This is a genomic window from Streptomyces sp. Tek67B01 (genome assembly GCF_055231995.1).
In genome coordinates, this window is record NZ_JBUYUY010000001.1 from 1,466,956 (window position 1) to 1,928,328 (window position 461,373).

Here is a 461,373-nt window from a genome sequence, read left to right on the forward strand (position 1 = left end):
CCTCGAGGTCGAAGGTGTGCGTGGCGTCCAGGGGGACGAGGACGTCGTAGCCGAGGTTCCCCGCCATCCGGGCGGTGGTCTCCACGCACATGTTGGTCTGGATTCCGGCGAGGACCAGCTGTCCGATGCCCCGGGCGGTGAGCCATTCGGCCAGGTCGGGGGTGCCGTAGAAGGACGAGTTCACCGTCTTCGTGACGTGCAGCGCGGCCGCTTGGCGGCGCTCCTCGACGAAGTCCTTGAAAGCGTGGCCGGGCTGGTCGGGGGCGAGGACGGAGCCGGCCCGCGAGGCGTGCTGGACCAGCACCACCGGGCGCCCGGACCGCTGCCAGGCGTCCATCAGGGCGGCCGTGTTCGCCTCGGCGGCCGGGTTGTTGCGCGGCCCCCAGAAAGCCGCGTCGTCGAAGCCCTTCTGCACGTCGATGACCAGCAGGGCACTGTTCGGGGCGATCTCGATCTCGTTCGTCGTCATGGCTCCATCGTGTCCGCGCCCGCCCCGCCCCGACAGGGCCGGCGGCGCCCCGAACTGATGAGATCCTGCCAGACTGGCAGCCATCGCTTGGCGAGACTCTGCGACGATCGGGGCATGCAGCGCGTCGCGATCGTCATCCAGCCGGGCATCAGGGCCTTCGACTTCGCCGTTATCACCGAGGTCTGGGGCCCCGACCGCAGCCGCTCCGGGGTCCCGCCCTTCGAACTGCGCCGTTGCGCGTCGACGCCCGATCCGGTGGCCCTGCCCGGCGGGCTCACGCTCACCCCCGACCGGGGCCTCGACTGGCTCGCCGAGGCCGACCTGGTCGTCGTACCGGCACTCGCGGAGCCCGACGACCCGAGCCCCGGCCCGGTACTGGCCGCCCTGCGCGAGGCGCACGCCCGGGGCGTGCCGGTGGCCGCGCTGTGCGCCGGGGCGTTCGTCCTGGCCGAGGCGGGGCTGCTGGAGGGCCGCCGTGCGGTGACGCACTGGTGGCTGGCCCCCCGGCTGGCCGCCCGGTATCCCGGCACTCTGGTGGAGGAGGCACCGCTGTACGTGGAGGACGCGGGGATCTGGACCTCCGCCGGAGTGGCCTCCGGCATCGACCTCTGCCTCCAACTGGTACGCGAGGCCCACGGCGCGGAGGTCGCGGCCGCGGTCGCCCGCTCCATGGTGACGGGCCCCTTCCGCACCGGGGACCACGCCCAGTACCTCGACCGGCCCACCCCGGCCGCCGACCGTACCGCCGAGGCGCTGGCCGCCGTACGGGAACGAGCGCTGCGGCGGCTGCACGAACCGCTGGACGTGGCCACCCTGGCGGGCTGGGCGGGGATGTCGCCGCGCTCCTTCGCCCGGCACTTCGCCGCCGCGACGGGCACCACCCCGCACAAGTGGCTGCTCGGCCACCGCCTCGACGCGGCCCGTCGGCTGCTGGAACGCACGGACCATCCGGTCCCCGAGGTGGCCCGCCGGGCCGGGTTCGCGAGCGAGGTCACCTTCCGCCAGCACTTCACCGCCCACGTCGGCCAGAGCCCGCGCGCCTACCGTGCGGCGGCGGCCGCCATCCGAAATCATCGCGACAGTGTTAGAAATGGCTCATGACCGGACGTTCGGGTCGACCCAGGGGATCGCCGCCGGCGGGCCGCCCCTCGGGCCTGCTCGCGCGCTTCGCGCACTTCCCCGGGAGCGTCGCCGGTCAGGTGTTCCTCCTACAGGCCGTGATCGTGCTGGTGCTGATCACGGCGGCCACGCTGGCCCTGGTGTTCCAGGCCCGGTACGACAGTGAGCGCGACGCCCGCAACCGCTCGCTCGCGGCCGCCGAGGCCTTCGCCCACGCTCCCGGTCTGGCCGACGCGTTGCGCTCGCCCGACCCGTCGGCCGAGCTCCAGCCCTTGGCCGACGCCGCCCGACGCGCCTCCGGGATCGACTTCATCGCCGTGCTGAACAAGGACGGCATCCGCTATACCGACGCCCGGCCCGATCTCATCGGCAAGCGCGTGACCGGTGACCTCTCGCGCGCGCTCCACGGGCAGGCGTTCACCGAGGCGTTCAAGGGCGCCCCCAGCGACGCGGTGCGCGCGGTGGTTCCCGTACGGGACTCCTCGGGGGCCGTGGTGGGCCTCGTCTCCACCGGCATCGAGATCGCGAACGTCGGCGAGGTGGTCGGCAAGCAGTTGCCCCTGCTCCTCGGCTCGGCGGCGGGCGCCCTGCTGTTGGGCACCGGAGGCGCGGCCCTGGTCAGCCGCAGGCTGCGGCGTCAGACCCGGGGCTTGGGCGAAGCCGAGATGACCCGGATGAACGAGCACCACGAGGCGGTCCTGCACGCCGTGCGCGAGGGCGTGCTGATCATCGGCGCGGACCACCGGCTGGTGCTGGCCAACGACGAGGCGCGGAGGCTGCTGAACCTGCCGCCGGACGCCGAGCAGCGGCACGTCACCGACCTCGGCCTGGACTCCCGGACGGCGGACCTGCTCGTCTCCGGACGGACCGTCACGGACGAGGTCCACCTGTCGGGGGACCGCCTCCTCGCCGTCAACGTGCGGCCCACAAAGCCGTACCGGGGCATGCCCTCCGGCAGCGTCATGACGTTGCGCGACTCCACCGAGCTGGCCGCGCTCTCCGGCCGCGCCGAGGTGGCCCGCGGGCGGCTCCAGCTGCTGTACGACGCGGGGGTGCGGATCGGTACCACCCTGGACGTGGTGCGCACGGCCGAGGAACTGTCGGAGGTGGCCGTTCCGCGGTTCGCGGACTTCGTCACCGTCGAGTTGCTGGAACCGGTGCTGCACGGCGAGGAACCCTCGACGCTGTCGGGCGTGTACACCGAGATGCGCCGGGCGGCGATGAGCGGGGTCCGCTCGGACCAGCCGTTGCAGCCGGTCGGCGAGATCATCCGGTTCGTGGTGCCGACCGCCCCGATGGCCGCGGCCCTGGCCGCCGGGCGGGCGGTGCTGGCGGCGGATCTGAACACCGCCTTCGGCTGGCGGGCCCAGGACTCCGAGGGCACCCGGCTGGCGCTCGAGTACGGGCTGCACTCACTGATCTCGGTACCGTTGCAGGCGCGCGGCGTGGTGTTGGGCATGGCCAACTTCTGGCGGGCCGACACCCCGGACGCCTTCGACGAGGAGGACCTGTCCTTCGCCGAGGAGTTGGGGGCGCGCGCCGCCGTCTCGATCGACAACGCCCGCCGTTTCACCCGCGAGCACGCCACCGCTGTGACGCTTCAGCGCAGTCTGCTGCCCCGGGTGTTGCCGGAGCTGAGCGCGGTGGACGTCGCGTTCCGCTACCTGCCCGCGCAGGCGGGGGTGGGCGGCGACTGGTTCGACGTGATCCCGCTGCCGGGCGCCCGGGTGGCGCTGGTGGTCGGCGACGTGGTCGGGCACGGGGTGCACGCCGCGGCGACGATGGGCCGGCTGCGCACCGCCGTCCACAACTTCTCGACGCTGGACCTGCCGCCCGACGAGTTGTTGGGGCACCTGGACGAGCTGATCGACCGGATCGACCGGGACGAGACCGGCTCCGCCGAGGAGACCGTGGACGGGGTGGACGACCCGGCCGGCGTCACCGGCGCGACCTGCTTGTACGCCGTCTACGACCCGGTGTCCGGCCGCTGCTCGATGGCGAGCGCGGGACATCCCGGTCCCGCGCTCGTCCATCCTGACGGCCGGGTGGAGTTCCCCGAGTTGCCGACGGGGCTGCCGCTGGGGGTGGGTGGGATGCCCTTCGAGACGGCCGAGCTGCGGCTGCCGGAGGGCAGCCGGCTCGCACTGTTCACCGACGGGTTGCTGGAGGACCGCGACCGCGACTTCGACACCGGACTGGAGCTGCTCAAGGGCGCCCTGTCGGCCACCGGGCGCACTCCCGAGCAGGCCTGTGCCGACGTGCTGGGGGCGCTTTTGTTCCCCTCTCCCAGCGACGACATCGCCCTGCTGGTCGCCGACACCCGGCTGCTGGACGCGGACCGGATCGCGGAATGGGAGGTGCCGGACGACCCGGTGGCCGTCTCGCGTGTGCGCAACGCCGGTTCGGCGCAGCTCCAGTCCTGGGGTCTGGAGGAGATCGCGTTCACCGCGGAGCTGATCCTCAGCGAGCTCGTCACCAACGCCATCCGGTACGGCTCCGAGCCCATCCGGGTGCGGCTGCTGCGCGACCGAAGCCTGATCTGTGAGGTGTCCGACGGCAGCAGCACCTCCCCGCACCTGCGGTACGCGGCCTCCACGGACGAGGGCGGTCGCGGCCTGTTCCTGGTCGCGCAGTACGCCGAACGGTGGGGCACCCGCTACACCGAGCGGGGGAAGGTCATCTGGGCGGAGCTGCCGTTGACCGGCGGAAGCGCGGAGCCGCTGGCGGCGCTCACCCTGGACCTGGACGAGCTGGAGGGCCTCGCCTGGTGACGGGCGGGGCGGGCGGGACCGGCGACACGCGGCCGCGGGCCGGCGGCGTCGGTCGCCGTACGGACCGACCGCCGGCAGGGGCCCGGCGCCCTGGGCCCTACGAGGCCACCGTGCGGGCCAAAAGGACCGCCACGTCGTCCTGCGGCGCGCTCGGCAGGAGCCGCTCGAGGACCTCGTCGCACAGCTGCTCCAGCGGCATGCCCGGCCGACCCAGGGCCCGCGCCAGCCGCCCGAGTCCCTGGTCCAGGTCACGGTCCCGGGTCTCGATCAGCCCGTCGGTGTAGAGCGCCAGGAGGCCGCCGGGCGGCATCGGCACCTCCTCGGTCCGGAAGTCCGTGCCGCCCGCCCCGAGCGGGGTGCCGGGCGGTCCGTCCAGGAAGGTCACCGCGCCCGTGGCGCTGACCACGGCGGGCGGCGGATGGCCGGCGCGGGCGATCACGAAGCCGCCGGCCGCCGGGTCGTGCACGGCATAGACACAGGTCGCCATCTCGTCCTCGCCCAGGTCCGCCACCGCGGCGTCCAGCGAGCGCAGCATCCGCTCGGGCGGCACGTCGTGGCGTGCGAGGGTCCGTACGGCCGTACGGAGCTGGCCCATGACGGCCGCCGCGTGGATGCCGTGGCCCATCACGTCGCCGATGACCAGTCCGGTCCGGCCCCGGGGCAGCTGGATGACGTCGAACCAGTCGCCGCCGACGTCGTGCGCGCTGGCGGGCCGGTAACGGCCGGTCAGTTCGAGGCCGGTGACCTTCGGCAGGGCGCTGTTGGTGAGGCTGCGCTGGAGGGTGAGGGCCGCCCGCCGCTGGGAGGTGTACATGCGGGCGTTGTCGATGTTGAGAGCCGCTCGGGCCACCAGCTCGTCGACCAGTACGCAGTCCTGTTCGTCGAAGGGCTCGCGCTCGCGCAGCCGGGTCACGGTGACCGCGCCGAGGACGGTGCCGCGCGCGACGAGCGGAACCAGCCGCGCCGACCCGAGGCCGGCCAGGTACCGGCGCAGCGGTTCGGCGCGCGTGTCGGTGATCAGCGCCGGGACGTCGGTGGCGTACAGGTTCATGGGCCGTCCTTCGGCGATGACCCGTTCGTAGACGGTCCCGGCGGGGATCCGGAAGGTCTGGCCGGGTGCGAGGGCGGCCGTCGGCGCGGTCGGGTCGGGGAAGGTGACGGCGAGCCTGCGCAGCACCCCGCGGTTGGAGAACGCGGCGTCGTCGGGGCCGAGGACGGCTTCGAGGAGTTGTACGTCGGCGGAGTCGGCGAGTTGCGGCACCAGCAGGTCGACGGTCTCCCGGGCGGTCTGGCCGAGGTCCAGCGTCGTCCCGATGCGGGTGCCGGCCTCGGCGAGCAGCGCGAAGCGTCTGCGGGCCCGCTCGACCTCCTCCTGCGCCCGCTGGCCCTCGGTGATGTCGATGAGAGAGGCGATCACGCCGAGGGGGCGACCGCTCGGGTCGAGCAGCGGGGCGTAGGAGCAGGACCAGGTCCGGTCTCGGTGGGGGTCGGAGGGGGTGCGGCCGGTGCGGCGGACGTCGACCACGGGGGTGCCCTGCTCCAGCACCTGCCGCATCGTCGCCTCCAGCGCGGCCGCGTTGACGCCGGGGACCACCTCGGTGAGGCGTTTACCCAGGTGGGCGGCGGCGGATACGCCGTTCATCCGGGCCAGGGCGTCGTTGACGCGCAGGAAGCGCAGGTCGGTGCCGAGGGTGGCGAGACCGATCGGGGACTGGGTGAACAGGCTTTGGAGGGCCGCGAGGGAGTCCCGCATGTGGAGGACCTCGGAGGTCTCCACGGCGACGAGCATGGCGCCCGGACGGCCCCGCGGGTCCGCGGCGGGCACGATCCACATCTCCATCGTCACGCGGTGCCCGTCGCGGTGGCGTACCGGCAGGGTTCCGACGACCGTCTCGCCGGCCTGCACGCGGCGGGTCAGGTCGTCGGCGAGTTCGCGGTTGGCGTCGGGGACGAGGAGGTCGCTGCCGGGGCGGCCGAGGATGTCCTCGGGGCGGTGGCCGAGCAGGTCCCGGGCGGCCAGCGACCACTCCACGACGCGTCCGTCGGCGTCCTCGCGCCACAGGGCGATCGGCAGCAGCTCCCGCAGTACGCCCGCGTACCCGACGACGCCCGGCGGCTGATCGGGTACCTCGCTCGTCAACCGGTAAGTGTCCAATGCACCGACCTCACCCCGAGGGGGCCTGTTTCCCTTCCGGTTCACCCTAGCCGAGTGCCCGTCGGGGGGCGCTGCGGTCGCCGTGCGGTGGACGGCCCCGGTCGGGGCCGCCCACCGGGGCGGGTCAGAAGTCGACCTGGACCCGCGCGTCGGCGCGGCCCACGGACTCCAGCTCCCATGTCGTGCAGTAGAGGTCGCGGATGTACTCGATGTCGGCGTCACGGGCCCTGGCCTCGGTCACCGGGTAGAGCACCGTCAGCTCGTACGACTTCTCGCGGTTGATGTCACCCTCCTTGTCCCTCCATTGGCCGCGCCCTTCCTGGAGGGTCAGCCCGGCCGGGAAGCGGGGGGTGACGACGTCGGCGATGAACTTGTCGAACTGCTCCTCGGTGATGGGCGGCTTGCCGTCGTGCCGGCCGGTGCCGAAGTAGAGGGTCGTGGAGACGTACGGTCTGCCCCGTTCCGTGGCCGCGTCCTGGCTCACCGTCGAGGCGGCGGCGGGCGATCGGAAGCCGGCGTTCGACGCCGGGCTTCCCGAGCCGTAGAAGAGCACGGCCGCGGTGAGTACGGCGACGGCCGCGGGCATGGATATCCGAATGGGGCGCATGGGGTCCCTGTCTGTGATGGTCGTCTGTGGTGGTCGCGGGGGGGGTGGCTTTATGGGGTGCGCGCGGGCACCGGGGCCGGCAGGCGCTCCCGCAGGAACACCGCCGCGTCGCGCAGGCTCGCGGGGACACGGGGGGACCCGCGCAGGAGGCGGGCCGTCGCGTGGAGCGACTCGACCGTCCGGGCGGAGCCGATACGGGCGGCGCGGGGCGCGAGGTCGGCGATGAGGTCCTCCGCCTCGCTCCAGGCGCCGGCGCGGGCCTGCGCCGCGAGGAGTTCCGCGGCGAAGAGGTGGCGGTAGGAGGGGCCCGGGGCGGTGGCGGCCCGCTGTAGGAGGGGCAGGGCGCGGTCCCACCGGCGCAGCCGGGCCATGACCCACCCCTGGTGGCCGGTCAGCTCGGTCTGGTCGATCCACCACGCCCAGTGCGGGTCGCGGCGGGACACGCCGTCGAGGAAGCGGCTCTGCGCCCGGGCGATCAGCTCCAGGGGCTCGCGGTGGGCGCCGAGCAGGGCGGTGGCGTGGGCTTGGCGGATCAGGACGAGGCTGCCCACGCGGGCGGGTAACGGCCGCGACCCGGCGACGCGTGAGGCGGTCTCCAGGGCGGCGCGGGGGTGCCCGGTGTGGGTCTGGAGCATGCTGTGGTTCAGCCGCACCAGTCGGGCGGTCCAGCGGTCGCCGCAGAGTTCCGCGAGGGCGAGGGCGTGGGCGTTGGCCCGGTGGGCGTGGCGGTGCAGGCCCGCGTCGAAGAGGATCCAGCCGATGACCTCGGACAGCTCGGCCAGCGCCGCGATCCGGTCGCTGTCGTGGCCGCGCAGGCTCTCGGGCTCGGCGGAGAGTTCCGGGTATCGGCGTACGGCCTCGCGGGCGCGGGGGACGGCGGCCCGCGCGCCGTGCGTGGCGTCGAGGGTCACGAGCCGCTCCACGGTGCGGACCGCGTCCGCGGTGGACGTCGCCTTCCGCGTGGCGGATGCCTCGGCGGTCACCGGGTCACCGCCCACGCCTCCGGCCGGCGGCCGCTGCGGCCGAGGGCGGTGAAGGAGGAGGCGACCTCGGTGAGCCATTCCACCTCGTCGCGGAAGTCCTCGCAGGGCGGCCGCGCGGGGATCTCCGGGGACTCCGCCTCCTCGGCCCGCTCCTCCGGGGCACGGCTGAGGGCGGCGCACACCTGGAGGGCCTCGCCGAGGGGCGAGGTCGGGTCTTCGGGGAGACCGAGCGAGCGGGCGACGCGGGAGAAGTCCGCGAGCGAGAGCGAGGTGCGCAGGATCAGCTGCCCGTCGCGGATCTCGATCACGCGCCGGTAGAGGCTGTAGTGCAGGTCCCTGGGCGGCAGGAGGTCGCGCGCCCGGGAGCGGGGCGGGTCCAGCGCGATGTCCGGGGAAGCCCGGTGCAGGGCCGACCACAGGGGGCGCAGGCGGAGGTAGGCACGGTAGCTGCGGCCCCAGGCCCGGGCGCGGGTGAGGCGGATGCCCCAGGCGGGGATCGTCCATCCGGTGATCTGGAGCAGCGCGCCGATGCTGCCGCAGGCCCACTGGACCGGGTCGAGGCCCGCTCCGTCGAAGTGCAGCCGGGTGCCGGCGATCTGAATGCCCCGGGTGACGCAGTAGACCAGGATGAGCGTGGCGCCGACGGTGACGGTCCGCATGCCAGCGGCGAGCCACTGGCGGTTGGCGACCTTGGTGAAGCCCACCGACAGCCGTACCGTCTCGGCCTGACCCACGGCGCATATGAGCAGGTAGAAGGACATGTAGAGGGCGTATCCGCCGTGGTGGATGCTCAGCAGGATCGTCGATGTCGCCGTGTCGGAGTGTGCCACCGGGCCGACGACGAAGGAGGACGTCACGAGGACGCAGAGCGCGGCGCCGAAGAACAGGACGCGCCGGCGTGCCATCCGCCGGGCCTGCGCGGGGGGCGAGGACCAGTGGACGAGGACCACTTGCTGGGCGGCGGTGAGCACGACCACCGCCACCTGGGTGATCAGCGAGGTGATGTTGGGGACGCCGAAGAACCCGGAGATGTGCAGCCGCAGTTGGTCCAGGTCGACGAGGAAGCTGATGCCGGAGCACAGGAAGTAGACGCACAGCGCCCACAGCGCGATGTCGTGCTTGCGGCGCACCAGGTCCGGGAGCCGGTAGGCGAAGGCGGCGAGACCGACGAACGCGCAGATCCAGGCGAGGGCCGTGTAGACGGCCGTCACTGCGGTTCCGCCTTGCCGAGCCCCTGCTCGATGCGGGCGACGACGTCGGCGGCCTCGTCGGGGACGGCCCACGCCGGTTCGACCCAGCGCTTGGTGGCCCGGGCCAGGATGAGGGAGGCCATGGTCTCGGCCTCCTGCTCCTCGTCGTCGCTGTAGCGGGAGCGCATGAGTAACCCCCGTACGCCCGCGGGGTCGACGTTCGAGAGGAGCGGTCCGGATCCGGTGCGGTCCAGGGGCACGGACCCCCGGTGCTCGAAGGCGATGTGGGCCAGTTCGTGGGTGATGATGTGTTCTTTGTGGGCCGGTGAGGCCGATTTCTCGAACGCGACGACATCGAAGTCGTCCAATTTCAGCCACAGGCCCAGCAAATGGCGTTCCGGGAAGGAGGTCGGAATCAGGTGAATGGTGCGCCGGCGGCTCTCGCTGAGATAGCGGTGGAGTTCGTCGATTCCGCAGCCGTGCTCCATACCCCACTCCACCAACATCGCCTCACACGTACGACGGACATTCCTGAGCCGACGCCTGAGCCGTCTGTCCTCGGATGCCGGCGACCCTGAGCCCGGTATCTTCATCCCTCAGTCCTCCGGCGGAACTCGGCGGCTGCCCTCCCCTGCCCGTGCTTCAAGATCCCCGGGGCAGACGACGCGGTCATGATGTCACACGCCCAACTCGCCTTTGACCGTTGTGGGTTCTATCCGGCCAGGCGTCGTCGGTTTCCGCCGGAAGCGGGCGGGGACGCAGGCCGCGTCCGGGATATGCCACAGGGGAATTCCGCGAGGGTCACCGGCGACGGTGCAGCCTTCCGGCGCGGGCCGGGTCGGCGGGAGCGCCCTCGCGCAGGTGCAGGAAGTGCTCCGACTGCCATGCCTGCGTGCGGTCGGCTTGACGACTGGAGGTGGTCACCCAGGGCGGGTAGACGCGGAAGGCCCTTTCCCGCCGGAACCGTCCACCGATACGACACCGTGGCAAAGGAGTGTGTCGGTGGTGAAGACGAACTGTCCGAAGTGCTCACCGTCACGTGTGCTGATGACGAACAGGTCGACGTCATCCGTGGCGTCGAAGGGTCGGATGGGGCCGCCCGGGGACCTCTGCCACACGGTGACGAACTGCCCCGCCTTGGTGGGGGTCGTCCTGGCGGCCCGGAACCGGACGGACAGTCCGTCGAGGGTGTAGTGGTGGGCGGCGTACTCGGGGCTCTCCGCTTCTCGTACGGGCCGCGAGCAGACGAACCCGCAGGGGTCGTAGACGAGCGCCTTCGCCGCGAGGAGATCCCGGTGGGTCACCGCGGGGTCCCACCGCGCGGTCGGCTCGGCGGGACGCGGATCGCCCGGACGCGCAGGGTCGTTGGTCATCGGTCCCACCCTGTCACGCGCGACGCGCTTTCGCTCCGTCAGCCGAGGGCGGAGGCGAACACGGCGTGGGCGGCGGCGTCGAAGAGGACGAAGCGGACCTCCTCCACGGAGGTCGGCGTCGCGCGCGCCGTCTCCACCGCGATCCGGGCGCCGTCGTCCATCGGCCAGCCGTAGACCCCCGTCGAGATGGCCGGGAAGGCGACCGTACGGGCGCCGAGTTCGTCGGCGACGCGCAGCGATTCCCGGTAGCAGGAGGCGAGCAGCGCCGAGCGGTCCTCGTCGCGCGAGTACACGGGGCCCACGGTGTGGATGACGTGGGCGGCCGGCAGCCGGCCCGCCGTGGTGGCGACGGCCCTGCCGGTCGGCAGGCCCTTGCCGTAGTCGGAGCGGCGCAGCCGCTCGCAGGCGGCGAGGATCTCGGGTCCGCCGCGCCGGTGGATCGCGCCGTCCACTCCCCCGCCACCGAGCAGCGAGGAGTTGGCGGCGTTGACCACGGCGTCCACGTGCTCCTCGGTGATGTCTCCTTGGACGAGGGTGATGCGGGGCGACATCACAGCGCCTTTCGCAGGTGGCGCCAGACGGCCTTGGCCGCGTTGTGACCGGACATGCCGTGCACTCCCGGGCCCGGCGGGGTCGCCGAGGAGCACAGGAACACCGCCGGGTGGGCCGTGGTGTACGGGGACAGGGTGATCTTCGGGCGGAGCAGGAGCTGGAGTCCGGAGGCGGCGCCGCAGGCGATGTCCCCGCCGACGTAGTTGGGGTTGCGGGCGGCGAGTTGCGGGGGGCCGGCGGTGGCGCGGGCCAGGACCAGGTCGCGGAAGCCCGGGGCGAAGCGCTCCACCCTGCGCTCCATGGCCTCGGTGAGGTCGCCCTCCCACCCCGCCGGTACGTGCCCGTACGCCCAGAAGACGTGCTTGCCCTCGGGCGCCCGGCCGGGGTCGACGAGGCTGGGCTGGGCCGTGATGAGGAAGGGGTTACGGGGGGCACGGCCGCCGGAGGCCAGTTGCAGGGCGGCGTCGATGTCGCTGGTGCGCGGACCGATCTGGACGGTGCCGGCCCGGCGGGCCTCCTCGGAGGTCCAGGGCACCGGGCCGTCCAGCGCGTAATCGATCTTGAAGACGGAGGCTCCGTAGCGGTAGCCGTCGTAGGCCCGGCCCAGGCGCGCGATCCGCGCCAGCGCCGTCGGCGAGGTGTCGAAGACGTACGCGCGGGCCGGCGGCAGCTCGTCCAGCCGCTTGACCTCGAAGTCCGTGTGCACGGCGCCCCCGAGGTCGCGCAGGTAGGCGGCGAGGGCGTCGGAGATGGACTGCGAGCCGCCGCGCGGCATCGGCCAGCCGTTGGCGTGCGCGGCCAGGGCGAAGACCAGACCCACCGCGCCGGTGCCGATCCCGTTCAGCGGTGCGATGACATGGGCCACGAGACCGGCGAACAGGGCGCGGGCCCGGTCGTCGCGGAAGCGGCGCAGCAGCCAGGTGGCGGGCGGCAGCCCGGAAAGCCCGAAGCGGGCCAGGGTGACGGGGTCCCTGGGCAGCGCGGTCGAGGGCAGGGACATGAAGTCCCTGGACAGGGTGTCCCATCTGCCGAGGAACGGCTCCACCAGGCGGCGGTAGGCGCCCGCGTCACGCGGCCCGAAGGACGCCGCCGTCTGGGCGACCGAGCGGGCCAGCACCGCGGCCGTGCCGTCGTCGAACGGGTGGGCCATGGGCAGCGGGGCGTGCAGCCACTCCAGCCCGTACCGTCCCAGCGGCATCGTCGCGAACACCGGCGAACCGGCGCCCAGCGGGTGCACCGCGGAACAGGGGTCGTGCCGGAAGCCGGGGAGGGTGAGCTCCTCCGTACGGGCCCCGCCGCCGACGGTCCCGGCTGCTTCGAAGACGGCCACGGACAGGCCGCGCCGGGCCAGTTCGACGGCGGCGGTCAGCCCGTTGGGGCCGGCCCCCACGATGACCGCATCGAGAATGGAGGGCACCTTACGACTCCTTCGTCCGGCGGCGGCACCGCGTGTGGGGCGGCGGTGCGTCCAGGCGGCACTGTATTGAAGACATGGCGTGTCCGGCCGGTCATTCGCCGCGCAGCAGCTCGCGGATCCGGACCGATGTCGCCTCGTCGCGGCCCACGGCGAACGGCAGCGCGTTGTCCCGGTCCACCCGAAAGGGCACCCCCGCGACGGTACTCTGCGCGCCGCCCGCCTCGGCGACGAGCAGCAGCCCGGCCGCGTGGTCCCACGCCGATGGCCAGGTGAAGGCCAGGCCGTCCATCTCGCCGCGGGCCACCTTGAGGTACTCCAGGCCGGCCGACCCGCAGGGGCGGGCCGCGAGCCCGGGTACGTCGAGCCGGGCCAGGGCGCGCTTGTCCTCGTCGGAGGTGTACAGCGGGTGGGCCATCGCGATCCGCAACTCGGCGCCGGGCTCCGGGGAACCGCTCTGGACGCGCTCACCGTTGACGTACGCCCCCTCCCCCCGTACGGCGGTCGCCAGCTCGTCCAGCGCCGGGGCGTAGGTCCAGGAGGCGAGGATCTCACCTCGGTGGGCCAGCGCGACCAGGGTGCAGAAGGCGGGGTCGCCGCCCACGAACTGCCGGGTGCCGTCGACGGGGTCCACGATCCACACGGGCGCGTCGGCGCGCAGCGCCGCGTACACCGTCGGGTCGGCGTGCACGGCCTCCTCGCCGACGACGGCGGAGCCGGGCAGCAGGCGGGTCAACGAGGCCGTCAGGTGCTCCTCGGCTTTGCGGTCGGCGACGGTGACCAGGTCGTGCGGGCCGGTCTTCTCGTCGACCTCGTGCTCCGCGAGCTGCCGGAATCGCGGCATGATCTCGACCGCGGCCGCCTTGCGCACGGCCTCCTCGACGGCGGACAGGTCAAGGGCCCGAAATTCTGTGATCATGCCTCCATCACACCACGCCCGCCTGACAAACCCCACCCGCTGCCCCGGCGGACCGGAGCACTCCCGGTGGACGGCAGGTGTCCGTGCCGGCCGCGCTCAGCCGAGGTGCTGCCAGAGGAAGGTGTGGGCGAGGGCGTGGTTGAAGGCGGCCTGCGCGTTGTCGGTGGCGCCGCCGTGGCCGCCGCCGGTGTTCTCGTAGAAGAGGACCCGGTGGCCGAGTTCGCGCAGGCGGGCGGCCGTCTTGCGGGCATGGGCGGGGTGGACGCGGTCGTCGCGGGTGGAGGTCATCAGGAGCAGCGGCGGATACGGGCGGCCGGCGGCCAGTCGGTGGTAGGGGGAGATCGCCCGCAGGTGCGGGCGGTCGGCCTCGTCGTCGGGGTCGCCGTATTCGCCGGTCCAGGAGGCGCCCGCCGGCAGCTTGTGGAAGCGGAGCATGTCCAGCAGGGGGACCTTGGCGACGATCGCGCCGAACAGCTTCGGGTAGCGGGTGAGCATGGCTCCCATGAGGAGGCCGCCGTTGCTGGCGCCGACGGCCCCGAGCCGCTCGGGGGCGGTGATGCCGCGGTCGACCAGGTCGCGGGCGACTGCGGCGAAGTCCTCGAACGCGCGGGGCCGGCCCGCGCCGAGGGCGGCGCGGTGCCAGGCCGGTCCGTACTCGGCGCCGCCGCGGATGTTGGCCACCGCGTAGGTGCCGCCGCGGGCCAGCCAGGCCCGGCCGGTGACCGGGTCGTAGGAGGGCGTCTGGAGGTCCCGGAAGCCCCCGTAGCCGTACAGCAGCACCGGGCGGGGCCCGGACCCGGTGTCCTGCGCGGTGTCCTGCGCGGTGTCGTGCGCGTTGTCGGGCCCGACGACGAAGTACGGCACCCGGGTGCCGTCCGCCGAGGTCGCGAAGTACTGCCGCGCGGCCATCCCGGTCGCGTCGAAGTGGGCCGGGGCCTGCTTGAGGATCTCGGTGGGGCCCCCGATCTCGCCCCGGTAGAGGGTGGAGGGTTGCAGGAAGGAGTCGACGTCGAGGAAGTACTCGTCGCTGACCTCGGGGTCCGTGTCGGTGATGCCGGCCGAGGACAAGGGCGCCACGTCGGCCAACGGCCGCCGCGCCCACTGCCCGCCGGGGCCGGGGCCGGGGGTGAGGATCTCGATCCGGGTCGCCACGTCGACCAGGGTTTCCAGGACGAGGTGGTGGCGGGTCCAGCTGTGCCCGGCCAACGCGGTGCGCCCGTCCGGGGCGAACAGCACGGAGGCGGTGCGGTCGCCGGCGAGGAACGCCTCGAAGTCGAAGGCGAGGAGGGAGCCGGCCGGGTGCCCCAGCCACGGTGACTCGGGGGTGACGACGAGCCACTGCTTCCAGGCGTACTTGCCCGCGTCGTCCGGTACGTCGACGCGTCGCGGCGTGCCGTCCTCCGCCAGCAGGAACAGTTCGTCGTGCCAGAAGTCCCGGGTCCTGGAGAGGAAGTCCCGCTCGAAGCCCGGCGTCGGGTCCCGCCACCCCGCGGCGGCGACGTCGCCCGACGCGACCTCGAAGACCACCTCGGCGTCGGCCAGGGCGGTGCCGCGCTGCCACCGGCGTACGGTGCGCGGGTAGCCGGCGTCGGTGAGGGAGCCCGGGCCGGTGTCGGTGCCGACGTAGACGTGGTCGGCGTCGATCCAGCCGATTCTGGTCTTCGCCTCCCCCACCGCGAAGCCGCCCGGGACGAACGCCCGCGTCCCCAGGTCGAATTCACGGACCACGACCGCGTCCGACCCCTCCCGCGACAGGCTCACCAGCGCCCGCCCCCAGTCCGGGTGGCGCACCCGCGCCCCGGCCCACACCCACTCGACGCCCTCGCCGGCGCCGAGGGCGTCGACATCCAGGAGCAGCTCCCATTCGGGTGTGTCCTTGCGGTACTGCTCCAGCGTCGTACGCCGCCACACCCCCTTGGGGTGCGCCGCGTCCTGCCAGAAGTCGTAGAGGAAGGCGCCCCGGCGAACGGTGTAGGGGATTCGGTCGGAAGCGTCGAGGACCTCCCGCACCTCCCGCCGCAGCGCGTCGAAGCCGGGGCCGCGGGCCAGCGCGTCGAGCGTCTGCGCGTTGCGCTCCGCCACCCAGCCGAGCGCGTCCGCGCCCTCGACTTCCTCAAGCCACAGGTACGAGTCGTCATCCGTCACGTCGAGCGATTGTCCTCGCTCCCCGCCCCGCCCCCACACCCCCACGCCCGCCCCGAGGCCCCGGTTAGGGTTCGGGTTCGCGGTTCGGCGGGCGGACGCTCAGTGGGCGTCGTCACCCGGGACCGGGACCGGCGGGGGGCCCGACAGGACGTCGCTGTGCGGGGAGCGGTGCTTGGCGGGCCCCGGGGCGGCCGGGCCGGGCGCGGTCACCGGGTCCGGGTAGAGCAGGGCGTGGCACCGGCGGGCCTCGGCGTCCGCGTCGGCCCGGGACACCAGGACGTGCTCGGCCCGGCCGTCCGCGCGCACCGAGGTGATGAGGCGCAGGTCGTCGTGGCGCCGCGCGGCGAGGAGGTGGTGCGCCGCGCCCCGGACCCGCTCCGGGCACCACCGGGTAGGTGCCGCTCGCCGAGTCGAACTCCGTGCCGCGCAGGCCCTCCGCCGGCAGCCCCCGCGCCGCCGCCCGCCGCTCCCGTCCGGACCGGAGGCGCCAGACCTCGCTGCTGTTGTGCGCGACGACCGCGGCCGTCCACGGGAAGGGACGGCAGTGCAACCGCACGGCCCGCCATAGGACCTTTGTCACTGGGAAATTCGCCTTTGTCCGACGGGCCCGGGTTCCCTGACGGGACTTCACGCAGGCCGGCGGCGGGAGGTCGGGCCGGGTTCCCCGGGATCGGGCCCGACCTGCGAGGCTACGGACGACGGATGACCGACCGCCCACCGCCACCACCGAGAGCAGGCACGACATGCGCTGGACGTTCACGGCGAGCGGACGATTCTCGACACCCCCTGGGTGCGGCTGCGCTCCCTCGACGTGGAGCGGCCGGACGGCGCCCGTGTCGCCTACGACGTCGTGCGGCTGCGGGACCTGGCCGTGACGGCGGCCGTGGACGACCGGCGACGGGTCCTGATGATGTGGCGTCACCGCTTCGTCACGGACACCTGGGCCTGGGAGCTGCCCATGGGGCTGGTGGAGGACGGCGAAACCCCCGAGGCCGCCGCCGCCCGGGAGCTGGAGGAGGAGACCGGGTGGCGGCCGGAGTCGCTGCGGGAGCTGCTCTACGCGGAACCCGCGGCCGGGATCACCGACTCCCGGCACTTCGTGTTCCGCGCCGACGGGGTGCGGCGCGTGGGCGAGCCCACCGAACGCAACGAGTCGGACCGACTGGAGTGGGTCCCCCTCTCCGACGTCCCGGGCATGATCTCCCGGCGGGAGATCGTCAGCAACGCGACGCTGGTCGGCGTGATGGCGTTGCTCCTGGCCCCGGACGCCTGAACCCCGACGACGCTCCGGGGGCCGCCGTCAACCACCCAGCACCGGGATGACCTCCCGGCCGTACGTGTCGATCACGTCCTCCCGTGCGTCGTGCATGGCGTAGACGGCGAACTGGTCGACGCCGAGGGCGCGCAGGGCGCGGAGCTTCTCGATGTGGGCTTCGACCGGGCCGAGCAGGCAGAAGCGGTCGACGATCTCGTCGGGGACGAAGTCGGTGGACGGGTTCCCGGCGCGGCCGTGGTGGCTGTAGTCGTAGCCGCCCCGGGCCTTGACGTACTCGGTGAGGGCGTCCGGGACCATCGAGGAGTGCTCGCCGTACCGGGAGACGAGGTCGGCGACGTGGTTGCCGACCATACCGCCGAACCAGCGGCACTGGTCGCGGGCGTGGGCCAGGTCGTCGCCGACGTACGCGGGCGCCGCCACGCAGATGGTGATCGCGTCCGGGTCGCGGCCCGCCCGGGCGGCGGCCTCCCGGACCGCCTTGATCATCCACTCGGTGAGGTAGGGGTCCGCGAGTTGGAGGATGAAGCCGTCGGCCTTCTCCCCGGCCAGGGCGAGGGCCTTGGGGCCGTAGGCCGCCATCCAGACGGGGAGCTTCCCTTCGCGGATCCAGGGGATGCGGATCGGGTTGCCGTCCACGTCGGCCTCGCGGCCCTCCGCGAGGTCGCGGATCACCTCGATTGCCTGCCCCAGCCGGGCCAGCGTGTTGGGCTTGCGTCCCGCGACCCGCATCGCCGAGTCGCCGCGGCCGATCCCGCAGACCGTGCGGTTGCCGTACATGTCGTTGAGGGTGGCGAAGGTGGAGGCGGTCACCTCCCAGGTGCGGGTGCCCGGGTTGGTGACCATCGGCCCGACGTGGAGCTTCTGCGTGTTGGCGAGGATCTGGCTGTAGATGACGAACGGCTCCTGCCACAGCACTGCGGAGTCGAAGGTCCAGCCGTAGCGGAAGCCGCCCCGCTCGGCGCGTTTCATCAGGCTGATGACCTGGGAGGCGGGCGGATCTGTTTGCAGGACGAGACCGAAGTCCATCACGGCTCCTTACAGGTACTGGCAGGTCGAGCGGGGGACGAAGGCCCCGTGACCGGCCCGGCCGGTGTACTCCCGCCGGTCGATGACGAGTTCCCCGCGCGAGAGCACCGTGTCGACGCGCCCGGTGATCCGCTTGCCCTCGTACGCCGAGTAGTCCACGTTCATGTGGTGCGTCTCGGCGGAGATGACCTGCTCGGCCTGCGGATCGTAGAGGACGATGTCGGCGTCGGAGCCCGGCGCGATGGTGCCCTTCTTGGGGTAGAGGCCGAACATCCGGGCCGGGGTCGCGCAGGCGATCTCGATCCAGCGCCGGCGGGTGATGTGCCCGTCGAGGACGGCCTGGTGGAGGAGGTCCATACGGTTCTCCACCCCGGGCAGGCCGTTGGGGATCTTCGAGAAGTCGCCGCGGCCGAGCTCCTTCTGGCCGCGGAAGCAGAAGGGGCAGTGGTCGGTGGAGACCACCTGGAGGTCGTTGGTGCGCAGGCCCCGCCACAGCGCGGCCTGGTGCTCGCGGGGCCTCAGGGGTGTGGAGCAGACGTACTTGGCGCCCTGGAAGTCGGGCTCCGCGAGGTTGTCGGTGGACAGGAACAGGTACTGCGGGCAGGTCTCCCCGAACACGGGGAGCCCCTTGTCGCGGGCGGCGGCCAGCTCGGCGACCGCCTCCTGCGCCGAGACGTGGACGACGTACAGCGGGGAGCCGGCCACCCGGGCGAGTTGGATGGCGCGGTGGGTGGCCTCGGCTTCGAGGAGCACCTTGCGGACCTCGCCGTGGTGGCGGGGGTCCGTCTCGCCGCGCGCCAGGGCCTGTTCGACGAGGACGTCGATCGCGATGCCGTTCTCGGCGTGCATCATGATCAGTCCGCCGTTGCCCGACGCCCGCTGCATCGCGCGCAGGATCTGCCCGTCGTCGCTGTAGAAGACCCCCGGGTAGGCCATGAACAGCTTGAAGGACGTGACGCCTTCGCCGACGAGGTGGTCCATCTCCTTGAGGGTGCCCTCGTTGACGTCGGAGAGGATCATGTGGAAGGCGTAGTCGATCGCGCACCGACCGTCGGCCTTGTCGTACCAGGTGTCGAGCCCGGCGCGCAGGGAGCGGCCCACGCTCTGCACGGCGAAGTCGACGATGGTGGTGGTGCCGCCCCAGGCGGCCGCCCTGGTGCCCGTCTCGAAGGTGTCCGAGGCGGCGGTGCCGCCGAAGGGAAGCTCCATGTGGGTGTGGGCGTCGACGCCGCCGGGGATGACGTACTTCCCGCTCGCGTCGATCGTGCGGTCCGCCGTCCAGCCGTCGGCGACCTGCGAACCGTGGGCCGCGAGGGCGACGACCCGGCCGTTCTCGATCAGGATGTCGGCGTGCAGTTCGTCGGCGGCCGTGACGACGAGTCCGCCGCTGATCAGGGTGCGGGTGCTCATGTACGTTTCCCTCGCTGCTAGTTCAGGCTCCGCAGGGCCTGTTCGAGGATCTCGGCGCCCTCTTCCGCCTCCGCGACGGTGAGGGAGAGCGGCGGCGCGATGCGCAGCACGCTGGTGTTGTGGCCGCCGCCCTTGCCGAGCAGCAGGCCTCCGGCGCGGGCGGCCTCCAGTACGGCGGCGGCCGCTTCGGGGTCGGCCGTGTCGGTGCCCGGCTTCGTCAGCTCCAGGGCGGCCATCAGGCCCCGGCCGCGTACCTCCCGTACCGCGGGCACGGCGGCGGCGACGGCCCGGAGCCGCTCCAGGAGCAGACCGCCGACGCGGCGGGCGTTGCCCTGGAGGTCGTGCTCCAGCAGGTACCCGAGGTTCGCGACGCCGGCCGCCATGGTGACCGGGGAGCCGCCGAAGGTGGAGATCGAGTTCGAGTCGAGGCAGTTCATCACCTCGGAGCGGGCCACGACGCCGCCGATGGACATGCCGTTGCCGATGCCCTTGGCGAAGGTGAGGATGTCCGGCGGGCCGTTCTGGGCGTGGGCCTGCCAGCCCCAGAAGTGTTCGCCGGTGCGGCCCCAGCCGGTCTGCACCTCGTCGCTGATCCAGAGGATGCCGTGCCGGTCCAGGACCTCGCGGAACTCGCCGTAGAGGCCGTCGGGCGGGGAGGTGAACCCGCCGACTCCCTGGATGGGTTCGGCGATCAGGGCGGCCACCCCACCGCGGGCCTGGCCCAGTACGTCTTCCAGGTCGGCGACGGCCGCCTCGGTGAACGCGGCGTCGCCGAGGTGGGCGAAGGGACCGCGGGTGCGGACCGCGCCGTGGACGTAGTACGTCTGGAGTGGCGAAAGGCTGGTCGGGGACCAGCCGCGGTTGCCGGTGATGGAGACGGTGGAGAACGAGCGCCCGTGGTAGCTGTTGCGCATCGCCAGGATCTGGTTGGAGCGGCGGTACGTCGTCGCGAGCAGCAGGGCGGTGTCGTTGGCCTCGGTGCCGGAGGTGGTGAAGAAGACCCGGGCGTCGGGGATGCCGGAGAGGGCGGCGACCCGCTCGGCCAACTCGACCATGGGTCGGTTCAGGTACAGGGTGGAGGAGTGGATGATCCGCCCGGCCTGTTCGGTGACGGCCTTGGTGACCTCGGGCAGGGCGTGGGCGGTCATCGTGGTGAGGATGCCGCCGAAGAAGTCGAGGTAGCGGTTGCCGTCGGCGTCCCAGACGTGGCGGCCCTCGCCGTGGGTGAGTTCGATGGGGCGCTCGTAGTAGAGCGTGAGCCAGTCCGGGAGGACGGCGTGGTGGCGGCTGTGCAGGGGGATCGGGTTGCTCACGGCTGTACGAGTCCTCCGTAGGCGTCGGGGCGGCGGTCGCGGTAGAAGGCCCACTGGTCGCGGACTTCCTTGATCAGGTCGAAGTCGAGGTCGCGGACGAGGAGTTCCTCCTCCTTGTCGCTCGCCGCCTCTCCGACGAACTGGCCGCGGGGATCGACGAAGTAGCTGGAGCCGTAGAAGTCGTTGTCGCCGTACTCCTCCTGGCCGATGCGGTTGATGGCCGCGATGAAGTACTCGTTCGCGACGGCCGCGGCGGGCTGTTCCAACTGCCAGAGGTAGGCGGACAGGCCGCGGTGGGTGGCGGACGGGTTGTACACCAACTGAGCTCCGGCAAGACCGAGTTGGCGCCAGCCTTCAGGGAAGTGCCGGTCGTAGCAGATGTAGACGCCGACGCGGCCGACCGCGGTGTCGAAGACGGGCCAGCCGAGGTTGCCCGGCCGGAAGTAGTACTTCTCCCAGAAGCCCTTGACCTGCGGGATGTGGTGTTTGCGGTACTTCCCGAGGTAACTGCCGTCGGCGTCGATGACGGCGGCGGTGTTGTAGTAGAAGCCCTCGGACTCCAGCTCGAAGACCGGGACCACGATCACCATGCCGGTCTCGCGGGCCAGGTCCCGCATCCTGCGGACGGTGGGGCCGTCGGGGACGGGCTCGGCCCAGCGGTAGTGCTCGGGGTCCTGTACCTGGCAGAAGTACGGGGCGTTGAAGACTTCCTGGAAGCCGATGATCTTCGCGCCCTGGGCGGCGGCCCGCCGGGCGTGCTCCTCGTGCTTGGCGATCATAGATTCGGTGTCTCCGGTCCAGGTGGCCTGGACCAGAGCGGCGCGGACGACTTGGGCCATGAGCTGCCTCCTCGCGACGGGACGCCGACTTCTACGCCCGTAGACGGTGTCCGTAGGGAGTAGAACGTAGGCCTCGCCACAGCGTGGGGCAAGAGCGCCGTGCGCTGTTGGAGTAGTCGATCATGTTAGGTCGATACGTGATCGTTTGTGATCAGAAGGCGGGCGGTTCAGGGCAGGGCGATCCCCGCCACGCGAAGGGCGTGGGACAGGTCGCGGTGTTTGCCCCCGGCGAGCGCGGAGGCCGCGCGGAGCAGACGCGGGGCGAACCAGTGCGGGTCCCGCCGCGCCAGGGCGGCGGCCTCCTCGGCGGTGCGCAGCCGGACGAAGGCGGAGAGCAGCGCGTCGGCCTCCCGCTCGCGCCCGCCGGCGCCGAGGAGTAGGGCCGCCTCGGCGACCTCGGCGGTGGGGCGACCGGCGCCCTGGCGCAGCAGCGCGTCGCTGTCGCCGACCCGTCCGGCCTCCCCGAGCGCGGCCGCGGCGGCGGCGAGCCGATCGGGCGGGAGCGAGGCCGCCTCCCAGAGCAGGGTCGCCCAGTCCGCGCCGAGCCCGGCGCGGCCCAGCTCGGCGGCGAACTCCGGGAGCAGCGGCGCGGGCCACCCGGCGGCCTCGCAGAGCAGCGCGTGCGCCTCTCCCCCGCGGCCCTGCGCCCGGAGCCCGAGGAGCCGGGCCACGGTCCGCGGCACCTGCGGCGGCAGGGCGGTGACTCCGGACCCCGCGGTCGGGTCCGCGGTCGGGTCCGCGGTGGGGCCGGCCGGCCCCACGGCTGGTTCCGGCGCGCCGGGTCCGGGCCGCGGCGGGGCCGTCGGTTCGACGCCGGGGTGCTCGGGCGGGTCGGCATCCGGCGCCGCGCTCACGGGGACGAGGTGGGCGAAGCGGGCGCCACGGGGAGTGCGCTCCGGGGCCCGGGGCGCCGCGTCCGGCAGCGACGGCGGCGCTTCCCCGGCCGGCGCCCCCGCGTACCGGGCGCCCCCGGTACGCCGCCCACCCCGCAACCACCGCCCCCCGGCCCGCCCGAGCGGCACCCCGGCCGGCGGCTGCCCGGCCGGCGGCTGCCCGGCCGGCGGCTGCCCGGCCGGCGGCTCCGGTGGTCGTACCCCGGGACCGGCCGTCGGGCCCTCGTACCGGGGCTCCGGTAACCCCGGGCCCGACTCCGGCGGATGCACCGCGAGGTCGCCGGCCGGGCCCTCGCCGCCGGGCTCCCCCGCCCCCGGGAACGCCTCGGGCGGCTTCGCCATCGGGCGGGTGGTCGCGCCCTCGCGCCGGGGCCCCGGGACCCGCGAGGGCGGCGCCGTCTCCACCGGCAGCGCCGAGAGGCGGGCCGTCAGGTCCCGCCGGCGGGCCGCCGCGCGGGCCGCGTCGTCCCGGAGCCACGCCCGCTCCTGCTCCCGCGCAGCGTCCGTGGCCCCGTCCGGCCGCTCCGTCAGGCTCGCCAGGGCCGCCTCCGCCGCCACCCGCTGCTCGGCGGCCCGGGCCAGCAGCTCCCGCAACTCCCGCGCGCCGCCCGGCGCCCGGTCCCACGCGGCGGCCGCCGCGTCCCGCAGCCCGGCGGCGTACCGCACCTCCCCCGCCGTGGCCGCCGCGTCCCCCAGCAACGACTCCAACACGTCCCGGGGCGGGATCGCGGCGCCGTCCAGGCAGGCCCGCATCCCCTCCGGGTCCCGCCGCAGGAACTCCCCGTACCAGCCCGATCCGGGGTCCAGTCTGCGCGTCAACCCGCGTAAGTATTCAGCGAGTTGACCCATCAGCAGCGAAGTCGCCGTGTCCATGCCCGCATTGGACCCCACGCGTGTTACGGGCGGGCTACGGGAATCTCAAAGCTTGACGGCGATAGCGGTGTGCGGCCGCTTGCCGCGCCGCGCCAGCGCGGCCGGCACGTCCACCACCCAGAACTGCCAGGTGTACTTGTGCGACATCAGCTTGCGCACCCGCCGCAGCCCGGTCTCGTCCAGCAACCGCGCCCGCCCCTCCACGGCGACCGCGTCCCGCGGAACGCGTCCGCGCACATCGCAGGGGGACACGGTGACCCGCCCGTTGTTGCGGATGCGCTTGACCTTCCACGAGTCGCTGCGCGTCCACACGTACAGCTCGCCCCCGTCGGCCACCGCCCACACGGGGGTGGCGACGGGGGTGCCGTCCTTGCGGAAGGTGGTCAGACTGACGTACTTGCCCCGGCCGAGCTCCTCAACGGTCATGCCCCGACCTTAGGCCCTGGCGTCGACGTCCCTACGGGCGCCCGTGCGGGTGCACGACCATCGCCGATCCCCCGCCCCGGCGGGTGGGCTCGGCCGCGGCCAGCCAGCGGCCGTCCGGGAGGCGCTGGACACCGGTGGCGGCGCCGATCTCCGGGTTCTGCCGGAAGACGTGGCCGAGCGCCTCCAACCGCGCGCGGACCGGGCTGTTCCACAGGCCCGGTTCCAGCTCGGTGGAGCTCTGGTTGCGCTGGCTGGCGCGCGGCGCGGCGATGGCGTCGACCAGCGGCAGGCCCCGGTCAAGGTGCCCGAGCAGGGTCTGGAGCACGGTGGTGATGATGGTGGCGCCGCCCGGGGAGCCGACGGCGAGCACCGGGCTCCCGTTCCGCAGGACGATGGTCGGCGAGATGGACGAACGCGGCCGCTTGCCGGGGCCGGGCAGGTTCGGGTCGGGGACGCCGGGGGTGGCGGGCGCGAAGGAGAAGTCGGTCAGTTCGTTGTTGAGCAGGAAGCCGCGGCCCGGGACGGTGATGGCGCTGCCGCCGGTGGATTCGATGGTCAGCGTGTAGGACACCACGTTGCCCCAGCGGTCGGCGACCGTGAGGTGGGTGGTGTTCTCACCCTCGTACGTGGTGGGCGCGGCCGGCCCCGAAGCGGCGCAGGGGGCCGGGTGGCGCGGGTCGCCGGGGGCGAGCGGGCTGGTGAGGGCCCGGTCCGGTGTGATCAGGCAGGCGCGGCTGTCGGCGTACCGCTGGGAGAGCAGCTCGCGGGTGGGGACCTGCTCGGCGGCCGGGTCACCGACCCAGCGGCCCCGGTCGGCGAAGGAGATCCGCGAAGCCTCGATGAAGCGGTGCAGGTACTGCGTTTCGGACAGACCCCGCAGGTCGGTGCCCTCCAGGATGTTCAGCGCCTCGGCGACGGTGGTTCCGCCGGAGGAGGAGGGGGCCATGCTGTAGACGTCGAGGCCCCGGTAGCGCACCTGGGTGGGGGCCTGGCGCTTGGTCGCGTAGGCCCGCAGGTCCTCGGTGCTCAGGTCGCCGGGGCGGACGGTGCGGGTGGCGGCCGGGCTCACGGGGGGCTTGCGGACGGCGCGGACGATGTCCTCGGCGAGCGGGCCCCGGTAGACGGCGCCGGCGCCCTTGCGGCCGAGTTCGGCGTACGTGGCCGCCAGGTCCGGGTTCTTGAAGGTGGAGCCGACGACCGGCAGCGCCCCGCCCGGCAGGAACAGCTTCGCCGTGTCCGGGAAGTCCTTGAAGCGGTCCTGGTTGAGCTCGGTCTGCGCCCGGAAGGTGGCGTCGACGGTGAATCCGTCCCGGGCGAGTTTCTCGGCGGGCTTCAGGAGCTGCCCCAGTGGCCGGGTGCCCCAGGCGTCCAGGGCGCTCTTCCAGGTCGCCGGGGTGCCGGGGACGCCGACACCGCGACCGCTGGTCTGGCCCTCGGCGAAGGGGATGGGGACGCCGTTCTCCTGGAACAGGGTGGCGGTGGCGGTCGCCGGGGCGGTCTCGCGCCCGTCGATGGTCTCCACCCGGTGGGAGGCGGCGTCGTAGAAGACGAGGTAACCGCCGCCGCCGACCCCGGCGGAGTACGGCTCGGTGACCCCGAGCGCGGCGGCGGTGGCGACCGCGGCGTCCACGGCGTTGCCACCCGAGCGGAGCACCGCGATGCCGGCCGCCGAGGCGTCGGCGTCGACGCTGGCGACGGCCCCGCCGTAGCCGACGGCGACCGGGACCTTCGGGGGAGCGCCGGCCGCCGCCGACGGCGGGGCGGCGGCTCCGGTGGACACCAGCGCCCCGGCGAGGGCGACGAGCGCGAACTGACGTGCGGTGGGACGACGCATCCGTACCTCCAGTCGACAGCCCGTCAGATCCCCTGTGACGGGCCCGGTCCGGCACTGTAGCTTCACCGCACCCCCCACGTCAGGACCGCCCGGGGCGGGTTAACATCCGCGCCATGAACGACGACGTGCGCAACATCGTGCTCGGAGTGGTGGCCACCGCCATCAGCGGCGGCTTCGGCTGGTTCTCCCGGACGTACCTGTGGCGCCGCACACTGCGCCGCAAACAGGCCTTCTTCGGTCTGCCCACCGGCTCGGACTGCGTGTTCGTGGTCAACCGGCAGATGGGCGGCACGGAGGGGTCGGTGCACCGCAACGACGCCTTCGCGCTGCTGGAGATATCCGCGCTGATCAAGGACTGCGCGGCCAACCTGCGGATCGTCTCCCACGACACGGCCCGCCAGGGTTTCGGGGAGCGGGCCGAGTTCTGTGTGGGCGGCCCGGTCTCCAACGCGCGCACGGCCGCGCACCTGTCCTCCATGCTGCCGGGCGTGCTGGTCGACCACTCCACCGAGGCGGGCCCCGACCGGGGGGCGATCCGGGTCGGCGAGGAGACGTTCCGCTGGGACAAGGGCCGAGTGGACCACGTGCTGCTGGCCCGACTGACGACGGGGCCGGGGACCCGGCCGGTGTTCCTGATCTCCGGGCAGACCGCGATCAGCAACCAGGCGGGGGCGCGGTACCTGGCCCGCCACCACCAGGCACTGGCCCGCAAGTACGGCAACGACTCCTTCTGCGTGGTACTGAAGGTGATCAACTCCGACGCCTACGGCCCGGACGTGGTCGAACTGCTGGCCGATGTCACGCGCGCGGCGCGGACACCCGCAGCGGCAGTCGCGTGATCCCGTTGATGAAGTTGGACACCAACCGTCTTGGCGGTCCCGCCGGTTCGGGAGCGGGCATCAGTTCGCGCCACTGTTCGTAGAAGGTCCGCAGTTGGAGCCGGGCGAAGTGGGCGCCCAGGCAGACGTGCGGGCCGTCGCCGAAGGAGACGTGCGGATTGGGCGACCGGTCGAGGTCGAGGCGCTCGGGTGCGCGAAAGACCCGCTCGTCGTGGTTGGCGGAGGCGTGGAAGACCACCACCTTGTCACCGGCGCGGATCGGCTGCCCGGCGAGTACGGTGTCGACGGCCGCGGTGCGGCGAAAGCTCAACACCGGCGGGTGGACGCGCAGGAGTTCCTCCACCGCGCGCTCCGTGGGCACTTCGCCTCGGGCCAGTCGACGGTAGGCGTCCGGGGCGCCGGCCAGGGCGAGCAGGCCGCCGGGCGCCGCGCCGCGCACCGTATCGTTGCCGGCCACGGTCAGCAGGAAGAAGAACATCTCCAACTCGCCCGGGGCCAGGCCCGCTTCGGCGAGGGCCGTCATCACGTCCCCGCCGGGACGGGCCCGTTTGTGCGCGGCCAGTTCGCGGGCGTAGTCGAACATCTCGCCGAGCAGTGCCGGGGAGCGGGGGTTGAGCGGTTTCCCGTCGGGGCCGAGCCGCGGCTCGGGCGTGTCCTCGGGGTCCTGGTAGCCGATGACCCGTACGGTCCAGTCGAGCAGCAGGCCCCGGTCCGCCGCCGGGACGCCCAGCAGGTCGGTCAGGTTGAGCAGGGCGTACTCGTCGGTGACCGCGGTGACGACATCGGTCGCGCCGTCCACGGCCCCGTCCCGGGCGGCGCGCAGCAGTGCCCGGGCGCGGGCGCGCACGCGGTCGGCGAAGGCGTCGACCCGGGCGGGGGTGAAGGCCCGGGCGACGAGCCGGCGCAACCGTCCGTGGTCGCCTGCGCTGCGGCGCGGGTCCTGGTTGAGCATGGTGCGCCGCAGGAACGGCAGGTCGGCCGGGTCGGGGTCGCGGATCTGGGTGGCGCCCAGCCAGGAGGAGTACGTGGCGTGGTCGCGCAGGACCCGTACGGTGTCGGCGTGTCGGGTGACGGCCCAGAACCCTGGGCCGGCGGGCCAGCCCAGGACCTCCGGCTCGGGCTGCCACGCCACCGGGTGCCGCTCGCGCAGTACCCGGTAGCGCTCGTGCGGGATGCCCGCGGCGTAGAGGCGGGGGTCGAAGACGTCCGGAACGTCGTCGCCGCCGCGTGCGGGGGCGTCGGTCATGGCGCCTACGGTGTCGTCCGCGCCCCTTCCCCGCAAGGGGGCGCGGGCTACCTCTCCCGCCGTCCGCGGCGCAGGGCCGCCGTCAGGGCGGTGATTTCCGTCAGGCGCAGGGGCTTGGCCAGGAGGAGGACGACGAGGGCGAGCACCGCGGTCCCCGCGCCGGTGGCGGCGAACCGGCCGGCTGCCTCGCAGGCGCGGGCGGCGGCGTATCCGGCGGCTGCCGCGGGCAGGCACGCCGCCAGCAGCCGCAGGTGTGTACCGGCCGCCGTGACGTTTCGCCCGGCACGGCCCGGGATGCGCGGGCCGAGCCGTCGGGCGAGGACGAGGGCGGTGACCGCGGCGCCCGCGGTGAAGGCCACCGACGAGGCGGCGGCCATGCCGGTCACGATCCAGCGCAGGGGCAGCAGTTCGTAGGCGGCGTAGGAGAGGGCGGCGTTGAGGGCGACGATGACCAGGTTCAGCAGGAACGGGGTCCGGGTGTCGCAGAGCGCGTAGAAGCCGCGCGAGAGGACGTACTGGGCACAGAAGGCGATCAGGCCGGGGGCGAACGCGACGAGTATCCCCGCCATCACCTCGGCGTCGGCGGCCTTGACCTCTCCGTACTGGAAGACGCAGGCCGTCAGCCAGGGCGCGAGCGCCGCGAACAGCGCGGCGGCGGGCACGATGAGCGCGGCGCCGGTGCGCAGGGCGTAGGAGACGTCGTTGCGGACGGCGCCGAGGTCGCCCGAGGCCGCGGCGGAACTCATGCGGGGCATCAGGGCGGTGATCAGGGAGACGGTGACGATGCCCTGCGGGACGATCCACAGCTGGTAGGCGTTGGTGTAGGCGACGTAGCCGGCGCCGCCCGCGACACCGGCGCCTTCGGCGAGTTTCCCCGCGGTGGTGGAGAGCCGGGTCACGACCCAGTAGGCGAACTGGTTGGCGAGTACCAGCAGGACCAGCCATCCGGCGTTGCGCAGGGGGCGGGCGAGGCCGCTGCCGCGCCAGTCGAAGCGCGGGCGCCAGCGGAAGCCGGCGGAGCGCAGGGACGGGATCAGGGCGAGGGCCTGGACGACGATGCCCGCGGTGGTGCCGATGCCGAACAGCCGGGTCTCGCCGGAGGTGAGGCCCGCGCCCCCGCTGTGCGAGAAGGCGAGGAAGAGCCCGAACACCGCAATGATCACGAGGTTGTTGAGGACCGGCGTCCACATCATCGCCCCGAACTTCCCCCGCGCGTTCAGCACTTGGCCGAGCAGGGTGAACATCCCGTAGAAGAATATCTGCGGCAGGCAGAACCGGGCCAGGGCCACGGTGGTGTCCACCTCGGTCGGCGTGTACGCGGAGGGCGTGTACGCCGAGATGATCGCCGGGGCCGCCAGGACGGCCACGGCGGTCAACGCGAGGAGCGCGACGGTACAGGCGGTGAGCAGCCGGTCGGTGTACGCGGTCCCGCCGTCCGGGTCCTCACGGGCGGCCCTGACCAGTTCGGGCACGAAGACGGCGTTGAGCGCGCCGCCGATCAGCAGCATGTAGAGGATGTTGGGGACGGTGTTGGCCACGGCGTAGCTGTCGCCGCGGATCTGGGTGCCCAGGGCCGCGAGGACGACGGCGGAGCGGACGAAGCCGGTGGCGCGGGAGACGATCGAGCCGGCTGCCATCAGGGCGCCGCTGCGTCGCACCGACGCCTGTCGCCCCGGGGTCTTGAGGGGTGCGTCGTCGCGGTGTCGGGCGAGGGCCGGCGACCCGGCGGCCGTCACCGGCCGCTCCTGTCGGCGTACTGGTCCATCAGGGGTTCCCCGCTTCGTCGTCGATCGGCGACGAGGGTAACCCGGGGTCACTGTTGACACGAAGTCAATCGTTACCCGTACGTAACTTACCCACGGGTTACCTACGGTAAGCCGCTCCCGTTACCGTCGGCACACTTTGTCACCGGCGCACGCGAGGAGCATCGATGCCCCGCACCACCAGCACCGCAGCAGCGGTGGCGGCCCTGCTGGCCACAGCCGCCCTGGGCCTGGCCCCCCACCAGGCCCAGGCGGCGACCACGAACACGTCCACCGTTGCCGGCTCCGCCACCTCCCCCTCGTCGGAGCTGCGCTTCCACGACATCCCCGGCTCCGGCGGGATCACCCTCAAGGGCAACGTCTTCACCCCGGCCGGCGCCCAGAGCGGCCGGACCTACCCGCTGATCGTGCTCCCCACCAGCTGGGGCCTGCCGCAGATCGAATACATCGCCCAGGCCAAGCAGCTGGCCGACTCCGGTTACGTCGTCGTCAGCTACACCTCCCGCGGCTTCTGGCTCTCCGGAGGACAGATCGAGGTCGCGGGACCGCCCGACGTCGCCGACGTCTCGGCCGTCATCGACTGGGCCCTGGCCCACACCCCGGCCGACGCCGGGCACATCGGCCTGGGCGGGGTCTCGTACGGGGCCGGCATCAGCCTGCTGGCCTCCGCGCACGACCCGCGGATCAAGGCCGTGGTGGCGCTCAGCGGCTGGGCCGACATCGTGGAGTCCATCTACTCCGGCCGCACCCAGCACCTCCAGGCCGCCGCGCTGCTCGGCGGCGCCGGCTATCTCACCGGCCGCCCCGGCCCCGAACTCCAGGGCATCCTGGGCGACTTCCTCGGGTCGCGGCTCGACCGCGAACCGCAGATGATCGAATGGGGCAAGGTCCGCTCGGCCGCCTACCAGGTCGACCGGATCAACGCGAACCACCCGGCCGTGATGATGGGCAACGCCTGGGGCGACACCATCTTCCCGCCCAACCAGTACGCGGACTTCTTCGAGAAGCTGACCGGACCCAAGCGCCTGGAGTTCCGCCCGGGCGACCACGCCACCGCCGAGGCCACCGGCCTGTTCGGACTGCCCAACGACACCTGGACCAACGCCCACCGCTGGTTCGACCGCTACCTCAAGGGTGAGCGCAACGGCGTCGACACCGAGGCCCCCGTACAGATCAAGTCCCGCGGCGACAGCGGCTACGAGGGCTACGCCGACTGGAAGTCGGTCGGCTCCGGCGGCTCCGAGAAGCTCGCCCTCGCCGACAGCGAGCACATCCGGGCCAACGTCGACTCCGGCGCCGACGGCGGGATCGTCTTCCTCTCCAGCGTCCTCGACCAGCTCGCCAAGGCGCCCCCGGTAGCCTCGATCCCGCTGCTCCCGCGCGCCTTCGCCGCCGTCTGGCAGTCGGAGCGCTACGGCGCCGACCGGCGCGTACGGGGAACCGTGAAACTGCACACCACCGTCACCCCCAGCGCCGGGGACGGCACCTTCGTCGCGTACCTGTACGACGTCGGCCCCCTGGGCATCGGCAAGCTGGTCACCAACGCCCCGTACACCTTCCACGGCAAGACCCCCGGCAAGGCCTTCGGGGTGGACCTGGACCTCTTCTCCACCGCCTACGACGTACCCGCCGGCCACCGGCTCGCCGTCGTCGTCGACACCGTGGACCCGCTGTACATCGAACACAACCCGGCCGGCGCGCAGCTGACCTTCTCCTCGCCGCGCACCGATCCCTCGTACGTCTCGGTGCCGCTGCGCGAGCAGTGATCCGCGGCTGCTGCCGGCCGGGCCGGTTCCGGGGGGGTTACCGGAGCGGCGTGCCCGGCAGCAGCGTGCCCGGGTCGGCGGGGGCGATGTCGACCGCCTCGGTCTTGGGGCTGCGGCGCTCGCGTCCGGCCACCCAGGTCGCGAACCAGGACAGCAGCATGCACATCCCGATGTAGACCGGTGAGATGACCAGCACCACCGGGATGAAGGGCAGGTCGTAGTCCAGGTTCGAGGCGATCAGCTTCCCGGCGTGCAGGAACTCCTCGTAGGTGATCAGGAATCCCAGCGAGGTGTCCTTGAGGGCCACGACCAGCTGGCTGATGATCGCGGGGAGCATCGCCCGGACCGCCTGTGGCGCGAGCACGTGGCTCATCACCTGCGTCTTGCGCATGCCCAGGGCGTAGGCGGCTTCCCGCTGGCCCTTCTCCACCGCGTTGACACCCGTCCGGAAGACCTCGGCCAGCACCGAGCCGTTGTACAGGGTCAGCCCGGCGACCAGGGCGGGCAGGGGCTGCACTTGGAGGGCGACGAAGATGAAGAAGATCATCACGAGGACGGGCATCGCCCGGAAGAACTCCACGAACACGGTGGCCACCAGGCGCACCGGGCGGTGGACGGAGAGCCGTCCGGTGGCGAGCACGGCTCCCAGCGCGAGCGAGAGCACCGAGGCGTAGGCGAAGGCCTTGAGGGTGTTGCCGAGGCCCGTGAGCAGCAGCTCCTGGATGCCCTCGTACTCGAAGGGCGTCCATTTGGCGGCGCTGAACTGCCCGGTGTCGAAGAGCAGGTAGACGATCCAGCCCAGCAGGGCCAGGATCAGCACGGTCGAGAGGACCCCGTAGAGGAGGTGCCGGCGCCGCGCCTGCGGGCCCGGGACGTCGTAGAGGGCGGTGGACTGCGTGTCCCCGTACAGCGAGTGGGCGGTCATCGCACGACTCCCCAGCGCTTCTCCAGCACGTTGAACAGCGCGCTGATGGACAAGGTGATGATCAGGTAGCCGATGGCGATCCAGACGAACGTCCAGACGATGTTGTAGCCGAGTTCGCTCAGGGGTTTGTAGGTGCCCAGCAGCTCGGTGACGCTGAACGCGCCCGCGATCGCGGAGTTCTTGGCGAGGGCGATCAGGGTGGAGCCGATCGGCGGGATGACGGAGCGGAAGGCCTGGGGCAACACCACGCCGCCCAGGGTCTGGGTGAAGGACATCCCGAGGCTGCGAGCCGCCTCGCCCTGGCCCTTGGGCACGGTGTTGATGCCCGAGCGCAGTACCTCGCAGATGAAGGCGGAGGTGTAGCAGCCGAGCGCGAGCACGGCGAACAGCTCGAAGGGAAGGGTCACCCCGAAGCGGGGCAGGCCGAGCAGGACGGCGAAGAACAGCAGGGTGAGCGGGGTGTTGCGCAGCACGGTCACCCAGACGGTGCCGAAGACGCGCAGCGATCCGATGGGGGCGACCCGGAAGGAGGCCATCACGAAGCCGAGCGCGAGGGCGAGGAGGGAGGCGTAGACGGTGAGTTCGAGGGTCCCGAGGAAACCCTTGGCGTAGATCGAGAAGTTCTGGGTCAGTACGTCCATGGCGGTGTGCTCTCCCCTCAGCCCGCCGGGTAGCGGTCGATGGCGGGCGGTTGCGGAGCCGGTACGCCGGAGAGGCCGAGCGTGGCGGCGTACGCCTTCTTCCAGTTCCCGTTCTTCTCGTTCTGCGCGAGGGCGTCGTCGAGGGCGAAGCGCAGCGCGTTGTCGTCGCGGGGGACGCCGATGCCGTAGGGCTCCTCGGAGAAGGGCTTTCCGACGACCTTGAGCTCTTCGGGGACCTTGGCGGCGTAGCCGAGGAGGATCGAGTCGTCCGTGGAGACGGCGTCGACCTGGTAGGTGAGCAGGTTGTCCACGCACGCGGAGTACGTGTCGTAGGCGACGAGCACCGCCTGGGGGTACTCGCGCTCCAGGCGCTGGTAGGGGGTGGAGCCGGAGGCGGAGCAGACCTTCTTGCCGGCGAGGTCGTCGGGGCCCTTGATGTCCTTCTCGTTCTTGCGGACGAGGAGCGACTGGCCGGCCATGAAGTAGGGGCCCGCGAAGCCGACCTGTTTCTTGCGGTTGGCGTTGATCGTGTAGGTGCCGACGTAGAAGTCGATCTGGCCGTTCTGGAGGGCGGTCTCACGGTTGGCGGAGGCGATGGTCTTGAACTCGGTGGTCTTGGGGTCGAAACCGAGGGAGGCCGACATCATCTTGGCGATCTCGATGTCGAAACCGGAGTAACGGCCGCTGGAGGGGTCCTTCTCGCCGAGGTAGGGCTGGTCCTCCTTGACCCCGACGACGAGGTGGCCGCGGCGTTCGGCGTCCTTCCAGGTCGGGGAGTCCGGCAGCTTGAAGCCGGTGGCGACGTGGTACACGGGCAGGGCGTCCGGCTGGGGCCCCTTGACCGGGGGGCTGCCGGGCTTGCCGCAGCCGGTGGCGGCGCCGAGCAGGGCGAGCAGGGGAAGCAGGCCGAGCAGGAACAGACGGACGAGCAGGAACAGACGGGCGGCCGGGAGCGGGCGGGTGGGCGTGCGGGAGCCGATGAGGCGTTTCACGAGCCGTCCCCCCTCAGTGCTTGAGGATCTTGGAGAGGAAGTCGCGGGCCCGGTCGCTCTCGGGTGCGGTGAAGAACGCCTCCGGGGCCCGGTCCTCGACGATCTTCCCGTCGGCCATGAACACGACCCGGTTGGCCGCGGAGCGGGCGAAGCCCATCTCGTGCGTCACCACGACCATCGTCATGCCCTCCGAGGCGAGCCGCCGCATGACCTCCAACACCTCGTTGATCATCTCGGGGTCGAGGGCGGAGGTGGGCTCGTCGAAGAGCAGTGCCTTCGGGCTCATCGCGAGGGCGCGTGCGATCGCGACCCGCTGCTGTTGGCCGCCGGAGAGCTGCGCGGGGTACTTGTCCGCCTGGTCGGCGAGGCCCACCCGCTCCAGCAGTTCGCGTGAGCGTTTGTCCGCCTCGTCCTTCTTGCGTTTCCTGACCTTGATCTGCGCGAGGGAGACGTTGGCGAGGATCGTCTTGTGGGCGAAGAGGTTGAAGGACTGGAAGACCATGCCGACCTCGGCGCGCAGGCCGGCGAGCTCCTTGCCCTCGGCGGGCAGGGGACGCCCGTCGAGGACGATCGTGCCCGACTCGATCGTCTCCAGCCGGTTGACGACCCGGCAGAGCGTGGACTTCCCGGAGCCGGAGGGGCCGATGACGACCACCACCTCCCCGCGGCCGACGGTGAGGTTGATGTCCTGGAGGACGTGCAGTTCCCCGTAGTACTTGTTGACGTCCCGCAGCTCGATCAACGGATCGACGGCCATACGCTGCCCTGCCCACTTGTCGGTGTCGAGGTCAGCGCAAACTATCCAGCCGCGGAAGGGCACTTCGCCTCGACACGCCTAAAGCCGACATAAAGGCCTTCGAGATCAGCCCTCCGAGGCCTCGGCGTAGGCCTGGGACAGCTCAGGCGATCCCGTCACGGCCCAGGAAACGCCCGACTCGACCACGTTCAGCTCCCGGCCGGAGGCGAGCCGGATCACCGGCTGGCCATTGGGCCACACCTGCCAGCGGGCCCCGGGAATGGTCCGGACGATCAGGGTCCCGAGGTAGAAACCGGCGTCGTTCCCGAGCCAGGGCACGGCCTCCGGGTCCCGTCGCCACCGGGGCATCAGCTGGTCCAGCGCCTCCAACGACGCCGGGCTCCCGTCGAGTTCGAGCCCGGCGGACCTCGCCTGGGCGCGCAGCATGTGGCACTCCGAGAACAGCTCGGCCATGCCCTCGGGATCGTCCGCGAGGGCGGCGGCGAGCCCCGCACCCTGTTCCGTCTCGTGCCGGCTGCGCCAGTTGGCCAGGAAAGGGATGTTCATACGGACCAGACTCGCACCGCCGCCCCCGCCTGGCCACAGGGCGCGCAGGACCGGAATCCCGGCCCGCCGGGTCAGAGCTCCAGGTCGACGACGACCGGGGCGTGGTCCGAGGCGCCCTTGCCCTTGCGCTCCTCGCGGTCGACGTAGGCGTCCGTGACGGCCTTGGCGAAGGGTTCGTTGCCGTAGACCAGGTCGATGCGCATGCCGCGGTTCTTGGGGAAGGCGAGCTGGCGGTAGTCCCAGTACGTGTACGGGTGGTCGTACTTGAGCGGGCGGGGCACCACGTCGCGGAGCCCGGCGGCCCGCAGCGCCTCCAGGGCGGCGCGCTCGGCGGGGGTGACGTGGGTCATCCCCTCGAACACGGACGGGTCGTACACGTCGTCGTCGGTCGGCGCCACGTTGTAGTCGCCGAGCACCGCGAAGGGGCGCGGGCCGGCCGCGTCTTCCGCGACGGCCGCCGCGAGCGCGCGGAACCAGTCCAGCTTGTAGCCGTAGTGGTCGTGGGCGACCTCGCGGCCGTTCGGCACGTACACCGACCACACGCGCACGCCGCCGCAGGTCGCGGAGATGGCGCGGGGTTCCTCGACGCCCTCGTAGGCGGGGCCGTCGGGCAGCCCCACGACCACCTCGTCCAGACCGACCCGGGAGATCACCGCGACGCCGTTCCACCGGCCGGTGGCGTTGACCACGGCCTTGTAGCCCAGCTCGCGCAACTCGTCGTGCGGGAACTGCTCCGCGGAGCACTTGGTCTCCTGGACGCACAGGACGTCCGTCCCGGAACTCTCCAGCCAGGCCAGCAGGCGCGGCAGCCGGGCGGTGATCGAGTTGACGTTGTATGTGGCGATACGCATGCCGACCAACCTACCGCCCGCCGCCGACAGTCACAGGTCCGTGGCGTCCCCGGCGCCGAGCCGCCCGTGGTCGGTGCCGCCGAGGGAGCCCAGGAGGCCGTCGTAGACGGGCCGGGCGAGGTCGGCGAGGTAGGCGTCGTGGATGTCGACGGCTCGGCCGGGCTTCACCTCGCGCAGGTAGTCGATCACTTCGGCGATCTTGTTCCAGGGCGCGTGCACCGGGAGCATCAGGGTCTCGACGGGCACGCCGGGCACGGTCAGGGCGTCCCCCGGGTGGAAGAGGGAACCGTCCACGAGGTAGCCGACATTGGTGACGCGGGGCACGTCCGGGTGGATCTCGGCGTGCAGCTCGCCGTACACCCGGACGTCGAAACCCTCGGCCTCGAAGGCGTCACCGTGGCCGACGGTGTGCACCCGGCCCGGGTAGGCGTCGGCCAACTTCTCCGCGACGCTGCGCAGGGTCCACAGCCCGGCCCGCGGGTTCGCCTCGAGCGCGGCGCGCAGCCGGCCCTCCTCGAAGTGGTCGGGGTGCTCGTGGGTGACCAGCAGCACGTCCGCCCCCAGCCCCGCGTCGGATTCGCTGAAGGCGCCCGGGTCGATGACGAGCACGCGCCCGTCCTTCTCCAGCTGAACGCACGAGTGCAGGCGCTTGGTGAGTTTCATGATCCCAGGCTAGGCCCTGTCGTCAAAGTAGCACCGGCAAGGCCCGGGGCGTCCGGTGCCGTGCATCGCAAGGCGGAGGGGCGCCCGAGTACTGGACGTACTCGGGCGCTCCGACAACGCGGGGAGGTGCGGTACCGGACGCCCCGGGCCAGGCGGGACTTTGACGACAGGGCCTAGCGCCCGACGGCCCGCCGGCGCGGCTACGGACAGGACCTACGGGACGGCCGTGGAGACCACGTACACCCGGGGGTTCCCGGGCTTGGTGAAGTCGACCGTGACATCCCGGGTGGGGCGGGGGTCCTTGGCGTCGAGGGTGATCCCGTACCAGGTGTGCTTGGGGCTCCAGCTCCAGCCGGCGACCTTCGCGTCCCGCTCGGAGATGGACACGCCCGGTGTCAGCTTGTCCTTGCTGGTGCCGATGTCGGCGAGGAAGGTGTCGAGTTCCCGCGGGGTCAGCGAGAACTGGGTGTAGAGCCGGCTGGTGTGCCAGTTGTTGGTCTCCAGGAACCCGACGAGCGAGGCCATCATCGGGATGGGGACCTCGTAGATGCTGCGCTGCACCGCGGACGGCCAGGCCGTGCGCACCTTGGCCGCGCCGACCGTGGCGGCCTTGTCGCGACCGCTCTCGCGGCTCTGGTGCGCCGAGATGGCGAGGTAGCCCGCCGGGACGCCGACGAGCAGCAGGATGATGATCGCGGTGATCCATCGGCGCCGGACGACGTGCCGACGGTCCTCGACCGCGGACGCGGGCGCGCCGCCCTCGTCGGGGGCGGCGGCCTGGCGGGGCAGCAGGGGGGGTGGGTTCACGGCTGTCGGTCCTGCTTCTCGGGGGCCGTCGGGCCGGTGGTGTCGCGCAGCCCCAACCGCGCGTAGCGCTCGTACCGCTCCACCCGCCGGCGCGTGGCCCGGCGGAAGCGGCGGGCCACGAGGCGGGAGAGGTCGGCGGCGCCGACCATGCCCGCCTCGGGGCCGAGCTGGGCCTTGGCGATCCGGGCCTCGGGGCGGTAGCCGCGGCCGGTGAGGTGGCGCCGGAAGGCGTCGCGGGCGGGACCGATCAGCAGGTCGTCGGCGGCGCTGACGCCACCGCCGATGACGAAGCAGGACGGGTCGAGCGCGGCGGCGAGGTTGGCGATGCCGACGCCCAGCCACTGGCCGATGTCCTGGAGGAGCTCCACGCACATGGCGTCGCCCTCGCGGGCCAGCTCGGTGATGAGCGGCCCGGTGATCTCCTGGATGTTGCCGCCGACCTTCGCGATGATGTTGTACGCGACCGGGGAGTCGGCGGCGGCCAGCTCGCGCGCCTCGCGGACCAGGGCGTTGCCGGAGCTGTACTGCTCCCAGCAACCGCGGTTGCCGCAGGGGCACCGGTGGCCGCCGGGCACGACCTGCATGTGGCCGAACTCGCCGGCCACCCCGTAGCGACCGCGCTTGACCTGGCCGCCTTCGAGGATGGCCCCGCCGATGCCGGTGCCGAGCGTGATCATGACCAGGTGGTCCTCGCCGCGGCCGGCGCCGAAGCGCCATTCGGCCCAGGCGGCGGTGTTGGCGTCGTTGTCCACCATGACCGGTACCGCGAGCCGGGACTGGAGCGCGTCGCGCAGCGGCTCGTCACGCCAGGCGAGGTGCGGGGCGAAGAGGACGCGGGAGCGGTCCGCGTCGACCCATCCGGCCGCGCCGATGCCCACGGCGTGCACGTCGTGCCGGTCGGACAGGTCCAGCACCAGTTCGACGATGGTGTCCTCGACGACCTTGGGGCTCTTGGACTTGTCCGGCGTCTCCGCGCGGATCTTCTCCAGGATGACGCCGTCGGCGTCCACCACTCCGGCCATGACCTTCGTGCCGCCGATGTCGATGCCGACGGTCGGGACGCGCGGGGCGGTCAGCAGCGACCGGCGTTCACGGGTCCCGACGGTCCGCAGGACGGTGCCCCGCGCCGACCCCCGGTGGGTGAGCGTGAAGTCCCGGTACGTGCTCATCGAGTCGTGTCGTCCCTCGGGGTGCGGGTGGTGCCGGACGTGTGGTCTGGGCCTGATTCTGCCACCCGCTCCAGTTCGTGGCTCAGCTCGTCCAGCTCGGAGCCGCCCGCCATCTGCCGCGTGAGCTCGTCCAGCGTGATCGAGTCGCGGGTGTGGCTGCCCGCCATGGCGCCTCGTTTGAGGAGCACGAAGCGGTCCCCGACGAGGTGGGCGTGGTGCGGGTTGTGGGTGATCAGCACCACGCCGAGACCCGCGTCACGGGCCGCGGCGACGTACTTGAGGACGACACCGGACTGCTTGACGCCCAGCGCCGCCGTCGGCTCGTCCAGGACGAGGACCTTGGCCCCGAAGTGGACGGCCCGGGCGATGGCCACGCACTGGCGCTCACCGCCGGACAGGGTGCCGATCGGTTGGTCCACGTCCCGCAGGTCGATGCCCATCCGCAGCAGTTCCGCGCGGGTGGTCTCGCGCATGAGGTCCACGTCGAGGCGGCGGAGGGGCCCGCGCCCGCGGGTGGGCTCGGAGCCGAGGAAGAAGTTCCGCCAGACCGGCATGAGCGGGACGACCGCGAGGTCCTGGTAGACGGTGGCGATGCCGTGGTCCAGGGCCGCGCGCGGGTTGGCGAGCACGGTCTCCTCGCCCTCGATCTCGAAGCTGCCGGCGTCGTGGCGGTGCAACCCCGCGATGATCTTGATCAGCGTGGACTTGCCGGCGCCGTTGTCGCCGAGGACACAGGTGATCTCGCCGGCGGAGACCTCCAGGGACACGTCCTGGAGGGCGCGGATGTTGCCGTAGTACTTGCTGACATCGGTCAGCCGCACCAGGGCGGTCGAGTCTTTCGCCGTCACGGCGGTCGCGTCCTTCACCGTCACTTCGCCTCCGCCCGCTTGCGGACCCATGCGTTGAGCAGCGTCGCGAGCAGCAGCATCGCGCCGAGGAAGAACTTGAACCAGTCCGGGTTCCACTGGGCGTAGACGATGCCGTTGCTGGTCATGCCGAAGATGAAGGCACCGACGGCCGAGCCGATGGCCGAGCCGTATCCGCCGGTCATCAGACAGCCGCCGATGACCGCCGCGATGATGTACAGGAACTCGTTGCCGACGCCTTCGCCCGATTGGACGACGTCGTAGGAGAAGAGGATGTGCTGCCCGGAGATCCAGGCGCACAGGGCGACGCCCATGTAGAGGCCGATGCGCGTCTTGACCACCGGGACGCCGGTGGCACGGGCCGCGTCCGCCCCGCCGCCGACCGCGAAGATCCAGTTGCCGGCGCGGGTGCGCAGCAGGAGCCAGGTGGCGAGCGCGACCAGGGCCAGCCACCACAGGACGGTGACCTTCAAGGTGACCGAGCCGACGTTCCACTGGGAGGCGAACAGGGCCCGGGCCGAGGGGAAGCCCTCCATGTCGGCGATGGACTTGGTGGAGACCGAGCCGCTGATCAGCTTGGTGAAGCCCAGGTTCAGGCCGGTCAGCATCAGGAAGGTGCCCAGCGTGATGATGAAGCTGGGCAGCTTCGTACGGGTCAGCATGAAGCCGTTGAAGAAGCCGATGGCGAGCGTGACCAGCAGGGACACCAGGACGCCGACCCAGACGTTGGCGGTCATCTGGTAGCTGAACATCGAGCTGATCAGTGCCGAGGTGGTGACCATGACGCCGGCGGACAGGTCGAACTCGCCGCCGATCATCAGCAGCGCGACCGGGACCGCCATGATCCCGATGGTGGAGGCCGAGTACAGGATCGTGCTCAGACTGGAGGCCCGTAGGAAGCTGTCTGCGGCGAAGGAGAAGAACACGAAGACGGCGGCGGCGCCGACCACCGCGCCGAGCTCGGGGCGGCCGAGGAGGCGGCGCACCAGGGAGGTGGGCGCCAGCCGTTCGTCGGCGAGGGCCGGTGCGCTCATCGGGTGCCCCGCTTGATGTACTCCTCCAGCTTGGCCGCCTCGGCGCCGGTGACGATCTGGGGGCCGGTGAGCACCGGGCGTCCGCCGCCGAGCACGTCGGCGTTGTAGCGATTGAGCCACAGCAGGTCGACGGCCTGGTACCCCTGGAGGTAGGGCTGCTGGTCGACGGCGAAGCCGAGGGCGCCGGACTTCAGGTCGCGGGCCACGGATTCGTTCAGGTCGAAGGTGTCCACCTCCGCCTTGCTGCCCGCCGTGTCCTTGGCCTTGATCGCGGTGGGGGCGAAGGGTGCGCCGAGGGTGACGATCGAGTCGACGGACGGGTCGGCCTGGATCTTGGCCTGGATGGCGGCCTGCACGGAGGGCATGTTGGTGCCCTCGACGTACAGGTTCTCCATGACCCCGCCGAAGGCCTTCTTCGCTCCGGCGCAGCGCTGCTCGTGGCCGACGTTGCCCTGCTCGTGCAGCACGCAGACGGCCTTCTTCTTGCCGCGCTTGGTCAACTCGGCGCCGACGGCCTCGCCCGCGATCTGCTCGTCCTGGCCGATGTGGGTGAGGGCGCCGTACTCGGCGGACTGGGCCGATCCGGAGTTGACGGTCACCACCGGGATCCCGGCCTTGACGGCCTTGGCGATGACGTCCTTGAGCGCCTCGGGCTTGGCGAGGCTGACGATGATGCCGTCGACCTTCTGGTCGATGGCGTTCTGCACGTACTGCGCCTGCTGCTGGGCCTGGTCGTCGTGGGCGTAGACGAAGTTGATGTTGTCCTTCGCGGCGGCCTCCTTGGCGCCCTTCTGGACGATGTCCCAGAAGGTGTCGCCATCGCCCGCGTGGGTGATCATCGCGAAGGTCCAGCGGGGGGTGTTCACGGCGGGCCGGCCCGCCTGGGCGCTCTTCGCCCGCTCCTCGGCGCGCTTGCCGCCCGTACTGCTGCAACCCACGAGGGAGGCGCCCAGTACCGCCGCGAGCACGGCGCCCACGACGCGCACCCCTGTCCCAACCCTAGCCACGTCGCCGTGCCTTTCCCTTGTCCCGCGTCTCTTCGTCGTGCGCCCGTCGAGCGAATCGTCGTGCATCTCGTCCCCGTCACAGCCGATCGTCGTCAAAGCGGTCCATTCCGGTTCCAGCCGCCCAGTATCCGCCACAGTGGACCATGGGAGACCATCGGGGCACTCCCGGGCAGATTGACAGGTCCCCGCTGCGGGGTCACGTTGAGTGCATGCGCATCGGGATCATCGGGACGGGCCGGATCGGCTCGTTCCACGCGGCGGTCCTGGCCCGCCGGCCGGACGCCGGCTCGCTGCTGCTTGCCGACGCCGTTCCCGAGCGGGCCGCGCGGCTCGCGGACCGGCTCGGGGCCACCGCCGCGCCGAGCGTGGACCAGGTCTTCAGCTGGGGCGTGGACGCCCTCGTCGTGTCCTGCGCGACGGAGGGGCACGCCGAGTTCGTCGTGCGGGCGGTGCGCGGCGGGCTGCCGGTGTTCTGCGAGAAGCCCGTCGCCCCCGATCTGGAGCGGACGCTGGCCGTGCTGCGCGAAGTCGGCGCGGCGCGCGGCGTGCTCCAGGTGGGCTTCATGCGCCGGTTCGACGCGGGGTACGCGGCCGCCCGGGCGCTCGTACGATCCGGCGCGCTGGGTCGGCTGCACACCGTACGGACCAACACGGCCGATCCCGCGCCGCCGCCGGCGGGGTACCTGCCGGCCTCCGGGGGCTTGTACCGGGACTGCCTGGTGCACGACTTCGACATGGTCCGCTGGGTGACCGGGCGCGAGGTGGCCGAGGTGTACGCGACCGGCTCGGACGCGGGCCTCCCGGCGTTCCGGGACGCGGGCGACGTCCATACCGGCGCGGCCCTGCTCACCCTGGACGACGCCACCCTCGTCAGCAGCACCGGTACCCGGTGCAACGGCGCCGGGTACGACGTGCGCATGGAGCTGGCCGGGGAGCTGGACCAGGTCTCCACCGGGCTGGACGACCGCACGCCCATCGCGTCGACCGAGCCGCACGGACCACCCCCGGCGAGCAAGCCGTGGACCGGGTTCCTGGAGCGGTTCGGCCCGGCCTACGAGGCGGAGCTGGCGGCCTTCGTACGGCTGGTGCGCGGCGAGGGCCCCAACCCGTGCGACGGCGGGGAGGCGCTCGCCGCGTTCCGGGTCGCGGAGGCCTGCGAGCACTCGCGCCGGGAGCGGCGCCCGGTACGGCTGGAGGAGCTCCCGGACCTGTGACCGGTGGACGACCTGTGACCGGTGGACGGCCTGTGACGCGTGGACGTCCTGTGTCGGCTGGACGGCCTGTGACCGGCGGCCCGGTCGTCGGGCGGCCCGCCGGGGGTCGGGTGATCCGCCGGGCATCCTCGGCGATCCCGCCCGCTACCAGCGCACCGGGTACCGCCGCACGCCCCGGACCATCGCGCCGGGTGTCCACTCCAGCGGCCCGTCCGGGTCCTCCGCGAGGTCGGGGAGGCGTTCCACGAGCGCGCGGATCGCGATCCGGCCCTCCAGTCGGGCCAGCGGGGCGCCGATGCAGTGGTGGATGCCGTGCCCGAAGGCGATGTGGCCGCCGCCGCGGGCGGGGCGGCGGATGTCGAAGGACTCGGCCTCGGAGAACCGGGCGGGGTCGCGGTCGGCCCCGGCGAGGGAGACGAGCACGGGTGAACCGGCCTCGATGAGGGTGCCGCCGATCTCCAGGTCCGCGCGGGCGAAGCGGAAGCTCGCGGTTTCCACCGGGCCGTCGTAGCGGAGCACCTCCTCCACCGTCCCGTCGATCAGGCCGGCCGGGTCGGCGCGCAGGGCCGCCAGCTGCTCGGGGTGGGCGAGCAGGGCTCGGATGCCGCTGGTGATCAGGTGCACGGTGGTCTCGACGCCGCCGAGCATCATCAGCAGGGCCATCGCCACCAGCTCCTGGGGGGTGAGCCGATCGCCGCCCTCCTCCCGGCTCATGGTCCAGGCGCTGAGCAGGTCACCGCCGGGGTCGGCGCGCTTGGCGTCGGTCAACTCGCTCACGTACGCCGTCATCTGCCGCCAGGCCGCGGCCTCCGACTCCACCCCGGTCGGTGCGACGATCTCCGCGACCCACGCCCGGAACGAGTCCCAGTCGCTCATGGGGACACCGAGGATCTCGCAGATCACGGTCATCGGCAGCGGCTGCGCGAAGACCTCGACCAGGTCCGCGCGACGTTCGGGGCGCGCTGTCATCGCGTCCAGCAGGGCGTCGGTGGTCTGCTGGACCATGGGCCGCAGGGCCTCGATCCGGCCGGGGGCGAAGGATGGGGCGACCAGCTTGCGCAGCCGGGTGTGGTGGGGCGGGTCCGAGCGCAGCATGTTGGCGCTGGCCTCGGTCGTCTCGCGGTCGCTGTAGAGGCCGGCGCCCAGCCAGTTCTTGGACACGTCGGGGTGGGTGAGTGCCTGCCGGGCCTCGTCGTGGCCGACGATCAGCCAGACTTCCTGGCCGTCCGCCGCCTTGACGCGGTGGACGGGCCCGCTCTCCCGCAGCCGCTTGTAGTGCGGATACGGGTTCTCGTTGAAGTTTTCGGCGATCGTACTGAGGTCCAGAATCGGCATGGGGTCACCCTAGACCGGCAGTTGACCTCGGATGGAGCGGCTTTCGGCCATTCGATCAGCCTGCGGCGCGCCGGCCCCAGGCCGTGCCGGCGAGGACCAGCGCGGCCCCCACGAGGCCGGCGGGGCCCGGTCGGTCCCCGCCGAGGGCGATACCGGCGGCGGCCGCCCACAGGGGCTCGGTGCCGAGCAGCAGGCTGACGCGGGAGGGGGAGGTGGCGCGTACGGCCCACATCTGCACGAAGAAGGCGAAGAGCGTGCACAGCAGGGACAGGAAGGCCAGTGCGACCCATGCGGCGGGACCGAAGCCGGCGGCGGCCTCCCACGGGCTCGCGCCGGTGCCCGGCAGTGCGGCCAGCACGGCGAAGACCGCGACGGCGCTCGCCAGTTGCACGGTGGTGAGGGAGAGCGAGTCGGCGTCCTGGACGACCTTGATCCGGGCCATCAGCAGGACGTGCGCGGTCCGCGCGAGGGCGGCGCCGAGGATCAGCAGGTCGCCGGCGCCGGGGGCGGTGAACCCGGCGCCCTGCGTCAGCAGCACCACCCCGGTGACGGACAGGGCGGCGGCGCCGAGGAAGCCGCGGGAGGGGCGCCTGCGGCGTACCGCGGCCTCGGCGAGCGGGGTGAAGATCATGGTCAGGCTGATGATCAGCCCGGCGTTGGTGGCGGAGGTGTGGACGACCCCGTAGGTCTCCAGCAGGAAGATCCCGCCCAGTACGAGCCCCAGGGCGCCCGCGCCGCGCAGTTGGGCCCCGGTGAGCGCCCGGAGCCGCCGCCACCCGGCGAGGGCGAGGACCGGCAGCACGAGCGCGAACCGCAGTACGAGCACGGCGACCACGGTGTGTCCGGCGGTGATCCCCTTTGCCGCGAGGTAACTGCCGCCCCAGACGACGGCCACGAGCAGCACCGGCAGATCGGTGGGCCAGGCCCGGCGGGATGCGGGGGCGGGGACGGGGACGGCGAGCGCGGACACGGGGTCTCCAGCGGCGGGAGGCGGGCGGAGACTTCGGCGGCTCCCTCTGGACGCGGCTCACCGTACCGGAGTGGATCACGGTGGGTCGACGGCTTCGTGTCCGGCCGCGCCGCGGTCCCCCGGTCAGTCGGTGAAGGAACCGAAGGCCGCGCGGCCGGTCGGCCGGTAGGTGTGCAGGGCGATGCCGCCCGGGGTGGTGCGGTGGTCGGTCAGGGCGTAGGACGTCGGGAGGCCGCCCGTGGGGAACAGCCGGCGGCCCGCGCCGAGGAACACCGGGAACACCAGCAGGTTGAGCTCGTCCACCAGGTCACGGGCGAGCAGCCACTGCGCCAGTCGCCCGCTGCCGTGGACCTGGAACTCTCCGTCCAGCCGGTCCTTGACCCGTACGACCTCGGCCTGGAGGTGTTCGCCGTCGACGACCGTGGTGTTCTCCCACGCCGGTTCGCGCAGCGTGGTGGAGGCGACGTACTTCGGCAGGTGGTTGAGCTTGCTCGCTACGGGGTCCGCCGGGTCGTCGTGGTGGGGCCAGTAGCCGGCGAAGATGTCGTAGGTGCGCCGCCCGAGGAGGAACGCCTCGGCCCGGTCGAAGATCTCCGTCACGAACGCGCCCATGCCCTCGTCGGCGAAGGGCACGAGCCAGCCGCCGTAGCGGAAGCCGTCACTGGGGTCCTCCTCGGGCGCTCCGGGGGCTTGCGTCACCCCGTCGAGGGTGAGGAAGGTGGTGAGGGTCAGCTTGCCCATGGCTCCGCGCTCCTTGCTCGGTACGGTCAGGTCGTCCGCACCCTTCAGACTCCCCGGCCGCCCCCCGACTCGTCGCCGCGGCGCGCGCGGGAGACGGGTCACTTTTCCGCCGGCACCCGTCCCGGCGGCTCCCGATACACGGCTCCCCGTACGCGGCTCCCGATACACGGCTCCCCGTACGCGGCTCCCGATACGCGGTTCCCCGTACGCCGAAGGGGCGCACCGACCGGCGGTGCGCCCCTTCGGACCGTACGGACCGGACGCCCCCGGGGGTGTCGGCCCCCGGGGTACGTGATCAGCCGCCGAGTTCCTGGTGGCGGGCGGCGTGCGCGGCCGCGCCGGCCTCCGTCAGGGAGCCGAACAGCCGCAGGCGGGAGAAGCCGCCGTCCGGGAAGATGTCGATGCGCACGTGCGTGCCGACCGCCGGGGTGTCCAGCACGAAGCGGTGGTTGGTGTCGGGCTGCAGGCGGGTGCGCGGCAGGAACTCCGTCCACTCACCCTCCTCGCCGGACTTGACGGACAGTGAGGCCCAGCCGGCCGAGTTGCCCTTGAGGTAGGCGGTGTCGATCTCGACGGCGCGGATCTCGGAGTCGGCGACCAGCTGGTAGCGGATCCAGTCGTTGCCGTTGTCCCGGCGGCGCGCGGTCTCCCAGCCGTCGTCCATCTTGCGGGAGCGGCCCGGGTTGATGGTGTTGGTCGGCGGGGAGTAGAAGCGGTTGGACGCGTCCTCGACCGAGCCGCCGTTCTCCAGGGCGACGACGTCGAACGTACCGAGCGCGGCGAGCCACTTGGGGTCCGGGCGGACCTCTCCGTAGACGCGCAGGCGGGCCACGCCGCCGTCCGGGTGCTGGTTCAGGCGCAGGTGCGTGAAGCGCTGCTCGACGTTGATCTCGAAACCGTTGGCCGCGTGGCCGCCGACGGGGGTGCGCTCGACGAGGGTCGTCCACTTGACGTCGTCGGAGAGCAGTTCCTCGGCGGTCGGGGAACCCTCGACGGCGGCGGCCTGTACGGAGACGGCCTGCGGCATGTTGCCGCGGAAGTGGGCGGTGTCGACGACGATGCCGCGGATGACGCCGGGGGCGCCGAGGCGGATCAGGGCGTAGTCGTGGTCCTCGGCGGTCGGCCAGGGCTGCTCGGCCGAGACGCCCCGACGGCGGCGGGTCTCCCAGCCGTCCATGACCTTGCCCTTGTGTCCGAAGTGCTCGGGGTCGAAGTGCGCGGGCTCCTCGATGAGCAGGTTCTCGCGCTCGGCGAAGAACTCGTCGTTGGCGGCGATGACACCGGCGCCGAGCGCACGCGCCGCGAGGTTCGCGTACTGGGTGAACGGGAAGTCCGCGGTGCGGTAGTCCGCGTACGGGTCGCCGCCCCCGTACGGGTTCGCGTTGCCGGTGAAGGAGGGAATCGCCGTCACAGTCAGTTCTGCCTTTCGAGAAGTCGGCCCGTGGGCTCGGTCGGGGTGCCGTGGTCGGCGATCTGCGTACCGCGCAGCCAGGTGGACTTCACGACGCCGTGCAGGGTCTTGCCCGCGTACGCCGTGACCTGGTTGCGGTGGTGCAGGTGGGCCGGGTCCACGGTGAAGGTCTCTTCGGGGGCCAGCACCGCGAAGTCGGCGTCGCGGCCGGCCTCGATGGCGCCCTTGGCGGCCAGTCCGGCCAGGGCCGCCGGCGCGGTGGACATCCAGCGCGTGACCTCTTCGAGGGTGTGGCCGCGCTTCCTCGCCTCGGTCCAGATCGCGGGCAGGCCCAGCTGGAGGGAGGAGATGCCGCCCCACGCGGTGGCGAAGTCGCCGGTCTTGAGGTCCGCGGTGGAGGGCGAGTGGTCGGAGACGACGCAGTCGATGGTGCCGTCGGCGAGCGCGTCCCACAGGAGGTCCTGGTTGGCGGCCTCGCGGATGGGCGGGCAGCACTTGAACTCGCTGGCGCCGTCGGGTACTTCCTCGGCGGTGAGGGTGAGGTAGTGCGGGCAGGACTCGACGGTGATCCGGACGCCCTCGGCCTTGGCGGCGGCGATCAGCGGCAGCGCGTCGGAGGAGGACAGGTGCAGGACGTGGACGCGCGCGTTCAACCGCTTCGCCTGGGCGATGAGGTTCTCGATCGCGGTGTTCTCGGCGTCGCGCGGCCGTGAGGCGAGGAAGTCCGCGTACTTGGGGCCGGTCTTGTGCGGCGCGGACTCCAGGTGGTGCGGGTCCTCGGCGTGCACGATCATCAGGCCGCCGAAACCGGTGATCTCTGCGAGCGAGGTGGCCAGCTGCTCCTGGTCGAGCTCGGGGAACTCGTCCACGCCGGAGGGCGACAGGAAGCACTTGAAGCCGTAGACGCCGGCGTCGTGCAGGGGGCGCAGGTCCTTGACGTTGTCGGGCAGCGCACCGCCCCAGAAACCGACGTCGACGTGGGCCTTGCTGCGCGCCACGTCCTGCTTGATCTGCAGGTGGTCCACGGTGGTGGTCGGCGGCAGGGAGTTCAGCGGCATGTCGAGGATCGTGGTGATGCCTCCGGCCGCGGCGGCGCGGGTGGCCGTCCAGAAGCCCTCCCACTCGGTGCGGCCCGGGTCGTTCACGTGGACGTGGGTGTCCACCAGGCCGGGGAGCAGGACATCGTCCCCGAAGTCCTCCAGCCGGGCCCCGGCCGGTACTTCGGCCTCGTGCGGCAGTACGGCGACGATCTTCCCGGCGGCGACGGCTACCGAAGCGGCGCGCGTCCCCTCCGGGGTGATGACGCGAGTCGAGCGCAGTACCAGTTCCACGTCGTCGGACACGCCGGAACCTCCCCATCTACTTCCACAGAGCGAAATTCAACGTTCTGTTGACGGAGTCTTCACCGCGATCCGAAGCCAGTCAAGAGTGTCCGGACGGACCGCTGACACCCTCGCGGGCCGCTTGGACGTTTCCACAAGATGGAATTAAGATTTCACTATACAGAATGTAGCTACCACCATCCAGGGACGCCGGGTAACTTCAGGGCACCCTCCGTCTCCCGGACAAACCCCCTCTGACCGGCGGGTAAGGCATCGCCCGGCTCTAGGGCCGACGCCGACCGACCGGTAGGCTGCTTCCTTGCCTGCCAGTACCGAAAGGACCGCGCCCGTGCCGACGTCCAGCGCCAGCACCACCGACGCTTCCGCCAAGCCCACCGCCGGCGGCGGTGGCGTCCAGTCCCTGGAGCGCGCCTTCGACCTGCTCGAACGCATGGCCGACGCGGGGGGCGAAGTCGGCCTCAGTGAGCTCTCCGCCGCCAGCGGTCTCCCGCTGCCGACGATCCACCGCCTCATGCGCACCCTCGTGGCGTGCGGGTACGTCCGCCAGCAGACCAACCGACGCTACTCCCTCGGTCCCCGGCTGATCCGCCTCGGCGAGTCGGCCGCCCGGCTGCTGGGCACGTGGGCCCGGCCCTACCTGGCCCGCCTCGTGGAGGAGACCGGGGAGACGGCGAACATGGCGCTGCTCGACGGGGACGAGATCGTCTACGTCGCCCAGGTGCCCTCCAAGCACTCCATGCGCATGTTCACGGAGGTCGGCCGCCGGGTGCTGCCGCACTCCACCGGCGTGGGCAAGGCGCTGCTCGCGTACACCCCCGCCGACGAGGTCCGTGCCCTGCTCGCGCGCACCGGTATGCCGGCCGCGACCGAGAAGACCATCACCACGCCCGAGGGCTTCCTGGACGCCCTGGAGCAGGTCCGCAAGGTCGGCTACGCGGTCGACGACAACGAGCAGGAGATAGGGGTCCGCTGCCTGGCGGTGTCGGTGCCGAACTCCCCGACCGCCGCGGCGATCTCCATCTCCGGCCCGGCGGGCCGGGTCACGGAGGCCGTGGCCGAGTCCTTCGTGCCGATCCTCCAGGGCGTGGCGACCGAGCTGTCGGTGGCCTTGCAGAGCCAGAGCCCGGCGTAGCCTTCCCGCCACGAGAGCCCCGGCGCCGCCCGCGAGGGAGGGCGCCGGGGCTCTCGCGTGGCCGCGGGGGCCCGGACGTCGCTCAGGCCGTCGGGACCGACCGGGTGAGGCGACCGTCGGTCATCCGCGCCGTGCCGTCCATCCGCTCCAGGTGGGCGTGGTCGTGGGTGACCAGCACGGTGGCCGTGGAGCGCTCGCGGGTCAGGGTGACCAGGAGGTCGAGCACGGCCGCTCCGCGCTCGTGGTCCAGGGCGCTGGTGGGCTCGTCGACCAGCAGCACGGCGGGCTCGTTCATCAACGCGCGGGCGATGTTGACGCGCTGGCGCTGGCCGCCGGAGAGCTGGTGGGGACGGCGATCGGCCTTGTCGGCCAGGCCCACGGCGTCCAGCAGCTCCAGCGCCCGCCCGCGCGCCGCCCGGGCGGGGCGGCCCGAGAGGTGGGCCATCACCTGGAGCTGCTCGGCGGCGGTGAGCGAGGCCGGGAGGTTGGGCTGCTGGAAGACGATCCCGATCTCCTCGCGGCGCAGCTTCGACTTCTCGGCCGCGCCGAGGTCGGCGGTGTCCCGGCCCGCGACGACCACCCGCCCCGAATCCGGGGTCACGAGGGTGGCGGCCACGGCGAGCAGGCTGGACTTCCCGGAACCGGAAGGCCCGACGACCGCCGTGAGGGTGCCGCCGGGCACCTCCAGGCAGACGCCGTCCAGCGCGGTCAGCCGGCTGTCGCCGTCGGGGTAGGTGAGGGTGACGTCGTGGAGGTGCAGGGTCATCGGGCGCTCCCCAGGGCGGTCAGCGGGTCGACGGCGGTGATCCGCCGGATGGACAGGGCCGCGCCCAGGGCGCCGAGCGCGATCATGACCGCGGCGGGGACGAGGACGGTGGCCGCGTCGAGTACGAAGGGCACCGCGCCGCCGCTGATCAGCGCGCCGAAGCCGGCCGCGAGCGCCGTGCCGAGCCCGGTGCCGAGGCCGAGCATGACCACGGCCTGCCCGAGCGCGTCCCGCAGCAGGTACCCGGTGGAGGCCCCCAGTGCCTTCAGGACCGCGATGTCACCGCTGCGCTGGATGGTCCACACCGTGAAGAAGGCCCCTATGACCAGCGCCGAGATGGCGAAGAGGAAGCCGCGCATCAGCTGGAGGGAGCCGTTCTCGGAGGTGTAGGAGCCGATGGCGCCGAGCGCGTCGTCGATCGTCTCGGTCCGGGTGCCGGCGGCCTTGTCGCCGGCCGCGAGGTCGGCGCCGGGCGCGTCCAGGGCGACGACGGTGGCGACGGTGCCGCCGCCCCCGCCCGGGTTCCCGACGCGTTGCCAGTCCCCCAGGTCCGCCCAGACCACCGGGGTGTGGCTGAACGCGGCGGTGCCGGACACCGCGGCCACGGTCAGTTCGAGCGGGCCGACCCTCAGCCGGGTCCCGGGCTCGGCGCCGCCGAGTTCCTCGGCGGCCCTCCCGGTGAGGACCACCCGGCCCGGGGCGAGGCCGGAGCCGGGGGGAGCGAGCCGTCCGGCGGGGTCGACGCCGAAGAGGGAGACCGCGGCGGTGCGCTCGCCGCGGACGGCGTTGGCGGTGCGGATGGCAAGCGGCTGCGCCATCCGCACCCCCGGTCGCGTTCCCCAGGTCCGCCAGGCGGCCTCCGGCACCTGCGAGTTGGTGAAGGACACCTTCTGGTCGCCCGTGGGCGCGGCGAAGGACAGGTGGGTGGCGGGCAGTGCGGTGACGGCCGAGATGTTCTCCCGGGCCAGTCCGGACGTGAGTCCGGACAACAGGCCGACCAACAGCGTGATCAGCAGGACGACCGCCCCCATCAGGGCGAAGCGGCCCTTGGCGAACCGTAGATCTCTCCATGCGACGAACATGGTCCCCACCCTGCTGTCGGCAGTGGGCCCGGGGCATCGCGCGGCGGTTCGGTTCCCGGTATCGAAGGGCGGATCCCGATATCGAACTTTCGGTTGACCGGGCGCCCGCCGGCCGCGCTTACGCTGGTCAGGCCATGCCCGTACGCCCCCGCTCCCCCGCCTCCCGCCCGCTGACGCCCGTTTCGCGCGTCCTGCGGCTGTGCCTGCACGCGCTGTTCTTCGGACTGCTCGCCCTGGCCGCCGGTCGGGCCGTCACCGACTCCACGCCGCGCGCCGGGTGGGTGGTGGCCGTCTGCGCGCTGCTCGCCGCGCTCTACGCGGGCGGGGCGCTGACCCCCGCGGTGCACCGGTCGTCGCGGGCCGGGGCGGTGTGGCTCGGGGCGCTGGGCTGCGCGTGGGCGGCGCTGCTCGTGGTCTCCCCGGACGGGCTCTGGATCGCCTTCCCGCTGTACTTCCTGGAACTGCACCTGCTGCGGCTGCGTTGGGGGATCACGGCCGTCGCGGTGACGGCCTGCGCGGCCATCGGCGGTTTCCTCGGGCACAGTGGCCCGGCGGACGGCGTCGTGGTGACGCCCGGGGCGTTCCTGGGGCCGCTGCTGGGCGGCGCCGTGGCGGTGGCGACCGTACTGGGCTATCAGGCGCTGTACCGCGAGAGCGAGCGCCGGCGGCGGCTGATCGAGGAGCTCATGGCGACGCGGGCGGAACTGGCGGACGCCGAGCGGAGCGCCGGCGTCCTCGCCGAGCGGGAGCGGCTCGCGCGGGAGATCCACGACACGCTGGCGCAGGGGCTGTCGTCCATCCAGTTGCTGCTGCGGGCCGCCGAGCGGTCGCTCCCCGAGGACGCGGCGGCGCTGGAGCACATCGGTCGGGCCCGCGAGGCCGCGCAGGAGAACCTCGCCGAGGCCCGCCGGTTCGTACGCGCCCTGACCCCGCCCGATCTGGAGCACGGGTCGCTCCCCGCCGCGCTGGAGCGGCTGTGCGCGGCCGCGCCCGGGCCGCGGGTGCGGTTCTCCTTGAGCGGCGCGTCCCGGGCGCTGCCCACCCCGTACGAGGTGGCGCTGTTGCGGATCGCCCAGTCGGCGCTGGCCAATGTGGTGCGCCACGCGCGGGCCCGGCGCGCCGAGATCACCCTGACCTTCATGGACGCCTCGGTCACGCTGGACGTCGTCGACGACGGCCGCGGCTTCGACGTCTCCTCGGCGCCTTCCGGGGCGGGTGGGTTCGGCCTGCCCGCGATGCGCTCGCGCGCCGAGACGCTGGGCGGGCTGTTCACCGTGGAGTCCGCCCCGGGCCAGGGCACCGCCGTGGCCGTCACCCTGCCGCTGCCCCTGGAGGCACCCTGATGACCATCCGGCTGCTGCTGGCCGACGATCACCCGGTGGTGCGGGCCGGACTGCGGGCCGTGCTGGAGGCCGAGCCGGACTTCGCGGTGGCGGCGGAGGCGGCGACGGCGGAGCGGGCGGTGGAGCTCGCCGCCTCGGCGGGGGTCGACGTGGTGCTCATGGACCTCCAGTTCGGGTCCGGGATGCACGGTTCGGCGGCGACGGCCCTGATCACGGCGCTCCCGGTGGCCCCCAGGGTGCTGGTGCTGACGACGTACGACACGGACGCGGACATCCTGGCGGCGGTGGAGGCGGGCGCTTCCGGCTACCTGCTGAAGGACGCCCCGCCGGAGGAGCTGGCGGCGGCCGTCCGCACGGCGGCGGCCGGCCAGTCGGCGCTGGCCCCGGCGGTGGCGCTGCGGCTGATGGACCGGATGCGGACGCCCGCGCAGGCGTTGACGAAGCGGGAGCTGGAGGTGCTCCAGCTGGTCGCGGACGGGCTGTCGAACCAGCAGATCTCCAAGCGGCTGTTCCTCAGCCAGGCCACGGTCAAATCCCACTTGGTCCACGTCTACGCGAAGCTCGGCGTCGACTCCCGCACGGCGGCCGTGGCCGCCGCCGCCGGCCGCCGCCTGATCCGCACCCGCTAGGGTCCGGGCGGCTACGCCACCCAGTGGGGGCGGCGGACCGCCGGGGTGAGCGGGACGCCCTCGTGGAACGCGGTCGCGAGGATGCGTACGGCCTCGTCCAGGCGGTCGGGGGGAAGGGTGTACGGAATCCGCAGCCGGTGTTCGAAGGTGCCCGGGTCCACCCCGAAGCGCGCTCCGCGCCCGATGTGGACACCGGCGGCCGCGGCCCGTTCCGACAGCGCGGAGCTGACCGGCTCTCCGAGGTCCACCCAGAGGGAGAGCCCGCCCGGCGGAAGTTGCCACGACCACTCGGGGGTGTGCCGTTGGAGCGCGCGCACCAAGGCCCCGCGCCGCACCCGCAGCTCGGCCAGCCGCTCCGGCAGCACCCGCTCCAGACCCTCCAGCAGCGGCAGCGCGACCAGCTGGTCCAGTACGGAACCGGTCATGTCGGCCGCGGCCCGGACCGAGGCCAGCTCGGTGATCATCTTGGCGGTGGCGCGGACCCAGCCGACCCGCAGTCCGCCCCAGTGCGTCTTGCTCAGCGAGCCCATGGTCACCACGTGGTCGGCCTTCCCGGGCGGCGCCAGCGAGGCCAGCGGGGCGGGGGCCGGTACGTCCAGCGCGATGTCGGCGATGGTCTCGTCCACCACCAACCAGGTGCCGGTCCGCCGGGTGGCGCAGATCAGGCGCAGCCGCTGTTCCGGCGGCATCAGCGCGCCCGTGGGGTTGTGGAAGTCGGGGATGACGTAGGCCAGTCGCGGGACCGTCTGGCGCAGGGTGGATTCGGCGATCTCCATGTCCCAGCCCGTCTCGGAGACCGCGATGGACCCGGTGCGCACCCGGGCGTGGCGCAGCGCGTCGAGCGCGTTGGCGTAGGTGGGGCTCTCGGTGACGACCCGGTCCCCGGGCCGGCACAGCAGGCTCACCGTCAGCGCGAACGCCTGCTGGGCTCCGGCCGTCACGAGGATCTGTTCGGGGCGGGTCGGCAGGCCGCGCCGGGTGAACCGGTCCGCCACGGCCCTGCGCAGGGCGGGCAGGCCGAAGGGGTGGTAGCCGGGGGTGCGGGCCGCCTCGGGGAGTCTGGACGCGGCCCAGGCCAGGGCCTCGGTGAGGGCCCCGTCGGGTGCGCCCATGGCGGCTATGGCGAGGTCCGTGCCGGGGTCCTGGTCGGCGCTGTACCCACCTGCGCCGAGGAGGGCGTGGGCGCCGACGGGGCGGTGCCCGTCGGGCAGGTCGGTCCAGGTGCCCGCGCCGCGGCGGCTGCGTGCGTAGCCGCTCTCGCGCAACAGGTCGTAGGCGCCGGTGACGGTGGCCCGGCCGGCGCCGACCGCCCCGGCCAGTTCGCGTTCGGCGGGCAGCCGTACGTGCAGGGGGATCCGCCCGTCGAGGATCAGGGTGCGCACCGCGTCGGCGAGGGCCCGGTAGCCGGGCCGGGCCAGGAGGGCGGGCGGCAGGAGCGCCACGAGCTGACGGCTGCCGATGGTCCTGTCCGCGGTCTGGACGGTTCGCCCGTTCGCCATGCCAACCTCCCCCGATTGGCTCTGCCTGCCAGGCCAATCAAGGGGACCACACTCCCCGTATTGGCCCCCGATTGGCAAGGAGACACCGATGTTGATCACCCGTGACGCCGGAGTGTTGCCCGACCGTGACGAACGCGCGCTGGTGGCCGCCGCGGAGCGGCGGATCTCCGAGCCCCTGCGGTTCGCGGCGGCGGCGGACGCGCTGCGCGCGCTGGGCCGGTTCGCACGACGCGGGTTCACCCGGGACGGGAGCGCGCGCGGCCGGATCGCACCGGGCGGGTTCACCGCGGGACGCCCGCACGGCCGCGCGCAAGGGCGAGAATCGCTGTCATGTCAGCCAACACCGCGCACCCCACCCGGTCCGGCGCCGACCGCCCGGTGATCGCCGGCCTGCTCCTCGCGGCGGGCGGCGGCAGTCGCCTGGGCGGGCGCCCCAAGGCACTGTTGCCGTACCGCGGCCGCCCGCTCGTCGAGAACGCGGTACGGGTGCTGCGCGAGGCGGGCTGCGGCCCGGTGCACGTGGTGCTCGGCGCGTCGGCGGCGGAGGTCCGTGAGCGCGCCGACCTGAGCCATTGCGTCGTGGTGGACAACCCGGACTGGGAGCGGGGCATGGGGTCCTCGCTGCGGGTGGGCCTGCGCTCGCTGGACGGCACCGGCGCCGCCGCCGTCCTCGTCTCGCTCGTGGACCAGCCGGGGATCGGGGCGGACGCGGTGGCCCGCGTCCTGGCGGCGTACCGCTCCCCCACCAGCCTGGTGGCGGCGGCCTACGAGGGGGAGCGCGGCCACCCGGTGCTGTTCGGGTCCGCCCGCTGGGGCGACATCGAGGAGACCGCGACCGGCGACCGGGGCGCGCGGACGCACCTGCGGGAGCACGCGGACGAGCTGACGCTGGTGGAGTGCGCGGACATCGCCGAGGCGTTCGACATCGACACCCCGCCCGACCTGGCACGCCTGACGTGAGCCGGCTTGTGCGCGGGGTGACGGGTATGGCACTGAGGGCCACCGATCGGCGGAATATGTCGACCAGGAGAATCTCGACATCAACAAACCATTGAACTTCCACCATGAGGAAATTACTATCCACTGGTCAGAAGCGCCCTGAACCCACAGACGGCGCCCGCGACCGTATTCCGGAACTCTCCACACCCGACGACACTGCGTGCCGTCTCGCGCGAGCATTCCCCCGCGGCCGCCAGGCACCGCCGCTGAAGGAGTGACAGATATGTCCGCACCAGCGCCGTCCCCGCTGGCCATCGTCGATGCCGAGCCCCTGCCCCGGCAGGACGAGGTCCTCACCGAAACGGCCCTGGCCTTCGTGGCCGAGCTGCACCGGCGGTTCGCCCCCCGCCGCGCCGAGCTACTCGCCCGGCGCGGCGAACGGCGCGCCGAGATCGCCCGCACCTCCAGCCTCGACTTCCTCCCGGACACCGCACAGGTCCGCGAGGGCGACTGGAAGGTGGCACCCGCGCCGGCCGCGCTGAACGACCGCCGCGTGGAGATCACCGGTCCGACGGACCGCAAGATGACCATCAACGCCCTCAACTCGGGCGCCAAGGTCTGGCTCGCCGACTTCGAGGACGCCTCGGCTCCCACCTGGGAGAACGTCGTCCTCGGCCAGCTCAATCTGATCGACGCCTACGAGCGTCGCATCGACTTCACCGACCCGCGCACGGGCAAGTCGTACGCCCTGAAGCCCGCCGACCAGCTCGCCACCGTCGTGATGCGACCGCGCGGTTGGCACCTGGAGGAGCGTCACCTCACGATCGACGGCGGTCCGGCCTCCGGCTCGCTCGTGGACTTCGGCCTGTACTTCTTCCACAACGCGCAGCGCCTGATCGACCTCGGCAAGGGTCCGTACTTCTACCTGCCGAAGACGGAGTCGCACCTGGAGGCGCGCCTCTGGAACGACATCTTCGTCTTCGCCCAGGACTACGTCGGCATCCCCCAGGGCACCGTCCGCGCGACCGTCCTGATCGAGACCATCACCGCCGCGTACGAGATGGAGGAGATCCTCTACGAGCTGCGCGACCACGCCGCGGGCCTGAACGCCGGGCGCTGGGACTACCTCTTCTCGATCGTGAAGAACTTCCGTGACGGCGGCGAGAAGTTCGTCCTGCCGGACCGCAACGCGGTGACGATGACGGCCCCGTTCATGCGGGCCTACACCGAACTCCTCGTCCGGACCTGCCACAAGCGCGGCGCGCACGCCATCGGCGGCATGGCGGCCTTCATCCCGTCCCGCAAGGACGCGGAGGTCAACCGGGTCGCGTTCGAGAAGGTGCGGGCCGACAAGGACCGCGAGGCGGCCGACGGCTTCGACGGCTCCTGGGTCGCCCACCCCGACCTCGTCCCGATCGCGATGGCCTCCTTCGACGCGGTGCTCGGCGAGAAGCCGAACCAGAAGGACCGGCTCCGCGAGGACGTCTCGGTCGCCCCCGGCGACCTGATCGCGATCGACTCCCTGGACGCGAAGCCGACGTACGAGGGCCTGCGCAACGCGGTCCAGGTGGGCATCCGTTACATCGAGGCCTGGCTGCGGGGCCTCGGCGCCGTCGGCATCTTCGGCCTGATGGAGGACGCGGCCACCGCCGAGATCTCGCGCTCGCAGATCTGGCAGTGGATCAACGCGGGCGTGGCGTTCGAGCACGACGGCGCGCTGGTGCCGGCCACGGCCGAGCTGACCCGCGAGCTCGCCGCCGAGGAACTGACCGCGATCCGCGCCGAGGTCGGCGAGGAGGCCTTCGCGGCCGGCAAGTGGCAGCAGGCCCACGACCTCCTGCTCCAGGTCTCCCTCGACGCCGACTACGCGGACTTCCTCACCCTCCCCGCGTACGAGCAGCTGATCGGCTGACCTCCCCGCACGTCGACTGAAACGCACAGCAGCCGAACGCACCGACTCCGCCCCCGTCGCCCCAACGCGCCGGGGGCGGAGCCGTGTTCGGCTCGCGGCGGACTCGATTCCCGACCGATTGGTCGGTCGTTACGTCATCGTAATCTGCCTGTACCTAGCGGTAACATCCGGGCGCGTGTCACCTTTCCGATGCCACCGGCGCCGGCGGTAACCCCCACTTCCCAGCCACGCGACGCCAGTTGTGCCTGGCCTCCGCGTGGCCGACCGCAGGAGTTCCGCAGTGATCGGATTCCGCAACGTCAACAAGGCCCCGACCCGCCGTCGCGTGCGACGGACGGCGGGTGTCGCGATGGTCCTGCCACTGGCCGTCACGGCGCTGCTGGGCGGCGGCGCCGGCCCGGCCGCGGCGAGTCCCGGCCAGGGGCCCACCGCGATCGTGTCCATGGGCGACAGCTACATATCCGGCGAGGCCGGCCGCTGGAAGGGCAACAGCCTGACCAACAGCGGCAGTCGTACCGGCACCGACCGGGCCTGGGTCGGCGGCAGTACGTACGACCCCTCGAAGGTGTACGGGACCACGGCCGGCGGATGCGACCGCTCGGACGCGGCCGAGGTGCTGAGCGCGGGCGCGGTGGCCGACGTCGCCGTGAACCTGGCCTGTTCCGGGGCCGTCTCGGACAACGTCTTCCGGGCCTCCAACGGCGGCGTCCCCCTCAAGGGCGAGGCGCCGCAGGCGGACCAGCTGGCGGCGGTGGCCGCGACCGACGACGTCAAGGTGATCGCGCTGTCCATCGGCGGCAACGACCTCGGCTTCGCCGACATCATCAAGGAGTGCGCCTACGACTTCGTCCTGTGGAACTCGTACTGCTACGACGACCAGCAGGCGGCCGTTGACCAGAAGATCGCCGGAGTCATGACCAAGGTCGGCAAGTCGGTCGACGAGATCCGGGCCGTGATGCGCGGCGCCGGTTACGCGGACTCCTCCTACCGGATCGTGCTCCAGTCCTACCCGTCCCCCATCCCGCGCGGCGCGGAGAACCGGTACACCCAGAGCGACTGGAGCCGGCTCAACACCGGCGGCTGCCCCTTCTGGAACCGGGACTCGGACTGGGCGCGGGACTCGCTCGTGCCGCAGATCGCGAACGGCATCAAGGCGGTCGCCGCGGCCAAGGGCGTGCAGTTCCTCGACCTGCGGGACATGCTCCAGGGGCGCGAGGTGTGCGCCAAGGCCTCCCAGCAAGTGGGTACGACGGCGCCGGCTTCCGCCAGGACGAGCGAGTGGGCGCGCTGGATCGACAACAACGAGTCGCAGGGCCTGGTCCAAGAGTCCATGCACCCGAACTACTTCGGCCAGCTGGCCGTCGGGCGCTGCCTCGCCCTGGCGGTGGCCCAGCCCGCGAACGCGTCGTCGGGCTGCAAGAACACCCCCGGCGGCGACCAGAGCGGCATGTACCTGAGCCCCGCCTCCTGACGCTCCCCGGTACCGGCGGTCCGCCCCACCCGGGGTGGACCGCCGACACGGCGTCCCCGCCACCGGCCTGGGCCCGATCCCGGCGGTGCGACGGGGGCGACGCTCACCGAGCCGGCCCGGCCCGGTTCGTCACGGCATGGCCGTGCCCGTCCGTCGCCTTCGCCGATCGGCGGAGCGACCGACTCCCGCCAGGGCCCGGGTGAAGGCCGCCCGACAGCGAGTCCAGTCCGGGTCCGGCGCGCCCGTACCGAGGGCCAGGAGTTTGGGGAGCAGGTCCGCGGAGAAGGAGCGGGCCGCCTCCGCGGGGACCAGGGACGGCAGGTTGTCGATGGCGATCACGTCCAGCGGGCGCGGGCCCGCGCGCAGCCTGCGGACCGGGACCGACCAGTCGGTGAGCCGGTCGTATACGGGCAGCAGGTGCAGCGGGGAACCGGTGTCACAGGTGATGTCCGCGATCACCGTCAACCGCCGTTCCCGGTCCGGGTCCAGGTCGGCCGGGGTGAGGAACGGGGGTGCGGGACGGGTGGTGAGCACCGCGTTGACCAGGATGTCGTGTCCGAGCAGGGCGGCCCGGTCCAGCCGGGCGGTGTCGCTCCTGTCCCACCGGGTGACCCGTACCCCGGCCAAGGTCAAAGCGTCACAGGCGCCCCGCGCGCTGCGGCCCCGGCCGCCGATGACGAGGGCCCGCGGCTCCCCTCCCGGAGTGGGGACCGCCCGCGAGTCCCGTAATCGCGCGTCGAGTTCCGCGCGCGAGAGGGGTACGAGGGGGGCGGCGAGCCGGCCCCGGGCGTGCAGGACGGCCAGGGCCGCGCCCGCGTACCCGGCCCAGTAGCCGAAGGCCGCGAGCCTGCGCCCCTGCTCGTCGGCCAGGTACTCCAGATCGAACAGGGTCCCGCCGCCCGCGGCGAAGCGCCGCAGCAGCGCGGGGCCCTCCGTCTGCCCCTTGTAGGCGTGCCCGAAGTACACGTGCCGGTGCCGTAAACGCTCCGGGGCGGGCGGGAGTTCCTTCAGGCCGAGGACGAAGGCGGAGCCGGGCGCGGCGGTGGCCCAGGCCCCGGCGGGCGCCGTCCCGCAGCCCGCGTCCGCGTAGTCGGCGAGCGGGAAGATCCGGTGGGCGGATTCCTCCACGGTGATCCGTACGCCCCGCCGCACGAGCTGTTCCGCGTCGTGCGGGGTGAGGGGGGCTCGGCGTTCGGTGGGCCGTGTCTCGGTGCGCATCCACAACTGCGGTGACTCTGGCATCGGCAGGTACCACCTGTCTGCTGGGGGACGCCCCTGGGGACGTCCGCGTGCGCCATGTGACCGGGCCTCAGGATCAGTTCGCCGCTCGCGTTCGGCAAGGAGTACGACCACGCGGACAGGGGCTCACAGTTCGGGCAGCAGCGCACGCAGCCCGGTTCGTGCGCCCTGCGCGTACGCGGCGCGCAGCGCCTGCGGGGTCATCCGCTCGCGCACGGTCCGCGGGGCGCGCGGGTCGCGGGCGGCAGCTCGGCCGAGGAGGACTGGCCCAGCCGGTCGTCCAGGGCGAGTTGGGTCTCCGGCGCGCGCAGCACTTCGGTACGGGCCCGCAGCGGGTGGCCCGCGCCGGCCTCGGTGACGGCCCGGGCGTACCGCTCCCGGGAACGGGCCCACGGGTCGGCGTCGGCGCCGGGTGCGCCCTCCTCTTCTTCCGGCGGGGCGTCCGCTGCGTCCCGTGCTTCGGGTGCGCCCATGTGCGCGAGGGCCGGCGCCCGGGCCGCGCGCAGCGCTCCCCGACCCGGCCCGGACCCGGGCTCGGCGGGCAGCAGTTCCAGCGCGTCGCGGGATGGCCGGTGGCGGCGACCCTGTGGGCGGAGGTTCCGGAGTACGACGTGGGCGAGTGCGCGGCAGCTGCCATGGGACTGCGCGAGACCCGGACCCGCATGTCCGTCAGCGGGCGCTGGAACTTCATGATCACGGCGCGGCTGCGCACCGTCGAAGGGCTGTCCCGCTAGACCTCGGAGCTGTCCCGGCGGCTGCCGGGGATGCGGATCACGGACTCGGCGGTGGCGCTGCGCGCCCCGGGGCGTACGCGCGTGCGGCGGTGCGGACGCCACACCCGCAGTGGGTGACGTCCGCACCGCCGCACGCGAACATTCGATGCAGGAACACTCAGTGCACGCGACCCCTCAGTCCACGAGGACTCGGCGCACGAGCACTCAGTGCACGAACACCGGTTCCGCGGCCGCCTCGGCGGCCGGTTCCTTCTTGACGCCGATGTGGTTGAAGGCCAGGTTCAGCACGATGGCCACCACACAACCCGTGCTGATGCCCGAGTCGAGGACGACGAGCAGGTCCTTGGGGAAGGCGTGGTAGAAACCGGGCGCCGCGATCGGGATCAGGCCGATGCCGACCGAGGCCGCCACGATCAGGGCGTTCTCGCCCTTCTCCATGGCCGCGCCGGCCAGGGTCTGGATGCCGCTGGCCGCGACCGAGCCGAACAGGACGATGCCGGCGCCGCCGAGGACGGGCAGCGGGACCACGCCGATGATGGAGGCGGCGACCGGGCACAGACCCAACAGGATCAGGATGCCGCCACCGGCCGCGACGACGAACCGGCTGCGCACCTTGGTCATCGCGACGAGCCCGATGTTCTGGGCGAAGGCGCTGCACATGAAGCCGTTGAACAGCGGGCTGAGCGCGCTGCCGAGGGTGTCGGCGCGCAGGCCGCCCTCGATGGTCTTCGCGTCGGCCGGCCGGCCCACGATCTTGCCGAGGGCCAGGATGTCGGCGGTGGACTCCGTCATGCAGACGAGCATCACGATGCACATCGAGATGATGGCGGCGACCTGGAACTGCGGCGCGCCGAAGTGGAACGGCGTGGGGAAGCCGACGATGTCCGCGTCGCGGATGGCGTCGAAGTTGGTCATGTGCAGCGGCATGGCGATGAGCGTTCCGGCGACCAGACCGAGCAGGATGGATATCTGCTGGAGGAACCCGCGCAGGAACTTGCGCATCAGCAGCACGATCACCAGGGTGAGGGCGGCCATGCCGATGTTCTTCATCGAGCCGTAGTCGGTGGCGGTGCGGTTGCCGCCCTGCGACCAGTTGAAGGCGACCGGGAGCAGCGAGACGCCGATCAGGGTGATGACCGTGCCGGTGACGACGGGCGGGAAGAAGCGCACGAGTTTGCCGAAGTACGGCGCGGCGAGGAAGCCGACGAGTCCGGCGACGATGATCGCGCCGAAGATGACGGGGATGGCGTTCGCGCCCTCGCCCTTGCCGATGGCGATCATCGGGGTCACTCCGGCGAAGGAAACGCCGTTGACGAAGGGGAGCTTGGCGCCGATCTTCCAGACGCCGAGGGTCTGGAGGAGGGTGGCGAGGCCCGCCGTGAAGAGCGAGGCGCCCATCAGGAAGGCGGTCTCGGTGGCGGAGAGACCGACGGCGGGGCCGACGATCATGGGCGGGGCGACGACACCGGCGTACATGGCGGCGACGTGCTGCAAACCGCTCGTGAACATTTTCAGCGGAGGCAAGGTCTCGTCGACCGGGTGCTTCTCCTCCGGTACTACGACTGCGTCTTTGCGAAACCTGGGCGTTGCGGCCACGGCTTCCTCCGGTCGGCTAGACACGTCGGCGGGGACGTGGGTGTCAGGGAGGTGGTGCGAAAGCTGTGCGAGTCGAGCCTGTCTTCAGTTGTGGTGGTGCTGCGTGCTGTCCTGCCCGTGGAGATACGGAAACGATTCGCCCGAGTCGTTCCCGCGCGCGGCGGTACGGCGGTGCTGTGGCGGAGGCGCAGTGGCGCAATGGGTTTCAGTGCGGTGCAGTCACCGTTCCCGGGAGCACCCTCGGAATTTTCCTCGGGCGCTTCCCGGGACGGCTGCCGCGGACCCCGCTCGGGTCCGCGGCCGCCGGCCGGGGGCCGTCCCCCCCGGCCGGAGTCCTGGGAGTACCTCCCGGCGGTGACCGGGTGGGGTGCCCCCGGCGCCGGCCGGGGGATCAGGCCTGGGCGGAGATGCGCGCCAGGCGCTGGGCCTCTTCCCGCGTGGACACGGCGATCGCGTCCTCGTCGGCGAAGAGCAGTCGGTTGTTCTCGACGATCTGCTTGCCGTTGACCAGCGAGAGCGTCACCGGGGCGGCCGCGCCGAACACGAGCGCGGTGACCGGGTCGGCGATGGAGGAGTGGGCGAGCGTGCCCAGGTTCCACATCACCAGGTCGGCGAGCTTGCCGGCCTCCAGCGAGCCGATGTTGTCGGCGCGGCCGAGAACCTGCGCGCCACCGTACGTACCCAGGCGCAAGGCCTGGCGCGCGTTCAGGGCGCGCTCGCGGTGGACGGGGTTGAGGCGGTTGATGAGCAGCGCGTTGCGCAGCTCGGTGTGCAGCTCACCCGACTCGTTGGAGGCGGTGCCGTCCACGCCGAGGCCGACCGGTACGCCGGCGGCGAGCATGTCCGGGACCCGGGCGATGCCGGCGGCCAGACGTGCGTTGGAGGACGGGCAGTGCGCGACACCGGTCTTGGTGCGGGCGAACGCGGCGATGTCGGAGTCGTTCATGTGGACGCTGTGCGCCATCCACACGTCCTCGCCGAGCCAGCCGGTCGACTCGAAGTAGTCGGTCGGGCCCATGCCGAACAGTTCCTTGCAGAACTGCTCTTCCTCGACCGTCTCGCTGCCGTGGGTGTGCATGCGCACGCCCAGGCGGCGGGCCAGTTCGGCACCCTGCTTGAGCAGTTCGGTGGAGACCGAGAAGGGGGAACAGGGCGCGACGGCGACCTGGGTCATCGCGTCGAAGGAGTGGTCGTGGTGCTTCTTGACGGTCGCCTCGGTGTCGGCGAGCGCGCCTTCGAGGGTCTCGACGGCGTGGTCCGGGGGCAGGCCGCCGTCCTTCACGCTGCGGTCCATGGAGCCGCGGGCGAGGGTGAAGCGGACGCCCATCTCGGACGCGGCGCGGATGATCGCGCCGGAGAGGTCGCCGGAGCCCTTGGGGAAGACGTAGTGGTGGTCCATGGCGGTGGTGACGCCACCCTTGGCCATCATCGCCAGGGAGCCCTGGGCGGCCGTGTACGCCATCTGCTCGTCGATGCGCGCCCAGGTCGGGTACAGCGCGACGAGCCAGTCGAAGAGGTTGTGGTCGGTGGCCAGACCACGCGTGATCCACTGGTAGAAGTGGTGGTGCGTGTTGACCAGACCGGGGGTCACGAGGTGCCCGGTGCCATCGATCCGGCGGACGACGTTCTCGAGGTTCCCGGGGGCCTTGCCCGCGCCGATGGACTCGATCCTGTTGCCGGCGACGACGATGTGACCCGAGGCGTATTCGGTGTCGTGGGCGTCGACGGTCGCGATCGCACAGTTCTCGATGACGATGCGCGGGGCGGCGCTGTCCGGGGCTGCAGATGCTGCCATGGGACTTCCTCATGCTTTCAGTGGCGGTGCGGGCCGGCAAACCCAGGGGAATTGAGTGCCGGAGCCGGGGGCCTGACAGCTGACAGTACTGCTGCCCCGTGTGATGCGTCCGGGTGCCGATTCGGGAAGTTGTTGATTGTCGCGTCGTCCCGGGGCCACTGCGGAGCCCCGGGACGACGCGTCCCGCATCAGAGGTTGGTCATGTCCACGGGAATACGGGCGTCGACGCCGTCGCGGAGGACCGTCGCCTCGATCAGACCGTACGGCCGGTCGGCGGCGAAGTAGACCTCGTTGTCGTTCTTGAGGCCGAAGGGCTCGAGGTCGACGAGGAAGTGGTGCTTGTTCGGGAGCGAGAAGCGGACCTCGTCGATCTCCGAACGGTGGTTGATGATGCGCGAACCCATCTGGTACAGGGTCTGCTGGAGCGAGAGGGAGTAGGTCTCCGCGAAGGCGTGGAGCATGTGCTTGCGCGCCTCGGCGTAGGACTTCTCCCAGTTCGGCATCCGCTGCTCGTCGTCCGACCAGCTGTAGCGCCAGCGAGCCGACACCTGGGTGGCCAGGATGCGGTCGTAGGCCTCCTTCAGCGTCGTGTACTTGTCCTTCACGTAACCCCAGAACTCGGAGTTCGTGGAGTTCATGACGACGAGGTCCTTGAGGCCGGAGATGACCTCCCAGTTGGTGCCGTCGTACGTGACCTGGGTGACCCGGGTCTCCTGGCCCTGACGGACGAAGGAGTGCTTCACCTCGTCCGACCCGATGAACTTCGAGTTGGCGTCGGAGGTGGGGATGCGCTCCCAGGCGTACTCCTCGATCCGGATGCGCGCACGCTGGATCGGCTCCTGGCTGTTGACGAACCAACGCGCCAGGTGGATGCCGAACTGCTCGGCGGACTCGATGCCGTGCTCCTTGGCGAACGCGTACACCGTGTTCTTGGTGGTGTCCGTCGGCAGGCAGTTGGCGTTCGAGCCGGAGTAGTGGACGTCGTCCATGTCGCCGGAAAGGGCGACCGAGACGTTCAGGTCCTTGATGTGGTGCGTGTCGCCGTCCCGCGTGATCTTGACGACGCGGTTCTCTGCTTTGCCGTACTGGTTCTGGCCCAGAATCGTGGCCATGCTAGCTCCCTCGGTAAACGGAGTAGCCGAACGGGTTGAGCAGCAGCGGTACGTGATAGTGCTCGCCCGGGTTCACCGCGAAAGTGATGGTGACCTCGGGGAAGAACGAACCGCTGTCCCTTACGCGGGGGGCGTCCTGCTGCGCCTCGGCTTGCTTATTCGAACTGTGCTTGCCCAAGAAGTACGTCTCGGTCTCGAAGTCGAGACGTACGTGGGTGGTTCCCTCCGGCAGGGCCGGGAGGTCCTTGCATCGGCCGTCCGCGTCGGTGACGGAGGCGCCCAGGGCCGCCCACTCCCCGTCGAGGCCCGTACGGGCCGACAGGGAGATGGCGACGCCCTCGGCGGGGCGGCCGATGCTGGTGTCCAGGATGTGCGTGGACACCGAGCTACTGGGTGAAGCGGTGGTGTCAGTGCTCATGCGCTCTCTTCCTCCACGAGTCGGGTCAGGCGGATCCGGTTGATCTTCACGAGCTCGCCGCGGGCGATCTCCCGCTCCTGTTCCGGCGAGTTGTCGATCCGTACCTTGACCGCGTCCCGCATGAACTCACCGGTAGCACCGGTGGCGCAGATGAGGAAGACGTGGCCGAACTTCTCCTGGTAGGCCAGGTTCAGTTCGAGGAGTTCGTTGCGGAGCTCCTCCGAGGCGCCGGCCATGCCGCGCTGCTCGCGCGCGGAGGTCGGGTCCCCCGGCTTCGGGCGCCCGATCGGCGCGTGCCCCGCCATCGCCTCGGACAGGTCCTCGGCGGTGAGCTCCGCCATGGCGGACTCGTTGGCCGAGAAGAGTGCCTCGACGGTGGCGAAGGGGCGCTGGGCGAGCAGCTTGCCGCCCCATGCCGAACTGGCGCACACCTCGTGCAGCGCGGCCGTGGCCGCACTGTCGTCCAAGGCGTTGAACCGGGTGAGACCCGGGGTCGGACTCGAAGTCACGGTAGGCCTCCGTGGCCTGTTGTTGCTTTTGACGGGCTGCGCATAGCTAACGCCCTCCACAACACGTCGTCAACACTTTGTTGAAACTTCCCGTACACAAAAGCCGCCGCCCGGGTGAATCGGGCGGCGGCTCGTCACGGTAGGTCAGCGGGCATTCACTGCCGGCTGTTCTTCTCGGCCCCTTTGGAAGGGCCGGAGTCCCTGTTCAAGTAGTTGTAGACGGTGAAGCGGCTGACACCCAGGGCGCCCGCGACCGTCTCCACGCCGTGCCGCACGGAGAAGGCGCCGCGCGCCTCCAGTATCCGCACCACGTCCTGCTTGGACTTCCGGTCGAGCTGAGCCAACGGTACGCCGTGCCGGCGCTCCAGCGCCGCCAGGATGTGGTCGAGCGAGTCGGAGAGCTGGGGCAGGCGGACGGCGAGCAGCTCCCGCCCCTCCCAGCTGAGCACGACGTCGTCGGGCTGCGCCTGGGCGGGGTCCATCAGCTCGCCTCCCATCGCGTCCACCAGCGGCTTGACGGCGGCGACGAAGGGGTGGTCGCGGGGCTCGGTCATGGGGTGGTGCCTTCCGCGATCACATTGACCTGGAGGGACACCCGGGTGGCCCCGGCCTCCAGCGAATTGCGCAGCAGCGCGGCCACGGCGGTCAGCACCTCGCCGGATTCCCCTTCGGCGGTATTGCCGAACGGGCCGACATCCACCGCGTCCAGCCGCGCCTTCTGGATGACCTCGCGCGCGGCCACGGCATGGGCGGGAGCCTCTTCGAGGTCGAAGGGCTCGGTCGTGAACTCCACTCTCAATCGCACGCGGGTCAAGCTACCCCGCAGGTGGGACTTTTCGGGAGTGCGCACTTGACAGCCACGCGAACCTCCATGCAGTCTTCCATCAAGCAGAAACTAACTTCCGCAATACGGAAGGAGCGCACACCCCTCATGGGATACACGGACCAGCGCTTCGATGTAAACCTTTCGATCCTCTTCACGGAACTCCCGCTCCTGGAGCGCCCCGCGGCCGCCGCCGCGGCCGGCTTCACGGCGGTCGAGCTGTGGTGGCCCTGGATCGAGACCCCCACTCCCGCCCAGGCGGAGCTGGACGCCCTCAAGAAGGCTCTTGAGGACGCCGGCACCCAGCTGGTGGGCCTGAACTTCTACGCCGGCCAACTGCCGGGCCCGGACCGCGGCGCGGTCTCGGTACCCGGTGAGGAGTCGGACCGCTTCAACGCCAACATCAACGTGGCCGCCGACTTCGCGGCCTCGGTCGGCTGCAAGGCGCTGAACGCCCTCTACGGCAACCGCGTCGACGGCGTGGACCCCGCGGTCCAGGACGAGCTGGCTCTCAAGAACCTGGTCACGGCCGCCAAGGCCGCGGACCGGGTGGGCGCCATTCTCCTGATCGAGACCCTCAACAAGCCGGAGTCGCCGCTCTACCCGCTGGTGAGCGCCCCGGCCGGCATCGAGATCGTGGACAAGGTGAACGAGGCCACCGGCCTCGGCAACGCCAAGTTCCTGCTCGACCTGTACCACCTGGCGATGAACGATGAGGACCTCTCCGAGGTCATCGAAAAGTACGCCGCCAAGACCGGACACGTCCAGATCGCCGACAAGCCGGGTCGCGGTGCCCCCGGCACCGGCGAGCTTCCCCTGGAAGAGCTCCTCGACCAGCTGAAGAAGGCCGGATACGAGGGCTACGTGGGCCTGGAGTACAAGGCCGCCGACGCGGCCGCGTCCTTCGCGTGGCTGCCCGCCGAGGCCCGCGCCGCCAAGTAGGCGGACAAAGTCCGGGCGATCAGCCAGGCACCTCCCGCACTTTTCGTACAAAGCATTAAGAGAAGGACCCTCATCATGAGCACCTCCACTGCGCTTCCCTCGATCGCCTGGATCGGCCTCGGCATCATGGGCTCCCCCATGTCCGAGAACCTCATCAAGGCGGGCTACTCGGTCACCGGCTTCACGCTGGAGCAGGACAAGCTGGAGCGCCTGGCCGCCGCCGGCGGCACCGCCGCCGGCTCGATCGCCGAGGCCGTCAAGGACGCCGACGTGATCATCACGATGGTGCCCGCCTCCCCGCAGGTCGAGGCCATCAACTACGGCCCCGAGGGCATCCTGGCGAACGCCAAGTCCGGCGCGCTGATCATCGACATGTCGTCGATCACCCCGCAGACCTCGGTCGACCTCGCGAAGAACGCCGCCGAGAAGGGCATCCGCGTCATCGACGCCCCGGTGTCCGGCGGCGAGGCCGGCGCCATCGAGGCCGTCCTGTCGATCATGGTGGGTGGCGAGCAGGCCGACTTCGACGCGGCCCTCCCGATCCTGGAGACGCTCGGCAAGACCATCGTCCTGTGCGGCCCGCACGGCTCCGGCCAGACGGTGAAGGCGGCCAACCAGCTCATCGTCGCGGTGAACATCCAGGCCTGCGCCGAGGCCGTCGTCTTCCTCGAGAAGTCGGGCGTGAACCTCCAGGCCGCCCTGGACGTCCTCAACGGTGGTCTGGCCGGCTCCACGGTCCTGACCCGCAAGAAGGACAACTTCCTCAACCGCGACTTCAAGCCCGGTTTCCGGATCGACCTGCACCACAAGGACATGGGCATCGTCACCGACGCCGCCCGCAACGTCGGTGCGGCCCTCCCGGTCGGCGCGGTCGTCGCCCAGCTGGTCGCCTCGCTGCGCGCCCAGGGTGACGGTGGCCTGGACCACTCGGCCCTGCTCCGCGCGGTCGAGCGCCTCTCCGGCGCCCAGGTCTGATCCTCAGACCCACCCTCGGGTCCGCCACTCGGACCTGAACGCCCCCCAGGGGGACCCCGAGTTTCCGGATGGTGCCGGTGCTGACACCTGTCCTGTCGCGCCCAAGCGCCGGCACCGTCCGGATCACCTCCACACTCTTTCTTTTCAACAAACTGTTGACGTCGTGTTCACGCCGAAATTAGGCTGTTCCGCATGACGGAAGACGCCTTCCGTCTCAGCAGTTTCCCGTACGGAAGGTCACCATGTCGAAGCGCACGCTGACGACCGAGTCCGGCGCCCCGGTCGCCGACAACCAGAACTCCGCCACCGCCGGCGTCGGTGGCCCGCTCCTGATCCAGGACCAGCAGCTCCTTGAGAAGCTCGCCCGCTTCAACCGCGAGCGCATCCCGGAGCGCGTGGTGCACGCCCGCGGCTCTGCCGCCTACGGCTACTTCGAGGTGACGGACGACGTCACCGCGTACACCAGCGCCGCGTTCCTGGACACGGTCGGCAAGAAGACCGAGACCTTCCTGCGGTTCTCCACCGTCGCCGACTCCCTCGGTGGCGCGGACGCCGTCCGCGACCCGCGTGGCTTCGCGCTGAAGTTCTACACCGAAGAGGGCAACTACGACCTCGTCGGCAACAACACCCCGGTGTTCTTCATCAAGGACCCCATCAAGTTCCCCGACTTCATCCACTCCCAGAAGCGCGACCCCTTCACGGGCAAGCAGGAGCCGGACAACGTCTGGGACTTCTGGGCGCACGCCCCCGAGGCGACGCACCAGATCACCTGGCTGATGGGTGACCGCGGCATCCCGGCGTCGTACCGTCACATGAACGGCTACGGCTCCCACACCTACCAGTGGACGAACGAGAACGGCGAGGCCTTCTTCGTCAAGTACCACTTCAAGACGAACCAGGGCATCCGCTGCCTGTCGTCCGAGCAGGCCGCCGAACTGGTCGGCAAGGACGCCAACTCGCACCAGACGGACCTGCTCCAGGCCATCGAGCGCGGTGTGAACCCGAGCTGGACCCTCTACGTCCAGATCATGCCCGCCGCCGAGGCCGCGGACTACCGCTTCAACCCGTTCGACCTCACCAAGGTGTGGCCGCACGCCGACTACCCGCTGCAGCGCGTGGGCCGTCTGGTCCTCGACCGCAACCCGGACAACGTCTTCGCCGAGGTCGAGCAGTCCGCCTTCTCCCCGAACAACTTCGTCCCGGGCATCACCGCCTCGCCGGACAAGATGCTCCAGGGCCGACTGTTCGCGTACGCCGACGCCCAGCGCTACCGCCTCGGTGTGAACCACACCGTGCTGCCGGTCAACGCCCCGAAGGCGACGAAGGCCGACAACTACGGCCGCGACGGTGTCATGGCGCTGCGCAACGGCTCGCGCCACGACAAGAACTACGAGCCCAACTCGTACCAGGGTCCGGCCGAGACCGGTCTCGCCCTGGGCGCCCCCAAGGCCGTCTCCGGCTACACGGGCACCCACGAGGCCCCCGCCCACACGAAGGACGACCACTTCTTCCAGGCCGGTGAGCTCTACCGTCTGATGTCGGAGGCCGAGAAGGAGCGTCTGGTGGCGAACATCGCCGGCGGCCTGTCTCAGGTCACCCTCGAGGACGTCATCGAGAAGAACCTGGCTCACTTCCACGCCGCGGACGCCGACTACGGCAAGCGCGTCGAGGAGGCCGTCCGCGCCCTGCGCGACGCCTGAGCCACCCAGTTGTGCCGGGGGTCTGACGGGAGGTCAGGCCCCGGGTGCTGAGCCCGAACCGCGGACCCGGATGAGGGGTGGTACGCGGTGAGGGCGGACAGCGCCGGTCCTCGTGACCGGCGCCGCGTGAGGACCGTGGCGAGCGTGCGAGCCAGTGCGGTGGTAATGGGTTCCGAGGCCCGTCTCTTGACCTGAGGGAGACGAAGCCGGAGTTCTCGTCGCCCGCCCGCCACGGTCCCAGCCACTCGTGTACAGGGGCCACGCACAGAGTCCCCTGTACACAAGTCACCTGCCCCGCCCGGCGGCGCGAACGTCCTGTCGCGCCAGCCTCGCACCGTCGGGCGGTCACAACCCAAAGCGCCGAGTCACGGACGGTCCCGTGACTCGGCGCTTTGTCGTGCGCGGGCCTGCCTTCGTGCGTGGGTCTGGCCTCGCGTGGGGCCCCGCCTTCGCGTGGGGCCCTGCCGTCATACCCGCGTGTGGCGGGGAAGGCGTACGGACAGGGCCAGGGCGCCCGCGAACAGGACCAGGGTCGTCAGAGCCGTGACGGACAGCGCGGTGGACGCCGCGCCACCGTGCTCGGTGCAGAACGTCCAGACGGCGACCAGCAGCGCCACGCCTCCGTGCCGGCCAACTGCTGTACGGCGTCCAGGACTGCGGAGGCGGAACCCACCTCGGTCTCGGACGCCCCGGCCAGGATGACGTCGAACAGCGGCGGGATCACGAACCCCATGCCGAGGCCGGTCGCCGGCGTGCCCGGAGCCGGCCTCCAGCCGTCGGCGGCCCGGTCGTTGAAGGCGGAGAGCACCAGGAGCCCGAGGGCGGTCAAGGCGATGCCGCCCTGGGTCACCACCCGCCCGTGCCTCCGGGTAAGGGAGCCCGCCGGTCCCGCCGATCCCGCCGACAGGGCGATGCCGAGGGCCATGGGGGCGATGGCGCACCCCGCCGGCCTGAGCCCCTGCGACAACAGCAGCGTTCCCAGGGCGCCCTGCCGGCACGGACGACGGTCAGCGCGCCGGGATCGGCGCCCGGGCGCACCGACCAGAAGCCGCGGTGGGGAGCGCCAACGAGACGCGTGGCGCTGTGACCTGAGGCGTCCTCTACATCGGCGCGGTCACTTACGAGGTCTCCGTCGGGCAACGGCCCCGAGGCGCCCCAGGACGCGATGGAACGCCGGCACGCCCGCGTCTCCATCGAGGAGCGACTGCCGCACTGGACCCGGCCCCCTACCGTCACCTCGCCGCGAACACGCACGAGTTGACGGCCGGCCCGGCCGCCGCCCGGCTCGCGCTCGGCGTCGAGGCGCTGATCGCGGGCCTCGCCCCGGGTTGAGCCGGAACAGGGAACGGCCCCCGGAAACCGATGGTTTCCGGGGGCCGTTCTTCGGTGCGGTGACGCCTGCTGGATCAGGCCGAGATCGGGCGGATCGCGGTCGGGGCGTGGCCCGGCTCGGTCGCCAGCTCCTCGAACTCGGTGACGTCGCTCATGTCGACCGTCTTGCTCATCGAGATGTTGGTGACGCGCTCCAAGATCGCCTCGACGACGACCGGGACGCTGTACTCGGCGGCCAGCTTCTTGGCCTCCTCGAAGGCGGCGCCCAGCTCGTTCGGGTCGGTGACGCGGATCGCCTTGCAGCCGAGACCCTCGACGACCTTGACGTGGTCGACGCCGTAGACGCCAAGCTCGGGCGCGTTGATGTTCTCGAACTCGAGGTTGACCTCGAAGTTGATGCCGAGACCACCCTGCGCCTGACGGATCAGGCCCAGGTAGGCGTTGTTCACCAGGACGTGGACGTACGGGATCTTGTGCTGCGCGCCGACGGCCAGCTCTTCCAGCATGAACTGGAAGTCGTAGTCACCGGAGAGCGCGACGACCGGGTTCTCCGGGTCGGCGGAGGCGACGCCCAGCGCGGCCGGGATGGTCCAGCCGAGCGGGCCGGCCTGGCCGCAGTTGATCCAGTGGCGCGGCTTGAAGACGTGCAGCATCTGCGCACCGGCGATCTGGGACAGACCGATGGTGGTGACGTAGCGGGTCTCCGGGCCGAACGCCTTGTTCATCTCCTCATAGACGCGCTGCGGCTTCATCGGGATGTTGTCGAAGTGCGTACGGCGCTGCAGCGAGCCCTTGCGCTCCAGGTGCGAGGCGACCCAGGCGCTGTAGTCCGGGAGCTTGCCCTCGGCCTTGAGCTCCTTGGCGATCTCGATGAAGAGCTCCAGCGCGGCCTTGGCATCGGAGGCGATGCCGAAGTCCGGGGCGAAGATCTTGCCGATCTGGGTGGGCTCGATGTCGACGTGGACGAACTTGCGGTCGCCGAGGTAGGCGTCCAGGTTGTAGCCGGTGTGACGGTTGGCCCAGCGGTTGCCGATGCCGAGGACGAAGTCCGACTCCAGGAAGGTCGCGTTGCCGTAGCGGTGCGAGGTCTGGACACCGACCATGCCGGCGCTCAGCTCGTGGTCGTCGGGGATGACGCCCCAGCCCATCAGCGTGGAGATGACGGGGACGTTGGTCAGCTCGGCGAACTCGACGAGGAGCTCGGCGGCGTCGGCGTTGATGATGCCACCACCGGCGACGATCAGCGGGCGCTCGGACTCCAGCAGGAAGCGGACGGCCTTCTCCGCCTGGGCGCGGGTGGCGCGCGGCTTGTAGACCGGCAGCGGCTCGTAGGTCTCCGGGTCGAACTCGATCTCGGTCAGCTGGACGTCGATCGGCAGGTCGATGAGGACCGGGCCGGGGCGGCCGGAGCGCATCAGGTGGAAGGCCTCCTGGAACACGCCGGGGACCTGCGCGGCCTCCAGGACGGTCGTGGCCTTCTTGGTGACCGGCTTGGCGATCGAGGCGATGTCGACGGCCTGGAAGTCTTCCTTGTGGAGCTTGGCGACCGGGGCCTGGCCGGTGATGCACAGGATCGGGATCGAGTCGGCGATCGCCGAGTACAGGCCGGTGATCATGTCGGTGCCGGCGGGGCCGGAGGTACCGATGCAGACGCCGATGTTGCCGGGCGCGGTGCGGGTGTAGCCCTCCGCCATGTGCGAGGCACCCTCGACGTGGCGGGCGAGGGTGTGCTTGATGCCACCGACGTTCTTGAGCTCGCGGTAGAACGGGTTGATCGCAGCGCCGGGGACGCCGAACGCGTGCGCGACACCCTCGCGCTTGAGGATCTCCACTGCAGCGGCGGCGGCTGTCATACGAGGCATCGAGGTCTCCTGCGGTGTGGCGGTCAGGCAGTTTCCGTCATACGGAAGTTTTGTTCTGCTATACGGAACAAACTAAGCGGCGAGCTCCGCGCACGTCAAGGCGCTTCGACACCCCGGAAACCACCAAAAGCCGCTTCTCGGTCGGTCGGTCGCACAAATCCCCGCCTCCATGGCGGGAAATCGGGGCGACGCCGCCCCGGCCGGTCGCTCGTGGTGGACCATGGACCAACGCACAGCGACGTAGGGGGTCCAGGTCTCATGGCGGAAGCGGTACCGGTGCGCTGTCCTGTGTGCCGGCGCGAGAACGGGTACACGGCGCCGGTCTACCCCTGCGCCTGCGGGAGTCCGATCACCCCGCCGCTGGACCTGTCCGCGCCCGGGCTCCCGCTGACGCACCGGACGTGGACGGACGGCTGGGTGACCGTGCGGTGCGCGGCCTGTGGGCGGGAGAGCGACTGGCCGCACCCCGAGGTGGGGTGCGGCTCGTGCGGGACCGTGGTGCTCGTCCCGGTCCACGCCCCCGAACCGCCGTGGGCGGCCGCCGGTCCGCGGGGCGGCGTAGCGGGGGCCGGCGAGGACGTACGGCCCGAAGACGGCGGCGCCCCAGGCTCCGGCCCGACGGCACACCGGGGGCCGGGGCGGGGCCCGGGGACCGGACCGACTGGTCAGGGACAGGGGCCGGGACAAGGGATCGGGCAGGGGCCGGACGGAGCCGCGCGGACGGGCCCGACACAGTCACGCCCGCCGTTTCGGCCCGTGACCATCCGTACGGCCCGGGACGCGGTGGCGACGGCCGCGCTGTACCTGCGCTGGCTCGGCTTCCGGGACGTACGGCAGCCCGACGGGCCGCCGATCCCGTCCGCGACCGTCGACCTGCGCGCTCCGGGCGTGGTGGCCCAGGTCGATCCGAGTACGGCGCCGGCCGGACTGCGGGCGGTGGAATGCGTGTGGCTGAACGGGCTGACCGCCTCCGCGACGAGCGTCTACTTCTCCCTTGCCGGGTACACCTCCGACGCCCATGCGCGCGCCGACGACCTGGGGATACCGCTGTTCGTCATGGACCTCACGGGCATGCCGCAGCCCGTCAACGACCCGGCGGACGCACTTGTCGGCACGGGGCCATAGGCTCGGGACATTGCGTAATCGCGTCCGCTGAGGAGAACGAGCCCGATGAGCCTGTACGACATCCCGCTGACCACCCTGTCCGACGAGCCGACCAGTCTGGCCGCCTACAAGGGCAAGGCGATCCTGCTGGTCAACACCGCCTCGCAGTGCGGCCTCACTCCCCAGTACTCCGGGCTGGCCCGACTGCAGTTCAAGTACGAGGAGAAGGGCTTCACGGTCATCGGCGTGCCGTGCAACCAGTTCGGCGGTCAGGAGCCGGGCTCGGCGGACGACATCCAGACGTTCTGCGCGTCGGGTTTCGGCGTGACCTTCCCGATCCTGGAGAAGTCCGAGGTCAACGGCGAGAACCGGCACCCGCTGTACCAGGAGCTGGTGAAGACCCCGGACGCGGACGGGGAGGCGGGGGACATCCAGTGGAACTTCGAGAAGTTCCTGATCTCCCCCGCCGGTGAGGTCGTGGCCCGCTTCCGCCCGCGCACCGAGCCGGAGGCGCCCGAGGTGATCGCGGCGATCGAGGCGCAGCTGCCGGCCTGATCCGTCAGCCGAGGTCGTCCTCGTCGTACTCCCTCGTCGAACCGGCCTCGGTGAGCTCCCTCAGCTCCACCCGGCGGATCTTGCCGGACACGGTCTTCGGCAGCTCGCCGAACTCGATGCGGCGGATCCTCTTGTACGGGGACAGCACGGCCCGGGAGTGCTCGAACAGCACCCGGGCCGTCTCCTCCCCGGGCTCCCAGCCGGCGGCGAGCGTGACGTAGGCCTTTGGGACGGCGAGCCGCAGCGCGTCGGGGGCCGGGACGACGGCCGCCTCGGCGACGGCCTCGTGCTCCAGCAGGGCGCTCTCCAACTCGAAGGGACTGATCTTGTAGTCGGAGGCCTTGAAGACGTCGTCGGACCTACCCACGTACGTGAGGTCGCCGTCGGCGTCGCGCGAGGCGATGTCGCCGGTGCGGTAGAGGCCGTCCGCCATCGCTTCCGCCGTGCGCTCGGGATCGTCGCGGTAGCCCGTCATCACGCCGGCCGGGCGGGTGCGCAGGTCCACGCAGACCTCGCCCTCGTCGGGGGACTCCTTGCCGGTGACGGGGTCCAGCAGGACGATCTCGTAGCCGGGCGCCGGACGGCCCATCGATCCGGGCTTGACCGGGGCGCCCGGGAAGTTGCCGACCTGCAAGGTGGTCTCCGTCTGGCCGAAGCCGTCGCGGATGGTCACCCCCCACGCCTCGCGGACCCTCTCGATGACCTCCGGGTTGAGCGGCTCGCCGGCGGCGACGGCCTCGCGCGGCGGGTTGCGCAGCAGACCGAGGTCGGACTGGATCAGCATCCGCCAGACGGTCGGCGGGGCGCAGAAGGTGGTGACGCCGCCCCGGTCCATCTCCGCCATCAGCCGCTCGGCGTCGAAGCGCGTGTAGTTGTAGACGAACACGGTCGCGCCCGCGTTCCAGGGCGTGAAGAGGTTCGACCAGGCGTGCTTGGCCCAACCCGGCGAGGCGATGTTGAGGTGGACGTCGTCGGGGCGCAGTCCCACCCAGTACATGGTGGACAGGTGACCGATCGGGTAGGACGCGTGCGTGTGCTCGACCAGCTTGGGGCGGGCGGTGGTGCCGGAGGTGAAGTAGAGCATCAGGGGGTCGTCGGCCCGGGTCTCGCCGTCGGGCGTGAAACCACTGGGCGCCTGGTACATGTCCTCCAGGCGGCGCCAGCCGGTGGGTACCCGGAGACCTGCCGCGATGCGGGTGTAGGTGCCGGGCACCTCGTCGAACTTGCCAGTGTCCTCGGCGCGCACGATGACGTGGCGCACCTGTCCGCGTTCAACCCTGTCGCGCAGGTCGGCGGGGCCGAGCAGCGGGGTGGCGGGGATGACGACCGCGCGCAGCTTCATCGCGGCGAGCATCACTTCCCACAGCTCGCGCTGGTTGCCCAGCATGACCAGGACGCGGTCGCCGGCGGCGACGCCCTGGGCGCGCAGCCAGTTCGCGGCCGAGTCCGAACGTACGGACAGCTCCCCGAAGGAGACCCCCCGGCTCGTGCCGTCCTCCTCGACGATGCGCAGGGCGTCGGCCCCGTTCCCGGTGGCGATGTGGTCGAACCAGTCCAGGGCCCAGTTGAAGCGCTCGGGGCGGGGCCAGGTGAAGCCGGCCCGAGCGGCTTCGTAGTCCCCCCGGCGTTCGAGGAGGAAGTCGCGGGCGGCCAGGAACTGTGCGGTGGCGCTGTTCTCCGTCATGTGAGGCATCGTGCCGCGTGACGCTGTGGATCACTAGACGGCGTCAGCCGCGGATTGACCCGAAGCGGACACCGCCCCGGGCCGTCGGGGCGCCGCGCGTCCGCGCGTCGCTCTCCATCCCCACGAGGAGCCGTTCCCCTTCGGCCACGATCTCCGCTTCGACCGCCTTCGTCACCGCTGCGAACAGCTCGACGGTGAGCACCCCGGCGTCCGCGGTCCAGAGCCCGGCGAGGAACCCGTCGACGAGGAGGGTGCGGTGGGCCTGGTTCCCCGTCCAGCTGCGCCCCTTGACCTGCGGGGGGACGACGCGGGTGCGGTCGGCGTGCGAGAGCAGGAGGTTGTCGAACTCGGGGAGGAAGCGGGGCGGGGCGGGGGTGTCCGGGTCGGGGCGGGGCGCGTCGGGGACGTCGAACAGTTCGACGCCGTTCTGGTCCCGGAAGGTGAGCAGGCGCGGCCGCAGCCGCTCGAAGGCGGGGCGGAGCCGGGTCAGGCCGGCCCAGGTCTGCATGTCCTTCACAGAGGCCGGCCCGAAGGCGCCGAGGTAGCGCAGCACCATCTCGTCCGGCGACTGCGGCTCCCCGGCCGGGCGCCCGAGCCAGTGCTCGGCGGTGGTGAGCCGGACTTGGCCGCTGCGGCCCCACACGCCGCGGGGGGTGACCTGCACGAGCGGCAGCCGGCAGCGGGCTGCGACCGACAGGGCCTGCGGGTCGGCGTCCGGCCAGTGGGTGAGGAGTTCCTCCCGGATCTCCGCCATGGTGCGCGGGCCGGCCTCCACGAAGGCCCGGGCGGTCCGCGTGAGCCGGTCCAGGTCGACTCCCGTCAGCCCGGCGCGGAAGTACCCGACCTCCCGGTCGCGGGCGTCTTGGACGAGCGGCCTCAGGGTGAGGGCGTCGTGCGCGGTGTGGGTGTGGAGGGTGGAGCGCATCGTGACCATGCGGACCACTTCCCGGGACTCCATCAGGTCGGCCAGCTCGGCGGGCCGAAAACCGGCGAGGCGGGCGTGCAGCTGGAAGTAGGGCGGCCTGACGTTCTGCGCCTGGAGTCCGACGAGGTGCGTAACCGCGTCGGCCGCGGACATCCGGGCGCGCCGCAGGAGCAGCTGGCGGGCGAGCGTGGCACGGTTCAGCGCACGGGTGTCGAGTACGGGACCGCTGGTCGTGGAGGCCATAACCGCACGCTAACGCGCCTTGCGGACACCTACCGTCCGCGATGTCGGCGTCCACCGTCCCCACAGTCCCCTTTGGCCCGTATATCCTGCCCCTTGCCCCAATACACGCATTCGACGAGACCAAACGACGAGACCGTCCGACCAGACACCCGAGCCACCGGGAGCTGACTGCGATGCCGGAGCGCCCAGACCGCCGCCCGCCGCGCACGGGCCGACCACTGCCCGCCGCGCCGACGCCGTCGGACCACCGCAGCGTGGTTGACTCCGCGGTCTACCGCGACGGCCGACGTGTGGCCTCCCCCGCCACCCTCGCCGACACCTACCGACAACTGCGCGAACAGAGCGACGGTATGGCGTGGATCGGCCTGCACCGCCCGACGGAGTCCGAACTCCACTCTCTGGCCGCCGAGTTCAATCTCCACCCGCTGTCCATCGAAGACGCCCTGGAGGCCCACCAGCGCCCCAAGCTGGAACGCTACGGCGACACCCTCTTCGTCGTCCTGCGCGCCGCGCGCTATCTGGACGCGCCGGAGGAGGTGGACTTCGGCGAACTCCACATCTTCGTCGGCCCGGACTTCCTGATCACGGTCCGCCACGGGGCCGCCCCCGACCTCTCGGCGGTCCGCCGCCGCATGGAGGCGGCCCCGGAACTCCTCTCCCTGGGCCCGGAGGCCGCCTTGTACGCCATCCTCGACGCGGTGGTCGACGGCTACGCCCCGGTCGTGGAGGGCGTCCAGAACGACATGGACGAGATCGAGACCGAGGTCTTCCGCGGCGACCCCGAGGTCTCGCGCCGCATCTACGAACTCTCCCGCGAAATGGTCGAGTTCCAGCGTGCCACCCGCCCCCTGGTCGGCATGCTCCACGGCCTGATGGCCGGCTTCGCCAAGTACGGCACGGACGAGGAACTCCAGCGCTACCTTCGCGACGTCGCCGACCATGTCACCCACACCAGCGAACGCGTGGACGGCTTCCGCCAGGCCCTCACCGAAATCCTGACGGTCAACGCCACCCTGGTCTCCCAACAACAGAACGCGGAAATGCGCGCGTTGGCGGAGGCCGGCTTCGAACAGAACGAGGAGATCAAGAAGATCTCCTCCTGGGCCGCCATCCTCTTTGCACCCACACTCGTGGGAACCATCTACGGCATGAACTTCGAGACGATGCCCGAGCTCAAGTGGGCAGCCGGCTACCCCTTCGCGATCCTGCTGATGGCAGTGGTCTGCGTGAGCCTGTACGTCATCTTCAAGAAGCGCGACTGGCTGTAGACCGCACAGCAGCGCCATTGATCAACTTAGCTCCTGCGAAGGCTGAGAAGTGGCCCGCAGGACCCCCTGGGGAGAATCTGGGGAGAATCCGCAGCCCGCCCATGCCGGGCGCTCCCCCGCACCTTGGGGCCAGCCCTCCCGCACCGCCGACCACCTTCGACGGCACGCGATTGCGGAGGGTAACGACAACGGGTGGCACAGCAGATGCTGTGCCACCCGTTGTCGCGACCAGGCCTGTCCTGTCTCCCCCGACGATTACGAGCCGGCAGTCGTCCAACGACCTTGCCCGTGGGGCGTCGATGTCCGACCCCGTGTCTAGCCTGTCTCCGTGAAGCCCACCGATGACCGACAGTTCCCCGCCGCGCTCGCCACCGCGATGGCCGTTCGGTTCGACTACGCCGACGGGAAGACCGGGGTCGACTTCGAACCCTTCCCGGCCTTCCTGTCCGCTGCCGAGACCACCGACTGGTTCCAGGCATGGACCGGGAACAGCGAACTGGACGGCAACGACTTCCGCGTGTTCGGACAGGACGGCACGGGCGGGTACGCGGCGATCTGGCTCATCCGCCCGAGCCGCCCTCTGGCCGAGCAGCCCATCGTCTTCCTCGGCTCGGAGGGCGAGACCGGTGTCATAGCACGCGACCTGGGCGACTTCCTGTGGCTACTGGCCGACGGCTTCGGCCCCTGGGAAGCCGCCACATCCTACGAGCCGGACTGGAAGGCGCAGCCCAATCCGGAGCTGGCAGCCATCGCCGAAGGATTCGCACCGCACCAGCGCCGGTCGGCGGCAGCCGTGATCGAGCTGGCGACCCGGGAGTTCCCCAACTTCGACGACACCATCATGGACCTCTGCCGCTGAACCCAGCGTCGTCACCTGCACGACCAGCCGGAATCACGGGAATGACGGGACGCTCAAGTCACCGCGCCCCTCTGTCGCGTTCGAGCATCGCTGTAGCCTCTGACCATGAAGCACGGGGAAGGCGGGGACGCGCTCGTTCTGGAGGCCCGCGAGATGCTGGCCGCCGGACAGGGCACGGAGGAGGTCTTCGCCGAACTGGCCGCGCGCACCGGTGACTGGGACGCCTGCGCGTTGGCCCTATGTCTGGCCCTGGGAGTGTCCCGGCCGGACGCCGAAGCTCGAATCCACGAGGCACGGCCCCTCTTCGACGAGTTCGAGGCGGGAGAGGAAGACATCGTCGCCATGCTCCTCGCCTGTGCGCACGTGTTCGTCGTGGACCAAGTGCTGGACGGTCGCGGCGAGCGGATCCGCAACCTGTTGTGGACTGCCGCCGGCGCCCGCGGAGGCTTTCCTGGCGGCATGATCCCCTGGTTTCGAACCGGGGAGCTCACGAAGATCTTCCTGCTCTTCTCGCAGACCCGGTTCCGGGACGGGCGGGGCTCACCTCCCGAGTTCTGGGCGGCCATGGTTACGGCCAGGGAACTTCTGGCGACCGAGGACAGCCCGGACCAGGCGGAGGTAACGGCGGGGCTGGAACATTGCCGGGCGCAGGCGACCGCTGTCGGTACGGGCTCTCAGATGCTGCCGTGAGAGGAGACGAGGCCCTCAGGTACGTACTCGGGCACCGTGCCGAGCAGTGCGTCGATGGCCGCGCGTCCCTTGCCGCCGGCCTCCGGCATGAAGTGGGCGTAGTGGTCGAGGGTGATGGTCGGACTTGAGTGACCGAGCCACCGGGCGAGCGTCACGATGGACTCGCCCGCTTCGAGGAGGACCGAGGCGTAGGTGTGCCGGAGCACGTGGAAGCCGTCCTTGCGCGAAGCCTTCCACCGCGCACCCTTCTCCCGTACGGGAATGACTCCGGCCGCGGCGAGGGCCGGCTTCCAGGCCTCGTCGTTGAAGATGTTGGCGCGGATGGCGTTGCCGTACGTCGTCGTGAGGACGAGCGGGAAGCTCTGTTTCTCCCGGTCGGGCTCCGGTCCGCCCCAGGGGAGCTCGACGTCGACGGCCGGATGGTCGAGGAAGTACGCGGCCAGTTCCGTGGCGACCGACCGGGGCATGTCGACGATGCGCGTCTTGCCACCCTTGGGCAGAGCGAAGTAGAGCCGCCCGGAGAGGAGTTGCACCTGCCTGCGCACCCGGATGACACCGCGTTCGAAGTCGATGTCCCTCGGCGACAGCCCGAACACCTCTCCCTGGCGCAGCCCACACCCCAGCGCGACGACGACCGCGATCCGGTAGCGAGGATTGATCACGTCCCGCACCCGCTGCGCCGTTGCCAGCGGCCACGCGTCATGATCCTCGTCCGGCGCCTTGGGCCAACGCACCGTCTTGGCCCGCATCGGGTTGCGGACGAGGCGCTTGTCGTCGATCGCGGTCTCGAAGATGTTCGACAGCGAGGTGAGGATCTGCCGGGCGTACCGCGGAGAGCATTCGCCTTCGAGCGTGGCTATGTAGCCGCGCAGGACGGTCGCCGACACGTCGCGCAGCGCCACCGCACCGAGGTGCGGAAGGATGTGGAGTCGTACACGCTCGTCAACTCGCTTGACCGTGCCGGGCGCGCCGCGAACGCCGGCGCGCCAGTGGCGCGTGACGAAGTCCGTCAAGGTGATGGAGCCGTCGCGCGGGTCGACGAACTCGCCCCGCTCGCTGTCGGTGCCGGACCGCCGGAGCCACCCCTTGGCGTCCTCCAGCACATCGAACGACATGTCCCGGACGCCCGGGATTCCAGCGACCCGATACCGAGGCCCCTTGCCATAACGGGTCGTACGCTCACGCTTCCCTGTGACGGGATCCTTCTTCTTTTTGATCCAACGATCTTCGATATAGCCGGCCAAAGAATTCCTCGGGGTTAGGGTTGGGCGTAGGGCGGGTGGTAAGGCCGGGTAGGTCGGTCAGGCCGTGGCCAAGTACCCGGCGCGGCGCTGCGGGGCGGCATTCACCGGACTTAGGGAAGTATTGCTGCGGGAGTCCGCCTGCTCCTGCTCTCGGATCCACTCGTCAAGCATTTCGATCCGGTACATCACGCGTCCGCTCCGCCCCATCCGAAAACTCGGCGGGCCTTGGCGACGGTGCCGCCACACGTAAAGGGTGGCGGGCGACAGCCCCAGGTATTCGGCGGCTTCACGCACGTTCAGAAAACCCCTCCCCAGCGGCGACACACGGGGAGACATACGGACATTCGCCAGCAATTCACTGTCACAACCAACACTTCGCACGTATCGAAACCTTCGGGGTCTTCCGTCGACAGCCTGTGGCGACGGACATCGGGCATGACGAGTCCGCCCCCGCTTGCTGTCAGGCAGGTGGAGCGGACTACTTCTATGGTCTGGAGAATCCCCCGGTTTGGCTGACCGGGGATCGTCGGGTATAAGCCGGGGCGGCGTCACAGCGCACCCACCCCGGACCCCTATGTCGCGGGCTGGAGCAAGGCGAGTGGGGAGACACCGAGGGCGGCCGCAATGGCGACGAGGTCATCCACGTCGCAGCGCCGGCGGGTGCGTTCGATGCGGGACAGCATGGTGTTGGTCATGGGGTGGCCGAGCTCGGTGACACGGGCAGCGAGCTCTCGCTGGGCGAATCCGCGCGAGGTGCGCAGCCGCTCGATGGCGTGGGCGGTCCGTTCTCCGGCGGGACCGATTTCCGTAGCTCTTCGGGGCATGCGTCTGTTGTAGCTCGGGTTCCCGGGTTCTCGTAATCACGGAAGCCCAGACATGGGACTTTGGAGCCCGTTTCACGGAGAACGAACTGGCGATTCGCGCATAGGCGGCCATTGCGGAACTAGGACCCATCTCGGATCACAGAGGTACGCACACCATCAGTGGCTCGGCGGCGGAAACATAGATCGCCTCGCCTACCCCGGTCAATGACTTTCGGGGTGCGATCTTCCTCGCTCTCCCTACGCCGTCGACCTTTTGGTCAACCGGGGATTCGCCCTTACTGTGAAGACGTTCGCGATCAGCGATGCGCTCTGACGCTTTTCGAGTGCGGATTCGCTGGACTTCCGCGGGCTGGGTGTGGCTGTCTTGGCCAAGCACCCCTGACAAAGGAATCGGCTCCCGGCGTTGCAGCGCCGAGAGCCGATGGGAGTCCCTTGCCCAAACCGCCCACTCCTGAACGGATCTGAGGAACATCTATGCCCAACAGTACGGCCGAAGCAGCCGTCCGCACACCCGCGCCCACTGCGGCGTCGCCGTCCCAGCAGCAGGCGAAGGCGGGGCGATAGGCATGGCACGCATCCGCACCATCAAGCCTGAAGCCTTCAGCTCCGAATCACTGGCCGCCATCAGCATCACCGCGGAGCGGACGTTCTTCGGTCTGCTCACCCAGGCCGACGACCACGGCCGGTTCCGTGACCAGTCCGCCGTCATCGCGGGCCTCTTGTGGTCCCTGCGACCCGAACACGGCCCGATCGAGGTCGAGGACGACCTCACCCAGCTCGCCGGCAATGAACTCATCTGCCGGTACGAGGGCGAGGACGGCAAGCGGTACCTGCACATCGTGGCCTTCTCCAAGCACCAGAAGGTCAACCGCCCCAGCGGTGTCCGGCACCCGAACTGTCCCTACCACGACGGCGGTCGGGTACCCCTGACTTCACCGCTGGCGCAGGGAGGGCTCCGTGAGGCGTCCGTGCACCATCAGGCACCCGCCCCGGAGCTCGCACCCACATCTCACGCCGCTTCGATGGTCCCCGTATCCGCAGGTCAGGGCGGGTTCAGTGAGCCCTCCGTGCAGCATCAGCAGGAAGTGCGGGAGCCTGCGCCGAGCCCTCACGGTCCGGACCTAGGACCTAGGATCATGGATCTAGGATCTCCGTTGGGAGGCGCGAGCGCCCCCGCCACACCCCAGACCGCAACGGCCCAGCAACTGGTCGCCGAGTACGCCGCCGCGTGCGGCAAGCGCCCTCCGGAGAAAGTCTTGGGCCATGTCGGCCGGGAGATCAGCAAGTTGCTGCACGAAGGCATCGACCCGGACCACATCCGAGCCGGGGTCGACCGCATGCGCCTCAAGAGCCTCTACCCGAGCCTGCTGCCCAGCTTGGTCAACGAGGCCATGAACCCGCCGCAGGCCGCTGCTGGCGCGCGCCGAACCCCTCAGCCGTACACCAACCCCGCTGACGCCGAAGCCGCTTACGGAGGCCAGCTGTGACCACCGCGACCCGCGATCCCCAGCGTGCTGGCACCCTGGCAGCCCGTCTCCAGGCCATTCTCGCTGCCAAGGGCATCGACCCCGACACCGCACTCGCCGGGCCCACGGTGGAGCCGGTGACCGCCCTGGAACTCGCCGACCGCCGCATCCCGCCCCGCTACCGCGAGGCACTCGCCACCCAACCCGAAGTCCTGGGCTGGGTGGAGGCGGTCACCGGCGCCGGGCGGAACGGGCCGGCCGGTACCCGGGGCATCGCCTACGGCCCCTCGCTGCTGATCGCCGGACCCACCGGCATCGGCAAGACCCATCAGGCCTACGGAGCCGTCCGCTCGCTGCTGGCCGCCGGAGTACGCCTGCGCTGGCAGGCGGTCACCTCCGCCGACCTCTACGCCCAGCTCCGGCCCCGGCCCAACCACGACCCCGAGCGGGAGATCCAAGAGCTCGGCCGGTGCCCGCTGCTGATCCTGGACGACCTCGGCGCGGCCAAGCAGTCCGAGTGGACCGAGGAGCTGACGTACCGGCTGATCAACCGCCGCTACACCGAGATGCTCCCGACCCTGATCACCACCAACCTGCCCATCGCGGAACTCCGCAACGCAGTCGGGGACCGCGTCGCCTCCCGCTTGGCAGAGATGACCACCCGCGTCATCCTCACCGGCCCGGACCGCCGACGCGCCCAGCCGTCGGGCTCCTGACCACCACGGTCCCCACCCAGGTCGGTCCCCGTCATCGTGGGGACCGAACCAACTGGTCCGATCCGTTCGGGACCGTCCCCATCCAGGTCCCGTCCCCGTCCCAATCACGGTCCCCAACCCGGTCCCGTCCCGGTCGTACTCCCCGTCCCGGTCCCCAACCTGGCCCCGCTCCCCGGCTGGCAGCGACCTCCCCCAGGAGGGGACCGGCAGCAGTCGATCGGGGACCGTCCCCTGATTGCGCTGCGCGCGCCGGCCACCACGGGGACCGGTCCCCAACTCTGTTTCCGCAGGTCACCCCCGCCTGACGTCCCCCGACTCAGTGGGGACCGGCCCCTCCGTCCCCACCATCCGGGACCACCCTGCGGCGGTTCGGGGACCGCCAGGTCACCACGTCGGGGACCGTCCCCACCCACCACTACGGGGACCGAGACGGGACCGGTCCCCCACGCCCCTGCCGCTGGGGACCGAGTTCCTACCCGAAACGGGGACCGTCCCCGCCCGGTCCCCGGATAGCACCGGCAGCGTCTCGCGTCACGAGCGAGCGGTCCCCAACCGGTCGACCCCGCCCAACAGCCCCTGCACACAACCAGCCTCTACCGCTTCAAGGACACGCATGCACAACCCACCGCACGACCCTCCCAGCCACGACGAGAACATGCCCTCGCTTCCAGCCTCAGGAGGAGCAAGTTGTACCCAGAGCATTGCTCCCGTCGGGAGCAATGCTCTGGGCTCCCCCGCCCCAGGGGTGACGGGAGCGGACCGGCACCAGGGGGCGCCGGTCCTTCGAGATGCCGCCGAAGCCGGATCGCACCACGAAACGGAGGGACAGCACACCTGCCACACCCCCCGCTGCACGCACACCGCCCCAACGACATCGCACGTGCGCCAGCGTGAGCGCCTGCTCGCCGAGAAGAAGCGCGTGCACCAGCCCAGCTGCCGCATGAACGACGACGAATTCACGCTCCTCACCCACGCCGCGTCCGCCTGCCACATGAGCATCGCCGCCTTCCTCGCCCACTCCGCCCTGAAGGCCGCACGCGACCTCGAACACACCGAAGCCGAGATCGCCACCCACCGGGAGATGGTCAGAGAGCTGTTCGCGCTGCGCCGGGCCCTCGGCCAGATCGGCCACAACCTCAACCAGGTCACCACCGTCCTGAACTCCGGCGCCGACGCCCCGCACGCCAAGGCGGTCCTCGACGCCGTCCAACGGACCGCCGAGCGCGTGGACGACTTCACCCAGCGCTACGTCGAGACGGAGACCCCCGCCGGATGATCCCCCGCATCCACAAGATGGGCACCCGCACCATCGGCCTGATCCGCTACCTCTACGGCCCCGGCACCCACGAGGAACACACCGACCCGCACCTCGTGGCGGCCTGGGACAGCCTCGTCCCCGACCCTGGACGCAACCCGAAAGCCACCTACGCAGACCTGCAAAGGCTCCTCGACCAGCCCGTCGAAGCCCTGCCCAAGTCACGGCGCCCCACCGAGCACGTGTGGCACCTGTCCGTACGTGCCGCGCCCGAGGACCCGGTCCTCACCGACGAGCAGTGGGGTGACATCGCCCGCCGCATGGTCGCCGCCACCGGCATGGCCCCCGAGGGCGACACCGCCGCCTGCCGCTGGGCAGCCGTCCGCCACGCCGACGACCACATCCACATCATCGCCACCACCGTCCGCGAGGACGGCCGCCGGCCCCGCCGCCACAACGAAGCCAAGCGTTCCCAGGCCGAAGCCCGTCTCATCGAGGCCGACTACGGCCTGCGCCTCCTCACTACCGGTGACGGAACCGCAGCCCAGCGCCCCACCAGCGCCGAACGCCACAAAGCCGACCGCCACCAGCGGGTACGCACCCCGAGGGAGGAACTGCGCGAGAGCGTCCGGCACGCGGCGGCCGGCGCCCGGAGCGAGGAGGAGTTCTTCGGCCGCCTCACCCGTACCGGTCTCCTCGTAAACCGACGCGTGGCACCGTCCGGGGACCTCCTCGGCTACACCGTGGCCCTGCCCGACGACCGAAACAAGCACGGCGAGCCCGTCTTCTACTCGGGATCCAAGCTCGCCCCCGACCTCTCCCTGCCCCGCATCCGCGAACGCTGGACCCTGCCAGCAGAACCCTCCTCGGACGAGGGCGTCTCACCGGAGCAGCCCGTTCTCCCACCGGTGACCGGCCCGGCGTACGCCCGCCGCCGCGCCACCACGGCGACCTGGCAGGCACTGCTGCTCATCGATCACGGCGACGACGGCACGGCAGCAGCCCAGATCGCCGCTGCCGGCGAGGTCCTCGACGCGCTCGCCGAGACCTCCGCCGCCCACACCCGACGAGAACTCCGGGATGCGGCCTTCGCGTTCGAGCGGGCCTCGCGCTCCCACGTCCGCGCCGTACGCGGGCACGACCACACCCTGCGCCAGGCCGCGCACGACCTCGTCCACAGCGGGCCCGCCCTCGGCCGCGGGGAAGACGGCGCCACCACCGCCATGCTCATCGACACCGCGTTCTTCCTCGTCACCGCGGCGGCGAACTGGCACGCCAAGAAGCACCACGCCCAGCAAGCCGAAGCCGCCCACCAAGCCGCCGAACACCTGCGCGCCGCCTACGAGATCGCGGCCGCCCAGCCGATGTCCGTGCTTCACCAGCGAGGCCGCTCCCTGCCACTGCAGCGACGACAGGCAGCCGTCCTCCGCCAGACGCTGCCCGAGATTGCCGAACAAGTTCTGGCCGAGCCGGGCTGGCCCGCCCTGGCGGCCACCCTCGCCGATGCCCAGGCCGCAGGCCACAACCCGGCCCACCTCCTCGCAGAAGCCACGCGGCACCGGGAGCTGGACAGCGCCACCTCCGTCAGCGACGTCCTCGTCTGGCGCCTGCGCCGCCTCGCCCACCTGCCTGCCGATCCCGCGGCATCGCTCCCCCGGCACGCGCCGACCACACAACCGGCTCTGAAGGGTGCGAACAGCGCCTCCCGCCGGCGCTGACGGCAGAACGCCTCCGTCCCTACATAGCCGACGGTCCCCGGTCAGCCAAACCGGGGATTTTCCGGAGCATTGAAAACATCACCACCAACCCCGTCCCGTAAAGGAACCTCCGCATGCCCGAAACCGAACTGCGCATCGAAGTCATCGCCCTGCTGATGGACTCGGACTTCAAGCTCCGGCCCGACACCAGCACCTGGTCCCACCGTGACGGGCGCCCCTTCACCCGAGCCGAACAGGCGACCGCCCTCCAGGCCACGCACGCCGAACTCGAAGCCACAGCCGCCCTGAGTGCCCGCAACGCTGCGGCTGCCCTCGAACAGGGCACCGCCGTGGAGGCCCTCACCGAGCTCCTGTTCTCGTACTTCGCCCGGCACCCCGAAGCCCGCATGGTCATGGACGTACTCCCGCACATGACCGAGGAAGACCGCGCCGAGTACGAGCGCCTGTGCGCCATAGCCGCTCCGGACGGCGGCATCTACCTCCCCTACGAGGACTGACGGGCCCGGAACAGCAGCCTGCGGCCGGTGACCAGGTACCTCCCGGTCACCGGCCGCAGGCATTCGCGATGTGCAAGGCCGACAGGCCATACCCACTGGCAGTCGCAGGATCAGTGGTGGGTGGCCGCTGCCGCCAGCAACGGAGCCAGGAGGTCAACGGCTTCCTCCCAGCGGAAGCGGTCGGCGCCACCGCCGGACTTCGGACGGTGTGGTTCGTAGCTCCCGACCAGGACGCCCATCTCACGCAGCTCGGCGAGGCTGCGTTGGTACGCGCGGTGGGCTGCGAGGGCGGTGTTCACGTAGGGCAGGACAGCGGTGGGGACGCCCATGCCCGGCGCCTCGCAGAGGATGCCGAGGGCAAGGTTGTCCGCGAAGCCAGCCGCCCACTTGTTGACCGTGTTGAAGGTAGCCGGGGCTACGGCGATCGCATCGGCGGGTGGGAAGGACCGTGCGTCCCCGGGCGCGCGCCAGGCGGAGCGGACGGGATAACCGGTCCGCCCCTCGATCGCGGCGACATCGAGTAAGGGAAGCCCCTGTGGGGTGGCGACGATGCCGACGCCCCAGCTCCGCTCGTGCGCGGCGGCGATCAGCTTGCCGACGTCGCCCGCGATCCCGGCCGCGCAGACGACGACGTACAGGAAGGGCTTGCGCTGCGGCTCGGTCACGCGGGTACTCCCAGTCGGCGGCTGAAGTGGTGGAGCTCTGGCAGCGTACGCCGACGGTCGCGCGCTGCCATGTCGGCGACCAGGTCCCGGACGGCTGGTCGCCGTACGTCCTGAGCCGCGCAGGTCTCCGCGATCCGCAGGGCCTGGTACCCGTCGACGAGACGGCCTTGCTGTGCGTAGGCACGGGCGGCTTCCACCCACAGTGCGGCCCGGCGCTCGGGAACCGGGATGTGGCGGCGCATGAGCGGACGGGCGATGTCGATTGCGACGCCCGCGTCACCGAAGGACACGGCCGCGCTGACCTCGTGGAGGGCCACGTTGGTGGGGCTGAAGTTGGCCCAGGCGTCGGGGTGGTCCAGGGCGACGTACTTCGCCACTTCCTTGGCCTCCGCCAGGAACTCTGCGGTGGCAGCACGGTCCCCGGCCCTGCTGGCAGCCGTGACTCCGCGAAGTAGCAGCAACCCGAGCACGGAGAGGTGGTGGTGGGGCTGCCGGTCGTACGCGCCGGCGAGTTGTGAAGCCGTGTGCTTGATCAGCGTGACGGCCTGGCCGGCGTGCTGTTCGCGGACCAGGACGTGCGCGTGGAGGCGGACGCTGGCGGCGAGGACGAGCGGATCACCCGAGCGTTCGGCCTCGGCCATCGCGCGCCCGACGGCGAGCCACGCCGTGCCGGGGTCTCCCTGCTTCAGCAGGAGGCTGGCCGAAGTCTGGTAGGCCGTGGCCAGGAAGCGGGGAAGCTCCTCGGCCTGCGGGGAGTCGGCGATGCAGTGGCGGAGGTCGGTGATCAGGCCGGGAAGGGTCCGCTCCAGCTCCGCGTAGTCGCACGTGCTCCAGAGGCGCCGGATGGCCGTGGCCCGGTTTCGCAGTTGCCCGGACTCCGGCGCTTCCGTCGTCGGAGTCGTCGGCATCCCGGGCAGGAGTGCCTGGACGAGCGCGGGGTGCGCAGCCGTCGGCGCGACCGAGGCTGTGAGCGCGGTGACGCTGGCGGCAAGGAAAGTACGGCGGCGCAGCATTTCTTCTGTCTCCGGATCGTGGGGATCGGCTTCCGGGGCGGCCTCCGCCAGACCGAGTCGGGCCGGGGGAATGCGCAGGATGCGGGCGACGTCGCGCAGAACCCGGATGTCGTCCGTTCCGCGTCCGCCCTCCAGTCGGCTGATCTTCGACTGGTGGTATCCCAGCTCGCGGGCCACGTCCGCTTGTGAGCGGCCCTGTAAGACCCGAGCCCGGCGGATCAGTTCACCGATCCGGTGCGCCTCGCCCTGCGTGTCGACCATCACCGCCACGGCCCCTTCTGCCGAGACCGATCCTGCCTGCTCAACCGAGCCTAGCTGCGAGGAACTTGTTCGCCATGCACAACCTGCATGAACGATGCAGGGGCTGCGCGGCACATCGCGCAGCCGCCTCCTGACCCGCTTGCCTGGTGGAACCGCACCCCTCCAGGAGGCTGCTCATGGAAGTGCACGAGGTCACTCTGACCGTCACGAGTACGCCCGAGGGCGCCGCTCGTGCCCGGCACCAGGTGATGAACGAGATCAGGGGCTGGCGCTCGGTCATCGGCACCGACGGCATGTGCGTGGCAGAGGTCGTGGCCGGCGAACTACTGGCGAACGCCGTTCAGCACACGGGAAAGGAAGCTGCTTCCGTAACCGCTCGCCTGCGCGGCAGCCGACTGCGCTTCGAGGTCCGCGACCGAAGTTCCGTCCTCCCCCACGCACGCCCACCCCGTACGGACGCCGAGGACGGCCGCGGGCTGCTGATCATCGACGCCCTCGCCGACCGGCACGGCGTCGACCACAGCGCCGGCGGCAAGTCCTGCTGGGCCGAGCTCGATCTGTCCGTACCCACCTCGGTCACGCCGTCCATCACGCAACCTCCCCTGCAAAGGAGTTGAACGCATGGCACCCGATCGAGCTCTTGCGACGAGCGCGGAGGTCATCGCCGTACGTCCGGGGAGTCCCCTCTCCGGTTCGGTCAGCGTCGACGGCTCCAAGAACGCCGCCCTGCCGCTGCTGGCCGCTGCAGCCGCCGTGCGCCGGACCGTCCAGCTGGAGAACGTCCCCGCCAGCGCCGACGTCCACTGGATGCTCACCTTGATCCAAGGAGCGGGCTGGCACGTCGCCCGGGCCGTGGGACGGCCCGACAGCGTGGTGATCATGCCCTCTGACGTCGTACCCGCGGAACTCGACCTGGCCCCGGCCGCACGGATCCGCGCGTCGTACTACCTCGTGCCCGCACTCCTCGCCCTACAGGGGAACGCCCGCCTGCCCTGGCCCGGGGGATGCCGGATCGGGGAGCGAGGCATGGACCTGCACTTCAAGGTGTACGAGGCGTTCGGTGACCGTGTCGCCGTCCATGACGAGAGCTACGACGTCGCGGCCGGTCGACCAGCCACCGCAACGGTCTCCCACACGTTGCCGTTCCGGTCACGCGGTGCGACGGTCGTCGCCGTCCTGCGTGCGGTCGTCGCGGGACGTGCGCTGCGCCTCGGTCGGCCGAACCTGTCGCCGGAAGTCCTCACCGTGCTGGACGCCCTGCGCTCGGCGGGATGGGAGGCCCGAGCCGGCGAACAGGTCCTGGACCTGAGCCCGGCAGCGGCATCACCGGCCGAGATGCCAGCTTGGCGCGTTCCGGGCGACAAGATCGAGGCAGGCACCCTGGCCTGCGCCGTCGCCGCCACCGGTGGGACCGTGCGCATCGAGGGCGTCCAAGGTCGGGATGTCGTGCCCTTGCAGGCAGCCCTACAGCGGCTGGGCATCCCCACCGCGGTACGGGAGGACGTCCTCCTGGTCGACGGGAGCGCAGCCCAGCCGACGGGCCGTCCCCTTCGCGCCATCGCAACCCTCGCCACCGGCGGCCTGGACGCCGACTTCGAACCTCCTCTGATGGCACTGGCGCTCGGCCAGCCCGGCACACACCTCTTCGCCGACTCCATCAACCCCGGCCGCCACGGGAACCTGCTGCCCCAGCTGGCCCGGCTCGGAGCGAACATCGAGGAGATCTCCCCCACCGAATGCCGGCTGACCGGACCGCAGCGCCTCACGGGAGCCGGGGTCGAGGCCACCGACATTCGCACCGGCTCCGCGCTCATGGTCGCCGCGCTGACCGCCCGCGGAATCACCACCCTCGGCGGAGTCGACCAGCTCCGCCGCGGCCACGCCGACCTGCCCGGCAAGCTCCTCCACCTCGGCGCCGACATCTGCGAGGTAGCGCCATGACCACGGCCCGTTCCCTACGACAGATCATGGCCACCACCGACGTCCACTCCGCCCTCGGCGCCGACGGCCCGCTGCTCGGACACCTCCACCAGGCACGAACGGACAGCCTGCTGGTGGACTGCGGTGACTTCTTCGAGGGCACCGGGTACTACCGCCTCGGCCGGGGCGCGCTCGAACGGGACATCCTGCTCGCCCTGTACGACGTCCTCGCTCCCGGGAACCACGGCTGGCCGCACTACTTCGAGCCGGGCCTCCACCAGCGGACCGTATGCGCCAACGCCTTCGAGGACTCCAGCGGCAACGCGCTCTTCCGCCGTCTGCGCATCGTGGACATCGCAGGCCGACGGACGGCCGTCACGGCCGTGATCGGCCAGCAGGCGTTCAAGTCGATCCCGGCCGGGCAGCGGTCCGGCCACCGCGTCGCTGACCCCGTCCAGACTCTGCGCGAACTGATGCTCGCGCACCACCACGAGGTCGACTCCTGGGTCCTCCTCAGCCACTCCGGCTTCGAGCAGGACCTCCAGCTCGCCGAGGCGTGCCCCTTCCTCGACGTGGTCTTCGCCGGCCACTGCCACAGCGAACACACCGGACCCGAACGGGTCGGCAGCACCCTCGTGCTCAAGGGCCAGGAACTCGCCGTCGGCTACGCAGTCGCCGAGCGCTCCCCCGAAGGCTGGGTCGGACGGACCGCCCGCTTCCCTGACACCTGGGAGTCCGTTCTGCCGCCCGGGCTCGAATCCGTCCGTGAACAGATCGCCTCTATCGACGCGCAGCTGGCCGAGCCGCTGGGTCGTCTCGTCGCGGCCCATCGGAACAGGCCGCTCGACCGTCGCGCCCTGCTCCGCGAGCTGGCCGACCGGTTGTGCAGCGGGCTGGGCAGCGAGGCGGTCGTCCTCAACGAGACCGCCGTGCGCACGACGCTACTCGGCGAAGTCCTCACCACCGGGGATCTACTCACCATCGAGCCGTTCGACAACGAGCTGGTCGAGGCCCAGGTCGCGCCGGCCTTCCGGAATGACCCAGCTGCCCTGCTCACTCACCTCACCGAGCGGGCAGGACCCCTGATCACCTCCCCCGATCCGCTGCCCGGCGGGCTGACGAGCGTGCTGACCACCGACTACCTCGCCGACACCTGTCTCGGCAGCCGATCCCACCCCTCCGGCCTTGGCCTCGGCTCGGCGATCAGGAGCATCCTGACCAAGGGAGACGACCAGTGATCCTCACCGGACCCGAGATCACCTCCGCCTCGAAGGACGGACGGCTGCGCATCTCCCCCTTCACGCCGACCCAGGTCAACCCGAACAGCTACAACGTCCGCCTGGGCGAGACGCTGCTCACCTACACCGACCAGGTACTCGACGCCCACCGCCCGAACCCCACCCGCCGCACAGAGATCGGCGATGCCGGCCACGTCCTCCGGCCAGGCGAGCTGTACCTCGGCCACACCCTGGAGGAGGTGGGATCCGACCTCTTCGTCCCCCTGCTCTTCGGTCGCTCCTCCGTCGGCCGACTGGGGCTCTTCGTCGAGATCACCGCGCCCATCGGTGACATCGGCTTCCACGGCCAGTGGACGCTGATGCTCACCCCGACCCGCCCCGTGCGCGTCTACGCCGGGATGAAGATCGGGCAGATCATGTTCTTCGTCTCCGAGGGCGCAATCGACCTGTACGAGGGCAAGTACCAGGCGGCCTCCGGGCCCCAGCCCTCCTCGTACTGGCGCGACCTCGACGCCACGGCGGTGACCTCGTGATCCTCACCGGACCGGCCATCGCCGCCGCCCGCGAGGCGGGCCGCATCATCATCGACCCGTACGACCCGGACCGCCTGTCCCCCAACGCGTACGACTGGCGCCTGGGCAGCACTCTCCGCGTCTGCGAGGGCGACCTCGACGCCGCCAGTCCCACCGCCTTCTCCGAACTCACCCTCCCCGACGACGGGTACGTCCTGGAGACCGACCACCTCTACCTCGGCCACACCCTGGAGCGGACGGGCTCCGAGTCCTACGCCCAGCTCCTCAACGGCGACCGGACCACCGGCTCCCTCGGCATCTGGGTCCACGTCTCCGCCCCGCTCGGACACCAGGGCCACGCGATCCGCTGGACCCTGGAGATCCGAGCCACCCGCCCCGTGCGCGTCCGGCCCGGCATGACCTTCGGCAAGCTCGCCTTCCTCCGCACCCACGGCTCCCCGGCCAGCTACCAGCAGCACGGCCTCAAGTACCGCGCCAGCGAGGGCATCGAGACATCCCGCCTCTACGAGGAGAACCCCGGAGGCCGCCGGTGAACCGCGTCGTCGCCACCGCCCTCGACCTGCCGTTCCCCAGCCCCGGCGGAAGCGTCGAACTCTTCCTCGACCTCTACGCCGGCACCCAACCCGCGATCCCCGCCCGCGCCTTCATGCTCGCCTCCAACGGCGCCCGGCCCCACCCCCCAGCCGGCATCGACCTACTGCACGCATCCGGCAAGTGCCTCGACGGCCACGCCTTCAGCCGGTACGTCACCAACCTGCGCCACGCCATGACGGCCGCCATCGACCCGCACCAGATCAGCGTGCTGCACCTGCACCACCTGGCCTTCGGCGCCACTCCCGCCCTCCTGCGGGCCCTACCCGCCCACCCCCGGATCGCTTTCGTCCACGGCACCGACCTCCTGCACGCCGAGAACCACACCACGCAGCTGCGCGTTCTCCGCGAGACAGCCTCCGCTGCCGACGCGATCGTCGTCCCCACCGGCGCCATGGCCGACCGCCTGCTCAAACTCGCCCCCAAGACCGACAGGCACAAGATCGAGAAGATCCCCTGGGGCATCCCCGACCGCCTCCTCACCGGCCCACCGCCCCGGCCCGCCCGACGTCCCACGAGCCACCTGCGGATCCTCTTCGCAGGCCGCCTCAGCTCCGAGAAGGGCCTCGAACCCCTCCTCCAAGCCGTCGCGGCCACCCGCTCGGTCGAGCTGAGCATCGCGGCCCCGCGCGCCCAGTTCCTCGACCTCGCCCCGGTCCTCCGCCAGCTCGGCGTCCACGTCCGCTACCTCGGCTGGTTCCGCCGCGACCAACTGTGGAAGGCCTTCGCCGACCACGACGTCCTGGCCGTGCCCTCCACCACCTTGGAGGCCATGGGCCTCGTCGCCCTCGAAGCCCAGGCCTGCGGACTCCCCGTCCTCTACCAACCCGTCCCCGGCCTGAGCGAAGCCCTCTCCGGCACCGGCCTGGCCACCGACTTCACCAACCCCACCACCGCAGCCCACGACCTCCACCGTCTGCGCACCACCCCCGGCCTCCTGGAGATGCTCCGGGCATCCGGCCGCACCAATGCCGCCCGTTTCCCCCTCAGCACCACCGCCACGGCCATCGCCGACCTCGGCCGGCGACTCGCCTGACACCACCCGTGGCGCAGCCGGCACCGCCCCGGCCGCGTCACTAACCTGGCCAGCGGACCACCCGCGGCCCACGACGATCGGGAGACCATGACCCACACCACCGACCGGATCGAAGACCTCCTCCAGACCGGCGTACGCGACGAGGTCTACCCCGGCGCGGTGTGGGCCGTCGGGAACGCCGACGGCATCCAGGCCAGCGGAGCCGTCGGCCTCCTCGACCCCGACCACCCGGACGAGCCGATGCGGCTGGACACCGTCTTCGACGTGGCCAGCCTCACCAAGATCCTCGCCGTCTGGTCCACGATCGGCACCCTGGTCGAAGAGGGAAAACTCCAGCTCCACACCCCGCTGGGCGCCTTCTGGGACGAAGTCGCAGGCCACCCCCTAGCCCGGGCCACGGCCCACCACCTGCTCACCCACACCGCCGGCCTGCCGCTGCGCGCCAACCTGAAGAACCTCTACGGCACCGACCCCCAGGACATCCGCGACGGCGTCCTTCACGAGGCCCTCCACCGCCCGCCCGGCGAAGCCGTCGAGTACACAGACCGGGCGGCCCTCGTCCTCGGCTACCTCGCCGAACACCTCTCGGGTCAGCCACTGGACCAGCTCGCCATCGACCGCATCTGGCACCCCCTGGGCATGACGCAGACCCGCTTCGGTCCCCTCCCCGATGCCGAGGCGGCCCGCTGCGCCCCCACCGAGTACGACGAGACCACCGACACCCACCTCAAGGGCACCGCCCACGACTTCTCCGCCCGCCTCCTCGGCGGCGTCTGCGGCATCGCCGGCGCCTTCTCGGTCCTCGACGACGTCGCCCTCTTCCTCCGCCACATGCTCGCCCCCACCCAGACTGCCTTCGGCCCGGCTTGGATCAAGGACTCACTCCACCTCCACACTGGCGACCTCACCCCCGCCCGCGGCCTCTTCTGGCACCCCGCCCCCGGCACCGACCCCACTGAGGACATCTGGGTCCACTACGGCTTCACCGGCACCGGCATGTGGATCAGCCCAGCCCGGAGCTGCTGGGCTGTCCTGCTAACCAACAAGGTCTACTTCACCCGCGACCGCGGACCATTGACCGAGATCCGGAACAGGTTCAGAGCCAGTCTGTTCGCCTAGCCAAGTCCCTTGGCACGCCGCGCTACTGTCCCCCGCAAACGTAACCACGATGATGACGAACGACGTAGACGAGCAATGCCTTACGGGTCCAGGTACAGCAGCACCGAACCTCCCACTTGAGGCAGGTCAGCGACCGAGTGCAACGGCCAGGAAGGCCGCAGTGATCGCCGGTAGCAGCATGACAATGGCGTACCGCACGCAACGGTTCTTGGCTCGGGCGATCCTGCTCGTCTCCCTCAGCGCACGGAGTAGCCGGGGCTGGGGATCTGAGCCGTCCCGCCTGAGCCCAGCCGACAAGTCGGCGCGCGTCTCTGCACGCACCACGTCTTCGTAGTACGCGAGGAGGCCGTGCCTCTCGCTGGCTCGTGCCCCACGGCGCGGGGCAAGAGCCAGGAGCAGGAAGACTAACGCCCCGGTCGTGGTGGCCGCTGCCGTCCACCACAACGGGACGGCCCACAAGACATCGAGGGGACGTCGTACGAGAAGGAGCCCGAAGAGTGTTCCCCCAGTAGCCAGAAGGATGGCTGCCTTGCCGTCAGCCCGGCCGATCTCCAGATAATTCTGTGCGATGAGTTCGCGCGAAAGAATCACCACGTGGTCCGCGTCCGAGACATGGTGTTCGGGCCGGGTTCTCAAACGGGCGAGGCGAGACGGTAGAGCCCACATCACGGCGCCCCTCCGTGGAAGCCGTTCATGCCGCTGTGCGGTACACCCGCGTCGCCGATCCTGCGCAGGACCTCATCGCCCTGGGGTACGCCGACTTCGCTGAGGAGGCGCGCCAGGTTCACCCCGACGAAGCCCCGGTCCTCCTTCGTCAGTCCCTGGAGCGTTGCCGCCAGCGTCCGCTCCCATCCGTCCCGCTCGGTGAGCAGGTCGCCGTGTGCGACCGTCCAGTCGAGCACCTCCCTGGCCTGGTCGGGATGGTGGAGCAGCCAGAGGGCCGCCAGACCGACCGGCCCGCCGGCCACCACCTCGCGGTAGAAGCGGTAGGCATCGCGGTGGGCCTCGCCGAAGCCCGGCGGGAGGAGGAGCTCGGCAGGATGACTTGAAGCCGGTAGGAGGCCGGCTGGAGGGTCCAGGAACCAGTAGGTCAGGCCCGCCCCGTCGATGTTCCGCGGCTGACCGGGGGGCTCGACCTGAGCGGTCCCGTACAGGGTCGGCGGCTGTCGAAGGGGATCAGAAGCACCCGGCAGTCCGGCACTTCCACGGACGGCCTGGTCGATCAGCCGACGCGCGGCGTCCTCCGTCAGGCCGCTGCGTGCCGCGACCACCGGATTGCTGACGTTCCAGGCGACTTCGTAGCGTGCTCGCGAAGGCGTTGGTGTCGCAGGACCCCGGCGTGGCACCTCCACCACGGTCCGGCGTTCTGCCAGCGAGACCCACCCGATCGAGTCGAACTCCCGTCGGAAGGTCGCCCCGATCGAAGGTCGGGGGTATCCCCAGATATCTCCGCCCCGGGGCGGCTCGAGGCGATCCGCTTCCTGATCCGAGAGGAAGACGAGCGCGCGATCCGAAGACGATCCGAACCGTTGTCGCAGCAGCTGCCGAACCGGTGAAGAACTGACCGACGTAAACAGTGGCCTGCTCATGACGCACTCCTCCTGCGCGATGTGTTCGTGTGATCTCGGTGGCGTCCCAGTAGGAAGCGGATGACTCCCCGACGATGGCGAGCGGTACGGGAGAGCTCGCTCACCACGAGGTCGAAGGCCGTCCTCTGGAACATGTCGGGGTCGGCTTCGACCCGCCCAAGCCCTTGGGCCATCGCTTCGTACGTGGCCGGGTCGTCAAGGCCCAGCACAACGAGGGCAAAACCCTGAGCGGGGTGGCACTCAAGAATGCGGGCGAGGCTCATCCGGACCGCACCCGGTGTACCCGGCTGAGGGAACGTCGAGAGGGACATGGAGTGAATCACGTGCACCGCCAGCGTGTGACGTGGTGTTCCCCGGCCGTCTCCGAGCCATCTCGTCACCGCCTCAAGGACCTCGATGTGGTTCGCCTGCTCGGTGAGGAGGGCGCCCAGCGCGAAGGAGACCGCGGAACGCAGCTTCGCATCCAACTCCGGAGAGGAGCCGCCGAGGACGTTGTCCAGGAGTTTGAGGGCCGCGCCCGGCCGGGCGAGCCCGTAGCTGCCCCCGCAGGTCTCGGCGACCGTGCAGCGGAGAACTACGGATGACCGGCTGCTCCACCGACGCATCTGCTCCTTGACCGCACCGGAAACCAAGGGGTACTGAACGAGCTCTCCCAACGCCACCGCGACCAGCCGTCGGCGCCAGCGGTCCTCCGAGGAGGCGAACCGGTCCAGCTGAGTCAGCACGCCGGGGCCGGTGGCATGCGCGAGCACCCGGCCAATCGCCTTTCCAGCTGCCAGATCGAGGCCCGGCTGATAGTTCAGCTGCTCCAGAGCTCCCCACAGCGCCGCCGGCATGCCTTCGAAGTCCAGCCAGAGGTGGCGCAGAATTGTCGCCGCGCGGTGCCTGCCCGAGAAGACGATCGGCTGCACGGGGTATCGAAACCGGTCGGCGGGAGAACTGCGTGGTGTCTCCAGGCGTGCACCGATGGCTTCGAGGCGGTCTTCGAACGAGGGGCCGAGGACATCCGGCAGCTGATCGTCCGGGGCCTGGTTCTGCCCCGTCTTTGCAGCACGTACACCGAGTAGTGGCCGCATCTCGGTGGCGAACTGCTCGATGACCGTGCGGTCCTGTCCAGGGAGCAGAGCGACGGCCGCCATCAAGGAGACCTTGTCGGCACTGTGCCGAGCCTGAGCGAGCGCGGACCAGGCAGCGGCCTCGGTACCGGTCAGTAGGTCCTCGAGCACAGACCCGATCGGTGTAGACGTCTCCGCGGACTGCCGCAATCCCTCCGCCAGGTCGACGGCATCACCGGGCAGTGAATGGGTCGAGAGGTAGTCAGTGGACTCAGGGGAGGCCAGGTGCCGCAGTGCGGCGTCGAGTTGCAGGCTGTCGAGCCCCCCTTTGGCCGCCATGAGCCGTAGTCGTCTCTCTGCGATCTCGTGCGGTCCGGGTGCGGCATGTGCCTCTTCCCACCGGCTGGCGTCTGGCGGCAACCGGGCATCCTGCGCCATGGTGACGACCAGGTGAGCCCCGGCGTCGTGCAAAGCCTTGGCCAGGCCCGTCAGCCGCACTTCGTCGAGGGCCCGGGCCGAAGCCGTCGGCAACCCCTGCAGGAGGTACCCGCGGCCGGCCTTCGGCCGCCATGCCGACAGATCCGCCATCGCATCCAGACCCGTGACACCGTCCTCGCCGTGCCTTTCAGCAAGAAGGGCGAACCCCGCCGTGCCGGCGCCCGTTCCGGCCTTCGCCCTGAGCAGCACGATCCGGCTGTCCAGAGCCTTACGGCAGCGTACGTACGACGGCGGTTCGACGAATCCGTGCAGCCGGTCGCGCACCTCTTCCGCCGGATAAGGCCCCTCGCGCAGGCGCGGTTTGAGGATTCCCTCGATGGCTTCGTCGTTGGATGCGGCGATGTGCAGGAAGTTGAAGTCGCCTCCGACGTTCCCCATGAACGCAACTCCGCTGTCCACCCGTTGGTGGCCCTCGCGGAGGGAGCTCTGCTGCCCGGTCCCCGGTCTAACCGACGGATCGGGCTGATCGGCGTCCGGCTGCTCGTCCGGCTCGGCGGCCGGTTCAGGTCCGGCGTTCACCGGTGGTCCCCGTCACCGGTCCGCTTGTCACCCGCAACGTTGTCTCCGCTGCCCCAGTGCTGGTTGGTGCCGCGGTACGTGGTCGCGGGCGCGGTATAGGTGAAGTCACGACCGACGTTGCCCATCACTGCGGCACCTTCCCCGACGTGCTGGGAGTTTCCGCGGTACTCCGTTCCGGAACCCTTGTCCGGTGCCACGGCGGGCTCCGTCGGCACCGCAGCTACGGGTTCCTCACGCGGCCGGATGCCCGCCCGCACGAGGTTCCCCGAGGGCGAAGGAACGTACAGCCAGGCCCGCTGCGAGAAGTTCTTGCCTTCGACGGTGGCCGACACTTCGACACACCGGTCGGGGTGGAGCCCCGTGTAGGCGCCCAACACGACGTCTTCGTAGACCCGCTCCGAGACGATTGCGGCGAGGTGGGTGACCTCCTCGCTCGCCGCGGCGAGGATGGCCTTGACCGGACGCGAATCCAGGAGCCGGTGCATGTCGTTGCGGGCCGTGCCGTTGCCGTCCCCGGGCTCGCCCCCGTCGGGCAGCGGGCCGACGTGGATGCTGGCCCGGAGCCTGATCCGCGGACCAACGGCCTGCCGGTTGTACGAACCGAGCACGTCATCCAGAACTCCCAGGAACGGCCAGAGCACGAAGGGCAGGTGAACCGGATCGAACCCGAAGACGACACCGTCCCCCGTATTGGCGGGAAAACGCTGGGCATCGCGCAACTGGTGCAGGCCGGCCCGCTCCAGGGCCTGGTCCACCAGCTGGGGAATGAGCTGGCTGACCGGGCCGTGTTGAGCGGCCGGCAGGCCGGTGAAGTCCTTCGCGTCAACGGCGAACAGGGCGCGGTAGGGCGGAAGCGGTCGGCTTTCGGCGTACGGAACAGGCACGGGTACAGACATGCGGGATCTCCTCACGGATGGTCCGGTAAGCAGCCGTGGTCGGGCTGCTTCGAGGTTCCATCCGCGCCACTCCGCCGAGTGCACAGCGCTGGGCGCACAGGATGTGTCCCAGGTCACAGACCGGCGACCTCAGTCGGCCGCCGCCCAGCGCTGTAGGGCCTCCACGTCCCTGATGACGATCACCCGCCGCGCCGTTTCGACCAGCCCGACGGCCCGCAGCTGCCCCAACCCGCTGATGACCGCATTGCGTGTGACGCCGATCGCCTGCGCGACCTCGTCCTGGTTCAACCCCGTCAGCCGGACGGCGTTGCTCTCCGCCATCTGATCGGTGGGCACTGCCAACCTCAGCAGTGTGCGCGCCAGCCGCACGACCAATGGCAAGGTCTGCAGTTCGGCTCGGTGGATGTCGGACTCGCGCATCCTGGCGAGTGCCTGGCGCATCAGATGCATGACCAGTCCACGCTCCTCGACGAACTGGACGAAGCGCTGTGCGTCCAGAACGACTGCAGCGCAGGGCGTCAGGGCAACGACGTCCGCCGTCCGCGAGGTCCCGTTGAAGACCGAGACTTCTCCGAGGAGGTCCCCCGGCCCTCGAAACGCGAGCCACGTCCTGGCGCCATTCGGTTCACGGCAAACCACCTTGGCCAACCCGGAGGTCAGAGCGAGGAGGTGCGTCCCCGGGGATCCCTGCCGCAGCATCACGCTGCGCTCGGAGTACATCCTGGTCACGCCTTGACTGCGCAGGTCGCGCCAGACTTCATCGGACAGCACGCGTCGCCTTCCCATCACGCCCGCATCGGTACACATCGGCCCCCGAGTTGTACGCCGATGTGGCGGGCAGCATCGGCGCATGGGTGATGTTGACCGGAAGTGGTCGTGCCACTTCGACTCAGCGGCAACCCGCACCGAAACGCCCTCCGGCTGGGTACAGTTCGGGGCCAGCGGTCCACGACGTCGTCGGGTGGTGGGGTGGGAAGGCAATTCTTCATCGCCTTGGGGAGCGGCAAGTACCGCCACCTTCCGAAGGAAGAGCAGCTGGCCTCCGTACCCGGGGACGTACGGGCGACGACCGAGCTGTTCCAGGCGTTCGGCTACACGGCCGTGTTACCGGGTCTGGGGGACTACGAAAGCGCCGACCAGATACGTCGGAAACTGACCCATTGGTCGTCTGATGCCGATCTGACGGCCGATGACGTCGTCGTGGTGTACTTCGCGGGCCACGGCTCCGTGGAGGAACGGGACCGGCACTACCTGCTGTGCTGGGACTCGCAGGAGGACGACCTCGTCTCCAGCGCCCTGGCCACCGAAGACCTCGTACGCATCCTCTGCCGCGGCGAGCTGCGTCACCTTCTGCTCATCCTCGACACTTGCTCCGCAGGAGCGGGCAGCGCGGATGCCGCTGCCGTCGCTCTCCAGACGATCGCCTACCGGAGCACCTCCGGTCACGTCTCGACTGGCCTGTGGTTCCTGGGCTCGGCCCGGCACAAGGACATCGCAGAGGACGGCATGTTCGTCACGGCCCTGATCGCGGCCGTCGAAACCACTGCCGACAGGACCGGACAGCGCCAGCAGTATCTGGACCTGACCGAACTCGTCAAGGCGGTCAACGAGCAGTTCGATACCGGAGGCCACGGCCAGCGAGCCGAGCTGGCCAGTGGACTGGTAACCGGTCTCGCACCGTTCCTGGCCAACTCGAACTACCGGGAGGAACTTCCGCCCCAGGGAACTGATCTACAGGTCCAACGCCGTGTGGCCGATCGGGACCTGGACGAGCACTTCGGCCCCCGCTCCCGGGGCGTGGAGTTCGAATCCGAGCAGGGCCTGTACTTCAGCGGGCGGATCCGGGTGCTGTCCGAACTCGTGGCCTGGATCACCTCGCCCCGAGGCGACGGTCGCGGCAGGGTCGTCACCGGCAGCCCCGGATGCGGAAAGTCCGCGGTGCTCGGACGGATCGTCGCCCTTTCAGACTCCGGGTACCGGGCTCGTCTGGACCTCTCCGATGTCGACACTTCGACCGTGCTTCCCGCCGGATGCGTCTCGGCAGCGGTCCACGCCCGCCACAAACGGCTGGAGGAGGTGGTCGAACGGATCGCGACCGCGCTGGACACCCGTACCGAAGGCCCCGCCGCCCTGCTGCAGGAGCTGACACGGCGCGGGCGCCACGGGGCACCCATCGTCGTCGTGGTGGATGCCGTGGACGAAGCGGGGTCGGACACTGCCGCGGACGCCGGCGGCCACGGCGAGCCTCGCCGGATCACTCGCGAACTGCTGCGACCCATGTCGGAGATTCCGGGCGTGAGGCTGCTCGTCGGAGCCCGCCACGAACTCGTGGGCCCGCTGGGGCGCACCTTCACCGTCATGGACCTGGGTCAGCAAGGCTACCGGGCGACTCAGGAGGACGTATCCGGCTACGTCGCACGGATGCTGCTCGCCAGCGACGAACCCGAGATCCCAACGCCGTACCGAGATCAAGCCGATCGTGCCCGTACGGTCGCCGACGCTGTGGCGGCGAAGGCAGCCGGCGTCTACCTCTACGCGAGGACGACGGCACGCACCCTGCGCTCCGACGGATCCACCGTCGACACCAGCCGGCAGGGCTGGGCCGAGGACCTGCCCAGTGAGGTGGGTGAAGCCTTCGATGACTATCTGGCTCGCTTCGGACCGGACGAGGCCCGGGTGCGACGCATGCTGCTCGCGCTGGCCTTCTCGGAGGGGAAGGGGCTGCCCCGGGGCCACGTGTGGACCGCGCTGAGCTCGGTGATCTCGGGGGTTCCCTGCACGGAGGCGGACATCACTTGGGTCCTGGACGTGGCAGAGGCTTACGTCGCCGAAGTCATCGACGATGACCGAAGGTCCGCGTACCGCCTGTACCACAAGGCGCTCGCCGAGCATCTGCGTGCCACTGCCGACCGGTCGGCGGAGCAGGTCCAACGGTCGATCGTACGAGCCCTGCGCTCACTCGTCGCCAAACCGATCGACGGGCCGCCGGGCTGGTTCGGTGCCGTCGGCTACGTCCGTCATCATCTGGCCACCCACGCAGCCGCGGGCGGCGTGCTGACCGGCCTGATCGAGGATCCCGGTTTCCTGCTGGCCAGCGATCCACGAGCGCTCCTCACGGCCTTCTCCTCCATTGAGGGCGATACAGCGCGGCGCATCCGAAGCGCGTACGAGCAAGTGGCGCACCGGCTCACTCCTGATCGTCCGCTCGGCGCCCGTGCCGCGGACCTGCAGCTCTCTGCCCGACGGTGCGAGGCCGATCCATTAGCCGACAGCATCGAGGACCTGTCGCTGGAACGTCCCTGGGCCGCGAACTGGGCCTGGTGGTCCACGAGCGGTGTCCACCGGCTGCTGGCCGGCCATACCCGGAACGTGAGCTGTGTTGCCGTGGGCGCGCTGGATGGTCGTCCCATCACCGTCACCGGCAGCATCGACGGCACGGCACGTATCTGGGATCTGACAGCTCAGCAACAAATCGGCGATCCCCTCTCCGTCGGCATCGCCGTCAGCGCCGTAGCCATGGGGGATCTGGGTGACTACACCGTGGCTCTCACCGGGGGCGAGGACGGCACGGTCAGGATTTGGGACCTTTCGGCAGGCCAAGAACACGGAACTCCTCTGCGCGGGCACACGAACCGGGTGGCGAGCATCGCGATGGGGGCTCTCCGCGGGCGACCGGTAGCACTTACTGCCAGTGCCGACGGCACGGCACGGTTGTGGGACCTGCAGGATCGGTGCCAGCTGGGGAACGAGCTGACCGAGCACCGTCGTTCGGTGCTCGCCGCTAGCTTCGGCGAACTCGATGGGCGGCCGATCGCGGTCACCGGCGGGGACGACAAAGCCGTTTACGTCTGGGACCTGTCCGAAGTGATCGACGGTGGGAACGCTCGTGTGGATGGCAGCCCACTCATCGGCCCAGCGATGGGCGTCTCGGCAGTGTGCGTATCCAAAGTCGATGGCCGGACCATCGCACTGGTCGGCGACCAGGCAGGCATGCTGAGCCGCTGGGACCTACACGATCGGCGTCAGGTCGGGGAGCCGGTCAGTGCCCACGTCTACTACACCCGCAGCGGGGTGACCTCGGCTGCCGCCGGCCACTTCGAAGGGCGCCCGGTGGCAGTGACGAGCGGCCGGATGGAGGCACGGCTCTGGGACGTCCGCACCCTCCAACAGGTCGGTCCGCCGCTGCGCGGCCACGTCGGCGACATCACCGCGGCAGCGCTCTTCGACCAGGACGACAGCGCCTTCGCCGTCACGGTGAGCCAAGACCGGACGGCTCGCATCTGGGACCTGACCGCAGACCAGCCCTCAGAAGGCCACGCACGACCAGTACTGGCCGCGGCCTACCGCTCGCACCAGGGCCGGTACCTGGCTGTCACCGGGAGTGAGGACGGATCAGCTCGCCTGTGGGACCTGCGCACCGGCCAGGAGTGCGCTTCCCCACTGGAGGGTCACACCGGACAGGTCATGGCCGTCGCGGTCGGAGAAGTGGGAGGTTCACTCGTCGTCGCCACGGGCGGGTCCGACACCACCGTCCGGTTGTGGGAGCCGCTCCGCGCCGACAACTCGGCCACTCCCCTTCTCGGCCACACGAATGCCGTTCGATGCGCCGTCTTCGGCGACTTCGACGAGCGGACCGTACTCCTCACGGGAAGCGACGACGGAACGGTACGTCTGTGGGACGCGCGCGACGGCACCGCGCTTTGCCCACCACTGTCTGGTCACATCGGAGGCATTCGGCACCTGTCGGTCCGCAAGGTCGGACGCATGCTAGAGGTCGCTCTCTGCACTTCTTTGGACCACGGATACCTGTGGCACATCGCCCCCGGGCCGAGCCAACCGGCCGCAACGCGCCACGGCCACTTCGATGCGCCTGCGCTCACACCCGCCGCCCGGACCGTAGGGGTCGGGTTCCACCAAGGGCGCCCCGTCGTCGTGGTGATCCTGGACGGAAACGCGGTCCATGTCCGGGACCTGGAGACCTCCGCCGCCATCGCAGGTCCCTTTGTAGGCCACACCGGTTTCATAACAGCGGCCACACTGGGCCAGATAGGCAGCAGGACAGTCGTCACCACTTCCGCATACGACAACACCTTGCGCACGTGGGACATAGCGTCCGGCACGGAGGAGGGCCCGCCACTGGAAAGCTGCAACAACCTGTCGCCGGGCTCGCAGGTTCCTCCTGTGATCGGGCGAATCGGCAGCGTTCCGGTACTGATCGGGATCGGCTCCCAACACGTCCGCTTGTGGAACTTGACGACCATGGAACCAATGGGCGAGCCACTGTGCGGCGTCGAACATCACCTACTCTCGGCCGACATCGCACATGCCACTGACGGCCGTGCGGTCGTGGTGACGGGGAACTTCGACGGGTCGGTGCGGGTCCACGACCTGGATAATGGCTGTCAGGTCGCTGCCCATCTGACCTCCGGGTCCCCATCGACCTACAGCGTCGCCACGGAGCTTCTGGACGACGAGGTCATCGTAGTTCGCAGCAACTGGACGGACGTTGACGTGTGGTCTGTCAGCACCCGCCGGCGGCTGTGGAAACGGGCCGGAGCCACGCAGTTGTCCTGTGTGAGCACGGTCGGCGGACGGCCCGTGGTCCTGGCAGTGTCCGGGGACTACACGCTCAACGCGTGGGACCTGGCAACCCAGGTACCCGTCTGTCCTCCCATGGTGGGACACACCGCCATCGTCAACGCACTACGGGTCGGGTACACGGACGCGGTGCCGATCCTGGCGAGCGCCTCGTACGACGGAACCGTGCGCCTTTGGGACCTCCGGACCGGTCACCCTCACGGAGAGGTCAGGACCGGCTACGCGATGGGAGCGACCGCCATGGACTTGGTCGTCATGGGCGGACGCAGCCACCTGCTGATCGGGGCCGGTGACGGCCGACTCACCATGGAACCCATCGACGGCCCCTCGTCCTGCGCCACCGAGCTGGACCTATTCCCTGCCTCGGTGAGACGCATCCGTGTGGCGAACGTGGACGGAACTCCGACCCTCGTTGCTGCCGACGTGTACGGCCTGGTGCGCGTCTGGGACCTTGAAGCGCGTGCTCTCCGAGCGGAGATCAACGTTGGCAGCGGAATCAACGGAGTTGCCGTCGACGCCACCGGACAGATCTGCGTGGCGACCGACATGGGGTTGGTGGCGCTCCGCATGACTCCTGCAAGTCGTAGAGCTATGGGGGAATCCATATGACCCGTGTCGTCTTAGTCCACGGCATCGCACAGCAGTTGAAGGGACCTGAAACCATCACCGAGGCATGGCTTCCGTCCTTGAACGACGGGCTCGCCATCTCGGGCTCCGACCTGCTGCCGCGCCAAGACGTCTCGGTTGCCTTCTACGGTGACCTATTCCGCCGGCCCGGCCACCGCGGCTTGGGCGAGCCGCCCCTCGACGCATCGGACGTGGAACCCGGACTCGAGCACGAGCTGCTCCTCGCGTGGTGGCAGGCAGCCGCGGACGCCGAGGTCCCTGTACCCGGTCCGGATGCCCCTGCCCGGCTGCGAACCCCACGCGTCGTCCAGCGAGCACTCAACGCGCTCAGCCACTCGGCGTTCTTCGCCGGCCTCGCCGAAGGCGCGATGATCGGCAGTGCACGCCAGGTCCGACGCTACTTCACCGAGCCAGAAGTCCGTCGGGCTGCCGGAGAACGCCTGACTCGCGCGGTCACCGACGAGACGACGGTGATCATCGCCCACTCCCTGGGCAGTGTGGTCGCCTACGAGATGTTGTGTGCCCACCCACAGTGGCAGGACCTCACATTGATCACGCTCGGATCTCCCCTCGCCGTACGCGGCCTCGTGTTCAACCGGCTACGTCCCGCGCCGACCGGAGGTACGGCCCGGTGGCCTGTCCCTGTGAAGCTCTGGATCAACATCGCCGATCGCGGAGATGCCGTGGCCCTGATCAAAGAGCTCGCGCCTTTGTTCGGAACCCGTGTCCAAGACCTGGCGGTCAACAACGGCGCGCATGCCCACGATGTCCGCCCCTACCTGACCGCACGCGAGACCGGACTTGTTCTTGCAGAGGCGCTCAGCTGAGCCGCTCGTTCCGACACGGGGGACAGTGATCGCCCACCCACTCGGAACAATGAGGTACGTCGCCGCGACTACGAACACCGTGACTTTGACGACAGGTCTACCTTCGGACTCCAAGGAACGGAAACCTCCGAACAGTTCGATCGAATGGCCGGGATTCACTTGCGGGCTGTGAGCTCGGCGAGGAGGGCCACAACCGTGGCGGCTCCCACGACCGCAGCACCAACTTCCGGTGCGTACAGAGCCAGGGTGGTGACGAGCACACCGACCAGCAGAAGCAAAGCAACACGCACACTTGTGGGTTCCACGGACACTTGCCTTCCGTACGGGGGAGAACGGGGATCTGCATCCAGCGTGTGTCCCTCGCGGAAGACCTTGACGACCTGTGACGCCACCTGACAGCTTCGGCCAAATTTCCCCGCCGCTCGACATGATCTCGGCCGAGAATCGAAGATGTCGTGCGTATCCAGCGGTCCATCTGATTGACAGAACCTGACACACCGACGAGGGGGATCACATGGCGGGCGTCCAGTCGTGGAGGAAGCCGGACCTACGCGGACGCCCCGTACTCAAGAAGCTCAACCACGACCTGCACGATCTACGGCTGGACGCTGGGCTCCCGTCTGCACGAAGCATCCGCGACCGGATCGGGAAGGACGCGCAGGACTACTGGATCGTGAATCACCAGGCCGTGCTGGACACCTTTCAGAGGCCGGACCTCCCCAAGCTGGGCCGCCTGGAACTCATCGTCGCCGTCCTGTCCGAGAGCGCGGGTCGCGACGACCCCGAAGGCGAAGCCAAACGGTTCAAGGAGCTATGGAAGCAGGCATACGACGAGACTGTCGCGCAGGCATCCGTGCAGGCGCCGACCGAAGCCGCTGGTTTCGGCGTCAGCGACGAAGCGGAAACCCCAACTGATTCTTCGGATTTGTCCGACCAGGACGCCGAGGAAACTCCTCAGCAAGGTACGCAAGGGACATCAGCCGATGAGCAGGAGCCTCTTGACGCCGATGAAGCGGCTACAGGCGTCAACTTCGCCGAGGAATCCCTGAAGGGATTGATCATCAATGCGTCTCAGGCCCTGTGGGACGACAAGGATGCACTGAGGGTCTTCCTCGGTGTCGTGCGCCGCGGTGAAGGGTTCGTCAAGATGGCGGACGCTCTAAATGCGAGCAGGCCGGCGAACGCCACGTTCTACGGGGTCGAAAGCAAAGAGTTCGAGGTGACCTCTTCGCCAGCGCGACATGAGCTGGTCATGCTGAACCGTCTCCTTCGGGAGCACAGGGTCAAGCGACGGTGGTCGTTCACCTACCTGGGAGAAGAGACAGGCATTCCGTCAGACGACTGGATCCGTTGGTACACCCATGACGAGCTGCCGACTCGTGAGGCGGTCGTAGCCTTCTCTCACGTGGCCCACCTGACGCTCGAGGAGCACGTGCTTCTCCTCGGGCTTTGGGAAGCGGCATACGAGGCGTTGAGGGCGCAGCGTTGCTTCGAGGATCTACCGGATCGGATCAGCTTCGACGAGGCATGGTCGATGCGGGATCGGACGACACCAAACTTGTGGGCATTAGCGGGGATCACAGGCGAAGAGCGGCGTGCGTACGGGCCTGACCTCGCAACCGGAACTGCTCCAGCATTCGTCGTGGCAGGGCCGCCGGGGTCAGGGCGGTCCACAGCACTGGTGAACATCTCGCGCTCTCTACTCGCCGCCAACGCCCGCATCGTTCTGGTCGCGCCAAAAGTGTCGCCCTTGCGAGACGTTGCTGGCCAGAGCGGAGTGGTGGACTGCTTCGTACACGACTACCTCGGCACCGACGAACTCGAGGCAGCCCTATCGTCGGCGTCTCCCGAAGAACCGGTCGTTGTGGTGATGGACGACGCGGAGGTCCTCGACAAATGCGATGCCGGACGTCTCCTCAAGAGCGTCGTGCATCAAGGATTCGAAGAGGGTACAGCCCTGGTGGTCGGCTGCCGCGAAGACAAACTCCCTTTCGGCTTCGGCTGGCTCGAGGAGACGAAGAAGGCCCGCCGTGGCCTTCTATTGTCCCCGCAGGAGCGGAGCACGGGCGATGCGATCGGCATCAGAATCAGCGACTCCACCACTGGCTGGACCATCACCCCTGGTCGCGGCTGGCTGCACCTCGGAGACGGCAAGCTACTGCCTGTCGCTGTGCCGGGGTGAGGCACTACTGAGCCTGGTGAGGAAGTCCTGGCCGAAGAGCTGTACCGGCGCATATCCGCCGACGGCCAGCCCATGCCGAAGCAGACCCCGCGCGTCAACGCTCCGTAGCCCTTCACCCAGCCCATGTCGCCCCGCCGACCAGCGGCGTCTCTCCTTCGGAGGCACCCTCCGCTGGGGAGAATCTGGGGAGGATGAAGGCCGTTGGGGAGCGGCTGGGGAGGATCGGCCGTACAAACGGGCAGCATGGTGAAAGGGTCGGAAAGGTCGATCGCCGCAGGACAGACCGCGCGTGCGGGCTATTTCCGCAGGTCAGCGGCGTGAGGGTGACGACTTCAAGAAGATCTCCTCGTGGGCAGCCATCCTCTTCGCCCCCACCCTGGTCGGCACCATCTACGGCATGAACTTCGAGAACATGCCCGAGCTGAAGTGGGCGGCCGGCTACCCCTTCGCGCTCCTGCTGATGGCGGTGGTCTGCGTCAGCCTCTACGTCATCTTCAAGAAGCGCGACTGGCTCTGACGGACGGAGCGCGCATGACGGTCGACGCGCATCCTGCGAGTGTGGCGTTCGGATGTGACGAATCGGTCTCGGCTCGGGGAAAACCGACGTCCGGCCGCAGTTGAGGGACTTGCCTGTGCTCGGCGGCCGGGAAGAGGCCGCTCCGTGCGCTCGACGTGGGCTTTGCCCGCGCAGCGTGTGGGTCCTCCGCAGGAAGGTGCCGCATGAGCGCGCCCACCACAGTGAACCTGACGAAGGCGTCGCCCACGGTCTCGCTGGACAAGCACGGGGTGACCTCTGGTCTCATCAAGGTCAATCTGAACTGGACGTCCCCGCGGGCCGCCGCCGCGGCCGGTGAGGCCCGGGGTCTGTTCGGGCGGATACGGGCGTCGCTGCGATCGGCGGCGGCGGCCAAGGAGGTGGACCTGGACCTGGGTTGCATGATCCGGTGCGCCGACGGCACCAAGACGGTGGTCCAGGCCTTGGGGAACGCCTTCGGTGCGGTGGACCGGTTCCCCTACGTCGCTCTGGACGCGGACGACCGGACCGGGGCTCTCGCGACCGGCGAGAACCTGGTCGTCAACCTGGACCACCAGGCCGAGTTCCAGAAGCTGTTGCTCTTCGTCTACATCTACGATGGCGCCGGTGACTTCCGCGGGCTCGACGCGGTGGCGACCCTCACCTCCGACCGGGGGGACCGCTTCCGGGTCGATCTCGACGAGTGCCCGCCCGGGGCGCACGCCTGCGCCATCGCCCTGATCAAACGACAGAAGGGCGAGCTCGTGATCGGACGTGAGGTGCGGTGGTTCACGCCACAGGTCGGGTCCGGCATTCAGGACGTGATCTCTCGGGCATACCGATTCGGCATGAAGTGGACCCCGGGCTCGAAGTAGACGGCCACGGCGTTCACAGAGCGGGAGGGGCGGGGTGGGTGTGGGTCGTGGGGTGCCGGCCTTTGACGGCGAACTGGCCGCGGCGTTCGCCGCGTTGGGCGTCAGGGGGCCGGTGACGCCGGAGAACCTGGCGGCGTGGCGGGAGCGGGATGCCGCGGGCAGGCCTCGGCCGACCGTGCGGGAGCTGCGGGCCGGTGGGCGGTTCGAGGTGGAAGAGCTTCGGGTGCCGGGGGCGTCGGGCGCTCCGGACGTCACGCTCGTGAGCGCCCGTCCCGCCGGGGCCACCGGGCCGCTGCCGTTGCTGTACTACATGCACGGCGGCGGAATGATCACGGGCAACGCGTGGTCGGTGCTCCCGCGGTTGCTCCGCGAGTGGGCGCTCCCGCTGGGGCTGGCCGTCGTCTCCGTCGAATACCGGCCGGCTCCGCGGACGCGGTACCCCGGGCAGGTGGAGGACTGTTACGCCGGGCTCCGCTGGGTGGCCGGGCACGCGGCCGGGATCGGCGTCGACGCGGACCGCGTCGTCATCGGCGGCAAGAGCGCCGGCGGCGGGCTCGCGGCGGCGCTCGTCCTGCTCACCCGCGACCGGGGCGGACCGGCCCCGATCGGGCAACTGCTCCTGTGTCCGATGCTCGACGACCGCGACGACACCTTCTCCGGCCGCCAGATGGCCGGCGTCGACACCTGGGACCGGACCTCCAACGCGACGGCGTGGCAGGCACTGTTGGGCGACCGGTACGGGTCCGCCGACGTGCCGCCCTACGCGGCCCCCGCCCGCGCCTCGGACCTGTCCGGCCTGCCCCCGGCCTACATCGACGTCGGGTCGGCGGAGACCCTCCGGGACGAGGGCGTGGCCTACGCGAACGCCATATGGCGGGCCGGCGGCCGGGCCGAACCGCACGTATGGCCCGGGGCCTTCCACGGCTTCGACACCATCGCGCCGGCGGCGGCCCTCAGCCGGGACGCCCACGAGGCCCGTACGCGCTGGCTGCGGCGCGTCCTGACGCCGTCCGGTCCGGGCGACGGGCCGGCCCGCGGGGCCGCCGGGGCCGCCGGCTGAGCCACCACCCACCACGCCGGGGGGGGCGGCCGAGGCGCGGCCCGCCGAACCCCGGCCCGGTCACCGGCCGGTCGGCGTCGGCAGGCCGCGGAGGATGAGACGGATGCCGAGGGTGAAGCCTCGGGTGTCCAGGGCGGGGAGCCCGCCGGGGTGGGCGGCCGACGCCTCCAGGGAGGCGGCCAGGGCCGGGTAGTCGGGGTCGTAGCGCGCCGGGGGGAGGACGAAGCCGGCGGCGAAGGTCTCCAGCGCGGAGCCGAGTACGAGGTTGTCGATGGCGGCGGCGGCCTCGGCGGCCTCGGCCGGTGTGCACCCCGAGCGGGTCAGGGCGTCCAGCAGGGTGTCGTAGCCGCGCAGGGCCTTGTCGGAGGCGACCCGGCGGCGGGCGACGAGCGGGATCATGTGCGGGTAGCGGAGGTAGACGCCCCGGTAGCCGTGGGCGTACGCGGCGATGCCCTCCACGCCGCCCGGGTCCGTCAGCGGGCCGAGGTCGATCTCGTCGTTGATCAGCTCCGCGACCGCGTCGAGCAGGTCTTCCTTGGACGCGACGTGGTGGTACAGGGAGGCGCCGCGCACTCCGAGCCGGTCGGCGATCGTGCGCATCTTCAGGGCTTCGACGCCCTGTTCGTCCAACAGGTCCAGAGCCGCGCGGGCGATGAGCGCACGGCTGAGGAGGTTCTGGCTCGGCCGTGCCATCGGGGGCTCCCTCGTCTCAGCTTGCAGATTACCTGCCGGGAACGCTTCACAAGCCGTCGGGAGCACCGCTACATTCACGCCACCCCGTTTTCCTAACGCGGTTAGATTTAGCGCGTCGGCGCCGTTCCCGGCTGCCCGCGCTCGGTGAGGTGATCATGAACGACACGTCGAACCCCGATGCGGATGCCGCCCGGCTCCACGCGCTCGGCTACCGCCAAGAGCTGCGGCGCAGCCTCGGCATCCTCGGAAACATCTCGATGGGGTTCGCGGTGGTGTCCCCCGTCGTGGCCCTGTACGCCGTCTCCATGGTGGGAACCACGGTGGCCGGCCCCATGTGGATATGGGCCTTGCCCCTGGTGCTCGTCGGCCAGTGCCTGGTCGTCAACGTCTACGCCGAGTTGACCTCTCAGTGGCCGCTGGCCGGCGGCCCGTACCAGTGGGGCAGGCGCCTGTTGGGCCCGGCGTTCGGCTGGCTGGGCGGTTGGGTCTGGCAGTTCGCCGTCATGTTCGGCAACACCACGGTGGCGTACCTCGCGGCGCCCTGGGTGTACGCGCTCTTCGGAGCGGCGCCGACGCCCGGCGGGCTGGTCGCGGTGGCCGTCGCCATCCTGCTCGTGTGCATGCTGGTCAACGCGTACGGGATCACCATCCTGCGCTGGTTCGTCTCGCTCGGGATCGCCGCGGAAGCGGTCGCGTCCGTACTGGTCGGCCTGATCCTGCTGCTCTTCTTCCGCGAGCACGGCTTCCCGCTGTTCACCGAGACGCTCGGCGCCGAGGCACTGTCCGGTGGTTCGACCGTGGCCGGTTTCCTCGCGGCCGTGGCCGTCGCCGGATGGGCCTTCATCGGCTTCGACGCCTGTGTGTCGACCGCGGAGGAGACCAAGGACGCCGGGCGTCAGGTTCCGCGAGCCATGTGGTGGGCGCTGCTGAGCGTCGGCGCCGTCGTCATCCTCAACGCGATGGCCGTCGCGTTGGCGCACCCGCACCCGGAGGCGGTGGTGGCCGGCCAGGACATCGACCCCGTCACGACGGCCGTGGTGCACGCCTTCGGCGGTTGGTCGGACAAGCCGTTCGTGGTGGTGGTCCTGATCGGGTTCCTGGCCTGTGCGATGGCCTCGCAGGGCGGCGCGGCGCGCGGTCTGTTCTCGCTCGCGCGCGACGGCGCCTTCCCCTTCTCCCGGCACGTGCGCAAGGTCAACCGGCGCCAGGCACCCATCGGCGGTCTCGTCGCCTCCACCCTCATCAGCGGGAGCGCACTCGCCCTCGGGCTCAACGCCACCGCCATCGGCAGCCTCATCTCCTTCGGCACCGCCGCCACCTACCTGCCGTTCTTCCTCGTCTCGCTCGCCGCGCTCATCGCCCGGCTGCGCGGGAGCTGGGTGCCCTCGGGCCACATCCGGTTGGGCGCCAAGGGCACCTTCCTCAATGTCCTCGCCGTCGCCTGGACGGCCTTCGAGGTGGTGAACGTCTGCTGGCCGCGTACGACCCTCGCTCCGCCGGACGCCCCCTGGTACCAGGTGTGGGCCGCTCTGCTCGGCACCGGTGTCGTGCTGGGTACCGGTCTGGTCTACCTCGCCGTCCGCCGCCCGCACCACCGGCTGCGCGAAGAGGCGGCGGCGTCCGCGTCGGCGCGCGCCGAGGACCTGGAAGTCGCCGCCGAGCACCCCTGAGGCGCCGGGTCGGCGAGGCCCCCGCCACAGCACCTCGGACCCACTCGCGCCCCCTCCCCCGATCCCCCCCCCCCCCCGCACGCCTCCTCGGAAGGACACCTCGCATGGACCTGCCCCGCCCCACCCGCCGCACGTTCTGTACGGGCGCACTGACCGCCGCCGCGACCGTCTTCCTCACCTCCCGCGGCGCCGGAACGGCCGCGGCACTGCCCGCCGACGGCACGCTTACCGTCCCCGCCGAGTGGGAGAGCCACTCCGGCTGCGTCATGGCCTGGCCGTGGGACCGCACGGACGGGTGGGCCGGCCTGCTCCCCCAGGTGCAGGCCGAGGTGGCCGCCATCGCCAAGAGCATCGCGCGCTTCGAGACCGTCCTGATGTTCGCCGAGCCCGGTACGGTCGCCGACGCCCGCCGCCAGTGCGGGGCCTCGGTCACCGTCGTCGAGTACCCGGTCAACGACTGCTGGGCCCGTGACACCGGACCGATCTTCGCCCTGAACGCGGCCCGCACCCAGCGCACGGGGTTGGACTTCCGCTTCAACGGCTGGGGCAACAAGTACCCGTACGACAAGGACGACCTGCTGCCGGTCGGCGTCTGCTCCTACCTGTCCGTACCGCGCAAGCCGGTGGACCTCGTACTGGAGGGCGGCTCCGTCATCACCGACGGCCAGGGCACGCTCATCACCACCGAGGAGTGCCTGCTCAACCCGAACCGCAACCCCGGGATGACCCGCGTCCAGATCGAGGCCGCGCTGCTCGCCGCGTACGGGGCGAGCAAGGTGATCTGGCTGCCGTACGGTCTCGACAACGACCTCATCACCAACGGGCACGTCGACCTCGTCGCCTCCTACCTCGGCCCGGCGAAGGTCCTGCTGCACACCCAGCCGAACACCTCCAGCCCCAACCACGCGCGCATGGAGGCCAACCGGGCCGTGCTCCTGGCCGCCACCGACGCCTGCGGACGGCGTTTCCTGATCGAGGAACTCCACCAGCAGCCCCACTTCCAGGTGAACGGCGCGACCGTGGACACGTTCAGCTACACGAACTACTACCTGACCAGCGGCAGCGTCGTCGTCCCGACGGCCCAGGAGCCGGACGACACCGCCGCGCTGGCCCGGTACGCGGAACTCTTCCCGGGGCGGGAGATCGTCGGCATCCCGGCCCGAACCCTGGCCTGGGGCGGGGGCGGCGTCCACTGCATCACCCAGCACATCCCAGCGGTGTCGTAAAGACGATCGGACCACCCCCGCGGCCCGCGGGGGTGGTTCTTGAATGGTCACTCATGTATCTTTGACCCATGCCCCGACCTCGCGAGTTCGAACCCGAAGACGTCCTGAACCAGGCCATGCTGCGGTTCTGGGAGCGCGGGTACCGGGCGACCTCCATCGAAGACCTGGTGAAGGCGACCGGCGTGAAGCCCGGCAGTCTCTACGGCGCTTTCCCCGGCGGCAAACACACCTTGTTCCTGAAGGCACTGGAGCGCTACTCGAAGCTGGTCGTCCCCGGGAAACTCGGCGAACTGGAGGCGCCGGACGCCTCGGTGGCCGAGATCCGGGGCTACTTCGACGGACTGGTGCAGGACCTGCTCAGTCCGGAAGGACGCCAGGGCTGCCTGCTCGTCAACACCGCGATCGAACGGGCCGCCGAGGACGACGAGGCGGCCGCCGTCGTACGGGGCCACCTGGCACGACTCGAACGGTGCATGACCCACGCCTTGGGCAACGCGGCGCGCCGGGGCCAGGTGCGCACCTCACTTGACCCCGTCGGCAGTGCGAAGCTGCTGGTCGCGACCTGCCAGGGGCTGATGGTCGTCGGGAAGGCGAATCCCGACGAAACCCTGCTGCGGGCGATCGTGGACAACGCCTTCGTCGCCCTCGCCTGACGCCGGCAACCCTCGGGCCGCCCTCGTGGTGGCCCTTTTTCCGGGCGCATATTTGAATGACTACTCAAGAATGGATCGCACAGATGAAGGCCATCGTCATTTCCGCCCACGGCGGCCCCGAGGTCCTCACCCTCACCGAGCTTCCCGATCCGGTGGCCGCCGACGGCGACGTGCTGGTCCGCGTCAAGGCGTTCGGCCTCAACCACGCCGAGGTGTACATGCGCGCCGGGGCGTGGGGCGAGGTGGCCGCGGTGCCGGGGATCGAGTGCGCCGGCGTGGTCGAGCACGACCCCTCCGGCCGGCTCGCCACCGGCACCCGCGTGGTGGCGATCCTCGGCGGGATGGGCCGGACGCGCAACGGCAGCTACGCGGAGTTGGTGACCGTGCCCGCGACCAATGTGGTGGCGGTGCGGTCGTCGCTGGGCTGGACCGAACTGGCGGCGGTTCCCGAGGTGTACGCGACCGCGTGGAGCGGCCTGTTCGGCGCCCTGGACCTGCGGCCCGGCGAGACGGTCCTCGTCCGGGGCGCGACCTCATCGCTCGGTCAGGCCGCCGTCGACCTCGCCGTCGACCACGGCGCGACCGTGGTCGCCACCACACGAAACCCGGCGCACACCGCGCTGTTGAAGGAACTCGGCGCGCACGAGGTGCTCATCGACGACGGCGCGCTCGCCGCACCGGTCCGTGAACGGGGGCTGGGCGTCGACGCGGTGTTCGACGTCGTCGGCAACAGTGTCCTGCGCGACTCCCTCGCCCTGGTCGGGCCCCGCGGCCGGGTGTGCCAACTCGGTTTCCTGGGCGGGTTCGAGCCGGTACGGGACTTCGACCCGATCGCCGACCTGCCCAGCGGCGTGCGGCTGAGCTTCTTCGGCAGCGCCTTCGTCCTGGGCACCCCGCACTTCCCGCTCTCCGACGTTCCGCTGGAGGAGATCTACGCCAAGGTCGAAGCGGGCACGCTGCGCGCCCGTCCCGCACGGGTCTTCGCCTTCGAGGAGATCGTCGAGGCCCACCGGGTCATGGAGGCGGGGACCGCCCTCGGCAAGATGGTGGTGACCCTCGGCTGACCGAGGAGGGGTCCGGCCGCAGCGGCCGACACGGCACCGCGCCCGACTCCGGTGAAGGAGCCGGGCGGGGCGCCGTATCGGCGTCTCAGGCGGCCGGTGGATCGGCCGGCCGGCCGGCGGACTATTCGACCGTCGTCCAGTCGAGGGTGCGTTCCACCGCCTTCTTCCAGCCCGCGTACCCTTCTTGGCGCTGGTCCTCGGACCACTGGGGCTCCCAGCGCTTGGACTCCTGCCAGTGCGTGCGCAGTTCGTCGGTGTCGCCCCAGAAGCCGGTGGCCAGACCGGCCGCGTAGGCGGCGCCGAGGGCGGTCGTCTCGGCGACGACCGGGCGGCTGACGGGAACGCCCAGGACATCGGCCTGGATCTGCATGCACAGGTCGTTGGCCGTGACGCCACCGTCGACCTTCAGTACGTCGAGGTGGACGCCGGAGTCCTGCTCCATGGCCTCGACCACGTCACGGCTCTGGTAGCAGATGGCTTCGAGGGTGGCCCGGGCCAGGTGGCCGCTGTCGTTGTACCGGGCCAGGCCGACGATCGCGCCGCGGGCGTCGGAGCGCCAGTACGGGGCGAACAGGCCCGAGAAGGCGGGTACGAAGTACATGCCGCCGTTGTCCTCGACGGTGCGGGCCAGCCGTTCGCTCTCGGCCGCGTCGGTGATGATCTTCATCTGGTCCCGCAACCACTGCACGGCGGAGCCGGTGACCGCGATCGAGCCCTCCAGGGCGTAGATCGCGGGGCTGTCGCCGAACTGGTAGGCCACCGTGGTGAGCAGTCCGTGCTGCGAGCGGACGAGTTCGGTACCGGTGTTGAGCACCAGGAAGTTGCCGGTGCCGTAGGTGTTCTTGGCCTCGCCGGGCGCGTAGCAGACCTGCCCGACGGTCGCCGCCTGCTGGTCGCCGAGGACGCCGGTGATGGGGATCGCCGCGCGCAGGGGGCGGGAGGTGCGGGTCTCCCCGTAGGCCTCGCGGTGGGAGGAGGGGTTGATCTTCGGCAGCATGGCCCGGGGAACGCCGAAGAACCCGAGCAACTCCTCGTCCCAGTCCAGGGTTTCGAGGTTCATCAGCATCGTGCGGCTGGCGTTGGTGACGTCCGTCGCGTGGATTCCGCCGTCGGGACCCCCGGTGAGGTTCCACAGGACCCAGCAGTCCGTGTTGCCGAAGAGGGCGTGGCCCTGCTCGGCCGCCTCGCGTACGCCGTCGACGTTCTCCAGGATCCACTGGATCTTGCCTCCGGAGAAGTACGTGGCCGGCGGCAGCCCCGCCTTGCGGCGGATGGTGTCGCCCTGACCGGACCGGTCGAGGGCCGCGGCGATGGAGTCGGTACGGGTGTCCTGCCAGACGATGGCGTTGTAGTACGGGCGGCCGTTGCGGGGGTCCCACACCACGGTCGTCTCGCGCTGGTTGGTGATGCCGATCGCCGCGAGGTCGGCCGGGGTGAGGTTGCCGTGCCGCAGGGCGTTCTGGATCACCGAGTTGGTGCGTTCCCAGATCTCGACGGGGTCGTGTTCGACCCACCCCGACCGCGGGAGGATCTGGGCGTGTTCCAGTTGGTGCTTCGCCACTTCGTTCCCGGCGTGGTCGAAGATCATGAAACGGGTGCTGGTGGTTCCCTGGTCCACCGCGCCGACGAAGTCCGCCATGGGGTGCCGCCTCTCCTGTGGGATGGCCTGCTCGCTGCCTCAGGCAGCCGTGGTCACGCCTCCGGTCCCTCGGGGGCCGGCACGCGTCCGGGAGGCTCCGGCTCGGCGGTCGGCAGGAACCGGCCGATGAAGAGCTTGTAGAGGGCCGCTCCGACCAGGCCACCGATGAACGGTCCGATGATCGGGACCCAGAAGTAGATGTTGCCGTACTGATCTCGCCACGCGTGCCCGTAGCCGGTGATGAAGCTCGCCAGACGGGGCCCGAAGTCACGGGCGGGGTTGATCGCGTAGCCGGCGTTCGTACCCCAGGCCATGCCGATCGCCACGACGACCAAGCCGATGATGAACGGGGCCAGGTTGGCGCCGGGAGGCGTGCCCAGCAGGTCCGTGATGGCCAGGATCAGGAACAGCAGGATCGCCGTGCCGATGATCTGGTCACGCAGCGCCCCCCATTCCGTCACCGGCAGATTGGGGTTGCCGTTGGCGGGGAGGGTGGAGAAGACGCCCTGCGTCTTCGTGTGCGTCGGGTCGATCGTCGAGAGCGCCTCGCTGTAGTTCCATCGCACCAGAAGGGCCGCCACGAAGGCGCCGGCCGTCTGCGCGAGGGCGTACGGGGCGACCCTGCTCCAGGGGAACCCCTTGAACGCCGCGAGTGCCACGGTGACCGCGGGGTTGAGGTGCGCGCCGCTGAGGCGGGCCGCGACGTAGACACCGAGGGTGACGCCCAGGCCCCATGCCCAGGCGATGCTGTCGTGGTTGCCGAGCCCGCCCGGGGGGTCCGTCAGACCTCCGCCGGCCACTACCTGGGCCACCACGCCGACCCCGAAGAGGATCAGGATCATGGTGCCCGCGAATTCGGCCGACAGTTCGGCGACCAAACCTGTCATTTTCATTCGCTTGACCATCGAAGCCCGCTTCCCGCCGGCCCAGGACCGGCCGTGGACTGCCCGGGTCCCTCCCGCTTCTCACGATAGGACGATCACTCGTGAACCGCACGGCGTCCCCGCGGGGGCGGGCGGTGAGCCGTGGTCGGCCTGGTCACGACGGGGCTTCGGTGGTCAGCCGACGCCCCAGGACCAGGTGTGGTCGGCGCCGACCAGGCAGGCGAGGACCACGAGGTCGGCGACTCCGAGCGCGAACCCGAGGCGGGCGCGGCCGGGGCGGCTCGTGCCCCGACGCAGGGCGACTACGGCCAGGACCATCGAGGCCGGGCCGAGGAGGAGGTTCATCGCGAGGAGGCCGACCAGGCCCAACAGGAAGGAGGCGACGGCCATACCGTCGGCATCACGGGTGCGGTCGCGGACGCGCCGGGGGCGCCCGGGACCGGCGGCGCGGGCAGCGTGCTCGGCGCGGTCGGGGTGCTCGGCGCACCGGGAGTCGACCACGCGCTCGGTGCGCTCGGTGCGCTCGGTGCGCTCGGTGCGCTCGGTGCGGTCGCGGTCGGTGCGGTCGGTGCGGTCGGTGCGGTCGGTGTCGAGGATGCGGTCGACGGTACTTCGGACGCTCATGACGAACCTTCCTGTCGGTGGACCCGGCGGTGGTGGCGGCCGGACCGTTCGCGGATCGCGAAGATCAACAGCCAGCAGGCGATCGCGGCCGTGACGGCGAGGGAGATGGGGGCCGATACGTGGGCCACGGTCCCCAGGAGGACCCCCATCAGCATCAGGGCCGCTACGAGGAAGAGCATCGTGCTCCCTCCCAAAATAGGTGACAGTTGTTCACTGACTACCCAGTCTAATAGCTCTCATGCCGTCCCGTGTGGCGCGGGGGTTAACTTTCCGTCATGAGTCACACCACCGGAGCCCGTCAGCTCCAACGCCTCAAGACCCGCCGCACCCTGCTCGACGCCGCCCTGGCCCTCCTGGAGGAGCAGAGCTTGGGCAGCCTCGGCCTGCGCGAGGTGACCCGCGCGGCGGGCGTGGCACCGACCGCCTTCTACCGGCACTTCCGTGACATCGAGGACCTCGGCATCGCCCTGGTCGACGAGGCGCTGGAGAATCTGCACGCCACGGTCCGATCCACGCTCGCCACTTCGGGCGACGCCGAGCAACGCATCGCCGGCGCCGTGGAGTTGATGGCCGCCTTGGTACGCGCCTACCCCGCGCACGTCCGCTTCATCGTCCGTGAGCGGCACGGCGGCGTCCGCCGGGTCCGGGAGGCGGTCTCCGGACAGCTCGACGCCTTCGCGGGCGAAGTGGCCGAAAGCCTGGGGTCCGACCCGCTCGGCGCGGGCTGGAGCCGGGACGATCTGTTGATGCTCGCCCGGTTGTACGTCGACCACATGGTGATGACGGCGTCCGCCTTCCTCGCCGCGGCCATGGAGGACAGCGAATGGGACGCGGTCACCCGCACCGCCCTGCGCCAGCTGCGGCTCATCCACGCGGGGCGGGTGCACTGGGTTCCGGCGGGGGCCCTGGCGGCGAGTGACGACGTACCGGGCCCCGACCGCGGAGGCGCCGAGGGCCCGGGCCGGGACGGCGGGGAGGCCGCCACTGCAAGCTGAGGCGCCGCGAGCGAACCGGACGGCGCAGCGAACCGGACGGCGCAGCGAACCGGGCGGCGGAGCGTCTCGGTCCGTTTGGTACCGCGTCCGTTTGGCGGCGAGGACCGGGGTAGGGGCCGGGGGACCGCGGCCGCGGGAGCGCCACCTCGGTGCCGGGTCGCGGGAGAGGAGCCCGTCATGCGCAACCGACTGCTCATCGCGGCGGCCGCCACAGTGGTGACCGCCGGTGTGTGCGGACCCGCGGCGCTCGCCGCCGGTCAGGGGGACACCCAGGACACCGTCTTCCTCACCTCCGTGCACCAAGGCAACCTGGCGGAGATCGCCGCCGGCCAGGACGCGCGGCAGAACGCCACCACGGACTGCGTGAAGACCGTCGCCGCCCGGCTCGTGTCCGACCACCAGAAGCTCGACCAGGACCTGAAGACCGTCGCGGCGCAGCTGAAGACGACCCTGCCCACCGCGCCCACGGCCGATCAGCAGCAGAAGTTGAAGGACGTACAGGCGAAGGCCAAGACCTCCGCGTACGACTCCGCATGGCTCGCCGGACAGGACGCGGCGCACCAGTCGACCCTCGCCTTGATCCGGCTGGAGATCAACAGCGGGCAGGACTCCGCCGCGGTCGCCGCCGCGCGGAAGGCCGAGCCGGTCGTCACCACGCACCTCGACATGGTCCGCGGCGGCACCTGCCACGCCATGTGACCCCGACCCCGCCGGCACGCCCCGCCCGCACGTCCCGCCCCGCCCGCCCCTCACTCAGGGGAGCGGGGCGCGGGCGGGGCGACCACCTCGTGCGGGGGCGGGCCCGGCTGCTCGGGTTGGGGGTGTGCGGAGGCGCCGAGGGGGCGGGCGCCGTGGCGTTCGGGGCGGTGCCCGGCGTGGCTGAGGATCTCCTCGCGCGGAGTGCCCGTCTCCCCCGGCGGTCGCGGGACGATGCGGCGGGCGAGGACCCGGCCCACCCACCGCCGCCCACAGCGCGGGCAGGGGGCGGCGCCGCGCGGGGTGTACGGCGAGGGCACCGGGACGCCGTCGCAGGAGAAGTACTCCCAGTGGCGGCCGTCGGCGTCGCGGTAGTGCTGCACGTCGTAGTCGGTGCTCCATTCGTTCCAGCACCCTCCGCAGGCGAACGCCACGCGTTCCACGGCCAGTTCGGTGATCACCGTGGTCACCTCCTTACGGCGCTCCGGCGTTCCGGCGTTCCGGCGGACGGACCGCGGGCCCGTCCCGGCCCGGCCCGGCCCGGCTCAGCCCAGGGTCGAGATGTCGATCACGAAGCGGTAGCGGACGTCGGAGCCGAGGACCCGCTCGTACGCCTCGTTGATCTTCTCGGCGGGGATCGCTTCGACTTCCGCGCCCACGCCGTGCCCGGCACAGAATTCGAGCATCTCCTGCGTCTCGGGCACGCCGCCGATCATGGAGCCGGCGAAGGAGCGGCGCCGCGACATGACGGAGAAGGCGTTGAAGGACAGCGGTTCCGGCGGGGCTCCGACGTTGACCATGGCACCGTCGAGGGCGAGGAGCGAGAGGTAGGCGTCGATGTCGAGCTTGGCGCTCACCGTGTTCAGGATGAGGTCGAAGGTGCCGGCCAGACGCTCGAAGGTGCCGGGGTCGCCGGTGGCGTAGTACTCCTGGGCGCCCAGGCGCAGCCCGTCGGCCTGCTTCTTCAGTGACTGGGACAGCACGGTGACGTCGGCGCCCATGGCGTGGGCCAGCTTGACGCCCATGTGGCCGAGCCCGCCCAGGCCGACGACCGCCACCTTCTTGCCGCGCCCGGCGCCCCACCGCTTGAGCGGCGAGTAGGTCGTGATGCCGGCGCACAGGAGGGGGGCGGCCTCGTCGAGGGCGAGTCCTTCGGGGATGCGGAGGACGAAGTCCTCGTTGACGACGATGTGGGTGGTGTAGCCGCCGTTGGTGTCGGTGCCGTCCCGGTCGACCGAACCGTAGGTGAAGACGGTCCCGTTCAGGCAGTACTGCTCCTCACCCGAGCGGCACGGTGGGCACTCCCGGCAGGAGTCGACCATGCAGCCGACGCCGACCCGGTCCCCGGCGGCGTGCCGGGTCACCTCCGGGCCGACCTCGGCCACCACCCCGGCGATCTCGTGACCGGGGGCGACGGGGTAGGTCACCGGGCCCCACTCGCCGCGCACGTGGTGGATGTCGGAGTGGCAGATGCCGCAGTACTTGATCTCGATCAGGACGTCGTGCGGGCCGACCTCGCGCCGTTCCACGGTGGCCGGGGCGAGCGGTGCGTTCGCGGCGGTGGCGGCGTAGGCCTTGACGGTGCTCATGTCATTGCCTCCATGGAATGGGGCGACCGGACTCGGCGGAGGGAGCGGCCGAGGAACGCGGCCGAGGGGGCGGCGGGCCGGAGCCGACCGCCGCGGGGCCCGTCCGGGGCCGAGGCTCGGTTCTCACCGTACGTCCATGGTGCCGCGCACGCTGGCCCGGCGGCGGCCCCCGCAGGTCAGGGCCGCGACCCCCGGGCAAGGGCGGCACCCCGGCGGGTCGCGGCGCCGGCCGGCGGCGGGTGCGGGCCGGCGCGGGCGTCACCCGGCCGGGTGACCCCGTTGGCAGCCGGGCCCGGAGCCCGGCTTGCTGGACGGATGAGAGAGCGATCGCCGGGCCCGTCCCGGACACAGAACCTGGAGACCCCGCGGGCGGCGGGAGTGGCGGGCATCGTCTTCGCGGTCCTGCTGGCGGCGGCGATCGTGCTCGCCCGGCTCGGCCTGCCCGCAGGGGCCGGCGGCTCCGCCGTGGAGCTCGACTCGGGACAGCGGGCCTCGGTGAACACCGCCGTGGAGTTGGTCCCCTTCGCCGGTATCGCCTTCCTCTGGTTCATGGGCGCTGTGCGCGCGCACACCGGGGACGCCGAGGACCGGTTCGTCACCACCGTCTTCCTGGGCAGCGGCCTGATCTTCGTCGCCTGCCTCTTCGGGGCCGCCGCTGCCGCCGGGAGCGTGCTCTCCGCCCACCAGCCCCAGGACTTCGGCCGGAACTTCGCGTACGAGCTGCTCACGACGTACGGCATGCGCATGGCCGCCGTCTTCGTCTTCGCGACGTCCACCATCGGGCGCAAGCTCGGGGTTTTCCCGCGCGCCCTGAGCCTGGCCGGGCTGGTGGCGGGCCTGATCCTCCTGGTGGTGGGGTCGTCCGCGCCGTGGTCCGAGCTGGTGTTCCCCGCCTGGGCCCTCCTCGTCAGCGGGTACATCCTGCGGGCCGCCCGCCGCACCCCGGACCGGCCCGCCCGCGCCACCCCGTGAGGGCCCGGCGACCGCGCGCCGTCACCCCGATGGTCCGCGTCGACGGGCCCTGGCGGCGCGCACGCGACAGGCTGGTCCGGGGAGTCCCGGGGGTCACCGAAAGGACCGTACGTTGCTGAGGCTTGTCGTCGATCTCAACCGGTGTCAGGGATACGCGCAGTGCGCCTTCCTCGCGCCCGACGTCTTCGCGATGCACGGGGACGAGGGGCTCCTCTACGATCCCCAGGCCGAGGAGGCCCAGCGCGAACGGCTGGCGCAAGCCGCCGCCGCCTGCCCCGTACAGGCCATCCTGGTGGACGACCTGGACCGCGACCGTGGCCTCACGGCCGCCCGGGACGTCACGGCCGCCGCGGAGGTCCGCGATGCGTGAAGTGACCCTGGACCACCTCAAGCGCGAGGGCCGGATCGTGGTCGTCGGAGCCTCGCTGGCCGGCTTGCGCGCCGCCGAGACCATCCGCGACAAGGGTTTCACCGGCGTGCTGACCATGATCGGCGACGAGCCGTACGAGCCCTACGACCGGCCGCCCCTCTCCAAGAGCGTCCTGCTCGGCAAGTCGACCGCCGAACGCACGGCACTTCCCCGCCGCCGCGCCATCGACGCCGAATGGCGGCTCGGCGTAGCGGCCGCGGGCCTGGACATGGCGGCGCGGCGGGTCAAGCTCGCCGACGGCGACGAGGTCCCGTACGACCGGCTCCTGATCGCCACCGGCGTCCGGGCCCGGCCCTGGCCGAACACGGACGAGGGCGAGCTCGACGGGGTCTTCGTGCTGCGCACCCGCGACGACGGCGCGGCGCTGGCACGGAGGCTGGACGCGGGTCCCCGCCGGGTGCTGGTGATCGGGGCCGGGTTCACCGGTTCGGAGATCGCCTCGGCGTGCCGGGAGCGCGGGCTGGAGGTCACCGTCGCCGAACGCGCGGACGCGCCGCTCGTCGGTGCGCTGGGCGGCGTGATCGGGGCCGTGGCCGCCGAGCTCCAGCGCGAGAACGGCGTCGACCTGCGCACCGGCATCATGGTGACCGGCCTGGAGGGCGACTCCAGTGGGCGGGTCCGCGCCGCGCACCTGTCCGACGGCACCACGGTGGAGTGTGACGTGGTGGTCGTCTCGTTGGGCGCCCAGCGCAACACCGAGTGGTTGGCCGGCTCGGGGCTCGGCGCGGGCCCGCGCGGCATCGCCTGCGACGCGGGCTGCCGGGCCTTCGACATCCGGGGCATCGTCACCGACGACATCTACGTGGCGGGCGACGTGGCCCGCTCCCCGCACCCCCTGTTCGGATACCAGTTCCTGTCCCTGGAGCACTGGGGCAACGCCCTCTCCCAGGCGCAGACCGCGGCGCACAACATGCTCAGCGCGAGCACCGATCGGCGCCCGCACATCTGGGTGCCGGCCTTCTGGTCCTCGCAGTTCGGGGTCAACATCAAGTCCGTCGGCGTGCCGTCGATGGGCTCCGAAATCATGATCACCCAAGGTTCGCTCGCGGAACGCCGTTTCACCGGTGTCTACGGGTACCAGGGCCGCGTCATCGGGGCCGTCACCTTCGACAACTCCCGGTGGTTGCAGTTCTACCAGCAGCAGATCGAGGCGACCGCGCCGTTCCCGGTGCCCTTCTCGACGGTCGACCGGCGCCCCGACGGCCAGCGGCCCGTCCCGGCCGACTTCCCCGACCCGTCCGTGCCCACGCACGGGCCGACCATCACCCTCAGCGGATATTCGCCGGCCGACCGGCGGATGACGTTCACCCCCGCCGGGCACTGACCCGCAGGCCCCCGGAGGACCCGCAATGACCCACGGCATCCTGAGCGACATCCTGGACTACGCCAACCGCGCGAACCCGTACCCGCTGTACGAGGAACTGCGCAAGACTCCCGTCTTCCACGACGGGAGCGGGCCGTACGTCATCAGCACCTACTACGAGATCCAGAGCCTGCTGCACGACCCGCGGCTCAGCTCCGACGCGCGCAACCTGGCCGCGACGGCCGGTGACCCGCTGGCCGGTGAGGGCGAGGAGGAGGCCGCGGCCCTGCCGCCCAGTTTCCTCAAGCTCGATCCGCCCGAACACGACCGGCTCCGCCGGATGACGAACCGCCCCTTCGGGCCGCCGCACTCCCCCCGCCGCGTCGACGGGATGCGCGACGACCTCCGCGCCATCGTCACCGGGCTGATCGACAACCTCGGGGACCCCGGACGGATCGACCTGGTCGACCAGTTCGCCTACCCCTTCCCGGTCACCATGATCTGCCGGCTCCTGGGGGTGCCGCGCGAGGACGAGCCCCGCTTCCACGTCTGGGCGGACACCCTCGCCGCGAGCCTGGACCCCGACCCGGACGCGGACCCCGCCGAACGGCAGCGCCAGACCCACGACTCCCGGATGGAGCTGGGCATGTACCTGGCCGGGCTGATCGAGGAGCGGCGCAAGCAGCCGGGCGACGACATCCTGTCGCAATTGGCCGTGGGGCACGGGCAGGACGAGTCCATGTCGACCATGGAGCTGCTCAGCACCGCCGCCCTGCTGCTGATCGCCGGCCACGAGACGACGGTCAACCTGATCACGAACGGGATGCTCACACTGCTGCGCCACCCCGACGTGCTGGAGCGGCTGCGGCGTGACCCGGCGATCGCGGCGCCGCTGGTGGAGGAACTGCTGCGGTTCGAACCGCCGGTGCAACTGCTGCCGCAGCGCACGCCGCTGGTCGACATCGAGGTGGGCGGCGTCACCATCCCCAAGGGCTCCTCGATGTGGCTGATCCTCGCCTCGGGCAACCGGGACCCCCGGCGCTTCGAGAACCCGGACCGCTTCGACCCGGACCGCCCGGACGTCCAGCACCTGGGCCTCGGCAGCGGCATCCACAGCTGCTTCGGTGCCCCGCTGGCCCGATTGGAGGCCCAGCTCGCCCTCACCGAACTGGCCCGCCGCCTCCACAACCCCCGCCTCCTGGAGGACCCGCCCCCCTACCGCCAGAACGCCGTCCTCCGCGGCCCGCGCCACCTCCGCATCGCCTGCGACGAGGTCCGCGCGTAGGCCCTGTCCGGGCGGAGTTCCCCGGCCCCGGGCAGCCTGGCCGCCCGGGGCTCTTCCGGCTCGGGGCCACGGTTCGGGGGCCACGGTTCGGAGCGGTTCAGCGCTTGCGCGCCACCGTGAGGCCGTCCGCGACGGGGAGCGTGACCGACTCCACGCGCTCGTCGGCCCGCACGTGCGCGTTGAACTCCCGGATGGCCAGGGCGTTGCCCGTGGCGTCGGGGTGTACCGCCTTGCCGCCGTACAGGACGTTGTCCGCCAGCAGCAGGCCGCCCGGGCGGACGCGGGGCACGAGCTCGTCCCAGTAGGCGCGGTAGCCGGTCTTGTCGGCGTCCAGGAACACCAGGTCGATCACCGGCTCGGGCGGAAGGTCGCGGAGGGTCTCCAGGGCGGGGGCGATCCTCAGCTCGATGCGGTCGGCGACGCCGGCCGCCTTCCAGGCCTCTTGGGCGATCCGCGTCCATTCCTCGGAGACGTCGCAGGTGAGGACCTTCCCGCCGGGCAGGAGCCCCTGGGCGAGAGCGAGCGTGGAGTAGCCGGTGAAGGTGCCGACCTCGACGATCCGCAGGGCGCCGCTGAGCTTCGCCAGCAGGGTGAGGAAGACGCCCTGCTCGTGCGGGACCTGCATTTCGGACGGCCCGCCGAGCGCGTGCGTGCGCTCGATCAGCTCCCGCTGGACGGGGGTGATCGGCTCGGCCTGGTCGACCAGGTAGGCGTACACCTCGGGGGTGAGGGGAACGGTCTTCACTTCACCGGAGTTTCGGGTCATAGTCGCGTATTCCTTATCGTAGGGTTGCGCGATCGGGCGATCGACGCGCCGATCATCTTGTCCGGTCGCACGCGCCCACGCATCGGGTTGTTCCGGCAGGGAAACGAGGGCGCGGCCCCTTCGGAAACGGCGCGCTCCACGGCGGGAGCCGTGCTGTCACCCGCCGACCTCGCCTCGGAGTCGTACCGGGCGGTGGTGGCGTCGCGTTCCCGGGCGGGACCACCTCACCGGGGGCGGGAGCGGCGGGGCCGGCCTGGTCTCCCCCGAGTTCGGCCACGACTTCGGGCTGCCGGACCTCCATGGCTCGGACGGGGACGACGGCGTCACCTTCGGCGGCCCGGGCGGGTCAGCCGGCGGCCGGGCGAGCGGCGCGCGGGTTCAGCGCCGCGTACTCCAAAGGCGCGGACGGGTCGACCGTGAGGGCGTACGGGGCCGGTGCCACGCCCGCCCGCACCAGCAGGTCGCCGACGGCCGCGATCATCGCGCCGTTGTCGGTGCACAGCGTCATCGCCGGGACCCGCAGGGTGATCCCGGCGCAGGCGCAGCGCCGCTCGGCCAGGGCGCGAACGCGGGAGTTGGCGGCCACCCCGCCGACCAGCACCAGCGTGGTGACCCCGTACGCCGTGCAGGCCGCGACCGCCTTGCGGGTCAGGACGTCGGCCACCGCCTCTTGGAGCGAGGCGGCCCCGTCTGCGACGGGGGGCTCCTGTCCGCGCAGCCGGTGGCCCTCGGCCCAGCGGGCGGCGGCCGTCTTGAGCCCCGAGAAGGAGAAGGAGTAGGCGTACGGGTCCTGCGTGCGCGGGCCGCCGGTCAGCGGCCGGGGGAAGGCGACGGCGGTGGGGTCGCCGCCGCGGGCGGCCCGGTCGATGGCCGGGCCGCCCGGGTAGGGCAGGCCGAGCACCCGGGCGACCTTGTCGAAGCATTCGCCGGCGGCGTCGTCCAGGGTGTCGCCCAGGTGCAGGATCGGCTCGCGCACGAGGTCCCGTACCAGCAGCAGCGAGGTGTGCCCGCCGGAGACGATCAGCACCACGCAGGGGTCGGGCAGCGGCCCGTGCTCCAGGGTGTCGGCGGCGACGTGCCCGGCGAGGTGGTGGACGCCGTACAGCGGCAGGTCCAGCGCGTAGGCGAGGGTCTTGGCCCCGGCGAGTCCGACCTGGAGCGCGCCGGAGAGACCGGGGCCGGTGGTGACGGCGACCGCATCGAGCTGCGCGGGCCGCAGGCCGGCCTGGTCGAGGGCTCGGCGCACCACCGGGTTGAAGGCGTGCAGGTGGGCGCGGGCCGCGACCTCGGGGACGACCCCGCCGAAGCGGGCGTGCTCGTCCATGCTCGACGCGACGACGTGCGCGAGGAGTTTCCCGTCGCGCACGATCCCCACGCCCGTCTCGTCGCAGGACGACTCGATGCCCAGCACCACCGCAGACCCCACCGGACACATCCTCGACCCTTATTGCGAACTATTCGCAATAAGGGTACCGGAGCGCCTCCCGGGCCCGGCGGGCCGCCGACGGCCTAACCGCGCGGCACCACCGTGGCCAGGACCTTGGGCAGCGGGTACCAGTCCGCGGAGGCGATCGAGGCGTGGTGCCCGGCCATCAGCGCGAGGCGGTCCAGCGCCTGGGTCTCGGTCGGGTGGACACCGTCGATGGCCGGGGCCACGTTCTGGGCGTCGGTGGCGATCAGCAGGTAGTGGTTGCGGTCGTACCAGCCGGTGTCGATGGAGCCGCCCGCGTACGCGCTCGCGTCCCCGTCGAAGACCACGAACCAGGGGCGCAGCGAGGCGTCGGCGTAACGGGCCCGCGGATCACCCGCCTCGGCGCGGTGCACGGCGGGGAAGGCCGCCGCACTGCCGAGCCTGCCCGAGGAGGCGAGGGAGCGCAGGTGGGTGGCGTACTCCCGGTCGGTCCACAGGGTGTCCGCGGCGTTGCCCTCCTCCACCGTGCCGGGTATCAGCTCCACGAGGAACTTGCCGGCCATGGCGGCGCGGCTCGGCCATGCCCCGGCGCGGGCCGCGCTGTCCAGATCGGGGTAGCCGGCGGCCAGCTGCCCGGGCCGGTATACGGCGTCTCCGAGCTTGGAGGTGAGCAGGGCGTCGAGATCGGCGGGACCGCGCCCGAGGTTGGCGGCGAAGCCGTCCTTGAGCTCCAGCTTGAGCACGATCGGGCGGTGGCCGGGGTGCGCGTCGTGCCAGCTGCGGATGTCGGACAGGCAGCCGGCGAGGTTCTGGTCGCGTGACTTGGTGCGCAGTTGGGCGGGGGTGGTGGCGTTCTCGCAGTTGCTGTTGTTGCCGAAGGGGTTGTCGTGCGAGACCCGCCAAGAGCTGCCGAAGAAGTTCGTCCACACGTCGAGTTCGAGCATCGCGGCGCCGGAGTCCAAGGCGTCCGCGAAGTAGGGGTACTTCGCCTTCTCGTAGGCGTTGTGGACGCCGACCCCGGTGGTTCCGGCGTAGGAGGGGCCGCCCTCGGCGCCGGCCGGGGCCGCCGCCCCCAGGGCGAGACCCAGTCCGAGCGCCGCCCCGACCAGACCGGCCAAGGCCCGACCCCTCCACTTGTTCCGCAGTCTCATCTGTTCGGCTCCCCTCGGTCCATGGCCCTCAAGTCGCCTGGAGGGTAGGGGAGTTCGATGACGTGCGGAAGGACGTCGGATGTCGGGAGGGGGCTCGGCCGTCCGATTGTGAGGACCGACACACCGGATGGCGGAACCTCCGCCGGCTCCCGACCGTAGGACGGGGCGTCGGAGGATGGTTCGTCGGGGCGGGGAGCGCCACATGGTGGGCAAGGCGAGGGACGGCGCGGTACGGGTCTGCGTGCTGCTCGGAATCTGCCTCGCCCTGGCCGCCGGCGGCGTCCTGGTGTGGGGGCAACTGCGCGCCGTCGCCTCCCACCGCGCGGACGGCGACCCCGGACAGGGCAGCTATCTCCAGGACCCGGAACGCGCCGACCGCACCGCCGCGGACGTCCTCGACGGGATCGTGTCCGAGGCGGAGGACCCGCCGACCGACGCCGCGGCCTTCGCGCAGACGGAGTCCGGCTCCGGCGCGTCCGGATCACCGGACCCGGTGCGGTGGGCGGACGGCGGCTGGCGACCCTCCTCGCCGCTGCGGGCCCGGACGACCGCCTCCGAGCCCGCGATCGGCGCCCTGTTCTCACCCGGCAACGACTGGGACTCCGATCACCACTGCTCGGCGAGCGTGGTCCACTCGCCCGACGGCGACCTCATCGCCACCGCCGCGCACTGCGTGTACCAGGACGGCTTCCGCACCAACCTGGCCTTCGTCCCCGGCTACCGCGACGGGAAGGCCCCGTACGGCGTGTGGGTGCCCACCCGGATCGATGTGGACCCCCGCTGGACGAGCGGCGAGGACCCGGACCACGACGTGGCCTTCCTGCGACTGCGCCGCCCCGGGCACCCGGGTGAGCGGTTGGAGGACGTCACCGGTGCGCTGACGATCCGCTTCCGCCCCCAACTGCCGCTGCCGGCCCGACTGGTCGGCTACCCGAACGACACCGAGCAACCGCTGGACTGTTACAACACCGCGCGCGCCGAGGGGCCCACGCAGCTGCGGTTGGACTGTGCGGACGTACCCAACGGCACCAGCGGCGGCCCGGTGCTGACCGACGGCCGCACCCTGATCGGGGTCATCGGCGGCCGTGACGGCGGCGGTGACGAGACGACCTCGTACAGCAGTTGGTTCGACGACTCCGTCCGCGCCCTCTACACCCGGGCCACGGGCGGTCACTGACCGCCGCGGTCGACGGCGGTCGGCGGCGGTCGGGGACCGGGGGCCCGGTGGAGCGGCGGCAGGCGGCTGGGTGGTTGTCCGTAGCGTCGTCGTCCATGCCGCAGAGTCTGCGAGGGGATGCGGCGCCGGAGCAGGGCCCGTCCGGGGCGCCCGGAGGCGCGTCGGGGGCGGACGGATACACGTGAGGGCGCCCGTTCGGCGGCCCGGCCGCACGGGGTCGGACGCGGCTGCCCGGCGGGAAGCGGCACGGCGGCGCGGCGACCGGGCACCCGTCGGCAGGCCCGGGCGGCACCCGGTGCCACCCTGGTCCCGGGGCGGGGCACACCGACCAGTAGGCTGCGGGTCCACCCGCTTCCCGTCCCCGAGGTTCCGCGCAGTGAGCTCCGCAGCACCCCCCGCACCCGTGACGGTCGTCGGCCTCGGCGCCGACGGCTGGGCCGGGCTCACCGCCACCGCGCGCTCCGCGCTGGCCACCGCCGAGGTGCTGATCGGCGGCCCCCGGCAACTGGGCCTGCTGCCGGCCGGGGACTGCCCCGGTGAACGCGTCGCCTGGCCGAGCCCGTTGCGGCCGGCCGTGCCGAAGCTGATGGCCGAGCACGCCGGCCGCCGCGTCGCCGTGCTGGCCAGCGGGGACCCCATGTTCTACGGGATCGGCCGCGCCCTCGCCCAGGAACTCGGCCCGCACGCCCTACGGGTCCACCCGCACCCCTCCTCCGTGTCGTACGCCTGCGCCCGCCTGGGCTGGCCGGTGGAGGACACCGAGGTGATCACGGTCGTCGGCCGCCCGGTGGCCCGGATCGCGGCCGCGCTGCACGAGGGGCGGCGGGTGCTGGTGCTCAGCGCCGGGGCGGCGTCCCCGGGCGAGATCGCCGCCCTCCTGCGGGCACGGGGCTTCGGCCCCAGCCGGATGCGGGTGCTGGAACAGCTCGGCTCCGAGGACGAGAACGCGTACGAGGGCCACGCCGACGGTTGGGACCACGCGCCCGGCGACCCCCTGAACGTGGTGGCCGTCGACTGTCGTCGGGACCCGCGTGCGGCCGCGCCGCGACTCGGCGCCACCCCCGGGCTGCCCGACGCCGCCTACGAACACGACGGCCAGCTCACCAAACGTCATGTCCGCGCCGCGACCCTGTGCGCGCTCGCCCCCGCCCCCGGTGAACTGCTGTGGGACATCGGCGGCGGCTCGGGTTCGATCGGCATCGAGTGGATGCGCACGCACCCCTCCTGCCGCGCGGTGACCGTGGAACGGGTCCCGGAGCGGGCCGAGCGGATCGCCCGCAACGCGGCGGCGCTCGGCGTGCCCGGCCTGCGGGTGGTCACCGGCGCCGCCCCGGCGGCGCTGATCGGTCTGCCCACGCCCGACGCGGTGTTCATCGGCGGCGGCCTGACCGCGCCCGGTCTGCTCGACGCGGCCTGGGCGGCGCTGGCGCCCGGCGGCCGGCTGGTGGTCAACACGGTCACCCTGGAGTCGGAGGCCGTACTGGCCGAACGCCACCGTCGGCACGGCGGTGAACTGGTGAAGCTGGCCGTCGCGCACGCCGTGCCGGTCGGCGGCTTCACGGGCTGGCGCCAGGCGATGCCCGTCACCCAGTGGACCGTGATCAAGCCGTGGCCGGAGCCCGGATCACCGGAGCCCGGATCACCGGAGCCGGTATCCCCCGCACCGGCGTCAGAGACGAAGGACCAGACATGACCGTGCACTTCATCGGAGCCGGCCCCGGCGCCGCCGACCTGATCACCGTGCGCGGTGCCCGGACCCTCGCGGCTGCCCCCGTCTGCCTGTACGCGGGCAGCCTGGTCCCGCCCGAACTGCTGGCCGAATGCCCGCCGGGCGCCCGCCTGGTGGACACCTCACGGCTCAACCTGGACGAGATCACCGCGGAGTTCGTCCGCGCCCACGCCGCCGGCCAGGACGTGGCGCGGCTCCACTCCGGTGATCCCTCCGTCTTCTCCGCCGTAGCCGAGCAGATGCGCCGCCTGGACGCGGCCGGCATCCCTTACGAAGTCGTGCCGGGCGTACCGGCCTTCGCGGCGGCCGCCGCCGCGCTCAAGCGGGAACTCACCGTCCCGACCGTCGGCCAGACCGTGATCCTGACCCGGATCGCGCAGCAGGCCACGCCGATGCCGCCCGGCGAGGACCTGGCCACGCTCGGCCGCAGCGGCGCGCTCCTCGTCCTGCACCTGGCCACCCGCTACGCGGAGCGCGTCGTCGCCGAACTGCTGCCGCACTACGGGGCCGACTGCCCGGCGGCGGTGGTCGCGATGGCCAGTCGCCCCGACGAGTTGATCCTGCGCGGCACCCTGGCCGACATCGCGGACCAGGTGAAGGCGGCTGGTTTGGTGCGTACGGCGGTGATCCTGGTCGGCCGCACCCTCGGCGCCGAGCAGTTCCGCGACAGCCACCTGTACTCCGCCGAACGCGACCGGCATGCCTGCTGAACCCGGCCCCGGGCGCCACGTCCTGATCCTGGGCGGCACGACGGAGGCCCGCCGGCTGGCGGAAGCCCTGGAGCCGGCCCCGTACCGGGTGACGACCTCGCTGGCTGGCCGGGTCGGCGCGCCGGTGCTGCCGCCGGGCGAGACCCGGATCGGCGGCTTCGGCGGGGCCGCAGGGCTGGCCGACTGGATCACCGCGCAGGGCGTGACGCACCTGGTCGACGCCACCCACCCGTTCGCGGAGCGGATGAGCTTCAACGCCGCGGAGGCCGCCGCGCTGACGGGCGCCCCACTGCTGGCACTGCGCCGGCCCGGCTGGACGGCGGCCCCCGGCGACACCTGGACCTTCGCGAACTCCCTCCCCGAGGCCGCGTCGCTGCTGCCCGGGTCGGCCCGGCGGATCTTCCTGACGACCGGCCGGATGGGCCTGCACCACTTCGCGCACCTCACGGAGCCCTGGTTCCTGGTGCGTTCGGTGGACGCCCCGGCGGCGCCTGCTCCCCCGCGCCTGGAAGTGCTGCTGGACCGGGGCCCGTTCACCCTCGACGGGGAACGGGAACTGCTGGCCCGGCACCGGATCGACGTACTGGTGACCAAGGACAGCGGGGGCAGCGCCACGGCGCCCAAGCTGACCGCCGCCCGCGAGGCGGGCATCCCGGTGCTCGTCGTACGCCGGCCGCCGGTGCCGCCGGGCGTGCCGGAGGCCGCGTCGGTGGAAGCGGCCCGGCGGTGGCTGTCGGCCCCTCCGGCCTGATCGGCCCTGCCGGGGGGTCACCGTGCCCGAGGGGCGGGGGTTCCTGAATGGGCGACGACCGGGGCAACTCGGCCGACTCCTCGACGCACCTCCGTGACGAGGGCAGTGGCACGCTCCCGCTCTGGGGGGGTGCGCGGTAAGGCCGTCGGGCGGCCGACGGCCCTGATCGTCGCGGGTGGGGCGCAGGTCCTCGACCTGCTCGCCTTCCTCGTCGGCGCGCCGGGCTCGGTATCGCGGCGTGGTCGCCCGGCGCCGGGCGGCGGCGCGCGCGCCGCGGGCAGCCACCCCCCTGGCCGGTTCCCGGAACGTGAAGTGGCCCGGGCGCGGCGACTCGCGGTCGACGCGCCCGGGGCCCGACGGTCTCAGTGCCGGCCCGTCACGGGTAGCGGCGCGGGGTCCAGGTCACGCGACTGCCGTCGGCCCGCTCCGTGACCTGGGTCTGCGAGGAGCCGATCAGCAGGATCGTCCGCATGTCCACTTCTTCCGGCACCAGTTCGCCCAGCGTGACGATCCGGACGGACTGCTCCGGGCCGCCCACGTCCCGCGCGACGACCACCGGGGTCGCCGGTGCGCGCAGTTCGAGCAGCAGCTCGCGGGCCTGCGCCACCTGCCAGGTCCGGCTGCGCGAGCCCGGGTTGTACAGGGCGAGCACGAGATCGGCCTGCGCGGCTGACCTCAGCCGCTCCGCGATGACCTCCCACGGCTTGAGCCGGTCGGAGAGGGAGATCGTGGCGTAGTCGTGGCCCAGCGGGGCCCCCGCCGCCGCGGCGGCCGCGTTGGCCGCGGTCACCCCCGGCAGGACCCGTACGGGCACGTCCTTGTACTCCGCCTGGCCCGCGACCTCCAGGACCGCGGTGGCCATGGCGAAGACCCCGGGGTCACCGCCGGAGACCACGGCCACCCGCTTGCCGCGCCGGGCGAGGTCGAGGGCGAACTCGGCGCGCTCGGACTCCACCTTGTTGTCGGAACCGTGCCGGATCTGGCCCGGCTTCACCGGCACCCGGTCCAGGTACGTCGTGTACCCGACGAGCACCTCGGCGTCCGCGAGCGCCCGCCGGGTCTGCGGCGTCAGCCACAACGGCCCGGCCGGCCCGGTGCCGACGACCACGACCTCGCCCGGCCCCGACGGCACGCTGCCCGGGTTGCCGACGCGGCTCGGCACTACGGCGACGGCGAAGTACGGGACGCTGTCCGGGTCGGTGTCGGCGAGGACACCGGTCCGCTCCCCCGCCATGGTGGCGCGCTCGACGTAACGCGCCTCCGCGAGCCTGCCGCTGCTCTCCATGGCCCGCCGCACGGCGGGGAAGGTACGGCCGAGCTTCATGACGACCGCCGAGTCGGTGGCGGCCAGCCGGGCCGTCAACTCCTCCTCGGGCAGGGTGCCGGGCAGGATGGTCAGTACCTCCTCGCCCTCCACCAGCGGGGTGCCCAGTCGCGCGGCGGCGGCGCTCACCGAGGTCACCCCGGGGATCACCTCGGCCTCGTAGCGGTCGGCGAGCCGCTTGTGCATGTGCATGTAGGAGCCGTAGAACAGCGGGTCGCCCTCCGCGAGGACGGCGACGGTCCTGCCGGCGTCGAGGTGCGCGGCCAGGCGGGCCGCGGCGGCCTCGTAGAACTCCTCCATCGCGCCCTGGTAGCCCCCGGGGTGGTCGGTGGTCTCGGTGGTGACCGGGTAGACCAGCGGTTCCTCGATGTGGTCGGCGCGCAGGTGCTCGGCGGCGATCGAGCGGGCGATGGACCGGCCGTGGCGCGCGGAGTGGTAGGCGACGACATCGGCCTGCGCGATCACCTCGACGGCGCGCAGGGTCATCAGGGAGGGGTCGCCGGGCCCGAGCCCCACCCCGTAGAGCCGGCCCTTGGCTGCGGTGGCGGCGGTGGCGCCAGTCGCTTCGGTGGTGCTCATTCTTCCTCGCTCGCGATCGCGTTGACGGCGGCGGCGGCGATGGCACTGCCACCGCGCCGGCCGCGCACGATCAAGTGGTCCAGCCCGGAGGGGTGTGCGGCGAGCGCGTCCTTCGACTCGGCCGCGCCGATGAAGCCGACCGGTACGCCGATCACGGCGGCGGGGCGCGGCGCGCCCTCCCCGATCATCTCCAGCAGCCGGAACAGCGCGGTCGGCGCGTTGCCGACGGCGATCACCGAGCCCTCCAACAGGCCCCGGTCGCGCCAGACTTCGAGTGCGGCGGCGCTACGGGTGGTGCCCATCTTCGCGGCGAGTGCCGGTACGGCCGGGTCGGAGAGGGTGCAGACGACCTCGTTGTCGGCGGGCAGCCGCTTGCGGGTGACCCCGCTCGCCACCATCTGTACGTCGCACAGGACCGGGGCTCCGGCGTTCAGGGCCGCCCGGGCCCGCAGCACGACGTCGGGCGTGTAGCCGAGGTCCTGGGGCAGGTCGGTCATCCCGCAGGCGTGGATCATGCGCACCGCGACCTGGGCGACCGAGGCGGGCAGCCCGGAGAGGTCCGCCTCGGCGCGGATCGTGGCAAAGGACTGGCGGTAGATGGCCGCGCCGTCCTTCTCGTACTCGAACACTGTGTACTCGCTCATTTCTTCGCTGCGTCGTGGGAGGTGGTGCGGCGTGCGTCCCTGAGGGCCGCGGCAAGGTCGGAGGGGTGTACGCCCTGGTGCGGGGCGCGGCCGGGGACGCGGAGGTCGTACCCGTCGGGGGTCGCGAGCACGTCCACCCAGGCGGTCCCGCGCGGGTGCCCGCAGCGTCGTTCGCATCCCGACCAGTGAACGGGCACCGGCCCTGCCGCCCGCGCGGTGACGTCCCGCGCGTCGGCGCGCACGTCGCGGTGGGAGCGGGCGCACCCCGGTTGGCCCGTACAGGCGGTGACGGATCGTCGGGGGTCGGCCGGGGCGGTGATCAGCCCGGCGTCGGCGAGGGCGGCGAGGGCGTCCCCCGCGGCGGGGGCGGTCAGTCCGGGGACGACGATCCCGCGCCAGGGGGTCAGGCGCAGCCGCCCCGTGAGGCCCGCCAGGAGGCTCCACTGGGCGGTGGTGAGGCGGCCCAGGGGCGCGAGCACGGAGAGCGCGACGCTCTGCCCGGGCCCTTCGACCAGGCCGGGTTCGGGGGCGGGATCGGAGGACGCGCCGGCCGGGGGCGCGGCGCCGGTGACGGGAATCGCGGTGGCGGTGATCGAAGAATCGGCCAACCGAACCCTCAACTCCCGTACATCGAGAGGATGTTCGGGAGGCAATTCGGTAATTCGCCAGGACCGCGCGCCGGCTTCCCGTGCGGCGTCGAGGAAGTACCGGGCGGCGACGAGGGCGGCCCGGGGCGCGTCGGCGGCGGCCAGCAGCAGGCCTTCGCGGGCGCCTGCCGTCGTGAGCAGGGCGTGCTCGGGGCCCCGTGCGAGGAGGGTCACGTCCGCGTCGAGGCGACTCACGTCGCCGCGTCCGTCGTCGAGGGCGAACAGGAACCGCCCGGACAGGGCGGTCGCCTCTTCGCTCGCGCAGAGCAGCCGGTCCAGCTCCGTGACCCAGGGCGCCACGTCGGGCAGCCCGCCCCGGTCGAGGCCGGTCAGCGGGGAGGCGACGACGTTGCGGACCCGCTCGTGGGAGGGCGCGGGCAGGAGCCCCGCGTCGGCCAGGACGCGGGCCAGTTCGCCTCCGCAGCCCTCCCCGAGGCCGCGCAACTGGGCGTTGCCGCGCGAGGTGAGGTCGATGTGCCCGTCGCCGAGCCGGTCCGCCGCGTCGGCGAGCATCCCGGCCGCGTGCGCCCCGAGCATGCCGCCGGGTATCCGCACCCGGGCGAGGTACCCGTCGTCCGCCCGGTGCAACCGCAGCGCGCCCGGGCAGGCGTCGCCTCGGTCCCGTATGACGGGTTCGTCCCGCGATGCGGCGGAAGGGGGCTGGGGCATGGCCGCGAGCATACCCACGATTCTGCGCCCGCCCGCTGTGTCGATCACCACCACTACCGGCCACATCCGGCCCCGCCGCACAATCCAGCCCCGCGACACAACCCACCCCCGCCGCACAATCCAGCCCGCCCCACAATCCACCCCCGCCGCACAATCCAGCCCCGCCGGCGTTTGAGGCGCAGGGGCCCGGGGGCAGAGCCCCCGCAACGGCCCGCACCCACGCCCGCGCCGCAACCACACCGCACCCCGCACCCGCGCCACAGGCATCCCGCACCCCGGCACCCACCCCCTCCCCCGGCCACCTAAGATGACCACCGGCGGGCCACACGGCCCGTCATCGCCGAGGACGGCGACATGGGAGGAAGCCCGGTGCGATTCCGGCGCGGTCCCGCCACTGTGAACCCCGCCGAGCGATCGGTCGGGTGAGTCAGGAACTCCCGCTGTCCTCACTGCCCGGGGCGCGGAAACCCCGAGGAAGGCCTGCCGCCGCATGATCCTGCTGCTGTCGACGTCCGACACCGATCTGCTCAGCGCCCGCGCCGCCGCCAACGGCCCCGTCCCGTACCGGTTCGCGAACCCCTCCCGCCTTCCCCTGGACGACCTGCCCGCCCTCCTCGACGGGGTCGAACTGGTCGTCGTACGCCTCCTCGGCGGCCTGCGCGCCTGGCAGGACGGCCTCGACCTCCTCCTGGCCCCCGACCAGCACCGCCCGGTCGTGGTCCTGACCGGCGAACAGGCCCCCGACGCGCAGCTGATGGAGGCCTCGACCGTCCCCATCGGCATCGCCGCCGAAGCGCACGGCTACCTCGCCCACGGCGGCCCCGCCAACTTGGACCAGCTGGCCCGCTTCCTCTCCGACACCGTGCTGCTGACCGGCCACGGCTTCGAACCCCCGGCCGCCGCCCCCACTTGGGGCCCGCTGGAGCGCACCCCGGCCCGTACCACCGGTCCCCGCATCGCCGTGCTGTACTACCGCGCCCACCAGATGAGCGGCAACACCGCTTTCGTGCACGCCCTGTGCGAGGCCATCGAGGCCCACGGCGCCCAGCCGCTCCCCCTCTACGTCTCCTCCCTCCGCGCCCCGGAGCCGGAACTGCTCACCGCCCTGGAGTCGGCGGACGCCATCGTCACCACCGTCCTCGCGGCGGGCGGCACGAAGCCCGCGACCGCCTCGGCGGGCGGCGACGACGAGTCCTGGGACGCGGGCGCGCTGGCCGCGCTCGGCGTGCCGATCCTCCAGGCCCTGTGCCTGACGGGCTCCCGCAGCGCGTGGGAGGAGAACGACGAGGGCCTGTCCCCGCTGGACGCCGCCACCCAGGTGGCCGTCCCGGAGTTCGACGGCCGCCTGATCACCGTCCCGTTCTCCTTCAAGGAGCTCGACGAGGACGGCCTGCCCGCCTACGTCGCCGACCCCGAGCGGGCCGCCCGCGTCGCGGGCATCGCCGTACGCCACGCCCGGCTGCGCCACATCGAGCGCCGTGACAAGAGGGTCGCGCTGGTCCTCTCCGCGTACCCGACGAAGCACTCCCGCATCGGCAACGCGGTCGGCCTGGACACCCCGGCCAGCGCCGTCGAACTCCTGCGCACCCTCGTCGCCGGCGGCTACGACTTCGGTCCCGTCGACGAGATCCCGGGCCTGGTCTCCGGCGACGGCGACGAGTTGATCCGTGCCCTGATCGAGGCCGGCGGCCACGACCAGGACTGGCTCACCGAGGAGCAGCTGGCCCGCAACCCCGTCCGCATCCCGGCCGCCGACTACAAGCGCTGGTTCGCCGAACTCCCGGCCGAACTGCGCGACAGCGTCAACGAACACTGGGGCGAGGCGCCCGGCAACATGTTCGTGGACCGTTCCGCGAACCCGGAGGGCGACATCATCCTCGCGGCGCTGCGCCGCGGCAACCTCCTCATCCTCATCCAGCCGCCGCGCGGCTTCGGCGAGAATCCGATCGCGATCTACCACGACCCGGACCTGCCGCCCTCGCACCACTACCTGGCCGCGTACCGCTGGATCCAGGCCCGCGCGGAAGACGGCGGTTTCGGCGCGGACGCGATGATCCACCTGGGCAAGCACGGCAACCTCGAATGGCTTCCGGGCAAGAACGCCGGCCTCTCCGCCTCCTGCGCCCCGGACGCCGCCCTCGGCGACCTGCCCCTCATCTACCCGTTCCTCGTCAACGACCCGGGCGAGGGCACGCAGGCCAAGCGCCGCGTGCACGCCACCCTGGTCGACCACCTGGTGCCGCCGATGGCGCGCGCCGAGTCGTACGGCGACATCGCCCGCCTCGAACAGCACCTGGACGAGTACGCGCAGATCAGTGCCATGGACCCGGCGAAGCTGCCCGCCATCCGGGCCCAGATCTGGACGCTGATCCAGGCGGCGAAGCTCCACCACGACCTGGGCCTGGAAGAGCGCCCCGACGACGAGGGCTTCGACGACTTCCTCCTCCACGTCGACGGCTGGCTCTGCGAGGTCAAGGACGCGCAGATCCGGGACGGACTCCACGTCCTGGGCGGCGCCCCGACCGGTGAGGCCCGCGTCAACCTGGTCCTGGCGATCCTGCGCGCCCGCCAGATCTGGGGCGGTACGACGGCTCTGCCCGGCCTGCGCGAGGCGCTCGGCCTGGACGAGTCCGCGGCGACCCGCACCTCGGCGGACGCGGTGGAGGCGACGGCCCGCGCCCTGGTGCAGGCGATGGAGGACGCGAACTGGTCCCCCGAAGCGGTCGCGTCGATCGCCGCGAACCACCCCCCGGAGGTCTCGGCGGTCCTTACTTTCGCGGCAAGGGAGGTCGTCCCCCGCCTGGCCGGCACGACGGACGAGATCGCCCACGTCGTCGCCGCCCTCGACGGTCGTTTCATCCCGGCGGGCCCCTCCGGCTCCCCGCTCCGCGGTCTGGTCAACGTCCTGCCGACCGGCCGCAACTTCTACTCGGTCGACCCGAAGGCCGTCCCCTCCCGCCTGGCGTGGGAGACGGGCCAGGCACTCGCCGACTCCCTCCTGACCCGCTACCGCACGGACAACGGCGAATGGCCCGCCTCCGTGGGCCTGTCCCTGTGGGGCACGAGCGCGATGCGCACCTCGGGCGACGACGTGGCGGAAGCCTTGGCCCTCCTCGGCATCCGCCCGGTCTGGGACGAGGCCTCGCGCCGCGTCACGGGCATCGAGCCCATCCCCCTCCCGGAACTCGGCCGCCCCCGCATCGATGTCACCCTGCGCATCTCGGGCTTCTTCCGCGACGCGTTCCCCCACGTCATCGCCCTCCTCGACGACGCGGTCCGGCTGGCGGCCTCGCTGGACGAACCGTCCTCCGAGAACTACATCCGCGCCCACGCCCAAGCGGACCTCTCCCTCCACGGGGACGAACGCCGCGCCACCACCCGTATCTTCGGCTCGCGCCCGGGCACGTACGGCGCCGGCATCCTCCAGCTGATCGACTCCCGCGACTGGCGCACCGACGCCGACCTCGCGGAGGTCTACACGGTCTGGGGCGGCTACGCGTACGGCCGCGGCTTGGAGGGCCGCCCGGCCCGCGCCGAGATGGAGACCGCCTACAAGCGGATCACCGTAGCCGCGAAGAACACGGACACGCGCGAGCACGACATCGCGGACTCCGACGACTACTTCCAGTACCACGGCGGCATGGTCGCCACCGTCCGCGCCCTGCGCGGCACGGCCCCCGAGGCGTACATCGGCGACTCCACCCGTCCGGAAACGGTCAAGACCCGCACCCTGGTCGAAGAGACCTCGCGCGTCTTCCGGGCCCGCGTCGTGAACCCCAAGTGGATCGAGGCGATGCGCCGCCACGGCTACAAGGGCGCCTTCGAACTCGCGGCCACGGTGGACTACCTCTTCGGCTACGACGCCACCACCGGCGTCATCGCCGACTGGATGTACGACAAGCTCACGGAGACCTACGTCCTGGACCCGGAGAACCGCGCCTTCCTCGAACAGGCCAACCCCTGGGCCCTCCACGGCATCGCGGAACGCCTCCTGGAAGCCGAGTCCCGCGGCATGTGGGAAAAGCCGGACCCCCAGATCCTCGAATCCCTCCGCCAGGTCTACCTGGACACGGAAGGCAACCTGGAATCCGAGTCCGAATAACCCCTCCTTCCGAATAAGAAGGCCGTCTCCCCCGCCCCGGGGAGGCGGCCTTCGGCGTGTCGCGGCGGCGCCATCGCACGTGCGGCTCCGCCGCGCCGGCGAACGGCGGGTTCGTCACCTGATGCGGTGAACTGCCCCTTGGTGTGGGGCGGGGCGGGGTAGGGCACTGCTGATCTCGTGCGGGGGGCCGGTCCCACGGGGTCCCCGCACCCTCGGACGAAAGGCTCTACCCGCCGTGACACAGCCGTTTCGACTGCCGGATTTCTACGTGCCCTATCCGGCGCGACTGAACCCGCATCTGGGGTCCGCGAGAGCCCACGCCAAGAAGTGGGCCCGTGACTTCGGGATGCTGGAGGGGTCCGGCGTCTGGGAGGAGAAGGACCTCGACTCGCACGACTACGCGCTCCTGTGCTCCTACACCCACCCGGACTGCGACAGCGACGCGCTGAGCCTGGTCACCGACTGGTACGTGTGGGTCTTCTTCTTCGACGACCACTTCCTGGAGCTGTACAAGCGCTCGCAGGACCGTGCGGGCGCCAAGGCGTACCTCGACGGTCTGGCCGCCTTCATGCCCATGGATCTGGCCGACGGGTTCCCCGAGCCGTCGAACCCGGTCGAGGCGGGGCTGCGGGACCTGTGGCTGCGCACCGTGCCCGCGATGTCGATGGACTGGCGGGAACGATTTTCCGAGTCGACCAAGAACCTACTCGACGAGTCGATGTGGGAACTGGCCAACATCGACATCGGCCGCGTGGCGAACCCGCTCGAATACATCGAGATGCGCCGCAAGGTGGGCGGCGCGCCCTGGTCCGCCGGACTGATCGAGTACGTGTCCGCGGAGGTTCCCGCCCGGGTCGCGCGCTCGCGGGCGCTCGGCGTACTGCGGGACGCCTTCTCCGACGCCGTGCACATCAGGAACGACATCTTCTCCTACGAGCGCGAGGTGGGCGATGAGGGGGAACTGTCCAACGCCGTACTGGTGTTGGAGACCTTCCTCGGTTGCGGCACGCAGGAGGCCGCGGAATCCGCCAACGACCTGCTCACCTCCCGCCTCCAGCAGTTCGAGCAGACGGCGCTCTGCGAACTCCCCCAACTCTTCGCCGACCACGCCATGGACCCCGCCGAGATCGCGGCCGTCCTCGCCTACACCAAGGGCCTCCAGGACTGGCAGTCCGGCGGCCACGAGTGGCACATGGTCTCCAGCCGCTACATGAACAAGGAGGCCCGGGCCACCGCCCCGGTCACCCTGCCGTTCCTTCCCAGCGGCCTCGGCACCACCGCCCTCGACGTCCGCTCGATCCTGGAGCCCCGTGCGATGGAGTCGCGCCGCCGCAGCTTCACGCACGTCCCGTTCGAGCCCACCGGCCCTTCCGTCATCCCCGACATCTACATGCCCCACCGGCTCAGCCTCAGCCCCCACCTCGCGCACGCCCGGGAGGAATCGGTGGCGTGGGCGCGGCGCACGGGCCTGCTGGACCCCCGGCCCGGCGACCCGGGATCGGCCATCTGGACCGAGGAGAAGCTCCGCGGCTACGACTTCGCCCTCTGCTCGGCCGGCATCGACCCCGACGCGACGCCCGAATCGCTGGCGCTGAACGCCTCCTGGCTGACCTGGGGCACCTACGGCGACGACTACTACCCGCCCGTGTTCGCACAGGGCAAGAACCTCGCCGCCGCCAAGGCCACCACCGCCCGCCTCATCTCCATGGTCCCCGTCGACCACGCCGAGCAGCCCGAGCCGGTCACCGCCATGGAGCGCGGCCTGGCCGATTTGTGGGCGCGTACCAGCGCCGGCATGTCCCCCGAGCAGCGCACCGAGTTCCGCGCCACCCTCGTGGAAATGCTGGAGAGCTGGCTGTGGGAGGTGGACAACCAGATCCAGAACCGCATCCCGGACCCGGTGGACTACGCCGAGATGCGGCGCCTCACCTTCGGCTCGCGCCTCACCATGTACCTGTGCCGCCTCGGGCACCAGGGCCGGGGCATCCCCCGGGAGATCTACTCCTCGGGCACCATCCGGTCGTTGGAGAACGCCGTCGCCGACGCCGCGTGCCTGATCAACGACATCTTCTCGTACCAGAAGGAAGTGGAGTTCGAGGGGGAGATCCACAACTATATTCTGGTCACCAGGAACTTCTTCGACATCGGTTATCCGGAGGCCCTGCGCATCTGCCACGGCCTGATGACCCGGCGCACGGAGGAGTTCGAGCACATCGTCGCCCACCAACTGCCGCTGCTCTACGACGACTGGAAGCTGAGCGGGGAGGCCCGGGCGGCCATGGACGGCTACGTCGGTGAACTCAAGGACTGGCACGCGGGCATCTTGAACTGGCACCGGAAGATCCGTCGTTACCGGCCGCAGGACCTGCGCCGGCTGCCGGACGAACTGTCAACCAGGGTGTGGGACTCCGCCTTCGGCATGTCCGCGGCACGGATCTCCCTGCCCGCCTGACCCCCGCGGCGCGGGGGCGGTCCGCTCGCCCGCCCCCGCCCCGGGCCCTCAGAACTCGTCTGCCGTGTGCGGCAGCAGCGGCGTGCGCAGCGCCGCGTCGAGGGCCGCCGCGGCGCCCGCGGTGTGTTCCCGTACCAGCCCGGCGGCGACCAGCTCGGTGAGCCGCGTGCCGCCCAGGTACGCCGCGGCCAGTTCCCGCACGTCCAAGGCCAGATCGGGGTCGGCTCCGGCCCGTTCGTACGTCGCTCCCTGCGGGGCGGCCTTGAGCCGGAACCGTCCGGCGTTCGACGGCAGGCGTACGTCGGCCACCTCCAGCACCGCTTCCACCGGGGCCGCCCACGCCCGAGCGGTCAGCGCGGCCCGTACGTCGACCAGGCGCAGCCACAGCGCGGGGAACAGCGCGGTCACCCGTACCTGGTCCCGGTCGGCGGCGAAGGACAGCAGCGGGTCGTCCGGCGGGCGGCCCCAGGCCCGCACCGTGCCGGTCAGGTCCAGGGAGGCGACGCACTGCCAGAGGGCGGCGGCGACCTGCGGGGTGTCGGCCTCCAGCTCGTCCACTCGGACCACGCCCGGGGTGCGGAGCGGGCCGGCGGCCCCTTCCGGCTTCGTGCGGTAGAGCACGTAGCCCGCGACCGGTCGGCCGGGGGCGCCCGAGACGATGATCCTGGGCGGACTGAACTCCTCGTCCTCCTCGTCCTCCTCGCAGAGCCACCCGTCCATCCAGCGCTCCGGGTCGCGGGTGGGGCGCCCGGCCCGGGTCCCGCGCGCGGCCTCGTGGTAGGGCCCGATCACGGCGGGTGCCCCCGCCGGGTCGATCAGCCGCAGCGGGCGCCGGTCCGGCTGGACGCGCAGGGCGAGCGGACGCGTCGAGTCGATCTCGACGGTGACGCCGTGGGTGGCGCTGCCGAAACCGAACCGGCCGTAGATGGCGGCCTCCGAGGCCCACAGCGCGGCGATCGGGGCGCCCTCGGCGGCGATACGGGACAGTTGCTCGTGCATGAGCGCGCTGAGCACGCCGCGACGGCGGTGGGTGGGGGCGACGGCGACGAAGGTGAGGCCGGGGCAGGGCAGGTCCGCCCCGGGCACCGAGAGCCGGAAGTCGTGCGCGGCCATGAAGCCGACGAGCGCCCCGCCGTCGTAGGCGCCGATGCGTCCGCACCGGGTCAGCAGCGTGTGGTGGCGCTCGCGCACCTCCTTCCCCGGACGGTCGTGGAAGGCGAGGTACGCGAGCTCCAGCGCGCGGTCGATGTCGGCCTCGGGTACCGCGTGGATGTGCACCATGATCCGGAGACTAATCGGTCATCGGGGACCGCTCACCCCATAAGGGCCGGATTCGCCAACCTGGCCAGTTCCAGCGCCTGCTCGGGGAACCAGGCGCCGGCCGGCGGGTCCTGGAGGCCGCGCTCGGGGTCGCGCGGCCCCGCCGTTCCGCGCAGACAGGCGCCGTCGGACTCCCCCGGGATCTTGATCCAGAGCTTGGCGTCGTGCAGCCGGTCACCGGTGACGGTCGTGGGGCGGCCCCCAAGGCCCCGGCCGGGCGGGTTGCACCAGTCCTGCGGGTCGCGGTACTTCCCGGCGGGCGGGCTCCACACGCCTCGGCCGTTGCGGCTGCTGTCGCTGACGTAGTGCTTCATCCGGGCGCGGTCGGTGTCGGTCAGCCGGGTGGCGAGCCACTGTTCGGCCTCGCGGCGTGGGCGCCACTGGTCGGGGCAGTCGGCGGTGTTCCCACCCTTGTCGGTGTAGGCGAGGCAGGCGGAGACGAGGGTGGCGAACCAGGAGTTGGCCGCGTCGGGGTGGTAGTTGGAGACGTTGACGGCGAAGCCGGTGGCGCGGTCGATCCCGGCGTCGCGCAGCCGGGGCACGATGCTGTTGACGGTGTGCCAGCCCGCGTGCCCGGTGTCCAGGTAGACGTCGGCCCCGGGCCGCGCCTCCAGGGCGTCCACGGCGTACCGGATCTCGGCGTAGCGGGCGTCGGTGCGTGTCCGGGCGAGGTCGCCGGCGGACTGGCTGGGGCTGCCCCCCGCGGCTCCCGCCGCCGCGCACTCGTGGGGCAGCAGCGCGAGCGAGTCGGGTTCGAGGACGACCACGGCGCGGTGGTCGCCGATGCCGCGGGCGACGGCGTCGATCCAGGCGCGGTACGCGGCGCTGCCGTCCGCCCCGCCGGCGGAGTACTGGGAGCAGTCGCGGCCCGGCACGTTGTACAGCGCGAAGACGGGCAGCGTGCCCCGTCGGGCGGCGGTGCGCGCGGTCTCCCGCGCCTCGGCCTCGGCGCGGGCCGGGGGCTGGTCCCCGAGCCAGACGGCGTGCGGGGTGGTGGCCATCGCGGTGAGCGCCTCTGCCTCCGCCTTGTGCCCGGCGGTGGCCAGCTTGCGGGCCTGCGCGGCGGCGGCCGGCTTGGCCGCGGGCACGAACAGCGTCCGCTCGGCGGCGGGGGCCCCGGGCGCCGGCGGGGCGGCGGGCGGATCGGGTTCGGCGCGGGCGGTGGCCGTGGGAGCGGCGAGGGCCGCGCACACGGCGGCGAACAGCGCCGTACGGGCGAGGATTCGGCGGTACATGGCCCCGGACGCTGGCGCAGCGAACCGCGCCGGGTCAAGCACCGTCACCGGCCCGGCCGAAGACCGCAACCCGCCCGGGTGCGGCCTCGGCGTGGCGTGCGGGTGTACGGGGTCTTGTCCGGCGGCGGTACGGGGTACGGACCTATCTGCCCCGGTGAGGGTCAGCGCGCCGCCGGGCCGCTCCAGCCGGCCGGGACGTGGCCGAGCCGGATGCGCTGCGGGTGGTCGCCGACCGGGACGGAGACCCGCTTGGTCCCGGTGGCGAAGTCGATGGCGGTGACCCGGTCGGCGCCGCTCTCGGAGATCACGCAGGCGCTTCCGTCGCCGTCGACGGTGGCCCAGTACGGCTTCACGGCGGGCACCGGCGGCGCCTCGGTGAGCGTGGCCCGGTCCACGATCGTCGCGTAGTCGTCCATGGTTCCCGCGACGCAGAGCTTCGCGCCGTCGGGGCTCATCGACAGGCCGTGGTGACGGGAGTCGTTGACCCAGGTGGTGCGGTCGGTGCTGGTGGCGGGGTTGCCGGGCAGTTCCTTGATCCGGGTGATCCGATCGGCGGCCACGTCGTACTCGACCACGCCGTTGAAGAAGGACACCTGGAAGTAGAGCTTCGACTCGTCGGGACTGAACGACATGGGCCGCACCGCGTCCGAGAGGTCGGAACGGCCGAAGGCGTCGAGGCGTTCGCGCATGTCGATCACCCGGACGGTGCGGAACGTCCGGGCGTCGACGATCGTGATCTTCCGGTCGCCCTTCGTCCAGTCCAGCCAGGGCGCGTCGAGGGCGGAGGTGACGTCGCCGATGGAGCTGTTCCACAGGTAACGGCCGCCCTGCGTGAAGGTGTTCTCGTGCGGCTTGTCCCCGGTGGTGAAGGAGCCGACCTGCCGGCCCGTGGCGATGTCCAGCACGTGCACGGTGTTGGCGGTCGAGGCGGAGACGGCGACCCGGGTGCCGTCCGGTGACAGCGCCATGTGGTCGGCGCGGTACCCGGCCACGGGGAAGCGCCAGTTGACACGGCCGGTGCGGACGTCGATGGAGACGACGTCGGCGAAGCTGGGCCGGGAGGCGACCACGGCGGACCCGTCCGGCGTGGTGTACATGTCGTCGACGAACTGGTCGTGGCCCTCGCCCGCGGTGGCGCGGATGCCGAGGAAGAATCCGAGCTTCACGGGGTTGAGGTAGATCTCCCGCAGCCGCTCGTCCTTGTCGGGGATGATGTCGATCCGGCCGACCTTGGCGAGGTCGCCCGTGGAGGCGAGCACATCGGCGGTGCCTTCCCAGTTGTTCCCGACGAACAGCACCTCGCGCGGCGCCGAGCCGGACGCGTGATCGGGTACGGACGCGGGCGCGGGTAAGGACGCGGGCGCGGCGCCGAGCGTGGCCGCGGCCAGCACGCAGGCGGTGAGCAGGGTACGTGCGGGGAACCGGGACATTCGCTCAACTCCGTTACGGAAAGGCGCTGTTACCGGCCGGTAAAATAGGTGGAACGACGAAAGGGCGCAACCCCCGGGGGCGCGCCACTTGGTGGAATCGGATCGGCTCAGGCAGGGGGGTCACTTCTTCAAGCGACGGAACCTATCCGCCCCACCACGGTGTTCGAACCCTCGCGGTGGATCGGTATCCGCGCGCCGGTCAAGGAGGCGCCGCTGCCGCCACGGCGGTTGGCGACGATTTCGGCGGCGATGGACAGCGCGGTCTCCTCCGGGGAGCGGGCGCCGAGGTCCAGCCCGATGGGGGAACGCAGCCGGGCGAGTTCCAGTTCGCTCACGCCGACCTCGCGCAGGCGCCTGTTGCGGTCCTCGTGGGTCCGGCGGGAGCCCATGGCGCCCACGTAGGCGACGGGCAGCCTGAGGGCCGTCTCCAGCAGGGGCACGTCGAACTTGGCGTCGTGGGTGAGCACGCACAGCACGGTGCGGGAGTCAACCTCGGTGGACTCCAGGTAGCGGTGCGGCCAGTCGACCACGATCTCGTCCGCCTCGGGGAAACGGTTCTTCGTGGCGAACACCGGTCGGGCGTCACACAGCGTGACGTGGTAGCCGAGGAACTTGCCCATCCGCACCAGGGCGGAGGCGAAGTCGATGGCACCGAAGACGATCATTCGCGGGGGCGACACGCTGGACTCGACCAGCACCCTCAGCGGCTCTCCGCAGAGCCGGCCGTCGGCGCCGATCTCCAGCACCCCGGTCTTCCCCGCGTCCAGCATGGCGCGGGTTTCCCCGACGATGGCGCGGTCCAGCTCGGGGTGGGCGCCGAATCCGCCCTCGTACGAGCCGTCGCCGCGGACGACCGCCGCGCGGCCCATCAGCTCCGCCGGGCCTTGGGCGATACGGGCGACCGCCGCCACCTCCCCGCGGGCGGCGGCGGCCAGCACGACCGCGAGCACCTCCCGTACCGCGGAGCCCACAGGGACCGGGGTGACGAGGATGTCGATGACCCCGCCGCAGGTCAGACCCACGGCGAAGGCGTCGTCGTCGCTGTAGCCGAAGCGTTCGGCGACGCTCTCGCCGTCCTGGAGGGACTGCCGGCACAGCTCGTACACCGCGCCCTCCACGCATCCGCCGGACACCGAACCGATCACCGTTCCCTCGCCGTCGACGGCGAGGGCGGCCCCGGGTTGCCGTGGGGCGCTGCCGCCGACCGCCACGACCGTGGCGACGGCGAAGTCACGACCCTGCTCGACCCACCGGTTGAGTTCTTCGGCGATGTCCAGCATGTTCGGCCTCCTCGGAGGGGTTCGGTTCCAGTATCGGACGCGTGGAGGGTCAGGTGGCGGTCATCGCCTGCCCTACTTGACGCCCAGCCATCCCTCGATGGGGTGCAGGGAGAAGAACACGACGAAGATCACGGTCAGCGCCCACATGAAGGCACCGATCTCGCGGGCCTTGCCCTGCGCGGCCTTGATGGCCACGTAGGAGATCACACCGGCGGCGACACCGGCCGTGATCGAGTAGGTGAACGGCATGAGCACCACGGTCAGGAAGACCGGAATGGCGGTCGCGCTGTCGGCCCAGTCCACGTGGCGGGCGTTCTGCATCATCATCGCGCCGATGACGACCAGGGCCGCGGAGGCGACCTCACCCGGGACGATCTGCGTGATCGGGGTGAAGAAGAGGCAGGCGGCGAAGAACAGGCCCGTGACCACCGAGGCGAGGCCTGTGCGGGCTCCCTCGCCGACGCCGGTCGCGGACTCGACGAACACGGTCTGGCCGGAGCCGCCCGCGATGCCACCGATGGCTCCACCGGCGCCGTCGATGAACAGGGCCTTGGACAGACCCGGCATACGGCCCTGGTCGTCGGCGAGCTTGGCCTCCGTGCCGACGCCGATGATGGTGGCCATCGCGTCGAAGAAGCCGGCGAGCACCAGGGTGAAGACGATCATGCCGACCGTCATGACGCCTACGTCGCCCCAGCCGCCGAACTCGACCTTGCCGAAGAGCGAGAAGTCCGGCATGGAGATGGCGGAGCCGGACAGCTCGGGCGCGCCGTTCTTCCAGGCCTTCGGGTCGACGTTCGCCACGACGTTGATGATCGCCGCGATGACCGTTCCGCCGACGATGCCGATCAGGATCGCGCCGGGGATCTTGCGGGCCTGCAACATGAAGATGGCCAGCAGGGTCAGACAGAAGACGAAGACGGGCCAGCCGGAGAGCTGACCGGTGGCGCCCAGGCTGACGGGGGGAGCGAACTCCGGGCCGTTGCCGACGAAGCCGGCCTTGTAGAGACCGATCAGGGCCACGAAGAGGCCGATGCCCATCGTGATGCCGTGCTTGAGCGCGAGCGGGATCGCGTTCATGATCATCTCGCGGAGGCCGGTGACGACCAGGAGACAGATCACGACGCCGTACATCACGCACATGCCCATGGCCTGCGGCCAGGTCATCTGGGGCGCGACCTGCGAGGACAGCACGCCCGAGACCGACAGGCCGGCCGCGAGGGCGAGCGGCACCTTGCCGACGAAGCCCATGAGGAGCGTGGTCAGGGCCGCGGCGAAGGCCGTGGCCGTGATCAGAGCCTTCTGGCTCATGGTGTCTCCGGCGACGTCCTTGCCGGAGAGGATCAGCGGGTTGAGCAGGAGGATGTACGCCATGGCCATGAAGGTCGTGACGCCGCCACGAATCTCATTGCCGACGTTGGACCCTCTGTGGGTTATGTGAAAGTACCGGTCGAGCCAAGAACGCCCGGCGGGGGTGAGAGAGCCGTCGCCGGCCTCATCCGCGGTGGTCTTGGGCTCCACAGACGACTGGGTCATGGTGCCTAACTCCCAAGGTTCAAAGGGGCACCCGCATGGGGATTGGAGATCGCGGGATTTGGGATGGTGCGTTGGCTGCACGACCCGGGGTGACGGCCCGAGGCGACGCGATGGTTACTGCGGGTACTGCGGTGTTGCTGGTACTGCGGGTACTGCGTGGGGGTGCCGCCGGTAAGGCGGGCCGCGAGCGGTGCGGTCCGACGTGTTCCGGACTTCGTACTCCGGGCGGTGCGGCTGGAAGTGTGACGTTCCCGATGTCACACCGCCCGGAGAATCTGTGGGGGTCCGGGGGCCTCGCGGCCCCGGACCGTGCCGTCCTAGAGGGTGCCGGTGAGGGCTTCCGGACGGATCGGCGTCTTGTTGAGCTCCAGACCGGTCGCCTGCCGGATCGCCGCGAGGACGGCCGGCGTGGACGAGAGGGTCGGGGCCTCGCCCATTCCGCGCAGGCCGTACGGCGCGTTCGGGTCGGCGAGCTCCAAGACGTCGACCGGGATGGTCGGGGTGTCGAGGATGGTCGGGATCAGGTAGTCCGTGAAGGAGGGGTTGCGCACCTTCGCGGTCTTCGGGTCCACGATGATCTCTTCCATGATCGCGACGCCCAGGCCCTGGATGGTGCCGCCCTGGATCTGGCCGACCACGGAGAGCATGTTCAGCGCCTTCCCGACGTCCTGCGCGGTGGCGAGCTCGATGACCTTGACGAGGCCGAGCTCGGTGTCCACCTCCACCACCGCGCGGTGCGCGGCGAAGGTGTACTGGACGTGGCCGTTGCCCTGGCCGGTCTTCAGGTCGAACGGGGCGGTCGGCCGGTGCCGGAACTCCAGCTCCAGGTCGATCGCTTCCTCGCCCTCCAGGATGTCGGCGATGTCCGCCAGGACCTCGCCGCCGTCGGTGACGACCTTGCCGCCCTCCAGGAGCAGTTCGGCGGTCGCCCACGCGGGGTGGTAGGAGCCGTTCTTGCGGCGGCCGATCTCAAGGACGGCCTCGCGGACGGCCTGGCAGGTGTTCCTCACCGCGCCACCGGTCATGTACGTCTGCCGCGAGGCGGACGTCGAACCGGCGGAGCCGACCCGGGTGTCGGCCGGGTGGATGGTCACCCGCGTGACGCCCAGCTCCGTACGGGCGATCTGGGCGTGGACGGTGACACCGCCCTGACCGACCTCCGCCATGGCCGTGTGGACCATCGCGACGGGCTCGCCGTTGATGACCTCCAGGCGCACGCGGGCGGTCGAGTAGTCGTCGAAGCCCTCGGAGAAGCCGACGTTCTTGATGCCGACCGCGTATCCGACGCCGCGGACGACGCCCTCGCCGTGGGTGGTGTTGGAGAGGCCGCCCGGCAGCGCGCGGATGTCCGCGCCCTCCCCGGCGGTCTCCCACTGGCGCTCCGGCGGCAGCGGACGGGACTTGACCCGGCGCAGCAGCTCGGCGACGGGCGCCGGGGAGTCCACGACCTGGCCGGTGGGCATGATCGTGCCCATCTCCATGGCGTTCAGCTGACGGAACTCGACCGGGTCCATGCCCAGCTTCGCGGCGAGCTTGTCCATCTGGGCCTCGTACGCGAAGCAGGCCTGGACGGCGCCGAAGCCGCGCATCGCGCCGCAGGGCGGGTTGTTGGTGTAGAGCGCGAGCGCCTCGATGTCCACGTCTTCGAGGACGTACGGGCCCACCGAGAGGGAGGACGCGTTGCCCACGACCGCCGGGGAGGCCGACGCGTAGGCGCCGCCGTCCAGGACGATCCTGCACTTCATGTGCGTGAGCTTGCCGTCCTTGGTCGCCCCGTGCTCGTAGTGGAGCTTCGCCGGATGGCGGTGCACATGGCCGAAGAAGGACTCGAACCGGTTGTAGACGATCTTGACCGGCTTGTTCGTGGCCAGGGCCAGGAGGCAGGCGTGGATCTGCATCGAGATGTCCTCGCGACCGCCGAAGGCACCGCCGACGCCGGAGAGCGTCATGCGCACCTTCTCCTCGGGGAGACCGAGGACGGGGGCGATCTGCCGCAGGTCCGAGTGCAGCCACTGGGTGGCCACGTAGAGGTCGACACCGCCGTCCTCGGCGGGCACGGCGAGACCGGACTCCGGGCCGAGGAAGGCCTGGTCCTGCATGCCGAAGGTGTACTCGCCCTCGACGATGACGTCCGCGCGCTTACGGGCCTCTTCCACGTTGCCGCGGACGATCGGCTGGCGGTGCACGATGTTCGGGTGCGGGACGTGACCGCTGTGGTGGTCGTCGCGGTCCTCGTGGATCAGCGGCGCGTCGGGGGCGAGGGCGGAGGCCTCGTCCGTGACGAGCGGCAGCTCACGGTAGTCGATCTTGATCTTGGCGGCCGCCCGGCGGGCGGTCTCCGGGTGGTCGGCCGCCACGAGGGCGACCGGCTCGCCGTGGTGACGTACGCGACCGTTGGCGAGGACCGGGGTGTCCTGGATCTCCAGGCCGTAGTTCTTCGTCTCGGCCGGCAGGTCGTCGTAGGTCAGCACCGAGTAGACGCCGGGCATGGCGAGCGCCTCGGAGATGTCGATGGAGACGATCTCGGCGTGGGCGACGGTACTGCGCAGGGTCTGGCCCCACAGCATGTCCTCGTGCCACATGTCCGAGGAGTACGCGAACTCACCGGTGACCTTGAGGGTGCCGTCCGGGCGCAGGACGGACTCGCCGATGCCGCCCTTGGCGTGCTTCTGGCTGACGTTGGTCGGCGCGCCGGCCGGAACCGTGCGGGTGTTCTGCCCCATGGTCAGACCACCTCTTCCTGGCGAGCGGCCGCGAGGCGGACCGCGTCGAGGATCTTCTCGTAGCCCGTGCAGCGGCAGAGGTTGCCGGACAGGGCCTCACGGATGTCCTGGTCGGACGGGGAGGGGTTCGCCTCCAGCAGCGCGTCGGCCTGGACCAGGAGGCCCGGGGTGCAGAAACCGCACTGAACGGCGCCGGCGTCGATGAACGCCTGCTGGACGGTGGAGAGCGGGGCGCCCTCGCCGGTCCGGGAGTCGGAACCGCGTGCGGACCACCGCTTGGCCTCGTCCAGGGCGACGCCCTTGTCGCCGCAGCCGCCGGGGGCGCAGGCGCCGCCGTGGCCGTGCTCCTCGCGCTGCTTGGCGAAGTCCGCCAGGCCCTCGACGGTCACGACGTCGCGACCCTCGACCTGTCCGGCGGCGACGAGACAGGAACAGACCGGCACGCCGTCGAGCCGGACGGTGCAGGAGCCGCATTCGCCCTGCTCACAGGCGTTCTTCGAACCCGGCAGACCGAGGCGCTCGCGCAGGACGTACAGGAGGGACTCGCCCTCCCAGACGTCGTCCGCTTCCTGCCGGCGACCGTTGACGGTGAAATTGACACGCATGATTACGCAGCCCCTTCGAGCGAGCGGCCGTTTCCGGTACCGCGGTACTGCTCCCAGGTCCAGACGAGCTGGCGGCGAGCCATGATGCCGACGGCGTGACGGCGGTACTTCGCCGTCCCCCGGACGTCGTCGATCGGGTTGGCCGCCCCGGCGGCGAGTTCACCGAACTGCTTGGCGATCGACGGGGTGATGACCTTGCCGGACTCCCAGAAACCGCCCTCGTCGAGCGCGGCGTTCAAGAACTCCTCGGCGACCTTCGCGCGGATCGGGGTCGGCGCCGCCGATCCGATGCCGGTGCGCACCGTGCGGGTCCGCGGGTGCAGGGCCAGGCCGAAGGCGCAGACGGCGATGACCATCGCGTTGCGGGAGCCGACCTTGGAGTACTGCTGGGGGCCGTCCGCCTTCTTGATGTGAACGGTCTTGATGAGCTCGTCGGGGGCCAGCGCGTTGCGCTTGACGCCGGTGTAGAAGGCGTCGATCGGGATCAGACGGGATCCGCGTACGGACTCCACCTCGACCTCCACGCCGGCCGCCAGCAGCGCGGGGTGGGCGTCACCGGCCGGCGAGGCGGTACCGAGGTTGCCGCCCACACCTCCGCGGTTACGGATCTGCGGGGACGCGACCGTGTGCGAGGCGAGCGCGAGGCCGGGCAGCTCCGTACGGAGGTTCTCCATGATCTGCGTGTACGTGACGGAAGCGCCCAGACGCACCACGTCCTCACCGACCTCCCACTCGCCCAGCGGGGCGACGCGGTTCAGGTCGAGGAGGTACTCCGGTCGACGGTGGTCGAAGTTGATCTCGACCATGACGTCGGTGCCACCCGCGATCGGCACGGCTGTGGGGAACTCGGCCTTGGCGGCGAGTGCCTCCTCCCAGCTTGCGGGGCGAAGGAAGTCCATGAGCGGCTCTCTTCTTCGTTCGTCGTGTCGTTCACTTCAAGCCAGGCGACCCAGGGGACCCTCGACCGGTCGTTCACGTGTTGTTAACGCGGTGTGGAGCCAGTACACCGGCCGCGCGTCCTTCGGGTGCAGTCACCGAAACCATGAAGGAGTTGGCTGACGACCTCCCTCGTCTTGTAGATTCGTATGAAAGGCAGGATGCGACGACCTGCCCGATTTCCAACGGCAACATCGAGACAGATCGGCGGCGACATCATGCGGCTGCGCGCACTGCTGGAAACCGAGGCGCTTGGGCTGCGGCTGCTGGGCGGCGAGGAAGAACTCGACCGGACGGTCCGCGGGGTCATGACGACCGACCTGAGGGATCCCAGCCGATACCTCTCCGGAGGCGAACTTGTCCTGACCGGCCTGGCGTGGCGAAGAAATTCAGCCGACTCCGAGCCTTTCGTACGAATCCTTGCGAGCGCGGGGGTCGCCGGGCTCGCCGCGGGCGAGGCGGAATTGGGGGACATCCCCGACGATCTGGTCTCGGCGTGTCTGCGCAACCGGCTCCCCCTGTTCGCCGTGAACGAGGACGTTGCGTTCGCGACGATCACGGAATACGTGGTGCGGCAGGTTTCCGGGGAGCGCGCCGGAGACCTGGCCGCGGTCGTGGACCGGCACCGTCGCCTCATGACATCGGGTCCGGCCGGTGGCGGCCCCGATGTGGTGCTGGATCTGCTCACCACGGACCTCGATCTCCGGGCCTGGGTGCTCTCCCCCACCGGCCGGCAGATCGCCGGGGCGGGCGAGCCGCTGACGCCGGGCGTCTGCGCGACGCTGGCCAGCGAGCACCTCGCGGCGGTCCGGACGGGCCGCAGGGGACCCCACCGGATCTCGCTCCAGGGTATTACCTACTCGCTGTTTCCGATCAGGGGACACGGCCGCGCGCCGGGCGCCGTCACACGCGACGTTCGCGAAAGCGTGCTCTCCGACTGGCTGCTCGCCGTCGAGGCCGACGCGGGCGACTGGCCGGCCGAGCGGCTCGACCTGCTGCAGGGCGTCACCCAGCTGATCGCCGTCGAGCGGGACCGCAGGGACGCGGCCCGTACGGTGCGCCGCCGCCTGGCCCAGGAGGTGCTGGAGCTGGTCCAGACGGGTGCCCCGCCGGCCGAGATCGCCGCCCGCCTGCGGGTGGCCGCGCCGGTTCTGCTGCCCGGGTTGGGCGCCGCCCCGCACTGGCAGGTGGTCGTGGCCCGGGTCGACTGGGACAACGGGGACATCGCCGGAGGCCCGGTGGCCCAGTCGCTGCTGGAGGAGATCCTGGTCGACCCGTCCCTGTCGGGGCCGGAGCCGTCCGACCGGATCGCGGTGGCCCATGCGGGTGACGAGGCCATCGCCCTCGTACCGCTGCCCGCGCTGCCGGGGGAGGGCGGGGAGGAGAAGGGCCCCGACTCGGCGCTCCACGCCGACGAGCTGCTGGCGACCGTACGGGAGCCCCTGGCGGCCGGTCTGGCCGACGACGGGCGGCTCACGCTGGGCGTCAGCGCGGCCGTGCACTCCGCCGAGGGGCTGCGCGGGGCGCTGGAGGAGGCCCGGCACGCCCGGCGGGTCGCCGCCGCCCGCCCGGGACGGGTGTGCGCGGCGGGCCACCACGAGCTCGCCTCGCACGTCCTGCTGCTGCCCTTCGTCCCGGACGATGTCCGGCGCGCCTTCACGGCGCGGCTGTTGGACCCGCTGCGGGACTACGACCGCCGGCACCGGGCCGAGCTGATCCCGACCCTGGAGGCCTTCCTGGACTGCGACGGCTCCTGGACCCGGTGCGCGACCCGGTTGCACCTGCACGTCAACACGCTGCGCTACCGGGTCGGGCGAATCGAGCAGTTGACGGCGCGTGACCTCTCCCGGCTGGAGGACAAGCTGGACTTCTTCCTGGCCCTGCGCATGAGCTGAGCCCTCACACGGCCGGGTGCGCGGCGTCGCCGGGCCGGCACCGTGGAAAACGCGCCAGGGGCGGGCGGTGACGGCTGACGAGCCGTCCGGACTTTGTGAAAGAGTTCACCCGACCCCTTGGCCGGAGCCGTGAATTCGTGCTCTCATTTCGCCCCAGGGCTCCACGACGTGCTGCTCGATTGCTTTGGGGAGGGCAATGTGGCGGACACCGCCATGTCCGGTGCGGGATCCACGGGGGGAGAAGACCCCCTCCAGCGGGCGATATGGCGGCTGCGCTCGCGCGGCTGTTGGACCGACGCGGCGGCCCTGCTGACGCCGCACGCGGGCAACGCGCGGGCAGCCGTACAGCGGACCGCGCTACTGGTCGAGCGGTGCCTGTTCACGGGCCAGGGCTGGGCGGAGGCGGAGGACGCCCTCCGCATCGCGGAGGCGGTGGCCCAAGGCGACGAAGAACGGGGCGCGGCGGCGTGCGAGCGGGGCCAACTGGCCTACGCCGCGACGGTGCTCGGGGTGCGCGACCGGGCGGACGAGGCGCGTTCGGCGCTGGGTCGGGCGGCGGCGCTGCTGCCGCTCGGCTCCCGCAGCCGCCCGCTGTTGGACTTCCGGCGGGGCCTGGTCGCCGAGCACTTGGCGGACGCCCCGGAGGCGGCCCGCCCGGCCTACCACCGGGCGCACGCGGGGGCCACGGCGCAGGGGGACACCCTGCTGCTGTCCTTCACGTGGCGCCACCTGGCGGCGCTGGCCCTGCGGGACGGCGAGGTGGCGGAGGCCCGGGAGGGCTTCGCGGAGTCCCTGCGCATCCGTGAGGAACTCGGCTTCCTGATCGGCACGGCCCCCGCCCTCGCGGCCCTGGCCGAAGCCGAACCGGAACCGGAGGCCACCCGCTTGCGCGCGGAAGCCCGACGCCTCTTCCACCTCTTGGGCGGCATCCCCACCTGGCTGGCCGACCAGCTCCACCCCAGCCCGGCCTGACCCCTGCCCGGCGCCACCCGCGACCCCCGTTCGAGGCGCCGCCCGCCGCGGCCCGCCCGGCCCGGCGGCGCACGAGGCGGCTCTTCCAACCCGGCCGGACAACACCCGGCCCGGCCGACACACGGGCGGCTCTCCAGCCCGGCCCGGCATATCCGGCCCCTCCGGCGCACCAGGCGACTCCTCCGACCGGGCACATCCAGCCCCGCCGGCGTTTGAGGCGGGGCCCGGGGCGGAGCCCCGGAAAACCCGGCCCAACCGGGGCCGCGCGACGCACCCGCACCGGCCCAACCCGGCCCGGCAAAACTCCCACACGCCAGGCGACTCCTCCGACCCGGCCGGGCAGAATCCAGCCCCGCCGGCGTTTGAGGCGCGGGGCCCGGAGGGGTCGTCAGGCCCCCGTCCCCACGAAGTGTTCCCGTACCAGGGACTCCACCGCCCCCACCTCCCCCGCGATCAACGCCTCCAGCAGCGCCGCGTGCTCCGCCGCGTCCGCCACCAGCTCCGCCTGCCGAACCCGCGGAGCCCCCGGCAGCGGCAGCATCGCCCGCCGGTGCAACTCCTCCGTCAACCGCACCAGCTGGTCGTTCCCCGCCAGCGAAAGCACCGCCCGGTGGAACGCCCGGTCCGCCTCCCCGTAGGCCGCCAGGTCACCGGCCCGCGCCGCCTCCCCCGTCGCCGCGGCCGCCGGCCGCAACCGCGCCCAGGCGGACGCCGGTACCTCCCGCGCCAGCCTCAGCATGACCGGTACCTCCAGCAGCGCCCGCACCTCCGCCAGCTCCGCCAGCGCCTGCGGGCTGCGGCTCAGCACCCGGAACCCCCGGTTCGGCAGGCATTCCACCGCCCCTTCCAGCGCCAGCTGCTGCATCGCCTCGCGCACGGGCGTCGGGGACACCCCGAACCGTTCGCCCAGCGCCGGGCCCGAGTAGATCTCGCCGGGTACCAGCCCGCCGTCGACCAGCGCGGCGCGCAGCGCGTCGAGGACTTGGCCGCGCACCGAATGGCGGCGCACCTTCTGCGCGGGAATCGTCTCCCGGACCGCCTCGGAAGCCCTGTCCGGGCCCCTGTCCGGAACCCTGTCCGGGGCCGTCTCCTGGGCCACCTCGTCCGACACCCGGTCGTGGGCCGTTTCGTGCACTCGGTCCTCCTCCGGGGTCTCGACCTGCTCCGAGAATAGGCGACACGGCCGGCTCGCCCCCGACGCGTCGCCCGCACCGATCGAGTAAGGTAAGGCTTACCTCCAACGATCAGCGATCGGTGTGCCGCCATGCCCCTTCCGACCTCGGCCGTCACTGCCGCCTACCGACGCCTGGCCGAGGTCCACCCCTCCCTGGAGATCGGCGAGCTCGGCCCCCACGAGCCCCTGCCCCGCGGTGCGGGATGGATCGGCGCCGACGAGCTCGCGGCCGGCGGCCCCGCCCTCGACGCCTACCTCGCCTGGGACGCCGCCCAGGTGCTCCGGGACCACGGCCGCCCGGGCCGACCCGATGTCGTCGCCGGATTCGGCTTCCACCGCTACGCCTGGCCCGCCTGCCTGCTCGTCACCGTTCCCTGGTTCCTGCACCGCCGCGTGCCGCGCCCGGTCCGGGTGGCGTTCCACCGCGACCACGGCCGTCTCGGCGTCGGGATCGACGGTTTCGCCTGCCTCCCCGACGATCCGGCGGCCGTCCTGCCGGGAGCCCGGGTCGTACCCGACGAGGACGCCCTGCGCCGAGAGGTGCGGGACGCCGTGGCCGCGCACCTCGGACCCGTGCTGGAAGGTTTCGGCCCCCGGATGCGACGCGGCCGGCGCGCCCTGTGGGGGATGGTGACCGACGAGGTCGTCGAGGGCCTGTGGTACGCCGGGCAACTGCTCGGCGAGGAGGAGCGGGCCCGGGCCGAGCTGGAGGCGCTGCTGCCGGGCTCGACCGCCCCGTACCCCACGGGCGCGGGCTTCCGTACGCTCACCGGCCCCGACGGCGCGCCGCTGCCCACCCGCGACCGCGCCGGATGCTGCCTCTTCTACACGATCCGGCCCGAGGACACCTGTCTGACCTGTCCCCGTACCTGCGACGCGTCCCGCGTCACCCGCCTCACGGCGACGGTCTGACCCCTCCGGCCCGCCCGGCGCCGACGCGGCCGCCTACAACCCACCCCTGCGGGTGACCTTGATTCGAACGGAAACCTGCTCGTACGTACGCCAGTTCGTAGCACAACACCCTATCCGGCGTGCGCCACCCCCCGAAGGCGTCCACTTGGACCGAAACCCGCGTGCGCGGGCGACCGGCTGCGCCACTATGGCGCCCGGAAAGCCGCATACGCGAGGCAAGGACATCCGCATGAGACTGACCGACATATCGCTGGACTGGCTGCTGCCCGGCGGCCTGTTGATCCTGGGCGTACTTGCGGCAGTGGCGGTACTGGCCCGGGGCAAGCGCGAGAGCGAGAAGGCAGCGGCCGAGGACACCTGGGAGCGCAGCGAGGAGCGGCGCCGGCGCAAGGAAGCCGTCTACGGCACCGCCTCGTACGTGCTGTTGTTCTGCTGTGCGGCCGTCGCCGCCGCGCTCTCCTTCCACGGGCTGGTCGGCTTCGGCCGACAGAACCTGAACCTGTCCGGGGGCTGGGAGTACCTCGTCCCCTTCGGCCTCGACGGCGCCGCCATGTTCTGCTCGGTGCTCGCGGTGCGCGAGGCGAGCCACGGCGACGCGGCCCTCGGCTCGCGCATGCTGGTCTGGCTGTTCGCGGGCGCCGCGGCCTGGTTCAACTGGGTGCACGCGCCCCGCGGCAGCGGCCACGACGGCGCCCCCCAGTTCTTCGCCGGGATGTCGCTCTCCGCGGCCGTCCTCTTCGACCGGGCCCTCAAGCAGACGCGCCGGGCGGCGCTGCGCGAACAGGGCCTGATCCCGAGGCCGTTGCCTCAGATCCGGATGGTCCGCTGGATGCGGGCGCCCCGCGAGACCTTCGGCGCGTGGTCGCTCATGCTGCTCGAGGGGGTCCGCACCCTCGACGAGGCCGTGGACGAAGTGCGCGAGGACAAGCGCGAGAAGGAGCAGGACCGGCACCGCAGGCGCGACCAGAACCGGCTCGACCGGGCGCGCATCAAGGCGCTGGGCCGGCAGAACAGGGCGTTCGGGCGGTCGCGCGGTCGCCAGGTCGAACTGCCGGGGCTGGTCCCCGGGTCGGGCTCCGCGCCGGTCGGCGCGGAGCCGGCCATATCGGAAGCGGAGCAGCTGCCCCTGCGACGCCGGCCCTCCCTGCAAGCCGTGACCGGAACCGAATCGGCTGATCCGGCCGGTCCGCGCACGGTCGACCTGACCGCCGAGGACGACACCCAGACGATTCCCCGGCTCGACTCGTTGGAGCGCAAACTCAAAGACCTGGAGCAACAGTTCGGCTGATCACACACACCGGGGTCGGTCCGGACGCTCGCGCGCCCGGACCGACCCTCAGGCGTCGAGTTCGAACCAGACCACCTTGCCCGCTCCCGGGGCCAGCGCGTCCACGCCCCAGTCGTCGGCCAGCGCCTGCACCAGGACCAGTCCCCTGCCGTGCGTACCGTCGTCGGCGGACGGTACGTACGGTCGGGGCCGGCGGGCGGCGTAGTCGCGGACCTCGACCCGGAGCCGGGTGTCGGCGATGGACGCGGACACCTCCGCGCCCTGTTCGGTGTGCACGAGGGCATTGGTGACGAGTTCGGTGATCAACAGTTCCGCCACCTCGGTGGTGTCCGCCCGACACCGGTGGTGCATCAACTCCCGTAAGGATCTGCGCACTTCACCCACGGCTTTCAGATCCGCCCGGCGCACGCTGTGGACGATCTCCGGCACGCCCCTCGCCTCGCCACCCTCGGCGGACGGCTCGCGCGGCACCGGCCGCCCTCTCCTCCACTGCTTTCCGGTCTTCGCCCCCACCCGCACGGCGATGTACCTCCCCCGTCTTCGCCTCTCCGAATGGACCCGCACTCTCGAACAGGTCTACGGGATGCATGCCCGCCGGGGCAATCCGCACTCCTGCGGGCTCAAGGACGCGGCACGTTGCGCAGGTTGGATCGCGCCATCTGAACCATCCTGCCCACTCCTCCGTCCAGCACGATCTTGCCGGCGGAAAGGGCGAAACCGGTCACCATTTCGGCGCTGATCCTCGGTGGAATCGACAAGGCGTTGGGGTCGGTCACGATGTCCACCAGGGCGGGCCCCTTGTGCCGGAAGGCATCCCTCAAAGCACCTGTGAGCTGCTTGGGCTTCTCCACTCGCACCCCGTAGGCGCCCGCCGCCCGGGCGATGGCGGAGAAATCCGGGTTCCGGTTCGTGGTTCCGTACGAAGGCAGGCCGGAAACCATCATTTCCAGCTCGACCATTCCGAGGGACGAGTTGTTGAAGAGGACCACTTTGACGGGCAGCTCGTACTGCACCAGGGTGAGGAAATCTCCCATCAGCATCGAGAATCCGCCGTCACCCGACATCGAGACCACTTGACGACCGCGGTCCGTGAACTGCGCCCCGATGGCCTGGGGAAGGGCATTGGCCATGGAGCCGTGGCTGAAGGAACCGATGATGCGCCGTTTGCCGTTCGGCGAAAGATAGCGCGCCGCCCACACGTTGCACATGCCCGTGTCCACGGTGAAGACGGCGTCCTCGTCCGCCAGTTCGTCGAGGACGGCGGCGACGTACTCGGGGTGGATGGGGGTGTGCTTCTCCACCTTGCGCGTGTACGCCTTGACCACGCCCTCCAGCGCGTCCGCGTGCTTCTTGAGCATCCGGTCCAGGAAACGGCGGTCCGTCTTGGCGCGCACCCGGGCGTTCAGCACGCGCAGGGTCTCCCGTACGTCGCCCCAGACGGCGAGTTCCAACCGCGATCTGCGACCGAGGTGTTCGGGGCGGATGTCGACCTGGACGATCTTCACGTCGTCGGGGAGGAACGCGTTGTACGGGAAGTCGGTCCCGAGCAGGATCAGCAGGTCGCACTCGTGGGTGGCCTCGTAGGCCGCGCCGTAGCCGAGCAGCCCGCTCATTCCCACGTCAAAGGGATTGTCGTACTGAATGTACTCCTTTCCGCGCAGGGCGTGTCCGACCGGGGATTTGACCCGCTCGGCGAACTCCATGACCTCGGCGTGCGCGCCCGCGGTGCCACTGCCGCAGAAGAGGGTGACCCGGTCCGCCTCGTCGATCAGCCGGACGAGCTTCTCGATCTCGCCGTCGCCGGGCCGTACGGTCGGCCGCGCGGTCACCACGGCGTGCTCCACCGTCTTCTCGGGAGCGGGCAGGGAGGCGATGTCGCCGGGCAGGGAGACGACTCCGACACCGCTGCGGCCGACGGCGTGCTGGATGGCGCTCTGCAACACCCGTGGCATCTGCTTGGGATTCGAGATCAGCTCGCTGTAGTGACTGCACTCGGTGAACAGCCTGTCGGGGTGCGTCTCCTGGAAGTATCCGAGACCGATCTCGCCGGACGGGATGTGCGAGGCCAGCGCCAGCACCGGGGCCATCGAGCGGTGGGCGTCGTACAAGCCGTTGATCAGGTGTAGGTTTCCGGGACCGCAGGAGCCCGCGCAGGCGGCGAGCCGACCGGTGATCTGCGCCTCGGCGCCCGCGGCGAAGGCGGCCGTCTCCTCGTGGCGGACCTGGATCCACTCCATGCCGTCCGTCCGGCGGATCGCGTCCACGATCGGGTTCAGGCTGTCGCCCACGACGCCGTACATCCGCCGCACGCCCGCGCGCGCCAGGATGTCGACGAACTGCTCCGCCACGTTCTGCTTGGCCATGGAAGGGCCGCCTCTCCGGTTCGGCTCTGCCTGTGCGCCTTCCATCCACGCACGGACCGCCGCGTTACGCCTCCCAGACCGCGGCGGCCGTACGGTCGTCGGCGTAGCCCTTGAGGCGGAGCTGGGCGTCCGCGAGGAACGCCGCGAGGCCGGGCGGTTCGGCCTGCGACCAGCGGGCGGCGAGTTCGGCCGGGAGCAGTCCTTCCTCGCGCATGGGAGCCGCGAGACCACCCGAGCAGAGGAGCAGGGTGTCGCCGGACCGGGCGATGGAGGCACGGAAGCGGAAGCCCCCGGCCGCGTCGACCGGAGGATGCGTCGTGTCCTCGGGTTCCAGGTCCTGCCAATGGCCGCCCCGCAGCCGGAAGAACCCGCCCGCGCCCTCCCCGAAGCAGACCCGTGTGCGGCATCGCGGGTCCACCGGAAGCAGCAGCCCGCGCAGCCCGGCGGTGTAGCCCTCCTCCGCGAGCCCGAGCTCCGCCGCGCGGGCCCGCAGGCGTCCGTAGCCCCGGTCGGTGAGGCGCTGGAGCCCGGAGCGCAGCGCCTCGCGGCTGCCGGCCCGGACGTCCTCGACCAGCCGCTGCCTGCTCCGCCCGACGGCCGCCGCGACGGAGTGGCACAGCTCGGCCGCGGCCTCCCGGGCGCCGGGCGCGGCCCGGTCGCCGCCCGCCAGGGCGACGAGGACCAGGGCGTCGTCGCCGCTGCCGAAGCGGGCGGTCAGCAGGAAGTCCCGCCGGGCTTCGCCGCGGAACCGGGCGGAGTCCCCGCGCAGCGAGGTGGCGCGCAGGGTGTAGCCGGCGTAGCGGGCCCCTTCGAGGACGGTGTCGGGGGTCAGATCGCCCAGGGCGGCGGGGTCCGCCTCGGGCAGCGCGCCCGGTTCGGGAGCGTAGGTGGGGGCCCGGTCGCCGAGGTGGCGTACGTCGGGGCGGCCGGCGCGGTCGTGGTCCGGCGGTTCGGCGTCGGGAGCGGGATGCGCCTGCGGGGGCGCGTCCGGGGCGCCCCGCGCCGGCGCGGGTCCCGCCGCGGAGGCGCCGCCGGGTACGCCCCGGCGCCGCAGCGGAAGCCGGTGTCCGGCGGGCGGCGCGGGGGGTTCGGGGGGCAGGGGGGCTTCCGGTGTGACGGGAGGCTCGGGCGGCACCGGGGGCACGGTGACCTCGCCCAGGGCGTAGCCGGTCGGCCCGGCCCGGCGCGGGTCGGGCGGCGGCTCCTCGACCGGGGGCCCGACCTCCGCCTCCCGGCGCTGTCCGGGCAGCAGGGGGCCCGGCGGGGGCGGCTGCGCGGTGGGGGCGTCCCCGTCCTTCACCAGCACCACCGCCGAGCGGAAGCGGTGGTCCAGCGTGTCCTCCGGATCGGGCTCGGGTGCCGCGCCCTGGTCCTCGTAGAGCTTCTGCCACCAGTCGTCCCCGTGCCGCTGACTCATGCCGCTATTCTCGGCCGCCCGCCGGGGCGGAAAACGCGGAATGCACGAAAGAGGCCCACCGGGCCGCCGCCCGGTGGACCTCTCGCGTTCCCGTCGTACGGGCCGGCGAATCCCGCCGTTCCGTTCGACCGTCCGGGGCTGCGGGCGCCGCCGTGACCGTGTGTCCGCCTCGGTGACGACGGCCGGTTCCCGCTCGACATGGGCTCGTGGCCTGCGGATGTTCTACTTCGGTGCCCTCACCTTGGCAGAGGGCCGGGTGGTGCGGCGATGATGTCGGCGGCGGGTTCGTGCCGTGGCCGCTTCCCGCCAGGAACGGTACGAAGGGGTGGGTGGACGGGTTGCTGGGTGCGATAGGCCTGGACGAGGGTCAGGAGTCGGCGTACCGCGCGTTGGTGGCGCTGGGCGCGGCGGAGGTGCCCGATCTCGCGCACCGGCTGTCGCTCCCGGTGCGGCAGACCGAGGGGGCGCTGCGGCACCTGGAACGCCACGGCCTGGCGGCGCAGTCCTCGGCCCGGCCGGGGCGCTGGGTGGCGGCCCCGCCCGGAGTGGCCCTGGGGGCGCTGCTGACCCAGCAGCGGCACGAACTGGAGCGGGCCGAGCTGGCGGCGGCGCTGCTGGCGCAGGAGTACCGGGCGGAGGCCTCCGAGCCCGCCGTGCACGACCTGGTGGAGGTGGTGACGGGCGCGAGCGCGGTCGCCCACCGGTTCGTGCAGCTCCAGCTGGGGGCGGTGGAAGAGGTGTGCGCGCTGGTCGACAGCCGCCCGGAGGTGGTGATGGGCTCGGAGAACGAGGCCGAGGAGCGGGCCGTCGTCCGGGGGGTGTCCTACCGGGTCGTGATCGAGCGGGAGGTGCTGACCCAGCCGACGGGCATCCGCGAGGCGACGACGGCGTTGGCGCGCGGCGAGCACGTCCGGGTCACGCCTCGGGTGCCGACGAAGCTGGTGATCGCGGACCGGAGCCTGGCGATGGTGCCGCTGACTGCGCCGGGCGCGGAGCCGACGGCCCTAGTGGTGCACGCGTCGGGGCTGTTGCAGTCCCTGTCGGGCCTGTTCGAGGCGGTGTGGCGGGAGGCGCTGCCGCTGCGGCTGGGCGCGACGGGCTCGGCGGAGCAGGGCCTGGACACCCCGGACGCCACCGACCTGGAGATCCTGAGCCTGCTGCTGGCCGGGATGACGGACGCGAGTGTGGCGAAGCACCTGGAACTGGGGCTGCGCACGGTGCAGCGCCGAATCAAGGGCCTGATGGAACTCGCGGGAGTGACGACACGGTTGCAACTGGGGTGGTACGCGTACGAGCGGGGCTGGGTGGCCCGATAGGTCCCGGTCGGTCACGCTGAGCAGATGGATCTGCCTCAGCTGCGCCTGATGGGGCTGGTGTTGCTGCTCGGGCTGCTGGGGGTCATGGTGCCGGGCGTCCCGGGGACCTGGCTGGTGTGGGCCGGGGTGATGTGGTGGGCCCTGCACGAACGCTCGTCGGCCGCGTGGGTCCTGCTGGTGGCGTCGACGGGATTGTTGCTGGTGGTGCAGGTGGTGATCTGGCTCCTGCCACCCCGCCGGCTGCGGGGAGTGGGCGTCCACCGCCGGATGGTGGTGTACGCGGGCGCGGGCGCACTGCTGGGCTTCGTTCTGATCCCCGTGGTGGGAGCCGTACCGGGCTTCGGGGCGGCGCCTACCTGAGCGAGCGCCGGCGCCTGGGCTCCCACGGCGAGGCCCGCGCGTCGGTCCGGGCGGTGATGCGGGCGGTGGGGACGAGCATGCTGGTGGAGCTGCCGGCCTGCCTCGTAGTGACGGCGGCCTGGGTGGGCGCGGTCCCGCGGACGTAGGAGTGTTGGACTTTCCGCTGACGGACCGCGGCGTCCGTGGTCCGGAAAGCGCATTGCCACCGGGGGCGTTGACGGGTTGGATGCGGTCCGCGGGAGGTACCCGCCGCGCCCACGCGCGGGAAGGGCCCGTGCGTACGGGGACCGCCTCGACAGGTGCGGTCGGGATACGCCGGAACCGGCACGGAGAGAAGCGAATGGCACCGATGCTCGCCGGCTGCACGCCCTGGCCCGAGGAGTTCGTCGACCGCTACCGGGCGGCCGGGCACTGGCGCGGCCACACCCTGGACAACCTGCTGCGCGGCTGGGCCTTGCAGTACGGACCGCGGACCGCGCTCGTACACGGCGACACCCGACTCACCTACGCGGCCCTGAACCGGCGCGTGGACCGCATGGCCGCCGGGTTCCGCCTGCGGGGCCCCCGTCCCGGGCAGCGGGTCCTCGTCCAGTTGCCGTACGTCCCCGAGTCGGTCACCACCGTCTTCGCGCTGATGCGCGCCGGCTTGGTGCCCGTGCTCTGTACGGCCTCGCTCCGCGCGCCCTCGATGTCCCACCTCGTGCGGGTCACCCAGGCCGTCGGCTACGTCGGTCCCTCGACGTACCGGGGCTTCGACCACACCGCGATGGTCGCGGACGTCGCCGCCCGAGAACCCTTCCTGCGGCGGGTGTTCACCTATGAGGCGCCGGGCACCGAGTCCCCGTACGGCGGCCTCACGACCGACCCGTCGGGCTGCCAGTACAGCCCGCTCGGCTCCGTCGACGCCCCTCCCGAACCGGCGCTCGCGCAGCGGGCCGACCAGGTGGCCTTCTTCCTGCTCTCCGGCGACACCACCACGGCGCCCAGCCTCGTTCCGCGTACCCACGACGACTACGCCTACCAGGTGAGGGCCGCCGCCGAGCTGGTGTCGCTCACCGAGGACGACGTCTATCTCGTTGTGCCCTCAAGGGACTTCACCTTCGCTTTGGGAGGACCCGGCATCGTCGGCACCCTCTCCGTCGGCGGCACGGTCGTCTTGGTCGAGGACCCGGGGCCCACCGCGTGCGCGGCGGTCATCGACCGCGAGCGGGTCACCGTCACGTCGCTGACCCCCGGTGTCGCGCGGCTCTGGATGGAGACCCCTCCCGCGGTCCGGTCCGAGCCGAGCCGCCTGCGCCTGGTGCAGGTCGTCGGCGCGCCCCTGGACGGGGCGACCGCCGAACGGGTGGGCCGGACATGGGGCTGTCGCGTCCAGCAGGGCTTCGGCATGGCCGAGGGGCTGCTCACCCTGACCCGGCCGGCCGAGCCGGCCGAGACCGTGCTCACCAAGACAGTGCTCACCACGCAGGGCCGCCCGCTCTCGCCGGACGACGAGATCCGTGTGGTCGACGTCGACGGGAAGGACGTGCCCGACGGGGAGCCCGGCGAACTCCTCGTCCGCGGTCCTTGCACCCCGCGCGGCTACTACCGGGCGCCCGACCTCGACGGGCGTTCCTTCACCGCCGACGGGCACCTCCGCACCGGCCGTCTCGCGCGGCGCGCCCCGGACGGCAACCTGGTGGTGACCGGCCGGCCCGAGGACGGCCCGTGACGGGTGGGCGCGGCGCCGCGGGGACGTGGTCTCCGGTGCGAAGTCGCGGGCGGGGTGCGAGGCTGCCGGTATGACGACGACCAAGGCATTCGAGGGTTTCGGCGAGACGGAGCTGTCGTACCTCCGCTCCCAGCGTCTGGGCCGGCTGGCCACGGTGGACCCGACCGGGCAACCGCAGGCGAACCCGGTGGGGTTCTTTCCGCAGGAGGACGGCACGATCCTGGTCGGAGGAAGGGCGATGGGCACGACGAAGAAGTGGCGCAACCTACGGGCGAACCCGAAGTTGTCGCTGGTCGTCGACGACCTGGTGAGCACGCGCCCGTGGCGCGTCCGCGGCATCGAGATCCGCGGCCACGCCACCCTGGAGGTCGGCACCCACGCCCTGGGCCCCCACTTCAGCCCGGAGGTCATCCGCATCCACCCGACCCACGTCGTCACCTGGGGCCTGGACCCGGCGCGGGGCGAATCCAGCCCCACCGGCGCTTGAGGCGCGGCACAAAACCAGCCCCGCCGGCGCTTGAGGCGCGGCACAAAACCAGCCCCGCCGGCGCTTGAGGCGCGGGGCCCGGGGCGGAGCCCCGGAAAGCCCGGCGCAGCCGGGGCCGCTGCGCGCCACGGCGCCGCACCCGCACCGGCACCCGCCCCGCCCCCGCGCGCCGCCGCGCCGCCCCGGCCCCCTCAGACCCGCCCGCCCCGCTTCGCGGAATGGTTCGCCCGGCCCTCGGCCGACTTCATCCGCCAGTCCCGTCGAATCTCCGACCGCAATCTCGCGTCCGTCTTCGCCACGATCCGCTGGTTCTCCCGCAGCAGCTTCCGGTAGCTCTCCAGCCGCCGCTCCGCCAGCGCCCCCGACTCCACCGCCGCCAGCACCGCGCACCCCGGCTCCGCCACGTGCGCGCAGTCGTGGAAACGGCAGTCGGCGGCGTAGTCCTCGATCTCCGAGAACACCTGCCCGACGCCGGCTTCCGCGTCCCACAGTCCGACGCCCCGCAGCCCCGGGGTGTCGATCAGCACGCCGCCGCCCGGCAACACCAGCAGGTTGCGCGTCGTCGTGGTGTGCCGGCCCTTGCCGTCGACCTCCCTGGCCTGTTGGACCTCCATGACGTCGGCGCCCAGCAACGTGTTGGCCAGCGTCGACTTCCCGGCCCCCGAGACGCCCAGCAGCACGCTCGTGCCGCCCGACACCAGCGCGGCCAGCACGTCCGTACCTTCCCCGGTCAGGGAGGACACGGTCAGCACCCGCACGCCGGGGGCGGCGCTCTCCACGTCACGGACGAGGTGGGCGAGCACCGTCGGGTCCGCTACGAGGTCGGCCTTGGTCAGGACGACCAGCGGCTGCGCCCCCGACTCCCAGGCGAGCGCCAGGAAGCGCTCGATCCGGCCCAGGTCGAGCTCCACGGCCAGGGATACGGCGATGACGGCGTGGTCGACGTTCGCGGCGAGGATCTGCCCCTCGGAGCGCTGCGAGGAGGTGGACCGTACGAAGGCGGTCCGGCGCGGCAGGTACGCCTTGATGTAGCGGGGGTTTCCCGTCGGCTCGACGGCGGCCCAGTCACCCGTGCAGATGACCCGCAGCGGGTCGTGCGGGGTGACGAAGGCGGTGTCGGCGCGGACGATGCCGTCCGCGGTCATGACATCGCACTGGCCCCGGTCGACCCGTACGACCCTGCCGGGCAGCAGGCCCTGCGCCTCGTACGGGGCGAACTCGGCCGCCCACGCGTCGTCCCAGCCGAAGGCGGCGAGATCGGGCGCGGCGCAACCGTGCCCAGGGGAAGGGACAGCAGAGGAGTCGGAAGAGGAGGGGAAAGAGGGGGAAGCGGAGAAAGACAAGGGGAACCCTTCACAGGGTGGCCCCGGCAGCGCGCGCTCGGCGGCGCGCGGAGAAGTGTGTGGTCAGCCGGAGGCCACGGAGGTGGCATTGACGGTCTTGCGAGTGCGGGCAGCGCCCTGCGTCACGACAGTCATCAATGGACTCACCTCCGGGTCATGCACGAACTGGCCGTTCCACCACCGTGCGGCGGGAACGGGATCACCGTAACAACGCCGCTTGCGCCAAGGCCAACTCTTTTCGGCCCGTTCGCCACGGTCCGCCGTCAGTGCTTGCGCAGGCGCGCCGAATAGTCGTCGGGGGGTAGGAAGTTCGACCAGCGTTCGGGGAACTCCGAGGGCATTCCGGCGTCCTCGTCGTCCTCGGACTCCCCCTCGGCCAGCGCCCGCCACGCCGCCGCCCGAGCGACCAACTGGGCGGCCTCCGCCTCCCGCACCCGCTCGTTCGCCTCGCGCGCCGCCGCCGTGGCCAACGAGGGCCAGACGCGGTCGATGGCCGCGTTGACGGCCGCGCCGACGAGGACGGCGAAGGCCGAGACCCCGATCCACAGCAGCACGGCCACGGGCGCGGCCAGGGACCCGTAGATCGTCGGCCCCTCGACGGCGTTGGTCAGGTAGATCCGCAGCAGGAACGAGCCGAGCACCCACATGGCCAGCGCGACGAGCGCGCCGGGCACGTCCTCGATCCACGGGGAGCGCACGGGCACGGAGACGTGGTAGAGCGTCGTCAGGAAGACGATCGAGAGCAGCGTGACCGTCGGCCAGTACAGCACCGCGATCACTTCCGTGCTCCAGGGCACCCACCGCACCACGGCGTCGGGGCCCGCCACCATCAGCGGCAGCACGATCGCGCCGATCACGAGCGCGACCACGTACAGCAGAAAGGCCAGCAGCCGGGTCTTGACGATGCCGCGCTGTCCGTCGAGGCCGTACATCACGGTGATGGTGTCGATGAAGACGTTGACGGCCCGCGATCCCGACCACAGGGCGAAGGCGAAGCCGATCGAGATGAGGTCGGGGCGGCCTCCCCGGGTCACGTCGTCAAGCATCGGTTTCGCGATCTCGCTGACGCCCCGGTCGGACAGGACGGTGCCGACCGCCCCCAGGATGTTCTCCTCGATGCTGGCGACGAACGTGCCGCCCGTCCAGCCGTCCACGTACCCGAGTAGGCCCAGGAGGCCCACGAAGAGCGGCGGGAGCGAGAGGAGGGTGAAGAAGGCCGCTTCGGCGGCGAGGCCGAGGATGCGGTACTCGACGCACGAGTTGACGGTGTCCTTGAGCAGCAGCCAGCCCATCTTGCGCTTGGACACGTTGCGATAGAGCGCGCGGGCCCGGTGGAGCCGTCCCCGCCGCCCTGGGATCCGCTCGGGTGTTTCTTTTGCTGGCTGCACGTCCTTACGGTATCCGCATGGCAGCCACCACCCACACAGTGACCAATCAGGCTCCGCCCCTTGTGGGCTACGACGCCTACTCCGGCGACCGGGCCCTGACCGAGGGCGTCGAGCGGCACCTGGCAGACGCTCCCGCCGCGCTCCTCGGGGAGGTACGGGAGGAGCTCACCTCCCTGGGGCTCGCGACCGGCTCGGAGCAGGCCCGGCTCTGGGGGGTGCAGGCGAACGGCAATCCGCCCGAGTTGCGTACGCACGACCGGTACGGGAACCGGATCGACGAGGTCGAGTTCCATCCGGCGTGGCACCGGCTGCTGGGGCACGCGGTGACGTCCGGGTTGACCGACGCGTGGGGGCGTCCGGCCGGGCACCTGCGCCGCGCGGCGGGTTTCTTCCTGTGGTCGCAGGCCGAGTCGGGGCACGGCTGCCCGGTGTCGATGACGCACGCGGCGGTGCCGGCGCTGCGCACGGACCCGGAGCTGGCCGCCGAGTGGGAACCGCGGCTGACCTCGCACGTGTACGAGGAGGGCTTGCGCCCGCCGGGGCAGAAGGCCGGCGTGCTCTTCGGGATGGGCATGACGGAGAAGCAGGGCGGCAGCGACGTACGGGCGAACACGACGGTGGCGAAGCCGCTGGACGCGTCCGGCGAATACGTGCTGACCGGGCACAAGTGGTTCTGCTCGGCGCCGATGTCGGACGGTTTCCTGGTGCTGGCGCAGGCTCCCGGGGGGCTGACGTGCTTCCTGGTGCCGAGGGTCTTGGAGGACGGGACCCGCAACGTCTTCGCGATCCAGCGGCTCAAGGACAAGTTGGGCAACAAGTCGAACGCGTCGAGCGAGGTGGAGTTCGACGGGACGTGGGGGCGGCGGGTCGGTGAGGAGGGGCGGGGGGTCCGGACCATCATCGAGATGGTCGCGGCGACCCGGCTGGACTGCGTGATCGGTTCGGCGTCCCTGATGCGTCAGGCGTTGACGCAGGCCGTCCACCACGCGGAGCACCGCTCCGCTTTCGGAGCACGGCTCATCGAGCAGCCGCTGATGCGCAACGTCCTGGCCGACCTCGCCCTGGAGTCGGAGGCCGCGACCGTGCTGACACTGCGCCTGGCGGCAGCGTACGACGCCGGTACGGAGCAGGAGCGGGCCTTCCTGCGTCTCGCGGTACCGGCGGCGAAGTACTGGGTGACCAAGCGGTGTACCCCGATGGTGGCGGAGGCACTGGAGTGCCTGGGCGGTAACGGCTATGTGGAGGAGTCGGGCCTGCCGCGCCTGCTGCGCGAGTCCCCGCTGAACTCGATCTGGGAGGGGTCCGGCAATGTGCAGGCCCTGGACGTGCTGCGCGCCCTCCAGCGGGAGCCGCAGGCGCTGAACGCGTTCCTCCGGGAGGTCGGCCTCGCCCGGGGCGCCGATCACCGGCTGGACGCGGCCATCAAGGACCTGCTGACTGACCTCGCGGACCTGGAGGGCATCGAGGGGCGCGCCCGGCGGGTGGTGGAGCGCATGGCCCTGGTGCTCCAGGGGTCGCTGCTGGTGCGGTGGGCCCCGGCGCAGGTGGCGGACGCGTTCTGCGCCTCGCGTCTCGGCGGCGACTGGGGGACGGCCTTCGGGACGCTGCCGTACGGCCTGGACCTGCGCGCGGTGGTGGAACGGGCCCGGATCGCCGGCTAGGAACGGTCCCCAAACCGCTCCGCGCCAAGATCCGTGCCCGCTGACCCCGGACCGGAGGCGGCGCCGCGCCGACTCGGCGCCGCCCCTGGTCCGAGAAGCCCCGAGGAAGGAGCTGTCACGCCGCTCGGCGGCGTGCCGATAGTTTCGGTCGGGCGACCGGAGGTTGGCGAGGGTTGCAGACCGTTGCAACCCTTCACCGGTCGGACCGGTCGAACCGGTCGAAGCAGTCACACAGCCAGCCCCTTGGCTGTTCACGGGGAGGTTCCGGTGACCGACACCGCAGGCGGCACGGTCGATGCGGCGCGCATCTCCGCCATGGACGCGCGGGCGGCGGCGCGTCTGCTCAAGGGAGTACGGGCGGCCGCGCTGGCCGGTGACCGCCTTCCGGCCGCCCCGCGCCCGGAGATCGCCGAGTCCTGGCGGCGGATGCTGGCCGGCGGGGTGCACCCGGACCGCGACGCGCGCTCGCGGCTGCTGTCGGCCGCCGAGACGGAGGAGCGGCGGCAGGTGTCGCCGCTGCGGGAGATCCTCCCGGTGCTGCGCGAGGGCCTGCTGCCGGCTCTGGACGAGTCCCTGCACATCATGGTCATCGCGGACGCCGACGGGCGGCTGCTGTGGCGGGAGGGGCACTCCTCGATCCTGCGCCGGGCCGACCGGCTGGGGTTCGCGGTGGGCGCCGACTGGGCGGAGGCGGTGGTCGGCACCAACGGGGTCGGCACCTCCCTGGTGACGCGCCGGCCGGTCCAGGTGTTCTCGGCGGAGCACTTCGTCTCCAGCCACCACGACTGGACCTGCGCCGGAGCCCCAGTGCGCGACCCCCGGGACGGCCGCCTGCTGGGGGTGGTGGACGTCAGCGGCCCGCTGGCCACCATGCACCCGGCGACGCTCGCCTGGGTGACCTCGGTGGCCCGGCTCGCCGAGCGGGAGCTGCGCATCCGGCACCTGGAGTCCCTGGAACGGCTGCGCACGGTCGCGGCCGCGCTGTTGGCGCGGCTGCCGGGGCGCGCGCTGGCCGTGGACCCGCAGGGCTGGACGGCCGCCGTCACGGGGCTGGCCCCGCCCGACCGGATCCCGCTGCCGAAGGGGTTCGGGCCGGGGCGGGTCTGGGTGCCGCAGCTGGGCCAGTGCGCGGTGGAGCCGCTGCCGGGCGGCTGGCTGCTGCGGATCGAGGAGTCGCGTACCGGCTCCGGCGCCGCGAGCCGGGTGGTCCTGGACCTCAGCCGGGCGGGCTCCTGGTCGGCGACCGTGTACGGGGCGGCGGGCAGCTGGTCGCTGGAGCTGAGCCCGCGCCACGCCGAGCTGCTGTTCCTGCTGGCGGAGAGCCCGCGCGGGCGCTCGGCGGCGGAACTCGCCGCCGAGCTGTTCGGGGACCCGAGCCGGACGGTGACGGTCCGCGCCGAGATGTCACGGGTGCGCCGGAACCTCGCCGGGGTGCTCACGCACCGGCCGTACCGCTTCGCGCAGGACGTGGAGGTGGAGCTGGTCCGTCCGGCGGTCCCCGGGCAACTGCTCCCGCATTCCATGGCGCCGGCGGTCCTCAGGGCCCGCCAGGGCGGGACGGGCGCCCGGGGGGCCGCGGACGGCATGTGATTCCCTGGCCGCATGAGCACGTTCACCCTGACCACCTGGTCCCTGGAAATGACCTCGCCGGACGACCTGGTGCCGGCGTCCGTACCCGGCCCGGAGATCACCATCGCCCGGGCCGAAGTGCCCTCGCCCGAGTTCAGCCGGTTCCTCTACGCCTCGGTGGGCGGGGACATCCACTGGACGGACCGACTGTCGCTGACCCGTGCGCAGTGGGTGGAGCAGCTGGGTCGGCCCGGGGTGGAGACGTGGGTGGCGTACGAGCGCGGTACCCCGGCGGGCTACCTCGAACTCGACCCGCAGCCCGACGGTGTGGTGGAGATCGTGTACTTCGGTCTCCTCCCGGACTTCCGCGGCCGGCGGATCGGTGGGCACCTGCTGTCGTTCGGCACGGCCCGCGCGTGGGACCTGGCGCGGCGGTGGCCGGAGCTGGCGCCCACCCGCCGGGTGTGGATGCACACCTGTAGCCAGGACGGCCCGACCGCCATGGACAACTACCTGCGGCGCGGCTTCAAGGTGTTCCGGACGGAGACGGAGGAGAAGCAGGTCACCCCGACGCCTGGGCCCTGGCCGGGCGCGTAGGCCCTGTCCGGGCGGCGCGCGGGTGCCACCAGGTGGTTCCGCGCCCCGCCCGGGGCGGCGTCCGAGCCCACGCCCTCCCCGGAGGCGGGGCCCGCGGTGAGCCTTCACCGGGCCTGGGAGCACGACGACCCTGCCGCGCCCGCGCCGGGCGTTCTCATCGACTTCGAGGGAACGGTCGAACCGGGCTCGACCCCGGTTCGACCGCCTTCGCGATGGTCCGACGGCCCGATGGGCGTTCGGGTTGGCCGGCCGAACTTGCCGAGGTCGACCGGCGCGGCGGAAAGTGGAAGGCCGTCGTCCGCGTTCCTCGCCCCCAGCACGAGGGGCCCGCGGCAGCCGGTCTCGAGACCTCGACGCCCTCCGGCCCCTCGCGCCCGGAACGCCCCGGCCCGTCCCATGGGCGGCGGGTGACCGGAAACCCGCGGTGGTGGGGTTCCGGAGCCGTTCGGGCGTGACGCCCGTCACGCAGTACCACGATGCGAGACGACTTCGTCCGAATTGTGGACAGTAGTGGACTCCTCCAATCGCGCCATGCCACGCTTCCGCCATGAATGGAGCTGGAATTGCCTTGGTGAGTCGGCGGCACGTCGACCTCGGCCGCATGTCCAGCGCCATCTGTCCGGCGCGCTGAAGGAACCGGCAACCGCCGCACATCGTCGCCGTCCCCGCCGCCGCGGACGCGCCGACCCCGAGGCCGCACGGCCTCCGCAAGCCCCCTGACGGCTGAATTCCGCCCTGCCCACCGGCACAACCGGACCCGGCACGGCCATCAGCCACACCCGCTCAGCGTGCAGGGGTCACGCCGCCGCTCCCCCTGACCTTGCCTCGAGCCGCCGAAGAAGGACGTACCGCCATGGCCGCCACCCCCGAAACGCCCGCAGCCGCCGCGCCCGCAGCCGCCGCCGCGCGCCGTAAGACCGGCCGTCACCGCGGTGAGGGTCAGTGGGCCGTCGGACACCACACCCCCCTCAACGGCAACGAGCAGTTCAAAAAGGACGACGACGGTCTCAATGTGCGGACACGCATCGAGACGATCTACTCCAAGACGGGCTTCGACTCGATCGACCCCAACGACCTGCGCGGCCGGATGCGCTGGTGGGGCCTGTACACCCAGCGCAAGCCCGGGATCGACGGCGGCAAGACCGCGATCCTGGAGCCGGAGGAGCTGGACGACAAGTACTTCATGCTGCGCGTCCGCATCGACGGAGGCCGGCTGACCACCGAGCAGTTGCGCGTCATCGGCGAGGTCTCGCAGGAGTTCGCCCGCGGCACGGCCGACCTCACCGACCGCCAGAACGTGCAGTACCACTGGATTCGCATCGAGGACGTCCCGGAGATCTGGCGCCGCCTGGAGGCCGTCGGCCTGTCGACCACCGAGGCCTGCGGTGACTGCCCCCGCGTCATCCTCGGCTCGCCCGTCGCCGGCATCGCCCAGGACGAGATCATCGACGGCACGCCCGCCATCGAGGAGATCTACCGCCGCATCGTGGGCAACAAGGACTTCTCCAACCTGCCCCGCAAGTTCAAGTCCGCGGTCTCCGGCTCCCCGCTGCTCGACGTGGCGCACGAGATCAACGACGTCGCATTCGTCGGCGTGAACCACCCCGAGCACGGCCCCGGCTTCGACGTCTGGGTCGGCGGCGGCCTCTCGACCAACCCCAAGCTGGGCGTGCGCCTGGGCACCTGGGTCTCGCTCGACGAGGTCCCGGACGTCTACGAGGGCGTCATCTCGATCTTCCGCGACTACGGCTACCGCCGGCTGCGCACCCGCGCCCGCCTGAAGTTCCTCGTCGCGGACTGGGGCCCGGCCAGGTTCCGCCAGGTCCTGGAGGACGAGTACCTGGGGCGCAAGCTGACCGACGGCCCCGCGCCCGAGCAGCCCAGCGGCCAGTGGCGCGACCACGTGGGCGTCCACCGCCAGCAGGACGGCAAGTTCTACGTCGGCTTCGCGCCCCGCGTGGGCCGCGTGGACGGCGCCACCCTGACCAAGATCGCGGACATCGCCGAGCAGCACGGCTCCGGCCGGCTGCGCACCACCGCCGAGCAGAAGATGATCGTCCTCGACATCGAGGCGGACCGGGTCGACTCCGTGGTCGAGGCCCTGGAGGCGCTGGACCTGCGGGTCAACCCGTCGCCGTTCCGCCGCGGCACGATGGCGTGCACCGGCATCGAGTTCTGCAAGCTGGCCATCGTCGAGACGAAGGCGCGCGGCGCCTCGCTGATCGACGAGCTGGAGCGCCGCCTGCCGGACTTCGCCGAGCCGATCACCATCAACATCAACGGCTGCCCGAACGCGTGCGCCCGTATCCAGGTGGCGGACATCGGTCTCAAGGGGCAGTTGGTCCTGGACGAGAACGGCGACCAGGTCGAGGGCTACCAGGTCCACCTCGGCGGCGCGCTCGGCCTGGAGGCCGGCTTCGGCCGCAAGGTCCGCGGCCTCAAGGTCACCGCCGCCGGCCTGCCGGACTACGTGGAGCGGGTCGTCACGCGCTTCGAGGAGCAGCGCGAGGGCGACGAGCGCTTCGCCGCCTGGGTCGGCCGCGCGAGCGACGAGAGCCTGTCGTGAGCGAGCGCGCCGCACCGTTCTACTGCCCGTACTGCGGCGACGAGGACCTGTTTCCCCACGAGACGGGTCACGGCGCCTGGGAATGCAGGGCCTGCAACCGAGCCTTCCAGCTGAAGTACCTCGGGCTGCTGGCCCGGGGCGTTCGGTCCGATCAGCCTGGAGGGGAAGAGATATGACGACGACTCAGGAGACCAGGGACCTGAAGGCGCTGGCCGAGCAGGCGGGCCGCGACCTGGAGGACGCCTCCGCGCTGGAGATCCTCACCTGGGCGGCCGAGACCTTCGGCAAGAAGTTCGCCGTCACCTCCTCGATGGAGGACGCGGTCGTCGCCCACCTGGCGTCCCGCGCCTTCCCCGGTGTGGACGTGGTCTTCCTCGACACCGGCTACCACTTCGAGGAGACCATCGGCACCCGCGACGCGGTCGAGGCCGTGATGGACGTCAACGTCATCACCCTCACGCCGCGCCAGAGCGTCGCCGAGCAGGACGCCGAGTACGGCGCCAAGCTCCACGACCGCGACCCGGACCTGTGCTGCGCCCTGCGCAAGGTCAAGCCGCTGGAAGAGGGCCTGACCGCGTACGAGGCGTGGGCGACGGGCCTGCGCCGCGACGAGTCCCCGACCCGGGCGAACACCCCGGTGGTCGGCTGGGACGAGAAGCGGCGGAAGGTCAAGATCTCGCCGATCGCCCGCTGGACGCAGGACGACGTGGACGCGTACGTCGCGGAGCACGGCGTGCTGACCAACCCGCTGCTGATGGACGGCTACGCCTCCGTCGGCTGCGCCCCCTGCACCCGCCGCGTGGCGGAGGGCGAGGACGCGCGGGCCGGCCGCTGGGCCGGACGGGCCAAGACCGAGTGCGGACTGCACGGCTGATGACCGACATCGAAGAACCGACGGAGACGAGAACGATGAGCGTGAGCGACCAGGGCGCCACCGTGTGGCTGACCGGGCTGCCGAGCGCGGGCAAGACCACCATCGCCTACGCGCTGGCCGAGCGGCTGCGCGCCGAGGGCCACCGCGTGGAGGTCCTCGACGGAGACGAGATCCGCGAGTTCCTCTCCGCCGGCCTGGGCTTCGGCCGGGAGGACCGACACACCAACGTGCAGCGGATCGGGTTCGTCGCCGAACTCCTCGCGAGCAACGGCGTCAAGGCACTGGTGCCGGTGATCGCGCCGTTCGCCGACAGCCGCGAGGCCGTCGCCAAGCGGCACGCCGCCGAGGGCACCGCCTACCTGGAGGTCCACGTGGCCACCCCGGTCGAGGTCTGCTCCGAGCGCGATGTGAAGGGCCTGTACGCCAAGCAGGCGGCGGGCGAGATCTCCGGTCTGACCGGGGTCGACGACCCGTACGAGGCTCCGGACTCCCCGGACCTGCGGATCGAGTCGCACACGCAGTCCGTGCAGGAGTCGGCTTCGGCCCTGTACGCGCTGCTCACCGAGAGGGGTCTGGCATGACGACCGTCGCCCACCTGCACGACGGGACCGACGCTCCCTACGCGCTGTCCCACCTCGACGCCCTCGAATCGGAGGCCGTCCACATCTTCCGCGAGGTGGCGGGCGAGTTCGAGAAGCCGGTGATCCTGTTCTCCGGCGGCAAGGACTCCATCGTCATGCTGCACCTGGCGCTGAAGGCGTTCGCGCCCGCGCCGGTGCCCTTCACGCTGCTGCACGTCGACACGGGCCACAACTTCCCCGAGGTGCTGGAGTACCGCGACCGCACGGTCGCCGAGCACGGTCTGCGGCTGCACGTGGCCTCCGTCCAGGAGTACATCGACGCGGGCAAGCTGCGCGAGCGCCCCGACGGGGTCCGCAACCCGCTGCAGACGGTGCCGTTGACCGAGGCGATCCAGAGCCTGAAGTTCGACGCCGTCTTCGGCGGAGGCCGCCGCGACGAGGAGAAGGCCCGCGCCAAGGAGCGCGTGTTCTCCCTGCGCGACGAGTTCTCCCAGTGGGACCCGCGCCGCCAGCGCCCCGAACTGTGGCAGCTGTACAACGGTCGCCACGCCCCGGGCGAGCACGTGCGCGTGTTCCCGCTGTCGAACTGGACCGAGCTGGACGTGTGGCAGTACATCGCCCGGGAGGGCATCGAGCTGCCGCAGATCTACTTCGCCCACGAGCGCGAGGTGTTCAAGCGCAACGGGATGTGGCTGACGGCCGGCGAATGGGGCGGCCCGAAGGAGGGCGAGACCCCCGAGAAGCGGCTGGTCCGCTACCGCACCGTCGGTGACATGTCCTGCACGGGTGCCGTCGACTCCGACGCCACCACGCTGGACGCCGTGATCACCGAGATCGCCGCCTCCCGCCTCACCGAGCGGGGCGCGACCCGCGCCGACGACAAGATGTCCGAGGCCGCGATGGAAGACCGCAAGCGCGAAGGGTACTTCTAGACATGACCTCCACCACCGAGCAGTTCGCCGATCTCGCGGCGACCACCCTGCTGCGCTTCGCGACCGCCGGTTCCGTCGACGACGGCAAGTCCACGCTGGTCGGACGCCTCCTGCACGACTCCAAGTCGGTCCTGACCGACCAGTTGGAGGCCGTGGAGGCCGCCTCCGCGCGGCGCGGGCAGGACACCCCGGACCTCGCGCTGCTCACCGACGGCCTGCGCGCCGAGCGGGAGCAGGGCATCACCATCGACGTGGCGTACCGCTACTTCGCCACCGCCCGGCGCCGGTTCATCCTGGCCGACACCCCCGGGCACGTGCAGTACACCCGCAACATGGTCACCGGCGCCTCCACCGCCGACCTGGCCGTGGTCCTCGTCGACGCCCGCAACGGCGTCATCGAGCAGACCCGCCGGCACGCGGCCGTCGCGGCCCTGCTGCGCGTCCCGCACGTGGTCCTCGCCGTCAACAAGATGGACCTCGTCGGCTACGAGGAGGCGGTCTTCGCGAAGATCGCCGAGGAGTTCACCGCGTACGCCTCCGACCTGGGCGTCCCCGAGATCACCGCGATCCCGATCTCGGCCCTGGCCGGGGACAACGTCGTGGAGCCCTCGGCGCACATGGACTGGTACGGCGGCCCGACGGTCTTGGAGCACCTGGAGACGGTCCCGGTCAGCCACGACCTGACCGCCTGCCCGGCGCGTTTCCCGGTCCAGTACGTGATCCGGCCGCAGACCGCCGAACACCCCGACTACCGAGGCTACGCGGGCCAGATCGCCTCCGGCGTGCTGCGCGTCGGCGAGGCCGTCACTGTCCTGCCGTCGGGCCGCACCTCCGTCATCGAGGGCATCGACGCGCTCGGTGAGAGCGTCGACATCGCCTGGGCGCCGCAGTCGGTGACGCTGCGCCTGCGTGACGACATCGACATCTCGCGCGGTGACCTGATCGCCCCGTCCGCGAGCGCCCCGGCCACCACCCAGGACGTCGAGGCGACGGTGTGCCACGTCGCGGACCAGCCCTTGGCCGTCGGCGCCCGGGTGCTGCTCAAGCACACCACGCGCACCGTCAAGGCGATCGTCAAGGCGATCCCCTCGCGGCTGACCCTGGACGACCTGTCCCAGCACCCGGACCCCGGGCAGCTGGTCGCCAACGACATCGGCCGCGTCGTCGTCCGTACCGCCGAGCCGCTCGCGCTCGACTCGTACGCCGCCTCGCGCCGCACCGGGTCCTTCCTGCTGATCGACCCGTCGGACGGCACCACGCTGGCGGCCGGCATGGCGGGCGAGGCCTTCGCCGCCCACGCCGACGAGGCCGGGGCGGTCCGGGCGGACGACGAAGGGTGGGACTTCTAACCCATGCCCGCCGACATCTACTCCACCTTCGCCAAGGAAGGCGGCCGCGTAGGCAGCGGCCACCTCGGCAGCGGCCAGGGAGGGGTGGGGCGATGTGCGCGATGACGTACGCGCACCGCATGCGCGCCCACACCCCCCACCAGCCGTACCCGCCCGCGCTCCGCAAACGAAGACCCGCGCCGTGACCCCACGGCGCTCCGAGAGGAAACCCTCCCGTGCCTGCCACCGGTACCACCGCCCGTAAGACCCTGCGCCGCAGTGTCGTCGCCGCTTCCGCCCTCCCGCTCCTGATCGGCGCGCTCGCCTCCTGCGGCTACGGCTCGCAGGCGCAGGACGACGCCAAGCCGGCCGCCGTGCCCGCCGCGGACGCCAAGAAGCTCTCCGCCCCCGAGGTCCGTATCGGGTACTTCCCGAACCTGACGCACGCCACCGCCCTGGTCGGCCTCCAGGAGGGCCTGATCGCCAAGGAGCTCGGCGGCACCACCGTCAAGCCGCAGACCTTCAACGCCGGTCCGTCCGAGATCGAGGCCCTGAACGGCGGCTCTCTCGACATCGGCTTCATCGGCCCCTCGCCGTCGATCAACGGCTTCGTGAAGTCCAAGGGCCAGAACCTGCGGATCATCTCCGGCTCCGCCTCGGGCGGCGTGAAGCTGGTCGTGAACCCGGACAAGATCAAGACCCTGGACGACCTCAAGGGCAAGAAGATCGCCACCCCGCAGAAGGGGAACACGCAGGACGTCGCGTTCCTCAACTGGATCTCCCAGAAGGGCTGGTCGGTCGACCCCGAGTCCGGCAAGGGCGACGTCTCCGTCGTCCGCACCGACAACAAGGTCACCCCCGACGCCTTCAAGCAGGGTTCGATCGACGGCGCCTGGGTGCCGGAGCCGACGGCCTCCAAGCTCGTCTCCGAGGGCGGCTCGGTCCTCCTCGACGAGACCTCCCTGTGGCCCGACAAGAAGTTCGTGATCACCAACGTCATCGTGTCGCAGAAGTTCCTCAAGGAGCACGCGGACGTGGTCGAGGCCGTGCTCAAGGGCACGGTGAAGACCAACGAGTGGATCAACGCCAACCCGGAGAAGGCGAAGGCCTCCGCCAACGCGAAGCTGGCGGCGGACGGCGGCAAGCCGCTCGACGCGAAGGTCATCGACCCGGCGTGGCCGAGCATCCTCGTCACCGACGACCCGCTGGCGAGCACGCTCAAGACGGAGTCCGACTGGGCGGTCAAGGCCAAGCTCATCGAGCAGCCCGACCTGACCGGCATCTACGACCTGACGCTCCTGAACAAGGTGCTCAAGGCGGCCGGCAAGCCCGAGGTCTCCGACGCCGGTCTCGGCGTCAAGTAAGTCCGGAACCCGAATCCCCCAGGAGGTGACGACCATGGCCACCACGCTTGCCAAGGCTGCCGAGGGCGCGGTAGTGGAGCGGACGCACGCCGCGCGCATCGAGCACGTCTCGAAGTCCTTCCCCGGCCCGGCCGGATCGCAGCTCGTCCTGGACGACATCAGCCTCGATGTCGCTCCGGGAGAGTTCGTCACCCTCCTGGGGGCCTCGGGGTGCGGTAAGTCCACCCTGCTCAACCTGGTCGCCGGACTCGACAAGCCCAGCGCGGGCCGCATCGAGACCGCCGGCCGCCCCGCCCTGATGTTCCAGGAACACGCGCTGTTCCCCTGGCTGACGGCGGGCAAGAACATCGAACTGGCCCTGCGGCTACGCGGCGTGGCCAAGGCCGACCGCAAGCCGGAGGCGGAGCGGCTGCTGGAGCTCGTGCGGCTCGGCGGCGCGTACGGCAAGCGCGTCCACGAGCTGTCGGGCGGCATGCGCCAACGCGTGGCCCTGGCCCGCGCCCTGGCCCAGGACAGTCGGCTGCTGCTGATGGACGAGCCGTTCGCGGCGCTGGACGCCATCACCCGGGACGTGCTGCACGGCGAGCTGACCCGGATCTGGGCGGAGACCGGCGTCTCCGTCCTGTTCGTCACGCACAACGTCCGCGAGGCCGTGCGTCTGGCCGAGCGCGTGGTCCTGTTGTCCTCGCGGCCCGGCCGGATCGCCAAGGAATGGACCGTGGACATCCCGCAGCCGCGCCGCATCGAGGACGCGGACGTCGCGGAGCTGTCCCTGGAGATCACTGAACACCTGCGTGGGGAGATCCGCCGCCATGGCCAGCACTGAAACCGCCCCCAAGGCCAAGAGCGACGACCTGGCGGGCCTGGAGGCCGGCCTGGACGCGCTCGACGCGGTCCAGACCCACCGCACCCCGGTCCGCGAGGTCCTCCTCAAGAAGATCCTGCCGCCGGTCGTGGCCGTCGGCCTGGTCCTCGTGGTGTGGCAGGTCCTCGTCTCGGCCCAGGTCACCGACCAGAGCAAGCTGCCCTCCCCGTCCGCGGTGTGGGACGGCCTGACCGACATGTGGCTCAAGGGCACCCTGCTGGACGTCATCTGGACCAGCGTCTCGCGCGGTCTGCTCGGCTTCCTGCTCGCCCTGGCCATCGGCACGCCGCTCGGCCTGCTGGTCTCGCGGGTGAAGTTCGTCCGCGCCGCCATCGGCCCGATCCTGTCCGGACTCCAGTCCCTGCCCTCCGTGGCGTGGGTGCCGCCGGCGGTGATCTGGCTAGGCCTGAACGACTCGATGATGTACGCCGTCATCCTGCTCGGAGCGGTGCCGTCCATCGCCAACGGCCTCGTCTCGGGCGTCGACCAGGTCCCGCCGCTGTTCCTGCGAGCCGGTCGCACCCTGGGCGCCACGGGGCTCAGGGGCACCTGGCACGTGGTCCTGCCGGCCGCGCTGCCGGGCTACCTCGCCGGTCTCAAGCAGGGCTGGGCCTTCTCGTGGCGCTCGTTGATGGCCGCCGAGATCATCGCGTCCTCCCCCGACCTGGGACTGGGTCTCGGACAGCTGCTGGAGAACGGCCGGAACAACATCGACATGCCGGGTGTCTTCCTCGCCATCTTCCTGATCCTCATCGTCGGCATCGCCATCGACCTGCTGATCTTCAGCCCGGTCGAGCGGTGGGTGCTGCGCAACCGCGGCCTGCTGGTCAAGAGCTGAGTCCCGTGTTCCGCGCCCCCGTCCTCCTCGTCATAGCCCACGGCAGCCGCGATCCGCGGCACGCCGCGACCGTGCACGCCCTCACCCGGCGCGCCCGGGCACAGCGGCCGGGGCTGCGCGTGGAGACGGCGTTCCTGGAGTTCGACGCCCCGTCCGTGCCGCAGGTCCTCTCCCACCTCCACCGGGCGGGGGTACGGGAGGTGGTGGCCCTGCCGCTGCTGCTCACCCGGGCGTTCCACGCGAAGACGGACATCCCCGCGGTGCTGGCGGAGGCGGTCGCCGGCCTCCCGGGCCTGACGGTCCGGCTCGCGGACGTGCTCGGCCCGTCGCCGTTGCTGACGGCGGCCCTCGAACGCCGGCTCCGCGAAGCCGGCCTCACCCCGGCGGACCGCGCCGGCACCGGTGTGGTGCTGGCGGCCGCCGGCTCATCGGACCCGGAGGCGATCGCAGTGATCGCTGAAATCGCGCGGGAGTGGCGGCACACCGGTTGGTGCGCCGTGCGGCCTGCGTTCGCCTCCGCCTCGTTGCCCCGTACGGAGGACGCCGTACGGGCGCTGCGCGCCGAGGGCGTCCGACGCGTGGCCGTGGCCCCCTACGTGATCGCCCCCGGCCGGCTCCCGGACCGCATCGCGGCGGGCGCGGAAGCCTCGGGCGCGGACCTCGTGGCCCCCGTCCTCGGCGCGGCCCCGGAACTGGCCCGCCTCCTCCTCCACCGCTACGACGCGGCCGCCTCCCCCCTGACCTCCCTCCCCATGTCGGCCTGACCCCTCGCCCCGACCGCCGAACGCCGCGCCCACGCACCCCCGACCGAAGCCCCTCCCCAGACCGCCCGACGCTTGACCGGCCGCGCGGCGGAACCGCCCCCCGGCGCCCCGACTCCTGAGCGGCAGGCGCACGGCGGACAAAGGGAGGCCGGGCCGGAGCGCCACGCGCACGCCGCACGGGCAGGGCGCCGGGGCGGGAGCCGCACCGCGGCAGCCCGCCGATTGACGGCAGACGCGCCTGGCGGACCGGCGCCGCCGCCCGGGGCGCGACCCTGACCGTCCCGACACTCCCCGGACCGCTTCCGCCCGAAGGGGCCGGGGCCCCGGGCCCGTGTTCCGAGCCGCCTCCGAAGACGCCGGCCGTCCGGTGTATCCGGCGTACAAGGGCACGCACGCGCAGGGCCCGGACCGGCCCGGGGTACGGCGCCCGGACGGGCACCCGCGCACTGGGGCGACCGGCGACGGTTACGCTCGCGCCGCCGCCTCGTCGGCCAGGGCCGTCAGGTCCTCGATCGACATCGATCCCGGCGGCAATCCCTCCCGCGCGAAGATGTTCGCCGCATGGCGCAAGGTCTCGTTCACCGGCGTCGGCACCCCGTGCGACCGCCCCAGCAGGCAGATCTCCCCGTTGAGGTAGTCCGTCTCCACCGACCCCGTCCCCCGGGCAAGGCTCTGCCACGACGACCCGCCCCGCGCGCCCGCCGGCTGCTCGACCTTGCCGTCACGGGCCGCCGACTGCTCGGCCTCGGAGGCGTGGGCGATCCCGGCGGCCTCGAACGCGGCCTTCGCCTCACGGATCGCCCTGAGCAGCAGCGCCCCCTTCGCCGGAGCCGGTTCGGGACCCGTCGTCGCCTGGATCGCGTTGCCGAGGTTGCCCAGCAGCTTGGCGTACTTCCACCGCATGACGTCCTCGACGACCGGCGCCCCGAAGCCCGCCTTCTCCAGATCGGCGGCGATCGCCCGGACCCGCGCGTCCGTTCCCCCGGCCGCGCGGCCCAAGTGCAGGATGCCGGTCAGCGGCGCGCACAACGCCGAGACCACGCCCGGCTCCAGGAAGGTGGCGGGCAGCCAGACGCACACCCCGTACACGCGCGCGAAGCGCCGGAGGGCCAGCCGTTCGCTCTCCACGCCGTTCTGCAGGCACAGCACCGGCAGGCGCTGCGCCGCGGTGCCGCCGCCCGCGACCTCCGCGTCCCCCCACGCGTCGAGCGCCGCGATCGCGTCCTGCGTCTTCACGGTGAGCAACAGCACGTCGTCGGGTCGCAGTTCGCCGAGCTCCGCCGGGGCGGTGACGACGGGCATCCGGTGCACCCGCTCTCCCCCGATCGTGGCGAGCCGCAGCCCGTCCGCCGCGAGCGCCTGCGCGTGCGCGCCCCGGGCGACGAGTACGACGTCGAGGCCCGCTTCGGTGAGCCGTCCGCCGATGGTCGCGCCGACCGCCCCGGCGCCGATGATGATGTATCGCATGGCTTCGAGCCTGGCACATGCCGCGCCCGACGGGTTCGGCCCGGGTGGCCGTCGGGTCAGTCCCGGGTCAGCTCGACCAGCTTGACGACGGTGTTCCAGTTGCGGGTCGTCGCGTCGAGGCCCTTGAGCAGGGCCGGTCTGTGGAGCACCTCTCCCAGCTTGGAGGTGCCGAGGCCGCCCGGCGCGTAGAGGTAGACCACCCGGTCCCCCAGGCGGAACTCCTCGGGGAGGAACGCCTGCGCGTCGATGCCGGCGTAGCGTTCCGGGGAGGGCGGCGCGGACAGGAACATCACGTGGAGCTGCCTGCCTTCGAGTTCCGCGGCCGGGAACGGACAGGCGTCGGCCACGGCGCGCAGGTGGGGGCCGTCCACGACGAGGCAGGGCACGCGGAAGCCGAAGTGCGCCTCGATGGCCGCCTCCAGCTCGCGGGCGAGCTTGTCGGGGTCGCGCTCCGTACTGCTGAACACGGCGTTGCCGCTTTGCAGGTACGTCCGGACGTCGCCGTGGCCGAGCTGCTCCATGACGGCGCGCAGCTCGGCCATCGGGACCTTCTTGTTCCCGCCGACGTTGATTCCGCGCAGGAGGGCGGCGTAGGTCGTACGCTCCGTGGGCTTGGGGCTCATGCCCCAAACGATATGACGCCACACTGACAGCGTCGGCGGTCGCGACGGGTCGCGGCGCCACCGGAGGTCAGGGCGGTTCGGTCTCGATCGGGTCCGCGGCCTGTCGCGCGCCGCCCTCGACGGCCCCGCCCGCGCGTACGGCCTCGGCACGGGCGCCCGCGCCGGGGTCGGCGATCAGGGCGAGTACGGCCGCCGCGGGGTGCGGGCGTCGGGCGTCCTCCATGGGGACGTGCCGGCCGATGCCCGGTCCCGGGGCATGCCGGCGTTGCCGAACCGGCGACGGGGGATCAAGCCGGGCAGCAGGGGGGATGGCAGACTGTCCCGGACGTGGTGGCGGGGAGATCCGGACAGGGACGGGCGACGGCGGGATGGACGAGGCGCGGGCCAGCGACGTACTGACGGCGGCGGGCTTCACCGGCGGGGCCGAACTGTTGGCCTTCGGCGAGAACGCGGTGTTCGCGGTCGGCGACCTGGTGGTGAAAGTGGGCCGGGAGGCGGCGCTGCTGGAGCGCGCCGAACGGGAGGTGGCGGTCGCGGACTGGCTCGCCTCCTGCGAGGTGCCCGCGGTGCGGGCGGCCGAGCCGCGGGCCCGGCTGGTGGAAGGGCACCCCGTCACGGTGTGGCACCGCCTCCCGGACGCGCTCCGCCCGGCCGGCCCGCACGATCTGGCGCTGCTCCTACGACGCGTCCACGCCCTGCCCGCACCGCCGTTCGCGATGCCGGCGCGGGACCTGCTGGGCGGCGTCGAACGCTGGCTCCGGCTCGCCGGGGACGCCATCGACCCGGCCGACGCGGCGTACCTGCGGGCCCGGCGCGACGCCTACGCCGGCCAGGTGGCCGCGCTGACCTCCCACCTGCCGCCCGGCCCGATCCACGGCGACGCCCTGCCCCGCAACGTCCATGTGGGCCCGGACGGGCCGGTGCTCGTGGACCTGGAGACCGTGTCGGCCGATCTGCGGGAGCACGACCTGGTGGTGATGGCCCTCTCCCGCGACCGGTACGGGCTGCCCGACGGGGCGTACGAGGAGTTCGTGACCACCTACGGCTGGGACGTGCGCGAGTGGCCCGGCTGCGCGGTGCTCCGCGGAGCGCGCGAGACGGCGAGCTGTGCGTGGGTCTCCCAGCACACCCCGACGAACCCGGCGGCCGTCGCGGAGTTCCGCCGCCGCGTCGCATCCCTGCGCGAAGGCGACACCGAGGTCCGCTGGCACCCCTTCTGAGCGCCCCGCGGCCGGCCCGCGAGAAGCCCGAACCCCATGAGGCTCCAACGTAGAGCCGCCGTGCCGCCTCCGGACGGGTCGACAGCGTGAGCGCGAACGGCCCCCGGCACCGCCCGGGCAACGGAGCACCGGCACCACCGCGCGGCCCGTCGGCGGTCGTCAGGCCCCGGCCGTGGCCGGTATGTGCGTCCGCAGGGGCCACGCCGTGTCGATGACGGCGTCCGGGCTCCCCTGACCCCGGAGGTACGCCTGGAAGTCACGGGCCCAGCGGGCGTGCCAGGCACCCTGACGGTCATGCAGGTCCGCCGGACTGAGCGCGGCCACCTCCGGGTGCCGGGCCGCTATCGCCCGGGCGACCTGGACCGCCGCCAACGCGTCCGCCCCCGCGTCGTGCGCGGCGTCGAGGACGACGTCGTACACCCCGCACACGGCCTCCAGGGTGCGTTTCCCGCGCCGGTAGCGGTCCACGGCACGGTCGATGGTCAGCGGGTCCACCACCGGCCCCGTCCGCGCCCCGCCCAGCCGGTCCGCGAGCGACGGCAGCCCGTGCCGGGCCAACTCCGCCGTCAGCAGCGACAGATCGAAGGCGGCGTTGTAGGCGACGACCACCGCGCCGCGCAGCCAGTGGTCGGTCAGGACCGCCGCCACCTCGTCGGCGACCTGCCGCACCGGCCGGCCCTCCGCGACGGCCCGGGCCGTACTGATGCCGTGGATCGCGGAGGCCTGTTCCGGGATCGGTATCCCCGGGTCAGCGAGCCAGGCCCGCCGCTCCCGGACCTCGTCACCGCGCACCTCGACCACCGCGGCGGTCACGATCCGGGACTCCCCCGGCTCCGTGCCCGTCGTCTCCAGATCGAATCCGACCAGCGCTCCCCCGTGCCACGCCGCCATGGCGCCCCTCCCCCGTACCTACATCCGGTCAACGGCTTTCAGCCTGCCACGGGCCACTGACAGTCAGGACACCGGCCGGGAATCCTCCCAAACCGATTCGAATTCCTCCCGGTACGTGGTGAAAAGTCCGTGCTCGGCGTCCTTCGGAACCCCCCGGCCGCCTCCGCGCAACACCAGTACCGGCGCCTCCATGCCCCGCGCCCGCCGCAGGTACGACTGGACGACCGCGATGCCCGAGGTCTCCCCCTCCACCAGGTACGCCGTGAAGCGGGGCGTCTCGTCGAAGACGTGGATCTCGAACCGTGACGCGTCCCGCAGGCCCGCCCGCACCCGCCGCACGTGCAAGATGTTCATTTCCACCGAACGGCTCAGCTCGCCCTTGCGCAGCCCCAGCTCCCGCTCGCGCCGCTTGACGGCGCTGCTCGCCGGGTTCAGGAACAGCAGCCGCACCCGGCAGCCCGCCTCCGTGAGCCGGACGAGTCTTCGGCCGGAGAAGTTCTGGACCAGCAGGTTGAGACCTATGCCGATGGCGTCCAGCCGGCGCGCGCCCCCGAACAGGTCCTCCGCCGGGAGCTGGCGCTGGAGCCGCACCCGGTCGGGGTGGACGGAGATGACGTCGGCGTACCGGTCCCCCACCAGGTCCTCGACCGCGTCGATCGGCAGCCGGTCCGCCGCCGGACTGCCCGCGCCGCCGCCCAGTACCTCCAACAAGCGCGCGGAGGCCCGCTCGGCCTGTTCCAGGACCGGCCGCGAGAGCGCCCGGTTGCGGGAGACCACGTTCCGGGTGACCTCCAGCTCGTCCAGGGCCAGCTCGATCTCCCGCCGGTCGTCGAAGTACGGTTCGAAGCAGGGCCAGTGCTGGACCATCAGCTCGCGCAGTTGGGGCAGCGTCAGGAAGCTCAGCACGTTGTCGTCTGCCGGGTCCAGCAGGTAGCCCTTGCGCCGGCTGACCTCGCGTACGGCCACCGCCCGCTGGACCCACTCCTGCCCGGCGGGCCCCGCCGCCGCGACGACCCAGTCGTCCTGGCCGTGCACCGGTTCGTAGATCGGCCTCAGCACGGCGCCGACGACGGCCCGCAGCCGCTGCTCGATGAGGTTCAACCAGATGTACGCGCGCCCGGCCCGTTGCGCGCGGGTGCGGACCTCGCTCCACGCGTCCGTGCCCCAGTCCAGTTCGGCCCCGGCCCGGGCGCTGCCGGGCTCCGGCGGGGCCAGTGACACCGCCCCGGCCGGCACTCCGGCCTGCGCGCTTCCAGGGGCGTCCGCCGGGCCACCCTCGTGCCCGCTGTCACCAGGGGGCAGCTCCAGACCTCCCGAGCTCACCCGTGCACCGCCTTCTGCGTCTGGACGCCCGTCTCCAGTGATCACGGAAGGGTACTCCGCGCGCGCGGCCCCACGCAGCCCGATGGTCCGTACACCGAGCGGCCGTTGACCCATTATCCGATGCCCGGACAGTCCGCTGACCCGGATATCAGCTCTCCGGGTCACCCGGTAGAACCATCCCAAGTCCACGCGTGGAGACCTCCTTTCGGGGAAGATCTGGCAGAGACGTTGTCCATGCCCGATCAGCCGGGACGTCAGCCGACACAGGGAAGAGTCGTTATCTATGCAGGTCTGGCCGGGACAGGCGTATCCGCTGGGTGCCACGTACGACGGCGCCGGAACCAACTTCGCTGTCTACTCCGAGGCCGCTCGGCGGATCGAGCTGTGCCTGCTGCACGACGACGGCTCGGAGACCGCCGTCGAACTCCGCGAGACGGACGCCTTCGTCCGGCACGCCTACCTGCCCGGCATCATGCCCGGCCAGCGCTACGGCTTCCGCGTCCACGGCCCGTACGAGCCCGAGCACGGCATGCGCTGCAACGCGGCGAAGCTGCTGCTGGACCCGTACGCGCGGGCCGTCAGCGGCAGCGTGGCGTGGGGCGAGGAGGTGTACGGCTACCACTTCGGCCGCCCGGACTCGCGCAACGACCTCGACTCGGCCCCGCACACCATGACCTCGGTGGTGGTGAACCCGTACTTCGACTGGGCCAACGACCGCCCCCCGCGCCACGAGTACCACCAGACCGTGTTGTACGAGGCCCATGTCAAGGGCCTGACCATGCGGCACCCCGAGCTGCCGGAGGAGCTGCGCGGCACCTACGGGGCGCTCGCCCACCCGGCGGTCATCGGGCACCTCACCAAGCTGGGCGTGACGGCACTGGAACTGATGCCGGTGCACCAGTACGTCAACGACCACCGCCTGGTCGACGACGGCCTGAGCAACTACTGGGGCTACAACACCATCGGTTTCTTCGCGCCGCACAACGGCTACGCGTCCGGCGACCGGGGCGAGCAGGTGCTGGAGTTCAAGTCGGCGGTCCGCGCCCTGCACGAGGCCGGGATCGAGGTGATCCTGGACGTGGTCTACAACCACACGGCCGAAGGCAACCACCTGGGCCCGACGCTGTCGTTCCGGGGCCTGGACAACGCCTCGTACTACCGGCTGGCGGACGATCCGCGCCACTACATGGACACCACGGGCACCGGGAACTCGCTGCTGATGCGGTCCCCGCACGTCCTCCAGCTGATCATGGACTCGCTGCGCTACTGGGTCACCGAGATGCACGTGGACGGCTTCCGCTTCGACCTCGCGGCGACCTTGGCCCGGCAGTTCCACGAGGTGGACCGGCTGTCCTCGTTCTTCGACCTGGTGCAGCAGGACCCGGTGGTGAGCCAGGTAAAGTTGATCGCGGAGCCCTGGGACCTGGGCGAGGGCGGCTACCAGGTGGGCAACTTCCCGCCCCTGTGGACGGAGTGGAACGGCAAGTACCGCGACACCGTACGGGACTTGTGGCGCGGGCAGCCGCGCACGCTCGCGGAGTTCGCCGGACGACTGACCGGATCTTCGGACCTCTACCAGGACGACGGGCGACGCCCGCTCGCGTCGATCAACTTCACCACCTGCCACGACGGGTTCACCCTCCACGACCTGGTCTCCTACAACGAGAAGCACAACGAGGCCAACCGGGAGGGGAACCGGGACGGCGAGACCCACAACCGGTCCTGGAACTGCGGCGTCGAGGGGCCGACCGAGGACCCTGAGATCCTGGAACTGCGCGAGCGCCAGATGCGCAACTTCACGGCGACCCTCATGCTGTCCCAGGGCGTCCCGATGCTCAGCCACGGGGACGAGTTCGCCCGCTCGCAGGGCGGCAACAACAACGCCTACTGCCAGGACAACGAGCTTTCGTGGGTGCCCTGGCCCGAGCCGGGCAAACCGACGCCCGCGCAACTGGAGTTCACCCGTCAGATGGTGTGGCTGCGCCGGGACCACCCGGTGTTCCGGCGACGCCGGTTCTTCCACGGCCGGCCCGTGGAGGGGACGCACGACGAGCTCTCGGACATCGCCTGGTTCACCCCGCACGGCGAGGAGATGCGGGCGCGCGACTGGCAGGCGCAGCACGCGCGTTCGCTGACGGTGTTCCTCAACGGCGAGGCCATCTCGGAGCCCGGCGCGCGCGGGGAGCGGATCACCGACGACTCGTTCCTCTTGATGTTCAACGCGGGCGCCGAACCGCAGGAGTTCACCATCCCGGCGGGACACGGGGCGCGGTGGCAGCTGGTGGTGGACACCGCGAAGCCGGAGGTGCTGCCGCCCGGCACCGGCCCGCAGTACGCGGCCGGCGACCGGGTACCGCTGACCGGACGCTCCCTGGTGGTCCTCCAGCGCCCGGAGGGTGCCTGAGGCAGGGTGTCGCGAACGGCGCCGGCCGGGTCGGGGCGGGCGCCTCGGCCCGGCGCGCGCGGGCCCGGCGGCACGCGGTCGCACGCTGCGGCGGACAGGCGGGCGTCACCCGGATGCGGGGGGAATGGCAAGGAATCCGGCTGGGCGGGTACGTAGGTTCTCATGAGCCAGTCATACGATCGCGCCCGACCGACACCTGACGCCCCGACCGTCGGCACGCCGGCCTCCACCTACCGTATCCAGCTCTGTCCCGAATTCCCGTTCGCCGCCGCCGAGGCGGCCGTGCCGTACCTCGCCTCGCTCGGCGTGTCCCATCTGCACCTCTCCCCCTCCCTGGAGGCGGTCCCCGGCTCGACGCACGGGTACGACGTCACCGACCACTCCCGGGTACGGGAGGAGCTCGGCGGTGAGGCCGGGCTGCGCGCGCTCGCCCGGACCGCGCGCGAGCACGGGCTCGGCCTCGTGCTCGACATCGTGCCGAACCACATGGCGGTCCCCGCGCCGCTGCGCCTCAACCGCGCCCTGTGGGAGGTCCTGCGGGACGGGCCCCGGTCCCCGTACGCGCGTTGGTTCGACATCGACTGGGAGGCCGGCGGCGGGCAGGTCCTGCTGCCCGTGCTCACGGGCCCCCTGGAGCCCCAGTCGCTCACGGTCGAGGGGGACGTGCTGCGCTACGGCGACCACGAGTTCCCGCTGCGGGAAGGGACGGCCGGGCTGCCGATGCCGGAACTGGCGGCGGCGCAGTTCTACCGGCCGGCGTTCTGGCGCGAGGCCCGAACCTCCCTCAACTACCGCCGTTTCTTCACCATCTCGGACCTCATCGGAGTCCGGGTGGAGGACCCGGAAGTCTTCGCCGCGACCCATTCCAAGATCCTGGAGCTGGTCCGGGACGGGGTGCTCCAGGGGCTGCGGATCGACCACGTGGACGGGCTGGCGGACCCCGAGGGGTACCTGCGGCGACTGCGGGCGGAGGCCGGCGAGGGCTGCTGGGTGGTGGTGGAGAAGATCCTGGCCCGCTCCGAACGCCTGCCCGCCTCCTGGCCGGTGGCCGGCACCACCGGATACGACGCGCTGCACCGGGTGGACGGGGTGTTCACCGATCCCGTCGGAGCCGCCGAACTGATGCGGGACTACGTCAAGTCCACGGACACGGGCTCCTGGGCGGAGACGGCCGAGGCGTGCGCCCGGGAGGTACTGACCGGTGATCTGGCGGCCGAGCTGGCCGCGCTGGAGCGGATGGCCGGCTTTGAACTGCGCCCCGCCGTCGTCGAGTTGTTGGTCGCCAACCCGGTCTACCGACCCTATCCGGGCGGTCCCGGACTGCCGTCCGAGGCGCAGGAGCGGGCGGCCGCGCTGGTCGGCGCCGGCCCGGTGGACGCCGTACTCGACCTCCTGCGCCGCGATCGCGCGTTCGAGGCGCGCTTCGCCCAGACCTCGGCGGCCCTGCGCGCCAAGTCCCTGGAGGACCGGGCCTTCTACCGCTGGGCCCCGTTGTTGTCCGCGACGGAGGTGGGCGGGGAGCCCGGGGACCCGGCGGTGTCGGTCGAGGAGTTCCACGCGTACTGCGCGGACCTGGAGCGCGACTGGCCCGCCTCGGGGACGGCGCTCTCCACGCACGACACGAAGCGCAGCGCCGACGTACGGGCCCGGATCTCGGTGCTCTCGCAGGCGCCGGAGCTGATGGCGGGGGCCGGCGCGGTCCCGGACGCCCAGCTGGCGTGGGTGGCCCGGCAGAGCGCGCTGGGCCTGGGACAGATCCCCGAGCGGGAGTCCCGGCTGGCGGCGGCCCTGCTCAAGGGGGCCCGTGAGGCGGCGCTGCGTACGTCCTGGACCGATCCGGACGAGGAGTACGAGGGGGGCATCGTCGCCCCGCCCGAGGTGGACCTCCCGCCGGACCTGGCGGAGGCGGCCCGTGCGAACGTGTTGGGCATGACCCTGCTGCACCTGGCCATGCCCGGGGTCGCGGAGGTGTACCAGGGGACGGAGAGCGAGTACCGGGCCCTGGTCGACCCGGACAACCGTCGGCCGGTCGTCTTCCCCCACGAGGAGCTGGCCCGGCTCGACGGGGGCGGTGTCCCGCACGGCCTGGCGGGCGAGAAGCTGGCCCTGTCGGCGGCTCTGCTGCGGCTGCGGCGCGCCCGGCCGGAGCTGTTCACGGGCTACCGGCCCCTGGCGGCCCGAGGTCCGGCGGCCGGACACTGCGTGGCCTTCGGCCGCTCGCCGGGCCTGGTCGCGGTCGCCACCCGACTCTCGCACCGGCTCGTCGGCGGGGGCGGCTGGCGCGACACGGCCCTCCCCCTCCCGCCGGGCCGCTGGACGCCGCTGCTGCACGAGGGCTCGTACGAGGGCGAGGCGCTGCTGTCGCACCTGCTGGCCGACAGCCCGGCGGTGGCCCTGGTCCGGGCCGAGTAGGCCCGGCGTGCCCGGGTGCCGGTCGCGGTCGTCGGCGCACGACCGCGACCGGCGCGCGCGTCGGGAACCGCGACGGGCCCGTGGCCCCGTACCGCGAGGGATGCCTCCCGGACCGCTGCCGGAGTTACCCTCCCAGGATGGAACGCGCAGAGGTTCTGAAGCGAGTCATCGGCATCCTCACCGAAGCCCAGGAGATCCGCAGGGCGGCCGAGGCCGGGGAGGAGGACGAGGTCCCCGCGGCGGAAGCGGGGGTCGTCACCCAGTTGCTGAACGAGATGCTGCCCTCGATCAGCGTTCCGGCCGAGTCCTCCCCGCAGCAGGTCGCCCGTCTGGTGGCCGAGGCCCTCGGTCCGGCCCTGCACACGATGGTCGCCGGCTTCAGCCTGGCCTTCACGAGTCTCGCGATGGCGCACGACAGCGGTCGGACGGACCTCTCCTCGATCCAGGTCCTCCAGCAGCTCGCCCTCGAAGTGGAGTCGGGGGCCTTCGACGAGGACTCCTGAGGACCCGGGACTCGGAACCCGCAACCCGGGACTGGGAACCCGGGACTCGCAACCCGGGACCCGGCGCCCCCGGGCCCCTTGTAGATCGTTCCCCGGATCACCCCCGGCAAGGCGTTGGCCAGGGCTTTTCCCGGATTTTCGGAGAAATGAGGGGCGCGCGGAGCAGTACGGGGCGTGCGCGGCGGGCATGGCATGAGGTGTGACCCTCCTTCGAGACATGCGCTACCCCACCCCGCACCAACTCGCCGTGGCCGCACACTCCCTGGCGGACGAACATCCGGCCCGGGCCCGGGTGCGCCGCGTCGGCCTCTCCCGGGGCGGGGAACCCCTCTGGGTGCTGTCCGTCGACGCCGCGCGGCCGGACGAGAACGTACTGGTCGTCGCCGGGGCGCACGCCAACGAGCCCGTCGGCGGGGCGACCGCGCTCGCCCTGGCCCGCCGCATCATCGCCGAGCCGGCCGCCGCCAACGGCTGCGGCTGGCACTTCCTGCTCTGCGCCGACCCGGACGGCGCGGCCCTGCACCGCACGCCGCGCCCGTACTCGCTCCTCGACTACCACCGGGCCTTCTTCCGGCCCCAGGGGCCCGAACAGCCCGAGTGGGCGCCGTCCTTACTGCCCCCGGACCGGCTGCCGCCCGAGACCGTGGCCCTGACCTCGCTGATCGACGAACTGCGGCCCGTCCTCCAGGTCTCCCTGCACGGCACCGACCTCGGCGGTTCCTGGGTGCAGCTCACCCAGGACATACCCGGTCTCGCGGAGCCGTTCGCCAAGTCGGCCGCCGAGCTGCGCATCCCCGTCGAGACGGGGGCGTCGGACGCCACAGGCTGGCCCTCGCCGGGGCCGGGGATCTTCGTCATGCCCGAGCCGGGGAGCGGACCCGACGGAGCCTTCCACCCCGAGGACACCCGGCTCAGCACCTGGTACCACGCCCACCGCTACGCGGGTACCACCGCGATCGTCGAAGTCCCGATGTGGGCCTCCGACTCGGTGGACGACCCGGCTCCGCACCCCGATCCCCGGCGCGCCCTGCGGATGCTGGCCGCCCGGCTCACCGCCGACACCGCCCGGGTGGCCGCCGTTCGGGACGAGGTACGCGACTGCGCGCCGCCGGGCGGGGTCGCGCCGCTGCTGCGCGCGGTGGACTGGACGCTGGCGCTGACCCCACGGATCGCCGCGGAGTGGGCCGGCCCGGGGGCTCCCACCGAGGCCACGACGGCCCACATCGGCAGCATCGACGCGTTCGGCCGGCGGCTGTCGCTGCGCGCCGCCGCGATGCTGCTGCGCGTGCTGCGGGCGCAGGGTCACCCGGCCGCGGCCGGGCTGGACCGGCTCGTCACCGGCTGGTGCGAGGAGTTCGCGGCGCGGTTCCAGGCCCGCTGGGTACCGGTGGCCACCCAGGTCGAGCACCAGTCCCGGACGGCATTCGCGGCGTGCGAGCGGCTGACGGCGGCCATCCGGTAGGGGGCGGGCCCCGCAGGGAGGGAGTAGCGGCGCTTGTGGCGGCCGGTGGCGCCGAGCCGGTCGTGGAAACGGATCGCGCCCTCGTTCGGCGAGCAGCAACCACACCCGCGGGTCGGCGCCGAACAGGACGGGGCCGAGTCGGTCCTCCAACCCCGGCGGGCGCGGCTGCGACTCCTCGTACGCGACGCCGGGCCCCCGCAGCGGCGCGCCCCGAACGGTCTATCCGGCGGAGAGCCGGAAGGACATCTGCCCGAAGCCGACCTGATCGCCGTCACGGACCATCGCGGAGCCGGTCACCCGTCGCCCGTTGACGGTGGTGCCGTTCGTCGAACCGAGGTCCGTGAGCACCCACACGCCGTCGCGCAGGCCGAGTTCGGCGTGCGCCCGCGAGACGGTCTCGTGGCTGAGCCGCAGTCCGTTGCCGGGGTCGCGGCCGATCCGCAGGGGTGCGGCGCTCGGGTGCGGCATCAGCAGCGTGGGCAGTTTCTCCGTGCGCCAGGCGCGACGGACGCCGACGCTGACGGCCGAGGCGCGGCCGACCCAGCCGAACAGGCGACGCGCCCAGGGGCTTTCGGCCTGCTCCCGCGCCTGGAGGTCGGCGGTCAGGGCGGCCAGTTCCTCGGACCGGCGGGCGATGAGCGCGAGTTCCATCCGTCGCAGGAAGGTGTCGTGGGAGAGCCTGCCCAGCGCCGCCCCCTCGCGGAGCTCCCCCAGCACTCGGTCGCGCTGGGCGTCGGAGACCCGCGGCGCGGGATAGGCGGGGAACTCGAAACCGGACGTCACAGGGTGATTGTCGGCCCGTCGTGGGCAGAGTGTCCAGAACTCCCCCGCCCCTGCCGGGATGATGGGCCCCAGTGAGGGCGACAGGGCCAGGTACCGCCGGAGACGAGGGGACCGTCCGTGCAGTTCGAGGTGTGGGCACCGCAGACAGGTCGGGTCGCCGTGCGACTGAACGACACCGCCTACGAGATGACCCGTGATCCGGCGCCCGACCGCGCCGGCTGGTGGGTCGTGGAAGCCCCGGCCGGCGACGGGGACCGGTACGGCTTCCTGCTGGACGACGATCCGCGGCCCCTGCCCGACCCGCGCGGCCGTCGTCTCCCCGACGGTCCGGACGGCCTGTCCGCAGTGGTCGACTTCACACCGCTGCGTCCCGACGCGCCGTCACCGCGCGTCCCCCTCCAGGACGCGGTCCTCTACGAGCTGCACGTCGGTACCTTCACCCCCGAGGGCACCTTCGACGCGGCCGCCGCCCGCCTCCCCCACCTCACCTCGCTCGGCATCACGCACGTCGAGCTGATGCCGGTGTGCCCCTTCCCCGGCCGGCACGGCTGGGGGTACGACGGGGTCGCGCCCTGGGCGGTGCACGAGCCGTACGGGGGGCCGGCCGGGCTGGCCCGGTTCGTGGACGCGGCGCACTCGGCCGGCTTGGGCGTGGTGTTGGACGTGGTCCACAACCACCTCGGTCCGTCCGGGAACCACCTCCCCGCCTTCGGGCCGTACTTCACCGACACCCACCGCACGCCGTGGGGCGCGGCGGTCAACCTGGACGCGCCCGGTTCGGACGAGGTCCGGGCGTACTTCATCGGCAGCGCCCTGGCCTGGCTGCGGGACTACCGGATCGACGGACTGCGGCTGGACGCCGTCCACGCGCTGGCCGACGGGCGGGCGCTGACCTTCCTGGAGGAGTTGGCGGCGGCCGTGGACGGGCTGGCGGCGGAGACCGCCCGGCCGCTGTTCCTGATCGCCGAGTCCGATCAGTGCGACCCGCGCACCACCACCGCGCGCGCGGCCGGTGGCCTCGGCCTGCACGCCCAGTGGAACGACGACTTCCACCACGCCCTGCACTGCGCCCTCACCGGCGAGTCGCAGGGGTACTACGCCGACTTCGCGGTGACCCCGTTCGCGGCCCTCGCCAAAACCCTGACCCGTGCCTTCTTCCACGACGGCACCTGGTCCTCCTTCCGGGGCCGCACCCACGGCCGCCCCGTCGACCGCCGTCGGACGCCCGCGCACCGGTTCGTGGGCTACACGCAGACCCACGACCAGATCGGGAACCGGGCGCTGGGCGACCGGCTGTCCGCCTCGCTGTCCCCGGGGCTGCTGGCGTGCGCGGCGACGCTCGCGCTGACCGGGCCGTTCGTGCCGATGCTGTTCATGGGTGAGGAATGGGGCGCGGACACGCCGTGGCAGTACTTCACCGACCACCCCGATCCGGAGCTCGCGGAGGCCGTACGGACCGGCCGGCGCCGGGAGTTCGCGGCGCACGGCTGGAAGGAGGAAGAGATCCCCGACCCGCAGGACCCGGCCACCCGGGACCGGTCCTGCCTGGACTGGAGCGAGCCGGAGCAGGTGGGGCACGCCCGGCTGCTGGAGTGGTACCGCACCCTCGTGGCGTTGCGCCGCGGCCATCCGGACCTGCGCGACCCGGACCTGGGGGCGGTCCGCGTCGCCTACGACGAGGAGCGGCGCTGGCTGACCTTCCGGCGCGGTGACGTACGCGTGGCGGTGAACCTCTCCCGCGAGCCGGTGACGATCGCGCTGGGCCGCAACGGGGTCCGTGTGCTGGCCGCCTGGGAACCCCTCGAACAGCCCGGCGGGGACGGACGCATCCACGTCCCGGGCGAGTCGGCGGTGATCCTGGGACCGTGAGCCCGGCCGGTGGCGCGGGATCGTGAGCCCCTACGGCGCTTGCGTGAGCCGCGCGGCGACGGCGAGCGCCGCGCCCGTGGGGGCGCCCGGCGCGAGGAGTTCCGTACGGTGCACCAGACGCGGCGACTCCAGCGGTACGGCGACCCCGGCGCGGGCGGCCCGCGCCACCCGCAGCGGCAGCAGGGCCAGGCCGTGGCCGGCGGCGGCGAGGGCGCACAGGGCGTGCAGGTCGGTGCCGTCGTAGCGCAGGGACGGGGCGGTGCGGACGGCGGCGGGCGCGAGCCCCACCCCGGGGGCGTCGAGCCAGCGCGCGTCGGCCAGGTCGTCCAGTCGGACGGCGGCCCGCCCGGCGTACGGATGCCCGGCCGGGAACAGGACCGCGAGTTCCTCCTCCGCGACGCCGGTGACGCGCAGCGGGGCCACGTCGGGGAGCCGGAGCGGATCGCTGGGAGCGGCCGGACCGTCGACGAGCCCGAGGTCACAACCCCCGGCGGCGACGACGGCCGGCACCTGCCCCGGGGGCAGCACGCGCAGGGTGACCCCGGTCGCGGGGAGGGCGGACAGCAGGCGGGGGCCGACGGCCAGCGGGGACACGGCGAGGGTGACCCGCCCGGGCGGCGCGGCGGCCAGCCGCAGCACGTCGGCGCGGGCGGCGTCGAGGCGCAGCAGCAGCGGCCCGGCGTGTTCGAGGAGCCGCTCCCCGGCGGGCGTCGGCGCCACGGGCCGCCGGGTCAGCAGTTCGGCCCGCAGGTCCGACTCCAGGGCGGCGATGTGCTGGGAGACGGCGGACTGGGTGTAGCCCAGCTCCCGAGCGGCGGCGGAGAAGGAGGTCAGCCGGACGACGGTGACGAACGTGCGGAGCAGGTGCGGATCCATGCGCCCCAGCCTGCCACCGGCTCCGCGGCCTCTTCCCCGGAGCCGGCCCCGGGCCGCTCCGCGGGGCGCCCGCCGTCACCCGCGTTCGGCGCGCCCGGGCGGGCCCCGGCCCCGACGTCCTTATCGTGGGCGGGGTGAGCATCCCCAGTGGCCCCGCGGGCCGCAGCAGGCCGCTGCGCGCATCCCGTACCGACTCCGCCGGCGCCGTGTACGGCTCCCTCCTCGCCACCTCCGTGGTGGCCACCGCCGGCGCCACCGGCAGCTTTCCAAGATTTCAGCTCGTACTCCTCCTGGTCATCACGGGCCTGGTGTTCTGGGCCACCCACGTCTACGCCCAGCTGGCGGGGGAACGGCTGGTCGGCGAGCCCTGGAGCCGGCACGAGATCCGCCGGGTCGCCCGACACGAGTGGCCCATCGTGGAGGCCGCGGTGCTGCCCGCGGCCGCGGTCGCCCTCAGCGGCCTCTTGGGGCTGGACTACGCGGGAACGGCGTGGCTGGCCATGGGCGTGGCGGTGGCACAGCAGGTCATCTGGGCCTGCCTCGGCGCTGCCCGCGCCGGCGCCACCCGTCGCCAGTTGGCGGCCGAGGGCGTCGTCAACCTCGTCCTGGGTCTGATCATCGTGGCCACCAAGGCCGCGCTGAAGCACTGAGGCGCCAAGCGCCCACGCGCTGAAGCGCCGAACCGAGCCGCGTCCCAGGGGCGATCAGTTCTGCTTATCGATCATGCAGGAACAATCGTTGGCGCTGAACGCCCTCACGGCTCCAGGATGGGACGCATGATCACCACCACCGCACGGATCGTCCTGGTCGGCGACCGCTCCCCGCACGTGAAGTCCCACACCCGTATCCCGCTCCTCCTCGACGCCCTCGCCTCCCGCGACGGGCTGGTCCTCGACGCCTACTGGCTCCCGACCGCCGACGCGGAGGCCGAAGCCGCCTCGGGGGCGCTCGCCCGGTTCGACGCGGTGTGGGTGCTGCCCGGCAGCCCGTACGCCAGCGAGGCGGGGGTGCTGGCGGCGATCCGGATCGCGCGCGAGGAGCGCGTCCCCTTCCTCGGTACCTGCGGCGGCTTCCAGCACGCGCTGCTGGAGTACGCCCGGAACGTCTGCGGGATCAGCGGCGCCGCGCACGCAGAGACCGACCCCGACGCCGAGGACCCGGTGATCGCTCCGCTCGCCTGCTCGCTCGTCGGCCACGAGGGTCTCGTACGGGCCGAGCCGGGCTCGCTGGCCGAGTCCGTGCTCGGCGCCGAGCGGAGCCTGGAGCGCTACCACTGCGATTACGGTCCGGCGCCCCGCCACCTGCCGGCCTTGGAGACCGGCGGGCTGCGCTTGTCGGGGCACGACGAGGACGGGCAGGTCCGCATCGCGGAGCTGCCCGGGCACCCCTTCTTCCTGGCCACCCTGTTCCAGCCGGAGCTCGCCGGTGACGGCACCAGGCCGCACCCGATCGTGAAGGCCCTCGCGGCGGCGGCCGTGTCGCACGCCGCCCGGAACCACAGCGCCCGGAGCCACACCGCCCGGACACCCACCGCCGAGGCCCCGGCCGCCCGATAAGGAGTCGCAGGACCACCCTCCTGATCAGCTATGCTGTGCGTGCACGACGAACGGGTGGTCCGCCGCCCTTCGTGGTGGGTGTAGCTCAGTTGGTAGAGCACCTGGTTGTGGTCCAGGTGGCCGCGGGTTCAAGTCCCGTCACTCACCCTGTCGACCCTGTGGGGGTACGAGGTTCTTCCTCGTACCCCCACAGGCGTTCCTAGCTCCGCAGGAACGCCTCGATTTCGGTCGCGAACGCCACCGGCGTCTCCTGCGGCGGGTAGTGGCCGGCGCCGGGGATCGTGCGGACGCGGCAGTTGGGGTACCAGACCTTCCAGGTGGCCCGCATCACATCGGCGGTCAGGGCGAGGTCGTACTCGCCGACGAGCGCCAGCACCGGGACGGTGTTCCCCTTCACCTGCGCGGACAGGTCCAGCGGCTGCCAGCTCGCGAGGTACGCGGCGAAGGCCTCGGGGCGGGAGATCGCCCGCGAGTGGGCGACCATGCCGTTCACCCAGTGCCGGCTCGCGCGGTTGCCGGTGACCAGGTCCAGGATGACGCGCCGGTTCTCGGGGTTCTCGGGGGCGCCGTAGAAGAGTTCGTGGGTGGCGTCGTCCATCTCGTACGGGGCCGCCGGCACCGGGGCGAGCCCGATGAGCTTCTCGATCCGTTCGGGCGCCCGGACCAACACCTGCTGTGCCGCCTTGGCGCCCATGGAGTGGCCCAGCAACGAGAAGGTGTCCCAGCCGAGCTGGTGGGCGAGTTCGAGGACGTCGTCGGCGATCTCCGGGAGGCTGTACCGGCCGGTGACGTCCCGGCGTTCGCCGTAGCCCCGGTAGTCGAGGAAGGCGTACGAGAACCCCTCGGGGTCCAGGTAGTCGAGCACGGAACCCCAGCTGGCGGACGTACCGAACCAGTCGTGCAACACGACGACGCGAATGGGGCCGGTGCCGATCCTGCGGTGGGCGATGGCCATGCGTTCTCCCTCGGTGACGGGGGTGGCGTGGAAACCGACGCCGTACGTTCTGCCCACCGCTCCCCCCGTCACACCGTGGGCCCCCACCGCCCCCGCGACCCACGTCCGGAACCCGCCGGCCGGCCGAGGGACGTGTGGAAGCAGCCGTCCCGGGGAGGTGCCGGTCCCGGGACGACGGCTGCCGCGTGGTGCGGACGCGCGCGTCAGACGGTGCTGATCGCCGAGTCCGAGATGCCGGGCGCGCCCGTCTCCACGTGCCCCGCGAAGCGGCGCAGGAAGGTCGCGTCGGCGTCCGAGACGACCTTGACGTCGTACCAGCGGCCCGTCGCGGACAGGTCCGCCGTGTACGAGGCCGTGCCGCCCGCCGCGACCCGCACGGTCTGGGACGTCGCGGCCGCGCCGTTGTAGGCGTTGGTCACGGTCAGGTTGACGGCGGTCGTGCCGGAGTTGGTCAGGGTCAGCTTGAGGTTGCCGGTGGCCGCGTCGTGGCGGGCCGTGACCTCGGGGCCCGCCTTCTTGGCGGGGCCCTTCCAGGTGCGCAGGAACCCGTTCGGGCCCCAGACGCTGAGGTTGATCTGGTAGCCGGTGGAGCTGCTGGTGCTCCAGGTGTCCGACAGGGTCTTGCCCGCCTCGACCGTGTAGGGCCACGGGCCGTCGGTGCGGTTGCCGGAGGTGCTGTGGAAGTGGGCGCCCAGGGTGGGGCCGGAGGAGAAGGTCAGGGTGAACTTGCCGGTGGAGACGGTGGCCTTGCCGTCCACGTACGGGGCGTAGCCGAGCGCGCGCGTCGGCTTGGCGCCCCCCTCCTGCTTGGGCAGGGTGCCGGTGGCCGGCGGGACCGGGTGGTAGGAGGGGTGCGCGTTGTGGTCCGCCGGGACGTATCCGGCGGTGGAGGGCAGCGGCGCGGGAGAGGCGTCCGCCTTGGTGAAGTCGAACGCGGACGTCAGGTCACCGCACACCGCGCGGCGCCACGGCGAGATGTTGGGCTCCTGGACGCCGAAGCGCTTCTCCATGAACCTGATCACCGAGGTGTGGTCGAAGGTCTCGGAGCAGACGTAGCCGCCCTTGCTCCAGGGGGACACGACGATCATCGGGACGCGCGGGCCGAGGCCGTACGGGCCGGCCGTGTAGCCGCCGCCCCCGGCGTACAGGTCCTTCGAGACGTCCGCCGTGGACAGGCCCCAGGCCGAGGACGTCGGCGGGTACGGCGGGACGACGTGGTCGAAGAACCCGTCGTTCTCGTCGTAGGTGATGAAGAACGCCGTCTTCGCCCACACCGCCGGGTTGGCGGTCAGCGCGTCCAAGACCTGCGAGATGTACCAGGCGCCGAAGTTGACGGGCCAGTTCGGGTGCTCGCTGAAAGCCTCCGGGGCGGCGATCCAGGAGACCTGGGGCAGGGCGCCGGCCACGACGTCCGCGCGGAGCTTGTCGAAGTAGCCGTCGCCGGCCTTGGCGTTCGTGCCCGTACGGGCCTTCTCGTAGAGGGCGCTGCCGGGCTGGGCGTCGCGGTAGCTGTTGAAGTACAGCAGCGAGTTGTCGCCGTAGTTGCCGCGGAACGCGTCGCTGATCCAGCCCCAGGAGCCGGCGGCGTTCAGGCCGTCGCCGATGTCCTGGTAGATCTTCCAGGAGACCCCGGCCGCCTCCAGCCGCTCGGGGTAGGTCTTCCAGCCGTAGCCGGCCTCCTGGTTGCCGAGGACCGGGCCGCCGCCCACGCCGTCGTTGCCCGTGTAACCGGACCACATGTAGTAACGGTTGGGGTCGGTGGCGCCGATGAAGGAGCAGTGGTAGGCGTCGCAGACGGTGAAGGCGTCGGCGAGAGCGTAGTGGAACGGGATGTCGTTCCGCGTCATGTACGCCATCGTCGTCGCGGTCTTGGCCGGGACCCACTTGTCGTACTTGCCGTTGTTGTAGGCCTGGTGGCCGCCCGCCCAGTCGTGGTTGAGGCCCTCGACGAACTGCATGCCCAGATCGGCGACCTGCGGGTTGAAGGGCAGTACGTCCTTCGTCCCGTTGGACTGGTAGAAGACCGACTTGCCGTTGTCCTGGAGCACGGGCCTCGGGTCGCCGAAGCCGCGCACTCCCTTCATCGTGCCGAAGTACTGGTCGAAGGAACGGTTCTCCTGCATCAGGACGACGATGTGCTCGATGTCCTGGATGGTTCCGGTGCTGCCCTGTGCCGGAATGGCGGCGGCCCGAGCGATGCTCTCGTTCAGCATGGCGGCGGCGGCCGTGCCGCCCGCGATCTGCAGGAACCTGCGACGGTTGAGTTCAGCCACGGTGAAGACCTCTGGGGGTGTGGAGGGGGTCGAGGGGCGCCCCAAGGACAGCGGTCCAGGGGGACCGGACGGAGATCCCTGTCTGACCTTGTGCCGTACAGATGGAGAACGAAAGGGCCGGACGGGGAACGGAGGGGCGCGGGGAGGGGCTTCCCCCGCTCCGCCGGGGGCACGGTACGACGCCCCGCCCGCACACAACAGACCTCGTGCACAAGGCACTTGGTCGAGACCGGCTACTCGGGCACCGCCCACGGTCGATCTGAGCATCCGTACTCAGGTCCGCACCGGCCGCGCTTGCCATCGTGTGGGACATGTTCACTCAGTCAGGGCGCAGCCCCTCCCACCCGCGGTCACGGCCGCACGCCGCCGGGATCACCGCCGTCGCCTGCCTGCTGCCCGAGGACGTGCTCATCTCGGACGACCTCCAGCGGGAAGTGGCCGCCCGCAGCGGTCTCGCCCTGCCGCCGCGGTTGCTGACCCAGGCCACCGGGATCGTCTCGCGCCGGGTAGCGGCCGAAGGGGTGTACGCCTCCACGCTCGCCGTCGGCGCCGCCCGCCGGGCCCTGGCCGCCGCCGACCTCGGCCCGCTCGACATCGACCTGCTGGTCTTCGCCTCCGCCTCCCGCGACGTGGTCGAGCCCGCCACCGCGCACATCGTGCAGGCCGAGCTGGGGTCCAGGGCGCACGCCCTGGACGTCACCAACGCCTGCAACAGCTTCGTCAACGGGATCGACCTGGCCCGTTCCGTGATCCTCTCGGGCCGGGCGCACCGGGCGCTGGTGGTCACCGGCGAGACCCCGAGCCGGGCGGTGCGCAGGGCGCCCGCCGACGCCGCCGAGTTCCGCGCGGGCTTCGCCGGCTACACCTTCGGCGACGCGGGCGCGGCGGTGGTCGTGGAGGCGGTGGAACACGGCGGCATCCTGGACGTGGACACCGAGACCCACTCGGCGCACTGGGAGGTCGGCGGCATACCGGGCGGTGGCTCCCGCCATCCGCGCGGGGACGCGTACACCTACTTCCAGGGCGACGGACACGAGCTGCGCGGGGTGTTCGAAAAGGTCGGCACGGCGGTCGTCGACCGGACCCTGCACCGGATGGGGATGGACTGGGACGACTTCGCGAAGGTGCTGGTGCACCAGGTGACCGTGCCCTACCTGGAGAGGTTCGCGGAGCTGACCGGCGTGCCGGCCGACAAGCTGGTGGTGACCGTGCCGGAGCTCGGGAACGTGGCGAGCGCGAGCATCGGGGTGCAACTGGACCGGGTCTTCGGCGGTTTGGCCGCCGGGGACCGGGTGCTGTTCGTCGGGCTCGGCGGCGGCATCAGCATCATGACGATGGTCTGGGAGAAGTCGTGAACCTGTGGGTGGTGGTGCCCGCGCACCAGGAGGAGACCCGCCTCGGCGACACGCTGCGGGCCCTTGAGCGGCAGCGGGACCGGGACTTCACCCTGTTGGTCGTCGACAACGCGTCGACCGACGGCACCGCGGCCGTCGCCCGGGAGTTCGCGGCGCGGGCGCCGTTCACGGTGGAGGTGATCGAGGAGCCGGAGAAGGGCGTCGGCTGCGCCGTGGACACCGGCTTCCGGTACGCGATCGCGCAGGGCGCGACCCTGCTGGCCCGCACGGACGCCGACTGTCTGCCCCGCCCCGGCTGGACGGCCGCGGCGCGGGACGCGCTCCTTGGACGGCCGGGCCTGGTCTGCGGACGGATCACCGCCCGACGCGACGAGCACGGGCCGCTCGGCCGGGGCGGGTTCGCGGCTCTGGTGGCGCTCGCCGCGCTGTTCGGCCGGCTGCGGCCCCGGCACGCGCGCGGGCACGGCTACCTCGCCCCGTACCGGATGCACGCGGGGAACAACATGGCCATCACCGCCGAGCTGTACCTCGCCGTGGGCGGGATGCCCCGGCGCCCCTCGCCGACGGACCGGCTGTTCCTGAACGCCGTGCGCCGGCACACCGACCGGATCACGCGCTGCCGCGCGATGGTCGTGGAGAACTCGACGCGGCGGCTGCGGGCCTACGGGCTCCGCGGCACCGCCCGCTGGTACCTGGACCAGGGCAGCGGCACTCACGGAACGGACGACCCGCGCTGATGCTGGACCGACTCGAACACGCTCTGCGCGCCCGCCCCGAGCTGCCCGCGGTCCTCACCGCCGGCCGGGGCGGCGCCCCCCGGGTGCGGGCCACCCGCGGGGAACTGGCCGGGCTCTCCGACGCGTACGCCGCCGCGCTGCACGCGCGCGGGCTGCGCGCCGGCGACACCGTCGCGGTGGCCGTGCGGCCCGGGCCGCGGGCCCTGGCGATGCTGCTCGCGCTGTGGCGGCTCGGGCTGCGCGGGGCGGTGCTCGACCCGGGCGCGGGGCCCGAGGTGCTGCGGGCCCGCCTGGCGCTGGCCCGGCCGGCGCTGGTGCTCGCCGACGCCGCCGCGCAGGCGGTCTCGGGTTGGGCGGCGCCGGCGGCCCGGCGCGCCCGGCTGGAGCTGCCGGAGCTGGCGGGTCTGGGCGGTCCGGTGGCGACGGTCGGGCGGCGGCTGCCGTGGTGCGCGCCCGCCCTGGAGCGGGACGCCCCGCGCGCCGGGGTCCCGGCGGGCTTCGAAGGGGACGGGGACGCGGTGATCGTGTTCACCTCCGGGACGACGTCGCGGCCACGGGCGGTGGTGCACACCCGGGCGAGCCTGGCGGCGGGGATGGAGACGGTGTCGGCGCTGTTCTCGGGCGCCCGGCCCGGCGAGCCCGTGCTCGGCGGCACCTTCTTCGTCCTGGTCCCCTCCCTCACGCGCGGTGCGCCGGTCGCGTTGCCGGCCCGTTCCGGGCGGGCGCTGGCCCGGCAGTTGGCCCGGCTCCGCCCGCAGGACACCTACCTCACGCCGCCGCGGCTGCGGGACGCCCTGGCCGCCGGGGCGGTGTTCGGGGGCCGGGTGTGGACGGGTTCGGCGCCGGCCGGGGCCGGGCTGCTCAGCCGTGTCCGCGACGCGGGCGCCGACCAGGCGTGGGGCGTGTACGCGCTGACGGAACTGTTCCCGGCCGCCGCGGTGGAGTCGCGGGAGAAGGCCGCCTTCACCGGCTCGGGGGACCTGGTGGGCGCGCCGCTGCCGGGGGTGCGGGCCGAACGGGACGCGGCCGGGCAGCTCCTGCTGAGCGGACCGGCGGCCCGGGACCGCTACCTGGGCGAGGAGCGCGACGCATGGGTGCGTACGGGGGACAGGGCGCGGCTGGACGCGGCCGGGCGGATCGTCCTGGAGGGCCGCTGCAAGGACATGGTGCTGCGGCGGGCGGAGAACATCTACCCGGGCCTGTACGAACCCTCCCTGCACGTACCGGGCGTGGAACTGGGGGTGCTCGTCGGGGTTCCGGCCGACGACGGGGACGAGCGGCTGGTGGCCGTCGTCCAGCCGCAGCGCGGGGTGCCCGAACCGGCGCTGCGGGCGGCCCTGTCGGAACCGCTGCGGCGGATGGGGACGGCGCGGCCCGACGCGCTGCTGTTCGCGGACGTCCCGCTGGCCGGGCGCTCGCGCAAACCGGACCGGGCGGCGGCCTCGAAGCTGGCGGCGGCCGCCCTGCGCAAGGGAAAGGGCGGTGCCCGGTGAACTCACCCGCGAAGGCCCGGCGGCGTGACCGCGGGGTCTACCTGGGCGGCCACCCGCTGCTGTTCGGGCTGCTCGCCGCCACCCGCGGCCGGCCCGTACGCCGGATCGGCGGTTCCGTGCTCGTCCACGACGCGCGGGCCTACCGCGAGGCACTGACCCGGCTGCCGCTCGACCGGACCGCGCCGGGCACCACGGGCGGCGCCGCCCGGGCGGCGCTGGAGGGCGACGGGGGCGTGCTGTTCGACCAGGAGGGCAGCGGACACCGCGCGGACCGGCGGGCGCTCGCCGAGCGGCTCGGCGGGGCGGGCATCGGGGAACTCCGCGCGCTCTGGCAGCCGTTGCTCCTGCGTCGGCTCCTGCCTCTGGCCGGTGGCGGCGAGGTCGACGTGGTGGAGTTGGCGCGGGAGCTGGCCGGGGTGGTGGTCTGCGCGCTGCTGGACTGCCCGGCCGACCCTCGGGCCGTCGCCCTGGCGGCGGCCGAAGCGGCGGCGGCCTCCGTGCGCGGGCACCTGCCGGGGCCACCCCGGCCGGGGGCGCGGGCCGCGGCGTCCCGTACCGCGGCCCGGCTGCGGGAGCTGCTGGGCGGCCCGCCGGACGACGCCCTGGCGGCGATGGTCGCGGTGGCCGCCGTCAACACCACCGTGGCGGCGCTGCCCCGGGCGGTGGCCTGGTGCGCCGACGCCCGTCTGTGGGACCAGGCGCACGATCCGGGGCTGCGGCCCCGGCTGGTGGACGAGCTGTTGCGGGTCACGGCGGCCTCGCCGCTGCTGCCCCGGGTGGCGGCGACGGACGGTTCGGTCGCGGGTTGCCCGGTGCGCGCCGGGGACCGGCTGTTGCTGGTCGCTCGGCACGCTGTCGGAGCCCACCGGCGTGATCCGGACGCCCGCCGGCCCGCCCCGGCGGGCGTGGCCGCGCTGGTGTTCGGGGCGGGGCCGCACATGTGTCCGGGGGCGGCGCTCGCGCGGGCCCAACTGGCTGACGTGCTGGAGGCCTTGGCCCCGCACCGGCCGGTGGTGACCCGGGCCCGGGTGGACCGGCGGGCGGCCCTGCCGGGGTGGCGCGTCATGACGGTGGGGGCGGGCGCGTGAGGCTCCGTATCGCCGTGACCGGCGCGAGCGGCTTCTGTGGCGGGCACGTGGCCCGGGCGGCCGCCGCGAGCGGGGCGGAGGTGGTGTGCGTGGGCCGCCGTCCCGGGCCGGTCGGCTCGCACCGGTACTGGGACGCGGCCCGCGCGGAACCGGACCTCTCCGACACCGACCTGGTGGTGCACTGTGCGGCGGCGGTCGGTGACCCCTCGCCCGGCGCGGCCGCCGAGGCCGCGATGCGGGCGGTGAACGTCGACGGCACCGCCCGGATGCTGCGGGCCGCGGCCGGGCGCCCGGTGGTCTGGGTCGGCAGCGCCAGCGTCTACGATCCGCGCCGGGACCGCTCCCTGGTCCGCGAGGAGCACCCCAGGGCCGGGCAGCTCAACGCCTACGGCCGTACGAAGGCTGCGGGCGAGGCCTTGGCGCTGGCCGCCGGTGCGGTGGTGCTGCGCCCCAGGGCCGTCTACGGCCCCGGCGACACCCAGTTGCTGCCCCGGCTGCTGTCCCGCGTCCGGGCCGGGACACTGCTGCTGCCCGGTCCCGACGTACGGCTCAGCCTGACGGCGGTGGAGAACCTCGCCGAGGCCTGCCTGGCGGCGGCGAGTTGGGCCCCGGGCGCGTACAACATCGCGGACGCGCGCCCTTACTCCCGCGACGCCGCCGTCGGCGCGGTCCTGCGCGCGCACGGGGTGCGGGCCCGCATCCGACACCTCCCACCGGGCGTGGCCCTCGCCGCGGCCCGGCTCTCGGAGACGCTCTCCCGCGGCGAGCCGGCCCTGAGCCGCTACGCGATCGACCAACTCGCCCACCCGGTGGCCTTGGACCTGACCCGCGCCCGCTCCCAGGGCTGGACCCCGACCCACACCTTGACCGACTACCTCGTCAGCCTGCCCCAACCCACCCCCACAACGGGGCCCTCGAAGACCGGTGGGCGCGGCGACGGCGACCAGGCACCAGCCTGAGGAGGGTCTGGAGCCGCCTCCTGGATCTCCCGCGACCGGCTACGGGAACTCCTCGACACCGTAAACGACCACATGCAGCGCGAGCACTCATAACCCCTGCCGAAAGCACGGCGCCCGTCGCGAACCGCGCCGCAACCGCCCACGATCCCGGTGCCTGGCTCGCCGAGCCGGCAGCCCGGCTGCGCTGAACCGGACGGCCCGCTCGGTAGCGGCCCGATCAGCCCTCGTTGGGGTCCGGGGTCAGGCGCAGGGAGATCGAGTTGATGCAGTAGCGCTGGTCGGTGGGGGTCGGGTAGCCCTCGCCCTCGAAGACGTGGCCCAGGTGGGAGCCGCACTTCGCGCAGCGGACCTCGGTACGGACCATGCCGTGCGAGGTGTCCGCGATCAGCTCCACGGCGTCGCTGTCCTTCGGGTCGTAGAAGGACGGCCAGCCGCAGTGCGACTCGAACTTCGTGTCGGAACGGAACAGCTCGGAGCCGCACGCCCGACAGGAGTAGACGCCTTCCGCCTTGGTGTCCGTGTACTCACCGCGGAAGGCCGGTTCGGTGCCCGCGAGGCGCAGCACCTGGTACTCGGACGGGGTCAGCTCCGCCTGCCACTGCTCGTCCGTCTTCTCGACCTCGTACGCCATGACGTTCCCGCTCCCTTTGACTCTCAGCCCGACAGGCGGGCGAGGATCTGCGGTCCCAGATCCGTGACGTCGCCCGCGCCCATGGTGAGAACGAGATCACCGGGCTTCGCCATTCCCGCGATGACGTCGGCGACGGCGTCCTTGTCGTGCTCGGCGGCGACGTCGGCGCCCGCCGTCCGGGCCGCTTCGATGATGATCTCGCTGGTGACGCCGGGGAGGGGGTCCTCGCGGGCCGGGTAGATGTCCAGGACCACGGAGGCGTCGGCCAGGGCCAGGGCCAGGCCCATCTCCTTGCCGAGTTCCTGCGTGCGCGAGAAGAGGTGGGGCTGGAAGACGACGAGGATGCGGGAGTCTCCCGCGGCGCCCCGGATGGCCTCCAGGTCGGCGGTCATCTCGGTGGGGTGGTGCGCGTAGGAGTCGATGACCTGCACGCCCGCGGCCTCGCCCTTGAGCTGGAGGCGGCGCTTGACGCCGGTGTACTTGCCGAGGGCGGAGGCGAGGTTGTGGGCCGGGATGCCGAGCGCGACCCCGGCGGCGAGCGCCGCGACGGCGTTGTGCGCGTAGTGGCGGCCCGGGACGGAGACGGTGAAGGTGAGCATCCGCGAGTCCAGGACGACCGTGACCTCGCTGGTCAGGCCGCGCGGGGTGATCTTCGTGATCCGGACGTCGGCTTCGGCTTCCTCGCCGTACGTGACGACCCGCAGTCCCTCCCGCCCGGCGACGCGGGCGGCGATCTCGGCCGCACCGGCCTGGCCGTGGGCGACGACCAGGGTGCCGCCGGGGACGACCTTCGAGACGAACGTCTCGAAGGACTCGTAGATCTCCTCCATCGACGCGTAGTTCGCGTGGTGGTCGAGCTCCGCGTTGAGGATGATCGCGACCTGCGGGGCGTACTTGTGGAAGCTGCGGTCGCTCTCGTCCGCCTCGGCCACGAAGATGTCGCCCTCGCCGTGGTGGGCGTTGGAACCGGGGGCGTCCAGGTCGCCGCCGATGGCGTAGGACGGGTCCAGGCCCAGGGCCGAGAGGGACACCGCCAGCATCGAGGTGGTGGTGGTCTTGCCGTGCGTGCCCGCGACGGCGATCGGTCGCAGGCCGTCCATCAGGCCGGCGAGGGCGTCGGAGCGGTGCACTACCGGGATGCCGAGTTCGGCGGCGCGGGCCAGCTCGGGGTTGTCGGCGCGGATGGCGCTGGAGACGACCACGCAGGTGGAGTCGTCCGCGAGGTGGCCGGCGGCGTGCCCGATGTGCACCGTGACGCCGTGGGCGCGCAGCGCCCGGGCGGTCTCGGAGTCACGGGCGTCGCTGCCGGCCACCCGCCCGCCGCGCTGGGCGAGGATCTTCGCGATGCCGGACATGCCGGCTCCGCCGATGCCGATGAAGTGGGGCCGTTCCATGGCGGTCGGCAGGCCGGGCTTCATTCAGGTCGCTCCAGGTATCGATTGCAAGGGGTGAGCCGGGGCCAGCCTATTCGTTGTGGGCGAAGAGCTTGAGCACCGGAACGCCGACCTTGTGCCGCGCGCGGGAGGCCCAGTCCCGGTGGAAGAACTCCTCGACGAAGTGCGGGGCGGTCAGGACGATCACCTCGTCGGCCCCGGTCTCGTCCACGACGGCCTTGAGCCGGTCGAGCGGGTGGTCCTCGACGAGCTGCCCCACGGCCTTGGCGCCCTTTCTGCGCAGGGCTTCCAGCGAGTGTTCGAGGGCCTGGGCGGCGGGGCGGCGGGCGGCGGCGCCCTCCGGTTCGTCGCCCTCGTGGATGGCCTCGGGGAGCTCACCGAGCGCCACGTCGTCGATCGCGCGCAACAGCCTGTCCTGGTCACCCCTCGGTTGCATCAGGACGACGAACGAGACCTCGTCGTCTCCGTGCAGGGTGGTGACGAAGTCCACGTCCACCGGGGTCAGCGGCTGCTCGATCATCAATACGCTCGTGAACACGGACGCCCTCTCCTTCATGGGCCGAGGCCGGTGGGCCGACCTCTGCGGAAACCATCCTGCCCCGCTCTCGCGCGGGCTTGCGCGGATATCTCTGCCCAGGTATGTGCCCAGCGGAAGCAAAGCGGAACGGCGAATTCCGCCCCTTGTTCAGATTCGACGGTAACTGGTGAAGAGGAAGCCGGCCTCCTCCAGCACACCGGCCGCCGCGAGCCGGTGCGGAACCGTGACGGAGGGGCCTCCGGCGATGCGCTGGGCGTCGCCCGCCGTAAGCATCGGGGAGATCGTCAGGCACAGCTCGTCCAGTACGTCGGCGGCCACGAACTGCCCCAGCAGCCGGGGGCCGCCCTCGGTGAGCTGACGGCGCAGCCCGCGCGCGGCGAGTTCCCGCACCGCCCGTACGGGGTCCACGGCCGCCCCCTCGCCCGCGAGCACCACCTCCGCCCCCGCCCCGGTCGCCTCGGCCACCCGTTCGGCGGACGCGGCGGCTCCGGTCAGGACCAGGGTCGGCACGAGGGGGGAGGCGAACAAGGGCAGGGAGAAGTCCAGGTCCATGCTCGCGGTGATCACCGCGATGGCTGCCGCGGGGCCCTGCCCCGAGGCCCTGCGGCGCTCCGCGAAGGCCTCCCGGGCCCGCGCCGGGCGGTAGCCCTCCTGGCGAACCGTTTCCGCGCCGACGACGATCACGTCCGCCAAGGCGCGCAGGGTGCCGAAGATCGCCATGTCGGTCTCGCCGGAGATCGGCTGGGAGCGGCCGTCGTGCTGGGCGGCTCCGTCCAGGGTCGAGACCATGTTGGCCCGCAGCCAATGGCCGTCGGGGCCGAGCTCGGGATACGCGTAGGCCTCCGCGAGCTCGTCCAACGACCACGGACGGTCGCTCCGGTCTGCTGATGTCTGATCGGTCACAGGGAACAGGCGTCGCATCGTCGCAGTGTGCCACGGCCCGTAGAGTTAAGGGCTGTGTCAACCTCTCTCACGACCTCTGGTCAGGCCTCCGGGCGGCAGCCGACAGCCGACGCGGGCCCCCAGGCCCTGTGCGCCCGGGCCCCCCGCGTGCCCGCCGAACGACTGGTCGCCGAGATGGTGCCGCCGCCGCGTTTCGACTCGGTGCGCTTCGACACCTACGAGCCCGACCCCACCCAGCCCAGCCAGCGCGAGGCCGTCACCGTGCTGAGCGCCTTCGCCGCCGGGCTGGGCGGGGCGCACGCCGCCGGCTCGGGCAAGCGGCGCTGGTTCTCGAGGAAGCAGGCCGCGGCGGCCCCCGCCCCGAGCGGGGTCTACCTCGACGGCGGCTACGGCGTCGGCAAGACGCACCTGCTGGCCTCCCTGTGGCACGCCACCCCTGCCGAGCCCGCGCTGAAGGCCTTCGGAACGTTCGTGGAGCTGACCAACCTGGTCGGCGCGCTCGGCTTCCAGCAGACCGTGCAGACCCTGGGCGGCCACCGGCTGCTGTGCATCGACGAGTTCGAACTCGACGACCCGGGCGACACCGTGCTGGTGTCCTCGCTGCTCAGCCGGCTCGTCGAGCAGGGCGTGGCGCTGGCCGCGACCTCGAACACGCTGCCCGGCAAGCTCGGCGAGGGCCGGTTCGCCGCGGCCGACTTCCTGCGGGAGATCCAGGGACTGTCCGCGCACTTCCGGCCACTGCGGATCGACGGCCAGGACTACCGGCACCGGGGGCTGCCGGAGGCGCCGGCGCCGTTCTCGGACGAGCAGGTGACCAAGGCCGCGTACGCGACGCCCGGCGCGAGCCTGGATGACTTCCCGGGGCTGCTGGAGCACCTGGCCCAGGTGCACCCGAGTCGCTACGGAGCGCTGACCGACGGGATATCGGCGGTGTGCCTGACCGATGTCGGCGCCGTCCCGGACCAGTCGACGGCGCTGCGACTGGTGGTCCTCGCCGACCGGCTGTACGACCGCGAGATACCGGTCCTCGCCTCGGGCGTTCCGTTCGACCGTCTGTTCAGTGACGACATGCTGGGCGGGGGCTATCGGAAGAAGTACTTCCGCGCCATATCCCGGCTCACCGCCCTGGCACGCGACGCGAAGGGGCTGGTGGCCCAGTAGGTTGGGTGGCGCCGGGCCGTTCGCGCGTACGGATCGTCACGCGTACGTCCGGTCCGGTCGTTTCCACTTCTGCGAAGGGATCCACCATGGCCACCACGCGTACCGCGCACACCGACTGGGAGGGCAACCTCCTCAAGGGCTCGGGTGTCGTCACCCTCGACTCCTCGGGCCGGGGTTCGTTCGATGTCTCCTGGCCCTCGCGCGCCGAGGCCGCGAACGGCAAGACCAGCCCGGAAGAGCTGATCGCCGCCGCCCACTCCAGCTGCTACTCGATGGCCCTCTCGCACGGCCTCGACGGCGCCGGCACCCCGCCCACCCGGGTGGAGACCAAGGCGGACGTGACGTTCCAGCCGGGTGAGGGCATCACCGGCATCCACCTGACGGTGCGCGCCGAGGTCCCCGGTCTGGACGCCGACGCCTTCGCGGCCGCCGCCGAGGACGCGAAGAAGAACTGCCCGGTCAGCCAGGCCCTGACGGGTACGACGATCACCCTGAGCGCCGAGCTGATCTGACGCCGACCCGACCCCCGGACGCGGCCGGTCGCCACGGTGGCGGACACCGCCCCGCCGACCGGCCGCGCAGGCCCCCAAACCGGCTGCGCAGGCGTCGGGCCGATCGCGCAGGTGTCGGGCCGATCGTCGCGCATGCGGCGCCGCCCGCGGGGGTGACCGCTCGGCGCGGGGCACCGGGCGGGGCGGAGCCCGCGTGGTTCCACGGCTCGGTCACACGGTCCGCCCCGTAGCCGGGAGTTGCCGAGGCCCGTCACCCGTCGCAGCCTGCTCGCCGCGGCCGCCGTCACCTTCAGCGGGGTGCTCGCCGCGGTGTTCACCGGAGCGGCGGGCGCCTCCCCGGTCCGCCGGGGATGAGGGCCGCTCGTCCCCCACCCGGACGGGCCGCTAAGCCTGCCGGTCGGGTTCTCCTACCGGGCGCGCTCCCGCGCCGGCACATTCGCCGGTCACCTTCTCCCCCGCCGTCCGGACGATGTACGTCAACGCCCGCCCCCCCCGGGACCACCTACGCGGTGACCGGTCCCTGGAGCCACTTCAGGCGCCTCACCGTGCGCCGCCGCGCCCGATGTCGGATGATCGGACGAAGTCGACTGATCGGGGTGGACGGCGATGGCGAAGAAGGACGGGGCGAAGCCCGCCGCGAAGAAGGGCGGCCGGGGCAAGGCGGGGAACTCCTCCCTGCGCGCGTTGCTGCGCGTCCCGCCCGGCCGGGTCGACCTCAGCGCCGTCGACCCATCCTCGACGCCGGGCGCCCCGTTCCGCAAGGCGGACGGGGTGGCCGACATGGCCAGGATGGCCGCTCCGCTCGCCTCGCTCCAGGAACGGCTGTACGCCGCGAGCACCAAGGGCGACCGGCGCCGGGTCCTGCTCGTCCTCCAGGGCATGGACACCAGCGGCAAGGGCGGCACGGTCAAGCACGTGATCGGCTTCCTCAATCCCTCGGGCTGCCGCGTCCGGGCCTTCAAGGCGCCCACCCCCGAGGAGCGGAGCCATCCGTTCCTGTGGCGAGTCGCGAAGGCCCTCCCCCGGCCCGGCGAGATCGGCATCTTCGACCGCTCGCACTACGAGGACGTCCTGATCGCCCGCGTCCGCGAGCTGGTTCCCCGCTCCGAGCTGAACCGGCGCTACGAGGAGATCGACCGCTTCGAGGAGTCGCTCGTCGAGGACGGCGTGACCGTGGTGAAGGCCTTCCTCCACATCTCCTACGAGGAGCAGCGCGAACGGCTGCTGGCCCGGCTCGACAACCCGTCCAAGCATTGGAAGTTCAACGCGGGCGACATCGACGACCGGGCACTGTGGCCGGCGTACCAGCGCGCCTACGAGCTGGCGCTGGAGCGCTGCTCCACGGACGCCGCGCCCTGGTACGTGGTGCCCGCCGACCGCAAGTGGTACCGCAACTGGGCCATCGGCAAGCTCCTGACGGAGCATCTGGAGGACATGGACCCGCGCTATCCGGGTGCTGATTTCGACGTAGACGAGTGCCGCGCGCGTCTACTTGCCACATAGTCGGATATTTTGCCTGGCGTGACCCTCTCCGTAGCAGTGCGCAAAGCCGCGGCCGTGGCCGCCCTCGGTGCCGCCCTCGCCGGTTGCGGGGGCGGCACCGGCTCGCCGAAGCCCGCCAACCAGGCCCGGATGGCCACCCCGGCCAACCCGGCGGCCCCGGCGGCCGCCTCGCCGTCCGCCGTCCCCTCGGGCTCGCCGAAGGCCGGCGCTCCGGCCTCGGTCGCGGTCCTGCCGCCCGGTCCGAACGGCCTGACGCCCGTCTTCGAACGGGCGAAGCAGCGGACCGACAAGACCGTGGCACTGACTTTCGACGCGGACATGACCTCCGATCAAGGCCCTCGCGCCGCCTCGGGGGAACGTTTCGACAACCCGCAGCTGATCTCGTCGCTGCGCGCCCTCAAGGTGCCGGCCACGATCTTCATGACCGGCCGCTGGGCGGAGGAGTACCCGGACCAGGCGAAGGCCATCGGCGCCGATCCCAACTTCGAGATCGCCAACCACTCCTACAGCCACCACGCCTTCAAGTCCCCCTGCTACGGGCTCCCCGCGCTCGACGCCTCCGCCGCGAAGGCCGATGTGGACCGGGCCTTCGCCGCCTTCCGGACGGCGGGCGCGGTCAACACCGTCCCCTACTTCCGCTTCCCCGGCGGGTGCTACGACGACCAGGCCCTGCGGGCGCTGTCACCGGCCAAGGTGACGGCCGTGCAATGGGACGTCGTCAGCGGCGACGCCTTCGCCAAGGACCCCGAAGCGGTGGCCGAGCAGGTGCTGAGCGGGGTGAAGCCTGGCTCGGTGGTGGTCATGCACTGCACGCGCAGCGCCGCGCCCGTCACCGAACAGGCCGTCCGCACGGTCGTCCCCGAGCTGCGCAAGCGCGGCTACCGCTTCGTGAAGGTCTCCGACCTGATCGGGAAGTAGGCGGGCGGGACGGAGTCCGGGCTATCCCGAGCAGGCGGAGCGCTGCGCGTCCTGCCACTCGCACACCGGGCACAGCACCACGCCGGGGGTGGCGACCCCGTACTCGGTGGGCTTGCCGCACTCCAGGCAGTCCGCGTACGGCGGCCCGTCCAACCGCCCGGCGGGCGCGGCCGGGGCGGGGCAGTAGGGGGCGTCGCGCCCCTCGTCCCGCCGCCCCTCGTCCGGCCCCTCGTCCCGTTCTTCGTTCCGCTGTTCACGGTCCATGCGGACGAGGGTACCCACCCCCGCCCGCAAGGGGCCGTTCAGTGGGCCGCGGGCGCCTCGGTGACCTCGCTGGGGCGGACGATGACGAAACCCTCGCCGCTGAGCTTGAGTTGGACGGCCTCCCCGGAGCCGCCGCGGATCATCGACCCGATCGACTGGGAGCGGTGCAGCCCGGTCTCCAGGGAGGCGCTCCATCCGACCACCGCGTCCGTGTCCACGTAGACCGGCGCCTGTGCGGTGACCGGGATGATGATCGGGTTGCCCTCGCACATCACCGCGAGCTTGCCGGTGCCGGTGAACAGGCTGTTGAACAGGCCTCCGCCGGTCATGCCCGCGCCCTTGACCATCCTGATCTCGTAGGACAGCGACGGGTCGAAGCACAGGACGTTGCGTCCGTTGACGGTCAGGGCGTCGCCGGGCTCGAACTCCACGATGAAGCAGTTCGCGGCCTGGTGGGCGAACCAGGCCTCGCCCTGACCGCGCACCGACATCAGGGCCAGCCCCTCACCGGTCACGGCGCGCTTGAGCATGCCGCCTATGCCCTGCCCCTTGCGCTCGAACTGGAGGTTGCCGCGGAAGGCGACCATCGATCCTTGGCGGGCCAGCATCTCCCCGTTGACGGTGTACTTGACGGACTTGGCGTTCTGGAGGGTCATGCCGGGTACGGCGGAGGTCTGGACCAGGTTCTCGGACGCGAAAAGATCACTCTTCATGGGCCCGATCCTCGCCGCACGCCACCCCTGCGGCATCCTCCTGAAGTCGGAGGCCGGCAGACTGGGTCGGATGAGCACCGAGGACACCCAGGCCCGCCAGGACACCGCCCCCGCACCGGCCGTGGGGGCCGACAGCCCGTTCCGCAAGGAGCACGCCACCCGCGACGAGGCCCCCCAGTTCGTGCTGCCGCTGGTCGTGCGGATCGAGAAGACCTCGCCGCCGGCCAGGACCGACGCGCTGGAGACGGCGGCCCGCGCGGTGCTGGTGCTGCTGACGGACGAGCGCTCGCACGGCGACGGCGAGTGGGCCGGGGCCGTCCGGGACTGGCAGGACGCCCGGATCCGCAAGGTGGTCCGGCGGGCCCGCGGGGCGGAATGGCGCAAGGCCGGGACCCTGCCCGGGGTCACGGTCCACGGCGACGGCCCCTCGGGGGCGGACACCGAAGTACGGGTCTTCCCGCCGGTGCCGCTCGACGGCTGGCCGAAGGAGCTGGCCAAGCTCCAGGTGTCGGGCACCGACCTCGACGACCCGGAGCCGGTCGCCCCGGCGGCGCCCGGGGTGCCGGTGCTGTGGCTCAACCCGGACCTGGACATGTCGGCCGGCAAGGCGATGGCCCAGGCCGGTCACGCGGCGCAGTTGGCGTGGTGGGAGCTGACCCAGGCGGAGCGCGGCGCGTGGCGGGACTCCGGTTTCCGACTGGCCGTACGGACGGCTCCGCGCGAGCGGTGGGCGGAGCTGAGCGCGAGCGGGCTGCCGGTGGTGCGGGACGCGGGGTTCACGGAGATCGCGCCGGGGTCCTGCACGGTGGTCTCGGACCATCCGGCGCTCCGGGCCCGGCTGTAGGTCCACCGGTGGGGGTCCGGGCCGCGGCGGAACCTCAAATGTTGCTCTGAACGTCCCCTCCGGCGGGTTGGCGGGACCGCGCCTGGGCCATCACACCGGCGAACGGACCGATGGAGGGGGGCGGGGGACATGAAGCCCGTGGCACACCTGGGGGTGGGCATCGGCTGGCGGCCGGAGATCGCGGAAGCGGTGGAACGGCTGCCCGGCCTGGACTGGGTCGAGGTGGTGGCGGAGAACATCTGCCCGGGCCATCTGCCCGATCCGCTGACGCGGCTGCTGGAGCGCGGAGTCCGCGTCGTCCCGCACGGGGTCTCGCTGGGCCTCGGCGGAGCCGACCGGCCGGACGCCGGGAAGCTGGCCGCGCTCGGGGAGCGGGCGGTGGCGTTGGGCGCGCCGCTGGTCACCGAGCACATCGCCTACGTACGCACTTCCTCGCCGGCGCTGGAGGCCGGGCACCTGCTGCCGGTGCCGCGCACCCGTGAGGCGTTGGACGTGCTCTGCGAGAACGTTCGCATCGCGCAGGCCGCGCTGCCCGTGCCGCTGGCCTTGGAGAACATCGCCGCGCTGTTCCCTTGGCCCGGGGACGAGCTGTCGGAGGCACGGTTCCTGACGGAGTTGGTGGAGCGGACCGGGGTGCGGCTGCTCATCGACGTGGCGAACCTCCACACCAACCGCGTGAACCGGGGCGAGGACCCGGCCGCGGTGCTGGACGCGATCCCGCCGGCGGCGCTGGCGTACGTGCACGTCGCGGGGGGCGTGGAACGGGACGGGGTGTGGCACGACACGCACGCGCACCCCGTGCCGGGGGAAGTGCTGGAGGTACTGGCGCGGTTGCGCGAGCGGATGGAGCCGGCCGGGGTCCTGCTGGAGCGGGACGACGACTTTCCGCCGGAGCGCGAACTGGAGGCGGAACTCCGTGCCATCCGGGACGTGCTGGCGGTCCGTCCGGCGGCGAGCGCACCGGCACGGCGCGCCTCGCCCTCCGGGACCACCGCCCCCCGGGCGGACGCCGTGAGGGACGGGACCACCGCCCGGGACGCGGATGCCGTGACGGACGGGACCACTGCCCGGGACGCGAGCGCGGTCGGGGACGCCGTGACGGACGCGGCCCGGACCCGGCTCGGGCTCCGGCAGGCCGCGCTGCTGTCGGCCCTCGTCGCGAGCACTCCCGTACCGGAGGGCTTCGACCGGCAGCGCATCCGGGTCCAGGCCCGGGCGCTGGCCGCCAAGCGGGCTTCGGTGGTGGCCAAGTCGGCGCCCGAGCTCCCCGAGATCCTGGGCGGGGGTGACGCGTACCGCGCCGCGTTCCTCGGATACGCCCGAGGCCGCCCGATGACGGCCGGATACCGCCGGGACGCGCTGGACTTCGCCGAGTACCTGCTGATCCGGGACCTCCCGGCCGACCGGGACTCCCGTCGGCGGCTCACCGCCTGGTGGCGTGAGCGGGCCGGGGCGCGCCCGCCACGCCGGATCGTCCGCTGGGCACGGGCCTTGACGGGGAGGGCGGCGTGAACCTCCTCGCCCTGGCGGTCTGGCTCGCCGTGGCCACCTCCACCGTGCTGCTCTTCCGTGGCCCGCGCGGGCGGCGTTCCGCCTCGTCCGGCTCGGCGCCGTACCTGCACGACCTGTCCGAGGCCGCGTTCCTGGCGGGTGGGCCGGGGGCGGTCGTGGACAGCGCGCTCGTATCCCTGCTCTGCGACGGACGGCTGGTGGTCGGCGGCCCGGGCATCGTCCACGCCCGGCCCGGGGTGCGGGCCGCCGACGACGCCGAGCGCGCCGTGCTCCAGGCCTTGCGGGAGGCGCCCTCGGGGTGGCTGTACCAGGTGCGGTACGCGGCCATGGTCGACCCGTCCGTGCAGGAGACCGGGGACGCCCTGGCCCAGCGGGGACTGATCACCGTGCCCGGTTCGGGGCGCGGGCGGCGACGTTGGGGGCTGGTCCAGGCGGTGGTGTGCGTACTGATGGTGCCGTTGTCGCTGGCGCTCACCTTCGTGGCGTGGGATTCGGACTCCGGGTTCCAGGTGCCGTTCGTCTGCGAGGTGTTGCCCGTGCTGGTGGCCGGGGTCGCGTTCGGGGTCGTCGGGGCCCGCCGGGCCCGGCGGCGGATCACCCCGGCCGGGCGGGAGGCGTTGGGCGCGATGCGGGCCCGGTACGCGGTCGACCGGACCCCGCGCGTCCGGACGGCCCTGTTCGGGCTGCGCGGTCTGCGGGACCCGTACCTGAGGCAGCAGCTGGTACCGGCCGCCCGAGGTACGCGCCTGGCCGCGGCCCAGTCGGGCGTACGACGGACCGGCGGCTCCGCCTCGTCCGTGTCGGCCGTCGATGTCGCGCCGCTCGTGTGGTGCGCGGCGACCGATGGTGCGAGCTCCGGCTCCTCCTGTGGGGGCGCCGGTTCGAGCTGCGGGGGCGCCGGCTCCGCCTGCTCGTCCGGCTCCGGTTGTTCGTCGGCTTCGAGCTGCTCGTCCGGCTCCAGCTGCTCGTCCGGCTCCAGCTGCTCCTCGGGCTCCAGCTGTTCGTCGGGTTCCGGCTGCTCCAGCAGCTCCTGACCGGCCGTCAGGCGGCGCACGGGCTACGGCAAAGGGGGGAGCGGCGGCGACACCCGGGTCGGGGTGCTGTACACGGGGCGGCCCGACGGCATCTCATCGGACCAGCCGATGAGATGCGAGGTCCCCCATGCGGAGGAAGCCCACACGCCGCACGGCCACGGCGGCGGTCCTCTGCCTCGCCCTGGCCGGTCCCGTCCCCGCCCGGGCGGCCGGCGGGGCATCCGACCGGATGGTCGAGGCGGCCGAGGCGGCCGGGGCCGAGTTCGTCGCCCGCAATCCCCCGCCGCTCGCCTTCGGGCCCTGCCCCGCCGCCGAGGCGCTGCCGGACCCCGTCCGGTGCGCGACGTTGCGCGTCCCTCTCGACTACGCCCGCCCGGGCGGCCCCGGCATCTCCCTCACCGTGAGTCGTGTCCCGGCCACCGGGCACGGCGGGGCGGCACGCCAGGGCGCCCTCGTCTACAACCCGGGCGGACCCGGTGCCTCCGGGATGACCTTCCCGCTCCTCGGCGCCCTGCCCGCCTGGGAGCGCGTCGCCGCCGCCTACGACCTCGTCGGCTACGCCCCGCGCGGGGTCGGCCGCTCCGCCCCCCTGTCCTGTCAGGACCCGGTCACCCGCGCCGGGGCCCCCACCCAGGTCCCGGCGGAACCCTCGGCCGCGTACAAGAGGCGACGGCTCGCCGCCGCCCGCGCCTACGCGCTCGGTTGCGCGCGGCGGGCCGGCGCCGCGCTGCCGTACTACACGACCCTCGACAACGTCCGGGACCTGTACGTGCTCCGCGCCGCGCTCGGCGAGTCGGGTCTGAACTTCGTGGGGGCCTCGTACGGCACGTACCTGGGGGCCGTGTACGCCACCCTCTATCCGGACCGGCTTCGCCGGATGGTCTTCGACTCGGCGGTCGACCCGGACCCGGGCCGCGTCTGGTACCGCAACAACCTCGACCAGGGCCCCGGCTTCGAGCGCCGCTGGTACGACTTCCGCGCCTGGGTCGCCCGTCACCACGCCGCGTACGGCCTCGGTGCGACCCCGCAGTCCGTGCTGGGTGCCTACGAACGCGTCCGGGAAGCGGTGGCCCGCACCCCCGCCGGCGGGGTGGTGGGAACGGGCGAACTCCACGCCGCCTTCCTCCAGACCGCGTACTACGACGACGTCTGGCCCGACCGGGCACGGGCGCTGGCGGCCTTCCTGCGGGGCGACCCGGGCCCGCTGACGGAGCAGGCCGCGCCCGACCCGGCGCGCGCCGTCGCCGCGGAGAACGCGACGGCCGTCTACACGGCGGTGCTGTGCAACGACGCCCCATGGCCCGCCGACTGGGAGACCTGGGACCGGGACAACACCGAGGTGGCGCGCCGGGCGCCCTTCGAGACCTGGGCCAACGCGTTCCTCAACCTGCCCTGCGCGTCCTGGCCGGTGCGCGAGCGGCGACGTCCGGTGGACGTCGGGGCCCGGCGGCCTTCGCTCCCCCGCACCCTGGTCGTGGCGGCGGAACGGGACGGGGCGACCCCCTACCGGGGTGCGCTGGAGCTCCGGCGGCGGCTCGGGCCGTCGGCCGCGCTGGTCACGGAGGAGGGGGCGGGGACCCACGGGGTGGTCGGCGGTCTCAACGACTGCGTCGACCGGCACGTGGAGCGGTACTTGCTGACGGGTGACACCCCGGGGCGGCGTGTCGCGTGCGCGCCGCATCCGGAGCCCGCACCGGTGTCGCTGGACGAGCGGGCGGCGCAGGCCCCGGGGAATGCTCCCAGGGCACTGCTGCCGCCGGTCGTCTGAACTTCCGGGCGGGATCTCCGGCTGCGTCGATTCGGGGGCGGGGCCTCCCGATCACCGGCGGCCGCCCCCCAGTCACGGGGGCACTGCGCCGGTCCTTCCCCCCAGGGGAGGTATCAGGCGAGCCCTGCCACCAGATCGGCGACGGACTTGCGGCGCCCGGTGTAGAAGGGCACCTCCTCACGGACGTGCATACGGGCCTCGGAGGCACGCAGGTGACGCATGAGGTCGACGATGCGCCACAGTTCGTCGGCCTCGAAGGCCAGCAGCCACTCGTAGTCGCCGAGCGAGAACGAGGCGACGGTGTTGGCGCGCACGTCGGGGTAGCCGCGGGCCATCTTGCCGTGGTCGGCGAGCATGCGGCGGCGGTCGTCGTCGGGCAGCAGGTACCAGTCGTACGAGCGCACGAAGGGGTACACGCTGACGTACTCGCGCGGGTTCTCGTCGGCCAGGAACGCCGGGATGTGGGACTTGTTGAACTCGGCCGGGCGGTGCAGGGCCATGTTCGACCAGACCGGCTCCAGCGTGCGGCCGAACTTGGTGCGGCGGAAGAGGTTGTAGGCGGTCTGCAACTCGTCCGCCGTCTCCGCGTGCCACCAGATCATGATGTCCGCGTCGGCGCGCAGGCCGGAGACGTCATAGGTGCCGCGGACGGTGATGTCCTTGGCGGCCAGCTGATCGAAGAGTTCCTGGACCTCGTCGGCGAAGCCGGTGCGGTCCTCCGGGAGAACGTCCTTCAGCTTGAAGACGGACCACAGGGTGTAGCGAATGACCTCGTTCAGGTCCTTCGCCTTCTTCCCCGCGTTGGGAATCTTCTCTGGTGCAGTCATGTGCCTATTGTCCCGTGTGCTGATCAGTGGTCTGTGCCAGGGGTGCCGAACGTGCCCCCGAGCGCGCCGAGCACCACGTCGGCCGCCTTGCCCGCGCTCGCGACGCACGCGGGGATGCCCACCCCGTCGTAGAGCGCTCCGCACACCGCGAGGCCGGGCAGGGCGGCGACGGCGGCCCGGATGCGGGCGACCCGGGCGAGGTGGCCGACGGGGTACTGGGGCAGCCCGCCGTCCCAGCGGGTGACGGTGGAGGCGACCGGGCGGCCCGTGAGGCCCACGGCCGCGCCGAGGTCCCGGAGGGAGACCTCGACCAGCTCGACGTCCTCGCGCTCCAGCTCGGCCTCGTCGCCGTGGCGGCCGACGGAGGTGCGCAGCAAGAAGAGGTCCGGATCGGCGTCCGACCAGGCCCACTTGTTGCTGGAGAAGGTGGAGGCCTTGATGGTGCGGCCGTCGATCGGCGGCACGAGGAACCCGCTGGCGCCGCCGTCGGTGATCGCGGGGGGCAGGTCGGTGCGCCGGAAGGCCATGGTCACCAGGGCCATCGAGGCGTACTCGACGGCGCGCAGCTCGGCGGCGGCGGTGGGCACGAGCGCGTCGAGCAGGTGGGCGGCGGGTCCGGCGGGGGTGGCCAGGACCACGCCGTCGGCCTCGATGACCTCGGACGCGGTGACCACGCGCCAGCCATCGGGCGTACGGAGGAGCTCGCGCACGGGACGCCCGGTGTACAGGTCCGCTCCGGCGGCCCGGCAGGCCTCGGCCACGGCGAGCGGGAGCCGGCCGACGCCGCCCTCGACGCCGGCGAAGACCGGGCCGGCCGCCGGGTTCGGTGTCGCGGCCCGGCGCTGCAGTTCCCGTACGCCGTCGCCCAAGAGCGCGTGGGTGCGGACGGCCTCGTAGAGCTGCGGAACGGCGGCCCGCATGGAGATCCGGTAGGCGTCGCCCGCGTAGACCCCGCCGAGCAGCGGTTCGACCAGCCGGTCGACGACCTCGCGGCCGAGGCGGGCGGCGACGTACTCACCGACGGCGACGTCCTCGCCGATCTCGACGGGCGACAGCGTCGGCTCGGCCTCGATCCGGGCCAGGCCTTCGGCCGAGAGCACCCCGGAGGCGGCGAGGGACCCCAATTCGCCGGGGACGCCCATGACATGGCCACTGGGCATGGGGCGCAGCGCGCCGCGCGTCCACAGACGGGCGGTGGCGGTGGCGGGCGACCGGAGCGCGTCGCCGAGCCCCACGGCCCGGGCCAGGCCCACGCCTTCGGGGCGGCGGGCGAGCATGGATTCGGCCCCGAGGTCGACGGGGGCGCCGGCGAGCTCCCCGGCGTACAGCTTGCCGCCGAGGCGCGGGCCGGCCTCCAGGAGCGTGACGCGGACGCCGTCGCCGAGCAGCCGGTGGGCGGCCGCCAGGCCGGCGATGCCGCCGCCGATGACGACGACGTGACCGGGGGTACCCGGCCGGTCCGTACGCATGTCCGCTTCGTGCATGGACACATCGTCTCAGACCGATCAACGCGGCCGGACCGCAGTCCTGGCCGCCGGCGACGGCCGGGGGCGGGGAGCGACAACGGGAACTGAACACGTATGCGGCCGTTCACCCGTAGCGTGTCCCACACGTGACGGTGGCGCAGGCGGAGGACGGTGCGGACGATGGCAGCGGAACGACTGGTGGTGGTCGGCGGCGACGCGGCGGGAATGGCCGCCGCTTCCCAGGCCCGGCGGTTGAAGGGCCCGGACGAGCTCGCGATCACCGCCTTCGAGCGCGGGCACTTCACCTCGTACTCGGCGTGCGGCATTCCCTACTGGGTCGGCGGCCGGGTCACCGACCGGGACGCGTTGATCGCCCGGACCCCCGAGGAGCACCGGGCCCGCGACATCGACCTGCGCACCCGCACGGAGGTCGTCGAACTCGACCTCGCGGGGCAGCGGGTCCGCGCCCGGGACCTCGGATCGGGCGCCGAGAGCTGGACGGGCTACGACAAGCTGGTGCTGGCGACGGGCGCCCGCCCGGTCCGTCCGCGCCTGCCCGGGATCGGCGCGCACGGGGTGCACGGGGTGCAGACGCTGGACGACGGGCAGCGCCTGATGGACACCCTGGAGCGGACGTCGGGCCGCAGGGCGGTCGTGGTCGGCGCCGGCTACATCGGTGTGGAGATGGCGGAGGCCCTGGTGGGGCGGGGCTTCGAGGTCACCGTGTTGCACCGCGGCGAGCAGCCGATGGCCACCCTGGACCCGGACATGGGCGCGTTGGTGCACGGCGCCATGAACAACATGGGCATCCGCACGGTTGCCGGGGCCGAGGTGATGAAGATCCTGACGGACGAGGAGGGCCGGGCCTCGGCGGTGGCCACGGCGGCGGGCGACGAGTACCCGGCGGACGTGGTCGTCCTCGGCATCGGCGTCGAGCCCCGGACGGCCCTGGCCCGGGCGGCCGGTCTGCCGCTCGGCGAGTCGGGCGGGCTGCTGACGGACCTGTCGATGCGGGTGCGCGGTCACGAGAACATCTGGTCGGGCGGCGACTGCGTGGAGGTCCTGGACCTGGTGGCCGGCCGCAATCGGCACATCCCGCTGGGCACGCACGCCAACAAGCACGGGCAAGTGATCGGCTCGGGCGTCGGCGGCGGTTACGCGACGTTCCCGGGCGTGGTGGGGACGGCGGTGAGCAAGGTGTGCGACCTGGAGATCGCCCGGACGGGACTGCGCGAGAAGGACGCGCTGGCGGCCGGGCTGCGCTTCGTGACGGCGACGATCGAGTCGACCACGACGGCGGGCTACTACCCGGGCGCGGCCAAGATGACGGTCAAGATGCTGGCGGAGCGCCGTACCGGCCGGCTGCTCGGCGTCCAGATCGTCGGCGGCGCGGGCTCCGCGAAGCGGGTGGACATCGCGGCGGTGGCCCTGACGGCGGGGATGACGGTGGACCAGGTGGTGTCCCTGGACCTCGGCTACGCGCCGCCGTTCTCCCCGGTCTGGGACCCGATCCAGGTGGCGGCCCGCAAGGCGGTGTCCGCGGTGCGGGCGGCGGAGTCCTAGCCCCGCGGGCCGGCTTCCCCGGCTCCGCCCGGGGACCGGCGAAAGGGCGGGGAGGGGCCGGCGCCGCGCAGCGACCCTCCCGCCCCCGGCCGATAGGGCCTAGCGCTGCGTGCGGGTGTGGACGTAGTCCACGAGACGGGTCAGCGCGTCGGGGTCCGTGGTGGGGAGCACGCCGTGGCCGAGGTTGAAGACGTGGCCCTCCAGGCCGGCGGCGGCCGCGAGGACCTCGTCCGCCTTGGCCTCGACGGCCTCCGGGGTCGAGAACAGCACGGCGGGGTCCAGGTTGCCCTGGAGCGCCTTGCCGGGGCCGACCCGCTTGACGGCTTCGTCCAGCGAGACCCGGTAGTCGACGCCCATGACGTCCGCGCCGGCCTCGCCCATCAGGCCGAGCAGCTCGCCGGTGCCCACGCCGAAGTGGATGCGCGGGACTCCGTACGACTCGACGGCGGAGAACACCTTCGCCGACGCGGGCATCACCGAGCGCCGGTAGTCCGCCGGGGCCAGAGCGCCGACCCAGGAGTCGAACAGCTGCACCGCGGAGACGCCGGCCTCGATCTGCACCTTGAGGAACGCGGCGGTGATCTCCGCCAGGCGGTCCAGCAGGTCGGCCCACAGCTGCGGGTCCCCGTACATCAGGGCCTTGGTGTGTTCGTGGTTCTTCGACGGGCCGCCCTCGACGAGGTAGCTCGCGAGGGTGAAAGGCGCGCCGGCGAAGCCGATCAACGGCGTGGGGCCCAGTTCACCCGTGAGCATGCCGATCGCCTCGGTGACGTAGGAGACGTCCTCCGGGGTGAGGTCGCGCAGCTGTGCGAGGTCCTCGCGGCGGCGGATCGGCTGGGCCACGACCGGGCCGATGCCCGGCTTGATGTCCAGGTCCACGCCGATGGCCTTGAGCGGCACCACGATGTCGGAGAAGAAGATCGCGGCGTCCACGTTGTGGCGTCGCACCGGCTGCAGCGTGATCTCGGTGACCAGGTCGGGGCGCATGCAGGACTCCAGCATGGCCGTGCCCTCGCGCACCTTGCGGTACTCGGGAAGTGAGCGCCCGGCCTGCCGCATGAACCACACCGGGGTGTGCGGCACCGGCTCTCGCCTGCACGCCTTCAGGAAGGCGGAATCGTACGTCTGACTCGGCTGGCCCGTCGGGCGGTCAATGGCGCTCACGCGCCAAATCTTCGCACGTATGAAGAAGTGCGCGGCCCGGTGCGGGTGTCCCTGCGCCGTACGGGCTCCCGTTCCGCCTAGTCTTCCCCGCATGGCTGCGGCTCAGGGACGATTTTCAGATGGCGCTGACAGTACGGACAGCGCGAAGGAGAGCTCCGTCCCGCTCCCGTTCCGGCGGGCGGTCGACGGCTTGAAGAAGGCGCGGCTGCGCACGGACATCGAGATCGAGCCGACGAAGCCGCCCCAGAGACTGGCCCCGCACGCCTACGCGCTGGAGGCGGCGGTCGTCGACGGCGAGGACGACCTGGCCGACGGCCGACTGATCCTGCTCCACGATCCGGCCGGCCACGACGCCTGGCAGGGCACCTTCCGGCTGGTGACGCTCGTACGGGCGGAGCTGGAGCCGGAAATGGCCGGGGACCCGTTGCTGCCGGAGGTCTCCTGGTCCTGGCTGACGGGCGCGTTGGACGCGCGCGGGCTGACCTACGGGGAGGCGAGCGGCACCGTGACCATGGCGAGCTCGCACTACTTCGGCGGTCTCTCGGAGCGCAGGCCGGCGACCCAGATCGAGATCAGGGCCTCCTGGACGCCGCGCGAGGGGGTGGGCGGCGTGCCGGACACCGCGGCGCACCTGTCGGCCTGGTGCGAGCTGCTGTGCCAGGTCGCGGGCCTGCCGCCGGTGGGTCCGACGGACTCCGGCACGGGCGTGGTCTCCCTGCCACAGCGACGCGGCCCGCACCACCCGTAGCGGAGGGGCCGTACGGCCCACGGGGCGCCCGACGGCACGTGCGGCGACGCGACCGCCGGGCCGGGTCGACGCCGCGGACGGTCAGAACAGGACGCCCGTTGCGGCCTTCTGATCATCGCTTGATCGATCAAGCGTCCGAATTGCCCGAATTGTTACTCACCAAATCGTGATCATTCCCTAAAGCCGGGCGGGTGACGTGCCGAAGGAGTCAGTGACCATCAGCACGGTGCGCACCGGCTTTCCTTCCCCGAGCCGGACGCCCCGCCACTCCCCCAGGAGGCCTAGGTGTCCGTTCTTCTCGAGCAGCCCGCAAGCCTGGTCGCCTACCGCCCGAACAAGCCGACGGCCATGGTCGTCGTGGCCGACCCGCGCGTCCGTTCCACCGTGACCCGCCATCTGTGGGCCCTCGGAGTACGTGATGTGATCGAGGCGTCGTCCATCGCGGAGGCCCGCCCCCGCGTCGGCAGCCCGCGCGACATCTGCGTGGCCGACGTACACCTGCCCGACGGTTCCGGTCTCACCCTGCTCTCCGAGACCCGCGCCGCCGGCTGGCCGAACGGCCTGGCCCTGTCCGCCGCCGACGACATCGGCGCGGTACGCAACGCCCTCGCGGGCGGAGTCAAGGGCTACGTCGTGACCGGAACCCGGACCAACATCGGGCTCCCCACCCGTCCCGGCGCCGCCCCCATCGGCGCCGCGGCCGCCCGTATGCACCGCCGCCCCCCGGGTGCCCCGAGCCACCCGGGCGGCTACCGCGAGCTCTCCGGCCGCGAGGTCGAGGTCCTGCGCCTCGTCGCGGAGGGCCAGTCCAACAAGGCCATCGGCGTATCGATGGGCCTGTCCGCCCTGACCGTCAAGTCCCACCTCGCCCGGATCGCCCGCAAGCTGGGCACCGGCGACCGGGCCGGAATGGTCGCCGTCGCACTGCGGACCGGGATCATCCACTGACCCCGCCCGGAGGCTCCTGGGCAACGTCCCGGGCAACCCCCGGGAAACGTCCGCACCGCATCCCCGCTCCACCCCCGCGCCCGTCGACGGAACGTTCCGGCGACGGGCGCGTCACATCCACGGATACCCTTGAGCGGTGACCGACGCCCAAGAGACCGCAGCAGACCTGCGCACCACCACCGGGGGCGGCCCCCCGGACGACGTCGACAAGGCGCCGATTCCCTTGCTCGAACCCCGCGAGGGCATCCCGCCGGTGGTCGCCGACGAGGACGCCCTGGCCCGGGTGGTCGCGGCCTTCGCCGCCGGCACCGGACCCGTCGCCGTCGACGCCGAACGCGCCTCCGGGTACCGCTACGGCCAGCGCGCGTACCTCGTGCAGCTGCGCCGCGAAGGCGCCGGATCGGCGCTGATCGACCCGGTCGGGTGCCCCGACCTGTCCACGCTGGGCGACGCCCTGACCGGTACGGAGTGGATCCTCCACGCCGCCACCCAGGACCTGCCGTGCCTGCGTGAAATAGGCATGACCCCCACCTCCCTGTTCGACACCGAGCTGGCGGGCCGCTTGGCCGGCTTCCCGCGGGTCGGACTCGGCGCGATGGTCGAGGGCGTGCTGGGTTACGTGCTGGAGAAGGGCCACTCCGCCGTCGACTGGTCCACCCGCCCGCTTCCCGAGCCGTGGCTGCGTTACGCCGCGCTCGACGTGGAGCTGCTGGTGGACCTGCGGGACGCGCTGGAGAAGGAGCTGGACCGGCAGGGCAAGCTGGAATGGGCGCACCAGGAGTTCGAGGCCATCGCCTCCGCGCCGCCCGCCCCGCCGCGCAAGGACCCGTGGCGCCGTACGTCCGGCATGCACAAGGTGCGCCGGCGCCGGCAGATGGCCGTCGTACGCGAGCTGTGGGAGTCGCGCGACCGGATCGCCCAGCGTCGTGACGTCTCGCCGGGCAAGGTGCTCGGGGACGCCGCGATCGTCGAGGCGGCCCTGGCCCTTCCGGCGAACGCCACCGCGCTGTCCGCGCTGCCCGGCTTCGGGCAGCGGATGGGGCGCCGGCAGTTGGAGCAGTGGATGGCCGCCGTGGACCGGGCGCGGGCGCTGCCCGAGAGCGAGCTGCCGCAGCCGGGGGCGACGCCGGCCGGCCCGCCGCCGCCGCGCGCCTGGGCGGACAAGGACCCGGCCGCGGCGGCGCGGCTGTCGGCGGCCCGGGCCGCCGTCTCCGCGCTGGCGGAGGGGCTGAACATGCCGCAGGAGAACCTGATCGCCCCGGACACGGTCCGCCGGCTGTGCTGGGAGCCGCCGCAGCGGCGGGAGCCGGAGGCGGTGGCCGAGGCCCTCGCCGGCTACGGCGCCCGCCCGTGGCAGATCGAGCAGGTCACCCCGTCCCTGGTCGAGGCCTTGGCGGCGACCGCCTGACCCGTACGGATGTCCCGAGAGCCCCCGGCCGCCCGGCCGGGGGCTCTCGGCGTTCCCGCGGCGCCGGCACTACACGGGCAGCGGCGAGTGGTTGTCGGCGTTGTCCACGTAGTAGCTGCCGCTCGACAGCCCGAACACGGCGGTGTTCTTGAGCCACTGCTTCGACATGAGGTGCAGCATCTTGCGCCGGCCCTCCCACACCATCTGGTGGCTGGCGCAGGACACCTTGAACATCAGCTTCTTTTCGCCCGCGATGGCCTTGTAGAGCTCGACGACCGACAGGCCGGCGGTGGTCACCGTCTTGTCGAGCTCCCCGTACACGAGGAGCACGGGGACGGCGCCGCCGAGCACCCCGTGCAGGGGCGCGGTCTGCTTGTTCCAGCCCCACCAGAAGGTCTGGCGCTGGCGGCTCACCCCTTCCGGCTGACCGTTGGGCAGCACCTTCCCCCAGGTGCGGCCCTTGTCGTCGCTGGCCATCATCTCCGCCCAGACGCGGTCGAGGATGTCCGGCGCCTGCTGGTCGGTGCAGTCGGGGTCGGTCTCGTTGGCCCAGGCCTGCTGCACCCCGGACTTGAGACCGAGGTTCATCGGGTACGGGGGGTTGGACAGGGGCAGCGGGAACGGCGCGCCGAACTCCGTGTTCGGGGCGCTGGCCTGGCCGTCGGGCTTGAAGACCGGCGCCTGGAACATCAGGCTCCGGACGTTGCCCGGGTACTTGATGGCGTACGGCCCCAGCGCGTAGGCCGCGGCGGAGTTGCCGATCAGGTCCACCTTTTTCACGCCGTGGAGGTCCTTGATGTACTCGACGACCGTGTGCACCTCGTCCCAGTCGCTCTGTGAGTTGTTCAGCTGGTGCGGGTAGGACGGGGCACAGTCGCTGGTCAGAGGCAGGTTGGGGGTCAGTACCCGGCCGTGTTGGGCCGGGTTGGCATTGCACGGCATGTCCATCTCGGGGCGGGGTGAGCGCCCCATGCCCTGGAGGTCCATGACGAACACGTCGTAGTGGTCCTTCGCCAGTTCCCGGGCCCAGCTGTAGTCGCCGGTACCGATGTCGTAGATCGCCAGGGCGGGCACGGTCCTGCCGTGCAGCATCAGGACGGCCCGCCGCTTGGCGGGCGGGGTATTGGGCTGCGTCCCGTCGTATTCGCGCACGAAGAGGTTCACCAGGTCCCCCGCGTTGGCGGGGACGGTCGACTTGTGCTGGACGGCGTGGTCGGTGGGCGTGAGGGTCATGGGGTCGTCCGTCCTCCGGGGGATCCGGAGGCCCGTGCCCCCGGCGGGGCCAGCATCCGCTCGGCCCCGGTCGGCGGCCCGGCGCCGGGCCGCCGGAGCCCCGGATCCGACCCCATCGGGGCCTGCCGTCGCTCCGATCGGCCGCCGCCCGGGTGTGACCTTCGCCGCTGTTCGGGGAGGGGGTGTGCACGCCGGTTACCGGCAAGTAGCATGGCCGGGTGAGCGGGCGCTCAGCAAGTCGTGCCGAGCCGCCCCCGCGCAGCAGTGCCACCCCGCACCTGGAGGAGAGCCAACGTGCCTCGTACCGTCAGGGACGTCGTCTTCGTCGACGGCGTCCGCACCCCGTTCGGCAAGGCGGGCCCGAAGGGCATCTACCACGAGACCCGCGCCGACGACCTCGTCGTGAAGGCGATCCGGGAGCTGCTGCGCCGCAACCCGGACCTGGACCCCAAGAAGATCGACGAGGTCGCCATCGCCGCGACCACGCAGATCGGCGACCAGGGCCTGACGCTGGGCCGCACGGCCGGCATCCTCGCGGGCCTTCCGCAGTCGGTCCCGGGTTACTCGATCGACCGCATGTGCGCCGGCGCGCTGACCGCCGTGACCGCCGTCGCGGGCGGTGTCGCCTTCGGCGCCTACGACGTCGCCCTCGCCGGCGGTGTCGAGCACATGGGCCGCCACCCCATGGGTGAGGGCGTCGACCCGAACCCGCGCTTCGTCTCCGAGAAGCTGGTCGACGAGTCCGCCCTGTTCATGGGCATGACCGCCGAGAACCTGCACGACCGGTACCCGACGATCACCAAGCTCCGCGCCGACGAGTACGCCGTGCGCTCGCAGGAGAAGGCCGCGAAGGCCTACGCCGACGGCAAGATCCAGCAGGACCTGGTCCCGATCTCGGTGCGCAACACCAACGAGGCGGCGGGCGAGACGGGCTGGGGCCTGGTCACCTCCGACGAGCCGATGCGCCCGGGCACCACGCTGGAGAACCTGGCGAACCTCAAGACCCCGTTCCGTACGCACGGCCGGGTCACCGCGGGCAACGCCGCCGGTCTCAACGACGGCGCCACCGCCGCGATCATCGCGTCCGAGGACTTCGCCCGGGAGAACAACCTCCCGGTCAAGATGCGCCTGGTCGCGTACTCCTTCGCGGGCGTGGAGCCGGAGGTCATGGGCTACGGCCCGATCCCGGCCACCGAGAAGGCCCTCGCGCAGGCCGGCCTGACCATCGACGACATCGGTCTCTTCGAGATCAACGAGGCGTTCGCGGTCCAGGTCCTCGCGTTCCTGGAGCACTACGGCATCGCCGACGACGACGCCCGCGTGAACCAGTACGGTGGCGCGATCGCGTTCGGCCACCCGCTCGCCTCCTCGGGCGTGCGCCTGATGACGCAGCTGGCCCGCCAGTTCGAGGAGCAGCCGCACGTCCGCTACGGCCTGACCACCATGTGCGTCGGCTTCGGCATGGGCGCCACGGTCATCTGGGAGAACCCGAACTTCAACGCCGAGGGAGACTCCAAGTGAGCACCACCGCTGAGCTCCTGAAGGGCGCGGCCGAGCTGTTCCCGGACGAGGTCGTGACCCAGGCGCACGTGCGCCACCTGGACCTGCCGTTCGGCGCCGGGCGCTTCGCGCTCGTCACGCTGGACAACGGTTTCGACCACACCAAGCCGACCACCTTCGGCCCGCAGTCCCTCGCCAACCTGAACGCGGCGATCGACCAGGTCGAGCAGGAGGCCACGGCCGGCTCCATCGTCGGCGCGGGCATCACCGGCAAGCCGTTCATCTTCGCGGTCGGCGCCGACCTCAAGGGCGTCGAGCTGCTCAAGAACCACGACGAGGCGCTCGCCATCGGCAAGGGCGGCCACGACGTCTTCAAGAGGCTGTCGGGCCTGGCCGTCCCCACCTTCGCGTACTACAACGGCGCGGCGATGGGCGGCGGTGTCGAGGTCGGTCTGCACTGCACCTACCGCACCGTCTCGAAGGCCATCCCGGCCTTCTCCCTCCCCGAGGTCTTCCTCGGCCTGGTGCCCGGCTGGGGCGGCTGCGCCCTGCTGCCGAACCTGATCGGCCCGGAGCGCGCGGTCTCGGTGATCATCGAGAACTCGCTGAACCAGAACCGGCAGCTGAAGGGCAAGCAGGTCTTCGAACTCGGCATCGCGGACGCGTTGTTCGAGGGCGCCGACTTCCTGGAGCAGTCGCTGCTGTGGACGGCTCGCGTGCTGAACGGCGAGACCGAGGTAGTCCGCGCCGAGATCGACCGCGGTGACGCCTGGGACGCGGCCGTCGCCAAGGGCCGCTTCATCGCGGACTCCAAGGTGCACGGCGCCGCCCCGGCCGCCTACCGCGCGCTGGAGATCATCGCGGCGGCCAAGGACGGCGACCTCCAGGCCGGCTTCGACGCCGAAGACTCGGCGCTGGCCGACCTCATCATGGGCGGCGAGCTGCGCTCGGGCATCTACGCCTTCAACCTGGTGCAGAAGCGCGCCAAGCGCCCGGCCGGCGCGCCGGACAAGTCGCTGGCCCGTCCGGTCACCAAGGTCGGCGTCGTCGGCGCGGGCCTGATGGCCTCGCAGCTGGCGCTGCTGTTCCTGCGCCGCCTGGAGGTGCCGGTGGTCCTCACCGACATCGACCAGGAGCGCGTGGACAAGGGCGTGGGCTACGTCCACGCCGAGATCCAGAAGCTGCTCGGCAAGGGCCGCATCAACCAGGACAAGGCCAACCGCCTGACCGCCCTGGTGAGCGGTGTCCTGGACAAGGCCGAGGGCTTCGCGGACGCGGACTTCATCATCGAGGCCGTGTTCGAGGAGATGTCCGTCAAGCAGAAGGTGTTCGCGGAGGTCGAGGCGGTCGCCCCGGCGCACGCGATCCTCGCCACCAACACCTCCTCGCTGTCGGTGTCGGAGATGGCCTCCAAGCTCCGGCACCCGGAGCGCGTGGTCGGCTTCCACTTCTTCAACCCGGTCGCGATCCTCCCGCTGCTGGAGATCGTCCGCGGTGAGCAGACCGACGACGCCTCGCTGGCCACGGCCTTCGGTGTCGCCAAGAAGCTGAAGAAGACCGCGGTCCTCACCAAGGACGCCCCGGCGTTCGTCGTGAACCGCATCCTGACCCGCTTCATGGGCGAGATCCAGAACGTCATCGACGAGGGCACCCCGGTGGTCACCGCCGAGAAGGCGATCGAGCCGCTCGGGCTGCCGATGTCGCCGTTGGTGCTGCTGGAGCTCGTCGGCCCGGCGATCGGTCTGCACGTCTCCGAGACCCTGAACCGCGCCTTCCCGGAGCGCTTCACCGTCTCCCCGAACCTCAAGCGGGTCGTCGAGGCCGGCAAGCGCGGCTTCTACGTCTACGATTCCGGCAAGCCGGAGCTGGACCCCGAGGTCGCCGCCCTCCTCGTGCAGGGCGACTCCGTCCTGACCGAGGAGCAGGTGCGCGACCGCGTCCTGGACGCGGTCGCGCAGGAGATCGGCCTGATGCTGGAGGAGGGTGTCGTGGCCGAGGCCCAGGACATCGACCTCTGCCTCATCACGGGCGCCGGCTGGCCCTTCCACCTGGGCGGCATCACGCCGTACCTGGACCGCGAGGGTGTCTCCGAGCGCGTGAACGGCAAGAAGTTCCTCGCTCCCGGCCTGGCGAGCGTCCCGGCCTGAACCGGGTCCGCACCGGCCGCACCCGGTTCCACACCGGCCCGAGTGCCCGGAGCACCCCCACCGCGCGAGCGGTCCGGACGCCCGTCCCCCTCACCAGGGGGGCGGGCGTCCGCCGTTTCGCGGAACTCTTGGCTCCGGGCGTACGGGGGCGGCTGCGGGGCCCGTCGAGGGGGCCGGCAGAATACCGGGCATGGCGGACGACAAGAGATCTTTCAGCCGCCGGAACCTGCTCTTCGCGGGCGGCGCCGTAGCCGCCGGCATCACCACGAGCGGCCTCGTATGGGCGCTCGGGTCCGATACCGAGGAAGTACCGCCGGACAACTCCCCTCCGCGCGTCGGTGAGTTCGATATGCGGACAGGTGCGGAACTGTTGGCGCCCACGCCGCTTTTCAACACGACGGGTCCGCAATCGTTCGCGTTCGACGACGCGAACGGGCTGCTCTACACCCTCCAGGGCGTTCAGGGTGATATCCGGCTCGATGGCGAGGACGAGCCCGTCAGTTCCGGCGACCGCAAGAGCGCGGGCGATATGTGCCTGACGCGGTTGAGCAGTTCCGGGATACCGCTCGGGCACATGTATCTGCGCGGCTTCGGGCACGGCATTTCCTTCGGCGTGGAACCGGCCGGCACCACCACGTACATATGGGTGGAGGGCAAGCCCGACCCGGCGACCGGTTACGGACGCTCGGTGGCGCGCGTGCGCTTCAAGGACGGGGCGACGGTCGACGGCTCGGACAAGGCCGTGACCCACTACGAGCCGGTCCCCGGCGCCACCGAGGTCTCGCCCGCGCTGGACCTGGCGGGCGGCCGGGTGCTGGTCAGTCACACCGAGGACGGGGAGCACCGGTTCGCGGTGTACGGGACGGCGGACTTCCTCGCCGGTCACTTCGACGCCGCGCACCTGATGAGCGCCGGGGTGCAGGTCAAGGAGGAGGAGTGGTTCCAGGGCTGCGCGCTGCACGGTGACTTCGTGTACGTGCTGACCGGGCATCCCTATACCGGAAAGAACGGGGACAATCCCCCCAAGTCCGGGGGAAATACATATGTCTCCGCGATTGACATCCGCACCGGTCGGGCGCAGGGCCGTCACCGGGTGACCGTGGCGCCGAATCTCCCCTATCGGGAGCCCGAGGGAATGGCCGTCAGCATGGCGGGGTCACGCCCGGGTTTGTGTGTGGGATTTTCCATAAAAGCCGGGGATCGGCGCGAGCTGACGGTCTATCGCTTCACCCTGTGAGCGGTTCGCTGACCTCGGATGACCTATGCGCGGGGGCATCGCCACGGCTCCCACGAACGTTGGCCTGCGGTTCACCGGACGTTCTTAAGCCATCCATTTGGCTGCTTATACTACTCCGACGCGCTGACACAATCCTTACAACACTCCTTGGGAGCGACTCCCCCGATGGGCTCCAAACGACTGCACGCCGCGATGGGCGTTCTGATCACCTCTGGGCTCATCCTCAGCTTCCTCGGCATGATGGTCGCCGTCGCGCTGGCCTCCGTGCCGATGTTCACCTACTGCGTGGCCATCAGCTATGTGGCGGACCTGATGCTGCACAACACGGAGTCGACGACGCTGGAGCGGCTGCGCGACTCGCGCTTCGGCCTGACAATGCGCTTCCTCATCCGGCAGTTCCTGCTGCTGGGGTTGTGCGGAGCCGTCGCCGACATCGCCTCCTTCGTGTCGCAGATGACCACCATCGGGCTGCTCCTGCTGTTCATCCTCCAGCTCGCCTACGGGGCGCTCCTCAAGCACGTGCGCAAGCAGCGCAACGAGTTGCCGTTCACCACGCGCGGGCTCGACACGGAGACCGCGCTCGGCATCCGGCGCATGCCGCACCCCTTCCTCGTGAACAAGCACGTCCGCAAGACACTGCACCTGGACATACCCCTCGTGGGCGGCGCCCTGGCGACCATCGCCACCGACGACTGGCGTTTCGTCACCTACGGAATGATCACCACGGTCTTCGTCGCCTACCTCTCCCTGCTCGTGCTGCTGCCCGACGCGCGCAACGCGCTCAAGCTGCCGACCGTCGACGAGGCCATCGACGAGCTGAACAACCAGCTGGCGCACTACCGCCCGCAGGTGGCGCTCTACTTCACCTTCGCCGCCATCTCCAAAGACTTCATGTACCAGGTCAACATGTGGCTGGAGTCCCTGGAGTCCCTGGAACTGCGGCCCATCATCGTGCTGCGCGAACGGGCCACCCTGCGCTACCTCGACGCGACGTCCGTTCCCGTCATCTGCGTCCCCAAGGCCGACAACCTCGCGCGGATCGAGATGAACGAACTGCGCGTCGCCCTCTACCCCGGCAACGCGGGCAAGAACGTGCACATGCTCCAGCGCGCCGAGGTCAAGCACGTCTTCATCGGTCACGGCGACAGTGACAAGCTCGCCAGCAGCAACCGCGTCAGCAAGGTGTTCGACGAGATCTGGGTGGCCGGACGCGCCGGTCGCGACCGCTACGAGCGCATCAAGCACGCCGTCACGCACAACCAGATCGTCGAGGTCGGCCGGCCCCAGCTGATGTCCCTCCAGCGCTGGACCGGCAAGGTCGCGGGCCCGGTCCCGACCGTCATCTACGCCCCCACCTGGGAGGGTTGGACCGACGACGCCTGCTATACCTCCGTCATCCCGGCCGGCGAGAAGCTGATCCAGGCCCTGCTCGACCACGAGCAGGCCATCCGCATCATCTACAAGCCGCACCCGCTCACCGGTTCGCGTTCCGCCGAGGCCGCGGCCGCGCACCGGCGGATCATCGCCCTGCTCGAAGAGGACAACGCCCGACGCTTCGGCCGCAACGTCACCGACTCCAAGGCCGCCGCCAAGAAGCTGGCCCGGATCGACAAGCGGATCGCCGACCTGTCCGAGCGCGGCGTCCGCTCCAAGTACCCCGACCTCACCGAAGAGGAACGTACCGCCCGCATCCGGCGCAGCCGCAACCAGGCGGGGAAGCTGTACTGGAGTGCGATGCCCGACGCCGCGCACCACGTGGTGATCGAGCGCATCCCGGCCCTGTACGACTGCTTCAACCAGTCCGACCTGCTCATCGGCGACATGTCGAGCGTCGTGTCCGACTTCATCGCGACCCTCAAGCCGTACGCGATCTTCAACCTGGACGGCCTGCCCGACCAGGAGTTCCGCAACGAGCAGCGCACCGCCTACGCCTCCTACCTGCTGGACTCCGACTGCACGGGTCTGTCGGAGGCCATCGAGGCGATGCTGAAGCCCCGTGAGGACTTCATGGCCCCCTACCGGGAGCAACTGAAGCAGTACCTCCTCGGCGAGGAGTACCCGCCCTCGGTCGTCCGGTTCAACGCCGCCGCCAACAACCTCTACCGGCGCGGACTCCTCGACTTCCCCATCGAGGAACCGGAAGCGAGCTACCACCCCGCATAACGGGCGTCCCCGTTCGCGGCCTACCGCTCCACAGCCATGACTGCCCTCAGCCCAGGAAGAAGGCGACGTGTCGTCCAGACCCAACCCCCGCCGCACCATCGCCGTCGTCCTCGCCGGGGGCACGGGCCAGCGCATCGGTCTCGAAATACCCAAGCAGCTGCTCAAGATCGCCGGTAAGCCGATCCTGGAGCACACGCTGCACGTCTTCGAGAGCGCGGCGGACGTCGACGAGGTCATCCTGCTCATGACGCCCGACTACGTCGACGACGCCCGGCGCATCGTCGAGCGCGCGGGTCTGGCCAAGGTCACCCGCGTGCTGGCGGGCGGTTCGACCCGCAGCGAGACCACCCGGATCGCCATCCGCGCGGCCTCCGAGGGGCTCGGCGCGGGCGACGACGTCAACCTCCTGTTCCACGACGCGGTACGTCCCCTGCTGTCGCAGCGCGTGGTCCGGGAGTGTGTGGAGTCCCTGGAGCGCTACCAGGCCGTCGACGTCGCGATCCCCTCCTCGGACACCGTCATCGTCACCCGCACCCACGGGGACGACGGCGAGTTCATCACCGAGGTGCCCGACCGCTCCCGGCTGCGCCGCGGCCAGACCCCCCAGGGGTTCCGGCTCTCCACCATTCGCGCCGCCTACGAGCGGGCCGCCGCGGACCCGTCCTTCCAGGCCACCGACGACTGCTCGGTGGTCGTCAAGTACCTGCCCGACGTACCGGTCCACGTGGTCACGGGCGACGAGTACAACATGAAGGTAACCCAGCCGGTCGACGTCTTCATCGCCGACAAGCTGTTCCAACTCGCCTCCCACGCCGCGCCCGCGCAGGCCGGCGACGACGCCTACCGCTCGCAGCTGTCCGGCAAGACCATGGTCGTCTTCGGCGGCTCGTACGGGATCGGCGCCGACATCGCGCGCATCGCGGAGGGCTTCGGCGCCCGCGTCTTCGCGCTGGGCCGCTCCACCACCGGCACGCACGTGGAGAACCCCGACCACGTCGAGGAGGCACTGGCCGGGGCGTACGCCGAGACCGGACGCATCGACTTCGTCGTGAACACGGCGGGCGTGCTGCGGGTCGGCCGGCTCGACGAGGCGGACAACGACACGATCCGCGAGGCGCTGGAGGTCAACTACCTGGCGCCGGTGAACATCGCGCGCACCTCCTACAAGTACCTCTGCGAGACCGAGGGCCAGCTGCTGCTGTTCACCTCCAGCAGCTACACCCGCGGCCGCGCCAAGTACAGCCTGTACTCCTCCACGAAGGCCGCCATGGTCAACCTGACCCAGGCGCTCGCCGACGAGTGGGCCGAAAACGGCATCCGGGTCAACTGCGTGAACCCGGAGCGCACCGCCACCCCGATGCGGACCAAGGCGTTCGGGCAGGAGCCCTCGGACTCCCTGCTGACCTCCGAGGCGGTGGCGCTGTCCTCCCTCGACGTCCTGCTGTCGGAGATGACCGGCCACGTCATCGACGTGCGCAAGCAGGACCCGACCAACGCGGCGCAGCGCTCCGCGGTCGAGGCGGCGCTGGAGTCCGTGCTGATCCAGACCACGGAGGACGGGGGAGTCTAGCCGTGAGCTACGTACCCGAGCCGCGGCTCGCCCGGCCGCGGCGGCTGTTCGTCGCCGGCGACTCGCAGGCGGTCAGCCGGCCCTACAGCTACCTGCCCATGGCAGGCTGGACGCAGGCGCTGCCGCTGTTCCTCACCGACGCCCTGGAGGTCGTCAACTGCTCGCGCGCGCGGGCGAGTTCGAAGAGCTTCCGGGAGCGGGGCCGGCTCCAGTGGATCCTGGACCAGCTGGAGCCCGGCGACTACTTCCTGTTCGGCTTCGGCCAGATCGACGTGAAGCCCGACCCGGGACTGCACACCAAGCCCTTCTCCACCTTCCAGGAGCAGTTGGCCGCGTACGTGCACGGCGCGCGCGAGCGGCAGGCGCACCCCGTGGTGCTGCTGCCGTACGAGCGGCGGCGCATCGACGCGCACGGCAACATCGCCCGTTTCCTGGGCGACTACCCGCTCGCGGCCCGGCAACTGGCCGAGGACGAGCACGTCCCCTACCTCGACCTGTACGGGCAGAGCCTGCAGTGGTGGGAGGAGCTCGGGCCGGAGGCGTCCAAGCCCGTCTTCACCTACCTGCGGCCGGGCGAACCGCTGCTGGAGAACGTCCACGACGGGGACAACGTGCACCTGCGCGCCGAGGGCGCCATCGAATGCGCCCGCTTCGTGGCCCGCAGCCTCGCCGAGCAGGGCGTCATCCCGTCCCCCTGGGTCCGTGGCCTCGACCGCCGCCGGTTCTCCTACGAGGAGCTGGGCTGGCTGGACGAGGAGACCTTCAAGCACCGCACCGCGTCCCGGGTGTCCGGGCCCGTGGCCGCCAAGGAGTCCCGCGCGTGAACCTGCTCCGCCGAGGCCGGGCCACCGGCGACGACCCGTCGTCGGGCGCCGTCTACGCGGCCCTGTACAGCTCCGCCGACCCCCGGACCGGCGCCGCGCCCGGGGAGACGGTCCAGTTCGCGTTGTCGGTCGCGGCCGACCCCGGCGCCGGTCGGGGCTGCGCGTACCTGCTGGAGGAGCCCCTGAGCGGGGCCGGCGAGATCGTCGGCGTACAGGGGCTGGAGTACTTCCCGCGCCAGCGCTGGTTCCGGGTGCGCACCGACGCGGGCGGGACCACCACGGGCGCGCTGCACCTGCGGGTGGGTGAGCCGGCCCGGCCGCGCAGCATCCGGGCCCAGATCGTCGTCGCCATCCCCGACGCCTCGGGCCGCAAACTCATCCGTACGGGCCGGCTCGGCGCGGAGCCGCTGCCGCTGCGCCCCGCCGCCGCGCGGGGCCTGCGGATCGCGACGGCGGCAGGCGGCCCCGGCACGGTGAACCTGCTGTCGGGGGCGCCCGCGGGCAGCACCGCCGTATCGGTGTCGCAGCCGCGCCAGGGCGAGGCCGAGCTGTCGTACGACGGCTGGGTCACCTACACGCCCGCCGCAGGCGCCACGGGCTACGACCGTTTCACCTACACGGTGGCGAGTCCGGCCGGGGTGGAGCTCACCTCGCACGTGAACGTGTTCGTGGGCACGCCGGACTCCCCCGGCGTCTTCCCCGAGCGGCCGGCCGACAGCGCCCGGCACCCCTGGCAGTGGCCCGAACTCACCGGCGAGATGCCCTGGCCCCACCGTTCCCGGCAGAACTGAACGAGGATCACGAGATCATGAACACAGCCGTCGGGGGCGTCACCGACATCAAGGACGTCACGGTCGCGCTCCGCGTCCGTGACCAGGCCGCCGCGCTCGACGCCTGCCTGTCCTCGCTCTTCGCGCAGTCGATCGGCCCGGATCGGCTGGAGATCATCGCCGTCGACGACGGTTCCACGGACGACAGCGGCTCCGTACTGGCCCGCGCCGTACACCAGTACCCCGCGGTGCTGCGCATGGGGCAGGTCGCGCGCGGGATGACCCCGGCATCCGCCCGCAACTGGGCGCTGAGCCAGGTCCGCGGCCGGTACGTCATCTTCCTGGAAGCCACCGACCGGCTGGCGCCGGACGCCCTGGAGCGGATGGTGGCGGCGGCCGACACGCACGAGGCCGACGTGGTGCTCGGCAAGCCCGAGGGCCCGGGCGGGCACCCGGAGGCCGCCTCCCTGTACCGCAAGAACCAGCCCTACACCGACCTGGATTCCACGAAGGCCTACTGGTCGCTGACCCCCGACAAGCTGTTCCGCACGACGCTGCTCCAGCGCCGCGGCCTGGCGTTCCCGACGGACATGGCCATCGGCGACGAGCAGGCCTTCACCGCCGCCGCGTTCATCGGCGCGGACAACGTCTCCGTCGTCGCCGACGCGGTCTGCGTCGTCAAGGGCGCCGCCGCCCCGGCCCCGTACGCCACCTTGGCGGACCGGGTCGCGCTGGCCTCCCGGATGCTGGCACAGGTGTCCTCACTGCTGCCCGAAGGGCCGCGCCGCGACCGGCTGCACGCGCGGCACCTGGAGGTGGAGCTCGGCGAGGCCACCGCGGCCGCGCTGCTGACGGCCACCGACCCCGCCGAACGCGAGCAGGCGTTGTGGGCCGCCGCGGAGGTGCTTCGTACGCAGGTGACGCCCGGGGCGCTCGCGCTGCTGCCGCGCATGGTGGCCGCGCGTTTCGCGCTGCTGGCCGGGCACCGCTTCGCCGAGGCGCAGGCGATGGCGGACTTCGAGGCGGACAAGGACCGGCCGGCCGTGCGCAAGACGGTGGAGAACGGACGTGTGTTCACGACGCTGCCGTTCTTCCGCGACCCGCAGGTGGGCCTGCCGGACGACCTGTTCGACATCACCGACGAGATGACCGTCAGCCACCAGTTGCAAAAGCTCCGCTGGGACGGCCCCATGCTGTTGCTGGACGGCTATGCCTTCTTCGAGCAACTGTCGACGAAGGAGCGGGCCACCCGGGTGGTACTGCGGGAGCGGACGAGCGGGGCCAGGGAGACCTACACGGTGACCGCCCGTCGGGACGACGCGCTGACCAACGCCAAGGGCCGGCCCCGGGCCATGGGCCGTTTCTCCGCGCGGGTCAACCTGGCGCAGACCGCGAACGGTTGGCCGCTGGCGCCGGGCATCTGGGACCTGTACCTCGCGGTGAGCTTCGAGGGCGTCACCCGGGAGGTCCGGCTCGGCCCGCGGCGTGGCCCCGAGGTCGACGTGACGGCCCGCGTTCCGGTGCGGATCGCGCCCTCGCCCGGTGTCCACGGCATGGAGCTGGTCGCCACCCCGTACTACACGCAATCCGGGGGCCTGAGCCTGGAGATCGCCGAGCGGACCCCGCTGCCGGCCCGGTGAGCCGGTTCCCGCGACCGCTCAGCCGACGGTCTCCCAGGGACCGAAGGCGAGGCCCTGCTCGGCGGTGTCCTGGCGGGCGACGGTCAGGGCGCCGTCGCGGTCGAGGGCGGCGACGACGAGCCGGCCGGTCGCGTCCACCGCGACCTGGGGGGCGCGGGCGCCCCGGGCGCCGAGGGGGACCCACCAGGTGCCGTAGCCCTCGTTCTCGGTGACGTAGGCGGTGACTTCGATGTCCCCGTCCGCGCCGACCTGGGCGAGCACCGTGCAGTCGTAGCCGCCTATGTCGGCACGGGTGACGCCCGGCGCGCCATGGCCGCCCTGGCCGCCCAGGCCCATCAGGCCGCCCTGCGTACCCGGTCCGGCCGGGCGCCAGGCGACCAACGAGCCGTCTCCCGGATAGCGCCAGAAGTACGTGAGGCGGCGCGGGCCCGTCTCGCACACCGCGGGGGTGTCGGGCACGACCGGCGTGGGGATGCGGTCGGTGAGGACGAACCGGCCGCCGCTGACGCCGGTCCAGCGGTCGGTGCGCCCCGGCGCGAGGGCGAGCAGTTCCAGCGGCCCGCCGGCGGGCATCAGCGGCGTCACCGCGCCCTCGTAGGGCTCCTCGGCCAGTTGCTTCCAGCCGCCCCACTTGCCCTCGGCGTTGCGGCTGCGACGCAGGATGCCGCCGTACCGCAGGGAGACGATGACGTGGGTCGCGCCCGAGCGCTGGTTGACGGCGATGCGGGGCGGGCCGGCCAGGCCGTCGCCGGTGGGGCCGCCCGGGACCGCGGGGGTGCCGAGGCTGTGCCAGTCGATCAGGCCGCGGCCGGGCTGGAACTGGGTGGAGACCACGATTTCGGGTCTGCCCGAGCCGTCGGGGGCGGCGGTCAGGGCCACGAAGTGCACGTAGCCCTCGGCGCTGCGGGCCATCGCCACCGGCCCGGTCCAGCCCGGTACTTCGAGGAGCTCGGGGCCGATCCAGCCGGCGTACGGAGCGGCGGCCTCGGTCCAGCGCAGGAGGCCTCGCGGGCCGGACGCGTAGGCCGTCAGGCGGCCGTCACCGCCCCGGAAGAGCCAGTTCCCGGCCGGGGGCGAGGTCTTGGGGGCGCCGGTCGCGGCGCCGGAGGCTTGGTGGGCACCACGGGCCGAAGTGGCGGCCCGGCTACCGCCTCTGCCTCGGATCACGCCGCTCTCCACTCATCCGCCGAGTACGTCCGCCCGAACGGGCGGGGCTGTTCACCCGAAAGAACCAGCCACTCGAAAGTGTGTCTTATGATGCACCCCTTCGATAATAGAAGGGCTCTGCCTCCATGACCGACCGGCCCTCGGCCCCTTCCCCCGCCTCCCGGCGCCGGCCGCGACGCGGCAGACGCGTCCTGTGGATCGTACTGGCGACCCTGGCGGCTCTCGTCCTCGCGGCGGGCGGCGTCGGCTGGTGGGCCTACAGCCACCTGAACGGCAACATCGACAGTGTCGACCTGGACCGGGCGATCGGCGACAACCGCCCGGCCAAGGTGGTCGAGAACGCCCAGAACGTCCTGGTCCTGGGCTCCGATTCACGGGCCGGCGCCAACGGGGAGCTCGACCACGGCGACGTCAGCGGAGCCCGTTCCGACACCGCGATGCTGGTCCACATACCCGAGGGCCGGTCCAAGGCCACCGCGGTCAGCATCCCGCGCGACACCCTGGTCAGCCGGCCCGAGTGCAAGGACAAGGACGGCGCCACCGTGCCGCCCGCGAACCGGGTCATGTTCAACTCCGTCTACTCGGTGGCCGGTCCGGCCTGCGTGGTCAAGACCGTGGAGCAGCTCTCCGGCATCCGCGTGGACCACTTCGTCGAGGTGGACTTCGCCGGCTTCAAGGAACTGGTCGACGCCCTCGGCGGGGTCACCGTCACCCTGGACAAGCCGATGAGCGGAGCCAAGGGCGGCCTCAAGCTGGACGCGGGCACGCACCGGCTGAACGGCACCGACTCGCTGAAGTTCGTCCGTACCCGCTACGGCTACGGTGACGGCAGCGACCTCGGACGCATAGGCCTCCAGCAGAAGTTCATGCTGGCCATGCTGGCCGAGATCAAGAAGCAGGACGCCCTGGGCAACCCGGCACGGCTCTACAAGCTCGCCGACGCCGGCACCAAGTCGCTCACCACCGACTCCCAGCTCGCCTCGCTCACCGCGCTCGCCGACTTCGCGCAGAGCATGAAGGGCGTCGATCCGGAGACGATGGAAACCATCATGATGCCGGTGGCCTACGACAAGGTCGACCCCAACCGGGTCGTCGTCGCCCAGCCGCAGGCCGGCCGACTGTGGGACGCCCTGCGCGCGGACCAGAAGGTCCCCGCCTCGGCGAAGGACTCCCCCGCCAAGGGCTGACACCGGACGGCCGGCGCGCTTCGGTCACTGGAACTCCGGTCATTGGAACTCCGGAACCTAGAACTCCGCCTCCTGGCCCGCCCGGGCGAGGCGGCTGTTGCGCCGGCTGTACAGGAAGTAGACGACGAGGCCGATGACCATCCAGATGCCGAACCGCAGCCAGGTCTCGGCGGGCAGGTTGAGCATCAGCCACAGCGACGCCGCGATCGACAGGATGGGCACCACCGGCACCCACGGAGTGCGGAAGGCCCGGTGCAGGTCCGGACGGGTGCGGCGAAGGACGATCACGCCGAGGGCCACCACCACGAAGGCGAACAGCGTGCCGATGTTGACCAGTTCCGCGAGCTTCTCCAGGCTCGTGAAGCCCGCGATGACGGCGATGACCACGCCGAGCGTGACGGTCGCCCGGTAGGGCGTGCGGTACTTCGGGTGGGTGACGGAGAAGAAGCGCGGCAGCAGCCCGTCACGGCTCATCGCGAAGAACACGCGGGTCTGGCCCAGCAGCAGGATCATGCACACCGTGATCAGGCCGACGGACGCCCCCAGGCTGATGGCGCCCGAGAAGAAGGGCTGGTTCACGGATTTGAAGGCTTCGGCGAGCGGGGCGGTGGCCGACATCTGCGTGTACTTCTCCATGCCGGTGACCACCAGCGTCACGGCGACGTAGAGCACCGTGCAGATGATCAGCGAACCGATGATGCCGCGCGGCATGTCCCGCTGGGGGTTCTTGGTCTCCTCCGCCGCGGTGGCCACGACGTCGAAGCCGATGAAGGCGAAGAAGACGAGGGAGGCCGCGGTGAAGATGCCCATCACACCGAAGTTGGTGGGGGCGTAGCCGAAGAGCAGCTGTACCAGGGGCGCCTTCCAACCGCTGCCCGGGGGCTGTGCCTGGGCCGGAGGGATGAACGGCTTGTAGTTGTCCGCCTTGATGAAGAACAGGCCGGCGATGATGACCAGCAGCACCACCGTCACCTTGATGGCGACGACGATCGCGGTGATCCGGGCCGACAGCTTCGTCCCCACGACGAGGATCGCGGTCAGTACCAGGACCAGCAGGAAGGCCAGCAGGTCGAAGGTGCCTCCCCCGTCGGGCCCCGACAGCGCGGCGGGCAAGTCCCAGCCGAGGTTGGTGCTCAGGAGGTGCCGCACGTACCCGGACCAACCGACCGCCACGACGGCGGTGCCGAGCGCGAACTCGAGTACGAGGTCCCAGCCGATGATCCAGGCGGGCAGCTCGCCGATCGAGGCGTAGGAGAAGGTGTACGCCGAACCGGCCACCGGCACGGTGGAGGCGAACTCGGCGTAGCACAGCGCCGCGAGGGCGCAGACGATGCCCGCCGCGACGAAGGCCAGCGCGGTGGCGGGTCCCGCGTTGTTGCGCGCCGCGATGCCGGTGAGGACGAAGATCCCGGTACCGATGATGACGCCCACCCCGAAGACCGTCAGGTCCCAGGCGGAGAGCGACTTGCGGAGCGCGTGTTCCGGCTCTTCCGTGTCACGGATGGACTGCTCCACCGTCTTGGTCCGGAAGGGGCTTTTCAGATTCCTGCTCACCGACGCACCTCCGGCTGGTGACGAGGCACACGAGAACGGGCCGGGAGGCCCACCCCCTCAAGGGTGATCTCCCGGCCCGTCGCGTGCAACCGCGCGTGGCCCGTTCGGTCAGTCGACGGTGGCGGCCGGCTCGCTGTCGTAGCGGCCGTCCAGCTTGGCGACCAGGCCCGTGACCTGCCGGGCGATGTCGGGCGCGGTGAGCCCGATCTCGGCGAGGATCTCCTTGCGCAGCGCGTGGTCCAAGAAGCGCTGCGGGATGCCGAAGTCGCGCAGCGGTACGTCGACACCCGCGTCGCGCAGGGCCTGCGACACGGCGGCGCCCACACCGCCGGTGCGGCCGTTGTCCTCGACGGTGACGACCACGCGGTGCCGCTCGGCGAGCGGGGCCAGCGCCTCGTCGACGGGCTTGACCCAGCGCGGGTCGACCACGGTGGTGGAGATGCCCTGCTTGTCGAGCAGGTCGGCGACTTCCAGGCACATGGGGGCGAGCGCGCCCACCGAGACGAGCAGGACGTCCGGCCGGGTGACCTCCGGGTCCGGGGCGCGCAGCAGGTCCATGCCGCCGATCCGGCCCACTGCCGGGACGGCCGGGCCGACGACGCCCTTGGAGAAGCGCACGACGGTCGGGGCGTCCTCGACCGCGACGGCCTCGCGGAGCTGGGCGCGCAGTTGCTCGGCGTCGCGCGGGGCGGCCAGGCGCAGGCCCGGGACGACCTGGAGGATGGACATGTCCCACATGCCGTTGTGGGAGGCGCCGTCGTCGCCGGTGACGCCCGCCCGGTCCAGGACGAAGGTGACCCCGCACTTGTGCAGGGCCACGTCCATCAGGACCTGGTCGAAGGCACGGTTGAGGAAGGTCGCGTAGACCGCGAAGACCGGGTGGACTCCGCCGGTGGCGAGGCCGGCGGCCGAGGTGGCGCCGTGCTGCTCGGCGATGCCGACGTCGAAGATGCGGTCCGGGAAGGCCTCGGCGAACTTGTTGAGGCCGACCGGGTGGAGCATGGCCGCGGTGATGGCGACGATGTCCTCCCGTTCGCGGCCGAGCTTGACCATCTCGTCGGCGAAGACGGAGGTCCAGCTGGCGGCGGCGGTCTTCACCGGCAGGCCGGTGTCCGGGTGGATGACCCCGACCGCGTGGAAGCGGTCCGCCTCGTGTTCCAGGGCGGGCGTGTAGCCCCGGCCCTTCTGGGTGAGGCAGTGCACGATGACCGGGCCGCTGAAGCGCTTGGCGCGCTGGAGCGCCGACTCCAGGGCCTCGATGTCGTGGCCGTCGATGGGGCCGATGTACTTCAGACCCAGGTCCTCGAACATGCCCTGCGGGGCGATGAAGTCCTTCAGGCCCTTCTTGGCGCCGTGCAGGGTCTCGAAGAGCGGCTTGCCGACGACCGGGGTACGTTCCAGGAGTTCCTTGCCGCGGGCGAGGAAGCGCTCGTAGCCGTCCGTGGTGCGCAGCGTGGCCAGGTGGTTGGCCAGGCCGCCGATGGTGGGCCCGTAGGAGCGCTCGTTGTCGTTGACGACGATGACGAGCGGGCGGTCCTTGGCGGCGGCGATGTTGTTGAGCGCCTCCCAGGCCATGCCACCGGTCAGCGCGCCGTCACCGATGACGGCGGCGACGTGGTGGTCCTCGCGGCGGAGCACCTCGTTGGCCTTGGCCAGGCCGTCGGCCCAGCCCAGCACCGTGGAGGCGTGGGAGTTCTCGATCACGTCGTGGTCGGACTCGGCGCGCGAGGGGTAGCCGGACAGCCCACCCTTGGAGCGCAGGTTCCCGAAGTCCTGGCGGCCCGTGAGCAGTTTGTGGACGTACGCCTGATGGCCCGTGTCGAAGAGGACCTTGTCCTTGGGCGAGTCGAAGACCCGGTGCAGGGCGATCGTCAGTTCGACCACGCCGAGGTTGGGGCCGAGGTGCCCGCCGGTCTTGGAGACGGCGTCGACGAGGAAGGACCTGATCTCGGCGGCGAGCTGAGTGAGCTCCTCCTGACTGAGCCGGTCCAGATCGCGCGGTCCCTTGATGCGGGTCAGCAGCACCCGTGCCTCCTTGCAGTTGCTTGCTGGTCTGTCGAGTCTAATGTTCCGCTCGCGACGAGCATCATCGGGCGGTACCGGGACGGTCACGCCTTTGACATACCTGTACACGTCCTTGCGAAGTCACACATCCCAAACGGGCCCATACCCGCACAGGCGTACGCACACATGTACGCACACGTGCCCGGTGCCACACGAAGTGGCACCGGGCACTGTGACCGTTCTTACCGCCGGGTCACGCCCGGCGACCGCGCCGTCAGGCGCGTCCGGCCGTCTTCTGGGTCTTGCGGGTGACCGAGTCGATGACCACGGTCGCCAGCAGGACCGCGCCGGTGATCATGTACTGGATCGGCGTCGCGATGCCTTCCAGGGCCAGACCGTACTGGATCGAGGTGATGACCATGACGCCGAGGAGGGCGTTCCAGGTGCGACCCCGGCCGCCGAAGAGGCTGGTGCCGCCGATGACGGCCGCCGCGATCACGTTCATCAGCAGGTCGCCGGCGCCGGCGCTCTGGTTGGCCGCCGCGATCTTGGACGCCCAGAAGAGTCCGCCGATGGCGGCGAAGGTGCCCGCGATGGAGAAGACCGCGATGCGGATGCCCGTGACGTTGATGCCGGCTCGCCGGGAGGCCTCGACGCTGCCGCCGAGCGCGAAGATGTTGCGGCCGAAGGAGGTACGGCGCAGGACGAAGTCCGTACCGACCAGCACGAGCAGGAAGAGCACCACCGCGAGCGGGAGGCCCTTGTACTGGTTGAACACCACGGCCGGGCCGAAGGTGAACACGGCGAGCACGGCCGTGCGCAGCACGATCTCGCCGAGCGGCCGCGAGGGGACGCCCGCGGCCTGCCGGCGACGGTTGTCGAAGAAGGAGGCCAGGAAGTAGGCCGCCACGGCGATCGCCGCCAGGCCGTAGGCAGCGGCCACGTCCGTGAAGTAGTACGTGGTGAGCTGCCCGACGACGCCGTCGGGGTCGAGGTTGATCGTGCCGTTGCTGCCGAGGATCTGCAGCATCGCGCCGGACCAGAACAGCAGGCCCGACAGGGTGACGGCGAAGGCCGGGGCGCCGATCCGGGCGAAGAAGAACCCGTGGATGGCGCCGATCAGCGCGCCGCCCGCGACGGCGACCAGGATCGCGAGCCACTCGTTCACGCCGTGCGTGACGGCGAGGACGGCGACGATCGCGCCCGAGACACCGCTGACCGAGCCGACCGAGAGGTCGATCTCGCCGAGGAGCAGCACGAAGATGATGCCGACGGCCATCATGCCGGTGGCGACCATCGTGATGGCGATGTTGGTGAGGTTCTCCGGGGAGAGGAAGTTCGCGTTCAACCCCTGGAAGATGCCCCAGATGATGATCAGGCCGAGGACGACCGGGATGGACCCGAGGTCGCCGGCCTTCATCTTGCGGCCGAACTCGCTGAGGTAGCCGGACAGGCCCTGCTCGCGGACGAGCAGGCGCGGGTCCACGGCCGGGATGGCGTCCGCCGCGGCGGCCGGGTTGACCGGATCGACGTGCTGTGCCTGGTCGGCGGGACCCTTGTCCAGCGGACCGGCGGGAGGATTCTGGGTGCTCACTTGCGGGCCTCCCCGGTGCGGGCCGCCCGGCGGGTCACGGCATTGTCCGTGGCCCCGGTGATGGCGGAGATGATCTCTTCCTGCGAGGTGTCGGCGACGCTGAAGACGCCGTTGTTGCGGCCCAGCCGCAGGACCGCCACCTTGTCGGCGACGGCCTTCACATCGGCCATGTTGTGGCTGATGAGGATGACGGCGTGACCGCGCTCGCGCAGCCGCTCCACCAGGTCGAGGACCTGGGCGGTCTGCTCGACGCCGAGGGCCGCCGTGGGCTCGTCGAGGATGACGAGCTTGGGCTCGCCGAGCATCGAACGGGCGATCGCCACGGTCTGGCGCTGACCGCCGGACAGCGAGGCGATGGGAATCCGGACGCTGGGTATCCGGATGGACAGGGTGGTCAGGAGCTCGCGGGCGCGACGCTCCATCTCCACCTCGTCGAGGACGCCGCGGCGCTTGAGCTCGCGGCCGAGGAAGAGGTTGCCGACGACGTCGATGTTGTCGCACAGCGCGAGGTCCTGGTAGACCGTCGCGATGCCCAGGTTCTGGGCGTCGTGGGGCTTGCCGATGGAGACCGGGCGGCCCTCCCACTCGATGACTCCGTCATCGATCGGGTGCACGCCGGCGATCGTCTTGACCAGCGTGGACTTGCCGGCGCCGTTGTCACCGACGAGGGCGACCACCTCACCGGAGTGGATCTCGAGTTCTACGTCGGTCAAGGCCTGAACGGCGCCGAACCGCTTCGAGACCCCTCGCAACGCCAGCACGGGCGCAGCGGACACATGAACCATCTCCTTCGCCGCCTGACCGGCGGGGATGTCGTGCAAAAGAGCAGGAACGCGAATGGGGCTGGGAAATTCAGAGGAAACGTTTCTGTACCGGCGCCCCGCGGATGGCGGGGAAAGGGGGCGGGGCGCCGGACAGGTGTGGGGTCGTCCCGATCGGGGCGACGGGGCCCTCGGTTCGGGCGGAGGGCTTCGGTCGAAGCCCGGCGCCTCGGCCGCGGGCCGGGACCTTTACTTCAGGCCGATGGCGGCGCAGGCGGCCGCGTACTTGTCGGTGCAGATCTCGTCGGTCGTGTAGACGCCGTCCTTGACGACGGTGTCCTTGATGTTGCTCTTGGTGAGCGAGACGACCGGGATCAGCACGGACGGGACGCCCTTGGTGGTGGGGCTGTCGACGTTCTGGTTGACGATGTCGCTGATCTTCTCGTGCTTGGCGAGCGCCACGGCCATCTCGGCGGCGGCCGAGGCCTCCGGCGCGTACGGCTTGTAGACGCTCATGAACTGCTCACCCGCGACGATGCGCTGCACACCGGCGAGCTCGGCGTCCTGGCCGGTCACGGGGGGCAGGGGGGACAGACCGGCCGCCTTGAGGGCGGTGATGATGCCGCCGGCCATGCCGTCGTTGGCGGAGTAGACGCCGATCACCTTGTCCTTGCCGATCGCCGAGAGCGCGCCCGCCATGTTGGTGTTGGCGTTCTCCGGCTTCCACTCCTTGGTGTCGTACTCCTTGCCGATGTTCACCTTGCCGTCGAGGACGGAGTGCGCGCCCTTCTTGAACAGGGCGGCGTTCGGGTCGGTGACGGAGCCGTTCATCATGACGATCTGGCCGTCCTTGGCCTTGTCGCCCAGCGCGTCGAGCAGGGCCTTGCCCTGGACCTTGCCGACCTCTTCGTTGTCGAAGGAGGTGTAGGCGTCGATCGGGCCTTCGGCCAGGCGGTCGTAGGCCACGACCGGGATGCCGGCGTCCTTGGCCTTCTTGACCGAGCCGGCGATGGCCTTGGCGTCGACCGCGTCGACGATCAGGACGTCCACCTTGTTGGTGATCATCGTGTCGACCTGCGAGTTCTGCGTGGTCGCGTCCTGCTTGGCGTTGGCGTAGACCACCTTGGCCTTGCCGCCGGTGAGGTCGGCGACCTTCTTCTCGATGAGCGGCTTGTCGAACTTCTCGTAACGGGCCGTCTGGTTCTCCGGAAGGAGCAGGCCGACGGTGACCGCGTCACCCTTGGCGGCAGACGATTCCTTCGCCTTGTCGCCGGACTCCTTCGCGCTCCCACATGCGGCGAGGGAAACGGCCATGGCGCCGGCGGCGACGGCAACAGCGGCTCTGCGCATACGAGTGTTCATTGGTTGAACCTCCCTGACGAGGCCGCGACAGTGCGGCCGAGGTGGATGCGAGTCAACCCCGGCCGCAGTTTGCCGTCAAGGAGTGAATCCTTAACGAGATGACAACGGTGCCATCCGTTATCTAACTGAAGACATCAGGGCGGGAGCCCGTACTCCGATTCCATTTTCCGCCAAAAGCGTCGAATCGCCCATCTCGCTCAGTACGAGGGCCAACGCGCCGAGCACCTCCGCGCGCCCGCCGAGCGAGCCCGTGAGCACCGAGAGTTGGCGGGCGGCGCTGGGGATCGCGTACCTCCCCACTGATTCACGGATCGGGGCCAGCACGAGTTCACCGGCCTCGGCGAGCGAGCCGCCGAGCACCACTCGGCTGGGATTCAGCAGGTTGCACAGGCTGGCCACGCCGCTGCCGATGTGACGACCGACGTCGGTGATGACCCGACGGCAGCCGGGGTCGCCCTCGCGGGCCAGTTCGACCACCCGATCCATCGTCAACTCCGGCCCGTGGCTGCCCTGGAGGAGGGGCAGGACGTAGCGCGCGGCGGCGAAGGTCTCCAGGCAGCCGCGGTTGCCGCAGCGGCAGACGGGGCCCGATTCGTCGAGGGTGATGTGCCCGATCTCGCCCGCCGTGCCGCCGGGTCCGCGGTAGATCTGGCCGTTGATCACCAGGCCGGAACCGACACCGCTAGCGACCTTGATGTAGGCGAGGTCCTTGACCCCGCGACCGCTCCCCCAGACCAGCTCCCCGAGGGCGCCGAGGTTGGCGTCGTTGTCCACGTACACCGGTACGCCCAAACGGCTGGACAACTCCTGGCGCGGATTGATCCCCGCCCAGCCCGGCAGGATCGCGGTGGAGCCGAGGGTGCCGGATTCCACGTCGATCGGGCCGGGGACGCCCAGGCCCACGCCGATGACCTTGTCCCGGCCCACCCCCACGCCTTGGATCAGGCGCCCGACCAGCGCTTCCGCGCGGTCGAAGCCCTCCGTCCAGGAGGCGTCCACGTCCAGCGGCTCGGAGTCCTCGGCGAGCACCTGGTGGGCGAGGTTGCCCACTGCCACCCGCAGGTGGGTGTGGCCGAAGTCCACGCCGATCACGATGCCCGCGTCCCCGCTGAGCGAGACGCTGCGGGCTCGCCGGCCGCCCGCGGAGGTGTCGGTGACCTCGACGGTCCCGCCTTCCTTGAGCTCGCGGACGATGTTGGAGACCGTGGCCGCCGACAGTCCGGTGGCACGGGCGATCTCCGCCTGCGTCAGGGACCCCGCCAGCCGGACGGCCCGTACGACGCGTTCGAGGTTCGCGCGATGCAGCGACGACTGCGATCCGGGAGTCTGCACGACTCATCCACTCCTGCCCATAAGCGACGGCGGACCGTCGCCCCCCGGCCGGCGATCAGGCTGAGTGCTCCGAGACACCGGCGTCTCTCCAACTTGTGAACCTTAAGTCGAGCCTTTGGCTCTCCAGACGTCAAGAGGGTGACGCGGCACGAATCGGTCACTAGTGGGCGTTTATGGCGTGAAGGTGCTCCATATCGCGGGCCGGCGGCCGCCGCACCGGGGCCGGACCGGCCCCGGTGCCCGCCCGCGGGCGGCGCTACTTGAGGGTGGCGGAGGTCAGACCGGCCTGGATCTGGCGCTGGAAGGAGAGGTAGACCACCAGCATCGGGATCATCGCGATGGTCACGCCGGCGAACAGCACCGGCAGGTCCGTCTCGTACCCCATCTGGTACTGGAGTTGGATCAGACCCTGGGTGAGCATGTAGCGCTCGGGATCCGAGCCGCTCTGGGGCTGCATCAGCACGGAGGGCAGGATGTACTGGTTCCACTGGCCCAGGACATTGAATATCCCCACGCTGATCAGGCCGGGCTTGGCCATCGGCAGCATCACCTGGAAGAAGATCCGGGTGTCGGACGCCCCGTCGATCACCGCCGCCTCGTGGACCGCCGTCGGCAGCGTCCGGAAGAACGAGTGCATGAAGAAGACGGTGAACGGCATCGAGTACGCCACGTACACGAGGATCAGGCCCTGGTACGTGTTGAGCATGTCGAGGCGCTTGACCATGAAGAACAGCGGGACGAGCGCCAGGAACACCGGGAACATCGCCCCGCTGACGAAGAAGTAGTAGACGACCCGGTTGCCCGGGAAGGGGTAGCGGGCCAGCACGTACGCCGCCATCGACCCGAGCAGCATGGTCAGGGGCACCGAGAACACCAGCACGATCAGCGTGTGGGCGAAGTAGTCGCCGATGCCCTTGTCCCAGGCGCGGGAGAAGGCGTCGAAGTGCCAGTTGGAGGGCAGGCTCAGGGCCGAGCCGCCGATCTGCGAGTCGGTCTTGAAGGAGCCGAGGGCGAGCCAGATCAGGGGCAGGACGATCAGTATCGCCCAGAGGGCCAGGAACCCGTGCGAGAAGACGTTGAGCACCGTGCCGTCGGAGCGGCCGCCGCCGCCCTCCTTGGCGCGGCCGGCGCCGCCGGGCCGCTCGGCGGCGGCCTCTCCGGGGGCCTTGATCACTGTGGTCATCGGTGTCTCCCGCTCAGAACTCGATGCGCTCGCGGCGGGTGGCGCGCAGCGTGACGATGGAAAGGATCATGGTCAGGACGAGCATGACCACGCCCATGGCGCAGGCGTATCCGCTCTTGCCGAAGTAGAGGAAGTTGCGCATCAGCACCGTGGCCATGACCTCGCTGTGGTGGTCCGGGCCGCCGCCGAACTGACCCGAGGTCATGGTGGACACCAGGACGAACATGTCCATGGCGGCGATGCCCAGGTAGACGGCGGAGGTCTGTACGGTGTCCCACAGCAGGGGCAGGGTGACCTTGAAGAAGGTCTGGGACCGGCCCGCGCCGTCCAGCAGCGCGGCCTCGTAGATGTCCTTCGGGACGGACTGCATGGCGGCGGAGAAGAGCACCAGGTAGAAGCCGACGCCGTGCCAGACGACGACCATGAGCAGGCACCACAGCACGAGGTTCGGCTCGTTGAGCCATTCGACGGGGCGGGTCGCGTCGACGAGGCCGAGCTTGATGAGGAAGCCGTTGAGCAGGCCGCCCGCGTCGCTGCGGTACACGGCGCCGAAGAGCACGGCGAGGATGGCGAGGGAGAGGACCTGCGGGAAGAAGTAGACGATCTTGTAGATTCCCGATCCCCGGACGCCCCGCACACCGCCGGCGCCGCTGCGGCCGCCCGCGTTCACCATGAAGGCGAAGAAGAGGGCGAGCAGGATGGTGATCACGGGGACGAACACCAGGAGCAGCAGGTTGTGCCACAGGGCGCCCCGGAAGACCTCGTCCTTCATCAACGTCGCGTAGTTGTCGAGGCCGACGAACCCGAACGTCGGCGACTGGCCGGACCAGTTGGTGAAGGAGTAGCCGAACGTCTGGATGTAGGGCCAGATGACAAAGGTCAGGTAGAGCGCGAGCGGCAGGATCAGGAAGCCGGTGATGAAACCGCCCCGTCCTCTGCTGCGGGCAACGTGGCTCATGGTGTCCGTCCCGTCCGTGACGTCAGCTGCGGCGGTTGTTCTTCGCGTTCGGGTCCTTGGCAGCCTTGTCTACCGCAGCCTGGGCCCGCTTGATCCATTCCTTGGGCTGGATCCGCTGCGCCATCAGCTCATTGGACGCGTTCTGGATGTCGGTGTCCATTTCGCTGTACCAGTCGGGGTACAGGTAGTTGAAGGTGCCGGTCCCGGCCGCCTTGACCGCCGCGACCGCCGACTGGGTGCCCGGGCGCAGCTTGACGTCGGGGTTGACGCCGTCCTTGACGACGGTGAGGGAGTTGGCCTGCTGGGCGAAGGTGGTCGACCATTCGCGTGACAGCATCGAGCGCAGGAACTCCAGTCCGCCCGCCTTGTTGGCGGCTTTCTCGGGGACGATGAAGGGTTCGCCGGCCCCGGCCCGGATGGCCTCGAAGGGCAGCTTGCTGTCGGCGAGCACCGGGACCGGCAGGAACTTCATGTCGAAGTCCTCGGGGGTCTGCTTGAGCTGCTCGTTCTCCAGCCAGGAGCCGGAGGGGATGAAGGCCGCCTTGTACTGGTTCCAGGCGGTCTGGGACTCCGTGTGGGTGAGGCCGTTGGTGCCCGGCATCAGCAGGCCCTTCTCGACGACCTCGTACACCGCCTCGACCGCAGCGAGGGCGGCCGGGTTGCCCTCGAAGGCGTTCGGTTCGAGGTTGTCGATCGCCTTCATCGCCTCCAGACCGCCCTTCTTGGCGATCAGGTCCATGATGACGACGTTGATGTAGTACGGGTACTTGCCCTGGTGGGCGAGGCCGCCGATGCCGGCCTCCTTGGCCTTCGTGCAGACGGCGAGGAACTCGTCCCAGGTCTTGGGCTCGGTCCAGCCCTTCTCCTTGAAGAGCTTGCCGGAGTACCAGAAGCCGAACACGGTGTAGACGTAGTAGAGGGCGACGAACTTGCCGCCCTGGGTGCCCTGTTCGACGGTGCCCGGGATCAGCATGTCCCGGACCTTCTTGGACGGGTCGTCCAGGGAGGGCGCGTCGAGGACCTGGGTGAGGTCGGCGAGCTGACCGCCCTTGGCGAGGACGTCGACCTTGATCTGTTGGGCGCCCGAGTCGTCGATGACGTCCGGCGGGTTGCCGCCGTTGAAGCGCGGCTGGAGCTTGCCGGTGATCTCCTGGGTGCCGAGGTGGGAGCTGGTGGTGCCCCACTTCTTGTCGAAGGCGGCTTCCCAGGCCTTGGCGTAGTCGTCGCCGAACCCGCCCTTGAAGACGACGACGTCCATCTTGCCGCCCTTGGCCACGCCGAAGGGGTTCTCCTTGGAGACGGCTCCCTTCACGGGGCCCTTCGTCGTCGTGTCGCCGCCGGAGGCGCAGGCGGAAAGGAAGCTCATCGTCGGGACGGCGATCAGGCCGAGTGCCGCGGAGCGCTTGATCAGGTCCCGGCGGCCGAGGCCCTCACCGGTGCTGTTCTCGCCGTGGGCGGAGGTGGATCCCATGCTCAAGTCCTCGCCTTCGTCAGGGGTGTGAAGGAGGAAGGAACACCACGGCGGCTGCCGTGCGCGCGGCATCGCCGCAGGTCCCCACCGTCCCCCCGTCCGGGGCCGCTCGTTTCTCGGCGGCCCGGACGGCCACAGGTATAGTCCACTTCCGCTCGGGTGAGCAAGATCGTGCACAAGTATCTGCCCCGGCTTTTCCGAGTTGAGACCTCACCGTCACCTGGCCGGCCGATACCCGACGGCCCGAAAAAGCGGAAGGGCCGTACCCCCTTTCGGGGATACGACCCTCGGGTGCCGCTCGGCGTCCGCGTGACTAGCCGCGGATCAGGTTGCGGAGCACGTACTGCATGATGCCGCCGTTGCGGTAGTAGTCCGCCTCACCGGGGGTGTCGATGCGCACGACCGCGTCGAACTCCACACCGGTGTCGGTGGTGACCTTGACCGTGCGCGGGGTGGTGCCGTTGTTCAGCTCCTCCACACCGGTGAAGGAGAAGGTCTCCTCGCCGGTCAGACCCAGCGCGGCCGCCGAGGCGCCCTCGGGGAACTGGAGCGGGAGGACGCCCATGCCGATCAGGTTCGAGCGGTGGATGCGCTCGTAGGACTCGGCGATGACCGCCTTGACGCCCAGCAGCGCGGTGCCCTTGGCGGCCCAGTCGCGCGACGAGCCCGAGCCGTACTCCTTGCCCGCCAGGATGACCAGCGGGATGCCGGCGGCCTGGTAGTTCTGCGAGGCGTCGTAGATGAAGGAGACCGGCGCGTCGGCCTGCGTGAAGTCGCGGGTGAAGCCGCCCTCGGTGCCCGGCGCGATCTGGTTGCGCAGGCGGATGTTGGCGAACGTGCCGCGGATCATGACCTCGTGGTTGCCGCGACGGGAACCGTAGGAGTTGAAGTCGCGGCGCTCGACGCCGTGCTCCGTGAGGTACTTGCCGGCCGGGGTGTCGGCCTTGATCGCACCGGCCGGGGAGATGTGGTCGGTGGTGACCGAGTCGCCCAGCTTCGCCAGCACGCGGGCGCCGGCGATGTCGGAGACCGGGGTGGTCTCCATCGTCATGCCCTCGAAGTAGGGGGGCTTGCGGACGTAGGTGGACTGCGGGTCCCACTCGAACGTGTTGCCGGTCGGGATGGACAGCGCCTGCCACTGGGCGTCGCCCGCGAACACGTCCTGGTAGGACTTGTTGAACATGTCCTCGCCGATGGCGTTCGCCACGACGTCGTTGACCTCGGCCTCGGAGGGCCAGATGTCCTGGAGGTAGACCGGCTTGCCCTCGGTGTCGATGCCGATGGCGTCCTTGGTGATGTCCACCTTCATGGAGCCGGCGATGGCGTACGCGACGACCAGCGGCGGGGAGGCCAGGTAGTTCATCTTGACGTCGGGGTTGATGCGACCCTCGAAGTTGCGGTTGCCCGAGAGCACCGAGGTGACCGCGAGGTCGGCCTCGTTGATCGCCTTCGAGATCTCCTCGTCCAGCGGACCGGAGTTGCCGATGCAGGTGGTGCAGCCGTAGCCGACCAGGTTGAAGCCCAGCTTGTCCAGGTACGGGGTCAGGCCGGCCTTGTCGAAGTAGTCGGTGACGACCTTCGAGCCCGGGGCCAGGGTGGTCTTGACCCAGGGCTTGCGGGTCAGGCCCTTCTCGGCCGCCTTCTTCGCCACGAGCGCCGCGGCGACCATGACGTAGGGGTTCGAGGTGTTGGTGCAGGAGGTGATCGCGGCGACGGTGACGGCGCCGTGGTCGATCTCGAACGAGGTGCCGTCGGCCAGCGTGACCAGGGTCGGCTTGGTCGGGATGCCATCGGCGGAGGCCGGGGCGTCGGACGCCGGGAAGGACTCCTTGCCGGCCTCCTCGTCGTCGCTGACGTAGTTGCGGACGTCGACGGCGAACTGCTCGGCGGCGTTCGCGAGGACGATGCGGTCCTGCGGGCGCTTGGGGCCGGCGATGGAGGGGACGACCGTGGAGAGGTCGAGCTCCAGCTTCTCGGAGAAGTCGGGCTCGGCGGCCGGGTCCAGCCACAGACCCTGCTCCTTGGCGTACGCCTCGACGAGCGCGACCTGCTGGGCGTCGCGGCCGGTCAGGCGCAGGTACTTCAGCGTCTCGTCGTCGATCGGGAAGATCGCGGCGGTCGAGCCGAACTCCGGCGACATGTTGCCGATGGTGGCGCGGTTCGCGAGGGAGGTGGCGGCGACGCCCTCACCGTAGAACTCGACGAACTTGCCGACGACGCCGTGCTTGCGCAGCATCTCGGTGATGGTCAGCACGAGGTCGGTGGCGGTGGTGCCGGTCGGCAGCTCGCCGGTCAGCTTGAAGCCCACGACGCGCGGGATCAGCATGGAGACCGGCTGGCCGAGCATCGCGGCCTCGGCCTCGATGCCGCCGACGCCCCAGCCCAGCACGCCCAGGCCGTTGACCATGGTGGTGTGCGAGTCGGTGCCGACGAGGGTGTCGGGGTAGGCCTGGCCGTTTCGGACCATGACCGTGCGGGCCAGGTGCTCGATGTTGACCTGGTGGACGATGCCGGTGCCCGGGGGGACGACCTTGAACTCGTCGAAGGCGGTCTGGCCCCAGCGCAGGAACTGGTAGCGCTCCTTGTTGCGGCCGTACTCCAGCTCCACGTTCTGGGCGAACGCGTCGTTCGTGCCGAACTTGTCGGCGATGACCGAGTGGTCGATGACCAGCTCGGCCGGGGCCAGCGGGTTGATCTTCGACGGGTCGCCACCGAGGGCCTTGACGGCCTCGCGCATCGTGGCGAGGTCGACGACGCAGGGGACGCCGGTGAAGTCCTGCATGATCACGCGGGCCGGCGTGAACTGGATCTCCTCGCTGGGCTGCGCCTGCGAATCCCAGTTGCCGAGGGACCGGATGTGGTCGGCGGTGATGTTCGCGCCGTCCTCGGTACGGAGCAGGTTCTCCAGCAGCACCTTCAGGCTGTAGGGAAGGCGCGCCGCGCCCTCGACCTTGTCCAGCCGGAAGATCTCGTACGACTCGTCGCCCACCTGCAGCGTGCTGCGGGCGTCGAAGCTGTTCGCCGACACGACAGTCTCCTTCATGCATGATTTCGCGCGTATAACCGCATCCTGCCGCCACGCCCCATGGCCAATCCGCTGAGGTAAGGCTAAGTTAGGTAACCCTTACCAGCGGGGGCGGCTGCGGTTCGCCTTCGGCAGATATCTCGATGTCGAGATAACTCTAGTACATGTCCGGGGGAAGGGACGAGGCACGCACCCGCAGTCCTGCCGCCACGGTCAGTTGACCGGGCGATTCCGCTTTCCCGGATTCGATCAGCTCCACCAGCGCGGACACCGCGCGTACGGCGATCCGCTCCGGATTCAGGGTGACGGTGGTCACGGGCGGTTCGTTCTCGGCGTACCCACCGTCCTCGCTGGCGCAGACCAGCAGGAGGTCCTGGGGCGTACGGATGCCGTGGCGCGCGGCGGCCGCGAGCGCCTGCCGCCCGCCCGGGTCGTACACGCAGTAGACGGCGTCGGGTCGGGCGGGCGCGCCGAACGCGGCGTCGAAGGCGTGACCTGCGCGGTCGTCGGGGTCGAAGGGGATCACCAACGGGTCCGCGCCGCGCCGCGCGCACCACTGTTCGTAGGTGGACGTGACGGCTCCGGTGTAGAACTCGCGGCCGTAGCCGGAGTGGAGCGCGATGCGCCGGGCTCCTGACGTCGCGAGGTGGTCGAGTACCTCTCGCGTGGTGCTCGCGTGGTCGTTGTCCACCCATGTGTCCGACGGCCACGGGTCCGGCGGGCGGCCGTCGAAGACCAGCGGCAGGCCCCGGGCCCGCAGGGCGCGCAGCACGGGGTCCCCTGCCGGGCTGTCCAACAGAAGCATCCCGTCGACGGCGAGGGTGTGCCAGAGCGGCTCGCCGCCCCGATCGGCGGGCAGGGTGGTCAGGGCGTAGCCGCGGGCGTGCGCGGCGGAGGTCGCGGAGGTCAGCAGGCGGGAGAAGTAGGCGATCCCCGCGAAGTCCCAGGCGGAGCCGGCGTACGTGGTCACCGCCAGCCCGAGGGTGCGGGTGCGGGGGCCGCGCCGGGAGCCGTAGCCGAGGCCGGCGGCCACCTCGCGGACCCGGCGGCGGGTGCCGTCGGAGAGGCGGCCGGTGCCGTTGAGGGCGTGCGAGACGGTCGCGATGGAGACCTCCGCGGCGCGCGCGATGTCGGCGAGGGTCGGTCCGGGGCCGGGCACGGGGTCATGGTACGGGCGGGGGCCACGGGGCGGGGGGAGCGCGGCGGGGTGGGCGGGGTGGGGTGCGGAATCCGTCGCGCGGGGCGGGTTCCGGTTAACGGGTTAATCACCCAGTGTCCACGCCACGTACCGGCACCGCACCGCAACCGCCTTACCGATGTCTGGAGTGGCCATGACCCCTTCCCCCCTGTCCCGGCGAGGGCTCCTAGCGTCCGCCGGAGCCGCATCGGCGGCGACCCTGGTGGGCGCCGGCGCGGCCTCCGCCTCCGCGTCCGCGCCTTCCGGCGGTCGCGGCTCCGCCGCCCTGGTGTTCCACAACGCCCGGGTCTTCACTGGCCGGCCGGGCGGCGCTCCGGCGGAGGCCGTCGCGGTGGGGCGGGACGGCACGATCCTCGCCACCGGTTCGAGCGCCTCCGTACGCCGGCACGCGGGCCGGGACACCGAGGTGGTCGATGCCCGCGGCAACACCGTGATGAGCGGTATCCACGACGGGCACGTCCACCCGCTGGGCGCCGGTGAGCGGTCGCTGCGCCCCTCGCTGGGGAGCGCGGAGACCACCGTGGCGGAACTCACCGCCCTGCTGACGGGGTTCCTCGCCGACACCGGCGGGGCGGGCGCGGAGCCCGACGGCTGGCTGGTGGTGGAGGACTGGAACCCGGTCGGGCTGCTGCCGACGGGGACCGCCCCGCACCACTCGATGCTGGACGCGTTGCCCACGCGGCGCCCGGTCGTCCTCGTCGGCGGCGACGGGCACAACCTGTGGGCGAACCGGCGCGCCCTGGACATCGCCGGGATCACCGCGGCCACCCCCGACCCGGCCGGCGGCAAGGTGGTCAAGGGGGCCGACGGACAGCCGACGGGCGTGCTCAAGGACGACGCGCAGGACCTGGTGAAGCGGCACGTCCCCGAGCCGTCGACGGACGAACTCGTGGCGGCCTGCGCGAAGGTGCTGGAACTGGCGGCCGCCTCCGGGGTCACCACCATGATGGACGCCCTCGTCGGCCGGCACGAGCTGGAGCTGTACCGGGCCCTGTCGGCGGCGGGGAAGCTGCCGCAGCGGATCGTGCCCGCCATCCGGCTGGACGCCGGGCAGGCCAAGGACCCGACCGCCTCGCTCGCCTACGCGCGCGGGCTGCGGCGGGAGTTCGAGGGGGTGGGAGGACTCCGGTTCGGGATGATCAAAGTGTTCCTGGACGGGGTCATCGAGTACCCGGCGCAGACGGCGGCGCTGCTGGAACCGTATCTGGACGGAGCGGGCAAACCGACCTCGAACCGCGGTGAGCTGTACACGTCGGCGGCGGATTACGGCCGGCTCTCGGCGGGCTTCAACGCGGCCGGCTGGCAGATGCACGCCCACGGCTTGGGCGACCGGGCGGTCCGTACCGCTTTGGACGGATACGAGTACGCCAGACGGGTGACGGGGTGTCGGGACGCGCGTAACGCCATCGCCCACCTCCAGATAGTCGATCCCGCCGATCTGCCCCGTTTCGCCCGGCTCGGCGTGGCCGTCTGCATGCAGCTCCAATGGGCTTCGCGCGACACCTGGACGATGGAGGCGTTGCTGCCCTACATCGGGCCGCGCCGCCACCGTTGGATGTATCCCGCACGGAGCATCGAGAAGGCGGGGGCGCGCCTGACGGGCGGCTCGGACTGGCCGGTGGACGCCCTCCAAGTGTGGAACCAGCTCCGCACGGCGATCGACCGGCAGGGCGCCTTCGGGGAGGGTGAGCTGTACCGGGAGCTGGAGGGGCTGAGCAGGGACTCGGCCTTGCGGATGCACACCTCGGGCACTGCCTGGCAGTTGCGCCAGGAGCAGCTGACCGGCACGGTGGAGGCGGGCAAGGCGGCCGACCTGGTGCTGCTCGACCGGGACGTGACCCGCTGTCCCGTGTCCGACATAAGCGACACGGGCGTACGGATGACCCTGGTCGGCGGTCGCGTCGTGCACGACGCCGAGTCCGAGGCGGGCCGGGCGGCTTCGGCCCGCGCGCGGCGCGCGCGCTCGGCCCCGCGGCCGGCCTCGTACGCGGCGGTCCACGGCGGCCGGCACCACGCCTGCGGGCACTGAACGGGCAGGGGGCGCGGGCATCCTGTCGACTGACCCGGGGTCAGCCGGCAGGACCCCCCGCCACTGTGGGTAACACCCGTCCGCCACACCCCGTTCGGCCCCCATCTCATATCTGAGATACGGTGCACCCATGGCAGACGACTACCTCGTACGCATCGGCAAGCTCATCCGTGACGCCCGTCAGCACCGGGGCTGGACACAGAGTCAGCTTGCCGAAGCGCTCGGCACCAGCCAGAGCGCCGTCAACCGGATCGAACGCGGAAACCAGAACATCAGCCTTGAGATGATCGCCAGAATCGGTGAGGCTCTCGACAGCGAGATCGTCTCTTTGGGCTACGCCGGACCCATGCACTTGCGGGTCGTCGGCGGCCGCCGTCTCTCCGGTGCCATCGACGTCAAGACGAGCAAGAACGCGTGCGTCGCGCTGCTCTGTGCCTCCCTGCTCAACAAGGGCCGTACGGTGCTCAGGCGCGTCGCCCGCATCGAAGAGGTCTACCGCCTCCTCGAAGTCCTGAACTCCATCGGTGTCCGCACCCGCTGGATCAACGACGGCGTGGACCTGGAGATCGTCCCGCCGGCCCGCCTCGACATGGACGCCATGGACGCGGACGCGGCCCGCCGGACGCGCAGCATCATCATGTTCCTGGGTCCGCTGCTGCACCGCATGGACCAGTTCCGGCTGCCCTACGCCGGCGGCTGCGACCTCGGGACCCGCACCATCGAGCCCCACATGATCGCCCTGCGCCGCTTCGGCCTGGAGATCACCGCGACCGAGGGCATCTACCACGCCCAGGTCGCCGCCGGAGTCTGTCCCGACCGCCCGATCGTCCTGACCGAGCGCGGGGACACGGTCACCGAGAACGCGCTGCTGGCCGCGGCCCGGCACGACGGCGTCTCCGTCATCCGCAACGCCTCCTCCAACTACATGGTCCAGGACCTCTGCTTCTTCCTGGAGACCCTGGGCGTCAAGGTCGAGGGCATCGGCACCACCACCCTCACCGTCCACGGCGTCCCGAACATCGACGTCGACGTGGACTACTCCCCCTCCGAGGACCCGGTCGAGGCGATGAGCCTGCTGGCCGCGGCCGTGGTCACCGAGTCCGAACTGACCATCCGCCGCGTACCGATCGAATTCATGGAAATCGAGCTGGCGGTCCTGGAGGAGATGGGCCTGGACCACGACCGTTCGGCGGAGTACACCGCCGACAACGGCCGCACCCGCCTGGTCGACCTGACGGTCCGCCCGTCGAAGCTCGAAGCCCCGATCGACAAGATCCACCCGATGCCGTTCCCCGGGCTGAACATCGACAACGTCCCGTTCTTCGCGGCCATCGCCGCCGTCGCCCAGGGCCAGACCCTGATCCACGACTGGGTGTACGACAACCGGGCCATCTACCTGACCGACCTCAACCGCCTCGGCGGCCGCCTCCAACTCCTGGACCCCCACCGCGTCCTGGTCGAGGGCCCGACCCGCTGGCGCGCGGCGGAGATGATGTGCCCGCCCGCGCTCCGCCCGGCGGTGGTCGTCCTCCTGGCGATGATGGCGGCCGAAGGCACCTCGGTCCTGCGCAACGTCTACGTCATCAACCGCGGCTACGAGGAACTGGCGGAACGCCTCAACTCGGTCGGCGCGCAGATCGAGATCTTCCGGGACATCTAAGTTCCAAAGGTCCCGCCCCGCCGACCGCGCACGGGCCCCCCGGAGAAGCCTCCGCCCACCGAGTGGGCGGGGGGCTTCCGCGTCATACGGGCCGGTGCGCCGGCCCGGGGCGGTGGGATTCGGCCATATGGACGAGACGGGGCGGTGGGGGAAGCGGCAGAATCGGGGGCTCGGGACGGCGTCGAGGGGGCGGCCATGACAGTGGAGAGTACGGCGGGAACACGGGCGGGTACGGAGGTCCCGGTGTTGGCCGGGGCGCCGTTGCTGGGGTCGCTGTTCGACCTGACCTCGGATTCGCTCGGAACCTATCTGCGCGCCCAGCAGCGCCACGGTGACGTCGTCCGTGTCAGCGCCGGGCCGCCCGGGCTGCGCACCGAGTTGTACTGCGTGTTCTCCCCGGAGGGCGCACAGCAGGTCCTGGCCTCGGAATCGGCCAACTTCCGCAAGGACAACCCCTTCTACCAGGAGATCCGGGAGTCCCTCGGCAACGGGCTGCTGACCAGTCAGGACGAGGAGTACCTGCGCCAGCGCCGGCTGGTCCAGCCGCTGTTCACCCGCCGCCGGGTGGACGGCTACGCGAGCGCCGTCGTGGCCGAGACCCGGGCGACGCTCGACACGTGGGTGGGGGCCGCCGACGGGATCGTCGACGTCTCCGACGAGATGACGCACCTCGCGCTGCGTGCGGTGGCCAGGATCCTCTTCGGCATCGACGTGGACGCCACCGTCGATGTCATCAACCGGTCCTTCCCCGTCATCACGGAGTACGTCCTGCGGCGCGGCTACTCCCCCGCCAACATCCCGCGCGGCTGGCCCACCCCCGGCAACCGGCGGGCGGCCGCCGCGATGGAGGAGCTGTACGCGGTCTGCGACCGGATCATCGCCGAGCGGCGGGGCCGCGCCAAGACCGCGGACGTGACGGAGGGGGAGGACGCGGCGGAAGGCACGCGGGGGGACGACCTGCTGACGCTGCTCGCCGCCGCGCAGAGCGCCGACGACGCCGCCTTCGACGCCACCGAACTGCGCGACCAGGTGCTGATCTTCCTGCTCGCCGGTCACGAGACGACCGCCACCTCCCTGGCCTTCGCGCTCCACCTGCTGGCCCGCCACCCAGAGCACCAGCAGCGGGCGTACGAGGAAATCTCGCGGGTGCTGGGCGAGCGTGACCCCGAGGCCGCCGACCTCGACCGGCTGCCGTACCTGACGCAGGTGCTCAAGGAGGCGATGCGGCTCTATCCCGCGGCCCCGGTGATGGGCCGCAAGGCCGTGGCCGCGAGCCGGATCGGCGGGCTCACCGTCCCGGCCGGCGCCAACGTGATCCTCGCTCCGTGGGTCACGCACCGCCACCCCGCCCACTGGCCCGACCCCGAGCGCTTCGACCCGGAGCGGTTCACTCCCGAGGCGGAGGCCGACCGGCCCCGCTACGCCTGGTTCCCCTTCGGAGGCGGCCCGCGCGCCTGCATCGGTCAGCACTTCTCCATGCTGGAGTCGGTGATCGCGCTCGCGGTGACGCTCCGGGAGTACGAGTTCGAGGCCGTGGACCGGGAGGTCCCCGTCGGCGTCGGCATCACCCTGCGCGCGGACGGACCGGCCCGCTGCCGGTTGCGCCGGCGTACGCGGGAACGCGCGGACGGGGTCTAAACAGCCGCCGTCGGGGTGTGGTTGCCCTGGAGGCGGGCCAGGTCCGAGGGGCGGACCTGGATGACCACCAGGGCGATCACCGCGGCCGTCAGGGCGAACGCGGCGGCCACGATGAAGGCCGTGCTCACGCCGGAGGCGAGCACCTGATCGCCCCAGGGGTCGGGGAGTCGGCCGGTGCGCAGGAACATCGCCCGCTGTCCGGGGTCGGCGGTGGCGAGGAAGGCCGGGACCTGGGTGTGGGCCTCGTTGCGGCTGGCGGTGCCGAAGACGGTGACGAGGATGGACAGGCCGAGCGAGCCGCCCACCTGCTGCGTGGTGTTGAGCAGTCCCGAGGCCGCTCCCGACTCCCGGTCGGGGACGTTGGACAGGGCCATCAGCGTCAGCGAGACGAACTGCATGCCCATGCCGATGCCGAAGATGAGCATCGGCCCCAGGATGCTGCCGAGGTAGGTGGAGTGCACGTCGGTCTGCGTCAGCCAGGCCAGGCCCGCCGCCGTACAGAGCGCGCCGCCCACCATGAACGGTTTGGGTCCGAACTTCGGCAGGAGCCTGGAGGCGAGGCCCGCACCCATGGCGATGACGACGCTGACCGGCAGGAACGCGAGGCCCGCGCTGAGGGGGCTGAATCCCAGCACGTTCTGCACGAAGAGGGTCAGGAAGAAGAACATGCCGAACATCGCGCAGGCGAGGAAGAGCATGATGCCGTAGGTACCGGCCCGGTTGCGGTCGGCGAACATGTGCAGGGGCGTGATCGGCTGTGGCGAGCGCCGTTCGTTCACGATGAAGAGGGTCAGCAGGACCACGGCGGCGCCGAAGGAGCCGAGGGTCAGGCTGTCGCGCCAGCCCTCCTGGGACGCGCGGATGAATCCGTAGACCAGGGCGACCATGCCGGTGGTACACAGCAGCGCGCCCGCGAAGTCGAAGTGCCCCGGATGGCGTTCGGACTCCTTGATGACCCTGACGGCCGTGAAGGCGATGGCCAGTGCGATCGGGACGTTGACGAAGAACACCCAGCGCCAGTCGAGCCATTCGACGAGGACGCCGCCGGCCAGCAGTCCGATCGCGCCGCCGCCCGCCGAGACCGCGGCGAACACCCCGAAGGCCCGGTTGCGGGCCGGTCCCTCGCGGAAGGTGGTGGTGATCAGCGCGAGGGCGGTCGGTGAGGCGATGGCGCCGCCCATTCCCTGAAGGGCCCGGGCGCCCATCAGTTGGCCTTCGTTCTGGGCGAGTCCACCGAGCAGGGAGGCGAGGCCGAAGAGCAGCACGCCGAAGATGAAGACGCGTTTGCGACCGAGGATGTCGCCCGTACGGCCGCCGAGGAGCAACAGGCCGCCGAAGGTGAGGGTGTAGGCGTTGACGACCCACGACAGGCTCTCGGTGGAGAACCCCAGTGCGCTCTGGATGTGCGGCAACGCGATGTTCACGATGGTGATGTCCAGCACGACCATGAGCTGGCAGCAGGCGATGACGAACAGGGCGAGGCCGTTGCCGCGCCCTTCTCGGACCTTGCCGGTGGTCCCCGTGCTGGTCGGCGATGTCTTCCCGTCCACCCCTCCGACGCTAAACCCGTCTCTGGGGGCCCACCACTCGAATGGCCTAACGCCGGCTCCCCTGAAGCGCACCTATACGGTGTGATATTTCACATGGCAGACTGCGATCATGGATGACTTCCTCAGGCTCTCCGCGGCCACCGGCCGGTTCACCTACGGCGCCCCGCGCGCCTTCGCCTTCGGCGACGACGGGCGGCTGCTGTGGTTCCTGCGCTCGACGGGCCCCACCGACCCGGTCGACGCCCTCTGGGTCCTCGACACCTCGACCGGCACCGAGACCCTCCTCGCCGACCCGCGCAAACTCGCCGCCGGCGCCCTGCCCACCGCCGAACGGCGGCTGCGCGAACGCGTCCGGCTCGTCGCGGCCGGGATCGGCTCGTACGCCCTCTCCGGCGACGGCCGGCACGCCGTGTTCGCGTTCGACGGGCGGCTGTACGGGGTCACCCGCGACGGCGCCGCGCCACCCGGGGAGATCCCCGCCGCCGGCCCCGCGGTGGACCCGCGCCCGAACGCGGACGGCACCCGCGTCGCGTACGTCACCGGCGACGCCCTCCACACAGTGCCCGGAGGCCGGGTCAGCCCCGACGACGGAGCGCGCTGGGGCCTCGCGGAGTTCGCGGCGGCCGAGGAGCTCGGCCGCGACCGCGGCCACTGGTGGTCCCCCGACGGACAGACCCTCCTGGCCGCCCGGGTCGACGAGTCCGCCCTCCAGCGGCGCTGGATCGGCGACCCGGCGCACCCGGAGCTCCCGGTGGAGGACTTCGCGTACCCCGAGGCGGGCGGCCCCAACGCGGACGTGCAGCTGTGGGTGCTCGGCCCGGGCGGGAACCGGGTGCGGCTCGACTGGGACGCCGCGACCTTCCCCTACGTCTCGGACGCCGGGTGGGAATCGGCCGGGGAGATCCTGCTGACGGTCCAGGACCGGCTCCAGCGCACGGTGCTGCTGCTCGGCGCCGACCCGGTGACCGGCGCGACGCGGGAGCTGTCCCGTACCACCCACCCCCGGTGGGTGGACCCGCTGCCCGGGACCCCGGCCCGACTTCCCGACGGACGGATGCTGACGGCCGCCGACACCGCGGGCGGCGCCGCGCGCACCCTCGCCGTCGACGGCAGGCTCCTGACCGGTGAGGGCGTCCAGGTCCGCCGCGCGGCCGGATGGCACGAGGGACGGTTGCTGGTCGAGGTCGGGCTGCGCGATCCGGCCGAGCAGCAAGTGTTCCTCCTGGACCCGGGGTCCGGTGAGCTCACCGCGCTCGCCGACGGGCCGGGGGTGCACACCGTGCTCGCCTCGTCGGGGACGCTCCTGCTGACCGGCGCGGACGCCGATGGGATACGCCGCACCGTACGCACGGCCGACGGGCGGGAGTTCAGCCCCGTGGACTTGGCTCAACCGCTGCCCCACCGGGTGGCCCCGTTGCTGGAGCGGGTCACCGAACACCGCCTCCCCACCGCCCTGGTGCTCCCGCGCGGGCACGTCCCGGGCACCCGGCTGCCGGTGCTGGTGGACGGCTACGGCGGCCCCGGTTTCCAGGACGTCTCGGCGGAGCCGCGGCGCTGGCAGCACCGTCAGTGGTGGGCCGACCAGGGCTTCGCGGTGGTCACCGTCGACAACCGGGGCACCCCGTACGTCTCCCCCGTCCACACCCACGCCATGTACCGGGGTTTCTCGGACGTCACCCTGGAGGACCAGGCGGCGGCGCTCCAGGCGCTCGGCGCCCGCCACCGGGACCTCGACCTCACCCGGGTCGGGGTGCGCGGCTGGTCCTACGGCGGCTACCTCGCGGCCCTCGCCGTACTGCGCCGCCCGGACCTCTTCCACGCGGCCTCCGCCGGAGCCGCGCCGACCGACTTCCGGCGCTACGACACCGCCTACACCGAGCGCTACCTGGGTCTCCCCCAAGAGCACCCGGAGGTGTACGAACGGGACTCGCTGATCCCGGACGCGCCCCGGCTGACCCGGCCCCTGCTGCTCATCACGGGCCTGGCCGACGACAACGTCCACCCCTCCCACACCCTGCGCCTGTCGCGGGCCCTGACGGACGCGGGCCGCCCGCACCGGCTGCTGGCGCTGCCGGGAGTCACGCACATGACGCCCGGCGGCACCAGGGAGAAGGTCATGCTCCAGGAACTGGACTTCTTCCGCCGCGAGTTGGCGCTCTAGCAGGTGAGGGGCCCCGGAGCCGATCGTGTCGGCTCCGGGGCCCCTCGTCTCCCCGGGGTCCCCGTCAGTCCCCCGGGAAGTGACAGGCCACCTCGCGCGAGGCGGCGATCCGCAGCAACGGGCGTTCGGTGCGGCAGACCTCCTGCGCCTTGGGGCAGCGCGGGTGGAAGGTACAGCCGGGCGGCGGGGCCGCCGGGCTCGGCGGGTCCCCCAGCAGGACGATCCGCTCGCGCCGACGCTCGGCCACCGGATCGGGCAGCGGGACGGCGGACAACAGGGCCCGGGTGTAGGGGTGTTGGGGGTCCTCGTACAGGAGGTCCTTCCCGCCGATCTCCACGATGCGGCCCAGGTACATGACGGCGACCCGGTCGCTGACCCGCTTCACCACCGACAGGTCGTGGGCGATGAACACGTAGGCCAGGCCCAGTTCGCGGCGCAGCCGCTCCATAAGGTTGACGATCTGGGCCTGTACGGAGACGTCGAGCGCGGAGACCGGCTCGTCGGCGATGATCAGCCGGGGGTTGGTGGCGAGCGACCGGGCGATGCCGATGCGCTGCGCCTGCCCGCCTGAGAACTCGTGCGGGTACCGGTCGACGTGTTCGGGGATCAGCCCGACCAGTTCCATCAGTTCGGCGGCCCTGCGGCGCGCGTCTGGCCCCTTCCAGCCTTGGACCAGCAGCGGGTCGGAGATGATCCGGGCCACCGTCTGGCGGGGGTTGAGCGAGGAGTGCGGGTCCTGGAACACCATCTGGATGCGCCCCCGCAGCGGCCGCAGGGCGCCCCGGGACAGTCGGCTGATGTCCCGGCCGTCGAATTCGACGCTGCCAGCCGTCGGTCGCAGCAGCCGAACCAGCATCCGGCCCGTCGTGGACTTGCCGCAGCCCGACTCGCCGACCAGACCGAGGGTCTCCCCCTCGCCCAGGTCGAAGGAGACCCCGTCGACGGCGCGCACGGGCGCCCCCCGGCGCCCGGTCACCGACCGTCGGCCGGGGAAGGTCATGGTCAGGTCGCGTACGGAGAGCAGCGGCTGCGGTGCGGCGGTCATCGGGTCACCTCGGCGGGGGCGCCGGCCCCGGCGAAGTGGCAGGCGACGGTGCGCGCGGGCCCTTCCCCGTGGGGTTCGAGCTCCGGGCGCTCGTCGGTGCAGCGCGCCGCCGCCTTGGGGCAGCGCGGGGCGAAGGCGCATCCCGGGGCGGGGGTCAGGAGGGACGGCGGCGAGCCGGGGATGGCCCGCAGGGGCGCGTCGTCGGCGTCGTCGAGCCGGGGCAGGGAGTCCAGCAGGCCCCTGGTGTAGGGGTGGGCCGGTTCGGCGAACAGTTGGTCGACGGGCGCCTGCTCCGCGGCCCGGCCCCCGTACATGACCAGCACCTCGTGGGCGACCCGGGCCACCACGCCCAGGTCGTGGGTGATCATCACGACGCCGAGGCCCCGGTCCTGCTGGAGGCGGGCGATCAGCTCCAGGATCTGGGCCTGCACGGTGACGTCGAGGGCGGTGGTCGGCTCGTCCGCGATCAGCAGGTCCGGTTCGCAGGCCAGCGCCATCGCGATCATCGCGCGCTGCCGCATGCCTCCGGAGAACTGGTGGGGGTACTCCCCCGCGCGCCGTGCGGGTTCGGGGATGCCGACCTCCCCCAGCATGTCGACGGCCCGCTTGCGGGCGGCGGCGCGGCCGGCTTTGAAGTGCACCCGGAAGTGTTCGGCTATCTGCTCGCCGACGGTGTAGTAGGGGTGCAGGCTGGACAGCGGGTCCTGGAAGATCATGGCCATCTTGCGGCCGCGCAGTCGGGAGAGTTCGCGCTCGGACAGGCCGGTGAGCTCCCGCCCGTCCAGGGCTACGGAGCCGCCGATCTCGGCTCCCCGGTGCAGGCCCATGACGGCCAGCGAGGTGACGGACTTGCCCGAACCGGATTCCCCGACGATGCCGAGGGTGCGGCCGGCCTCGACGGTGAAGCCGAGCGAGTCGACGGCTCGCACCGAGCCGCGCGGGGTGGTGAAGGTGACGCGCAGATCGCGTACGCGCAGGAGCGGTGGTGTGGTGGCGGCCATCAGTACCTCACCCTCGGGTCGATGACGGCGTACAGGAGGTCGACGGCGAGGTTCGCGACGACGATGAAGAAGGCGGCGAGCAGGGTGACGCCGAGCACCACCGGCTGGTCGGAGCTGACGAGCGCCCCGTAGAACAGCCTTCCGATGCCGGGGAGTCCGAAGATGGACTCGGTGATGACGGCGCCGGCGAGGAGGCCGCCCAGGTCCATGCCGAAGATGGTGAGGATCGGGGTCATCCCGGAGCGCAGTCCGTGCTTGACCACGACGGTGCGTTCGGGCATGCCCTTGGCGCGGGCGGTACGGATGTACGGCTCGGCCATCGCCTCGATCATGGAGCCGCGGCTCTGGCGGGCGTACATGGCGGCGTAGAGCAGGGCGAGCGCGGTCCAGGGCAGCAGCAGGTTCGACGCCCAGCCGAGCGGGTCCTCGCCGAAGGAGTGGTAGGAGGGGTAGGGCAGCAGTCCGGCGACGCGGATGACGCCGTAGATCAGCATCACGGAGGTGAAGTAGACGGGCAGCGAGGCGGCGGCGACGGCGCCGACCATCAAGGCCTTGTCGGTGGCGGTGTCCTTGCGCAGCGCGGCGGTGACCCCGGCGCCGAGGCCGAGCAGCAGCCACAGCACCGCGGCGCCGAAGGCGAGGGACGCGGAGACCGGCAGGCGGTCCATGAGCAGGTCCCAGACGGGCAGGGAGTTCTCGTACGAGTAACCGAGGCAGGGGAAGTCGCACTGGACGGCGTACTGGCCGCTGCCGAGGGTACGGCCGGTGAAGATGCCGCTCAGGAAGTCGAGGAACTGTCGCCACAGCGGCAGGTCGAGGCCGAGATACTGCCGTACGTCGGCGAGCCGTTCGGGGCTGCAGGTCTTGCCGCAGGCGGCCGCGGCGGGGTCGGAGGGCAGGACGTAGAAGATGAGGAAGGTGACGGCGGCGATGGCCAGCAGGACGCCGGCGAGGGCGAGCAGCCGGCGGACCAGGTAGAGGATCACGTCCGGCCGCCCCTCGGGTCGAGGATGTCGCGCAGGGCGTCGCCGAGGAGGGTGAAGGCGAGGACCGCCAGGAAGAGGAAGACGCTCGGGATGACGAAGTACATGGGGTCGGTCTCGTAGTAGGCCACGGACTCGGCGATCATCTGGCCCCAGGACGGGGTGGGCGGGCGGACTCCGACGCCGAGGTAGCTGAGCGCGGCCTCGGTACTGATCATGCCGGGGATCAGCAGGGTGGTGTAGGCGATGACCGGGCCCGAGACGCCGGGGAGGATCTCGCGGGTCAGGATGCGCCAGGCGCCGGAGCCGCCGACGCGGGCGGCGTCGACGTATTCGCGGTGTTTGAGGGAGAGCGTCTGGCCGCGGACGACGCGGGCGACGCCGGGCCAGCCGAAGAGGCCGATCACGGACGTCATGAGGACGATGCGGTTGACGTCCTTGGCCACCGAGAGCATCGCGATCATGAAGATCAGCGACGGGAACGACATGGTCAGGTCCATCAGGCGGGAGAGCACGGCGTCGGTGCGTCCGCCGAAGTAGCCCGCGGCGATTCCGGCGGCCGTGCCGGTGACCACCACGATCGCGGTGGCGGCGAAGGCGATCAGGAGGGAGACCTGGGCGCCGGCCACGACGCGGGAGAAGAGGTCGCGGCCGGTGACGGGTTCGACGCCGAGCCAGTGGGCGGGGCTGATCCCGCCCAGGGAGCCGAGCGGCTGCCCGCCGAGGTAGGGGTCGATGGCGGCCTTGTCGAACTCGTCCGGGGCCCAGCCGCCGAGGGCGCCCAGCCAGGGGGCGGTGACGGCCATCGTGACGAAGAGGAGGACGACGCAGAGGCCGACGCGGACGGCGGGGCGGCGGCGCAGTTCCCGCCGGGCGAGCTGCCAGGGGCTGCTTCCCGGGGGGACCTCCTTGGCCGGAGGGCCCGGGGCGGGTGCGGTGGTGGTCATGGCTGGTGGGCCTCTCGGTCTCTCAGCCCTGGCTCTTGGCGGGGTCCTTGAGGCCGACGGTCGCGTAGTCGATGGTGCCGGTCCACACGGGGTGGCCGAAGGCGCCCGCGATGTTGGGGCCGACGAGCAGCGGCTTGCGCTCCAACAGGACCGGGACGGAAGGGGACTTCTTCATGATCTCGGCGTCCAGGTCGATCCAGGCCTGGTTGGCCTGCTTGGCGTCGGCCATGGCGTTGATCTCGTCGATCCGCTTCATGGTCGCCTCGTCGCGGAACTGGCTGAGGTTGCCCTGGTTGCCCTTCTGCTTGATGGTGCGTCCGTCGAAGACGAACGGCAGCCAGGTGGAGCCGGAGGGGTAGTCGGGGCACCAGCCGCTGAGGGTCATGTCGGGGGTGGTGGAGAGGTCGCCGATGACGTCGTAGTACGCGCCCGGGTCGACGGTGTCGACGACGACCTCGACGCCGACGCGGGCCAGGCCCTGCTGGATGGCCTCGGCCTTGCCCTTGTCACCGGTGGAGACGGCGAGGGAGACCTTCAGCTTGTCCTTGCCCGCCGCCCTGAGCAGTTGCCTGGCCTTGTCCGGGTCGCCGGTCGGGGCGATCTTGAGGGTGTCGGCCTGTTTGCCACCGGTGAGGGCCGGGGGCAGGTAGGCGGTGGCGACCTCGTTGAGGGCGGGCCCGCCGCCGGCGGTGATCACGGATTCCTTGTCGACGGCGTACTGCATGGCCTCGCGGACCTTCGGGTCGTCGAAGGGGGCGCGGGAGTTGTTGAGGTGGAGCATCTCGGTACAGCCCTGGGACTCGGCGAGCAGGCGCGCCTTGACGTCCGGCTTGGGGAGCACCTTGGGGGCGCTCTCGGGGTGCATGTCGGCGTACTCGATCGCGGAGGCGTCCACGCCCGCGCCCGCGATGATCCGGTCGTCGATCTGGCCGCCCTTGAGCCCCATGACGACCACGAACTTGTCCGGGTAGGCCTTGCGGACGGTGTCGGTCTTGGGGTCCCAGTGCTCGTTACGGACCAGGACGAGCTTCTTGTCGCGGTCGTACGACTCGATCTTGTACGGGCCGGAGGAGAACGGACGGGCGTCGTACTGGGTGCCCTTCTCCTGGGACTGGGGCACGGGAGCGAAGGTGGGGAGGGTGGCGGTGGAGGAGAACTCCGCCACCGGGCGCGCCAGTTCGAAGACGATCGTGCGATCGTCGGGGGTCTTGACGGAGTCGAGGTGTTGCCCTTGGAGCGGGCCCTTGTACCCCTCGGTACCCGCGAGGTAGCGGGCCGCGTAGTCGGGGCCGCCGGTGAGGTCGGGGGCGAAGGAGCGCTCGACGTTGTACTTGATGTCCTGGGCCTTGACGGGCGAGCCGTCCTCGTACTTCACGCCCTCCTTCAGCGTGAAGGTCCACGTCCGACCGCCGTCGGAGGGGGTGCCGAGGTCGGTGGCGAGGTCGGGTACGAGTTCGCTGCCGGCCTTGCCTGGCTCGGACTTGAAGGTGACGAGCGTGCGGTAGAGGAGCCGGGTCCCGAAGTCCATCGTCGGCATGACCCAGTTGCGCGCCGGGTCGAGGTGGGAGAAGTCCTGGTTGGACAGGACGGTGAGGGTGCCGCCCTTGACCGGCGTCCCGCCGAGGACCTTGCCGTCGTTTCCGGCGGCGGGGTTGGAGGCACCCGAGCCGCCGGCGGAGCCCTTCTTGGGGTCGGAGCAGCCCGAGACACCGAGTGCGAGAGCTGCCACCAGGGCGGTGGCGAGGGCGAGTTGGGTGCGCTTGGTCATGGGTCACTCCAGTGAAGGGCCGCGCTCTATGATGTGACCGGTAACATAGTAATGTGAAATTGTACTGACAAGAGGTTGGCGCCGCCGTTATCCAGCCGTGTCCAAAACAGGCTCCCTACAAGGGAGTTGGGGTGATCAGACGCCCACGGGAGTCGGAGCGGTCAGACGCCGGAACCCAGACCGCCCGACGGGCGACCGACCGGCTCGTCCCGGCCCTGCGCCCACAAGGAGCGGACATGGCCCAGGTGTCGGGTCATGCACTCCTCGGCCGCCGCCGCGTCGCCGCTGATCATCAGGTCCAGCAGCTCGATGTGCTCCTCCGCCGAGGAGACCAGCTTGCCGGCCTCGTCCAGGCCCGTCAGGCCGTAGAGGCGGGAGCGCTTGCGCAGGTCGCCGACCGTCTCGACCAGGCGGTCGTTGCCGGAGAGCGCCAACAGGCCGAGGTGGAAGCGGCGGTCCGCCTCCAGGTAGCCGATCAAGTTGTGCTCGCGGGCGCTGGTGACGATTTCCTGCGCGATGGGGCGAAGGGCCTCCAACTGCTCCGCGGTCGCGAGTTCGGTGATCCGGCCGATGGTCGGCACCTCGATCATCGTGCGCAGTTCGGTGTACTGGTCGAGGTCCCGCTCGCTGACCTCGGTGATCCGGAAGCCCTTGTTGCGGACGGGTTCGACCAGCCCCTCGCGGGCGAGGTCGAGCATGGCCTCGCGCACCGGGGTGGCGGACACGCCGAGTTCGGCCGCCAGACCGGGGGCGGAGTACACGCTGCCGGGGCGCAGTTCACCCGCGATCAGGGCTGCTCGCAGGGCGTGACCGACCTGGTCACGCAGCCGCTCCTGGGCCTTGATGAGGCTGTGCTGCTTCAGGTCACCCATTGCTGTTCCTCCGAGCATCGCAGAGGGACAGCGTACAATGTCACGTTGCTTCGGCGGTCCCCACCGTCCGGAACAGCGCGACCGCCACGGCCAGATCCTCCCAGGCCATCCCCACGCTCTTGAAGAGCCGCGGACCGCTTTCCCGCCCCGGCGACGGGTGACGCCCGGCGACGAGATCGGCGAGGGTGCCGGTGATGTGGCCGGGCCCGATCGCACCCTCCGCCTCCGGGATCAACAGGTCGCCCGCCTCGCGCAGGGCCGCCGCCCGCGACTCCACGTACACGGCCGATCTGCGCACCAGCGCGGTGTCGGTCTCGCGTGCGTCCGGCTCGTGCGAGCCGACCGCGACGACCGTCGCACCGGCACGCACCAGCCGCCCGTCGAACAGCGGGGTGCGGGCCGTGGTGCAGCAGAGCACCAGGTCCGCGTCGGACACGTCCTCGGGCGTACCGGTCCGGGCGGCGAGCCCCAGGGCCCGCGCGTGCGCGGCGAGCCGCTCCGCCCGGTCCGGCGCGCGGGCGACGACGGTCACCCGCGCCAACTCCCGCTCCGCGCGGACGGCTTCGAGGTGTCCGTACGCCTGCGGTCCCGCCCCGAACAGGACCAGCGCGAGCGGCCGGTCCCGCGGCGCGAGGTGGCGAAGGGCGAGCGCCGACACCGCCGGGGTGCGCAGGGCGGTCAGCGCCGCGCCGTCGAGCAGGGCCAGGGGGCGCAGGGTGGGGCCGTCCAGGAGGAGGTAGGAACCCGTGATCCGGGGCAGCCCCAGGGCGGCGTTGCCGGGCGCCACTCCCGCGATCTTCACCCCCGCGTACCCGCCCGTCGCGGCCGGCATCAGCAGCAACTCCCCGCCGGGCACGGGTACGGCGCTGCGCGGCGGGCAGCCCTCCGGGTCCTGGCCGGCGCGCAACGCCCCGGCCAGGGCGTCGGCCGCCTCGCGGGGAGTGAGCCGCCCCGCCAGGTCCGCCCCGGAGAGCTGCGCGATCACAGCGGGAACCCGGTACCGAGCGCGTCCTGCGGGTCGACGCTGAAGGCGTGCTCCCCGGTGCGGTACGCCGTCCCGGTGACCTCCGTGACCACGCCGTCGGCGCCGCCGGACACCACCCGGCCGGTGAAGACCGTGCCGATCACCGACTCGTGCAGCAGGTCCTGCCCCTCCCCCAGCCGCCCGTCCTCGGCGAGCAGGGCGAGGCGCGCGGCAGTACCGGAACCGCAGGGCGAGCGGTCGAACTGCCCGTCGGCGAAGACCGTCACGTTGCGCTGGTGCGGTCCGAAGGGGGTGTCGGGGAGTTCCTCGTACAGGATCACTCCGTACACGCCCGAGAGCAGCGGGCCGCCCGGGTGCCAGGTCCCGGGGTGCGTGGCCAGCGCCGCCCTGATCTCCCGCCCGGCGCGCACCAGCGAGGGCAGGGCGGCCGTGGAGACGTCCAGCCCGATGTCCCGGACCGCGACCGAGGCGTAACAGGCCCCGGCGTGCGCGATGTCGGCTTCGACCAGGCCCAGGGTGGTGGCGACGGGGACCTTGCGGGCGCTCACCCGGGCCGGGACGCCCCGGAACGTCACCCCGGTGGTGCGGCCGCCCGAGCGGTGCACGGTGGCGGTGACCCGGCCCGACGGCACGTCGACGCGGACCTGCGCGCTGCCGTCGTCGGGCGCCGGGACCCGGCCGGAGTCCACGGCCCAGGCGCCGAGGGCCATGGTCCCGTGGCCGCAAGCGGTGGAGTAGCCGTCCTTGTGCCAGAACAACACGCCGAAGTGGGCTCCGTCGTCGTCCGGCGGGACGACGAACCCGCCGTACATGCCGGCGTGCCCGCGCGGTTCCCGCACCAGGAGCCGCCGTACGTCGTCCAGCGCGCCCCGGCGCGGGGACGTCGCGGAGCCTCCCCCTGAGCTTCGCCAGGGGGTGCCCCCGGGGCCGATGGCGGTGGCGCAGCGTTCCGCGACGGTGTCCCCGGGTACGGCGGGCATTCCCTCGCAGGCGGTGTCGACGATGCGGAAGGGCTCCCCCGCCGCGTGGTAGTCGGTGGTGCGGACGGTGGCGGGGACGGCGTCGAAGCCGGGGGCGCCATGGGCGGGGGCGGCAGCGGTCACAGCAGGAACCCTCCGGGGAACGGGTCGGCGGGGTCGAGGAAGTACTGGGCGGTGCCGGTGATCCAGGCGCGCCCAGTGACGGTGGGGACCACCGCCGCGAGACCGCCCACCGTCGTCTCCTCGACGAGCCGGCCGGTGAACTCGGTCCCGATGAACGACTCGTTGACGAAGTCGGCGCCGAGGGGCAGGAGCCCCCGGGCGTGCAGTTGGGCCATCCGGGCGCTGGTTCCCGTACCGCAGGGCGAGCGGTCGAACCAGCCGGGGTGGATGGCCATGGCGTGCCGGGAGCGGCGGGCGTCCGAGCCGGGGGCGATGAGGTAGACGTGCTTGACCCCGGCGATGGAGGGGTTCTCGGGGTGGACGGGCCGGTCGCCGGAGGCGTTGATCGCGTCCATGACGGCGAGCCCCGCGGCGAGGAGGTCGTCCTTGCGGGCCCGGTCGAAGGGGAGCCCGAGGGAGTCGAGTTCGACGAAGGCGTAGAAGTTGCCGCCGTAGGCGAGGTCGTAGGTCACCGCGCCGTATCCGGGCACGTCCACCTTCAGGTCGAGCCCGGCGCAGTACGAGGCGACGTTGGTGAGGGTGACGGCGGTGGCCGCCCCGTCCTCGACGCGGACGTCCACGCTCACCAGCCCGGCGGGGGTGTCGAGCCGGACCGTGGTGACCGGTTCGACGGCCGGGACCATGCCGGTCTCGACCAGGACGGTGGCCACCCCTATGGTGCCGTGCCCGCACATGGGCAGCAGGCCCGACACCTCGATGTAGAGCACGCCGAAGTCGGCGTCGGGCCGGGTGGGGGGTTGGAGGACGGCGCCGCTCATCGCGGCGTGGCCGCGCGGTTCGTACATGAGCAGGGTGCGGACGTGGTCCAGGTGCTCGATGAAGTGGAGCCGCTTGTCGGCCATGGTGGCGCCGGGGATGACCCCGATCCCTCCGGTGATGACCCGGGTCGGCATGCCCTCGGTGTGCGAATCCACCGCGTGGTAGATGTGGCGCGTACGCATGAGTCCCCCCACGTGTGCTAGTTGAGGCCCTCGGCCAAGGCCTTTTCGGTGGCGGCGCGGACGGCCGCCTCGGTCTCGCCGGTGAGCGGGAAGCGCGGCGGCCGGGTGGCTCCGCCGGGGCGGCCCGCCAGGTCCATGGAGAGCTTGATGGCCTGCACGAACTCGGTCTTGGAGTCCCAGCGCAGCAGCGAGTGCAGGGACTTGTAGAGCGGCAGCGCGGTGGTGAGGTCGCCCGCGACGGCGGCGCGGTAGAGGGTGGCGCAGGATTGCGGCAGGGCGTTGGGGTAGCCGGCGATCCAGCCGACGGCGCCCGCGAGGGCCAGTTCCAGGAGTACGTCGTCGGCGCCGATCAAAAGGTCGAGGCCGGGGGCGAGTTCGGCGATCTCGTAGGCGCGACGGACGTCTCCGCTGAACTCCTTGACGGCGACGATGCTGCCGTCCGCGTGCAGCCGGGCCAGGAGCGCGGGCGTCAGGTCCACCTTGGTGTCGATGGGGTTGTTGTACGCGACGACGGGCAGGCCCGCGCCGGCCACCTCGGCGTAGTGGGCGCGGACGGTATCCTCGTCGGCGCGGAACGCGTTGGGGGGCAACAGCAGGACGGACCCGGCACCGGCCTCGGCGGCCTGCTCGGCCCAGCGGCGGGCCTCGGCGCTGCCGTAGGCGGCGACCCCGGGCATGACCCGGTCACCGTCGCCCGCCGCCTCGACGGCGGTACGCACGACACGCGCGCGCTCCTCGTCGGTGAGGGTCTGGTACTCGCCGAGGGAGCCGTTGGGGACGACGCCGTCGCAGCCGTTGTCGATGAGCCAGGCCACGTGCTCGCCATAGGCGTCGTAGTCGACGCGGAGGTCTTCACGCAGGGGCAGCGCCGTGGCGACCATGATGCCGTGCCAGGGGCGGGTGCGGGGCGGGACGGGCGCGGGGGTGTGCGCGTGGGTCATGAAGGACTCCCTAGAGTGGTGTGTGACATTTTACTAAGGGACGTGAGCCGGCCACAAGGGGCCGGACCGACCCGATCCGGATCGGATCAGGGGGTTTCCCGCGGGAGTTCGGCCAGGTGGCGCAGCGGGACGGGACAGGAGAGGGGGCGCCGGTCGGGGGCCGACCCCGCGGCGCAGGAGGTCTCGCCCGCCAGGGCGGCGACGGCCGGGCCGCACATCCGGCCCTGGCACCAGCCCATACCGGCACGGGTGAGGAGCTTGACGGTACGCGAGTCCCGCGCGCCCAGGTCACGCACGGCCTGCCGGATTCGCCCCGCCGACACCTCCTCGCAGCGGCACACGTCGGTGTCCTCGCGCAGCCAGTCCGCCCAGCCTTCGCCGGGCCGGTGCGCCACGGCCATCGCCCCGGCGAAGGCGCGCAGCCGAGTGCGGCGTCGCAGCAGGGCCGCGGGCGCGGGTCGGCCGGCGAGCGAGAAGGCCGCCAGTTCGCCTTCGACGAGGGCCAGTTGGGCGCCGCCGATCCCACCGGTCTCGCCCGCGGACCAGATGCCGGGAACGGAGGTGCGCTGCCCGGTGTCGAGTTCCAGGGCGACGGCGCCGTCCGCGCCCGGCCGGGTGGCGCAGCCGAGGGCCGTCGCCAGCTCCAGTTGGGGCACGAGGCCGTGGCCGACGGCGAGGGCGTCGCACGGAATCCGCCGCTCCGTGCCGGGCAGCGGTCGCCAGTCGCCGTCGAGCCGGGCCACGGTGACGGCCTCGACCCGGCCGCTGCCGTGCGCTTCGGTGACGGCGTGCCTGGTCAGGAGGCGGACCCCGTGGCGCAGCAGCGCGCCGCCGTACGTGGCGCCCTCGGCGAGCTTGCCGGGGTTGCGCAGCAGCGCGGGCAGCCGCCCCGCGTACGCGGTGTAGGAGGCGGCCTCGACAACGGCCGGGACGGTGGCTCCGGCGGCGGCGAGGGAGCCGGCCACGGCGAGCAGCAGCGGTCCGCTCCCGGCGACGACCACCCGCTTGCCCGGCAGCACCAGGCCGCCCTTGAGCATGGCCTGCGCGCCACCGGCCCCGATCACCCCGGGGACGCTCCAGCCCGGGAAGGGGAGTTGTCGCTCGTACGCCCCGGTGGCCAGCAGTACGGCGCGGGCCCGGACCGTGTGGGAGCGTTCCTCGGGACCCGCGACGGCGTGCAGGGTCCAGCGGTCCCCGTCCGGGACCACCGTCCAGACGTGGTGGGTCGGGAGGTACGTGATCCGGCCCGCCGACTCGTGGGCGCGCAGGGCCGTTTCACGGGAGGCGAAGGCGGCCCACCCGTGGTGCAGGGCCTCGGGGCGTTCCGCGCCCAGGTCCGGGGCGGGCCGGCGGTAGAACTGGCCGCCGGGTCGCTCCCCCGCGTCCAGGAGCGTCACCCGCAGCCCGAGACGCGCGGCGGTGACGGCGGCGGCCAACCCGGCGGGCCCGGCACCGACGACGGCGACATCGGCAGGGGCGTCGGCGGGCGTGGCGACGGGGGTGGCGGCGGGTGCATCGACGGGACCACCGGCTGCGCCGGGATCGGTCGGCGGGGGCTCAGACGGCGAGGTCGGCACGGCCGGTCCCTTCCTGGGTGGTGACGGTGTCCCCGGCCCGCGCCGGGATCAGACAAGCGCGCTGGTTGGGACGGCCGTTGACGGTGACGAGGCAGTCGTGACAGCTGCCGATCCCGCAGAACACCCCGCGCGGAGCGCCCCCTTCACGCGTGGTGCGCCAGGCGAGGATGCCCGCGCTCCACAACACGGCGGCGATGCTCTGGCCCGACTCCGCCGTCAGGTCGCGGCCGTCGAAGCGCAGGACGTACGTCTCCCGGGGAGCTCCGCCCACCAGGTCACGGGGTGTGCGGTCACCGGTGGGCCGGCTCATCGGCGGTCTCCTTCTCGGGGCGTCCGTGTGGTTTCGTACGGCCGCTTCACCGCGGCTCCTGCGGGCCGGGTTCCCGTCCGAAGGGTCGGTCAGGCCGGAAGGGGCGGGGGTCCAGGGGCGGTTCGGCTCCGGTCAGGGCGGCAGCGATCAAGGCGCCGGTGGCCGGGGCCAGGCCGATGCCCGCCCCCTCGTGCCCGCAGGCGTGCAGCAGTCCGGGCACCCGGGGATCGGGGCCGATGGCCGGGAGGTGGTCGGGGAGGTAGGGGCGGAAGCCGTGGTAGGCGCGCAGCACCCGTACGTCGGCCAGTACGGGGAACAGCGCGGCCGCCTGGGACGCGAGCCGGCGCAGGGCCTCCACCGACAGGGAGCGGTCGAAGCCGACCCGCTCCCGGGTGGCCCCGATGAGCACCGGGCCCGACGGCGTGCCCTCCACCACCGCCGAGGACTGGAGTGCGGCCGATCCGCTGGCGACGTCCGCGATGTAGTCGGCGGCGTAGACCTTGTGCCGTACGACCCTCGGCAGCGGCTCGGTCACCAGGACGAAGCCGCGGCGCGGCAGCACCGGCAGGGTTGTTCCGGCGAGTTCGGCGATCCGGCCGCCCCAGGTGCCGGCGGCGTTGACGACGGCCGGGGCGAGGAGTTCCCGGGTGCGGGTCCGCACCCCCCGCACGGCGCCGCGCTCCACCACGAACTCCGTCACCTCCTCGCCCAGGTGGACCCGGGCCCCCCGGGCGGCCGCCGCGGCCAACAGCCGGGCCGCCGCCTGGGCCGGCTGGACCTGGGCGTCCTGCGGGTAGTGGAAGCCGCCCGCGAGTCCCGGGGCCAGATGGGGTTCCAGCTCGCGCAGATCCTCGGCCCCCGCCTCGACGGCGGTGACGCCCGCGGCGCGCTGGCCTTCCGCGAAGGCCCGCAGCGCGGCGAGCGAAGTCTCGTCGGGGGCGACGACCAGACCGCCCTTGTCCTCGTACTCCATCTCCCGCGGCATGACCGCGGCGAGTTCGCGCCACAGCGAAGCCGACATCAGGGCCAGGTCGAGCTCGGGTCCGGCCTCCTTGTCGGAGACGAGCAGATTGCCCTCGCCCGCCCCGGTGGTGCCGCCGGCCACCGAACCGCGGTCGACGACGGCCACGCTCAGGCCCGCGCGGGTGGCGTAGTACGCGCAGGCGGCTCCGACGACGCCGGCGCCGACGATGACGGCGTCCAGGCTGCTGCTTGTCTTGGGCACGGCAGTAATATGTCACATTCTTTATCGGGTTCCCAGGGTCGACCGAGACCGGCCGCAGGCTCTGCCGGAGCCGCCCGGACCGGTCCCCTCCCCCCGTTGCGGCAGGGGACCGGTCCGAGGCCGCGGTCAGCTGCGCAGCGGGCCCTCGCAGCTGTAGTTCGAGGTCCCGGCGACGTGGTTGGTCCAGATCTCCACGGGGCCGAAGGAGCAGTTCATGTCGGCGAGGTTGTTGGAGACCGGCGCCGACCGGTCGAGGATGAAGTAGTCCACCGTCTCGGACATGTCCTTGAAGTTCTGGTCGTCGTTGCGCCAGTTCTTCAGGTTCGCGGTGATCCGACCGGTGCAGGTGAACCGGCGCTTGCCGGCGTCACCGTTCTCCACGCAGTCGGGGGTGTTGTAGGTGGCCGTCGCGAACGAGGACTTCACGTTGGCGAGCACGGAGTCACGCAGTTGGTCATTCGCGGTGAAGGAGGTGTTCGGCACGTACAGCTGGTCGACCTTGGCGATCTGGGCGTCCAGGAACTTGTCGTAGTCGCGCTGGAGGTAGGTGTCCGCGCCCATCCGGTGGCGCCAGGCGTCGAATCCGGCGACGTCGTTCCCGCGCAGGTGCGTGTACATCTCGCGCAGCAGGGTGGGCTTCTCGGTCCAGAGGAACTCGAAGAACGTCCCCGCGTAGTTGTAGAAGCGGAACCCGTCGCCGTCGTAGGTGGCGTTCAGCAACTGCTCGACCGACATCCGCGGGCCGCCGCCGGCCGTGTCGGCGATGACTCCCTTCACCAGCGACTTGCGGACGGCGATTCCGTTGTCGCGGGTGGCGCCGTCGAAGAACTCGGCGGTGCCCTCGTCCATGGCGGTCGTGCGGTCGCCCTCGTACCAGGGGCCCTCGCCGAAGAGGCCGGGCACGGCGAAACGGCCGTTGAGGTAGTGGGTGTACTCGTGGCGGAAGAGCTCTTCGAGGGTGAGGGAGGAGTCCTGCGGGACGCGGCGCTGGTAGGTGTAGAAGGTGGCGCCGTTCTCGATGTACATGCCGCCGTTGTTGGTGCCGTAGCCGTTCAGCATCGTCTGGTAGGTGACGTAGTCGGCGCGGGAGGCGTACAGCACGATGTTCAGCGTGGTGTTGGTGTCGCCCGCGAGCGGCTGGTCGGTGCCCAGCACCCGGTGGAACTGCGTCTTGACCTGCTTGCTCGCGTAGTAGAGCTGGTCGACGGTGGCCCGGTCGAGGGCCGTGCGGACCTTGATGCCCCCGTTGTCGTACGTATAGGTGTTGGGGAAGAGCATCTTCTCGATGTCCTCCTTGCACACCGCGTACGGCTTGCAGGCCTCGTAGGTGTTCAGCCACGAGACGATCTTCGCCCACTGCTCGCTGCCCGCGCCCCACGCGGTCTTGACCGGCCCGAGGAGGGCGCCGAGGTCGGCGACGGTCTGGTCCTTGAGGCCGTCCACCTGGCCGAAGCGGCCGTACTCGCCGAGCGCGTCGCGCGCCGCCCAGTCGTTGGCGCCTCCCTTGAGGTGCGTGTAGCCGGCGAAGGCCTTGAAGGCGGCCCGGTAGGAGGGGTCGGCGGACACCGCCGCGTGGAAGGCGCTGTCCTGGTTCCCCGGGTAGACGCCGAGGTAGTTGGTACTGAGGGCCGCGAGGACGGCGCCGCCCCAGGAGGCGTCCTGGTTGGTCGCCGGGTGCGACGCGTCCAGGGTCGCCAGGACCTTCTTGATGAGGCCCGTCTGGTACTGGCGCAGGCCCGGGCCCGCGGCGTAGAGGGCCTCGCGCAGGGTGCGGGCGTTGGAGGGCGTGGCGTCGAAGGTGTGGGCGGCGTTGCCGAAGTCGGCGATCGCCTTGCGCATCGCGTCGACGGTCGGACCGTCGGTGAGGTCGATCTCGTCGCGGGAGAAGTCGTGGTACACGGCGGCGTGCAGGAAGGTGAACATCTCCTCCAGATGGGAGGAGTTCTTGCCGTCGTGGGCCGCGGCCAGGGCGGATATCCGGCGGGACACGGCCTGGACGTGCGCGTCGTCCATGACGGGCGCCAGGCGGGCGTCCCAGGTCCAGATCAGTCCGCGCAGACAGCCGTCCGCGAGGACGGCCGGGTCGGCGAGGAAGTCGGCGAACTGCTCGGGTGACAGCCCCTTGATCCCGTCGAGGGTGCAGGGCACGTTGACGGCCAGGCCCCGTGTGGTGGGGGCGCCCTGGGCGGTCGCGGGCTTCCCGCTCTTGTCCGTCCGCTGCCCGGCGGCAGTGCCCGCGGTGGGCACGGCGCCCGGGATCTTGCCGTCGGATATCGCCCCGCCGCCGGGGGCCGGGGCCGGTGCGGCGGTGGTGGTGGCGGACGACAGGGGGTCGGCGCGGTGCTCGACCTCGTCGAAGGGGTTCGGCGCGACGGCGCCGGATGCCGCGCCGGCTGCGACCGGACCGGAGGTGAAGGTCGCGGGTACCGCGGCGCCCGTCTCCGCCGCCTGGGTCACGGCTTGGCCGGCGGAGGCGAGGAGCGTGACGGCCACGGCGGCGGAGAGGAGGGACGAACGCACAGCTCTGTGCTGGGACACCAAGGACTCCTGTGGGGAAGGAAGAGTGAGGACGCGGCAGTGCGCGAGGTACGAGGTGCATGACGGTGCGCGAGGTGCGAAGTGCGACAACTGCCCTGCTTCGTGAACTGCCCTGTTTGTGAACTGCCCTGCTTCGCGCGGCGTTTGACGGGGATTCACGCGGCGCGGTGTGAGCTGTAACATAGTAATGTGAAATTGCACTGACAACCCCTGTGCGCCCACCAGTTCGCTTCTCTTTCAGGGAGCCCCCGTGACCGACGCCTCCTCCCGCCTCAACATCGGCAGCCACGACCTGCCCGTATCCGCGGAACTGTCCCGGTTCATGGCGGACGGCTGGACCCCCTCCCCGCCTGCCGGCTCCAGTGGGGCTCAGCCGTACGACGTCACGCCCGCGCGCCGCGCCCGGCTCTCGGCGCTCTTCCCGGGAGAGCGGCTGATCGTCCCGGCCGGTGAACTGAAGGTCCGCTCCAACGACTGCGACCACCGCTTCCGCCCGCACAGCGCGTACGCCTGGCTGACGGGCCTGACCGGCGAGGACCAGGTCGGTCACGTCCTGGTCCTGGAGCCGTCGGGCCCGCGGGGGCACGAGGCCGTGCTCTACCTGCGCCCGCGCTCGCCCCGCGCGGACGGCAACGAGGAGTTCTACCGGGACCGCCGGTACGGGGAGTTCTGGGTCGGCCGCCGCGCCGACCTGGCCGAGGCGGAACGCCTGACGGGCATCCGCTGCGCCCACCTGGACTCGCTCGGTTCACCGACGGGGCGGGACGCCTCCTCGGACGGTGAACTCGCGACGGCACTTTCGGAGTTGCGGCTGGTCAAGGACGCCTGGGAGGTGGAGCAGCTCCAACTGGCCGTGGACCACACGGCCGCCGGGTTCGAGGACGTCGTACGGGCCCTGCCGCGCGCACTGCGACACCCGCGCGGCGAACGCTGGATCGAGGGGGTCTTCGGCCTGCGCGCCCGCGCGGAGGGCAACGGGACCGGGTACGAGACGATCGCCGCGTCCGGCGCGCACGCCTGCGTCCTGCACTGGATCCGCAATGACGGGCGCCTGGACCGGGACGAACTGCTCTTGCTGGACGCGGGCGTGGAGACGGACGCCCTCTACACGGCGGACATCACCCGCACCCTCCCGCTGTCGGGCCGCTTCTCCCCGGTCCAGCGGCAGGTGTACGAGTTGGTCCTGGCCGCCCAGGAGGCGGGCATCGCGGCGCTGCGGCCGGGCGCGAGCTTCCGCGACTTCCACCGGGCGGGCATGCGCGTGATCGCGGAGGGGCTCGCGGAGTGGGGGGTGCTCAAGGACGCGGAAGGCGACCTGCACCGGCGGTACACGTTGTGCGGCAGCGGCCACATGCTGGGACTGGACGTCCACGACTGCGCGAAGGCGCGGGCGGGGACCTACCTCGACGGGGTGCTGGAGGAGGGCCAGGTACTCACGGTCGAACCCGGCCTGTACCTACAGCCCGACGACGGGACGCTGCCCGCCGAGCTGCGGGGCATCGGGGTCCGCATCGAGGACGACCTGGTCATCACGGCGACGGGCGCCCGGCTGATGTCGGGCGCCCTGCCGCGTACGGTCAGCGGGATCGAGGAGTGGATGGGGGCCCTGCTGGAGGAGAGGGCCTAACGGCCACCGCCGCCGTGGTCGCCGGAACCGCCGTTCCAGTCACCGTGGTCGCCACCGTGGTCCTGGGAGTCGTGGTTCCGGTCACCGTTCCAATTTCCGTGGTCACCGCCCCAGTTGTCGTTGCGGCTGTCGTTCCAGTTGCCGTGGTCGCCGCCCCGCCAACCACTGTCGCCCCAATTGGCGTTGCTCCAGTTGCCGTTGTCGTCGTTCCAGCACCAGTCGGACCGGTTGCCGTGGTCGTTCCAGCGGGAGAAGTCGCAGCAGTCGCGCCGGTCGTCCCCCCGCCAGTGGTCGGAGCACTGTTGGCCGTGCTGCGGGAGGGTCGCGGCGAACGCGCCACTCACCGGCATCAGACCGAGCGTTGCTCCGGCGGCTCCCGCCACGACGGCCGCAATGATCCCACGGCGCATAACGATGCACCTCCGAGCATTCGTGATGTTCTTTACAAGAAGGACATTTCCACCTTCTCTCTTCTCACCGCCCACTGTCAAAGGCGTCCGGTCGAAGGCATGGGACGGCGGTCGTGGGCGGCGGGGTGTGCGCCGGTCAGTCCAGTACGGCGATGCCGTCGAGTTCGACCAGCGCCTGTTCGTCCCACAGCCTGACCGCGCCGATCACCGCCATCGCCGGGTAGTCGCGCCCCGCGAGGGCCCGCCAGATGCGGCCGAGTTCCGGGGCGTGCCGCCGGTACGCCTCCACGTCCACCGGATACACCGTCACCCGGGCCAGCCGCTCGGGGCCCCCGCCCGCCGCCGCGAGCGCGGCGAGCAGGTTGGACAGCGCCCGCTCGAACTGCTCCGGCAGGGTGTCCCCCACCACCTTGCCGGAGCCGTCCAGCGCGGTCTGGCCGGCCAGGAACACCAGGCGGGAGCCGGTCGCGGCGACGGCGTGCGAGAAGCCGGTCGGCGGGGCGAGTTCCGCCGGGTTGACGCGTTCCAGGCTCATCGGGCCGCCACCTCCCGGTAGAGCTCCTTGGCGATGATCGTGCGCTGGACCTCGCTGGCTCCCTCGTAGATGCGCGGCGCGCGGACCTCCCGGTACAGGTGCTCCAACAGGTGGCCCCGCTGGAGGGCGACCGCGCCGTGCAACTGGACGGCGTGGTCCACCACGTACTGGGCGGTTTCCGTGGCCAGGAGCTTCGCCATGGCCGCCCGCCTCGGCACGTCCGGCGATCCGCTGTCGTAGGCCCCGGCGGCGGCGTAGACCAGCAGCCGGGCGGCCTCGGTCCGCGTGGCCATCTCCGCCACCCGGTGCGCCACCGCCTGGAGGTCGGCCAGGACGCCGCCGAAGGCGCCCCGACCGGCCGTGTGCGCGAGCGTCGCGTCCAGCGCGGCCCGGGCCATGCCCACGGCGAAGGCTCCGACGCTGGGCCGGAACAGGTTCAGGGTGTCCATCGCGACGCGGAATCCGCGCCCCGGCTCGCCCAGCACGTCCTCCGGGCCGACCGGCACCCCGTCGAACGAGAGCGAGCCGATGGGGTGTGGGGAGAGCATGTCCAGCGCCTCGCCCGTCAGGCCCGGCCGGTCGGCCGGGACGAGGAAGGCGGTGATGCCCTTGGCCCCGGGGCCCTCACCCGTACGGGCGAAGACGGTGTAGAAATCCGCCTCCGGGGCGTTGGAGATCCACCGCTTCTGCCCGGTGAGCCGCCAGCCGCCACCGGTCCTGCCGGCATCGACCGGCCGCCCGCCCGAGCCCGCCCCGCCGTCCCCGACCACGCCGTCCCCGACCACGGCGCCACCCACCCCGGCGGTACCGACCCCGGTCGCCGCCGCACCGGTGTTGACCTGCGCACCGGTGTTCGCCCGCGCTCCGGAGTCCAGCGCCGCACCGCGCCCGCCCTCCGGCTCCGCCGCCAGCGCCAAGGCCGCCGCGTCCGAGCCGGCGCCCGGCTCGCTGAGCGCGAACGCGGCCACCAGTCGCCCCTCCCGTACCCCCGGCAGCCAGCGTTCCCGCTGCGCCCGGCTCCCGGCCCGCAGCACCGCGTAGGCCCCCAACCCCTGGAGGGCCAGCGCCGTCTCGGCCTCGGTACAGCCGTACGCCAGCGATTCCCGCAGCAGGCACAGCTCCAGCGCGCCCGAGACGAACACCCGCCCCAGCAGGCCTTCTTCCCCGAGGGCGGCCAGCAGTGGTCGGTTGACCCTGCCCGGCTCGCCCTTGTCGGCCAGCGACCGCAGCCGCCCCGCCGACAGGGCGCGCAGTCGCCCGCACCATTCCTCTTCGTCCACCCCGAGCGCGAATCCGGTCATGCAAACAACCCCGCATCTATCGCGTCCTGTTGACTGCCGTCACCATCACGATACGCTCGTCACGCGACCCGCGACCGTCCCGAGGGGGCGAACCAGCCTTGGAACTCCAGCCTTCCGCGCACGTCGACACCTTTACCCGCGACCGCCTCCCGCCCGGTGCAGCCTGGCCGCGACTGCTGTTCGACCTGCCCGAGCTGGCCTATCCGGACCGGCTGAACTGCGCGGCCGAGCTGCTGGACGCCACCATCGACCGGTTCGGGCCGCACCGCCCGGCCTTCCGTGGCGGAGGCGGGCAGGTGTGGTCGTACGGGGAGCTGCGCGAGCGCGTCGACCGGCTCGCCCACGTCCTCACCGCCGACCTCGGAGTGGTCCCCGGCAACCGCGTCCTGCTGCGCGGCCCGACCAGCCCGTGGCTGGCCGCCTGCTGGCTCGCGGTGATGAAGGCGGGGGCGGTGGCGGTCACCGTACTGGCCCAGCAGCGCGCCCAGGAGCTGGCCACCGTCTGCGCGATGGCCGAGGTGCGCCACGCCCTGTGCCACGTGGACGTGCTGGACGACCTGGTCAAGGCAGAGGTGCCGGGGCTGCGGGTCACCCCGTACGGCGGGGGGACATCCGATGACCTCCTGCGTCTCTGCGAGGGGCACGCGGGACCGTTCCCCGCCGTGGAGACCTCCGCCGACGACGTCGCCCTGATCGCCTTCACCTCCGGCACCACCGGCCGCCCCAAGGGCTGCATGCACTTCCACCGCGACCTGCTCGCCGTGGCCGACACCTTCTCCCGGCACGTGCTGCGCCCCCGTCCCGACGACGTCTTCGCGGGCAGTCCGCCGCTGGGCTTCACCTTCGGGCTCGGCGGGCTTTTGGTCTTCCCGCTGCGGGCCGGCGCCTCCTCGCTGCTGCTGGAGCGGGCGGCTCCCCGGCAACTGCTGCCGGCGCTGGCCGAGCACCGGGTGACGGTCCTGTTCACCGCGCCCACCGCCTACCGGGCGATGCTGGACACCCTGGGCCCGTACGACGCCGGCGCCTACGACCTCTGCGCGCTGCGCCGCTGCGTCTCGGCGGGCGAGAACCTGCCGGCCGCCACCTGGCAGGCCTGGTACGAGCGCACGGGGCTGCGCATCATCAACGGCATCGGGGCCACCGAACTGCTGCACATCTTCATCTCGGCCGCCGACGACGACATCCGGCCGGGCACCACCGGCCGGGCCGTGCCGGGCTGGGAGGCCCGCGTCGTGGACGCGGCGGGGCGGACGGTGGCGGACGGGGAGCCCGGGCTGCTGGCCGTCCGGGGGCCGGTGGGTTGCCGGTACCTGGCCGATTCGCGACAGGCGCAGTACGTGCGCGACGGCTGGAACCTGACCGGTGACACGTACGTGCGCGACGGGGACGGCTACTTCCGGTACGTCGCCAGGGCCGATGACATGATCATCTCTTCGGGCTACAACATCTCCGGCCCGGAGGTGGAGGAGGCCCTGCTCCGCCACCCGGACGTGGCGGAGGCGGCGGTCGTCGGGCGCCCCGACGACCGCCGCGGCCAGGTCGTGGTGGCGTACACCGTGCCGCGCGACGGGGTCACACTGACGGAGGAGGCCCTGCGGTCCTTCATGCGGGCCGAGCTGGCGCCGCACAAGTGCCCGCGCTCCTTCGTCTTCGTCCCCGCGCTCCCCCGGACGCCCACGGGCAAACTGCAACGCTTCCGGCTGCGCGATCTAGAGTGAACCCGTGGCCGAGCAGCACACTCCGCGATCCCTGATCGTCACGTTCTACGGCGCTTACGGGCGGGCCTTCGACGGTCCCGTCCCGGTGTCCGCGCTGATCCGCCTGTTGGGCGCGGTCGGCGTGGACGCGCCGTCCGTCCGCTCGTCGGTGTCCCGACTGAAGCGGCGGGGCTTCCTGCTGCCCGCGCGGGCGGCCGACGGGTCGGCGGGCTACGAACTGTCCGAAGAGGCCCGGCAGCTGCTGGAGGACGGTGACCGGCGGATCTACGGGTCCCCCCGGTGGTCGCAGGAGTGGCTGGTGGCCGTCTTCTCCGTTCCCGAGCAGGAGCGGCACAAGCGGCACCTGCTGCGTTCCCGGCTGGCCCGGTTGGGCTTCGGCTCGGTGGCGCCGGGCGTCTGGATCGCCCCGGCGCACCTGTACGAGGAGACCGGTCGCACGATGGAGCGGCTGCACCTGACGCCGTACGTGGAGCTGTTCCGCGGCGCCCACCTCGGTTTCGCGCCCACGGCCGAGGCGGTGGCCCGGTGGTGGGACCTGACGGCGCTGGCCAAGCAGCACGAGGAGTTCCTGGACCAGCACGAGCCGGAGTTGCGGGCGCTCCAGTCGGGCCCGGAGCCGACCCCCGAGCAGGCCTACCGCGGCTACCTGCCGGCCCTGGACAGCTGGCGCCGGCTCCCGTACTCCGATCCGGGGCTGCCGCGCGAACTGCTGCCCGCCGACTGGCCGGGCGACCGCGCGGCGGCCGTCTTCGCCGAACTGCACGCCCGGCTGCGGGAAGCGGGGGCCGGGTTCGTGGAGCCGTAGCGCCCGAAAAGGGGGTGCGGGCCCGCCGGGCGGTGGACAGGATGGGCCGGCATGACGTGGACCTTCAGCTCCGACTTCGCCGCCTTCGTGGCCGCCGCCGGCCCGGCCGTCGCCGCGCGGCCCGTGGAGAACACCTCCCTCCTCACCGCCATGGACGCCCTGGAGCGGCGCGGCCCGACGGCCTACGGGCCCGGCACCCCGTTCTTCGGCTGGTGGACCGGCGCCGACGGAAAGGTGTCCGGCGGCCTGCTGTGCACTCCGCCGTACCCCTTGCTGCTGGGCGTGGTGCCGACCGGGGCCGTGGCGGCGCTGGGCGCCGCGCTGACCGCCCGATGCCTGCCGGCACCGTTCGACGGGATCAACCTCCGCCGCTCCGACGCGGCGGCGCTGATCCGGGCGTGGGGCGCGCCGTCGCGGATCACGACGGAGAACCGGCTGTACCGGCTGGCCGGACTGCACGCCCCGGACCCCGTGCCGGCGGGCCGGGCCCGGGTCGCCGGCGAGGCGGACCTGCCGCTGCTGGTCGACTGGATCGACACCTTCAAGCGCCAGGCTGGCGAGCCCGGAAGCGCGTCCGAGGCGGCCCTGCGCCTCCGGATCTCGTACGGAGGGATGCTGCTCTGGGAACACGCGGGGGTGCCCGTGTCGATGGCGGGCTTCTTCCGCCCGATCTCCTCGGTCTCCCGCGTCGGCCCCGTCTACACCCCGCCCGAGCTGCGTTGCCGGGGGTACGCCGCCGCGGTCACGCACGCGGTGAGCGAGGCGGCGTACGCGGCCGGCGCCACGGAGGTGCTGCTCTTCACGGACCTGGCGAACCGCACCAGCAACGGCCTGTACCGGCGCCTCGGCTACACGCCGGTGGAGGACCGCGTCGTGCTGACGGCCGGCTGACGCACTCCTCAAGCGATTTGACCCTAGCCGCGCCCGGTCGGCGGCTTGCGGCTGCCGGCCCGGTAGGGGTCCGGCCAGGGCGCTGCGGGGCCGGTGTAGGACTGGTCGGCGGCGGCGTGCAGGGTCCAGTGGGGGTCGTAGAGGTGGGGGCGGCCCACCGCGCAGAGGTCGGCGCGCCCCGCCAGCAGCAGGGAGTTCACGTCGTCCCAGGAGGAGATCGCGCCGACGGCGATGACCGGGACGCCGAGGGCGTTGCGGATCCGGTCGGCGTACGGCGTCTGGTAGGACCGCCCGTACTCCGGGGACTCCTCGGCCACCACCTGGCCGGTGGACACGTCGATGGCGTCCGCGCCGTGGGCGGCGAAGGCGGCTGCGACGCGTTCGGCGTCCTCGGGTGTGGTGCCGCCGGGGGCCCAGTCGGTGGCCGAGAGCCGGACCGTCATGGGGCGGTCCTCGGGCCAGACCTCGCGGACCGCGTCGAAGACCTCCAGCGGGAAGCGGAGCCGGTTGTCCAGGCAGCCGCCGTAGGCGTCGGTGCGGTGGTTGGTGAGCGGTGAGAGGAAACCGGACAGCAGGTAGCCGTGCGCGCAGTGCAGTTCGAGCAGGTCGAAGCCGCACTCGGCGGCCCGGCCGGCGGCCCCGACGAAGTCGGCGCGGATAGCGGCGAGGTCGGCGGCGTCGAGGGCGCGCGGCACGGCGGAGACTCCGGGCCGGTACGGCAGCGCGGACGCCGCCACCACCGGCCAGTTCCCCTCGGGAAGGGGTTCGTCCATGCCCTCCCACATCACCTTGGTCGAGCCCTTGCGTCCCGAGTGGCCGAGCTGCACGCCGATCGCGGCTCCGGGGGCGCGGGTGTGGACGAAGTCCGTGATCCGCTTCCAGGCGGCCGCCTGCTCCTGCGTGTACAGCCCGGCGCACCCCGGGGTGATCCGGCCTTCGGCGCTGACGCAGACCATTTCGGTCATGACGAGTCCCGCGCCGCCCAGAGCCCGGGAGCCGAGGTGCACGAGGTGGAAATCGCCCGGCACGCCTTCCCGCGCCGAATACATGTCCATCGGTGAGACCACGACCCGGTTGCGCAGGGTCAGTCCCCGAAGGGTGAACGGGGTGAACATCGGCGGTGTGTCCGGGCGGGACGGGCCGCCGTCGGGGCAGCCGAACTCCCTTTCCACCGAGCGGGTGAAGCGCGCGTCGCGCAGCCGCAGGTTGTCGTGGGTCACCCGCCGGCTGCGCGTGAGGAGGTTGAACGCGAACTGCCGGGGGGGCTGGTCGACGTAGCCCGCGATCTCCTCGAACCAGCGCATGCTGGCGGCCGCCGCGCGCTGGGTGCTCGCCACCGCGGGCCGCCGGTCGGCCTCGTAGGCGGCCAGGGCGGCCGGTACGTCCGGCTCGGCGGCGACGGCCTCGGCGAGCGCGAGGGCGTCCTCCACCGCGAGCTTGGTGCCCGAGCCGATGGAGAAGTGCGCGGTGTGCGCGGCGTCCCCGAGGAGGGCCACGTTGCCGTGGGACCAGCGTTCGTTGACGACCGTGCGGAAGCGGGTCCAGGCGGACTTGTTGCCGCGCAGGGGGCGTCCCCGCAGGGCCTCGCCGAAGACCTTGGCGCAGCGGGCCGCCGATTCCTCCTCGTCACACAGGTCGAGGCCGGCCGCCCGCCAGACCTCCTCCCGCATCTCGATGATCACCGTGGAGGAGTCGGCGGCGTACGGGTACCCGTGCAGCTGCATGACCCCGTGCTCGGTCTCGACGATCTCGAAGCGGAACGATTCGAAGGCGAAGTCGGCGGCGAGCCAGATGTAGCGGCACCGGCCGGTCGTCACGGTCGGCCGGAAGTGCTCGGCCCCGCTCTCCCTGGTCGCGCTGTGCACCCCGTCCGCCGCGACCACCAAGTCGTGGGAGGCGACGAGCGCGTGCGCGTCCGGCGCCTCGGTGTGGAAGCGGAGCGTCACCCCGAGGTCGGCGCAGCGCTCGTGCAGGATCTCCAGCAGCCGGCGCCGCCCGAGCGCGGCGAAGCCGTGGCCGCCGGAGCTCAGCATCCGGCCCCGGTGCACCACGGTCACGTCGTCCCAGCGGGTGAACTCCGCGCTCAGGGCGGCGTGGACGACGGTGTCGGCGCGCTCGATGCCGCCCAGCGTCTCGTCGGAGAGGACCACGCCGAAACCGAAGGTGTCATCGGGGGCGTTGCGTTCGCGGACCTCGACGGCGTGGCCCTGCCGGGCCAGCAGCGCGGCGCAGTACAGCCCGCCGGGCCCCCCGCCCACGACGGCCACCCGCAGCCTCTTTCCGAGGGGCACGGCGCTACCTGCCCTTCCACTCCGGCGGCCGCTTCCCGGTGAAGGCGGCGTGGAACTCGGCGTAGTCCGTGCCGTGCATCAGCAGCGCCTGCGTGTTGGCGTCGAGCTCGACCGAGGCGGCCAGCGGCATGTCCAGCTCGGCGGTGAGCAGCGCCTTGGTCTGCGCGTAGGCGAGGGCGGGTCCGGCGGCCAGGTGCGCGGCCAGCTCGGCGGCCCGGGTGTGGGCCTTGCCCTCCTCGGTGACCTCGCTGAGCAGGCCGATCCGCTCCGCCTCGGGCGCCCGTACGGGCTCTCCGAGCATCAGCAGCCGGGTGGCGTGCCCGAGGCCGACGACCCGGGGCAGCAGGTAGGCGGCGCCCATGTCGCCGCCGGAGAGGCCGACCCGGGTGAAGAGGAAGGAGAAGCGGGCGGTGGGGTCGGCGATGCGGAAGTCGGCGGCGAGCGCGAGGACGGCCCCGGCCCCGGCGGCCACCCCGTGGACGGCGGCGATGACGGGGAAGGGGCATTCGCGGACGGCCCGGACCACTTGGCCGGTCATCCGGTTGAAGTCGAGGAGTTGGGCGGTGTCCATGGCCAGGGTGGCGCCGATGATCTCGTCCACGTCTCCGCCGGAGCAGAAGCCGCGTCCCTCGCCGCCCAGCACCAGGGCGCGCACGGAACGCTCGCGGGAGAGCTCGGCCAGCAGATCGCGCAGGTCGGCGTAGGCGCCGAAGGTGAGCGCGTTCAGCTTCTCGGGTCGGTCGAGGGTGACGGTGGCCACGCCGTCCTGCCGGGTCACCCGGAGGTGGCGCCACCGTTCGGTCGCTGGGGTGGAACCGATGAAGGGGCTCACGGAAACGACGGTATCACCGACTCGTGACTGCCGTCACAGAAACGCGATGGACAGGGTCGGGACTCGGGCGGCACGAGGACGGGGCCGGTCCCACCGGACCGGCCCCGTCGAAGATCCCCGTATGACTATGCGGGTGACTGTGCGGGCAGGTCCGCGCCCGGCGCCGCGAGGGTCGCCACGAGGACGGCCTTGATGGTGTGCAGCCGGTTCTCGGCTTCGTCGAAGACGACGGAGTGCACCGACTCGAACACCTCGTCCGTCACCTCCAGGGACTCCAGGCCGTGCCGGGCGTGGATGTCGCGGGCCACCTTCGTGCCGAGGTCGTGGAAGGCGGGCAGACAGTGCATGAACTTCACGTCCGGGTTGCCGGTCGCGCGCAGCACGTCCATGGTCACCGCGTACGGGGACAACATCCGGATGCGCTCGTCCCAGACCTCCTTGGGCTCACCCATGGAGACCCAGATGTCGGTGATGACGAAGTCGGCCTGGGCTACGCCCTCGCCGATGTCCTCGGTCAGGGTGATCCGGGCGCCGCTCCGCTCGGCCAGGGCGCGCGCCGCCGACACCACCGACTCGGCCGGCCAATAGGCCCGGGGCGCGACGATCCGTACGTCCATGCCCAGCAGGGCTCCGGTCACCAGGTAGGAGTTGCCCATGTTGAAACGGGCGTCGCCGAGGTAGGCGAAGGCGATCCGCTCCAGCGGCCGGTCGCAGTGCTCGGTCATGGTGAGCAGGTCGGCCAGCATCTGGGTGGGGTGCCAGTCGTCGGTGAGGCCGTTGAAGACGGGCACGCCCGCGTGCGCGGCGAGGTCCTCGACGGCGGCCTGACTGTCACCGCGGTACTCGATCCCGTCGAACATCCGGCCGAGGACGCGGGCGGTGTCGCGGACCGACTCCTTGTGACCCATCTGGGAGCCGGAGGGGTCGAGGTAGGTGGTGTGTGCGCCCTGGTCGGCGGCGGCGACCTCGAAGGCGCAGCGGGTGCGCGTGGAGGTCTTCTCGAAGATCAGCGCGATATTGCGGCCCCGGAGGTACTGCTGCTCGGTGCCGTCCTTCTTGGCGGCCTTCAGGGCGGCAGCGAGCTCGATCAGACCGCGGAACTCGGCGGCGGTGAAGTCGAGCTCCTTGAGGAAACTGCGGCCGACGAGGTCGGTGACCATGGGGACGCTCCAGGATGACGCTGACAGGGGATGCTGGAAGTCTATACGACCTTACGTATTGATATACAGACCCCCCGAGGCCCGGTCGCGTCCTCCCTCGCCGCCCCCCTCGCCGTCCCCCTTCATCGCCCGCGCGTGGCCCCGCGCTCTCCGCCCCGGGTCAGACCGCGTCCCGCTCCACCGGGCAGCTCATGCACCGCGGGCCGCCCCGCCCCCGACCCAGTTCGCTGCCCGGGATCTCGATCACCTCGATGCCCTCCTTGCGCAGATGGGTGTTGGTGGTGACGTTCCGCTCGTACGCGACGACCACGCCCGGCTCGACCGCCAGCACGTTGCAGCCGTCGTCCCACTGCTCCCGCTCCGCCGAGTGCACGTCCTGGGTGGCGGTGAGCACCCGGATGGCGCCCAGCCCGAGGGCCGCCGCGATGGCCCGGTGCATGTGCTCCGGCGGGTGGTCGGTCACCTTCAGCTCGCTCGCGCCGGCGCCCGGCTCGATCGTGTAGGAACGCAGCATGCCCAGGCCGGCGTACTGAGTGAACGTATCTCCGTCCACCATCGTCATCACCGTGTCCAGGTGCATGAAGGCCCGCCGCTTGGGCATGTCCAGCGCCACGATGCTCGTCGCGGACCCGGCCGCGAACAGGCCCCGCGCCAGCATCTCCACCGCCTGCGGGGTCGTCCGCTCGCTCATCCCGATCAGCACGGCGCCGTTGCCGATGACCAGCAGGTCACCGCCCTCGATGGTGGACGGGTAGTCGGCCAGGCCCTGTGACCAGTAGTGGAAGGCACCGGAGGACGTGAACACCGGGTGGTGCTTGTAGATCGCCTCGAAGTGCACGGTCTCGCGCTGCCGGGCCGGCCAGCGCATGGCGTTGATGGAGACGCCGTCGTAGATCCAGGCGGAGGTGTCCCGGGTGAACAGGTGGTTGGGCAAGGGCTGGAGGAGGAAGTCGTCCAGCTCCAGCGCGTGGAAGCGGACCGACACCGGTTCGGCGTGCCGCTCCAGGAACTCTCGTTTGGTCATGCCGCCGACCAGCGCCTCCGCCAGCCGGTCGGAGGTCAGGCCGTCGAAGATCTGGCGCAGGTGGTCGGTGGCGAGGGGGCCGTACTCCTTCTCGTGGAAGACCCGGTCCAGGACGAGGTGTCTCGCCTCCGGGATCTCCAGCGCCTCGCGGAGCAGGTCGCCGAAGAGGTGGACCTCGACGCCCCGGTCGCGCAACACGTCCGCGAAGCCGTCGTGCTCCTGGCGGGCGCGGCGCACCCACAGCACGTCGTCGAAGAGGAGGGCGTCCTTGTTGCTTGGAGTGAGCCGCTTCAGCTCCAAGTCGGGCCGGTGGAGGATGACGCGGCGCAGCCGCCCGGTCTCGGAGTCGACGTGGAATCCCATGCCGTACACGTTCCCAGACCGGACGGCCTTGACCCGGGGGCGCCGGGCCTTGTCCGCCGGGCGCTCAGCGCAGGCCGAGAAGCGCCGTCGGGGCGCCGAGGAGCTCCGGGGCGCGCAACCCAAGCTTGGGCGGGACGACATTGGGGATACCGAAGTTGCCGCCGTCGGGCATGGACAACGGGGCGCCGACGATCGCCCCGGGGGTGCGGGCGAGCATCCGGGTCTCCGGGGCGTCCAACGAACCCTCGCCGTCCGTCTTGGGGCTGCCCGCCAGGTTCGGTACCGAGGAGGCGACGAGCGTGTGACCGAGGTCCGCGCCGATCGGGACCACCGGCAGGAGCGGGGTCGGGAGCAGGTCTCCGGTGTGGAAGCGCGGCGCCTCGGGCGCGCCGACGACCGGCACCGGCACCCCGGTGGCCACGCGCGGGGCGTCCACGCCCAGCGTGGTCTTCACGGCGTCCAGCGGGACACCCACCGGAACCGAGTCGGCCACGGCCGGGGAGGCCGCGCCGGCCGCGGCCATACAGGTCATGAGCGCCGCAATGCTTCCGCGCGCGGTCATTTTCATAGGTGACGTTCCGTCCTTCCAGGGTCGCGGACATTCCGCTGCCCTGGATGAACGATCCCGCCGGTGGGTTTCCCGGAGTTCTCGGGGAAAGTTCCCCCATACGACCTAATTAGCGGCCCTACGGCGGCGGCGCCTTTACGCTTCGGGCTCGGGCCGGCGCCGCGGTCGACTTCGGGAGCGCCGCGTCGCGGCCGACGGGTTGACATCATTCACGCCATGACGACGCACCCGTTCCAGAACGTCACGCACACCGCGGAACTCGGAGACCTCCTGGACCGGTTGGGCACCGTATTCAGGCGGTTCGACGAACAGGACTCCGGCTGCGTCTCCTACGGACTCCTGGCATCGGGCCGGCGTTGGTTCGTGAAGACCGCCACCACCGCGGAGGGGACCTCTTCCCTGCGTCGCGCGGCGTCGTTCCACCGGAAGGTGTCGCACGCGGCCATCGTTCCCCTGGTCCACACCTTCACCACGGACGACGGCCTCGTCCTGGTCCATCCGTGGATGAGCGGCGAGGTGCTCTACCACCCGACCCGCTCGCGCCACGGAGGTCGGGCCGTTCCCGGCAGCCCGATGGCACAGTTCAGGGCCCTGCCGCTTCCGCTCGTCCATGCCGCACTGGAATCGGTCCTCTGCGCCCATGTGGCCGTCGAGGAAGCCGGCTTCGTCGCCGTCGACCTCTACGACGGATGCATGCTGTACGACTTCGACCTGCACCGCATGGTGCTGTGCGACCTGGACGAGTACCGGCCGGGTCCCCTCGTCCTGGAGGCGGACCGGCTGCCCGGGTCGACGCGCTACATGGCTCCGGAGCAATTCGTGCGCGGATCGCTGATCGACGCCCGGACCACCGTGTTCACTCTGGGTCGGGCGCTCCGTCTCCTGCTGGACGCCGGCGACGAGGAGAGGCAGTGGCGCGGGACCCCCGAACAGTTGGCGGTCATCGGGCGAGCGACCGCCACCGCGCCGGAGCGCCGGTACCCGTCCGTGCGCGCGCTCCTCGACGCGTGGCGGGCGGCCACCGGAGCCCCGTGAAGGCTCAGGACAGGCGGGCGCCGAGGGCGGCGATGGCAGGAGGGTCGATGCGGCAGCAGCCGCCCAAGAGGCGGGCGCCGGTGGCGCGCCAGGCGGGGACGTCCCAGACGGGCGGGGTGGGAGGAGAGTGCCACCGTCCGCCGGCCGCCTCCCAGATCGAGCCGTCGTTGGGGTAGGCCAGCAGCGGCTTACGGGTGACGGAGGCGGCCGCTTCCAGGGCGGGCCCCACGTCCTCGGGGTCGCAGCAGTTGACGCCGAGCGCGATGATCTCCGGTGCTTGCGCCGCCAGGGCGAACGCTTCCGCGAGGGGCTGGCCGGCCCGGGTACGGCCGCCCGCCACCGTGTAACTCAGCCAGGCGGGCACCCCCGACCCGGCGAGCACGCCGAGCAGTGCCTCCGCCTCGGTGGTGTCCGGGACGGTTTCCAGGGCCAGGACGTCGGGCCCCGCCTCCACGAGCGTCTCGATCCGGGGCCGGTGGAAGTCGGCCAGCTCCGCGACGTCGAGCCCGTACCGGCCCCGGTACTCGGAGCCGTCAGCGAGCACCGCCCCGTACGGACCCACCGAGGCGGCCACCCAGACCTCGTGGTCCGCCGCCCGGGCCGCGCGGTCGGCCAGGACGACGCTGCGGCGCAGCAGTACCTCGGCCCCGGGCGCCCCGTACCCGATCTGGTAGCTCGCGGTGATGAGCACCTCCGCGCCGGCCCGCGCGTAGGCGGTGTGGGCCGCCTCGACCTGCTCCGGCCGCTCCGCGAGCACCCGGCCCGTCCAGAGGCCGCCGGACAGGTCGCAGCCCTGGGCGGCGAGCTGGTTGCTGAGGCCGCCGTCCAGGAGCACGGCCCTGCGGGCGAGTGCTGCGGCGAGCGGGTCGGACGCGCGGGTCATGGGCGGGGCTCCCTCAGTCGAGCTGGGACAACACCTGGGAGGAGATCAGCTCCAGGTGGTCGAGGTCGTGGAGGTCGAGGAGTTGGAGGTAGGCGCGGGAGGAGCCGATGGCGCCGTACGCGCCGAGCTTCTCCACCACCTCGGCGGGGGAACCGGCCAGGCCGTTGGCCTTGAGTTCGTCCACGTCACGACCGATGGCGGCGGCCCGGCGGGCCACCTCGGCGTCGTCCTTGCCGACGCAGACCACCATGGCGTTGGAGTAGACGAGGTCCTCGGGCGCGCGACCGGCTTCCCGGGCGGCCTCGCGGACCCGACCGAACTGCCGCTCGCTGTCCGCGATCGACGCGAACGGCATGTTGAACTCGTCCGCGTACCGGGCCGCGAGGCGCGGGGTGCGCTTCGCTCCGTGGCCGCCGATGAGGACCGGCACCTTGGCCTGGGCGGGCTTGGGCAGCGCCGGGGAGTTCTCCACCTGGTAGTGGACGCCCTCGTAGTCGAAGGTGGCGCCGGGCTCGGTGGCCCACAGACCGGTGACGATGGCGAGCTGTTCCTCCAGGCGGGCCATCCGGTCCCCGGGGAACGGGATGCCGTAGGCCTTGTGTTCCTCCTCGAACCAGCCCGCGCCGAGGCCGAGTTCGACGCGGCCCCCCGACATTTGGTCGACCTGCGCCACCTGGATGGCGAGCACGCCGGGCAGCCGGAAGGTACCGGCCGTCATCAGCGTTCCGAGCCGGATGCGCTTGGTCTCGCGGGCCAGGCCGGCGAGGGTGATCCAGGCGTCGGTGGGGCCGGGCAGCCCGTCCGCGGACCCCATCCGAAGGTAGTGGTCGGAGCGGAAGAACGCGTCGAAACCGAGTTCCTCGGTGGCCCGGGCGACCCGCAGGAGGGTCTCGTAGCTCGCGCCCTGCTGCGGCTCGGTGAAAATGCGAAGATCCATGCCCCCTATCCTGCCCCGCCCACCCCTGCCGGGTGAATCCGCGCCGTCCGGAGCGCCCCCGGCGCGCCGCGCCAGTGACCGGCCCGGAGGGTGATCGTTGGCTCGGACGGAGCCGGACCGCCCCGGCCCGTCCGCCGGCGGCCCCCGTCCGGCGCGTCCACCGCCCCTTCCCCCCGGGAAGGGCCAAGGGCCGAGGAGGCCGCCATGTCCCACGAGGCCGTGCCGGAGACCCGCCGACAAAGCACGCACACCGGCCGGACCGGACAGGCAGCGCACGACCGGGCGCCCGCCCCGGACCCCCGGGACTCCGCCGCGCCCGCGCCGGAAGGCGGCGCGCCGAAGGCACTGCTCCAGCAGATGGAGGAGTTGATGGCGGCCTTGAACGCCGACCTGTCCCGGCTCGACGCCGACCTCCAGTCCTCCACCGACCGCGCCCCCTCAAGCACCCCGCCGGCCGCCGTCAACCCGACGCGGAACGGCACGACGCAGAGCGGCACAGTCTCGGGCGGCGACGGCGCCTCGCACCGGTCCGCCTGAGCGGCATCGCCGGTCCGCCGCGGCGCCGGCGGCCCGCGCCCCGCCCGCGGTGCGGACCGTACGGCCCCGCCCGGCGCGTCAGGACACTCCGGAGGCGGAACCCCGTTCGCGCACGCTGATGCGGCGCAGGAGGGCCCGTACCCGGTCGCTCGACTCGTCAGCCGCGTCGATCGACTCTATGCACTGCCAGTACAGCGTCTCTTCGTCCGTGCCACAGGCCACCCCGACCAGTGCTATGCCGACCTCGCCGAGCAACGCCTGGAGTCCCAGCAACGCCTGCCGGACGTCCCGCACTTCGGTCAGCTGCGCGGCTCTCGGCGGATAGTCGGGCACGCCGCCCTCGCCGCGCACGGCCGGTCTGTCGAGCAGCCCGCAGCCTCTGCCTCCCGCCTCACCCAGTACCCGTGCCTCCGCTCTCAGCTCCGGCGGTCCGGTGACCGCCAGCCAGCTCCCTATCCCCTGCGTCAGCGCCTGTGCCTGCCAGGCCTCGCTCACGATGTCCCACGCAGCCCCGCTCTGTGCCAGCGCGTGCCGGCCGGCCGCGATGAGCCGTACCGCATCCATATGCCGTCCCCCGTCCGCACGACATGCCGCCATTCCCTCACTACCCAGAGTGAAGGCAACGGGCCAGTAAAGCCAGGGGTATTCGGAAATCTGTGGACACAAACAAGGTTGTGGATGACGCCATCACTCCGAAGAGTGACGATTCGGGCTCGAACCACCCGTCGGGGGGAACCGGAGCTCGTTCCGCTCGATCTTCGCGGCGAGCGCGTCCAGCACATCCACCCCTAGGACCTCACAGAACTGAAGAAGGTACGCCAGGACATCCGCTACCTCATCGGCCACCCGGTGCGCGCTTTCGGGCCGTTCCATGACCTTCGCCGACTCTTCAGGCGTCAGCCACTGGAAGATCTCGACCAGTTCGGATGCCTCCACGCTCAAGGCCACGGCCAGGTTCTTCGGCGTGTGGTACGCGGCCCAGTCGCGGGCCGCCGCGAAGTCGGCCAGCCGCCGCTGGAGCCGGTAGAGCCGTTCGTCCGCCTTCCCACCACCGTTGTCGTGCCCCTCCCGGGCGCCTTGCGTGTCTCGGGCCTCGTGCGTGGCCCGGGCCTCGCGCGAGCCATGCGTGTCGTGCGTGTCGCTCATGGCCCCAGGTCTACCACCGAGACGCCCGGGAGGGCGCGGGCGGTTCCCGCCGTCTCCTCCCCGATCGCCGCGACCAACCGGATGTGGCCGCGCGCGCACGACAGCAGGGCCAGGCGCAGCAGTTCGGCGCGCTGGCGCCCGTCGAGGCCGTGGTCGAATCCGTCCGCGAGCACGGTGAGGGCCTGCTGCGCGGAGAGCAGTTCGGCGGCCGGGTCGACGGCCAACACGCCCGGCCCGGTCAGCAGGACGAGCGCCAGGGCGAGGAAGCGGAGCTCACCCGACCCGAGGCGGCCGAGCGCCGTGCCCGGCGCGGCGGGGCCTCGGTCCAGCAGCGCCGTGACGGAGCCGTCCGGGCACGGCCGTACGTCGAGCCCGGCCACCGGTCCCGCACAGCCGGTGCGGGCGGCCGCGGTGAGCAGCGCGTGGCGGGTGCCGCACTCCTGGCGGGTCCGGCGCAGGACATCGGCCAGGTTCGCGCAGTCGCCGCGCAGCCGCCCGGACCCCGGCGGGACCGGGCCCCGCATCCGCTCCGGCCGCGGATCGCAGGGGAACACCGAGCGCAGTGCCACGACCACCTGCTCGGCGGCGGCCAGTACGCGCCGCTGCCCGGCCGTGGCCCCGGCGACGCGCAGCGGCAGCAGGGCGGTGCCGAGTCGGTCGTCCGGGAGCGGGGCGCGGGTCATGCCGGTGGCTCCGCCGGTCAGCCAGGCGGCCTGGACGGAGCGCCGGCCGGGGTCGCGCAGGGCGGTGGTCAGCAGGATCTTCCCGTCCTGGCTGAGGCGTTCGCCGACGAGGCGCAGCGAGGGCTCGGCTTGGACGGCCAGGTCGAGCCGGACCGGCCCGACGGGCCCGTCGACGGTGCAGCCGAGCCGGAAGCCGCGGCGGCGTTCCGCGTCGGGCACGGCGCGCTCGGGCACCCGGGCGCGGGGGTCGGGGAACGCCTCGGCGAGGGTGGCGCCGGACGCGAGTCGGGACAGGGCCTCGTAGGCGTCCAGGGCATGGGACTTGCCGCTGCCGCTCGGGCCGGTGAACAGGGTGACCGGCCCCAGCGGGAACACCGCCGAGCGGTGCGCGCCGAAGGCCGCGAGGCGTAACTCGGTGACGGCTGGTCGTTGGTGGCCCGGTCGCCCCTCGCCGGGCCCGGCGTCGAGGGTGCCGCCCGGCCGCACGCCGGGCACCGCGCCCGACCCACCACCGAACCCGGCGTCCGGTGCGGCGTCCGGCCGCGCGTCGAGTCCCGCGTCCGGTCCCGCGTCGAGCCCTGCGCCGAAGCCCGTGTCCGGCCCCGCGGTCGGCCCACAGTCGAGCCCGGTGTCCAAGGTGGCGTCCATGCGCCGGACAGTACGGGCAGCCACGACCGGGGCGTCCTCGGCGAACCGTTCCGCCGCCGGGAGCTTCCTACGATCGGGGGACGGCCGCGGCCGCGATGCCCTCGACCTCGGTGCCGACCGGCGCCAGCAGGAACACGTTGCGGTCGACCCGGTGCATCCCGCTGCCCAACCCGAAGACCACACCGCTGCTGAAGTCCAGGATGCGCTTCGCCACCTCGGTGTCCGCGCCCGTCAGGTCCAGCAGCACCGGGATCTGCGCGATCAGGTACTCCGCCACCTCACGGGCGTCCGCGAAGATCTGGACCCGGATCACCACGAAGCGCCGCTGCTGCTCCGCCGCCGAAGCCCCGGGCCGCGCGGGGATCGTGCGGTGGTCCACCCGGGAAGGCCACTCGTTGCGACTGCGCAGGGGGACCACCTGGGCGAGCCCCTCCCACTGTTCGTCCGTGACGTCGTACCTGCTCACCGGACCGCCTCGGCCGTGCGCTTCATGTGCATCCCGCCATCCTCTCTCGTTTCACCCGTTCAGCCCAACACCGACACGGGGCGCGGGGAGCCGACCGGCCCACGGACCGCCCCGGAGGCCCGCACATCACCGGCACATCACCGGCACATCGCCGGAACGGCACCGGAACACATGAATCCGGCCGAACACAGACCGAAAACATACCGAAGCGCGGCCACCGGAAATAGTCACCGCCCACTTCCGTTGCAACGTCCATGAAGGCAATCACATACAAGGCGTACGGAAGTCCCGCCGAGCTCGCGCTGGTTGACGTCCCCCGGCCCAGGGTCGGCCCCGGAGAGGTCCTCGTCCGGGTGAAGGCGGCCGGCGTCAACCCGGTGGACTGGAAGCTCGCCGCCGGTTTCCTCGACTCGACGCTCGAAGTCCGCTTCCCCGTCGTACCCGGCTGGGACGTCGCGGGCGTGGTCGAGGCGGTCGGCGACGACACCTTCGACTACGCCGTGGGTGACGAGGTGTACGGATACGTCCGCAAGGAGTGGGTGGAGCTGGGAACTTACGCGGAGCTGGTCTCCGCACCGGTCCGGACGATCGCGCGCAAGCCCCGCAGCCTCGGCTTCGAGGAGGCGGCGGGCATCCCGCTGGCCGGTCTCAGCGCCTACCAGTCGCTGACCCGGGTCGGCGTGAGCGCGGGCGAGACGGTCGTCATCCACTCCGCGGCGGGCGGCACCGGGTCCTTCGGCGTGCAGATCGCGGTGGCGCTCGGCCTGCGCGTCATCGGCACGGCCGGCGCGCACAACCACGACTACCTGCGCTCGCTCGGCGCCGAGCCCGTGCTCTACGGCGAGGGGGTGGCGGCCCGTATCCGCGAGTTGGCGCCCGAGGGCATCGACGCGGGCCTCGACTTCTACGGGGACGGCATCGAGCTCCTCCAGACGCTGGTCAAGAAGCGCGACCGGGTGGTTTCGCTGGTCGACCCGGACGGCGCGGCCAAGGGGGCGCACCGCCCCTGGACCCGGCCGAACAGCGCCGATCTGGCCTTCCTGGCCGACTTGGCCGACGCCGGGAAGCTGACGGTGAACGTGGCGCACGCCCTGCCGCTCGACGAGGCGGCCAGGGCGTGGGAGCTGAGTGCCGGTGGCAGGATTCGGGGCAAGATCGTCCTCACCGTCTGAGGACGGACGAACGACCGCGAGCCGCCGAAGCCTTCCGCTCCGGCGGCATCCGTGCTGATGGCGGGGGGCGGGGCCGCTCAGACGGGTTCCTTGACGTACCGGTTCGCCGGGCGGGCCAAGCCGTAGTTCTCGCGCAGGGTGCGGCCCGTGTACTCCCTGCGGAACAGGCCTCGGCGCTGGAGGATCGGCACGACGTGGTCGACGAAGTCGGTCAGGCCGGTGGGCAGCACGGGCGCCATGATGTTGAAGCCGTCGGCGGCGCCCCGCGTGAACCACTCCTCCAGTTGGTCGGCGATCTGCTCCGGGGTGCCCGCGAAGACCCGGTGCCCGCGCCCGGCGCCGAGGCGGGCGATCAGTTCGCGCAGGGTGAGGCCGTCGCGCCGGGCGAGTTCGGCGACGAGGGTGAAACGGCTCTTGTTGCCGTTGATGTCGCGTTCCTCGGGGAGCTCGGGGAGAGGGCCGTCGAGGGGGAGGCCGGTGAGGTCCGTACCGAGCATGCCGGAGAGCTGCGCGAGTCCGTACTCGGGCACCTGGAGGTCGGTGAGCTGCTGCTCCAGGGCCTTGGCCTCGGCCTCCGTGGAACCGATGACGGGCGCGATGCCGGGCAGGACCAGCAGGTCGCCCTCGGAGCGGCCGTACTTGGCGAGGCGGGACTTGAGGTCCTTGTAGAAGGTCTGGCCGTCGGCGAGGGTCTGCTGCGCGGTGAAGACGGCCTCGGCGTACCGGGCGGCGAACTCCTTGCCGTCCTCGGAGGAGCCCGCCTGCACGAGGAGGGGGTGGCCCTGCGGGGAGCGCGGCACGTTGAGCGGGCCGGCCACGCCGAAGTACTCGCCCCGGTGGGCGGCGGGGTGCAGCTTGTCGGTGTCGGCGTAGACGCCGCGCTCCTTGTCGAGGATGATCGCGTCGTCCTCCCAGCTGTCCCACAGCTTGGTGGCGACGTCGAGGAACTCGCGGGCGCGGTCGTAGCGGAGGCGGTGCTCCAGGTGCTCGTCCCGGTTGAAGTTGCGGGCCTCGTCGACCGTCCCGGAGGTGACGATGTTCCAGCCGGCGCGGCCGTTGCTGATGTGGTCGAGGGAGGCGAACTTGCGGGCGGTGTGGAAGGGCTCGTTGAAGGTGGTCGAGACGGTGGCGATCAGCCCGATGTGCTCGGTGACGGCGGCGATGGCGGAGAGCAGGGTGAGCGGCTCGAAACCGCCGAGGGCGTTGTGGCGCGCCTTGCCCCACAGGGCGAGGCCGTCGGCGAAGAAGATCGAGTCGAGTCGGCCGCGCTCGGCGGTACGGGCCAGTTCCTGGAAGTAGCGCAGGTCGGTGACGCGTTCGGGGCTGCTCCCGGGGTGGCGCCACGCGGCATCGTGGTGGCCCGCGTTCATCAGGAAGGCGTTGAGGTGGAGGGTCCGCGGTGCGGTCATGGTCTGTTCCTCGGGGTGGGTACGGGATGGTGCGCGGGTCGGGGCGCGGACGCGGCGGGTCAGGCGGGTACGCGCCAGAGGCTGAGGCGGCGCTCGACGGTGACGAGGAGCTGGTTGAAGGCCACGCCGATCGCGGAGATGGTCACGATGCCCGCGTACATCTGGGGGATGGCGAAGTTGAACTGCGAGGCGTTGATCAGGTAGCCCAGCCCCGCCTTGGCGCCGATCATCTCGGCGGCGACGAGCACCAGGATCGACACCGCGCCCGCCAGCCGGATGCCGGTGAAGATCGCGGGCACCGAGGCGGGCAGGATCACCTTCTGGAAGAGCCTCGGGGTGGACAGGTCCATCGATCGGGCCAGTTTCACCAGCGTCGGGTCGGCGTTGCCCACCGCGCTGATGGTGTTCAGCAGGATCGGCCAGACGCAGGCGTAGACGACGATCGAGACCTTCGACGTCTCTCCGATGCCCAGCAGCAGGACGAAGACGGGCAGCAGGGCGAGGGCCGCCGTGTTGCGGAACACCTCCAGCAGCGGACCGAGCAGGACGGCGACCGGCCGGTACCAGCCGATCAACAGGCCGAGCGGGACGGCGACGACGACGGCGATGGCGAAGCCGCCGAACGAGCGGACGAGGCTGGCCTGGGTGTGTTCGGCGAGCTGCCCGTCACCGAGCAGCTCCCACCAGGCGCGGGCCACTTCGCTGACCGGGGGCAGGAAGGTCGCGTCGACGAGGCCGAGCCGCGGCGCCGTCTCCCAGACCGCGAGCAGGGCGATGATCGCCGCCGAGCGCAGCAGCGCGGCGCCCAGGCGGCGCAGCGCCGACGCTCCGACGGCTGCCGCGCGGCCCGCCGGGCGGGCCCCCGCCGTCGTCAGCGGGGCGGCGGGGGCGGCGGGGCGCGCGGGGCTCCGTACCGCGGCCCCGGTGGTTGTGGCGGGCAGTGCCGAGAGGGTCGTGGTGTCGATTCCGGTGCTCATGCGGTGGCCTCCTCCTTCTCCAGTTGCCGGGCGCGGGTAACTTCGTCGTGCAGCAGGGTCCAGATCTCGTGCCGGTAGCGGGCGAACTCCGGGCTGGAGCGCAGGTCCTCCCCCGTCGCCCCGTCGCCGCGGGCGCCGAACGACACCGGGACGACCGCCTTGACGCGCCCCGGGCGGGAGGTGATGACGGCGACCCGCTGACCGAGGTACACGGCCTCTTCGATGCCGTGCGTGATGAACACGATGGTTTTGCCGGTGCGTTGCCAGATGCGTCGCAGCTCGTCCTGGAGCGCCTCACGGGTCTGGGCGTCGAGGGCCGCGAACGGTTCGTCCATCAGCAGCACGTCGGGGTCGTAGGCCAGCGAGCGGGCGATGGCCACTCGTTGGCGCATGCCGCCCGACAGCTCGTGCGGATGCCGGTCCTCGAACCCGGTCAGGCCGACGAGGTCCAGGAACTCCCGGGCGCGTTCCTTTCGTTCACCGCGCGGGACGCCCCGCGCCTCCAGGCCGAATTCGATGTTGCCGAGGGCGGTCCGCCAGGGCAGCAGCGCGTACTGCTGGAAGACGATGCCCCGGTCGAGCCCGGGCCCGGTGACGGGCTTCCCGTCGAGCAGGATGCGGCCGGAGGCGGGCCGGGTCAGGCCTCCCAGGAGGTCCAGGAGGGTGGATTTGCCGCAACCGCTGGGGCCGACGACCACCAGGAACTCGCCCGCCTCGATCTCCAGGTCGATGCCGTCGAGGGCGGTGAACTCCCCCTTGTGGTCCCTTTCCTTCTTGTGGTCCCTTTCCTTCTTGCCCTTCCTCTCCTTGGTCGGGAAGGTCTTCGTCACGGAGTCGAACACGATCTTCGCCATGGCGGCCGTCAGCCCTTTCCGAGTCCGTTGAACTCGTTGGTGTAGAGATCGCCGGGCTTCAGCCGGCCCTTCTTGATCTCGCCTCGGCCGCCGAGCCAGTCGAGCCAGATCTGGAACTCCTTGTCGGCGATACGGCCGCCGGGCTCGGCGACCCCGTAGGAGCGCCAGTACTGGAGCGTCGAGGTGTCCTCGTTGCGGCCGCGCTTCTTGATGATCTCCGTCATCCGGGCCACGACCTCCTCGCGCGGGGTGGTACGGGACCACTCGATGGCCTTGGCCACGCCGGTGGTGAAGGTCCGTACGGTGTCGGGGTTCTCCTTGATGAAGCGCCGCGTCATCACGTACGAGCCGGCGCTGAACGCGCCCAGCAGCTCGAAGTCCTTGAACAGCGGGCGTATCCCGCCGGCCGCCAGGGCCTTGTCGCGCAGGACGCCGCTGAGCACACCGACCTCGATCTGCTTCTGTCTCAGGGCCTGTTCGGTGTTGACGGGCGGGACGACGAGGGATTCGACCTTGCCCGCGTCCGCCCTGGAGAGGCCGCTTCGCTCCAGGTAGATGTCGAGGAGGGCCTGGGCGTGGGCGCCCAGGGTGTTCATGCCGACCTTCTTGCCGATCAGGTCGCGGGCGGAGCGGATCGGGCTGTCCTCCAGGACGTAGTAGCCGAGGTAGGTGTCCTTGTCGGAGCCGTAGTAGGAGACGACGGCCTGGATCTGGGCCTTGCTCTCGGCAAGCTTGACGATCGCACCGTTGAAGGCGCCGCCGAAGTGGGTCTGGCCGGTTGCCGCGGACTGGATGTCCTGGGGGCCGCTGATGGTGTTGCCGACCCATTCGAGGCTGAGTCCGCCGAGATGGCCGAGGTCGGCGGCGAGCTCGGGGAGGGTGACCGAGCCGACGGCGCCCTGGTACTTGAGGGTGGTGACCTGCTTGCCGTGACCGCCGGAGCCGCCGGTGGCAGTGGCCGTGCCGCAGCTCACCGCGGCCGCCGAGATGCCGAGCAGGGTGAGGAACTGGCGTCGGGAGGTGGGGGTCGGGGTGAAGGCTGCGGGCATGGCTGGTCCTTGTCGCGGGATCTGAGAAGGCTTACGGGGCGGGGGTGAGGGCGGCGGTGTCGGCGGCGCGCAGGGCGTCGGCGAACTCGTCTACCGCCTGGAAGAGGTCCAGCTCCGCCTCCGGCCGCAACCGGTCGGGGCCGGCGCCGCGCTCGACGGAGGAGTCCAGGACGAAACGACCGGCCGTGACGTGGCGGGCGCCGAGCGCGGCGAGGACCGGGCGCAAGGCGTAGTCGATGGTCAGGACGTGGGCGAGGCTGCCGCCGGTGGCGAGCGGCAGGACGGTCTTGCCGGCGAGGCCGTCCTGCGGGAGCAGGTCCAGGAAGGACTTCAACAACCCGGTGTACGAGGCCTTGTAGACAGGGGTTGCGACGATCAGGCCGTCCGCTTCGGCGACGGCTTCCAGGGCGCGGCGGATCTCCGGCTCGCCGCGGCGGGCGGAGAGGAGGTCGGCGGCGGGCAGCTCGCGCAGGACGAGGTGCGAGGTCTCGAAGCCGGCGTGGGTCAGGCGGCGTAGGACGTGGTCGGCGACGACCGCGGTACGGGAATGGACGGAGGGGCTGCCGGTGAGGGCGAGCAGTCTGGGCACTGGGCGCTCCTGGTGGGGCGGGTCGGGGCGGGCGGTGGCCGTCAGGCGGTGGCCGTGGAGGCGCCGGAGGCGATTCCGAAGGAGGGGTCGGGCACGCTCTCGGGGCTGATCAGGCGGGACGGGAGGCCGTCCGGGCCGACCGGGACGTCGCCGTCGACCGTGACGCGGCGCAGGGTGCGCTCGTGGTCGTCGGAGTCGTCGACGCCGTAGTGCTGGGTGGCGCGGTTGTCCCAGATCGCCACGTCACCGGTCTGCCACCGGTGTCGGACCGTGTTCTCGGGGCTCTCGATGTGCGCCTGGAAGAGGTCGAGGAGCAGGCGCGAGTCACGACCGGTGAGGCCGCTGATCCGCTGGACGAAGTTGCCCAGGAGCAGGGTGCGTTCGCCGGTTTCGGGGTGGACGCGGACGACGGGGTGTTGGGTGCGGAAGCTGGTGGAGGTGAACACCTCGCGGTACTGGGCGAGCGCCTCCGGGAGGGCGTCGGGGCGCAGGGCCGCGTAGTCGTACTCGTTGGAGTGGACGGCGCGCAGGCCGTCGGCGAGGGCGCGGAGCGGCTCGGGGAGGTGGGCGTAGGCCGTGGCCGTGTTGGCCCAGAGGGTGTCGCCGCCGTACGGGGGGATCGCGACGGCGCGCAGGATGGAGAAGGCGGGGTAGGCGGGCACGAAGGTGACGTCGGTGTGCCACTGGTTGGCGCGGGCGCCGTGGTGGGAGTCGATGCCGAGGGCGTAACGGCCGTCGGCGGAGGGGACGGTGGGGTGCGCGACGGGGGTGCCGAGCAGTTGGGCGAAGGCTTCGTGGCCGGCCTCGTCGAGGTGCTCCTGGCCGTGGAAGAAGACGACCTTGTGGGCGAGGAGCGCGGTACGGATCTCGGCGACGGTGGCGGCGTCGAGGTCGCCGCCTAGACGGACGCCGTCGATGTGGGCGCCGATGCGGCCGCCGATCTTGGTGACGGTGAGGGTGGCGGGGGCGGTGGTGGTGGCGGTGGCGGTGGCGGTGGCGGTGGCGGTGGTCATGGGAACTCCCTGGAGGTGCGTGCGGGTTCGTTTCCGCAGCGGAAGGGGCACCGGCGCGGGGAAGGCGGCGGTGCGAGGCAGGGGTGGTGAAGGGGTGCGCGGCGGGCATGGCGGGGCGCGTCGGGGGCGCGGCGCTCAGGCCGGGCGGGGGTGCGGCGGGGTCGCGGCGCTCAGGCGCGGCGGGGGGCCGGACAGCGGCCCTGACACTCGCCCGGCGCGGTACAGGAGCCGGGGGTGTGGAGCCGCGGGGCGAGGTGCTCGGTCGCGGACATGTCCCGGAGCGTGTCAGCGGCCCGGGCCGCGGTCAACCCCCGCGCGGTGGCCTGCGCTCGGGGTGCGCCGAGAGTGCCCGTAGGGGTGCTGACGTGGGCCTTTGCCCGCCCTCCGGTGATGTCGCGGCGCACCCGGAACGGCCGAAAACGGTGGCCGGATTTCACGCCTCTGCAACGCCCCCGCCACGCCGGTGCCCGGCGCGCGCCCTCCGGCTGCCCGGTGGCTCCGAGCGTCGGCGCCGTGGGCCGGAGGCCGCGCGGGCGTGTCCCGCGCGGGAACCCGCCCGGGCCCCGCCTGGCCCTCGCGGTGCGCGAGGCACTCGCAACCACCCCGACGGGTCCCCGAGGCGATGAGGCCTACGCGTTCCACCGGGCCCTGCCAGGAGCCGGGCCATGCCCGGGGCAGAGCCGAGCGGCACCCCGACCCCACCGGCACCCGGGCACTGTCACCGACCCCGGGGCCCATAGCGCGCAAAGCACTCGGCCGGCGCCCAAGCCCCGCACAGCGGAGCCCACACCCGCCCTGGGCCTGGCCACGAGCAGGATCGAGGTCGAACCCCCGCCAGACCGAGGCGTTCCCCCGGGGCGGGGGCAGGACCCCAGGGGCCGGTTCCACCGGGCCAGACCCACACGGAACCCCCGGAGTCCCTGCCCGGTCCGGCCGACGCCGGCCACACGTAGGCCGACCCCAGAGGCATCCGGCACTGTCGCCCACCGGGTGCCCTCGCAGCGCGCAAGACACTCGGCCGGCGCCCAAGCCCCGCGCAGCGGGAATCACAACCACCCCCGGCCACGAGCGAGCGACCGCCGAACCATCGAGCAGGCCGGGGCAGAAGCCCGGGCCCCGGCAGGAGCCCCGGCCGGCTCCACCGGGGCCGGACGCCGAGCGGTACCCCCGGAGCCCAGCCGGCCCGGCCTCACGTAAGCCGACCCGACACGTACCCGGGGACACCCGCCGTCCCCCACTCGGCGGTGGGGTCGATGCCCCGGTGCCGGCGCCTCCGTCGGCCCCGGCCGACCACCGGGCCATCCCGGCCGGCCGGCCGCCGAACCGCTCCGACCGGCGCGCCCCGCGCCGGGGCCGGCGAGGTCGGCGGGCGGGCGGGGGCAGCGGTGCGACGCGGGGCTGGGGGTCTGACCTGCGAGTGCGAGATCACATCCGGCGGTTATGGTCTCGATTGAGCGGCACCCCTAGCATTCGAGCCATGACGGTCCTGCCTGACGACGGGCTCTCCCTGGCCGCCGAGTTTCCTGACGCGACACATGAGCAGTGGCAGCGCCTGGTTGAGGGCGTACTGCGCAAGTCGGGCAAGGAAGTCACCGGCGAGGCAGCTGAAGACGCGCTGTCCACGACGCTCGAGGACGGGCTCCGCACCCGCCCGCTGTACACCGCACGCCCCGGCGAGGACGCGACCGGTTTCCCCGGCTTCGCCCCCTTCGTACGCGGCGGCCGGCCCGAGGGCACCTCCGCCTCCGGCTGGGACGTGCGCCAGCGACTCGCCGGGACCGATCCGGCGCGGGTGAACGAGGCCGCGCTGGCCGACCTGGAGAACGGCACCACCTCCCTGTGGCTCACCGTCGGCGAGGGGGGCTTCCCCGTCACCGGCATCGGTCGCGCCCTGGAGGGCGTCTACCTCGACCTCGCCCCGGTCACCCTCGACGCCGGCGCCCGATACGTCGACGCGGCCCGCGCGTTGCTGGCCCTGTACACCGAGCGCGGGGTAACCCCCGAGGCCGCCCGCGCTTGTCTGGGCGCCGACCCGCTGGGCCACGAGGCCCGTACGGGTGAACGGCTGGACCTCGCCGAAGCCGCCGCCCTCGCCGCCGAGACGGCCGGCGCCTGGCCCCACGTACGGGCCCTGACCGTGGACGCCCTGCCCTACCACGAGGCCGGGGGCAGCGCAGCCGAGGAACTGGGCCTGTCGCTGGCCACCGGCGTGGCGTACCTGCGGGCCCTCACGGAGGCCGGTCTCGGCCTCGACGCGGCCCTCGGGCAGCTGGAGTTCCGCTACGCCGCGACCGCCGACCAGTTCCTGACCATCTCCAAGCTGCGCGCCGCGCGCCGCCTGTGGGCCCGCGTCGCCGAGGCCTGCGGCGCCCCGGACGCGGGCACGCAGCGCCAGCACGCGGTGACCTCGCCGGTGATGATGACCCGGCGCGACCCGTGGGTGAACATGCTGCGCACCACCGTCGCCTGCATGGCGGCGGGCGTGGGCGGCGCGGACGCCGTCACCGTGCTGCCCTTCGACCACGAGCTGGGCCTGCCGGACGCGTTCGCGCGCCGGATCGCCCGCAACACGTCCACGATCCTGCTGGAGGAGTCGTACCTGTCGCGGGTGATCGACCCGGCCGGCGGCTCGTACTACGTCGAGCAGCTCACCGACGAACTCGCCCAAGCGGCCTGGGAGTTCTTCCAGACCGTCGAGAAGGCGGGCGGCCAGGCGGCCGCCCTGCGCTCCGGCCTGGTCGCCGAGCGGCTCGCCGCCACCTGGGCCGTACGCTCCGCCAAGCTGGCCAAGCGTCGCGAACCCATCACCGGCGTCAGCGAGTTCCCGCACCTGTCGGAGAAGCCGGTCGTACGCCGGCCCGCCCCCGCGGGACCGACGGGCGGTCTGCCGCGCGTCCGGCGCGACGAGGCGTACGAGGCGCTGCGCGCGCGCAGCGACGCGCACCTGGCGGCGACCGGCGCCCGGCCGAGGATCTTCCTCGCCGCGCTCGGCCCGGCGGCCGCGCACACCGCCCGCGCCGGTTTCGCCGCGAACCTGTTCCAGGCGGGCGGCGTGGAGCCGGTCCACGACCCGGTGTCCGTGGACCCGGACACGGCGGCCGCGGCCTACGCCGCGAGCGGCGCGGACGGCATGGCGGTGCTGTGCTCCAGCGACGCCCTGTACGAGGAGCAGGCCGAGGCGGTGGCCGAGGCGCTGCGCTCGGCCGGCGCGACGACCGTCTTCCTCGCCGGGAAGCCCGGTACCGCCCGGACCGCAGTGGACGAGTACGTCTTCGCGGGCTGCGACGCCGTCGCCGTACTGTCCTCCGTTCTCGACCGGATGAAGGTGGCGTCTTGAGCACCGCGATCCCCGATTTCTCCGCCCTCCCGCTGAATTCCGGGGCGGCCCCGGCCGGTTCCGAGGAGCAGTGGCGGGCCGCCGTCAAGGAGTCCACCGGCACGGCGGCCGCGGACCTGCTGTGGGAGACCCCGGAGGGCATCGGCGTGAAGCCGCTGTACACCGGGGCCGACCTGGAGGGCCTGGACTTCCTGCGGACCTACCCGGGCGTGGCCCCCTACCTGCGCGGCCCGTACCCGACGATGTACGTCAACCAGCCCTGGACGATCCGTCAGTACGCGGGTTTCTCCACGGCCGAGGAGTCCAACGCCTTCTACCGGCGCAACCTCGCGGCCGGCCAGAAGGGCCTGTCGATCGCCTTCGACCTGCCCACGCACCGCGGTTACGACAGCGACCACCCCCGGGTGACGGGCGACGTCGGCATGGCGGGCGTGGCGATCGACTCGATCTACGACATGCGGCAGCTGTTCGACGGGATCCCGCTGGACAAGATGACGGTGTCGATGACGATGAACGGCGCGGTGCTGCCGGTCCTCGCGCTGTACATCGTGGCGGCGGAGGAGCAGGGCGTCTCCCCCGACAAGCTCGCCGGGACCATCCAGAACGACATCCTCAAGGAGTTCATGGTCCGCAACACCTACATCTATCCGCCGAAGCCCTCGATGCGGATCATCTCGGACATCTTCTCCTTCACCTCGCGGAACATGCCGAGGTACAACTCCATCTCGATCTCCGGGTACCACATCCAGGAGGCGGGGGCCACGGCCGACCTGGAGCTGGCGTACACCCTGGCGGACGGCGTGGAGTACCTGCGCGCCGGGCAGGCGGTCGGGTTGGACGTGGACGCGTTCGCACCGCGCCTGTCGTTCTTCTGGGCGATCGGCATGAACTTCTTCATGGAGGTCGCGAAGCTGCGCGCCGCGCGTCTGCTGTGGGCGCGCCTGGTCAAGCAGTTCGACCCGAAGAACGCCAAGTCGCTTTCGCTGCGCACCCATTCGCAGACTTCCGGCTGGTCGCTGACCGCGCAGGACGTCTTCAACAACGTGACGCGCACGTGCGTCGAGGCGATGGCCGCGACCCAGGGCCACACCCAGTCGCTGCACACCAACGCGCTGGACGAGGCGCTCGCCCTGCCGACGGACTTCTCCGCGCGCATCGCGCGCAACACGCAGCTGCTGCTCCAGCAGGAGTCGGGGACCTGCCGGTCGATCGACCCGTGGGGCGGCAGCGCGTACGTGGAGAAGCTGACGTACGACCTGGCGCGCCGGGCGTGGCAGCACATCCAGGAGGTCGAGGCGGCCGGCGGCATGGCGCAGGCCATCGACGCCGGCATCCCGAAGCTGCGCGTGGAGGAGGCCGCGGCGCGCACGCAGGCGCGGATCGACTCGGGACGCCAGCCGGTGATCGGTGTGAACAAGTACCGGGTGGAGAACGACGAGGCCATCGAGGTCCTCAAGGTCGACAACTCCTCGGTGCGCAGCCGGCAGATCGAGAAGCTGCGGCGGCTGCGCGAGGAGCGGGACGAGGCGCGTACGCAGGACACGCTGCGGGCGCTGACGAACGCCGCCGACCGCGGGGACGGCAACCTCCTGGCGCTGGCGGTGGACGCGGCCCGCGCCAAGGCGACGGTCGGTGAGATCTCGGACGCGTTGGAGAAGGTGTACGGGCGGCACGCGAGCCAGATCCGTACGATCTCGGGTGTGTACCGCACCGAAGCAGGCGAGTCCCCGTCCGTGGAGCGCACGCGCGCGCTCATCGACCGGTTCGAGGAGGCGGAGGGCCGCCGGCCGCGCATCCTGGTGGCGAAGATGGGCCAGGACGGGCACGACCGCGGCCAGAAGGTGATCGCGACGGCCTTCGCCGACCTGGGCTTCGACGTGGACGTGGGCCCGCTGTTCCAGACCCCGGCGGAGGTGGCCCGCCAGGCCGTCGAGGCGGACGTCCACGTGGTGGGCGTCTCGTCGCTGGCGGCCGGTCACCTGACCCTCGTACCGGCGCTGCGCGAGCAGTTGGCGGAGGATGGCCGCGAGGACATCATGATCGTGGTGGGCGGGGTGATCCCGCCGGCGGACGTCCCGACGCTGCTGGAGATGGGCGCGACGTCGGTCTTCCTGCCGGGCACGGTGATCCCGGACGCGGCGCACGACCTGGTGGCGCGGCTGGCCGCGGATCTCGGTCACGAGCTGTAGGGGCGGGAGCGAGACGATGGCTCCGAAGATCGACGTCGAGGCCTACGCCAAGGGGGTGCTCGACGGGAGGCGCGCGTTCATCGCGCGCGCCATCACGCTCGTCGAGTCCACCCTGCCCGCCCACCGGGCGTCGGCGCAGGCGCTGTTGACGGAGCTGCTGCCGCACGCGGGGCGGGCCCGGCGGATCGGCATCAGCGGGGTGCCGGGCGTCGGCAAGTCGACGTTCATCGACGCGTTCGGCACCATGCTGACGGGTTCGGGCCACCGGGTGGCGGTCTTGGCCGTCGATCCCTCCTCCACGCGGACGGGCGGCTCCATCCTGGGCGACAAGACCCGGATGGAGCGGCTCGCCGTCGACCCGGCGGCGTTCGTGCGGCCCTCGCCGTCGGCGGGGACGCTGGGCGGTGTCGCGAAGGCGACGCGCGAGTCGATGATCGTGATGGAGGCGGCGGGCTACGACGTGGTCCTCGTCGAGACCGTCGGCGTCGGCCAGTCGGAGACGACGGTGGCCGGGATGGTCGACTCCTTCCTGCTGCTGTCGCTGGCCCGTACGGGCGACCAGTTGCAGGGCATCAAGAAGGGCGTCCTGGAACTGGCGGACGTCCTCGCGGTCAACAAGGCGGACGGCCCCCACGAGCGCGACGCGAAGGCGGCGGCGCGCGAACTGTCGGGCGCCCTGCGGCTGATGCACCCGGCGGACGCGGCGTGGACCCCGCCGGTCCTGACGTGCAGCGCCCGCGAGTCGGTGGGCCTGGACGAGGTCTGGAACCGGCTGGAGCAGCACCGCCGACTGTTGGACGCGGGCGGTCGTCTCGCCGCCAAACGGGCCGCGCAGCAGGTGGAGTGGACGTGGTCGATGGTCCGCGAGGAGCTGTTGGGACGGCTGCGGGGGAACGCGGCGGTACGGACCCTCGCGCCCGGACTCGAAGCGGCGGTCCGGGAGGGGTCCTTGACCCCGACCCTGGCGGCGGACCGGATCCTGGCGGCCTTCGGCGGCGCCTGATCGCCCGGGCCGCGCGGGATCGGACGCCGTGACCCGCCCGGCCGACGAGGACCCCCGCCGGCCGGGCGCCCACGACGGACCCCGGTCGGCCGGGGCCCGCCGGCGGCCGGGGTAATCAGGCTCCGCCGACGACCGGCCTTGGTCAGGCCCCGGTGGCGACCAGGGCCGGGTCGCCCGAGGACAGCGCCGTGCGGAGCAACCGGGACTGTTCGGCCGTGTCGTCGGTGGCGAGCAGCGCGGACAGGATCGCGATGCGGGCCTGTCCGGCCCGCAGGGTACCCGTCGGCACGGCTCCGGCGGCGACCAGGTCGACCGCCCCGCCGTGCGTGTAGATCTCGGTGACCGGGCCCGCGGCCACGCGCGTGGTGAGGGCGACGAGAACCCCGCGGGCGACGGCCGCGGCGACCGCGTCCACGATCTGCGGCGTCGCGTTGCCGGCGCCCGTCCCGATCAGGACGATCCCCCGCGCACCCGCCGCCACGGCGGCGTTCAACAGCGTGGCGTCACCGTCGGCGTGGTGCATGACCATGTCCACGCGCGGCGGGAGTTCCGGCATCGCGGGAAGGGCGAGCGGGGCCGGGCGCTGCGGGGTGCGCAGTACGGTGACCTTGCCGAAGCCGACCTTGCCGAGCAGTTCCTTCGAGGGGTCCGCGAACGCGTCCAGGGCCACGGCCTGGGTCTTCACGGTGCCGCGCGCCGCGTGGACCCGGCCGGCGAAGGCGATCAGCACGCCGAGCCCGCGCGTGGTGGCGGCGGTCAGCAGTGCGTCGTAGAGGTTGCCGGGGCCGTCCCCGTCGGCGGAGCCCATGGGGAGCTGCGAGCCGGTGAACACCACGGTGCGCGGGTCGTGGTGGTGCAGGTCGAGGAGGAAGGCCGACTCCTCCAGGGTGTCGGTGCCGTGCGTGACGACGATGCCGTCCACGTCCGGATCGGCGAGCACCTCGTGGACCGTGCGCAACAGGGTGAGCTGGTGGGCGGTGGTGAGCCGGGGGCTGTTCACGCTGAACAGGTCGACCACCTCGACGGTGACGCCCTCGGGCAGGGGCGCGGTGGCGATCACCTCGCTGCCGTCGGCGTCGGCGGCGAACCCGGAACCCTGCCAGCGGCTGGCTATCGTTCCGCCGGTGCTGATGACGACGACGCGTCCCATCCCAGCCCCACCCTTCTCTCGTACGAAATCCGCACTGGTTTGCTACAACCGGCAATGATAGAGAGATCTACGCGCAATGCGATTGCCGATTCCGGCTCATCCGCAACATTCCCCGAGGGATAATTGCGTCATGGACGCCATCGATCGAGAAATCTTGCGTGAGCTCCAGCGGGACGGCCGCCTCAGCAACCAGGAGCTGGCCCAACGCGTGGGCCTCACGCCCTCCCCTTGCATGCGCCGGGTGCGGCAACTGGAACAGGACGGGGTGATCCAGGGTTATCACGCCGTCATCGACCCGGAGGCGGTGGGCCGGGGCTTCGAGGTGCTGGTCTCGGTCGAGGTGCGCCGCGACCGGGCCGCCGTGGAGGCCTTCGAGTCCGCGTTGCAGGACATCCCCGACGTCATCGAGGCCTACCGCCTCTTCGGCAGCCCCGGCTGCCTGCTGCGCATCGCGGTGGCGGACCTGCGGGCCTACGAGCGCCTGTGGATCGAGCAGCTCACGGCCCTGTCCGGGGTCACCGAGGTCAACTCCCAGATCATCATGAAGCGGATCAAGGAACCGACCGGCCTGCCCGTGTAGCGGGGGCCTGCCGGTCTGGCCGGGGCAGCCTGCCGGGGTACCGGGGCGGGCGCGGCGGCCCCGATACCCCGGAGCCCTTCCCCGGTCAGACCGCGGCGGCCCGCTCCCGTGTCGGCGCGTACACCTCCACCGTGTCCACCGGCATCGCCGGATCGGCCCCCACCCGCCGCAGCACCCGGGCGAAGGAGGCGGCGAGCCCCTCCACCGCGCCCCGCTCGTGGCGGTCGCGGCGGAACTCAAGGGTGAACCGGGTTCCGGGCCCGGCGACGCGCAGCGTCAGGGGGTACGGGGAACCCGCCACGGGGCGGACGCCGGTGAGCGTGATACCCGCCGACGCGGTGGCCCCGAGCGGGCCGTCCGGGGCGTCCGGCCACGGTTCGTGGACGACCAGCGAGTCGAACGGCGTCGTGCGACCGGTGTGCCGGTCGATCCCCCGCGGACCCTGGCCGGCGCGCCCGTCCAACGCCCGCAGGAGCTGTCCCACCGTGTCGCCCGGGGCGTAGGAAACCCGCACCGGGACGGTTCGGGCGAACAGGCCGACCATCTCGTGGGCCCCGGGCAACGCGTCCGGGCGGCCGTGGACGCGCACGCCGAACGCCGCGGCGCGACCCGCGCCGAGCCGGGCGAGCAGGATCGCCCACGCGCCCTCGATCAGCGTCTCGGGCGTGATCCCCATTTCGGCCGCCCGCCGCGACAGCCCCCTCGCCTCGCCTGCCGTCACTGCGACCTCGACCCGGCCGGTCCCGGTCCCGATCCCGGCCCCGGTCCCGCCCCGGGCCTCGGCCTGGATGCCGGCCGGCCGGGGTGCGGCCGGGACCGGGCCCTCGGCCGCTTCCCCTCGTCCGAGCCCGGCCAGGTGGTCGCCGTAGCTCGGCGCCGGCGCCAGGAGCGACGCGTCGCCGCCCACGTGGTAGAGCCGGACCAGGTCCCTGGTCAACACCGCCGCCGACCGGTCGTCGAACAACACGGGGTGCGCGGTGAGCACCAGCCGCGCGCGTTCCCCGAGGCCAATCAGGGCGAGCCGGACCAGCGGCGGGGCGAGCGGATCGAACCGGGCCGCGCGCTCGGCGGCGAGGAGCCGCCCGGTCTCCGCTTCGCGGGCGGCCTCGTCGGCCCCGGCCAGATCGAGGTACCGCCAGGGCAGCCGCACGTCCTCGGGGACGAACTGGACCGACTCGCCGGTGGCGGCCGTGCCGAAGCCCGCGCCCAGCTGCGGGTGGCGCGCCGGCAGGGCCCGGGCGGCGGCCCGCATCCGTACGGGATCCACCCGGCCCTCCACCGGGATGACGAACTGCACGGGCTGCGGCCCGGATCGGGACCCGACAGGGCCGGCCGGACGGAGGACCGCCGACTGGGCCGGGGACACCGGCCACACCTCGGCCAGCCGCCCGTGGCTGGACTCCCACTCCTCGATCTCCGACTGCGCCACCCGCACCAGCGGCGCGTCCGAGGGCGTCAGCCCACCGGCGCCCGGCCGGAGCGCGTGCCGGGCCAGGCCGGTGAGCGCCGTGACCCACAGGCCGGCCAGCTGCGACACCTCCGCCTCGGACAACACGCCCGCCGGGAAGCCGAAGGAGGCGGTGAGTTCGGGGCCCTCCCGGCCTTCGGTCGCGCGGGCGCCGATCTCCAGGGCCGACGGCGCGGGCAGCCGCCCGTCCGGTGTCGGGGTCGGCTCGCCGCCGCTCGCGGGCAGCCATCCCAGGCCCCGAAGGCCGACCGGCATGTCGTCGGCGCCGAAGCGGCGCAGGTACCCGAACCCGATCTGCGGCTGGGGGCAGGCGGCCAGTTCGGCGGCGGTCCCCGGGTTGAGGTGGCGCAGCAGCCCGTAGCCGATGCCCTCGTCCGGTACGGCGCGCAGCTGCTCCTTGACCGTTTTGAGGGCGCGTCCCGCGGCGGGGCCCCCGGCGAGTGCCTCGTCCAGGTCGATCCCGCCGACGTCCAGGCGTACGGGGAAGGACGCGGCGAACCGGCCGACGGTCCGGGTCGGGTCGGCGCCCGGTACCGCCCGACGCGAGCGGCCGTGGCCTTCGAGGCGGATCAGGGCGGAGGTCTGCGCGTCGCCCCTGCCCCGGCGCCAGTGGGCCAGCGCCAGGGCCAGGGCGGTGAGCAGTACGTCCTCCACCGGGCAGCGGAAGGCGGCCGGGACCGTGGTCAGCACGGGTTCGCCCACGGCGGCGGGGACGCGGACCCCTACGGTCCGCACGGTGGCGGCCACGTCCACGGCCGGGTCGGGTCGGCGGCTGCCGAGGACGGTGTCCGGGGCCGCGAGGACCTCGCGCCAGGCGGCCGACTCGGCCACCCTCTCGGGACGGCGCGCCTCGCTCTCCAGCGCGTGCGCCCAGCGGCGTACGGACGTTCCCGCGCGGGGCAGCACGGGGACCCCGCACCGGGCGCGGGCCCAGGCCTCGGCCAGGTCGGGCAGCAGGACGTGCCAGGACGCCGCGTCGGCGACGAAGGGGTGCAGGACGATCAGCAGCCGTCCGGTGCCGCCGACCCCCACGGCGCTGCGGTCGAACCACACGAACTGGACCATCACCCCGGCCTCCGGGTCCAACCGGGCCGCCGCCGCGTCCAGTTCGGTGGCGATCAGCTCGTCGTCCCACGGGCCGCCGCACGGGATGCGGCGTACCAGCGAGACCGGGCTCACCAGGCCGGTGGGCTCGATCCGCAGTCCGGGTTCCGGGTCCCGCACCAGCCGGGAGCGCAGCACTTCGTGGCGATCCAGGACCGCCCCGAGCGTCGCCATCATGGTGGACAGGTCGATTTCCAGTGGCAGTTCGAGCAGGTGCGCCGGCGGGAGCCGGTCCCCGCCGCGTTCCCGGAGTTCCCGGGCCCCCGGAAGCAGCGGCATCCAGCCGACGCCGTCGTCGGCCGGTTCGGTGGGCTCCGGGGTCTCGCGGGTCCGTTCCGCGGCGACGAGCGCCAGGTCGGCCACGGTGCGGTGCTCGAAGATCTCGCGGGGGGTCACGTCGGCGCCCCGGGCGCGGGCCCGGGCGGCGGCCTGGACGGAGCGGATGCTGTCGCCGCCGACGAGGAAGAAGTCGTCGTCGACGCCGACCCGTTCCAGGCCGAGCACCTCTCCGACCGCCTCGGCCAGCACCTCTTCCGCGGCGGTGCGCGGGGCGCGGTAGGCGATGTCCGCGAGGTCGGGTGCGGGGAGGGCGGCCCGGTCCAGGGTGCCGTTCGGCGTCAGCGGCATCCGGTCCAGGACCGTGAAGGCCGAGGGCACCAGGTAGTCGGGCAGCCGCGCGGAGACGAAGCGCCGCAGCTCGGCCCGGAGCCCTCCGCCGTGGCCGTCGCCGCTCTCCCCGCCACCGGGTACGACGTAGGCCACCGGGCGCGGGGTGCCGCAGCGGTCCTCGCGGGCGATGACCACGGCCTGGGATACACCCGGGTGGGCCGTCAGCGCGGCCTCGACCCGGGCAGTTTCGATGCCCGGGCCGCCCACCGCGACCCGCGCGTCGGCGGCGCCGAGGTGTTCCAATCGTCCGTCGGCGTCCCGGCGCGCCAGGTCGCCCGTCCGGTACATCCGCCCACCGGCCGGGCCGAAGGGGTCCGCGACGAAACGCTCCGCGGTGGTTCCCGGCCGCCCGAGGTAGCCGCGGCCCACCGCGCCGGCGACGTACAGTTCGCCGACCGTCCCGGGCGGGACGGGAGCGAGGCCCGGCCCGAGGACGTACGTCCACACCCCGCCGCGGTCCGTCGGGCCGGGAGCGGAGTCCGGGGAGGGGTCGTCCGGCCCGAACCCGGGGACGCAGAAGGCGTCGGCCCGACCGTAGGCGTGGACCACCCGTACGCCGGGCGCGGCCGCCCGCGCCCGTTCCACCAGGGGCGCGGGCAGCGGCTCTCCGCTGAGGACCACCGCTCGCAGGCCGGTCCGCGCCGGCGCGCCCTCCACCGACGCGGCGAAGGCCGTCGGGGCCGTGCCGATCACCTGCGCGGGCCGGCCGCGCCCGGACGCCGGCACCTCGGGACCGTTGACCACTTCGACGCTGCCGCCGGCGCAGAGCGGGGTGAGGATCTCGTACGCCGACGCGTCGGAGCCGGCCGGCGAAGCGGTGAGCGTCCGCCGGCCGGCCAGGACGCCGAGGCTCCGGGTCAGCCGGTGGACGCCGTCGGTCAGGTTCCGGTGGGTGACGGCGACTCCCCCGGGGGCTGCGGGGCCGTACAGCACGCAGGCGAGTTGGTCCGGCCGTGGGGCGGTGACCGTGACCGGGTCTCCCGGCGCGTCGGCGCGGACGTCCTCCACGCACACGTGCGGAACGCCGCCGGCCGGCACGGCGGCCGCGGTGGCCGAGTCGGTGAGGATCAGCCGCGGGCGCGCGTCGGCGAGTACGGCGGCCAACGACATCGGGCCGGACCGGTCGGGATCGAGCGGCAGGTAGCCGGCGCCGGCCTTGAGGACGGCGAGCAGCGCGACGACGAATTGGGCCGTCCGGGGCAGGGCGAGCCCGACGAGGCTCTCGGGACCGGCCCCGCGCCGGACCAGCTCCCGCGCCAAGCGGTCGGCCCGGTCGTCGAGTTGCCCGTAGGTGAGCCGGGAGCCGTGCGCGTCGAGGACGGCCGGGGCGTCCGGTGTCGCCCGCGCCTGCCGCTCGAAGAGCGCGACGGCCGTCTCGTCGGGCACCTCGGGGGCCCTCTCCCAGCAGACGGCTGTGGCGCGGTCGCCGGCCGGCCGCAGGAGGCGTGCGCGCTCCTCGGCGTCGAGGACGTCCACGGCCCCGACCCGCACCCCGGGGTCCGCGACGATCCGGCTCAGCACGCGCAGGAACCGGGCCGCGATCCGCTCCACCGTGGCGCGGTCGAACAGGTCGGTGGCGTAGGTGAGGCGGACCCGGGCTCCTCCGGCCGGGTCGGGGACGACGAGGAAGGACAGGTCACAGGTGGCGGCGGAGGTGCAGGCGGGTTCGAAGGCGACCCGGAGCCCGGGGACCTCGATCGGGGGCGGGGAGGGCTGCCAGGCGCACCGCACCTGGAACAGCGGGTGGTAGGCGGTGGAACGCTCGGGGGCGATCAGCTCCACCAGCCGCTCGAACGGCACGTCGTGCAGGTCGTGGGCGTTCAGTGCCTTGGTCGCGGCCGTTGTGAGCAGTTCGGAGAAGGGGGGGTTGCGGGTGAGGTCCAGCCGGAGCACCCACGTGTTGACGAGGCACCCGACGAGGTCGGTGAGGGCCTCCTCGGTGCGGTCGGTGGCGGGGCAGCCGATCGTGAGGTCGTCGCCGGCTCCCAGTCGGTGCAGGAGGACGGCCAGGGCGCACTGCGTCACCACCGACGCCGTCGCGCCGTGGCGGGTGGCCAACTCCTCCACGCCGGCCAGCAAACGCCGGTCGAGCGTGAACTCGTACAGGTCGCCGCGGTAGCTCGCCGCCGGGGGGCGGGGGCGGTCGGTGGGGAGCGCCGACGGCTGCGGGACGCCGGCGAGTTCCTCCCGCCAGTAGGACACCTGGGCCGCCGCGAGACCCGCGGGGTCGTTCTCGTCTCCCAGCAGGTCGCGCTGCCACACCGTGTAGTCCTGGTACTGCACGTGCAGTTCGCCGTCCCGGGGCGCGTGCCCCGCGCGTCGTGCCTCGTAGGCGGCGAACAGGTCGCGCGTCAGGGGCCTGCCGGACTCCTCGTCGCAGGCGATGTGGTGGGCCACCAGCACCAGCAGGTGCTCCTCGGGCGCGCACCTGAGTACGGTGGCCCGCACGGGGATCTCCGCCGTGAGGTCGAAGGGATGGGCGACGGCCCGCGCCACGGCGGTCGGCACCTCGTCGGGCGCCACGTCGCACACCGGCACGGTCAGCGGCACGCCGGCGGCGGGCACGATGCGCTGGAACGCGTCGCCGTGCTCGTTCTCGACGAACAGGGTGCGCAGGCTCTCGTGCCGGGCCACCAGGTCCCGTACGGCCCCTTCGAGCGCGTCCGTGTCCAGCTCGCCCCGCAGGCGCAGTACGAACGGCACGTTGTAGGTGGCCGACGGGCCTTGCAGCCGGTGGAGGAACCACAGGCGGCGCTGGGCGAACGACAGGGGGATCATCTCTGTTCCCGGGGGCCGTATTCGGTGGTGTCCGCCCGCCGGGGGACCCGGTCGTCCGTGGTGCCGATGTCAGTCATCTCGCCCCGTCCCCACGGCCGACCGACCGTGTCCACGTCTCGTCGCGATGCCTCGCCGGACCCACCGGGAGGTGCTCGGAACCTTCTGACCGGCAGGTTAGGGAAGGCCGCCGTATCGACCGGCCGAGCGGCGCTCGAACCTCGGACGAGGCGCGGTGGAAGGTGCCTGCAAGCGGACCGTCCGCCGTCGGCTCGGCGACTCGGACCGGCTCGGCGACTCGGACCGGCTCGGCCCCGCCGAGACTCAGCGCGGCGCCACCAACGGCCGCAGCCTCGTGGCGCGGGCCCGCTCCACGAGCGGCGCGGCGCGCCGGGCCGCGCCGGTCAGGAGCAGACCCACGACGGCGCCGACCACCAGGCCGAGCACAACGTCGTGGGGGTAGTGGGCGCCGACCCAGACCCGGGACAGTGCCATCAGCAGCGCGGCCGGGGCGGCGACGGCGCCGAGCCGGCGGTCGACGAGCCAGAGGGCCGCCGCGGCGGCGGCCGCGATGGCGGCGTGGTTGCTCGGGAAGGACCAGTCGTCCGGTGCGGGGCAGGTCTCCAGGGTGACGGTGCGCAGGGTGAGGCAGGGACGTTGTTCGCGGACCACCGCCTTGATCAGCGTGTTGGCGGTGCAGGCGAGGGCGACGACGACGGGCGCGGCCAGTGCCATCGCGATCCGCGGGGCGTCTGCGGGCCGCGCCCGCCACCAGGCGACCAGCATGAGCACGGCGAACAGTGCCAGTCCGTAGGCCGACCAGTGGGAGACCAGCGCGTCGAACCAGTCGGGCGCGCGTCCGGCGAGCTCGGTGACGCGCGTGTAGAGCCGGCCGTCGAGGGAGGCTCCGTCGAGCGCGGGCAGGGCCCTCGGGGCGGGGATGTCCACTGGAAGGGTCATGGGCGCCGCTCCCTCGGGTGATCGCCCCGGCCCGGAACGCCGGCTCCGGTGACGACGGGGACGTAGACGGTCTACGTCACTGTAGGAGCCGGCCGGGTCTTCCGCAGGCGAGACGTACGCCGGGCGGTGGACGGACGGGCCCGTCCGGTGGACAGGACGGCCGGGCCGTCCCCTCCCTGGCGCACTCCCCCGACCGCCGCCGGGGGCGTCACCAACGTCCCGGGACGACACACCTAGTGGGAGTGTTCGCCCTGCTCGGGGGCGGCCGGGTCCGCGGCGGCGGGGGGCTGCGCAGCGGTCTGGCCGGCGTCCTGCCGGGCGGCGGCCGCCTGGACCGTGAAGGCGGCCGTGCGGACCGTGCCCTGGTGCTGGAAGTCCAGGAAGAGCCGGTAGGTGCCGGCGCTCGGGGCCGTCGCGGTGAACGAGACGTCGGGCCCGGGGCCACCGGCGTTGGGGTGGACGTGGAGGTAGGCGAGGTCCCCGTCGCGCAGGGCGACGAGGTGGCCGTAGGCGCCGAGGTAGGGCTCCAGGTCGGTGACCGGCTTGCCGTCCTTGCTCACGGTGAGCCGCAACTCGCCCGCCTTGCCCGGGTCCAGGACGCCGGCCAGTGCCACCTGGTAGCCGTCCACCTCGGTGGTGGGCGCGACCGGGGGCAGCGGGTTGGGTGTGTACGGGCCGGGGACGGACACGTCCGCGCCGAGGGTGACGCCCTTCGCGCCGGCGGCGGCGGGGGTGAAGTCGGCGAAGACCTTGTAGGCGCCCGCGGCCGGCAGGTCCACCGGGGTCGACCAGGTGCCGTCCTGCGCGCGGACCGGGTGCAGGTGCCGGTAGACCGTCAGGTCCCGCGAGGCGACGATGAAGTGCAGTTCCTTGCCGTGCTCGGCCTTGAACGCGGTGACCTTGCGGCCTTCGCGGTCCTTGACGGAGAACCTCAGTTCCCCCGGTCCGGGCGCGATCCGGGCGGTGTCGAGGGCGAGGGTGTAGCCGCCCTCCGAGATCTCCAGCCCTCCGGCGGCCGGCCCCCGGGCCGCCTCCTCGTGACCCCCGTGGCCGCCGCCCGATCCGGGCACGTCGGCCTGCGTCGCGTGGGCCGCGTGCTGCGAGGACGCCGGGGCGCCCACCGGGCCGACGCCCTTGCCCACCCCGTACGCGGCTCCGAAGGTCGCTGCGAGCGCGGCGGCATAAGCGGTGATCCTCACTCCGGTGTTCATTGCTGCTCTCCCGTACGACGTGGTGCCGCGTTCGGCGGTCCGATGCACCTCACCATACCCCCGGGGGGTATCAAGTCAAGCAGGGCCGGACGCTTGCGCAGGATACCCACTGGGGGTATATCTAGAGCGGACAGCGATACCCCCTCAGGGTATCTCTCGACCGACGAAGGAGAGATCCATGTCTTCCTGCTGCACCCCCGACGGCAGCTGCGGCACCGGCGCCGGGGAGACGGCCGTCGCCGTCGCCGACAGCACCGCCACCGCCTACCGCGTCTCCGGCATGAGCTGTGGCCACTGCAAGAGCGCCATCACCGCCTCGGTGAGCGCGCTCGACGGCGTCATCTCCGTCGACGTCGACGTGGACGGCGGTGTGGTCACCGTGACCACGGCCGGTGACCCCGACGACGCGGCGATCGCCGCCGCGATCGACGACGCCGGCTACGAGCTCACCGGCCGGGTCGCCTGACACCGGCCCCACCCGGCCGCCGGGGCCCGCCCCCGCACCCCGCGTCATCCGCCCGGACCGCCGGGCCCCGGCCCCCACCCCGCTCGAACGAGGAGCAGTTCTCATGACCACCACCACAGCCGGCGCCGCCCAGGTCGAGCTCGCCATCGGCGGCATGACCTGCGCCTCGTGCGCGGCCCGCATCGAGAAGAAGCTCAACCGCATGGACGGCGTCGAGGCCACCGTCAACTACGCCACCGAGAAGGCGAAGGTCACGTTCGACGCCGACATCTCCGTCGCGGACCTGATCGCCACCGTCGAGGCCACCGGCTACACCGCGCGGGAGCCGGTACGGGCCCCCGTGGACGGCGGCCCGCAAGCCCCCGCGGAGGAGCCCGACGAACTGCGTCCCCTGCGCCAACGGCTCGTCGCCGCGGTCTCCCTCGCCCTGCCGGTCATCGCGTTGGCGATGGTCCCCGCCTTCCAGTTCGAGTACTGGCAGTGGCTCTCCCTGACCCTGGCCGCCCCCGTGGTCACCTATGCCGCGTGGCCCTTCCACCGCGCCGCGTGGACCAACGCACGGCACGGCGCCGCCACGATGGACACCCTGATCTCGGTGGGTACGACGGCCGCGTTCCTCTGGTCGCTGTGGGCGCTGTTCTTCGGGACCGCCGGCACGCCCGGCATGACGCACGCCTTCGAGTTCACCATCGCCCGCACCGACGGCGCCGGGAACATCTACCTGGAGGCGGCGGCCGGTGTCACCGCGTTCATCCTGGCCGGCCGGTACTTCGAGGCCCGCTCCAAGCGCAAGGCCGGGGCCGCGCTCAAGGCGCTGCTGGAACTGGGCGCCAAGGAGGTGACGGTGCTGCGGGGCGGCCGCGAGGTCACCGTCCCCACCGCCGAACTCCAGGCCGGCGACCGCTTCCTGGTCCGCCCCGGCGAGAAGATCGCCACCGACGGCACCGTGGTGGAGGGCTCCTCCGCCGTCGACGCCTCCATGCTCACCGGCGAGTCCGTGCCCGTCGAGGTCGGAGTCGGCGACTCCGTCACCGGCGCCACCCTCAACGCGGGCGGACGCCTGGTGGTGGAGGCCACCCGGGTCGGCGCCGACACCCAGCTGGCCCGGATGGCCAAGCTGGTCGAGGACGCCCAGAACGGAAAGGCCGCCGCCCAGCGCCTCGCCGACAAGATCTCCGCCGTGTTCGTACCGGTCGTCATCGGCCTCGCGCTGGCCACCCTCGGCTTCTGGCTCGGCTCCGGTTCCGGCCTCACCGCCGCGTTCACCGCCGCCGTCGCCGTCCTGATCATCGCCTGCCCGTGCGCCCTGGGCCTGGCCACCCCGACCGCCCTGATGGTCGGCACCGGCCGCGGCGCCCAGCTCGGCATCCTGATCAAGGGCCCCGAGGTCCTGGAGACCACGCGCAAGGTCGACACCATCGTCTTGGACAAGACCGGCACCGTCACCACCGGCAAGATGACGCTGCTCGCGGTGCACACCGCCGAGGGCACCGCAGAGGACGACGTACTGCGGCTGGCGGGGTCGCTGGAGCACGCCTCCGAGCACCCGATCGCGCAGGCCGTCGCCTCCGGCGCGGCGGCGCGGGTCGGGGCCCTGCCGGCCCCCGAGGACTTCGCCAACATCCCCGGCCTCGGCGTCCAGGGCGTCGTGGACGGCCACGCCGTGCTCGTCGGCCGCGAGAAGCTCCTGACCGAGTGGGCGATGACGCTGCCGCCCTCCCTGGAGCGGGCCAAGGCCACGGCCGAGGCCGCCGGCCGCACCGCGATCGCCGTCGCCTGGGACGGCGAGGCCCGCGCGGTCCTGGAGGTGGCCGACGCGGTCAAGGACACCAGTGCGGAGGCGATCCGGCGGCTGCGCGCCCTCGGGCTCACCCCGATCCTGCTCACCGGCGACAACAAGGCGGTGGCCGAGGCCGTCGCGGCCGAGGTCGGCATCGACGAGGTCATCGCGGAGGTCATGCCCCAGGACAAGGTCGACGTCGTCAAACGGCTCCAGTCCGAAGGCCGCAGCGTCGCCATGGTCGGCGACGGCGTCAACGACGCGGCCGCCCTCGCCCAGGCCGACCTGGGTCTGGCCATGGGCACCGGCACGGACGCCACGATCGAGGCGGGCGACCTGACCCTGGTGCGCGGGGACCTGCGGGCCGCCGCCGACGCCATCCGCCTCGCCCGCAAGACCCTGGGCACCATCCGCTCGAACCTGTTCTGGGCCTTCGCCTACAACGTGGCCGCCCTGCCGCTCGCCGCGGCCGGACTGCTCAACCCGATGATCGCCGGAGCGGCCATGGCCTTCTCCTCCGTCTTCGTCGTCGGCAACAGCCTGCGTCTGCGCGGCTTCCGGGCCGCCGCCAACTGAGGAGTCCCCGTGGCCGGTTACTCAGCACACAAGGAAGACGTCATCAGACGCCTGCGCCGCATCGAGGGCCAGGTCCGCGGGGTGCAGCGGATGGTGGACGAGGACGTCTACTGCATCGAGGTACTGACCCAGGTGTCCGCGATCAACGCCGCGCTCCAGTCCTGCGCCGTGGCGCTGCTCGACGAACACCTCGCCTGCTGCGTCACCGAGGCCATCGCGCGGGGCGGCGACGAGGCGAAGACCAAGCTCGGCGAGGCCAGCAAGGCGATCGCCCGACTGGTCCGCGCCTGACCCGCCCGTCGGGGCGGACCGCGCTCGCCACCCCAACTGCCCTCCCGTGAAGTCCACTTCAGGGGAGGGCAGTTCGCCGTTCCGGCCCCGTCCGGCCGCCCGCCTACCGGGCCGGGGTATGCCCCCGGGGTGCGGGCGGCCCGTACGATGAGCCGCTCGCGAGGGGTGAGGGGCCGAAAGGAATGCGCGTGCGACGACTGGGAGATCTGGAGGCCGAGATCATGGACCGGCTCTGGTCGTGGCAGCGGCCCGCCTCCGTCCGCGAGGTCGTCGACGACATCAACCGAGGGCGCCGGGTCGCCTACACCACCGTCATGACCGTGGCCGACATCCTGTACCGCAAGGGCTGGTTGCGCCGTGAGAAGTCCGGCCGGGCCTGGATCTACGAGGCGGTCCGCAGCCGCGAGGAGTACACCGCGGCGCTCATGCAGGACGCGCTCGGTGACAGCCAGGACCGCAGGGCCACTTTGCTTCGGTTCGTCGAGCGCATGTCCCGCGAGGACGTCGAAGCCCTCGACGCGGCCCTGCGCTCCGCCCGCCCCGGCCACTCGGCCGACGCCGACGCCGCGGGGCACGAACGGTGAACCACCACGTGCTGCCGCCGCTGGGCCTGCTCCTGGTCACCGGACTGCTGGTTCCCCACCTGCTGGCCCGGGCCCGCTGGGCGCAGCAGGCGCCGCGCCTGGGATTGGCGGTCTGGATCACGTGCGGCACCGTGTTCGCCCTGGCGGCGGCGATGCTGCCGGCGCAACTGGTGCTCCCGGCGCACACCAGCCACCGGCTCGTGGACATGGCGCTGACGTTGAGCCCGCCCTCCCCGCGAAGGCTGTCGGCCGGCACCGCCAGGGAGCTCCTCGCCGCGGGTCTCGCGTTCGCCGTCGCGGCGCTGCCCGCGGCCGGTTTCGTACGGGAGTTGCTGCGGGCGCGGCGGGCCCGGACCCGCCACGCCGAGCTGCTGCGGCTGGTCGGCCGGCCGGACCCGGACCTCGGGGTGACGGTGCTGGAGGACGCGCGGCCGGCCGTGTACTGCCTGCCCGGGCGGTCGCGCCGGGTGGTGGTCTCTTCGGGCGCGCTGGCGATGCTGACGGGGCCGCAGTTGGCGGCGGCGCTCGCCCACGAGCGGGCGCACATCGGCGGCCGGCACCATCTGTTGGTCGCGGCGGCGGGGGCGTATTCGACGGGGGTGTTCCGCAGACTTCCGCTGGCCCGGATCGGCGGGAGGACGGTACCGCTGCTCCTGGAGATGACCGCCGACGACCGGGCGCTGCGCGGCTGTTCCCGTGACGCGCTGGCCCGGGCCCTGTACGCGCTGGCCTCCGGGCAGGCGCCGCGACGGGCGTTCGCGGCGGGCGGCCCCTCGGCCGCGGTGCGCATGCACCGCATCCTGACGCCTCCCACCTCCGGCCACCCGGTCCTGCGCGGACTGTTGGCGGTGACGGCCGCGGTGTCGTCGATCGCGCCGCTGGTCTTCGCCTGCTGCTCGGTCCCGGGATAGCCGTCGCCCCAATCCCCGAATTACTAAGCGAATTCGTAGATTTACCACCGCCACCGGCCACTTGAATTCCCCGCTATTGTGGGCGCGTACGGGCTCAGGACCGGGACGGCGAGGGGTGCGGGACGGATGCTGCTGGCTGACGTGCGATCGGCAGCGCCCGGTGACGCCACGGCGATATCCCGGCTGCTGGCCGGAGCGATTCGTGAGGGGTACGGCGGCACGCTCGGGAGAATCCGCACCGCGCGCCTCCTCTCGGACCAATGTTCCCTGCCTCGCATAAGAGCGGAAATTGAAATTCCGGGCGGGGCGCCCGCCCGGCTCGGCTGGCTGGTGGCGGCCGACGCGTACGGGCGGGTCGTGGGGGCCGTCTCGGGCGGTCTCCCCGTCGCCGCCGAAGGCGAGCTGTACTCCCTGTGCGTCGCCGCGGACCGGCGCCGCGACGGGATCGGGACGGCCTTGCTGGCGGCGGCGACCGAGCGGATGCGGGCGTACGGGGCGACCGCGCAGTGGATCGGCCTGCCCGTCGAGGCGGACCCCGCGCTCCCCTTCCTCGCCCACCACGGCTTCACCGGCCCCACCCCGGTCCGTCTGCGCCGTTCGCTCTGACGGGTCGCCACTCCCGGTAGGTCCGTGGCAGATCCACGCCATCGCGTGTTCACGCAGCCCGTTCCCCTGGTGGGCGACCACGCCCACAGGACAGGATTTCCTCAGCGGCGCGGCCCCGGCGGCACGGGAGCCACGCCCCGGATGGCCGGACCGAGCGAGCCCCTGGAGGAGCGATGCACACACCGAGCGGCACTTCCCTGCCCGTCGTGCCCGCCGCGCTCGCACCGGTCCTGCCGTCCGCACGCCGTGCGGACACCGGCGCCCCGGTGCGCCGCGCCACCGGAACGCATGAGGCCACCGCAATGCGCGAGGCCACCGCAACGCGGGACACCTCCGGAGCGTGTGACACCGCCGAGTTCCTGCCCGGTCTGGAGTCGGTCGCGCCCGTGGAGGAGCAGTCGGCCTGGCTGTACGGCGCGCTGCTCGGCCCGTACAGCGCCGACATCGTCCGCTGTCTGAGGCTCGCGCGCGCCGCCGGGGGTCCGGTCCTGGACCTGGGCTGCGGAGCCGGACGGCTCGCGGTTCCCTTCGCCCGCCACGGCTTCGAGGTCGAGGCGGTGGACCGCGACCCGGACTGCCTGGAGCGCCTGCACGCGTGGGGGCGTCGGATCGGTCCGCAGGTGTCGGCCCGGCTGACCACCACCCGCGCGGAGCTGGCGTCCCTGCGGTTGCGGCGCACCTACCGGCTGGCGCTGCTCGCCGGGACGATGGTCTCGGCCGTACCGCCCGCCGCACGGCCGGGGATGCTGCGGGAGATCGCCGCCCGCCTCGCTCCCGGGGGCGTCCTCGCCCTCGACTACACGGCGCACCGGCCGCGCGACCTGGCGCGGGACCCCCGACGGACCCGGGCCTTCCGAGTCCCCCGGTTCGACGGCGTCGAGGAATGGGCGGTCGCCCGGCAGGTCTTCGACCTTGCGGAGATGAGCGAACGGATCACCTACTGCACCGTGCGCACCGGGAAGCGGAGCAGCGAACGGATGGTCCTGACCACGGACAAGTGGATCGTCGACGGGGACCGGCTGACCGCCGAACTGCGCTCGGCGGGCCTGCGCATCGAGCGGCGCTCGCGACACCCCCTCGACGAGCGGACCGAAAGCGTCTTCCTCGTTTGCAGGGCCGCCGGCTGACGGTCGGTGCCCCGCACCCGCCACCCCGCTCCCGAGGCCGGGCAAGAGGTACGATGCACCCAAAGGTTTGGGCGGACCCAGACAGCGGACCAACGGCGGAGTGGGTGGCGGAGCAATGGCTGTCGCGGAGGAGTCGACGGGCCGCGAGGCGGTGATCCAGCGCCTCCGCGACGTGGGGCTGCGGGTCACCGGACCGCGCCTCGAAGTGCTGCAAGTCCTCTCTACCGGCGGCCACATGGACGTGGAGGCCATCACCGCGGCGGCCCGCGAGCGGCTCGGGACACTCACCAGCCAGGCCGTCTACGAGATGCTGCGCCACTTCCTGGAGACGGGCCTGGCCACCAAGTTCGACCGCCCGGGACTCCCCGCGGTCTTCGAGATCGCCGTCCCGCCGCACCAGCACGCGCTCTGCCTGCGCTGCGGCCGGGTGGAGAACGTACAGGCCGAAGTGCCCCGGCCGACCGACGAGGCACTCTCGAAGTGGCGGCTGGGCGGCGGCGCCGAAGTGGTGTTCAAGGGCCTTTGCCCCGACTGCCTGCCGGCGCAAGAGCGGCCGTAGCGAGGCCGATCCGCGCCCGTCGAGGCGGGTCAATGGTCTACGTGACGCCCGTCACATACGAATCGAGGGGGCGGGAGCCCCTCTGGCCACATGTGTCAAAGTGTGACTGTCGATTCGTAAGACGAGGGGGTCACTGCGCGATGGCAGCGGGCGATGGCAGGGACGGCATCCAGTCGGCCGACAGGGTGTTCGCTCTCTATCAGGAGCTGCGGCTGCGCGGGGTGTCCGACCTGGGTGACGTCTCCCGGGAACTGGGCCTGGCCGCCGAGGAGTACGAGCGTCGGCGGGCCGAACTGATCGAGCTCGGGCTGATCGTGCCGACCGGGACCACCCACGCCACGCGCGCCGACCTCCAGGCCGGGACCTGGGAGTCCGGGACGGACGCCGTCGCCGTCGTCGACCCCGAGATCGCCCTGCTGCGCATGCTGCGAAGGGAGCGCGAGCGGCTGCGCGAGCACCTGGACGAGTCCGACCGGGCCTACGGCTCGCTGGAAACGCTGGTCGGTACGTTCCTGCGACCCGGTTCGCTGAGCGGCTCCGAGGTCGAGGTGGAGATCCTCGACGACTACGGCCGCATCCAGCAGGTGCTGGAGGACATCACGGACGTCATCCAGCACGACCTGGCCTCGATGCACGTGACCGCGCTGGTACGGGAGGTCGCCGACCGCGTCCTCAGCCGCGACCGGCGCCAGATCGACAACGGCGTGCGCATCCGCGCCATTTACCACCAGCGCATCACCACCTCGCCGGAGGCGACGGAGATGCTGCGCCGCCGGGTCGAGGCGGGCGTCGAGATCCGCATGTCACCCGCCGTCCCGATGAACATGATCATCGCCGATCAACAGTTCGCCGTCCTGCCCGTCCACCCGGAGGACCGTTCGGCCGGCGCGATCCTCGCCCGCGGCCCGGCGCTCGTCCGCTCCTACCGGGCGCTGTACGAGCACTGTTGGCACGCGGCGACGCCGTACGGTGACGACGTCGCCCCCGAGGTCGGCGGGGACGGACTGTCGGAGCAGCAGCGGGCCGCCCTCAAGATGCTCGCTTCCGGGATGAAGGACGAAAAGGTCGCGAGGACGCTCGGCGTCTCCCTGCGCACGGTCAGCCGCATGTTGTCCGAACTGATGCAGGAAATGGGGGCGTCGAGCCGGTTCGAGGCCGGGGTGCGCGCCCAACGCCTGGGCTGGCTCGACTGACACGGCGCACCGCAACGGAACGCGACGGAACGCGACGGACGACGGCAAAGCCCCGCGGCGGCCCGATCCCCGGGGGGAAAGGGCGCGCGGGGCTTCGCCCGTACGGCCCGGTCGGCCGGCGCGGGCGGAATCCGCTGGTCAGTCCCAGCCGTTGTCGTTCGACTTGGAGCACTCGATGACGGCGGTCGCGGTACAGAACGGGTGAGCGGACATGATTCCTCCAGGAAGCCGAATGGCGATGGACGTCTTCGCCACCCGTGCCGCCGGGATCGCCGCGAAGACCTCTCCATTCTCCTACGCCATCCGGCGCGAGGCCCGATTCCTGTAGCGCGTCTGAGGCGGAACTGGAGCCCTCCGGAGCGGAGTTCACACTGACGTTACACTTACATTCCTTTGGTCTGCCCAAAAGAGCTGCTAGGCTCGAATTCCGGCCTTCTCGACCCTCCAGGAGAGAGGCGTCGGCGAGGCAGGAGCGTGCCGTCGCTCCTGCCTCACTCGTTCCCGGCGCCCGTCCACCGCGCGCGCCGTCCGCTCCCGCCATTCCTCCCGCTCCTCCCCCAGCGCGCCCCGGTAGACCTCCAGCGTTCGCGCGGCCGCGGCCTGCCAGCTCATGGCCCGGGCGTGGGCCACCGCCGCCTCCCCCATGGCGACCCCGGCCGCGGGGTCCTCGACGAGACGACGGAGCCGCCGCGCGTACTCGGCGGGGTCGTGGCCGTCCACCAGCATCCCCGTCACGCCGTCCCGTACCGCGGTCGGCAGGCCTCCGACCGCCGCGGCCAGGACCGGTGTCCCACAGGCCTGCGCCTCCAGCGCGACCAGCCCGAAGGACTCGCTGCGCGAAGGCACCAGCAGGACGTCAGCCGCCCGGTACCACTGGGCCAACTCACGCTGCGGGACCGGTGGGTAGAGACGTAGTACGTCCGCCACGCCCAGCTCCCGGGCCAGCTCCCAGGCCCCGTCGCGGGGTCCCGCACCCGAATGCCCGCCCACCACGGGGACGACGAGCCGCGAGCGCAGTCCCGGAAGCGCCGCCAGCAACTCGGCGATCGCCCGCACCAGGACGTCGGTGCCCTTGAGCGGCTGGATGCGGCCCGCGTACATCGGTACGAAGGCGTCCGCCGGCAGGCCGAGCCGGGCCCGGGCACGCGCACGCGCCGCCGCGCGGTCCCGCCCCGGCCCGAAGGTGCGCAGGTCGACGCCCGGTCGGACGATCTCGACCTGTCGGGCGCCGGCCCCGTAGAACTCCCGTAGGGCCCGGGCCTCGTCGGCCGTGTTGGCGATCAGCCGGTCCGCGGAGGCGGCCACCTGTTGCTCGCCACGGATCCGCAGCTCGGGCTCGGGCCGGTCCCCAGGGGCGAGCGCGGCGTTCTTGACCCGGGCCAGGGTGTGCGCGGTGTGCACGAGGGGGATCCGCCAGCCCGCGGCGGCGATCCGGCCGGCCTGACCGGAGAGCCAGTAGTGGGAGTGGACCAGGTCGTAGCGCCGGCCCTCCTGATCCTCCTTGAGCAACGCCAACGAGAACGGCACCACCAGCCCCGGCACGGCCTCCTTCGGGAGTGGCGCGCGGGGGCCGGCGGGCAGATGACGGACCTGTACGCCCGGCGCGAGGTCGACGCGGTCCGGTCCGCCCTCGCCCGCGCGCCGGGTGTACAGGTCGACTTCGACCCCGTGTTCCGCGAGGGCCCGCGAGAGCTGGACCATGTAGACGTTCATGCCGCCCGCGTCCCCGGTGCCGGGCTGGTGCAGCGGCGAGGTGTGGACGCTGAGCATGGCGACGCGCAGGGACACGTGGATCTCCTAGCGGAACAGGGGGGTCAGAAGCCGAACACCGGCCCCGAAGGGGGTGTCAGGCGGGTGCCGGGCGGGGGTGGCGCGAGCGCCTCGGCCGAGACGGGCAGTCCGGGTGCGCAGCCCAGCGCCGAGGACAGCCGGTCCGCGCCCTCGGGCATCACCGGCCGTGCCCACGCGCCGAGCGCCCGGGCGACCGCCAGTTGCGCCGACAGCGCCGGAAGGTGCCGTCCGTCGCCGCCGGGGCGGTGTACGTCGTGTGCGTTGACATGGCCGAAGTCACCGACCGCGCGGACCACCTCGTCGAGCAGTGCGACCGCCCTGCGCGGATCGAAGGCATCGGGCCCGTACGCCTCGCGCAGGTCCTCCACGGCCCGCAGCAGCCGCCGCTCCAGGACCTGCCAGCCCGTGCCGCCGGGGAGCGCCGCCGGGGCCAGGCCGCCGCACTGCTCGCGTACGGCGGCGAACAGCCGGGAGAGCCAACTGTTCCAGCTCTCGTCCAGTTCCCGGCGGGCCGCCGCGAGCCGGTCGGTGTCGAAGTGCGTGCGCCGGCCCAGGGGGCGGGCCGCCAGGACGTGGCGGCGCAGGGTGTCGGAACCGTACTCGGTGATCAGATCGAGTGCCCAGGCCCGGTGTCCCGCGCCGTGGCCGTCGGCCGGGCCGTCCATGACGTACGCCTCGTTGACGCAGAACTCCTGCGCCGGTTCGACGCCGCGGCAGGACAGCAGGACCGGCAGCAGTACGGCGTGGCAGAAGGTGTGGCCGAACCCGCAGAAGTGCAGGGCCCGCTCGGGCATCGGGCGCCCCTCTCCGTAGCCGAAGAGGTGCATCGCGGCGCTCTCGAAACAACCGTCGATCCGGTGCTCGGGAAAACCGTCGACGGGTACGGGCAGGCCCCACTCCGCCGGGTTCGTCACCGCGATGTCCGGCAGTCCGTCCTCCAGCAGCGATTCGCACAGCGCGGCCAGCCGGGGCGGCAGACCGGCGCCCGCCCAGTAGGCGGCCAGGGCGTCGCGGAACGGTTCCAACGGGACGTACAGGCGCCGACAGCGGCGGGACACGGAAGGCGTCCCGCACTGGACGCACCGCGGTTCGAGGAGGTCACCGCCGTCGTTGGGCCGGGCGCACTCGTGGCACATGCCCCCTTCGCTGGGCGCCTCGCAGTGCGGGCAGGAGCCGGTCACGTGCGCCCCGTGCAGCCAGCGCCCGCACGGTTCGCAGTACGGAGTCAGGCGCGTGCGGGCGGCGATGACGCCCTCCGCGTGCAGACGCCGGAAGAGATCCGCCATCCAGCCGCCGTACCCCTCGTCCTGGCGGGGCCGCACGATGTGGTCGAACTCGACTCCCGAGCGCAGCCAGTCGGCGGTGATCGCCTCCCGGAAGCCTTCGGCGACCTCCTCGGGCTTGCGGCCCGCGCGCAGGGCGCGGGCGTGCACGGAGCTGCTGTGGTCGGCGGTGCCGGTGGTGAACAGTACGGGTTCCCCCTCGGCTCGCAGGTACCGGGAGAGGACGTCCGCGGCGACGTACGGTCCCGCGAGGTGGCCGACGTGGAGTTCGCCGTGGGTGGCGGGAGGGGTGGCGGTGATCCAGACGGGGGTGCTCAAGGGGACCTCCTTGACGCTGTGGTGCGCAGATGCTCAGCGAGGCTCGAAAGGGGAGGAGCGGATTAAGTCTTCGTGCGGCCGCACGACGGTGAATTCCGACGGACGGGGCCGCGTCGTGCGGACGAAATGACGCCGGTTGCCGGCCGTCACGGATTGCGGATTGTCGAATGGCATTCTTCGCTCGGTCTCCCTACGGGGACTGGGACGCGCATGCGGTCGAATTCGCGACTCCCGGGACAATGGAGAGCCGGGGTCGTGATAAGCCTGCCAGAGGAAACAAGCGCGAGGACCGGGAAGCGCTTGCGCGTTCACGCCGTTGCGCGGACACGCCAAAGGGGGTGCCTTGCGGCCCCTCCCGCCGCCCAACAGGCTGATCCCATGGAACACTTCGCGACCGATCCCATAGACCGAAGCGCCCCGGAATCCCTGCTCGTGGTGGCGGCGCACCCGGACGACATCGAGTTCTGCGTCAGCGGCACGGTCATGCGGTGGATCGCTCAGGGCACGACCCGGGTGACGTACTGCATCGTCACGGACGGCGGGGCCGGCGGATACGACGAGCAGTTGCCCCGCCAGGCGATGGGGGACCTGCGCCGGGCCGAGCAGGTCCATTCCGCGAAGCGCAGCGGGGTGGACGACGTCCGCTTCCTCGGCTATCCCGACAGCTACGTCGAACCGAGTGTCGAGCTGCGCCGCGACCTGTGCCGGGTCATCCGTCAGGTGCGCCCGCAGCGCGCCGTGATCCCCAGCCCGGAGATCAACTGGGCGCGCGTCGCGGACCTGCACCCCGACCACCGGGCGGTCGGCGACGCGGCGCTGCGGGCGATCTACCCTGAGGCGCGCAACCCGTTCGCCCACCCTTCCCTGCTGAAGGAGGAGGGGTTGGAGCCGTGGGTCGTGCCGGAGCTGTGGCTGATGACCGGCCCCACCCCGAACCAGTACGTCGACGTCACCCCGGTCTTCGAGCGCAAGGTGGAGGCGCTGCGCATCCACACCTCGCAGACGGCGCACTTCGAGGATCTCGCGGGACTGCTCAGGCAGTGGTTGGGCGAGCACGCGAGGGCCGCCGGGCTGCCCGCGGGGCGTATGGCGGAGGCCTTCCAGGTCGTCCGGATCGACTGAGTCCCGGTCCGCGCCGCGTGGGCGAGCGGACCGGGACCCGTCGTGCCGCTTCCGTGCCGCGTCGCCGTTCCCGCGTGGTCCCGCGTGGTTCCGGCATCGTTCCCCGCTTCGGTTCCGCCGGCCCCTCCCCGGTGTCACCGGTAGATGAGCAGTTCGTCCTCGGTCGCGCCCGCCAGTTCGTAGCGGGTGCCGACGAGCGGTCGGCCCGAGTACAGGCGGATCAGCGTCGGCGCGTCGCCCCGGAAGCGGGCGGCGGGACGGCCGTCGACCGCGTTGCCCAGGACCAGCGCCTCGTGCTGCCCGGCGATCCGCGCCAGCAGCCGGGGCGTTCCGCGCTTGCGGCTCGTCGTGCGGAGCAGGGGGAGGGAGAGGGGGAGGGCGTCTCCGCCGTAGGCCCCCGGCTCGCCGAGCGCCTCGCGCACGTCTCCCGCGTGGATCCACTCCCCCAGCGCCACCGCGTCCAGACTGCCGTCAGCGGACGCGATGGCCGGACCGGCCTCGGTCAGTGCGCGTTCCAGCTCGTCCAGGACGTGGGCCACGGGCCGGTCGGCGCGCTCCGCGACGTCGGCCGCGTTGGCCGCGGGAAGGAAGACCCCTTCCTCCAGTCGGCCCTCGACGATACGGACGAGGGCGGCCGCGCAGTGGGCGAGCACGTCGCGCACCGTCCACCCCGGGCAGGCGGTACGCAGCGCGTACGCGGCCGGGGACGTGCGGCGCAACAACGGCATCAGGGCGTCCCGTTCGGTGCGCAGGAGCCGGTCCGGGAGCCAGGGGTCGCGCGTGTCCTCCATGACGGACACGGCGTCAGTAGCGGTAGTGGTCGGGCTTGTACGGGCCTTCGGCCTTGACGCCGATGTAGGCGGCCTGCTCCGGGCGCAGGGTGGTGAGCTTGACGCCCAGCGCGTCGAGGTGGAGGCGGGCGACCTTCTCGTCGAGGTGCTTGGGCAGCACGTAGACGTCGGTCGGGTACTCCTCGGGCTTGGTGAACAGCTCGATCTGGGCCAGCGTCTGGTCCGCGAAGGAGTTCGACATCACGAAGGAGGGGTGTCCGGTCGCGTTGCCCAGGTTCAGCAGACGACCCTCCGACAGCACGATCAGGACCTTGCCGTCGGGGAACTTCCAGGTGTGGACCTGCGGCTTGACCTCGTCCTTGACGATGCCCTCGATCTTCGCCAGACCGGCCATGTCGATCTCGTTGTCGAAGTGACCGATGTTGCCCACGATCGCCTGGTGCTTCATCTTGACCATGTCCGAGGCCATGATGATGTCCTTGTTGCCCGTCGTCGTGATGAAGATGTCCGCGATCTCCACCACGTCGTCCAGCGTCGCGACCTGGTACCCGTCCATCGCCGCCTGCAACGCGCAGATCGGGTCGATCTCGGTGACGATCACCCGCGCACCCTGACCACGCAGCGACTCCGCACAACCCTTGCCGACATCGCCGTAGCCACACACGACCGCGACCTTGCCGCCGATCAACACGTCCGTCGCACGGTTGATGCCGTCGATCAACGAGTGCCGGCAACCGTACTTGTTGTCGAACTTCGACTTCGTCACCGCGTCGTTCACGTTGATCGCCGGGAACAGCAGGTTCCCCTCGGCCATCATCTCGTAGAGGCGGTGGACACCGGTGGTGGTCTCCTCCGTCACGCCGCGGATCTCGGAGGCGAGCCGCGTCCAGTCCAGTGTGCTGTCGCGCAGCAGCCGCAGGACCAGCGCCATCTCCTCGTTGTCGGCGGTCGCCGGGTCCGGCACCGATCCGGCCTTCTGGTACTCGACGCCCTTGTGGACGAGGAGGGTGGCGTCACCACCGTCGTCGAGGATCATGTTCGGGCCGGCGTGCCCGGGCCAGGTCAGCGCCTGCTCCGTACACCACCAGTACTCCTCCAGGCTCTCGCCCTTCCAGGCGAAGACCGGTATCCCGGCCGCCGCGATCGCGGCGGCCGCGTGGTCCTGCGTCGAGTAGATGTTGCACGACACCCAACGGACCTGCGCGCCCAAGGCGATCAGTGTCTCGATCAGGACGGCGGTCTGCACGGTCATGTGCAGGGAGCCCGTAATGCGGGCACCGGCCAGGGGCCGGCTCGCCGCGTACTCCTCCCGGATCGACATCAGGCCCGGCATCTCGTGCTCGGCCAGGGTGATCTCCTTGCGGCCGAAGGCGGCAAGCGAGAGGTCGGCGACCTTGAAGTCCGTGAATGCGGCTGTCATGGGGGGCGCTCCTTGAACGTGGGGAAAGGCTGGGGTCACCGGGGATCAGACTCCGGCGGCCTTGCGCAGGGCGTCGACGCGGTCGGTGCGTTCCCAGGTGAAGTCGGGGAGTTCGCGGCCGAAGTGGCCGTAGGCGGCGGTCTGGGCGTAGATGGGCCGCAGCAGGTCCAGGTCGCGGATGATCGCGGCCGGGCGCAGGTCGAAGACGCGGCCGATGGCCTCCTGGATGCGCTCGTCGGGCAGGGTTGCGGTACCGAAGGTCTCCACGAACAGGCCCACGGGCTCGGCCTTGCCGATCGCGTACGCGACCTGCGCCTCGCAGCGCGAGGCGAGACCGGCGGCGACGACGTTCTTCGCGACCCAACGCATCGCGTACGCTGCGGAACGGTCGACCTTGGACGGGTCCTTGCCGGAGAACGCGCCACCACCGTGGCGGGCCATGCCGCCGTACGTGTCGATGATGATCTTGCGGCCGGTCAGACCCGCGTCACCCATCGGACCACCGATCTCGAAACGACCGGTCGGGTTCACCAACAGCCGGTAGCCGTCCGTGTCCAGCTTGATCCCGTCCCGCGCCAACTGCCCGAGCACGTGCTCCACGACGAACTCGCGGATGTCCGGGGTCAGCAGGGACTCCAGGTCGATGTCGGCGGCGTGCTGCGAGGACACCACGACCGTGTCGAGGCGGACGGGCCGGTCCCCGTCGTACTCGATGGTGACCTGCGTCTTCCCGTCGGGACGGAGGTACGGGACGACACCGTCCTTGCGGACCTCGGTCAGCCGCTTCGAGAGCCGGTGGGCCAGGGCGACGGGCAGGGGCATCAGCTCGGCGGTCTCGTCACAGGCGTAGCCGAACATCAGGCCCTGGTCGCCGGCGCCCTGCCTGTCCAGCTCGTCCCCCTCGCCTTCGACGCGCTGCTCGTAGGCGGTGTCGACACCCTGGGCGATGTCGGGCGACTGCGCGCCGATGGACACCGAGACCCCGCAGGAGGCGCCGTCGAAGCCCTTCTTCGAGGAGTCGTAGCCGATTTCCAGGATCGCGGCCCGGACGAGGTGCGCGATCGGCGCGTACGCCTTCGTCGTCACCTCGCCCGCGATGTGTACCTGGCCGGTGGTGATGAGGGTCTCCACGGCCACCCGGGAGGCGGGGTCCTCGGTGAGGAGCGCGTCGAGGATCGTGTCGCTGATCCGGTCGGCGATCTTGTCGGGATGGCCCTCGGTGACGGACTCGGAGGTGAAGAGCCGCTTGCTCACGCCTGACCCACCTCCAGCGGGAAGAAGTGCTTCTCGATGGCGCCGAGGCTGCGGATCTCGTCGACCTCCAGGCTCTCCATCTGGATGGACCTGCCGCTGTGCTGCTCCAGCAGGAAGACGAACTCGACGAAGGAGAGCGAGTCGATCAGCCGGTTCTCGATGAGATCCAGGTCGGGAGCGATGTCGTCGAGCTCCGAGTGGCGGGCGAGGAGCCAGTTCTTCAGCTGCTGCAGACCGTTCGACATGGTGGTACTCCTTGGGGAAGTGGTGTGTGGGGACGAGCCGTCCGGTTGGGACACCGGGACGGGTACGGACGCGACGGGTACGGCCGGGACGGGCAGCGCCCGCGGCAGGGGGAATCCGGGCGAGCCGGCCTCCAGGACCGGGGCGGCGACCGCCACCGCGTAGTCCACGTCGTGGCTGATGGACACGGTGACCTCGGCGATCCCCGACTCCTCGGCCATCTCGGCCGCCGCCCGGTGCAGTTCCACGAGCGGCCAGCCGCCCTCGGAGCGCCGGACGACGATGTCCAGCCAGGGCATGAACCGGCCGCCGACGCGGAGGGTCTTGAACGCCGCTTCCTTGGCGGCTATGCGCCCGCACAGGCTCAGCAGGTCGAGTCCGAGGGAATTGCGGCAGTCGGCGAGTTCGCCGGGGGTGAGCATCCGCTCGAAGAAGGCCTCTCCGTACTCGGCGAGGAGCCGGCGGACACGGGTGACGGACACGATGTCCATGCCGAGGTTGGCCCAGCCCGGACCGCCCGCCGGAGGGGCGACGGGTCGGGTCGGCACGTCAGATCGCCGGCCCGGCCGCGTTCGCCCGCAGGACCGCGGCGGTGGCCGCCTCCCAGCTGCCGTGGCGCCTGGTCAGCGCGGACAGCCAGCGTTCCAGGCCGAAGGCGACACAACTGGTGAAGGCCGGGCCGCCGCTCGACGCGAGCGCGATGTCGCACCGGTCGCCGAAGAAGTTGCGGTGGGTGTTGACCGACGCGATGGCGAGGTCCTCGTACAGGAACTCGTGCTTGACCGGTGTCAGGCGCTGGAGCAGCGCCTTGGAGCTGTCCTTGTCGAAGAAGGGGTCACACGCCGCCTCCTTGCGCAGGGGCAGGCCGAGGGCCTCGGCGAAGGAGGTGATCCGGTCGGTGAACGACGCTAGGTGCGCCTCGGCGTGCTCACGGGTTCCGATGGCGACGATCTCGCGCATGCGGAAGCCGAGTTGGCGGCGCAGTCCTTCGTAGTGCTCCTCCTTGCGGAAGCACCATCCGACCACGGTGACGAGTTCGTCGTCGGCCGCCTCGCGACCCTGGTGGTCGATGTACACGGCGTAGCACGAGGCGGAGGGCAGGCCCAGCGCGGCCGGCTCCAGCGCGTCACACGGGAAGCAGCCGGTGTCGGTACAGAACTCGCTGGTCGCTCTCGCGTCGAGGTTCAGCGGCGCCGCGACGACGGCCTGGTGGGGGAAGTTGTCGTAGTAGTCGAGCCGTGCCAGGTCGGCGGCCGGCAGCAATGGGGGCATGGTCATCGGGCGGGCGCCCGCTCGGACGCCCCAGCTCTCGAAGGTGTCGTCGAGGAGCCGGAGCAAGGCGGTTCCCTCGGGGCCCAGGGACGGCAGGCCCTTGATCGAGCCGGCGCTCGCGGTGGTCGTGACGGTCATGGTGGGGTCACCTCTCGGACGGCAGGGGGGCCGTTCAGACGACGGGCAGCACGTCGTCGGTGAAGATCCCGGTCTTCAGGAAGAAGCCGAGCGGCTTGCGGATGGTCTTGCGCTCGAAGGGCCGGCGCCGCTCGTCCGCGACCAGAGCGTTGCGCAGGGCCAACGGGTCGGCGATCCCGGCGTCGCGGTAGACGTGCGGGTTGTAGAGGGAGTTGACGCTGTAGACGACGTAGCGCTTGAGGTAGGTCTCCACCTCGGCGAGCCGTGCGGCGGGGACGCTGTCGCGCATCCGGGCGAAGAGCAGGGACACCAGTTCGCGCCCGAAGGCGATGTGCCGGGACTCGTCCTGGTGGTGGATGCGGTTGACCTCGCGGATGGTGTGGCAGAGCGCGTCGTCCTGCGCCATCCGGGTGTTGTAGTGGTCGACGAGCTCCTCGAAGAACAGGATCCGCGCGAAGACCAGGAAGTTCTCCACCTCCGGTTCCCAGGCGGAGTCGGCGCGCATGGCGGTCGACCCGTAGATCTTGTCGCCGTAGCGACGGCAGAACTCCGCGAAGAACCACATGTGCTCGTTCTCCTCACCGATGAAGTGGTGGAAGAAGTCGGAGGGGACCTCGAAGCCGGGCATGTGGATGCGGCCGACGACCTCGATGAGCAGCTCGCGGATGCCGTGCACGTTGAGGCTGTAGAAGTTGATGCTCTCCCACTTGGACAGGCGTTGGATGGTCTCCTCGCCCAGTTCCTCGTAGAACGGCGTGCCGTAGACCGTGAGCAGCTCGGGGGTCATCCACATCCGGCCCTCTTCGAGCTTGTCGGGCCAGTCGAACTGCTGGTACGGGTTGTAGTACTCCTCGATGGAGCGGGAGCTGAGCCGCTCCAGGACTTCCAGGAACCGATCGGTGACGGGAAGGGGGGCACTGACGCCCATGGTGACTCCTCGGTGGTGGTGGGCGGGCCTCAGGGCCGGACTTCGTAGACGGCGTTGACCGGGGTCTCGGTCGCGCGGCGCCAGCGGGTGAAGCCGGCCTCCGCGGCGATGGCGCGGAAGGCCTGTTCGCCGGAGTGGTTGCCGAGGGCGTGCGGTCCGCGCTGGGCGACGGCCACGGGCAGGCACATGACGGCGGACAGCGCCATGAACATGCGGGCGGCGGGGGTCTGGGTGTCGATGTCGGCGGGTGACACGTTGGACTCGACCAACATCCACGTCCCCTCCGCGTCCAGCGACTTGTGGACGTGTTGGGCGGCGGCCACCGGATCGCCCATGTCGTGCAGGGCGTTGAAGAAGGTCACCAGGTCGTAGCCGCTGCCGGGGTAGTCGTCGGCCGAGGCGACCTCGAAGACGACGCGGTCGCCGAGCCCGGCCTCGTCGGCGAGCTGCCGGGCGAGGGCGATGGCGTCCTCGGAGTAGTCGAAGCCGTGCACGGTGGCCTCGGGGAAGGCCTTGGCGATGAGCAGGGTGGTGTGCCCGACGCCGCAGCCGACATCGGCGACCGTGCCGCCGGCGGCCAGCTTGGCGGTGATCCCGTCCAGGGCGGGGAGCCAGTCGGGGACGAGCCGGTGCTCGTAGGTGGGTTGGAAGAAGCTGCCCATGCCGGTGTCGAGGGCGGGCTCGTGTTCGGCCCACCCGACGCCGTCGCCGGAGCGGTAGGCGTCCACGAGGGAGTCCTCGGTGGCGTAGAGCGCCTTGAGCGCCGTGAAGAACCCGGCGGCGAAGGTCAGCGCCTGCGGGTCGGCCAGTACGGGGACGTGGTCGGCGGGCAGGGTGTACGTGCCGGCTCCCGCGTCGCGCGCCACGTACCCGGCGCTGAGCTGGGCGTGCAACCACTCCTCGGCGTAGCGCGGGCTGATGCCGGCGCGTTCCGCGAGCGCGGCGGGGGTCAGGGGGCCGGCTTCGGCGAGCGCGCGGTAGAGGCCGAGGCGTTCGCCGAGGGCGACGGTGAGTCCGCGTACGGCGGCCCCGGCGTCGCTGATGACGCGCTGGTGGAAGTCGTCGGTGGCGCTCATGCCGCCCTCACCTCGGTGCTCGGAAGGTCGCAGGTGAACAGGAAGGAACGGGGGACCCGCGGGACGCTGCGGGCCGGCACCGGATAGGGCCAGCGGCCGAAGTCGGCGCCCGGTTCACCGGGTTGACGCACCTCGCGGACGGCCCAGCCGCAGTCGGCGAGCAGTTGCTCCGGGGTCTCGGTGCCGAAGAGCCACGGATTCCCGTCCTGGGCCAGGGAGTTGAGGAAGGGCCGGGAGAGCGGGTTTTCCAGCGCGGACTTGCTGATGACGTCGCCGAGCAGGATCGAGCCGGGGGCCGACCGGCCGGCGAGCGTGGAGATCAGGTTGCGTACGGCGGCCTCCGGCAGGAAGAAGAGCAGGCCCTCGACCACCCACAGCACCGGCTCGTCGCCGCGCCAGCCGGCCTCTTCGAGGGGGCCGGTCCAGTCCTGGGTGAGGTCCACCGGGACGGTGACGCGGGTGCGGCCGGTGGGGTCGGGCTCCTCGGCCAGCATCCGTGCCTTGGCTTCCAGCAGGGCGGGGCGGTCGAGTTCGTAGACGGTGACGTCCTCGGGCCACGGGAGGCGGTAGAAGCGGGTGTCCATGCCGGCGGCCAGGAACACCACTTGGCGGATGCCGCGCTCTCGGACGGCCGAGACGATGGCCCGGTCGAGGTAGGTGGTGCGGATGGCGAGGAACGGCACGGTGCCGGCCCCGGCGTAGCGCTCCAGGAGTTCGAAGCCGATGTCGTCGGCGACGGTGCGCGCGTAGGGATCGGCGAACAGCCGGTCCTCGCGGTCGGTCTCCAGGGCCCGCGCTGCGGCGGTCCACTGGGCGGTGCGGGATACGGCCTCCACTGGAGGTCTCCCTTCACATGGGTACGGGGGGTTTCGGGGGCGGGGCGGGGCGGGGCGGGGCGGGGGCAGGGGCTCAGACGGTGGCCGGCCGGGCCCGTACGACCGGGTCCTGCGCGGCGGCGGGGTGGGCGGCGGCGCGGTCGGCGGGGCGGCGCCGGAAGATGCTGTGCAGGACCATGCTGAACACGACCGCCCCGTCGGGGTCCACGAGCGTGCAGCGGGGCTGCACGACACCGGTGGTCGGGTTGAACGGGGAGGGGCGCGAGCCGAGGATCTCCACGCGGGCGGTGAGCACGTCCCCGGGGCGCACCGGCCGCAGGTAGCGGACCTCGTCCACGCCCGGCGACCCGGTACAGGCGCTGTAGGCGAGCAGCCCGTCGACATAGCGCCGCATGAACATCGAGGCGGTGTGCCAGCCGCTGGCGATCAGGCCGCCGAACGGGGATTCGGCCGCGAGGGCCGGGTCCGTGTGGAAGGGCTGCGGGTCGTAGCGCTTGCCGAACTCCAGCACCTCCTCCGCGGTGACGGTGACGGAGCCCAGTTCGTGGACGTCACCGGTCCGGAAGTCCTCGAAGTAGCGCATCACGCGGCCCCCTTGGCGGAGAAGAGTTTCTCTGGCGTGAACCAATCTACGAATCGCACATTTATTTTGTCAACCCAAAAAAAGCAGGGACGGTCTGGTTCGCGTCTTCGGATCAGAGCCCGGACAGGGCCTGTTCGACGTCCTGCCACAGGTCCTCGGGGCTCTCGATGCCGACCGACATCCGCACCAACCCCGGGGCGATACCGGCCAGGGTCAACGCCCGTTCGTCCAGCTCGCGATGGGAGGTACTGGCCGGATGTGTCACCAACGTCTCCACGCCGCCCAGCGAGAGCGCGAGGCGCGCCAGCCGTACGCCCTCCACGAACGCCCGCCCGGCGCCGCGGCCACCCGCCGGCTCGAAGGAGAGCAACCCGCCACCACCGCGGAGCACTTCGCGCGCCACGGCGTACGTGGGGTGGCCGGGCAGCCAGGGCCAGTGGACGGCGGCGACGGCCGGGTGGGCCTCCAGGCGGTCCGCCAGCAGGGCGGCGTTGGCGCAGTGCTCCCGCATCCGCAGCGGGAGGGTGGCGATGCCTCGCAAGGTCAACCAGGCGGCGAACGGGGCCGCCGCGGCGCCGAGTTCGACCGTACGCGGCCATATGTGCTGCCGGAGCGCGTCGTCCGCGAAGACCGCGGCGCCGCCGAGGACGTCGGAGTGGCCGGCCAGGTACTTGGTGGTGGAGTGCAGCACGATGTCCGCGCCCAGATCGAGGGGGCGGCACAGGGCGGGCGAGGCGAGGGAGTTGTCCACCGCGCTGATCACCCCGTGGCGGCGCGCCGCGGCGAGCAGGCCGGGCAGGTCCGGTACCCGGCCGGTGGGGTTGGCGATGGTCTCCAGCAGGAGCAGCCTGGTACGCGGGCCCACCGAGGACTCGAACTCGACCACCTCGTCACCGCTGATGTAGCGGACCTCGACCGAGAAACGGTCGGCGAGGTCGGACAGGGCCGCGTACGTTCCCCCGTACAGGCACCGCCCGGCGATCACCTGGTCCCCGGGCCGGAGCAGCGCGAGCAGCACTCCGCTGATGGCACCCATGCCGGAGGCGAAGGCGATGGCGGACTCCCCGCCTTCGAGGTCGGCGAGGGTGTGCTCCAGGGCGCGGACGGTGGGGTTGCCACGGCGACCGTAGACGTACGGCCCGTCCGGGCCGGCCATCGCGTCCGCGAGTTCGGAGGCGGAGTCGAAGGCGAAGGCGGAGGACTGGACGAGGGGAACGGACAGCGGCCGACCGCCGCCCGTGGTCGGGGGGTTGACGGCGTGCACGGCGCGGGTGCGGATGTCCTTCATGACGTCTCCTCTTGCTGCTGCGGGATACGGAAAAGGGGTCGCCCGACGTCCGGGAAGGACATCGGGCGACCCCTGGCCGGGCGTCGTCTCACACGCCGGCCGTCTCACCCTGCGGCGCGGGCGCTGCGGCGGGCGCGACGGCGGGCTTGTCGCCCTTCATCGTGAAGAGCGTGATCAGGGCGCCCACGGCGGCGATGCCCGCGGCGCCGAGGAACGCGGCGCTGAACCCGTCGGTGAGGGCGGGCAGGTTGCCCAGCTCACCGGCGCCCTGGGTGGTGGCGAGAGCGGTCAGCGCGGCGAGGCCGAGGGCCGAGCCCACGTTGTAGGTGGTGTTGACGATGCCCGAGGCCAGACCGGCCTGCTCCCGGGGTGCGCCGGACATCGCGGCCATCATGGCGGGGATGTACGCGAGCGCCATGCCGAGCGCGGCGACGAGGGAGGCGGGCAGGACGTCGACCAGGAAGGTACCGGTCGGCTCGACCGCCGACAGCCACACCAGCCCGGCGGCGAGGGCGAACAGACCTCCGGCGATCAGCGGCTTCGCCCCGAACCGGGCCATGAGGCGGGCGGTGATGGCCGTCATGAAGATCATCAGCAGGACGGTCATGGGCAGCAGCGCCGCGCCCGAGGCGAAGGCACCGTAGTGCAGGACCTGCTGGAGGTAGAGGTTGAGGAAGTACCACATCGGGATCCAGGCCGCGCCGAGCAGCGTCATCGCCAGGTTGGCCGAGCCCAAACGCGGGATCCGCCAGACGCTGAGCGGCATCAGCGGCTCGCGTACGGTGCGCTGGACCACGAAGAAGAGGGCGAGCAGGGCGACCGCGGCGACCAGTTCGAGCACGGTGGCGGTGGCTCCCCAGCCCACTTCGGGGGCCCGGACCACAGCGAAGACGGCGAGCGCGAGACCGGCGGTGACGGCGACGGCGCCGAGCACGTCCACCGAACCGCGGCGGGCCTGGACGGCGGGCAGCAGCTTGGTGGCGGCGAGGGTCAGGACGCCGATCGGGATGTAGATGATGAACACCCAGGGCCAGCTGACCCACTGGGTGAAGACGCCGCCGAGGAAGACGCCCGCGGTACCGCCGGCGGGGGCGGCGGCGCCGTAGAGGGCCATGGCCTTGCCGAGTTCCTTCGGGTTGTGCCCGAAGAGCATCATCAGCAGGGTCATGGCGGAGGGCGCGATGAGCGCCCCGCCGACCCCCTGGACGGCGCGGCCGGCGATCTCGACCCAGGCGGTCTGCGCGGCGGCGGCGAGCACGGAACCGACGATCATGGTGGCCCAGCCGGTGGCGAAGATCCTGCGCGCCCCGAAGAGGTCGGAGAGCCGGCCGCCCAGCAGGAGTAACCCGCCGAAGACGATGACGTAGGCGTTGAAGACCCACTGCAACTCGCCTTGCGAGAAGCCGAGGTCCTTCTGCATCTCGGGGAGTGCGACTCCGATGATCGAGGTGTCCATGATGACCATGAACTGGGCGGTGGCGAGCACGGCAAGTGCCCACCAACGCCGGGGATTGACGGTTGACATTGCCCTGACTCCTCTCCAGTGATACCCCTAGGGGGTACCTTCGCGGAGCACCGTAGCATACCCCTGGGTGGTATATAAGAGTGAGATTCGTGCCCATGGGGCGATCATGTCCCCCATGAAGCACCCGTCACTTCCCACCACCGAGTCGGCCGTGTCCGCGGTACGCGAGATCGCCGACGAGTACCGCCTGACGATGACCGTCGCCCACGACATCGGCGCGGACCAGACCTCGCGCCGCTCGTCGGCGGAACTCTTCAAGGCGACCGACCCCGACGGCTCACTCCCCCACGAGGCGTTCATCGACCTCCCGGGCCACCCCGAGGTGTCCGTCCGCCTCTTCCCGGAGGACGACGCCCTGATCACCGTCGACGGCGTGGAGTTCCACGATGTCCCCCGCGACGCCGTCCCGGCGTTCCTCCACTCGGTCTACGGCGGCCTGGCCCACGTGACGTCCCGCTTCTTCCCCCCGGGCTACCGCCTCACCATCCCCCTCCCGGGCGACGAGACCTACCGCGAACCCCTCCGCACCCTGACCCTCACGCCCTGGCTCTCCTCCATCATCCGCCCCTGAGCCGCGGCAGCACATCGCCGAAGGTCAGCCGCCTTGCGACAGCCCCCGACGTTGGCGGCGCCGCCCTACCAGCCCTCACGTACCGGGCACCGAGCAGCCGGCTGGGTGATCCACAAGCTGCCATACCGATCCGAAACGGTTCGGGTTCTGGGTCGTTGTGGTGGTGTGAGCGATCTGGTGGGGGACGCGCGGCATCTGTCGCCGTCGGCGCAGGAGGCCCTGCGGCTCCGGGCGGTGGCCGCGTTGGTGGCGGGGCGGGACCGTGAGGACGTGGCGGCGGTGTTCGGGGTATCGCTGAAGGCGGTCGACATCTGGTGGGCGAAGTGGCAGGCCGGCGGCCGGGAGGCGCTGGTCATGCAGCCGCGGGGCAAGCCTGTCGGGGTGCACCAGGTGCTCGGGGAGGCCGAGCAGGCCGCCGTGCGGCAGGCAGTCCGCGGGCAGTTGTGGACGCGGCGGCTGGTGGGCGAGCTGATCGCGAAGCTGTACCGGGTGCGACTGACCGAGCCCGGGGTGGGCGAGTACCTGAGGCGTTGGGGGCTGTCCTTCCAGCGTCCGGACAAGCGGGCCGTGGAGCAGGGCCCGGAGGCCGTGCGCCGCTGGCACGAGGAGACCTGGCCCGCGATCCGGGCGAAGGCGAAGAAGGACGGCGGCGAGGTCCTGTTCGCCGACCAGGTCGGTATCCGCTCCGACCAGGTCACCGGCCGCACCTGGGGCGAGAAGGGGAAGACACCCGTGGTGCGGCGGAGCGGGAACCGGTTCTCCGTGAACGCGATGTCCGCGATCAGCACGAAGGGCCGGATGCACTTCATGGTGTTTACCGAGAGTTTCACCGCCGAGGTGATGTGCCGCTTCCTGGACCGGCTGGCCGGCCACTTCGACCACAAGGTCCATCTCGTGGTCGACGGGCACTCCGCCCACCGCTCCAAGAAGGTCCGCGACTGGCTCGCCGCCCACCCCGACGACGTCGAGCTGCACTTCCTGCCCCCGTACTCGCCCGAGCTCAACCCTGACGAGCTGGCCAACGCCGACCTCAAGCACAGCCTGCCGAAACAGCACCGAGCTCGCGATCAGGCCGAACTCGCCGCGGAGACCCGGCGCTTTTTCCGTAGACGCCAGCGCCAGCCGCACATCGTCCGCGGCTACTTCGGCGGCCCACACGTCCGCTACGTCCTGGACGAGAACCCCATCAGTTTCTGATCAATAGGATGACGTAGACATTTTCAGCGGCCCGCCATGCTTCCACTCCCCTGCCCTGGAACCGACGGACATGCCCTCACCTGCGCGAGTCAATCCGTGCTGTCCGGGGGTGATTTCTTGCTGTTCCGTGAATCCGCGGCTCCTTGGCCAACCGCACCCCTCTCGAGGTACGGCTGGCGGAGCTCCTGAGTGAGAACTTCTTCCACAGGCACGGTCACAGGGCACACCTGCCGGAGGTACGGTCCTGGCAACGCAGCATCCCAGTCCTCATTCACGCAGTGGTCGAAGCGGGTCTCGGTGAGGTCGAGATGCTGCTCGAGTAAGGACTCCCACTGACCAGCAAGCGCGCGGACGTCATACTCGCGGGCGTGCATCCGTCATCCAGGGAACCCTCGTACGTCGTCGTGGACCTCAAGCAGTGGAGCGAGGCCCAGCCAGGACCACCGGGGTGGGATGTTCACCGCCGACCACCGCGGCGCGTTCTTGGGGTACCTGCGCTCGAGACTGGCCGCGCAGCCGGGTGCCGCTAAGCCGACGACCTCCTCCAGGCCAGGGCTAGGCCGTCCAGGCAGCTGATTCCGACACCCAGGCGTCCGCCCCCCTGAAGTACCGCCATCGGGCCGCCGCAAGGTGCCCCACCATGTGGCGCCTCGAATGCAACGTGATCAGGTTTTGGCCGAAAGTTTCAGCAGGAGCATGGACACGAACTGGTTCCCGCAGGGCGCGAGTAGCTCGTGCGGGTGGGGCATGTCCTCGCGGAAGCCCGGCGGCCCGCAACCGCATCGGTGATCTTAAGGAAGGGGTCACCGGCAGCAGCGACTGCCGGTGGCCGGAACCACCGGCATCGTGACCGAATGACATTAGAGGTCGTTTTATCCCGCTGTTTTATCTCGGGATCGGCTATTTAGTCTGGTGTGTCGTGTCGCGCCAGGAGATGGTGTTCTCGCCGGTGAGGCGGCGAGCCATGAGGTCGGTCATGGCGATGTGGATGACGGCTTCGGAGCGGGTGGGAAGGGTTTCGTAGTCACGGGCCAGGCGGCGGTGGAGCATGAGCCAGCCGTAGGTTCGCTCGACCGCCCAACGTTTAGGGATCGGGGTGAATCCTCTGTTCCCGGGCTTGCGGGCGGTGATCTCCATGTCGATTCCGAGGGTGGCGGCGTGTTCGACGAGGTGCTGGCGGTAGCCTCCGTCCACCCAGACCTTGCGGATGCCGGGGTGGTCGGCGGCGACCTGGTCGATGAGCCGGGTGCCGGCGACGGAGTCCTGCACGCTCGCCGCGGTGACCAGCACCGCGAGGAGAAGGCCGAGCGTGTCGGTGACGATGCTCCGTTTGCGGCCCACGATCTTCTTGCCCGCGTCGATGCCCTGGCCGGAGGCGTGGACGCTGGTGGAGGTCTTGACGCTCTGGGCGTCGATCACACACGCCGAGGGCTCCGCGTCCCGTCCTTCCTTCTCACGGAGAAGCTGCCGGAGAAGTCCGTTGAGCTGGGCGAACACGCCCTCGTCCGCCCATCTGGCGAAGTAGCCGTAGACGCTCTGGTGCGGCGGGAAGTCATGCGGGAGGTAGGCCCACTGACAGCCGGTGCGGTCCACATAGAGGATCGCGTTCATGATCTCGCGCAGGTCGTGCCGCGGAGGCCTGCCGAAGTCCAGGGCCCGACCACGACGCTCGAAGCGCCACGCGGACAGCACCGGCTCGATCAACTTCCAGCGGGCGTCGGAGAGATCACTCGGATACGGGCGTCGCGTCGTCATGATTCCGGCGTACCGCCGCGGACCGAGTGCGCCCAGGCGCGCGGCCGCGGCACCGGAAGCACGCGGGCCGCCAAGGGCCGGACACCCTGGGATGAGACAAGAACAAGAGCCATCCCGCCCCACCCGCCACCCCACCCGGCCCACAGGCACCGACTCCACCCATGGTCACGACCGCACCGCGATCGGCCACCTTGAGGATCACATCAATTTCGGGCAATCCAGATGGAAACGACCTCTTAGGCGCGACCAGTACGCACAACCGGACTGCACGACTCGTCGTCGGGCCGAGTTCTGCCCGCCCGGGGGTCGACGGGGCTCGCCGTCCCCACCTGGGGCTCGCCGACCCACAAGGCTGTCCCGCGCACACGCCGACAGCGTAAACGGGTGCGGCGCTCACGGCCCGGCCGCGCGGCGCGGCCCTGCGGAGTGATCAGGCGACTGCGCTCGAACCGTCAGGTGCGCCGACCTCCTTGTCCTCGACGGCCGTTTCCTCGCCCCCAGGTGCCGAGTTGCCACGCGTAAGCCACCAGGTGGCACATCCGCTCGCCAGCACGACCAAGGACAACAACAGCCATCCCGAGGACCGGAACGTGATCACAAGAGCGGGCAGGAGCGCGGGCCCGATGACGCGTTCCGCGGTATTGCCCAGGTTGAACGTGGAAAGGTACTGGGAGCGATCGCCCTCGGGAGCGAGGTCCATCGAGATCTGCCAGGACGACGCAGCCTGCCACATCTCAGCCACCGTCAACGCGAGCACCCCGGCCAGCAAGACCGGTATCGCAGTGGCCGAATCGTTCCACCACGACGAGACCAGGAAGAAGAAGGCAGCCAGCGCGAGCAGCACCGCGGAGGCGAACGCGGCCCGGCCCGCCCCGGCGAGGTTGGCTATGTGCCGGGTGGCCGGCAGTTGCAGGAGGGAGACGATGACCGTGTTCACGATCAACGGGACAGCCACGAACGTGTCGGGAATCCCGGGTGACGCGAGGATCCACAAGGGCAGCAGCACGTTGAGGGTGGTGACGTGCAGGGTGAGCACCGAGTTGAGCCCGGTGAAGGCGAGGTACCGGCGGTCCCGGAACGCCCACTTCCGCTTGGTTCGGAGCGGCACACGCGTGTTCGCCTGTTTGATCCGCAGGAGCAGGGCCGCGCAGACCACATAGAACAGCGCGATGCCCAACAGGGTTCCCTTGAAGACCCAGGGCCGGTCCATCGCGATCGCCACACCCGCGACCAGCCCACCCACCGCGTAGCCCACGTTGCGTACGGACCGGACGACGGCCATCAGCCGGACCCGGCGGTCGTCGCCGGCCACATCGGCGACGATGGCCTGGCTGACGCCGCCCGCGGTACGGTCCGCTATCGCGGTCAACAAGACGACGGCCAGATAGGCCGGAAACGACCTGACGGAGATGTAGCAGGCGAACCCCGCGGCACGCCAAAGATTGAGCGCGATCAGCGTGCGGCGTGCTCCGAAGCGGTCGCCGATCACCCCCATCGGGATCGTGAGGACGAACCCCACCGCTCCCGCGAGGGACAGCCCCAGCGCGAACTGCGTAGGGGTGAGACCGCTGATCCTCGTGAAGAAGATCGCCGCGAGCGCGGCGAACAAGCCGGTGCCCATTGAGTCGGACAGGCAGCTCACCACAAGAGCGCGCTCTGCGCTCGAACTGCTACCCACCGACTCCCGGAATCTGCGCAACGGCCCCTTCGTGGCCCTGTGCGCTGCCGCCTCGGGTGTCATGCGGGACCGCCGGATATCGCGACGACGAAGCGCAGATCAGCCACGGCGGTACGCGCCTTGGCCAAGGCCTCGTCGGGGCCGTCGGCTACCACCCACACGTGCGCGGGACGGTCGCCGGACGAGGTGACCGGCTCCAGCCGGTCTCCCGGTGCGCTGCGCACGACGACATCGCATATCCCCGGTCGGGATTTGACCTCCTCGGCCCCGAGGACCTCCACGATCTCGCCGGCCACCTGGGGCACCGCGTACCAGATCGCCGCGGACCGGGTGTCGTCAGCGACCTTCTCCAACTGCCGACGCGCCTCCCCGAGGGAGGGCAGGCCGATGCTCTGCCGGGCCAGCGCCGCGACGATGTCGACGCCGCGTGCTTCCCGCAGCAGGTAGGGGATGCGGTCGCCGCCCTGGCGCAGATGGGTCTCCACGATCCTGACTGCACGGTCGGTCACGATGACCTCGGTGTGGGTGGCACCCTCACGAATGCCCAGTGCGTCCAGGGCCCGCGCGACCGTCGTCACGATCCGGTGCTCGTCGGCTTCGGCGAGCGGCGCCGGGAGCACATGCCCCCGCTCCACGAAGCCCCCGGGGACGAGGTACTTCTTCGTGACGCACAGGGCGAGGTGCTCACCGTTCTCGCTGAGGCACTCGACGCTGAGCTCCTCCCCTTCGTGGAAGGGTTCGACCAGCACCTCGGTGTGGTGCAGGCCGGCCGCGGCCGAGCGGGAGAGTTCCAGCCGTTCGGCCACGTCGTCCGGTCCCTCGAGCCGGACCACGCCGTGGCTGCCCACCCCCTGGCCGGGCTTACAGATCAGCGGATAGCCCACCCGATCACCGAACTTGGCGATCTCTTCGACCGTGATGGCCTCTAGGCAGGGAGTGTCGTCGACACCCGCCTCGGCGAGTCGCTCACGCATCAGCCGCTTGCTGTCTACCGCCTGCACAGTCTCTGGAGCGTGCCAGGACAGACCGAGCTCGAGCGCGATCGCGGCGGTGGGGCCCTGTCCCGCCTCGCCGTAGCAGACCACCCGGTCCACCGGTTCCGCCGCGTGTACGAAGCGGGCGGCGGCGACCCATTCCTCGACCGGGGCGCGCTCGTCCACGACGACCACCCTGCGATGGTCCTCGGTACGCCCCATCTTGCGGGCTTCCTGATGGGTGCACAGGATGCTGGTCCTCAGACCGGGGGCGAGTTCCCGGGCGTACGCGACGATGTCCCGTTCATCACCCACGATCAGGAGGTGACGTATCGGCGGTGTGGTCTGTTGGTTCGAAGGCATCTGCACGTCACTCCAAGAAGGGTCGTGTAAGGGCGTCAGGCCGAGCGTCGCTGCCGCACAGCGTTGATCCGTCGTACCCCCGCGAACAGCGGCAGGACGGCCGCCAGGACCACCTGCAGGGTGCAGCCGGTCACCATCAGCGTCTCGCCGCCCGTGACGCCGGCGGCCCAGGCCACCAGGCACCCGATGTTGACCGTTCCCCACACGATGGTGGCCACCGCCAGCTTGCCCGTGGGCTTCGGGTACTCGACCCGGCTCACCATCAGCCAGGCAACTCCCAGGACAGCCAGCAACGTCGGCAGGAACGGCAGCTGAAGCAGCACGACCGAGACGACGGTGAGGGCGGCGAAGGGAATCGGCATGCCCTGGAACATGCCGTCCTGCATCGTCGTGCAGGAGAACCGCGCCAGGCGCAGCAGCCCCGCCAGCAGCACGGCCAGGCCGGCCAGGCCGACGAGGCCCGGGTAGTCGGAGCCGCTGACCAGCCCCCAGACGACGACGAAGTAGGCCGGCGCGAGGCCGAAACTGATCAGGTCCGAGAGGTTGTCGAGCTCGGCTCCCATGCCGGAGCTGCGGAATCTCCGCGCAACCAGCCCGTCGCAGAGGTCGAACAACGCGGCCATCAGCATGAGCATGACCGCAGTAACAGCGGCCTGGCGCACTTCTCCCGCTCCCTGGCCCTGGCCTTCCACGAGGTACGGAACCAGGACGTTGGTCGTGATGAAGTACACCGAGGCGAAACCGCAGACCGCGTTCCCGAGGGTCAGCACATCGGCGACCGACAGCCGCGAAGGGGATACTCCGCTCTCAGCGGCCTCCCCAACCCATGACGCCGGGAGCTCGGAATCAGTAACGGTCAACGGACTCTCCTTCTGGACTCTCTGGCTACGTGTGGAGCCGGCGCAAATCATCGCAGCCGAGCAACGGGGCCGGTAGCCGGGCCTGGTGCTGCCCGGGACGGTCGAGGACCTGACCGTACCTCCGAGCAGCGCCGCCCGCCCAATGCACCGATCAGAACCGTATCTCGGTCAACCAGTCTGCATGCTCGGGCGATTTGCCCCGAACGACCGAGGTGTACGCCGCGTCCAGCGCGCGCGTCACGGCACCGGCCGTCCCGTTGCCCACCTGCAGTCCGTCCACCCAGGTCACCGGCAGGATCTCCCAGCCCGTGCCCATGAAGAACACCTCTTCGGCCAGGTAGAGCTCGGTGCGGTCGACGTCGCGCTCCACGACCTCGTAACCCAGCTCTCGCAGCAGGGTCAGCGAGGTCTCCCGCGTGAGGCTCTCCAGGATCCCGCTGGTGGTCGACGGGGTGATCACCACTCCGTCGCGCACCAGTGCGATGCAGGCGCCGGGGCCCTCGCTGACCTTGCTGCGCTCGTTCAGCAGGATCGGCCAGTCGTGGCCGTTCTCCCTCGCCTCTATCATCGCGAGACGGCCGTTGTGATAGTTGGAGAAGGCCTTGACCCGCGGGGGCATGGACGACTCGTTGATACGCGTCCAGGAACTGACCGCGGCCCGGCAGCCACGCTCGGTACCCAGACCGGTCTGGAACGTCCAGCTGTCGACCACCACTTCGCAGCGGACGCCGGCCGGCACCATCTGCTCCTGGATCGTGCCCGCCGGGAAGGCCCACGGACGCAGGTACACGTCCTCGCGGTAGTTGTTTGCATGCAGGACCTCGATGACCGCCGCACGCAGCGTTTCCAGGTCGTACGGCAGGTCGAGGCGGACGATGCGCGCAGAGTCGTAGAGGCGCTTGAGGTGCTCGTCGAGGCGGAAGACGAGGAGCCGGTCCTCGTCGTGCGACACATAGGCCTTGATGCCTTCGAACACCGCCGCGACCGAGGCGTGGCCCACGGCGTTGACGTGGATGCTCGCCTCCGCCCACGGCACCAGCTCGCCGCTGCGCCAGAGCCATTGCGGCCCTCTTCGGTCGTGACGCACCAGCGAATCCATGATGGACATGGGCGCGCCGGACATCTCAGTTTCGGTCGTCATACGGATTTCACCTTTTGGGGCTTGGTGGGTGTGAGGCGTTCCAGGCTGTCCAGCACCAGGTCGGCGGCGCCCAGCGAGGAGCGGCTGCCGCGCTCGCCCGGAACCGCCACACAGCGCAGGCCGGCGGCCTTGGCCGCCGTGACTCCGGTGGCGGAGTCCTCCAGGGCGAGGCAGTCGCCGGGCCGGGCGCCGAGCAGCTCCAGTCCTCGCAGGTACAGGTCGGGAGCGGGCTTGCGGGCCTGGACCTGGTCGCCCGTCACCACCTCGGCGAACATGTCGCGGACCTGTAGGCGTTCGAGGTGCCCCCGCACCCATGCGCGGCCGGAACTGGAGACGACCGCGCACGGGATGCCCTGCCGTCGGGCACCTTCCAGCAGCCAGGCCACTCCCGGCCGCAGCGGTTCGCGGTCGGCGAGCTGGTACTTGTCACGGCGTCGCTCCTCGAGTTCCGCCGGGGTGAGAGTGCGGCCCAGCCTGCCGGCCAGGTCCTCGGCGGCGTGTGACTCGCCCGACGCCCGGCCCAGCATCGCCGCCCAGACCTCGTCGGGGAAGACGAGGCCGTGTCGCTCGTAGAGGTTCTCCCAGGACTGGTGCGCGGCCCGTTCCGTGTCGCAGATCAGGCCGTCGAAGTCCATCAGGAGCGCAACGGTCGCGACGGCGCCGGCGGCTTTCACCGCTCGACGCGCGTGCCTCCGAGCACACGCCGGAGGTAGTCGCTGGTGAACATCTGCTGCGGGTCGAGCTCGGCGCGGATGTCCTGGAACGCCTTCCATCCCGGGTAGCGGTCCGCGATGACGTCGGCCGTGGCCGTGTGCGCCTTGCCCCAGTGCGGGCGGCCGTCGTGCTCCAGCAGCACCGCCTCGAAGGTGCGCAGCAGCTCCGTGTAGCCGACCGTACGTGGGACGGTGATGTTGACGTAGGCCGTCGTTCGCCCGTGGGCCGGGCTGAGCAGCAGCTCGTCACCCGCACCGAACCGGACCGTAATCGAGTACGGGGTGCGCAGGCCGAACCGCTTGACGTCCTCGTGCACGTTGCCGACCGCGTCGGTCGCCGAGGTCAGCGGCAGCGCGAATTCCAGGGAGAGGAACTTGACCGGCTGCGGGAAGGTGAACGCGTTGTAGCTGACGTCCACGTAGTCCGCCGGGCCGGAGTCGCCGCCGAGCTGGGCGGTCATAATCCGCTGTACGGCGCGCTGGTCGATGCGGCCCACGAGGCCGGCCGTCGTGCAGCGGACCTCGCCGAGGGTGTTCGCCCGGCGGCGGCGGGCGGCGTCCGCGGACACCGGCGCGTCGGTCGGGTCCAGCTTCAGGGTGGAGGCGTTGTCGCTCCATCCCTTGAGGGAGAACGTGGCGTGTTCGGCACTGCCGGCGTACGCCTCGATGTCCTCCAGGATGCTTTCCAGCGGACGGCTGCCCTCCACCACGCGCAGGTGGTAGCGGGGCACGCACTGGAGGGTGACCGTCGAGATGACGCCGAGCGCGCCGAGCGAGGTGGCCGCGGCGGCGAACAGCTCGGGGTCCTCGTCGCGTCCGCAGCTGCGGAGGGTCCCGTCGGCCGTGACGAGCGTCAGGGCCAGGACCTGTCCCGAGAAGGGCCGGTGGCCGAGCCCACTGCCGTGGTTGCCGGTCGAGATGGCCCCTGCGATGGTCTGCTCTTCGAGGGTGCCCATGTTGGACAGGGCCAGCCCGGCCTTGTCCAACGCCCAGTTGAGCTCCCGGAGCAGGGTGCCGCCGCGCACGGTAACGGTCGAGGCAACCGGGTCGAGGGCGACGATGCCGGTGTAGCCCGTCATGTCCAGGACGACGCCACCGGTCGTCACGAGTGGGTTGAACGAGTGCCCCGTGCCGGCGGCGCGCAGGACCAGGCCGCGATCGGCGGCGTGGCGCACCGCGTCGACTATGTCGCTCTCATGGGTGGCGCGGATCAGGCGCTCCGGCGTGCACCGGGCCGAACGTGCCCAGTTGCGCCAGGTGGTCGGGGCTCCGGCGCCCCGCTTCAGCAGGCTCATGCGGTCGTCCTTCGGTTCTCGGTTTCGCGGCGCAGGACCACGCAGTGACGGGCCACGGCGTCCTGCCAGGTCGGCATGTCGACACCGAGCTCCGCCAGCCGGTCGGTGTTGAGCGCCGAGACCTTCGGACGGCCGCCGACGAAGGAGCAGTCGTCGAAGGAGATCGCCGTCGGCGGGTGCTCCGCGTGCAGCTTCGGGTCGTACTCGTTGAGGGCGTGCGCCCCGAGCTCGTACCGGGTGGCGCTGTTCCGGTTGGCGACGTGCACGGTGCCGACCGGGAACTCGTCCAGGCTGATCAGGTGGATGATCGCCCGCGCCAGGTCCACGGTGTACGTGGGCCGGCTGTACTGGTCGTCGATCAGCTCTTGGCGCTCACCGCGCTCGGCGGACCGGATCGTGGCGAGGACGTCGTCGTTGTTCTCGGCCGCGCCGCCGAAGAGCCAGGAGGTGCGGACCACGAGGTGCTCGGGGACGCGCTCGGCGATCTGCTCACCAGCGAGCTTGGTCAGGCCGTACACGCTCAGCGGGTTAGGAACGTCGGTCTCCCGGTAGTCCCCCTCCGGTGCGGCGACCCCGTCGAAGACGTAGTCGCTGGAGATGTAGACCATGCGGCTGCCGGTCGTACGGCAGGCCTCGGCGACCTGGTGCACACCGGCGACGTTGACCCGCAGACCGAGCTCGACGTCGGTCTGGCAGGTCGCCACGATGGATATGGCGGCCAAGTGCAGGACGACGTCCGGGCGGAACGAGGCGACGGACTCGGCCACGGCCCGCTCGTCGGCGATGTCGAAATCGGACACGGAGACGCCGAGTACCGGCCAGTCCGCGGTCCGCGGGTCGGCGGCCAGTTCCTGGGTGAGGGCCTTGCCGAGGCTGCCGTCTGCTCCTGTGATGTATAGGCGCATCGTCACTCCTCAGAGGTTTCCGAACTCGGCCCGCAGGTCTGCGGCGGTCGCACCGGAGCTGATCCGGTCGCGGATCTCGTTCTCGCGCGCGGCAACACCGCGGGCGCTTTCGAGGACGTCCTTGGCGGAGGCAAACGGCACGGTCGCGACGCCGTTCTCGTCGGCCACGACGATGTCGCCGGGGAAGATCACCTGGCCGCCGACCGAAACCGGCACGTTGACCTGCACGGGCTCGATGCGGTCGTGGACGGCGCCGGGTGACTGGCGCGGGGACGTGGTGCGGTACCAGACGGGGAATCCGATGTCGCGGATCTCGTCGATGTCGCGGGCGGCACCGTCGATGACGGCCCCGGCGATGCCGAACTTGTGGGAGACCGTCGCGGTCAGGCCGCCCCACATGGCCGTGGTCGCCACGCCGTGGCAGGCCATGATGATGACGTCGCCGGGCTGGGCACGGGACAGGATGGGCAGCGTGTTGACCCAGTCGTCGATCGACAGGTTGATGGTGAACGCGGGGCCGGCGATCTTCTGGTCGTGCCGGACGACCTGGAAGCCGCCGATGGCGCCGGCGCGGCGCTGGGCGTCGGTCACCACGCAGCTGGGGCTGTACTCGGCGAGCAGCTCCCGGAAGCCGTCGGTGATCTCCTGCGGCGGCCGGGCGAGTTCGTTGTAGACGGTGTCCATGCAGTGCTCCTGATTCGGAAAGTGAGAGTGCCGGTCCGACGGACCGGGTCAGCTGCCCGCGGCCGGCCGGATCCGCTCCTGGATCCGTGCGGCGAGCCGCTCGGCGCTGAGGTCGTGGGCGTCGAGGACCTCGGCTTCGGTGCCGCACAGCGGCACCTCGGTCAGGCCGATCCCGGTGAAGTACGGAACCCTGTCGGCGCCGAGCTCCAGCAGCGCCCTGGCCAGCAGGTCCGCCTGGCCGCCATGGGTGTAGTGGTTCTCGACGACGAACAGCTCGTCGGTGTCCGCCACAAGCTGGGAGAGCCATCCGGCGTCCACCCGGTTCAGCCACGGCAACGCGACGACGGTCAGCTCCACTCCGTCAGCGGCGAGCAGCTCGGCGGCGCGCAGCAGCTGGGTGAGCACGACCGGTCCGGACCCGATGGCCACGGTCCGGCCGCCGGGGCGGACGATCCGGCCGTGTCCCGTCGTCAGCGGCCGTGCGCCGAGCGCCTCGGCCTCCTCGGGCACCGGGGTGCTGACGAGGCGGAGGTACACGCTCGACTCGGTTTCGGCGCAGAATTCGACCGCGGCCCGGGCCTCGGCTGAGTTGGCCGGCTCCAGCACGACCAGGCCCGGGATCGCACCCACGGCGCTGACGTCACGGACGGCCTGGTGGGAGTGGCCGGGCGCAGCAGGCAGCAGGCCCGCGAGCGAGCCCACGTAGACCACCTTCCGGCGCTCCGAGGCGTTGGTGTACATCTGCTCGTTCGGCCGTGCGTGCAGGAAGCAGGAGAAGGAGTGCACGAAGGGCAGCAGGCCGCGCGAGGCGAGGCCGCCGGCCATCGACACCATGTCCTGCTCGGCGATGCCGCACTCGATGAAGCGGTCCGGGAGCGCCTGCGAGAACGGGATGAGCCCTGTGTCGAGCACCAGGTCCGCGTCGAGCGCGACGATCCGCTCGTCAGTCCGTGCGCGTTCGACCAGCGCGCGCCCGTACACCTCGGGCAGGCGGGGCCCGGTGGCCTTCGCCGGCAGGACCGTTTCGGCGTACGAGAACGCGAGCGGGGCCAGGCCGTGGCGGGCGAGTACCGCGTCGACCGAACCGACCAGTTCCCGGTGCGCGCTGCGGTAGTCCTCGAGGGCCGGCGCCCCGCTGTGGAAGAGGTAGCGCCATTCGCCCTCGGCCATCGAGGTGGCCGCGAAGGTGGCGCAGCCGGCGCCCTTCACGGTGTCCGCGATGATCACGGCGGGCTTCCCGGCGTGCTCCTTCTCACGGAGCCGGAACGCCGCGTCGAGCTCCTTCGCGTCGTTGCCGTCGCAACGGAGCACTCCCCAGCCGAAGGCGGCGAACTTCGCCTCGAGATCGCCCAGATCGCTGACGTCGGCGACCCACGTGTCGGACTGGATCTTGTTGTGGTCGACGATGACCGTCAGTTCGCCCAGGTCGCGGTGGACTGCGCCGGCCAGCGCCTCCCAGTTCTGCCCCTCCTGGAGCTCACCGTCGCCGGTCAAAACGAAGACACGCCGGTGCGCGCCGGTGAGCCGGTCGGCAAGGATCATGCCCTTGGCCTTGGAGATCCCCATGCCGAGGGAGCCGGTGTTGGCGTGCATGTGCGGGATACTGACGTCGGGGTGCCCGGGCAGCCCGCCCAGCCGGCGCAGCTGGTGGAGCTTCTCCTGGGGCAGCGCCCCGAGGGCGATCAGCGCCGCGTAGAGACCGGGGGCGTCGTGGCCCTTGGACGAGAAATAGACGTCGCCGTCGGCCGCGAACGGAGAGCGCATCTCCTCGAGCAGCAGCCAGGCAACGGTGTCAGCCGCGCTGAAGCTGGATCCGAGGTGTCCGGAACCGGCGCGCATGATGCTGTATAGCGCGTTGATGCGGGAGGCATCGGCAAACGCCTTGATCCGGTCGTGCCGGTCGGGAATGCCCTCGAGAATGCGGGTGAACTCGTCGGCAGGCAGCCAGGCGAGAGAGGTGTTCATGACTTCTCCAGAAATAGGCGGGCGGCGTGTGCCTCACCAGCTGACGTAACCGCCGTCTACGAGCAGTTCGGTGCCCGTGACATAGCTGCTCATTTCGGAGGCGAGGAAGAGCAGCGGACCGGTCAGGTCCGATGCCTCCGCCATCCGCTGCAGTGGGACGCGCTCGCTGAACTTGCGGCGGAACTCGTCGTCTTGACCGCCACTGACACCACCGGGCGACAGCGTATTGACACGCACGCCCGCCGGTCCCCACAACGCGGCGAGGTACCGAGTGAGCGCAGCCGCGGCCGCCTTGGACATCCCGTAGGCCGGCGGCTTGAGGAACGGCGGGTCCTGCGGCAGGTGCTCGTACAGGCGCGGATCGGGGGCCATCGACCCGTACAGGGAACCGATGTTGACAATCGATCCCGCACCGTTCCGGGCCATCTCTGAGCCGAAGACCTGGCAGACCCGCAGGACTCCGAGGGCGTTGACGTCCAGGACGGCGGCGGACACCTCGGCCGGGATGTCCCCGAAGAGCCAGCTGCCGCCCGTGGCGGACGGAGGCTGGTCGATGCCCGCGTTGTTGACGAGGATCGTCGGCGCCCCGGCCCAGGCCCTGCAGGCGGCCAGGGCCGCCTGCAGGCTCTCGGAGTCGGTGACATCGCCTTCCACGAGCTGGAAGCGCTCGGCGTCGTGGCGGTCGACGACCGCCGTCAGCGTGTCCGGGGGGACCGTCGTCCGGTCCAGGCCCACCACATGCGCCCCCGCGCCCAGAAGCGCGTCGGTCCAGATCGCGCCGAGCTTGCCCAGTACACCGGTGACGACCGCGACCTGTCCGGTGAGATCGATGTGTGCACTCACGACGCGTTCAGCCGAGGTTGCCGAGCTGGATGTCGTCGTCCTCGGACAGCGGCGCCAGCAGGGTACGGCCGACCAACTCGTCCAGAAGATATGGCCGCAGGCCGTCGCCGGGCGACTTGATGGCGATGTCGTCCACGGTCAGCATCCGGCCAGCGGGCAGGTCGCGGGCGGCGACGAGCTTCTTGGCCATCTTGTGCAGGGCGGGCTGCTCGACCGGCAGCACCTGCTTGACCGGGCTGCCCAGCGAGCGACGGGTCCGCTCCAGGCCGTCGACAAGCGCACGCAGGTGGCCGGCCTCCAGCGAGAAGTGGTGGTCGCTGCCCGCCATGGTGCGGTCCAGGGTGACGTGCTTCTCGACGACGCGTGCGCCTAGGGTGTACGCGATGACGCTGGACTCGGCCTCGACGTCGTGGCCCGACAGGCCTACGACGACGTCCGGGAACTCCTCCCGGAAGGAGCTGATGACCGAGAGGTTCAACACGTCCGGGGTGGCCGGGTAGGCGGCGGTGCACTGGAGTACCGCGAGCTCGGAGTTGAGCGGCAGGATGGTGTCGACGGCACGGCGGACGTCCTCCATGTCCGCGCCGCCCGTGCTGATGACCAGCGGGATACCCGTCTTCGCCGCGTAGGCGAGCAGCGGCGTGTTCGTCAGGTCACCCGAGGCCATCTTGATGGCCGGCATGCCCAGTTCCGCGAGGAAATCAACGCTCTCGAAGTCGAAAGCGGTCGAGAAGAACGCGATGCCGGCCTCGGCCGCCACGCCGGCGAGGTGCCGGTACTCCTTCTCTCCGAATTCCACCGCTTCGCGATGCTCTCCATAGGTCGCGCCATAGCTGTTGCGACCGGTGTACGCCTGGTTGTACATCGCCTTGGTAAACAGCGACTTGTTGTCCCGCTTTTGCAGCTTGGCAGCGTGCGCGCCGGATTCGGCGGCCATACGTACAAGCTCTGCTGCCAGACCGAGATCTCCGCCGTGATTGTGGCCGATCTCCGCTATGACATATGCGTCTGCACTGTCGGTGATTATTGTGTCGCCGATGGTGATGGTGCGTGCCATTGTTAAATCCCCCGCTTGAAAAATCCCCCGGTCGGGCGGCTCGGCAAGTCTGCCCCCATCGCCCCGGGGTGATTGACCTTCAGAACGCTAGCATGGTCTGATGCCGAAGGCACTCGTCATATGTGCCCCAACCCCTGTGCAATCAGGGCCTATTGTCGGTAGGCGCCGTATGTCCGAATCTCGCGCACAGCGGGCTCGGCCGGGCCGCGATTCCCAATACCTCATCCTGGCCCGACTCTTCAACGAATTGAGAGACTGACAACTGTGAGCATCCTCCTACTGCACACCCGGAACCTGAGCCGGCGTAAGCACCTCGCACAGGTGCGGCGCTACGCGCAGGAGCGCGGTGAGCGTCTCCTGATGGTGATGAAGGACGCGACGTGGGAGGCCGCCTTCGTCGACCGTGTGATCGCGGCGGACACGGCCAGTCTCCAGGAGACCCTCGAGGCCGCCCGACTGCTCGCGGCGGAGGAAACCGAACCCATCCGCGGCGTGGTGACGTTCGTCGAGCAGAGCGTGCCCGCCGCCGCCGCCGTCGCCGCCGAGCTCGGCCTGCCCTCCGTGGGCGCGCAGGCCGCCTACCTGGCACGCGACAAGTACGCGATGCGCTCGGCGTTCGGTACGGCGAATTTGAGCCAGCCCGGATTCGCGCTGGCCCGCGACCTGACGGAGGCTCATGCGGCGGCCTCGACGATCGGCTACCCCCTGGTCCTCAAGCCGCTCATCGGCGGCGGCAGCAAGTACGTGCGGCGTGTCGACGGCGCCGCCGAGCTGGCGGAGCACTTCGACACCATCCAGCGCGGGGCGTGGACCGGCTTCACCCACGACCCGCTGCACGTGAGCACCCGCGAGAAGTACGGCGAGGCCGTCCTTCTGGAGGCCTACGTACCCGGCTCCGAAATCAGTGTCGAATCTCTCATCGTCAACGGGGAGACGCATGTAGTGGCCATCCACGACAAGCCGCTTCCCATGGAGGGGCCCTTCTTCGAAGAGGTCTACTACACAACTCCCACACGCCTTCCGCAGAATCTTGTGGCCCTCATCACAGCGGCGACGGCTACCGCTCACCGTGCGCTCGGTATCGACACCGGAGCCACACATACGGAGTTCCGGATTACAGCGGAAGGTGATCCTTTTATTCTGGAGACGGCAGCACGCCTGGGCGGCGGGCCGGTATATCAGTCCGTACTCCTCAGCACCGGCATCGACATGGTCGACGCCTTGCTCGACGCGGCCACGGGACGTGAAGTCGATCTCATTCCGCCGCAGCCGGCGAAGCCCACCGGCTTCTACCTGTTCTTCGCCGAGCAGGCCGGTGAACTCGTAGGCGTACACGGCATGGACAAGGTCGCGAACGACGAACGCGTCGAAGAGGTCGTACTGTACGGCGAGATCGGCGACAAGGTTCTCGTTCCGCCCCACGCTTCGGCGGCGCACGGCCACGTTCTTTTCTCCGCCGACACCGCCGAAGCGGTGGAAGACGGATTCCACGAATTCCGCGACACCATCTCCGTGGAGGTCCGATGAGATTCTTGATACTCAACCGGACTCCCCTTTCGGGACGGCGGTTCCCGGAATGGATCGGCAGTGAGCACCAGGCGGTGCTGCTCACGGACGCGGCGGCGGTCTCGGCGGACCCGGCGGTTCGCGCCGAGCAGCTCGCCGGGTACGCGCACGTGGAGATCGTGGACGACTTCCACTTCAACCCCCTGGTGGAACAGCACGCCCTGGAGCTGCACCGGAAGTTGGGCTTCGACCGGGTGATCGCCCTGTCGGAGTTCGACATCCTGCGCGCCGCCCGGCTGCGTGGGCTGCTCGGGGTACCGGGTCAGGACTCCGACAGCGCGGTCGCGTTCCGCGACAAGCTCCGGATGAAGGAGCTGCTGGAGAAGTCCGGCGTGCCGGTGGCGCCCTACGCCCCGGTGCGTCATCTGGACGACCTGCTCGGCTTCGTCGAGGAGCACGGCTACCCGGTCGTGGTGAAGCCTCGACGGGGTGGCGGCTCCATGGGAGTTCAGGTTCTCCGGGACGCGGACGGCCTGGGCTCCCTCCTCACCGACCACCGCGAGCTGGGCACGGACGATGGCGCTCAGCTGCTGGCGGAGAAGTACATCGAGCACGAGCTGTTCCACGTCGACGGCATCGTCACGGCCGGGGCGCTACGGCTGATGTGGCCCTCAACCCAGGGCGACACCTCGTGCCTGGACATCATGGCGGGGCAGGCCCTGCACAGCGCCCTGCTGGATGCAGACGATCCGCTGCAAGAGCCGCTGCGGGAGATCACCCGAGCGGCCCTGGCCGCGCTGCCGTCGCCCGACACCTTCATGTTCCATGCCGAGGTGTTCCGGGACCCGGCCGGGCGGCTCGTGTTCAACGAGGTGGCGAGCCGCATGGGCGGCGGCATGATCGAGCAGGTCCTCCAACTCGGCTTCGGCATCATCCTGCCCGAGGTCTACGTCCGGTCCCTGGCCGGCAACGAGGTGCCGCAGATCCCGGCCGTCCCGCCGCGGATCGCCGGGCTCTCCCTGTTCCCGCCGCGTCCGGGCACCCTGACCGAGATCCCCGACGAGTGCCCGGTGCCGGGCATCACCTCGTACCACAAGCACGCGGAGCCGGGTACGGTCCTCAAGCCCGCGCAGACGAGCGTGGAGAAGATCGGCTCGGTACTCGCGACGGGCGGCTCGCGGGCCGAGGTCGAGGCCTCGCTCGCGGCTGCCCTGGAGTGGTTCGAGCGTTCCACGGTGATCCGTACGCGGGAGCAGGACGCGGCACTCGCCGCGGCCCCGACGGCCTGAACACGGCTGCGCCCCGGCCGTCGCGGCCGGGGCGTTGCCGTGGAGGGTTCGTGGTCAGGCGCCCGAACTGCCCAGCAACTCGGATGCCTTGCGGGCTACGGCCGTGCTTCTGAGGACCTCGGCGTGCTGGTCCTCGAAGAGGATTTCCGTGCCGACGAGGGCGGCCTCCGGCAGGAGCAGCACGGACCTGGTGCGGCTCAGACCGCTCTCGGGGCTGGACGAACTCAGGGCCGTGCCGGCCGACCACAGCGGAAGAACGTCGACCGAGTCCGCGATGGCCAGCGACGCCAGCCGCGCGGACGCCAGATTCAGGGCCTGCCAGACAAGCGCCGCGACGGAACCGACCCGCTCCGCTTCCTCGTTCATGGCGCGACTGAGGACCCCGTGGAGGCCGAGGGCCAATGCCCTCACGTCGTGGTCGTCGGCCTCGGCCAGTACGGCCGCGCTCTCGCGCTCCAGCCGGTCCAGTCCCTGGCTCGTGAGGTTGTGGGACACGGTGGAGAGCAGTCGACGAAACTCGTCCACGACAACTTCGGAGTCGACGAGTTCGGGATCGAACAGCAGGACTTCCGGAGTGGCCGTCTGCCATCTTCCGATTCCGTCGGCGATCACTCCGGCGAATATGCCGCCCACCCCGTAGCCGAGGACCGCGCGCACCCGCAGGCCTGCGGCGAGGATCTCGTCGATCCAGGGAGCGATGTACTCGTCGAGGTTCGTGCCCCGTGGATGGGTCCTGTCGCGTTCCCTGGCACGCCATACGCTGTGCCGGGTGTCCAGGAGCGGTATCAGCTCACGGAAATCGGCGGGCGCGGGACCGCGTGGAGGGGTGTCGACCGCGAGAATCAATTCTCCGGAGTCCCCGGAGCGCAGCGCTTCCCAATGTGTAAGACCGCTCATGGCACCCTCCACGTAGCGAGAGATTTTGTGGTGCGTGTGTGCACCGAGGACCGGCTCGGAGGGCGGGATCGCGGGGGCTGAATGACCCCGCCGCTCCGAACCGATCGTCGGGAGGGCGGCTCATGCCGTAGGGGGACGCATTCCGCCGCTCTCTTCATGGACGGCTGAAACCATGCGCGTCCACCCCGGGGGGATGGCTTGGCGAGTCATGGATGTGTAGATCGGCCGTCCCTCGCCAACTACGTTATTGACGAGGCCGCTCCGTCCATACCCCTAGTGGCCCCTAGTGCCCGCGCACTAGCTCGCGTGGGATTGCAGCTGGGGCAGCGGGAGAAGGGTGGGCAGGGCACGTCGGCTGTTCACCCCGAGTTTGCGGTAGACGCGCGTCAGATGCTGTTCCACCGTGCTCACCGTGATGAAGAGCCTGCGGCTTATCTCGCGGTTGCTGAACCCCTTCGCGGCCAGCACGGCAACGCGCTCCTCCGCCTCGCTCAGCGTCACCGCGTCCGTGGCGGACCCCTCCCTCTCCTGCTCCTGCGCGGGTGGTGCGACGCGCTGGGCCGGGAGGGCCAGCACGGGCCGGACACCGGACTCGCAGATCTTCGTTTCCTGGACCGCCCGGCAGGCCGTCGCCCTCGCCTCGTCGAACTCGCCGACGCCGCGTTGCGCCTCGCTGAGGTCCGCCAGCGAACGTGCCAGTTCCATCCGGTCACCGGACAGCTGCAGGAGGTCGACGGACTGGCGCAGCAGGATGGTGCGCTGCATGAGGTCGCTGGTGGCCGCGAGCAGCCGGAGCGACACGCCCTGCGTGCGCATGTCCAGGCCTTGGGGCCGGTTGAGCTGCTGCTTGACGAGGTCTTGGGCCACCTTCGTCCGACCGAGCTGCATGTTGGCCTCTGCGAGACCGTTGCGCCAGGGGACGAGTTCGGAGACGTCCAGATCGTGGTCGTAGGCAAGCCGGCCGCAGGTCTGGAAGTCCTTGACGGCGGCGAGGACCCGGTCGGTCGCCAGGTAGTAGTGGCCCCTCGCACTCAGAAACCGTAGGCCCCAGACCGTGGTGGGCATGGCTTCCGACGTCATTTGGCGAACCGATTCCTCAGCCGCCTCGTAATCGCGCAGACCCGTCTGCGCGCGGATCAACGTACTGAGCGGATAGTTGAGCATCACCCCCCAGCTCTGGGGCGGCATGAGTGCGAGCGCCGCCTCCGCGTGCGCGGCCGCCGCGCTGAGATCACCGCTGCGCAGGGCGATGTCGGCCCGTACGGCGCCCAGCGCGGACCGCCAGGTCACGCCGCCGCGTCGGACCGCCTCGGCGTACAACGCCTCGCACCGCTCGGAGGCACGGTTCAGCTGGTTTCCGCAGAGCAGCGTGAGCAGTGCGGCGAGGACGACCTCGAGCAGGGTCTCGCCTAGCCGGCAGCTCTCCAGAATGTGTTCGGCGCTGGACAGGGCGGCCTTGCCGAGCGCCGAAGCGGGCCCGACGGCGACCGAGTTCACCGCTCGGGTCCACGGGTCCTCCTCGCGCGCGTCCCCGGCGATCCCGGTGGCGCTCTCGTCGGACGGGCAGTCGTGCCGGGACACCGAACCGTAGAACCAGCGGTAGACCAGGAGGAGTTCGGCCTCGGTGTACTTGTCCCGCGGGCCCTCGAGCTTCGCGTACGCCTCGCTCGCCGACCGGGCCGTCTCCAGGTCACCCTGCCACAGCGCCTGCCGCAGCAACGAGACGGCGTCCTGCTTGCTCAGCTTGCCTTCGTGCATCGACTGACGGGCCGGCGCGTGGTACCGGTCGGCGGCAGCCGGATCGCGCTGCCAGACGGCGCGGGCGAGTCCCCTCCACAGCTCACGGCGTTCGTCCACTGAGGTGCAGGCGGTCGCGGCCAGTTCGAGGCAGTCGATCACGAGGTCGACGTCGTCATCAGCCTGGGCCCGGACGGCGGCGCTCTTCAACACCGAGACCGTCCAGTCTCCGACGGCCCTGTTCGACGCGATGAGGTGTCCGGCGACGGTCACCGGGTCTGCGCCCCCCTTGTGCAGCAGCTGCGCGCCCGCCCCGTGCATGCGCCCCCGCGTGGTCGCGTCGAGGGTGCTCAGTACGGCGGTCTCGCCCGCGCTGTGCCGGAAGCGGGACCCGTCCAGCAGACCGGCCGCGGACAGTACGTGGATCACTTGCTCGGCCGATTCCACCGGGAGCGACACCAACTGCCCCACGAGCGGCGCCGATGCCTCCTCCCCCAGTACGGCGAGCCCCTGAGCCACATCGAGCAGCCGAGTGTCCCAGCGGTAGAGGCAGTTGAGCACCGCTTGGGCGAAGGCGGGTCCGGCGATCCGCTGGGCCGGGTCCCCGTCGGTCCGCGGTCCCGGCCCGGTGTGGAGGTCCTCCACCAGGGCGCGGACCAGCAGTGGATTGCCGGAGGTGAAGCGGTGGAAGGACGGGGCGTACAGCTCGGCGAGCTGTGGATCCGTCTCGTGGACCAGCAGCTCGGACACGTCGGCGACGGTCAGCGGAGCCAGTCGCAGCCGCCGGTGCGGCTGCTGGGTGATCTCGGCGTGGAACCGCGAGAGAGCCGGGTGCGCCCAGCTCCATTCGGTGAGCACGATCATCACGTGCGCCGAGGCCATCCGGCGGCGCAGATGCAGGATGAGCTGGAGCGAGAGCCCGTCCACGAACTGGATGTCATCGATGCTGATGACGAGCGGCCGGTTCCTCGACAGCTCCAGCAGCTCCACGCATATCGAGTGGATGATCCGGGCGTCCTGCTGTCTCAGATCCAGGTCGTCTGGGCTGTACTCCCTGGCGAGCGAGTCCGACTGCAGCAGCCGGGCGATCCGGTCCGCCGTCTCCGGCGGGATCTCCGCACTGCGGAACAGCTGGTCGATGACCCCTACCGGAAAGGTTGACTCCGATCGGGAGCCGGTGGCCGAGAGATGGAGTGCGCCCGTCCTCCTCACTTCTCTTGAAAATTCGTACATCAAGTGGGTCTTGCCGCTCGCCAGTCCGCCCGTGACCAAGGCGAGCTGCCCGGCACCGGCCGTGCACTCGGCGAACTGACCCATAAGGCTGTCCAGCGCTCCAGAGTACGCATATTCCACCATCTTCCGTTGCCCCCGTTATCTGCGAAGATCAAAACTTGAAGGGACTTTACGCCCCGAAAGCCACCGGCCACGCCTAGCAGAAATAGCGCGCCGTAAAGACCGACCAATACTCCCGCTAACGGCACCGCGCCTTCACTCCGTTGAGCACGAGACGCGTGATCTCCCGGAGTTCCGGCTGCAACGGCGTGTCGGATTCGGAGCGACACCAGCGGTAGAGCGACCCCAAGTAGACGTCGCGCAGTACGTTTCCGACCTGCTCCGCGTCGATGTCCTGGGAGAATTCACCCCGGGCCTTTCCGGTCCCCACGACATCAGCGAACAGCACGGCCGTATAAGGCTCTTCCGAGAGCGGGTAGCCAGCCTTGACCCATGCCTTGATCATAGCCCGGGCACAGTCGCCCTCATCCTCGTTTATTTGCCCGAGAGCAACCAAACAGTCCACCAGGCGCTGCTCGACGTCGAAATCTCCGCCGGCCACGTCAACCTCCGCGATAATGCTTCTCAACCGTGCACGTCTTCGCTCTCCCCATTCGACGATCAAATCCTCCTTGCGGTGGAAATGATTGAAGAAGGTTCCGCGTGCGACATCGGCACGCGTCGTGATCGCCTCGATGGACGTCTCGTCGTAGCCGTGTTCGGCGAAGAGCGCGATGGCCGCTTCGTACAGTCGTGCCCTGACGTTCTGCTTGTTGCGCTCGCGGCGTCCGCCGGTCTTGGCGGGTGACTCGTCGACCATCAGCTCGTTCTCTCCTCAACTTTGGTTTGCCGTCTTCACATCCGCGTCGTGGCCGTGGGCGCCCGACGGCCATGTACCAAGGAGTTCCTCCAGGCGTTCGGGGCCGAGCAGGCGGCCCAGGGAGATGTCCACCGCGTGCTTCTCCCTCAGCCTGTGCCGCAGCTGCACGGCCAGGATCGAGTCCAGGCCGAGCGCCCGCAGGGACCGGTGCGGGTCCATCAGTTCAAGCGCCAGCCCGAGCAGCGCGGCCGCTTCCGCGAGCACGTCCTCGGCGGCCGCAGCTCCTTGCGCCCCTGTGGCGCGCCGGGGGGCCGCGGGCTCGCCGGCTTCCTGGACCGCCCGCATCGCCCGCACCGCGCCGGACGGGAGGGCCGGCAGCAGGCCCAGCTCCATTCCCTCGAACGAGGCGACGGTCCGCCCGTCCTCGTCTAGTACGGTCACCTCCGCCCGGGCAGTCCGGTCCGTACCGTCGGCCGCGGTGCAGGTGGCCGACACCCAGTACTGCTCGGGTAGTTCACCCAGCAGCATCACGCCTTCCGCGGCGACCGGAACGAACGGTCCGGCTCCGGACCGGTCCTGCGGCCAGACGGCGATCAGCGGCTCGAAGACCGTTTCCCAGGCCACTGGGGCCGGGGCCTCCGGCCGGCGCATCCGGGCGACCACCTCGCCGTCGCGCCACCACAGTCCCCGTACCGCGTCCTGTCCGGGGTGCAGCTGGTAGCCGCGGTTTCGAGCCAGTGTCCGGAACTCCTCGGCGGACACGTACCGGGCGCAGCGGGACAGCGCATCGTCCACGCGCCGGGACCGCTCGGCGGCCGGCCGGCCGACCGTGCGCAGGCGGCCACGGAGCACGGGAAGTGCGTCCCGCCCCGGGCCGTGGGGCCCGACCGCCTCGACCACGACGTCCGTCGTGGCGCCCGGCGCGGTGGGCCCGCGCCAGGCGGTCCGCAAGTGCGCGGTCACGCCGACCTCGGCCATCGTCTTGCCGAAGGTGAGCCGTTCGAGCCGGTGGACCGTCCCGGTGGGGGGCTGTACCGGGGTGTCGAGTGCCGCCAGCACCGGCGCCGCGGCGGGCAGCGGGGCTACGCCGTACACCCGGGTGACGCGCCAGTCGCCGATGGGCGTTCCCCGGACCTGCTCTCCGGCGGCCGGTCCCGTCCCGGCCCCGGCGAAGACCTTCCGGTACGGCGTCTCGTCCCAGGCGTAGTGGGGAAGTCCTATCCGCCGGGGCGCCGGGCCCCGGAACCACTGGTGCCAGTCGATCACGCCTCCGGCGACGAACAGGCGGCCCGCGGCGGATGTCATCGCGGCGTCCTCGTCGCGCTCCCGGTGACCCGAGGCGATGACCCGTGCCGAGACACCGAGCGCGGCGATCAGCGTCTCCTCCATCGCCGGGACCAGCACGGGGTGCGGGCTCACCTCGACGAAGACGTGCTCGCCGCGTGCAGCCACCTCGGCCACGCCCTCGGCGAAGCCCACCGGCCGGCGCAGGTTGTCCATCCAGTAGCCGGCGTCGAGTTCGGTGCCGGACATGGACGCGCAGCGCACGGTGGACATCAGCGGGACGGAGACCGGGCGGGGACGCAGGCCGGCTAGCTCTTCCAGCATGCCTTCCCGCAGGTCGTCGACGTCGGGGCAGTGCGAGGCCACGTCGACGTTGACGGGCCGGCAGAAGACGCCGTCGGCCTGCAGCCGGTTGCCGATGAGCTGGAGTGCCGCCGGGTCGCCGGCCAGCACCGTGGAGGTGGGAGCGTTGCGCGCCGCGACGGAGACGAGTTCGGGGAAACCGGAGGCGATTTCCTCCGCCTGTTCGGCGGACAGTTCCGCCGCGAGCATTGCCCCCCGCCCGGAGAGCGTGGCCATCAGCTTGCTGCGGCGGCAGATCACCGCGGCCCCGTCGGCGAGGGAGAGCGCGCCTGCGACACAAGCGGCCGCGACTTCGCCCATGCTGTGTCCCATGCAGACGTGGGGCTCCACTCCGCGTCGCCGCCAGCTCATCGCCAGGGAGACCTGCACCGCCCACAGGACCGGCTGGACCATGTCCACGGCGGTGGGCAGGGAGGTCGTGGCGGCACCGAGGACGCGGAGCGGGGACCAGCCGGTTTCGGCGTGGACGGCGCGGTCGCACAGGTCCATCGCTTCCCTGAACTCCGGCCAGGCGGCGAGCAGCCGCCTGGCCATGCCGGGCCACTGCGAGCCCTGGCCGGGGAAGACGAAGGCGGTGCGCACGCCCTCTTGCGCCGAAACCTCCGACATCCCGCCGAAGGCGGTCGGTTCGCCCGCTGCCACGGTCGCAAGCCTGGCGGCCATGTCCCGCGCGTTCGAGGCGATGACCCACAGGCGGTAGGGGTGTGCGTCCCGATGGCAGGCGGCGCTCGCGCAGATGTCGCGCAGGCTGTGGGCGCGGCCGCCGTCACCGGTCAGGTACGAGGCGTAGGAGGCGGCGAGCTGACGCAGACTGCGCGGCGAACGGGCCGAGAGGACCAGCAGCTGCGCGTCCGTGGCGCTGTCGTTGTCGCCGCCACCCAGCGGGGCGGCGGGGGCGGTCACCGGGTGGTGGCCGGCGACGACCACGTGCGCGTTGGTACCGGACAGACCGAAGGAGCTGACACCGAGCTTCGCCGAGTGGCCCGCCGGCGCCAGCGGACGGGTGCGGTTCACGACGCGGACGGGCAACTCCCCGTCGGCGAGCAACGGGTGCGGCTCCCGTTGGTGCAGGGACGCGGGCACGATGCCGTGCCGGGCGATGAGGACGGTCTTGATCAGTCCCGCGATGCCCGCGGCAGCCTCCGCGTGGCCGATGTTGGTCTTGACCGACCCGGTCAGCAGGGGCCGCTCCGGTGACCGGCCGACCGCGGCCTCGAGGCCTAGTGCGCGGAGTTCTGCCGCGTCGCCCGCCACAGTTCCGGTGCCGTGCGCCTCGACGTAGTCCAGTTCCCCGGGTGTGATGCCCGCGGTGCGGCAGGCTCTGCGCAGCACGTGGCGCTGGCCGTCGACCGCGGGCCGCAAAAGGTGGCCACTGGCCCGGCCGTCGTTGGTGACGGCACTGCCCAGCAGCAGGCCCTGTACTGGGTCGCCGTCGCGCAGCGCGTCCGAGAGGCGCTTGAGCACGACGACCCCGACGCCGTCGCTGCGTACGAAGCCGTCGCCCGACGCATCGCCGAACTTGCACCGCCCGTCGGCGGAGAGCATGCCGGCCTGCGAATAGGCGATCGCGTCGTCCGGGGCGAGTATGACGTTCACGCCTGCGGCGATGGCCAGGTCGCTCTCGCCGGTGAGCAGGCTCTGGCGGGCGGCGTGCACCGCGACGAGGGACGAGGAACAGGCCGTGTCCACCACCGTGCTGGGGCCGCGCAGGTCCAGTGCGTAGGAGAGCCGTCCGGCGGTGACCGCCCGGATGCGGGCTCCCGTGGCGCTGTGGATGCCCCGCTGGTCCAACGGGCGTGGCAGGTCGCCGTATTCGGCGGTGGCCTGGCCCACGAACACTCCGGAGGAGCTGCCCGCCAGGCTGCTCGGCCTGATCCCGGCGTCTTCGAGGGCTTCCCAGGCGACCTGGAGCAGCAGCCGCTGCTGCGGATCCATGTCCTTGGCCTCGGTGGGCGAGATGCCGAAGAAGGCGGCATCGAAGCCGAACACCCCGTCGATGAAGCCGCCGTGACGCGAGACGGTCTTCCCGGGGCTGCCCACCGGTCCGAGATGAGCGGCCGCGTCGAACCGGTCCGTCGGGACCGTGGTGACGGCCTGCCGCTCCTGTGTCAGGAGGTTCCAGAATTCCTGTATCCCGTTGGCCCCCGGTAACCGGCAGCCCATCCCGACGACAGCGACCGGTTGGACAGCATCACTGACCCGATCCCCCATGCCCGACGCATCCCTTCGACTTCCCCGTGGGCCCGACCGAGCCCCTCGCCGATCTCCGTAGCGGGTGTTACTGCGAAAAAACGTTTACCCCGGTCCAAACATATCCCTCGGTCCAGCAACCCCCAGCACATGGAACTCAGGGCTACTCACCGGTCACAGGGGGTTGAGCCGCTCGGCAATCCACATGGCGGGCCGGAACCCCAGATCAAAGTTGGACCGCGGTTGCGTACTTGAACCTCGCTAGAGTAACCAGTACGCTATGCGTATGCGATACGCTCCAGCGTGCGACGTACACATCAAAAAGGGAGAGCGATGACCGAGACCAAAGCCAGGGCGGGCACCAAGGAGTGGGTGGGCCTCGCGGTCCTCACCCTGGGATCGCTGCTGATCATGCTGGACATCGGCGTGCTCAACTTCGCCGTGCCGGCCATCAGTGCCGAGCTCCGGCCGAACGCACCCGAGCTGCTGTGGATCATGGATGTCTACCCGTTCGCACTGGCCGGGTTATTGATTCCGATGGGATGGGTCGGCGACAAGATCGGCCGACGCAAGCTCCTGATCATCGGGGCGCTGCTGTTCGGCATCGCCTCGGCCTGCGCGGCCATGGCGACCACCCCCGAGGCCCTGATCGCCTCCCGGGCGCTGCTCGGCGTGGCTGCCGCGCCGGTGACGCCGACCGTGCTCGGACTGATCCGCGTCATGTTCAACGACCCCGATCAGCGCAAGACGGCCATCGCGGCCTGGACCGGCGTGCTCACCAGCAGCACCGCCTTCGGCCCCATGATCGGTGGTCTGCTCCTCGACCACTTCTGGTGGGGATCGGTCTTCCTGATCAACATCCCGATCATGGCCCTGCTGGTGGTGCTCGCGCCCTTCCTGCTTCCCGAGCACCGCGACCCGGCGCGCGGCAAGCTGGACGTGCTCGGCGCAGTGCTCTCCTTCGTCGCGATCCTCACGGTCGTGTACGGCGTGAAGGAACTGGCCGTAAACGGCTACAGCCTGGGCGGAGTGATCACCATTGGCGTCGGGGTGGTCCTCGGCATCGCCTTCGTACAGCGACAGCGCACGGCGACCAGCCCCCTGCTCGACCTGGAGCTGTTCCAGTACCGGGCGTTCAGCGGTTCGGTGGCCATCACCCTGGTCGTCCACGGAACGCTCATCGGAATCAACCTGCTGGTGAACCAGTACATGATGTCGGTGCTGGGCATGCGCCCCTTCACCGCCGCGCTCTGGTCGCTCGCCGCATTCCCGGTGGTGGCCATGGCCGCACCGATCACGGCCAAGTACTCGCGGCAGGTACGTCCGGGCAACTTCCTGGCCTTCGGCATGATGGTCATGGCGGTCGGCTGCGGACTGCTCTTCTTCGTCCGGGTCAGCTCCCACGTGCTATTCGTGATGGCGGGCGTCGCCCTCATCGCTGCCGGTCTCCTGATGGTGAAGGCCCTGGTGGCGGACATCGTCCTGACCGCCGCCCCGCCCGAGCGCGCCGGCTCCTCGGCGGCCGTGTCGGAAACCGCCAACGAGCTGGGCAATGCCCTCGGCTTCGCCACTTTCGGTACCATCGGTCTGGCCGTCTTCCACCACCAGATGGCCGACGTACGTCCCACTGGTCTGACCGGCACCGATCTGGAAGCCGCGCAGGGCAGCATCGGCGGTACCAACGCGGTGGCCGGCCGGCTGACGGGCGAGGCCGCGGAATCACTGTTGAACGCGGGCCGTGAGGCCTTCACCCATGGCCTCAACCTGGCGGCACTGACCGCCGTGGCCGTCCTCGGTGTGACCGCCGTGATCAGTGCGTTCCTGCTGCGCAAAGAACCGATCGCCGCCTCCGCGCCAGCCCAGCCGGCCAAAAGCGAGCGGCCCCGGGTGGTGGATCACGCACCGTGAGCACCAGCACGGCTTCCCGCCGGCGACAGTGTCCCGTCCACAACCGGACGGGACACCGTCGTATAGCCACATCTCAGCCAAGATCGACGGAACGGGACATAGACTCGACAGGGGCGGCGAACCCGACGGGGCCGCGTCAGCACCGTGCTGTCGCCACCACCACCTCCCATTCCTCTCCCTTGAAGGCGAGCATCAGGTGAGCATCGTAGACAAGGGGAGCCCTCTCCCCCGTAGCGTGGAGCGGCTGTGGGAATCCCGACACCGTCCGCCCCGGAGCTCGCTGCCGGAGCTCAGCCAGGAACGCATCGTCGCCGAGGCCGTCAGGTTCGCCGACTCCGACGGCCTGGCGAAGCTGTCCATGGCCCGGCTCGCCGAACGGCTGGGCTGCGCGACGATGTCGCTGTACCGCCATGTGGCCACCAAGGACGACCTGCTGGCCTTCATGCTGGACACCGCGTACGGGACACCGCCCTTCCCCGAGGCTCCTGTGGAGGACTGGCGCGCGGGCCTGGAGTGCTGGACGACCGATCTGCTCGGCCTTTACCAGCGCCACCCGTGGATGCTTCAGATCCCCACGGCCGGGCCGCCGTTGCAGCCGGGACAGTTGTCCTGGATGGAGTGCGGCCTGCAGATGCTGCACCGGACGGGGCTCAGCGCCACCGAGAAGTTCTCCGTCGTACTCCTCATGAACGGCTACGTGCACGCGGGGATGAAGCTGTCGCCGGCCGCCCTGCAGATGCCTGACGACCCCGCACATGCGATGCCGCAGTACGGGCGCACCCTGGCGAAGCTCGTGGACGCGGAACACTTCCCCGTCCTGAGCGAGCTGATCACGGCGGGCGTCATCGACGCCCCGACCGATGAGTTCGTCTTCGGACTGCAGCGGGTGCTCGACGGTGTCGAGGTACTGGTACGCGCACGCCGGGAGGCCCAGAGGGCCTCCTGACGTGCGCGTCAGGTCCAACGGCTACGGACGGGGTCAGCTCGACATTCCGAGACCATCGAGGATGTCGAAGAGCTCGTCCGCAGTCGCGGCGGTCAGTTCGTCACCGCTCTCCCCGTCGTGACCGCCGAAAAACTCCTCGTTCAGATGGGCTGCCAGGGCGGCCGCCGACGGGTGGTCGAAGAGCAGACTCGGCGGCAGCGGGTGCCCGACCGCGGTGATCAGACGGTTCCGCAGTTCGAGCGCGCTGAGCGAGTCGAAACCACCGTCGAGAAAGCCGCGCTCCGGGTCGATCGCCGTCAGCCGATCATGGCCGAGCACGAACGCCGCATGTGTACGCACGACGTCCAGCAGGATCCGCTCCCGCTCCGCACCACCGCACGGCGCGAGCCGCCGCGCCAGCTCGGCCCCAGCGGACGCGGCCGTGGCCTCGCCGTCCGCCGCCTGCCGGGACGGCGGACGCACCAGGCCGCGCAACAGCCAGGGCACCGGTCCGGCGCCCGGGACGGCCAGCGCCGCGAGGTCGAGCCGGACCAGCACCGGTTGGGCCGCGTTCAGCGCGAGGGCGCTGTCGAACAGGGCAAGCCCCTCCTGCGGCGACATGGGCGGGAAGCCCCCGCGGCGCAGCCGCTGTACGTCGGTCTCGGTCAGTTGCTCGCCCATGCCGGTGCCGGACCACAGGCCCCAGGCCAGGGAGGTGGCGGGCAGGTCCGCCGCCCGGCGCTGCCGCGCCAGCGCGTCGAGGAAGGCGTTCGCGGCGGCGTAGTTGCCCTGTCCCGAACTGCCGAGGGTGCCCGCGACCGAGGAGAACAGCACGAACATCGCCAGGTCGTCGGCCTCGGTCAGCTCGTGCAGGTGTAGTGCGGCCCGCGCCTTCGGCCCCATCACCCGGTCCAGTCGCTCCGGGGTCAGCTCGGACAGCACACCGTCGTCCAGGACGCCCGCGGCGTGCACCACACCAGTCAGCGCGTGCTCCGCCGGTACGGTGGCCAACAGCTCCTCCAGAGCGGCCCGGTCGGCGACGTCGCACGCCGCCACCGTCACCTCGGCGCCGAGAGCGCCGAGTTCAGCGGCCAGCTCCGGTGCTCCCGGTGCGGCGAGGCCACGACGGCTCGTCAACAGTAGCCGCCGGACTCCGTACTCTGCCGCCAGGTGGCGGGCCACGACCGCACCGAGCCCGCTGGTCCCGCCGGTGACGAGCACCGTGCCGTTCGGGTCCAGCTCCTTGCGGTCTCCCGTGGTGAACGACACCCGCTCCAGGCGGGGCACCAGCAGCGTCTCCCCGCGTGCGGCGAGCTCCGGCTGCTCCGCGGCCAGTACGGCCGGCAACAGCCGGGGCAGCTCCTCCCCCGGGCCCAGGTCGAGCAGCCGCAGCCGACCCGGATACTCGGCCTGCGCCGAGCGGACGAGACCGGTCACGGCGGCGAGCTCGGGGTCCGCCGGCTCTCCCGGAGCCGTGGCGAGCGCCCCGCGCGTGACCACCAAGAGCCCGGCCCCGGCGAACCGTTCGTCCGCCAGGAACCGCTGGATCGTCCGCAGTGCCTGCCGCACGGCGGGGGTGCGGGGCTCGAACACGACGGTGCCGGTGACCGCGCCGGCCGTCGGCACGTCGTCCCACCGGGTGTGGGGGGCGGCGCCCGCCGGAGCGTCCGGGAGCCGTGACCAGCGGAGCTCGAACAGCGCGTCCTGCGGGAGCGCCGACCGGGTTGCCAGCTGCTGCACCTGCACCTGCCTGCCGATCAGCGAGTCCAGGCGCAGCACCGCACCACCCGACGCGTCGTCCATCGCGACGGCGATCCGGTCGGGCTCCTGGCGGGTGATCCGGACACGGACGGCCGATGCGCCTCTCGCGTGCAGCCGGACCCCGGTCCAGGAGAACGGCAGGACGGTCCCTCCCTCACCGGCGTCGCCGGCCGCGAGCAGGTCGGCGTGGAGTGCCGCGTCCAGCAGGGCAGGGTGGAGGCCGAACCGGGTCGCCTCGGCGGTGTGCGGTTCGGGCAGCGCGAGCTCCGCATACACCTCCTCGCCCCGCCGCCATAGCGACCGCAGCCCCTGGAACGCCGGTCCGTAGTCGTAGCCGCGCTCGCGCAGACCCACGTATGCGCCCGTCAGGTCGACGGCCTCCGCCCCCGGGGGCGGCCATCCGGCCGCGGCGACCGCCGTGCCCGCGGCCGGGGACTCGCCGGCCGGTGTGTCCGTGTCCGGCGCGAGAACCCCCTCGGCGTGGAGTACGGGACGGTCCCGGTCGGATTCATCGTGCGAGTGGATGCGCAGCGGACGACGCCCGGAGGCGTCGGGTGCCGCGACCGACACCTGGACCGCGATGCCCCCGGTCGTCGGCAGCACCAGCGGTGCGAGCAGAGTCAGTTCCTCCAGCAGCCCGCAGCCGACCTCGTCCCCGGCCCTGAGCGCCAGCTCCACGAAGGCCGTGCCGGGCAGCAGTACGGTGTCCAGCACCCGGTGGTCGGACGTCCAGGGCTGCACGGCGGTCGACAGCCGTCCGGTGAGCAGGACACCGTCGAAGTCCGGCAGGCGTACGACCGCTCCCAGAAGGGGATGCGCCGCCGGGGTCTGCCCCAGGTCGGAGGCGTCACCCGTCGAGGACGACTCCATCCAGTACCTGCGGTGCTGGAAGGCGTACGTCGGCAGCTCGACGGGACGACCGCCGAGGCCGTCGTAGAACGCCTCCCAGGCGACGGCCGCTCCCGTCGCGTCGAGCCGGCCCAACGCCTCGATCAGGGTCGCTTCCTCGGGCCGGTCCTTGCGCATCAGCGCCATCGGCACGACCGCCTCCGACCGCGCGCTCGCCTGGACCATGCCGGTCAGCACGCCGTCGGGCCCCAGCTCGACGAAGCGGGTGACCCCGGCATCCTCCAGGGCGCGTATCCCGTCCATGAAGCGGACCGGTTCGCGTACGTGGCGCACCCAGTAGCCGGGATCGGTGATCTCCGCCGCGGAGACCTGCGCGCCCGTCGTGTTCGACACCACGGGGATGGCCGGAGCCCGGTAGGTCAGCCTCTCTGCCACTTTCCGGAAGTCGGTGAGCATGGGCTCCATCAGCGGCGAGTGGAAGGCGTGGCTGACCCGCAGCCGGGTGGTCTTGCGGGCCTCGGCGGTGAAGTGGTCGGCGATCAAGAGGACTTCGTCGGTCTCACCGGCGATCACCACCGCGTCGGGACCGTTGATCGCCGCGATGCTCACCCCGACCGTAAGCCTGGCCAGCACCTCCTGCTCGTTCGCCTCGACGGCCACCATGGCCCCGCCCGGGGGCAGCTGCTGCATCAGGCGGCCCCGCGCGGCGACCAGGGTCGCCGCGTCCGCCAGCGTGAATACGCCCGCCACGTGGGCGGCGGCCAATTCCCCGATCGAGTGCCCGGCCACAAAGTCCGGCTTGACGCCCCACGACTCCAGCAGCCGAAACAGCGCCACCTCCAGGGCGAACAGCCCGGCCTGGGCGTACACGGTCTGGTTCAGCGCCTCCGGCGCCGCGTCACCGCCAGCCCACAGCACCTCGCGCAGCGAGACGTCGAGCCGCGCGTCCAGCTCGGCCACGGCGGCGTCGAAGGCACGCGCGAAAGCGGGGTGCGCGGCGTGCAGTTCCCGTCCCATGCCGGGCCGCTGGGCGCCCTGGCCGGTGAACAGGAAGGCAGTACGGCCCTTCGTGCGCGTCCAGCCCCGGACCACTCCGGGGGCGTCCGCGCCATCGGCCAACGCCTGCAGTGAGCGCAGCAGCCCGTCGCGGTCCGCGCCGCCGACCACGGCGCGGTGGTCGAGGCGGGAGCGGGTCAGGGCGAGGGAGTGGCCGAGGTCCAGCGGTTCGACGTCCGTACGGGACTCCAGGTGCGCCAGGAGGCGGCGGCCCTGGTCCCGCAAGGCCTGCTCGGTGTTTCCGGAGACCACCAGCGGCAGCACGGCCGGGCCGCCGGACGGGCGCGGCGGCGCGTCGTCCTCGGCCGGCGCCTGCTCGACGATCACGTGCGCGTTGGTGCCGCTGATCCCGAAGGACGACACTCCCGCCCTGCGGGTACCCCCGTGCTCCGGCCAGGGCCGGGACTCGGCCAGGAGCCGTACCGCGCCCGACGCCCAGTCCACCTTGGGGCTGGGCTCCTCGGCATGCAGCGATTTCGGGAGCACACCGTGCCGCATCGCCTGGACCATCTTGATGATCCCGGCGACGCCCGCCGCGGCCTGCGTGTGGCCCAGGTTCGACTTGACGGAGCCCAGCCACAGCGGCCGGTCCTCCGGGCGCCCCTTGCCATACGTCGCCAGCAGGGCCTGCGCCTCGATCGGGTCGCCCAGCACCGTTCCGGTGCCGTGCGCCTCCACCACGTCGACATCCGCCGTGCTCAGGCCTGCGCCCGCGAGCGCCTGGTGGATGACCCGCTGCTGCGCCGGACCGTTGGGGGTGGTGATGCCGCTCGACGCGCCGTCCTGGTTGACGGCGCTGCATCGCACCACCGCGAGCACCCGGTGCCCGTTGCGGCGGGCGTCCGACAGCCGCTCCAGCAGGAGCGTGCCGACGCCTTCGCCCCAGCCGGTACCGTCGGCCGCCGCGGAGAACGACTTGCAGCGGCCGTCCCTGGCGAGTCCGCGCTGCCGGTTGAACTCGAAGAAGGTGTCCGGCTCGACCATGACCGTGACGCCGCCCGCCAGCGCCAGTGAGCACTCGCCGGACCGCAGCGCCTGGACGGCCCAGTGCAGGGCGACCAGCGACGAGGAACAGGCCGTGTCCACCGTGACGGCGGGGCCCTCCAGACCGAGGGTGTAGGCGACCCGCCCGGACACCAGGCTGCCGTCGCTGCTGCCCGGTCCGTAGTCGTGGTACATCAGCCCGGCGAAGACACCGGTCTTGCTGCCCTCCAGGGTCCGGGGGTCGATCCCGGCGTGCTCCAAGGCCTCCCAGGAGACCTCCAGCAGCAGCCGCTGCTGCGGGTCGAGGCGCAGGGCCTCATTGGGGCTGATGCCGAAGAAGTCGGCGTCGAAGCCCGCCGCCCCGTAAAGGAACCCTCCCTCACGGGCGATGCTCTTGTCCGGCTTTCCCGGCTCGGGATCGTACATCCCGGCCACGTCCCAGCCCCGGTCGGTGGGGAAGGGCGCGACCGCGTCCCGTCCTTCCGCCACCAACTGCCAGAGGTCCTCCGGAGAGTTCACCCCTCCGGGGTAGCGGCAGCCCATTCCGACGATCGCGATCGGCTCCGTGGCGGCACTGGTGAGCCGCCCGTTCTCCGAACGCAGCCGTTCGTTCTCGAGCATGGACTTGCGCAGCGCCTCGACGATCTGCTCGACGGATGCATCCACGTGGAACTCAGCCCTTCATTGAGTTGGATTCACCGGCCGCGAGCGCTGCTCGCACCAGATCGTCGACGGACATGGTCTTGATGTCCTCGGCAGGCCCGGCGTCCTGCCCCGCCTGCACGGCCTGCGTGTCCTGTCCGCCCTTGTCGGCCAGCGCGAGCAGGGCGTCCAGCAGGCCGGCGTCGCGGATGGCGGCGAACGGCACGGCTTCCAGGGCCCGCCGGAAGGCCTCTTCGTCCACGTCCCCGTCCAGCTGCTGCGGAAGCTCCGCCGTCAGCTCGGCCAGCAGGAACGAGGCCAGTCCGCGCGGGTTGGCGTAGTCGAACATCAGCGTGGCCGGAAGGCGCAGGCCGGTGGCGGACACCAGACGGTTGCGCAGTTCGATCGCTGCCAGCGAATCGAGCCCCAGGTCGGTGAATCCCTTGCTCATGTCGATGCTGTCCGGGTCGTCGTGGCGCACCTCCGCGACGTGTCCCCGTACGAGATCCGTGACGGCACTCTCCCGTTCGGCCCCGCTCATCCGGGCGAGCCGCTCGACCAGCGTCGCCTCGTCCGGCTCGGTCCGCGCCGAAGACACCTGCTCGGTCACCCTGCGCGCCGGGAGCGGTACGAGCTCACGCAGGAGCGGGGGCAGCGCGCCCTTGGCGGCCTGCCCGCGCAGGACCTCCAGGTCGAGGTGCATGAGCCCGGGAACCGGCTCCCCCGAGGTCAACGCGGCGTCGAACAGTGCCAGGCCTTCGTCCACCGAGAACGCGGGCAGACCTTGCTGCCTCATCCGCTCCAGGTCGACGTCGGTCAGCGTGCTGCCCATGCCGATCCCGCCCCACAGTCCCCACATCAACGACTGGGCGGGCAGGCCGCGTTCGCGGCGGTAGGAGGCGAGCGCGTCGAGGTACGCGTTGGCAGCGGCGTAGTTCGCCTGCCCCGGGGCGCCCATGGTGCCCGCCACCGAGGAGAACGTCACGAACAAGGTGACCGGCAGGGAAGCGGTCAACTCGTGCAGATGCCAGGCGGCGTCGGCCTTCGGCCGCAGCACCGCATCCATCCGTTCCGGCGTCAGCGCACCGATCACACCGTCGTCCAGCACGCCCGCGGCATGCACCACGCCGGTCAGCGGGTACTCCCCCGGGATCGTGCCGAGGAGTTTCCGCAGGGCCGCCCGGTCGGCCACGTCGCAGGCCTCGACGGTGGCCGCGGCCCCGTGTCCGGCGAGCTCCGCGACGAGCTCCGCGACACCGTCGGCCGTCGCTCCCCGGCGGCTGACCAGCAGCAGCCGACGGACGCCGTGGACGGCGGCCAGGTGGCGGGCGATCGCCGCGCCGAGACCACTGGTCCCGCCGGTGACCAGCACGGTTCCTTCGGGGTCGATCAACGGAGCCGGGCCGGCAACGTCGGAACGTCCGGCTCCGGCCGCCACGAGCCGGGGCACTCGGATCTCCTGGTCATGTACGGCGACTTCGGTCTCGCCCGAGGTGATGACCGCGCTCAGGACGGACGCGCCGGGTCCGGTCCCGACACCCCGCTCGGCGTCCTCGCCCTGGACATCGACGAGGACGAAGCGGCCCGGGTTCTCCGCCTCGGCGGACCGGACTACGCCCCACACCGCCGCGGCCGCGGGAGAGGCCGACGTGACCGCCATCGCGTTTCTGGTGACCACCACCAGGCGGGAGGCGGCGAACCGCTCGTCCGCGAGCCACGACTGCACCACGTCCAGGATCCGGCGGACGGACCAGCGGGCGGCGTCGCCCGGTTCGGCCACGGCCTCCTCGCAGGTGAAGACCACCGTGGTGGCCGGCGCCGTACGGTGCCGCTCCGCCCAGTCGACCGTCGGCACCGGCGGTGCGACGCCCTTCGGCAGGAGGGTCCACTCCACCCGGTACAGCGATGTACCCCGGCCTGCGCCCAGTTGGCTCGCCGACACGGGCCGGTCCACCAGGGACCGGACGCCGAGGACAGGGTCGCCCGCCTGGTCCGCCACTTCAAGGGTGATCCCACCGGCCTCGCGGGGCGCCACCCGTACGCGAAGAGTCGTCGCTGCCGAAGCGTGCAGGGACACGTCGGACCAGGAGAACGGCAGAAGCGTCTCGCCGCTCTCCGGCTCGTCCAGGAGGTCGACGTGCAGGGCCGCGTCAAGCAGCGCCGGGTGTACGCCGTACCGTCCCGGTTCACCGGCCTCCTCCGGCAGGGTGACCTCGGCGAAGAGCTCGTCCCCGCGCCGCCAGGCGGCGCGGAGCCCGCGGAACGCGGGTCCGTACCCGTATCCACGTGCGGCCAGCTTCTCGTACACACCGTCCGTATCCACGGCGACCGCCCCCTCGGGCGGCCACACGGCGAGCGAGGACGAGACCTCCTGCGTCTGCGGGGCCAGGAACCCTTCGGCGTGCAGGGTCCAGGCCGCATCGGGCTGCCCGTCGCCGCGCGAGTACACCTTGACCGAGCGCCGGCCGTCCGCCTGCGCGGCGCCGACCACCACTTGCAGGGCCGCGCCGCCGGTGGCGGGGAGAAGAAGGGGTGCCTGGAGCGTGAGCTCCTCCAGGAGCCCGCACCTGACCTGGTCGCCGGCTCGGATCGCCAGTTCCACGAAGGCGGTGCCGGGCAGGAGCACGGTGCCCTGAACCGCGTGGTCGACGAGCCACGGATGCGTTGCGACCGAGACGTAGCCGGTCAGTACGGCTCCGTCGGAGTCGGGAGCGGTCAGTACGGCGCTGAGCAGCGGGTGCTCGGCGGGCAGCTGCCCGATACCGCTGACCGATCCGGTGGTCGTCGGGGGCAGGTCGAGCCAGAACCTCCGGCGTTCGAAGGCGTAGGTAGGAAGGTCCGTACGGCGGGGGTGCAGCGGAGCGAAGAAGTCCGCCCACCGCAAGTCGGTTCCGCCGACATAGAGTCGCGCGAGGGCCGTGAGCACCGCCTCGGGCTCGGGGCGGTCGGCGCGCAGAGCAGGAATGAGCTGGGCCGACTGGGGCCTGTCGACTGCTTCAAGGCAGGTCTCCGTCATGGCGGTGAGCACTCCGGCCGGGCCGAGCTCGAGGAACGTCTCCACACCACGACCCGCCAGCGTGCCCACCGCATCCGCGAACCGGACCGGCTCCCGCACCTGACCCACCCAATACGAAGGCTCCGACCACTCACCGTCGACCACGGCACCCGTCACCGTCGACACCACGCCAAGCTTCGGCGCCCCAAACGACAACGACTCCACAACCGCGGCAAACTCCTCCAGCATCGGATCCATCAACGCCGAATGAAACGCATGACTCACCTGCAACCGCTTCGTCTTACAACCCTGCGCATCGAGCCGGCCCGCCACCGCCAGGACTTCGTCCTCGACACCCGAGATCACCACAGAGGAAGGCCCGTTGACAGCGGCCACACTCACACCAGCCGACAACAACGGAAGAACCTCCCCCTCCCCGGCCCGAACGGCAACCATCGCGCCACCCGCAGGCAGCGCCTGCATCAGCCGGCCACGCGCGGCAACCAGCGCCGCCGCATCCTCCAACGACAACACCCCCGCCACATGCGCCGCAGCCACCTCACCCACCGAATGCCCCACCACGAAGTCCGGCCGCACACCCCACGACTCCACCAACCGGAACAACGCCACCTCAACCGCAAACAAACCGGCCTGAGCAAACACCGTCCGATTCAGCGCACCCGCATCCTCACCCCACACCACCTCACGCACCGACACACCCAGCCGCACATCCAACAACGCGACCACCGCATCAAAAGCCTCCGCAAAAACAGGGAAAGCGTCATACAAACCACGCCCCATCCCCACCCGCTGAGCACCCTGACCCGTGAACAAGAACGCCGTACCTTCACCCGCACGCGCGACACCACGGACCACACCCGCACCAGGCTCACCGGCCGCCAGCGCCGACAACCCCGCGACGATCCCCTCACGGTCCCCCGCGACCACCACGGCCCGGTGCTCCAAAGCCGCACGCGACGTAGCCAACGAGAACGCCACATCCACCGGCCGCAGATCCGCGGTCTTCTCCACGTGCGCCACCAAAGCGGCAGCCTGAGCACGCAACGCCTCAGCACTACGCCCCGACACCACCCACGGCACCACACCAGCAGCCACCACAGGAACCTCAGACGCCTCGACGGCCTCCGGCTCCTCCAGAATCACATGCGCATTCGTCCCGCTCAGACCGAACGACGACACACCCGCACGCCGCGGACGACCCGCAACCGCCGGCCACTCCCGCTCCTCCGTCAACAACTCCACCGCACCCGCAGACCAATCCACCTGCGAAGACGGCTCATCCACATGCAACGTCCGCGGAAGAACACCCTCCCGCATCGCCATCACCATCTTGATGACGCCGCTGACGCCTGCCGCGGCCTGGGCGTGTCCGATGTTCGACTTGACCGACCCCAGCCACAACGGCCGCTCGGCCGACCGGTCCTGGCCGTAGGTCGCCAGCAGCGCCTGCGCCTCGATCGGGTCACCGAGCCGGGTGCCGGTGCCGTGTCCCTCGACCGCGTCCACATCCGCGGCAACCAGTCCGGCCGAGGACAGCGCCTGCCGGATCACCCGCTGCTGCGACGGACCGTTGGGAGCCGTCAGACCGTTGGACGCTCCGTCCTGGTTGATCGCACTGCCCCGGACGACGGCCAGCACGGGATGCCCGTTCCGCCGCGCGTCCGACAGGCGTTCGACGAGCAGGAGCCCGATGCCCTCGGCCCATCCGGTGCCGTCGGCAGCGTCGGCGAAGGGCTTGCACCGGCCGTCGGTGGCCAGGCCGCGCTGGCGGCTGAAGTCGACGAAGATCTCCGGTGTCGGCATCACGGTGACACCTCCCGCGAGGGCCATGGTCACCTCGCCCTGGCGGAGTGCCTGGCACGCCATGTGCAGGGCGACGAGCGACGACGAACACGCCGTGTCCACCGTCACCGCCGGCCCCTCCAGGCCGAGCGTGTACGCCACTCGGCCCGAGGCAATGCTGCCCGCGCTGCCGTTGCCGAGGTAGCCGGTGAGGTCGTCCGGTACGTCTCCCGGCCTGCTCCCGTACTCGTGGTACATCAAGCCGGTGTACACGCCGGTCCTCGTACCCCGCATGGTGTCGGGGTCGATCCCGGCGCGTTCGAACGCCTCCCAGGCCGCCTGCAGCAGCAGCCGCTGCTGCGGGTCCATGGCCAGCGCCTCGCGCGGCATGATCCCGAAGAACTCGGGGTCGAATTCGGCCGCGTCGTAGAGGAAGCCGCCGTCGCGCACGTACGTCTTGCCGGGCAGACCGGGCTCCCGTTCGAAGATGCTGTCGACGTCCCAGCCTCGGTCCTGCGGGAAGCCGCCGACCGCGTCGCGGCCCTCGGCCACCAGCTGCCACAGGTCCTCGGGCGAGCGGACGCCGCCCGGGAAGCGGCAGCTGATGCCGACGATGGCGATGCGATCGTCCGTACGGTCCGACGCGTGCACCGGCACGGCAGCGGCCGCCGGCGCGGCCTGCGCCGGGGTGTCCGCGAACCGTTCGGCGAGGTGGCCGGCGACGGCGCGCGACGTCGGGAAGTCGAAGACGAGGGTCGCGGGAAGCCGCTGCCCGGTCGCCTGGGTCAGCGCGTTGCGGAGCTCCACTGCGGCCAGCGAGTCGAAGCCGAGTTCGCGGAACGCACGGTCCGGCTTTACCTGGTCCGCGCCCCCGTGGCCGAGCACCGATGACGCGTGCTTGCGTACGAGGTCCAGCAGTGCGCGTTCCCGGTCCTCGGCGGACAGGGTGTTCATCCGCTGCTCGAACTCCGAGCCGCGGAGCGCCGCACCCGCCGAGTCGACGACGCGCCGTGCCTGGCCGCGGACGAAGCCACGCAGCAGCGTGGGCACCTCGTCCGCCCTGGCGCGCAGGGCGGCCGGGTCGGTTTCCAGCGGCACGAGCAGCGGCCAGGTGTCCGTCGCGAGCGCGGCATCGAGGAGTTCCAGCCCGCGGGCCGGGGGAAGTGCGGGAAGGCCGAGCCGCCGCATGCGGGCCAGGTCAGTCTCGTCGAGCGGGCCACCGAGTCCGGTGTCCGCCGCCCACATGCCGAAGGCGAGGGCGTGGGCGGGCAGTCCCGCTGCCGCCCGATGCTGGGCCAGAGCGTCGAGGAACACGTTGGCCGCCGCGTAGTTCGCCTGTCCGGCGGCCAGCACGAGCCCGCCGGCGGAGGAGAACAGCACGAAGGCCGTCAGGTCCAGCTCGCGGGTCAGCTCGTGCAGATGCCAGGCGGCGTCCGCCTTCGGCCGCAGCACCGTGTCGAAGCGCTCCGGTGTGAGCGTGCCGATCAGTCCGCTGTCGGCAACGGCCGCCGCGTGCACCACACCCTTGAGGGGGCGGTCGGCGGGCACCTGGCCGAGCAGCTCGGCGAGGCTGTCGCGGTCCGCGACGTCACACGCCGCGATGACGACCTCGGCGCCGGCGTCGGCCAGCTCTGCCCGCAGATCCGCCGCACCCGGGGCCCGCTCACCACGTCGGCTCGTGAGCAACAGGTGGCGGACGCCGTGCCGGGTGACCAGATGCCGGGCGACCATGGCGCCCAGGCCGCTGGTGCCACCGGTGATCAGGACCGTGGCCTCCGGATCCCACTGCACGGCGCCCTCGGCGGAACCGGCAGCGCCGGTGGTCGCCGGTACGAGTCGGGGCAGCAGCATCTCACCGTCACGCAGAGCGACTTCGGACTCGCCGGAGACAGCCACCGCACCGATCAGTGCGTCGGAGGCTCCGGTGCCGTCGGAGTCGATCAGTACGAAACGACCGGGGTTCTCCTCCTGGGCCGCCCGGACCAGACCCCAGACCGGCGCCTGGGCCAGGTCCAGGCCGTCCTGCGGCCGGGTGGCGACCGCGTTCTCGGTAACGACAGCCAGGATGGACCCACCGCTTCGGGGGTCGGTCAGCCAGAACTGGACTGCTTCCAGGACCTCTTCGACGGCGACACGGACGCCGGACAGTACGTCGTCCTGCCCCGGCGCCGCGACGCGGTGGAGTACGACGGACGCGAACGGGGCGTCACCGCCACGGGCCTCGCGGAGCGCCGGCGGTTCGCCGGATCCGGTAGCGGCCTCGGGGGCCGGCGCAGACCGCCAGTTAAGCCGCAGCAGGGAGGGCATCTCCCCGCCCCGGGCGGCGTCGAGCTGTTCGGCCGAAACGGGCCGGGCGACCAGCGACTCGACGGTCGCGACCGGCCGTCCCTGCTGGTCGGCGACCCACATGGCGGAGACCTCGTCACCGCGCAGCCGACGGATGTGCACCCGGAGATCCGCCGCGCCCGACGCGTGCAGCGAAACACCGTTCCACACGAAGGGGAGCAAGGTCTGGGCCTCGCCGCTACCGGCCTCGTTGAGGAGGTCGGCATGCATCGCCGCGTCGAGCAGGGCCGGGTGGAGCCCGAACCGGGCCGCCTCTGAGCGGGCCGGCTCGGGCAGCGTGACCTCGGCGAAGACGTCGTCGCCGCGCCGCCACATCCGCTGGAGCCCCTGGAAGGCCGGGCCGTAGCCGTAGCCGCGCCCGGTGAGCACGTCGTACGGGGCGTCGAGCGGGACCTCGTCGGCACCGGCCGGCGGCCACTGGGTCAGGTCGAACCCCGGGCGGGGCGCCTGCGCTGCCAGCACACCTGCGGCGTGCCGGGTCCACGGCTGCTCGTGACGGGTCTCGGCACGGGAGTAGATGTGCACGCTCCTGGCACCGTCCGGCTGCGGAGCGCCGGCCACTACTCGGAGCGCGACCGCGCCGCGTTCGGGGAGCATCAACGGCGCCTCGAGGGCGAGTTCCTCAAGGACCGCGCAACCGACCTCGTCACCGGCGCGGACGGCCAGCTCGACGAAGCCCGTGCCCGGCAGGATGATCCCGCCGAGCACCTGGTGATCGGCGATCCAGCGCTGGCTGTCCGCGGAGATGCGCCCGGTCAGGACGACCGAGCCGCTGTCGGGCGAGACGACCGCCGCGCTCAGCATGGGGTGCTCGACGGCGTCAAGTCCGGCAGCACCCACCTGTCCGGTGCCGATGCCGAGCCCGTCCAACCAGTACCTCCGGTGCTGGAAGGCGTAGGTGGGCAGGTCGGTAAGCCGGGCCGTGGTTCCCGCGAAGAACGCCGACCAGTCAACCACGACCCCACGGGCGAACAGCGCACCCAGCCCCGTCAGCAACTCCGTCACCTCGTCCCGGCCACGACGCTGCAACCCGACGAACCCGACCCCTTCAGCCTCACCCACAACGTCCACACCCATCGGAACCAGAGCCGCATCCGGCCCCAACTCCACAAACGTCCCCACACCACGACCCGCCAGCGTGCCCACCGCGTCCGCGAACCGGACCGGCTCCCGCACCTGACCCACCCAATACGAAGGCTCCGACCACTCACCGTCGACCACGGCACCCGTCACCGTCGACACCACGCCAAGCTTCGGCGCCCCAAACGACAACGACTCCACAACCGCGGCAAACTCCTCCAGCATCGGATCCATCAACGCCGAATGAAACGCATGACTCACCTGCAACCGCTTCGTCTTACAACCCCGAGCAACCAACTCAGCAGTGATAGCAAGGACTTCGTCCTCGACACCCGAGATCACCACAGAGGAAGGCCCGTTGACAGCGGCCACACTCACACCAGCCGACAACAACGGAAGAACCTCCCCCTCCCCGGCCCGAACGGCAACCATCGCGCCACCCGCAGGCAGCGCCTGCATCAGCCGGCCACGCGCGGCAACCAGCGCCGCCGCATCCTCCAACGACAACACCCCCGCCACATGCGCCGCAGCCACCTCACCCACCGAATGCCCCACCACGAAGTCCGGCCGCACACCCCACGACTCCACCAACCGGAACAACGCCACCTCAACCGCAAACAAACCGGCCTGAGCAAACACCGTCCGATTCAGCGCACCCGCATCCTCACCCCACACCACCTCACGCACCGACACACCCAGCCGCACATCCAACAACGCGACCACCGCATCAAAAGCCTCCGCAAAAACAGGGAAAGCGTCATACAAACCACGCCCCATCCCCACCCGCTGAGCACCCTGACCCGTGAACAAGAACCCGACCCGGCCACGCCGAACCGAATCCACCACACGACCCGACCCCGAAACCACCGACTCCAGACCACGCACCAACTCCGCGCGATCCGAACCCACCACCACAGCCCGGTGCTCCAAAGCCGCACGCGACGTCACCAACGACAACGCCACATCCACCGGCCGCAGATCCGCGGTCTTCTCCACGTGCGCCACCAAAGCCGCAGCCTGAGCACGCAACGCCTCAGCACTACGCCCCGACACCACCCACGGCACCACACCAGCAGCCACCACAGGAACCTCAGACGCCTCGACAACCTCCGGCTCCTCCACGATGACGTGCGCGTTCGTCCCGCTGATGCCGAACGAGGAGACGCCGGCCCTGCGCGGGGTCGTGTTCGCCGGCCATGCCGTCTGCTCCTGGAGCAGCTGTACCGCGCCCGCCGTCCAGTCCACCTGCGGCGACGGTTCGGCCGCGTGGAGGGTCCCCGGGAGGACACCCTCCCGCATCGCCATCACCATCTTGATCACACCGGCCACACCCGCAGCAGCCTGCGTATGACCGATGTTCGACTTGATCGAGCCAAGCCACAGCGGCCGCTCCTCGGACCGCTCCTGGCCGTACGTCGCCAGCAGCGCCTGCGCCTCGATCGGGTCACCGAGCCGGGTGCCGGTGCCGTGTCCCTCGACCGCGTCCACATCCGCGGCAACCAGTCCGGCCGAGGACAGCGCCTGCCGGATCACCCGCTGCTGCGACGGACCGTTGGGAGCCGTCAGACCGTTGGACGCTCCGTCCTGGTTGACGGCCGATCCCCGCAGCACCGCGAGCACCTGATGCCCGTTGCGCCGCGCGTCCGACAGACGCTCCAGCAGCAGCATGCCGACGCCTTCGCCCCAGCCGGTGCCGTCGGCGTCCGCCCCGTACGACTTGCACCGGCCGTCGGCAGCCAGTCCGCGCTGGCGGCTCATGTCCACGAACGTGTCGGGGGTGGACATCACGGTCACTCCACCGGCCAGCGCGAGACTGCACTCGCCCTGGCGCAGTGCCTGGGCGGCCCAGTGCAGGGCGACGAGCGAGGACGAGCACGCCGTGTCCACTGTGACCGCCGGGCCCTCCAGGCCGAGCGTGTAGGCCACGCGGCCGGAGATCATGCTGGCGATGCTGCCGTTGCCGTGATAGCCGGCGACCTCCTCGGGCAACTGACCCAGCCGCAGGCCCCAGTCGTGGTACATCACGCCGGCGAAGACGCCGGTGTCACTGCCCTTCACGCTATGCGGGTCGATGCCGGCCCGCTCGAAGGTCTCCCACGAGGTCTCCAGGAGCAGTCGCTGCTGCGGGTCCATCGCCTGGGCCTCGCGCGGGCTGATGCCGAAGAACTCCGCGTCGAACTGGGCCGCGTCGTAGAGGAAGCCGCCTTCGCTCGCGTAGCTCTTTCCGGGCTTGCCGAGTTCCGGATCGTGGATGTCCGGGTCCCAGCCGCGGTCCGTCGGGAACGGCGCCACCGCGTCCGTTCCGTCGAGGACGAGCCGCCACAGGTCCTCGGGCGAGGTGACGTCGCCCGGGTAGCGGCAGGCCATCCCGACGATCACGATCGGGTCGTCCGCCCCGGCGGAGCGCTGCCGTGTCGCCGGCTGCGCCGTGGGCTTCGCGCCCGGTTCGAGAAGTCGCTCGGCGAGGTGCCCGGCCAGCGCGACGGGCGTCGGGTAGTCGAAGGTGAGTGTTGCGGTGAGCCGCAGGCCGGTGGCGGTGTTGAGCTGGTTGCGCAGCTCGACCGCGGCAAGGGAGTCGAAGCCCATCTCGGTGAACGCCCGGTCCGGGTCGATCGCCTCGGCGCCGTCATGGCCGAGGACCCTGGCAGCCTGGGTGTTGACCAGGCCGAGCAGGAGCTCGGTCTGCTCGGGGGCGGCGAGACCCGCCAGTGTCTCGGCGAGCGGCAGCACGCCACCGGTGGCGGGGCCCTGTGCCCCTGCCCTGCGGGCGGGTGTCCGGATCAGGCCGCGCAGCAGGGCGGGCACGGTGTTCCCCCGTGCCCCGGTCGCGGTCGCGTTCCGGACGCGTACGGGCACGACCACCGGCGTGGTGCCGGCCAGTGCGGCGTCGAGCAGCAGGAGGTTCTCCCGGGTGGTCAGGGCTTCCAGACCGATGCGCCGGATGCGCTCCAGGGCCGCGGCGTCGAGGGATCCGCCCATGCCGCCGCCGTCGCTCCACAGCCCCCAGGCGAGGGCCGTTGCGTGCTGGCCGAGCGCGGTGCGGTGGGCGGCCAGGGCGTCCAGGAAGACATTGGCGGCGGCGTAGTTGCCCTGGCCCGCGCCGTCGAGGAGACCGGCCGTGGAGGAGAACAGGACGAACGCCGACAGGTCCAGATCCCGGGTCAGCTCGTGTAGGTGCCAGGCCGCGTACGCCTTCGAGCGCAGTACGGTGTCCAGCCGCTGCGGGTCGAGCGAGGAGAGCAGCCCGTCGTCGAGCGTGCCGGCCATGTGCACCACGCCGGTCAGCGGATGCTCGGCGGGGATCGCTTCGAGCAGTGCGGCGAGCGCGTCGCGGTCGGCGACGTCGCAGGCCTCCACCCTGACCCGGGCGCCCAGCTCGGACAGTTCGGCCGTCAGCTCGGCCGCTCCGGGGGCGCCCGCCCCGCGTCGTCCTGCGAGCAGGAGGTGGCGTACGCCGTGTTCGGTCACCAGGTGCCGCGCGACGTGCGCGGCCAGACCACCGGTGCCGCCCGTGATCAGGACGGTTCCCCCGGGCGTCCACCGCGCGGCGGGGTCACCCTCGGGGGCGGGCACCGTCGCGAGTCGCGGTGCCAGCAGCTCTCCGTCACGAAGGGCCAGCTCGGGTTCGTCGGCGGAGGCGACGGCGACGGCGTTCCACACGTCGTCGGGCACGTCCTCGTCGTCGACGTCGACGAGCAGGAAGCGACCGGGGTGCTCCGCCTGGGCTGCCCGGACGAGACCCCAGACGGGGGCGAGCACCAGGTCGACGGCGTCCGCGTCGCGGGCGGCGACGGCGCCCCGCGTGACGATCGCCAGTCGGGTCGTGGGCTCCTCGTCGGCCAGCCGGAGCTGGATCTGCTCCAGTACGGCGGACGTCGCGGCGAGCACCGCGGCCGGCACGTCCCCGCCCTCGGCCCCGGCCGTGCACCGGTACAGCTCCAGGTCGTGCGGGGTGTCTCGGCCGGCCGCGGGCACCGCGGACCAGCGCACCACCAGCGGGACGTCCTGGCGGGTCGCCCGGGCGGCGCGCAGCTGTTCCTCGGAGACCTCGCGGACGAGGAAGGAGTCGACGGTCGCGACGGGTGCACCGGTGGTGTCGGCGAGGGCGAGGGAGACCTCGTCGGTTCCCGTCGCCTCGATGCGTACCCGTACTGCTGTGGCGCCGGTCGAGTACAGCGACACCCCGCTCCACGCGAACGGGATCCTCGTCCCCTCGGAGACCGGCTCGTCGGCTGCGAAGTCGGTGGCGTGCAGCACCGCGTCGAGGAGCGCCGGGTGCAGGGCGAACGAGGCCGCGTCGGCGGCGGCCGAGTCCGGCAAGGCGACTTCGGCGTACACCGCGCCGTCGGCCCGCCAGGCCGCCCGCAGGCCCTGGAACGCCGGTCCGTACGCGTAGCCCTGGCGGATCATCTCGGTGTAGAGGCCGGTAAGGTCGATGGCCTCCGCGTCGCGCGGCGGCCACTGGGTCAGGCCGAAGTTCTCGGTGGCGGGCCGAGCGGTGTCGGAGGAGGCGAGGACTCCGCTGGCGTGCCGGGTCCAAGGAACGTCGGCCGGCGCGTCCTCTGCGCGTGAGTAGAACTCCACCGTGCGCTGCGCGGCCGCGTCGGCCGCGCCCACCACCACCTGGAGGGCGGTGCCGCCGTGCTGGGGCAGCGCCAGCGGGGTCTCCAGCGTCAGCTCTTCGAGCAGATCGCATTCGACCTCGTCACCGGCGCGTACGGCCAGCTCCACGACGGTGGTGCCGGACAGCAGGGTGGTGCCGCCGATGACGTGGTCGGCGAGCCAGGGGTGCGTACGAAGGGACACACTGCCGGTGAGGACGACGCCGCCCGTGTCGGCCAAGCCCACGACGGCGCCCAGCAGCGGGTGTTCCGCGGCTATCTGGCCGAAGCGGGAGGGGTCGGCGGTGGAGTTCGGCGCGGCCAGCCAGAACCGGCGCCGCTGGAAGGCGTAGGTCGGCAGCTCGACCCGGCGGGCGGTGCGGTCGGCGGACAGCGCGTCCCAGTCAAGGCCGACGCCCCGGGCGTGCGCCAGCGCCAGTGCCGACAGGAGTTCGCGCTGTTCGGCGCGGCGGGCCCGCAGCAGGGGGGCGAAGGCGTGGGTGTCCGGCAGCTCGGCGAAGCAGTCGCGGCCCATGGCGCTGAGCACGCCGTCGGGGCCGAGTTCGAGGAAGATGCGGACGTCCTGGGCGGCCATCCACTCGACGGAGTCGGCGAAGCGGACCGCTTCGCGGACGTGCCGGACCCAGTACTCGGGCGAGCACAGTTCCTCGGCGGTGGCGGCCCGGCCGGTGACGTTCGAGACGACCGGGATGTGAGGCCGGTGGTAGTCGAGGATCTGGGCGAGCTGCCGGAACTCGGCGAGCATGGGCTCCATGAGCGGCGAGTGGAAGGCGTGGCTGACTTGCAGTCGCTTCGTCTTGCGGCCCTGAACGGTGAACTCGGCGGCCACCGCGAGGACTTCGTTCTCGACGCCCGAGATGACGACGGACGAGGGGCCGTTGACGGCCGCGATGCTCACTCCGGCGGTCAGCAGCGGGAGTACCTCCGCCTCCGTGGCCCGGACGGCGACCATCGCACCGCCCCGGGGCAGTGCCTGCATCAGCCGGCCGCGCGCGCCGACCAGCGTCGCCGCGTCCTCCAGCGACAGCACTCCGGCGACGTGTGCCGCGGCGAGCTCACCGATCGAATGTCCGGCCACGAAGTCGGGCCGCACGCCCCACGACTCCAGGAGCCGGAAAAGTGCCACCTCGACCGCGAACAGAGCGGCCTGGGTGTACATGGTCTCGTCCAGCAGCGCCGCCTCCGGCGAGCCCTCGGGGGCGAAGAGGACGTCCCACAGGGAGTGTTCGAGCTGGAGGTCGAGGTGGCCGATGGCCTCTTCGAGCGCTTCCGCGTAGACGGGCCAGGTGTCGTGGAGTTCCCGGCCCATGCCCAGACGCTGGCTGCCCTGCCCGGTGAACAGGAACGCGAGCCGGCCGCCGGCCGAGGTGCCCCGCTGTACGCCGGGGGCCTCCGTACCGTCGGCGAGGGCCCGCAGGCCTCGGATCGCCTCCGCGCGATCGCCTGCCAGGACGACTCCGCGGTGGGAGAGGGAGGCGCGGGTGACTCCCAGGGCGTGGCCGAGGTCGGCGAGGGGGGTGTCGGCACCGTCCTCGACGAGGGCCAGCAGGCGGGTCGCCTGTGCGCGCAGGGCCGGTTCGCTGCGGGCCGAGAGGGGCAGGAGCACGGGCCCGGCCGCTGCCCCGGTCCACCAGGATGTGACCTCGGCGGGCTCGGCGTGATCGGCGGGCTCGGCCTCCTCCAGGATGACGTGGGCGTTGGTACCGCTCACGCCGAAGGAGGAGACGCCGGCCCGGCGCGGGCGGCCGGAGCCGTCCCAGTCCACCTGCTCGGTGAGCAGGCGCACTGCGCCCGCACTCCAGTCGACGGCGGGGGACGGGGTGTCGACGTGGAGCGTGCGCGGCAGGACCCCGTGGTGCATGGCCTGCACCATCTTGATCACGCCTGCGACACCGGCCGCGGCCTGGGTGTGGCCGATGTTCGACTTCACGGAGCCGAGCCACAGCGGGCGTTCGGCGGCGCGGTCCCGGCCGTACGTGGCGATCAGCGCCTGGGCCTCGATGGGGTCGCCGAGCATCGTGCCGGTGCCGTGCGCCTCGACGGCGTCGACCTCGGCGGCGGTCAGTCCCGCGTTGGCCAGTGTCTGGCGGATCAACCGCTGCTGGGCGGGGCCGCTGGGTGCGGTGAGTCCGTTGGAGGCGCCGTCCTGGTTGACGGCGGAGCCGCGTACGACGGCGAGTACCCGGTGGCCGTTGCGGCGGGCGTCGGACAGCCGCTCCAGTACGAGGACACCGACGCCCTCGGAGAATCCGGTGCCGTCGGCGGCGGCGGCGAACGGCTTCGCCACCCCGTCCGGGGCCAGTCCGCGCTGACGGCTGAAGGAGGTGAACACGCCCGGGCTGCCCATGACGGCCACACCGCCGGTCAGCGCGAGCGAGCACTCGCCCCGCCGAAGGGACTGTGCGGCCAGGTGCAGGGCCACAAGGGAGCCGGAGCAGGCGGTGTCGACGGTCAGCGCCGGGCCTTCCAGACCGAGCGTATAGGAGACGCGGCCGGAGACGACGCTGGGCGCATTGCCGGCGAGGAGGTAGCCGTCGAGGCCGTCGGGGGCCTCGTGCAGTCGCATCCCGTACTCCTGGGGTTCGGCTCCAATGAAGACGCCCGTCGCACTTCCGTGCAGCGAATCGGGGTCGATTCCGGAGCGCTCCAGGGCTTCCCAGACGGTCTCCAGGACGAGCCGCTGCTGCGGATCCATCGCGGAGGCCTCGCGCGGGCCGATACCGAAGAATTCGGCATCGAAGTCAGCTGCGTCGGAGAGGAATCCTCCCTGTCGCACATAAGTGGTGTGCGGGGTGGACGGGTCGGGGTCGAAGAGCTTTTCCAGATCCCATCCTCGGTCGTCCGGGAAATCGGAGATGACATGCTTTTCTCCCGAGACCAGTTCCCACAGTTTCTCCGGAGAATCAACTCCACCCGGATAGCGGCAGCCGATTCCGACGATAACGACGGGCTCGTCGTCCAGGTCTCCGGCCGGCAGCGGTACCTCCTCGGCCTCAGGGTCCATACCGAGCAGTCCGGTCCGCAGGCGCTCGGCCAGGTGCCGTGGGGTCGGGTGGTCGAAGGTGAGGGTCACCGGCAGATCGAGGCCGGTGGCGGCGACGATCCTGGCGTGCAGGTCGACCCCGGCCAGCGAGTCGAAGCCCAGTTCCCGGAAGGAGAGCCCCACGTCCAGCACATCTGCGCGGTCCCGCCGGTACCGGCTCAGGACCGCTTGCGTCTCGGCGCGGACGAGGTCGGTGAGAATACGGGTCTGTTCGGCGGCCGGCATGCTTTCCAGCCCGCCGGACAATGCCTGCGCCCATCCCTCCCCCACCGTTTCCGCACGGTCAGAAAGGAAGCTACCGGACTCGCTCATCTCACCACTCCACGCTATCCCTGTATACGCAGACCAACCTCATCCACGTCCGGCCACGGCACATCCGGCACCGTATGTCGGTGCCGTACACCGTCCACACCCCTAGCTGCCCCTAACAGGGATCAGAGGGACTTCTTGCGGACGAGCGTGATGCCGTCCGCCATGACGAGGAGGGAGATCTCCACCCTGTCGTCCTCGTACAGGAGCGCGTTGAGTTCGCGCACCGCCAGCGTGTCCGGATCCTGGGCCGAGGGGTCGATGACCCGGCCGAAGAAGATGGTGTTGTCGACGACGATCAGACCGCCCGGCTTGAGCAGCGCGAGCGCCGACTCGTAGTACGCTGGATAGTTCGCCTTGTCCGCGTCGATGAACACGAAGTCGACGCTCTCCAGGCCCCGTTCGGCGATTAGGCCATCGAGGGTGTCCACGGCGTTGCCGATCCGCAGGTCGATCCGGTCATGGACCCCTGCCCGCTTCCAGTACTCGGCGCCGATCGCGGGCCACTTGTCGAGGATGTCGCAGGTGATGACCTGACCGTCCGAAGGCACGGCACGGGCCATGCACAGAGTGCTGTAGCCGGTGAAGGTGCCGATCTCCAGCACAGTCCGGGCTCCGGTCAGGCCGACCAGCAGGGCCAGCAGCTGGCCCTCCTCGGCCATGACCTGCATGGCTTCGCCGGCCGGTAGTTGGGCCGTCTCTGCGCGCAGTCCGGCCAGGATGTCGTCGTCCCGCAGGGAGACCTGCCGGACGTAGTCGAGCAGGTCCGGGGTGGACAGGATTTGTTGCGCCATGGCTGGTTCGAGGGCGGGGCCGCGTCGCGGCCGCGTCCCCGTCCTCCTCACGAAGAATCACCGGGCCGGCGGGGGCCGGACCGGAAGGGAAGGGGTGTGGGGTTGCGGACCCCTACGCGGCCGCCGCCGGTACCCCGTAGGGGGTGCCGACGGCGGCGGCGGGGGTCGGGGCAGGGCGCGGGGGCGGCCCGGTCAGACCGTGGAACGCGCGCCCGCGGCGAGCTCGGGGGCGATGAGGGTCAGGGTCGAAGGCGCTTCATGCCGGGTCGGGACGAGGTGCAGCCGCTGGATGTCGTGGACGACGTCACCGGCAGCGTCCGGCCCGGCGAGGCACCCGCAGTCCTCGTCGGCGGCGAAGCCCGCGAACCGGTAGGCGACTTCCATCATCCGGTTGCGGTCGGTGCGCCGGAAGTCGGCGACGAGGTGGACGCCCGCCCTGGCCGCCTGGTCGGCCAGCCAGTTCAGGATGGCGGTGCCCACACCGAACGACACGACCCGGCACGACGTGGCCAGCAGCTTCAGATTCCAGGCGGCGTCGCCGCTCGTCTCCAGCAGCATCACGCCAATGGCGCCGTGCGTACCGAAACGGTCGGTCAGCGTGGCAACCAGGACCTGGTGGTCCGGATCGGCGAGCAGCCCGCGCAGGGTCTCGTCGGAGTAGTGCACACCCGTGGCGTTCATCTGGCTGGTGCGCAGGGTGAGTTCCTCGACACGGGACAGCTCCTCCCCGCCGGCCCGCCCGATGCGCAGCTCCAGCTGGAGCGAGCGCAGGAACTCCTCGTCGGGGCCGTTGAAGTTCTCCTGCTCGGCGGACCTGCGAAACCCGGCCTGGTACATCTCGCGGCGCCTGCGGGAGTCCACGGTCACCGACTTGGGGCTGAACTCCGGAAGACCGGGCAGCGACAGCGCCTGTACGGCGTCGTAGCAGCGGACTTCCGGCGCGTGGAAGGCCACCTCGGCCCGCTCGGCGGGCTGGTCGTCGATGAAGGCGATGGTGTTCTGCGCGAACTTCAGCTGTTCGGCTATGTCGAGCACCGAGTCCGACTTGCGGCCCCAGCCGATGTGCGGGAGCACGAAGTACTCGGCGATGCCCAGTTCCTCGAGCCGAGCCCACGCCTGGGCGTAGTCGTTCTTGCTGGAGACGGACTGCAGGATGCCGCGGGAGTCCAGCTCGACGACGACGTCGCGCACTGCCTCGGACATCCGCACGTCGCCGTCCTCCAGCAGGGTGCCCGACCACAGCGTGTTGTCGAGATCCCAGACCAGACACTTCACCACGTTCGGGTTGCCGGACACGGTCGTTCCCTTCCCCTCGTTCGAGTCACTCGGCATGGGTGAGGGCGTGCTGAGACAGAATCAGCTGGCAGATCTCGTTGCTGCCCTCGATGATTTCCATCAGCTTGGCGTCGCGGTAGGCGCGCGCCACCACGTGGCCGTCCTGGGCTCCGGCCGAGGCCAGCACCTGTACCGCGGCGGCGGCTCCCCGTGCGGCATGACCGGCGCCGATGTGCTTGGCCGTCACGGCCGCGACGACCATGTCGGGGGACTTGGCGTCCCAGCACGAGCTGGCGTGCTCGCAGGCTCGTGTCGCGATCTGCTCGGACACGTACAGTTCCGCGATGTGCCGGGCGACCAGCTGGTGCTTGGCGATCGGCTTGCCGAACTGCCGCCGGTTCTTGGCATGGCCGGCTGCGGCAGCGAGACAGGCGCGCAGGATGCCCACGCAGCCCCAGGCCACCGACATCCGGCCGTAGCCGAGTGCCGCCGTGACGACGAGTGGCAGGGGCAGTCCGGTGCCCCCCAGTACGTTCTCCGCGGGTACCCGTACGGAGTCGAAGCGGAGGTCGGCGTGGCCGGCCGCCCGGCAGCCCATCGGGGCGGGGACGCGTTCCACGTGCACACCCGGGGTGTTGGCCGGGATCACGACGGCCGCCGCGCCGTCCTCGTACTGTCCGACGATCACCAGCAGGTCGGCGTAGTACGAGGCGGTGATCCAGCGCTTGGCACCGTCCACGACGACCGAGTCGCCCTCGCGGCGGATCCGGGTGCCGATCGCCGACAGGTCGCTGCCCGCGTCAGTCTCGCTGAAGCCGACCGCGGCCAGCAGCCCGCTGCCCAGCCCAGGCAGGAAGGCGCGGTGCTGTTCCGGGGTGCCGAGCCGCTCGATCGTCCACGCGGCCATGCCCTGCGAGGTCATGACGCTGCGCAGGGAACTGCACAGGCTGCCCACGTACGCGGTGAACTCGCCGTTCGTGCGGCTGTCCGCTCCACGGCCGCCGTGGACGGCCGGGATCTGCGCGCTCAGCAGTCCGAGGCCGCCGAGCTTGCGCAGCAGCTCCGCGGGCAGCAGGCCCGCCCGGTCCCATGCGTCGGCCTGGTCGCCGACCAGGGCGAGGACCGTATCGCGTTCCTCGGCGAGTAGGTCAGCCACGGTCGACCACGGCCTCACGGAGCCTGAGCACCAGGGAGACCATCGACTGGACGGTGCGGAAGTGCTCCAGCTTCAGGTCGGGGCCGGAGATCACGATGTCGTAGCCGCCCTCGAGGTGGACGACGAGTTCCATAGCGAACATGGAGGTAACCAGGCCCGAACCGAACAGGTCGTGATCCGGGGTGAGCTTCGTTTTGGTCCGGCCCTCGAGGTAGGCGAGCAGTTCGGTCTCGATGGCTTCGGCCGTGATCTCAGCCGTCCGGGTGGTGTCGTTCGTGGTCACGAGAGTGCCTTTCCGTAGTCATAGAAGCCGCGGCCCGACTTGCGGCCGATGTGGCCTCGCCGGACTTTCTCGAGAAGCAGGTCGCAGGGGCGGCAGCCCTCGTCGCCGGTCCGCTCGTACAGTGCGGCGAGCGAGTCGACGAGGTTGTCGATCCCGATCAGGTCGGCGGTGCGCAGCGGCCCGGTGGGGTGCCCGAGGCAGCCCTCCATCAGGGCGTCGACCGCCTCGACGTCGGCGGTACCGGCCTGGACCACGCGTGCCGCGTCGTTGATCATCGGGTGGAGCAGTCGGCTGGTGACGAAGCCGGGGGCATCCCGGACGACGATCGAGCGCCGCTTCATGGCCTCCAGCAGGTCCACGACCGCGGTCATCGTCTCGTCGCTGGTGCGCGGGCCCCGAATGACCTCCACCATCGCGATGAGGTAGGTGGGGTTCATGAAGTGAGTGCCGACCAGCTCCGCCGGGCGGACGGTCGCGTCGGCGAGCTCGTCGATGGGGATGCCGGAGGTGTTGGAGATCAGCGGGGTGCCGGGGCGGATCAGTCCCGAAACCTCGGCCAGTACCTTGGCCTTGAGAGTGGCATCCTCGGTGATCGCCTCGATCACCACGGTCGCGTCCGCACCGTCCGCGGGGGACAGCGTGGTGGTCAGTTCACCGGCCGCGGTACCCGTCGGCAGTGCTCCCATCAGCGTCGCGTGGCGCAGCAGCTGGGAGATCTGGCTGCGGGCGCGGTCCAGGGTGCTCTGCTCGACGTCGACCAGGACGACGGGAATCCCGTGGCCCAGTGCCGTCGTCGCGATGTTCACGCCCATCACGCCCGCGCCGAGAATGGTCAGGCGTTGATTGTGCCCGTCGGTTGTCATCGGCTCTGTGCACCGTCCTTTGCTGGCGGTTGTGCGGGCGCCTGTGCGGGCCCTTGGAGAGAGGTGCGCGGCCCGGCCTCGTCGAACCGGCGGCGCACGTAGGAGAGGTCGGTGAGCAGCCCCGCGGAGGTGACGCGGCTGTTGTGGCCGCCCTTGACGAGCCCGCTCAGCGGGAGCGAGCCGATGTCACCCCAACGCAGCCACCCGTCCCCGTCGATATAACTGCGGGAACTGCCGCGGTTGTCGGGGTGCAGGCAGTAGGGAATGTCGAGGAACCCGCGCCGGAAGGCGAGGAGCAGAGCCCGTGAGATGTCCCGGTCAAGGTCCAGGGTGGCCTCGATGAGCGCGCGGGCCTCCTGGTAGGTCTGCGAGTCGGTGGCGGTCGCGTCACCGATCACCAGCCTGCTGCCGGCGGCAGTGTCCCCGGCGAATTCCAGTGCGGCGACGTTCTCCTCGATGGTGGGGATTCGCCTCGACTCCGCGACGGTCTTGACGATGATCCGCTCGGATCCCGTGCTGACCGCCAGTTCTGCGGCCTGGCCCAGCAGCGCGTACGCGCCGTGGTCGGTCATCGGGTAGACGCCCATGTAGGCGTAGATGACCACGTGCCAGTTCTCGGTCGGCAGCAGTTCGGCACATAGCCGTCGCAGGGCGAGTACCGCCTCCCGGTCCTGGCTCGCGTTGGTCTGCTGGGCGTAGCTGACCGAGACGCTGTGCACTCCGTGGTAGCAGAAGAACAGCGCCTCCAGGACGCTCAGCGCCACCAGCATGCTCGGGGGGCAGAGCTGTCCCATCATGCAGCCGCCGAAGGTTTCCAGGTGGGGTTCGACTCCGACCTCGCGCAGGGTCGCGAAGCGCCGGGTGCACTGCTGCCAGTTCTCGATGGAGTCGGCGAGCGGAGTGCGCCCGTACGGCAGGCAATAGGAGACGGGGCCGCCCTCGGTGGCGTTGAGGCGGAGCTCGATGAGCTTGTCGAAGATGTCTCCCGGTACGGCAGAGCCGTGCCGGACCTGCACGGGGAAGCGAGGATCCCGGATGCCGTCGAGGACCGCCTCGGTGACCTCCGTCCCATAGGTGACGATCGGATAGCCGTTGAGGCCGACGCCGTGGCGCAGGGCTTCCTCGACCGACTCCAGCTCACCGACGCGGGTGAAGCTGTCGAGGGTAATGGTGCCGACCGTGGTGGCCTTCGCCGCCTTGGTGGCGGCGAGCCCGGCCCGCATCGGGCCGGGGCCGCCGAACCCCATCCTCGGCTGCACGACTAGCCCGCCCGAACCGCCCGCGCGGCGTACGAAGGCGCCGAAGTCCACGGGCCGGTTCTGCCTGAGGGCCCGGCGCACCGAGCGGACGATGGAGGTCATGACGCGGCGGCGGCCATCTCCGGCGTCGCGCCGGCCGTGGCGGGCAACGCGTTCACGAAGTCCCGGAAGCCCGTGGTGCTGCTGCTCCCCTCGAACACGGCGTGGAAGCCGGACGCCATCAGTTCGTCGACGTACGCGGCATTCTCCTCGGCGGAGATGCCGAGCATTCCGCCGATCACGACGGGGGTGTCGGCGAGCTCCTCGCAGGAGCGGAGCCGTCCGATCACCCGCATTCCGTCCTGGTAGCCGTGTCCGTTGACACTGCTGATGACGACCATGTGGGGTGACAGGGACCGGCATTCCTCGACGAGGAGCTCGTCGGGCACGCACGGGCCGAGGTTGACGACGTCGTAGCCCAGCTCCTCGATCAGCAGCTGCAGGAAGACCAGGTTCCAGGTGTGCGAGTCGGAGGCCATGCCGGTGACGACGACGGTGCCGCGGGGGGACTCGGGCGCCGCCGGGTTCGGGGGGATGACTGCGGGTCGGGCGCTGTTCACTCTCGTGCTCCGGTCGCGGGCGGTACGTCCGAGCGGTGGTGTTCGATGCGTGATGCGGAGACTTCTCCGTCCCCACGGACGATCACCTCGGTGGGTGCCGGCCTGCCGAGGAACATGAGCAGGCTCGCGGTGGGGCCGTACGCGCCGACGTTGGGGACGCTGACGAGGTCGTCGGCCTGCAGTACGGGCAGCTTGATCTCCCGGCCGAGCATGTCGCCCGGTGTACACAGAGGGCCGACCAGGCTCGCGGACTCCACCTCGGCGCCGGCCTGGGGCTGTACGGCCACGGGCAGCAGACGCCCCAGGCCCGACATGCCGCCGAAGGTGTTGATGCCCGCGTCCGTGATCACGAACTTGCGGCCCCGGCTGACCTTGACGTTGCTGACCGAGGCGAGCAGGGTGCCGCTCGCGCCGATGAGGAAGCGACCGGATTCGCAGGCCAGCCGGGGACTGCCCGAGCGCCAGTCGGGGAAGTGCGTATCGAGGGCGGCCTCGAGCTCCGCGCGCAGCTTCGGGTAGCTGCCGCGCCCGCCCGGGACTCCGTACGGGACGGTGAAGCCGCCGCCGATGTCCAGGTACTCCAGCGGGATGTCCAGCTCTTCGCTCAGCTGCGCCGCGACGGCGATGGTGTGCTGGAACTCGCCGATCAGCGAGGCCTCGTCCTTGGCGTTGCTCAGCGGGAAGAAGTGCATGCCCGTGATGCGGGTGCCCGGTACCTCCCGCAGCTCGGGGAGCACCTCGGCGAGGGTCTCGCTGTCGAAACCGAACTGCGACGGAGTGCCGGTCATCCGGATGCTGCTGCTCGCGCTTGCCGAGGCGCTGTTGATCCGCAGCAGGCACTCGGCCACCACGCCGTGTTCGAGCGCGGCCGCGCCGACCCTGCGCACATCGGTGACCGAGTCGGTGGAGAACATGCGCACGCCCAGCCCGATGGCCTCGTTCAGTTCGCCGAGGGTCTTGCCCGGGCCGGTGTAGAGGCAGTCCGCGCCGGAGAAGCCCGCTTCGAGCGCCGCGGCGAGTTCACCCGTCGAGCTGATCTCCGGGCGGCAGGTCCGGCCTTCGCCCTCGCGCAACGCCCGGACCAGCCCGGGGTGCGGGTTCGCCTTGAGCGCGTAGTATAGATCGAAGCCCTGGGGCAGCGCGTCGAAAAGCTCGCGCCGTGCCGCAGTGACCTCGTCGAGGTCGTAGACGTAGAGAGGTGTGCCGTAGCGCACCGCCAGCTCTTCGTGACGTGTCACCGGTCGCCCCCTTCGAGCATGTCGATCAGCGCCTGGCGCGCGTTTTTCCCGTGCAGGGTCAGCGGCAGTTCCGGGATGACCTTGCACAGCGCGGGAACCTTTGCGCCTTCCAGGCGCTTGGCGAGCTCCTTCAGTACGACGTTCGGCGCCAGATCGGCCTCCACGAACACCGTCAGATCTCGGTCGGCGTTCGGTGGGATCACCGCGGCGACCCGGACACCGGGGATGTCCATGGCCGCGGCCTCGATCTCGACGGTGCTCATGCGGATGCCCTTGCGCTTGAACATGTCGTCCCGGCGGCCCTCGAAGTAGAGATAGCCGTCGGCGTCGAGGCTTCCGTAGTCGCCGGTGTGCAGGCGCGGCTCGCCGGTGACCGGGTCCGGGCGGAAGTTCCCGGCGGACTGCTCGGGGTTGCGCCAGTAGCCGGGCATCACGTGCGGCCCCGCGGCCACGATCTCGCCGATCTCGCCGACGGGAAGCTCGGCGCCGTCGGCGTCGAGGATCAACACCCGTGTGCCGGGCAGCGGGCGGCCGACCGACCTGGGGCGTTCGCCGTCCTCCTCGGGCGGCATGATGGAGATCCGCTTGCACTCCGTCTGCCCGAATTGGCGCACCACCCGTACGCCGGGGAAGGCCTCCCGCAGCGCCTCGATGGTGGTGTCCGCGAGGGCGGCCCCCGTGTTGGTGAACATCCTCACGGGTGGCGGCTGTTCGGTGTCGCGGTTGGCAAGGGTGGCGATCATCGCAGCCAGTGACGGTACGATCGGTACGACGGTGGCGCCGGTCTCCCTCATCCGCTTGAGCAGGATGAGGTCGGACTCCTCGCCGGCGAGGATCAGTTGCGAACGGCCCAGGCAGGAGAGCAGGACCTTGTACAGGCCGTAGTCCCAGGACAGCGGGAAGCGGCAGAAGACCACGTCGTCCGGTCGGTATCCCAGCTCTGCGTTGATCGCCGAGGAGGCGAAGGTGACCTGCCGGTGGGGGCACACCACTGCCTTGGGGGCGGCGGTGCTTCCCGAGGTGTAGACGAGGGCGGCGATGTCCTCGAGCCCGACCTCGACGTCCACCGATTCCGGCGTCTTGTCGGCCACGGAGAGGATGTGCGGCCAGGCCACGGAGAGTTCGTGGACGGGGACGGCGGTGTTCTCGCGCAGACCAGGTGCGGACGCGGCGTCGCCGATGGCCACGGTCGGTTCGGCGTTCTCGAGCACGGAGGAGAGGTGGAACCTCTTCATCGCGGGGTTCAGCGGCACGAAGACAGCGCCGCAGCGTACGACTCCGTAGAACAGGGCGACCAGCTCGACCCGGCTGGGCAGTTGAACGACCACCCGGTCGCCGGGGGCCACGCCCTGGTCCCGCAGCCAGTGGGCGACGGCGTGGCTCAGCTCGCGCAGTCGGCGGTAGCTCAGCGCGGTGACGGAGTCACGCACGGCGCAGGCGTCGGGCACCTCTGCCGCGGCGTCGTCCAGCAGGGCGTGGACAAGGGTTCCCTGCGGGTACGCGAGCCCCGTTTCACGGTCGGTCAGTTGATTCTGGGCATGCAAAGCCGTTCTCCGATTTCTGGAAAAGGCGGTCCGGGTCGCATTCCGGCGCATGGGGAGGGGCGGCCCTCCCCATGCGCCGGAGAATTACTCGTCGATCAGCTGGAGCGCGTCCGCGGGGCAGACGTCAATCGCTTCGAGTACGTCATCGCGCAGCTCGGTACCGGGATTTTCGATGAGCAGGAAGACTCGACCGTCCTCGTCGTTCTGCTCGAACAGGTCCGGCGCGGCGAGCACACAGCATCCGGCACCGACGCACTTATCGTCATCAACCAGCACACGCATGATGGGTATTCCTCCGTTACCAGGTGACCGGGAGTTCGTAAATCCCGTGGATGAGCGCGTCCTCGCGCACCCGCAGCTCCTCGGCCGGAACGGCGAGCCGCAGGTCGGGAATGCGCGTGAACAGGGTGGTCATGGCGATCTGGAGTTCCATGCGGGCCAGGTTCTGCGCGACGCAGCCGTGAACTCCGTATCCGAACGCGAGGTGGTTGCTCGCACCCCGGTGGATGTCGAACGTCTCGGGGTCCTCGAAAGCACCGTCGTCGTAGTTGGCGGCGACGCGCGAGGTGATGATTCCTTCACCCTCGCGGATCAGCACTCCACCGATCTCGATGTCCTCGGTCGCGACGCGGGAGGTGCCCCAGTCGTTGGTGCTGGAATAGCGCAGCACCTCTTCGACCACCTTGGGTGCGAGCGAGGGGTCGGCCTTGAACTCGGCGAGCTGGTCCGGGTGCTGGAGCAGCGCGAGGACACCGAGGGTGAGGTTGTTGGCCGTGGTCTCGTGGGCGGCGCCGTTGAGGACGTTGGTCATCCAGGCGATGTCCTCGTGGCTGAGACCGTGGCCCTCACGCTCGTTCTTCTCGATGACCCGGCTGGGCAGGTCGTCACCGGGGGTGGCGGCCTTCTCGGCGATCTGCTTGCCGAGGTACTCCTCCATCTGGCCGATGATCCGGATCTGCTCCTCCGGCAGGGTGGCACTGTTCATCAGCGTGCCCGACCAGTTCTGGAAGACTTCCCGGTCCTGGAAGGGAATTCCCAGGATCTCGCAGACGACCTGCGAGGGCATCGGAATGGAGAGGGCCGCCACCAGGTCCACTGGGCCGCCCTGCTCGAGCATTCGGGTGATGTAACCGTCGACGATCGACTGAATGCGTGGGCGCAGCTTCTCGAGCGTCTTGACGCTGAACTCGGGGCCGAGGAGTCGGCGCTGCACGGCGTGGTCGTGACCGTCCAGGTTGAAGAGCCCGCGGCGGACCGTCTGAACGTAGGAATCGTCCACATTGATCGGGATCGGATATCCCGGCAGTTTGATGTTCGCGCTCAGCCGGGAGTCGCTGAGAATCTGCCGGATGAGGTCGTACCTGGTGAAGAGCCAGGCGGGCCGGCCGTTCACGGCAACGGTCACCTTGGACACCGGTTCGGTCTCACGCAGCTCGGCGTACTCGGCCGGTGCACCGAACGGGCAACGAGCGGCAAGCGGGAACGGGCGCCGCACCTCTGCGTCCGTCTTTTCCGCTTCAGCGATTTCGGTCATGATTCCCCTCTTGGGACGGGCCTGCCTGCAGGTGATCCACCTCGCGTCAATGGCGGCGGCCACTGTCCCGCACACGGCACGAGCGAGTTTCTTGGGCCAAACGCTATTCAGCCGGGGCGCGGCACCAGCACCCCTAATGACCCCTAACCTCGATCTTTCGTGACGGTCCGTCGGTTTCTTCGGCGGGCCGTTTCGGTTGTTCGGGCTGGTGGTGGTCAGGCTGGTGGCCCGGCTGTCGCGTCGGGTGGGCGCCGGGTTCCACGGCTCCGGCGGGAGGATGCTGCTCGCAGGGACGGGAACGCGCTGGTCAGCCGGGGTTCGGGAGAGCTTCGAGTCGTGCCAGGGCGTCGGTGATCACGTCGGTCCAGGGCCAGTGGCGTGCGAATCTCAGGTGTCGGCGGCGGGCGGTCGTGACGATCTGGGCGGCGGCGGAGAACAGGCGGAGTCGCAGACGGCGGGGCTCCCACCTGCGAGTTTTGCCGTTCAGGGCGAGCATGGGCATCCAGGCCAGCAGGTCGAGGGCGAGCTGGACGATCTCCAGCCAGATCCGGTTCTGGGCGGTGTCGTGCAGGGGAAGGTTGCGCAGGCCGGTGGCGCGGGCGGCCCGGATGCGGTCCTCGGCCCTCGCGCGCTGGCGGTGCCGCAGTTCGAGTGCGGCGATGGGGGCGCCGGTGGTGTTGGTGGCGAACGCGGTCAGCCGCAGGCCGTCAGCGTCGGTGATCCGCAACTGGGCGCCGGGGTGCGGGCGTTCCTTGCGGACGATCAGCCGCGTTCCCTTTGGCCAGCCCTTGAGGCAGTCGCCGTCGAGTTCGGCGACCCAGGCTCCGTCGCGGATCTCGCCGCCCGGCTCGATCGCTGCCGTCCACGCGGCCGGCGGGACTTTGAGGGCGGCCTGGTGGATGGCGTCGGTGATGGTCATGCCGACCGAGTACGACAGCCACCGGCCGCGCTGGGCGAGCCAGGCGACGAACTCGTGGGTGCCGCCTGCGGAGTCGGTACGGATCAGCGTCCGGCGTCCGCGCCGGTAGGTCTTCGGCAGCTGGGCCAGAGCGAGCCCAGTCGTGGTGATGTGGTCGGCGGCGGTGTTGCTGCCTGCGTTGCCCGGCCTGAGCAGGCCGGCCACCGGCTCTCCACTCCCGCCGCTTCCGTGGTCGACGAAGGCCATCAGGGGATGGTGTCCGAAGGTCTTCTTCCAGGTCGCGGTGGCGTCCTGTTTCTCGGAGTGGGCCAGCACGAGCACCCCGTCCAGGTCCACGATCACGTGTCCTGCGGCGTCCGGGGCCGCGTTCTTGGCCACGTTCCAGACGTGCTCGCGGGCTTCGGCCCGCGCGGCCCCTATCGCGGAGAGGGCCTTCGGCCCGGCCGCGGCGAGGGTGTCGATGAGTCGGGAGACGGTCGGGTCGGAGGCCACCGGGCCGAACACGGCCGGCTCGGCCCGCAGCATCCCGACATCCGCGAGGCAGTCGCCGCCCAGAGCGACCGCCAGGGCGACGTCCAGCAGGATCTTGCCCGGATCGTGCACCGCCCGCGGACGTCGCCACGGCGTCAGCGCCGTCGATATCGCCTGGTCCAGCCCGGCCTTGCGGACCGTCTCGACCAGCAGTACAGCCCCGGCCTGGGACACCACCGCATGACCGCCGCCCTCAATGCGGACGCGGGGATAGGACCCGATACGCTTCTTCACCTGGGAAGTGCCTCCGACGGTGGCAGGAACAAGGACCTCGACAATCCTCATTCTTGCTGGTCAGAGGCACTTTTCGCTTATCTGACCACCCGTCGGACAGCCCGCTTCATGAAAGCGCGAGGCTAAACCGCCGCTGTTTCGGCCATGGGGTCCCCGGCGGCGCACGCGGCCGCGAGTTTGCCCCGGTCGATCTTCCTGTTGGAGTTCAGGGGCAATTCGTCCAGGTACCGGTACTCGCGCGGCAGCATGCCCTGCGGCAGCGTCTCCCGCAGCTCCCTGGCCAGCACTGACGGGGCAACGGGCGAACCGGTGTAAAAGACGACGAGCTCCAGGCCATTGTCCGAGGGGCGGGTGACGGCGACCGCCTCGGTGACTCCTTCGGAGGCTCGCAGGGCGTGCTCCACCTCGGCGAGTTCGACGCGCCAGCCCTGGATCTGCACCTGGTTGTCCAGGCGGCCCAGGTAGATCAACTCCCCGTTGTCCAGAGTGCGCACCCGGTCCCCAGTGCGGTACCACGTACGCCCGCCGTAGGGGTGGAAGCGCCCCTGCTCGTCGGCGGGGTCGAGATAGCCGGAGACCATCTGGGGCCCGGTGATGCACAGTTCGCCCTCGCTCTGCACCGGGTCGCCGTTGTCGCCGAGCAGCATGTGGTCGTGGCCCTCGTTGACGGCCCCGATGGGGACTAGTCCGTTGACGCACCGGGCAGGCGAGTCCTGCGGTGACCACCGGTGGCCGGCGATGGTGACGGTCAACTCCGTGGGTCCGTAGATGTTCTCGAGGGTCGCATCGGGGGCCGCTGCCTGCCAGTCCACCGCGTCGGCGGCGTTGAGCGCCTCGCCAGCGAAGAGGGACCAGCGCAGCGCGGGGAGTGACCCCGGCTGGAGGCCGCCCATCCTGCGGATCAGGGGTATGGCGCTGGGCGTGGAGAACCAGACGCTGATGTCGTGTCCGGCGAGGAACGCCGGCATGTCGCGGTACGCCTGTGCCGGCACCGCCTGGACGGTGGCGCCCGCGCCCCAGGCGTTGAAGAGGTCGAACATGGCGCAGTCGAAGTTCAGGTCGAAGGTCTGGGAGAAGACGTCGTCCTGGTGGAAGTCGTAGCGACGGTCCAGCAGTCCGAAGTAGTGGGACAGGTTTCCGTGGCTGATCGGCACGCCCTTGGGCCTGCCGGTGGAACCGGAGGTGAAGAGCATGTAGGCGGTGTCGTCCCCGCCGACCGGCCGCGGGGCGTCGAGGGTGACGCTCCGGCCGGCCGTGATCCCCCGGCGTCCGAGGGGCACCGGTGCGTCGCCGAGCGGAAGGACGGGGAAGTCCATGTCCGGCACGGCCCCGCCGGCCAGTGCGGCCAGGCCGGACCCGTCCGCCAGGACCGCCGACACCTGGGCGACCTGGAGCATGTGCCGGGTGCGGGACGCGGGGAACCCGGGGTTCAGGGGGACCACGGCCGCACCGGCGTACAGGCCGGCCAACAGCCCCACATAGGCGTCGACGCCCTTGGCGGCCAGCACGCCCACCGCTCGCGGCCGATCGCCCGCACCCGGGCCGGCGTCGGCGAGCAGGGCGCCGGCCCAGCGCAGGGCACGCTCGTGGGCCTCCTCGTAGCTGACGGACTCCGGGCCGACCCGTACCGCGGCCTTGCCGGGGGAGAGCTCGAGTCCGCGCAGGAATCGCGCGTGAAGAGCCTTATCGGACATATTTCCAGCCTTCCTCGAAAACTCCGACAGAAAAGGGGCAGATAGGGGGTGCTTTCGCCATGCACGGGGAATATGGTCACCACGAAAGCCATTGCGGCACATAGTCATTGAAGATTCGGAGACACCATGTGGGACGAGCAATTCGAAGAGCTACTGCGCAAGTACCTGCCGTTCTTGGGTCCGCAGGAGGCAATCGATCACGATGCCCGTCTTCGCGACCTCGGACTGGACTCGCTCGGCACCGTGGAAATGCTGGCGTCACTGGAAACCATGTACGACGTGCGCTTCGTCGACGAGATGCTGACCACGGAGACGTTCGCGACTCCGGAGGTGCTCTGGGACGCGATCTCCAAGAGTCCCACCCGATGAGACGGCCGGCCTGAACACAGAAGCGCCCTTCGTGATCTTCTCGATTACGGAGGGCACATCTGTGTGGGGCGGCCTCCGCCCCACAGACGCCCGAAAGGCGTGTCCTAGGCGGCGCCCCGGCGACGCGGCTGCAGGGCGATCCTCGGGTTGACCGGGACCACCTCGAAGTTGCGGGTCGTGACGCCGACCCGGCCGAAGAGACTGTCCGGTCCGGAGACGAACACCCTTCCCGTGCCCGCGGCCTTCAGCGTCGCCACCACGTCCGGCCACTGGACCGCCTTGACGAAGCCGTCCAGCAGCATGGCGCGCACCTGCGGGCCCGTGGTGAGGACGCGGCCGTCCTGATCGGCGACCACCGGCAGGACCGGGTCGCTGAAGTGCAGGTCGGCGAAGATGTCCTGCTCCACACTGTCCCTGAGCGGCCCGAACGCGCGGGAGTGCATCGGCGGGCGCATGGTGTAAAGCGGCAATCCGCCGAGCGACCGCACGCGGGACCGCAGCCACTCCACCCGGTCCTCGCGCAGCGAGATCATGTGGAAGTCGTGGTCGACACGGCAGGAGATGTCGTACCACTCGCCCTGCTTGTCGAACTCGCCCAGGATCTCGGCCAGCGCGTCCTCGCCCGTGCGGGCGAAGGAATGCGTCACCACGTCCCGGTGCGCCACTGCGAAGTACTCCTCCAAGGCCCGCGCCCAGCACGCCGTCATACCGACGGCTTCCTCGAAGGGGAGGGCGCCCGAGTACACGGCCGCGGCTTTTCCGCCGAAGCTGGGTCCCACACATAGGTCCGGCTGCATGCCGAGCGACTCCTGCGCCCATTCCGCCAACGCCAGGCAATTGACGAGGAAGGCCACCTGGGCGAATTCACTGTAATCGCCCTCGGCCTCCCGGAAGCGGTCCACGAGGGAATATCCCAGGACTTCGTTCGCCGTGGCCACGAGCCTTCTGGCGCTGGGATTCACCAGCATGAACTTCGCCACGTCATTGAATGGGCATGGGCCCATTCCAGGAAATATGATCGCGCTGCCGGACGGCGGAGCACTCTCCATGGTCCTGTTCCCCCTATGCTCTTCTCGTATGGGCGGTGGGCCGGCGGGTGCCGGCCGTCGCGGCCAGTTTGTTCCGGTGGGGGCCGCGACAAGTACCCCTAGCGGCCCCTACCGGCTCCCGATCTCCCCTGCCTGCGCCTCGGGCTACAGGCTCGTCAGGTATTCCGTCATGATCTTGCCGAAGAGCTCCGGCTCCTCCAGATGCGGCAGGTGACTGGAGGTCTCGAGGATCTCCCACCGCACGTCCGGGATGAGGTCCTGGAAAGGCTGGACGGTGGCCGGAGTGGCCTCGTCGTGGCGTCCCGAGATCAGCAGGGTCGGCACCTCGATGTCGGGGCAGCAGTCCTCAACCGACCAGTCGCGCAGTGTTCCGATGACGTGGAACTCGGTCGGGCCGTTCATGGTGTAGTACACCGTCGGGTCGTTGTAGACCTCGTAGAACGAGGCCAGGTAGTCCCGCGGCCAGGGCCTGAGCAGGCACACGTGCTTCTCGTAGAAGACCCGCATCGCTTGGTGGTACTCGTCGCTCTCCGTCGTACCGGCGGCCTCGTGCCGGCGCAGCGTGTCGTCGACGCCCGGGGGCAGCTCGGCCCGCAGCCGGTCCATCTCCCGGCGCCACAGCGGGTAGGAAGCGGGGGAGTTGGCGATGACGAGCCCGTGCAGCCCTGCCGGCTTGGCAGCGGCGTGCTTGGCGACCAGCATGCCGCCCCAGGACTGCCCATACAGGACGTACCTGTCGGCGATCCCAAGCTGGTGGAGCAGGTTGTCCAGCTCGGCCAGGAACAGGTCGACGGTCCAGAAGTCGGCGCCCCGGCCTGGAAGGTGTGTGGAACCTCCGTTGCCGATCTGGTCGTAGTGGACGACGGGCCAGCCCTGCTCGGCGAGCGTGGTCAGGCTCAACAGGTAGTCGTGCGTGCTGCCGGGCCCGCCGTGCACGACGACTATCGGGGGCCGACCGGAGTTCAAGTCGCCGGTGATGCGGTACCAGGTCTGGTACTCACCGAACGGAACCGTCCCCTTGGCAGTGGGTGCCAGCGTCATGAAAGTTCGCCTCGATCCGTGGAAATCAGCCAGTCGGAGATCAGCGCGGCGGTGTCCGTCGCCCGCTCCTCGATGATCGTGAAGTGGTTCGCCCGTACCTGGACCACGTCGTGCCCGGGCAGCCAGGGCTGGGCGCGCCAGGTGTCCCCGTCCGGTCCTTGACCGTCCTCGGAGGGAGCAAAGGCCTCGGTGCACTGCACGAGCAGTACCGGCGCCGCGACGGGAGCCGGCGTGAATTCCGAGAGGACCCTGCCCCAGCCCGCCATGCCCGACAGTCGCGCGTCGTCGAAGCCGCCGAACGCGGACTCCTTGGCCAGCAGGCCGTGCGCCAGGTCGTCCAGCGACACACCGCCCGTCTCCGAGTCCATCCGGTAGCTGTCCAGCAGGACGACTCCGGCGGGGGTGATGCCAAGCTCGGTTTCCAGGTACGCGGCCGTCGCGTACGCCAGGGTGCCGCCCGCCGAGTAGCCGACCAGAACGAACGGCTCCCCCTCGGCGGCGTCGAGCACACCGCGTGCCACGACCTCGACCGCGGCGGACGTGGTCGCGGGCAGCGGCTCTCCGGTCAGGAACCCGGGCAGCGGTACGGCCGAGACAGGGCGGACACCCCGGAACGCGGCGGCCAGCCGGGCGTGCTGGGCGACGCCGCCCGTCGCCATGGGCGTGCTGACGCAGATCAGCCGGGGTGCACCCGGGCCTTCGGCCAGTCGTACCGGTACCGCGAGAGGGCCTGCCTGCGCCACCCCCGCGAACGTCGGACGGAAGTCGGCGACCGTGCGCAGCAGGTCGAAGCCCTTGTCCATCCGGCCGGCCTCGGCCGCGGACCGGAACAGCGTACTCAGCGAGCCCGCGCCGGAGCCGCTCCCCTGCCGGGATCCCGTCCGGTCCTCCGCCTCGTCCCCGCCCGCCTCCGCGGCGAGCAGGCCGAGCAGGAACCGGGCCAGCTCGCGGGGGGTCTTGTTGTCGAACACCGCAGTCGGCGACAGCCGCAGGCCGGTGACCCGGTTGAGGCCGTTGCGCAGTTCGAGCGAAGTGAGCGAGTCGAAGCCCGACTCCAGGAAGTCCCGGTCCGGGTCGACCGCGTCGGCACCGTCGTGCCCCAGGACCGTGGCCGCGCCTTCGCGGACGAGCTGCAGGAGCAGCGCCTCCTGCTCGTGCTCGTCCAGCCCGATCAGCCGTTCGCGTACGGAAGCCCGCACCGGTGCGCCGGCTCCGGTAGAACGACGCCTGACCGCGGGCACCAGCCCCCGCAGCAGGAAGGGCAGCTCCTCACCCGCCGCGGCCAGCACCACCGGATTGAGGTTGACCGGGAGCAGCAGCGGAGCTTCCGCACGGATCGCCGCGTCGAACAGCGCGAGTCCCTGCTCGGTGGCCAGCTCGTCGATGCCGTGCCCGCTCATCCGCTGCCGGTCGTGGTCGCTCAGGGTGCTCGCCATGCCCATGTCCCGCGACCAGGCGCCCCAGCCGAGCGAGGTGGCAGCAAGTCCGTCGGCCCTCCGGTGCGCGGCGAAGGCGTCGAGGAAGGCGTTGGCGGCCGAGTAGGCGGCCTGGCCGGCGTTGCCGAACACACCGGCCATGGAGGAGAACAGCACGAACGCGGTCAGGTCCAGGCCCTTGGTGAGCTCGTGGAGATTGAGTACGGCGTCGACCTTGCCGTACAGCATCGCATCGACACGCTCGGGCGTCAGCGCGGCGATCACCCCGTCGTCCAGGAGACCCGCCGCGTGCACCACGGCGGTCAGCGGGTGCTCGGCCGGTATGCCGTCCAGTACAGCAGCCAGTTGCGCACGGTCACCGGCGTCGGCCGCGACGGTCCGGACATCGACTCCTCTCCCGGTCAGTTCCTCCACCAGCTGTGGCATACCGTCGGCGGCCGCGCCGCGCCTGCTCGTCAGGACCAGCCGCCGGACCCCGTGCGCCTCCACCAGGTGGCTCGCGATCAGCCTGCCGAGCGTGCCAGAGGCTCCGGTGACGAGCACCGTACCGGCCTCGCCGAAGCCTGTGGGCCGTACGGGCTCGGCGGGGACCCTGGCCAGCCGTGCCACATGTGCGATGCCGTCGCGGAGCACTGTCTGGGACTCCGCCGCGGCCGCCGCGGCGATCCGCGGGAGTTCGAGGCCGGCCTCCGCGTCGAGGTCCGTGTCCACGTCGGCGAGCAGGATGCGGCCGGGGTTCTCCTGCTGCGCCGAGCGCAGCAGGCCTCGTACCGTCGCGCCGGCCAGGTCGGTCACGTCCTCGCCGGGCATGGCCGCGGCGCCTCGGGTGAGTACGAGAAGCCTGGTTCCGGCGAGTCGGTCCTCGGACAGATAGGCCTGGACTGCTTCGAGGGCCTGGCGCGTACGGGCGTGCACGGCCTCGGCATCGTTGCCGGGCAGGCTCCGCAGGACGAACAGGTCAGGCAGGGCACGCGCCGATGCCGATGCCCCGTGCTCGGTCCAATCGTTCCAGTCGGCCCAGGAGAGGGACGGGGCGGCGGCCACCGGAACTTGGAGCGGGGTCCACTCGACCTGGTAGAGGCTGTTGTGGTGCACGGCTCCGGCCGCGGCGAGCTTGTCGAGTTGCACCGGCCTGGACATCACGGATCCAGCGGCCAGCACGGGCCGCCCGGTATTGTCCGCCACGGCCAGCGCGATGCCCTGGTCGGTCGGGGTGAGCCGGACGCGCAGGGCGGCCGCACCAGTGGCGTAGAGGGACACGTCCATCCACGCGAAGGGCAGTACGGCGCCGTCCCCGCCGGGTGCACCGTCATGGATCAGTGCGGCATGGGTGGCCGCGTCCAGCAGTGCGGGATGCAGGCCGAGCAGCCCCGCGTCGGCGTGAGCCTCCTCCGGCAGCGTAATTTCCGCGAAGATCTCCCCGTCGGCAGTCCACGCCGCCGTCAGGCCCTGGAACACCGGACCATAACCGTAGCCCCTGCACAGCAGTCGCGCGTAGGCGCCAGTCACGTCCATCGGCTCCGCACCGGCGGGCGGCCACTGCGTCAGCTCGAATGCCGGCGGGCGTGCGCCGGGGGCGAGGAACCCCTCCACGTGACGGGTCCACGGGCCGCCCACTGCGCCCTCGGCGCGGGAGTAGATGCTCATCAGCCTGCGGCCGGAAGCGTCGGGTCCGGCCACGACCGCCTGGATCTGTGTCGCCCGGTCCTCCGGAAGCACGAGCGGCGCCTGGAGCGTGAGCTCTTCCAGCACATCGCAGCCGACCTGATCGCCCGCGCGCAGTGCGAGCTCGACGAAGCCGGTGGCCGGGAAGAGGATCGTCTCGCCGAGCCGGTGATCGCCCAACCAGGACTGCAGGGCGGGCGCGAGGCGTCCGGTCAGGACGCGGCTGTCATCGCCCGGCAGCTCCACCACGGCACCGAGCAGCGGGTGCTCGGCGTCGGCCAGGCCGAGCGAGGAGGCATCGCCGGATTTGGCGGGTGAGTAGGCCCAGTAGTGCTGTCGTTGGAAGGCGTAGGTGGGCAGGTCGGTAAGCCGGGCCGTGGTCCCCGCGAAGAACGCCGACCAGTCAACCACGACCCCACGGGCGAACAGCGCACCCAGCCCCGTCAGCAACTCCGTCACCTCGTCCCGGCCACGACGCTGCAACCCGACGAACCCGACCCCTTCAGCCTCACCCACAACGTCCACACCCATCGGAACCAGAGCCGCATCCGGCCCCAACTCCACAAACGTCCCCACACCACGACCCGCCAGCGTGCCCACCGCATCCGCGAACCGGACCGGCTCCCGCACCTGACCCACCCAATACGAAGGCTCCGACCACTCACCGTCGACCACGGCACCCGTCACCGTCGACACCACGCCAAGCTTCGGCGCCCCAAACGACAACGACTCCACAACCGCGGCAAACTCCTCCAGCATCGGATCCATCAACGCCGAATGAAACGCGTGACTCACCTGCAACCGCTTCGTCTTACAACCCTGCGCATCGAGCCGGCCCGCCACCGCCAGGACTTCGTCCTCGACACCCGAGATCACCACAGAGGAAGGCCCGTTGACAGCGGCCACACTCACACCAGCCGACAACAACGGAAGAACCTCCCCCTCCCCGGCCCGAACGGCAACCATCGCGCCACCCGCAGGCAGCGCCTGCATCAGCCGGCCACGCGCGGCAACCAGCGCCGCCGCATCCTCCAACGACAACACCCCCGCCACATGCGCCGCAGCCACCTCACCCACCGAATGCCCCACCACGAAGTCCGGCCGCACACCCCACGACTCCACCAACCGGAACAACGCCACCTCAACCGCAAACAAACCGGCCTGAGCAAACACCGTCCGATTCAGCGCACCCGCATCCTCACCCCACACCACCTCACGCACCGACACACCCAGCCGCACATCCAACAACGCGACCACCGCATCAAAAGCCTCCGCAAAAACAGGGAAAGCGTCATACAAACCACGCCCCATCCCCACCCGCTGAGCACCCTGACCCGTGAACAAGAACCCGACCCGGCCACGCCGAACCGAATCCACCACACGACCCGACCCCGAAACCACCGACTCCAGACCACGCACCAACTCCGCGCGATCCGAACCCACCACCACAGCCCGGTGCTCCAAAGCCGCACGCGACGTCACCAACGACAACGCCACATCCACCGGCCGCAGATCCGCGGTCTTCTCCACGTGCGCCACCAAAGCCGCAGCCTGAGCACGCAACGCCTCAGCACTACGCCCCGACACCACCCACGGCACCACACCAGCAGCCACCACAGGAACCTCAGACGCCTCGACAACCTCCGGCTCCTCCACGATGACGTGCGCGTTCGTCCCGCTCAGACCGAACGACGACACACCCGCCCGCCGCGGACGACCCGCAACCGCCGGCCACTCCCGCTCCTCCGTCAACAACTCCACCGCACCCGCAGACCAATCCACCTGCGAAGACGGCTCATCCACATGCAACGTCCGCGGAAGAACACCCTCCCGCATCGCCATCACCATCTTGATCACACCAGCCACACCCGCAGCAGCCTGCGTATGACCGATGTTCGACTTGACCGACCCCAGCCACAACGGCCGCTCCGCAGGCCGGTCCTGGCCATACGTCGCCAACAACGCCTGCGCCTCGATCGGATCACCCAACGTCGTACCCGTACCGTGCGCCTCCACCACATCCACGTCGGTCGGTTCGAGTCCGGCGACGGAGAGGGCGGCCCGAATGACGCGTTCCTGCGAGGGGCCGTTGGGAGCGGTCATGCCGTTGGACGCGCCGTCCTGGTTGACGGCAGATCCGCGCAGCACGGCAAGCACCGGATGGCCGTTGCGCCGCGCGTCCGACAGCCGCTCCAGCACCAGTACGCCCACGCCCTCGCCGAGCGCGGTGCCGTTGGCGCTGCTGGAGAAGGATTTGCACCGGCCGTCAGGGGCCAGCCCACGCTGGCGGCTGAACTCCACGAACATGTCGGGGGTGGACATCACGGTCACACCGCCGGCCAACGCCAGCGAACACTCACCCGACCGCAACGACTGCGCCGCCAGATGCATCGCCACCAACGACGACGAACACGCCGTATCCACCGTCACCGCCGGACCCTCAAGCCCCAGGCTGTAGGCAACGCGCCCCGAGACCAGACTCCCCCCACTGGTCACCGCCGCCTCGGCACCCAACCCGTAATCGTGATACATCAACCCCGCGAAAACACCCGTCGCACTCCCCTTCAACGACAGAGGATCAATCCCCGCCCGCTCCAACCCCTCCCACGACGCCTCCAACAACAACCGCTGCTGCGGATCCATCGACAACGCCTCATTCGGACTCACACCGAACAAACCCGCATCGAACAACGCCGCATCACGCAGAAAACCACCCTCCCGCGCATACGACTTACCAACCCGACCCACCTCCGGATCGAACAACCCCGCAACATCCCAACCACGATCCCCAGGAAACACACCAACCGCATCCACACCCCCGGAAACCACACCCCACAAACCCTCCGGAGACGCCACCCCACCCGGATACCGGCACGCCATCCCCACCACCGCCACCCGCTCCCCCGCCAACAACCCCTCAGCACGAGCGGTCCGGTTGGACTGCTTCGGCTTCACGTCGGCGAGCGCCTTGTCCAGGTAGGCCGCGACGGCCTTCGCGGTCGGGTAATCGAAGATCAGTGTCGCGGGCAGCCGGAGGCCGGTTGCCGTGTTGAGCCGGTTTCGCAGTTCCACCGCGGTGAGCGAGTCGAATCCCAGGTCCTTGAAGGCCTGGTCCGGGTCGAGGGTGTCCGGGGACGCATGGCCGAGCACGCCCGCGACGTGCGTCCGTACGAGGTCCAGCAACTTGCGGATCCGCTGTTCGGGGTCCGCGCCGGCCAGCATCCGCTGCACGGCCGACGCGTCCTTGGTTCCGTCCGCGGCCTTGCGGATGCGGCGGCCGGGTATCCGGACCAGGCCGCGCAGCAGCGCGGGGATCTCGTCCGCCCGGGCCCGCAGCGCCGCCTGATCGATCCGGAGTGGTGCCAGGACCGGGTCGTCGATCTCCAAGGAGGTGTCGAGCAGGGCCAGGCCGTCGTCGACGCGGAATCCGGGCAGTCCCTGGCGGGCCATCCGCTGAAGGTCGACGTCCTGGAGCAGGCCGCTCATGCCCGCGCCGAGCCACAGACCCCAAGCGAGCGAGTTCGCGGCCAGGCCCCGATGGCGCCGGTGAACGGCGAGAGCGTCCAGAAAGACGTTGGCGGCCGCGTAGTTGGCCTGCCCCGAGGCGAGCACCATGCCGCCGGAGGAGGAGAACAGCAGAAAGAGCCTCAGGTCCTGCTCGCGGGTCAGTTCGTGCAGGTGCCAGCCGGCGTCCGCCTTGGCGCCGAGCACGGCGTCGAACCGTTCCGGTGTGAGCGTGGTGAGCAACCCGTTGTCGGTGACTCCGGCGGCGTGGACGACCCCGGTGAGGGGGTGCTCCGCGGGGACGGAGGCCAGCAGCGCGGCCAGTGCCTCGCGGTCGGTGACGTCACAGGCGGCCACCGTGGCCTCGGCACCCAGGGCGGCGAGTTGCGTGCGCAGTTCGGCCACGCCAGGGGTCTGCTCGCCCCGGCGGCTGGTCAGCAGCAGGTGCCGGACGCCGTGGGTGGCGGCCAAGTGTCGGGCGACTTCGGCGCCGATGCCGCCGGTTCCGCCGGTGATCAGGACGGTGCCCGCCGGATCCAGCTCGGGGCGTGCGGCGTCTTCGGGCCGGACCGCGGCCACGAGCCTCGGCGTCAGCACCTCCCCGAAGCGTACGGCCGTCTCCGGCTCTCCCGACCCGATGGCGGCGGCAAGGCCCTCGGGGTCCTCGTCCGCCGTGTCGGGGCCGAGGTCGACCAGCAGGAAGCGTCCCGGGTTCTCCGCCTGTGCCGCACGGACGAGTCCCCAGACGGGCGCCTGGGTCAGGTCGATGTCCTCGCCCGGCGCCCCGCCTGTACCGGGGTCCGTTACGGCGACGGCGACGGCTCCCCGGGTGACTACGGCCAGGCGGGAGTTCGTGAAGCGCTCGTCGGCCAGCCATTCCTGCAGCGTGGCCAGGGTCCGGTGCGCGACGGCCCGTACGCCGCCCAGTACCTCGGCACCGGCCGATTCCACCCGGTGCACGACGGTGGCCGGCGCCTCGTCCCCCTCGTGCCGCGCGTCCCATTCGGTGTACGCGGTGTCCTCCTCCTGTCCGTCACCCGAGGCGCGCTGCCAGCTGACGCGGTACGGCAGCTCCCGGCGGCCCTCACTTGCAGCGCCCAGCTGCCCGGCGGTCACCGGCAGCGCGGCCAGCGACTCCACCGACAGCACCGCTCGCCCCGTCGCGTCCGCGACGCTGACGGACACCGAGTCGTGCTCGGCCTTGGTGATCCGGACCCGGAGGGCCTTGGCCCCGGCAGCGTGGAGCGTGACCCCGCTCCAGGCGAACGGGAGGACGGTCGCCCCTTCCCTGCTGCCGCCGTCCTCGAGGAGACCGGCGTGCATGGCCGCGTCGAAGAGGGCCGGGTGCAGCCCGAACCGTTCGGCGTCGGCGTGGGCCTGCTCGGGCAGCTCGGCCTCGGCAAAGACCTCGTCGCCCCGGGTCCAGAGGGCCTTCAACCCCTGGAACACCGGGCCGTAGTAGTAGCCCTGCTCCAGCAGCCGTTCGTACGCGCCGTCGAGGGAGACTTCCGTGGCGTCCGCCGGCGGCCATTCGGTGAGCTCGAAGTCGGGGCGGGCGGCGCCGTCCGCGAGCACGCCCTCGGCGTGCAGGGTCCACGGGTCGGTCGTCGCGTCCTGGAGGCGCGAGTAGATCTGCACGCCGCGCCGCAGTGCGTCGTCCGGTGCGCCGACCACCACCTGCAGGTGGAGGCCTCCCTGCCGGGGCATCACCAGCGGTGCGCGCAGCGTCAGTTCCTCGAGTGCGTCGCATTCGACCTGGTCACCGGCCCGGATCGCGAGCTCGACCAGACCGGTACCCGGCACCAGGACGGTTCCGAGCGCGTCGTGGTCGGCGAGCCAGGGGTGGGTCCGCAGGGAGAGTCTGCTCGTGAACACGTAGCTGTCGCTGTCCGCGAGGGCGACGGCCGAGCCGAGCATGGGATGCTCCACGGGCAGCTGCCCGAGCGCGGACACGTCCGAGGTACCGGCCTCGGGGACGATCCAGTCGCGTCGCCGCTGGAAGGCGTAGGTGGGCAGCGAGACCCGTTCGGCACGGGGAACGCCGGGGGTCAGGTCGACGGTGGCGCCGCGTACGTACGCCTCCGCGAGGGACAGGGTCATGCGGTCGAGGCCGGCGTCCTCGCGGGCGAGCGATCCGAAGGAGGCGGCGCGGGCGCCGGTGTCCTCGAAGATCTCTTCGAGTCCGGGCCTGAGCACCGGATGGGGGCTGCACTCGACGAACAGGGTGTGCCCGTCAGCCAGCGCGGCGACAGCCGCCTGGTGGAACCGCACCGGGGCGCGCAGGTTGCGGTACCAGTACGCCGAGTCCATGACGGCCGTGCCGGGCAGCAGCGTGCCGGTGAGGGTCGAGTAGACGGGCACCTCGGGCGTGCGCGGCGAGACCCCGGACAGGGCCTCGGCCAGCTCGTCGGCGATCTCCTCGACGTGGGCGGAGTGAGCGGCGAAGTCCACGCCCGGGATCGTCCAGCGCATGACCCGGGCCTTAGCCAGGGTGGTCTCGAACTCCCGTAGGGCTGCCGCGTCACCCGACACCACGACGGCGTTGGGGCCGTTCTCGGCGGCCACCGAGATCCTGTCCTCATACGGGCCGAGGTGCTCGCGGACGAACTCGACGGGCTTGACGATCGACATCATGGCGCCCTTGCCCGAGATGGCGAGCAGGGCCTTGCTGCGCAGCGCCACGATGCGCGCGCCGTCCTCCAGGGAGAGCGCGCCGGCCACGCACGCAGCCGCGATCTCGCCCTGGGAGTGCCCGATGACCGCGGAGGGGCGCACTCCGTGCGAGCGCCACACCTCGGCCAGGGAGACCATGACAGCCCAGAGCATCGGCTGCGCCACGTCGACGCGGTCGAGGGTCGGAGCGCCCGGCTCCTGGCGTGCCACCGCCAGCGGCGACCAGTCGATGTGGGGGGCCAGCGCTCGGGCGCACTCGTGCATCCGCGCCGTGAACACCTCCGAGACGTCCATCAGTCCCGCGGCCATGCCCGGCCAGTGCGACCCCTGTCCCGGGAAGACGAAGACGGTCTTGCCCGACTCGTCGGCACCGCCCCGCACCAGACCGGGGTCCGGCCGGTCTTCGACCAGGGCGTGCAGGCCGGCCAGCAGCGCCTCCGGGTCGCTGCCGACGACCACCGCGCGCTGGTCGAAGACCGTACGGCTGGTGAGCAGGGAATGGGCTACGTCGGCGGGGCGGAGGCCGGGGTTCTCCTCCAGGTGTGCGATCAGCCTGCCCGCCTGGGCCCGCAGGGCCTGCTCGGTCCGCGCGGACAGCGCCCAGGGCAGCAGCGCGGGGGCCTTCCGCGGGTCCTCGGGCTCCGGCTGCTCCGGGTCGGGGGCGGGCGCCTGCTCGACGATGACGTGCGCGTTGGTGCCGCTGAAGCCGAAAGATGACACCCCGGCCCGGCGTGGCCGCTCGTTCTCAGGCCAGGGTGTGGCCTCGGTCAGCAGCCTTACGTTGCCCGTGCCCCAGTCCACCTGGGCGGTGGGCTCGTCCACGTGGAGTGTCTTGGGCAGCAGGCCGTGCCGCATGGCCTGCACCATCTTGATGACGCCGGCGACTCCGGCCGCGGTCTGGGTGTGGCCGATGTTGGACTTGAGCGAGCCGAGCCACAGCGGCCGGTCGGCGGGCCGGTTCTGGCCGTACGTGGCCAGCAGCGCCTGCGCCTCGATCGGGTCGCCGAGCGTGGTACCCGTACCGTGTGCCTCGACCACGTCCACGTCTGCCGGGCCGAGCCCCGCGTTCGCCAGCGCCTGCCGGATCACCCGGCGCTGGGACGGGCCGTGCGGAGCCGAGAACCCGTTGGACGCACCGTCCTGGTTGACGGCGGAGCCGCGGATCACCGCAAGCACCTGGTGGCCGTTGCGCCGCGCGTCCGACAGCCGCTCCAGCAGCAGCAGCCCCGAACCCTCCGCCCAGGCCGAGCCGTCGGCCGCGGAGGCGAAGGACTTGCAGCGCCCGTCCTTGGCCGATGCCTTCTGGCGGCTGAACTCGATGAACGTCTCAGGAGTGGACATCACCGCGACGCCGCCGGCCAGCGCCAGGGTGCACTCGCCGGAGCGCAGCGCCTGCGCGGCGAGGTGCAGGGACACGAGCGAGGAGGAGCACGCGGTGTCCAGGGTCACCGAGGGGCCTTCGAAGCCGAAGACGTAGGAGATCCGCCCGGAGGCGATGGCGCCCGAATTGTTGTTGTGCGTGTAGTCGTGGTACATCATCCCGGCAAAGACCCCGGTGGGGCTGCCCTTGAGCGGGCGGGGGTCGATGCCCGCGTTCTCGAAGGCTTCCCATGCCGTCTCCAGCAGCAGCCGCTGCTGGGGGTCCATGATGAGCGCCTCGTTCGGGCTGATGCCGAAGAACTCTGCGTCGAAGTCGCCCGCGTCGTGCAGGAATCCGCCCTGGTTGACGTACGAGGTGTTTTCGCGCCGGGCCTCCGGGTCGTACAGCCGTTCCAGGTCCCAGCCCCGGTTGTCGGGGAACGCGCTGATCGCGTCGACCTCGTCGGCGACCAGATGCCACAGCCTGTCGGCGGAGTCCGCGCCGCCCGGGTACCGGCAGGCCATACCGACGATCGCGATCGGTTCGCTCGACGCCGCGGTCAGCTTCCGGTTCTGCGTACGCAACCGCTCGGCCTCCTTGACCGATGCTCTCAGCGCATCGACCAGCTTCTGCTCGGAGCCACCCATCACAGCCTCACACTTCCCGGTTCGCGTCGTCGAGGCCGGAGCCTCCGAGTGCAATGTTGATCAGACTCTCGGCGTCCATCTCGTCGATCGAACCGAGCTCGCCCGCCGCGTCACCGCCGACGTGCACCGACCGGATGCCGGCCAGCTCCAACAGGCTTTCCACCAGTCCCGCGGTGCGCAGCTTTGCGATGGGCAGGGCCCGTAGGACGCGGCGCACCTCCGCGTCCTCCGGGGTCTCGTCGAGACCGGACCCGCCCTGGCCGCTGCCGAGTTCCGTCGACAGCTCCAGCGCCAAGTACTCGGCGAGTGCACGGGAGTTCGGGGCGTCGAAGACGAGGGTCGCGGGCAGTCGCAGCCCGGTCACCCCGTTCATGACGTTCCGCAGCTCAACGGCTGCCAGAGAGTCGAAGCCCAGGTCGCCGAAAGCGCGGTCCGGTGCGACGGCCTCGGCCCCTGTGTGACCGAGGATCACCGCGACCTTGGACCTCACCAAGTCCAGGAGGGCCTCCTGCCGCTCGGCTGGCGACAGCCCCGCGAGGCGCTGTCGGACGACGGCGGCACCGTCCTGCCGGCCTTGTGCAGTACGGCGGTTACGGGGCCGGACCAGGGCACGGAACAAGTCGGGCACCAGGCCCGCCGGGTCCGCAGCCAGGGCAGACGGATCGAAGCGCATCGGCAGCAGCACCGGCGCGTCGAGCGTGCCGGCCGTGTCGAACAGTGCGGCCCCTTCGACGCTGGACAGCGGTGTGATGCCCGTCCGGTCGAGCCGCTGCCGGTCGGCGCCCACCAGCCCACCGGCCAGCCCGCTCTCATCGGCCCACAGCCCCCAGGCCAACGACTGCCCGGGCAGTCCTTGGGCGCGGCGGTGCGTGGCCAGCGCGTCCAGGAGGGCATTGGCGGCCGCATAGTTGCCCTGCCCCGGATTGCCGAGGATTCCGGCGGCCGAGGAGAAGAGGACGAACGCCGTCAGGTCCAGGCCGCGGGTCAGCTCGTGGAGGTTCAGCGCGGCGTCGGCCTTGGCCCGCAGGACCAGATCCAGCCGTTCGGGCGTCAGGGACCCGATCACCCCGTCGTCCAGTACCGCGGCCAAGTGGATCACCGCGGTGAGCGGGTGCTCGGCCGGAATCCCGGCCAGCACGCCCGCCAGCACGTCCCGGTCCGCGGCGTCGCACGCGACGACCTCGGCCCGGGCGCCGAGTGCGGCGAGTTCGGCGACCAGTTCGTTGACCCCCTCGGCCTGCGGACCCGTACGGCTGGCCAGCAGCAGCCGGCGCACTCCCCGCTCGGTCACGAGGTGACGGGCGAAGAACCTGCCGAGGCTGCCGGTGCCTCCGGTGAGCAGCACCGTGCCGTCGGTGTCGAAGCGGGCGGGGGCGCCGACCTCACCGGCCAGCGCCTTCACGAGCCGCGCCGCGTGCACCACCCCGTTGCGCAGCGCCACCTGCGATTCCGCCGTGGCGATCACCGCGGGAAGCAGGTCCCTCGGGGCATCGGCCAGCAGGACCCGGCCGGGGTGCTCGGACTGAGCGGACCGGGCCAGACCCCAGACCGCCGCACCGGCGAGGTCCGTTACGTCCTCACCGGGCAGCGCCACGGCGCCTTCGGTGCGGATCAGCAGCGTCGAGCCCGAGAACCGGTCCTCGGTCAGGACCGCCTGCAGAGCGGCCATAGCCCGATGCGTCGCCGCGTGCACCGACGCGGCATCGGTGCCGCCGGTGCTCGACAGCACGACCACATCGGGGGCCGGACCGTCACCGAGCTCGTCCCACTCCCCGAGGGTCGCCTGCGAGGACTCCGGTACGGATGTCTCGCGCCACTCGAGCCGGAAGAGCGAGTCGTGCACGGCTCCTCCGGGCCCGGCCGGTCCGCCCGCCGGGATCTCCCGCGAAACGAGCGAGTCCACCGCCAGGACGGGGTTGCCCGCCGGGTCGGTCGCGGTGAGCGACACTTCACCGCTCCCCAGGGCCTTGACGCGTACCCGCAGGTGAGTCGCGCCAGAGGCGAGGAGGGACATCCCTGACCATGCGAAGGGCAGGCGCGCGGCGCCGTCCTCTGATTCGGCCAGCGCGACCGCGTGCAGCGCCGCGTCCAGCAATGCCGGATGCAGCCCGTAGCCCTGCGCGGCGTCCTCATCGGGCAGGGCGATCTCGGCGAGGACCTCGTCCCCGTCGCGCCATGCGGCCTTCAGGCCCTGGAATGCGGGGCCGTACTCCAGTCCGGCCTCGGCCAGTGCCTCGTAGAACCCGGTCAGATCGGCCGGCTCCGCTCCGGGCGGCGGCCAGGCCCCCTCAGCCACCCACGGCTGCGCCACACCGTGGGCGAGTACCCCTGTGGCATGCCTGGTCCAGACGGGATCCGTCGTCTCGACGCGTGTGTACACACCGAAGGTGCGCCGGCCGGAACCGTCGTCCGGGCCCACCGACACCTGGAGCGCAACACCGCCGTACTCCGGCAGAGCGAGCGCCGATTCGATGGTCAGCTCCTCCAGCAGGTCACAGCCGAACTGGTCACCGGCCCGGATGGCGAGCTCCACGAAGCCTGTACCGGGGAACAGCGTCGTACCGCCGACCGTGTGATCCCGGAGCCAGGGCTGGGACTCCGCCGACAGCAGGCTGTTGAACAGGGCGCCGTCGCCGTCGGCGAGGGGCACCACCGCGCCGAGTAGCGGGTGACTCGCCGCTTCGAGACCCAGGGCGGGCCTGCCAGCGCCATCGGTGTGCTCGAGCCAGTAGTGCTGTCGTTGGAAGGCGTAGGTGGGCAGGTCGGTAAGCCGGGCCGTGGTCCCCGCGAAGAACGCCGACCAGTCAACCACGACCCCACGGGCGAACAGCGCACCCAGCCCCGTCAGCAACTCCGTCACCTCGTCCCGGCCACGACGCTGCAACCCGACGAACCCGACCCCTTCAGCCTCACCCACAACGTCCACACCCATCGGAACCAGAGCCGCATCCGGCCCCAACTCCACAAACGTCCCCACACCACGACCCGCCAGCGTGCCCACCGCGTCCGCGAACCGGACCGGCTCCCGCACCTGACCCACCCAATACGAAGGCTCCGACCACTCACCGTCGACCACGGCACCCGTCACCGTCGACACCACGCCAAGCTTCGGCGCCCCAAACGACAACGACTCCACAACCGCGGCAAACTCCTCCAGCATCGGATCCATCAACGCCGAATGAAACGCGTGACTCACCTGCAACCGCTTCGTCTTACAACCCTGCGCATCGAGCCGGCCCGCCACCGCCAGGACTTCGTCCTCGACACCCGAGATCACCACAGAGGAAGGCCCGTTGACAGCGGCCACACTCACACCAGCCGACAACAACGGAAGAACCTCCCCCTCCCCGGCCCGAACGGCAACCATCGCGCCACCCGCAGGCAGCGCCTGCATCAGCCGGCCACGCGCGGCAACCAGCGCCGCCGCATCCTCCAACGACAACACCCCCGCCACATGCGCCGCAGCCACCTCACCCACCGAATGCCCCACCACGAAGTCCGGCCGCACACCCCACGACTCCACCAACCGGAACAACGCCACCTCAACCGCAAACAAACCGGCCTGAGCAAACACCGTCCGATTCAGCGCACCCGCATCCTCACCCCACACCACCTCACGCACCGACACACCCAGCCGCACATCCAACAACGCGACCACCGCATCAAAAGCCTCCGCAAAAACAGGGAAAGCGTCATACAAACCACGCCCCATCCCCACCCGCTGAGCACCCTGACCCGTGAACAAGAACCCGACCCGGCCACGCCGAACCGAATCCACCACACGACCCGACCCCGAAACCACCGACTCCAGACCACGCACCAACTCCGCGCGATCCGAACCCACCACCACAGCCCGGTGCTCCAAAGCCGCACGCGACGTCACCAACGACAACGCCACATCCACCGGCCGCAGATCCGCGGTCTTCTCCACGTGCGCCACCAAAGCCGCAGCCTGAGCACGCAACGCCTCAGCACTACGCCCCGACACCACCCACGGCACCACACCAGCAGCCACCACAGGAACCTCAGACGCCTCGACAACCTCCGGCTCCTCCACGATGACGTGCGCGTTCGTCCCGCTCAGACCGAACGACGACACACCCGCCCGCCGCGGACGACCCGCAACCGCCGGCCACTCCCGCTCCTCCGTCAACAACTCCACCGCACCCGCAGACCAATCCACCTGCGAAGACGGCTCATCCACATGCAACGTCCGCGGAAGAACACCCTCCCGCATCGCCATCACCATCTTGATCACACCAGCCACACCCGCAGCAGCCTGCGTATGACCGATGTTCGACTTGACCGACCCCAGCCACAACGGCCGCTCCGCAGGCCGGTCCTGGCCATACGTCGCCAACAACGCCTGCGCCTCGATCGGATCACCCAACGTCGTACCCGTACCGTGCGCCTCCACCACATCCACATCAGCAGCCGACAACTGCGCATTCGACAACGCCTGTCGAATCAACCGCTGCTGAGCCAGACCGTTCGGCGCAGTCAGACCGTTCGACGCACCGTCCTGGTTGATCGCACTGCCCCGCAGCACCGCGAGCACCTGATGCCCGTGGCGTCGCGCGTCCGACAGCCGCTCCAGCACGAGCATGCCGACGCCCTCCGAGAATCCGGTGCCGTCGGTGGAGTCGGCGAACGACTTGCACCGGCCGTCAGCGGCCAGGCCGCGCTGGCGGCTGAACTCTACGAAGAGTTCCGGGGTGGACATCACGGTCACACCTCCGGCCAACGCCAGCGAACTCTCACCCGACCGCAACGACTGCGCCGCCAGATGCATCGCCACCAACGACGACGAACACGCCGTATCCACCGTCACCGCCGGACCCTCAAGCCCCAGGCTGTACGAGATCCGTCCCGACGCGACGGCTCCGGTGCTGCTGTTGTACTTGTAGTCGTGGGCCATCATTCCGGCGAAGACGCCGGTCGGGCTTCCCTTCAGCGACAGCGGGTCGATCCCGGCCCGCTCCAGCGCCTCCCACGAGGTTTCCAGCAGCAGTCGCTGCTGCGGATCCATCGACAGCGCTTCGTTGGGGCTGATCCCGAACAAGTCTGCGTCGAAATCGCCGGCCGTGTAGAGGAATCCGCCGTGCCGCACATAGCTGGTGTCCTCCCTGGCGGAGGTGGGGTCGTAGATGTCCGGGAGGTTCCAGCCACGGTTCTTCGGGAACTCGCCTATCACATCGGCCTGTTGGGAGACGATTCGCCAGAGCTCCTCGGGCGACTCGACCCCACCGGGGTAGCGGCAGCTCATCGCGATGATGGCGATGGGCTCGTCTGTCGTACCAGAGGTACGGCCGCGCACTGGCGAATTCGTCGAGCCGGCCCCCGCCCCGGCCCTGGCGCGGTCTCGCGCACCGCCGATCTCGGCCAGCAGGTGGCGGCCCAGCACCATCGGGGTCGGGTAGTCGAAGACCAGCGTGGGGGGCAGGCGCAGGCCGGTAGCGTCGTTGACACCGTTGCGGAATTCCACCGCGCGCAGCGAGTCGAAGCCCAGGTCCTTGAAGGCCTTCTCCGGCTCGACCGCCGAGGCGGAGCTGAAACCCAGCACCTCTGCAACCTGCCGGAGCACCAGGTCCAGTACGGCCGCCTCGTGTTCGTGCGCGGGGAGCGCGTCCAGCCGCTGCGCCAGCCCGCCGGATTCGACGCTGGTTTGCGCCCGGCGACGCCGTACGCCGGGGACGAGTGTGCGGAACAGCTCCAACATGCCGGCGCCCTGGGACCTGAGCGTGCCGAGGTCCAGCCGGGCCGCGACGAGCGCGGGGCCGACGAACGGAAGGGCCGCGTCGAACATGGCGGTCCCCTCCTCGTCGGAGAGCGCGACCACACCTGTCCGCCCGATGCGACCCCGGTCGTCTGCGGTCAGGTCGCCCGTCATACCGCTTCCCTTGGCCCACATGCCCCAAGCGAGGGACTGCGCGGGCCTTCCTTCGGTGTGCCGGTGCGCGGCGAGGGCGTCCAGGAAGGCGTTGGCGGCCGCATAGTTGCCCTGCCCGGGGTTGCCGAACGTACCGGCGACGGAGGAGAACAGCACGAATGCCGTCAGGTCCATGTCCTTGGTGAGCTCGTGCAGGTTCCAGGCCGCCAGGGCCTTGGGCCGCAGGACGGTGTCGAGGCGCTCCGGTGTGAGCGAACCGATGATGCCGTCGTCGAGAACGCCCGCGGTGTGCACCACGCCGACGAGCGGCCGGTCGCCGGGGATTGCCGCGAGTACGGCGGCCACTGCCTCACGGTCGGCCACGTCACAGGACACGACCTCGGTTTCGGCGCCCAGTGCGGCCAGTTCGGCGACGAGTTCCGCCGCGCCGTCTGCCGTGGCACCCGATCGGCTGGTGAGCAGCAGCCGACGCACACCATGGGTGGTGACCAGGTGGCGGGCGAAGAGCTTGCCGAGCATGCCCGTGCCGCCGGTGAGCAGCACGGTTCCCGCCGGGTCGAAGGACGGGGTCTGCGCCGCCTCGGGAGCGGTCACCCTGACCAGCCTCGGCATCCGGGGGGTGCCCGCACGCAGCGCGATCTGTGTCTCGTCCGTGCCCGTGAGCAGCGGCAGTGCGGATGCGAGGTCCGTGCTGGGCTCGAGGTCGGCGAGGATGATGCGCCCCGGGTGCTCCGACTGGGCCGACCTCACGAGACCCCATACGGCGGCTCCGCTGAGGTCCACGGGCTCTCCGTCCCCGGCCGCCACCGCGGCACGGGTGATCACGAGGAGCCGGGAGGCAGCGAAGCGCTCTTCCGTCAGGAAGCTCTGCAGCACCGCCAGCACCCGATGCGTCCGCGCACGGACGGCGTCCGTCCCGCTCTGGCCTGCATCGCCCGATCCCTCGTCGGCGAAGGACAGGACGACCAGCTCGGCCGCGCTCTCGTCCCCGACGGCGTCGTCCCAGTGCTGCGTCGTCACGGCGCCGTGCGAAGTCACTGGTGCCGGCATCCAGTCGACCCGGTAGAGCGTGTCGTGGAGGGCGGTCGCCGGGGCAGGCCGCTGCTCCGCGAGCTTGCGCAGCGTCAGGGAGTCCACTGTCAGTACGGGCTGGCCGGTCGGGTCGGTCACGAGGACCGACACCGCGTCATCACGGACCGGGGTGACCCGCACCCGTACGTTCGACGCGCCCTCGGCATGCAGGGAGACCCCGCTCCAGGCGAACGGGAGGACGGCCTCCTCGCCGGCTATCCGCGTCAGGCCGACGGTGTGGAGGGCCGCGTCGAGCAGGGCGGGGTGCAGACCGTAGCCCTCAGCAGTAACGCCTGACGGAAGCTCCGCCTCCGCGAAGATCTCTTCGCCGGCTCGCCAGACCGTCTTGAGTCCCTGGAATCCGCTGCCGTAAGCGAGGCCCGCTCCGGCGAGGGCGTCGTAGTAGCCGTCGGTGCCCACGGGCTCGGCGCCGGCGGGCGGCCACTGCGTGAGTTCCGCGTCCGGTGTGGCGGCCGCAGGGGCAAGGACGCCGGCGGCGTGCCGTGTCCAGGGCGATCCGGCGTCCTCGGCGCGTGCGTACACGCTGACCGCTCGCCGTCCCGTCGCGTCCTGGGCGTCCACCGCCACGTGCAAGGCGACGGCGCCGCGCTCGGGAATGACCAGCGGTGCTTCGAGGGTGAGTTCTTCCAGGCCGGGGCAGCCGACCCGGTCACCGGCCCGGATGGCCAGTTCGACGAAGCCGGTGCCGGGGAAGAGCATCGTGGCGTCCACCACGTGGTCCGCCAGCCACGGGACGGACTTCACGGAGATCCGCCCGGTCAGTGCGGTCGTGTCGGCGTCCGGCGCGGCGACCGCCGCTCCCAGCAGGGGGTGGCCCACGGGTTCCAGGCCGGCACCGGCCACGTCCCCGAGGTCAGTGGGCGGCTGGATCCAGTACGGCTCGCGCTGGAAGGCGTACGTGGGGAGGTCTACGGGACGTGCGTCGTCCGTGGCGTAGAAGTCGCTCCAGCGGACCGGCGCACCGTGCACATAGGCCTCGGCCAGTGAGGCGGTGAAGCGCTGTAGGCCCCCCTCGTCGCGGCGCAGCGAGCCGACGGTCGCTGCGACGGCGCCGGCGTCCTCGATGGTCTCCTTCATACCGAGCAGCAGGCCCGGGTGGGGACTGCTTTCGATGAAGATCCCGTACCCGTCTGCCAGCAATGCCCGGGTGGTCTCCTCGAAGCGGACCGTCTGGCGCAGGTTGCGGTACCAGTACTCGGCGTCCGTCGCGGCGCCGTCCAGCCTCGCCCCCGTCACCGTGGAGTAGAACGGCACCGCGGGTATTAGGGGCCGGACAGCCGCCAGCTCGGCCAGCAGTCGGTCGCGGATCTCCTCGACGAACATTGAGTGCGAGGCGTAGTCCACCGGGATGCGGCGGGCCTGGACCCCGTCGGCCTCGAGTCGGCCCTTCAGTTCGTCGAGCGCGTCGGTGTGGCCGCACACCACCACCGATCCCGGCCCGTTGACCACGGCTAGCTGGAGGCGCCCCTCCCATCCGCGAAGCCGGTCCCCGGCCTGTTCGGCGGAGAGGGCCACCGACATCATGCCGCCGCGGCCGGCCAGTTCGTGGCGAATGATTTTGCTGCGAAGGGCGACCACGCGCGCGCCATCCTCCAAGGACAGGGCACCCGCCACGCAGGCCGCGGCGATCTCACCCTGCGAATGCCCCACGACGGCGTCCGGCTCCACGCCGCGGGCCCGCCACAGCTCGGCCAGGGACACCATCACGGCCCAGAGCACCGGCTGCACCACGTCCACGTCGACGAGGGTCGGCGCGCCGGGCTCGCCGCGCAGCACCGCCAACAGGTCCCAGTCGACGAAGGCGTCCAGAGCGCGCGTGCACTCTTCCAGGCGCGCCGCGAACTCCGGCGAGGACTCTACGAGTTCGACAGCCATGCCCTGCCACTGCGAGCCCTGCCCGGGGAAGACGAAGGCGACCTTGGCGTCGCCGATGAGCGTTCCCCGTACCACCGCGGCATTCTTCTCACCCTCGGCGAGGGCGTCCAGTCCGGCCAGCAGGCCGTTCCGCTCGGTTCCGAGCACCACGGCCCGGTGCTCCATCCGGGCGCGGGTGGTGACCAGGGCGCGGCCGACGTCGACGACCGACAGCTCGTCGTGCTCCCGCATGAAGGAGGCCAGCCGGCCGGCCTGCGCCTTGAGCGCCTCCCCGGCGCGGGCCGAGATCAGGAACGGCGACACGGGGGATTCGGCCGACGCCGTGGTTCCGGTGAGCTCGGCGGCAGCGGGCGCCGCCGCCCCGACCGGATCCGCTGCGGGCTCTACGGCTTCTACGGCCTCTGCGGGCGGCGCCTCCTCAAGGATCACGTGCGCATTGGTGCCGCTCAGGCCGAACGCAGACACGGCGGCCCGCCGCGGGTGGGGATTCTGCGGCCAGTCCCGCGCCTCGGTAAGCAGTTCGACGGCGCCCTCGTCCCATGCGACGTGCCGGGAGGGCTCCGTGATGTGGAGCGTTTGAGGAAGCCTGCCGTTGCGGATCGCCATCACCATCTTGATGACGCCGCCGACACCGGCCGCCGCCTGGGCGTGACCGATGTTCGACTTCAACGAGCCGAGCCACAGCGGCCGGTCGGCGGGCCGGTCCTGGCCGTACGTCGCCAGCAGCGCCTGCGCCTCGATCGGGTCACCCAGTGTCGTGCCGGTGCCGTGCGCCTCCACCACGTCGACCTGGGACGCGGGAATGCGCGCGTCCGCCAGCGCCTGACGGATCACGCGTTGCTGGGCCGGGCCGTTGGGGGCGGTCAGCCCGTTGGACGCGCCGTCCTGGTTGATCGCCGATCCCTTGATCACCGCCAGTACGGGGTGTCCGTTGCGCCGGGCGTCCGAGAGCCGCTCCAGCAGCACCATCGCGGCGCCCTCTGACCATCCCGTACCGTCCGCAGAATCGGAGAAGGCCCTGCACCGGCCGTCGGCCGCCAGCCCGCGCTGGCGGCTGAAGGCGATGAACGGGGCGGCGGTGGACATGACCATCACGCCACCGGCCAGGGCCATCGTGCAGTCGCCGCGCTGGAGGGACCCGGCCGCCAGGTGCAGTGCGACGAGGGAGGAGGAGCAGGCGGTGTCGACGGTGATCGCCGGCCCGGCCAGGCCCAGCGTGTACGCGACCCGGCCGGAGATGACGGATGCCGCGCTGGCGGTGGCCATGTACGCCTCGACCAGGTCGGAGGTGCCCGCCACGTCGCCGTAGTCCTGCGCGCCGGAGCCGACGTACACGCCGACCGCGTCGCCGCGAAGCGTGTCGGGGTCGATCCCGGCCCGCTCGAAAGCCTCCCAGCAGACCTCGAGGACGAGGCGCTGTTGTGGGTCGGTAGCCAGAGCCTCATTGGGGCTCATGCCGAAGAATCCGGGATCGAAGGCCGCCGCCCCGCTCAGGAAGCCGCCGCCGTGGACGTAGTTCGCGCTTCCGCCGAGCAGTTCGTCGAGGTCCCAGCCTCGGTCCTCGGGAAGGCCCGTGATAGCGTCCCGCCCCTCCGCGACCAACTGCCAGAGGTCTTCGGGCGAATTGACATCACCGGGAAAACGGCAGCTCATCGCGACGACGGCAATGGGTTCGTCCCCCTCAGTCTCCAGTTCACGCAGCCGGTGCCGTGTCTGGTGCAGGTCTGCGGTGACCCGCTTGAGGTAGTCGAGCAGCTTCTTGTCGTCATTCGGCATGTCAGTCCCACGAATCCTTTGTCCGGGCAGCCACGGTCTTGCACTCAGGCAAGGCCCAATTCCTTGTCGATGAAGTCGAAGACGTCCTCTGCCGACGCCGACTCGAGCTGACCGCTCACATCACCGCCGACTCTCTCGTCACCGCCGGTCAGCCGCCCCAGCAGGGACTGCAGCCGGCCGGTGATCCCCATGCGTTCCACTTCCTCGGGTGCGAGCGCCCCCAGCGATGTCTCGAACCGGTCCAGGGCCGCGAGCACGGGCAGCTCTCCGGCGGCGTCGACCTGTACGAGCTGCGTGCGCAGGTATCCCGCGAGAGCCGCGGGGCTCGCGAAGTCGAAGACCATCGTGGCCGGCAGCTTCCTGCCCACGGCCTTCGCCAGTCGGCTCCGCAGGTCCACCGCGGCGACCGAGTCGAAGCCCAGGTCGTCGAAGGACCGTGCAGCGTCGACCGCGCCCGGTGCGTCGTAGCCGAGCAGGCCGGCCACATGCGTGCGCACCAGGTTCAGCAGCACCCGCTCCTGATCCGGCTGCGACAGCCCGGCCAGTTCCCCGGCGAGCCCCGACCCAGCGGATCCCGATTCGTTCTCGTCGCCTTCCAGAGTCGCCTTGGCCTCCGGCAGCGAGAAGAGCAAGGGGCGCGGGCGGGCGAGCGTATAGGTGGGTGCGAAGCGCGACCAGTCGAAGTCGGCGACCACCACATGGCTCTCGGTGCTCCCGAGCACCTTACGCAGTGCCGCGATCGCCCGGCGCGGGCTCATGGCGGGCGCGCCGATGCGCCGGCTCATTGCGCTGACCTCGGCATCGACCATCCCGGCCTCCCAGGAGCCCCAGGCGATCGAGGTCGCGGCGAGGCCGCGTGCCCGGCGCTGGTGGGCGAGGCCGTCGAGGTAGGCATTGGCGCTGCCGTAGGCGGCCTGACCCGCGCTGCCCCAGACGGCGGCACCGGAGGAGAACAGGACGAACGCGTCCAGTGGGCGGTCCCCGAGGATCTCGTCCAGATGCGCGGCGCCGAGCACCTTCGCCCGTGCCGTCTCGGCGAGTTCGTCCAGCGTTGTCTCCGCCAGCGGGGCCGGCCTCTGCATCGCTCCGGCGGCGTGCACCACCGCAGTGAGCGGCCGCTCCGGTCCGATGGCACCGATGAGCTGGGCAAGCGCCTCGCGATCAGCTACGTCGCAGGCCGCGATGGTCACTTGGGACCCGAGCGCGACCAGTTCGGCCTCGAGGTCCGCGGCTCCTTCGGCTGCGCGGCCGCGACGACTGGTGAGCAGCAGATGAGGTGCCCCGTCGGCCGCCAGCATGCGGGCCACGTGCGCACCGAGGCCGCCGGTTCCACCAGTGATGAGCACGGTTCCGGGCCCGTCCGCGGCGGAAATTCCGGACTGCGTGGTGGCCGGGGTGCCGGTGAGCGGAGCCCGTACGAGGCGACGGGCGTACGCACCCTCTACGCGGAGCGCGACCTGGTCTTCACCGCCCGGCCCCCCGGCCATGACGTGGCACAGCCGCCGGGCGACCGCCTCGTCCACGCTGCCTGGCAGGTCGACGAGACCACCCCACACATCGGGCAGGTCCAGCGACAACCCGATGCCCAGGCCCCACAGGGCCGCCTGCCCCGGGCTGCCGACCTCGGCCGGTCCGTGGACGGCCACGGCGCCGCTGGTGGCACACCAGAGCGGTGCGGTGATGCCCACGTCGCCGAGCGCCTGCACGAGCAGCAGAGTGGCGGCGGTTCCGTGGGCCAGTTCGGGATACCGGTCGTGGGGGCGGTCTTCCGCGGCCAGCAGTGACAGGACCCCGGCGGCCGATGTCGCTCCGGCGGCGGAACGCAGCTGCGCGGCGAGTGCCTGCCGGTCCTCGCCGGCGCTCTCGATCAGGGCCACCGAGGCACCCTCGCCGACGAGGGCGTCGGTGACCGCGGAGACGGACTCTTCCTTGCCGCGCCCCTCGGGTACGACCACGATCCAGAGTCCGTCGGTGCCGGTGTGCTGCGAATCCGGCAGGCGTTGCCACTCCACCTTGTATCCGAGGGCGTCCACGTCGCTCTGCTGCTGATACGAAGGGGCCTCGGCGGCGAAGTCGTACCAGTAGTGCTGTCGTTGGAAGGCGTAGGTGGGCAGGTCGGTAAGCCGGGCCGTGGTCCCCGCGAAGAACGCCGACCAGTCAACCACGACCCCACGGGCGAACAGCGCACCCAGCCCCGTCAGCAACTCCGTCACCTCGTCCCGGCCACGACGCTGCAACCCGACGAACCCGACCCCTTCAGCCTCACCCACAACGTCCACACCCATCGGAACCAGAGCCGCATCCGGCCCCAACTCCACAAACGTCCCCACACCACGACCCGCCAGCGTGCCCACCGCGTCCGCGAACCGGACCGGCTCCCGCACCTGACCCACCCAATACGAAGGCTCCGACCACTCACCGTCGACCACGGCACCCGTCACCGTCGACACCACGCCAAGCTTCGGCGCCCCAAACGACAACGACTCCACAACCGCGGCAAACTCCTCCAGCATCGGATCCATCAACGCCGAATGAAACGCATGACTCACCTGCAACCGCTTCGTCTTACAACCCCGAGCAACCAACTCAGCAGTGATAGCAAGGACTTCGTCCTCGACACCCGAGATCACCACAGAGGAAGGCCCGTTGACAGCGGCCACACTCACACCAGCCGACAACAACGGAAGAACCTCCCCCTCCCCGGCCCGAACGGCAACCATCGCGCCACCCGCAGGCAGCGCCTGCATCAGCCGGCCACGCGCGGCAACCAGCGCCGCCGCATCCTCCAACGACAACACCCCCGCCACATGCGCCGCAGCCACCTCACCCACCGAATGCCCCACCACGAAGTCCGGCCGCACACCCCACGACTCCACCAACCGGAACAACGCCACCTCAACCGCAAACAAACCGGCCTGAGCAAACACCGTCCGATTCAGCGCACCCGCATCCTCACCCCACACCACCTCACGCACCGACACACCCAGCCGCACATCCAACAACGCGACCACCGCATCAAAAGCCTCCGCAAAAACAGGGAAAGCGTCATACAAACCACGCCCCATCCCCACCCGCTGAGCACCCTGACCCGTGAACAAGAACCCGACCCGGCCACGCCGAACCGAATCCACCACACGACCCGACCCCGAAACCACCGACTCCAGACCACGCACCAACTCCGCGCGATCCGAACCCACCACCACAGCCCGGTGCTCCAAAGCCGCACGCGACGTCACCAACGACAACGCCACATCCACCGGCCGCAGATCCGCGGTCTTCTCCACGTGCGCCACCAAAGCCGCAGCCTGAGCACGCAACGCCTCAGCACTACGCCCCGACACCACCCACGGCACCACACCAGCAGCCACCACAGGAACCTCAGACGCCTCGACAACCTCCGGCTCCTCCACGATGACGTGCGCATTCGTCCCGCTCAGACCGAACGACGACACACCCGCCCGCCGCGGACGACCCGCAACCGCCGGCCACTCCCGCTCCTCGGCCAGGAGCGAGATGTTGCCTTCCGACCAGTTCACTTGGTGGGTGGGCTCATCGATGTTCAGCGTGCGTGGCAGCAGCTCGTTGCGCATCGCCATCACCATCTTGATGACACCGCCCACACCGGCCGCCGCCTGGGCGTGACCGATGTTCGACTTCAACGAGCCGAGCCACAGCGGGCGGTCGGCAGGTCGGTCCTGGCCATACGTCGCCAACAACGCTTGCGCCTCGATCGGATCACCCAGCACCGTCCCGGTGCCGTGTGCCTCCACCACATCGACATCAGCAACCGACAACTGCGCATTCGACAACGCCTGCCGGATCAACCGCTGCTGCGCCAGACCGTTCGGCGCAGTCAGACCGTTCGACGCACCGTCCTGGTTGATCGCACTGCCCCGCAGCACCGCAAGTACCGGGCGTCCGTTGCGCCGCGCGTCCGACAGCCGCTCCAGCAGCAGCATGCCGATTCCCTCGCCCCAGCCCGTGCCGTCGGCAGCGGCGGCGAACGACTTGCACCGGCCGTCCGGCGCGAGACCCCGGTCCTGGCTGAAGCCGACGAATGCGCGGGGAGTGGCCATGACGGTGACGCCGCCGGCCAACGCCAGCGAACTCTCACCCGACCGCAACGACTGCGCCGCCAGATGCATCGCCACCAACGACGACGAACACGCCGTATCCACCGTCACCGCCGGCCCCTCCAGGCCCAGGCTGTAGGCAACGCGCCCCGAGGCGACGCTGGCCAGCCCGCCGATGCCGCCGTCCCCGACGTAATCGTGGTAGGCGATCCCTGCGAAGACGCCGGTCGGGCTTCCCTTCAGCGACAGCGGGTCGATCCCGGCCCGCTCCAGCGCCTCCCACGAGGTCTCCAGCAGCAGCCGCTGCTGCGGATCCATCGCCTTGGCGTCCCGCGGGCTGATCTTGAAGAAGTCCGCGTCGAACTCATCCGCCTCGTGCAGGAATCCACCGTTGCGCGAGTACGTCTTGCCAGGGGTCGCGGGCTCCGGATCGTACAGGCCCTCGACATCCCAGCCACGGTTCTCGGGAAGGGTGGTGATCGCGTCCCTGCCCTCGGCGACCAGCTGCCACAGGTCCTCCGGCGAGCGGACGCTGCCCGGGTACCGACAGCTCATCGCGACGATGGCAATCGGCTCGTGCTGCCGCGCATCCGACTCGCGCAGCCGCCGCTTGGTCTGCTGCAGTTCAGCAGTGGCACGCTTGAGGTACTCGCGGAGCTTCTCGTTGTCGCTCATCTCCACCTTGACCGATCTCGTGTTGCATGGGGAAGCGGAATGTTCCGAGGGCCGCCACCGCCGACGCGGCGGCGAGCGCGGCCGGGCTACGAAATGCCGAGTTCCTGGTCCAGGACATCGAACAGCTCGTCGTCCGTGGCCGTGTCGACGACAGCCTCGATCTCCGGGGCAGCAGCTCCGGCAGCATGGGTGTCGCGCCACTTGCGCAGCAGCGCTTCCAGACGTGAGGTGACCCGCGTGTGACCGTCGTCGAGTGCGACCTCGCCGAGCATGGATTCCAGCCGGTCGATCTCCCCGATCAGGGAGCGGGCGCGGTCCTCCTCGGCCGGGGCGATCTCCGCCGCGATGTACTCGGCAGCGGCGCGGGAGTTCGGGTAGTCGAAGACCAGGGTTGCGGTGAGCTGGAGCCCGGTCACCTCGCTGAGCCGCCTGCGCAGCTCGACGCCGGCGAGCGAGTCGAACCCGAGTTCCTGGAAGGCGCGGCCCGGCTCGACCGCGTCCACCGAGGCGTGTCCGAGGACGGCCGCGGCCTGCGTACGTACGACTTCCAGCAGCTCCTCTTCGCGCTCGTGGGGCGGCAGACCGCTCAGCCTCCGCCGCAGGTCGCCCGCCCGCCGGCCGGAGGCCTGCTGCTGTCGCCGCCCGTACGCGGGCACCACCCCGTGCAGTACGGGCGGCACGGCGTCGGACATCGAGCGCAGCACATTCCGGTCGAGGCCTATCGGGAACAGCGAAGGCTCTCCGGAGTCGAGGGCCACCTCGAAGAGGGCCAGCCCCTCAGCCTCGGTCAGCGCGGGAAGCCCCAGCGAGCCCATGCGGCGGTGGTACCCCACCGCTGGTTCGCCGTCCGCGGCCCACGGACCGTAGGCCAACGCGAGCGCCGGGAGGCCCAGGGCCCGCCGCTGGGCAGCGAGCGCGTCGATGAAGGTGGCCGCAGCAGCGGTATCGGCCTGGCCGGCGCCGTGCAGCAGTCCCGCCGATGTTCCGATCAGGACGAAGGCATCCAGTGCAAGGTCCTGCGTCGCCTCGTGCAGGCTCCAGGCGGCGATGGCCCGGGCGCGCAGGACCGCCGCCAACCGCTCCCCCGTCAGGGTGCCGATCGTCGTGCTGTCGTCGGTGGATTCGGCGTGCACCACCGCCGTCAGCGGGTACGCGTCGTCGATACGCGATAGCAGCCCGGCGAGTACCTCGGGGTCGGCGACATCGCCCGCTTCGACGGTGACGTGGGCTCCCTGTTCCACCAGCTCGGACACCAGGGCCGTGGCTTCGACATCGGAGCGCCCGGTCAGGACCAGCCGCTTCGTTCCTCGTACGGAGACGAGATGGCGTGCCAGAACGGCGCCCGCACCCTGTGTCCCACCCGTGATGAGTACGGTGCCCTCCGCCGTCGCCGAGGGGCGGGTCTCCGGCACCGGAGCCGGAGCCGTGGCCAGCCTGGGCAGCAGAATTACACCGCTTCGTACCGCAGCCTCGGGCTCACCGGTGCCGAGCGCCGCTACGAGGGTCCACTCAAGCTCGTCCGGACCGGCTTCGGGATCCAGATCGATGAGCAGGAACCTGTCGGGGTGCTCGGCCTGGGCTGCGCGTACGAGCCCCCATACGGCCCCCTGGGCGGGATCGGCCACGCCACCGCGCACGGGGACGGCGCCCCGCGTGACCACGGCGAGCCGAGAGTCCTCCAGCCCGTCATGGGTGAGCCATTCCTGGACGGTTTCGAGCGTGCGTCGTGTCAGGTCGTCGGCCGTCCGCGGAAGGTCACCGTCGGTGCGGGGCAGCGGCAGGACCGCCGTGCGGGGGGCGAGTCCGTCCGCGGCGAGCTCGGCGGCGAGCTCCGCCGGGCGCGAGTAGGCGGGTACCGGGCCGAGGGGTGCGTACTCCGCACTGCCCAACAGCACCACGGCCCGTGGCTCGGTCCCGGCGGGGCGAGCGTCCTCCCTGGGAGTCCAGTCCAGCCGGAACAGCGCACCACGGCCCGTCGATGCCACGGTCCGGCCCTGGGCCCGGCGCGATACGACGGAGCCGACCGTGAGCACGATCCCGCCCGCCGGATCGGTCATGCTGACGGCCACCCGTCCGGCCTCACCAGGTACGACTCGGACACGCAGCGCGGACGCCCCTGTCGCCTGCAGGGTCACGTCGCCCCATTCGGCGGGCATCACCGTCGTTCCGCCGTACTCCGGGCTGATGCGGTGCGCCTGCAGTGCCGCGTCCAGCAGAGCCGGATGCACTGCGAAGTGCGGGGCTTCACCGGCCTCATCGGGCAACGCGACCTCGGCCAGCAGGTGGTCCCCGTGCCGCCATGCGGCCGTGACCCCCTGGAACGCCGGCCCGTAGCCGTGGCCACTCGCGAGCAGCTGCTCGTAGACGTCGTCCACGTCGAGCGGGACTGCCCCGACCGGCGGCCAGACACGGCCCTCATCATGAGCTGCCGACGTGCGGTCACCGACCGCAAGAACTGCTGTGGCGTGCAGAATCCACGGCACATCGATCCCTTCGGGACGGGAGTGCACGCGCAGCGGCCGCTCACCTGCCTCGTCGGGCGTGCCGACCCATATCCGTAGAGCGGTGGCCGATCCGTCGGCGGCGAGGACGAGAGGTTTCTCAACGATGAGGCTGCGCACGACGTCGTAGCCGAGGTGGTGCGCGGCGCACAGCCCGAGTTCCAGGAGCCCCGTTGCGGGGAACTCCTTGACGCCGTCCAGGTCGTGATCCGCGAGCCATCGCTGCTCGCCGAGGCTGATGCGCCCGGTGAGGAGCAGGCCGTCGCCCTCGGGAAGCTCAACGACGGCTCGGAGGAAGGGATGCTCGATCGCTGTCAGCCCGACGCGCGCGATGTTGTCGAGCGACTGGGCGTTCAGCCAGTAGTGCTGTCGTTGGAAGGCGTAGGTGGGCAGGTCGGTAAGCCGGGCCGTGGTCCCCGCGAAGAACGCCGACCAGTCAACCACGACCCCACGGGCGAACAGCGCACCCAGCCCCGTCAGCAACTCCGTCACCTCGTCCCGGCCACGACGCTGCAACCCGACGAACCCGACCCCTTCAGCCTCACCCACAACGTCCACACCCATCGGAACCAGAGCCGCATCCGGCCCCAACTCCACAAACGTCCCCACACCACGACCCGCCAGCGTGCCCACCGCGTCCGCGAACCGGACCGGCTCCCGCACCTGACCCACCCAATACGAAGGCTCCGACCACTCACCGTCGACCACGGCACCCGTCACCGTCGACACCACGCCAAGCTTCGGCGCCCCAAACGACAACGACTCCACAACCGCGGCAAACTCCTCCAGCATCGGATCCATCAACGCCGAATGAAACGCGTGACTCACCTGCAACCGCTTCGTCTTACAACCCTGCGCATCGAGCCGGCCCGCCACCGCCAGGACTTCGTCCTCGACACCCGAGATCACCACAGAGGAAGGCCCGTTGACAGCGGCCACACTCACACCAGCCGACAACAACGGAAGAACCTCCCCCTCCCCGGCCCGAACGGCAACCATCGCGCCACCCGCAGGCAGCGCCTGCATCAGCCGGCCACGCGCGGCAACCAGCGCCGCCGCATCCTCCAACGACAACACCCCCGCCACATGCGCCGCAGCCACCTCACCCACCGAATGCCCCACCACGAAGTCCGGCCGCACACCCCACGACTCCACCAACCGGAACAACGCCACCTCAACCGCAAACAAACCGGCCTGAGCAAACACCGTCCGATTCAGCGCACCCGCATCCTCACCCCACACCACCTCACGCACCGACACACCCAGCCGCACATCCAACAACGCGACCACCGCATCAAAAGCCTCCGCAAAAACAGGGAAAGCGTCATACAAACCACGCCCCATCCCCACCCGCTGAGCACCCTGACCCGTGAACAAGAACGCCGTACCTTCACCCGCACGCGCGACACCACGGACCACACCCGCACCAGGCTCACCGGCCGCCAGCGCCGACAACCCCGCGACGATCCCCTCACGGTCCCCCGCGACCACCACGGCCCGGTGCTCCAAAGCCGCACGCGACGTAGCCAACGAGAACGCCACATCCACCGGCCGCAGATCCGCGGTCTTCTCCACGTGCGCCACCAAAGCGGCAGCCTGAGCACGCAACGCCTCAGCACTACGCCCCGACACCACCCACGGCACCACACCAGCAGCCACCACAGGAACCTCAGACGCCTCGACGGCCTCCGGCTCCTCCAGAATCACATGCGCATTCGTCCCGCTCAGACCGAACGACGACACACCCGCACGCCGCGGACGACCCGCAACCGCCGGCCACTCCCGCTCCTCCGTCAACAACTCCACCGCACCCACAGACCAATCCACCTGCGAAGACGGCTCATCCACATGCAACGTCCGCGGAAGAACACCCTCCCGCATCGCCATCACCATCTTGATCACACCAGCCACACCCGCAGCAGCCTGCGTATGACCGATGTTCGACTTGACCGACCCCAGCCACAACGGCCGCTCCGCAGGCCGGTCCTGGCCATACGTCGCCAACAACGCCTGCGCCTCGATCGGATCACCCAACGTCGTACCCGTACCGTGCGCCTCCACCACATCCACATCAGCAGCCGACAACTGCGCATTCGACAACGCCTGCCGAATCACCCG

Annotated in this window: 351 protein-coding genes, 1 tRNA gene, 5 pseudogenes and 1 riboswitch (2 of these 358 cut by a window edge); of the genes and pseudogenes, 146 read left to right on the forward strand and 211 right to left on the reverse strand. The window is 71.5% G+C overall.

The window, feature by feature from the left end; genetic code table 11:
- On the reverse strand, nucleotides 1–469 hold the 5' portion of the coding sequence (locus tag ACV7NM_RS06775) for a cysteine hydrolase family protein (protein ID WP_463409411.1). Its footprint begins 134 nt before the window's first position; only the first 469 of its 603 coding nucleotides appear in the window; it begins with the start codon at nucleotides 467–469; the stop codon falls past the left edge of the window.
- Nucleotides 470–583: 114 nt separating this feature from the next.
- Between ACV7NM_RS06775 and ACV7NM_RS06780 the strand changes: the two genes are divergently transcribed.
- Nucleotides 584–1,570, forward strand: a complete 987-nt coding sequence (locus tag ACV7NM_RS06780; RefSeq protein ID WP_463409412.1) for a GlxA family transcriptional regulator — start codon at nucleotides 584–586, stop codon at nucleotides 1,568–1,570.
- Nucleotides 1,567–4,359 (forward strand): SpoIIE family protein phosphatase, encoded by a 2,793-nt coding sequence (locus ACV7NM_RS06785; RefSeq protein WP_463409413.1) that lies wholly within the window; start codon nucleotides 1,567–1,569, stop codon nucleotides 4,357–4,359. The genes ACV7NM_RS06780 and ACV7NM_RS06785 overlap by 4 nt, the downstream gene beginning before the upstream one ends.
- Before the next feature lie 97 nt (nucleotides 4,360–4,456).
- On the opposite strand, the gene ACV7NM_RS06790 is transcribed toward ACV7NM_RS06785, so the two are convergent.
- The 11 genes and pseudogenes from ACV7NM_RS06790 to ACV7NM_RS06840 form a co-directional block, all read right to left on the reverse strand.
- A complete protein-coding gene (locus tag ACV7NM_RS06790) occupies nucleotides 4,457–6,514 on the reverse strand; it encodes a SpoIIE family protein phosphatase (protein ID WP_463409414.1) in 2,058 nt (685 codons plus the stop codon).
- Nucleotides 6,515–6,638: 124 nt separating this feature from the next.
- Nucleotides 6,639–7,121: a DUF3574 domain-containing protein gene (locus tag ACV7NM_RS06795; protein WP_463409415.1), complete on the reverse strand. Its 483-nt coding sequence runs from the start codon at nucleotides 7,119–7,121 to the stop codon at nucleotides 6,639–6,641.
- 50 nt (nucleotides 7,122–7,171) lie between these two features.
- On the reverse strand, nucleotides 7,172–8,104 hold the full coding sequence (locus ACV7NM_RS06800) for a DNA-binding protein (RefSeq protein WP_463409416.1): 933 nt from the start codon (nucleotides 8,102–8,104) through the stop codon (nucleotides 7,172–7,174).
- Nucleotides 8,101–9,315: an MAB_1171c family putative transporter gene (locus ACV7NM_RS06805; protein WP_463409417.1), complete on the reverse strand. Its 1,215-nt coding sequence runs from the start codon at nucleotides 9,313–9,315 to the stop codon at nucleotides 8,101–8,103. The genes ACV7NM_RS06800 and ACV7NM_RS06805 overlap by 4 nt, the downstream gene beginning before the upstream one ends.
- The gene (locus ACV7NM_RS06810) at nucleotides 9,312–9,800 is read right to left on the reverse strand and encodes a toxin (RefSeq protein WP_463409418.1); all 489 of its coding nucleotides are present in this window, start codon (nucleotides 9,798–9,800) and stop codon (nucleotides 9,312–9,314) included. The genes ACV7NM_RS06805 and ACV7NM_RS06810 overlap by 4 nt, the downstream gene beginning before the upstream one ends.
- Before the next feature lie 295 nt (nucleotides 9,801–10,095).
- Nucleotides 10,096–10,667, reverse strand: a pseudogene (locus ACV7NM_RS06815) (MepB family protein).
- Between the two features lie 38 nt (nucleotides 10,668–10,705).
- Nucleotides 10,706–11,218 carry an O-acetyl-ADP-ribose deacetylase gene (locus ACV7NM_RS06820; protein WP_463409419.1) on the reverse strand — a complete coding sequence of 171 codons (513 nt, stop codon included), beginning with the start codon at nucleotides 11,216–11,218 and terminating at the stop codon, nucleotides 10,706–10,708.
- Nucleotides 11,218–12,636, reverse strand: coding sequence for a phytoene desaturase family protein (locus ACV7NM_RS06825; protein WP_463409420.1), 1,419 nt, complete (start codon nucleotides 12,634–12,636; stop codon nucleotides 11,218–11,220). Before ACV7NM_RS06825 ends, ACV7NM_RS06820 begins: the two co-directional genes overlap by 1 nt.
- Nucleotides 12,637–12,727: 91 nt before the next feature.
- Nucleotides 12,728–13,552: an inositol monophosphatase family protein gene (locus ACV7NM_RS06830; RefSeq protein WP_463409421.1), complete on the reverse strand. Its 825-nt coding sequence runs from the start codon at nucleotides 13,550–13,552 to the stop codon at nucleotides 12,728–12,730.
- A 96-nt stretch (nucleotides 13,553–13,648) separates the two neighbouring features.
- Nucleotides 13,649–15,697 (reverse strand): prolyl oligopeptidase family serine peptidase, encoded by a 2,049-nt coding sequence (locus ACV7NM_RS06835; RefSeq protein WP_463409422.1) that lies wholly within the window; start codon nucleotides 15,695–15,697, stop codon nucleotides 13,649–13,651.
- Between the two features lie 99 nt (nucleotides 15,698–15,796).
- On the reverse strand, nucleotides 15,797–16,003 hold the full coding sequence (locus tag ACV7NM_RS06840; protein ID WP_463409423.1) for a hypothetical protein: 207 nt from the start codon (nucleotides 16,001–16,003) through the stop codon (nucleotides 15,797–15,799).
- Nucleotides 16,004–16,487: 484 nt separating this feature from the next.
- Here ACV7NM_RS06840 and ACV7NM_RS06845 point away from each other — a divergent pair, with 484 nt between their 5' ends.
- Nucleotides 16,488–16,970 (forward strand): NUDIX domain-containing protein, encoded by a 483-nt coding sequence (locus ACV7NM_RS06845; RefSeq protein ID WP_463409424.1) that lies wholly within the window; start codon nucleotides 16,488–16,490, stop codon nucleotides 16,968–16,970.
- A gap of 27 nt (nucleotides 16,971–16,997) precedes the next feature.
- On the opposite strand, the gene ACV7NM_RS06850 is transcribed toward ACV7NM_RS06845, so the two are convergent.
- The 7 genes from ACV7NM_RS06850 to ggt all read right to left on the reverse strand — a co-directional run bounded on the left by ACV7NM_RS06850 (nucleotide 16,998) and on the right by ggt (nucleotide 25,587).
- Nucleotides 16,998–17,999, reverse strand: coding sequence for a TIGR03842 family LLM class F420-dependent oxidoreductase (locus ACV7NM_RS06850; protein WP_463409425.1), 1,002 nt, complete (start codon nucleotides 17,997–17,999; stop codon nucleotides 16,998–17,000).
- 9 nt (nucleotides 18,000–18,008) lie between these two features.
- Complete coding sequence (gene hydA / locus ACV7NM_RS06855; protein WP_463409426.1) at nucleotides 18,009–19,409, reverse strand: dihydropyrimidinase; 1,401 nt, start codon at nucleotides 19,407–19,409, stop codon at nucleotides 18,009–18,011.
- Between the two features lie 17 nt (nucleotides 19,410–19,426).
- The gene (locus tag ACV7NM_RS06860; RefSeq protein ID WP_463409427.1) at nucleotides 19,427–20,722 is read right to left on the reverse strand and encodes an aspartate aminotransferase family protein; all 1,296 of its coding nucleotides are present in this window, start codon (nucleotides 20,720–20,722) and stop codon (nucleotides 19,427–19,429) included.
- Complete coding sequence (locus ACV7NM_RS06865) at nucleotides 20,719–21,561, reverse strand: nitrilase-related carbon-nitrogen hydrolase (protein WP_463409428.1); 843 nt, start codon at nucleotides 21,559–21,561, stop codon at nucleotides 20,719–20,721. The genes ACV7NM_RS06860 and ACV7NM_RS06865 overlap by 4 nt, the downstream gene beginning before the upstream one ends.
- A gap of 167 nt (nucleotides 21,562–21,728) precedes the next feature.
- Nucleotides 21,729–23,327 (reverse strand): hypothetical protein, encoded by a 1,599-nt coding sequence (locus ACV7NM_RS06870; RefSeq protein WP_463409429.1) that lies wholly within the window; start codon nucleotides 23,325–23,327, stop codon nucleotides 21,729–21,731.
- Nucleotides 23,328–23,372: 45 nt separating this feature from the next.
- Entirely contained in the window at nucleotides 23,373–23,753 is a 381-nt protein-coding gene (locus ACV7NM_RS06875; RefSeq protein WP_463409430.1) for a PPOX class F420-dependent oxidoreductase, read from the reverse strand.
- Nucleotides 23,754–23,784: 31 nt separating this feature from the next.
- Nucleotides 23,785–25,587, reverse strand: a complete 1,803-nt coding sequence (ggt, locus tag ACV7NM_RS06880) for a gamma-glutamyltransferase (RefSeq protein WP_463409431.1) — start codon at nucleotides 25,585–25,587, stop codon at nucleotides 23,785–23,787.
- A 113-nt stretch (nucleotides 25,588–25,700) separates the two neighbouring features.
- Here ggt and ACV7NM_RS06885 point away from each other — a divergent pair, with 113 nt between their 5' ends.
- Nucleotides 25,701–26,426: a hypothetical protein gene (locus ACV7NM_RS06885; protein WP_463409432.1), complete on the forward strand. Its 726-nt coding sequence runs from the start codon at nucleotides 25,701–25,703 to the stop codon at nucleotides 26,424–26,426.
- Here the strand turns inward: ACV7NM_RS06885 and ACV7NM_RS06890 are convergent.
- Together ACV7NM_RS06890 and murJ are read right to left on the reverse strand one after the other, a co-directional pair.
- On the reverse strand, nucleotides 26,386–27,672 hold the full coding sequence (locus ACV7NM_RS06890) for a cytochrome P450 (RefSeq protein ID WP_463409433.1): 1,287 nt from the start codon (nucleotides 27,670–27,672) through the stop codon (nucleotides 26,386–26,388). The genes ACV7NM_RS06885 and ACV7NM_RS06890 overlap by 41 nt on opposite strands.
- Before the next feature lie 47 nt (nucleotides 27,673–27,719).
- The gene (gene murJ, locus ACV7NM_RS06895; protein WP_463409434.1) at nucleotides 27,720–29,408 is read right to left on the reverse strand and encodes a murein biosynthesis integral membrane protein MurJ; all 1,689 of its coding nucleotides are present in this window, start codon (nucleotides 29,406–29,408) and stop codon (nucleotides 27,720–27,722) included.
- Between the two features lie 194 nt (nucleotides 29,409–29,602).
- On the opposite strand from murJ, the gene ACV7NM_RS06900 reads away from it, so the two are divergent.
- On the forward strand, nucleotides 29,603–31,201 hold the full coding sequence (locus ACV7NM_RS06900; RefSeq protein WP_463409435.1) for a CocE/NonD family hydrolase: 1,599 nt from the start codon (nucleotides 29,603–29,605) through the stop codon (nucleotides 31,199–31,201).
- 37 nt (nucleotides 31,202–31,238) lie between these two features.
- Here ACV7NM_RS06900 and ACV7NM_RS06905 read toward each other — a convergent pair whose 3' ends face one another.
- The 12 genes from ACV7NM_RS06905 to ACV7NM_RS06960 form a co-directional block, all read right to left on the reverse strand.
- Nucleotides 31,239–32,126, reverse strand: a complete 888-nt coding sequence (locus ACV7NM_RS06905; RefSeq protein ID WP_463409436.1) for an amino acid ABC transporter permease — start codon at nucleotides 32,124–32,126, stop codon at nucleotides 31,239–31,241.
- Entirely contained in the window at nucleotides 32,123–32,767 is a 645-nt protein-coding gene (locus ACV7NM_RS06910) for an amino acid ABC transporter permease (protein ID WP_463409437.1), read from the reverse strand. Before ACV7NM_RS06910 ends, ACV7NM_RS06905 begins: the two co-directional genes overlap by 4 nt.
- A 17-nt stretch (nucleotides 32,768–32,784) precedes the next feature.
- Nucleotides 32,785–33,687, reverse strand: a complete 903-nt coding sequence (locus tag ACV7NM_RS06915) for a glutamate ABC transporter substrate-binding protein (protein ID WP_463413861.1) — start codon at nucleotides 33,685–33,687, stop codon at nucleotides 32,785–32,787.
- 85 nt (nucleotides 33,688–33,772) lie between these two features.
- Nucleotides 33,773–34,516, reverse strand: a complete 744-nt coding sequence (locus ACV7NM_RS06920; RefSeq protein ID WP_463409438.1) for an amino acid ABC transporter ATP-binding protein — start codon at nucleotides 34,514–34,516, stop codon at nucleotides 33,773–33,775.
- Between the two features lie 105 nt (nucleotides 34,517–34,621).
- Nucleotides 34,622–35,062: a DUF6278 family protein gene (locus ACV7NM_RS06925; RefSeq protein WP_463409439.1), complete on the reverse strand. Its 441-nt coding sequence runs from the start codon at nucleotides 35,060–35,062 to the stop codon at nucleotides 34,622–34,624.
- A 71-nt stretch (nucleotides 35,063–35,133) separates the two neighbouring features.
- Nucleotides 35,134–35,913: an exodeoxyribonuclease III gene (locus tag ACV7NM_RS06930; RefSeq protein ID WP_463409440.1), complete on the reverse strand. Its 780-nt coding sequence runs from the start codon at nucleotides 35,911–35,913 to the stop codon at nucleotides 35,134–35,136.
- Nucleotides 35,914–35,943: 30 nt separating this feature from the next.
- A complete protein-coding gene (locus ACV7NM_RS06935) occupies nucleotides 35,944–36,576 on the reverse strand; it encodes an MBL fold metallo-hydrolase (protein WP_463409441.1) in 633 nt (210 codons plus the stop codon).
- A gap of 213 nt (nucleotides 36,577–36,789) precedes the next feature.
- A complete protein-coding gene (locus ACV7NM_RS06940) occupies nucleotides 36,790–37,383 on the reverse strand; it encodes a hypothetical protein (protein WP_463409442.1) in 594 nt (197 codons plus the stop codon).
- On the reverse strand, nucleotides 37,380–38,552 hold the full coding sequence (locus tag ACV7NM_RS06945) for an ROK family glucokinase (protein ID WP_463409443.1): 1,173 nt from the start codon (nucleotides 38,550–38,552) through the stop codon (nucleotides 37,380–37,382). The genes ACV7NM_RS06940 and ACV7NM_RS06945 overlap by 4 nt, the downstream gene beginning before the upstream one ends.
- Nucleotides 38,549–39,451, reverse strand: coding sequence for an ATP-binding cassette domain-containing protein (locus ACV7NM_RS06950; RefSeq protein WP_463409444.1), 903 nt, complete (start codon nucleotides 39,449–39,451; stop codon nucleotides 38,549–38,551). Before ACV7NM_RS06950 ends, ACV7NM_RS06945 begins: the two co-directional genes overlap by 4 nt.
- On the reverse strand, nucleotides 39,421–40,452 hold the full coding sequence (locus ACV7NM_RS06955; protein ID WP_463409445.1) for an ABC transporter permease: 1,032 nt from the start codon (nucleotides 40,450–40,452) through the stop codon (nucleotides 39,421–39,423). The genes ACV7NM_RS06950 and ACV7NM_RS06955 overlap by 31 nt, the downstream gene beginning before the upstream one ends.
- Complete coding sequence (locus ACV7NM_RS06960) at nucleotides 40,449–41,459, reverse strand: sugar ABC transporter substrate-binding protein (RefSeq protein WP_463409446.1); 1,011 nt, start codon at nucleotides 41,457–41,459, stop codon at nucleotides 40,449–40,451. Before ACV7NM_RS06960 ends, ACV7NM_RS06955 begins: the two co-directional genes overlap by 4 nt.
- Before the next feature lie 209 nt (nucleotides 41,460–41,668).
- On the opposite strand from ACV7NM_RS06960, the gene ACV7NM_RS06965 reads away from it, so the two are divergent.
- Nucleotides 41,669–42,673 (forward strand): Gfo/Idh/MocA family protein, encoded by a 1,005-nt coding sequence (locus tag ACV7NM_RS06965; protein ID WP_463409447.1) that lies wholly within the window; start codon nucleotides 41,669–41,671, stop codon nucleotides 42,671–42,673.
- 144 nt (nucleotides 42,674–42,817) lie between these two features.
- On the opposite strand, the gene ACV7NM_RS06970 is transcribed toward ACV7NM_RS06965, so the two are convergent.
- From ACV7NM_RS06970 to allB, 5 genes are all read right to left on the reverse strand, one after another.
- The gene (locus tag ACV7NM_RS06970; RefSeq protein WP_463409448.1) at nucleotides 42,818–44,008 is read right to left on the reverse strand and encodes a cytochrome P450 family protein; all 1,191 of its coding nucleotides are present in this window, start codon (nucleotides 44,006–44,008) and stop codon (nucleotides 42,818–42,820) included.
- 55 nt (nucleotides 44,009–44,063) lie between these two features.
- Entirely contained in the window at nucleotides 44,064–44,978 is a 915-nt protein-coding gene (locus tag ACV7NM_RS06975) for a DMT family transporter (RefSeq protein ID WP_463409449.1), read from the reverse strand.
- Nucleotides 44,979–45,101: 123 nt separating this feature from the next.
- Complete coding sequence (locus tag ACV7NM_RS06980) at nucleotides 45,102–45,719, reverse strand: dihydrofolate reductase family protein (RefSeq protein WP_463409450.1); 618 nt, start codon at nucleotides 45,717–45,719, stop codon at nucleotides 45,102–45,104.
- A gap of 295 nt (nucleotides 45,720–46,014) precedes the next feature.
- Nucleotides 46,015–47,130, reverse strand: a complete 1,116-nt coding sequence (gene alc, locus ACV7NM_RS06985; protein WP_463409451.1) for an allantoicase — start codon at nucleotides 47,128–47,130, stop codon at nucleotides 46,015–46,017.
- Between the two features lie 2 nt (nucleotides 47,131–47,132).
- Nucleotides 47,133–48,473: an allantoinase AllB gene (gene allB, locus ACV7NM_RS06990; RefSeq protein WP_463409452.1), complete on the reverse strand. Its 1,341-nt coding sequence runs from the start codon at nucleotides 48,471–48,473 to the stop codon at nucleotides 47,133–47,135.
- A gap of 328 nt (nucleotides 48,474–48,801) precedes the next feature.
- On the opposite strand from allB, the gene ACV7NM_RS06995 reads away from it, so the two are divergent.
- Nucleotides 48,802–49,605: an IclR family transcriptional regulator gene (locus ACV7NM_RS06995; RefSeq protein WP_463409453.1), complete on the forward strand. Its 804-nt coding sequence runs from the start codon at nucleotides 48,802–48,804 to the stop codon at nucleotides 49,603–49,605.
- Nucleotides 49,606–49,687: 82 nt separating this feature from the next.
- Here ACV7NM_RS06995 and ACV7NM_RS07000 read toward each other — a convergent pair whose 3' ends face one another.
- Both ACV7NM_RS07000 and ACV7NM_RS07005 read right to left on the reverse strand, forming a co-directional pair.
- Complete coding sequence (locus tag ACV7NM_RS07000) at nucleotides 49,688–50,371, reverse strand: ABC transporter ATP-binding protein (protein ID WP_463409454.1); 684 nt, start codon at nucleotides 50,369–50,371, stop codon at nucleotides 49,688–49,690.
- Nucleotides 50,368–51,453 (reverse strand): ABC transporter permease, encoded by a 1,086-nt coding sequence (locus tag ACV7NM_RS07005; protein ID WP_463409455.1) that lies wholly within the window; start codon nucleotides 51,451–51,453, stop codon nucleotides 50,368–50,370. The genes ACV7NM_RS07000 and ACV7NM_RS07005 overlap by 4 nt, the downstream gene beginning before the upstream one ends.
- 134 nt (nucleotides 51,454–51,587) lie before the next feature.
- On the opposite strand from ACV7NM_RS07005, the gene ACV7NM_RS07010 reads away from it, so the two are divergent.
- Both ACV7NM_RS07010 and ACV7NM_RS07015 read left to right on the forward strand, forming a co-directional pair.
- Nucleotides 51,588–52,796 (forward strand): sensor histidine kinase, encoded by a 1,209-nt coding sequence (locus tag ACV7NM_RS07010; RefSeq protein ID WP_463409456.1) that lies wholly within the window; start codon nucleotides 51,588–51,590, stop codon nucleotides 52,794–52,796.
- Nucleotides 52,796–53,425, forward strand: a complete 630-nt coding sequence (locus ACV7NM_RS07015; protein WP_463409457.1) for a response regulator — start codon at nucleotides 52,796–52,798, stop codon at nucleotides 53,423–53,425. Before ACV7NM_RS07010 ends, ACV7NM_RS07015 begins: the two co-directional genes overlap by 1 nt.
- An 11-nt stretch (nucleotides 53,426–53,436) precedes the next feature.
- Here the strand turns inward: ACV7NM_RS07015 and yczR are convergent, their stop codons facing one another.
- A complete protein-coding gene (gene yczR, locus ACV7NM_RS07020) occupies nucleotides 53,437–54,924 on the reverse strand; it encodes a MocR-like transcription factor YczR (protein WP_463409458.1) in 1,488 nt (495 codons plus the stop codon).
- An 88-nt stretch (nucleotides 54,925–55,012) separates the two neighbouring features.
- On the opposite strand from yczR, the gene ACV7NM_RS07025 reads away from it, so the two are divergent.
- The 4 genes from ACV7NM_RS07025 to ACV7NM_RS07040 all read left to right on the forward strand — a co-directional run bounded on the left by ACV7NM_RS07025 (nucleotide 55,013) and on the right by ACV7NM_RS07040 (nucleotide 59,246).
- Nucleotides 55,013–55,306: a hypothetical protein gene (locus ACV7NM_RS07025; protein ID WP_463409459.1), complete on the forward strand. Its 294-nt coding sequence runs from the start codon at nucleotides 55,013–55,015 to the stop codon at nucleotides 55,304–55,306.
- Nucleotides 55,255–55,884 (forward strand): nucleotidyltransferase family protein, encoded by a 630-nt coding sequence (locus ACV7NM_RS07030; RefSeq protein WP_463409460.1) that lies wholly within the window; start codon nucleotides 55,255–55,257, stop codon nucleotides 55,882–55,884. Before ACV7NM_RS07025 ends, ACV7NM_RS07030 begins: the two co-directional genes overlap by 52 nt.
- A 262-nt stretch (nucleotides 55,885–56,146) precedes the next feature.
- A complete protein-coding gene (aceB, locus tag ACV7NM_RS07035) occupies nucleotides 56,147–57,775 on the forward strand; it encodes a malate synthase A (protein WP_463409461.1) in 1,629 nt (542 codons plus the stop codon).
- 280 nt (nucleotides 57,776–58,055) lie between these two features.
- Nucleotides 58,056–59,246: a GDSL-type esterase/lipase family protein gene (locus ACV7NM_RS07040; RefSeq protein ID WP_463409462.1), complete on the forward strand. Its 1,191-nt coding sequence runs from the start codon at nucleotides 58,056–58,058 to the stop codon at nucleotides 59,244–59,246.
- A gap of 129 nt (nucleotides 59,247–59,375) precedes the next feature.
- Here ACV7NM_RS07040 and ACV7NM_RS07045 read toward each other — a convergent pair whose 3' ends face one another.
- Nucleotides 59,376–60,488 carry a saccharopine dehydrogenase gene (locus ACV7NM_RS07045; RefSeq protein ID WP_463409463.1) on the reverse strand — a complete coding sequence of 371 codons (1,113 nt, stop codon included), beginning with the start codon at nucleotides 60,486–60,488 and terminating at the stop codon, nucleotides 59,376–59,378.
- A gap of 197 nt (nucleotides 60,489–60,685) precedes the next feature.
- Complete coding sequence (locus ACV7NM_RS07050; protein ID WP_463409464.1) at nucleotides 60,686–60,958, reverse strand: hypothetical protein; 273 nt, start codon at nucleotides 60,956–60,958, stop codon at nucleotides 60,686–60,688.
- Here ACV7NM_RS07050 and ACV7NM_RS07055 point away from each other — a divergent pair, their 5' ends adjacent.
- A complete protein-coding gene (locus ACV7NM_RS07055; protein WP_463409465.1) occupies nucleotides 60,959–61,219 on the forward strand; it encodes a hypothetical protein in 261 nt (86 codons plus the stop codon).
- 204 nt (nucleotides 61,220–61,423) lie between these two features.
- On the opposite strand, the gene ACV7NM_RS07060 is transcribed toward ACV7NM_RS07055, so the two are convergent.
- The 7 genes from ACV7NM_RS07060 to ACV7NM_RS07090 form a co-directional block, all read right to left on the reverse strand.
- A complete protein-coding gene (locus tag ACV7NM_RS07060; protein ID WP_463409466.1) occupies nucleotides 61,424–62,815 on the reverse strand; it encodes a nucleobase:cation symporter-2 family protein in 1,392 nt (463 codons plus the stop codon).
- A gap of 391 nt (nucleotides 62,816–63,206) precedes the next feature.
- A complete protein-coding gene (locus tag ACV7NM_RS07065; RefSeq protein ID WP_463409467.1) occupies nucleotides 63,207–64,610 on the reverse strand; it encodes an 8-oxoguanine deaminase in 1,404 nt (467 codons plus the stop codon).
- 188 nt (nucleotides 64,611–64,798) lie between these two features.
- Complete coding sequence (gene pucL, locus ACV7NM_RS07070; protein ID WP_389661605.1) at nucleotides 64,799–65,722, reverse strand: factor-independent urate hydroxylase; 924 nt, start codon at nucleotides 65,720–65,722, stop codon at nucleotides 64,799–64,801.
- Nucleotide 65,723: 1 nt separating this feature from the next.
- A complete protein-coding gene (gene uraH, locus ACV7NM_RS07075) occupies nucleotides 65,724–66,140 on the reverse strand; it encodes a hydroxyisourate hydrolase (protein ID WP_463409468.1) in 417 nt (138 codons plus the stop codon).
- Nucleotides 66,137–66,649, reverse strand: a complete 513-nt coding sequence (uraD, locus tag ACV7NM_RS07080) for a 2-oxo-4-hydroxy-4-carboxy-5-ureidoimidazoline decarboxylase (protein ID WP_463409469.1) — start codon at nucleotides 66,647–66,649, stop codon at nucleotides 66,137–66,139. Before uraD ends, uraH begins: the two co-directional genes overlap by 4 nt.
- Nucleotides 66,650–66,804: 155 nt before the next feature.
- Nucleotides 66,805–67,203: a helix-turn-helix domain-containing protein gene (locus tag ACV7NM_RS07085; RefSeq protein ID WP_463409470.1), complete on the reverse strand. Its 399-nt coding sequence runs from the start codon at nucleotides 67,201–67,203 to the stop codon at nucleotides 66,805–66,807.
- Nucleotides 67,200–67,454 (reverse strand): hypothetical protein, encoded by a 255-nt coding sequence (locus ACV7NM_RS07090; RefSeq protein ID WP_463409471.1) that lies wholly within the window; start codon nucleotides 67,452–67,454, stop codon nucleotides 67,200–67,202. Before ACV7NM_RS07090 ends, ACV7NM_RS07085 begins: the two co-directional genes overlap by 4 nt.
- Before the next feature lie 126 nt (nucleotides 67,455–67,580).
- Between ACV7NM_RS07090 and ACV7NM_RS07095 the strand changes: the two genes are divergently transcribed.
- The 3 genes from ACV7NM_RS07095 to ACV7NM_RS07105 all read left to right on the forward strand — a co-directional run bounded on the left by ACV7NM_RS07095 (nucleotide 67,581) and on the right by ACV7NM_RS07105 (nucleotide 71,089).
- Nucleotides 67,581–68,414 (forward strand): TIM barrel protein, encoded by an 834-nt coding sequence (locus ACV7NM_RS07095; protein ID WP_361308134.1) that lies wholly within the window; start codon nucleotides 67,581–67,583, stop codon nucleotides 68,412–68,414.
- 75 nt (nucleotides 68,415–68,489) lie between these two features.
- Nucleotides 68,490–69,389 carry a 2-hydroxy-3-oxopropionate reductase gene (locus tag ACV7NM_RS07100; RefSeq protein ID WP_136217519.1) on the forward strand — a complete coding sequence of 300 codons (900 nt, stop codon included), beginning with the start codon at nucleotides 68,490–68,492 and terminating at the stop codon, nucleotides 69,387–69,389.
- A 242-nt stretch (nucleotides 69,390–69,631) separates the two neighbouring features.
- Nucleotides 69,632–71,089: a catalase gene (locus tag ACV7NM_RS07105; RefSeq protein WP_463409472.1), complete on the forward strand. Its 1,458-nt coding sequence runs from the start codon at nucleotides 69,632–69,634 to the stop codon at nucleotides 71,087–71,089.
- Nucleotides 71,090–71,624: 535 nt separating this feature from the next.
- Here the strand turns inward: ACV7NM_RS07105 and ACV7NM_RS07110 are convergent.
- A complete protein-coding gene (locus tag ACV7NM_RS07110; protein ID WP_463409473.1) occupies nucleotides 71,625–72,014 on the reverse strand; it encodes a hypothetical protein in 390 nt (129 codons plus the stop codon).
- A 481-nt stretch (nucleotides 72,015–72,495) separates the two neighbouring features.
- The gene (gene gcl, locus ACV7NM_RS07115; RefSeq protein ID WP_463409474.1) at nucleotides 72,496–74,283 is read right to left on the reverse strand and encodes a glyoxylate carboligase; all 1,788 of its coding nucleotides are present in this window, start codon (nucleotides 74,281–74,283) and stop codon (nucleotides 72,496–72,498) included.
- 258 nt (nucleotides 74,284–74,541) lie between these two features.
- On the opposite strand from gcl, the gene ACV7NM_RS07120 reads away from it, so the two are divergent.
- Both ACV7NM_RS07120 and ACV7NM_RS07125 read left to right on the forward strand, forming a co-directional pair.
- Nucleotides 74,542–75,408: a hypothetical protein gene (locus ACV7NM_RS07120; RefSeq protein WP_463409475.1), complete on the forward strand. Its 867-nt coding sequence runs from the start codon at nucleotides 74,542–74,544 to the stop codon at nucleotides 75,406–75,408.
- Nucleotides 75,409–75,453: 45 nt separating this feature from the next.
- Nucleotides 75,454–75,942, forward strand: coding sequence for a glutathione peroxidase (locus tag ACV7NM_RS07125; protein ID WP_463409476.1), 489 nt, complete (start codon nucleotides 75,454–75,456; stop codon nucleotides 75,940–75,942).
- A 4-nt stretch (nucleotides 75,943–75,946) separates the two neighbouring features.
- On the opposite strand, the gene ACV7NM_RS07130 is transcribed toward ACV7NM_RS07125, so the two are convergent.
- Both ACV7NM_RS07130 and ACV7NM_RS07135 read right to left on the reverse strand, forming a co-directional pair.
- Nucleotides 75,947–77,626, reverse strand: a complete 1,680-nt coding sequence (locus ACV7NM_RS07130; RefSeq protein WP_463409477.1) for an AMP-binding protein — start codon at nucleotides 77,624–77,626, stop codon at nucleotides 75,947–75,949.
- Nucleotides 77,627–77,669: 43 nt separating this feature from the next.
- The gene (locus ACV7NM_RS07135) at nucleotides 77,670–78,794 is read right to left on the reverse strand and encodes a winged helix DNA-binding domain-containing protein (RefSeq protein ID WP_463409478.1); all 1,125 of its coding nucleotides are present in this window, start codon (nucleotides 78,792–78,794) and stop codon (nucleotides 77,670–77,672) included.
- A gap of 173 nt (nucleotides 78,795–78,967) precedes the next feature.
- Between ACV7NM_RS07135 and ACV7NM_RS07140 the strand changes: the two genes are divergently transcribed.
- The 3 genes from ACV7NM_RS07140 (at nucleotide 78,968) to ACV7NM_RS07150 (ending at nucleotide 81,611) form a co-directional block, all read left to right on the forward strand.
- Entirely contained in the window at nucleotides 78,968–80,062 is a 1,095-nt protein-coding gene (locus ACV7NM_RS07140) for a magnesium and cobalt transport protein CorA (protein WP_463409479.1), read from the forward strand.
- A 328-nt stretch (nucleotides 80,063–80,390) separates the two neighbouring features.
- Nucleotides 80,391–80,921, forward strand: a complete 531-nt coding sequence (locus tag ACV7NM_RS07145) for an SMI1/KNR4 family protein (RefSeq protein WP_463409480.1) — start codon at nucleotides 80,391–80,393, stop codon at nucleotides 80,919–80,921.
- 105 nt (nucleotides 80,922–81,026) lie between these two features.
- Entirely contained in the window at nucleotides 81,027–81,611 is a 585-nt protein-coding gene (locus ACV7NM_RS07150; protein WP_463409481.1) for a hypothetical protein, read from the forward strand.
- Here the strand turns inward: ACV7NM_RS07150 and ACV7NM_RS07155 are convergent.
- The 3 genes from ACV7NM_RS07155 to ACV7NM_RS07165 all read right to left on the reverse strand — a co-directional run bounded on the left by ACV7NM_RS07155 (nucleotide 81,596) and on the right by ACV7NM_RS07165 (nucleotide 83,679).
- The gene (locus tag ACV7NM_RS07155) at nucleotides 81,596–82,855 is read right to left on the reverse strand and encodes a tyrosine-type recombinase/integrase (RefSeq protein WP_463409482.1); all 1,260 of its coding nucleotides are present in this window, start codon (nucleotides 82,853–82,855) and stop codon (nucleotides 81,596–81,598) included. The genes ACV7NM_RS07150 and ACV7NM_RS07155 overlap by 16 nt on opposite strands.
- 57 nt (nucleotides 82,856–82,912) lie before the next feature.
- Complete coding sequence (locus tag ACV7NM_RS07160) at nucleotides 82,913–83,191, reverse strand: helix-turn-helix transcriptional regulator (protein ID WP_463413862.1); 279 nt, start codon at nucleotides 83,189–83,191, stop codon at nucleotides 82,913–82,915.
- A 236-nt stretch (nucleotides 83,192–83,427) separates the two neighbouring features.
- Complete coding sequence (locus ACV7NM_RS07165; RefSeq protein ID WP_052874264.1) at nucleotides 83,428–83,679, reverse strand: helix-turn-helix domain-containing protein; 252 nt, start codon at nucleotides 83,677–83,679, stop codon at nucleotides 83,428–83,430.
- Between the two features lie 566 nt (nucleotides 83,680–84,245).
- On the opposite strand from ACV7NM_RS07165, the gene ACV7NM_RS07170 reads away from it, so the two are divergent.
- The 5 genes from ACV7NM_RS07170 (at nucleotide 84,246) to ACV7NM_RS07190 (ending at nucleotide 89,331) form a co-directional block, all read left to right on the forward strand.
- Complete coding sequence (locus ACV7NM_RS07170) at nucleotides 84,246–85,166, forward strand: hypothetical protein (protein ID WP_463409483.1); 921 nt, start codon at nucleotides 84,246–84,248, stop codon at nucleotides 85,164–85,166.
- Nucleotides 85,163–85,861 carry an ATP-binding protein gene (locus tag ACV7NM_RS07175; protein WP_463409484.1) on the forward strand — a complete coding sequence of 233 codons (699 nt, stop codon included), beginning with the start codon at nucleotides 85,163–85,165 and terminating at the stop codon, nucleotides 85,859–85,861. The genes ACV7NM_RS07170 and ACV7NM_RS07175 overlap by 4 nt, the downstream gene beginning before the upstream one ends.
- Nucleotides 85,862–86,741: 880 nt before the next feature.
- Nucleotides 86,742–87,137 carry a plasmid mobilization protein gene (locus ACV7NM_RS07180; RefSeq protein WP_463409485.1) on the forward strand — a complete coding sequence of 132 codons (396 nt, stop codon included), beginning with the start codon at nucleotides 86,742–86,744 and terminating at the stop codon, nucleotides 87,135–87,137.
- Nucleotides 87,134–88,834 carry a relaxase/mobilization nuclease domain-containing protein gene (locus tag ACV7NM_RS07185; protein ID WP_463409486.1) on the forward strand — a complete coding sequence of 567 codons (1,701 nt, stop codon included), beginning with the start codon at nucleotides 87,134–87,136 and terminating at the stop codon, nucleotides 88,832–88,834. Before ACV7NM_RS07180 ends, ACV7NM_RS07185 begins: the two co-directional genes overlap by 4 nt.
- A 113-nt stretch (nucleotides 88,835–88,947) precedes the next feature.
- Nucleotides 88,948–89,331 carry a hypothetical protein gene (locus ACV7NM_RS07190; RefSeq protein WP_365619333.1) on the forward strand — a complete coding sequence of 128 codons (384 nt, stop codon included), beginning with the start codon at nucleotides 88,948–88,950 and terminating at the stop codon, nucleotides 89,329–89,331.
- Between the two features lie 110 nt (nucleotides 89,332–89,441).
- Here ACV7NM_RS07190 and ACV7NM_RS07195 read toward each other — a convergent pair whose 3' ends face one another.
- Together ACV7NM_RS07195 and ACV7NM_RS07200 are read right to left on the reverse strand one after the other, a co-directional pair.
- Complete coding sequence (locus tag ACV7NM_RS07195) at nucleotides 89,442–89,996, reverse strand: flavoprotein (protein ID WP_463409487.1); 555 nt, start codon at nucleotides 89,994–89,996, stop codon at nucleotides 89,442–89,444.
- Nucleotides 89,993–91,270, reverse strand: coding sequence for a helix-turn-helix domain-containing protein (locus ACV7NM_RS07200; RefSeq protein WP_463409488.1), 1,278 nt, complete (start codon nucleotides 91,268–91,270; stop codon nucleotides 89,993–89,995). The genes ACV7NM_RS07195 and ACV7NM_RS07200 overlap by 4 nt, the downstream gene beginning before the upstream one ends.
- 176 nt (nucleotides 91,271–91,446) lie before the next feature.
- Between ACV7NM_RS07200 and ACV7NM_RS07205 the strand changes: the two genes are divergently transcribed.
- From ACV7NM_RS07205 to ACV7NM_RS07235, 7 genes are all read left to right on the forward strand, one after another.
- Entirely contained in the window at nucleotides 91,447–91,887 is a 441-nt protein-coding gene (locus ACV7NM_RS07205) for an ATP-binding protein (RefSeq protein ID WP_463409489.1), read from the forward strand.
- 4 nt (nucleotides 91,888–91,891) lie between these two features.
- Entirely contained in the window at nucleotides 91,892–93,211 is a 1,320-nt protein-coding gene (locus tag ACV7NM_RS07210; protein ID WP_463409490.1) for a UDP-N-acetylglucosamine 1-carboxyvinyltransferase, read from the forward strand.
- Nucleotides 93,208–94,428, forward strand: a complete 1,221-nt coding sequence (locus ACV7NM_RS07215; protein WP_463409491.1) for a metallophosphoesterase — start codon at nucleotides 93,208–93,210, stop codon at nucleotides 94,426–94,428. The genes ACV7NM_RS07210 and ACV7NM_RS07215 overlap by 4 nt, the downstream gene beginning before the upstream one ends.
- A complete protein-coding gene (gene dcd / locus ACV7NM_RS07220) occupies nucleotides 94,425–94,961 on the forward strand; it encodes a dCTP deaminase (protein WP_463409492.1) in 537 nt (178 codons plus the stop codon). Before ACV7NM_RS07215 ends, dcd begins: the two co-directional genes overlap by 4 nt.
- A complete protein-coding gene (locus ACV7NM_RS07225) occupies nucleotides 94,958–95,494 on the forward strand; it encodes a dCTP deaminase (protein WP_463409493.1) in 537 nt (178 codons plus the stop codon). The genes dcd and ACV7NM_RS07225 overlap by 4 nt, the downstream gene beginning before the upstream one ends.
- Nucleotides 95,491–96,588: a glycosyltransferase family 4 protein gene (locus tag ACV7NM_RS07230; protein ID WP_463409494.1), complete on the forward strand. Its 1,098-nt coding sequence runs from the start codon at nucleotides 95,491–95,493 to the stop codon at nucleotides 96,586–96,588. Before ACV7NM_RS07225 ends, ACV7NM_RS07230 begins: the two co-directional genes overlap by 4 nt.
- Before the next feature lie 87 nt (nucleotides 96,589–96,675).
- Nucleotides 96,676–97,707 carry a serine hydrolase domain-containing protein gene (locus ACV7NM_RS07235; RefSeq protein ID WP_463409495.1) on the forward strand — a complete coding sequence of 344 codons (1,032 nt, stop codon included), beginning with the start codon at nucleotides 96,676–96,678 and terminating at the stop codon, nucleotides 97,705–97,707.
- Nucleotides 97,708–97,833: 126 nt separating this feature from the next.
- Here ACV7NM_RS07235 and ACV7NM_RS07240 read toward each other — a convergent pair whose 3' ends face one another.
- The 5 genes from ACV7NM_RS07240 to ACV7NM_RS07260 all read right to left on the reverse strand — a co-directional run bounded on the left by ACV7NM_RS07240 (nucleotide 97,834) and on the right by ACV7NM_RS07260 (nucleotide 103,035).
- Entirely contained in the window at nucleotides 97,834–98,373 is a 540-nt protein-coding gene (locus ACV7NM_RS07240; protein ID WP_463413863.1) for a Pycsar system effector family protein, read from the reverse strand.
- Nucleotides 98,373–98,978, reverse strand: coding sequence for a hypothetical protein (locus tag ACV7NM_RS07245; protein ID WP_463409496.1), 606 nt, complete (start codon nucleotides 98,976–98,978; stop codon nucleotides 98,373–98,375). The genes ACV7NM_RS07240 and ACV7NM_RS07245 overlap by 1 nt, the downstream gene beginning before the upstream one ends.
- 314 nt (nucleotides 98,979–99,292) lie before the next feature.
- Nucleotides 99,293–101,368 (reverse strand): hypothetical protein, encoded by a 2,076-nt coding sequence (locus tag ACV7NM_RS07250; RefSeq protein WP_463409497.1) that lies wholly within the window; start codon nucleotides 101,366–101,368, stop codon nucleotides 99,293–99,295.
- Complete coding sequence (locus tag ACV7NM_RS07255; RefSeq protein WP_463409498.1) at nucleotides 101,365–102,264, reverse strand: hypothetical protein; 900 nt, start codon at nucleotides 102,262–102,264, stop codon at nucleotides 101,365–101,367. The genes ACV7NM_RS07250 and ACV7NM_RS07255 overlap by 4 nt, the downstream gene beginning before the upstream one ends.
- Before the next feature lie 129 nt (nucleotides 102,265–102,393).
- On the reverse strand, nucleotides 102,394–103,035 hold the full coding sequence (locus ACV7NM_RS07260; RefSeq protein WP_463409499.1) for a Crp/Fnr family transcriptional regulator: 642 nt from the start codon (nucleotides 103,033–103,035) through the stop codon (nucleotides 102,394–102,396).
- A gap of 99 nt (nucleotides 103,036–103,134) precedes the next feature.
- On the opposite strand from ACV7NM_RS07260, the gene ACV7NM_RS07265 reads away from it, so the two are divergent.
- The 6 genes and pseudogenes from ACV7NM_RS07265 (at nucleotide 103,135) to ACV7NM_RS07290 (ending at nucleotide 113,947) form a co-directional block, all read left to right on the forward strand.
- Nucleotides 103,135–108,471 (forward strand): caspase family protein, encoded by a 5,337-nt coding sequence (locus tag ACV7NM_RS07265; protein WP_463409500.1) that lies wholly within the window; start codon nucleotides 103,135–103,137, stop codon nucleotides 108,469–108,471.
- On the forward strand, nucleotides 108,468–109,316 hold the full coding sequence (locus ACV7NM_RS07270) for a hypothetical protein (RefSeq protein ID WP_463409501.1): 849 nt from the start codon (nucleotides 108,468–108,470) through the stop codon (nucleotides 109,314–109,316). Before ACV7NM_RS07265 ends, ACV7NM_RS07270 begins: the two co-directional genes overlap by 4 nt.
- 514 nt (nucleotides 109,317–109,830) lie before the next feature.
- Nucleotides 109,831–111,498 carry an AAA family ATPase gene (locus ACV7NM_RS07275; RefSeq protein ID WP_463409502.1) on the forward strand — a complete coding sequence of 556 codons (1,668 nt, stop codon included), beginning with the start codon at nucleotides 109,831–109,833 and terminating at the stop codon, nucleotides 111,496–111,498.
- Between the two features lie 331 nt (nucleotides 111,499–111,829).
- Nucleotides 111,830–112,015, forward strand: a pseudogene (locus ACV7NM_RS07280) (CorA family divalent cation transporter); the annotation flags it as partial.
- Nucleotides 112,016–112,218: 203 nt separating this feature from the next.
- Nucleotides 112,219–112,887 (forward strand): hypothetical protein, encoded by a 669-nt coding sequence (locus ACV7NM_RS07285; RefSeq protein ID WP_463409503.1) that lies wholly within the window; start codon nucleotides 112,219–112,221, stop codon nucleotides 112,885–112,887.
- A 52-nt stretch (nucleotides 112,888–112,939) separates the two neighbouring features.
- Entirely contained in the window at nucleotides 112,940–113,947 is a 1,008-nt protein-coding gene (locus ACV7NM_RS07290) for an alpha/beta hydrolase (protein WP_463409504.1), read from the forward strand.
- Between the two features lie 60 nt (nucleotides 113,948–114,007).
- Here ACV7NM_RS07290 and ACV7NM_RS07295 read toward each other — a convergent pair whose 3' ends face one another.
- Nucleotides 114,008–114,640, reverse strand: a complete 633-nt coding sequence (locus tag ACV7NM_RS07295; protein ID WP_463409505.1) for a TetR/AcrR family transcriptional regulator — start codon at nucleotides 114,638–114,640, stop codon at nucleotides 114,008–114,010.
- A 155-nt stretch (nucleotides 114,641–114,795) separates the two neighbouring features.
- Between ACV7NM_RS07295 and ACV7NM_RS07300 the strand changes: the two genes are divergently transcribed.
- The 4 genes from ACV7NM_RS07300 to ACV7NM_RS07315 all read left to right on the forward strand — a co-directional run bounded on the left by ACV7NM_RS07300 (nucleotide 114,796) and on the right by ACV7NM_RS07315 (nucleotide 119,253).
- Nucleotides 114,796–116,310: an APC family permease gene (locus tag ACV7NM_RS07300; RefSeq protein WP_463409506.1), complete on the forward strand. Its 1,515-nt coding sequence runs from the start codon at nucleotides 114,796–114,798 to the stop codon at nucleotides 116,308–116,310.
- A gap of 104 nt (nucleotides 116,311–116,414) precedes the next feature.
- Complete coding sequence (locus ACV7NM_RS07305) at nucleotides 116,415–117,536, forward strand: agmatine deiminase family protein (RefSeq protein WP_463409507.1); 1,122 nt, start codon at nucleotides 116,415–116,417, stop codon at nucleotides 117,534–117,536.
- Between the two features lie 68 nt (nucleotides 117,537–117,604).
- Nucleotides 117,605–118,189, forward strand: a complete 585-nt coding sequence (locus ACV7NM_RS07310) for a TetR/AcrR family transcriptional regulator (RefSeq protein WP_463409508.1) — start codon at nucleotides 117,605–117,607, stop codon at nucleotides 118,187–118,189.
- Between the two features lie 56 nt (nucleotides 118,190–118,245).
- Nucleotides 118,246–119,253, forward strand: a complete 1,008-nt coding sequence (locus ACV7NM_RS07315) for a zinc-binding dehydrogenase (RefSeq protein ID WP_463409509.1) — start codon at nucleotides 118,246–118,248, stop codon at nucleotides 119,251–119,253.
- Nucleotides 119,254–119,374: 121 nt separating this feature from the next.
- Here the strand turns inward: ACV7NM_RS07315 and glpK are convergent, their stop codons facing one another.
- From glpK to ACV7NM_RS07335, 4 genes are all read right to left on the reverse strand, one after another.
- The gene (gene glpK, locus ACV7NM_RS07320) at nucleotides 119,375–120,892 is read right to left on the reverse strand and encodes a glycerol kinase GlpK (RefSeq protein ID WP_463409510.1); all 1,518 of its coding nucleotides are present in this window, start codon (nucleotides 120,890–120,892) and stop codon (nucleotides 119,375–119,377) included.
- A gap of 53 nt (nucleotides 120,893–120,945) precedes the next feature.
- Nucleotides 120,946–121,785, reverse strand: a complete 840-nt coding sequence (locus ACV7NM_RS07325; protein WP_463409511.1) for an MIP/aquaporin family protein — start codon at nucleotides 121,783–121,785, stop codon at nucleotides 120,946–120,948.
- Between the two features lie 165 nt (nucleotides 121,786–121,950).
- On the reverse strand, nucleotides 121,951–122,400 hold the full coding sequence (locus ACV7NM_RS07330) for a DUF4190 domain-containing protein (RefSeq protein ID WP_463409512.1): 450 nt from the start codon (nucleotides 122,398–122,400) through the stop codon (nucleotides 121,951–121,953).
- Entirely contained in the window at nucleotides 122,397–122,579 is a 183-nt protein-coding gene (locus ACV7NM_RS07335; protein ID WP_463409513.1) for a hypothetical protein, read from the reverse strand. The genes ACV7NM_RS07330 and ACV7NM_RS07335 overlap by 4 nt, the downstream gene beginning before the upstream one ends.
- A gap of 96 nt (nucleotides 122,580–122,675) precedes the next feature.
- On the opposite strand from ACV7NM_RS07335, the gene ACV7NM_RS07340 reads away from it, so the two are divergent.
- Complete coding sequence (locus ACV7NM_RS07340; RefSeq protein WP_463409514.1) at nucleotides 122,676–123,395, forward strand: TetR family transcriptional regulator; 720 nt, start codon at nucleotides 122,676–122,678, stop codon at nucleotides 123,393–123,395.
- Between the two features lie 177 nt (nucleotides 123,396–123,572).
- Nucleotides 123,573–124,094 (forward strand): DUF4142 domain-containing protein, encoded by a 522-nt coding sequence (locus ACV7NM_RS07345; protein WP_463409515.1) that lies wholly within the window; start codon nucleotides 123,573–123,575, stop codon nucleotides 124,092–124,094.
- A 50-nt stretch (nucleotides 124,095–124,144) separates the two neighbouring features.
- Here ACV7NM_RS07345 and ACV7NM_RS07350 read toward each other — a convergent pair whose 3' ends face one another.
- Both ACV7NM_RS07350 and ACV7NM_RS07355 read right to left on the reverse strand, forming a co-directional pair.
- The gene (locus ACV7NM_RS07350; RefSeq protein WP_463409516.1) at nucleotides 124,145–124,561 is read right to left on the reverse strand and encodes a hypothetical protein; all 417 of its coding nucleotides are present in this window, start codon (nucleotides 124,559–124,561) and stop codon (nucleotides 124,145–124,147) included.
- A gap of 75 nt (nucleotides 124,562–124,636) precedes the next feature.
- Nucleotides 124,637–125,680: an NAD(P)-dependent alcohol dehydrogenase gene (locus ACV7NM_RS07355; RefSeq protein ID WP_463409517.1), complete on the reverse strand. Its 1,044-nt coding sequence runs from the start codon at nucleotides 125,678–125,680 to the stop codon at nucleotides 124,637–124,639.
- Between the two features lie 315 nt (nucleotides 125,681–125,995).
- Here ACV7NM_RS07355 and ACV7NM_RS07360 point away from each other — a divergent pair, with 315 nt between their 5' ends.
- The 4 genes from ACV7NM_RS07360 to ACV7NM_RS07375 all read left to right on the forward strand — a co-directional run bounded on the left by ACV7NM_RS07360 (nucleotide 125,996) and on the right by ACV7NM_RS07375 (nucleotide 129,670).
- Entirely contained in the window at nucleotides 125,996–126,652 is a 657-nt protein-coding gene (locus tag ACV7NM_RS07360) for a hypothetical protein (protein ID WP_463409518.1), read from the forward strand.
- A 115-nt stretch (nucleotides 126,653–126,767) separates the two neighbouring features.
- Nucleotides 126,768–127,022 carry a ferredoxin gene (locus ACV7NM_RS07365; protein WP_463413864.1) on the forward strand — a complete coding sequence of 85 codons (255 nt, stop codon included), beginning with the start codon at nucleotides 126,768–126,770 and terminating at the stop codon, nucleotides 127,020–127,022.
- Complete coding sequence (locus ACV7NM_RS07370) at nucleotides 127,015–128,406, forward strand: NAD(P)/FAD-dependent oxidoreductase (RefSeq protein ID WP_463409519.1); 1,392 nt, start codon at nucleotides 127,015–127,017, stop codon at nucleotides 128,404–128,406. Before ACV7NM_RS07365 ends, ACV7NM_RS07370 begins: the two co-directional genes overlap by 8 nt.
- Nucleotides 128,407–128,431: 25 nt before the next feature.
- Nucleotides 128,432–129,670, forward strand: a complete 1,239-nt coding sequence (locus tag ACV7NM_RS07375) for a cytochrome P450 (protein WP_463409520.1) — start codon at nucleotides 128,432–128,434, stop codon at nucleotides 129,668–129,670.
- A 97-nt stretch (nucleotides 129,671–129,767) separates the two neighbouring features.
- Here the strand turns inward: ACV7NM_RS07375 and ACV7NM_RS07380 are convergent, their stop codons facing one another.
- The 3 genes from ACV7NM_RS07380 to ACV7NM_RS07390 form a co-directional block, all read right to left on the reverse strand.
- Nucleotides 129,768–130,436 carry an O-methyltransferase gene (locus ACV7NM_RS07380; RefSeq protein ID WP_463409521.1) on the reverse strand — a complete coding sequence of 223 codons (669 nt, stop codon included), beginning with the start codon at nucleotides 130,434–130,436 and terminating at the stop codon, nucleotides 129,768–129,770.
- A 346-nt stretch (nucleotides 130,437–130,782) separates the two neighbouring features.
- On the reverse strand, nucleotides 130,783–131,862 hold the full coding sequence (gene tsaD / locus ACV7NM_RS07385; RefSeq protein WP_463409522.1) for a tRNA (adenosine(37)-N6)-threonylcarbamoyltransferase complex transferase subunit TsaD: 1,080 nt from the start codon (nucleotides 131,860–131,862) through the stop codon (nucleotides 130,783–130,785).
- An 83-nt stretch (nucleotides 131,863–131,945) separates the two neighbouring features.
- Entirely contained in the window at nucleotides 131,946–132,998 is a 1,053-nt protein-coding gene (locus ACV7NM_RS07390) for a phosphatidylinositol-specific phospholipase C domain-containing protein (protein ID WP_463409523.1), read from the reverse strand.
- A gap of 202 nt (nucleotides 132,999–133,200) precedes the next feature.
- On the opposite strand from ACV7NM_RS07390, the gene ACV7NM_RS07395 reads away from it, so the two are divergent.
- The 4 genes from ACV7NM_RS07395 to ACV7NM_RS07410 all read left to right on the forward strand — a co-directional run bounded on the left by ACV7NM_RS07395 (nucleotide 133,201) and on the right by ACV7NM_RS07410 (nucleotide 137,365).
- Nucleotides 133,201–134,175, forward strand: a complete 975-nt coding sequence (locus ACV7NM_RS07395) for a trypsin-like serine peptidase (protein WP_463409524.1) — start codon at nucleotides 133,201–133,203, stop codon at nucleotides 134,173–134,175.
- A 376-nt stretch (nucleotides 134,176–134,551) separates the two neighbouring features.
- Nucleotides 134,552–135,868, forward strand: a complete 1,317-nt coding sequence (cbiE, locus tag ACV7NM_RS07400) for a precorrin-6y C5,15-methyltransferase (decarboxylating) subunit CbiE (protein WP_463409525.1) — start codon at nucleotides 134,552–134,554, stop codon at nucleotides 135,866–135,868.
- Complete coding sequence (gene cobM / locus ACV7NM_RS07405) at nucleotides 135,865–136,614, forward strand: precorrin-4 C(11)-methyltransferase (RefSeq protein WP_463409526.1); 750 nt, start codon at nucleotides 135,865–135,867, stop codon at nucleotides 136,612–136,614. Before cbiE ends, cobM begins: the two co-directional genes overlap by 4 nt.
- Nucleotides 136,604–137,365 (forward strand): cobalt-precorrin-6A reductase, encoded by a 762-nt coding sequence (locus ACV7NM_RS07410; RefSeq protein WP_463409527.1) that lies wholly within the window; start codon nucleotides 136,604–136,606, stop codon nucleotides 137,363–137,365. Before cobM ends, ACV7NM_RS07410 begins: the two co-directional genes overlap by 11 nt.
- A gap of 376 nt (nucleotides 137,366–137,741) precedes the next feature.
- Here the strand turns inward: ACV7NM_RS07410 and ACV7NM_RS07415 are convergent, their stop codons facing one another.
- From ACV7NM_RS07415 to cobG, 3 genes are read right to left on the reverse strand one after another with little or no spacing between them, the layout of a single operon-like run.
- Nucleotides 137,742–139,268: a precorrin-2 C(20)-methyltransferase gene (locus tag ACV7NM_RS07415; RefSeq protein WP_463409528.1), complete on the reverse strand. Its 1,527-nt coding sequence runs from the start codon at nucleotides 139,266–139,268 to the stop codon at nucleotides 137,742–137,744.
- Complete coding sequence (locus tag ACV7NM_RS07420) at nucleotides 139,265–139,912, reverse strand: precorrin-8X methylmutase (RefSeq protein WP_463409529.1); 648 nt, start codon at nucleotides 139,910–139,912, stop codon at nucleotides 139,265–139,267. The genes ACV7NM_RS07415 and ACV7NM_RS07420 overlap by 4 nt, the downstream gene beginning before the upstream one ends.
- Nucleotides 139,909–141,228 carry a precorrin-3B synthase gene (gene cobG, locus ACV7NM_RS07425; protein WP_463409530.1) on the reverse strand — a complete coding sequence of 440 codons (1,320 nt, stop codon included), beginning with the start codon at nucleotides 141,226–141,228 and terminating at the stop codon, nucleotides 139,909–139,911. Before cobG ends, ACV7NM_RS07420 begins: the two co-directional genes overlap by 4 nt.
- Nucleotides 141,229–141,551: 323 nt before the next feature.
- Nucleotides 141,552–141,678: riboswitch (cobalamin riboswitch) on the forward strand.
- Nucleotides 141,679–141,718: 40 nt separating this feature from the next.
- Between cobG and cobN the strand changes: the two genes are divergently transcribed.
- Entirely contained in the window at nucleotides 141,719–145,330 is a 3,612-nt protein-coding gene (gene cobN / locus ACV7NM_RS07430; RefSeq protein ID WP_463409531.1) for a cobaltochelatase subunit CobN, read from the forward strand.
- Nucleotides 145,331–145,565: 235 nt separating this feature from the next.
- A complete protein-coding gene (locus ACV7NM_RS07435; protein ID WP_463409532.1) occupies nucleotides 145,566–147,782 on the forward strand; it encodes a terpene synthase family protein in 2,217 nt (738 codons plus the stop codon).
- Nucleotides 147,783–147,830: 48 nt separating this feature from the next.
- On the opposite strand, the gene ACV7NM_RS07440 is transcribed toward ACV7NM_RS07435, so the two are convergent.
- From ACV7NM_RS07440 to ACV7NM_RS07475, 8 genes are all read right to left on the reverse strand, one after another.
- Nucleotides 147,831–149,063 (reverse strand): GNAT family N-acetyltransferase, encoded by a 1,233-nt coding sequence (locus ACV7NM_RS07440; RefSeq protein WP_463409533.1) that lies wholly within the window; start codon nucleotides 149,061–149,063, stop codon nucleotides 147,831–147,833.
- Between the two features lie 32 nt (nucleotides 149,064–149,095).
- Complete coding sequence (locus ACV7NM_RS07445) at nucleotides 149,096–150,337, reverse strand: glycoside hydrolase family 6 protein (RefSeq protein ID WP_463409534.1); 1,242 nt, start codon at nucleotides 150,335–150,337, stop codon at nucleotides 149,096–149,098.
- A 161-nt stretch (nucleotides 150,338–150,498) separates the two neighbouring features.
- Nucleotides 150,499–151,767, reverse strand: coding sequence for a YncE family protein (locus tag ACV7NM_RS07450; protein WP_463409535.1), 1,269 nt, complete (start codon nucleotides 151,765–151,767; stop codon nucleotides 150,499–150,501).
- A gap of 128 nt (nucleotides 151,768–151,895) precedes the next feature.
- Nucleotides 151,896–153,047 (reverse strand): XdhC family protein, encoded by a 1,152-nt coding sequence (locus ACV7NM_RS07455; protein WP_463409536.1) that lies wholly within the window; start codon nucleotides 153,045–153,047, stop codon nucleotides 151,896–151,898.
- 72 nt (nucleotides 153,048–153,119) lie between these two features.
- Nucleotides 153,120–154,583, reverse strand: coding sequence for an NCS2 family permease (locus tag ACV7NM_RS07460; RefSeq protein WP_463409537.1), 1,464 nt, complete (start codon nucleotides 154,581–154,583; stop codon nucleotides 153,120–153,122).
- 317 nt (nucleotides 154,584–154,900) lie between these two features.
- Entirely contained in the window at nucleotides 154,901–157,306 is a 2,406-nt protein-coding gene (locus tag ACV7NM_RS07465) for a xanthine dehydrogenase family protein molybdopterin-binding subunit (RefSeq protein WP_463409538.1), read from the reverse strand.
- Between the two features lie 2 nt (nucleotides 157,307–157,308).
- Complete coding sequence (locus ACV7NM_RS07470) at nucleotides 157,309–157,911, reverse strand: (2Fe-2S)-binding protein (protein WP_463409539.1); 603 nt, start codon at nucleotides 157,909–157,911, stop codon at nucleotides 157,309–157,311.
- A gap of 2 nt (nucleotides 157,912–157,913) precedes the next feature.
- Nucleotides 157,914–158,810: an FAD binding domain-containing protein gene (locus tag ACV7NM_RS07475; RefSeq protein ID WP_463409540.1), complete on the reverse strand. Its 897-nt coding sequence runs from the start codon at nucleotides 158,808–158,810 to the stop codon at nucleotides 157,914–157,916.
- 255 nt (nucleotides 158,811–159,065) lie between these two features.
- Here ACV7NM_RS07475 and ACV7NM_RS07480 point away from each other — a divergent pair, with 255 nt between their 5' ends.
- Both ACV7NM_RS07480 and ACV7NM_RS07485 read left to right on the forward strand, forming a co-directional pair.
- Nucleotides 159,066–160,742, forward strand: coding sequence for a PucR family transcriptional regulator (locus tag ACV7NM_RS07480; RefSeq protein ID WP_463409541.1), 1,677 nt, complete (start codon nucleotides 159,066–159,068; stop codon nucleotides 160,740–160,742).
- Nucleotides 160,743–160,940: 198 nt separating this feature from the next.
- Nucleotides 160,941–161,714 carry a hypothetical protein gene (locus ACV7NM_RS07485; protein WP_463409542.1) on the forward strand — a complete coding sequence of 258 codons (774 nt, stop codon included), beginning with the start codon at nucleotides 160,941–160,943 and terminating at the stop codon, nucleotides 161,712–161,714.
- Between the two features lie 388 nt (nucleotides 161,715–162,102).
- Here ACV7NM_RS07485 and ACV7NM_RS07490 read toward each other — a convergent pair whose 3' ends face one another.
- Nucleotides 162,103–162,849 (reverse strand): GntR family transcriptional regulator, encoded by a 747-nt coding sequence (locus ACV7NM_RS07490; protein ID WP_463409543.1) that lies wholly within the window; start codon nucleotides 162,847–162,849, stop codon nucleotides 162,103–162,105.
- A 129-nt stretch (nucleotides 162,850–162,978) separates the two neighbouring features.
- Between ACV7NM_RS07490 and ACV7NM_RS07495 the strand changes: the two genes are divergently transcribed.
- Together ACV7NM_RS07495 and ACV7NM_RS07500 are read left to right on the forward strand one after the other, a co-directional pair.
- Complete coding sequence (locus ACV7NM_RS07495) at nucleotides 162,979–163,800, forward strand: (2Fe-2S)-binding protein (RefSeq protein ID WP_463409544.1); 822 nt, start codon at nucleotides 162,979–162,981, stop codon at nucleotides 163,798–163,800.
- Nucleotides 163,801–164,029: 229 nt separating this feature from the next.
- Nucleotides 164,030–165,088 (forward strand): DUF2637 domain-containing protein, encoded by a 1,059-nt coding sequence (locus tag ACV7NM_RS07500; RefSeq protein WP_136216625.1) that lies wholly within the window; start codon nucleotides 164,030–164,032, stop codon nucleotides 165,086–165,088.
- 48 nt (nucleotides 165,089–165,136) lie between these two features.
- Here the strand turns inward: ACV7NM_RS07500 and ACV7NM_RS07505 are convergent, their stop codons facing one another.
- From ACV7NM_RS07505 to ACV7NM_RS07515, 3 genes are all read right to left on the reverse strand, one after another.
- Nucleotides 165,137–165,559 carry an ATP-binding protein gene (locus ACV7NM_RS07505; RefSeq protein WP_463409545.1) on the reverse strand — a complete coding sequence of 141 codons (423 nt, stop codon included), beginning with the start codon at nucleotides 165,557–165,559 and terminating at the stop codon, nucleotides 165,137–165,139.
- 149 nt (nucleotides 165,560–165,708) lie between these two features.
- Nucleotides 165,709–167,451 (reverse strand): pyruvate dehydrogenase, encoded by a 1,743-nt coding sequence (locus ACV7NM_RS07510; protein ID WP_463409546.1) that lies wholly within the window; start codon nucleotides 167,449–167,451, stop codon nucleotides 165,709–165,711.
- A gap of 64 nt (nucleotides 167,452–167,515) precedes the next feature.
- Complete coding sequence (locus tag ACV7NM_RS07515) at nucleotides 167,516–168,868, reverse strand: protein phosphatase 2C domain-containing protein (protein WP_463409547.1); 1,353 nt, start codon at nucleotides 168,866–168,868, stop codon at nucleotides 167,516–167,518.
- 338 nt (nucleotides 168,869–169,206) lie between these two features.
- On the opposite strand from ACV7NM_RS07515, the gene ACV7NM_RS07520 reads away from it, so the two are divergent.
- The 4 genes and pseudogenes from ACV7NM_RS07520 (at nucleotide 169,207) to ACV7NM_RS07535 (ending at nucleotide 172,742) form a co-directional block, all read left to right on the forward strand.
- Nucleotides 169,207–170,184 (forward strand): helix-turn-helix domain-containing protein, encoded by a 978-nt coding sequence (locus tag ACV7NM_RS07520; protein ID WP_463413865.1) that lies wholly within the window; start codon nucleotides 169,207–169,209, stop codon nucleotides 170,182–170,184.
- 24 nt (nucleotides 170,185–170,208) lie between these two features.
- Nucleotides 170,209–170,690: pseudogene (locus ACV7NM_RS07525) on the forward strand (DUF456 domain-containing protein).
- A 194-nt stretch (nucleotides 170,691–170,884) separates the two neighbouring features.
- Nucleotides 170,885–172,255 carry an AMP-binding protein gene (locus ACV7NM_RS07530; protein WP_463409548.1) on the forward strand — a complete coding sequence of 457 codons (1,371 nt, stop codon included), beginning with the start codon at nucleotides 170,885–170,887 and terminating at the stop codon, nucleotides 172,253–172,255.
- 70 nt (nucleotides 172,256–172,325) lie between these two features.
- On the forward strand, nucleotides 172,326–172,742 hold the full coding sequence (locus ACV7NM_RS07535; protein WP_463409549.1) for a PPOX class F420-dependent oxidoreductase: 417 nt from the start codon (nucleotides 172,326–172,328) through the stop codon (nucleotides 172,740–172,742).
- A gap of 191 nt (nucleotides 172,743–172,933) precedes the next feature.
- Here ACV7NM_RS07535 and rsgA read toward each other — a convergent pair whose 3' ends face one another.
- Together rsgA and ACV7NM_RS07545 are read right to left on the reverse strand one after the other, a co-directional pair.
- Nucleotides 172,934–174,115, reverse strand: a complete 1,182-nt coding sequence (rsgA, locus tag ACV7NM_RS07540) for a ribosome small subunit-dependent GTPase A (protein ID WP_463413866.1) — start codon at nucleotides 174,113–174,115, stop codon at nucleotides 172,934–172,936.
- A gap of 233 nt (nucleotides 174,116–174,348) precedes the next feature.
- Nucleotides 174,349–175,473: a YihY/virulence factor BrkB family protein gene (locus tag ACV7NM_RS07545; protein WP_463409550.1), complete on the reverse strand. Its 1,125-nt coding sequence runs from the start codon at nucleotides 175,471–175,473 to the stop codon at nucleotides 174,349–174,351.
- Nucleotides 175,474–175,490: 17 nt separating this feature from the next.
- Here ACV7NM_RS07545 and ACV7NM_RS07550 point away from each other — a divergent pair, with 17 nt between their 5' ends.
- The 14 genes from ACV7NM_RS07550 to ACV7NM_RS07615 all read left to right on the forward strand — a co-directional run bounded on the left by ACV7NM_RS07550 (nucleotide 175,491) and on the right by ACV7NM_RS07615 (nucleotide 189,412).
- On the forward strand, nucleotides 175,491–177,134 hold the full coding sequence (locus ACV7NM_RS07550; RefSeq protein ID WP_463409551.1) for an acyl-CoA dehydrogenase family protein: 1,644 nt from the start codon (nucleotides 175,491–175,493) through the stop codon (nucleotides 177,132–177,134).
- Between the two features lie 315 nt (nucleotides 177,135–177,449).
- The gene (locus tag ACV7NM_RS07555) at nucleotides 177,450–178,724 is read left to right on the forward strand and encodes a GAF domain-containing protein (RefSeq protein WP_463413867.1); all 1,275 of its coding nucleotides are present in this window, start codon (nucleotides 177,450–177,452) and stop codon (nucleotides 178,722–178,724) included.
- Between the two features lie 12 nt (nucleotides 178,725–178,736).
- The gene (locus ACV7NM_RS07560; protein ID WP_463409552.1) at nucleotides 178,737–179,300 is read left to right on the forward strand and encodes a GNAT family N-acetyltransferase; all 564 of its coding nucleotides are present in this window, start codon (nucleotides 178,737–178,739) and stop codon (nucleotides 179,298–179,300) included.
- A 547-nt stretch (nucleotides 179,301–179,847) separates the two neighbouring features.
- The gene (locus tag ACV7NM_RS07565; RefSeq protein WP_312847410.1) at nucleotides 179,848–179,931 is read left to right on the forward strand and encodes a putative leader peptide; all 84 of its coding nucleotides are present in this window, start codon (nucleotides 179,848–179,850) and stop codon (nucleotides 179,929–179,931) included.
- Between the two features lie 222 nt (nucleotides 179,932–180,153).
- Nucleotides 180,154–181,866, forward strand: coding sequence for a nitrite/sulfite reductase (locus tag ACV7NM_RS07570; protein WP_463409553.1), 1,713 nt, complete (start codon nucleotides 180,154–180,156; stop codon nucleotides 181,864–181,866).
- Entirely contained in the window at nucleotides 181,863–182,042 is a 180-nt protein-coding gene (locus tag ACV7NM_RS07575; protein ID WP_136216637.1) for a hypothetical protein, read from the forward strand. The genes ACV7NM_RS07570 and ACV7NM_RS07575 overlap by 4 nt, the downstream gene beginning before the upstream one ends.
- On the forward strand, nucleotides 182,039–182,740 hold the full coding sequence (locus ACV7NM_RS07580) for a phosphoadenylyl-sulfate reductase (protein ID WP_463409554.1): 702 nt from the start codon (nucleotides 182,039–182,041) through the stop codon (nucleotides 182,738–182,740). Before ACV7NM_RS07575 ends, ACV7NM_RS07580 begins: the two co-directional genes overlap by 4 nt.
- Nucleotides 182,741–182,775: 35 nt before the next feature.
- Nucleotides 182,776–183,321: an adenylyl-sulfate kinase gene (gene cysC / locus ACV7NM_RS07585; RefSeq protein ID WP_463409555.1), complete on the forward strand. Its 546-nt coding sequence runs from the start codon at nucleotides 182,776–182,778 to the stop codon at nucleotides 183,319–183,321.
- On the forward strand, nucleotides 183,318–184,253 hold the full coding sequence (gene cysD, locus ACV7NM_RS07590; RefSeq protein ID WP_463409556.1) for a sulfate adenylyltransferase subunit CysD: 936 nt from the start codon (nucleotides 183,318–183,320) through the stop codon (nucleotides 184,251–184,253). The genes cysC and cysD overlap by 4 nt, the downstream gene beginning before the upstream one ends.
- A 2-nt stretch (nucleotides 184,254–184,255) precedes the next feature.
- Nucleotides 184,256–185,602 (forward strand): sulfate adenylyltransferase subunit 1, encoded by a 1,347-nt coding sequence (locus ACV7NM_RS07595; RefSeq protein WP_463409557.1) that lies wholly within the window; start codon nucleotides 184,256–184,258, stop codon nucleotides 185,600–185,602.
- A 215-nt stretch (nucleotides 185,603–185,817) separates the two neighbouring features.
- Complete coding sequence (locus tag ACV7NM_RS07600) at nucleotides 185,818–186,945, forward strand: aliphatic sulfonate ABC transporter substrate-binding protein (protein ID WP_463409558.1); 1,128 nt, start codon at nucleotides 185,818–185,820, stop codon at nucleotides 186,943–186,945.
- Between the two features lie 25 nt (nucleotides 186,946–186,970).
- Entirely contained in the window at nucleotides 186,971–187,771 is an 801-nt protein-coding gene (locus ACV7NM_RS07605) for an ABC transporter ATP-binding protein (RefSeq protein WP_463409559.1), read from the forward strand.
- A complete protein-coding gene (locus ACV7NM_RS07610; RefSeq protein WP_463409560.1) occupies nucleotides 187,758–188,648 on the forward strand; it encodes an ABC transporter permease in 891 nt (296 codons plus the stop codon). Before ACV7NM_RS07605 ends, ACV7NM_RS07610 begins: the two co-directional genes overlap by 14 nt.
- A gap of 5 nt (nucleotides 188,649–188,653) precedes the next feature.
- Nucleotides 188,654–189,412, forward strand: a complete 759-nt coding sequence (locus tag ACV7NM_RS07615; protein WP_463409561.1) for a sirohydrochlorin chelatase — start codon at nucleotides 188,654–188,656, stop codon at nucleotides 189,410–189,412.
- Nucleotides 189,413–189,877: 465 nt separating this feature from the next.
- Here ACV7NM_RS07615 and ACV7NM_RS07620 read toward each other — a convergent pair whose 3' ends face one another.
- The 3 genes from ACV7NM_RS07620 to ACV7NM_RS07630 form a co-directional block, all read right to left on the reverse strand.
- The gene (locus ACV7NM_RS07620) at nucleotides 189,878–190,879 is read right to left on the reverse strand and encodes a ketopantoate reductase family protein (protein WP_463409562.1); all 1,002 of its coding nucleotides are present in this window, start codon (nucleotides 190,877–190,879) and stop codon (nucleotides 189,878–189,880) included.
- 56 nt (nucleotides 190,880–190,935) lie between these two features.
- On the reverse strand, nucleotides 190,936–191,502 hold the full coding sequence (locus ACV7NM_RS07625) for a DUF1697 domain-containing protein (RefSeq protein WP_463409563.1): 567 nt from the start codon (nucleotides 191,500–191,502) through the stop codon (nucleotides 190,936–190,938).
- A 67-nt stretch (nucleotides 191,503–191,569) separates the two neighbouring features.
- On the reverse strand, nucleotides 191,570–191,725 hold the full coding sequence (locus ACV7NM_RS07630) for a hypothetical protein (protein ID WP_463409564.1): 156 nt from the start codon (nucleotides 191,723–191,725) through the stop codon (nucleotides 191,570–191,572).
- 145 nt (nucleotides 191,726–191,870) lie between these two features.
- Here ACV7NM_RS07630 and ACV7NM_RS07635 point away from each other — a divergent pair, with 145 nt between their 5' ends.
- The gene (locus tag ACV7NM_RS07635) at nucleotides 191,871–192,722 is read left to right on the forward strand and encodes a phosphotransferase enzyme family protein (protein ID WP_463409565.1); all 852 of its coding nucleotides are present in this window, start codon (nucleotides 191,871–191,873) and stop codon (nucleotides 192,720–192,722) included.
- A gap of 159 nt (nucleotides 192,723–192,881) precedes the next feature.
- On the opposite strand, the gene ACV7NM_RS07640 is transcribed toward ACV7NM_RS07635, so the two are convergent.
- A complete protein-coding gene (locus ACV7NM_RS07640) occupies nucleotides 192,882–193,613 on the reverse strand; it encodes an exonuclease domain-containing protein (RefSeq protein ID WP_463409566.1) in 732 nt (243 codons plus the stop codon).
- A gap of 63 nt (nucleotides 193,614–193,676) precedes the next feature.
- Nucleotides 193,677–194,936 carry an SAV2148 family HEPN domain-containing protein gene (locus tag ACV7NM_RS07645; protein WP_463409567.1) on the reverse strand — a complete coding sequence of 420 codons (1,260 nt, stop codon included), beginning with the start codon at nucleotides 194,934–194,936 and terminating at the stop codon, nucleotides 193,677–193,679.
- 283 nt (nucleotides 194,937–195,219) lie between these two features.
- Here ACV7NM_RS07645 and glgX point away from each other — a divergent pair, with 283 nt between their 5' ends.
- From glgX to ACV7NM_RS07665, 4 genes are all read left to right on the forward strand, one after another.
- Nucleotides 195,220–197,340: a glycogen debranching protein GlgX gene (gene glgX, locus ACV7NM_RS07650; protein ID WP_463409568.1), complete on the forward strand. Its 2,121-nt coding sequence runs from the start codon at nucleotides 195,220–195,222 to the stop codon at nucleotides 197,338–197,340.
- Between the two features lie 162 nt (nucleotides 197,341–197,502).
- On the forward strand, nucleotides 197,503–199,752 hold the full coding sequence (gene treY, locus ACV7NM_RS07655; RefSeq protein ID WP_463409569.1) for a malto-oligosyltrehalose synthase: 2,250 nt from the start codon (nucleotides 197,503–197,505) through the stop codon (nucleotides 199,750–199,752).
- A gap of 137 nt (nucleotides 199,753–199,889) precedes the next feature.
- Nucleotides 199,890–200,255, forward strand: coding sequence for a hypothetical protein (locus ACV7NM_RS07660; protein ID WP_136216655.1), 366 nt, complete (start codon nucleotides 199,890–199,892; stop codon nucleotides 200,253–200,255).
- Between the two features lie 217 nt (nucleotides 200,256–200,472).
- A complete protein-coding gene (locus ACV7NM_RS07665; RefSeq protein ID WP_463409570.1) occupies nucleotides 200,473–201,717 on the forward strand; it encodes a M14 family zinc carboxypeptidase in 1,245 nt (414 codons plus the stop codon).
- Between the two features lie 219 nt (nucleotides 201,718–201,936).
- Here the strand turns inward: ACV7NM_RS07665 and ACV7NM_RS07670 are convergent, their stop codons facing one another.
- Nucleotides 201,937–202,500: an FHA domain-containing protein gene (locus ACV7NM_RS07670; RefSeq protein WP_463409571.1), complete on the reverse strand. Its 564-nt coding sequence runs from the start codon at nucleotides 202,498–202,500 to the stop codon at nucleotides 201,937–201,939.
- Nucleotides 202,501–202,617: 117 nt separating this feature from the next.
- On the opposite strand from ACV7NM_RS07670, the gene treZ reads away from it, so the two are divergent.
- Complete coding sequence (treZ, locus tag ACV7NM_RS07675; RefSeq protein ID WP_463409572.1) at nucleotides 202,618–204,369, forward strand: malto-oligosyltrehalose trehalohydrolase; 1,752 nt, start codon at nucleotides 202,618–202,620, stop codon at nucleotides 204,367–204,369.
- A 30-nt stretch (nucleotides 204,370–204,399) separates the two neighbouring features.
- Here treZ and ACV7NM_RS07680 read toward each other — a convergent pair whose 3' ends face one another.
- Nucleotides 204,400–205,245: a LysR family transcriptional regulator gene (locus ACV7NM_RS07680; protein WP_463409573.1), complete on the reverse strand. Its 846-nt coding sequence runs from the start codon at nucleotides 205,243–205,245 to the stop codon at nucleotides 204,400–204,402.
- A 134-nt stretch (nucleotides 205,246–205,379) separates the two neighbouring features.
- Between ACV7NM_RS07680 and ACV7NM_RS07685 the strand changes: the two genes are divergently transcribed.
- From ACV7NM_RS07685 to ACV7NM_RS07695, 3 genes are all read left to right on the forward strand, one after another.
- Nucleotides 205,380–205,895, forward strand: a complete 516-nt coding sequence (locus ACV7NM_RS07685) for a hypothetical protein (RefSeq protein ID WP_463409574.1) — start codon at nucleotides 205,380–205,382, stop codon at nucleotides 205,893–205,895.
- Nucleotides 205,896–206,021: 126 nt separating this feature from the next.
- Entirely contained in the window at nucleotides 206,022–206,801 is a 780-nt protein-coding gene (locus ACV7NM_RS07690; protein ID WP_463409575.1) for a CTP synthase C-terminal region-related (seleno)protein, read from the forward strand.
- 74 nt (nucleotides 206,802–206,875) lie between these two features.
- Nucleotides 206,876–206,948: transfer RNA gene (locus tag ACV7NM_RS07695), tRNA-His, on the forward strand.
- 52 nt (nucleotides 206,949–207,000) lie between these two features.
- On the opposite strand, the gene ACV7NM_RS07700 is transcribed toward ACV7NM_RS07695, so the two are convergent.
- Together ACV7NM_RS07700 and ACV7NM_RS07705 are read right to left on the reverse strand one after the other, a co-directional pair.
- Entirely contained in the window at nucleotides 207,001–207,813 is an 813-nt protein-coding gene (locus ACV7NM_RS07700) for an alpha/beta fold hydrolase (RefSeq protein WP_463409576.1), read from the reverse strand.
- Between the two features lie 146 nt (nucleotides 207,814–207,959).
- Nucleotides 207,960–210,029 (reverse strand): phosphocholine-specific phospholipase C, encoded by a 2,070-nt coding sequence (locus tag ACV7NM_RS07705; RefSeq protein WP_463409577.1) that lies wholly within the window; start codon nucleotides 210,027–210,029, stop codon nucleotides 207,960–207,962.
- 311 nt (nucleotides 210,030–210,340) lie between these two features.
- On the opposite strand from ACV7NM_RS07705, the gene ACV7NM_RS07710 reads away from it, so the two are divergent.
- The 5 genes from ACV7NM_RS07710 to ACV7NM_RS07730 are packed head-to-tail and all read left to right on the forward strand — an operon-like array spanning nucleotide 210,341 to nucleotide 215,661.
- On the forward strand, nucleotides 210,341–211,384 hold the full coding sequence (locus ACV7NM_RS07710; protein WP_463409578.1) for a 3-oxoacyl-ACP synthase III family protein: 1,044 nt from the start codon (nucleotides 210,341–210,343) through the stop codon (nucleotides 211,382–211,384).
- Nucleotides 211,381–212,121: a glycosyltransferase gene (locus ACV7NM_RS07715; protein WP_463409579.1), complete on the forward strand. Its 741-nt coding sequence runs from the start codon at nucleotides 211,381–211,383 to the stop codon at nucleotides 212,119–212,121. The genes ACV7NM_RS07710 and ACV7NM_RS07715 overlap by 4 nt, the downstream gene beginning before the upstream one ends.
- Nucleotides 212,121–213,614, forward strand: a complete 1,494-nt coding sequence (locus ACV7NM_RS07720; RefSeq protein ID WP_463409580.1) for a class I adenylate-forming enzyme family protein — start codon at nucleotides 212,121–212,123, stop codon at nucleotides 213,612–213,614. Before ACV7NM_RS07715 ends, ACV7NM_RS07720 begins: the two co-directional genes overlap by 1 nt.
- Entirely contained in the window at nucleotides 213,611–214,702 is a 1,092-nt protein-coding gene (locus ACV7NM_RS07725) for a cytochrome P450 (RefSeq protein ID WP_463409581.1), read from the forward strand. Before ACV7NM_RS07720 ends, ACV7NM_RS07725 begins: the two co-directional genes overlap by 4 nt.
- A complete protein-coding gene (locus ACV7NM_RS07730) occupies nucleotides 214,699–215,661 on the forward strand; it encodes an NAD-dependent epimerase/dehydratase family protein (protein ID WP_463409582.1) in 963 nt (320 codons plus the stop codon). The genes ACV7NM_RS07725 and ACV7NM_RS07730 overlap by 4 nt, the downstream gene beginning before the upstream one ends.
- 217 nt (nucleotides 215,662–215,878) lie before the next feature.
- On the opposite strand, the gene msrB is transcribed toward ACV7NM_RS07730, so the two are convergent.
- The 4 genes from msrB to ACV7NM_RS07750 form a co-directional block, all read right to left on the reverse strand.
- A complete protein-coding gene (gene msrB, locus ACV7NM_RS07735) occupies nucleotides 215,879–216,292 on the reverse strand; it encodes a peptide-methionine (R)-S-oxide reductase MsrB (protein WP_463409583.1) in 414 nt (137 codons plus the stop codon).
- Nucleotides 216,293–216,315: 23 nt separating this feature from the next.
- Nucleotides 216,316–217,710: a UDP-N-acetylmuramate--L-alanine ligase gene (gene murC, locus ACV7NM_RS07740; protein WP_463409584.1), complete on the reverse strand. Its 1,395-nt coding sequence runs from the start codon at nucleotides 217,708–217,710 to the stop codon at nucleotides 216,316–216,318.
- 46 nt (nucleotides 217,711–217,756) lie between these two features.
- The gene (locus ACV7NM_RS07745) at nucleotides 217,757–218,224 is read right to left on the reverse strand and encodes an indole-3-glycerol phosphate synthase (RefSeq protein ID WP_463409585.1); all 468 of its coding nucleotides are present in this window, start codon (nucleotides 218,222–218,224) and stop codon (nucleotides 217,757–217,759) included.
- A 147-nt stretch (nucleotides 218,225–218,371) separates the two neighbouring features.
- Nucleotides 218,372–219,145 carry a pyrimidine reductase family protein gene (locus ACV7NM_RS07750; protein ID WP_463409586.1) on the reverse strand — a complete coding sequence of 258 codons (774 nt, stop codon included), beginning with the start codon at nucleotides 219,143–219,145 and terminating at the stop codon, nucleotides 218,372–218,374.
- A 108-nt stretch (nucleotides 219,146–219,253) separates the two neighbouring features.
- On the opposite strand from ACV7NM_RS07750, the gene zapE reads away from it, so the two are divergent.
- The 4 genes from zapE to ACV7NM_RS07770 all read left to right on the forward strand — a co-directional run bounded on the left by zapE (nucleotide 219,254) and on the right by ACV7NM_RS07770 (nucleotide 223,221).
- Nucleotides 219,254–220,288, forward strand: a complete 1,035-nt coding sequence (zapE, locus tag ACV7NM_RS07755; protein ID WP_463413868.1) for a cell division protein ZapE — start codon at nucleotides 219,254–219,256, stop codon at nucleotides 220,286–220,288.
- An 86-nt stretch (nucleotides 220,289–220,374) separates the two neighbouring features.
- Nucleotides 220,375–220,800: an OsmC family peroxiredoxin gene (locus tag ACV7NM_RS07760; RefSeq protein WP_463409587.1), complete on the forward strand. Its 426-nt coding sequence runs from the start codon at nucleotides 220,375–220,377 to the stop codon at nucleotides 220,798–220,800.
- Between the two features lie 606 nt (nucleotides 220,801–221,406).
- The gene (locus ACV7NM_RS07765) at nucleotides 221,407–222,303 is read left to right on the forward strand and encodes a PPK2 family polyphosphate kinase (protein WP_463409588.1); all 897 of its coding nucleotides are present in this window, start codon (nucleotides 221,407–221,409) and stop codon (nucleotides 222,301–222,303) included.
- Between the two features lie 18 nt (nucleotides 222,304–222,321).
- On the forward strand, nucleotides 222,322–223,221 hold the full coding sequence (locus tag ACV7NM_RS07770; RefSeq protein WP_463409589.1) for a polysaccharide deacetylase family protein: 900 nt from the start codon (nucleotides 222,322–222,324) through the stop codon (nucleotides 223,219–223,221).
- A 21-nt stretch (nucleotides 223,222–223,242) separates the two neighbouring features.
- Here ACV7NM_RS07770 and ACV7NM_RS07775 read toward each other — a convergent pair whose 3' ends face one another.
- Together ACV7NM_RS07775 and ACV7NM_RS07780 are read right to left on the reverse strand one after the other, a co-directional pair.
- A complete protein-coding gene (locus ACV7NM_RS07775; RefSeq protein WP_463409590.1) occupies nucleotides 223,243–223,485 on the reverse strand; it encodes a hypothetical protein in 243 nt (80 codons plus the stop codon).
- 38 nt (nucleotides 223,486–223,523) lie between these two features.
- Nucleotides 223,524–224,198, reverse strand: coding sequence for an AIM24 family protein (locus ACV7NM_RS07780; RefSeq protein WP_463409591.1), 675 nt, complete (start codon nucleotides 224,196–224,198; stop codon nucleotides 223,524–223,526).
- A gap of 70 nt (nucleotides 224,199–224,268) precedes the next feature.
- Between ACV7NM_RS07780 and ACV7NM_RS07785 the strand changes: the two genes are divergently transcribed.
- The 4 genes from ACV7NM_RS07785 to ACV7NM_RS07800 all read left to right on the forward strand — a co-directional run bounded on the left by ACV7NM_RS07785 (nucleotide 224,269) and on the right by ACV7NM_RS07800 (nucleotide 229,356).
- A complete protein-coding gene (locus ACV7NM_RS07785; protein WP_463409592.1) occupies nucleotides 224,269–225,042 on the forward strand; it encodes an aminoacyl-tRNA hydrolase in 774 nt (257 codons plus the stop codon).
- A gap of 129 nt (nucleotides 225,043–225,171) precedes the next feature.
- The gene (locus ACV7NM_RS07790) at nucleotides 225,172–226,554 is read left to right on the forward strand and encodes an MbnB/TglH/ChrH family RiPP precursor modification enzyme (protein ID WP_463409593.1); all 1,383 of its coding nucleotides are present in this window, start codon (nucleotides 225,172–225,174) and stop codon (nucleotides 226,552–226,554) included.
- On the forward strand, nucleotides 226,551–227,588 hold the full coding sequence (locus ACV7NM_RS07795) for a TIGR04222 domain-containing membrane protein (protein ID WP_463409594.1): 1,038 nt from the start codon (nucleotides 226,551–226,553) through the stop codon (nucleotides 227,586–227,588). Before ACV7NM_RS07790 ends, ACV7NM_RS07795 begins: the two co-directional genes overlap by 4 nt.
- Nucleotides 227,589–227,715: 127 nt before the next feature.
- Complete coding sequence (locus ACV7NM_RS07800; RefSeq protein WP_463409595.1) at nucleotides 227,716–229,356, forward strand: alpha/beta hydrolase; 1,641 nt, start codon at nucleotides 227,716–227,718, stop codon at nucleotides 229,354–229,356.
- A gap of 113 nt (nucleotides 229,357–229,469) precedes the next feature.
- Here the strand turns inward: ACV7NM_RS07800 and hemQ are convergent, their stop codons facing one another.
- Together hemQ and hemG are read right to left on the reverse strand one after the other, a co-directional pair.
- Nucleotides 229,470–230,183: a hydrogen peroxide-dependent heme synthase gene (hemQ, locus tag ACV7NM_RS07805; protein ID WP_136212683.1), complete on the reverse strand. Its 714-nt coding sequence runs from the start codon at nucleotides 230,181–230,183 to the stop codon at nucleotides 229,470–229,472.
- A 23-nt stretch (nucleotides 230,184–230,206) separates the two neighbouring features.
- Entirely contained in the window at nucleotides 230,207–231,667 is a 1,461-nt protein-coding gene (gene hemG, locus ACV7NM_RS07810; protein WP_463409596.1) for a protoporphyrinogen oxidase, read from the reverse strand.
- A gap of 162 nt (nucleotides 231,668–231,829) precedes the next feature.
- Here hemG and ACV7NM_RS07815 point away from each other — a divergent pair, with 162 nt between their 5' ends.
- Entirely contained in the window at nucleotides 231,830–233,212 is a 1,383-nt protein-coding gene (locus tag ACV7NM_RS07815) for an FAD-dependent oxidoreductase (protein ID WP_463409597.1), read from the forward strand.
- A gap of 99 nt (nucleotides 233,213–233,311) precedes the next feature.
- On the opposite strand, the gene hemE is transcribed toward ACV7NM_RS07815, so the two are convergent.
- Nucleotides 233,312–234,376 carry a uroporphyrinogen decarboxylase gene (gene hemE / locus ACV7NM_RS07820; RefSeq protein WP_463409598.1) on the reverse strand — a complete coding sequence of 355 codons (1,065 nt, stop codon included), beginning with the start codon at nucleotides 234,374–234,376 and terminating at the stop codon, nucleotides 233,312–233,314.
- Between the two features lie 91 nt (nucleotides 234,377–234,467).
- On the opposite strand from hemE, the gene ACV7NM_RS07825 reads away from it, so the two are divergent.
- From ACV7NM_RS07825 to ACV7NM_RS07835, 3 genes are all read left to right on the forward strand, one after another.
- Entirely contained in the window at nucleotides 234,468–235,124 is a 657-nt protein-coding gene (locus ACV7NM_RS07825) for a DUF3000 domain-containing protein (protein WP_463409599.1), read from the forward strand.
- Between the two features lie 285 nt (nucleotides 235,125–235,409).
- On the forward strand, nucleotides 235,410–236,072 hold the full coding sequence (locus tag ACV7NM_RS07830) for a helix-turn-helix transcriptional regulator (RefSeq protein WP_007267191.1): 663 nt from the start codon (nucleotides 235,410–235,412) through the stop codon (nucleotides 236,070–236,072).
- A 136-nt stretch (nucleotides 236,073–236,208) separates the two neighbouring features.
- Nucleotides 236,209–237,480, forward strand: coding sequence for an HRDC domain-containing protein (locus ACV7NM_RS07835; RefSeq protein WP_463409600.1), 1,272 nt, complete (start codon nucleotides 236,209–236,211; stop codon nucleotides 237,478–237,480).
- Between the two features lie 69 nt (nucleotides 237,481–237,549).
- Here ACV7NM_RS07835 and ACV7NM_RS07840 read toward each other — a convergent pair whose 3' ends face one another.
- Complete coding sequence (locus tag ACV7NM_RS07840) at nucleotides 237,550–238,713, reverse strand: alpha/beta fold hydrolase (protein WP_463409601.1); 1,164 nt, start codon at nucleotides 238,711–238,713, stop codon at nucleotides 237,550–237,552.
- Between the two features lie 294 nt (nucleotides 238,714–239,007).
- On the opposite strand from ACV7NM_RS07840, the gene ACV7NM_RS07845 reads away from it, so the two are divergent.
- The 8 genes from ACV7NM_RS07845 to ACV7NM_RS07880 all read left to right on the forward strand — a co-directional run bounded on the left by ACV7NM_RS07845 (nucleotide 239,008) and on the right by ACV7NM_RS07880 (nucleotide 250,564).
- Nucleotides 239,008–240,234: a thiolase family protein gene (locus tag ACV7NM_RS07845; protein ID WP_463409602.1), complete on the forward strand. Its 1,227-nt coding sequence runs from the start codon at nucleotides 239,008–239,010 to the stop codon at nucleotides 240,232–240,234.
- Nucleotides 240,231–242,360, forward strand: coding sequence for a 3-hydroxyacyl-CoA dehydrogenase NAD-binding domain-containing protein (locus tag ACV7NM_RS07850; RefSeq protein ID WP_463409603.1), 2,130 nt, complete (start codon nucleotides 240,231–240,233; stop codon nucleotides 242,358–242,360). Before ACV7NM_RS07845 ends, ACV7NM_RS07850 begins: the two co-directional genes overlap by 4 nt.
- A gap of 190 nt (nucleotides 242,361–242,550) precedes the next feature.
- Nucleotides 242,551–243,597, forward strand: a complete 1,047-nt coding sequence (locus tag ACV7NM_RS07855; RefSeq protein WP_463409604.1) for a phage baseplate protein — start codon at nucleotides 242,551–242,553, stop codon at nucleotides 243,595–243,597.
- Between the two features lie 165 nt (nucleotides 243,598–243,762).
- On the forward strand, nucleotides 243,763–245,760 hold the full coding sequence (locus tag ACV7NM_RS07860; protein ID WP_463409605.1) for a hypothetical protein: 1,998 nt from the start codon (nucleotides 243,763–243,765) through the stop codon (nucleotides 245,758–245,760).
- Nucleotides 245,761–245,827: 67 nt separating this feature from the next.
- Complete coding sequence (locus ACV7NM_RS07865; protein WP_463409606.1) at nucleotides 245,828–247,330, forward strand: D-ribitol-5-phosphate cytidylyltransferase; 1,503 nt, start codon at nucleotides 245,828–245,830, stop codon at nucleotides 247,328–247,330.
- A gap of 2 nt (nucleotides 247,331–247,332) precedes the next feature.
- On the forward strand, nucleotides 247,333–248,154 hold the full coding sequence (locus ACV7NM_RS07870; protein ID WP_463409607.1) for a rhamnogalacturonan acetylesterase: 822 nt from the start codon (nucleotides 247,333–247,335) through the stop codon (nucleotides 248,152–248,154).
- On the forward strand, nucleotides 248,151–248,945 hold the full coding sequence (locus tag ACV7NM_RS07875; protein WP_463409608.1) for an Ig-like domain-containing protein: 795 nt from the start codon (nucleotides 248,151–248,153) through the stop codon (nucleotides 248,943–248,945). Before ACV7NM_RS07870 ends, ACV7NM_RS07875 begins: the two co-directional genes overlap by 4 nt.
- Before the next feature lie 17 nt (nucleotides 248,946–248,962).
- Nucleotides 248,963–250,564 (forward strand): glycosyltransferase family 2 protein, encoded by a 1,602-nt coding sequence (locus ACV7NM_RS07880; protein ID WP_463409609.1) that lies wholly within the window; start codon nucleotides 248,963–248,965, stop codon nucleotides 250,562–250,564.
- Between the two features lie 18 nt (nucleotides 250,565–250,582).
- On the opposite strand, the gene ACV7NM_RS07885 is transcribed toward ACV7NM_RS07880, so the two are convergent.
- The gene (locus ACV7NM_RS07885) at nucleotides 250,583–251,731 is read right to left on the reverse strand and encodes a PLL family lectin (RefSeq protein WP_463409610.1); all 1,149 of its coding nucleotides are present in this window, start codon (nucleotides 251,729–251,731) and stop codon (nucleotides 250,583–250,585) included.
- Between the two features lie 125 nt (nucleotides 251,732–251,856).
- On the opposite strand from ACV7NM_RS07885, the gene ACV7NM_RS07890 reads away from it, so the two are divergent.
- The gene (locus tag ACV7NM_RS07890) at nucleotides 251,857–252,918 is read left to right on the forward strand and encodes an LCP family protein (RefSeq protein ID WP_463409611.1); all 1,062 of its coding nucleotides are present in this window, start codon (nucleotides 251,857–251,859) and stop codon (nucleotides 252,916–252,918) included.
- Between the two features lie 57 nt (nucleotides 252,919–252,975).
- Here ACV7NM_RS07890 and ACV7NM_RS07895 read toward each other — a convergent pair whose 3' ends face one another.
- The 11 genes from ACV7NM_RS07895 to ACV7NM_RS07945 all read right to left on the reverse strand — a co-directional run bounded on the left by ACV7NM_RS07895 (nucleotide 252,976) and on the right by ACV7NM_RS07945 (nucleotide 269,321).
- Nucleotides 252,976–254,472, reverse strand: coding sequence for an amino acid permease (locus tag ACV7NM_RS07895; protein WP_463409612.1), 1,497 nt, complete (start codon nucleotides 254,470–254,472; stop codon nucleotides 252,976–252,978).
- A 108-nt stretch (nucleotides 254,473–254,580) separates the two neighbouring features.
- Complete coding sequence (dxs, locus tag ACV7NM_RS07900; protein WP_463409613.1) at nucleotides 254,581–256,497, reverse strand: 1-deoxy-D-xylulose-5-phosphate synthase; 1,917 nt, start codon at nucleotides 256,495–256,497, stop codon at nucleotides 254,581–254,583.
- A 253-nt stretch (nucleotides 256,498–256,750) separates the two neighbouring features.
- Complete coding sequence (locus ACV7NM_RS07905; RefSeq protein WP_463413869.1) at nucleotides 256,751–258,040, reverse strand: sugar ABC transporter permease; 1,290 nt, start codon at nucleotides 258,038–258,040, stop codon at nucleotides 256,751–256,753.
- Nucleotides 258,041–258,066: 26 nt separating this feature from the next.
- Entirely contained in the window at nucleotides 258,067–258,855 is a 789-nt protein-coding gene (locus ACV7NM_RS07910) for an ATP-binding cassette domain-containing protein (protein ID WP_463409614.1), read from the reverse strand.
- A gap of 225 nt (nucleotides 258,856–259,080) precedes the next feature.
- Complete coding sequence (locus tag ACV7NM_RS07915; protein WP_463409615.1) at nucleotides 259,081–260,193, reverse strand: sugar ABC transporter substrate-binding protein; 1,113 nt, start codon at nucleotides 260,191–260,193, stop codon at nucleotides 259,081–259,083.
- 117 nt (nucleotides 260,194–260,310) lie between these two features.
- Complete coding sequence (locus tag ACV7NM_RS07920; protein WP_463409616.1) at nucleotides 260,311–261,525, reverse strand: ROK family transcriptional regulator; 1,215 nt, start codon at nucleotides 261,523–261,525, stop codon at nucleotides 260,311–260,313.
- Nucleotides 261,526–261,781: 256 nt separating this feature from the next.
- Nucleotides 261,782–262,708, reverse strand: coding sequence for a carbohydrate ABC transporter permease (locus tag ACV7NM_RS07925; RefSeq protein WP_463409617.1), 927 nt, complete (start codon nucleotides 262,706–262,708; stop codon nucleotides 261,782–261,784).
- A gap of 13 nt (nucleotides 262,709–262,721) precedes the next feature.
- The gene (locus tag ACV7NM_RS07930) at nucleotides 262,722–263,666 is read right to left on the reverse strand and encodes a carbohydrate ABC transporter permease (protein ID WP_463409618.1); all 945 of its coding nucleotides are present in this window, start codon (nucleotides 263,664–263,666) and stop codon (nucleotides 262,722–262,724) included.
- Between the two features lie 22 nt (nucleotides 263,667–263,688).
- A complete protein-coding gene (gene ngcE, locus ACV7NM_RS07935) occupies nucleotides 263,689–265,137 on the reverse strand; it encodes an N-acetylglucosamine/diacetylchitobiose ABC transporter substrate-binding protein (RefSeq protein ID WP_463409619.1) in 1,449 nt (482 codons plus the stop codon).
- A gap of 313 nt (nucleotides 265,138–265,450) precedes the next feature.
- Complete coding sequence (gene acnA / locus ACV7NM_RS07940; RefSeq protein WP_136212663.1) at nucleotides 265,451–268,165, reverse strand: aconitate hydratase AcnA; 2,715 nt, start codon at nucleotides 268,163–268,165, stop codon at nucleotides 265,451–265,453.
- Nucleotides 268,166–268,319: 154 nt separating this feature from the next.
- On the reverse strand, nucleotides 268,320–269,321 hold the full coding sequence (locus ACV7NM_RS07945; protein WP_463409620.1) for a LacI family DNA-binding transcriptional regulator: 1,002 nt from the start codon (nucleotides 269,319–269,321) through the stop codon (nucleotides 268,320–268,322).
- Nucleotides 269,322–269,493: 172 nt separating this feature from the next.
- Here ACV7NM_RS07945 and ACV7NM_RS07950 point away from each other — a divergent pair, with 172 nt between their 5' ends.
- From ACV7NM_RS07950 to ACV7NM_RS07960, 3 genes are all read left to right on the forward strand, one after another.
- Nucleotides 269,494–271,389, forward strand: coding sequence for an amidohydrolase (locus ACV7NM_RS07950; protein WP_463409621.1), 1,896 nt, complete (start codon nucleotides 269,494–269,496; stop codon nucleotides 271,387–271,389).
- A gap of 130 nt (nucleotides 271,390–271,519) precedes the next feature.
- Nucleotides 271,520–273,049, forward strand: coding sequence for a helix-turn-helix domain-containing protein (locus ACV7NM_RS07955; protein WP_463409622.1), 1,530 nt, complete (start codon nucleotides 271,520–271,522; stop codon nucleotides 273,047–273,049).
- Between the two features lie 195 nt (nucleotides 273,050–273,244).
- Nucleotides 273,245–274,687, forward strand: a complete 1,443-nt coding sequence (locus ACV7NM_RS07960; protein WP_463409623.1) for a cytochrome P450 — start codon at nucleotides 273,245–273,247, stop codon at nucleotides 274,685–274,687.
- Here the strand turns inward: ACV7NM_RS07960 and ACV7NM_RS07965 are convergent.
- Entirely contained in the window at nucleotides 274,684–276,237 is a 1,554-nt protein-coding gene (locus ACV7NM_RS07965) for an MFS transporter (RefSeq protein ID WP_463409624.1), read from the reverse strand. The genes ACV7NM_RS07960 and ACV7NM_RS07965 overlap by 4 nt on opposite strands.
- 109 nt (nucleotides 276,238–276,346) lie before the next feature.
- Here ACV7NM_RS07965 and ACV7NM_RS07970 point away from each other — a divergent pair, with 109 nt between their 5' ends.
- On the forward strand, nucleotides 276,347–278,398 hold the full coding sequence (locus ACV7NM_RS07970) for a S9 family peptidase (protein WP_463409625.1): 2,052 nt from the start codon (nucleotides 276,347–276,349) through the stop codon (nucleotides 278,396–278,398).
- Between the two features lie 64 nt (nucleotides 278,399–278,462).
- Here ACV7NM_RS07970 and ACV7NM_RS07975 read toward each other — a convergent pair whose 3' ends face one another.
- From ACV7NM_RS07975 to ACV7NM_RS08040, 14 genes are all read right to left on the reverse strand, one after another.
- On the reverse strand, nucleotides 278,463–279,443 hold the full coding sequence (locus tag ACV7NM_RS07975) for an ABC transporter ATP-binding protein (protein ID WP_463409626.1): 981 nt from the start codon (nucleotides 279,441–279,443) through the stop codon (nucleotides 278,463–278,465).
- Nucleotides 279,440–280,444: an ABC transporter ATP-binding protein gene (locus ACV7NM_RS07980; RefSeq protein WP_463409627.1), complete on the reverse strand. Its 1,005-nt coding sequence runs from the start codon at nucleotides 280,442–280,444 to the stop codon at nucleotides 279,440–279,442. Before ACV7NM_RS07980 ends, ACV7NM_RS07975 begins: the two co-directional genes overlap by 4 nt.
- The gene (locus tag ACV7NM_RS07985) at nucleotides 280,444–281,430 is read right to left on the reverse strand and encodes an ABC transporter permease (RefSeq protein ID WP_463409628.1); all 987 of its coding nucleotides are present in this window, start codon (nucleotides 281,428–281,430) and stop codon (nucleotides 280,444–280,446) included. Before ACV7NM_RS07985 ends, ACV7NM_RS07980 begins: the two co-directional genes overlap by 1 nt.
- Entirely contained in the window at nucleotides 281,427–282,374 is a 948-nt protein-coding gene (locus ACV7NM_RS07990) for an ABC transporter permease (protein ID WP_463409629.1), read from the reverse strand. Before ACV7NM_RS07990 ends, ACV7NM_RS07985 begins: the two co-directional genes overlap by 4 nt.
- A gap of 22 nt (nucleotides 282,375–282,396) precedes the next feature.
- On the reverse strand, nucleotides 282,397–284,142 hold the full coding sequence (locus tag ACV7NM_RS07995; RefSeq protein WP_463409630.1) for an ABC transporter substrate-binding protein: 1,746 nt from the start codon (nucleotides 284,140–284,142) through the stop codon (nucleotides 282,397–282,399).
- A 161-nt stretch (nucleotides 284,143–284,303) separates the two neighbouring features.
- On the reverse strand, nucleotides 284,304–285,014 hold the full coding sequence (locus tag ACV7NM_RS08000; protein ID WP_463409631.1) for a GntR family transcriptional regulator: 711 nt from the start codon (nucleotides 285,012–285,014) through the stop codon (nucleotides 284,304–284,306).
- 40 nt (nucleotides 285,015–285,054) lie between these two features.
- Nucleotides 285,055–285,999, reverse strand: coding sequence for an ornithine cyclodeaminase family protein (locus ACV7NM_RS08005; protein WP_463409632.1), 945 nt, complete (start codon nucleotides 285,997–285,999; stop codon nucleotides 285,055–285,057).
- A complete protein-coding gene (locus ACV7NM_RS08010) occupies nucleotides 285,996–287,102 on the reverse strand; it encodes a proline racemase family protein (protein ID WP_463409633.1) in 1,107 nt (368 codons plus the stop codon). The genes ACV7NM_RS08005 and ACV7NM_RS08010 overlap by 4 nt, the downstream gene beginning before the upstream one ends.
- On the reverse strand, nucleotides 287,099–288,103 hold the full coding sequence (locus ACV7NM_RS08015) for a proline racemase family protein (RefSeq protein WP_463409634.1): 1,005 nt from the start codon (nucleotides 288,101–288,103) through the stop codon (nucleotides 287,099–287,101). Before ACV7NM_RS08015 ends, ACV7NM_RS08010 begins: the two co-directional genes overlap by 4 nt.
- A gap of 17 nt (nucleotides 288,104–288,120) precedes the next feature.
- Nucleotides 288,121–289,044, reverse strand: a complete 924-nt coding sequence (locus ACV7NM_RS08020; protein WP_463409635.1) for a dihydrodipicolinate synthase family protein — start codon at nucleotides 289,042–289,044, stop codon at nucleotides 288,121–288,123.
- 86 nt (nucleotides 289,045–289,130) lie between these two features.
- Entirely contained in the window at nucleotides 289,131–290,621 is a 1,491-nt protein-coding gene (locus tag ACV7NM_RS08025; RefSeq protein ID WP_463409636.1) for an FAD/NAD(P)-dependent oxidoreductase, read from the reverse strand.
- Nucleotides 290,602–290,931 carry a (2Fe-2S)-binding protein gene (locus ACV7NM_RS08030; RefSeq protein ID WP_463409637.1) on the reverse strand — a complete coding sequence of 110 codons (330 nt, stop codon included), beginning with the start codon at nucleotides 290,929–290,931 and terminating at the stop codon, nucleotides 290,602–290,604. Before ACV7NM_RS08030 ends, ACV7NM_RS08025 begins: the two co-directional genes overlap by 20 nt.
- A 46-nt stretch (nucleotides 290,932–290,977) precedes the next feature.
- Nucleotides 290,978–292,156 (reverse strand): NAD(P)/FAD-dependent oxidoreductase, encoded by a 1,179-nt coding sequence (locus ACV7NM_RS08035; protein WP_463409638.1) that lies wholly within the window; start codon nucleotides 292,154–292,156, stop codon nucleotides 290,978–290,980.
- A gap of 126 nt (nucleotides 292,157–292,282) precedes the next feature.
- Entirely contained in the window at nucleotides 292,283–294,694 is a 2,412-nt protein-coding gene (locus ACV7NM_RS08040) for a collagenase (protein WP_463409639.1), read from the reverse strand.
- Nucleotides 294,695–294,944: 250 nt separating this feature from the next.
- On the opposite strand from ACV7NM_RS08040, the gene ACV7NM_RS08045 reads away from it, so the two are divergent.
- Entirely contained in the window at nucleotides 294,945–296,321 is a 1,377-nt protein-coding gene (locus ACV7NM_RS08045) for an aminopeptidase P family protein (protein WP_463409640.1), read from the forward strand.
- Here the strand turns inward: ACV7NM_RS08045 and ACV7NM_RS08050 are convergent.
- The 3 genes from ACV7NM_RS08050 to ACV7NM_RS08060 form a co-directional block, all read right to left on the reverse strand.
- Nucleotides 296,318–296,731 (reverse strand): hypothetical protein, encoded by a 414-nt coding sequence (locus ACV7NM_RS08050; RefSeq protein ID WP_463409641.1) that lies wholly within the window; start codon nucleotides 296,729–296,731, stop codon nucleotides 296,318–296,320. The two genes, ACV7NM_RS08045 and ACV7NM_RS08050, sit on opposite strands and share 4 nt — an antisense overlap.
- A gap of 136 nt (nucleotides 296,732–296,867) precedes the next feature.
- Nucleotides 296,868–297,266, reverse strand: a complete 399-nt coding sequence (locus ACV7NM_RS08055) for a RidA family protein (RefSeq protein ID WP_463409642.1) — start codon at nucleotides 297,264–297,266, stop codon at nucleotides 296,868–296,870.
- The gene (locus ACV7NM_RS08060) at nucleotides 297,263–298,567 is read right to left on the reverse strand and encodes an acyl-CoA dehydrogenase family protein (RefSeq protein ID WP_463409643.1); all 1,305 of its coding nucleotides are present in this window, start codon (nucleotides 298,565–298,567) and stop codon (nucleotides 297,263–297,265) included. Before ACV7NM_RS08060 ends, ACV7NM_RS08055 begins: the two co-directional genes overlap by 4 nt.
- Nucleotides 298,568–298,665: 98 nt before the next feature.
- Here ACV7NM_RS08060 and ACV7NM_RS08065 point away from each other — a divergent pair, with 98 nt between their 5' ends.
- Genes ACV7NM_RS08065 through ACV7NM_RS08075 form a run of 3 tightly spaced genes read left to right on the forward strand, consistent with a single transcriptional unit; the run spans nucleotide 298,666 to nucleotide 301,981 of the window.
- A complete protein-coding gene (locus ACV7NM_RS08065) occupies nucleotides 298,666–300,285 on the forward strand; it encodes an AMP-binding protein (protein WP_463409644.1) in 1,620 nt (539 codons plus the stop codon).
- A 4-nt stretch (nucleotides 300,286–300,289) separates the two neighbouring features.
- A complete protein-coding gene (locus tag ACV7NM_RS08070; RefSeq protein WP_463409645.1) occupies nucleotides 300,290–301,090 on the forward strand; it encodes a PaaX family transcriptional regulator in 801 nt (266 codons plus the stop codon).
- A 51-nt stretch (nucleotides 301,091–301,141) separates the two neighbouring features.
- Entirely contained in the window at nucleotides 301,142–301,981 is an 840-nt protein-coding gene (locus ACV7NM_RS08075; RefSeq protein ID WP_463409646.1) for a GNAT family N-acetyltransferase, read from the forward strand.
- 23 nt (nucleotides 301,982–302,004) lie between these two features.
- Here ACV7NM_RS08075 and ACV7NM_RS08080 read toward each other — a convergent pair whose 3' ends face one another.
- The 5 genes from ACV7NM_RS08080 to ACV7NM_RS08100 all read right to left on the reverse strand — a co-directional run bounded on the left by ACV7NM_RS08080 (nucleotide 302,005) and on the right by ACV7NM_RS08100 (nucleotide 308,183).
- A complete protein-coding gene (locus ACV7NM_RS08080; RefSeq protein WP_463409647.1) occupies nucleotides 302,005–304,272 on the reverse strand; it encodes a bifunctional salicylyl-CoA 5-hydroxylase/oxidoreductase in 2,268 nt (755 codons plus the stop codon).
- Between the two features lie 4 nt (nucleotides 304,273–304,276).
- A complete protein-coding gene (locus ACV7NM_RS08085; protein ID WP_463409648.1) occupies nucleotides 304,277–305,104 on the reverse strand; it encodes an enoyl-CoA hydratase family protein in 828 nt (275 codons plus the stop codon).
- A gap of 125 nt (nucleotides 305,105–305,229) precedes the next feature.
- Nucleotides 305,230–306,264 (reverse strand): ornithine carbamoyltransferase, encoded by a 1,035-nt coding sequence (gene argF / locus ACV7NM_RS08090; RefSeq protein WP_463409649.1) that lies wholly within the window; start codon nucleotides 306,262–306,264, stop codon nucleotides 305,230–305,232.
- Nucleotides 306,265–306,424: 160 nt separating this feature from the next.
- Nucleotides 306,425–307,651 carry an arginine deiminase gene (locus ACV7NM_RS08095; protein WP_361308451.1) on the reverse strand — a complete coding sequence of 409 codons (1,227 nt, stop codon included), beginning with the start codon at nucleotides 307,649–307,651 and terminating at the stop codon, nucleotides 306,425–306,427.
- 64 nt (nucleotides 307,652–307,715) lie between these two features.
- Complete coding sequence (locus ACV7NM_RS08100) at nucleotides 307,716–308,183, reverse strand: hypothetical protein (protein ID WP_463409650.1); 468 nt, start codon at nucleotides 308,181–308,183, stop codon at nucleotides 307,716–307,718.
- 252 nt (nucleotides 308,184–308,435) lie between these two features.
- On the opposite strand from ACV7NM_RS08100, the gene ACV7NM_RS08105 reads away from it, so the two are divergent.
- Nucleotides 308,436–309,254, forward strand: coding sequence for a protein kinase family protein (locus tag ACV7NM_RS08105; protein ID WP_463409651.1), 819 nt, complete (start codon nucleotides 308,436–308,438; stop codon nucleotides 309,252–309,254).
- A 4-nt stretch (nucleotides 309,255–309,258) separates the two neighbouring features.
- On the opposite strand, the gene mmuM is transcribed toward ACV7NM_RS08105, so the two are convergent.
- Nucleotides 309,259–310,137, reverse strand: coding sequence for a homocysteine S-methyltransferase (mmuM, locus tag ACV7NM_RS08110; RefSeq protein WP_463409652.1), 879 nt, complete (start codon nucleotides 310,135–310,137; stop codon nucleotides 309,259–309,261).
- Nucleotides 310,138–310,150: 13 nt separating this feature from the next.
- The gene (locus ACV7NM_RS08115; protein ID WP_463409653.1) at nucleotides 310,151–311,074 is read right to left on the reverse strand and encodes an LLM class F420-dependent oxidoreductase; all 924 of its coding nucleotides are present in this window, start codon (nucleotides 311,072–311,074) and stop codon (nucleotides 310,151–310,153) included.
- Between the two features lie 204 nt (nucleotides 311,075–311,278).
- Here ACV7NM_RS08115 and ACV7NM_RS08120 point away from each other — a divergent pair, with 204 nt between their 5' ends.
- Complete coding sequence (locus ACV7NM_RS08120) at nucleotides 311,279–311,611, forward strand: hypothetical protein (protein ID WP_463409654.1); 333 nt, start codon at nucleotides 311,279–311,281, stop codon at nucleotides 311,609–311,611.
- A gap of 78 nt (nucleotides 311,612–311,689) precedes the next feature.
- Here ACV7NM_RS08120 and ACV7NM_RS08125 read toward each other — a convergent pair whose 3' ends face one another.
- The 4 genes from ACV7NM_RS08125 to ACV7NM_RS08140 form a co-directional block, all read right to left on the reverse strand.
- Entirely contained in the window at nucleotides 311,690–312,175 is a 486-nt protein-coding gene (locus ACV7NM_RS08125; protein WP_463409655.1) for a DUF6099 family protein, read from the reverse strand.
- Nucleotides 312,176–312,298: 123 nt separating this feature from the next.
- Nucleotides 312,299–312,619: a nucleotide pyrophosphohydrolase gene (locus ACV7NM_RS08130; protein ID WP_463413870.1), complete on the reverse strand. Its 321-nt coding sequence runs from the start codon at nucleotides 312,617–312,619 to the stop codon at nucleotides 312,299–312,301.
- Between the two features lie 134 nt (nucleotides 312,620–312,753).
- Nucleotides 312,754–314,088: an AAA family ATPase gene (locus ACV7NM_RS08135; protein ID WP_463409656.1), complete on the reverse strand. Its 1,335-nt coding sequence runs from the start codon at nucleotides 314,086–314,088 to the stop codon at nucleotides 312,754–312,756.
- A 67-nt stretch (nucleotides 314,089–314,155) separates the two neighbouring features.
- On the reverse strand, nucleotides 314,156–314,554 hold the full coding sequence (locus tag ACV7NM_RS08140; RefSeq protein WP_463409657.1) for a cell division protein SepF: 399 nt from the start codon (nucleotides 314,552–314,554) through the stop codon (nucleotides 314,156–314,158).
- A 254-nt stretch (nucleotides 314,555–314,808) separates the two neighbouring features.
- Here ACV7NM_RS08140 and ACV7NM_RS08145 point away from each other — a divergent pair, with 254 nt between their 5' ends.
- The gene (locus ACV7NM_RS08145) at nucleotides 314,809–315,726 is read left to right on the forward strand and encodes an NADP-dependent oxidoreductase (protein ID WP_463409658.1); all 918 of its coding nucleotides are present in this window, start codon (nucleotides 314,809–314,811) and stop codon (nucleotides 315,724–315,726) included.
- 77 nt (nucleotides 315,727–315,803) lie between these two features.
- Here the strand turns inward: ACV7NM_RS08145 and ACV7NM_RS08150 are convergent, their stop codons facing one another.
- Genes ACV7NM_RS08150 through ACV7NM_RS08175 form a run of 6 tightly spaced genes read right to left on the reverse strand, consistent with a single transcriptional unit; the run spans nucleotide 315,804 to nucleotide 321,617 of the window.
- Entirely contained in the window at nucleotides 315,804–317,135 is a 1,332-nt protein-coding gene (locus tag ACV7NM_RS08150) for an LLM class flavin-dependent oxidoreductase (RefSeq protein ID WP_463409659.1), read from the reverse strand.
- 59 nt (nucleotides 317,136–317,194) lie between these two features.
- Nucleotides 317,195–318,112: an ABC transporter permease gene (locus tag ACV7NM_RS08155; protein ID WP_463409660.1), complete on the reverse strand. Its 918-nt coding sequence runs from the start codon at nucleotides 318,110–318,112 to the stop codon at nucleotides 317,195–317,197.
- The gene (locus ACV7NM_RS08160) at nucleotides 318,109–318,966 is read right to left on the reverse strand and encodes an ABC transporter ATP-binding protein (protein ID WP_463409661.1); all 858 of its coding nucleotides are present in this window, start codon (nucleotides 318,964–318,966) and stop codon (nucleotides 318,109–318,111) included. The genes ACV7NM_RS08155 and ACV7NM_RS08160 overlap by 4 nt, the downstream gene beginning before the upstream one ends.
- 8 nt (nucleotides 318,967–318,974) lie before the next feature.
- Nucleotides 318,975–320,015, reverse strand: coding sequence for an ABC transporter substrate-binding protein (locus tag ACV7NM_RS08165; protein WP_463409662.1), 1,041 nt, complete (start codon nucleotides 320,013–320,015; stop codon nucleotides 318,975–318,977).
- A gap of 31 nt (nucleotides 320,016–320,046) precedes the next feature.
- The gene (ssuE, locus tag ACV7NM_RS08170) at nucleotides 320,047–320,604 is read right to left on the reverse strand and encodes an NADPH-dependent FMN reductase (RefSeq protein ID WP_463409663.1); all 558 of its coding nucleotides are present in this window, start codon (nucleotides 320,602–320,604) and stop codon (nucleotides 320,047–320,049) included.
- Between the two features lie 41 nt (nucleotides 320,605–320,645).
- A complete protein-coding gene (locus ACV7NM_RS08175) occupies nucleotides 320,646–321,617 on the reverse strand; it encodes a TauD/TfdA dioxygenase family protein (RefSeq protein WP_463409664.1) in 972 nt (323 codons plus the stop codon).
- Between the two features lie 1,477 nt (nucleotides 321,618–323,094).
- Here ACV7NM_RS08175 and ACV7NM_RS08180 point away from each other — a divergent pair.
- From ACV7NM_RS08180 to meaB, 3 genes are read left to right on the forward strand one after another with little or no spacing between them, the layout of a single operon-like run.
- Nucleotides 323,095–324,954, forward strand: a complete 1,860-nt coding sequence (locus ACV7NM_RS08180) for a methylmalonyl-CoA mutase family protein (protein WP_463409665.1) — start codon at nucleotides 323,095–323,097, stop codon at nucleotides 324,952–324,954.
- Complete coding sequence (scpA, locus tag ACV7NM_RS08185; RefSeq protein WP_463409666.1) at nucleotides 324,951–327,143, forward strand: methylmalonyl-CoA mutase; 2,193 nt, start codon at nucleotides 324,951–324,953, stop codon at nucleotides 327,141–327,143. The genes ACV7NM_RS08180 and scpA overlap by 4 nt, the downstream gene beginning before the upstream one ends.
- 16 nt (nucleotides 327,144–327,159) lie before the next feature.
- Nucleotides 327,160–328,146, forward strand: a complete 987-nt coding sequence (meaB, locus tag ACV7NM_RS08190; RefSeq protein WP_463409667.1) for a methylmalonyl Co-A mutase-associated GTPase MeaB — start codon at nucleotides 327,160–327,162, stop codon at nucleotides 328,144–328,146.
- 142 nt (nucleotides 328,147–328,288) lie between these two features.
- Here meaB and ACV7NM_RS08195 read toward each other — a convergent pair whose 3' ends face one another.
- Nucleotides 328,289–329,296 (reverse strand): asparaginase, encoded by a 1,008-nt coding sequence (locus tag ACV7NM_RS08195; protein ID WP_463409668.1) that lies wholly within the window; start codon nucleotides 329,294–329,296, stop codon nucleotides 328,289–328,291.
- Between the two features lie 130 nt (nucleotides 329,297–329,426).
- On the opposite strand from ACV7NM_RS08195, the gene ACV7NM_RS08200 reads away from it, so the two are divergent.
- Nucleotides 329,427–329,876: an Lrp/AsnC family transcriptional regulator gene (locus tag ACV7NM_RS08200; protein ID WP_463409669.1), complete on the forward strand. Its 450-nt coding sequence runs from the start codon at nucleotides 329,427–329,429 to the stop codon at nucleotides 329,874–329,876.
- Between the two features lie 85 nt (nucleotides 329,877–329,961).
- On the opposite strand, the gene ACV7NM_RS08205 is transcribed toward ACV7NM_RS08200, so the two are convergent.
- From ACV7NM_RS08205 to ACV7NM_RS08215, 3 genes are all read right to left on the reverse strand, one after another.
- On the reverse strand, nucleotides 329,962–335,895 hold the full coding sequence (locus ACV7NM_RS08205; protein WP_463409670.1) for a condensation domain-containing protein: 5,934 nt from the start codon (nucleotides 335,893–335,895) through the stop codon (nucleotides 329,962–329,964).
- A gap of 321 nt (nucleotides 335,896–336,216) precedes the next feature.
- Complete coding sequence (locus tag ACV7NM_RS08210) at nucleotides 336,217–336,852, reverse strand: phosphatase PAP2 family protein (protein WP_463409671.1); 636 nt, start codon at nucleotides 336,850–336,852, stop codon at nucleotides 336,217–336,219.
- A 233-nt stretch (nucleotides 336,853–337,085) separates the two neighbouring features.
- Nucleotides 337,086–338,063: a hypothetical protein gene (locus ACV7NM_RS08215; protein WP_463409672.1), complete on the reverse strand. Its 978-nt coding sequence runs from the start codon at nucleotides 338,061–338,063 to the stop codon at nucleotides 337,086–337,088.
- Nucleotides 338,064–338,241: 178 nt separating this feature from the next.
- Here ACV7NM_RS08215 and ACV7NM_RS08220 point away from each other — a divergent pair, with 178 nt between their 5' ends.
- The 9 genes from ACV7NM_RS08220 (at nucleotide 338,242) to ACV7NM_RS08260 (ending at nucleotide 346,156) form a co-directional block, all read left to right on the forward strand.
- The gene (locus tag ACV7NM_RS08220) at nucleotides 338,242–338,529 is read left to right on the forward strand and encodes a cation transporter (RefSeq protein ID WP_463409673.1); all 288 of its coding nucleotides are present in this window, start codon (nucleotides 338,242–338,244) and stop codon (nucleotides 338,527–338,529) included.
- Between the two features lie 103 nt (nucleotides 338,530–338,632).
- The gene (locus tag ACV7NM_RS08225; RefSeq protein WP_463409674.1) at nucleotides 338,633–340,885 is read left to right on the forward strand and encodes a heavy metal translocating P-type ATPase; all 2,253 of its coding nucleotides are present in this window, start codon (nucleotides 338,633–338,635) and stop codon (nucleotides 340,883–340,885) included.
- Between the two features lie 9 nt (nucleotides 340,886–340,894).
- Nucleotides 340,895–341,176: a metal-sensitive transcriptional regulator gene (locus ACV7NM_RS08230; protein WP_463409675.1), complete on the forward strand. Its 282-nt coding sequence runs from the start codon at nucleotides 340,895–340,897 to the stop codon at nucleotides 341,174–341,176.
- Between the two features lie 188 nt (nucleotides 341,177–341,364).
- The gene (locus ACV7NM_RS08235; RefSeq protein ID WP_463409676.1) at nucleotides 341,365–341,760 is read left to right on the forward strand and encodes a BlaI/MecI/CopY family transcriptional regulator; all 396 of its coding nucleotides are present in this window, start codon (nucleotides 341,365–341,367) and stop codon (nucleotides 341,758–341,760) included.
- Nucleotides 341,757–342,671 carry a M56 family metallopeptidase gene (locus ACV7NM_RS08240; RefSeq protein WP_463409677.1) on the forward strand — a complete coding sequence of 305 codons (915 nt, stop codon included), beginning with the start codon at nucleotides 341,757–341,759 and terminating at the stop codon, nucleotides 342,669–342,671. Before ACV7NM_RS08235 ends, ACV7NM_RS08240 begins: the two co-directional genes overlap by 4 nt.
- 126 nt (nucleotides 342,672–342,797) lie before the next feature.
- Entirely contained in the window at nucleotides 342,798–343,277 is a 480-nt protein-coding gene (locus tag ACV7NM_RS08245; protein ID WP_463409678.1) for a GNAT family N-acetyltransferase, read from the forward strand.
- Between the two features lie 173 nt (nucleotides 343,278–343,450).
- Nucleotides 343,451–344,404, forward strand: a complete 954-nt coding sequence (locus ACV7NM_RS08250) for a class I SAM-dependent methyltransferase (RefSeq protein WP_463409679.1) — start codon at nucleotides 343,451–343,453, stop codon at nucleotides 344,402–344,404.
- Between the two features lie 115 nt (nucleotides 344,405–344,519).
- Entirely contained in the window at nucleotides 344,520–344,963 is a 444-nt protein-coding gene (locus ACV7NM_RS08255; RefSeq protein WP_463409680.1) for a Fur family transcriptional regulator, read from the forward strand.
- 140 nt (nucleotides 344,964–345,103) lie between these two features.
- Nucleotides 345,104–346,156 carry a helix-turn-helix transcriptional regulator gene (locus ACV7NM_RS08260; RefSeq protein ID WP_463409681.1) on the forward strand — a complete coding sequence of 351 codons (1,053 nt, stop codon included), beginning with the start codon at nucleotides 345,104–345,106 and terminating at the stop codon, nucleotides 346,154–346,156.
- Nucleotides 346,157–346,570: 414 nt separating this feature from the next.
- On the opposite strand, the gene mshA is transcribed toward ACV7NM_RS08260, so the two are convergent.
- Nucleotides 346,571–347,944 (reverse strand): D-inositol-3-phosphate glycosyltransferase, encoded by a 1,374-nt coding sequence (mshA, locus tag ACV7NM_RS08265; RefSeq protein ID WP_463409682.1) that lies wholly within the window; start codon nucleotides 347,942–347,944, stop codon nucleotides 346,571–346,573.
- Between the two features lie 26 nt (nucleotides 347,945–347,970).
- Nucleotides 347,971–349,548, reverse strand: a complete 1,578-nt coding sequence (locus ACV7NM_RS08270; RefSeq protein ID WP_463409683.1) for a class I tRNA ligase family protein — start codon at nucleotides 349,546–349,548, stop codon at nucleotides 347,971–347,973.
- 378 nt (nucleotides 349,549–349,926) lie between these two features.
- Here ACV7NM_RS08270 and ACV7NM_RS08275 point away from each other — a divergent pair, with 378 nt between their 5' ends.
- Nucleotides 349,927–350,670 carry a PIG-L deacetylase family protein gene (locus ACV7NM_RS08275; RefSeq protein ID WP_463409684.1) on the forward strand — a complete coding sequence of 248 codons (744 nt, stop codon included), beginning with the start codon at nucleotides 349,927–349,929 and terminating at the stop codon, nucleotides 350,668–350,670.
- 134 nt (nucleotides 350,671–350,804) lie between these two features.
- Here ACV7NM_RS08275 and ACV7NM_RS08280 read toward each other — a convergent pair whose 3' ends face one another.
- The 11 genes from ACV7NM_RS08280 to ACV7NM_RS08330 form a co-directional block, all read right to left on the reverse strand.
- Nucleotides 350,805–351,461, reverse strand: coding sequence for a maleylpyruvate isomerase family mycothiol-dependent enzyme (locus ACV7NM_RS08280; protein ID WP_463409685.1), 657 nt, complete (start codon nucleotides 351,459–351,461; stop codon nucleotides 350,805–350,807).
- 13 nt (nucleotides 351,462–351,474) lie between these two features.
- Nucleotides 351,475–352,881, reverse strand: a complete 1,407-nt coding sequence (gene ahcY / locus ACV7NM_RS08285) for an adenosylhomocysteinase (protein WP_463409686.1) — start codon at nucleotides 352,879–352,881, stop codon at nucleotides 351,475–351,477.
- Between the two features lie 45 nt (nucleotides 352,882–352,926).
- Nucleotides 352,927–354,135: a methionine adenosyltransferase gene (metK, locus tag ACV7NM_RS08290; protein ID WP_463409687.1), complete on the reverse strand. Its 1,209-nt coding sequence runs from the start codon at nucleotides 354,133–354,135 to the stop codon at nucleotides 352,927–352,929.
- A complete protein-coding gene (acpS, locus tag ACV7NM_RS08295) occupies nucleotides 354,132–354,926 on the reverse strand; it encodes a holo-ACP synthase (RefSeq protein WP_463409688.1) in 795 nt (264 codons plus the stop codon). The genes metK and acpS overlap by 4 nt, the downstream gene beginning before the upstream one ends.
- 1 nt (nucleotide 354,927) lies before the next feature.
- Nucleotides 354,928–355,788: a class-II aminoacyl-tRNA synthetase family protein gene (locus ACV7NM_RS08300; RefSeq protein ID WP_463409689.1), complete on the reverse strand. Its 861-nt coding sequence runs from the start codon at nucleotides 355,786–355,788 to the stop codon at nucleotides 354,928–354,930.
- A gap of 34 nt (nucleotides 355,789–355,822) precedes the next feature.
- Nucleotides 355,823–356,716 (reverse strand): diiron oxygenase, encoded by an 894-nt coding sequence (locus ACV7NM_RS08305; protein WP_463409690.1) that lies wholly within the window; start codon nucleotides 356,714–356,716, stop codon nucleotides 355,823–355,825.
- A 29-nt stretch (nucleotides 356,717–356,745) separates the two neighbouring features.
- Entirely contained in the window at nucleotides 356,746–357,792 is a 1,047-nt protein-coding gene (locus ACV7NM_RS08310) for a class I SAM-dependent methyltransferase (RefSeq protein ID WP_463409691.1), read from the reverse strand.
- Nucleotides 357,789–358,628, reverse strand: a complete 840-nt coding sequence (locus ACV7NM_RS08315; protein WP_463409692.1) for a class I SAM-dependent methyltransferase — start codon at nucleotides 358,626–358,628, stop codon at nucleotides 357,789–357,791. Before ACV7NM_RS08315 ends, ACV7NM_RS08310 begins: the two co-directional genes overlap by 4 nt.
- A gap of 73 nt (nucleotides 358,629–358,701) precedes the next feature.
- The gene (locus ACV7NM_RS08320; protein ID WP_463413871.1) at nucleotides 358,702–359,211 is read right to left on the reverse strand and encodes a MaoC family dehydratase; all 510 of its coding nucleotides are present in this window, start codon (nucleotides 359,209–359,211) and stop codon (nucleotides 358,702–358,704) included.
- A 112-nt stretch (nucleotides 359,212–359,323) separates the two neighbouring features.
- Nucleotides 359,324–360,499 carry a trans-sulfuration enzyme family protein gene (locus ACV7NM_RS08325; RefSeq protein WP_463409693.1) on the reverse strand — a complete coding sequence of 392 codons (1,176 nt, stop codon included), beginning with the start codon at nucleotides 360,497–360,499 and terminating at the stop codon, nucleotides 359,324–359,326.
- An 88-nt stretch (nucleotides 360,500–360,587) separates the two neighbouring features.
- Nucleotides 360,588–362,024 (reverse strand): MFS transporter, encoded by a 1,437-nt coding sequence (locus tag ACV7NM_RS08330; protein ID WP_463409694.1) that lies wholly within the window; start codon nucleotides 362,022–362,024, stop codon nucleotides 360,588–360,590.
- Nucleotides 362,025–362,139: 115 nt separating this feature from the next.
- On the opposite strand from ACV7NM_RS08330, the gene ACV7NM_RS08335 reads away from it, so the two are divergent.
- The 3 genes and pseudogenes from ACV7NM_RS08335 to ACV7NM_RS08345 all read left to right on the forward strand — a co-directional run.
- The gene (locus tag ACV7NM_RS08335; protein ID WP_463409695.1) at nucleotides 362,140–362,595 is read left to right on the forward strand and encodes a hypothetical protein; all 456 of its coding nucleotides are present in this window, start codon (nucleotides 362,140–362,142) and stop codon (nucleotides 362,593–362,595) included.
- Nucleotides 362,596–362,760: 165 nt separating this feature from the next.
- A complete protein-coding gene (locus ACV7NM_RS08340) occupies nucleotides 362,761–363,792 on the forward strand; it encodes an IS630 family transposase (RefSeq protein ID WP_463409696.1) in 1,032 nt (343 codons plus the stop codon).
- Between the two features lie 36 nt (nucleotides 363,793–363,828).
- Nucleotides 363,829–364,229: pseudogene (locus tag ACV7NM_RS08345) on the forward strand (hypothetical protein); the annotation flags it as partial.
- 463 nt (nucleotides 364,230–364,692) lie between these two features.
- Here the strand turns inward: ACV7NM_RS08345 and ACV7NM_RS08350 are convergent.
- The 12 genes from ACV7NM_RS08350 to ACV7NM_RS08405 all read right to left on the reverse strand — a co-directional run bounded on the left by ACV7NM_RS08350 (nucleotide 364,693) and on the right by ACV7NM_RS08405 (nucleotide 378,025).
- Nucleotides 364,693–365,547 (reverse strand): IS5 family transposase, encoded by an 855-nt coding sequence (locus ACV7NM_RS08350; RefSeq protein ID WP_463409697.1) that lies wholly within the window; start codon nucleotides 365,545–365,547, stop codon nucleotides 364,693–364,695.
- A gap of 430 nt (nucleotides 365,548–365,977) precedes the next feature.
- Entirely contained in the window at nucleotides 365,978–367,168 is a 1,191-nt protein-coding gene (locus ACV7NM_RS08355; protein ID WP_463409698.1) for an MFS transporter, read from the reverse strand.
- A gap of 116 nt (nucleotides 367,169–367,284) precedes the next feature.
- Nucleotides 367,285–368,562 carry an ATP-grasp domain-containing protein gene (locus ACV7NM_RS08360; RefSeq protein ID WP_463409699.1) on the reverse strand — a complete coding sequence of 426 codons (1,278 nt, stop codon included), beginning with the start codon at nucleotides 368,560–368,562 and terminating at the stop codon, nucleotides 367,285–367,287.
- A 35-nt stretch (nucleotides 368,563–368,597) separates the two neighbouring features.
- Entirely contained in the window at nucleotides 368,598–369,422 is an 825-nt protein-coding gene (gene pssA / locus ACV7NM_RS08365; protein WP_463409700.1) for a CDP-diacylglycerol--serine O-phosphatidyltransferase, read from the reverse strand.
- A gap of 151 nt (nucleotides 369,423–369,573) precedes the next feature.
- On the reverse strand, nucleotides 369,574–370,530 hold the full coding sequence (locus ACV7NM_RS08370) for a branched-chain amino acid transaminase (RefSeq protein WP_463409701.1): 957 nt from the start codon (nucleotides 370,528–370,530) through the stop codon (nucleotides 369,574–369,576).
- A 29-nt stretch (nucleotides 370,531–370,559) separates the two neighbouring features.
- Nucleotides 370,560–371,198 carry an HAD family hydrolase gene (locus ACV7NM_RS08375; RefSeq protein ID WP_463409702.1) on the reverse strand — a complete coding sequence of 213 codons (639 nt, stop codon included), beginning with the start codon at nucleotides 371,196–371,198 and terminating at the stop codon, nucleotides 370,560–370,562.
- A 35-nt stretch (nucleotides 371,199–371,233) separates the two neighbouring features.
- Nucleotides 371,234–372,571, reverse strand: a complete 1,338-nt coding sequence (locus ACV7NM_RS08380; protein ID WP_463409703.1) for a D-arabinono-1,4-lactone oxidase — start codon at nucleotides 372,569–372,571, stop codon at nucleotides 371,234–371,236.
- Nucleotides 372,568–373,476 carry an SDR family oxidoreductase gene (locus tag ACV7NM_RS08385; protein ID WP_463409704.1) on the reverse strand — a complete coding sequence of 303 codons (909 nt, stop codon included), beginning with the start codon at nucleotides 373,474–373,476 and terminating at the stop codon, nucleotides 372,568–372,570. Before ACV7NM_RS08385 ends, ACV7NM_RS08380 begins: the two co-directional genes overlap by 4 nt.
- A gap of 9 nt (nucleotides 373,477–373,485) precedes the next feature.
- Nucleotides 373,486–374,160: an RraA family protein gene (locus ACV7NM_RS08390; RefSeq protein ID WP_463409705.1), complete on the reverse strand. Its 675-nt coding sequence runs from the start codon at nucleotides 374,158–374,160 to the stop codon at nucleotides 373,486–373,488.
- Between the two features lie 48 nt (nucleotides 374,161–374,208).
- Nucleotides 374,209–376,125 carry a transketolase C-terminal domain-containing protein gene (locus ACV7NM_RS08395; protein WP_463409706.1) on the reverse strand — a complete coding sequence of 639 codons (1,917 nt, stop codon included), beginning with the start codon at nucleotides 376,123–376,125 and terminating at the stop codon, nucleotides 374,209–374,211.
- Nucleotides 376,126–376,158: 33 nt separating this feature from the next.
- On the reverse strand, nucleotides 376,159–376,968 hold the full coding sequence (locus tag ACV7NM_RS08400) for an SDR family oxidoreductase (protein ID WP_463409707.1): 810 nt from the start codon (nucleotides 376,966–376,968) through the stop codon (nucleotides 376,159–376,161).
- A gap of 7 nt (nucleotides 376,969–376,975) precedes the next feature.
- A complete protein-coding gene (locus ACV7NM_RS08405) occupies nucleotides 376,976–378,025 on the reverse strand; it encodes an N-acetylneuraminate synthase family protein (protein WP_463409708.1) in 1,050 nt (349 codons plus the stop codon).
- Nucleotides 378,026–378,289: 264 nt separating this feature from the next.
- Here ACV7NM_RS08405 and ACV7NM_RS08410 point away from each other — a divergent pair, with 264 nt between their 5' ends.
- Nucleotides 378,290–379,552 (forward strand): ATP-grasp domain-containing protein, encoded by a 1,263-nt coding sequence (locus ACV7NM_RS08410; protein WP_463409709.1) that lies wholly within the window; start codon nucleotides 378,290–378,292, stop codon nucleotides 379,550–379,552.
- On the forward strand, nucleotides 379,549–380,820 hold the full coding sequence (locus ACV7NM_RS08415; protein ID WP_463409710.1) for an ATP-grasp domain-containing protein: 1,272 nt from the start codon (nucleotides 379,549–379,551) through the stop codon (nucleotides 380,818–380,820). Before ACV7NM_RS08410 ends, ACV7NM_RS08415 begins: the two co-directional genes overlap by 4 nt.
- 54 nt (nucleotides 380,821–380,874) lie before the next feature.
- Here the strand turns inward: ACV7NM_RS08415 and ACV7NM_RS08420 are convergent, their stop codons facing one another.
- From ACV7NM_RS08420 to ACV7NM_RS08435, 4 genes are all read right to left on the reverse strand, one after another.
- The gene (locus ACV7NM_RS08420) at nucleotides 380,875–381,717 is read right to left on the reverse strand and encodes a hypothetical protein (protein WP_463409711.1); all 843 of its coding nucleotides are present in this window, start codon (nucleotides 381,715–381,717) and stop codon (nucleotides 380,875–380,877) included.
- A gap of 297 nt (nucleotides 381,718–382,014) precedes the next feature.
- Nucleotides 382,015–384,771: a LuxR C-terminal-related transcriptional regulator gene (locus ACV7NM_RS08425; RefSeq protein WP_463409712.1), complete on the reverse strand. Its 2,757-nt coding sequence runs from the start codon at nucleotides 384,769–384,771 to the stop codon at nucleotides 382,015–382,017.
- A gap of 154 nt (nucleotides 384,772–384,925) precedes the next feature.
- Nucleotides 384,926–385,546, reverse strand: a complete 621-nt coding sequence (locus tag ACV7NM_RS08430; RefSeq protein ID WP_463409713.1) for a TetR/AcrR family transcriptional regulator — start codon at nucleotides 385,544–385,546, stop codon at nucleotides 384,926–384,928.
- Nucleotides 385,547–385,561: 15 nt separating this feature from the next.
- Nucleotides 385,562–389,404 carry a type I polyketide synthase gene (locus ACV7NM_RS08435; protein WP_463409714.1) on the reverse strand — a complete coding sequence of 1,281 codons (3,843 nt, stop codon included), beginning with the start codon at nucleotides 389,402–389,404 and terminating at the stop codon, nucleotides 385,562–385,564.
- 312 nt (nucleotides 389,405–389,716) lie between these two features.
- Here ACV7NM_RS08435 and ACV7NM_RS08440 point away from each other — a divergent pair, with 312 nt between their 5' ends.
- Both ACV7NM_RS08440 and ACV7NM_RS08445 read left to right on the forward strand, forming a co-directional pair.
- Complete coding sequence (locus ACV7NM_RS08440; protein ID WP_463409715.1) at nucleotides 389,717–391,291, forward strand: MFS transporter; 1,575 nt, start codon at nucleotides 389,717–389,719, stop codon at nucleotides 391,289–391,291.
- A gap of 196 nt (nucleotides 391,292–391,487) precedes the next feature.
- Nucleotides 391,488–392,237 carry a TetR/AcrR family transcriptional regulator gene (locus ACV7NM_RS08445; RefSeq protein WP_463409716.1) on the forward strand — a complete coding sequence of 250 codons (750 nt, stop codon included), beginning with the start codon at nucleotides 391,488–391,490 and terminating at the stop codon, nucleotides 392,235–392,237.
- 33 nt (nucleotides 392,238–392,270) lie between these two features.
- On the opposite strand, the gene ACV7NM_RS08450 is transcribed toward ACV7NM_RS08445, so the two are convergent.
- The 15 genes from ACV7NM_RS08450 to ACV7NM_RS08520 form a co-directional block, all read right to left on the reverse strand.
- Entirely contained in the window at nucleotides 392,271–397,532 is a 5,262-nt protein-coding gene (locus ACV7NM_RS08450; RefSeq protein ID WP_463409717.1) for an SDR family NAD(P)-dependent oxidoreductase, read from the reverse strand.
- Between the two features lie 7 nt (nucleotides 397,533–397,539).
- Nucleotides 397,540–413,667, reverse strand: coding sequence for an SDR family NAD(P)-dependent oxidoreductase (locus tag ACV7NM_RS08455; protein WP_463413872.1), 16,128 nt, complete (start codon nucleotides 413,665–413,667; stop codon nucleotides 397,540–397,542).
- Nucleotides 413,668–413,831: 164 nt separating this feature from the next.
- Nucleotides 413,832–414,500: an O-methyltransferase gene (locus ACV7NM_RS08460; protein ID WP_463409718.1), complete on the reverse strand. Its 669-nt coding sequence runs from the start codon at nucleotides 414,498–414,500 to the stop codon at nucleotides 413,832–413,834.
- Between the two features lie 192 nt (nucleotides 414,501–414,692).
- Nucleotides 414,693–415,796, reverse strand: coding sequence for an HAD-IIIC family phosphatase (locus tag ACV7NM_RS08465; RefSeq protein WP_463409719.1), 1,104 nt, complete (start codon nucleotides 415,794–415,796; stop codon nucleotides 414,693–414,695).
- Nucleotides 415,797–415,821: 25 nt separating this feature from the next.
- Nucleotides 415,822–416,931 carry an acyl-CoA dehydrogenase family protein gene (locus ACV7NM_RS08470; RefSeq protein WP_463409720.1) on the reverse strand — a complete coding sequence of 370 codons (1,110 nt, stop codon included), beginning with the start codon at nucleotides 416,929–416,931 and terminating at the stop codon, nucleotides 415,822–415,824.
- Nucleotides 416,924–417,214: an acyl carrier protein gene (locus ACV7NM_RS08475; RefSeq protein WP_463409721.1), complete on the reverse strand. Its 291-nt coding sequence runs from the start codon at nucleotides 417,212–417,214 to the stop codon at nucleotides 416,924–416,926. Before ACV7NM_RS08475 ends, ACV7NM_RS08470 begins: the two co-directional genes overlap by 8 nt.
- Nucleotides 417,211–418,077: a 3-hydroxyacyl-CoA dehydrogenase family protein gene (locus ACV7NM_RS08480; RefSeq protein WP_463409722.1), complete on the reverse strand. Its 867-nt coding sequence runs from the start codon at nucleotides 418,075–418,077 to the stop codon at nucleotides 417,211–417,213. Before ACV7NM_RS08480 ends, ACV7NM_RS08475 begins: the two co-directional genes overlap by 4 nt.
- Nucleotides 418,074–419,438, reverse strand: coding sequence for a methylaspartate mutase (locus tag ACV7NM_RS08485; protein WP_463409723.1), 1,365 nt, complete (start codon nucleotides 419,436–419,438; stop codon nucleotides 418,074–418,076). The genes ACV7NM_RS08480 and ACV7NM_RS08485 overlap by 4 nt, the downstream gene beginning before the upstream one ends.
- Nucleotides 419,435–419,935, reverse strand: a complete 501-nt coding sequence (locus ACV7NM_RS08490; protein ID WP_463409724.1) for a cobalamin B12-binding domain-containing protein — start codon at nucleotides 419,933–419,935, stop codon at nucleotides 419,435–419,437. The genes ACV7NM_RS08485 and ACV7NM_RS08490 overlap by 4 nt, the downstream gene beginning before the upstream one ends.
- On the reverse strand, nucleotides 419,932–421,173 hold the full coding sequence (locus ACV7NM_RS08495; RefSeq protein ID WP_463409725.1) for a type III PLP-dependent enzyme domain-containing protein: 1,242 nt from the start codon (nucleotides 421,171–421,173) through the stop codon (nucleotides 419,932–419,934). Before ACV7NM_RS08495 ends, ACV7NM_RS08490 begins: the two co-directional genes overlap by 4 nt.
- Nucleotides 421,170–422,645 (reverse strand): AMP-binding protein, encoded by a 1,476-nt coding sequence (locus ACV7NM_RS08500; protein ID WP_463413873.1) that lies wholly within the window; start codon nucleotides 422,643–422,645, stop codon nucleotides 421,170–421,172. Before ACV7NM_RS08500 ends, ACV7NM_RS08495 begins: the two co-directional genes overlap by 4 nt.
- A gap of 156 nt (nucleotides 422,646–422,801) precedes the next feature.
- A complete protein-coding gene (locus ACV7NM_RS08505; RefSeq protein WP_463409726.1) occupies nucleotides 422,802–422,999 on the reverse strand; it encodes a ferredoxin in 198 nt (65 codons plus the stop codon).
- 16 nt (nucleotides 423,000–423,015) lie between these two features.
- Complete coding sequence (locus ACV7NM_RS08510) at nucleotides 423,016–424,251, reverse strand: cytochrome P450 (protein WP_463409727.1); 1,236 nt, start codon at nucleotides 424,249–424,251, stop codon at nucleotides 423,016–423,018.
- A 307-nt stretch (nucleotides 424,252–424,558) separates the two neighbouring features.
- Complete coding sequence (locus ACV7NM_RS08515; RefSeq protein ID WP_463409728.1) at nucleotides 424,559–425,935, reverse strand: IS1380 family transposase; 1,377 nt, start codon at nucleotides 425,933–425,935, stop codon at nucleotides 424,559–424,561.
- A 122-nt stretch (nucleotides 425,936–426,057) separates the two neighbouring features.
- Nucleotides 426,058–427,629 (reverse strand): AMP-binding protein, encoded by a 1,572-nt coding sequence (locus tag ACV7NM_RS08520; RefSeq protein ID WP_463409729.1) that lies wholly within the window; start codon nucleotides 427,627–427,629, stop codon nucleotides 426,058–426,060.
- A gap of 126 nt (nucleotides 427,630–427,755) precedes the next feature.
- On the opposite strand from ACV7NM_RS08520, the gene ACV7NM_RS08525 reads away from it, so the two are divergent.
- Nucleotides 427,756–427,998 carry a phosphopantetheine-binding protein gene (locus ACV7NM_RS08525; RefSeq protein ID WP_463409730.1) on the forward strand — a complete coding sequence of 81 codons (243 nt, stop codon included), beginning with the start codon at nucleotides 427,756–427,758 and terminating at the stop codon, nucleotides 427,996–427,998.
- A gap of 104 nt (nucleotides 427,999–428,102) precedes the next feature.
- Here the strand turns inward: ACV7NM_RS08525 and ACV7NM_RS08530 are convergent, their stop codons facing one another.
- The 6 genes and pseudogenes from ACV7NM_RS08530 to ACV7NM_RS08555 all read right to left on the reverse strand — a co-directional run.
- Nucleotides 428,103–429,002: an ACP S-malonyltransferase gene (locus tag ACV7NM_RS08530; protein ID WP_463409731.1), complete on the reverse strand. Its 900-nt coding sequence runs from the start codon at nucleotides 429,000–429,002 to the stop codon at nucleotides 428,103–428,105.
- Nucleotides 429,003–429,191: 189 nt separating this feature from the next.
- On the reverse strand, nucleotides 429,192–430,088 hold the full coding sequence (locus tag ACV7NM_RS08535) for a proline iminopeptidase-family hydrolase (RefSeq protein WP_463409732.1): 897 nt from the start codon (nucleotides 430,086–430,088) through the stop codon (nucleotides 429,192–429,194).
- A complete protein-coding gene (locus ACV7NM_RS08540; protein WP_463409733.1) occupies nucleotides 430,085–441,373 on the reverse strand; it encodes an SDR family NAD(P)-dependent oxidoreductase in 11,289 nt (3,762 codons plus the stop codon). Before ACV7NM_RS08540 ends, ACV7NM_RS08535 begins: the two co-directional genes overlap by 4 nt.
- Before the next feature lie 7 nt (nucleotides 441,374–441,380).
- Nucleotides 441,381–452,006, reverse strand: a complete 10,626-nt coding sequence (locus ACV7NM_RS08545; protein WP_463409734.1) for an SDR family NAD(P)-dependent oxidoreductase — start codon at nucleotides 452,004–452,006, stop codon at nucleotides 441,381–441,383.
- 44 nt (nucleotides 452,007–452,050) lie between these two features.
- Nucleotides 452,051–456,754: a type I polyketide synthase gene (locus ACV7NM_RS08550; protein ID WP_463409735.1), complete on the reverse strand. Its 4,704-nt coding sequence runs from the start codon at nucleotides 456,752–456,754 to the stop codon at nucleotides 452,051–452,053.
- Between the two features lie 86 nt (nucleotides 456,755–456,840).
- Nucleotides 456,841–461,373: pseudogene (locus ACV7NM_RS08555) on the reverse strand (type I polyketide synthase) (its annotated part continues 921 nt past the right edge of the window); the annotation flags it as partial.

Bases quoted from the DNA above. Each gene is read 5' to 3' on its own strand.
- ACV7NM_RS06780 (WP_463409412.1), top strand. From the start codon at position 584: ATGCAGCGCGTCGCGATCGTCATCCAGCCGGGCATCAGGGCCTTCGAC.
- ACV7NM_RS06785 (WP_463409413.1), top strand. From the start codon at position 1,567: ATGACCGGACGTTCGGGTCGACCCAGGGGATCGCCGCCGGCGGGCCGC.
- ACV7NM_RS06795 (WP_463409415.1), bottom strand. From the start codon at position 7,121: ATGCGCCCCATTCGGATATCCATGCCCGCGGCCGTCGCCGTACTCACC.
- ACV7NM_RS06810 (WP_463409418.1), bottom strand. From the start codon at position 9,800: ATGTTGGTGGAGTGGGGTATGGAGCACGGCTGCGGAATCGACGAACTC.
- ACV7NM_RS06820 (WP_463409419.1), bottom strand. From the start codon at position 11,218: ATGTCGCCCCGCATCACCCTCGTCCAAGGAGACATCACCGAGGAGCAC.
- ACV7NM_RS06830 (WP_463409421.1), bottom strand. From the start codon at position 13,552: ATGATCACAGAATTTCGGGCCCTTGACCTGTCCGCCGTCGAGGAGGCC.
- ACV7NM_RS06850 (WP_463409425.1), bottom strand. From the start codon at position 17,999: ATGGACTTCGGTCTCGTCCTGCAAACAGATCCGCCCGCCTCCCAGGTC.
- hydA (WP_463409426.1), bottom strand. From the start codon at position 19,409: ATGAGCACCCGCACCCTGATCAGCGGCGGACTCGTCGTCACGGCCGCC.
- ACV7NM_RS06865 (WP_463409428.1), bottom strand. From the start codon at position 21,561: ATGGCCCAAGTCGTCCGCGCCGCTCTGGTCCAGGCCACCTGGACCGGA.
- ACV7NM_RS06870 (WP_463409429.1), bottom strand. From the start codon at position 23,327: ATGGACACGGCGACTTCGCTGCTGATGGGTCAACTCGCTGAATACTTA.
- ACV7NM_RS06875 (WP_463409430.1), bottom strand. From the start codon at position 23,753: ATGACCGTTGAGGAGCTCGGCCGGGGCAAGTACGTCAGTCTGACCACC.
- ggt (WP_463409431.1), bottom strand. From the start codon at position 25,587: ATGCGTCGTCCCACCGCACGTCAGTTCGCGCTCGTCGCCCTCGCCGGG.
- ACV7NM_RS06885 (WP_463409432.1), top strand. From the start codon at position 25,701: ATGAACGACGACGTGCGCAACATCGTGCTCGGAGTGGTGGCCACCGCC.
- ACV7NM_RS06890 (WP_463409433.1), bottom strand. From the start codon at position 27,672: ATGACCGACGCCCCCGCACGCGGCGGCGACGACGTTCCGGACGTCTTC.
- ACV7NM_RS06900 (WP_463409435.1), top strand. From the start codon at position 29,603: ATGCCCCGCACCACCAGCACCGCAGCAGCGGTGGCGGCCCTGCTGGCC.
- ACV7NM_RS06905 (WP_463409436.1), bottom strand. From the start codon at position 32,126: ATGACCGCCCACTCGCTGTACGGGGACACGCAGTCCACCGCCCTCTAC.
- ACV7NM_RS06910 (WP_463409437.1), bottom strand. From the start codon at position 32,767: ATGGACGTACTGACCCAGAACTTCTCGATCTACGCCAAGGGTTTCCTC.
- ACV7NM_RS06920 (WP_463409438.1), bottom strand. From the start codon at position 34,516: ATGGCCGTCGATCCGTTGATCGAGCTGCGGGACGTCAACAAGTACTAC.
- ACV7NM_RS06925 (WP_463409439.1), bottom strand. From the start codon at position 35,062: ATGAACATCCCTTTCCTGGCCAACTGGCGCAGCCGGCACGAGACGGAA.
- ACV7NM_RS06930 (WP_463409440.1), bottom strand. From the start codon at position 35,913: ATGCGTATCGCCACATACAACGTCAACTCGATCACCGCCCGGCTGCCG.
- ACV7NM_RS06935 (WP_463409441.1), bottom strand. From the start codon at position 36,576: ATGAAACTCACCAAGCGCCTGCACTCGTGCGTTCAGCTGGAGAAGGAC.
- ACV7NM_RS06945 (WP_463409443.1), bottom strand. From the start codon at position 38,552: ATGAGCACGTACCGGGACTTCACGCTCACCCACCGGGGGTCGGCGCGG.
- ACV7NM_RS06950 (WP_463409444.1), bottom strand. From the start codon at position 39,451: ATGGGTCCGCAAGCGGGCGGAGGCGAAGTGACGGTGAAGGACGCGACC.
- ACV7NM_RS06955 (WP_463409445.1), bottom strand. From the start codon at position 40,452: ATGAGCGCACCGGCCCTCGCCGACGAACGGCTGGCGCCCACCTCCCTG.
- ACV7NM_RS06965 (WP_463409447.1), top strand. From the start codon at position 41,669: ATGCGCATCGGGATCATCGGGACGGGCCGGATCGGCTCGTTCCACGCG.
- ACV7NM_RS06970 (WP_463409448.1), bottom strand. From the start codon at position 44,008: ATGCCGATTCTGGACCTCAGTACGATCGCCGAAAACTTCAACGAGAAC.
- ACV7NM_RS06980 (WP_463409450.1), bottom strand. From the start codon at position 45,719: ATGGGCAAGCTGACCCTCACCACCTTCCTCACCCTCGACGGGGTGACG.
- ACV7NM_RS07000 (WP_463409454.1), bottom strand. From the start codon at position 50,371: ATGACCCTGCACCTCCACGACGTCACCCTCACCTACCCCGACGGCGAC.
- ACV7NM_RS07005 (WP_463409455.1), bottom strand. From the start codon at position 51,453: ATGTTCGTCGCATGGAGAGATCTACGGTTCGCCAAGGGCCGCTTCGCC.
- ACV7NM_RS07010 (WP_463409456.1), top strand. From the start codon at position 51,588: ATGCCCGTACGCCCCCGCTCCCCCGCCTCCCGCCCGCTGACGCCCGTT.
- ACV7NM_RS07015 (WP_463409457.1), top strand. From the start codon at position 52,796: ATGACCATCCGGCTGCTGCTGGCCGACGATCACCCGGTGGTGCGGGCC.
- yczR (WP_463409458.1), bottom strand. From the start codon at position 54,924: ATGGCGAACGGGCGAACCGTCCAGACCGCGGACAGGACCATCGGCAGC.
- ACV7NM_RS07025 (WP_463409459.1), top strand. From the start codon at position 55,013: ATGTTGATCACCCGTGACGCCGGAGTGTTGCCCGACCGTGACGAACGC.
- ACV7NM_RS07030 (WP_463409460.1), top strand. From the start codon at position 55,255: ATGTCAGCCAACACCGCGCACCCCACCCGGTCCGGCGCCGACCGCCCG.
- aceB (WP_463409461.1), top strand. From the start codon at position 56,147: ATGTCCGCACCAGCGCCGTCCCCGCTGGCCATCGTCGATGCCGAGCCC.
- ACV7NM_RS07045 (WP_463409463.1), bottom strand. From the start codon at position 60,488: ATGCCAGAGTCACCGCAGTTGTGGATGCGCACCGAGACACGGCCCACC.
- ACV7NM_RS07050 (WP_463409464.1), bottom strand. From the start codon at position 60,958: ATGGGCGCACCCGAAGCACGGGACGCAGCGGACGCCCCGCCGGAAGAA.
- ACV7NM_RS07065 (WP_463409467.1), bottom strand. From the start codon at position 64,610: ATGGCAGCATCTGCAGCCCCGGACAGCGCCGCCCCGCGCATCGTCATC.
- pucL (WP_389661605.1), bottom strand. From the start codon at position 65,722: ATGGCCACGATTCTGGGCCAGAACCAGTACGGCAAAGCAGAGAACCGC.
- uraH (WP_463409468.1), bottom strand. From the start codon at position 66,140: ATGAGCACTGACACCACCGCTTCACCCAGTAGCTCGGTGTCCACGCAC.
- ACV7NM_RS07085 (WP_463409470.1), bottom strand. From the start codon at position 67,203: ATGACCGAGCCCCGCGACCACCCCTTCGTCGCCGCCGTCAAGCCGCTG.
- ACV7NM_RS07095 (WP_361308134.1), top strand. From the start codon at position 67,581: ATGGGATACACGGACCAGCGCTTCGATGTAAACCTTTCGATCCTCTTC.
- ACV7NM_RS07100 (WP_136217519.1), top strand. From the start codon at position 68,490: ATGAGCACCTCCACTGCGCTTCCCTCGATCGCCTGGATCGGCCTCGGC.
- ACV7NM_RS07105 (WP_463409472.1), top strand. From the start codon at position 69,632: ATGTCGAAGCGCACGCTGACGACCGAGTCCGGCGCCCCGGTCGCCGAC.
- ACV7NM_RS07110 (WP_463409473.1), bottom strand. From the start codon at position 72,014: ATGGCCCTCGGCATCGCCCTGTCGGCGGGATCGGCGGGACCGGCGGGC.
- gcl (WP_463409474.1), bottom strand. From the start codon at position 74,283: ATGCCTCGTATGACAGCCGCCGCCGCTGCAGTGGAGATCCTCAAGCGC.
- ACV7NM_RS07120 (WP_463409475.1), top strand. From the start codon at position 74,542: ATGGCGGAAGCGGTACCGGTGCGCTGTCCTGTGTGCCGGCGCGAGAAC.
- ACV7NM_RS07125 (WP_463409476.1), top strand. From the start codon at position 75,454: ATGAGCCTGTACGACATCCCGCTGACCACCCTGTCCGACGAGCCGACC.
- ACV7NM_RS07130 (WP_463409477.1), bottom strand. From the start codon at position 77,626: ATGACGGAGAACAGCGCCACCGCACAGTTCCTGGCCGCCCGCGACTTC.
- ACV7NM_RS07135 (WP_463409478.1), bottom strand. From the start codon at position 78,794: ATGGCCTCCACGACCAGCGGTCCCGTACTCGACACCCGTGCGCTGAAC.
- ACV7NM_RS07140 (WP_463409479.1), top strand. From the start codon at position 78,968: ATGCCGGAGCGCCCAGACCGCCGCCCGCCGCGCACGGGCCGACCACTG.
- ACV7NM_RS07150 (WP_463409481.1), top strand. From the start codon at position 81,027: ATGAAGCACGGGGAAGGCGGGGACGCGCTCGTTCTGGAGGCCCGCGAG.
- ACV7NM_RS07160 (WP_463413862.1), bottom strand. From the start codon at position 83,191: ATGTCTCCCCGTGTGTCGCCGCTGGGGAGGGGTTTTCTGAACGTGCGT.
- ACV7NM_RS07165 (WP_052874264.1), bottom strand. From the start codon at position 83,679: ATGCCCCGAAGAGCTACGGAAATCGGTCCCGCCGGAGAACGGACCGCC.
- ACV7NM_RS07170 (WP_463409483.1), top strand. From the start codon at position 84,246: ATGGCACGCATCCGCACCATCAAGCCTGAAGCCTTCAGCTCCGAATCA.
- ACV7NM_RS07185 (WP_463409486.1), top strand. From the start codon at position 87,134: ATGATCCCCCGCATCCACAAGATGGGCACCCGCACCATCGGCCTGATC.
- ACV7NM_RS07190 (WP_365619333.1), top strand. From the start codon at position 88,948: ATGCCCGAAACCGAACTGCGCATCGAAGTCATCGCCCTGCTGATGGAC.
- ACV7NM_RS07200 (WP_463409488.1), bottom strand. From the start codon at position 91,270: ATGGTCGACACGCAGGGCGAGGCGCACCGGATCGGTGAACTGATCCGC.
- ACV7NM_RS07205 (WP_463409489.1), top strand. From the start codon at position 91,447: ATGGAAGTGCACGAGGTCACTCTGACCGTCACGAGTACGCCCGAGGGC.
- ACV7NM_RS07210 (WP_463409490.1), top strand. From the start codon at position 91,892: ATGGCACCCGATCGAGCTCTTGCGACGAGCGCGGAGGTCATCGCCGTA.
- ACV7NM_RS07215 (WP_463409491.1), top strand. From the start codon at position 93,208: ATGACCACGGCCCGTTCCCTACGACAGATCATGGCCACCACCGACGTC.
- ACV7NM_RS07235 (WP_463409495.1), top strand. From the start codon at position 96,676: ATGACCCACACCACCGACCGGATCGAAGACCTCCTCCAGACCGGCGTA.
- ACV7NM_RS07240 (WP_463413863.1), bottom strand. From the start codon at position 98,373: ATGTGGGCTCTACCGTCTCGCCTCGCCCGTTTGAGAACCCGGCCCGAA.
- ACV7NM_RS07255 (WP_463409498.1), bottom strand. From the start codon at position 102,264: ATGTCTGTACCCGTGCCTGTTCCGTACGCCGAAAGCCGACCGCTTCCG.
- ACV7NM_RS07270 (WP_463409501.1), top strand. From the start codon at position 108,468: ATGACCCGTGTCGTCTTAGTCCACGGCATCGCACAGCAGTTGAAGGGA.
- ACV7NM_RS07275 (WP_463409502.1), top strand. From the start codon at position 109,831: ATGGCGGGCGTCCAGTCGTGGAGGAAGCCGGACCTACGCGGACGCCCC.
- ACV7NM_RS07285 (WP_463409503.1), top strand. From the start codon at position 112,219: ATGAGCGCGCCCACCACAGTGAACCTGACGAAGGCGTCGCCCACGGTC.
- ACV7NM_RS07295 (WP_463409505.1), bottom strand. From the start codon at position 114,640: ATGGCACGGCCGAGCCAGAACCTCCTCAGCCGTGCGCTCATCGCCCGC.
- ACV7NM_RS07300 (WP_463409506.1), top strand. From the start codon at position 114,796: ATGAACGACACGTCGAACCCCGATGCGGATGCCGCCCGGCTCCACGCG.
- ACV7NM_RS07305 (WP_463409507.1), top strand. From the start codon at position 116,415: ATGGACCTGCCCCGCCCCACCCGCCGCACGTTCTGTACGGGCGCACTG.
- ACV7NM_RS07310 (WP_463409508.1), top strand. From the start codon at position 117,605: ATGCCCCGACCTCGCGAGTTCGAACCCGAAGACGTCCTGAACCAGGCC.
- ACV7NM_RS07315 (WP_463409509.1), top strand. From the start codon at position 118,246: ATGACTACTCAAGAATGGATCGCACAGATGAAGGCCATCGTCATTTCC.
- glpK (WP_463409510.1), bottom strand. From the start codon at position 120,892: ATGGCGGACTTCGTCGGCGCGGTGGACCAGGGAACCACCAGCACCCGT.
- ACV7NM_RS07325 (WP_463409511.1), bottom strand. From the start codon at position 121,785: ATGAAAATGACAGGTTTGGTCGCCGAACTGTCGGCCGAATTCGCGGGC.
- ACV7NM_RS07330 (WP_463409512.1), bottom strand. From the start codon at position 122,400: ATGAGCGTCCGAAGTACCGTCGACCGCATCCTCGACACCGACCGCACC.
- ACV7NM_RS07335 (WP_463409513.1), bottom strand. From the start codon at position 122,579: ATGCTCTTCCTCGTAGCGGCCCTGATGCTGATGGGGGTCCTCCTGGGG.
- ACV7NM_RS07340 (WP_463409514.1), top strand. From the start codon at position 122,676: ATGAGTCACACCACCGGAGCCCGTCAGCTCCAACGCCTCAAGACCCGC.
- ACV7NM_RS07345 (WP_463409515.1), top strand. From the start codon at position 123,573: ATGCGCAACCGACTGCTCATCGCGGCGGCCGCCACAGTGGTGACCGCC.
- ACV7NM_RS07355 (WP_463409517.1), bottom strand. From the start codon at position 125,680: ATGAGCACCGTCAAGGCCTACGCCGCCACCGCCGCGAACGCACCGCTC.
- ACV7NM_RS07360 (WP_463409518.1), top strand. From the start codon at position 125,996: ATGAGAGAGCGATCGCCGGGCCCGTCCCGGACACAGAACCTGGAGACC.
- ACV7NM_RS07370 (WP_463409519.1), top strand. From the start codon at position 127,015: ATGCGTGAAGTGACCCTGGACCACCTCAAGCGCGAGGGCCGGATCGTG.
- ACV7NM_RS07375 (WP_463409520.1), top strand. From the start codon at position 128,432: ATGACCCACGGCATCCTGAGCGACATCCTGGACTACGCCAACCGCGCG.
- ACV7NM_RS07380 (WP_463409521.1), bottom strand. From the start codon at position 130,436: ATGACCCGAAACTCCGGTGAAGTGAAGACCGTTCCCCTCACCCCCGAG.
- ACV7NM_RS07390 (WP_463409523.1), bottom strand. From the start codon at position 132,998: ATGAGACTGCGGAACAAGTGGAGGGGTCGGGCCTTGGCCGGTCTGGTC.
- ACV7NM_RS07395 (WP_463409524.1), top strand. From the start codon at position 133,201: ATGGTGGGCAAGGCGAGGGACGGCGCGGTACGGGTCTGCGTGCTGCTC.
- cobM (WP_463409526.1), top strand. From the start codon at position 135,865: ATGACCGTGCACTTCATCGGAGCCGGCCCCGGCGCCGCCGACCTGATC.
- ACV7NM_RS07410 (WP_463409527.1), top strand. From the start codon at position 136,604: ATGCCTGCTGAACCCGGCCCCGGGCGCCACGTCCTGATCCTGGGCGGC.
- ACV7NM_RS07415 (WP_463409528.1), bottom strand. From the start codon at position 139,268: ATGAGCACCACCGAAGCGACTGGCGCCACCGCCGCCACCGCAGCCAAG.
- ACV7NM_RS07420 (WP_463409529.1), bottom strand. From the start codon at position 139,912: ATGAGCGAGTACACAGTGTTCGAGTACGAGAAGGACGGCGCGGCCATC.
- cobG (WP_463409530.1), bottom strand. From the start codon at position 141,228: ATGCCCCAGCCCCCTTCCGCCGCATCGCGGGACGAACCCGTCATACGG.
- cobN (WP_463409531.1), top strand. From the start codon at position 141,719: ATGATCCTGCTGCTGTCGACGTCCGACACCGATCTGCTCAGCGCCCGC.
- ACV7NM_RS07440 (WP_463409533.1), bottom strand. From the start codon at position 149,063: ATGGTGCACATCCACGCGGTACCCGAGGCCGACATCGACCGCGCGCTG.
- ACV7NM_RS07445 (WP_463409534.1), bottom strand. From the start codon at position 150,337: ATGTACCGCCGAATCCTCGCCCGTACGGCGCTGTTCGCCGCCGTGTGC.
- ACV7NM_RS07450 (WP_463409535.1), bottom strand. From the start codon at position 151,767: ATGTCCCGGTTCCCCGCACGTACCCTGCTCACCGCCTGCGTGCTGGCC.
- ACV7NM_RS07455 (WP_463409536.1), bottom strand. From the start codon at position 153,047: ATGCTGGACATCGCCGAAGAACTCAACCGGTGGGTCGAGCAGGGTCGT.
- ACV7NM_RS07460 (WP_463409537.1), bottom strand. From the start codon at position 154,583: ATGACCCAGTCGTCTGTGGAGCCCAAGACCACCGCGGATGAGGCCGGC.
- ACV7NM_RS07465 (WP_463409538.1), bottom strand. From the start codon at position 157,306: ATGGGGCAGAACACCCGCACGGTTCCGGCCGGCGCGCCGACCAACGTC.
- ACV7NM_RS07470 (WP_463409539.1), bottom strand. From the start codon at position 157,911: ATGCGTGTCAATTTCACCGTCAACGGTCGCCGGCAGGAAGCGGACGAC.
- ACV7NM_RS07475 (WP_463409540.1), bottom strand. From the start codon at position 158,810: ATGGACTTCCTTCGCCCCGCAAGCTGGGAGGAGGCACTCGCCGCCAAG.
- ACV7NM_RS07480 (WP_463409541.1), top strand. From the start codon at position 159,066: ATGCGGCTGCGCGCACTGCTGGAAACCGAGGCGCTTGGGCTGCGGCTG.
- ACV7NM_RS07495 (WP_463409544.1), top strand. From the start codon at position 162,979: ATGCCCCTTCCGACCTCGGCCGTCACTGCCGCCTACCGACGCCTGGCC.
- ACV7NM_RS07500 (WP_136216625.1), top strand. From the start codon at position 164,030: ATGAGACTGACCGACATATCGCTGGACTGGCTGCTGCCCGGCGGCCTG.
- ACV7NM_RS07510 (WP_463409546.1), bottom strand. From the start codon at position 167,451: ATGGCCAAGCAGAACGTGGCGGAGCAGTTCGTCGACATCCTGGCGCGC.
- ACV7NM_RS07515 (WP_463409547.1), bottom strand. From the start codon at position 168,868: ATGAGTCAGCGGCACGGGGACGACTGGTGGCAGAAGCTCTACGAGGAC.
- ACV7NM_RS07530 (WP_463409548.1), top strand. From the start codon at position 170,885: ATGGCACCGATGCTCGCCGGCTGCACGCCCTGGCCCGAGGAGTTCGTC.
- ACV7NM_RS07535 (WP_463409549.1), top strand. From the start codon at position 172,326: ATGACGACGACCAAGGCATTCGAGGGTTTCGGCGAGACGGAGCTGTCG.
- ACV7NM_RS07550 (WP_463409551.1), top strand. From the start codon at position 175,491: ATGGCAGCCACCACCCACACAGTGACCAATCAGGCTCCGCCCCTTGTG.
- ACV7NM_RS07555 (WP_463413867.1), top strand. From the start codon at position 177,450: ATGGACGCGCGGGCGGCGGCGCGTCTGCTCAAGGGAGTACGGGCGGCC.
- ACV7NM_RS07560 (WP_463409552.1), top strand. From the start codon at position 178,737: ATGAGCACGTTCACCCTGACCACCTGGTCCCTGGAAATGACCTCGCCG.
- ACV7NM_RS07565 (WP_312847410.1), top strand. From the start codon at position 179,848: ATGAATGGAGCTGGAATTGCCTTGGTGAGTCGGCGGCACGTCGACCTC.
- ACV7NM_RS07570 (WP_463409553.1), top strand. From the start codon at position 180,154: ATGGCCGCCACCCCCGAAACGCCCGCAGCCGCCGCGCCCGCAGCCGCC.
- ACV7NM_RS07580 (WP_463409554.1), top strand. From the start codon at position 182,039: ATGACGACGACTCAGGAGACCAGGGACCTGAAGGCGCTGGCCGAGCAG.
- cysC (WP_463409555.1), top strand. From the start codon at position 182,776: ATGAGCGTGAGCGACCAGGGCGCCACCGTGTGGCTGACCGGGCTGCCG.
- cysD (WP_463409556.1), top strand. From the start codon at position 183,318: ATGACGACCGTCGCCCACCTGCACGACGGGACCGACGCTCCCTACGCG.
- ACV7NM_RS07595 (WP_463409557.1), top strand. From the start codon at position 184,256: ATGACCTCCACCACCGAGCAGTTCGCCGATCTCGCGGCGACCACCCTG.
- ACV7NM_RS07610 (WP_463409560.1), top strand. From the start codon at position 187,758: ATGGCCAGCACTGAAACCGCCCCCAAGGCCAAGAGCGACGACCTGGCG.
- ACV7NM_RS07620 (WP_463409562.1), bottom strand. From the start codon at position 190,879: ATGCGATACATCATCATCGGCGCCGGGGCGGTCGGCGCGACCATCGGC.
- ACV7NM_RS07625 (WP_463409563.1), bottom strand. From the start codon at position 191,502: ATGAGCCCCAAGCCCACGGAGCGTACGACCTACGCCGCCCTCCTGCGC.
- ACV7NM_RS07630 (WP_463409564.1), bottom strand. From the start codon at position 191,725: ATGGAGGACGCCCGACGCCCGCACCCCGCGGCGGCCGTACTCGCCCTG.
- ACV7NM_RS07635 (WP_463409565.1), top strand. From the start codon at position 191,871: ATGGACGAGGCGCGGGCCAGCGACGTACTGACGGCGGCGGGCTTCACC.
- ACV7NM_RS07640 (WP_463409566.1), bottom strand. From the start codon at position 193,613: ATGGCGGCGTGGCACGGGGGAGCGCTGGTCGGATTCGATCTGGAGACG.
- glgX (WP_463409568.1), top strand. From the start codon at position 195,220: ATGCAGGTCTGGCCGGGACAGGCGTATCCGCTGGGTGCCACGTACGAC.
- treY (WP_463409569.1), top strand. From the start codon at position 197,503: ATGAGCCAGTCATACGATCGCGCCCGACCGACACCTGACGCCCCGACC.
- ACV7NM_RS07660 (WP_136216655.1), top strand. From the start codon at position 199,890: ATGGAACGCGCAGAGGTTCTGAAGCGAGTCATCGGCATCCTCACCGAA.
- ACV7NM_RS07665 (WP_463409570.1), top strand. From the start codon at position 200,473: ATGCGCTACCCCACCCCGCACCAACTCGCCGTGGCCGCACACTCCCTG.
- ACV7NM_RS07680 (WP_463409573.1), bottom strand. From the start codon at position 205,245: ATGGATCCGCACCTGCTCCGCACGTTCGTCACCGTCGTCCGGCTGACC.
- ACV7NM_RS07690 (WP_463409575.1), top strand. From the start codon at position 206,022: ATGATCACCACCACCGCACGGATCGTCCTGGTCGGCGACCGCTCCCCG.
- ACV7NM_RS07710 (WP_463409578.1), top strand. From the start codon at position 210,341: ATGTTCACTCAGTCAGGGCGCAGCCCCTCCCACCCGCGGTCACGGCCG.
- ACV7NM_RS07720 (WP_463409580.1), top strand. From the start codon at position 212,121: ATGCTGGACCGACTCGAACACGCTCTGCGCGCCCGCCCCGAGCTGCCC.
- msrB (WP_463409583.1), bottom strand. From the start codon at position 216,292: ATGGCGTACGAGGTCGAGAAGACGGACGAGCAGTGGCAGGCGGAGCTG.
- murC (WP_463409584.1), bottom strand. From the start codon at position 217,710: ATGAAGCCCGGCCTGCCGACCGCCATGGAACGGCCCCACTTCATCGGC.
- ACV7NM_RS07750 (WP_463409586.1), bottom strand. From the start codon at position 219,145: ATGCGACGCCTGTTCCCTGTGACCGATCAGACATCAGCAGACCGGAGC.
- ACV7NM_RS07760 (WP_463409587.1), top strand. From the start codon at position 220,375: ATGGCCACCACGCGTACCGCGCACACCGACTGGGAGGGCAACCTCCTC.
- ACV7NM_RS07765 (WP_463409588.1), top strand. From the start codon at position 221,407: ATGGCGAAGAAGGACGGGGCGAAGCCCGCCGCGAAGAAGGGCGGCCGG.
- ACV7NM_RS07775 (WP_463409590.1), bottom strand. From the start codon at position 223,485: ATGGACCGTGAACAGCGGAACGAAGAACGGGACGAGGGGCCGGACGAG.
- ACV7NM_RS07780 (WP_463409591.1), bottom strand. From the start codon at position 224,198: ATGAAGAGTGATCTTTTCGCGTCCGAGAACCTGGTCCAGACCTCCGCC.
- ACV7NM_RS07785 (WP_463409592.1), top strand. From the start codon at position 224,269: ATGAGCACCGAGGACACCCAGGCCCGCCAGGACACCGCCCCCGCACCG.
- ACV7NM_RS07790 (WP_463409593.1), top strand. From the start codon at position 225,172: ATGAAGCCCGTGGCACACCTGGGGGTGGGCATCGGCTGGCGGCCGGAG.
- ACV7NM_RS07800 (WP_463409595.1), top strand. From the start codon at position 227,716: ATGCGGAGGAAGCCCACACGCCGCACGGCCACGGCGGCGGTCCTCTGC.
- hemQ (WP_136212683.1), bottom strand. From the start codon at position 230,183: ATGACTGCACCAGAGAAGATTCCCAACGCGGGGAAGAAGGCGAAGGAC.
- hemG (WP_463409596.1), bottom strand. From the start codon at position 231,667: ATGCACGAAGCGGACATGCGTACGGACCGGCCGGGTACCCCCGGTCAC.
- ACV7NM_RS07815 (WP_463409597.1), top strand. From the start codon at position 231,830: ATGGCAGCGGAACGACTGGTGGTGGTCGGCGGCGACGCGGCGGGAATG.
- ACV7NM_RS07825 (WP_463409599.1), top strand. From the start codon at position 234,468: ATGGCTGCGGCTCAGGGACGATTTTCAGATGGCGCTGACAGTACGGAC.
- ACV7NM_RS07840 (WP_463409601.1), bottom strand. From the start codon at position 238,713: ATGACCCTCACGCCCACCGACCACGCCGTCCAGCACAAGTCGACCGTC.
- ACV7NM_RS07855 (WP_463409604.1), top strand. From the start codon at position 242,551: ATGGCGGACGACAAGAGATCTTTCAGCCGCCGGAACCTGCTCTTCGCG.
- ACV7NM_RS07860 (WP_463409605.1), top strand. From the start codon at position 243,763: ATGGGCTCCAAACGACTGCACGCCGCGATGGGCGTTCTGATCACCTCT.
- ACV7NM_RS07880 (WP_463409609.1), top strand. From the start codon at position 248,963: ATGAACACAGCCGTCGGGGGCGTCACCGACATCAAGGACGTCACGGTC.
- ACV7NM_RS07890 (WP_463409611.1), top strand. From the start codon at position 251,857: ATGACCGACCGGCCCTCGGCCCCTTCCCCCGCCTCCCGGCGCCGGCCG.
- ACV7NM_RS07910 (WP_463409614.1), bottom strand. From the start codon at position 258,855: ATGGTTCATGTGTCCGCTGCGCCCGTGCTGGCGTTGCGAGGGGTCTCG.
- ACV7NM_RS07915 (WP_463409615.1), bottom strand. From the start codon at position 260,193: ATGAACACTCGTATGCGCAGAGCCGCTGTTGCCGTCGCCGCCGGCGCC.
- ACV7NM_RS07925 (WP_463409617.1), bottom strand. From the start codon at position 262,708: ATGACCACAGTGATCAAGGCCCCCGGAGAGGCCGCCGCCGAGCGGCCC.
- ACV7NM_RS07930 (WP_463409618.1), bottom strand. From the start codon at position 263,666: ATGAGCCACGTTGCCCGCAGCAGAGGACGGGGCGGTTTCATCACCGGC.
- ngcE (WP_463409619.1), bottom strand. From the start codon at position 265,137: ATGGGATCCACCTCCGCCCACGGCGAGAACAGCACCGGTGAGGGCCTC.
- ACV7NM_RS07950 (WP_463409621.1), top strand. From the start codon at position 269,494: ATGACCCCTTCCCCCCTGTCCCGGCGAGGGCTCCTAGCGTCCGCCGGA.
- ACV7NM_RS07955 (WP_463409622.1), top strand. From the start codon at position 271,520: ATGGCAGACGACTACCTCGTACGCATCGGCAAGCTCATCCGTGACGCC.
- ACV7NM_RS07960 (WP_463409623.1), top strand. From the start codon at position 273,245: ATGACAGTGGAGAGTACGGCGGGAACACGGGCGGGTACGGAGGTCCCG.
- ACV7NM_RS07970 (WP_463409625.1), top strand. From the start codon at position 276,347: ATGGATGACTTCCTCAGGCTCTCCGCGGCCACCGGCCGGTTCACCTAC.
- ACV7NM_RS07975 (WP_463409626.1), bottom strand. From the start codon at position 279,443: ATGACCGCCGCACCGCAGCCGCTGCTCTCCGTACGCGACCTGACCATG.
- ACV7NM_RS07980 (WP_463409627.1), bottom strand. From the start codon at position 280,444: ATGGCCGCCACCACACCACCGCTCCTGCGCGTACGCGATCTGCGCGTC.
- ACV7NM_RS07990 (WP_463409629.1), bottom strand. From the start codon at position 282,374: ATGACCACCACCGCACCCGCCCCGGGCCCTCCGGCCAAGGAGGTCCCC.
- ACV7NM_RS07995 (WP_463409630.1), bottom strand. From the start codon at position 284,142: ATGACCAAGCGCACCCAACTCGCCCTCGCCACCGCCCTGGTGGCAGCT.
- ACV7NM_RS08000 (WP_463409631.1), bottom strand. From the start codon at position 285,014: ATGGGTGACCTGAAGCAGCACAGCCTCATCAAGGCCCAGGAGCGGCTG.
- ACV7NM_RS08015 (WP_463409634.1), bottom strand. From the start codon at position 288,103: ATGCGTACGCGCCACATCTACCACGCGGTGGATTCGCACACCGAGGGC.
- ACV7NM_RS08020 (WP_463409635.1), bottom strand. From the start codon at position 289,044: ATGACCCACGCGCACACCCCCGCGCCCGTCCCGCCCCGCACCCGCCCC.
- ACV7NM_RS08030 (WP_463409637.1), bottom strand. From the start codon at position 290,931: ATGAGCCGGCCCACCGGTGACCGCACACCCCGTGACCTGGTGGGCGGA.
- ACV7NM_RS08050 (WP_463409641.1), bottom strand. From the start codon at position 296,731: ATGCGCCGTGGGATCATTGCGGCCGTCGTGGCGGGAGCCGCCGGAGCA.
- ACV7NM_RS08055 (WP_463409642.1), bottom strand. From the start codon at position 297,266: ATGAGCCTGGAACGCGTCAACCCGGCGGAACTCGCCCCGCCGACCGGC.
- ACV7NM_RS08060 (WP_463409643.1), bottom strand. From the start codon at position 298,567: ATGACCGGATTCGCGCTCGGGGTGGACGAAGAGGAATGGTGCGGGCGA.
- ACV7NM_RS08075 (WP_463409646.1), top strand. From the start codon at position 301,142: ATGACGTGGACCTTCAGCTCCGACTTCGCCGCCTTCGTGGCCGCCGCC.
- argF (WP_463409649.1), bottom strand. From the start codon at position 306,264: ATGGTCACCGACCTCGTCGGCCGCAGTTTCCTCAAGGAGCTCGACTTC.
- ACV7NM_RS08095 (WP_361308451.1), bottom strand. From the start codon at position 307,651: ATGGGATTCCACGTCGACTCCGAGACCGGGCGGCTGCGCCGCGTCATC.
- ACV7NM_RS08100 (WP_463409650.1), bottom strand. From the start codon at position 308,183: ATGACCTGTATGGCCGCGGCCGGCGCGGCCTCCCCGGCCGTGGCCGAC.
- ACV7NM_RS08105 (WP_463409651.1), top strand. From the start codon at position 308,436: ATGACGACGCACCCGTTCCAGAACGTCACGCACACCGCGGAACTCGGA.
- mmuM (WP_463409652.1), bottom strand. From the start codon at position 310,137: ATGACCCGCGCGTCCGACCCGCTCGCCGCAGCACTCGCCCGCAGGGCC.
- ACV7NM_RS08115 (WP_463409653.1), bottom strand. From the start codon at position 311,074: ATGGATCTTCGCATTTTCACCGAGCCGCAGCAGGGCGCGAGCTACGAG.
- ACV7NM_RS08120 (WP_463409654.1), top strand. From the start codon at position 311,279: ATGTCCCACGAGGCCGTGCCGGAGACCCGCCGACAAAGCACGCACACC.
- ACV7NM_RS08125 (WP_463409655.1), bottom strand. From the start codon at position 312,175: ATGGATGCGGTACGGCTCATCGCGGCCGGCCGGCACGCGCTGGCACAG.
- ACV7NM_RS08135 (WP_463409656.1), bottom strand. From the start codon at position 314,088: ATGGACGCCACCTTGGACACCGGGCTCGACTGTGGGCCGACCGCGGGG.
- ACV7NM_RS08145 (WP_463409658.1), top strand. From the start codon at position 314,809: ATGAAGGCAATCACATACAAGGCGTACGGAAGTCCCGCCGAGCTCGCG.
- ACV7NM_RS08150 (WP_463409659.1), bottom strand. From the start codon at position 317,135: ATGACCGCACCGCGGACCCTCCACCTCAACGCCTTCCTGATGAACGCG.
- ACV7NM_RS08155 (WP_463409660.1), bottom strand. From the start codon at position 318,112: ATGAGCACCGGAATCGACACCACGACCCTCTCGGCACTGCCCGCCACA.
- ACV7NM_RS08160 (WP_463409661.1), bottom strand. From the start codon at position 318,966: ATGGCGAAGATCGTGTTCGACTCCGTGACGAAGACCTTCCCGACCAAG.
- ACV7NM_RS08165 (WP_463409662.1), bottom strand. From the start codon at position 320,015: ATGCCCGCAGCCTTCACCCCGACCCCCACCTCCCGACGCCAGTTCCTC.
- ACV7NM_RS08175 (WP_463409664.1), bottom strand. From the start codon at position 321,617: ATGACCACCGCCACCGCCACCGCCACCGCCACCGCCACCACCACCGCC.
- ACV7NM_RS08180 (WP_463409665.1), top strand. From the start codon at position 323,095: ATGACGGTCCTGCCTGACGACGGGCTCTCCCTGGCCGCCGAGTTTCCT.
- meaB (WP_463409667.1), top strand. From the start codon at position 327,160: ATGGCTCCGAAGATCGACGTCGAGGCCTACGCCAAGGGGGTGCTCGAC.
- ACV7NM_RS08195 (WP_463409668.1), bottom strand. From the start codon at position 329,296: ATGGGACGCGTCGTCGTCATCAGCACCGGCGGAACGATAGCCAGCCGC.
- ACV7NM_RS08200 (WP_463409669.1), top strand. From the start codon at position 329,427: ATGGACGCCATCGATCGAGAAATCTTGCGTGAGCTCCAGCGGGACGGC.
- ACV7NM_RS08205 (WP_463409670.1), bottom strand. From the start codon at position 335,895: ATGATCCCCCTGTCGTTCGCCCAGCGCCGCCTGTGGTTCCTCCACCGG.
- ACV7NM_RS08210 (WP_463409671.1), bottom strand. From the start codon at position 336,852: ATGACCCTTCCAGTGGACATCCCCGCCCCGAGGGCCCTGCCCGCGCTC.
- ACV7NM_RS08215 (WP_463409672.1), bottom strand. From the start codon at position 338,063: ATGAACACCGGAGTGAGGATCACCGCTTATGCCGCCGCGCTCGCAGCG.
- ACV7NM_RS08220 (WP_463409673.1), top strand. From the start codon at position 338,242: ATGTCTTCCTGCTGCACCCCCGACGGCAGCTGCGGCACCGGCGCCGGG.
- ACV7NM_RS08225 (WP_463409674.1), top strand. From the start codon at position 338,633: ATGACCACCACCACAGCCGGCGCCGCCCAGGTCGAGCTCGCCATCGGC.
- ACV7NM_RS08245 (WP_463409678.1), top strand. From the start codon at position 342,798: ATGCTGCTGGCTGACGTGCGATCGGCAGCGCCCGGTGACGCCACGGCG.
- ACV7NM_RS08250 (WP_463409679.1), top strand. From the start codon at position 343,451: ATGCACACACCGAGCGGCACTTCCCTGCCCGTCGTGCCCGCCGCGCTC.
- ACV7NM_RS08255 (WP_463409680.1), top strand. From the start codon at position 344,520: ATGGCTGTCGCGGAGGAGTCGACGGGCCGCGAGGCGGTGATCCAGCGC.
- ACV7NM_RS08260 (WP_463409681.1), top strand. From the start codon at position 345,104: ATGGCAGCGGGCGATGGCAGGGACGGCATCCAGTCGGCCGACAGGGTG.
- ACV7NM_RS08275 (WP_463409684.1), top strand. From the start codon at position 349,927: ATGGAACACTTCGCGACCGATCCCATAGACCGAAGCGCCCCGGAATCC.
- ACV7NM_RS08280 (WP_463409685.1), bottom strand. From the start codon at position 351,461: ATGGAGGACACGCGCGACCCCTGGCTCCCGGACCGGCTCCTGCGCACC.
- ahcY (WP_463409686.1), bottom strand. From the start codon at position 352,881: ATGACAGCCGCATTCACGGACTTCAAGGTCGCCGACCTCTCGCTTGCC.
- ACV7NM_RS08300 (WP_463409689.1), bottom strand. From the start codon at position 355,788: ATGACCGTCACGACCACCGCGAGCGCCGGCTCGATCAAGGGCCTGCCG.
- ACV7NM_RS08305 (WP_463409690.1), bottom strand. From the start codon at position 356,716: ATGGGCGTCAGTGCCCCCCTTCCCGTCACCGATCGGTTCCTGGAAGTC.
- ACV7NM_RS08310 (WP_463409691.1), bottom strand. From the start codon at position 357,792: ATGAGCGCCACCGACGACTTCCACCAGCGCGTCATCAGCGACGCCGGG.
- ACV7NM_RS08320 (WP_463413871.1), bottom strand. From the start codon at position 359,211: ATGCGCTACTTCGAGGACTTCCGGACCGGTGACGTCCACGAACTGGGC.
- ACV7NM_RS08325 (WP_463409693.1), bottom strand. From the start codon at position 360,499: ATGAAGGACATCCGCACCCGCGCCGTGCACGCCGTCAACCCCCCGACC.
- ACV7NM_RS08330 (WP_463409694.1), bottom strand. From the start codon at position 362,024: ATGTCAACCGTCAATCCCCGGCGTTGGTGGGCACTTGCCGTGCTCGCC.
- ACV7NM_RS08335 (WP_463409695.1), top strand. From the start codon at position 362,140: ATGAAGCACCCGTCACTTCCCACCACCGAGTCGGCCGTGTCCGCGGTA.
- ACV7NM_RS08350 (WP_463409697.1), bottom strand. From the start codon at position 365,547: ATGACGACGCGACGCCCGTATCCGAGTGATCTCTCCGACGCCCGCTGG.
- ACV7NM_RS08355 (WP_463409698.1), bottom strand. From the start codon at position 367,168: ATGGGCACCGGCTTGTTCGCCGCGCTCGCGGCGATCTTCTTCACGAGG.
- ACV7NM_RS08360 (WP_463409699.1), bottom strand. From the start codon at position 368,562: ATGCCTTCGAACCAACAGACCACACCGCCGATACGTCACCTCCTGATC.
- ACV7NM_RS08370 (WP_463409701.1), bottom strand. From the start codon at position 370,530: ATGTCCATCATGGATTCGCTGGTGCGTCACGACCGAAGAGGGCCGCAA.
- ACV7NM_RS08375 (WP_463409702.1), bottom strand. From the start codon at position 371,198: ATGGACTTCGACGGCCTGATCTGCGACACGGAACGGGCCGCGCACCAG.
- ACV7NM_RS08380 (WP_463409703.1), bottom strand. From the start codon at position 372,571: ATGAGCCTGCTGAAGCGGGGCGCCGGAGCCCCGACCACCTGGCGCAAC.
- ACV7NM_RS08385 (WP_463409704.1), bottom strand. From the start codon at position 373,476: ATGCGCCTATACATCACAGGAGCAGACGGCAGCCTCGGCAAGGCCCTC.
- ACV7NM_RS08390 (WP_463409705.1), bottom strand. From the start codon at position 374,160: ATGGACACCGTCTACAACGAACTCGCCCGGCCGCCGCAGGAGATCACC.
- ACV7NM_RS08395 (WP_463409706.1), bottom strand. From the start codon at position 376,125: ATGAACACCTCTCTCGCCTGGCTGCCTGCCGACGAGTTCACCCGCATT.
- ACV7NM_RS08405 (WP_463409708.1), bottom strand. From the start codon at position 378,025: ATGGCACGCACCATCACCATCGGCGACACAATAATCACCGACAGTGCA.
- ACV7NM_RS08415 (WP_463409710.1), top strand. From the start codon at position 379,549: ATGAGATTCTTGATACTCAACCGGACTCCCCTTTCGGGACGGCGGTTC.
- ACV7NM_RS08420 (WP_463409711.1), bottom strand. From the start codon at position 381,717: ATGAGCGGTCTTACACATTGGGAAGCGCTGCGCTCCGGGGACTCCGGA.
- ACV7NM_RS08425 (WP_463409712.1), bottom strand. From the start codon at position 384,771: ATGGGTCAGTTCGCCGAGTGCACGGCCGGTGCCGGGCAGCTCGCCTTG.
- ACV7NM_RS08430 (WP_463409713.1), bottom strand. From the start codon at position 385,546: ATGGTCGACGAGTCACCCGCCAAGACCGGCGGACGCCGCGAGCGCAAC.
- ACV7NM_RS08435 (WP_463409714.1), bottom strand. From the start codon at position 389,404: ATGGGGGATCGGGTCAGTGATGCTGTCCAACCGGTCGCTGTCGTCGGG.
- ACV7NM_RS08440 (WP_463409715.1), top strand. From the start codon at position 389,717: ATGACCGAGACCAAAGCCAGGGCGGGCACCAAGGAGTGGGTGGGCCTC.
- ACV7NM_RS08460 (WP_463409718.1), bottom strand. From the start codon at position 414,500: ATGGCGCAACAAATCCTGTCCACCCCGGACCTGCTCGACTACGTCCGG.
- ACV7NM_RS08480 (WP_463409722.1), bottom strand. From the start codon at position 418,077: ATGACAACCGACGGGCACAATCAACGCCTGACCATTCTCGGCGCGGGC.
- ACV7NM_RS08485 (WP_463409723.1), bottom strand. From the start codon at position 419,438: ATGACCTCCATCGTCCGCTCGGTGCGCCGGGCCCTCAGGCAGAACCGG.
- ACV7NM_RS08505 (WP_463409726.1), bottom strand. From the start codon at position 422,999: ATGCGTGTGCTGGTTGATGACGATAAGTGCGTCGGTGCCGGATGCTGT.
- ACV7NM_RS08510 (WP_463409727.1), bottom strand. From the start codon at position 424,251: ATGACCGAAATCGCTGAAGCGGAAAAGACGGACGCAGAGGTGCGGCGC.
- ACV7NM_RS08520 (WP_463409729.1), bottom strand. From the start codon at position 427,629: ATGTCCGATAAGGCTCTTCACGCGCGATTCCTGCGCGGACTCGAGCTC.
- ACV7NM_RS08525 (WP_463409730.1), top strand. From the start codon at position 427,756: ATGTGGGACGAGCAATTCGAAGAGCTACTGCGCAAGTACCTGCCGTTC.
- ACV7NM_RS08530 (WP_463409731.1), bottom strand. From the start codon at position 429,002: ATGGGCCCATGCCCATTCAATGACGTGGCGAAGTTCATGCTGGTGAAT.
- ACV7NM_RS08535 (WP_463409732.1), bottom strand. From the start codon at position 430,088: ATGACGCTGGCACCCACTGCCAAGGGGACGGTTCCGTTCGGTGAGTAC.
- ACV7NM_RS08540 (WP_463409733.1), bottom strand. From the start codon at position 441,373: ATGGGTGGCTCCGAGCAGAAGCTGGTCGATGCGCTGAGAGCATCGGTC.
- ACV7NM_RS08545 (WP_463409734.1), bottom strand. From the start codon at position 452,006: ATGCCGAATGACGACAAGAAGCTGCTCGACTACCTCAAGCGGGTCACC.
- ACV7NM_RS08550 (WP_463409735.1), bottom strand. From the start codon at position 456,754: ATGAGCGACAACGAGAAGCTCCGCGAGTACCTCAAGCGTGCCACTGCT.